Raw genomic sequence first — 461,373 nt, 5'->3', positions numbered from 1 at the left:
GAACAACAACCAGGAAAATACGCAGCAGGCGTCGAAGGGCAGCAAACAGCTTCATTGGTTATTTATGTCTGCGTTGAGCAAGGCGGTCGATACGCGCCTCGAGACGATCTACAGTTAGACGCAAGGCATCGATTTCCGCAAAGCGAGCATCACCTTCCCGACGTCCAACCAGCGTGCGACTTTCTTCAGCTAGCCAGTCAGACAGGCTTTGACGCAAACTCTCATGACTTTGATCCGTCCACCCGCGCCCTTTTCGGACGAATTGTCCAAGCAGTGCAGCAGGCACTGGACCCAGCCAGCGAGAGAGTTCGTACTCCCAGTCCAGCTCCAGGCTCTGCAAGATATCGGATAGCTCTATCAGTGCTGCACTATCCCCCTCAAGCGTTACATCGGTGCTGTGCAAGATCGCTGTTTTGTTCTGACTCAAGGCCAGCTGAGCCAATCGAGACGCAGGTGCCTTCAGCGTGCAGTCGACTTCTGCTTCATGGTGGGCGGCAAAATGCAGACCATCATAGGCCGGAAGGATGAACAGCGTGAAACGTGGAGCCGCACAATCTATGGCAATGACCTTGCCTTGCAGGCGTGCAAGACGGCGGCCCGCCACAGCGTCCATTGCCAGTAAGGGATTCAGGCCGCGCTCCAGCGCAGCCAGTACGGCCTGGGTCAGTAGGATCATCAGGGTTTTATGCCACGGTGCAGGGCAACAATGCCACCTGTCATATTGTGGTAGGTCACGCGCTCAAATCCAGCGGTTTCCATCATGGCTTTAAGCGTGTCCTGATCAGGATGCATGCGAATCGACTCCGCCAAGTAACGGTAACTGGCCGAATCATTGGCGATCAGCTTGCCCATGAACGGCAGAAGGCTGAAGGAGTAAGCATCGTAGGCCTTGGACAGGAGCTGGCTGGTCGGCTTGGAGAACTCTAGTACCAGAAGACGTCCGCCCGGCTTGAGTACGCGTAGCATAGATGCGATAGCGGCTTCCTTGTGGGTCACGTTACGCAATCCAAAGGCAATGGTCACACAATCAAAGTGATTGTTTGGGAAGGGCAGCTTTTCAGCGTCTGCCTGTACGAAGCTGACATTGTTGGCAATACCTTCGTCCATCAGGCGATCACGACCGACCTTTAGCATCGAGTCGTTGATATCTGCCAGCACGACCTCACCACGTGGGCCCACCAGGCGGGAAAACTGTTTAGTCAGGTCGCCTGTGCCGCCAGCAATATCCAGCACGCGGTTACCACTTCGAACCCCGGACAGTTCGATCGTGAAACGTTTCCACAAGCGATGAACGCCTGCAGACATCAAGTCATTCATCACGTCATATTTGGCTGCAACCGAGTGGAACACTTCGGCTACTTTTTGAGCTTTCTGACTTTCCGGCACACTCTGGTAGCCGAAATGAGTGACGGGATCGGCCTCCGGGCCCTTGCGCTGATCGCTCATGACGCTTCACCTGCATTTGAATAAGCGACCATTCTAGCAGTGCTGATGCGCTGAGATGTCCATTCTTGCCGGATAAAGTCATTAGAAAATAGGTATTCCATGAGATGGGTCATCCTGACTTGGTAGTTCTCGTGCTTTTCGTGCATGACAGCCCCCGCTATAGTCGCAGGCGAATTCGCTGGAGTACTTCCTATGTCCCAAATCAGTGTCGAACGTTCCCATTCACTAGGCCTTGAAAATGCGCGTGCCAAGGCGGGGGCGCTGGCCGAAAAGCTAACGCGTGATTACGGTGTGGAGTGCCGTTGGGAGGGTGATACGCTGCAATTTTCCCGTACAGGTGTTGATGGGCGTATCGAGGTGGGCGAAGACAAGGTGCGTGTCGACGCAACTTTGGGGTTCTTCTTCTCGGCCCTGAGCTCACAGATTGAGCATGAAATCGAGAAGAAGCTGGATAAAGCGCTACAGGCTTGAGCGTTATAGCATCAGTTTGACGACGGATACATCCGGATCTCTGGACTTGCTTTCCCGGGCCAGTGCAAACAGGTACTCGGCCCACATCTGCTCCTGATTGCGACCGAGTTCATACAGGTATTCCCAAGTGAACAAGCCACTGTCGTGACCGTCATCGAACGTAATTTTCAATGCGTACTGACCGGCTGCCTCGATTTGGCTGATGCCTACGTTCTTCTTGCCAAATTGCAGGACGGGGTTGCCGTGACCCTGTACTTCTGCAGAAGGCGAGTGAACGCGCAGAAATTCAGCAGGCAGCGTAAAGGACTCGGTATCGTATTGAACGGTGAGGGTTTTGGATGCTTTGTGCAGCTGGATGGCCGTGGGCAAACGCATGGCAATAGGTCTCGCTGATAAGCTCGCAGCCTTGAGGCTGCGAGCGATAGGTTGTCGACGTCCTTACAGAATATAGCGCGACAGATCCTCGTCCTGTGCCAACTCGCCCAGGTGGCCGTTGACATAGGCAGCATCGATCCGAATAGGCTCGCCATTCTGCTGGCCTGCCAGATCAGCAGCGCTGAACGAGACTTCCTCCAGCAGTCGCTCCAGTAGCGTATGCAGGCGGCGCGCACCAATATTTTCCGTCTTCTCGTTGACCTGCCAGGCAATTTCCGCAATGCGGCTGATCCCTTCAGGCGTGAACTCAACACCCAAGCCTTCAGTCTTGAGCAGCTCACGGTATTGCTCTGTCAGTGAAGCGTGCGGTTCAGTGAGAATGCGCTCGAAGTCCTGAGGTGTTAGGGCCTTGAGTTCTACACGGATTGGCAGACGTCCCTGAAGCTCAGGTACCAGATCGCTGGGCTTGGACAAGTGGAACGCGCCCGAGGCGATAAACAGGATGTGGTCGGTTTTGACCATACCCAGCTTGGTATTTACCGTGCAACCTTCGATCAGTGGCAGCAGATCGCGCTGTACGCCCTCGCGGGATACGTCAGCGCCACTGGTGTTGCCACGCTTGGCAACCTTGTCGATCTCGTCGATGAAGACGATACCGTTCTGCTCGACCGCTTCCAGGGCACGAGCCTTGAGCTCTTCCTCGTTGACCAGACGAGCAGCTTCCTCGTCACGGATCAGCTTGAAGGCTTCTTTAACCTTGAGCTTGCGAGCCTTCATCTTGCCTTTGTTCAGGCCGGAGAAGAGGTTTTGCAACTGGCTGGTCATTTCCTCCATGCCGGGCGGAGTCATGATCTCGATACCTGCTGGCGCTTCAGCCACTTCGATATCAATCTCCTTGTCATCCAGCTGGCCTTCACGCAGGCGCTTGCGGAAGAGTTGACGCGTGTTGGAGTCTTCGCTGCGAGTCGGTTCTTCACTAAAACCTACTGCACGTGCAGGCGGTAGCAGTGCATCAAGAATCCGTTCTTCGGCAGCATCTTCTGCACGATGACGCACTTTGACGATTTCCTGCTCACGCAGCATTTTAACGGCAGCATCAGCCAGATCGCGGATGATGGACTCAACGTCACGGCCTACATAGCCCACTTCAGTGAACTTGGTGGCTTCTACTTTCAGGAAGGGTGCATTCGCCAGTTTGGCCAGTCGGCGGGCGATCTCGGTTTTACCTACACCTGTCGGGCCAATCATCAGAATGTTTTTTGGCGTGACTTCGGCACGCAGTTCCAATGGAAGCTGCATACGACGCCAGCGATTGCGCAGGGCAATGGCTACGGCGCGCTTTGCGTCATCCTGGCCGATAATATGGCGGTTAAGTTCGTGAACGATTTCACGCGGAGTCATAGACATGTCGTTATTCCGGCCGGACTCAGGAAGCGTCCAGCTCCTCAATAGTCAGGTTACGGTTAGTGAAGACACAAATGTCTCCCGCAATGTTCAACGCAGTCTCGGCAATTTCTCGAGCACTCAGCTCGGTATGCGTGAGCAGGGCACGAGCGGCCGCTTGTGCATAGGGGCCACCGGAGCCCATGGCAATCAGGCCTTCTTCTGGCTCGACGACATCGCCGTTACCGGTGATGATTAGCGAGGCATCCTTGTTGGCTACTGCCAGCATGGCTTCCAGGCGGCGAAGTGCACGATCGGTACGCCAGTCTTTGGCCAGTTCTACCGCGGCACGGACCAGATGGCCCTGATGTTTGTCGAGTTGCTGCTCGAAGCGCTCGAACAGAGTGAACGCATCCGCGGTGCCGCCGGCGAAACCTGCCAGCACCTGGCCGTGGTAAAGGCGACGGACTTTACGTGCGTTACCCTTCATGACGGTATTACCCAGGGATACCTGGCCATCGCCGCCAATGACGACTTTGCCGTTGCGACGCACTGAAACGATAGTGGTCAAGGGTGTTCTCCTGCTATGCCTTAAGCGATTGCCGGAGATATGGGGACGGCCTTCTAAGGCTTCAAGCCTTTTCCGGCCGCCATGTGTTATCGACCTTGGCGTTGCTGGAGCAGCAGGTTCTTGAAACCGTTGCTGGCCAGCTGGCTCTGGGCTTGGGTCAGTTGGTTGCGATCTCTGAAGGGACCGACCAGGACACGATACCATGTGTCATCCTTGACCTTGCCTGATTCTACCCGCACATCCTGACCGATCAGGATGATCTGCGCTCGCACCCGATCAGCGTCAGCCTGTGTTCTAAACGAGCCTGCCTGGAGGAAGAACAGCGTCACGGGTGGCTGTGCTGCTGTCTTGGGCTGTTGAGCAGGTGTCTGCGCAGCAGTCTGGGCAGGTGTCTGAGGTTGCTGTGGCGAGCCTGCAGACAGCTGAGCTGTCGTCGCAGGCGGCGTTTCAGGCTTGGGTGGAGTAGGGGTTGGACTCGTCTGCGGCACGGCGTCCGGAGGCACGATTACTTCGGACTCCGGTAGCAGTGTATAGAAGTCATACTTGGGCTTGACCGGGGTTGGCGTAGTAGGAGCCTCCTGTTTGGTCTTGGACGCAACTTGTGCCTCCTCACCCTTGGAGCGACGAACGGCATCGTTGCCCGGCTCAAGCTTCATCAGAAAGACCACGAAGCCACCAATGGCAAGACCTGAAGCCAGCCATACCCAACCGGGAATAGGCTGCTTCTTGGCGGCTGGCTGATTTCGGCTTGCGCCTCGTTTAGGTGCTGCTTTCTTTGCCATATACGTCCGTTTACATACGTTCCAGTGTATTCAGGCCTAGCAGTTCGAGACCTTGTTTAAGGGTGCGCCCGGTCAAGGCGGCCAGGCGTAGGCGGCTTTGCCGTTGAGCAGGATCTTCTGCGCTGAGAATGGGGCAGTTTTCGTAAAAGCTGGAGAAGAGACCGGCAATGTCGTAGAGATAGGCGCATAGAAGATGCGGCACCCCTTTCTCCGCTACCGAATTCAGGGTTTCGCCAAACTGGGCCAGACGAGCACCCAGATCTTGCTCCTGAGGAGCTTCCAGGCGAATCTGGCCTTCGACCTCATCGTACCCCTGGCCAAGCTTGCGGAAGATACTGGCGACGCGGGTATAGGCGTAGAGCAGATAGGGTGCCGTATTGCCTTCAAAGCTGAGCATCAGCTCGAAATTGAAGCTGTAGTCACTTGTTCTGTGCTTGGACAGATCTGCGTATTTGACGGCGCCGATACCCACTGCGCGAGCAATTTCACGCAGCTCGGTTTCTTCCAGGGAGGGGTTTTTTTCCTTGACCAAGGTGTAGGCGCGCTCTTCTGCCTCATCAAGCAGGTCGATCAGCTTGACCGTGCCGCCGTCGCGCGTCTTGAAAGGGCGGCCATCTGCGCCATTCATGGTCCCGAACCCCATATGTTCAAGACTCATGGATGGGGCAACGAAACCAGCCAGACGAGCAACTTCAAAGGCCATCTGGAAGTGCAATGCTTGGCGCTGGTCGACAAAGTAAAGGACTCGATCGGCATTCAGAGCCTGGCTACGGTAGCGCATGGCTGCCAGATCGGTCGTGGCGTACAGGTAGCCGCCTCCTGCCTTCTGCACGATCACCGGAAGTGGATTGCCTTCCGCATTCTTGAACTCTTCAAGGAAAACGCAGCGGGCGCCATCGCTTTCGGTAAGCAGGCCCTTGGCATCGAGTTCGGTCACGATACCAGGTAGCTCGCTGTTGTAGGCGCTCTCTCCTTTTACGTCCGCAGGCGTGAGTTTGACGTTCAGGCGGTCATAGACCTTCTGGCAGTGGCTCAGGGAGATCTCATTGAAGCGGTGCCATAGTTTCAGGCAGGCTTCATCGCCCGCTTGCAGCTTGACGACCAGCTCGCGAGCGCGATCGGCAAATTCAGGAGACTCATCGAAGCGCTTCTTGGCGGCTCGATAAAATGTTTCTAGGTCGGAAAGCTCGCTTTCAGCTGCCGCAGGCTGTTCTTCAAGATAGGCGAGGAGCATGCCGAACTGGGTTCCCCAGTCGCCGACATGATTTTGCCGGATAACATCATCCCCTAGAAATTCGAGTACACGTGCAACAGCGTCACCAATAATGGTGGAGCGCAGGTGGCCCACGTGCATTTCCTTGGCCAGGTTGGGAGAGGAGAGGTCTACAACAACCCGCTGTTTGGGCGCGGCCTTCTGAATGGCCAGATGCGTATCAGCCAGCGCATCATCCAGGCGCTGGGCCAGTTGCTCGTGATTCTGGAAGAAGTTCAGAAAACCCGGGCCTGCAATCTGCACCTGGCTGACGCTCGGGTCGGCAGGCAGGGCTGCAATCAGTTTTTCTGCAAGATCGCGGGGTTTCATGCCGGCAGGTTTTGCCAGCATCATGGCGATATTGCTCGCAAAGTCGCCATGACTTTTGTCCTTGGTATTTTCGACCTGGATGGTCGGCGTCAGACCATCTGGCAAGATGCCTTCGGCAGTAAGGCGCTCCAAGGCGTTCTGAATAAGCTGTCGAATAGTGTCTTTCATGATCGTCTGGCCTTTGGCTCGCGCCTGGGCGCGTAATGAAAACCCTGCATTATCCGCAGGCTAGGATCACTTGCCAACGTGTAGACGTCATTGAGGCCTGCGGAGCCCGAAATTAAGGTGAAAAAAGTCCTAATAAAGATCTATGGGATCAACGTCCAGTGACCAACGCACCTGCCTTCCGGCTGGCAGATTTTCCAGACGTAAGACCCAGCTGGTCAGTAACCGGTGAAGCGGGGCCCGGAGTGATGCTTGTAATAAAAGCTGTGCACGAAAGCGGCCCGCCCGACGTTCCATGGGCGCGGGGATAGGACCGAGAAGCTCAATATGGGGCAAGTCCAGCTCTGCTGCCAGCTGATCAGCTTCAGCATAGGCCAGCTCCAGGAACTCTTCTGCCTGTCCAGGCTTGTAGGCTTCGGCACGTAACAGCGCCAGGTGAGTAAACGGGGGAAGACCGGCTGCACGACGTTCTGCCAGGGCTTGCTGGGCGAAGGCGACGTACCCTTGCTCGGTTAGCTGTACCAGCAGGGGATGATCCGCCAGATGAGTCTGAATCAACACTTGACCCTGTACTTCGGCACGGCCTGAGCGACCGGCTACCTGAACCACTTGTTGGGCCATGCGCTCGCTGGCACGAAAATCTGCTGAAAAGAGGCCCCCATCGGCATCCAGGATAGCTACCAGCGTGACGCGGGGGAAATGATGCCCCTTGGCCAGCATTTGTGTTCCTACCAGGATGCAGGGCTCGCCGCGCTGAATGATGGAGAAGATATTGGCCATGGCATCCTTGCGCATGGTGCTATCCCGATCGATACGCAACACTGGAAATTGCGGGAAGAGAATCCGAAGCCGCTCTTCCGCACGCTCCGTACCTGCACCCAATGGGCGTAGATCCAGCTTGCCGCAGGCAGGACAGTGTTGTGACGGGCGTTGACGATGATCGCAATGGTGACAACGCAGCTCGCCTGACCGCTGGTGAATGGTCATACGGGCATCGCAGCGTGGACACTGGGCGATCCAGCCGCAGTCATGACACAGCAGCGTAGGCGCAAAGCCACGGCGATTTAAAAAGACCAGGACCTGTTGGCCCTTGCTCAGCGTGTCGCCAATCGCTTGCGCCAATGGCTGTGAGAGACCTGAATCAAGAGGGCGGCTCCTGACATCCAGGCGCTGAAACTTTGGGGCAGTAGCACTGCCGGCACGCTGAGTGAGGCGAAGCAGGCCATAGCGACCGATTTCAGCGTTATGAAGACTTTCCAAGGAAGGAGTAGCGGAGCCTAGAAGCAGCGGGACTCTTTCAAGCCGAGCCCTGACGACAGCTAGGTCGCGGGCATGGTAGCGCAAGCCTTCCTGCTGTTTATAAGACGCATCGTGCTCTTCATCGACAATGATAAGGCCTGGGTTTTTCAGCGGAGTGAAAAGGGCGGAGCGTGTTCCTATGACGATATCGACATCGCCGTCGCGTGCAGCCAACCAGGCGTCCGTGCGCTCCCGGTCGGTAAGCGCCGAGTGGATCAGCACGATACGGGCATTGAAGCGTTTCTCGAAGCGGGACAGTGTTTGTGGTCCCAGGTTGATTTCCGGGATCAGGACCAAGGCCTGCCGTCCTGTTTCGAGTGTCCGGCGTATGAGCTGAAGATAAACCTCGGTTTTGCCGCTTCCCGTCACACCATCCAATAAAAAGCAGTGAAAGCTACCAAGTCTCGCTTTGACCGCTTCGTAGGCAATACGCTGCTCGTGGTTGAATGGGAGTTCTGCTTGTGCCAGCCAGGCGCCGTGATGTTTGGCTGGCATGATTTGGCGGGACTCGACATCGACCAGTCCCTTTGCCTGCAAGGTATCGAGTGCATCCTTGGCAAGGCCGAGCTGGCTGAGCAATTCATGGGCAACGCCATGTGGGTGCTGTTTGACGACTTTCAAGGCTTCGCGCTGGCGTGGCGCTCGTACCAGGCGTGGGTCCGATACATCAGCTTCAGGCCTGGCTATCCAGAACCGCTGGACCCGCCGCTCGGCAGGGTCGCCCTGTCGCAGGAGTCCTGGCAGGGCACACGTAAAGGTATCGCCCAGGCTGTGCTGGTAATACTGGGCTGCCCACTTGCAAAGCTCGATCAGGCTGGCCGGCATTGGGGGGGTGGTATCCAACAGCGCAATGGCGGGCTTTAGTTTATCTCGCGGAACATCGGTTTCGGACACGATCTGCACCAGAATGCCCACGATCTCCCTGCGCCCAAAGGGTACGCGTAGCCGAACACCTGGGATCAGTTCCGAGGCGTCGACACCGGCTGGCGCTCGGTAGTCGAATAGCCGGCGTAAAGGAGAGGGCAGCGCAAGGCGCAGCAGGACTTCAGACACGTCTGGACTCGGAGGCAAAAAGAGGCAGATATTAGCAGACCATTGGTAGACGTAACGGCTTGCATCGTCGTAAGCCTCTGTTATGATGCGCGGCCTATTATCCGTGCGGTATTCGGCAATGACGCCGGGTGGCGGCACGGCACGAACTCGAGGATTTCGTAATGAAAGCCGATATTCATCCTACGTATACTAATATCGAAGCAAGCTGCAGCTGTGGCAATGTCATCAAGACGCGCTCCACACTGGCTAAGAACATCAACCTGGACGTGTGCTCTGAATGCCACCCGTTCTATACAGGTAAGCAGAAGGTGCTGGATGCAGGTGGTCGTATCGATCGCTTCAAGCAGCGCTTCGGTGTTTTCGGTACTGCTCAGAAGTAATACGTTTGATCGCTCATGTCGTACCTGAGCGATCGACCAAAAGGCGTCCATATGGACGCCTTTTTTATTGCCTTGCAAAAGACGAATTGTATTGTCAAGGTCGGCTGTGACATTGGGGCAGGTGTCAAATCCGCATTGATGACGCATAATCAGTTCACGAGCTTGGCTCACCCATCCCGTAGCCGCTCTGCAACCTCACACAATGAGAACATGTACGCGATAGGGCATTGTCGCAGTCAGGTTTGAAATGCTGGCTGTTACCCTTGCAATGCGCTGCTGGCAGAACAAACCGTTCACGCCTGTTATCGATGTTCCGATCTACCTGAGCCTGTCTTGCAAGGCACGTTTAGCCTCAAGGCGGTTCGTCTCGTTACATGTGGATGAAGGCTACACAGGATTGGCCTAAAGTCGTATACAACAGCTATTGACTATTGGGGCCATTGCTTGTGGGGCGTAATCTTCTTGCGTATCCTCCATCCACTTTTGACCCAACACGCCATAGCGGATACTTATAATGTCTGACTTGAAAACAGCCGCTCTCGAATACCATGCTCAACCCCGTCCAGGTAAGTTGAGCGTTGAACTGACCAAGCCTACCGCTACCGCTCGTGATCTATCTCTGGCTTACAGCCCGGGTGTAGCAGAGCCTGTCCGCGAAATCGCTCGTGATGCCGAGCTCGCCTACCAGTACACCGGTAAAGGTAACCTGGTTGCTGTGATCTCTGACGGTACAGCCATCCTTGGTCTGGGTAATCTGGGACCATTGGCGTCAAAGCCGGTTATGGAAGGCAAGGGTGTCCTGTTCAAGCGCTTTGCCGGTATCGACGTGTTCGATATCGAAGTCGATGCCGAAAGTCCACAGGCGTTCATTGATACCGTAAAGCGTATTTCCATTACCTTTGGCGGTATCAACCTGGAAGACATCAAAGCGCCTGAGTGCTTCGAGATCGAAAAGGCTCTGATCGACCAGTGCAATATTCCGGTTTTTCATGATGATCAGCACGGTACGGCTATCGTGACCGCGGCCGGCATGCTGAACGCGTTGGAGATTGCTGGCAAGAATTTAGAAGATGCCAAGATCGTTTGCCTGGGGGCAGGTGCGGCAGCCATTTCCTGCATGAAGCTGCTAATTAGCATGGGAGCCAAGGTCGAAAATATTTTCATGCTGGATCGTCAGGGTGTGATCCATTCTGGTCGTACCGATCTCAACCAGTACAAGGCTATCTTTGCGACCGAGACTGACAAGCGTACCTTATCTGACGCGCTGGATGGCGCTGATGTCTTCGTTGGTCTGTCTGGTGCGAACCTGCTGAGCGCTGAGGATTTGCAGCGCATGGCGCCGAATCCCATCGTATTCGCCTGCTCTAACCCGGATCCGGAGATCAAGCCGGAATTGGCTCATGAAACCCGTTCAGATGTCATTATGGCCACTGGCCGTTCCGACTATCCGAACCAGGTGAACAACGTGTTGGGTTTCCCCTTCATTTTCCGAGGCGCACTGGATGTGCGGGCTACGGTTATCAATGAAGAAATGAAGATTGCAGCGGCTCATGCGCTACGGGATCTTGCCAAGCTTCCAGTGCCGAAGGAGGTATGTGAGGCCTATGGTGTTGATGAGTTGAGCTTTGGCCGTGGATATATCATTCCAAAGCCCATGGATCCTCGTCTGATCACAGTGGTCTCCGATGCAGTCGCCAAAGCGGCTATTGAGTCGGGCGTAGCGACCCGTGCATACCCGGCACACTATCCGCTCAAGTCGGTTAGTGACGTTTTTAGTCACTAATCAGGACAATAAAAAACCCCGCCTAGGCGGGGTTTTTTATTGTCCTTAGAACAGGTCCATTGGGGCGGACTCATCGGACGGAAGTGGCGTGCCAGGCGAGCTGCCTGGGCCTAGCTCATCCATGGGCGGCGGTGTGTCTTCATTCTTGAACAGCTCGAAGTACGCGTCAGGGGTACCAGGCGGAGCCGCTCGGCCACTGACAGGATCAATGCGCAGGGTGGCAATTCCCGGTGGTTCCGCTGGCAGGTGGTCGGGTTTGCCTTCCAAAGCACTGCCCATGTACTGCATCCAGATGGGAAGTGCCACATTACCGCCAAACTCATGACGACCCAGGGTGTCGGGCTGATCAAAACCTACCCATACCGTAGTAACGTAATCAGCGTTATATCCTGAGAACCACGTGTCTTTTGAGTCGTTTGTCGTTCCGGTTTTACCTGCTAAGTCCCCGCGCTTCAGTTCAAGCGCTCGACGACCCGTGCCGCGCTTGATCACATCCTGCAGCATGCTGGTCATGATATAGGCGTTACGCGGATCAATAATTTGCGGTGCAATGGCGGGTGTCTGGCTCATTGTGCCGTTAGCATTGGTTACGCTGGCAGGTGTTACCTGAACATTCTCCGGAGCAGCTGCCGCAGTATTTGCGTTCTGCGGAACACGTGGCGGATTAGCCTGATAAAGCAGTTGTCCGTCGCGACTTTCAACCTTCGAGATAATGTAAGAGTTGACCTTGTAGCCGCCGTTTGCAAAAGCTGTCCAACCATTTGCAATTTCCATTGGCGTAAGGCCGGGTGTACCTAACGCCAGTGAAAGGTTGCGTGGCAGAAGATCCTTTTCAAAGCCGAAGCGGGTTACATAGTTAATCGCATAATCGATACCAATGGCCTGCAGAAGGCGAATGGAGACCAGGTTGCGCGAGCGATACAGTGCCTCGCGCAGCCGGATAGGGCCCAGAAAAGTATTTGTATCGTTTTTTGGACGCCAAGCTTCGTCCATGCTGCTATCCATGAACACGATAGGTGCATCATTAACGAGGGAGGCGGCGGTATAGCCTTTCTCCAGTGCAGCACTGTAAATGAACGGTTTGAAGCTCGAGCCCGGCTGGCGGCGGGCCTGAATGGCGCGATTGTAATTACTCTGCTCGAACGAGAATCCGCCAACCAAGGCCTGAGTGGCACCGTCTTGTGGATCAAGCGATACCAGCGCGCTTTGGGCCTTGGGAACTTGAACAAACCGTAAGCTGCCATCTTCTTGACGCAGGATACGGATCAGATCACCCACCTTTACGACATCGCTGGGCGTATTCGGCTTGGGTCCCATGCTATTGGCGCTGATATAAGGGCGAGCCCATTTCATGTTTTCCCAAGCGATAGCTTCTTCCTTGTCGTTTGCTGTCAGAACCAATATGCCGCTTTTTTCGGTCTGGGTGACAATGGCTGGCTCCAACCCTCCAACAGTACGATGGGATTGCAGCAGGCTTAACCATTCACTGCGCGACTTGTTCGGATAATGCGCTTCAGCTCCACGATAGCCGTGGCGCTGGTCATAGTCGATCAAGCCGTTGCGCACGGCGGCATTGGCAACGTTCTGCAGGTGGCTATCGATAGTCGTCGTAACCTTATAACCCTCTGTATAGGCATCGCTACCATACCGTCCCACCATTTCCGCTCGAGCCATCTCAGCGACATAGGGCGCTGCGAGCTCCGGTACGGCGACGTGATGGTAGGCGTCGATAGCTTCAGCCACGGCCGTTTCGTAGGCGCGTTGATCGATATAACCCAGCTTTAGCATCCGCTCGAGAATCCAGTTTCGTCTCTCCTTGCTGCGCTCGGGGTTTACGATCGGGTTATAGCGTGACGGTGCTTTTGGCAGGCCGGCAATCATCGCTTTCTGCGCTAGCGTCAGCTCATTGATTGATTTGCCGTAGTACACCTGTGCAGCTGCCTCGATTCCATAGGCGCGGTTGCCTAGATAAATCTTGTTGACATAGAGCTGCAGAATTTCATCCTTTGTAAGCTGGCGCTCAATTTGCAAGGCCAACAGTATCTCGGTGAATTTACGTGAAAAACTGCGTTCGCTGGTCAGGAAATAGTTCTTGGCCACCTGCATAGTGATGGTGCTGCCGCCGGTCTGAATGTGACCTGTTTTGACCAATTGTGCTACGGCACGCATCAGACTTTTAACGTCTACACCGTAGTGGTTGGCAAAATTGTCGTCCTCAGCCGAAAGAAGCGCATGGATGAAATCCGGGGGGATTTCGGAGAAACGTAAAGGCGAGCGCCGCATTTCTCCAAATTCGGCAATCAGCTTTCCATCTGCGCTGTAAATGCGAAGGGGGATCTGCAACTGCACGTTCCGCAGGGCATCTACCGAGGGTAGGCTCGGGCTAAGGTAGAGGAAGGCGCCGCTAAGCCCAAGAAAGACGCTGCAGACGATGCCAAGGCAAGACCACCAGATAAATTTTAACAAACGCATTGGATATGGCTTTTTCAGCTATAAAGAAGTGAATCTGGCAACAATTTTGCGAGCCAAGAAGTAGGCGCATTATAGGCAGTTTTTGGGACAGATCGCTATTTGCGCGTATGTCAAGTCTGCCAGCTAATGCCGATGAATACGAATCGCCCAATGCGTGGCGAATACAGATAGGGAAACTGTTGTGCTAGGGCTATTCAAAAAGAAGACGAATACGCTACTGGGAATCGATATCAGCTCAACGTCTGTCAAGTTGCTTGAGCTGAGTCGTGCTGGTGGACGGTATAGGGTCGAAGCCTATGCCGTTGAGCCGTTGCCGCCAAACGCCGTGGTGGAAAAGAACATTGCCGAGCTTGAAGGCGTAGGGCAAGCGCTGGGTCGGGTTCTGGCCAAGGCTCGAACGAATGCTCGAAATGCAGCAGTGGCGGTAGCGGGTTCGGCTGTTATTGCAAAGACCATCGAAATGGATGCGGGTCTTTCGGATGACGAGCTTGAAAACCAGATCAAGCTTGAGGCGGATCAGTATATTCCTTATCCCCTTGAGGAAGTGGCGATTGACTTCGAGGTTCAAGGGCAGTCGGCGCGTAATCCAGGCCGTGTTGAAGTACTCCTTGCGGCATGTCGTAAGGAAAACGTTGAAGTTCGTGAGGCCGCGTTAGCGTTGGCCGGGCTTTCTGCCAAGGTTATTGATGTAGAAGCTTATGCTCTTGAGCGTGCTTATACGCTAATGGCCGGGCAGCTAGGCGGTAATGTCGATGAATTGACGGTTGCGATTGTTGATATTGGCGCCACGATGACTACCCTTAGCGTTCTGCATAATGGCCGTACCATTTATACGCGCGAGCAGCTCTTTGGCGGACGGCAGCTGACCGAGGAAATCCAACGCCGTTACGGACTGTCCATTGAGGAAGCCGGTCTTGCCAAAAAGCAGGGTGGACTGCCTGATGATTATCAGGTCGAAGTATTGACCCCCTTCCGGGATGCGGTTGTCCAGCAGGTTGCCCGCTCACTGCAATTCTTCTTTGCAGCCGGACAATACAATGATGTGGACTATATCTTGCTTGCGGGAGGAACCGCGTCAATTTCCGGCCTGGATCGGCTGATCCAACAGAAAATTGGCACTCCGACCCTAGTTGCTAATCCGTTTGCTGATATGACGCTAAATAGCAAAGTCAATGCAAGTGCTCTGGCCAGTGACGCTCCGGCGCTCATGATTGCCTGCGGTCTGGCTATGAGGAGCTTCGACTGATGGCCCATATCAACTTGTTACCTTGGCGTGAACAGCTAAGGGAAGAGCGTAAGAAGCGCTTTCTGGTGGTTATTGGCGGGATGTTTGTCCTGTCGGCCGCAATCATCTTTCTAGGTGATAAGTACTTTACCTCTGCAATTGAGAACCAGGACGCCCGTAATGCCTATATACAAGGCGAAATTGCCGTTCTGGACTCTCGTATCAAGGAAATCAGTGAGCTGAAAACACGCAGACAACAGCTCCTTGAACGAATGAAGATCATTCAGGATTTGCAGGGTAACAGGCCTGTCATTGGCCATGTGTTTGATCAATTGGTGCGCACGTTGCCGGATGGCGTGTACTTCACTGGCCTTAAGATGCAGGGCGATACCATTTCCATTGTTGGTGAAGCGGAGTCCAACAACCGCGTTTCCAACCTTATGCGTAACTTCGAAAATTCCGAATGGCTGGCTTCGCCTAATCTGACAGAGGTCAAGGCGCTGACGTCAGGTGCAGTTGACCAGAACAATACCTTCCAAATGACGGTAAAACAGACAAAGCCGGCTGTGCCAACGCCTGCGGTGCCCGCACAAGGAGGTAAGTCATGAGTTTGGCCGATACTCTGGCAAGCCTTCGCAAGATCGATCTGAATGATCTTGATATGGATAACCTGGGTGCATGGCCCCCGGCAGCCAAGGTGATTACCTGCATTCTGATTGTCGCTGTGGTGCTGGCGCTAGGCTATAACTTCTATCTGAAGGACATGCAGACAGAGCTGGAAAACAAGCAGGCTCAAGAAGAAACCCTCAAACAGCAATTTGGGAGCAAGGCATTTCAGGCCGCTAACCTGGATGCGTACAAGGTTCAAATGACTGAAATGGAGGAGTCATTTGGTGCCATGCTGCGTCAGTTGCCCAGCGATACAGAGGTACCTGCACTGCTCGAAGATATTACGCGTACCGGGTTGAAAAGCGGTCTTGAGTTCGAGCAGATTCGTTTGCTGCCTGAAAACGTACAGCAGTTCTACGTTGAGTTGCCCATCCAGATCACGGTGGTGGGGAGCTATCACGATCTGGCGACGTTTGTCAGCAGTGCCTCAAGCCTGCCGCGTATCGTGACGTTGCATGATTTCGATATCAGCCGTGTATCGCCTGACAGCGGAGCGCAGCTGCGAATGAACATTCTGGCCAAGACGTATCGCTATAACGACAAGGGATTGCACCAATGAGAGCCCGAATTCTGATATGTGGGCTTTTGCTTGCTGCGCTGTCAGGGTGCGGTGGCGGGGATGATGTGTCCGATCTTCAAAGTTATATGGATGAAGTTCGGGCAAGGCCGAAGGGGAGCATAGAGCCATTGCCCCAGTTTCAGCCTTATGAGCCATTTGCTTATGGCGCGGCTGATATGCGCAGCCCATTCCAGCCACCTATAAAAATTGATTTAACGGCGAAGCAAAGAGGGTCAAAGAACATCAAGCCTGATGAAACCAGGCCGAAACAATTTCTGGAAGGCTTTAATATCGAAACCTTCCAGATGGTGGGCACGCTTTCCAATGCATCAGGTCGTTTTGCCTTGATCAAAGGAGCTGGAGGGGTTCACCGCGTTAAGGTGGGTGATTATCTAGGTAGAAACGATGGGCGTATCGTTTCCATTACTGAAAGTCAGATTGATGTGATTGAGATCGTTCCTGATGGAGAGGGCGGCTGGCTCGAAAGACCCCGTACTCTTTCGCTAATAGAGAGTTCTTAAGGACGGGGCATGATGTTGCACAAAACTATTCTACAAAGGGTCTCAGGGAAGAGTGCCCTCACGCTGGCCATACTCTTGAGCGGAATCTGTCCCTCTTTGCTGCTGGCGGCAGATCTCAAGGCCATGAATGTGGCCTCTTTGCCGGGCGACAGAGTCGAACTCAAACTATCGTTCGATCAGCCAGTAACAGCCCCCAAAGGCTATACCATTGAGCAACCTGCGCGCATCGCTTTGGATCTGCCTGGCGTTAATAACAAGCTAGGCGTTCGCAACAAGGAGTTGGGGTCGGGGAATGCCAGAAGCGTTACCGTAGTCGAGGCGGGTGACCGCACGCGTCTTATCGTGAATCTGACTGCATTGGCGCCTTACTCGACCCGCGTTCAGGGTAACGACCTGTTCGTTGTCATTGGCGGCGACCAGGCTGCTCGCACGACTAGTGCTTCTGTCCCGGCACCATCCTTGCCGCGCTCCGGTGCTGCGCAAGCCCCAGCGCCTGCAACCAATCCTGCCGGCCGTGTCTTTTCCAGCGTGCCGAGATTGGCTGGGAAGGCCATCAGGAATATTGACTTCAAGCGAGGTGATGACGGAGAAGGTAACGTTATCATTGACCTTTCAGAAACAGGCATCAGCCCTGACATACAGGAGCAGGGTGGAAAGATTCGCCTTAACTTCGGCAAGACGCAGCTCCCTGATGCTCTACGTGTTCGGCTTGACGTCAAAGACTTTGCTACGCCAGTACAGTTTGTAAACGCCTCAAGTCAGGCTGGTGACACGGTCATTACAATTGAGCCTACAGGCGTATATGACTACTTGGCTTATCAGACGGATAACAAGCTGACCATTAGCGTCAAGCCGCTGACTGCCAAGGAAAAGGAACAACGTGCCGCTGAGCGTTTCACCTATACCGGTGAAAAACTGTCTCTGAATTTCCAGGATATCGATGTTCGCTCGGTCCTTCAGTTAATTGCTGACTTCACCGGTTTGAACCTGGTGGCCAGTGACACTGTACAAGGCAACATCACGCTGCGCCTGCAAAACGTGCCGTGGGATCAGGCGCTTGACCTTGTTCTGAAAACCAAGGGACTCGACAAGCGACAAATAGGCAACGTGCTGTTGATTGCACCAGCGGATGAGATTGCGGCGCGTGAACGCCAAGAATTGGAGTCACAAAAGCAGATTCAGGAGCTGGCGCCGCTACGCAGAGAGCTGATCCAGGTTAACTACGCTAAGGCCGCCGATATGGCTAAGCTCTTCCAGTCGGTCACTAAGGCTGATGCGGGGCAAAGCGAGCGTGGCTCCATTACCGTTGACGATCGGACAAACAGCATCATTGCCTATCAAACCCAGGAACGCCTAGATGAACTAAGACGGATTGTCTCCCAGCTCGACATCCCGGTTCGTCAAGTGATGATCCAAGCGAGGATTGTCGAGGCTAATGTGAATTATAATAAGCAGTTAGGTGTTAATTGGTCGGGATCACGTACAGGGAATGGAAATTTTACACTTAGCGGTGCTGCTGCCTCTGGTACTAGTACAAGTACTCCTTTTGTCGATTTAGGTGCAAGCAGCCCAACCTCAACATTGGGTATCGGTTTCCTGACGAGCAACACCACATTAGATCTTGAACTTTCTGCTATGGAAGCAAGCGGTAATGGAGAAATTGTTTCGCAGCCCAAGGTAGTGACTTCTGATAAGGAAACAGCAAAGATTCTACGTGGTACAGAAATTCCTTATCAGGAAGCTAGCTCTAGTGGTGCAACAAGTGTTTCTTTTAAAGAGGCAGCTCTGTCATTAGAGGTAACACCTCAAATTACGCCTGATAATAGAATTATCATGGAAGTTAAAGTTAATAAGGATGCGCCTGATTACACCAATGAGGTTAATGGCGTACCTCCAATTACAAAAAACGAGGTAAACGCCAAAGTTCTAATAGCTGATGGAGAAACCATTGTTATTGGTGGCGTATTTTCAAATACGCAAAGCAAGTCGACAAGCAAGGTCCCTTTACTAGGTGACGTTCCTTACGTAGGCCGCCTTTTCCGTCGTGATGAAATTACTGATGAAAAAGTAGAGCTGCTTGTCTTCCTCACTCCGCGTATCATGAACAACCAAGCTATTGCCGTTGGTCGTTGATCGAAGTGCTGAATGTGTTTCTCGTGGGCCCGATGGGGGCTGGTAAAAGCACCATCGGGCGCCTACTCGCCAAAGAGCTTCATTTGCCGTTCAAGGACGCTGACAAGGAAATCGAGCAGCGGACTGGGGCCAATATTCCCTGGATTTTTGACGTCGAGGGAGAGCAAGGTTTCCGTGAGCGGGAGCGCCTGGTTCTGGAGGACCTTTGTAAATCATCAGGGCTGGTGCTTGCTACCGGAGGCGGCTCGGTACTGCATGAAGATAACAGGCGCATCCTGAAAGCAAGCGGGCATGTGATCTATTTACATGCCTCCGTCGAGCAGCAGATCGAAAGAACGGCCCGTGATCGGAACCGCCCCCTTTTGCAGGCGCCTGATCCTGCGCAGGTCTTGCGTAATCTGATGGCTGTTCGCGATCCGCTCTATCGTGAGATAGCGACTACCATCATAGAAACGGACGAGCGGCCCCCTCGACTGGTCGTTCAGCAAATACTTGAGCGTTTAAAAGCACTCATCCCTCGTTAAAGGCGCTGGCGTTCTGCGTTATCCTAGCGGCCTTTCATTGGGGGGATTTATGCGAACACTAAACGTCAATTTGGGCGAGCGTAGTTATCCCATCTTCATAGGTCAGGACGTGCTGTCCCAGCAGCAGTACATTCTGCCTTACATAAAAGGCCGAAAGGTCGCCGTCGTTACCAACGAGACGGTAGCGCCTCTTTATCTGGAAAAGCTCAAAGCCACACTGCAGGGTAAAGAAGTAACCGCAGTCGTGCTGCCTGATGGAGAGCGCTATAAAACATGGGAAGTTCTACAAAAAATCTTCGATGCCTTGCTTGAAGACAAACATGACCGTGCCACCACTATCATTGCCCTGGGCGGGGGTGTGATCGGTGACATGGCAGGGTTTGCAGCCGCATGTTATCAACGGGGCATTGATTTCATTCAGGTTCCAACCACTCTGTTGTCACAGGTGGATTCCTCCGTGGGGGGTAAAACCGGAATCAATCATCCGCTTGGCAAGAACATGGTAGGCGCGTTCTATCAACCCAAGGCTGTAGTGATCGATACCTCCAGCCTTCTTACGTTACCTGAACGTGAGCTGTCAGCTGGGCTTGCTGAGGTTATCAAGTATGGACTGATCTGCGATGAGCCTTTCCTGGTATGGCTGGAAGAAAGCATCGATCAATTACGCTTGCTGGATCAATCCAAGCTGAGCGAGGCTATAGAGCGCTCCTGTGCAGCGAAGGCTGATGTGGTTGGCGCGGATGAGCGGGAGTCCGGCATTCGAGCCACGCTGAACTTGGGGCATACGTTTGGGCATGCAATCGAGGCGCACCAAGGGTATGGCTCATGGCTGCATGGTGAGGCGGTTGCTGCCGGTACGGCGATGGCGCTGGAAATGTCTTGTCGTCTGGGTTGGCTGAGCCGTGATGATCAGATTCGAGCCCTACGGTTATTCAAGCGTGCGGGGCTTCCTGTCGTTCCTCCTGCTAGCATGTCGCCTGACGATTTCATGAAATACATGGCGGTTGATAAAAAGGTTCTGGATGGCCAGTTGCGCCTTGTGCTGCTCAAGCGGTTGGGCGAGGCCGTGGTAACCAGTGATTTCCCTTATGACACCCTCAAGCAGACGCTAAGTGCCGATTATCAGGCTTTGGCGGAACAGCTCGGAGATTGAAAGAAGTCTTATGTCCAGTCTGCATGCCGACGAGGCCTTCCTCGGCCATTACGAATTTACTCACGATCCTTTTGCGCCACGCGTGCCAGGATTCAAGTTTTATCCTGCCCAGCGCAAAACGGTTCTCGGGCAGTTACATCATCTTGCTCGCTATAGCCATCTTCTGCTTGCGGTAACAGGGCCTGCCGGAAGCGGGAAAACCTTGCTGAGACAGGCGCTTGTTGCCAGTACCAAAAAGGATGCGGTCCATAATGTTGTCGTGTCGGCACGTGAGGTGCAGGACAAGAACACACTATTGCGCAAGTTAAGTCAGGGATTGGGCACGCCTCAAGCGAGCATCGAAGCGGTGCTATCTCAGGTTGGTCAAGTGACATTGACTGGCCAGGAAGTCTATTTTCTGGTCGACGATGCCCATGAGTTGGATGATGACGCACTGGAAGCCCTGTTGGCATTGGCAGAAGGTGATGAGAAGAATCGCCCTCATGTATTCCTGTTTGGGGATGCCGAGCTGACAGGTAAGCTGGAAAGCCTTGCGCAAGGCGAGGAGCGCTACCACGCCATCGAGCTTTTGCCTTATACCGAAGAGGAAACTCAAGGGTATCTGGCGCAGCGCCTGGAAGGTGCTGGCCAAAGTATTGATATTTTTACGCCAGAGCAGATCGAGACCATTCACCAGACCTCCGGTGGATGGCCGGGGGAGATCAACGAAGCTGCGCGAGACGTGTTGATCAGCGGCATGCTGAGTCAGCGTGGCGGTGGTGGTAGCAAATTCAAGGGTGGTCAACAGCTATTGGCTAACCTGCCTCGCAAGCACCTGATCATTGTGGCAGTCATCGCTGTCGGTGTCTTGGCGGCGTTGCTCATGAAGGGTAATGATTCATCGCCCAAGATGGCCTCGACTGACGGGACCGAACAATCCCAAGGGGATGGCAAGTCGGGAACGGCAATTAATTTCGATGGTTCTTCCCAGCCTTTGCCGTTGCCTTTGGTCGGTGAGGCCCAGCCCGTCATCCGTGAGCCGCTGGCTCAGGCAGCAGGGCAGGAGGAGTCTGAAGGCAATGGCGTGAGCGGCTCTATTCAGTCTGGCGAAGACGATTTTTCCTCAACGCCACCTGAGATGCCTTCTGCCCAGGCGCCTGTCAGTGTAACGGCTCCAACGCGTCCCCTGGCGCCGGCCGCAACGCCTGCTCCAGCCGAGCCTGTACATACAACACCCAGACAGGTTGCTTCTGCGCCGGTCAAGCCTGAAGTCAAGGTTGAGCCCAAGCCTGCGCCGGCAAAGCCTGCAGCTCAGGAAACACCCAAGACAGCTCAGGGCAATGGCGGTGGCTGGTACAGCACTCAGGGTGGAACGCACTATGCGCTTCAGGTGTTAGGAACCAGCTCTGAAAGCAGTGCGCAAGCCTTTATTCAGCAGCAAAGCGATAGCGCCAATTATCGTTATTTCAAAAAGCAGTACCAAGGTAAGGCGCTTTATGTTGTGACCTATGGTAGTTTCGCTAACCGTGCGGCAGCTGAGGCAGCTGTGAAACAATTGCCTGCCAAGGTTCAGTCGGCCAAGCCATGGCCTCGCACGTTTGCCAGCATCCAGCAGGATATCGCTTCAACGCGATAATTCTTTAAACAGCGCCCATGTTGCATATATCATTTTGCGACATGGGCGTATTTCATTTTTAGGACTCTAAGATTCAGGATCGCGACAAAAACTTTGTCTTGCTCTGATATCCGGTATACAATGTCATCCCTTTGCCTGCCGTAAAAGTAGCGTGCCCAAGCGCCTGGCAGTGACAAGTGGATTGACTAGAAATAGATTGCCGGTGAGAGTTCCCATGAAAGCAGGCCTGTACAATCCTGAAACGTTCAAGGATAACTGCGGCTTCGGCCTGATTGCCCATATGCAGGGCCAGGCGAGTCACCATTTGCTGCAAACGGCCATCGAGGCCCTGACCTGCATGACGCATCGCGGCGGTATCAATGCAGACGGCAAAACCGGCGACGGTTGCGGTCTGTTGATACAAAAGCCCGACGCGTTCCTTCGCGCTGTCGCTTTAGAAACATTCGGCGTTGAGCTACCCGCCCAATACGCCGTTGGCATGGTTTTCCTCAATCAGGACGACCAAAAGGCCGATGTGGCCAGAAACCACATGAATTCCGAATTTGCTGCTGCTGGCCTTACCGTGGTCGGGTGGCGCAAGGTTCCCGTGGATACCTCTGTATTAGGACCTTTGGCGCTTGAGCGCCTACCTAAGATCGAGCAGGTATTCATTAGCGGCGAAGGTCTCGATGATCAGCAGTTCGCCGTAAAGTTATTCACTTCCCGCCGCCGTTCTTCGGTATTGAACAAGAACGATGCGGAGCATTATGTCTGCAGTTTGTCCAGTAAGGTCATCATCTATAAAGGCTTGATGATGCCAGCAGATCTGGCTGCGTTTTTCCCGGACCTCGGCGATGAACGTCTGCAAACTGCCATTTGCGTGTTCCATCAGCGCTTCTCGACCAACACGCTGCCCAAGTGGCCGTTGGCGCAGCCGTTCCGCTACCTGGCGCACAATGGCGAGATCAATACCATCACGGGCAACCGTAACTGGGCCCGAGCGCGGCGTACCAAGTTCGTCAATGAGCTGCTTCCTGATCTGGATAGCCTGGGTGATTTGGTCAATACCGTAGGGTCCGACTCCTCAAGCATGGATAACATGCTCGAATTGCTGGTGACCGGCGGAATGGACCTGTTCCGTGCCGTGCGCATGATCATTCCGCCAGCCTGGCAGAACGTCGAAACGATGGACTCAGGGCTTCGCGCATTCTATGAATTCAACTCCATGCACATGGAGCCATGGGATGGTCCGGCTGGAGTTGTCTTGACAGACGGGCGCTATGCCGTCTGCCTGCTTGATCGCAACGGCTTGCGTCCTGCCCGCTGGGTAACAACCAAGAATGGCTATATCACCCTGGCCTCGGAAGTGGGTGTCTGGGATTACGAACCCAGTGACGTGATTGCTAAGGGGCGTGTCGGTCCGGGTCAGATCCTCGCGGTCGATACCGAAACCGGACAGGTGCTTGAGGCAGATGATATCGATAACCGTCTGAAATCACGCCATCCTTATAAGCAGTGGCTGCGCAAGAATGCCCTGCGTATTCAGGCTACATTGGACGATAAGGATCATGGATCGCCTTTCTACGATTCGGATCGTCTGCGTCAGTACATGAAAATGTTCCAGGTCACGTTCGAAGAACGCGATCAAGTGCTGCGTCCATTGGCCGAGCAGGGGCAGGAAGCCGTCGGTTCCATGGGTGACGATACACCGATGGCCGTGCTGTCCAAGCGTATCCGTTCGAACTATGACTACTTCCGGCAGCAGTTTGCACAGGTGACCAACCCGCCTATCGACCCGCTGCGTGAAGCCATTGTCATGTCGCTCGAGACTTGTCTAGGTGCCGAGCGCAACGTGTTCGAGGAGACGGCCGAACATGCCAACCGCGCAATCCTGAGTTCGCCGGTTATATCGCCCGCCAAGTGGCGTACCCTGATGACGCTGGAGCGTCCCGGGTTTGATCGTTTCGTCATTGATCTCAACTATGATGAAAGCGTGGGGCTGGAAGCGGCGGTACGAAATATTGCCGATCAGGCCGAGGAAGCGGTTCGTGCAGGAAAAGTCCTGATTGTACTGTCGGACCGTGCAATCGAGCCGGGCAAGCTGCCTGTGCATGCGTCCCTGGCAGTAGGTGCTGTTCATCATCGCCTGGTGCATACCGGACTGCGCACCGACTGCAACATCTTGGTTGAAACCGCAACTGCCCGCGATCCTCATCACTTTGCGGTGCTGATTGGTTTTGGCGCGACAGCGGTTTATCCCTTCCTGGCCTATGAGGTATTGGGCGACCTGATCCGTACAGGCGAAGTCCTGGGTGATCTTTATGAGGTCTTCAAGTACTACCGCAAGGGAATCACCAAAGGGCTGCTGAAGATCCTGTCCAAGATGGGCATTTCCACTGTGGCTTCCTACCGTGGCGCCCAGTTGTTTGAGGCGGTTGGTCTGTCCAGTGAGGTGACGGATCTATGCTTCCCAGGCGTCACCAGCCGCATACAGGGCGCCCGCTTTGCCGACATCGAAGTCGAGCAGAAGCTGCTGGCAAACGAAGCCTGGAGCAACCGTAAGCCGATCCAGCAGGGCGGCTTGCTGAAGTATGTCTACGGTGGTGAATATCACGCGTATAACCCGGATGTCGTCAATCTGCTCCAGGCAGCTGTTCAGCAAGGCGACTATGCACGGTTCCGTGAGTATTCCGCCCTGGTTGACCAGCGTCCCGTAGCTATGATCCGTGACCTGCTCAAGGTTAAGGTCAGCGACACGCCGCTGGCGCTTGAAGAAGTCGAGCCGCTGGAAAGCATTTTCAAGCGTTTCGATGCCGCCGGTATCTCGCTCGGTGCCCTGTCTCCAGAGGCGCATGAGGCGCTGGCCGAGGCAATGAACCGCTTGGGCGGCCGCTCTAACTCGGGTGAGGGCGGTGAAGACCCGGCGCGTTACGGCACGCTGAAAAGCTCCAAGATTAAGCAAGTAGCTACGGGACGTTTCGGTGTAACGCCAGAATACCTGGTCAATGCCGAAGTCCTGCAAATCAAGGTGGCTCAGGGCGCCAAGCCGGGCGAAGGCGGCCAGCTGCCGGGCGGCAAGGTGAATGGCCTGATTGCTCAGTTGCGCTATGCCGTACCGGGCGTAACCCTGATTTCCCCTCCGCCCCATCACGATATCTACTCGATTGAGGACTTGGCCCAGCTGATCTTTGATCTCAAGCAGGTCAATCCAAAGGCGCTGGTGTCCGTTAAACTGGTATCGGAGCCTGGCGTTGGTACGGTAGCGGCCGGTGTCGCTAAGGCTTATGCCGATCTGATTACCATCTCCGGCTATGACGGTGGTACAGGTGCATCACCAGTAACGTCCATCAAGTACGCGGGCAGTCCTTGGGAGTTGGGACTGGCTGAGGCGCATCAGACATTGCGTGGCAACGACCTGCGTGGAAAGGTTCGCGTACAGACCGATGGCGGTCTCAAAACCGGCCTCGACGTGATCAAGGCGGCGATTCTAGGTGCAGAAAGCTTTGGCTTTGGTACCGCGCCGATGATTGCATTGGGTTGTAAGTACCTGCGTATTTGTCATCTGAACAACTGCGCTACCGGCGTGGCGACCCAGAACGATAAGCTGCGCAAGAACCATTTCATCGGTACTGTTGAAATGGTGACCAACTTCTTCACCTTTGTAGCAGAAGAAACACGCGAGTGGCTGGCGCGCCTGGGTGTAAGAAGCTTGGGTGAATTGATTGGCCGTACCGATCTGTTGGAGATCCTGCCTGGCGAAACGGCCAAGCAGCACAACCTGGATTTGACGCCACTCCTGGGTAGCGACCATATTCCGGCAGACAAGCCTCAGCACTGCCTTGTTGAGAAAAACCCGCCATTTGACCAGGGTCTCCTGGCTGAGGAAATGGTCCGCCTGGCCCAGTCAGCTATCGAAGGTAAGACGGGCGGTGAGTTCAGTCTGAAGGTAAGCAACTGTGACCGCTCCATTGGCGCACGTGTATCCGGTGAGATTGCTCGTCAGCATGGCAACCAGGGTATGACGTCGGCGCCTATCACGTTCCGCTTTACAGGAACGGCAGGGCAGAGCTTTGGCGTATGGAATGCCGGTGGCCTGAACCTCTATCTTGAGGGTGACGCCAACGATTATGTGGGCAAGGGTATGACAGGCGGCAAGCTGGTCATCACTCCGCCCAAGGGTAGCGCCTTCAAGAGTCAGGAGTCGGCCATCATTGGTAACACCTGCTTGTACGGTGCCACGGGTGGCAAACTGTTTGCGGCGGGTACCGCGGGCGAGCGATTTGGTGTTCGTAACTCTGGCGCCCATGCGGTCGTCGAGGGAACCGGTGATCACTGCTGTGAATATATGACCGGTGGCTTCATCTGCGTTCTGGGCAAGACGGGTTACAACTTCGGCTCCGGTATGACAGGCGGCTTCGCCTACGTGCTGGACATGGATAACAGCTTTGTTGACCGTGTTAACCATGAACTCGTGGAAATTCAGCGTATCAGCAACGAGGCAATGGAGGCTTATCGCAGTCACCTGAGCCGCGTGCTGACAGAGTACGCCGAGGAAACGGGCAGTGAGTGGGGACACTATCTGCTCGAAAACCTGGATGATTATTTCCGCAAGTTCTGGTTGGTGAAGCCCAAGGCTGCCAGCCTGGCCTCACTGCTATCCACTACTCGGGCAAATCCGCAGTAATGCTATAGGCAACCAGCGCCTGACACGTTGTCAGGCACTGGTTGCGACCGTGAGTTTTCCTGCAGCAGCGAGACATGAACGCTGCCGTGATGAGGTTTAGGTAATGGCTGAACGTCTGAATAACGACTTCCAGTTCATAGAGGTCGTCCGCAAGGACCCGAAGAAGAAACTCCTGCGTCAGCGCAAGAAAGAATTCGTTGAGATTTACGATCCGTTTAAGCCGCAGCAGGCATCTGAGCAGGCGCACCGCTGCCTGGGATGCGGCAACCCTTACTGCGAGTGGAAGTGCCCGGTTCACAACTACATACCAAACTGGCTGAAGCTGGTTTCGGAAGGCAATATCCTGGCTGCAGCCGAGCTGGTCCATCAGACCAATACGCTGCCCGAAGTTTGTGGTCGTGTGTGTCCGCAGGACCGCTTGTGTGAGGGCGCGTGTACCCTGAACGATGGTTTCGGTGCCGTTACCATCGGTTCGGTAGAGAAATATATTGCTGACACCGCTTTTGCCATGGGGTGGCGGCCGGATATGTCCAAGGTGGTGCCAACCGGCAAGCGGGTTGCCATCATTGGTGCAGGTCCTGCAGGTCTTGGCTGCGCCGATATTCTCGTCCGCAACGGCGTTACGCCTGTTGTATTCGACAAGAATCCGGAAATTGGCGGTCTGGTAACGTTTGGCATTCCCGAATTCAAGCTTGAGAAAAGCGTGATGGCGCGCCGCCGCGAGGTCTTTACCGGTATGGGGATAGAGTTCCGCCTCAATACCGAGATAGGCAAGGACATCACAGTGGAGCAGCTGCTTGAGGAATACGATGCGCTCTTCATGGGGATGGGAACTTATACCTACATGAAAGGCGGTTTCCCTGGCGAAGATTTGCCAGGTGTGCACGATGCCCTGGATTTTCTGGTGGCTAACGTCAACCGTAACCTGGGCTTCGAGAAGTCTGCTGACGAGTTTGTCGATATGAAAGGCAAGCGCGTTGTGGTTCTGGGCGGCGGTGATACCGCGATGGATTGCAACCGCACCTCGATTCGCCAGGGTGCCAAGAGCGTAACCTGTGCTTACCGTCGCGATGCCGAGAACATGCCGGGCTCGCGTCGTGAGGTGAAGAATGCCAAGGAGGAGGGTGTTAAGTTTCTCTTCAATCGCCAGCCGATTGCGATCATTGGTGAAGACAAGGTGGAAGGCGTTAAGGTTGTCGAAACGCGTCTGGGCGAGCCGGATGCCCGAGGCCGTCGCAGCCCTGAACCGATTCCGGGATCCGAAGAGATCCTGCCGGCAGATGCGGTAGTCATCGCTTTCGGTTTCCGCCCAAGCCCCGCAGAGTGGTTCGAGCAACATGCGATTGCAATGGATAATCAGGGCCGTGTAGTCGCTCCCTCTGTCGGTCAGTTCAAGCATCAAACCAGCAACCCCAAGATTTTTGCAGGCGGCGATATGGTGCGAGGTTCGGACCTGGTGGTGACTGCAGTATTCGAAGGTCGTACTGCAGCTGAAGGTATTCTGGATTACCTGGGCGTTTGAAGCACCAGCCATAAGCTGCTTTGCAGTTCAAGGGCAAAGCGGTTAAGGGCTCGATAGATAAAAGGCACGGATCTCTCCGTGCCTTTTATTTTTGTGTCTGAGAAAATGACAGTACTTTCTTGACGGATATTTTCCATGACTGCTTTGAAGAACGACCGTTTTCTCCGTGCCTTGCTCAAGCAACCCGTCGATGTGACGCCCGTCTGGATGATGCGGCAGGCCGGTCGTTATCTCCCGGAGTATCGCGCTACGCGTGGCCGTGCCGGTGACTTCATGAGTCTGTGCATGAACCCTGAGTTGGCCTGCGAAGTCACACTGCAGCCGCTCGAGCGTTATCCGCTGGATGCCGCCATCCTCTTTTCAGACATTCTGACCATCCCGGACGCTATGGGATTAGGCCTCTATTTCGAGACAGGTGAGGGGCCCCGCTTCAAGAAGCGTATTGAGTCCGCTGCGGATATCGAAGCCTTACCGGTACCGGACCCGGAAGCGGATCTGGGCTATGTCATGAATGCGGTCCGCACCATTCGCCGTGAGCTCAATGGGCGTGTGCCTCTGATCGGATTCTCGGGAAGCCCTTGGACGTTGGCGACTTACATGGTCGAAGGAGGCTCATCCAAGGACTTTCGGCGTAGCAAGGCGATGCTTTATGACAATCCGCAAGCCATGCACAACCTGCTCGATAAGCTGGCCCGCTCGGTAACCGCCTATCTGAATGGTCAGATTCAGGCAGGTGCCCAGGCGGTACAGATCTTTGATACATGGGGAGGCAATCTGTCTTCGGCGGCTTATCAGGAGTTTTCTCTCGCATACATGCGCAGGATTGTTGATGGCCTGATTCGTGAGCGTGAAGGCCGCAAGATTCCTGTCATCCTGTTTACCAAGAATGGTGGTCTTTGGTTGGAGAGCATGGCGGCCTCTGGCGCAGACGCATTGGGACTGGATTGGACATGCGACATTGGCGACGCCCGTAGCCGTGTGGGTGACAAGGTGGCGCTGCAAGGCAATATGGACCCGGCGGTACTGTATGCCAAACCTGACGCGATCCGTTCAGAAGTGGCGCGGATTCTGGCTCGCTACGGTAAAGGCTCCGGGCATGTTTTCAATCTGGGGCACGGAATCACGCCGGAGGTAGACCCTGCACATGCAGGTGCCTTCATCGAGGCTGTTCATGAGCTCTCGGCGCCTTATCACGAGGCATAAGGCGGTCGACAAAGACCGGGTCATGCACCCGATCCATTAAAAAGGCAAAGCCGCTCATCGAGCGGCTTTAACATTCAAGGGGAGGGCTGGCAGGCGAGCCAGGTGTAACGCAACAGCCAGTGCTCCGACCAGGAGTGTGGCGATGAACAGTCCGACACCATTCCATCCCGCTTCGTGCCAGAACACGCCGCCTAATGTTCCTGCGATGCTTGAGCCCACATAGTAGCAGAACAGGTAAAGCGACGAAGCTTGTCCCTTTGCTTGCCGAGCGCGGCGACCGATCCAACTGCTGGCGACCGAATGAGCCCCGAAAAAGCCAAAGGTAAACAGCAGCATGCCCACCAGGACCAACGGCAAGGGGGTGAATAGCGTCAGCACCACGCCACCCAGCATCAGAAGAATCACCGCCCAAAAGACGCGGCGGCGACCAAGTTTATCCGCTAATGAGCCTACTTGGGCCGAGCTGTAGATACCCGACAGGTAGACGACCGACAAGACGCCCACAACGGCTTGACTGAGATGATAAGGCTCACCTAACAGGCGATAGCCAATATAATTAAACAACGTGACAAAGGCGCCCATTAACAGAAAGCCCTCGAGAAAGAGCCAAGGTAGCCCAGCGTCTCGAAAGTGTTGGGTAAAGCCATTGACCAGTGTGCGAGGCTTCAGGGGAGTCGGGCGGAAGTGACGTGACTCCGGCAAACGCCGCCAGAATACGATAGCGGCAATCAGCGCCAGACTGCCCAGGATTGCTAGAGCAATCCGCCAAGAGACAAAGTCCACCAAAACGCCGCTGATGACGCGCCCACTCATCCCACCCAGCGCGTTGCCGCTGATATACAGCCCCATGGACAGGCCGATGTGCTGGGGATGGATTTCCTCAGACAGATAGGTCATGGCAACGGCGGCCAGACCGGATAGCGATAGACCAACCAATGCCCGCGTGACGAGAACACCTTCCCAGGTGGGCATGATGGCGCTAAGCAGCGTAAAGAAAGCGGCGGCGAAGAGTGAGACCACCATGACCGGCTTGCGGCCGATGGCATCTGAAATAGGACCTGTAACCAGTAGCCCGACCGCCATGAGCCCAGTTGATACGGAGAGCACGAGGCTGCTTTTGGCCGCCGTTATACCAAAGGCTTCGGAAAAAATGGGCATCATGGGCTGTACACAGTACAGCAGGGCAAACGTGGCGAAGCCGCCACAGAAAAGTGCAAGGGCTGTATGGATGAACTGGCGAGTGCCTTTCTCAATGTACAAATCGGCATCTTCTACTGCTTGGTTGGCAGCTTCACGTGCTGCCTGAATAGGCGCAGGTTCTTCTTCAGGTTGGGCATGCTCGTGACGAGCAGGTAAAGCAGACTTACTCACGTTAAACCTCAAAATCTGGACGAACGAAAGGACGGCGCAGCGAAAGCGCTGCACAATCTGAAATTTATTATTGGTTACTGAAAGAATAAGAGCTGATGTTTATTCTTTCCAATATATTATTCGACCGATTTGATATGTATTAAATATCAATAGAGGCGCTATGGAATTAAGACATTTACGGTACTTTGTAGCCGTCGCAGATGAGTTGCATTTTGGTCGAGCGGCTGAACTCCTGGGTATTTCACAGCCACCACTGAGTCAGCAGATACAAGCTTTGGAAGAGGAGCTGGGGGCACGCCTGTTTGAGCGCACGAATCGTCGTGTTGCATTGACTGAGGCTGGCCGGCTCTTTCTGGATGAGGCTCGGCAGGTGTTGGCGCAGGTAGATAAGGCCACCGACATTGCACGGCGAGCGCAACGGGGAGAGCTGGGTGAGTTACAAGTGGGTTTTACGGTCTCCGCGCCCTTTATTGCTACTGTGCCACGCTCTATTTTCAACTTCCGTCAGCGCTTTCCAGCGGTACACCTGGCTTTGCAGGAAATGAGCAGCCGAGAGCAGACCGAGGCGCTGATGGATCGCAAGCTCCAGGTAGGACTGATCCGGCCTATTACCATGTCGGATGCGCTGGTCTCGATAGAGCTGTTTCGGGAGCCCCTCGTCGCTGTGATGCGGGCGGACCATCCCTTGGCCCTACAAACCCACGAAAGCATTGCTATCAAACAGTTGGCCGAGGAACCCTTTGTTTACTTTCCTCGTACCTACGGTACAGGTCTATATGACCAATTGATCAGCTTGTCTCAACAAGCTGGATTCAGCCCGCGAATCGTTCAGGAAGCTCGAGAAACTACGATCATTATTGGACTGGTGGCGGCCGGATTGGGTGTTTCGGTTTTGCCAGCAACCTACCGGCGAATGCATATCGAAGGTGTTGTCTACAGAACCCTGGTGGACGAGGGCGCCACCTCCGCATTGTGGCTTATTCATCGTCGTGACGAGCGCTCATCACTTGCACGTGCGTTCATTGAGTTGTTGACGCAAGGCGCCGGTATTATGAAGAGCAGCTGATTTCCAGGTGTTTGCCCCAATCCGGTGGGCGTTGAGCGAATCGGTCGTTGCCCGGTTGCTCTTCAAAGGGTCGGGTCAGAACCTTATGAAGCTGGCGAACTTCTTCATAATTACCCGCCTCAGCCTGCTCGATCGCCTGTTGGGCCAGATAGTTACGCAGTACATAGAGTGGATTGACTGCGTGCATGCGCTCCTGGCGTGCGGGTTGATCGCCGCCTTCCTGCTCGGTGCGGTTCAGGTATTGGCGACTCCACTCATCAAATCCAGCCAAATCAACAAAGTCGTTTCGAAGAGCCGCAATCGCCTGCTCCGGAACCTCATCGCCCAGACGTCGGAAGAAGAGTGAGTAGTCAACGGCACTGCCTTGCATCAGGCTGAGCAGCCGCTCGATCAGCTCCTTATCCGCCGCTTGCTCTGTCATAAGGCCGAGTCGACGTCGCATCAATGCCTGGTAATGCGCCTCATAAAGCGGCAAAAATAATTCGAGTATTCCTTTCAGCGTTTCGACAGGCACCCTCGGCGTCAACGCCTGCGCCAGTGCCGCCAGGTTCCAGTGCGCAATGGGGACCTGATTGCTGTAGGAGTATCGGCCACTGTAGTCAGAGTGGTTACAGATAAAATGCGCGTCAAAGTCATCCAGGAAGGCATAAGGGCCAAAATCGAATGTAATGCCGAGAATAGACATGTTGTCTGTGTTCATCACGCCGTGGCAAAAGCCGTAAGCCTGCCAGTAGGCGATCAGCTCGGCGTTGCGCTCGACGACTTCACGGAAAAAAGCCGCATAAGGATCAGGTTGCTCCAGGCATTGTGGGTAGTGCGCCTCAAGCACATGCTGGCCAAGCTTTTCCAACAAATCATTGCGCTGCGTATAGTAAAAGTATTCGAAATGCCCGAAGCGTATATGGCTTTGGGCAAGCCGTAGCAGCATGGCGCCGGTTTCGACTCGTTCGCGTATGACCTCTGTAGTGGAGCCGGTCACACACAGCGCGCGGCTTGAAGGGATACCCAGTGCATAAAGTGCTTCTGAGGCCAGAAACTCTCGAATGGACGAGCGTAAGACTGCACGTCCGTCTCCCATTCTTGAGTAGGGTGTCATGCCGGCACCCTTGAGGTGAAGATCCCAGTGCTCTCCCTTGTCGTTTATGACCTCGCCAAGCAAAAGGCCGCGGCCATCACCCAGGCGAGGATTGTAGGAGCCGAACTGATGGCCTGAATAAACCATGGCGCGTGAGTCGGCTGTATCCCAGAGCTTGTGCCCGGAAAAGATTTCCGTGAATTCCGGTCGTTGCGCCTCGGCAACATCCAGATCCAGCAGTGCCATGGCGGCCTCCGAGACGACCACCAACTTTGGATTTTCAATAGGCTTGGGTTGGATGGCCGTCGAAAAATCATCGCCCAGACGGGCAAAGCGGTTATCGAACTCAAGCGCTTCAAGGGTTTTCACGGCACTCTCCGGACTGCAAATGTATTTATCTAGACAGCGTAAAACGTGCCCTGATCATTCCTTCTGTCCAGAGTAGGTCGGAGAAGGCACTTCATCCTTGCTCAAGGTGCGCTCAGATCCTTCCCTATTCTTTACAGACACTTCCAGCTGGCGAAAGGCGATCTCTATATTGTTCTCCCTGAACAGTCGCTCGATGCTGCGGTTGATTTCATCAGTAGCAAAGCCGCGATCGCCCAACTCCCGCACGTGAACGCGTAACTCATGATTCAGTGTGTTCTCACCAAACGCCTGTAGCAGGACCATTGGTTCTGGATCATGCAAAACCCTGGGATTGTCGTAGGCGGCCTTATAGAGCAGCTCGCGTACTTTTTCCAGATCGGAGCCGTTGGCCACATTAACCAGCAGCGTGATACGCGTCATGGTGTCTGTCAGCGTCCAGTTGATGAGCTGACTCGTCACGAACGTCTTGTTAGGCACAATGACGGATTTGTTGTCAGCATCGGTGATATGGGTCGCCCGAATCTGAATGCGTTTGACTGTGCCTGTAACATTACCGATGGTAATCAGGTCGCCGATTCGAACAGGGCGTTCGAACAGGATGATCAGGCCGGAAATGAAGTTACCGAATATCTCCTGAAGGCCAAAACCCAAACCAACCGAGAGGGCCGCTGCCAGCCACTGGAGTTTGTCCCAGCTAACGCCCAGCGTGGAGAGCGAACTGATAACACCCACGCTAATGATTACATAGGACAATAGCGTCGTGGTTGCATACGCGGTCCCTTGCGCCAGGCTCAGGCGGGAAAGTACCACAACCTCAAGCAGGCCGGGCAGGTTGCGTGCCAGTGCAAAGGTGAGGCCTGCAAAGATGACCGCTTTGATGACGTCTCGCAGGGTAATCGGCATCATGGTTGCCGACTCACCCGTACCGCTCGTGTACTGGTAAAGCGTGACGTTATCCAGGTATGAGAAGACTGCCACCACGTCCACCCAGACCCAATACAGTACTCCTAGGAAGCCTAACCATAGGGCAAGGCGGATTAGACGTAAGGACTGCTGATTGACCTGCTCCATATCCAGCGCAGGCTCTTCTATGGCTTCACCGGTTTCACCCGCCTCCTGCATGCTCTGTCGCTTGGCCAGGGCGCGATGATAGGCGAGGCGTCTTGCGGCCACGCTTAAGCCCCGCGAGAAGGCGGCTTCGAGAATGACCCAGCAGAGCAGCAGATACAGCGTATCGATAAGCCGGTCGGTCAGTTTCAGTGAGGTGTAGTAGTAGCCTAGGCAAACAGCCAGGAACAGTCCGGCCGGAATGGCGGTAATGATCAGTCCAAACATCAGCCGGAAGAAGGGCAGACGTTCTCGAGCCGCCGTGTTAAGCAAGGAGCGACCCAGCATCCAGGACATGCTGGCATAGCAGATCAGAACAATAAGAATACCCAGTACGTCTTCAGACAGGCTTGTCAGCTGACGTTGGGCAATAGCTGCTACGGCCATTAATGCCAAGGCCAATAGGCCCAGACGCCTGACCAGGCGGCGCATGGAATCTACTTGTGCGCGTGACCAGCGGAAATGGGTCTCTGCAACACCTCCACCTTCCAGTAGGCGGTAAACGGTATAGAACACCAGCCAGCCGGCAGCCATCTCCATAAGCGCTGCGCCAATGGATGCGTTCACGCCCCGCTTGTCGCCCTCAAGGGCAACGCCGATCAAACCTAGCGACAGGCTGACAGGAAGAGTCAGCAGCACGGTCAGAACGATCGCGAGCGGCGTGTGTAGCTGGCTGTCACGCTGAAAATGCCCGATGTCCTTGTTCAGGGCATTAAGTTTTTCGTAAAGATACCGGCGCTTCCACAGTAGCGTTGCAATAGCAAGGATGAGAGGCAGAAACAGCCAGGGGCGTTCGGCCAGGCCAGCTGACAGCTCACCTACGCTGGCGCGCCAAGGCACATTTGCAATCTGTTCGACCAACGACTTGGGCGCATCCTTGAGCCAGCCCCAATCCAGTGGACGATTGCTGGGAATCCAGAACATCTGCTCATCAAGCGTTGAGCGGAGGCTTTCGCTGGTCGCTAACAGTTGCTGCTGGTTCAGCTGAAGCGTAATTGACTCACTTAACAACGCGCTTAGTTCGGTACTTAGGCGATCCTGCAGGTCCGCTCGGGTTCTGATCAGTTCCAGTAGTTTCTTGCGAAGCTCAGGCGTCGTCTGCTCGGGTGGCATCTGAGCCATGACCTTGTCCAGGTAATCCCAAGGGTTGGCGATTTGCGTGCGCTGCTGGTTCAAGTCGAACTGGTATAGACGTATATCGGCAATCTCGTCCGTCAGTCCCTTGGTTGCTTCGACCGTTGGCAGGGAGGCCCGCTGTTGATAGAGCAGTTTGGAAAGCAGCAGGCTGCCTTTCAGGACATTGATCTGCTGCTGCATGGTCTCGCCGGTCTGCTTGAGCTGATCAAGTCGCTGCTTGATTTCAAGATTGTTTCGAGTGAGCTCATTCAGGCGATCCGTCGCACGCAAGAGGTAGTCGGAAAGCTTGAGGTTAAGATTTGTTTCGCTGGTCAGGACATCGTTACTACCTGCTGTCTTCTGCGATTCACGAGACAGGGCGGCAAAGGTTTCCTCTGACTGCTGGCGACGTTTGCTGCTGATGAGGGCTTGCAGATCGAGACTTTCTTTCTCGATCAGTTTGACACGCTCCGTGTAGAGTTCACGTTGAATGGTGCCAAGATCTTGCAGCGTGCTGTTGCCCGAAAGTTCCTGCTTACGCAGTTGAATCAGTGCGTTGCGTTCCGCCTGTTCGGCTAATAGCTGATTGCGACGTTCAGGCGTAATGGGCTTACCACTTTCCTTGCCACTCTTGAGAATGTCGGCAATGGTCTGTACCCGCATTTGCGCATTGCTGATTTCGACCTGGGCACGCTCGGGTCGTGTTTGCGATGTGATGACTAGTGTATTGGCATCATTCAGGGCGTTCTGCCAGTCGTTGAGCTGTGAGTTGCGCTGGCTTTGAAGATTCTCCAACTCCTGGGGACTGGCGTTGGCATAGCGTTGGGTAACTGGCGGCTTATCCTGCTCGGTTTGGAGTTTGGCCAGGTCCTTCTGGGCATCTTTGATCAGCTGCGGTGCTTGTGTGATCTTGCGTTTTACATCCGCTAGGTCCTGCTCATGCTGATCCTTCTGGTCTAGCAGCTGCAGCGTATTTTTCAGAATGTCCTGAACGGTCTGCTGATCGGAGGCAGAAAGCTTCCGGTCAGCCAACGTGTCCAGGCTATGCTGAATCTGCTTGGCATCAGGCAGGTTGGATTCTTGTGAATAAGCGAGCGGAAAGTTGAGACAAAAGCCCAACAACACGATCTTGAGCAGAATACGCAAGGCGAGCATGATCACATCTTGGCAGCAGGAAAGGCGAGGAGGTTAAATCCCCGCCTTTGCTGACGCAACTGCTCTTGTCGGTCGAGCCGACTACCGCACGAATCAGAGGAAAAGAGCAGGTCCTGAACGGCCTTCTGGGAACTTGACCCCAATTTTTCTCACACGATTGCCTTCAAGCGAAGCGACTGTCCAGGTCAGGCCGCTCCATTCGATCTGGTCACCAATGACCGGCTCACCGCCAATGCGCTGGGTAATAAAGCTTCCCAACGTCTGCTCCCCATCCAGCTCGCCAAGGTTAAGACCATACAGCGAGGCCACCGCCTTAAGCTCTGCGTTGGCTTCCAGTACGAAATCACCAAAGAAGCGCTGGCCTCGCTCTGGTGCTTGACTGAACAACTTGCCCAGGGCTGAGAGATCATACTCATGACCAATGACACACAGGATGTCGCCTGCTTCCAGCTTGGTACTGCCGGAAGGGTGTAGGAGCTGTTCCCCGCGGAAGAGCGCCGCGATACGAGTATTGGGCGGCATTTTCAACTCGCGAAGCGCTGCGCCAATACACCATTTCTCCTTGCCCAGGCGGTAGACGAAAAGCTCCCATTCACTGGTGGGATGCACCTGCAGGCCGGAGCGCGAGAAAGGGACAGGCTCTGGCGGTACGGTAACGCGCAGCCACTTTGCCGCGAGCGGCAGGCTTGAACCTTGTAACAGCAGTGAAACCAGAACGATAAAGAAGGCTACGTTAAAGAACAGCTGGGCCTGGGGCAGGCCTGCCATCATAGGGAAAACAGCCAGGATGATCGGTACCGCTCCGCGTAGCCCTACCCATGAGATGAAGAGTTTTTCGCGACCATGGAACGCTTTAAAGGGAAGCAGGCCTACAAAGACTGACAGGGGGCGCGCGATCGCGATCATCCAAAGGGCCAGGCCCAGAGCGGGCAGGGCAATGGGGAGCAGATTGTGCGGCTCTACCAAGAGCCCCAGCACCAGGAACATGCCGATCTGTGCCAACCAAGCCATGCCGTCCAGCATATGTAGCATGCCGTGGCGGCTCCGAATTGGTCGGTTGCCCATAACCAGACCCGCCAAATACACCGCCAAGATGCCACTACCATGAGCTGCGTTGGTAATGGCAAAAATGAACAAGCCTCCACTGACTGCCAGTAGCGGATAGAGACCATCGGCCAGTTGCATACGGTTGATAAGCTGCAGCAGTAACCAACCACCCCCCAGGCCAAGCAGGCTGCCAATGGCGAATTCACGTACGAAGTTCCAGACGAGCCCCCAGCTGAAGCCTGTCTGGCCGCTGGCCAGAAGCTCGATCAGCGTGACGGTAAGAAAGACCGCCATAGGGTCATTGCTGCCTGACTCGATTTCAAGGGTTGCGGTAACACGCTCATTGAGCCCGCGCCCGCCAAGCAGTGAAAATACTGCAGCAGCATCGGTCGAGCCGACAATGGCGCCGATCAGCAGTCCTTGCAGGATATTCAGGTCGAAAAGCCATGCCGCCATAGCGCCTGTTAACCCGGCGGTAATCATTACGCCCACGGTTGCCAGGGACAGTGCTGGCCAGAGCGCCACTCGGAAACTGGATACGCGTGTACGCATACCGCCGTCCAGCAGAATGATCGCCAGGGCAAGATTGCCTACCAGGTAGGCGAGGGGGTAGTTATTGAAATTGATATGACCAGGGCCGTCTACGCCTGCCAGCATCCCGACTGCAAGAAAAATCACAAGAATGGGAATGCCCAGGCGCGAGGAAAGCGAGCTGACCAGAATGGAGAGACCGACCAGGACCGCGCCAATCAAAAATAGGCTATTGATTGTGACGGCATCCAAATCGAAACTCCTGCATAGTGGGTAGGCGCGATGCGCTGGATTCTTGATTTAACCTGTTGATTCGGCAAGCTGTCAAAATTAATGCCAGATTCTTTTGAGCCATGCGACGAACAGGGGACTTCCAGTACACTGCGCGCCTTCACAGGAGCGAATCATGAATTACCGACACGCCTTCCATGCCGGAAACCATGCCGATGTGCTGAAGCACTTTGTACTGTCTCGCGTATTGATGTTGCTGGGGCGCAAGGAAACACCCTACGCCTATCTGGACACACATTCGGGCATAGGGCTTTACGATCTGCTGGGAGATCAGGCTAGCCGTACCGGTGAATGGCAAGATGGAATAGGCCGACTCTGGGAGGCGAAAGACCTCCCTGATCCGCTTGTCGCTTACAAGGAGGCTGTCGCTGCTCTTAATAGTGATGGGGCGTTGCGCTTCTACCCGGGGTCACCCGAAATCGCTCGGCGCTTTTCCCGTCCCCAGGATCGTTTGCACTTGAATGAGCTGCATCCTGAAGATGCTCTGCTGCTCAAGGAAAACATGGGGCAAGAAAGACGGATCGCTGTTCATCATCGGGACGGCTGGCTGTTACCCAAAGCACTGCTGCCCGTGCAGGAGAAACGCGCTGTGCTCTTGATCGATCCTCCTTTTGAAAAGGTGGACGAGTTTGAGCGGTGTTCAATGGCATTAAAGGAAAGCATTGCCCGTATGCGGCAGATCGTGACCGCTATCTGGTATCCCATCAAGGATCAGCGTCAGCTCAAGCGGTTTTATCAGGATCTGCAAAAGAGTAATGCACCCAAACTTCTACGTGCCGAACTCTGGATACATCCCGCCGACAATCCTGTGGGGCTCAATGGCTCTGGTATGGTGATTTCCAACCCCCCGTGGGGTCTGGAAGACGAACTCAGAAGCGTTTTGCCCTGGCTTGCCAAACAACTGGGACAAAGCCAGCCTAGCTGGAAGCTGGACTGGCTGATCGAGGAAAAAAGCACCTGATGTAGCCGGGGTTGGCTACCTTCCTCGATTCCAAGGCCTTACAACAGGCGGCGCGACTAGATCTTGTTAAGGTTCAGATAGCGACGAAGGCTATCAAGCAGCTCGTTACCAGGAATGGGACGGTCAAACAGATAACCCTGGCCTACGTCGCAATGATGGCGACGTAGAAAGCTCAGCTGTTGTGTCGTTTCGATACCTTCAGCCACAACCTTGAGTCGCAGGTTATGGGCCATGGCCACTACGGCCGACGTGATCTCCATATCGTCCTGATTGGCCGGAATGTCCTTGATAAAGCTTCGGTCGATCTTGATGACATCGATCGGGAATTTCTTGAGGTAGCTGAGCGACGAATAGCCCGTACCAAAATCGTCCATGGCCAAGCTGAGCCCGATTTGCTTCATCTCCTCTAGCTGCTGGCGTGTCTCATCGGTTGCATCCAGAAGCAGGCTTTCGGTCAGTTCAAGCTCAAGGCGATGAGGAGGGAGGCGTTCTTCAATTAGAATGCTTCTGATTGAGCTGACAAGCTCCTGATCAGTGAACTGTTTGGGAGAAAGGTTGATGGCCATCTGTAAATGGCCCAGGCCAGCGGCATCCAGCGCCTTGATTTGCCTGCAGGCTTCCCGAATGACCCATTTACCAATCGGGATGATCAGACCGGTCTCTTCCGCCACGCTGATGAACTGATCGGGTCGTATCATGCCCCGTTCGGGGTGATTCCAGCGCAACAGCGCTTCAAGCCCCAGCAGTTGGGCGCTTTTGAGGCAGATCTTTGGCTGGTAATGAACCTCCAGCTCGTTGAGTTCGAGGGCTCGACGAAGGTTATTCTGCATGAACAGCTTGTGACTGGCTTCGGTCACCAGCGATTGTGTATAGACCTGTACCCGGTTTCCGCCGCTGGCCTTGGCCTTGTGCAGCGCCAGGCCTGCATGCTTCATGAGCGTTTGCGAGTCTTTACCGTGATCAGGGGTAACGGTCAGGCCAATCGAACAACTGACCAGCGTCGGTTGGCTTTCAACATAGATGGGCTTTTCGAGCATGCTTAGCAGCGCGCTCGCGACATCCAGACCTTCCTGGGCATCCATCTGCTCAAGCAGCACGGCAAACTCATTACTGGCGATCCGTGCGATCAGCGTACTTTGCCCCAGTGAGCTTTGCAGGCGTCTGGCCAGGCTGACCAGCAGGTTATCGCCAGCTTCATGACCCAGGCTGTCATTGATTCGTTTGAAGTGATCAATGTCGATCAGCATCAGGCAGTTATGGATATCCTCCCGTCCTGCCAGGCGTTTTTCCAGGCGATCAATGAAGTAGTGACGATTGGCCAGCCCTGTCAGGCTGTCACGATAAGCCAGCTTTTCCATATTTTGCTGGGTCAGCTTGGCCTGGGTGATGTCCTCGAAGATACCAATGTAGTGGGTCAGCTCACCGTTGTCTGAGTAGACTTTGGAAAGCGAAAGATGGCCCCAGTAGGAGATCTGGTCCTTGCGCTGGCAGCGAAGCTCGCCTTGCCAGCTGTTCTGTTTTTCCAGGGCCGCATAGGCGTCGGGTAGAAGTTCCGACCAGTTGGTCAATGCCGGTAGCTCACTGATGGGCTGACCGCAGACTTCTTCGGCAGTGTACTGGGTAATGGTTGTAAAGCTGGGGTTGATGTATTCGATCTCCCCTTTGCGATTGACCAGCAGAAAAGCATTGGCGCTCTGCTCAACCGCCCGTTGGAACAGATGCAGGGCATGGGTGGCACTGCGGCGCTCCTGGCTATCAAGCACTTTGGCGTACTGATCGGCCAATTCGCAGGCAAACGCAATTTCATCGTTCTGCCAGATTCTGGGCTGGTCGGTTTGCTCAAGGCGAAGGATGCCTAATACCCGGCCATCTACACGTATGCAGATATCCAGAAGCGAGCGAATGTCATGGGCGAGCAGATACGGCTTGGTCCATTCGCGTGTACGAAGATCGTGTTGAGCATCCTGCGCATCGATTGATCGGGCCTTATGAAGCGCCTCCACATACGCCGGAAAATCATCCAATGACCAAGAGGAGACAGACGACGTATTAGGAGATTCGCCATGGGTGTAGACAGGGCGTAAATGGTTTTCGCCCACCTGCCACACACTGGCTCGTTTCACGCTACAGGTTTCACTGGCTGCACGAGTGATCAGTTGGGCCGCTTCCTGAAGCGGGTCGCTGGAGCTGTAGGCGTGTTGTGTCAATTCAAGCAAAAGATTGCGGTGTGCTCTTACCCGTTCAACACGAGCTTGTTCCTGTACGCAGGACTGCTCAAGAAGATCCAGCGAGGCTTTAAGATCCCTGTTTTGCGCCATCAGCGTAGTAGTCAGTCGCTCGGCCTCTGAAGCCAGCTCTACAGGAATCAGGTAGCCGTGCAGGATTTCACGACCATGGCGGGAGATTGCCTCGCCAATTTCAACCATTGACGTCGCGCCTGCCGGTGCGTGCAGGGTATAGCGAATGACGTAATGGCGGCGCTTGAGCAATTGCTGCTGTATGGCATCGTGCAGGTGATAGCGTGCCGCAGGCTCCATGAGGCTGGCGTAAGGCGACTCGAGAAGCGAGCAAAGCTCATAGGCAGGCAGCCCCAGACTTTTTTCACATGCCTGGTCTAGATCCAGCAGCGCCCAGCTGGGCTCATTGAGCCGCTCGAAGCGCAACATCCCCAGCTGTGCGGGCACAGGCGGCTGCATAGCAACCTCGGCCACTGAGAGACTGGCAGCATCAGGATGAATCTTCATGCGGCGGTTCGCTTCCAACGGCCCTTGATAAGGGGCGCGTACTTATGGGTTATGCCAAGTCGACTTAACGAAAGGGCGTACAGTAAGCCAATCCGGTTTTATTTGCAGTGACTGTCTTCTGGATTCCGCCAGAACGAGGCACCCATAAGTCCTTTCAGGGAGCAAGGGTGCATCAAGCCAACCACACTGACAAGCGTCTCGATAAAACAGACAGCAGCTTGGTATTAAGAAGCTTTATCGATCCAGCAAGTCAAATTCTTTAAAAAAAACCCTGCCGGGGTGGCAGGGTTCCAGATGACCGAGCATTTCATCGGCCAGACGGTTGCCGGCAGATGCCGGCATCGTCTCTTTACAGCAGCAGGCCGCGAATTTCGGCCAGTAGGTCGCCCAGTCGCTTGGTGAAGCGGGCCGCCGCAGCGCCATTGATCACACGGTGATCATAGGAGAGCGAAAGCGGCAGCATCAGGCGCGGCTGGAAGGCCTTGCCGTCCCATACTGGTTGCATGGTGGCCTTGGATACTCCCAGGATTGCCACTTCCGGTGCGTTGACGATCGGCGTGAAGCCGGTGCCGCCAATATGGCCGAGGCTGGAGATCGTGAAGCAGGCCCCTTGCATGTCGTCGCCGGAAAGCTTCTTGTTGCGTGCTTTCTCAGCCAGTTGAGCGGCTTCGGCAGCCAGCTGCAGAAGACTCTTCTGATCGACGTTGCGAATGACAGGTACCAGCAGCCCATCCGGCGTGTCCACGGCAAAGCCAATGTGCACGTATTTCTTGCGGATAATGGCCTTGCCACTCGGTGCGAGCGAGGCATTGAAGTCCGGCAATTCCTTGAGCACATGGGCGCAGGCCTTGAGCAGGAACGGCAGGATGGTCAGCTTGACGCCCGCTTTTTCTGCCACAGCCTTCTGACCCACACGGAAGGCTACAAGATCAGTGACATCAGACTGATCGAACTGCGTTACGTGAGGCACGTTCAGCCAGCTGCGATGCAGATTGGCAGCACCTACCTGCATCAGGCGTGTCATCGGAACTTCTTCGATTTCGCCAAACTTGCTGAAGTCCACGGTCGGAACCGGAGGAATTCCGGCGCCACCGGTAGCTGCCGCTGCGGCCGGAGCAGATTTGCTCTTTTGCAGCTGATCCTTTACGTACGACTGGACGTCTTCCTTGAGAATACGTCCTTTCGGACCAGTTGGCGTCACTTCGCTCAGCTCGACGCCAAACTCGCGTGCCAGCATCCGTACAGCCGGGCCAGCATGCACTTTCTTGCCAGGCTGGCCGGTGGGCGTGGGCGCTTGCGGTGCCTTGGCCGGCGCTGGGCTTGGGCTCGCCTGCTTTTGTGCAGGAGCTGCATTTTGCTGAGCCGGTGCAGGCTTCTCAGCCTTTTTCTTCGGTGCTGCGCCTTGAACCTTCAAGGTCAGAATCAGATCGCCAGTTTTGGCCTGATCACCTACCTTGATGGAAACGCTTTCCACCACGCCCGCCTTGGGCGCCGGGATTTCCATGCTGGCCTTGTCGGACTCCAGGGTAATCAGCGACTGGTCCGCTTCTACCGAGTCACCCGCTTTGACCATCACTTCGATCACATTGGCGCTACCGGTCGAGCCGATGTCAGGCACCTTGATCTCTTCAGTGCTCTCGCCAGCAGGCTCTTCGTCGGCCGTCTCGTGCAACTCAGGCTCGGCTGCCTGTACGGCAGGCTTGTCACTGGTGGATTGAGCCGGCACGGAGGAGGCGTTGCCGCTTCCCTTAAGCACCAGAATCAGGTCACCTGTACCTACTTCATCACCCACCTTGACGGCGATACTTTCAATTACGCCGGCTGCAGGGGAAGGGATCTCCATGCTGGCCTTGTCGGATTCCAGCGTAATCAAGGTTTGTTCGGCTTCGATCCGGTCGCCAACCTTGACTGGAAGTTCGATGATGTTGGCTTTGCCACTGGTGCCGATATCCGGCACATGGATTTCCTGGGCGGCGCCGGTACCTGCCTGATCGTCTTCCTTGGCGGACGCGGATGGATCCTCGTCACCTGGAGGCGTTGGCATTTCGACTTCATCGTCAGCAGCGCCTGCAGCAACAGCCATGGGCTCGGCTGCATCGGTTTCACCCGATGCGCCATCTTCCATGTCCAGCAGCAGGTCGCCGGTTTTCAGCGTATCGCCCAGCTTGACGTGCAGCGCAGCGATCTTGCCGGCCTTGGGCGCGGGAATCTCCATGCTGGCCTTGTCGGACTCAAGCACGACGAGGCTTTGCTCAGCCTCGACGGTGTCGCCCACCTTGACCAGAATTTCGATGATCTCGCCTTCGCCACTGCCGATATCAGGTACGCGAATGGTTTCACTCACAATAATTTCTCCTTTTCACCGTCGGCATCAGCAATCAAGCGGGTTGCGCTTGAGCGGATCGATACCGAACTTGGTGATGGCATCCGCTACGACCTGACGCTCGATAGCGCCACGATCGGCCAAGGCTTGCAGAGCAGCCAGGGCGACCCAGTGGCGATCCACTTCAAAGAAGTGACGCAGTTTCTTGCGCGAGTCGCTGCGGCCGAAACCGTCAGTGCCCAGCACCTGGTATTCCTTGGATGGAACCCACTGGCGAACCTGGTCGGCGAACAGCTTCATGTAGTCGGTAGAAGCAATGACCGGGCCTTCACGACCTTCCAGGCACTGCTGGATATAGGCCTTGCGGGGCTCTTCCAGCGGATGCAAGCGGTTCCAGTGGTCAACTGCCAGGCCATCACGGCGCAGCTCGTTGAAGCTGGTGACGCTCCAGATGTCTGCACCGATACCCAGTTCGCGCAGAAGGGCCTTCGCTTCGCGAACTTCGCGCAGGATAGTGCCCGAGCCCAGGAGCTGAACGCGATGCTTGAAATCGCCGGTTTCTTCTTCCAGGAGATACATACCCTTGATGATGCCTTCCTCGGCACCTTCAGGCAGCGCGGGCTGCTGGTAGTTCTCGTTCATGACCGTGATGTAGAAGAACACGTTCTTCTGCTCTTCGGTCATCTGGCGAATGCCTTCGCGAATGATGACCGCCAGCTCGTAGGCATAGGTGGGGTCGTACGTGCGGCAGTTCGGAATGGTTGCTGCCAGGATATGGCTGTGACCGTCTTCGTGCTGCAGACCTTCACCGTTCAGCGTAGTACGACCGGCAGTACCGCCAATCAGGAAACCACGCACCTGACTATCGCCAGCGGCCCAGGCTAAGTCGCCGATACGCTGGAAACCGAACATCGAATAGTAGATGTAGAACGGCAGCATGGGCTGGTTGTACGTGCTGTAAGACGTACCCGCCGCAATAAAGGAGCTCATGGCGCCTGCTTCGTTGATGCCTTCTTCGAGGATCTGGCCTTTCTTGTCCTCGCGGTAGAACATCACCTGATCCTTGTCGACAGGCTCGTAGAGCTGACCGACGGAGGAGTAGATGCCAAGCTGACGGAACATGCCTTCCATACCAAAGGTACGGGCTTCGTCCGGAATAATCGGGACGATGCGGCTACCCAGGTCCTTGTCTTTGACCAGTTGGGACAGGATGCGAACGAAGGCCATGGTGGTGGAGATCTCACGATCGCCAGAGCCGTCCAGGATAGCTTTCAACGTTTCCAGCGGTGGTGTCGGAATACTGATGCTGGTAGTGCGACGCTGCGGTACCGAGCCGCCTAGCGCTTCGCGACGCTTGCGCAGATACTTCATTTCCGGGCTGTCTTCGGCAGGACGGAAGAAGGGCAGGTCGGCCAGCTGATCATCGTTCAGCGGAATGTCGAAGCGGTCGCGGAATTTCTTCAGGCTCTCCACATCGATCTTCTTGGTGTTGTGGGCGATGTTCTTCGCTTCACCCGCACCGGTGCCGTAACCCTTGATGGTCTTGGCAAGAATGACCGTCGGCTGACCCTTATGGTTGACCGCCTGATGGTACGCTGCATACACCTTGTACGGATCATGACCGCCGCGGTTGAGCTTCCAGATGTCCTCATCGGACATGTCCTCAACCATCTTCAGCAGCTCAGGGTTGGCGCCGAAGAAGTGCTTACGAACGAACGCGCCGTCCTTAGCCTTGTAATTCTGGTATTCACCGTCGATGGCTTCATCCATGCGCTGCTGCATGAGGCCGTTTTCGTCACGGGCGAACAGGGGATCCCAGAGGCGACCCCAGATAACCTTGTTCACGTTCCACTGGGCGCCGCGGAAGACGCCTTCCAGTTCCTGGATGATCTTCGCGTTACCACGAACCGGACCGTCCAGACGCTGCAGGTTGCAGTTGATCACGAAGATCAGGTTGTCCAGCTTCTCGCGACCTGCCAGAGAGATGGCGCCCAGGGTTTCCGGCTCGTCAGTCTCGCCGTCACCGATAAAGCACCAGACCTTCTGCTTGCCGGCCGGGATGAAGCCGCGGTCTTCCAGGTACTTCATGAAGCGTGCCTGATAGATCGCCGTGATCGGACCCAGACCCATGGATACGGTCGGGAACTGCCAGAAATCGGGCATCAGGTGCGGGTGCGGATAGCTCGACAGACCGTTGCCATCTACTTCCTGGCGGAAGTTGTTCATCTGGTCTTCGGTCAGGCGGCCCTCAAGGAAGGCACGTGCGTAAACGCCAGGAGAGGCATGGCCCTGGTAATACACCAGGTCGCCGCCATGCTCTTCGGTTGGCGCTTTGAAGAAGTAGTTAAAACCAATGTCGTATAGCGTAGCGGACGAAGCAAAGGTAGAAATATGGCCGCCAAGGTCCGGGTCGCGGAGGTTGGTACGAACCACCATGGCCAACGCATTCCAGCGTACCAGCGAGCGAATCCGCCGCTCCATGAAGAGGTCGCCCGGCATCTGGACTTCTTTGGTAACCGGGATCGTGTTGCGATACGGGGTGGTGATCGCGTAGGGAAGCTGTGTACCTGTCCGAGTGGCCAGCTCACCCATACGGGTCAGCAGATAATGAGCTCGGTCTTCACCTTCGCAGTCTAATACGGACTCCAGGGCGTCCAGCCATTCCTGGGTTTCGACGGGATCAAGGTCTTGCATGGCTTGCTCCAGGGCGGAAAGGCTTCCAGAATCGGTTGCCTCGGTATCGCCGCCATCCTCTTGGGGGCAGCGTGAATTCTTGGATTATGACCGGGTGGTTCCCGGCCGGCGTGTAGTTTTACTACAAAACGGCGGTCGTTTCAGCTGCTCAGGTCAATGTCCGTTATAAAACAACGACAAATTGTCGCACGGTTTGACCTTCTCCTCAGCCGTTGACTCCACAGGATAGACCATGAGCCTGCCTTCCCTCACTGCTATTCCTGATTCACTTGCCGAACCTGTAGGGTGTGCGCAGGCACGCCTCATGGAGGCACTGAACGCACAGCCTGAACGTTTGCAATATTTTTCAGCATGGCCGCCAGCGCGGCGCAGCGACCTGTCACGGGTGATAGCGGCCAGCGAGTTTGTCGCTGAGCAGATTCAGCGCGATCCGGCATTAATGCTGGATCTGGCAGGCGAGGGCCTATTCGAGCGATCGCTGCCAGCCGGCACTATTCACCAACAACTGACCGACTGTCTAGCCGGATGTTCGGATGAAAACCAACTCGGACAGCGCTTACGCCGCTTTCGGCTGCGGCACCAGGTTCGCATTATCTGGCGCGATCTGACACGTCAGGCCGACCTGCTCGAGACGTGCCGTGACCTGACCGAACTGGCCGATGCCTGTATCGATGAGGCCTACCAATGGCTGTACAAGGACCAATGCCGTCAATCCGGGGTCCCGACGGGGCATCGGACTGGAGAGCCGCAGCATATGGTTATCTTGGGAATGGGCAAGCTGGGAGCGGGCGAGCTCAACCTTTCGTCCGATATCGATCTCATTTTTGTCTACCCCGAGGGTGGCGAGACAGTAGGGGCGCGTCGTGCACTGGACAATCAACAGTTCTTCATTCGCCTAGGCCAACGGCTTATCAAGGCCCTTGATACGATTACCGTAGATGGCTTTGTCTTCAGGGTTGATATGCGCTTGCGCCCCTATGGCTCGTCAGGCGCGCTGGCGCTGAGCTTTTCGGCCATGGAGCAGTATTACCAGGACCAGGGTCGGGACTGGGAACGTTACGCCATGATCAAGGCGCGTGTTGTGGGAGGCGATCAGCAGGCCGGAGCACAACTGCTCAGCATGTTGCGCCCCTTCGTCTACCGGCGTTACCTGGACTTTTCGGCGATTGAAGCGCTGCGCAACATGAAGCAGCTGATCCAGCAGGAGGTCAGGCGCCGTGAGATGGATGACAACATCAAGCTGGGCGCAGGCGGCATTCGAGAGGTGGAATTTATTGCACAGGCCTATCAGCTGATTCATGGCGGACGGGAGCTAAGCCTGCAGCAGCGCCCATTGCTGGTAATCCTGAGCGTCCTGAAGGATCTGGGCTATCTTCCCGCCGAGGCAGCCGAGGAGATGCGAGAGGCATACTGCTTTCTCCGCTACGTGGAGCATGCGCTACAGGCGATTGGAGACCGACAAACACAGAAATTGCCTGACAGCGAGCTGGATCGTGAGCGGGTAGCTTTCATGATGGGCTTCGATAGCTGGACTGCTTTTTTGAGTCGGCTGACTCACTGGCGCACCCGTATCAACTGGCATTTTCAGCAGGTTATTGCAGACCCGGACGAGGGAGCGGACAGTCAGTCAGAAATTGGGCAGGAATGGCTACCCCTCTGGGAAGGCAGTCTTGAGGATGCAGCAGCTATCCAGCAGTTGAAGGAGGCAGGCTTGAGCAGTCCCGAGTCAGCCTGGTCACGGTTGTGTGCGCTACGAAGCAGCAGTCAGGTTCGGACCATGCAGAGAATGGGGCGAGAACGGTTGGATGCCTTTATGCCTCGGCTGTTGACTCAGATTGTTTCTCATGACGAGCCCGACCAAGCCCTGGATCGCGTTCTACCATTGATCGAGGCCGTCGCCAGACGCTCGGCATACTTAGTGCTGCTCACCGAAAACCCCGGAGCACTGGAGCGTCTGCTCCAGCTCTGCAGTGCAAGTGTGTGGATTGCAGAGCAAATCACGCGTTTCCCCGCCTTGCTGGATGAGTTACTTAACGAGGGCCGCTTGTATCGCCCACCTCAAAAGCCTGAGCTGGTCGCGGAGCTGCGGGAGCGGATGGCACGCATCCCTGAAGATGATCTGGAGCAGCAGATGGAAATGCTCCGGCATTTCAAGCGCGCTCATGGACTGCGAGTGGCAGCGTCCGAGATTGCAGGCACGCTGGCCTTGATGAAGGTCAGTGATTACCTGACCTGGATGGCGGAGGCGATTCTTGATCAAGTGCTTGAGCTGGCCTGGCGACAGATGGTTCAGCGACATGGCCGTCCGCAACGTGCCGATGGGTCGCCATGTGATCCGGACTTCGTGATCGTAGGCTACGGCAAGGTCGGCGGTATTGAGTTAGGGCACGGTTCCGACCTTGATCTGGTCTTTATTCACGATGGTGATCCGTTAGCCGAGACGGATGGCGGCAAGCCTATTGATGGTGCTCAGTTCTATACACGTCTCGGTCAGCGCATCATCCACTTCCTGACCACGTCGACCACCGCCGGAACGCTGTATGAAGTCGACATGCGCCTAAGGCCTTCTGGTGCTGCCGGGCTTCTGGTCAGTACGATCAAGGCGTTCGAGCAGTACCAGCAGAACGAGGCCTGGACCTGGGAGCACCAAGCATTGGTGCGGGCGCGGGTGCTGGCCGGCTGCCCCGTCGTCACGGCACGGTTCGAGGCTGTACGGGCTACGGTCCTGAGCCGGCATCGTGATGAGGCCAAGCTGCGTCGTGAGGTCGGCGAGATGCGGATGAAGATGCGGGAAAACTTGGGAACCAAGGCTACCTCCGGTGGATCGTCGCCGATTGCCTTCGAGGCGGGCAGGGCATTTGACCTCAAGCAGGATGCAGGCGGTATCGTCGATATTGAATTTATGGTGCAATATGCGGTTCTTGTCTGGTCCTGGCAGCATCCTGATCTGCTGCGCTTCACCGACAATATCCGCATTCTGGAAGAACTGGAGCGGGCTGGATTGATCTCGAGTCCAGATGTCCATCTGTTGCAAGAGGCTTACAAAGCCTACCGTGCTGCCGCACACCGCCAAGCCCTGCAGAAGCAGGCAGGCGTAGTGGACGGCAGCCTCTTCCATGACGAGCGACACGGCGTCATGCGGATCTGGAAGTCGCTTGCGCTCGACCCACTCGCTGCGCAGCAGTACGAATCGAATTCTTGAGGAGCTGCAAATTATGTCGATGTCCGATCGTGACGGTGTGATCTGGTATGACGGTGAAATGGTGCCGTGGCGCGATGCGACCACCCATGTTCTGACCCATACGCTGCATTATGGAATGGGTGTGTTCGAAGGCGTTCGCGCTTACAACACCCCTCAGGGCACAGCAATCTTCCGTCTACAGGCGCACACGGATCGTCTGTTCGACTCCGCCCACATCATGGGCATGAAGATGCCTTTCACCAAAGACGAGATCAACGAAGCGCACCGCGCGGTGATTCGTGATAATAACCTTGAAAGCGCCTATCTGCGTCCGATGGTGTTCTACGGATCGGAAGGCATGGGACTGCGTGCGACCGGTCTGAAGGTGCATGTGATCGTGGCTGCCTGGCACTGGGGTGCCTACATGGGTGAGGAGGCGCTGGAACAGGGCATCAAGGTACGTACCAGCTCCTATACCCGTCACCACGTGAACATCTCCATGACCCGTGCAAAGGCCAACGGACACTACATCAACTCGATGCTAGCACTGCAGGAAGCCATTTCCGGCGGTGCAGACGAGGCCCTGCTGCTGGATCCGGAAGGTTATGTGGCTGAAGGCTCCGGTGAGAATATCTTCATCATCAAGGACAATGTCATCTACACGCCTGAAGTAACGGCGTGCCTCAACGGCATCACCCGTAACACCGTGCTGACATTGGCCAAGGAGCATGGCTACGCGTTGGTTGAAAAGCGTATTACGCGTGACGAAGTCTATATTGCGGATGAAGCATTCTTTACTGGTACTGCCGCTGAAGTGACCCCTATCCGTGAAGTCGATGGACGCACCATCGGCGCCGGCCGCCGCGGTCCGGTGACCGAAACGCTGCAAAAGGCCTACTTCGATCTGGTTACCGGCAAGACTGATAGCCATGCCGAGTGGCGTACTGCAGTGAAATAAGCCGCACGTACAAGGCTCATGGTAGATACTATGAGCCTTGTATGTTGTAGCGTGAGCCTATGAGAATTCTGATAATCGGTCCTTCCTGGGTTGGCGACATGGTGATGGCGCAGACGCTGTTCAAGAGTCTGCAGGCGCTTCATCCCGGTTGTGCCATTGATGTGCTGGCGCCTGATTGGAGCCGTCCTCTGCTTGAGCGGATGCCCGAAATACGCTCGGCGCTGAGTTTTCCGCTTGGGCATGGTGCTTTTGAGCTGGCAACGCGTCGGCGTATCGGTCGTAGTCTGCGTGGTCAGTACGATCAGGCCATTCTGCTGCCAAATTCGCTCAAGTCGGCCCTGGTTCCCTATTTTGCGGGTATTCCCAAGCGCACCGGCTGGCGCGGCGAGATGCGTTTCGGCCTGCTCAATGACATAAGAATACTGGATAAGGCGCGCTACCCGCTGATGATTGAGCGCTTTATCGCACTGGCCTATCCGCCTGGGGCTGAGTTGCCCAAGCCTTATCCACGTCCCCAACTGCGAATCGAGTCTGCCAGCCGCGACGCGGCACTTGGCAAGTTTGGCCTGGAGTTGGACAGGCCGGTGTTGGCGTTATGTCCAGGTGCCGAGTTTGGTGAATCCAAGCGTTGGCCCGCAGCTCACTACGCCGAAGTGGCCAATGTAAAGATCAGGGCAGGGTGGCAGGTCTGGCTGTTCGGTTCGCAAAAGGATAATGCGGGCTGCGAGGAAATCCGCGAGCGGTTGATTCCAGGCCTGCGCGAAGAGGTCACGAACCTGGCGGGTCAGACGGCACTGGCCGAGGCTATTGACCTTATGTCCTGCGCGTCGGCAGTAGTCAGCAACGATTCTGGCCTCATGCATGTCGCCGCCGCACTGGATCGCCCGTTGGTTGCGGTCTATGGATCGACGTCCCCAGGCTTTACGCCACCTCTGGCCGAAGAGGTTGAGGTCGTACGGTTGGGTATTGAGTGCAGCCCGTGTTTTGATCGGACCTGTCGATTCGGACACTACAACTGCATGCGTCTTCTGGAGCCTGCTGCTGTGCTGCGTGCACTGGATCAACTGGTTGCTGATCCGGTCGAGGTGGAATAAGTGCGGGTGCTTTTGATCAAGACATCGTCATTGGGCGATGTGATTCATACATTGCCGGCCCTGACGGATGCCAGTCGTGCGTTTCCAGGAATTCGCTTCGACTGGGTTGTTGAAGAAGGCTTTGCCGAGATTCCATCCTGGCACCCAGCAGTGTCCCAAGTCATTCCTGTAGCGATTCGCCGGTGGCGTAAAAACCTTTTCCAGACGCTGAAAAACGGGGAGTGGTCGCGCTTCAAGGAGCGTCTGCGAGATACTCACTACGATGTGGTGATTGATGCCCAGGGGCTTCTGAAAAGTGCATGGTTGACTCGGTACGTCAAGGCGCCGGTAGTAGGGCTTTCGCGCGAGTCGATCCGCGAGCCACTGGCAAGCCGGTTTTATGACCGAACCTGCCAGGTTGCTTGGGGGCAGCATGCCGTCGAACGACTCAGGCAACTGTTTGCTCAAGCCCTGAGCTATCCCTTGCCAGAGTCCACTGGCGATTACGGACTGGATCGCACACGTCTTGCCGAGCCCCAGGCAAGCGGACCTTATGTATTGTTTCTGCATGGTACGACCTGGGCGACCAAGCACTGGCCGGAGCGCTATTGGCGCGAGCTGGCTGAAGCGGCCCGGCGGCTTGGGGTGCTGGTGCGCTTACCATGGGGCAATGACCCCGAGCGCGAAAGAGCAGAACGTATCGCTTCAGGACTTGAACATGTGTCGGTTCTCCCCAAGATGTCATTGGCTGGGGTGTCCCGCGTACTGGCTGGCGCCAGCGCCTGCGTGGCAGTTGATACAGGCCTGGGGCATCTGGCGGCTGCGCTGGATGTGCCGACATTGTCATTGTTCGGGCCGACCGATGCCAGACTGACAGGTGCCTATGGCCGTTCCCAGGTACATCTCACCAGCGATTGGGTCTGTGCGCCCTGTCTGCAGAAGCAGTGTACCTACGCTCCCTCTGAGGAGGACCGGAGACTGTTTGATGTTTCCCAAGAGCAGCCCTTGTGCTTCTCGCGTGTCAATCCGGCACGGGTTTTCGCCTCACTGGAAGCGATGCTGTCCAGCAAAGGACAGCGTTTGTGCTGAGTTATCATGGTTCGACAGGTTTGAACGTCATCACCTGCTACGGTGATCCGCTATTTTTTATGGGCATATGCTGATGCGTCTGGCTTTTGTTCTCTACAAGTACTTTCCCTTCGGGGGGCTACAGCGTGACTTCATGCGCATTGCCCAGGAGTGCCAGCGTCGTGGCCACTCTATTCGTGTCTATACGCTGATCTGGGAAGGCCCAGTACCTGAAGGATTCGACGTGCGCGTTGGGTCAGCCAAAGCGTTGTTCAATCACAAGCGCAACGAAAAGTTTACGGCCTGGTTCCAGCGCGATCTGGCCAATGATCCAGTGGATCGCATCATTGGCTTCAACAAGATGCCTGGCCTGGACGTGTATTACGCGGCCGATCCCTGCTTTGAAGAAAAGGCGCAGACACTGCGTAACCCGCTGTACCGAAAGTGGAGCCGCTATCGTCATTTTGCCGAGTACGAGCGGGCCGTGTTTGAGCCCGAGTCCAAGACCCAGGTCTTGATGATCTCGGAGGTCCAGCAGCCGTTCTTCGTCAAGCACTACGGGACGCCGGCCGAGCGTTTTCATCTGCTTCCGCCTGGTATCGCAGCAGACCGCCGCGCACCGGCCAATGCCGAAGAAATACGCAAGGCGTTTCGCCAGGAGTTCGGTCTGGACGATACGTCACTGCTGGTTGTGCAGATCGGTTCGGGCTTTAAGACCAAGGGGCTGGATCGCTCTCTGCGAGCAGTCGCTTCGCTCCCCAAGGCACTCAAGAAACGGGTGCGCCTGATTGTTATCGGGCAGGACGATCCCAAGCCGTTTCTGTTGCAGACCAAGGCGCTGGGCATTTCCGATCAAGTGGATATTCTCAAGGGACGGAGCGATATCCCGCGTTTTCTTCTTGGGGCGGATCTGTTGATTCACCCAGCTTATAACGAGAACACGGGAACGGTACTGCTGGAGGCTTTGGTGGCCGGTTTGCCTGTGCTGGTGACCGATGTCTGTGGCTATGCTCATTACATCACGGACGCCGACTGCGGCCGGGTAGTGCCTAGCCCATTTGAGCAGGAGCAGCTCAATACCCTATTGGCCGACATGCTCAGCGATGATTCGCAGCGCACTGCATGGTCCCGTAATGCCCTCGCTTATGCCAAGACTGCCGATCTGTACAGCATGCCCGAGCGGGCGGCTGATGTTATCCTGGAGCCGCGCTTGTGAAGCTTGTGCTTGAAGAGCCTTTCCGCTCCCTGTGGGCGGGTCGCGATGCCTTTGAAGCGGTAGAAGCGCTTCAGGGAGAAGTTTTTCGGGAGTTGGAAGGGCGACGTACCCTGCGTACCGAAGTCAATGGCAAGGGATATTTCGTCAAAATCCATCGAGGGATCGGATGGGGCGAGATTGCCAAAAACTTGTTGCAGTTGAAACAGCCGGTACTGGGTGCGGGGCAGGAGTGGCAGGCTTTGCAGCGCCTGCATGAGGCTGGTGTGCCTACCATGAACGCCGTGGCTTTTGGTGAGCGAGGCAGTAACCCGGCCGAGCAGCACTCTTTCATTATCACGGAGGAATTGGCACCTACCGTCAGCCTGGAAGACTTCACGCTGGCTTGGCCTGTTCAGCCTCCCAAGGCGAGTACCAAATGGGCTCTGATCGATGAGGTGGCCAGGATGACAGGCACGATGCACCGTGCAGGGGTCAACCATCGAGACTGCTACATCTGTCACTTTCTATTGTATACCGATCGGCCCGTTGAGCCGGGTACATTAAGGTTGTCACTCATCGACCTGCATCGCGCTCATACGCGAGACCAGGTGCCCAGACGCTGGCGCGACAAGGACCTGGCTGGTCTGTATTTCTCTGCACTGGGTATCGGGCTGACTCAGCGGGATTTCCTGAGGTTTCTCCGCACGTACTTTCAGCGACCATTGCGGCAGATTCTGCGTGAAGAGGCCGCGCTCCTGCAGCGATTGCAGCGCAAGGCCGAACGGCTCTACGAACGCAAGCAGCGTTACGGAGACAGGCTCTGATGGCCCAGTGGCGTATTGATCCCTCTGTGGAGCATATAGCGGAGTTTGCCAGTCTTGATCGGGTATTCACCTTGCAAGGCGAGCATTTGACCAATGACCCTCTGTCTGAAGTGATACGTGTCACTTATGAGGGGATTCGTTATTACGTCAAGCGCTATACCGGCGCAGGCAAGGGTCTGCGCCGGTATATGGGCCGTCCTCGCGTCAAGTCTGAGTGGCAAAATCTTAAACGCTTTGCCAGATGGGGTATTCCGACTGCGCCTGTCGTGGCCTGGGGACTTGAGCGCTCAGGCGGACAATTTACCCGCGGCGCCATGATAACTCGTGAAATTCCCCAGACCGATGACCTGGCTGTCATGGCCCATCACGATGATCCGCGCTTGAGTGATCCGGCCTGGGTCGATCAGTTGAGCCTGCAGTTAGCACGTGCTACTCGCACCATGCATGACCATCACTTCGCTCATAATGATTTGAAGTGGCGCAATCTGCTGGTTGATCAAGCCGGTACGCTGTACCTCATCGATTGTCCGGCAGGGGCCTTCTGGTTTGGTTCCTGGCTCAGGCGACGCATCATCAAGGATTTGGCCTGCCTGGATAAGGTCGCTAAATACAAGCTTTCACGTACGCAGCGGCTGCGATTCTACTTGCGTTACAAGGGGCGGCAGCGGCTAAGAGACTCCGACAAGGAGCGAATCGTACATGTATTGAATTACTTCAAGGGGCGCGAATGAGCGATTTCCTGTCTGCCAAAGATGCCGCCATACTAGAGCGGCACGGGCTCTCAACGTTCGAAGCGCTCTGGTCGCTTCAGCTGGAGGCGGTCGACGAGCCTAACGCCAGGCGTGGCGGCTGGAGCACAGTCTACCGGCTCGATCTCGACGAGGCGTCCTATTTCCTCAAGCGTCAAAGCAATTACCTGACGCATGACCTGCTTCATCCCCTGGGAGAGCCCACCTTTGCTCGGGAGTTTCGTAACATCCAGCGTTACAGCACGCTCGGTATTCCCGCACTGGAAGCTTCGTTCTTTGGCGAGCGCAAGGTAGGGAATGAACGCCAGGCCATTCTGCTGACGCGAGCATTGGATGGATGGCGGGATCTGGATAGCTGGCTGGCCGAATGGCCCGAACTACCCGAGCGGACACGTCATACGCTCCTGGCGGCTATAGGCGTACTTGCCAGAACCCTGCATGCAGCGGGGCGTATTCATGGCTGTTTTTATCCCAAGCACATCTTTCTTCAGGAGCAGGAAGGCGGGTTTCTAACGCGCCTGATTGACCTTGAAAAAACACGCCTGTTGCTATTAGGGCGTAAGGACAGGGTTAAGGATCTGGAGCCGCTATTAAGGCGCGCACCGGTCTGGAGCGAGGCGGAAGTCCGGCTGTTCCTGGCGGCTTATCTACAGATGGCGCCTGATAGCCGTGAAGTCGATACCTGGTTACGCAAGCTCAGCGTGCGTCGTTGCAGCAAGGAAACGCGACCATGAAACTGGATGAGCTAGCCCGGTCTGGGCGAGCCCCAGCGCTGCCTGTTCAGATTGAATTGCCTGAGGGCTCGCTGACACTGGTATCCCTCCTGCGCGTGTTACCTGGACAACGCTATGTAGGTGAGGCTCGATGGCAGGGCCGCTCGGTGCTGGCCAAGCTGTTTGTAGGCGCTCGCTCGGAGCGACACTATACGCGTGAGCGTGAAGGTTGCCGTTTACTGATCGACAACCAGCTGACAACGCCCGCTGTTGTGGCTGAAGGCTTCGAGGCCGACAAGGGCGGCTGGTTGCTGTTTGAGTTTCTGGAGAACGCAGTGAGCCTGGATGCCTTGTGGCGAAGGATCGACCAGGAGCCTCCTCTTTCTGATAGTCAGCAGGACGTCTTGAGGATGTCGCTGGCTGCCATTGGCGAGTTACATGCCAAGGGTCTCTGGCAGGACGACTTGCATCTGGACAACCTTCTTCAACAGGACGGGAACATCTACGTTATAGATGGGGCTGACATCCACGCCGAGTCCCAGGGAAAGCCCCTTTCTCAAAAGCAGGTTATGCAAAACCTAGGCGTCTTTTTCGGACAGCTGCCTGCCCGGTTTGACGCCTATATCGAAGAGTTGCTGGTGCATTACCTGCTGGTGAATGGCGAGCATGCCCTGAGACCGGAAGCGATCCAGCAGGAAGCGGTCCGTATTCGCACGTGGCGCCTAAAAGACTTTCTGGAGAAAGCCGGACGAGATTGCAGCCTGTTCAAAGTGAGCCGATCCAGTGAAGGCATTCAGGCCATGCGCCGGGACAGCGAGGCGGTGGTGGAACCGCTGTTGGCCGATCCAGACCGTTTTATTGCCCAGGGGCACCGCTACAAGGATGGCGGCGCCGCCACGGTGGCGCGTGTGGAGCATGCTGGAAATACCTATATTCTGAAGCGCTACAACATCAAAGGCTTTGGGCACTGGTTAACGCGCTTTTGGCGACCCAGCCGCGCCTGGCATAGCTGGATCCAGGGGAATCGCCTGCGCTTTCTGGGTATCGACACGCCTAAACCCTTGGGCGTAATGGAAAAGCGCTGGCTAGGTTTACGCCGGCGTGCCTACCTGATTACCGATTATGCGTCAGGGCAGGATATACTGGCGCGCTTCGAGCCGTACCGGGATAGCGCCCCACCTGAGCAAGACTTGGCCGCGTTGGATGTTCTGTTTAAGGGACTGGTTCGCGAACGAATCAGTCATGGCGATTTAAAAGGGAATAATGTGCTCTGGAATGGCAATCACTGGTCGTTGATCGACCTGGATGCCATGACTCAGCACACGAGCCAGCAGCAATTTGAGAAAGCCTTTGCACGAGACCGTGAGCGCTTTCTGCGGAACTGGCCCAAGAACAGTGCCCTGTACCGGCTGCTTGATGAACGCATTCCATCCCTGCCTGGGCGCGGGGATGATTACTCTAGAGGTTGAACCTGTGGCATTGACGATTCTGGGCCTGTCCGGCGCCCTGAGCCATGATCCTTCCGCTGCACTTTATATCGACGGCAAGTTGATCGCGGCGGCTGAAGAAGAGCGCTTCGTGCGTGACAAGCATGCCAAGAACCGCATGCCCTATGAGTCGGCCAAATTCTGCCTGGAGCAGGCCGGTATCAAGCCAAAGGATGTAGATGTCGTAGCTATTCCATTTGCGCCGATCAGCCTGTTTGGCGAGGCTCGCTGGCATTATGCCAAGCGCTATGCCTATGCCCCTGACCGCGCGCTGGATGCCATTTTCTTTGGTAATCGCCGCTATAAGCGCTACCACAAGCGTATCCAGTGGTGCCTGCAGCAGTTGGGCTTTGATCTTAAGAATATCAAGATCGAGCCTGTCGAGCATCACCTGGCCCATGCCTCCAGTGCCTACCATTGCTCCGGTTTTACTGAAAAGACCGCCATTCTAGGTATTGACGGCAAGGGTGAGTACGCGACTACCTTTTTTGGCTATGGCGAGAACGGCAGGATCCACAAAATCAAGGAGTTCTATGATCCGGACTCCCTGGGTGGGCTCTACGGTGCGATTACCGAATTCCTCGGCTTTGAAATGCTTGATGGCGAATTCAAGGTCATGGGGATGGCACCCTACGGCGACGCAAGCAAGTATGATTTCTCTAGGCTGGCGAAATTCGAAAACGGCGAGCTGATCATCAATACCGATTACGCTAACGTCATCGGCTTCCGTCGCTATAAGGAAAAGGGCAAGGGCTACTACTTCTCGCCCAAGCTGATCGAGTGGCTTGGCCCGAAGCGGGAAGGGGATATCGCCGATGATCCCTATATTCATTATGCAGCCAGCATGCAAGCACTCTTCGAAAAGCTGGCGCTGGAGATGATGGATTACTACCTGGGCGATATCATCAAGGAAACCGGCAAAATTGCCTTTGCTGGCGGCTGCGCCTTGAACGTCAAGCTCAACCAGAAGATTATTGCGCGTCCAGAGGTCAAGGAGCTGTTCGTTCAGCCGGCGTCTGGTGATGCAGGAACGGCAGTCGGTGCGGCAGCCTACGTATCGCACCAGCGCGGTGTGCCGGTCGAGAAGATGGAACACGTCTACCTCGGACCGTCCTATAGTAACGAGGACGTAATTGCCGCCTGTGCCCGTCACCCTAATGCACCCAAGTGGCGCAAGCTCGACGACGTCCCCCAGCGTATCGCTAAAATCATGGTGGACGGCAATCCCGTGGCCTGGTTCCAGGGCCGCATGGAGTTCGGCCCGCGTGCGCTGGGCGGCCGTTCCATCATTGGCTGCCCGAGCGTTCCGGGTGTGGCCGACCGTATCAATGAGCAGATTAAGTTTCGCGAACGGTGGAGGCCTTTCTGCCCTTCGATGCTCGACACCGTGGCACATGAGATGCTCAAAGTTGACCATCCTTCACCCTTCATGACGTTTACCTTTGAGGTCAATGAAGAGTGGAAAAACCGTGTAGGCGAGGTTGTCCATGAGGACGGTACTTCCCGCGCCCAGGTGCTGGAACGTCGACACAATCCACGCTGGTATGACCTGATGAAGGAGCTGGAAAGCCTGACTGGCAACGGCGTTTCGTTGAACACCTCATTGAATCGTCGTGGTGAGCCGATGATCTGCTCACCGACTGATGCACTCAATATGTTCTACGGATCGGATTTGCAATACCTGATCATGGAAGACATCCTCGTAGTCAAAGACGGTGCGGATGCCTATGACTCGATCAGCTGAACCAAGGGTTTTACAATTTTGCCATGGCTATGATGGACCTTTCCTGGACTGTGCCCGGCAATACGCAAGCCTGTTCAAAGGAACAGGCTATCGGGTCACGACAGTTTTTCTGACCGGCACTGCCGATGCCGAGGTTGCCACCCAGTGCGCCTCGGATGAAGTGCTGTTCATGGAGTACAGCTCCAAAGATATTCGTGGATTGAAGTTTGGTGCTATCCGTGCACTGCGAGAGATTGTTCGCTCCAGAGGCATACGGTTCATCATTGCCCATCGCTTCAAGCCTACCTGGATCGCCTGTTTGGCTACGAAAATCCCGGTTATCGGGGTGAGTCATGCCTATGGTGACTATCAACGCTTTAGTCGGCGTGTGTTTGCTAAAGCGTTCCGCAGGCGGCTGACGCTTCTGGCCGTCTCTAATGCAGTACGCGATGAACTACGTGCCAAGCTGCCTGACTGGCCGCATGAGTGTATTGAAACGCTGTACAACCGGGTCGATGTAGAAGCACTTCGTTCTCAGCAGTTGACTCGTTATGCTGCTCGTGAGCAGTTGCGTCTTCCGCAAGAGGCCTGGATTTTAGGTAACGTTGGTCGTTTACATCCAGATAAAGACCAGTCTACTTTGCTAAAGGGTTTTGCTAAAGCACTCCCGCATTTCACTCAAGATGCATTACTCGTCATCATAGGCAGCGGTCGTCTAGAGGGCGAGCTCAAGGAGGAAGCGCGTGAGTTAGGAATAGCTCATCAGGTTCTTTTTATTGGTCAAATACCCAATGCACGTCTGTATTTTCAAGCTTTCGATGCTTTTGCGTTGAGTTCGGATCACGAGCCGTTCGGCATGGTGCTTTTAGAAGCCATGGTTGCCGAAGTACCTTTAATTGCTACTGGTTGTGGCGGTGCGCGGGAAATTGTCGAAGGCGTAGGCGTGCTGTTTCCATTAGGGGATGGCCAAGCGCTTGCTGAAGGTCTTGTTAGCTTAGCTCAGTTGGATAAGCGGCAACGGCATGCCTGCAGTGCAGCTATGGCAGAGCGCTTAGAGACATTGTTCTCAGATGAGGCCGCTTGCAAGCGGTTCTGGAGCTTGCCACAGGTCATTCGGCTTAAGCAAAGTGCTGCCTGAAACTTTAGGAAGTGTTATATGGCTAACATATCGGCACGCGCTTGGAAAGATAAGGCTCAAGCGCTAGACCATTACCGCTGGGCCCTTCTGCGGGAGCAATATAGCTATTTAGGAGCGTTGATCCGATATGCTCGAGATTACCTAAGGGACTGTATTTTTGGTTTTCGAGCACGTGGTCGTCTAGCGAAAGCGATCAACGTGATAGAGCAGGATTTCGTGTTGCTGCAGTCAGCCCCTAAAGTTATCGGTTTTCAAAGAAAAAAAGCTTTTCTAGAAAAACTGTCTGCATGTGGTGGGCATTTTATAGAAACGGCACTCGAAGAAGTCAATACTATTCTAACCAAAAGACTTCTTATAGATCCGCCACAGGCTGTTCCTCTTCGTTACTATGGTTATGCGGCCCATGCTGAATGGTTAGTCGCTGTGTTCAATCCAAAGATTCTTCTAAACGACAGGAATGGAAGCCTGTTTTCTCCCTTTTTACGGTTATCGCTAAACCGTAGGAATTCTCTTCTTGTGCATTTAGCTCATGCGACGACTGTAGAAAGCTCCAAGCGGTTGAGTATGAACGACTACGACTATTACTTTCTGTTTGGAAAGAGTTCATTAGAAGCACTACGGCGTCGCAAGCTAATGTTTGGCACATCCTGCGCAGTGCTTTCAGGCTCTCATATGGTGGATATGTCATACGATATACCGGCTGCCGATCCGACATTGAGAACAATCCTGTTATTAGGAGTGGGACCTGACAAGGAAAAGGAGCCGGGCTATCAGAAGAGCTACGAGCTTGTACGGCAGTGGGCCGCGCGGCATCCTGAATATACTGTGCTGATTAAGCTCCACCCGCGAAGTAAGGGAACGTTCTGGCAGGAAAGTATTGGGGATAACATGCGAGTGCTGCCGCATACAGAATCCCTCGCAGATGCACTACGGATTAGCTCTCTTGTTATCAGTATTATTTCTAATGCTGTCATAGAAGCTGCTCTGGCGGGGCGGCCTGTCATTCACGTTAACCTTAGTCGGGACCGGGATATTTTTGAGCAGGCCCATTTTTTCGGTGGCTGTGCTAATACAATCGAGCTGCTCAATGAACGGATCGCCGATATCGAGAGCGAATACGCAAGCCATGTATGCGAATCGCGGATGTTTGCCGATTACCATCTGAGTCAAGGTGTCGACGGGCTGAATCGGACCTTGGGAATGTTGCTAGCCTTGCAGAAAGGAGAAGTCTTAGAAGGAGAAATGTTAGAGGAGCGAGGCTTTTTTAGATGATTTCCTTTTGTTGCTATAAGTGAGCTGAATCTATGCGCTCTCTTAGTATCCCTATCGGTAGGCTAAAACTCTTATGTAGGCGGCATGTCGCCCTACTTCAAGTGTTCTTCTTATTTAGCGCCTTATTGCCGCTCGCTGTTGTTCTATTGGGGGGCTATGGTTGGCCGGGTGGTAGTTCCTCATGGTCGGGTAGCGTGAGAGCAGCGCTCGGCCTGTTTTTGCTCATGGCGTTACTGTATGGCAAATGGCGTGGTATTCATTTAAATCGATCTGTTTTGTTTCTGACCAGCTTATTATTCGCTTGGGTGGCGCTGAGTAGTTTAGCGATTGCAGAAAACCCGGATAGTTTGCGGCGAGTTATTGTATTAGTTGTGTTCATTCTATCCGTGTCGCTTGCTAGCCAGCAGGGGGAGCGATATTTGTGCCTAATTCTTAAGTGCTCTGTGCTACTAGCGGTAGTGGCTGCATTACTAAGTCTCTTTAATTTCTACGCAATTTGCGGGCTTGACATCCGCTATAGAGCGTCACCGCTAACAAAATCCGGTCTGGCAGGTTTTGCTGACTTTGGTAATTCAATCATTTCTGGGATGCATTTTGCGTTCTCTGCCGTCGTGGCGTTCTGGATCAGCTTGAATGCTTCTCGTAAGAGAGAAGTATCATTTTGGCTGCTGTGTTTTTCAGTTATCTCAGCCTATGTTGTTCTGACCTATTCGCGCAGCGCATGGCTGGCATTAGGGATCAGCTGCCTAGTATTAGTGCTATGTTCGAAGCGCCGTTTCTTTCTGTTTTCATTGGGGATATTGAGCGCCGTGGTTGGTATGGTTTTCTTAGCGCTATATCATCCCGACGTGTTTCTTATAGAACAGTCGCGCGGGATAACATATAGAGATGTAATCTGGCAAGGCGTCTTGAAGCAAATGCAAGGGTATTGGCTTGTTGGGCATGGTGCGGGTGAGAGTATCCTACCGATTGCGATTCCTAGCGGACAAGTTGTTTCGAATACTCATGGTCTGCATCTGGAGGTCCTGTTCCAGTATGGCTTGATCGGATTAGTGTTGTGGATTCTGTTGACTTTTTGTTCGATCGGACTGCTGAGCCAGAATATCCATAGGAGCCCACTAGCCGCTTTAGGCTTATGTCTGCTTATCAGTAGTACGGGAGTAATGTTCTTCGAGTTGCACGGTTTTATTCATACTCCAAATTTGGTATGGCAATGGGTTTGGTTTCCTTTGGCTTTAGCTAGTAGCAGGTCGATATGCAGGAAGGGATTACCTGGATTAAGGGGGATACCGGGAAGGAGCAATTGCTCTTGAACGATACAGCACTTCCTTTAGAAAGCTTTGAAAACTGCCACCGAAAATATAGTGGTCCTGTATTTATCATTGCCTCTGGCCCTTCGGTCCTAGATTTTCCTATCGAAAAATATAGGAATTATCCGATGATCGCTATGAATGGGTCGATCTGCTGCTTGCAAGAAAACAATGTGCAGCCTTTGTTTTATCTGTGCGATGATATCGGTGTGGTTGCGGCGCACAAAGAAGCTTTCAGATTAGGTGTTGAAAACGCCAAATATTGCTGTCTGGGTGATAGGGTCATCTTTAACGCTCAACAGCAGATACCTGGAATTTTTGATGGTCGTAAGATCTACATGATGCAGCGTGTGAATCGCTTTCTGGGGGGAAAGGCTGTATCCGACCGCCGCTTTGCCTGGTGCGCTCGCAGCAATCCCGATTTCGAAGTGGAGTGGTCGTTATTTAACCAAAAGAAAAACAGAATTGGATTTAGTCGTAATTTATGCAAAGGCTATTTTAACGGGCGAACTATTGCCTATAGTGCCGTTCAGTTGGCCTATCATCTAGGCTTCGATAAAATCTTTCTGGTCGGCGTCGATATGGGCGGGAAAGCCGAGCAGTTCTATTTTTGCGAGGCGGCGGGCTCCATGGGGCGGAGCCGGATCCTTGAAGATTTTCCTAAGTATATACTTCCAAGCTTTGATTTAATGTCCCGCAAAGTTATTAATAAATCATTTAGTGTCTTCAATCTATCGGCGTCTAGCCGAATTCCTGGCACGATTGTGCCCAAGATTAATATCGCAAGCTTGGATAAAATGTTGTCCTACTCTAATAAGACCAATTAACTCGGTTAAGCGTGTTCATGATTCCTAAAAAGCTTCATTATTGCTGGTTCGGACGTGGCAAGCACTCTTTAGAAATAAAGCGCTGCTTGGCTTCATGGCGTTACCATATGCCGGATTACGAACAGGTTTGTTGGAGCGAAGAAAATTTTGATGTGACGCAACATCCTTTCACGGCTGCCGCCTATGCGTCCGGGCGTTATGCGTTTGTGTCCGATTACGTGCGTATGCATGTATTGAAGGAGCATGGTGGAATTTATTTAGATATAGACGTGGAGGTAAAGGCGCGCTTCGATAGCTGTTTATCTTATAGCCTATTTATCGGTTTGGAAGATTATAGGCGATTCGCAACTTCGGTTATTGGTGCTTGTACTGGTCATTGGCTGCCTCAGGCTATGCTTCACTATTACAATCTTCATTCATTTGATCTAAATAACCTTCCTGCATTGGTTAATGTCAATGAGGTCAGTCGGCTACTGCTTGAAAAAGGATTTTCAGGAGAGGGTGGGAGCGAGCAGATTGGTAACGAGCGGGTCTTTGAAATCGGTGTTTTCGCTAGCTCGAGAAATCAAGCTCCTAAGGTCAGGCCCATCGCACGCCATCTTTATGCTGGTAGCTGGCGAGCACCTAAAAACAAAAAGAGTTTGGCGAGCAAGGTTTATAGGAAACTTCGAAAATTGCCGAACCAGTTGGAGGCTTTTGTCTTTCTTAATATCTACAAGATAAAAATTATTATGCAAAAAAAATAATAACTGAAGAATTATTCTGTTTTTTTCAAGTCCTTATAGGCTTGGAGCAATATTTCTGTAGGAAATGAATTTAAATTTCTTCTTTCAAGATAATTCATTAGATGGTTGAAGTTTCTTCTGATATGTCTAGGTTTCAACGGGCCACTCTTAAATTTGAGATCCAATACGTCAATGAGGCCGAAGCATTTCTCATTAGTCTGAATTATATTGCCTAGGTGAAGAGATCTAAAATAAATTCCTTTTTGATGAAGCTCTAAAATAAAGGCAGCAATATTATATAAGTTTCTATTTATTTCCTCGGGGCATCGCTTAAAAATGGTTTCTAGCGACTCGCCTGATAACGGTTCATAAAGACATGCGCTAGTGCCTGTGGTCCGATCAGTCCAAAAAACATCTGTAACATTTGGCGTAGCTAGTCCAAGCGCAGTTAATCTTTGGGTGTTCTGAAAAAAGCTGATCGCCGGAGGGTAGAGGTTTGTTAAGATGGTTTTTTTTCTGACATGAAACACCTTCAAAAACAAACCGCTAGACAGTGCTATAACTTTTGGGCCTCGAGTATCCCGCTCCAATATTTTGCCATTTTTGACCCAGACCTCTAAGTCTTGCGCTGATATACTTCGCATTTCTTTCTTGCCAATGTGTGAGTTTGTCATATGGCTGCTAGTGACCAATCAAGTCTGAAAATTTATCTCAGGCTTCTAAAATACGTTTTGCCTTATTGGACCGCTTTTGCTATCAGCATCATAGGCTTTCTGCTCTTCGCATCTAGCCAACCTATGCTTGCTGACATTCTGAAGTATTTTTTGGACGGCCTGCAAAGGCCCGATGAAACAGAGTTTTTTGGTGTTCCGCTGGTACTAGGCGTTCCGCTTATGATTGTGTTCATCGCACTGTACCAAGGTATAGGTTCATACTTGGGTAATTACTTCTTGGCCAAGGTAGCCCGAGGGGTAGTGCATGACCTACGTTGTGCGCTGTTTGATAACTTGCTGACATTGCCTAATCGCTACTTTGATAATCACAACAGTGGGCATCTGATCTCACGCATCACTTATAACGTGACGATGGTAACCGGAGCTGCCACGGATGCAATTAAAGTGGTAATCCGTGAGGGCTTTACCGTGGTCTTCCTATTCGGTTATTTGCTTTTTACCAACTGGCAATTAACGATGGTTTTGGTTGCCATTTTACCAGTCATAGCGATTATGGTGACCGCTGCGAGCAAAAAATTCCGCAAGCAGAGCAAGAAAATTCAGGTAGCCATGGGCGATGTAACTCATGTGGCCTCTGAAACCATTCAGGGTTTCCGAGTTGTACGCAGTTTTAATGGAGAGGCTTACGAGCGCCATCGTTTCCACAAAGCCAGCGCTGACAACATGAACCGCAGCCTGAATATGACGCGTACTCAGTCAGTTTATACACCTCTTCTGCAGCTGGTAATATACATTGGGATGGCGCTACTGATGTATATGGTTCTTTACTTACGCGGCGACTCTACGCCCGGGGAGCTAATCGCCTATATTACCGCCGCTGGTTTGCTGCCTAAGCCTATTCGCCAGCTCTCCGAAGTCAGCGCCACTATCCAAAAAGGTCTGGCAGGTGCTGAAAGCATTTTCGAGCAGTTGGATGAAGCCCCGGAAGTGGACGAAGGGACTGAAGAGCGGGCTCGAGCGCAAGGGCGTTTAGAGGTTCGGAATCTGAACTTCACCTATCCCGGTACCGAAAGGCCGGTTTTGGACAATATCTCGTTTGTAGCGGAACCTGGACAAATGGTGGCGTTGGTAGGGCGTTCGGGCAGCGGAAAGTCGACACTGGCCAACCTGATTCCCCGTTTCTATCAGCACACGCAGGGCCAGATTTTGCTGGATGATCTGGATATCCAGCGTTATCGGTTGCCCAATTTGCGTCGGCACATTGCTTTAGTGACACAGCAGGTCACGCTGTTCAACGACACGGTCACCAATAATATCGCTTATGGTGATCTGGCTGGTGCGCCATTCGAGCAGGTGCTCGAAGCTGCCAAGGCTGCCTATGCCGACGAATTCATCCAGCGTTTGCCTGAAGGCTACGAAACATTGGTCGGTGAGAACGGTGTACTGCTTTCGGGTGGGCAGCGTCAGCGTCTGGCCATAGCACGGGCGCTTTTGAAGAATGCACCGCTGCTGATCCTAGATGAAGCCACCTCCGCATTGGATACCGAATCCGAGCGGCACATCCAGGCGGCGCTGGACAGGGTTATGACTGGCCGAACCACATTGGTGATTGCGCACCGGCTTAGCACCATTGAAAAGGCCGATCTGATTCTGGTGATGGATCAGGGGCGTATCGTCGAGCGCGGTACGCATGCCGAGCTGTTGGCACAAAATGGCTATTACGCCCGCCTGCATAATAGTCAGGTCGAAAAAGGCGCAACGACACTCGATGAAGAAGGCACACACGTTTCATGATGGGGTTGTTTAGGGCGTGGCGTGAGCGGGGCTGGGTTGAGATTGATGCGCCAGCCTATGCCCGGGCGTGGCAAACATGGGGAGGCAGTGTTGCCACCCATCCAGAAATCGTTGCACGCCTGTCTGATCTGGTTGGGCTTCCGGTTCGCTATCTGGGATGGCCAGCCAGCGGTGGGCTGCAGATGGCGGTAGCATGTTGGGATGGGCACGTTGCATTGTCTCGCGATGTGCTCAAGCGCAAGGGTAAACGTGACTACTTCGACCTGGGGAATGCAGAAATCATTCTGCCAGCTCAGGAGAATGCTCAGGCTCCGCTGCGCCAGAAGGCTCGGTATTTATCTTCGCTAAGTGCCGCGCATGTCTCGACTGCACGTCAGCAAAAAGAATGTCTGGCAATTGCACGTGCGCCGGAGGCGCTTTCAAGGAAGTTTCGTTACAACCAGCGCCGTGAATTGCGTCTGCTGGAAGAGGCGGGTGGGCAGGTTCGGCCTGTCAGTGACTTTACACCAGCAGAACTGGCAGCGTTCTATGCCGATCTGTTCGAGCGCCGCTGGGCCTTCGAGGTACCTGCCAAAGCTCATCTGGCTGACGTTTTTTCGCTGTTACGCGAATTCATGATGGGGTCCGTCATCTTTCTGGACGATGCTCCAGCTGCCATTCAGGTGCTTTACCGTGTCGAATCCCCTCGGTGGATCAGTGTTGAATACGTCAATGGTGGTGTGGCGCCGGAGAGCCGGGATTTCAGTCCGGGCAGTGTACTGAGCTTTCTCAATACCCAGGCGGCTTGGGAGGAGGCGCGTGCACTAGGTAAGGACCTGCGCTTTTCATTTGGCCGTGCGGATCGTGAGTACAAGGATCGCTGGTGCAACCGAGTGCCGGTCCATGAGGTGAAGTGATGAGTGCGCGTAAACAGAGGTTACTCAAGCGACACCGGCGCCATAAGCGGGTCGCACTAGGTATCATTGCCTTGTTTCTGCTTGCTTTGCTCGGTGCTGCGTTTGTGCATGTGCTGCCTTGGTGGCTGGTACCCCTTGCGATAGTGGCTGTCTGGATTGTTCATGAGGCCTGGTTCGCGGATCATCTGTTCTATGCGCCACATGATGATTACCGGTATGACTTTCCTGAGAGCAGTGTACGTCTGCCGATCGAGATCACAGGCAGCGTATTGACCCTGAAGGGACATGAGCTTTCAGGTGGGTTGCAATCCCTGGTACTGGAATGCGAGATCAAGGCAGGCTTTTTAGGCCGCTTGTTCGACCCTTATGTTGTGATTTGCGCTGGTAGCCAGGAGGATCGTCAGGATTTCGAGCGGGGCGTACAAGGTCGCCGCTACCTTAATCTGTCAGGCTTTTCCGAGGCCTTGCGTGAAGGGCGAGTATCTGTCCGGGGCCGTTTTTGCCGGGTCGTTGGTTCTGTGACACTGCATGGGTTTTCCAATCCAGATTATGCCTCCAAACGTGTAATGGTAATTGCGCCCCATGCGGACGATGCGGAGTTGGCCGCGTTCGGCCTCTACAGTCGTTGCGCCGAGGCTTCGATTGTTACCTTGACGCAAGGAGAGATTGAGGCCGAGTACTATGAGCGACTTGGCCTCAGTACTGCTGAAGCAGCCAGGCTTAAAGGACGCTTGCGGACATGGGACAGCCTGGCTGTACCGCTATGGGGCGGTGTACCCATGACGCGCTGCGTTCAGCTGGGCTATTTTTGCCTTCAGCTACCGGCCATGCATGCTGCGCCAGAACAGGCGTTTGGCTCACGCGATTCCGGTGATGTAGATATTCGTCCGGTACGGCGCTTTAATCCGTTGCGTCTTCCGGGTGACACGGACGGACAACCTTCCTGGAATAATCTGGTTGCCGACCTGGTTGCGCTCATCGAACATTTTCAGCCGGAAGTGATGGTGTTTCCCCATCCCCAGCTGGACCCTCATGCGGACCATGTTCAGGCAGCCCAGGCGGTAGAGGAAGCCATCCAGAAAAGTAACTGGAAGCCAGATACGGCGTTGCTTTATGCGAACCATCTGCACGACAACGACCGTTGGCCGATGGGGCCGTCAGGTAACGGTATCGCCTTGCCGCCGGCTATCGAGCCTTTGCCGGCGCTACCTGTATGGAGTCCGCTGTTGAGTGCGCAGACTCAGCTCGATAAGGCCATGGCGCTGGGCATGCAGCATGATCTGCTTGTTCCGCCACCGCTCAAGAAACGTTTGCGCCGACTGCTTCAGTTTGTTTTGACAGGGCGTCGATGGCCAGTGACGGGAGAGGACGAATTCTTTCGTAAAGCCGTTCGCCGGCATGAGCTATTTTTCGTAAAAGATCTGAGGCATGGGCCGCTCGGGGACTGATTTAACCCTGTGGTATCATCGCCGCCGTTTTGACGTTTGGAGTTTTCCATGAAGCTGACCATGCCCCGTTTTGATCAAGCCCCCGTGCTCGTGGTCGGCGATGTCATGCTCGATCGTTATTGGCATGGTGCAACGTCGCGAATTTCGCCCGAGGCGCCTGTGCCTGTCGTACGGGTTGATCAGAATGAAGATCGCCCCGGTGGTGCTGCCAACGTGGCGCTCAATATTGCTGCCTTGGGGGCACCGGCTTATCTGGTCGGTGTAACAGGCCAGGACGAGGCCGCCGACGCCTTGGCTGACAGCCTGAAGGCCGCCAAGGTCGAGGCACGTTTTCAGCGTATCGCCGGACAGCCGACCATCGTCAAGCTGCGGATCATGAGCCGTCACCAGCAACTACTGCGTGTCGATTTTGAAGAATCATTCAAGACCGATACCCAGGCGTTGGCAGCAGATACACGCTCTATGCTGGCAGGTGTAAAGGTGCTGGTTCTTTCCGACTACGGTAAAGGCGCGCTCAGAAACCATCAGGACCTGATCCAGTTGGCCCGTGCTCGTAACATTCCGGTACTGGCAGATCCCAAGGGCAAGGATTTTTCGATTTACCGGGGCGCCAGCCTGATTACGCCCAATTTGAGCGAGTTCGAGGCGATTGTAGGACCTTGCACCGACGAAGCTGATCTGGTCGCCAAAGGCTGCAAACTGATCGCTGACCTGGAGCTGGGTGCACTGCTGGTAACCCGTGGCGAAAACGGGATGACGCTGCTGCGGCCTGACCAGCAGCCGTTCCATCTGCCCGCTCGTGCACGGGAGGTCTTCGATGTAACCGGCGCGGGCGATACCGTTATTTCGACTCTGGCGGCCGCGCTGGCTGCGGGCGAGGAGCTGCACAATGCGGTCGCTCTGGCGAACCTTGCTGCAGGTATTGTAGTGGGCAAGCTGGGCACTGCTGCAATCAGCGCTCCGGAGCTTCGCCGTGCTGTGCAACGAGAGGAAGGCTCGGAGCGAGGGGTATTGGCTCTGGAGCAGTTGCAGGTTGCTATTGAGGATGCACGTGCCCATGGCGAGAAAATCGTTTTCACCAATGGCTGCTTCGATATCCTCCATGCTGGTCATGTAGCTTATCTTGAGCAGGCACGTGCATTGGGTGATCGTCTGATTGTAGCGGTGAACGATGATACATCCGTCACCCGCCTGAAGGGGCCGGGCCGCCCTATCAATACCGTCGATCGTCGAATGGCGGTGTTGGCTGGCCTGGGCGCAGTGGATTGGGTCATTCCTTTCAGCGAAAGCACACCCGAGGAGCTGCTCAAGCAGGTAAAGCCCGATGTACTGGTAAAGGGCGGAGATTACAAGAGCGTCGATGAGGTAGTAGGAGCACCCCTGGTTCAAGCCTATGGTGGTGAAGTAAAGGTACTGGGCGTCGTCGAAAACAGTTCAACCACCGCAATTGTCGAGCGAATTCGCGGAAGCTCCTGATAGAAACGGCGTCCGTCAGGACGCCTTCTCCTTGACTGTGCCCAGGCGGCTCAGCCAATCCTGCCAGCGTACCCGTTCTTCATGCACGAGCCAGCCGCGCTGTTCGGCAAAGCTTTCCGAGAGCCATAGGCCTCGGGTGCTTACAGGCTGGCGTTGCCCCTCATGCAAGGTAAACAGCTCGCCGGTAGGGCGACCCTGATCCACTGCCAGCAGATAAATATCCGGGCGGCGCCTGTCCAGGCGTGCGATGAGCTGTCCATCCTCCACCTTGTCATCCACATGGAAAAGACTGGGCGTGCGGATATCCTTGGGTAGCTCCATCTGCATGTCATAGACCAGCTGCAGCGATGCGGTAGGCGTATGCACGTAAGCGCGTGGTCGCTCGATCAGCGCCAGACTGCCGCACTGGACAGGACGTGCGGCCCCGGTACGAGGGGTGAGGGTGAAATGGCCGTTTTCCCGGTACTTCAGTGCTCCCTCGTAAGGCGTAGGCAACCAAGTTTCGGTAAAACGGCCCTGTAGCCAGCCGTCGGGGGTTTCAAATAGGCATTCTTCAGCCACTTCTTGAACGGCCGTAAGCAGTGGAAGGTTAAGCTCATGGGCAGGTACGTAACCAGATATCAGTTTCAGTACGGTATCGCCACGATCGACCCGTTTCTGACGGACCAGCAGCCAATGATCATGCCCTTGCCAGTTCAGCGTGATTCTGACCGAAACGCCCAAGTTTGCCAGCTCAAGTGAAAAGCGTTGTTCATCTTCGACGGCAATCGGACGGCGGCGCTCCAGCACCTCGTTGAAACTCAAGGGTTGGCCCAAGGCCTGGTAAACCAGCTTTTCCGGGCTGCCTTCAACCAGCAGCGGCAGGGTCTTGAATGCCTTGGGATTCTGACGCGCAATGAGTTGAGGCATGGCAGACTCCTGAAATTGTTATCATGGATACCCCGTGCGCGTTAACGTCTGGACTCGATCACGCTAGCAGCGACACGGACATTATGCGACAGGTGCAACGGATTGATGGTTCCGATGATAGCGCTGGCCACTCCTGGATGACCAAGTACCAGTTCAAAACTGGCCTGGACGGGATCCACGCCACTCTCAAGACAGACATGTCCGCTGGCCAGCGCCTTTTTGATGAGAATCGCCTTGCCAATAGCGGTCGCATGGTCGATGACCGGCCGCTCGCTCTGCTCGTTGAGGTTGTACGTCACCATGGCGCAATCGCCTTTGTCGAGCGCCAGCAGGCCACCCTCTACTGTCTTGCCGGAAAGGCCGAAAGCGCGAATGGAGCCCTCGCGCTTGAGCGTCTCCAGGGTCGCGTAGACATCTGAGTGTTCCAGAATATCGAGGTCGTGTCCGTTGGAGTGTACGAGTACCAAGTCAATGCAGTCGGTCCCCAATCGCCTCAGGCTGCGCTCGACGGAAAACCGAGTGTGCTGAGCACTAAAGTCGTGTCGTGATTGGCCGGACTCGAACTCTTCTCCCACTTTGCTGACGATAACCCAATTGTCGCGCTGCCCCTTGAGCAGCTTGCCCAGGCGTTCTTCGCTATGACCATAGGCGGGAGCAGTATCGATGAGGTTGATACCCAGCTCATGGGCAAGGGTCAGTAGGTCAGCAGCTTCACGGTCATCAGGAATCGTAAAGCCATTGGGATATTTCACACCCTGATCACGGCCCAGCTTCACGGTACCAAGCCCCAGTGGTGAAACTATGAGTCCGGTCGCGCCCAGGGGGCGGTAGTAATCGTGCAAGGTTTTCATGGCAACAGCGTCTCCCAAACTGGGATACCCATCGGTGGTATAGGGTGCGGAGGAAGGGCGGGGTGCGTACCGGGGCGAATACCTTCTCGCTCAAGGACCGCAAAGACTCGATCAGAAAAATCGGGCGCCAGGGCCAATTTGGTTGGCCAGCCGACCAGTAAATTGCCGTGTTCCGCCACAAAGGCATTATCTGGACGGACCATGCTGGATTGCGCCGGCTCTGCACGGTCTACCCGCAAGGTGGCCCAACGCGCCTGGGAGAGGTCTATCCAGGGCAGCAGCTTTTCCAGCTCATGACGAGCCACTGCAATCTGCTCGTCTTCTGAACGTGCTACACCTTCGGCTTCAGCCAGCTCACCTCCCAAGTACCAGACCCATTGCCCGTCAGCTGAGGGGTGTGTGGTCACTGTAATACGGGGCTTCGAACCGCCGCCCAGGCAGTGGGCATAGAGTGGTTTGAGTGTAGGCGCCTTGACCAGCACCATATGCAATGGGCGGCGCTGCATGGCCGGTTGCTCAAGGCCCAGGTCACGTAGCAGGGCTTCGGTGCCTCCGCCTGAGCTCAGTACTACTCGCTGAGCGCGGATAGGCTGGCCGTCCACGATCAGCCCCACCAGTTGCCCATCCTCAAGGATGGGGTCAAGGCGTTGTCCTTTCATCACGCTGTCACCTGCCAGCTCTGCCAGACGCGCAATGAGGCTCGGCACATCCAATACCAGCTCTGCCAAGCGATAGGCCTTGCCCTTGAAGGCACGATCCTGCAGGGCAGGAGGCAGGTCCGATCCCTTGACGGGCTCGACTCGACCGCGAACGGCCTTGCTTGCAAAAAAGCTGGTGAGGTTGCCGGCGAGCGTGCCGGGAGACCAGAGATAATGTGCTTCCGAAAGGATGCGGACACCCTGCAGATCCAGTTCGCCCGTCCCGGCCAGGCTGTCGCGCCAGCGGAGAGGCATTTCGGCAATGGCCTCCGAGGCACCTGTCAGCGCGCCGTGCAAGGCATATTTGGCACCGCCATGGATAATGCCCTGGGACTTCATGCTTTGCCCGCCCCCCAGGGTGCCCGACTCGATCAGGATTGTGGCAAAACCCGCTCGGCGTAGACGGGCGTTCAGCCACAGGCCGGCAATGCCTCCGCCGACGATCAGAATATCGGTGCTCAGTGCTGGGCTCATGTGCAGGACTCTTTCAAAAACAGGCGTGCAGTATAACGTGAGGCGATTGCAGACGTAGGTCTCAGGTCAATGTCCTGTACTCTTTGAAAACAATTGAATGACGATAACGCCCAGGATGATAAGGCTCATGCCCAGTATGGCGGCCAGATCAAGTGTCTGCTTGTAGATGACGGCAGCCGCTATGCTGACCAACACGATTCCCATGCCTGACCAGATGGCATAGGCAATACCGACCGGAATAATCTTGACTACCTGAGAAAGAAGCCCAATGGCAACGGCGTAGCCAACGATAACCAGCACCAGCGGGAGCGGTTTGTTGAAGCCATCCAAAGCCTTCATTGCGGTTGTCGCAACGATTTCAGCCGCGATGGCAATAGCCAGATAAATGTAGCCGATCATAAGAAGCATCCTGATTGAAAACGCCAGTCTAGTTTTTCTTGTGATGGGATAAAGTGATTACCTATCTGTAATGGAGATAGGTTATGCAGTGGAGCCTTGATCAGGTTCGTCTGTTTGTGAGTGTGGCCGAGACGTGTTCGTTCTCTGCAGCGGCTCGTCGGTTGGGGCGCGCCCAGTCAGCTATCAGTAGCTCAATTGCCTTGCTGGAAGCAGACCTTGGCGTCCTGCTGTTCGAGCGCAGTAGCGGACGACAGCCTCGCCTGACCGAGTCGGGACGGGCGCTGCTTGATGAGGCGCGGGAAATTCTGAGGCATTGTGAGCGCCTCGAAAGTCGGGCGCTGGGGCTGACCCAAGGCGAGGAAACTCGCTTGCGCTTGGCCCATGACGAAGCGATGCCGTATCAGCCTATTGTCAACAGCCTTGAGACCTTGGCAGCGGCCTATCCTTTTCTGGATGTGCAGCTTGCCAGTGGCGCCCAAGGAGAGGTTGCGCGAAAGCTGCTTGATCGCCGAGCTGACCTTGGGCTCATGTTTCATCATGAGCACATGCCTGATGCCTTGGAGCGCAGGCGGCTTAGTCTGGTGGAGATGGTCACGGTATGTGGGGCAGGTCATCCTTTGGCTCGCCATGCTCGCATCACGCGTCAGCAGCTGGCTCAGCACCGACAGATTCTCATTGCGCCTTATCAGAGCGGTTACCCGGGCGGGGAGCCGATCAGTCCGCATGTCTGGCGAGCCGACAGTTTCTATGTGACAGCAGAGTTGGTCATGCGTGACATCGGTTGGGCCTGGCTGCCTCGTCATGTGGCCCGCTACCCTACTTATCTTAATCATCTGGTGGAGTTGGCCAGCGACTGGACGCCGCCCCCGCTGGTGGTTGAGCTGGTCTGGCGGCGTGACGAGCCCCAGGGGCCAGCAGCGCGCTGGCTGGGTGAGCACTTTGCCGAGCAGCTGCAAGCCATTGGTTAAGGCCGTCCTAGGATCAACAGAGGGCTTTGCCATCGCCTTTCCATGCAAAGCGGGCTAAGCTCCGCCGCCATGAACAGAATTCTCTATAGCCTGCTTTTCTATATTGCCCTTCCTTTCATTGCCGTGCGCTTAGTGCTCCGCTCGCGCAAGGCGCCGCTCTATCGTCAGCGCATGGGGGAGCGGTTTTCCCTTGGCCTTCCACCCATGCGTCCTGGTGGTCTTTGGGTACATGCGGTTTCAGTGGGAGAAAGTATTGCTGCTGCGCCAATGGTACGGGCTCTGATCGAACGGCACCCCGATTTGCCCGTCACGGTAACTTGTATGACGCCTACCGGCTCAGAGCGAATTCGGGCGCTGTTTGGTGACCAGGTCCAGCATTGTTATCTACCTTATGATGTGCCCTGTGCAGTCGCACGATTTCTGGATCATGTACGACCGACGCTAGCTGTCATTATGGAGACCGAGCTCTGGCCCAACTATATCCATCAGTGCTCCCGTCGAGGGATTCCGGTAGCACTGGCCAATGCCCGCCTGTCTGCACGATCGGCAAAAGGATATGGGCGTCTGGAGGGTGTCACGCGCCCCATGCTGTCATCCATGGACTGGATCGCGGTCCAGACACCGGCAGAGGCCGAGCGTTTTACCTCGCTTGGGGCCCGGCCTGAGTGTGTCACTGTGACAGGATCCATCAAATTCGACCTGAGTATCGATTCGGCGCTGATTAGTCATGCAGAGGTGTTGCGAGAAGCCTGGGGACATCGCCCTGTCTGGATTGCAGCCAGTACCCATGCCGGCGAGGACGAGATTCTTCTGGCGGCCCATACGCGGTTACGCCAGCATTTGCCTGACGCGCTGATGATACTGGTGCCGCGTCATCCTGAGCGTTTCGATGATGTTTACAAGCATTGTCAGCAAAGCCAGTTGAGCACTGCGCGCCGCTCGAAGGACGAGCCGGTTGCTCACGACACGGCCGTTTACCTAGGCGATACGATGGGCGATTTGCTCTTCTTATATGCCGCAGCGGATGTCGCTTTTGTAGGAGGTAGCCTGATCGAGCGGGGCGGGCATAATCTTCTGGAGCCGGCAGCCCTGGGTAAGCCGGTTCTTTCCGGACCGCATGTATTTAACTTTCTGGACATCGCGGCGCAACTGCGCGATGCGCAGGCCTTGCGTGATGTAAGGAGCGCCGAGGATATTGCTGAGGCGCTCCAGCTGCTGCTGACGGATGAGCATGCAGCCGACCAGATGCGGCAGGGCGGACTGGCTGTACTCAAAGCCAACCAGGGCGCCTTGCAGCGCCTGCTGGATGGGCTGGATCGGTTGATCAGGCATTCGTCAGGGTCTTAACGAGGGCCGCTGCGTCATACTGATGGGTTTGGCCAGATCCGGAGGCAGGAAGTCACGGTCCGGATCGTAGTCAGGTTTCAAATAGCGCGACAGCGCAAGCAGGTCGTTCGGGCTCAGAATGCCGGCTGACTGCTTTAGCCGCAGATTGTCCAGAACATAGTCATAGCGGGCATTATTGTATTCACGAACAGCGTTATAGAGCTGGCGCTGTATGTCGAGTACATCAACGATACTGCGTGTGCCTACTTGATAAGCGATCTGGGTCGCTTCGAGGGCGCGCTGGCTGGACGCAATGTTTTGCTTGCGTGCAGCAATCTGCTCAACATCGGTGTTAATGGCGCGATGGTAGTTGCGTGTATTTTGTACCACCTCACGGCGCATGCTCTCGCGCTGCTGCTCGCTCTGGTCCAGTCGCTGATAGGCTTCGCGTACCTGGGAGCTGGTCAGCCCGCCGGTATAAAGGGGAACATTGATCTGCACGCCCACGCTGCGCTGGCTGACAGGGCTGTCGAAAATATCGACACCCGGATTGGGCAGGTTGAAAGCGTCATTGTCGCCGCGCTGGTAGCGTGCCACCGCATCCACGGTGGGTAGGTGTCCGGCCTTGCGCTGGCGCAAGGTTTCCTGCGCCGTGTCTACGGCTGAGTTGGAGGCCAGCAGCTGGAGGTTCTGCGCCACGGCGCGATCGACCCAGGCCTTGGCATCGTTGGGCATGGGTGGCAGGATCGGCAGATCGTGGCGAATACCTTCGAGCGCGTTGTACTCCCGGTTGGTCAGACGGACCAGCCCCTGAAAGGCATCCTGGACATTACGCGAAGCCAAAGAGCTGTTGGCCTTGGCTGTGTCATAACTGGCCTGGGCCTGGAGTACATCAGTTTCGTCCGTCAGCCCTACCTTGAACCGCTCCCGGGTCTGGTCGAGCTGGCGGAAGAGGGCTGCCTCCTCAGCCCTGGCAGTCGCCAGGGCATCCTGGGCACGCAAGGCGCTGAAGTAGCCCTCCGCCGTTTGCAGGATCAGGTTCTGCTGGGCGGCTGAAAACTGGTACTCGGCCTGTTCCGTACCGGCCTTGGCTGCCTGGAGTTGAAACCAGCGATCCGCCCGGAAGAGGGGCTGGCTAAGGTTGGCCTGGATCATCTGACTGCTGCGATCACTCTTATATCGCCCCTCCGCAATCCCTAAGGTGTCGTTCTGTTTCAGCCCCAGACTCATATGGGTGTCATTGACTTGAGCGCCCAAGATGAGCTGCGGCAGCAGGCCTGCGCGGGCTTGCGGAATGGCCTCGCGCTGCGCGGCAAGGCCGGCACGCTCGGCTGCCAGATCGGAGTTGTTGCTGAGGGCTTCCTGGTAAACCGCGACCAGTCCGTTCTGTGTAGTAGCCGACTCTGCTGATTGAGCCATGACCAGACTGCAGGCAAAGCTCAGGGTTGAAAAGAGAACGATACGCAGCATGTGAGGTCCTGGCATAGCTTTCCATGTTGTAGGCGAGTGTAGCCGTATCGGCCATACGAGAGAAAATATGCTGTGAAGTTTCCTGGCGGGTAACGCATTCTGTGTTTACACTGCAGACGTTCTTGTCGGGGTGCGTCATACGAAGCGCTGAGATCGGGTAGTCCCGGATCCCGTTGAACCTGATCGGGCTAGACTCGTCGCGTGCGACGTGCCAACCCGCGTAGGGAACAAGAGGTCTGTTCGCTCGAACAGACCACCTTGCAGGCATCCGCCTGTTCCTGTGTATCAGGTTCTTCCCCGGCACCGTGCCTACCAGGAGAGCCTCGATGAACAAGCAGAACAATGTCACCGATTTCACTCAGGTCGATCGCCAGTCCACCCAGCCGTTTCCCAATTCCCGAAAGATTTACCTGACCGGCTCTCGGCCGGATCTTCGAGTACCCGTTCGTGAGATCAGTCTGGCTGACACACCGACCGCCTTTGGCGGAGAGAAGAATGCGCCGGTGTTTGTCTACGATACCTCAGGCCCCTATACCGACCCTGATGTACGCATTGATCTGCGCAAGGGACTGCCGGATGTTCGCTCGCGCTGGATCGATGAGCGTGGTGATACCGAGATTCTACCGGGGCTTTCCTCCGAGTTCGGGCGTGCTCGCCTGGATGACCCTGCGCTTGACGCCCTGCGGTTCGCCCATGTCCGGACCCCGCGCCGGGCCAAGGCAGGGCACAACGTCAGTCAGATGCATTACGCCAGGAAAGGCATCATCACGCCGGAAATGGAATACATTGCCATTCGCGAGAACATGAAGCTTCAGGAGGCTCGGGAGGCGGGTCTTTTGACGCAGCAACATGGCGGGCAAAGCTTTGGTGCTGCCATCCCGAAAGAAATTACCGCAGAGTTCGTCCGGGACGAAGTGGCCCGTGGCCGCGCCATTATCCCTGCAAACATCAACCATATTGAGCTGGAGCCGATGATCATCGGCCGCAACTTCCTGGTGAAGATCAACGGCAATATCGGTAACAGTGCGCTGGGGTCCTCAATCGAGGAAGAGGTGGAAAAACTGACCTGGGGCATCCGCTGGGGCGCTGATACGGTGATGGACCTGTCTACCGGTAAGCATATTCACGAGACGCGTGAGTGGATCCTGCGTAACAGTCCGGTCCCGATCGGGACGGTTCCAATCTATCAAGCGCTGGAAAAGGTCGGTGGTGTAGCTGAGGACCTGACTTGGGAGATCTTCCGCGACACGCTTATCGAGCAGGCCGAGCAGGGCGTGGACTACTTCACCATTCACGCAGGGGTACTGTTGCGCTACGTGCCGCTGACGGCCAAGCGCGTGACCGGTATCGTTTCGCGCGGCGGTTCAATCATGGCCAAGTGGTGTCTGGCGCATCACCAGGAGAACTTCCTGTATACGCATTTCGAAGAAATCTGCGAAATCATGAAGGCCTATGACGTCAGCTTCTCCCTGGGGGATGGCCTGCGGCCTGGCTCTATTGCGGATGCCAATGATGCCGCCCAGTTTGGTGAACTGGAAACGTTGGGAGAGCTGACCAAGCTGGCCTGGAAGCATGATGTCCAGTGCATGATCGAAGGTCCGGGCCATGTGCCGATGCAGCTGATCAAGGAAAACATGGACAAGCAGCTCGAATGCTGCGACGAGGCGCCGTTCTACACGCTTGGCCCCCTGACCACGGACATCGCCCCCGGCTATGACCACATTACCTCTGGTATCGGCGCCGCCATGATCGGTTGGTTCGGCTGTGCCATGCTGTGCTATGTCACGCCCAAGGAACACCTGGGCTTGCCCAACAAAGACGACGTCAAAACCGGCATCATCACTTATAAGATCGCTGCCCACGCCGCTGACCTCGCCAAGGGTCATCCTGGCGCCCAGATCCGCGATAACGCACTAAGCAAGGCACGCTTCGAATTTCGCTGGGAAGACCAGTTCAACCTGGGCCTGGACCCGGACACAGCGCGTGCTTTCCACGACGAGACCCTGCCCAAGGACTCTGCCAAGGTGGCGCACTTCTGCTCGATGTGCGGGCCCAAGTTCTGCTCCATGAAGATCACTCAGGAAGTGCGTGATTACGCCAAGGAGAATGGATTGACCGATGAGCAAAGAGCCATCGAAGCCGGGTTTCAGGAGCAGGCAGCACGGTTCAAGGAAGAGGGCAGTGTGATTTACAAGCAGGTTTAACGCGCGGGTCGTTGTGTAGTGCCAAGCCGCGTCCCTGGGCGCGGCTTCTTGTTATGTTCCGGGCGACTCAAAAGCGCGCCTGTCCCCGTTGACTACCCGAGATATCGTTTATCGTGAGTACGACCAGCACCTATTCACCCGACATCGTAGTGCCTGACGCACGCCGTGTATTAGGCGGACGTGATTTCTTTTCCCTGTGGTTCTCGCTTAGTGTCGGACTCATGGTGGTTCAGACCGGGGCGCTTCTGGCTCCCGGACTTGGCCTTGCCCAGGGCTGGCTTACGATTCTATGTGGGTCGGTTGCCGGCTCACTGCTCCTGGCCGTTGTTGGGACCATCGGGAGCCGCACCGGCCTTTCAGCCATGTCGGCGCTCAAGCTGAACCTTGGGCGCTACGGTGCGGTAGTTCCTGCCGTACTGAACATCCTGCAGCTGGTAGGATGGGGCAGCTTCGAGCTGGTGGTTATGAGAGATGCAGCCCTTCTCCTAACGGACCGTTACCTGGGGGCGGGTGGCTGGCTGGCCAATCCGGTCTTCTGGACGCTGACATTCGGCGTACTGGTCACGATTCTGGCGGTCGCCGGTCCGCTTACCTTCGTTCGCCGCATTCTGCGTCGCTGGGGTATTTGGCTGCTCCTGGCCGCCTGCATTTGGCTGACCTGGAATTTCTTCTCCAAGGCAGATCTGGCTGCGCTGTGGGCGCGTCCTGGTGATGGATCACTGAATTTTGCAGCCGGATTCGATATTGCTATCGCCATGCCGCTGTCCTGGTTACCACTGATTGCCGACTATGCTCGGTTTGGGCGCGGGCAGGCTGGCGTGTTTGGCGGCACGGCCATTGGTTACTGCCTGGGCAACTTCTGGCTGATGGGACTGGGCGTGGCCTATACCCTGGCTTTCGCTGATGCAAGCCAGACCAATGCTCTGTTACTGGCCCTGGCGGGCGCAGGCGTAGGCATACCCCTGCTGCTGATCCTGCTGGATGAGTCGGAAAATACATTTGCGGCTATTCATTCAGCTGCCGTGTCTTCTGGCATTTTGGTTCGGCTCAAGGTCGAGCATCTGTCACTGGCTTTCGGCGTGCTGTGTACACTCATCGCGTGGCAGGTTGCCCTGGCTGAATACGAGCACTTTCTACTGCTCATCGGGTCGGTATTCGCTCCGCTCTTTGGCGTGGTACTGGTCGACCATTTTATCCTTCGTACCCAGCACGCCGATCATGTAGCCATGACGACGCTGCGCTGGGACACCCTCATCGCCTGGGGCTGCGGTGTAGCGATCTATCATCTGCTTGCTGCTTTCTGGCCCGTAATGGGGGCAACCCTGCCGGCGCTGATCCTGGCGGGTCTACTTCAGTTAGTGCTGGGGAGACTGATTGCACGGTAGGAGTCGGTAGTCTGGCGATTCGCATCGCCAGGCTAGCAGGCTTACAGCGCGCGGCGGCCTGGAAAGTATTCAGGGCGCACGATGCCGTTCAGCTTGGGATAGGGAATCTTGATAAGCGGATGGCCCATGGAGTAGGGCGCAATGCTGGTGACATCATACTTCAGCGTGACGGCACCGAAATCCAGTGCAATGTTGGATGTCTTGACGAAGGGCCATTCTTTCTCGAAGGCACCGTCGTCCTTGAGTCCGTTGGCTATCAGCCATGCCTGGTGGGCGGTTTTGGCTACATCCCAGAAAGCCTGTTCCTGTCCTGGCACCAGGATGTCCTGAAGCGTCAGGACTTTCTTTTGCTGACGATCATAATTGATGATGCTGCGGCCCGGCTGGCCGTGGGCACCGCCTGTGTCCAGATAGGATGACAGCTCGACAATCACCAGCCCGTCATGCTGCTCGCGTATGTTGGCCTGCAGGTAACTGCTCCAGCGCGGCTGCGCATTGCGCAGGAAGTCCTGCTCGTAAGCGTCCAGCGACTGTGCTACCGGGGCTCCCGGTTCCGGTCGGGTTTCCTCAAGCAAGGCTTGCTCGATGATCGCATTAAGGTGTTCATCGTCGAACTTCAGCGTATCGACATTGACGAAGGGGCAGTCAGCATTAGCGCAGCCCGCCGGACGGTGCTCCCACGCCACACGCTTAGGCTTGAGCGGTTCGTTCAGGTCAGGCTTGAAAAAGCTTTGGCAGGCACTCAATAAAACGGCCGTGCTGGCGATAACAAGTAGTTTGGACAGTCGCATGGGGCTCCTTGGTAGGTAGAGGGGCTGTGCTCAGGATGTGCTTCGAGTGCATCCGGTGCAATGAGTTCGGCATCAAACCGTTCAGTCATCCGCATATCTTCCTGTCTTCCGGGCGGTACTGCCAAGGGGCTGCATCCTTCAAGCGGTCACGCTAGGATGGCGCGATTGTCACGACTGAAGTCCGGAGAGGCTTAGATGAGCGAAAACGTAAAGTCAGCCCCAGGCGACTTCGAAATTGAGCGCCGCGAAGAGTGTTTCAAAGGGTTTTATCGCGTAGACCGTCTATATTTACGGCATCGGTTGTTTTCCGGCGAAATGGGTCGCCGGTTGGATCGGGAGCTTTTTGTTCGGCACGATGCGGTCTGCGTACTGCCCTACGATCCCAAGCGGGATAAGGTAGTGCTGGTAGAGCAGTTCAGGGTTGGGGCCATCGATAAAAGTGATAATCCGTGGCTGCTTGAGCCGATAGCCGGGCTGATCGACAAGAGCCATGAGGTGCCCGAAGAGGTCGCTCATCGCGAAGCGCAAGAAGAGGCTGGTCTGGCCTTGCAATCGCTATGGCCCATCTCCACTTACTTCCCCTCTCCAGGTGGCAGTGACGAGCTGGTGCATCTCTTCCTGGCCCGTGTGGACAGCGACGAGGCTGGCGGTGTGCACGGCTTGCCTGAAGAAGGGGAAGATATTCGTGTTCACGTCATGCCTTTCGAGGATGCGCTGGACGCCGTCAAGAATGGAAAAATCAATAACGCAGCGGCAATGATTGCCTTGCAATGGCTGGCGCTCAATCGCGCCGAGGTACGTGGTTTATGGGTTTGAAAGGGCGGGATCGCTACCGAGTTGACTTGCCGGGGCTGCAGGCCACGTGCGAGTCCAACTATCTGCGACTGATGCAGCTTCTTCCCAAGATGCGCGAGGCACTGATTTCCCGTCGTGTGGCGCTTTCGCAGGGAGAAAAGCTGTTGGGCATACTGGCCTTGGAAGTGACCGAGGCGTGTCCATATACAACAACACTGCAGGTCAGCCAGGAGCTTGGGCTTCCCTGGTTGCCTGTGCCCAGGCTTGAAGTGCGTGTTTACCATGATGCACGCATGGCAGAGGTCATCAGCGCGGGGCCGACCCGCCGGCTACAAGCAATCTATCCGTATCCGAACGAGCTGATGAACCATCCTGACGAAAAGACGCAGCTGAACCTGTTTCTAGGCGAATGGTTGAGCCACTGCATGGCATGCGGACACGAGTCTGAACCTGTCCTGCAGCGCTGATTACCGCTTTGTCCTCCGGCGCGCGTGTCTCGCCGCCATAGAAACTCCCAGCCACGGATCGATACGCGAATAATGGCTTTGTGCTAGCATTTAATTTGATGCTGCTACCGTCGCCTGCTGCCGTAAAACGACCTTTTGTCGCTGCGTGATGTAATAGCTTGTCAAACAGGGGTCGGCATACAGTTCATCGGTTACAAGTGTGAACTGTGCACCATCTGTTAGGTGCGCTTACATGCACTCTCTACACTTTGATTTGTTGTAGACGCCGCGATTCAAGGAGATGGCTTTGGCTACGTCGCCAGATTTCCTCGCTGCACCGCTTGTGGTCCAGCTTACCGATAGTCACCTGTTTTCCTCTCCCGAGGGGCGCCTGTTGGGGTTGGATACCCGCTATAGCCTGGAACAGGTTGTAGAGCGCGTACGAGCCGAGCAGCCGACGATAGACCTGATACTGGCCAGCGGAGACCTGGCACAGGAAAGTACGCCCGAGGCCTACCAGTCCTTCAAGGAGCTTACGGCCTGCCTTGATGCGCCTGCCCGCTGGTTGCCGGGCAACCATGACAAGGTCAAGGTGATGCAGACCTTCTGTGCCGGAACAGACCTCATGGACCCCGTGCTCGATATGGGGCAGTGGCGGCTGATCATGCTGGATTCGACCATTAATGGTGCTGTGCCCGGGCGGTTCGACCAGGAGCAGCTGGAGCTGCTCGAAAAGGCATTGAGCGAAGCACCGGATCGACACGTGCTGGTGTCTTTCCATCACCACCCTGTTCAGGTGGGCTGCCAGTGGATGGAGCCGTTAGGGATTCTCAATCCTGAGGCGCTTTTTGAAGTGCTGGATCGGTATTCGCAGGTGCGCGTCATTCTCTGGGGCCATATCCATCAGGAATTCGATCAGATACGTAACGGCGTACGCCTGTTGGCATCACCGTCAACAGGGCTGCAGTTCGAGCCGAACAGCGTTGATTTCAAAGTGGGCATGCAAGCCCCAGGCTACCGCTGGCTCAGGCTATTACCGGACGGTGCGATCGAAACCGGTATCTCGCGGGTAGAAGGGGTGGATTTCAATGTGGATTTTCAGGGCAGTGGTTATTAGCCGATAGGCCTTCAAGAAGAGCCAAAAAAAGGTTAATATAGCACTGGTTATTTATACAGGATTAACCGGTGCCTTCTGTACTGTATATCCACGGCTTTAATAGCTCGTCGGCTTCCCTCAAAGCCCGCCAGCTCCATGCCTGCATGCAGCGGCTCGGCCTGCAGGGGTGCGTTCGCGTGCCTGATCTTCATTATGACCCTGTCATTGCCATGTCTCAGCTTGAGACATCTTTGGCTGCTTTGGGCCAGCCTTTACTGGTCGGCAGTTCATTAGGCGGCTACTATGCCACCGTTCTTGCCGAGCGTTATGGCCTGAAGGCCCTACTGGTTAATCCGGCAGTGCGCCCCTGGCGTTTGATCGATGCTTATAGGGGGCCGCAGAAAAACTACTACAGCGGTGAGGAGTGGGTATTAACGGACGCTCACGTTGACGCGCTGGCGGCGCTCGATGTGGGCGCGCCTCAGGATCCTTCCCGCTACCAGGTGTGGCTGCAGACGGCTGACGAGACGCTCGACTATCGCGACGCCCAGGCGCTTTATCAAGGATGTGCATTGCGCATCGAAGCGGGTGGAGACCATGGTTTCCAGAACTTCGCTGAAAAGCTGCCTTCGCTATTGTCCTTTGCCGGTTTCTCGCCTGTCTTGTGGCATGGCATCGATTTTTCGACTTTCAAATAGAGATTATGGCCCAGCAAAACGCCTATACCGCAGAAGCTATCGAGGTCCTGTCCGGACTGGATCCGGTGCGCAAGCGCCCGGGCATGTACACCGACACGACTCGTCCCAATCACCTGGCGCAGGAAGTGATTGATAACAGTGTCGACGAGGCGCTGGCCGGTCATGCCCGTAGTGTGCAGGTCATCCTTCATGAGGATAACTCTCTGGAAGTGCTCGACGACGGCCGTGGTATGCCGGTCGACATCCATCCGGAAGAAGGCGTATCAGGCGTCGAATTGATCCTGACCAAGCTGCACGCCGGCGGTAAGTTTTCCAACAAGAACTACCAGTTCTCCGGTGGCTTGCACGGGGTGGGTATTTCTGTAGTGAATGCGCTGTCTACCCGTGTCGAGATCAAGGTCAAGCGTGATGGCAGCGAATATGCCATGGCATTTGCCGATGGTTTCAAGGCGAGTGAGTTGGCCGTAGTGGGCAGTGTCGGCAAGCGCAACACCGGCACGAGTGTTCATTTCTGGCCGGACCCTAAATACTTCGACTCGCCAAAGTTTTCTGTCAGCCGGTTGAAGCATATTCTCAAGGCAAAGGCCGTTCTCTGCCCTGGCCTTGCGGTCAGTTTCGAGGACAAGGCCAGCGGTGAGCGCATCGAGTGGCATTATGAAGATGGCCTGCGCTCCTATCTGGTTGATGCGGTAGGTGACGCCTTACGCCTGCCGGAGGCTCCGTTCTTCGGCAGCCTGGCGTCAGACAAGGAAGCCGTCGACTGGGCACTCTTGTGGCTGCCTGAAGGCGGCGAGTCGGTTCAGGAAAGCTACGTCAACCTGATTCCTACTGCCCAGGGCGGAACGCACGTCAATGGTCTGCGCCAGGGGTTACTCGATGCCATTCGTGAGTTCTGCGAGTTTCGCAATCTCTTGCCTCGTGGTCTCAAGCTTGCGCCCGAGGATATCTGGGAGCGCATCGCCTTCGTCCTGTCGATGAAGATGCAGGAGCCTCAGTTCTCTGGCCAGACCAAGGAGCGTCTCTCCTCGCGTGAGGCTTCAGCGTTCGTCTCGGGTGTCGTTAAGGATGCCTTCAGCCTTTGGCTTAATGCCAACCCAGAGCTGGGGCTGCAAGTGGCAGAACTGGCCATCAATAATGCCGGGCGTCGCCTGAAGGCTGGCAAGAAGGTTGAGCGTAAGAAGATCACTCAAGGCCCCGCGCTGCCCGGTAAGCTCGCGGACTGCGTAGGGCAGGAGCCGCTGCGCTGTGAGCTGTTCCTGGTTGAAGGGGACTCAGCAGGCGGTAGCGCCAAGCAGGCTCGCAATAAGGAGTTTCAGGCGATCATGCCGTTGCGCGGCAAGATCCTGAACACCTGGGAAGTCGACGGTGGTGAGGTTCTGGGTAGCCAGGAGGTTCATGACATCGCGGTTGCGATTGGCGTGGACCCCGGTGCAGCGGACCTTTCCCAGCTACGGTACGGCAAAATATGCATCCTGGCGGATGCCGACTCTGACGGTCTGCATATCGCCACGCTGCTGTGTGCACTGTTTGTGCGCCACTTCCGACCGTTGGTGGAGGCCGGGCATGTCTATGTCGCCATGCCTCCCCTGTATCGGATTGACCTGGGTAAGGAGATCTACTATGCGCTGGATGAGGCCGAGCGAGACGGTATCCTTGATCGCTTTGCGGCCGAGAAGAAGCGTGGCAAGCCACAGGTGACCCGATTCAAAGGGCTGGGTGAGATGAACCCGCTTCAGTTGCGTGAGACCACGATGGATCCCAATACACGACGGCTGGTGCAGCTTACCCTGGAGGACACCCCTGGGACGCTCGAAATCATGGATATGCTGTTGGCAAAAAAACGCTCTGGGGATCGCAAAAGCTGGCTGGAGAGCAAGGGGAACCTGGCTGAGGTGCTTGTTTGAGTAAGCACTGGCGCCTGTGGGCTCTGTTAATACTGCTAGGTATCGGTCTGCAGCAGGCCAGGGCAGCGGAAGAGCTGCGCTTGGAAGCAGAATACCCTGTGGAAGGGATGCGAGGCGGCAATCTATCCGGCCTGGCACTGTGCAAGGGTGAGTTCTGGACGGTATCGGATCGCGATGATGATCAATATTATCGTCTGGACTCGAGCGGCGAGATCTGGAAGGCCGAAGCTCATCCGATTTCGGCAGGCCCTCCGCCTTCAGCAGGGCTGCCTTGGAACCTTCGCCTGTTTGTCCGCCTTGCAGAGTACAAGCGAGGCGGGACGGTCGATCTTGAGGGCATCACCTGTGATGAGGCGGGTAACCGTTATCTGGTCAGCGAAGGATACGCGGCAGTATTGCTCGATCCTGTGCAGGGTGGTCAGTCCTGGTTGAAGCTGCCTTGGAACCTGATGTCACAGGCAAACCGTCATGGTCTTCTTACACACTTCAATTCCATTTATGAAGGTATCTCTGTAAGCCCGGATGGCCAGCAGATCTGGCTGGCAGCAGAGCGGCAGCGCCGCGGAATCCTGACGCTGTTCAAGCATGGCGATAAGTGGGTCTGTCATGGTAGCTGCGTCATGTTTGCCGAGGGCGGGACCACACCGATTCCGCCTGCGCTGGGTAAACGCGGCCCGCTACCTGTCGACTTTTCCGACATGGTCTATTACCACGGAAAGCTCTTTACCCTGGAACGTGCGGCTCATCAACTCTGTCGTCGTAGCGCTGAGTCGGGTATTGCCGAACGCTGTTGGTCATTCGCTAAAACACTGCTGGCCCCTGTTCGGCATTACCGGCAGAACTGGGGATTGGCCGAGGCGCTATGGATAGACGAGCGAGGCGCCTGGATTGGCCTGGATACCGGTGATCTGGCGCGCGAGGATGGTGACAAGCGGCCTTACGTTCTGCAGTACGCTGCACCCGCCGCGGGCTGGGACGCACCGTGAGTCATCAGACGGCAGGCCAGCGTGCCGGACGCGTCATGCTCTTTCTTGCGTGGGGGGCAGGGCTATGGCTCTTGGCGCACTGGTTTGGCGGCCTTGAGCTGCAGCGGCAAAACCCTAATCAGGTGCCTGTTTCCCAGCACGGCGATGGCTATATCGAGGTTAGTCTGGCCGGTAATGGTGCAGGACACTTTCTGGCCAACGGATCGCTGAATGGCAAGGACGTCACCTTTGTAGTCGATACGGGCGCAACTGATGTTGCCCTGTCAGCTGAGCTGGCGGCCACGCTGAAACTGCCCCATGGCGGCCCTGTTCTGTTGAGCACAGCCAATGGTCGGGCCCAAGGCTGGCGTACCCGTATCAATGAGCTTCGATTGGGCGATATCGTGCTGCACGACGTACGTGCGCTGGTTGCGCCCAATATCGATGGTGATCAGGTGCTGCTTGGTATGAGCGCCCTGCGCCAACTTGAATTCACCCAGCGCGGCGGCACCTTGCTGCTGCGCCAGTATACGAAACAAGAGTAAACCGCATGAGCGACTCTCTCGATCTGAGTATGGACGGTGTAGAACGCCGTTCGCTGGCCGATTTTACCGAGCAGGCGTACCTGAATTATTCCATGTACGTCATTATGGACCGAGCCCTTCCTCATATCGGCGACGGTTTGAAGCCTGTGCAGCGGCGCATCATTTATGCGATGAGCGAGCTTGGCCTGAGCGCCGATGCCAAGCACAAAAAGTCAGCCCGTACCGTAGGCGATGTGCTGGGTAAGTACCATCCGCATGGCGATAGTGCCTGCTACGAGGCCATGGTGCTCATGGCGCAGCCATTCTCCTACCGGTATCCACTGGTTGATGGCCAAGGCAACTGGGGCGCCCCTGACGATCCCAAATCGTTTGCCGCCATGCGTTATACCGAGGCGCGGCTGTCCCGCTATTCCGAAGTCCTGTTAACTGAGCTGGGGCAGGGTACTGTGGATTGGGTGCCCAATTTCGACGGCACCATGGATGAGCCCGCGGTATTGCCTGCTCGGCTGCCCAATCTGTTGCTCAACGGCACGACCGGTATCGCCGTAGGGATGGCTACCGATATTCCTCCCCATAACCTTCGGGAGGTCGCCGCCGCGTGTATCCGTCTGCTGGATGAGCCGCAGTCAACGGTTACTCAGTTGACCGAGCATGTGCCAGGTCCGGATTTTCCGACCGAGGCAGAGATCGTCACCCCACGTGCGGATCTTCTGAAGCTTTACGAGACAGGTCGCGGCTCCGTACGCATGCGTGCCGTATACCGCAAGGAAGATGGCGAGGTTGTCATCACAGCGCTGCCGCATCAGGTGTCGGGCGCCAAGGTGCTGGAGCAGATCGCTGCCCAGATGCAAGCCAAAAAGTTGCCGATGGTCGCTGACCTGCGTGACGAATCCGACCATGAAAACCCGACCCGTATTGTTGTCGTACCACGCTCCAATCGGGTCGACCTCGACGAGCTGATGCAGCATCTGTTTGCCACAACCGATCTGGAGTCCAGCTATCGCGTAAACCTCAACGTGATCGGGTTGGATGGCAAGCCGCAGGTCAAGAACCTTCGGCAGGTATTGGGTGAGTGGCTGACGTACCGTATCGGCACTGTACGCCGTCGCCTGCAGTTCCGTCTGGACAAGGTCGAGCGCCGCTTGCATCTGCTCGAAGGTTTGATGATCGCCTTCCTCAATCTGGACGAAGTGATTCATATCATCCGTACCGAGGAGCAGCCCAAGGCTGTGCTGATGGCTCGTTTCGGGTTGAGCGAGACCCAGGCTGACTACATCCTCGATACCCGGCTGCGTCAGCTGGCGCGCCTGGAAGAAATGAAGATCAAGAGCGAGCAGGACGAACTCCTCAAAGAGCAGAAGCGACTTCAAGGGCTATTGGGCAGCGACAAGAAGCTACGCAAGCTGGTGCGCGATGAGCTGATCCAGGATGCCGAGGCGTATGGCGATGAGCGGCGTTCGCCAATTGTCGAGCGTGCGGAAGCGCGCGCGTTGTCTGAAACCGAACTTATGCCTACTGAGCCGGTAACGGTTGTCCTGTCTGAAAAGGGATGGGTTCGCAGCGCCAAAGGGCACGACATCGATGCCACCGGCCTTTCCTACAAGGCGGGAGATGGATTCAAGGCCGCGGCGCCAGGGCGATCCAATCAGTTTGCCGTCTTTATCGACTCCACGGGGCGAAGCTATTCACTGGCTGCACATTCGCTGCCTTCTGCGCGGGGACAAGGTGAGCCCTTGACGGGGCGTCTTACGCCGCCGCCGGGCGCTACGTTCGAAACGGTACTTCTGCCGGATGACGGGCAGCTGTATGTCATGGCATCCGATGCAGGATATGGGTTCGTTGTCAAAGGTGAAGATCTGCAGGCAAAGAACAAGGCGGGCAAGGCCTTGATTAACTTGCCGGCGGGGGCGCAGGTCATGGTGCCTAAGGTGGTTCGCAATGCTGAGCAGGATCTGCTTGCAGCAGTTACGACTGAAGGGCGTCTGCTGGTCTTCAATGTGTCTGATCTGCCTCAGCTGGCCAAGGGTAAAGGCAACAAGATCATTGGGATTCCCGGTGATAAGGTCGCCAGTCGTGAAGAGTACATGGTGGGCTTTGCCATCGTACCGCCAGGTGGTCAGCTGGTGTTGCAGGCAGGCAAGCGGACCCTGTCCCTCAAGGGCGATGACCTTGAGCATTACAGAGGTGAGCGCGGGCGTCGCGGCAACAAACTGCCACGCGGTTTCCAGCGTGTTGATGCCTTGGATATCGAGATTTGATCGGATTGGCTGGAAGATGGCGTAAAATTCTAGGATGATTCGCCGTCTGTTTTCGTCCGACGTAATCGGTTTCAGCCAGGACGTGGCTCGACAGTAGGTACTCAATGAAGCGAACGTGTTTGATGGCATTGCTTGCAGCTACCATGACCTTGGGTCTGGGCGGCTGCGCTAGCCTATATCCGGCTCATTATTATCAGCTGGACAGCGGGACGGCTTCGGTTCCCAAGACCAGGGCCGGCACCGCCGTGCAAATTCGCAGCCTGAACATTGCCAATTATCTGCAGCACGACACCCTGCTGCAGCGGCACCCCGATGGTTCCTTATCGGACAGCAAGGCGCGCTGGGCAGGCTCTCTCACTGATGATATGCAGCATGTACTGCTCCGTCAGATGGCATGGCGTCTCAACAGTAACAGGGTCGTGATAGGAGATGCCCCCGAAGGGTACAAACCTGAGATCATGGTTGAACTGGAGATTTCTCGCCTGGACTCCGGCCCGAAGCAGTCTGCTGTGCTCGATGCACGCTGGTATCTGCTGGATAGTAATGAAAAGCTCAGGGGCAGTCGGATGGTTCACCTTGAGGAAAATCACAACGGAACCGAAGCAGATCAGGTCAGAGCCCAGAGCCTTCTGCTGCAGCAGCTGGCCAAGCAGCTATCCGGCGCGGTCACTGCGGCTGAGCAGGCTTCCAGGAAAGCCGCCAAGTCATCTTCCAGGCAGTCCAGGACACAAGTGGCTCAAGAAGTTGAGGCACCTGCAAAGCTTCCCAAGATCATTCCCATTCGTACGGGTGCGGAAGTTTATCGCTTCTAAATGTGACGTTTTTCGGGTCCGCCATTGCACGTGGCGGACTTAAAGTCGTCAATAGGCAATCCTGACGATAGATCGAGATGCCTTATGAAGCTTCCCTTGTTTCCCCTGTCGACCACGCTTTTTCCAGGCTGCCCCTTGGATCTGCAGCTGTTCGAGCCTCGCTACCTCGACATGATCAGTCGCTGTCTCAAGCAGAACATCGGTTTTGGTGTGGTGACTATCCTTGAAGGAGAGGAAGTGGGTGCTGCACCAACTCGTCTTGGAGGCTTCGGTTGTGAAGCGGTGGTCAGGGACTGGCAGCAGCAGTCCAATGGGTTGCTGGGCGTCAGGGTCGAGGGTGTACGGCGGTTTCGACTGTTGGATACCGAAGTTCAGGATGATCAGCTGACTATGGGTACGGTTGAGTGGCTGGACGAGCCGGTCGAGCGCCCTTTGAGCGATCAGCATGATGACTTGGCGGCCCTGTTGCAGGCATTGGCCGAGCATCCTATGGTGGCTGCGCTGGATCTGGATGGGACGGCCAGAGGGCAGTGCGAATTGGGTTACCGGCTAGGATACCTGCTGCCTTTTACGCCTGATCAGAAAAATGAGCTGCTTTCGCTCGACGATCCAGGTGAGCGCCTGGATCGCCTTCATGAACTGCTGTCCAGCCTGCAGGAGTGAGGTGGGCTATTACGTAGCAGGCATATAGCGTTCTATGGCAACCGGCAAGGCCCAGGCGGCTGCAAAGGTGAAGACCGCGAGTATGATTGGAATGAATATCCACCAGAAGCGAAGCGTCAGCGGCTGAAGCCTTGCCTGCCGTTGCATGACAGCCAGACTCAGGGCGCAGAAACTGCCCGCCAACAGTGCTCCTGCCAGGACATCGGTGGGCCAATGCACGCCCAGGTAGACACGCGTTGTGGCAATCGTGAGAGCGGGCAGGGCGGCTACGGCTAGCCATGTCAGTCTCACTCGCGGGGATTGGCCGCGCGAGACAAGAATACCCAGGGTCAGGAAGAAGGCAAACGATGCCGAGCTATGTCCGCTAGGCAAACTATAGGTTGTCAGTGGTTCGGCCAGGATGTCTGGACGCGCTCGCGCCAGCAGGTTTTTCAGTGTGCCGTTGGCTACCGCCGTTCCCAGCAATGAGCCCAGGGAAAAGAACATACCGCGCCACTGGCGCATCGCTCCCAGCAGCACGATCAGAATGATTGCCACGACCAATTGGGTTCGGAAGTCGCCCAGGCGGGTAATGATGACCGCAACACTGTTCAGGTAGGGCTGCCGGTGCTCCTGAACGAGGGTCATGATGCCTTCATCCAGCGAACGCAAATGCTGCCAGCCCAGTAACAAGGCAAGCAGAAGCACAAAGGTCAGCACAGCAATCATGAGGGTCGAGCCGCTGCGCTCGCGCAAGGTGGCATGCATGATGAATACAAGCAAAACGGCTGCACTGCCGGCTATGATTCCGGCTTGGGGCCAGAAGTCAGGCGGCAGAGGAAGGCGAAAGGCCGCACCGGTCATCCAGCCCGGGAGCAGGTATACAACCGACCAGCCTGCCGCGGCGATGAGGCTGACGACCGTAAAGCGGATGACAGGCATGTCCAGCATTCCGGCAATCATGGGCAGCATGGGCCTCAGCGGCCCAATGAAGCGGCCTATCAACAAGCTGGTAATGCCGTTGCGCTGGAAAAAGGTCTCCGCTGACGAAATCCATTCTGGATGGGTGCGCAGCCCTGGAAGGCTCCGGATATTCTGATGGAATCGTCTGCCCAGATAATACGAGGCGGCATCCCCCAGCAGACCACCCAGGTAGCCCAGGATAAGAGTCTCGCTAAGACCCAGCACACCGCTGCCTGCCAGTACGCTGATGCCAAACAGGGCAAAGGTGCCAGGCACCAGTAGGCCTGCCAGTGCGAGGCACTCGAGAAAGGCCGTGATGAATACGGCAGCTCCCAACCAATGGGGATGCGCACTTAACCAGGCATTCAGGTCGGCAAGAAAGGCTGTCATGAGAGAGAGGGTAGGTCCTTTGCTATAACGCGTTTTCGACTAATCTGGCGATGAGCGGTTCAGTAGGCGTTATGTGGAATAGGAACCGGTTCGCCGTCTCGATAATACCCAGGCGCTTCCGTTTCGGGTCCAGGGCTGAAGCGTTAAAGCTTTTCAATCTATGACGGCTGCATGTCATGACTGTCCGTCTTGGGTTTACCCCGGTATAATTGTTTAATTTTCAGCCAAACTCATTTTTGCCATGACCGAGTCCGTGCACGACTATATGACCCGCTTGGGCCGTGCGGCCCGTGAAGCTTCGCGCCTTTTGGCCAGAGCTTCGACTGCACAGAAGAACAATGCGCTTCTATCTGTTGCAGATGCGCTGGATCGTGCGCGACCGTTACTGGTTGAGGCCAATGAGAGAGATCTGGCTGCAGGTCGCGTAGCAGGACTCGACTCAGCACTGCTGGATCGTCTGGCGCTGACCCCAGCGCGTATCGATGGCATGATCGCTGGATTACGTCAGGTCGCCGCCTTGCCGGATCCTGTGGGTGCTATCCGTGATATGAGCTATCGCCCTTCAGGTATCCAGATCGGTAAGATGCGTGTCCCGTTGGGTGTCATTGGCATCATTTACGAGTCACGTCCCAATGTGACCATCGATGCGGCCAGCCTGTGTCTGAAGTCCGGTAACGCCACAATTCTGCGAGGTGGCTCCGAAGCCATTCACTCCAATCGGGCCATTGCGCTGTGCATCCAGGAAGGGCTTGCTTCGGCAGGACTGCCGGCAGCAGCGGTTCAGGTTGTCGAAACAACGGATCGTGCTGCGGTTGGTGCCCTGATCACCATGCCCGAATATGTAGATGTGATCGTTCCCCGGGGCGGTAAAGGGCTGATCGAGCGAATCAGTCAGGATGCTCGGGTTCCTGTGATCAAGCACCTGGATGGCATTTGCCATGTTTATGTGGACGAGCATGCCGATCTGGAAAAGGCGCATCGCATTGCACTCAATGCCAAGTGCTATCGCTATGGTATCTGCGGGGCGATGGAAACTCTTCTGGTGCAAGCCGCAGTTGCCAATGCCTTTTTGCCGAACATGGCTGCCTCGTTGCGGGAAAAGGGGGTGGAACTCAGGGGATGTGAGCGCACGCGTGATATCATCGATGCCGTTCCTGCCCATGATGCGGACTGGAGTACTGAATATCTGGCTCCTGTGCTGTCAATCAAGGTAGTGGCCGACATCGAAGAGGCTATTACACATATTAACCATTATGGCTCGCATCACACCGATGCCATTGTAACGGAGCACTTGGGTCGTTCGCGGCAGTTCCTGGCGGAAGTGGATTCAAGTTCCGTGATGGTCAATGCGCCCACATGCTTTGCCGACGGGTTTGAATATGGACTCGGCGCAGAAATCGGAATTTCGACCGACAAGCTGCATGCCCGCGGACCGGTAGGGCTGGAAGGTCTTACCAGCGAAAAGTATATCGTCCTTGGTGACGGGCAAGTTCGTTCTTGATGGTCACACGTATCGGATTGTTCGGCGGCACTTTCGATCCGATTCACATCGGCCATTTGCGCAGTGCGCTGGAAGTGGCCGAACAGCTCGGGCTTGATGAGTTGCGGCTGATTCCCGGGGCGCGTCCACCTCATCGTAACGCTCCGCAGGTTTCGGCTCAGCAGCGGTTGGAAATGGTCAGGTTGGCCGTTGAAGGTGTCGAGTATTTGCGTGTGGATGATATTGAGTTTCGACGTGAGCGCCCCTCCTATACGATCGAAACGCTTGAAGCGCTGCGCCGGGATATGGGGCCACATGTGCAGCTTTTACTGATGTTGGGCTGGGACGCCTTCTGTGGATTGCCAGGATGGCATCGATGGACTGAACTCCTGGATCATTGCCACATTCTGGTCCTGCAGCGTCCCGATGCGGACAGCGAGCCACCCCAGGCACTCTGTGATCTGATCGCTGCGCGTACGCAGTCCGACCCGCAGGCGCTTTCTGGTCCAGCGGGGCAGATCACCTACATCTGGCAGACGCCCCTGGCGGTATCTGCCACTCAAATACGGGGCCTGCTTGCTGCAGGAAAGTCGGTACGTTTCCTCGTGCCAGACGCGGTAATGAACTATATCGAAACGTACGGCCTGTACCGTGCTACGACTTGAATATGAGGTTTATACGTAGTTATGCAAAGTGAACAACTCGTTCAGCTCGCGGTTGACGCGCTGGAAGACATGAAAGCCCAAGACATTACCGTGCTGGATGTGCGCGACAAGACCAGCGTCACAGATGTCATGGTTATTGCCAGCGGCACCTCGAGCCGTCATGTGAAATCACTGGCGGATAACGTTGTGGAAAAGGTCAAGAAGAACGGCGTCCAGCCCTTAGGTAGTGAAGGGTTGGAAGCAGGTGAATGGGCACTGCTGGATTTGGGTGACGTTGTGGTGCACGTCATGTTGCCGGCTACCCGTGAATTTTATGATCTGGAGCGCCTCTGGCGCGGTGCAGAGCAAAGTCGCGCAGCCCATGGCGAGTAAGTGATACCGTGCGTGTGCGATTGATTGCTGTCGGCTCGCGCATGCCGCGTTGGGTCGAAGAAGGCTGGCAAGAGTACGTCAAACGTCTCCCGCCTGAACTGCCTCTGGAACTGGTGGAAATTCCACTTAATACCCGAGGCAAGAATGCTGATGTGGCCAGACTTATCCGTCAGGAAGGTGAAGCCATGTTGGCAAAGGTTCAGCCTGGAGAGCGTATAGTAACGCTGGAGGTGGGCGGTCGACCGTGGAGCACGGAGCAACTGGCCGAAACACTTTCCCGCTGGCGACTTGATGCCCGTAACGTCAATCTCATGGTCGGTGGCCCGGAAGGGCTCGCGCCGGAGGTCATGGCGCGCAGTGAGCAGCGTTGGTCATTGTCACCCTTGACCTTGCCTCACCCGCTTGTACGTATTCTGGTCGGCGAGCAGATTTATCGAGCCTGGACGCTTTTGGCTGGGCACCCTTACCACAAGTAATCTCGTTTCCACTCGTCGATGCCGCAACCGATTCGTCTCAAGGACCACGAAAAAGACGCTCGCCAGGTCCGTTCGCGCGTGTTCATCGGCATGGCCGTGATTGCGTTTTTGTCGTGCCTGCTGGTAGCGCGTATGTACTACCTGCAGGTTATGCAGTACGACTATCACTCTACGCTTTCTGAAAACAACCGCGTACACGTACAGCCGATTCCGCCGACGCGGGGGCTGATCTATGACCGAAACGGGGTCATTCTGGCGGATAACAGGCCCAGCTTTAGCCTGACCGTGACACGTGAGCGGGCAGGTGACTGGAAGAAGACCCTCGACACGGTTGTTGAGGTGCTGGGGCTGCAACCCGAGGACAAGGAGCTTTTCGAAAAGCGAATGAAGCAGGGGCGGCGGCCTTTCGAGCCGGTTCCCATCCTGTTTGAGCTGACTGAAGACCAGATTGCCCGTATTGCAGTCAACCAGTTCAGATTACCGGGCGTCGATGTCGCTGCCCAATTGGTACGGCATTATCCTCTGGGTGAGCACTTTGCGCATTCGGTTGGATACGTCGGCCGTATCAACGAGCAAGAGCTGAAAAAGCTGGATCCGGTCAACTACAGCGGTACCCACCATATCGGCAAGACCGGCATCGAACGGTTCTATGAAAGCGAGCTTCATGGACAGGTAGGGTATGAAGAAGTCGAAACCAATGCGCGGGGGCGGGTGCTGCGTGTTCTGAATCGTACCGATCCAAAGCCTGGAAAGGATATCGTTCTGACGTTGGATGCCAACTTGCAGGCCGCTGCGGAGAAGGCTCTGGGAGGACGACGTGGAGCCATTGTCGCTATCCAGCCACGTACTGGGGAAGTGCTGGCCATGGTCAGTCAGCCCAGCTATGACCCCAATCTGTTCGTGGCCGGCATCAGTTTCAAGGACTATGCAGAGCTTCGCGACTCCATTGACCGTCCACTGTATAACCGTGTCTTGCGCGGTTTATACCCGCCAGGCTCCACCATCAAGCCTGCTGTAGCACTGTCTGGGTTGGATGCCGGTGTGGTGACACCCAGTACCCGAGTATTTGACCCGGGCTATTACCAGCTGCCCAATTACGATCACAAATATCGCAACTGGAACCACAGTGGTGATGGATGGGTGGATCTGGAAACCGCCATCATGCGTTCCAATGACACCTATTTCTATGATCTTGCCCACAAGATCGGCATTGATCGGCTGCATGATTACCTGAGCCGTTTTGGCGTTGGGCAGCGGGTCTCGCTGGATATGTTCGAGGAGGCCTCGGGCCTGATGCCCTCTCGAGAGTGGAAACGTGTCACGCGCCGTCAGGTGTGGTTCCCCGGGGAGACGCTGATCCTGGGAATTGGCCAGGGTTATATGCAGACAACGCCTTTGCAATTGGCTCAGGTCACCAGCCTCATTGCCACCCATGGTAAGTGGATTCGCCCGCATTTGGCCAAGACCATTGAGAATCAAAAGCCCGTTGATCCAAACCCGATGCCGGATATCCTGCTCAAGGATCCTGCGAATTGGGAGCGCGTCACTCAGGGCATGGAGGCGGTAGTTCATGCCGCACGTGGTACGGCGCACAAGATGGGCGCTACTGCCGCTTACAGAATTGCAGGCAAGAGCGGTACTGCACAGGTGGTCGCGATTCGCCAGAACGAGCGTTACAACTCCGCCGCGCTCAAGGAACGCCACCGTGACCATGCGCTGTTCGTAGGGTTTGCGCCAGCTGACAACCCTCAGATAGCCATCTCCGTCATGGTTGAAAACGGAGAATCGGGCAGCGGGATTGCTGCTCCAGTGCTTAAGGAAGTGGCTGATGCCTGGCTGCTGGATGAAAACGGTAAGCTCAAGGCTGAATACGCCAGACCGGTTGTTGCGGAGTCAACCAAGCCATGAACACTAACTTCGACCGGACGATACCCGAAGGCGACGTCATGCGCCGCCGCTCCACCCTGCTGCAGCGGATGCACATTGATGGCCCATTGCTGTTGATATTGCTCATGCTCGGGGCTGTCGGCCTGTTTGTACTCTACTCAGCAAGCGGTAAAAGCTGGGACTTGGTGATCAAACAGGGCACATCGTTCGGGCTGGGTCTGGTGGCCATGATCGTGATTGCACAATTCGAGCCCCGCTTTATGGCTCGCTGGGTGCCGCTGGGTTATCTCATTGGGGTGGCACTGCTGGTGGTCGTGGATGTCATGGGCCATAACGCCATGGGGGCTACCCGCTGGATCAATATTCCGGGAGTCATACGTTTTCAGCCATCCGAATTCATGAAGCTGCTCATGCCCATGATGGTGGCCTGGTATCTGTCCAAGCGCAGCCTTCCTCCCAGCTTCAAGCATATTGTTGTCAGCCTGATCACAATCGGCATCCCCTTTGTGTTGATCCTTGATCAACCGGACCTTGGGACCGCCATGCTCATTCTCGCTTCGGGTGGCTTCGTCCTGTTCGTCGGAGGTATGCAGTGGCGCTGGCTTATCGGTGCAGTGGCGGCGGCGGCACCGGTTGCGGTAGCCATGTGGTTTTTCGTCATGCACGATTATCAGAAGCGGCGAGTACTAACGTTTTTGGATCCTGAAATGGACCCCCTAGGGTCTGGATGGAACATCATTCAGTCGAAAGCGGCCATTGGATCAGGTGGCGTATTTGGCAAAGGTTGGCTTCTGGGAACGCAATCTCATCTGGATTTTTTGCCCGAAAGCCATACGGACTTTATCATTGCCGTCCTCGGAGAAGAGTTCGGCATGGTCGGCGTATGTCTGCTGCTGTGCTTGTATTTGCTGCTGATAGGGCGAGGGCTGACGATTACCATCCAGGCGCAAACATTGTTTGGCAAGCTATTGGCTGGTAGCGTGACGATGACATTTTTCGTTTATGTCTTCGTTAATATTGGCATGGTCAGCGGTTTGCTGCCCGTGGTTGGAGTGCCGTTACCGTTTATCAGCTATGGCGGTACGTCCGTTGTGACGTTGCTGTGCGGTTTTGGAGTTTTGATGGCGATCCACACACATCGGAAGTGGATCGCCCAATCGTGATTTAAGTGAAGGACGCAATGCTGACACCGTTTGGATGGATGGGCCGCTGCCTTCAGTGCTTCGGTCTGCTGGGAGCGATAGGGATTACGGGCGCCGCAACGGCCGGCGACTATGATGATTCGCCTCAGGTTGCCAGCTTCATCAACGAGATGACGCGCAACTATGGCTTTGCCGGACAGCAGTTAAAGGAGCTGTTCGGTGAAGTCGAGCGCAAGCAGAGCATTCTCGATGCCATTTCTCGTCCTGCGGAGCGAGTAAAGCCCTGGAGCGAGTACCGCCCTATCTTCGTAACCGACAAGCGAATCGATCAGGGCGTCACGTTCTGGAACGAAAATGCCGAGTCGCTGGCGAAGGCTGAGCGGGAATATGGCGTTCCGCCTCAATTCATCGTTGCCATCATTGGCGTCGAAACCTTCTATGGTCGAAACAAGGGCAACTACCGGGTGCTGGATGCGCTGTCGACGCTGGCCTTTGATTACCCTCAGCGAGCGCCATTCTTCAGAGATCAGCTGCGTGAATTCCTGCTTTTGAGTCGTGAGCAACAGTTCGATCCGCTCAGCTTGACCGGCTCCTATGCCGGTGCCATGGGCCTTCCGCAGTTCATGCCAGGCAGTTTCCGTGCCTACGCTGTAGATTTCGATAACAGTGGCCATATCGATATCTGGAACGACAAGGCCGACGCCATTGGCAGCGTCGCCAGCTATTTCAAGCGCCACGGCTGGACTGCAGGTGGCAGCGTGGCGGTGCGCGCTCAGGTGCGTGGCGATAAAGTGGAACAGGGTGTCGTTCAGGGTATCGAGCCGGTAAAAAGCGTGGCAGAGTTGCGTGCGCTGGGCTGGAATCCAGCCGAGCCGTTAAGGGATGACCTGCGTGTCACCTCATTCCGGCTGGACGGTGATGCAGGTCCTGAATACTGGATGGGACTGCCCAATTTCTATGCAATCACACGCTACAACCGTAGCGTCATGTATGCCATGGCTGTAAATCAGCTGGCGGAGGCTATTGCTGAGCGTCATACGCATGGGGCGTCGCAATGAATTATTTTAATCGGGGTTTGACCGCCGCGACCTGCCTTGCCCTGGCAGGGCTAGTAGCAAGTTGCTCAAGCCCACCCCCAAAAAGTCCGACCACCTATGGGTCCAATGCAAGTGCTGGTAGTTACTCACGCCCGCATAAGGACGGTGCTCCTTGGTGGGATGTGGATGTTTCACGTATTCCTGATGCCGTTCCGATGCCCAACTACGGGCCCATCAAGAACAACCCCTACACGGTGCTGGGCAAGACCTATTTCCCGCTGAACGATGCTACGAGCTATCGTGTCACCGGGACTGCCTCCTGGTATGGCACCAAGTTTCATGGTCAGGCTACGGCGAACGGCGAGACCTATGACCTCTATGGCATGACTGCCGCTCACAAGACCCTGCCGCTACCCAGCTACGTTCGTGTAACCAACCTGGATAATGGCAAAAGCGTCATCGTTCGGGTCAATGATCGTGGTCCGTTCTATTCAGATCGCGTGATTGACCTGTCTTTTGCGGCTGCCAAAAAGCTTGGTTACGCCGAGACAGGAACGGCCCATGTGCGTGTCGAGGGTATCGATCCGGCACAATGGTGGGCTCAGCAAGGCCGCCCGATGCCAATGGTGCTGGCGCAGCCGCAACGTGCGCCTACCGCTCCGACACCTGTAAAACCACAGACAGTGGCTACGGTTGAAACCTATAATCCGCCTCCGCAACAGCATGCCGCGCCGGTTGTGCCGCTTGAGATCGACTCAAAAAAAAACGCTTCTGCACAAGCCGGTGGGCTGTATCTCCAGGTGGGCGCCTTCGCCAACCCGGACGCTGCGGAGCTCCTGAAGGACAAACTCAGCGAGCTGACGGCTGCCCCGGTCTTTATCAGCTCGGTCGTGCGCAACCAGCAGACTCTGCACCGCGTGAGACTCGGGCCGATCGGCACGCAGGGTGAGGCCAGTCAGCTGCAAAATACCGTGCGTCTTGCCAATCTGGGGCAAGCCTCGCTGGTACGTCCGGATTAGGAGCAAGGACGCTCTGTGTATGTGCCCTCTGGGCTTGTTTAATTAGTCTGCTTAACCATTAGAGAGTCGGATGAACATCACCACTTTAGCTCAACGCGTCTTTTTGCTCGTTCTGCTCATCGCTGCGCCAGCCGCCTGGGCGGCCGAGCCGATGATTCCTTCGCCCCCGCAGCTTGCCGCCAAGTCCTGGGTTCTCATGGATGCGAGCAGTGGCCAGATCATCACGGAATATAATTCCGATCAGCGCCTGCCTCCGGCCAGTCTGACTAAATTGATGACCGCCTATATAGCGACCTTAGAAATTCAGCGTGGCCGTATCAAGGAAGGCGATATGGTCAACGTGAGCGAGCATGCCTGGCGTACCGGTGGTTCCCGGATGTTCATTCAGGTGGGCAACCAGGTTTCGGTTAGCGACTTGCTCCACGGCATCATCATTCAATCAGGCAACGACGCGAGCGTGGCCATGGCCGAGCATATCGCCGGAAGTGAAGATGCGTTTGCTGACATGATGAATACCACGGCACAGCGCCTGGGCATGAGCAATACCCACTATATGAATGCTACAGGTCTGCCTAACCCGGACCATTACTCTTCTGCCCATGACATTGCCAAGCTGTCTCGTGCAATCATCTATGAAGAGCCGACTCACTATGCCATTTACTCCCAGAAGGAATTCTTCTGGAATAACATCAAGCAGCCTAACCGCAATCTCCTGCTGTGGCGTGACAAGACCGTTGACGGTCTGAAGACCGGCCACACTGATGAAGCAGGCTATTGCCTGGCCGCCTCTGCTGTCCGTGACGGTATGCGCTTGATCGCGGTGGTATTCGGTACGAACAGTGAGCAGGCCCGTGCAGCCGAAACCCAGAAGCTTCTAACCTATGGTTTCCGCTTCTTCGAAACCCAGTCTTTCTACAAGAAGGGTGTAGAGCTTGCGCGTGCGCCGGTCTGGAAAGGCACCGAGCATGAGGTTTCTGCTGGTCTGGCAGACGACCTGACTATGACGCTGCCCCGCGGTCAGCTAAAAAAGCTGAAAGCCGAAATTGTTATGAACCCGCAGATCACTGCACCGATTGCCAAGGGTCAGCCTATTGGTAAGGTGGAAGTGAAGCTGGATGACAAGGTCATGCACACAGCTGACCTAGTAGCCTTGCAGCCGGTCGAAGAGGGTGGTTTCTTCCGTAAGTTGTGGGATAGCATTCGTCTATTCTTCTACGGATTGTTCAACTGATCTCAAGACGCCCGCTTTAGCGGGCGTCTCTACCTTCGGGCCCCAGACCCGCGAATGCCATGACTGATACCGACACTCAAGCTCCAAAAATTGAATTTCCTTGCGATAACTATCCGATCAAGGTGATCGGTGATGCCGGAGACGGTTTTACTGATCTGGTAGTTGAAATCATTCAGCGCCACGCACCGGATCTGGACGTTACGACGCTGGTAACGCGTGATAGCCGTAACGGCCGCTTTCTGTCAGTACAGGTCCTGATCCGTGCTACCGGTGTCGAGCAGTTGCAATCGATCCATTCGGACCTGCGCACCACCGGCCGCGTCCATATGGTGCTGTAATGGATAAGACGCTCGGCTTCCGAGAGCTGGGCCTGGTCTCCTATGAGCCGACCTGGCAGGCCATGCGGCGCTTTACTGACGAGCGCAATCCTTCAGCGCTGGACGAGGTCTGGTTGCTGCAGCACCCCGGCGTATTCACCCAGGGGCAGGCAGGCAAGGCCGAGCATCTGCTTAATGCCGGTGAAATTCCTGTCATACAGGTCGATAGAGGCGGCCAAGTAACGTACCATGGGCCGGGACAACTGATTGCCTATCTGCTTCTGGATGTCAGGCGATTGGGGTTGGGGGTTCGTGAGCTTGTATCCCGAATCGAGCAAAGCCTGGTTGGCGTGCTGGCCAGCTACGGGGTCGAGTCGTATGCAAAGCCTGATGCCCCTGGTGTTTATGTCAAGGGTGCAAAGATCGCATCCCTTGGCTTGCGTATCCGTAACGGACGCTCCTTCCATGGTCTGGCCTTGAATGTCGACATGGACTTGGCGCCGTTCCGTCGAATCAATCCCTGCGGTTATGCCGGCCTGGCCATGACCCAGCTACGCGATCATGCCGGGCCGATCGAATTTGCCGAGGTGACCCAGCGGCTGCGTGAGCAGCTCGTGTCACAGCTTGGCTATGCTGACCAGATCACCCTGGAAAAGAGCTGACATGACAACAGTGCAAGACAGTGTGAACGTCGAGACGCCCATCGCTGAAGCGCCTGCGCGCAAGAAAGTTGAAATGGGCGTCAAACTGCGTGGTGCAGAAAAGGTTGCCCGCATCCCGGTCAAAATCATTCCGACCGAAGAGCTGCCACGTAAACCTGACTGGATTCGCGTACGAATTCCAGTGACGCCAGAAGTGGAGCGCATCAAGCAGCTGCTTCGCAAGCATAAGCTGCATAGCGTCTGTGAAGAGGCCTCTTGCCCCAACCTGGGTGAATGCTTCTCTGGCGGTACAGCCACGTTCATGATCATGGGCGACATCTGTACACGTCGTTGCCCCTTCTGTGACGTGGGGCATGGCCGTCCGAAGCCTCTGGATGTCGATGAGCCACGAAATCTGGCTGTCGCGATTGCCGACCTTCGTCTGAAGTATGTCGTTATTACATCAGTAGACCGTGATGACCTGCGAGACGGTGGCGCTCAGCATTTTGCTGACTGTCTGCGAGAGATCCGCCAGCTGTCTCCTGGCATCCAGCTGGAAACATTGGTACCTGACTACCGTGGCCGTATGGATATCGCGCTGGATATCACCGCTACCGAGCCGCCGGATGTCTTCAACCACAACCTGGAAACGGTGCCGCGCCTGTACAAGTCATCTCGTCCGGGCTCCGATTTCGAGTGGTCGCTGGATCTGCTGCAGAAGTTCAAGCAACGTGTACCACACGTCCCCACCAAGTCAGGCCTGATGCTGGGGCTTGGCGAGACAGACGATGAGGTCATGGAAGTCATGAAGCGCATGCGCGAGCATGACATCGACATGCTGACCCTGGGCCAGTATTTACAGCCTTCTCGTAATCACTTGCCGGTACAGCGCTTTGTTCATCCGGATACCTTCGCCTGGTTTGCCGAGGAAGGCGAAAAGATGGGCTTCAAGAATGTGGCATCCGGCCCGCTGGTTCGCTCCTCCTATCATGCCGACCAGCAGGCGCATGGCAGCAAGATCTCCTGATCGAACGGCAATAAAAAAGGCGCTTAAAGCGCCTTTTTTATTGCCTGTCAGGAACGTAAACGAGCCAGCAGGGATGGGGTAGGGTAGCCGTCTGCTGGCCAGCCCAGCGTCTGCTGGAACGCTCGTATGGCTTTGCGGGTATTGGCACCTATGATGCCATCAGCAGCACCAGGCGTAAAACCTCGGTCTGCCAGGCGCTGCTGAAGTTCGACTCGCTCGCTGCGGCTGAGTGGAACGTCCTCAAGCGGCCAAGCTGCGCTGACTTTCCCGGCGCCCTTATAGCTATCCGATAGAAGTCCCACGGCTAGCGCATAGGATGATGAGTTGTTATATCGAAGAATGGTCCGGAAATTGTTGAAGACCAAAAAGGCTGGCCCTCGATGTCCCGCTGGAAGCAGTAGAGAAGCCTGCTCCATGGAGTACGCAGGGGAGAGGGGCGTCGTTGCGCCTTGAACACCCATGGCCTGCCAATCTGACAAGGGCTTGCGGATGTCCATGTCTGCTTGAGCATAATCGAAGCCCTGCGGCAGGCGAACTTCAAAACCCCATGGCTTTCCGTCCTGCCAACCGGAGGCTTTCAGATAGTTGGCCGTTGAGGCCAATGCATCAGCATTGGAGCCCCAGATATCCCGACGACCATCACCATCAAAGTCGACGGCATGTTCATTGTAGGTCGTTGGGATGAACTGTGTTTGACCCATGGCACCAGCCCAGGAGCCAATCATGCGCTCAGGCGTAATATCGCCATTTTGAATGATGGTCAGTGCGGCCAGCAGTTGCGCCTGCGCGAAGGCGGGGCGCCGTCCCTCATAAGCCAGGGTTGCCAAAGAACGAATAACGCTCTTGGTGCCCATGTTGTTGCCATAGTTGCTTTCGATACCCCAGAAGGCCACAAGGCGTTCTGGCTCGATGCCGTAACGTGCCTCGAGTTGCGCCAGAAGGCTCGAATATTGGGTTAGTAGCTTCTGGCCGTTTGCAATGCGCTGCTGGGAAACTGCAGACGACAGGTATTCCCATACAGGACGCGTAAATTCGGGTTGGCTGCGGTCCGCTGTAATCACGGCATCGTCAGGAGTCAAGCCTGCGAAAGCCTGATTAAAGGTTGCGGTAGTAATACCGGCCGCTTGAGCGTCCTGCCGGAAGCGGTCTCGCCATTGCTCGAAGCTTTCCTGAGGAGCAGGCTCAGGCGTCGTATTGGCGGAGCGGCTTTGTGAGGCAGAGGTAGGTGCGTTCGTGGCGGCTGGCGTGGCCGTTTCGCTCTGCGTCTGTGTTTGTGCACAGGCAGCAATGACCCCTGTGATCAATGTCGCCAGAGTGCCTGCGATAAGGCTGCCGTGTTTCAGCCTGCGTTTTTTCCCGTGTTGCATGAATCTCCACCGGGTGCGTCAACAGACTCGTCACCATAACATGCCTGAATCGAGGCGTCTTCGTTTGGAGAAGGGAGTACGGATGGAATTATGCGGCTACCAATAAAAAAGCCTTCCCATCATCAGTTGGGAAGGCTTCACGGCGATAACTGCCTTTGCCTTTCTTGGGCTTTTCCTGTCGACAGCGAAACAGGGGCTGGGCAATGGTGGATTTGGCCTTGTTGGGCCTTCGCTGTTTTTTGGTCATGAGAGTACTCGGTCTGAATGCGCGGTTGCGCGAAGACCGGCATCTTACGATTATCGTGAGAATGTATCCAGAGCGGCAAAAGGCAAGGAGAAGCGTTGACCCGCCAACAGTAAGGTCAACTGGCGCAGGGTTGTCCAAGTATCACCCGGGGCCTGGCCCTTGATCTGCGCATCCACAAGCTGGGCATCCAGCAATAGGCGACTCAGTTTGGCCGTAGAGTGTCGTTGCAGGGCGCGGCTTATGAGTGGACGTCTTTTCTCCCAGACCGGGGGCTTTGCCTGCGCAAACGCGCGGTCAAGTGGTATACCCTGTTCCTGCTGTTGCGCAAGGTTGGCCAGTTGCCGCAGCTCTCGGGCCAGCGCCCATAGAATCACTGGCGGCTCGACACCCTCGCCGCGAAGACCCTCCAGAATACGTAACGCGTGATTGGCTTCCCCTGCCAGAACCGCATCGATAAGACCAAAAACGTCGAAGCGGGCACTATCACCAACGCTTGCCTGTACAGTGGCGACATCAATTTGGTTGTTTTCGGCCAAGAGCTTGAGTTTTTCGATTTCCTGGGCGGCTGCAAGCAGGTTACCTTCCACCCGGACGGCAATCAGTTCGATCGCTTCCTGCGAGGCAGCCAGACCTGCCTGGGAAAGGCGTTGGCGGATCCATTGGGGCAGTTGATGGACATCGATGGGCCAGATCTGAATGAACTGAACGTCAGCATGTTCAATCAAGGCTTTGGCCCATTTGGTCTTTTGGGCACTGCCATCCAGCTTGGGCAGGCTGATGAGCAGCAATGTATCTTCAGCAGGGCGCGATAGGTAGCGTAGTAGCGCTTCGGCACCTTTATCACCAGGCTTGCCGTTTGGAATGCGTAATTCGATCAGACGCTTCTGGGCAAACAGAGACAGGCTTGCCCCTGCTTCGTAAAGCAGGCTCCAGTCAAAGTTATTTTCTACGTTGAACACCTGACGCTCATCAAACCCCTGGCTTTTCGCCGAGGCTCGAATGGCATCGGTTGCCTCCTGGCTAAGCAGGGGTTCGTCGCCGCTGACTATATAAATTGGCGCCAGCTTTCCTTGCAGGTGCTTGGCGAGTTGAGCAGGGTTCAGTTTCATAGGATAAAAATACGGGGCCGTAAGGCCCCGTAGTCGTTAGCGGGTGGGTATTTCGATCGGAGATTGTTGTGGCGGCATGTTCTGCTGCGCTGCGCGTGCGGCCTCGGCCTCGGCACGCGCTCGTGCATCAGCCTCGCTTTGCAACTTGTCGAGCCGCTGGGGTGTAATGGTCTGCAGGCGCGAAGCCAGCTGGCGGACCAGTTCTGCACGCATTTCCCGACGCAGCTGCTGAGCCTGTTGCTCAGAGCCGATGATGTTGTTTTCATCCGTCACGTAGTAACGCTGCGTTTCCAGATCATCATGCAGCAGCACGGCATCGTTGCGGCCACGAATTTCATAGGGCAGCTTGGTTGTCAGCTCGATTTCAGCACTACGTGCGCCCGCGGTATAGCTCGCGGTGCGTTGCGTCTGCTGCTCGTCTGCCAGGTATAACGTATAGGTCGCGCCTGGGTTAACGTTTACATGATTGCTCTCAAGCATGGTTCTTACCTGCTTGACCGTTTCGCCGTAGCTGTCACGGGCGGAAAGACTCAGCTCACGCAGCGACAGTTCGGTGTCGCCTGTACCTCGCAGCTGAAAACCACAAGCACTTAACAACACGGTCATTCCAATCGCCGCAAGGCAGGGAAAGCTCCGTTTCATCATGATCTTTTTCACTCCGTTCAGCCTCAATTGGCGACGATATTGACCAGCTTGCCAGGAACAACAATCACTTTGCGGATTGTCAGTCCCTCAGTAAAGCGCAGAACATTTTCGTTCGTACGGGCAGCAGCCTCAATGTCTTCACGGCTGGCTTGGGCTGCGACCTCAATGTGGCCACGCAACTTACCGTTTACCTGAATCACGATCTGCAGGGTGTCCTGTACCAGGGCGCTTTCATCCACGCTTGGCCAGCGGGCATCGATAACGGCATCGGCATGCCCCAACTCATTCCACAATGCATGGCAGATATGGGGCGTAATCGGTGCCAGTAGCAACGCGACGGTTTCCAGACCTTCCTGCATCAACGCGCGGTCCTGCTCGGTGGTCTGCGGCGCTTTTTCCAGCACATTCATCAATGTCATCACAGCTGCAATGGCCGTGTTGAACTTGTGGTTCTGTCCAATATCCTGGCTGGCCTGCTTGATCGCAAGGTGAATGGCGCGACGGACTTCCTTCTGCTCGTTTGTCAGCGTTGCCACATCCAGAGCAGAGGTAAGGCCCTGGCTGATATGCGCCTGGGCGAGACGCCAGACGCGACGCAGGAAGCGGCTACCGCCCTCGACGCCGGAGTCGGACCACTCGAGGCTCATGTCCGGAGGGGAGGCAAACATCATGAACAGTCGGCATGTGTCGGCGCCGTACTGATCGATCATGGCCTGGGGGTCCACTCCGTTGTTCTTGGATTTGGACATCTTTTCAGTGCCGCCGATTTCTACCGGCAGACCGTCCGTCTTCAGCTTGGCACCAATGACCTTGGCCTTGGCGTCACGCTCGACCTCCACGTCAGCCGGGTTGAACCAGTCCTTACCGCCTTTTTCATCCATGCGGTAATAGGTTTCAGCGACTACCATGCCTTGGGTCAGCAGGTTCTTGAACGGCTCATCGGAGGAGAGAAGCCCCTCGTCACGCATCAATTTATGGAAGAAGCGTGCATAGAGCAGGTGAAGAATGGCGTGCTCGATACCGCCAATATACTGGTCGACGGACAGCCAGTAGTTGGCAGCATCCTTATCGACCATACCACCTTCAAACTTGGGCGATGCGTAGCGGGCGAAGTACCAGGACGACTCGACAAACGTGTCCATGGTGTCGGTTTCGCGCTTGGCAGCGCTGCCGCATTTGGGGCAGGAGCACTCGTAGAACTCCGGCATTTTGGCCAGAGGAGAGCCTGCACCATCTGGAATCACATCTTCTGGCAGAACGACCGGCAGTTGATCTTCCGGAACGGGAACATCACCACAGCTATCGCAGTGGATGATCGGGATCGGGCAGCCCCAGTAACGCTGACGGCTGATGCCCCAGTCACGCAGGCGGAATTGAGTGCGCGGCTCGCCCAGACCTTTGGTCTGCAGGGTCGTAGCAATGGCTTCAAACGCCGCATTGAAATCAAGGCCGTCATATTCGCCGGAGTTGATCAGCGTGCCGTGCTCGCCATAGGCAGCCTGCCAGGGAGCAGGGGTCTCGTCACCAGCGCTGGTACGTACGACCGGCTTGACGGGCAGATTATATTTGGTCGCGAATTCAAAATCGCGCTCATCGTGTGCCGGAACGGCCATGACCGCACCTTCGCCGTAATGCATCAGGACGTAGTTGGCGACCCATACCGGCAATTTTTCACCCGTTAACGGATGCTCGACGAACAAGGGCGTCGGCATGCCTTTCTTTTCCTGGGTGGCGATGTCGGCTTCTGCCACGCCGCCACGCTTGCATTCGTCAATGAAAGCCTGCAGCTCGGGATTGTTCTGCGCTGCCTGGGTAGCCAGCGGATGCTCGGCCGCGACAGCGACATAAGTGGCACCCATCAGGGTGTCGGCGCGCGTTGTGAAGACCTTGAGTGCGCCGGCATGACCAATGGAGGTCTGGTCATAGGGGAACTGAACTTCCATGCCACGGGACTTGCCGATCCAGTTGCGCTGCATGGTCTTGACCTGCTCGGGCCAGCCGGGCAGATCATCCAGAGACGCCAGCAGCTCTTCCGCATAGTCGGTGATGCGGAAGTAGTACATCGGGATCTCACGCTTTTCGATCAGCGCGCCGGAGCGCCAGCCGCGGCCGTCGATGACCTGCTCGTTGGCCAGTACGGTCTGATCGACCGGATCCCAGTTCACGGTGCCGTTCTTGCGGTAGATGATGCCTTTCTCGAACAGGCGGGTGAACAGCCACTGCTCCCAGCGATAGTAGTCGGGCTTGCACGTTGTGACTTCGCGCGACCAGTCGATGGCAAGGCCCAGGCTCTTGAGCTGGTTCTTCATGTATTCGATGTTTTCGTACGTCCACTTGGCAGGGGCGACGTTATTTTTCATCGCGGCGTTTTCCGCCGGCATACCGAAGGCATCCCAACCCATGGGTTGCAGGACATTCTTGCCCTGCATGCGGTGATAGCGGGCAATCACATCACCGATGGTGTAGTTGCGGACGTGCCCCATGTGCAGCTTGCCGCTTGGGTAGGGGAACATGGACAAGCAGTAGTACTTCTCCTTTCCCGGCTGCTCCGTCACAGAGAAGGCATTGTTCTGTTCCCACCAGGATTGGGCGGCGGCTTCTATCTCACGGGGTTGGTAATGTTCGTGCATGGCGTGATCTGCGGCTACGAAAAGCAATTAGATAAGCCGGTAAGCATACATGAACCGTCTCCACGCAAGGAACCTTTAGCCAGAAAGCGTTTTATTTCATAAAAGTGAAATTCGTCATTTTATAGGCTCGCGGTTTCGCCAATCGCGCACTACGCTTGGGTAACAGCAGGATAGGACTTTCCGGAGGCTATCTATGAGTCATGACACAGCGCAGCGCCTGGCGAGACTTCCGCTGGAGCGTTTGCAACGGCGTCTGGAGCGTGCTCTGGACGAGGCTGCCACGGCGGAGCGTTTGCACCGCAAGGCGCAGCAGGAGATAGAAATTTCCGGCCTTCATCAGGAGGATCTGGACATCATCAGGGCGTGGCTGGTCAGAAATGATCAATGGGTTCATGCCTGTCAGGAGCTGATTTATCCGGGGCCTTCCCGTCTGGGAAAGTCGTTAGTGGCAGTGCGCTGCCTGCGTTGCGGGCTGCAAGTTAACGCTGGACAACAAATCGAGCGGTGCCCCCTGTGCATGACTCACAAGGTCTGCAGCACGGATACTTGCGCCATCTGACTCCGCTTCGGATGCCTGCACCTCGGTAATCCGCTTCCTACGCGTTATTATCACGTCTCGTTTTTCCAGCTAGACCAGGGATGTGCCTGACGTCATGGATGTCTCGATGTTGATTCGCTACGTTTGCAAGCAGCTGTTGATGCCGCCAGGCCTGTTTTTGCTGCTGTTATGGGCCGGTATCGTGCTTCGCAAGCGTTGGCCCCGAATTTCGGTTGCCTGCCTGATCATGGGCGCAGGTGGTTTCTGGCTGATCAGTCTGCCGATTGCGGTTGAATGGGAGGCGCGCCTGATCGAGCGTGATCCGCCTCTGGCTCAGGCTGATTGGTCGTCTCTGGCGCAGCAGGCAGATGCCATTGTTATTCTGGGCGCTTCCCGGGAGCGTAACGATCCGGCGTGGGAAGGCGATGTCTCCAGCGCGATGGGCATTGAGCGTGTTCGCTATGCGGCACGTATCGCCAAGGTCTCTCAGCTGCCAATTCTTATTTCCGGAGGCTCACCCTTGTCTTCGCCTCCCAGCGAAGCGGAATTGATGACCGAGGTCATGGAAAAAGACCTGGGCGTATCGGTGCGGTGGCAGGAGAAAGACAGCCGTACTACGTGGGAAAATGCGACGCTCAGCGCGGCTATTCTCAAACCAGCAGGTGTTAAGCGAATCGTGCTGGTTACACAGGCGTTTCATATGGCGCGTGCCCGGTGGTGCTTCGAGCGCCAGGGGTTCGAGGTGATCGCTGCGCCAATGGGATTCATGAGCACTCCTAACGGCAAGCCGCTGGGAGGATGGATGCCCGAGGCCAAGGCAATTGCCCAGAGCATGATTCTGATGAACGAAGCGATAGGGCTCATAGCCTATCCGCTGGCCTACCGCTGAAGAAGGGCAGGCCAGTCATATCTGGCCTGCCACTGTCTTCCATTAGACGATAGGACGGGAGCGCTCAAGGCCTCTACGAGCCAGCGCCCAAAGCGTCAGCAGGCCACACAGAATGGCCAGCGGCCAGAGGCGCCAGGTCAGGTAGGGTGTAGCTCCCTTCATCGGTACGACCGACCCGTGCAGCGTAGCCAACTGGAATGATGGGATCTGGGTGGTGATGCGGCCAAAGGGGTCAATCAGGGCCGTGACACCATTGTTGGTGCCCCGGATCATCCAGCGACCACTTTCCAATGCACGCATCCGGGCCATTTGCAGATGCTGCTGAGGACCGAATGATTTACCGAACCATGTGTCGTTACTTACCGTCAGCAGAAGATCGCTACGGGTGGCCATGTCTGCCACGAATTCCGGATAGACCACTTCATAGCAGATGAACGGGGCGATCTGGTATCCCTTGGCTGTTAATAACGGCTGCCCTTCTGGGCCCGGGACGAAATCGGACATCGGTAGGTTGAAGAAGGTGATCAGTCCGCGCAGCTGCTCCTGCAAGGGAACATACTCGCCAAACGGCACCAGCTTCTGTTTGTAATACGTGTTTGTATTGTCGCCATTGACCGTTAGCGCGTTATAAAAACGATCCTGGCCCTTGTCGTCACGCTCACGTACCGGAATGCCCGTGATAAGCGTTGCGCCGCGCTGGTTGGCGATAGCCGTAACGTCTTGTAAATAGCCGTCAGCATATTCCTTGAGCACTGGAATGGCATTTTCCGGCCAGACAATCAGGTCGGTCTTGCCTTCCCGAATAGTCATCTGGCGATACAGGGCCAGCGTATCCTGCACATGGCCCGGATCCCACTTGAGTTCCTGGGCAATATTGCCTTGCATGGCGGCTACCTTGAGCGGCTCGCCGGCTGGCTGAGTCCAGACTTGTCCTTTGAAGGCAATGGCGCCGAACCAGGGTGCAATCAGCAGGACGATACCTGCAACCAGGCTGACGGGTCTGCGAATCAGCCAGGGAATATTGACGAGCAGAGCGGCGATCAACGCCACGCTGAATGACAGAAGCCAGACACCTCCTACTGGAGCAAGGCTGGCCAGCGGGCCATCCATCTGGCTGTAGCCTGCAAACAGCCAGGGAAAGCCGGTCAGGAACCAGCTGCGGAACAGTTCCAGGCCAAACCAAAGCGCTGCAAAGGCCAGGGCGTCACTGGCGGGTGCATGATTGCGGCGCAAACAAAGCACCCATAACCAGGCTGGCAGCGCAAAAAACAGGGCAATACCGGCGCAGAACCCAAACGTGAGGCCCGCTGCCAACGGCATGGATGCCGCACCGTAGTCGTGGATGCTGACATATACCCAGCTCGTACCCGCCAGAAAGGCCCCCAGGCCATAGCACCAGCCTCGCAGAAAGGCCCATCCGGCGCGCAATTCGCGCAATGAAAGATAGAAGAGAGCAATCGATACTATTTCCAGCGGCCAGAAGTTGAACGGCGCCAGTGCGAGGGGCGTTAGTGCGCCGGCAACCAGTGCCAGCAAATTGCCTTTCCAGCCGGGAGTAACCATCCAGCGCATCGGAAATCCTTGGTCTATGCAGCGGTGCGCAAGCTTAATGGATGCCAGGTGCTGCTAGCTACTAAGAGAGGTATATACGGGGCTATTCAGCGGCTTGCCTGCTCAGGCGAGCAGACAGGCCGCTGCAGTTTATCGCTCGGTGAGCGGAGTCATGCGCAGCAGATGGATGCGACGACCGTCTGCGTTGAGTACACGAAAGCGGAAGTCGTCGATGACCACTTCCTCGTTTCGGCGAGGAAGATGACCGAAGGCGCTCATGACAAGACCGCCCACTGTATCTACATCCTGATCGGGGTACTCTGTGTCGAAGAAATCATTGATGGCCTGGACAGGTGTCAGCGCCTTGACGATGAAGTCCCCGCTGGGAAGCGGTTTGATGAAGCTCTCTTCCTCGACATCGTGCTCGTCTTCAATGTCACCCACGATCTGCTCAAGCACGTCCTCAATGGTGACAAGACCTGCCACACCACCATACTCATCCACCACAATGGCCATATGGTTGTGCGTGGTACGAAACTCACGCAGAAGCACATTAAGCCGCTTGGATTCTGGAACAAAAGTGGCCGGGCGCAGAATAGTCTTAAGATCGAAGGCCTGGTCCCCGTGAATGATCAAGGGCAGCAGATCCTTGGCGAGCAGGACGCCAAGGATATCGTCAGGCGTCTCGCCAATGACTGGATACCGGGAGTGAGCGGCCTCGATAACGGCCGGCAGAAACTCCTGGGGCGTCTGGTGGGCCTTAACGCTAATGATCTGTGAGCGCGGCACCATGATGTCGCGTACTTGCAGGTCGGCAACAGAGATAGCGCCCTCGACAATGGATAAGGCTTCACTGTCGAGCACCTTGTTTTCGTGAGCCTCACGGAGCAACTCCAGAAGTTCCTGGCGGCTCTTGGGTTCGTGGGCAAAAGCCTGGACAATCCGTTCCAGCCAGGACCTGTGCCCGTTACTCGATCGATCTTCGTTCATGTCAGTTTTGTTCGTCGCCATATGGGTCGGGATGACCTAGTTCTGCCAGCAATTCTCGTTCCAAGCTTTCCATTTCTTCCGCTTCTTCGTCTTCGATATGGTCATAGCCAAGCAGGTGCAGGCAGCCATGAATAACCATATGAGCCCAATGGGCCTTGAGAAGCTTACCCTGCTCGGCAGCCTCACGCGCGATGACTGGTGCGCAGATGATGACGTCACCCAGCAGCGGAATATCCAGCAGCTCGTCGGGTACATCGGCCGGGAAAGTAAGTACGTTGGTGGCATAGTCCTTGTGCCGGTAGGTGCGATTGAGTTCGCGACCTTCCGGCTCATCCACCAGGCGGATGGTCAGTTCTGAATCAGCGGTGCGCTGGCGGAGGGCGACCTCACACCAGCGACGTAACTCAGGTTCCTCAGGTAGATCGGGCGCTTCGCTGGCGATTTGTACATCAAGCTCAATCGTCATTCGTGTTTTCCCGCGACTGACGTTTGTCAGTCTGCTGTTGTTCGAAGCGATCATAAGCTTCGACAATGCGCTGTACCAGAGGATGACGTACCACGTCCTTTGCCAGAAAGTGCGTAAATCCAATGCCCGGCACGTCTTTCAGGACGTTGATGACATGGGCCAGGCCCGAGCGCGTGCCGCGGGGTAGGTCGACCTGGGTGATATCACCGGTGATGACGGCTGTAGAGCCAAAGCCGATACGTGTTAGGAACATTTTCATCTGCTCGACGGTAGTGTTCTGGCTCTCGTCAAGAATGATGAAGCTGTTGTTGAGCGTTCGACCCCGCATATAAGCCAGTGGAGCCACTTCGATGACCTGCCGTTCGATCAGTTTGGCTACGGTCTCAAAGCCAAGCATCTCGTACAGGGCGTCATACAAAGGACGCAGGTACGGGTCGATCTTCTGAGCCAGATCACCCGGTAGGAAACCGAGCTTCTCGCCCGCTTCAACCGCGGGGCGAACCAGCAGGATACGGCGGATCTGCTCTCGTTCGAGAGCATCGACGGCACAGGCTACGGCGAGGTAGGTCTTGCCGGTGCCCGCCGGGCCAATGCCGAAGTTGATGTCATGATCGAGGATCGACTTGACATACCGCTGCTGATTGGCGCCGCGAGGACGAATCATGCCTTTGCGGGTGCGCAGCGAGACATTCAGATCGCTCTGAGGCTCGGAAAGCCCCTCAAGGCCGGACTCCTGCAGAAACAGATGAACCATGTCAGGCGTCAGGTCATCTTCGGTCTTGGTCTCGCGATACAAACGTCGCAGCAGATTTTCAGCCGACTGGATACGCTCCGGCGTGCCGACCAGTTCGAACTGGTTGCCGCGGTTGCGGATTTCGATATCGAGCCGTTTTTCGATCTGCCGAAGGTTTTCGTCGAGCTGGCCGCAAAGCTTGGCAAAGCGTTGAGCATCAAACGGTTCGAGAGTAAAGCGCCGAGGTTCTTGAGGTGTATTCAAGGAAGGAATAATCGCCCTATAGCTGATGATGTTTACTTGAAGAGTAATCGGTTGTGCGCACTTCGCAAAGTGCGCACTCTACCAATAGTCAGACAGTGACTATGGCAGTGGAAGTTGCATGCGGCTGTGCAATTTCTGCCAGAAGGGTGCCTCGCAAGGAGTGGGGCAGTGCGTCATCGATATGAACCTGGACGAACTGGCCAATCAGCAAGGCATTACTGGAGCGGAAATTGACGATGCGGTTGTTTTCCGTACGACCCTGGAGCATGCCTGGGTCCTTCTTGGAAAAGTCGCTGACCAGGATGGTCTGGACCGTGCCAACCATGCGACGACTGATCTCGAAGCCCTGCTGGTTGATGCGGGCTTGCAGGATCTGCAGACGCTGTTTCTTGACCTCTTCCGGGGTATCGTCCACCAGATCCGCTGCCGGTGTGCCGGGGCGTGCGCTGTAGACGAAGGAATAGGAGAAGTCGAAGCCGACATCCTCGATCAGCTTCATGGTCTGCTCGAAGTCTTTCTCGGTTTCGCCCGGAAAGCCAACAATGAAGTCAGAGCTGATGCAGATATCAGGAACCGCCGCCTTGAGTTTGCGAATACGTGATTTGTACTCGATGGCCATGTGGTTGCGCTTCATGGCTGCCAGGATTCGGTCAGAACCCGACTGCACCGGCAGATGCACGAATTTGGCCAGCTCCGGGATCTCGGCGTGTGCCTGGATCAGGGCGTCGGAAAACTCCAGCGGATGCGAGGTGGTGTAGCGAATCCGGTCGATACCATCAACGGCCGCCACCACGCGCAGCAGCTCGGCAAAGTCGGCGATCCGGCCATCATGGGTCAGGCCGCGATAGCCATTGACGTTCTGTCCGAGCAGAGTGACTTCGCGAACGCCGTTCTCGGCCAGGTGAATCACTTCGGCCAGGACGTCATCAAAGGGTCGACTGACCTCTTCACCTCGGGTATAGGGCACGACGCAGAACGTGCAGTACTTGCTGCAGCCTTCCATGATCGAGACGAATGCGCTGGGACCATCGACACGAGGTTCGGGCAGGCGATCGAATTTCTCGATTTCCGGGAAGGAAATGTCGATCTGTGGCGCGCGAGTAGCACGGGCCGCGTCGATCATTTCGGGCAGGCGATGCAGCGTCTGAGGGCCGAACACTACGTCCACGTAGGGCGCACGATCACGAATCGCGGCGCCTTCCTGGCTGGCCACGCAGCCGCCCACGCCGATCACCAGCTCGGGGTTCTGTAACTTCAGTTCGCGCCAGCGGCCCAGTTGTGAAAAGACCTTTTCCTGAGCCTTTTCACGAATGGAGCAGGTATTGAGCAGGATCACATCGGCTTCGGCCGGATTTGCGGTCAGCTCCAGCGCCTGATGCTCACCGAGGAGGTCGACCATGCGGGACGAGTCATACTCGTTCATCTGGCAGCCGTGAGTTTCGATGAAAAGCTTCTTGGTCATGCGCGCTTCGTCGGGGAAAAAATTGAGGACCGCATATTATAAGGATGAGAGTCCTTGCTTCCTAGCACTGATCGTCTCCTCACTGCTATTATCCGTCCCCGTTTTCATTCCTGTTACCCATCATCATGAGCAAACCAGCGATCTATAAGGTGATTTTTCATAACCAGGGACAGGTTTACGAGATGTATGCCAAGCAGATCTATCAAAGTGATCTGTGGGGCTTTCTCGAAGTCGAGGAATTCGTCTTTGGCGAGCGTACACAAGTCGTCGTAGACCCCAGTGAAGAAAAACTGAAGTCCCAGTTCGAAGGCGTTATCCGCAGCTTCGTTCCCTTGCACTCGGTCATCCGGATCGACGAAGTGGAGCGTCTTGGCCAAGCCAAGATCAGCGAAGCCAAGGGCGGAACGAACGTCATGCCATTTCCGGTACCAATGCCGGAGAAATAATGCCGCAAAACGCAGCCGTCATACCATGCGGCTGCGTCTACCGGTTTGTCAGGGAAGTGGCGCAAAAGGATTTCCGGTGCCTGCCGTCTGCAAATCCTGCAGGTAGTCCCTGAAAATCTGACCCAGCACCTGGGTTGCAATTTCCAGCTCATCCCTTCTCATCTGCTCAGCTACCAGATCCGCGGTGTCCATGGCGTCTTCCGAGCCGTTGATGGCAGCCATCTTGAGTACGATATAGGCCTGCACGGTATTGGCCTGAACACCTTCGCCACGGAAAAACATGGTGCCCAATCGGTACTGCGCATCAGCATGGCCCTTCAGCGAAGCCTGCTCGAACCAGATACGAGCCTGATTCAAATCCTTTGGGGTCTGTTTGCCATCGTAGTAAAAGCTGCCTAGCTCATATTGCGCCTGCGCATCACCGGCGCGGGCAGTCTGCTGGCACTTGGAGAGGGCTTGCGGAAGCTCTTCCGGGGCTGCATTGAGGTTACAGCGGCTGGTGCTGGGAATGAGCAGGGAATTACCGCCCGCAAAGGCGAGCAGCGGGAACAGGAGCAAGCTGGTAATGATGAAACGGCCGGCGCGGTGCATGGAACGCCTCCAGGATCGAGGCAGGTTTTTCTGGAAACCCGACCGGCGAAACGCGCCGGCTCGCACATTATGAGTGAAGCCGATACCACCTTACAAAAAATTTACGCAGTTACGATGAACTTTTTTTGTAATTGCCTGATATCGGCTGTTTCAAACTGAGAGGCTCATTGCAAACGATGGTTCCGCTCCGTTTGCCTACAAGCGAAACCATCGATAGGCGGTACTCAGTTTTTCAGCGCGGCAAAGGCACGTTCGGCTGCCTTGAACGTGATGTCGAGTTCCGCTTCGCCATGAGCAATGGAGGTGAAGCCGGCTTCGAAAGCGCTGGGTGCGAGATAGACGCCACCTTCCAGCATCAGGTGAAAGAAGCGCTTGAAGCGCTCGACGTTGCTGGCCATGACGTCATCGAAGGTCACGATGTCGTCTGCCGTGCTGAAATAAAGGCCGAACATGCCGCCTGCCTGGGTGGTGACGAACGGAACGCCTGCTGCCTGGGCACGTTCGCGCAACCCGTCCAGCAGACGGGTTGTCAGGGCGGTCAGCTCGTCGTGGAAGCCGGGACGGCTGATGAGCTTAAGCGTCGTCAGGCCAGCTGCCATGGCGAGTGGGTTACCGGACAGCGTGCCGGCCTGATAGACCGGGCCAAGCGGTGCAATCTTTTCCATGATGGCGCGCTTACCGCCAAAGCACCCGACAGGCATGCCTCCACCCACGATCTTGCCAAAGGTGGTGAGATCCGGTGTGATTTCGTAATGAGCCTGGGCACCACCCAAGGCAACGCGGAAGCCAGTCATGACCTCGTCAAAAATCAGCACCACGCCATGTTCATCGCACAGGGTACGCAAGCCTTGCAGGAAGCCGGGGGCAGGCGGTACGCAGTTCATGTTGCCGGCCACGGGCTCGACAATGATACAGGCGATATCCGCGCCTACTTTCTGCAGGGTTTCCTTGACGGCGTCCAGGTCGTTGTAGGGCAGGGTCAGGGTGTGCTGGGCAAACGCAGCGGGTACGCCAGGAGAGCTGGGAACGCCCAAGGTGAGAGCACCAGAGCCCGCTTTTACCAGAAGACTGTCCGAATGGCCGTGATAGCACCCTTCAAACTTGATGATGGTGTCGCGACCGGTATATCCACGTGCTAGGCGAATAGCGCTCATGGTGGCTTCGGTGCCTGAGCTGACCATGCGCACCATTTCCATGGAGGGCACCAGCTGGCAGATCAGATTGGCCATTTCGGTTTCCATGGCAGTTGGTGCGCCATAGGACAAACCATGTTCAAGCTGGCGGCGCACGGCATCCAGTACGTCGGGATGACTATGCCCGAGAATCATCGGGCCCCAGGAGCCTACATAGTCAACGTAACGCTTGTCGTCTTCGTCGATGACATAGGCGCCTGCGGCATGCTTGAAGAAAAGGGGCGTGCCGCCCACGCTTTTGAAGGCGCGAACCGGGGAGTTGACGCCACCTGGAATATGCTTCTGGGCATCGGCGAACAGTGTTTCGGAGCGTGACATAGCGAATTCTCTACGAAATGGGGTTGAACAGTGCACTGAATGCCCGGGCGCGGCGCTCTACCTCTTCGGCAGAGGGCGCGGAAAACAATGCATGAATGACGGCAATCAGACTGGCTCCACGCTCGATCAGTGAGGGGGCATTGTCGAGGGTAACGCCTCCAATGGCGCACACCGGCACGGTGAAGCGGTGTTGCGCCTCGATCAGCAGTTCAGGCGTGGCCGCCGGTGCGCCGGGTTTTGTGTTTGAGTTGAAGAAGCGACCAAAGGCGATGTAGCTGGCGCCTTCCAGGACAGCGCGTTCCGCCAGGGCCAGTTGGGCATGGCAGGTACCTCCCAGAATTGCCGCCTGACCTAACTGTTGGCGTGCTTCGGCGAGGGAACCATCTTCCTGCCCCAGATGCAGGCCCACACCCAATTGGAGTGCAAGCTCAAGGTCGTCATTGATGATGAGGTCTGCGCCGTGGCGTCTACACAGCTCGGACAGTGCCTGAGCTTCGTCCCGACGGCGGACCTGGTCGCTGGATTTATCCCGGTATTGAATCAAGCGGGCACCGCCCTTCAATGCGGCTTCCACATAGGGGAGAAGCTTGTCGTCGGCCAGGAGCTGGCTGTCAGTAATGGCGTACAGACCACGCAGTGGAGTCATGAGCAGAAGTCCAGTGGCAGGCGACGGGGAATATACTGGCCGCGGCCGGGACGCTCGGCATCACGCAGGGTGCGCCAGGTGTAGTCCAGAGCTGAGCGAACTGCGCTGGGCAGGGCTTCTCCCAAAGCCAGCCGACCGGCCAGTGCGCTGGCCAGCGTGCAGCCCGAACCGTGATAGCTACCGGGAAGACGCTGGCAGATAAAGGTTTCCTGATGCCCGTCACGGGTGTACAGGCGATTGTGCACTTCCTGCTCGTCACCATGACCGCCGGTGATGAGCAAATGCTCGCAGTAGGGGAGAAGTTTGTCGGCACACGCGTCTGCCGTCCCTTCCGGCAGCTCGGCCAGGATGCGGGCCTCGGGGAGGTTAGGCGTGACAATCGTGGCGCGCGGTAACAGCCGCTCGCGGATGGCATAACCCACCTCATCCTTGCCAAGGGCTCCACCACCACCGGCGCGTAGCACCGGGTCGCACACCAGTGGCAACTGTGGATGATCCGCGAGGATATCCAGTACTGTTTCAACCATTTCGATAGAACCAAGCATGCCCAGCTTGACGGCTGCGACAGGAAGATCCGTCAGCACGGCGTTGGCCTGGGCCATCACCCAGGCACGGTCCAGTACACGAAAGTCGGACACGTTGATCGTATCCTGAACGGTCAGCGCGGTGACGGCGGGTGCCGCATGACAGCCCTGGGCGATCAGGGCTTCGATGTCTGCCTGCAGACCAGCGCCGCCGCTGGGGTCATGACCGGAAAGGCAAAGGACGACGGGACGAGCATTGTGTGTATTCATGGCAAAAAGCTTATCACTAAACAGGCTGAACAAAGGCTCCGGTCGGCAGTGTAGCTGCTGGGCCGGCCTGTGATAGAGTGCCGCACCTAACTCAATGCTTGAAGGGATGCGTCGCACGAGAGGGCAGTTTGTGCATGATGCTGCCTGCGGGCTTTTCTGGCGAAGCCTTTTATATGCGCAACTGGTTCTTTTTCATTCTGCTCGCATGGCCCTGGTGGGTACAGGCCATTGAGTTCGATGAGTCGATCGAACGATTGTCCCTCGGACAGTCACTTGAGGTATTCGAGGATGTTCGTGGCACATCGACTATCGAAGACATCACATCACCGGCATTAAGTGGCAGCTTTATCCGGCATGGCGAAGATGTTTTTGGGGCCGGCTATTCACGCTCGGCCTACTGGATTCGCCTGGACCTTGCGTATCGACCCAAGACCGGCATTGGGCCTAAGAGCTGGCTGCTCGAACTCTCCTACCCACCACTCGACCGCTATGATATCTACGCACCCGATGCGCAAGGTGTGTACCGATTGGCCCAGCGCATGGGGGATACACTGCCGTTCAGCAGTCGTCTGATTCGGCACAGCAGCTATCTGTATCCGCTGTCGTTTGCACCGGGAGAGACCAAGCGGCTGTATCTGCGGGTTGAAAGTCAGGGGTCCGTTCAGGCCCCGCTGGTGCTCTGGACCACCAGGGCGTTTATCGAGGCCGAGCCGGCACGTGTTTATCTGCTAGGTATCATCTACGGTGTTCTGCTGGTGATGATGCTCTACAACCTGCTCATTTTCCTCAGCGTTCGCGATCCCAGTTATCTGTATCACATCTTTTATGTCGGCTCGTTCGGCTGCTATCTGCTGTCGATCAACGGGACCGGCTCCGAGTACCTGTGGCCGGACAGTCCTCGCTGGGCCAACATCGCAACGCCATTCTTTGTCGGCATGGCAGGTATCTTTGGTAGCCAGTTCACCCGACATTTCCTGCAGACCCGCCAGTACAGTCGTCGAATCGACCTCTGCATGAAGGGCCTGATCCTGCTGGCCTGCCTGTGCGTCCTGACGTCACTGACCTGTGACTACGCGACGGCGATGCGGTTGGCCACGCTCCTGGCACTGATCTTTATCTTTGTCGTGTTCACGGCCGGTATCCGGGCCTGGTTCGATGGTATGCGTACCGCGCGTTACTTCATCATCGCATGGTCGATTTTCCTGCTTGGCGGGCTGGCCAATATTCTGATGGTAGCCGGTCTGTTGCCTTATAACTTCCTCACGGTCTATGCGAGCCAGATTGGCTCGGCGCTTGAAGTAGCCTTGCTTTCGTTGGCTCTGGCTGACCGGATCAATGCCATGCGCGAGGAACGGGCGCGGATTCTCGAAGAGTCTCGCCGTGCACTGGAGCGGTTGAACGAAGAGCTGGCCAACAGTAATCGCTTGAAGGATGAGTTTCTGGCTACCGTGACCCATGAGTTGCGAACGCCCATGAATGGAGTTATCGGCTCGCTGGAACTGATCCAGACGCAGCCCATGACGGTGGAGCTGGAGCAGTACCACCAGTCCGCCAGCGAGTCCGCGCGCGCAATGATGCGCATGGTGGATGACATCCTGACCCTCACCGAACTGCGTGCCGGCAAGCAGGTGGCTCGACGGGTGCCGTTCAGTCTGCATGGACTCTTTGACAGTTTGCGTACGCGCTATACCCCGAGTGCCGAGGCCAAGCGTCTGGCGTTCCAGGTGGAGATCGACCCGGCATTGCCCGACACCCTGGAAGGTGACGCACCAAAGCTGGCCAGAGCCTTGGGGCATCTGATCGAAAACGCCATTAAGTTCACGCATGAAGGATCGGTAACGGTGCGCGTACAGGCGCATCCGGATGCGCAGGCAGATGCTTATCGCCAGCCGCTGCTGATTGAGGTGGTCGATACGGGTATCGGGTTTACACCGGAGCAGAGCGAGCAGCTCTATCAGCGCTTCCATCAGCTCGATGGTTCCCTGACGCGCCGCTATGGCGGATTGGGAATTGGCCTGGCCCTGTGTCGCAAGCTGATCCATCTCCTGGGGGGAACGCTCAGCCATTCCTCGCAGGTGGGGACTGGAAGTCGCTTTCGCATGGCTATTACCTTGCCGCTACCGGGGCGTGTGGCGCTGCCGGCACCTGCGCGCCGCGCCTGTGTGCTGACGACACGGCAGCCCGGCAATTGCACTGTTCTAATCGTGGAGAGCAATGCTCATGACGAGATGATCCTGCGTGGCATGTTGCTCCGGCTGGGCTATCAGGTGCGGACTGCCGATTCCGGCTCTCAGGCGCTCGAACTTCTGGATCAGGTAACGGTGGATGCCGTCCTGCTCGATTGCCAGATGCCGGTCATGGATGGGTTTGCCATCTGTCGGGCCATTCGGGCATTGCCCGATTGCGAGGAGCTGCCGGTGCTGGCGTTGTCATCCCATCCACACCATGGTGATCGGGAGCGTTGCCTGGCGGCCGGGATGAGCGATTACCTGGCCAAGCCGGTCAGGCTGGGCGAGCTGCAGACTCTTCTACAGGATTGGCTGCTCTGTCAGGCTCCGGTTCAGACGTCATAGAGGGCTATACTGGGCAGCTACTTATGTTCAGGTATTTCTTTACATGGCGCTTTGGACGTTACTGCGCGATTTTCTCTTTCGCCATCGACTGGCCTATTGCGGGGCAATCACCTGCCTGTTGGGCGTAGGCCTCTTGAATCTGACGCTGCCCTGGTGGGTAGGCAAAACCATTGATGCACTACGGGCCGGTGAGCTTGGGCAAACGGAGCTGCTAGGGCGTGTCGCCCTGCTGGCGGTGGTTGGTCTTGGGCTCTATGTGCTTCGTTATCACTGGCGGGTACGGTTGTTCGGAACCGCGTACAAGGTAGGCGTGGAGCTGCGCGATGCGTTTTACGCCAAGCTTACCCGACTGGATCCCGGCTTTTTTCAGGCGAGTCGTACGGGCGATCTACTGGCACGGGCTACCCAGGATATCGATGCAGTAGAGATGGCTGCCGGTGAGGGCGTGCTGTCCAGTTTTGACGGGGCTATGACCCTGGTGCTTGTACTGGCAGTCATGCTGGTCGGTATCGATGCGCCGTTGGCGCTCATGGCCCTGCTGCCGTTTCCGTTCATGGCCTGGGGGTTCTACCATGTGGCGAAGCGGGTTCAGCAACGCTTCGGGCAGACCTTGCAGCGCTTCTCAGACCTCAATGATCGCACTCAGGAGGCTTTGAGCGGGCTGCGTATGCTGCGACAGAACGCGCTGATCGAAGCGGAGCTGGATGATTTTGACGAGCGCGCCCGTGCGGCGGCTAAGGCTGATTACGCTGTTCAGCGAACCGAAGCCAAGTACGAGCCCATCATCTTCGTAGCGCTAAGCTGCGCTACGCTGCTGACATTGATCGTGGGCACCGGACGCTACATGCAGGGCGCCATTACGCTAGGACAGCTGACCAGCTTCAGCCTTTACCTTGTACAACTGATCTGGCCAATGTTTGCCATTGGCTGGTGCCTCAATATCCTCCAGCGCGGAGAGGCGGGAGGGCGTCGCCTGCGGGAGTTTTTTGCCTCCGTAGAAAGCATCCGAGACGAGGGGACACTGACGCCCGAGCCCGGATCGACGTTGAGCGTGCATATTCCTTCCTTTGTCTATCCTCAAGGCCAGACGCCTGCGTTGCAGGATATTCACTTCGAGCTTCCGGCAGGAAGTACGCTAGGCATTGTGGGCGCCACAGGCAGCGGGAAGAGTACCTTGCTGCGGCTGCTGCTCCGTCAGTACCCTTTGACGGACGGCGAGATTCGCCTGGGCGATCATCCTCTTGAGGCGTATTCACTGGAAGCGTTACGGGCTCAGTTTGCATACGTTCCTCAGGACCCTTTCCTGTTTGCCCGCAGTCTGGCTGAAAACGTTGCACTTGGACGACCTGAGGCTACACCCGAGCAGATCCGGGGCGCTCTGACCGACGCGGCCTTTGCCACGGACCTCAATCAGCTCCCCGAAGGGCTTGAAACGCCGGTAGGTGAGCGCGGTGTGACATTGTCTGGAGGCCAGCGACAGCGAGTAGCCCTGGCACGTGCACTGTTATCCGATGCGCCTATCCTGCTGCTGGATGACACGCTGTCGGCCGTTGATACCGCGACCGAAACACGTCTGCTCGAGACGCTGGCTCGCCTGGGCAATCGGACGCGCATCATTGTGAGCCACCGTCTGTCTGCCGTACGGGAGGCTGATCAGCTGATTGTGTTGGAGGAGGGCCGTATCGCCGAGCGAGGCTCGCATGAACAGTTGCTGGCGCAGGGTGGTGTCTACGCCCGACTCTGGCAGCTGCAACAGGCAGGAGGCGAACATGCCTAAGCATCGTGTTATCAAATTGCTGCTGGGGCCGGTGCTGGCCAATCCGCGCCGGCTGATGGCGGCTGTGGCTATCCTGATTGGGGCAACTGTCATGGACGTGATGGGCCCCTGGCTAACTAAACATTATCTGGATACCTACCTGGTGCCTGGCGATCTGCGGGCTGAGCCCCTGATCGTACTGTTCCTGATCTATGTAGTAACTCAGGCGCTCGCCGCACTCGGGCGTTACCTGCAAAGCCTGCGGTTTGCTGGCATCGCCATGGATACGGTACTGCTGTTGCGTCGGCGGCTGTTCCGCCATGTTCTGCACTTGCCGCAGAGCTTTCATGACCGTACGGCAACCGGGGAGCTGGTCGCGCGGGTAACCAATGACACAGATGCCCTGCGTGAACTCTATGTCGCGTTTTTGGGCACTATTGTTGGCAATATTGTGCTACTGATCGGCATTCTGGTGGCCATGGCACTGATGAATGTCCATCTCATGATGATCGCCATGCTGCTTATCCCGGCGGCCGCCTTTATCGTCTGGCTGTATCAGCGCTTGAGCGGGCCGGCTGCCATGCGGGTGAGGGCGCTGCGCTCCGAGCAGAGCGCGCGTCTCAATGAGGCGATTGGCGGAATGGCTATTATCCAGGCCTTCAACCAGACCGCGCCGTTCCGCAAGCACTTCCATGATCTCAACCAGCAACAGTACGAGGCACGAATCAGTACGGTACGTTTCTCGGGCCTGCTCTTGCGTTCGGCGCTCGATCTGGTGAGCGTGATTGTGCTGGCGGTATTGCTCCTGACCTATGGTCTGAATCACCTGGGTGGAGGAGCCGAGATCGGGGTGATGTACGCCTTTGTGACTTACCTGGGGCGAGTGACCGAGCCACTGATGGAAATCACTCAGCGGTTCAATCTCTATCAGCAGGCGAGCGTTGCCGGTACGCGACTACTTAATCTGCTCGATCAGGCCCAGGCACTACAGGGTACTGATAGCCAGCCGGTGGACAAGGCCTGCTTTGAGCTCAAACAGGTTCGCTTCCGCCATGAAGGTGCAGATCACGACACGTTGAGCGATATCAATCTGGAGATTGCCCCTGGCACGTTCCTGGCGATCGTCGGGCCGACCGGCAGCGGGAAGTCGACCCTGCTTGACCTTCTGGCCGGCTTGCAGCCGGTAACGGGTGGCCAGCTCCTACTGGATGGCCGTGAGCTGTCAAATCTGACGCCTGAAGCACTAGGAGCCGCCATTGCTACCGTACCGCAGGAGCCATTCATCCGTTCCAGCACCCTGCGCGATAACCTGCTGCTGGGTAGTGAGGCAGAGCCGTGGCGTCTTCAGGAGGCGCTTGATGATGCTCACCTATCTCCCCTGATTGCACGATTGCCCGAGGGGCTGGAAACCCGGCTGGGTGAACGTGGCTTTACGCTTTCCACGGGTGAGCGGCAATTGCTGGCGCTGGCGCGAGCCCTGCTGCGCCAGCCCAAGGTGTTGCTGCTGGATGAGGCGACGGCCAGTATTGACAGTGAAACCGAAACGCTCTTGCAGGAAGCGCTGCATGACTTGCGCGGTAAGGTGACGATGATTGTAGTGGCGCACCGGCTGTCGACGATCCGTGATGCTGATCGCATCATTGTGCTTCGGCAGGGACGGCTGGTGGAGGAGGGGAATCACACACAGCTGCTGGCCAATCCAGAAGGGCATTATCATCACTTGTGGAATCAGCGCCGGGATTCTGAGCAATTGTCAGATAACCGTGATCCAACTCAGCTACTCTCTGACTAAATGCTGGCAAAGGGGCTGTCTGGCCTGCTGATGAGTCGACGCAGGAGCCAGATTGCCTCGTTCATTCTTGAGTAAGGAAATCGTGCATGCCTCAGACGTTCGAAGATGGTTTTGTTGCAGCCCATTCGGCTAGCGAGGCGGTGGATCGGCTGGCTGCGCTGCATCAGCAGGCAACCCAAGCCTTGAGCAGTGCGCTCAAGCGCTACCTCAAGGATCGTATCGAGCCGACCGAGGCCGAGCGACAGCTGTTCCGGTATCCCGAGATCCGTCTGTGCTACCGCTCCTCCCAGGCGGTGCCGACTACCACGCGGGCCTATGCCAAGGTGCAGCTTCCGGGTACTTACCGGGCCACCGTTACGCACCCGGCTGCCTTTCGCAAATACCTGCTTGAGCAGCTCGAACCGCTCATGGCGGAATACGACATTCTGGTCGAGGTGGGACCGAGCGAGCAGGACATCCCCTATCCCTATGTGGTGGAACAGGGGGATGAACTGGCCGGGTCGGGCGTGACGGCCGCCGAGCTGGCGCGCGTCTTTCCCAGTACCGACCTGTCCGCCGCCCACGACGATATCGCCGATGGCCTGTATGACTGGGCGCAGGAGACCATTCTTCCCCTATCGCTGTTCGATGCCGCCCGGACGGACTTTTCCCTGCGTCGTATCGTGCACTATACCGGCAGTGACTGGCGCCATGTGCAGCCCTGGATTCTCCTGACCAATTACCACCGCTATGTCGATCAATTCATTCGTCATGGCTTACAGCAGCTGCGGGACGATCCTCGGTTCGTGCGTATGGTGCTGCCGGGTAATGTCACCATCGAGCGCGGCCTTGATGATGGCGAGGCCCAGTCCATCATTGGCGGTATCGCCTGGCATCGCTTTCAGATGCCGGCCTATCACCTGATCGCCGCGGATGGTCATGGCGTTACCCTCGTAAACATCGGGGTGGGGCCATCCAATGCCAAGAACATTACGGATCATCTGGCCGTCTTACGCCCGCACTGCTGGCTGATGATCGGACACTGTGGCGGGCTGCGGCAGTCACAGAACATCGGCGATTACGTACTCGCGCATGCCTATATGCGTCGTGACGGCATTCTGGACCGTGTACTGCCGCCTCACATACCAATCCCGGCCCTGGCCGAAGTGCAGGTGGCCTTGGCAGAAGCGGCAGCTCAGGTGACGGGCGACCGTGGCGAGGCGCTCAAGCGCCGGCTGCGAACCGGCACAGTGCTGACCTATGACGACCGTAACTGGGAGCTGAGATGGGCGCAGGAGCGGCCTGTCATCAATCTGGCCCGCGCCATTGCGGTGGATATGGAGAGCGGCACTATTGCGGCTCAAGGATATCGACTGCGCGTCCCGTACGGCACTTTGCTGTGTGTGTCAGACAAACCCCTGCACAGCGAGATCAAGCTGCCGGGCTCGGCCAACGCGTTCTACGAGCGAGCCGTCAGTCAGCACCTGGCAATCGGTATCGCGGCATTGGACCTGCTCCGGGCGCAACTGGACTCGCTGCACTCGCGCAAGCTGCGCAGCTTTGACGAACCGCCTTTCCGTTGATACCTGAAAACAAAAAGGCCAGCGTAAAGCTGGCCTTTTTTCTTATACGCCTAGACTGGCTAGGCCGATGTAAGTGGCGGCACCGCCTAGGTAACCCAATAGCGCCAGCAGGCTGATGCGTTTCAGGTACCACATGAAGTCGATCTTCTCCATGCCCATTGCTGCTACGCCAGCTGCCGAACCGATGATCAGACAGCTGCCGCCTGTACCGGCGCAATAGGCCAGCATTTCCCAGAATCGCCCATCGGCCAGGAAATGGGTGAGCCAGCCAGCGTCAGCTGAGCTGGCAGCCGTCAGCGCTTCAGGAGAGACCAGCGGATACATTTTCATAGCGCCTGCTACGAGCGGTACGTTATCGACCACCGATGACAGGAGACCGATCGCGATATTGATGGCATAGACATCGCCTAAGCCGTCTTTCAGCCAAGTGGCGACCTGCACCAGGTGGCCCGCCGTCGCCAGGCTGGAGACTGCCAGCAGAATGCCCAGGAAAAACAATACGCTTGGCATATCGATCCGGCGCAGTACGCCAATCACGGATAGCGGGTGCTTGTCTTCATCGTTCTTGCCGCGATGGATGATTTCAGTCACGACCCACAGTACGCCAAGGCCCAGCAGGACACCCATGTAAGGCGGCAGGTGTGTCACGGTCTTGAAGATCGGCACAAAGAGCAGGGCGCCAATGCCCAGCGCAAAGACAAGGTTGCGCTCGAACGGAGTAGTTGGATTCGCATTGTTCTCATGCTCATCCAGTGCCGGTCGCTCGGCTTCGCCCTTGAGCCTGAAGCTGAGCAGCACCAGGGGAACGAGCAGACAGACCAGGCTGGGCAGGAACAGACTCATGACGATACCGCTGGCCGAGATCTGGTTTCCAATCCACAGCATGGTAGTCGTTACATCGCCAATAGGTGACCAGGCGCCACCCGCATTCGCGGCAATGACCACAATCCCGGCGTAGAACCAGCGCTCCTTGGCATCGGCAATGAGTTTGCGCAGCAGGGAAACCATGACGATGGTAGTCGTCAGGTTGTCTAGCGCGGCAGACAGGAAGAACGTGATCAGGCCGACCAGCCAGAGCAGGCTGACGCGCTTGTTGGTACGAATACGGTCGGTAATGACCGTGAAGCCTTCGTGGGCATCGATCAGTTCGACGATGGTCATGGCGCCCATCAGGAAAAACAGGATCTCCGAGACTTCGCCCAGGTGGTGGCGCAGCTCCTCGACCACGAAATGGGTGTTGTCGCTGCCGGGCTGCAGGTGCGGCAGGATTTGATCTGCGCCCAACACCAGCAGCGTCCAACTGACAACGGCTGTCAGCAGCGCCGAGGCGGCTTTATCGATTTTCAGCGTGTGCTCGCAGGCGATACAGAGGTATCCGAGCACGAAGGTTAAGGCCATGAAGACATACATGAGCGGCTTTCCAGGGCAGGGAGTCAGGTCGAAACCTTTTCCAATCATTACAGGGAGGGCGCCGAGGATGCCTTATATGTTTCAAAAAATGAAGAAAAAGGCACAAAAAGGATTGCTTCTCGGGTCGTCAAACGGCCTATCGATACCCCTGGGCCTGCAGCTGGAATAGATGAGCGTACCGGCCACCCTGGGCGACCAGCGCGTCGTGGCGTCCCTGTTCGATGATACGGCCATGCTCCAGGACCACAATCTGATCAGCCGAGCGAACCGTAGAGAATCGGTGAGAGATCAGGATCGTCATCTTGCCTTGGGCATGCTGACGAAACTGCTCGAAAACCTCTGCCTCAGCGGCAGCATCCATGGCAGCCGTAGGTTCGTCGAGTACGAGAATGTCGGCCTGGGTACGCATGTAAGAGCGTGACAGTGCGATTTTTTGCCATTGTCCGCCTGACAGTTCCTGCCCGCCTTTGAACCAGCGACCCAGTTGTGTCTGATAGCCTTGGTCGAGTCGCTCGATGAAGTCGCTGGAGCGTCCACGTTCGGCTGCTTCCTGCCAGCGCTGCTCGTCGCCAAAGGCTTCGACATCGCCCACGCCCAGGTTTTCGCCAGCGCTGAACTGATAGCGAATGAAGTCCTGAAAAATCACACCGATACGTTGCCGCAAGGCTTCTGTGCTCCACTCCTGAAGGTCGCTGCCGTCCAGCAGTATACGGCCCTCGCTAGGTGTGTAGAGCCGGGTGAGCAGTTTGATCAGTGTGGTCTTGCCTGAGCCGTTCTCGCCCACCAGCGCCAGGCTTTCGCCAGGCCGAAGGTGCATCGTAATCCCCTCGAGGGCGGCCCGGGAGGCGCCTGGGTAATGAAAGCTGACCTGTTCGAAGCGGATGCCATCGCCTGGGGTTTTGCCTTGTTTCAAGCTGCCATGCTCAGCGGCCACAGGCTGTTCGAGGTATTCATACAGGTTGGAAAGATAAAGGTTGTCTTCATACATGCCGCTAATGGCGGTCAGGCTGCTGCTCACTGCCGCCTGGCCCTGTCTGAACAGCAGCAGATACATGGTCATTTCACCCAGGCTGATGCGCCCCTGTATGGTGTCCACCACGATCCAGACATACGCGGCATAAAACGCCAGTGTTCCGAGCAGACCGAGCAGAAAGCCCCAGGTATCCCGGCGGATCGTCAGGGCCCGGTCTTCGGCATAGAGCTGAGTGAAGATATCGCGGTAGCGCTGGAGCAGGCGTGGCGCAAGACCAAAAAGTTTGACCTCCTTGATGTGGTCCTCCCTCGCCAGGACCGCTTCAAGATAACCCTGCATGCGTGCTTCAGGGGAGCGCCGCCGAAACAGGCGAAAGGCATCACCCGAAAACTTGGCTTCGGCAAAAAAGACAGGCAATGCCCCGACCACTAGGATAAGCAGCGCCCAGGGTGAAAAATGAATCAGCAGGATGGCAAAGCTGATTAGTGAAAGACCGTTCTGCATCAGGCTGAACAGCTTGTTGACCAGGGAGAGCGGGCGGATCGAGGCCTCGCGGCGGGCGCGGGTGAGCTTGTCGTAAAATTCCGAGTCTTCAAATTGGACCAGTGATAGTTGCTGGGCCTTTTCCAGGATCATCAGGTTGACCTTTTGCCCCAGCAGGACGCGCAGCAAGGACTGCTGGACGGAGAGGCCCCGCTGCGCTGCTGCGATCAGGGCGACCACGCCGGCTTCCATGGCCAACAGCCAGAGCACGGGCGACAGCGGGGCGTTCCCCTGTGTCTGATGCAACTGCATGGCCGCCACGACCGAATCCACGATCTGCTTGCCGAGCCAGGCGGCCAGCGCTGGCAACACACCTGCTACCACGGTAGCCAGGGCAAGTCCCAGGGTCAGGGCAGGAGAGGTCGACCACACGAGGCCCAATGCCCGTGAGCTGTACTGAAAAAGGCTGAGCGCCCGGTGTCGCCAAGGCTGGCGCGGCGCAGGGGGTATGGCTGTCATGGGGTATTGGGTGCATTCCTGGCGGGGAAATCCATCAGGAATGCTGCCATGATCGTTATGGCGTCTGCCAGTTAATCATCAGGCCTGCTTGCGAAAACGCCCCTCGGCGTCGACTGTCTTCATGGCGGCAACTACCGAAAGCGGATCGACCCTGAAGGGCTCGTTGTGAATGGTTTCCCCTTCCGCGCAGGCCAGGTCCGCAGCCTTGAGCAGGTCTGCATCAGACGCATTGGCCAGACCGATATCTGCCAGAGTAAGCGGCAAGCCGATTCGCTGACTGAATGTGAAGGCTTCCTCAATGATGGCAGGCTTGCGGCCACTCAGGATCAACATGGTCAATACGCCAAACGCAACCTTCTCGCCGTGCCAGTAGCTGTGGGTCTGGGGCAGGGCGGTGAAGCCATTGTGAATCGCGTGAGCAGCTGCCAGACCGCCGCTTTCGAAGCCTAGTCCGGAAAGCAGGGTATTGGCCTCGACGATATGCTCCAGGGCTGGCGTGACGACCTTTTGCTGACAGGCATGCAGTGCGAGTGGACCATATTCCAGAAGCGTGTCATAGCACAGGCGTGCCAGGGCATAGGCGGTGAGAGGGCCGGGTCTTCCTGTCATGTTGCCAGCGCCGCGGATACGGCAGTCTTCTGCCTCAAACCAGGTCGCCATGGCGTCGCCCATTCCTGATACCAGAAAGCGCGCAGGGGCCTGGGCAATGATACCGGTGTCTACCAGTACAAGATCCGGGTTTCGCGGCAGAAACAGGTAGCGCTTGAAAGCACCTTCTGCGGTATAGATTACTGAAAGCGCACTGCATGGAGCATCGGTAGAGGCCAGGGTAGGCACAACGGCCACAGGTATGTTCAGTTCGTGGGCCAGCGCCTTGGCGGTGTCGAGTGATTTGCCACCACCGATCCCGACGATGGAGTCAGGCAGGTGTTGACGCGCCACCCCAGCCAGCCGTGCGACTTCCTCGTCGCTGCACTCGCCGTTGAAGCGGATACGCTGGCATTCGAGCTGATGCTGACAGGCCTTGTCGAGCGCTGCCCCCAGATGGTCGTCGGCAAAGGGGTCAAGAAGGGCCAGGGTACGTTTACCGAAGCGTGCAAGCTCCTCACCCAGGTGGTTAAAGGCTCCGTTACCTTGAACATAGCGGGAAGGGAAAATCGCCGTCGTGAGCATGGGGCAGGCTCCTCTGAAGTGGATTAGCCTGACTATGGAGCGTTTGGGAGGGCGCGCTATTGTCCTGAATCAACGCTGTTGGCATCAGCGTCTATCGCTGGATGAAAGGCGCGGAGGAGTTACCGCCGCGCCCTGGACTATCAGGGTCCAGCCGTGATGACGGGCACTGCCCAGCTCTCGCCAGGCAGCGGTGCGCGGAAGGCCTCTTCCGGCAGTCCTTGGGCTTCGCGCTCCTTGGCGAGGTCGTGGGGAGGCGCAAACTGGGCTTCGTCACTGAGCGGGAAGGTACCGAAGTGAATTCCCATGCTGGTGTTGGAATGAAGAATCTTGTGTGCGGCTACTGCCTCCTGCGGATTCATGTGGCTCGACATCATGAACCAGCGTGGCTCATAAGCCCCGATGGACAAAGCCGAGAAGCGCATGGGACCGAAACGGTCGTGAATCCGTTGGAAGTGCCCGCCCCATGCGGTATCGCCGGGGAAGTAGACAGGACCGCTGGCGGACTCCAGTACAAAGCCGCCCCATAAGGTACGGTTGGTATCGAAGCGGGTGCGGGCCGACCAGTGCTGTGAAGGCACGATATGCAAGGTTACCTGCTGGTTCAGGGGCTGACTCTGCCACCAGTCCATCTCCGTTACAGTGCCAAAGCCGGCCTCCTTGCGGATGAGTTCGGCGTTTCCCAGCAGCGTGACGACGGGCGTGAGCGGGTTGATCTCGGCGAGACGGCGAAGCGTCGCCAAGTCCATATGATCGTAATGGCTGTGGCTGACAAAGATCAGGTCAAGAGGTGGAAGCTTTTCCAATGCTACGCCTGGGTCATGGTAGCGCTTGGGACCTATGAAGCTGAACGGGCTAACCCGCTCGGACCAGACCGGGTCGGTCAGGATATTCAAGCCATGGTACTGAATGAGCAAGGTGGCATGGTTGATATAGGTGACGCGCAGGTCATCGCCTGTCACGCGCTCGGGCAGCTCCTCCTGGCGCGGCGGAAGCGCCTGCCAGACCCACTCGGGGCGCTCGCGGGTCAGCTGCCATTTGATCAGGGTCCAGAAACTCTTTTTGGTAAAGGGCTCCTGGTTGTAAAACTGCTGCCCGTCGAAGTGATCCGAAGGCGGGCCTTTGTATTCCGGGCCGCCACAGCCTGCAAGAGCGAGAAGGTTGACCAGCCAGAGGGAGCGAAAGATTCTCATGAAGGACTCACGTTGCCGGTAAGTGAAAATCGAGTGCCGGTTTTTCGGTACACTCGCGGGTATCTTTTATCGTTGCACCGCGTTTTTAACGTGCCCGTGCCTCAAGTGCCAGTCTTCATCATGCCTCGTTCCTACCGCTCCCCTCAAACCCCGCGTCCTCGTCGTGTTGCCAAGGCCCCGCCGGCCGAGCCGCGGCTGATCTTGTTGAACAAGCCATTTGATGTGCTGACCCAGTTTTCCGATAGGGACGGGCGGGCTACGCTCAAGGACTTTGTTCCGATTCCAGGTATTTATCCGGCCGGGCGGCTGGACCGGGACAGCGAAGGGCTACTCCTGCTGACCAATGACGGGCGCTTGCAGTCGCGCATTGCTGACCCCAGGCACAAGCTTCCCAAAACCTACTGGGTTCAAGTGGAAGGCACCCCTACGGATGAGCAGATACAAACGCTGCGAACAGGCGTCGAGCTGAATGACGGACCGACGCTTCCCGCAGAGGTGCGCCTGTTGGAGGAGCCGGAACTGTGGGAGAGAAACCCTCCCGTGCGCTTTCGCAAGAGTGTTCCCACAGCCTGGCTGGAGCTTGTGATTCGTGAAGGCCGCAATCGGCAGGTACGTCGCATGACGGCAGCCGTCGGCCTGCCTACATTGCGCCTGGTGCGAGTACGCATCGGCCCTTGGGCGTTGGAGGGTATGGCGCCGGGTGAATGGCGCGAGGTGCCGGCGCGGCTGTAGCCGCGCCAGCGGATCAGCTGTAGCGATCAGTAATGTGACGTGATAACCGAGATGCCTTCGTTCAACACGTCCCGCCAGGCTTTGAGCGTCTCGTCCGTGCACTGCGGGTCGTGGCTTGAAATGGTGGCAAGCAAGGTATCGACCCAGATGCCGTAGAGTTCCGGACGAATATCCATCTGATGGCGGCAATGGGTTTCGCCCAGCGCGCGCAACTTGGTATCCGGCATTCCGCGCGCCACCATGACCAGGTTCATGATGCCCTGTCGCAAGAGCTGCTTTTGGGCCTGCATGTTGGTATTGACGAACTTCTCGCGGATCAGCGGCGAGCTGGCAAGAAAGCGGGTATAAAAGTCATCGAAAAAGTCAGCGCTGGCGCAGCAGCGGCCGTAGCTCTGCATCACCTGGTCGGCGGGTTTCATGGCAAGTCCTTGCGAGTGTTTCGTCCACGTTTGTGGGTACAGCGGATGGGGTGCGAAGTGTAAACGGGTGGCAAGCCTATCAGGTTAAGACAATAGTCTTAAAGGCCTTTTGATATGGAGGGTTATTGGCCGCGCCTCTGTATGAGGCACGGCCGGCAGGTGAATGGCTTATTCGGGGTGACGACGCTTCTCGATCTCGTCAGCCGTCATCTCGCCCTGGGCATGGCCGAAATGCTCCAAGACAAAATTGGTGACCGCCGCCAGCTCCTGGTTGGAGTATCCGCGGGCAAAGCCCGGCATGAAGTGATCGCCGTGGGGATTCTCCAGCTTGTCTCCTCCCAGCAAGACCTGCACCAGATTGGTTGCCTCTGGATCGTTCACCGTGCGCAGGCCACTGAGCGCGGCAAAGGTGCTCTGCCGGCCCGAACCATCCCACAGGTGACAGCTGACGCAGGCGTCGGCAAACACCTTCTGGCCCAGCGGGTTGTTCCCTTTGGCCGGTGCGTCAGATGACAGTGCCTTGGGCTCCGGTCGCATCAATCCATACGGCTGACTGGGGACCGATTTCAAGTACACCACCATGGCGCGGATATCCTCAGGCGTCAGGAAGCGCAGGCTGTGATTGACGGCTTCGGCCATGGGGCCAGCCGCAACGCCATACCCTTCGGCATGGCCTGTAGACAGGTAAGAAGCCAGGGCCTCGTCCGGCCAGGCACCGATGCCGGTCTTCTGGTCACCGCTAATGTTGTAGGCCTTCCAGCCCTGGATCACCGCGCCACCCAGGTTTCGCGAGCTGTCACGCGCTTGGAAGATATTACGGGGGGTATGACATTCGCCACAGTGCCCCGCACCTTCCACCAGATACGCACCGCGGTTCCATTCAGCCGACTGGCTCGGGTCCGGCTCGAAGCGCTCGTTCGGGTTGAACATCATGTTCCAGAACATCATTCCCCAGCGTTGATTGAAGGGGAAGCTGATGTCGTTTTCCTTGTTCGGCTGTCTGATGGGCTCCAGGCTGAACAGATACGCCTTGATTGCCAGAATATCTTCCCGCGACATCAGTGTGTAAGACGTATAGGGAAAGGCCGGATAGTAATGCTTGCCGTCCTTGCCGACGCCTTTTTGCATGGCGTTGACAAAGTCGTCATCGCTCCAGGTGCCGATTCCGGTTTCCTTGTCCGGCGTGATGTTGGGGGAATACAGCATACCGAACGGCAGCTTGAAACCACGACCGCCAGCGAACGGTTTACCGCCGTTCTCGTCAAGGTGACAGGCTACGCAGTCAGCTGCACGGGCCAGGTATTCGCCGCGCTGGACCGTGGCCTCATCAGCAGCCTGGGCAGACAGCGTTGTGAGGGCCAGCGCTACAGGCGCCCCGCTGCTCAACACCGTACGCGTCATGGTGCCCCAGATAGAAGTGAAACGATTCATAGGAGCTCCTTAAGCCACGTGGTAACCGGCGCGAACTACCGGCAGACGACGAAGGCGCTTGCCGGTTGCCGCATACAGAGCATTGACCAGAGCCGGTGCAATCATGGCGGTACCGGCCTCTCCAATCCCGCCAGGTGTTTCATGGCTTGGAATGATGTGCGTCTCGACCGGTGGGGCATCGCTCATGCGCAACTGCCGGTAGTCGTGGAAGTTGCTCTGTTCCACATGTCCATCCTTGACGGTGATCTCGTTATAGAGCGCAGCAGACAGGCCAAACAGCGTGCCGCCCTCCAGCTGAGAGTGAACAGAGGTCGGATTGGTTACCTCGCCGCAATCTGCAATACAGATCAGGCGGGTGATGTGGATGCCGTTCTGCGCATCGACCTGCATTTCCACTACGGTAGCCATATAGCTGCCAAAAACTTCCTGTACAGCGATTCCACGGCCATGGCCCGCTGGCAGTTTCTGGCTCCAGTTGGCTTTTTCGGCGGCAAGCTTGAGTACCGCCTGCGCACGGGGATGCTCGCCGAGCAGCTTCATCCGATAATCGACCGGGTCCTGCTTGGCTGCGTAGGCCAGCTCATCGATAAAGCTTTCCATCACATAGGCGCCATGCAGCGGGCCTACCCCACGCCACCAGGAATTGAGAATGGCCTTGGGCGCTTCAGGGACGTAACGGACCCTGAGGTTTGGAAGCGAGTAGACGGGTTTGTTGGAAACCTCTACTGCGTCGGCATCCAGCCCATTGGGAGGTACGGCGGCTGGCGCAAACCGCGCCATGACCGAGGCCCCGACAATGGTATGCGACCAGCCCACCGGCATGCCGTTGGCATCCAGGCCTGCGCTGAAGCGATCGATATAATGAGGACGGTACAGGTCATGGGCGGTGTCTTCTTCACGCGTCCAGACCAGCTTGATGGGGTAGTCGACCTGCTTGGCTATGGCTGCGGCCTGACCGATGAAGTCCGCTTCCAGGCGACGGCCAAAGCCCCCGCCGATGAGCTGGTTGTTGACGATGATCTTTTCCGGCGGCAGGCCGGTTGCCTTGGCGGCCGCCTGTTGGGCCATAACCGGCACTTGGGTGCCGACCCATAGTTCACAGGCATCCTCGCGGACCTGGGCCACACAGGTCATGGGCTCCAGCGTGGCGTGAGCCAGGAAAGGCATCTCGTATTCCGCCTCGATCTTGCTGGACGCACCGGCAATGGCCTTGTTGATGTCGCCAACCTCGGCGGCAATGGCGCCTTCGCGATCAAAGGCTGCATGCAGGGCGCGTTCGATCTGGGCGGAGTCGATACCGGCGTTCGGGCCCAGATCCCATTGGATCTCCAGTGCCTTCAAGCCTTTAAGGGCTGCCCACATGTGGTCGCCGATCACGGCAACGGCATTTTCCAGCTTTACTACGTCCCTGACACCCGGTACGGCCCGGGCGCGGCTATCATCCACTGAGACAAGCGTGCCACCTACGACCGGGCAGGCGTTGACAGTGGCAATCTTCATACCAGGCAGTTGCAGATCAATGGTGAACTTGGCGGAGCCGTTTACCTTGCCGGGAGTATCAAGACGGCGAAGCGGTTGGCCGATGACTTTGTAGTCTTCCGGCTTTTTAAGCGGGACATTTTCGGGGACCGGCAGCTTGGCCGCAGCGTCTACCAGTGCGCCGTATGGCAGCTCACGGTTATCTGGGCCGATGACCTTGCCGTTTTCGGCCCGGCACTCTTCAGGTGATACATCCCATTGGTTGGCCGCGGCCTGGATCAGCATTACGCGGGCCGCCGCAGCGGCTTCCCGCAGGGGTTGCCAGTTGCTGCGAGTCGATGAGGAACCGCCGGTGGCCTGAAAGCCCAGAAGCTTGTCCCCATAAAGTTTTTCGTCTGGCGGTGCTTCCTGCACCCTGACCTGATCCAGGGTAACGTTCAGCTCTTCGGCTATCATCATGGCAAAGCCGGTCTGTACACCCTGACCCATTTCGATCTTGGGCGAGATCAGCGTGATCCGCCCATCGTGGCCTATCCGAAGAAACGCTCCCAATGCCGTAGGGGTGTCCAGCGGTGCGTCTTCTGGCCCTTTGTTGACATACTGTTCGGCATAGCTGCGGCGGGAAAAAGGCAGTGCGGTTACCAACAGCAAACCACCTGCGGCGATACCACTGGCCTGAAGCAGCTTGCGGCGCGACAGGATTACTGCCTGCGCCGATACATTCTTGGTCATGGGATATGCTCCGCTCAGGCCTGGGAAACGCTTTTGATCGCGCCGCGGATACGGGTATAGGTACAGCAGCGGCAAATATTGCCGGACATGCCCGCATCGATTTCAGCATCGCCTGCGTCTGGGTGCTGGGTCAGAAGCGCCACGGCCGACATGATCTGGCCGGACTGGCAATAGCCGCACTGCACGACTTCATGCTCAAGCCAGGCATCCTGTACTTTCTTGCCCAGGTCGGACTCGCCCACGGCTTCGATGGTCACGATCTTCTGACCTTGTGCAATGTTGCTCACAGGCAAGACGCAGGCACGAACAGCCGTACCGTCCAGATGAACCGTGCAAGCGCCACACTGTGCGATCCCGCAGCCGTACTTGGTGCCGGTCATTCCCAGCACATCACGTAGAACCCAAAGCAGGGGCATGTCGTCGGGGACGTCGACCTGATGGTCGGCCCCGTTGATGTTGAGCGTAAGCATTGCAACCTCATCAGCACGGTAGGACAGTCGACTCGTCATGCCGGAACGCCGTCAGGCAAGGTCATGCCGACGGGAAGGGCTGCGAGTAGATCGTTGGTTTATTCAGGACAGAATGAGCGGTGCTTCATTCCGTGTCCTTGGAAAAATTTAGATAAATAAATCTGATTTATCCATCTTCTGGCAAGAAACACCAGCATCAGTATCGGATTCGTGCAAATCCGTGGCCTTAGACAGGTCCATATAAATCGCGACGATACTCAGCCACGCAGGTGCTCAAGCGGCAGCTCGGTACTGGAGATGACCTGGTTGAGAACGAAGCTTGAGCGCACGCTCGAAACGCCTTCTATACGGGTCAGGGTACCCAGCAGCAGTTTCTGATAGTGGTCCATATCCGGAACGACCACCTTGAGCTGATAGTCCGCATCCATGCCGGTCACCAGGCTGCATTCCAGTACCTCCGGGCACTGCCGAATGATCGACTGGAAATGCTCGAAGCGTTCAGGGGTATGTCGGTCCATGCCGATCAGTACGAAAACTGTCAGGCTAAGGCCCAGTTTCTTGCGGTCGAGCAGGGCAACCTGACGATTAATGTAACCATCATCTTCCAGCTGCTTGACTCGTCGTGAGCAGGGCGAAGGAGACAGGCCGATTCGCTCTGCCAGTTCTTGGTTCGAGATGCGTGCATCACGCTGGAGTTCGGCAAGAATACGTAAGTCGTAGCGGTCTAGTTTGTCCATTTTGAAACCAATCCTTTGGAAAATTGCGTTTAAAAGGTTTTTTTAGTGTTCTGTTGCTTAAACGGTAGAGGATATAGCAAAAAACGCAAACTTTGGTCGGTGCAACAGGGCTAAGCTGAACTCATTACTTCGATGGCCCGGACGAACAGTCCAACGGTGAGCTCCAGGAGGGCAAGCCGATAATGCCGCCGACCTATCAGGTCGTGCCGCTCCCGGGCCACTCACCGCCCAAAAGGCTGTGTGATCGCAGCAGTCGCCAAAAGCGACTCAGAGGACAGAATTCCGGAAGGGGGCGAAAGCCTCCTTTTTTGTGCGCCTGATAAAAGTGTACGCCTGTGCTCCGCCTATCCGTCAATGCTCGCCTCGCGCATACTCCTGGCTTAGATTGAGGATTCGACCGCCGCCTCGCCATTTTCGGAGCGACCGGCGGTAAGCAGGAGATAGGGTCATGAAGCGCCGCGGGCGTTTGACAGGTATCGGTCTGATAGTCGCATTGAGCGCAGGCCACGTGCTGGCAGGGCCTTTTGAGGCCGGACAGACGCAGTTCGGCAATCCGTCCGGCGGCGCTGCGCCTCAGCCTCAGGCGGGGCAGGGTCGCGTTGGAGATCACCCGGACTACTCGCCCTCTCGGGGAATGGATCCTAATGCCGGGCCTCGTCCGGGAGCGGGTCGCCCTATCGGGCAGGATGGCTCGCGCTGGCAGACCGGCAGTGGTCAGGATCTTCCCCATCAACGCTATGATTTTCCCCGGCGGCCTGTCGAGCGGGTCGATGAAAACGGTGTACGGTTTATTACCGCGCCTCCGCGAGAGGTCACAGGGCAGGCGAACCACTCTCGGGAAGACGGCTGGAATCGACCCGATGCCGTTCGGCGTGGCGATGAGCGTGCTCGCTGGGAGCAATCCGGGCCGAATGATCTGAATCGAGGCTGGGAAAATCAGCCCCGTGTCATTGATCATCCTGATTATGGGCCGTACGGCAACTGGAATCGCCCGCGCAGGCACAACGACTTTGATCGTCGTGGCTGGGGACCAAACCCTGATTGGCGTCCCGGCTATGTGCTACGCCGCCCGCCGCCCCGGTACACCCGTATCTGGCATCAACGCTATGAGTATTATTACTCCGACGGCTACTGGTACCGCCCACAAGGGTCGAGTTATGTCATCGTGACACCGCCGCGCGGCGTGTATGTCAGCAACTTGCCTAACTATGCGCAAACTCTGGTGATCGGCGGGCTGACCTATTACTTTGCGGCTGGCACCTATTACCAGCCGCAACCGGAATACAATCGTTACATTGTCGTGGAGCCGCCTGTGCAAAACGGTGGCTATGCCATTAGCAGCAATGCTTTTGATGTCGCCATAAGCCCTGCCTATGGTCAGACACAGGCCCAGATGGAGCAGGATCGTTATGACTGCCAGCGTTGGGCGGTCAGCGAGTCAGGTTTTGATCCATCCCGAGCAACCACTGCGCCACCGGCTGATGTGGCGGATCGTTATCGACGTTCGCTGGGCGCCTGCCTAAGTGGTAGGGGATATAACGTGACCTATTAAGTAGAATCGTCTGATTGTAATTTGAAAAGGTCAGACGCCCTTGAGCCCTCAGTTCGGAGGCAGCGGATGCCGATGGGGGACATCGGGTGCATCCAGCGGGTCGGCATGCACCAGCACTTCGGCCTGCGGATACTCCGCCATGATCGCCGCCTCGGCCTCGTCGCACAGGCGATGGGCTTCGGATAGGGTCATTTCTCCCGGTAGCTCCAGATGCAGTTGGACGAACCAATGGCTTCCCGAAATACGCGTGCGCAAATCATGAGCCCCCAAGACTTGGGGCACGCTGCACGCCAGCGTCAACATGTGCTCGCTGACTTCATAGGGCAACTCCTGATCCATCAGCACACTTAGCGAGTCGCGTGCGATTCCAATGGCACTCCAAAGGATATACAGCGCAATACCCAGGCCAAAGATGGCATCCAGCTGATCCCAGCCGTAGCTGGCAGCAATCAGGGCAATCAGGATGCTGGTGTTGAGCAGAAGATCAGAGCGGTAATGCAGAGAATCGGCGCGAATCACTGCGGACCCTGTAATCTGAATGACGTGCCGCTGTAGCATCAGCAGGCCCGCAGTCACAATCAATGAAAAGATCATGACTGCAATGCCTAGCAAAGGCGTTCCCAAGGGTTCAGGTTCTTTCAGGCGTCCGATGGCCTGCATACCGATCAGGATTCCGCTGGCGCCAATGAACAGGGCCTGGGTAATACCCGCCAACGATTCCGCTTTGCCATGGCCGTAACGGTGGTCGTCGTCGGCGGGCTTTAGGGAATAGCGCACCGCCAGCAGGTTGAACAGGGAGGCCGCGCCATCAAGCATGGAATCGGTCAGCCCAGCGAGCAGACTGACCGATCCGCTGAACCACCAGGCGATGGCCTTCACGGTAATGAGCAGGCCAGCCACTGCGAGTGAAGCAGTGGTGGCCAGGCGCAACAGCCTGGCGTGTTCGGTACGGCTCTTCATCAGGTGTTATGCCGCAGGGCGCAACCCGAAGGCGGCCAATTGCTCAGGGCTGCCGCTGTGCTGAATCAGGCGTGGATCGGTCAGCGGCAGGGAGCGGCCGGTTTCCTGTTCGATGATGGCTTTGAGGCGCGCCTTGTTCACCTTGCCATCCACATCGATAGCGTCTTTTAGCTTTTGCGGATCGACCGAGGCGTGCTGGTCGTTGGGCAGGTAGATGGCTCCGGACGTAAAATCAACACCGAACGCAATCAGGCCGGGAATGATGTAGAACAGCAGGCCTACCGCATCCAGGATGGCAATGCCCGGGTCGATCTGGCCAGTAATTTGGCCGCGACGCTCAGGGTAAAACAGCGTACCGCAGGCCGAAATCTGGGTCAGCACTGCTGCAGCAAGGGCGCCACAGATCAGGCGAGTGCGCATTGGCATAAACACCTCCATAGGTCAGGAAACCGCACTATAACCGGCGTTGCGAGAGGCCGGAAGCGGGCCGCTGGAGTCGTTATAATCAGCAGCCACCGTATATGACCACGTGCACAGCAGAATGACGCCATTACCCATCGATACCGTATTGCCCACCCTGCGCGCCGCCCTGGTCGAGCGCGACGAAGCTGTGCTGGAGGCACCTCCAGGTGCAGGCAAGACCACACGTGTACCGCTGGCGCTGCTGAATGAGTCCTGGCTGGCGGGTCAGCGGATTCTCATGCTGGAACCGCGGCGCTTGGCCGCTCGGGCAGCGGCGGAGCGGCTAGCGGCCGAGTATGGCGAACCGGTGGGCGAGACGGTGGGATACCGCATTCGCCTGGAGAGCAAGGTAGGGCCCAGGACGCGGATCGAGGTCGTTACGGAAGGTATTCTTGCGCGTCGCTTGCAGGATGATCCTGCCCTTGAAGGCGTTGGTTTGGTCATTTTCGACGAATTTCACGAGCGAAGCCTGGATGCCGATTTGGCGCTGGCACTCACTCTGAATGGGCGTGAGCTCTTGCGTGACACTCCGCTCAAGGTCCTGGTCATGTCCGCAACCCTTGAGGGTGAGCGGCTTTCGGCCTTGCTGCAAGGGGCTCCGGTGGTGCGCAGCGAGGGGCGCATGTTTCCGGTGGAGATCAAATGGGGGCGGCCCACTTCGACGGACGAGCGCCTGGAGCCCAGGGTTGTTCAAACCATCCAGCAGGCACTGGATGAGCAGGACGGAAGCCTGCTCGTCTTTTTGCCGGGGCAGGCTGAAATCCGGCGGGTTCATGAATTGCTGGATGAGGCGCTGGCTGGCAGGGTGGATATCCGGATCGCGCCGCTCTACGGTGAGCTTGATCTGGCTGCCCAGCGAGCAGCGATTGAGCCGGCACCGGCCGGTATTCGCAAGATTGTGCTGGCGACCAATATCGCCGAAACCAGTCTTACCATCGAAGGCGTTCGGGTGGTGATAGATGCCGGACTTGCCCGGGAGACCGCCTTCGATCCCGGCAGTGGCATGACGCGGCTAGCGACGCGACGCATCTCTCGCGCCTCGGCCACCCAGCGAGCGGGACGGGCGGGGCGTCTGGAGCCAGGAGTGTGCTATCGCTTGTGGTCGGAGACGCAGCATGACCAGCTACCCGCCTATGATTCACCGGAAATGCTGCAGGCTGATCTGGCTGGGCTTGCGCTTCAGCTGGCGCGCTGGGGCGCTGATGCAGATGAGCTGGTCTGGTTGGACAAACCTCCTGCTGCGGCCCAGGCACAGGCACAGGATCTGCTTGTGCGTCTGGGTGCGCTCAATGCTGACCGAACGGCCCTGACAGCCCATGGACAGGCCATGAGCATCCTGCCGGCTCATCCGCGACTGGCTCATCTTCTGCTTCGGGGACAGGCCCTGGGGTTGGCGCCATTGGCGTGTGATCTGGCGGCTATTTTATCTGAGCGGGATATCGTGCGTGGCGAGGGTGCGGATATACAGACTCGCCTTGCGCTGCTGGCAGGCGAAGGGAAAGGGCCACGAGGTGGTATCGCGCGAATTCGCCAGCTGGCAAGACAATTCAAGGGCTTGCTGCGTGGCGCTTCCGAAATGCCTGTGAGCGATCCGGATCATCCACGCTGGGTAGGGTGTCTGCTGGCTTTTGCTTACCCGGAGCGGGTCGCACACCAGCGCCGATCCGGCGGTGCAGAATATCGGCTGGCCAATGGCCGTGCGGCACTGTTTGCCGATGTCGATTCGCTGATGAAATCACCGTGGTTGGTGATTGCCGATCTTGGGAGCCGACAAGGGCAGCGTGAAGAGCGTATCTATCTGGCTGCCGAGCTTGATCCTGCCTTGTTTGAAGGGCCTCTGGCCGAGCAGGTATCGACCCATGAGGAGGTGGACTGGGACGAGCGAGAGGGCGTACTGCGCGCCGAGCGGCAGGTGCGGATCGGTGAACTGGTCCTTTCCCGCGAACCCTTGAGTTCGCTGGATGATGACGCGCGCAGCCGGGCATTACTGGGGCTAGTCAGGCGTAAAGGGCTTGAACTCTTGCCCTGGACACCGGAGCTGCGCCAGTGGCAGGCACGAGTCATGCTTCTGCGGCGGCTGGACCTGGAGCAGGGCGGTCTCAGCGAGTGGCCTGACGTGACCGACACGGCACTGCTGGCAATGCTGGAGAATTGGCTGCTACCGTATCTGGGACGGGTGACTCGCCTGTCCCATTTCGCTCAGCTCGATCTGGGCGCCATCCTGCAGGGCTTGTTACCCTGGCCGCTACCAAGCCGCCTGGACGAGCTGGCGCCCCGCTCGATAGAGGTACCTTCAGGCTCCCGTATCCGGCTGGACTACACCGAGGAGCCGCCCGTGCTGGCCGTCAGATTGCAGGAGATGTTCGGCTTGGCCGACACCCCTCGGATCGCCGGCGGACGGCTTGCTGTAAAGCTGCACCTGCTGTCCCCTGCGCAGCGCCCGGTGCAGGTTACCCAGGATCTGGCTAACTTCTGGCGCAGCACCTATGCCGAAGTAAAGAAAGACCTGAAAGGCCGCTATCCAAAGCACTATTGGCCGGATGACCCGCTCGTTGCGGAGGCGACTGCACGGGCCAAGCCTCGGCGTTAGTGCCGAGGCTGTATAGATCAGACTCGCGCCACGCGGGCGATCTGTTTGGCCAGGAACGGCCCGGATGCGATCACGCCAATCAAGCGCAAGGCCTGCATGGCCAGTACCAGCCCGACGTCCGCATGGCTGTCCACAGCGATGATCGCCATCGAGTCCAGGCCGCCAGGACTGGTCGCAAGGTAGGCGGACAAAAAGTCCTTGTTCATCAGATGAGCCAGGAACAGGGCCGAAAGAGCGCACATGGCGATCAACATCAGCGAGGCCATGATCATCTTGGGCAGGGCTCGGGTGACATAGCGCACCGTGGTTTTATCGAACCGCAAGCCTACATAGCAACCCATCGAGCCAAACGCGATGGCCAGTAACCAGTGGGGAAGGGTAATGGTTACCCAACCGTTGAGCTGCAATATGGTGCCCAACGCAATAGGCACCATTAGGGCGCCGGCCGGCAGGCGCTTGCCTAACCAGACGCCTACTACCACGACGGCCAGCGTAATTCCAAATGACTGCAGGGTGTTCCAGTCAAAGGTGATCGCGGCCGAGTGAGAGGCTGCTCCTGTACCTTCAGCCCCTAAAAAGCGGCCAACTAGGGCACTGATCACGACTACACAAACAACACGTACATACTGCATGGTTGCCACGATGCGGGAGTCCGCCCCGTATTCCTCCGCCATGGCAACCATGGCGGAGGCCGCGCCGGGCGTAGTACCCCAGGCGGCGGTGGAGCCGGGTAAACCGCCGAAGCGAACCAGGATGATACCCACCAGTACGCTGAGCAGAACGGTAATGGCAGTGGCCAGCAGCATGACCGGCCAGTGCGTAGCGACCATAAGCAGAACGGCCGCTGTCATGGAGTGGGCGATCAAACAGCCCACCACGCCCTGGCTTAGCTGGAACAGTGGTTTGGGTAGACGGATCGTGGCCCCTTTGACGCCAAAGCAGATGGCGACCAGCATGGGCCCTAGGAACATGGCCGCAGGGATACCGGCACGATCAAGGCAAAAGGAAGCCAGACTGGATACAACAATCAGGGCAGCCCACTGCAGGGCAGGATGTCGTGATGGCGGTGCTGCAGATGAAACAGGGGCGTGAGGCAATGACGTCCTCCTCAAGAGGTGGCAGCCACAGACGGCGTAGCCGCGCTAGAGCCTTATTATACGCGCTTTCCGGCTAACATTTGATAGCAAGATAACTAACGAAACGATCACGAATCGTAATGGCGGTCCTGAAGCAATCGCAGGCATTGTCGGATGTGTTTGCGGTATTCCTTGTAGCAAGGCGTTAAGACCGCGAAACAAGGCATCCTGATAATGATGCTTCGTTAAGTTCCGAGTCTTAGAGGGTCAGCCTGATCTTGGCTTTGTTTAATCGGGTGGGCTGGATGTTGGATATCGGGATTTCGAAAGCATTTTCCTGGATCGCTATGCCCCGGCTGTTAGAGTCGCAGCATTCGGGGCAAGAAGCATTTCACCACTGCTATGCCTAGAAGGGCAACACCGGTATCCACCCAGGCCGCCGAGTGACGTCCCGGGTAAGATGAGATCAGCGGACTAGATGCAGGAACTGCAGGTGCCGCTCGTACTGGTCGAGCATGTCGTTGATGATCTGCTCCTTGGTGTAGCCCACCAAGTCATAATCCTGGCTGCCCTCAGCCAGATAGACCTCTGCACGGTAGTAGCGACGGTTTTTCAGGTGCAGCCCGCCCATGCCCGCTCGGGCAAAGCTGGGTGTGAAATACCCCTGCATGATGACTCGATAGATAAAAGGATGCTGTTCGCCATGACCAACCTCAAGGCTCAGGTTGGCATTGGTAGGATCAAGCTCGGTCTGTACGGCCAGTCCTTTTTCCCGGAATACCCCGGCCACTTCCTCAATTGCCGGGCGAACAATGGTATCCATTACCCGATAGACCTCATCGCGCGACGGGAAGTGAACAGCCTTGGCAAGGCGCTGACGCCAGCCGCCGCTGCGGCGTGGGTTGGCCTGAGACACCGGGGCCAGGGAATGTGATCGTGCCCGTTGCCGCTGCGATTCGGTGTAGAACGCCTTGTGCAAGCCCCACATCATCAGCAGGGTTACCAGCGAGAAGGGCAGAGAGGTCAGGACCACCGCAGACTTCAGTGCATCCATGCTACCGGCGACCAGCAGCCCGCCCGTGACAAGGGCAGTAGCCGTTCCCCAGAAGACGCGCAGCCACTTGGGACCGTCTTCGTCCGCTTCGCCGCCTGTCGAGGACAGGGTCGACAGCACCACAGTGCCCGAGTCCGCCGATGTCACGAAGAACACAAAGCTTACGAATACCGCCACCGCAATGACAATACGGCTGGCAGGATACGTTTCCAGGAGGTGATAGAGCGCCATGGATGGCTCGCGAATAGCCGTTTCGGCCAGGCTGGTCAGGTTGTGGTTTAGCACCTGATCCAGCGCGCTATTACCAAAGATGGACAACCACGCGAGGGTAAAGCCAAGCGGAATGAACAGTACGCCAAAGACAAATTCACGAATGGTACGACCACGGGAAATTCGCGCGATGAACAGGCCTACAAAGGGTGCCCATGCGATCCACCAGGCCCAATAGAATACGGTCCAGCCGCCCAGCCAGTCGGACGGTTTGTCATAGGCATAGAGGTCAAAGCTCTTGGTGGGAACAGCGCCCAGATAATCGCCGATGTTCTGGATCAGCGTATTGAGCAGGTGCTGGGTCGGCCCGGCAAATAGGACAAACAACAGCAGACCGACCGCCAGGAGCATGTTGATATCGGACATGACGCGCACACCCTTGTCCACACCTGATACGGCAACAAGAATGGCGGCTCCCATCATCACGGCAATCAGCAGGGCTTGTACCCATTGGGTATGGGGTACACCGAACAGATAGTCCAGGCCCGAGTTGAGCTGAAGCACACCAAAGCCCATATCGGCGCCCAGGCCGAAAACGGTGGCAATGATGCCGAAGCAATCTACCGCATGGCCAATAGGGCCGTTGATGCGCTTGCCGATCAGAGGGTATAGCGCTGAACGTAAGGCCAAGGGCAGGTTATGGCGATAGGCGAAATAGGCCAATGCCATGGCAACGAGTGCAAAGACCCCCCAACCATGCAATCCCCAGTGCAGAAAGAGCAGTTGCATGGCCTGACGCGCAGCAGCCTGCGTGCCGCCTTCGCCTTGAGGGGGATGCATGAAATGCGTCAGGGGTTCTGACACGCAGAAAAAGAACAGGGTAATACTGATACCGGCTGCGAATAGCATGCCGGCCCATGAAAGGTAACTGAACTCAGGCTGATCGTGATCTGCGCCAAGCTTGATCTTGCCGTACCCTGAAAGGGCCGTGACGATGACAAAGACCAGATAAAGCGTCATGGCCAGTAAGTAGTACCAGCCTACCGTCTGTGAGGCCCATGTCTGGGCTTCCAGCAGCCAGGCTCCGGCGCGCTCGGGGAAGGCGATTACCACCAAAGCAAAGACCAGGATCGCTGTGGCCGCGCTGTAAAAGGCGGGCGGATTGAGTCGTACGTTACCGGATGGGGTCGTGCTGCTCATGGAGCATGTTCTCCTATAGGGCAGGTGCCAAAGAGTCCGTACAGTCGAGTCGCGGGTTTCCGGTCACTCGCGATGCTGTCGGGCTAGTAGCTCAAGGTGATTCGAAAAAGGGACATTCCTTGCCCGTCGTTTGTAGTCATTTTTATTAATTGATCGTTCAATATAAAAAGATAACACGAAAAGGCGTCAAGCGGAGCTTGAATCGCCTCCATATGTCATTTTGCTATAGTCCGTCGAGGAGGGGCGAAACCGAAGGGCCTGAGTCAGAGCGGAAGCAGGCCTGCTACGGTTGCCATTGGGTATCACTGCCGGAGAGTTTGCGGTTCAGGAAGTAGGCGGCGCTGATCAGGGCCAGATGGGTCAGGGCCTGAGGAGTATTACCCAGGTGACGTCCACGGGCGTCAAGCTCCTCGGCAAAGAGTCCTACAGGGCTTGCGTATTTCATGAGTTTTTCAAACTCCATATGCGCCTCGTCTATCCTGCCAGCCCGCGCAAGGCACTCTACATACCAGAATGAGCAGGCCGCGAACGAGCCTTCTTCACCTGAGAGTCCATCGGACATTTCAGACTGATCGTAGCGCTTGACCATACCATCGCAGACCAGACGCTCCTTGATGGCATCTAGAGTTGCCAGCCACGCCGGGTCTGTTGCGCTGACAAATCTGAACAACGGCATCAGGAGCAGAGAGGCATCTAATGTGTCCTTCCCCTGAATCGCAGTAAAGTGACCTTTTTCCTTGTTCCAGAAATTAGTCCAGATATCTTCCTGTATATCCCCGCGCGTTTTGAGCCAGCGCTCATAAGGCATAGAGAGGGAACGCTTTTGTGCCAATCGGATGGCACGATCGATAGCCACCCAGCACATCAGTCGCGAATGTAGAAAGTGCTGGGGTTCGTCACGAATTTCCCAGATACCGGCATCTCTGAATTGCCAGTGCCCGCAAACATAATCAATGATGCTGACAACATGCATCCAACCTCGGCGCGAAATGGCTTGACCATATTTGTTAGATAAATAAACGGCATCCATCAATTCGCCATAGATATCTAGCTGGACCTGACCAAACGCATCATTGCCAATACGTACAGGTTTAGCACCACCATGGCCGCTCAGGTGATCCAATTCCTCTTCATGTAGCTCCCGACCGCCATCGAGGCGGTACATGATCTGTAACTTTTGCGGCAGATCGCTGCTGCGCTCGATACAGTCGCCCACCCAGCTCATGAAGTGGTTGGCTTCGTCGGTATATCCCAGGCGCATGAAGGCGTAGACGGTAAAGGACGCGTCTCGTATCCAGGTAGCCCGGTAGTCCCAGTTACGCTCGCCACCCGGTGTTTCCGGCAGGCTGAAGGTTGCCGCAGCAGCAATGGAACCGTGTTGCTGCGAGACCAGAAGCTTGAGCACGAGAGCCGAGCGCGAGACCATTTCCTGCCAGCGGCCAGTATAGTTGCTTTGACGAGCCCATCGCTGCCAGAACCTGAGGGTGTGCTTCAGGCAGAGATCAAGATCTTCTTCCAGGACTTGTCGATCTTCGGCGCAGCCAAAGACGAATGTCGCGCTTTCTCCTTCCTTGAGGGTGAAGTCCGCTACGGCCGTATTCCCGTCGAGCGTAAGCGTCTCGGAACCGGCCAAGCGCATACTGCGCTGGCCCTCGGCCTGAAACACAATGCTGCCATGCTCTACCATAGCCCTGGTTTCAGCCCGGGCGTAATCAAGCCGCGGTGAACACTTCAGACAAATGCGCGAGTCGCCTTTGACGGCATAAACCCTCCGCACCAGACGGGGCATGGTGTTCTCTTCCGTCAGGATGGGCATCCAGTCGGTCAACTCGACGGCGCCGTCGTCATCAAGCCAGCGGGTCTGCAAGACGTTACTGTCGGGGAGGTAGATCTGTTGGCGTCTGGCGTTGGGACGGTTGGGTGCAATCGTGAACAGTCCGGCCTCGTCACCATTGAGCAAGGCGGTAAAAACCGAGGGGCTATCTAGGTCAGGCCAGCAGAAATAGTCGATGCTGCCGTCATCGGCGACTAGCGCGCAGGTGCGCATGTCGCCGATGACTCCATGGGCATCGATGGACCGAATCCCGGCGTTGCGATCAACCATTGTCCTGGAATCCTGGATACAGACACATGCCACCATCGACAAAGAGAGTAGTACCTACTACATAGTCGGACAGGTCGGATGCCAGCCAGACGACTGCATTGCCGATGTCTTCCACATCCCCGACACGCTTGTAGGGGATCAGTTTGAGCAATTCGCGGCGGCCTTCCTCGTTGCCAGTCACCTCTTCATTGATGGCCGTGGCGATGGCGCCGGGCGCAATGCTGTTGATGCGGATGCGCTTTTCAGCCACTTCCTGAGCCAGGGTTTTCATCATCAGGCTGACCCCACCCTTGGAGGCCGCGTAATTGACATGGCCTGCCCACGGAATGACCTCATGTACCGAGCTCATGTGAATGATCTTGCCCGCCGCGCGTGACAGGTCGGTATTGACGCCCTGTTTCAGGAATTGCTGGATGGCGGCGCGTGCGCACAGGAATTGGCCGGTCAGGTTGGTCTGGATGACCATGTTCCAATCCTTGAGGGTCATCTCGTGGGAGGGTGCATCGCGCTGAAGCCCGGAATTGGCGACCAGGATGTCCAGACGGCCAAAGGTTTCGATCGTCTTGGCAAAGAGCTGTTCGACGGCCTGCTCATCACCGACATCAGCGCCCACGGCAATGGCCTGACCACCGGCCGCCTTGATTTCGTCGACAAGCTCTTCAGCAGGCTCGGCATTGGTGTGGTAGTTGATGACAACGGCTGCGCCTACCTGAGCCAAGGCCTTGGCTGACGCGGCGCCGATCCCTGAACTACCGCCGGTGACCAGCGCAACCTGGCCATCGAGTGAAATTTTCATGGCAAACCCTCAAGCAATTGGGTGAAAAGTCCTTGTCACCTGACCGTTGGCAGCTTGCGAGAGTTCAGAGGGGTAAAGGGCTGCCTGCCGACTCGCAGGCAGCCTTCCAGTGAGTCAGCTGGGTTTGAGGGTATGCAAGTGGTCGCGTTTGGCGAGGGTAGGGAAGAGCTTGATCCAAAGGCCTGTCACGATCAGCGTTCCTGCGCCGCCCAGCACTACCGCTTGCACTGTGCCCAGCCAGGCTGCCGTTACACCGGACTCGAACTCGCCCAGTTGGTTTGAGGCACCGATGAACAGGCCGTTGACGGCACTGACGCGGCCGCGCATTTCATCCGGCGTCTCCAGTTGCACAAAGGCGCCGCGAATGACCATGCTGATCATGTCAGCCGCTCCCAGAACCGCCAGCACGGCCAGGCTGAACCAGAACGAGGTAGAAAGACCAAAGGCGATGGTTGCCACGCCAAACACACCTACCGAGATAAACATGATGCGTCCGACGTTTCGCTCGATGGGAAAGCGCGCGAGCCAAAACGACATCAGCAGGGCGCCCACGGCGGGTGCTGAGCGCAACAGGCCCAGCCCCCATGGGCCGGTCATCAGAATGTCCCGAGCAAACACCGGTAACAGTGCCGTTGCGCCGCCCAGCAGAACGGCAAAAAGGTCCAGGGAGATCGCACCGAAAATATCGCGGCGGCTGCGAATGAAGCGAATCCCGGCCAGCAGCGAATCCAGACTGGCCTTTTCCTTACGCGGTTGCTGTTCACGCGCAGGCAGGCTCAGCACGAGGAGAATTGCCACACCATACAGGGCCGTTGCCGGTGCATAGACCCAGAAGGCACCCAAGGCGTACAGAAAACCACCCAACGCTGGCGCCACGATTGTCGCACCCTGCATGGCGGAGGCCGAGGCCGCAACGGCCCGGGGAAATAGCGAGGCGGGGACGATGTTGGGCAGAAGCGCCTGGGTCGCCGGCATTTCGAAGGCCCGGCAGGTGCCCAGCATGAAGGCCAGGATAAAGATTAGTTCACGGGTCACGTTGTCGGTCAGGCTGCCGTAGACCAGCACCAGTGCGGTAAGGGCCTGACCTGTCTGGCAGAGTGCGGCTACCTTACGTCGGTCGTAGCGGTCCGCCACATGCCCTGTATACAACATGAAGAACAGGCGCGGCAGGAACTCCACCAGGCCGACCAGGCCCAGGTCGAGCACATTATGTGTCAGTGAATAGATGTGCCAGCCAATGGCTACGGTGAGCATCTGAAAGCTACTGGCGGTACAGACGCGGGCAAACCAGAACGCCAGAAAGGGTCGGTGATGACGCAAATATAAAGGGTCTGAGGTCATGATGGGGCTCTTCGAGAGGTCTCTCATCATAGCCTCGGCAAGCGTTTTTTGTGCACTGATCGATATATATTCTGAAACACTTGGTGGGTAACAAGTTGTGTGCGCCACCTTGACGCGCGACATCTGACCACGGACCCCACTGCGTTTTAGAGGTCTAGAATGAATCCAGACGTTGACCTACGTCAGAGCCTTGCGGCTTAAAATGCGATAGTCGGACCACCTTTCAAGCGTTCCGTTAGAACGAATTGAGCACGCAAGCGCTCGAAACATTGCCTTGTGATTTGCTTAACGTTATTGACCGCCTGCGTGATAAACGCACCGGCTGCCTGAAGAGGACCGCCTATGTTCGGCTTGGAGGCTCTGGATCTTGCGAGGATCCAGTTTGCATTCACCGTCTCGTTCCACATTATCTTCCCTGCCTTGTCTATCGGAATGGCGAGCTTTCTAGCCGTTCTCGAAGGACTATGGCTCAAAACCAACGACTCTACCTATAAGGACCTGTACCACTTCTGGTTGAAGATCTTCGCGGTCTTCTTTGGAATGGGTGTAGTGTCCGGACTGGTCATGGCGTATGAGTTCGGTACCAACTGGAGCGGCTTTGTCGACTTCGCCGGTGCCGTAACGGGTCCGCTCTTGACTTACGAGGTGCTGACCGCCTTCTTTATCGAAGCGGGTTTCCTCGGGGTCATGCTGTTTGGCTGGAACCGCGTAGGACGTGGGTTGCACTTTTTGTCCACCATCATGGTGGCGATTGGCACCCTGATGTCCACGTTCTGGATTTTGTCCTCGAACAGCTGGATGCATACCCCGGCTGGGTACGAGATTGTCGATGGCCGCGTAGTGCCAGTCCATTGGCTGGAAGTAATCTTCAACCCGTCGTTCCCCTTCCGCTGGGCGCACATGACTATTGCGGCCTACCTGTCGGTGGCCTTCCTGGTCGGCGCATCGGCGGCCTGGCACCTGTTGCGTGGGAACAATAACCCGGCCATTCGCAAGATGTTCTCCATGGCCATGTGGATGGCCCTGTTCGTGGCGCCGATCCAGGCGTTCGTGGGGGATGCCCACGGCTTGAACACGCTGGAGCACCAGCCAGCCAAGATCGCGGCGATCGAAGGCCATTGGGAGAATCCGCCCGGTGAGGCAACGCCGCTGATTCTGTTCGGTCTGCCGGATATGGAGCGTGAGGAAACCCGCTTCAAGGTCGAGATCCCTGTGCTGGGCAGCTTGATCCTCACGCACAGCTTTACCGAGCAGATTCCCGCACTCAAGGACTTCCCGAAAGAGGATCGTCCGCCGGCGTATGTGGTGTTCTGGTCATTCCGCATCATGGTGGCCCTGGGGCTGCTCATGATTGCTGCCGGTGTGTGGAGCCTGTTCCTGCGCTGGAGACATAAGCTGTATGAAACCAAGGCCTTCCTGCGCCTGATCATGTGCATGGGGCCGGCCGGTCTCATCGCTCTGCTGGCAGGCTGGTTTACCACCGAAGTGGGGCGTCAGCCCTGGATCGTATATGGCCTCTTGCGTACCAAGGATGGTGTAGCCAACCACAGCGTGACGCAACTGAGCATTACCTTGGTCAGCTTCGTAATTGTGTATTTCGCGGTCTTTGGTATCGGTACGGTCTATGCGCTGCGCATGATTGGCAAAGGACCACATACCGGTGAAGGCGACCTTCCTACCCAGGGTGGACCGGGACACGATCGTCATCCGAAGCGCCCCCTTTCGGCTACTGATGAAGGTACCGAAAAGGCTCATTCCCATGATCAACTGACGGGGCACTGAACATGGCTTCTGGAATTGTTGGTATTGACCTCGCGCTGATCTGGGCGGTGGTCATCATTTTCAGCCTGATGATGTACGTAGTCATGGACGGCTTCGATCTGGGGATTGGCATTCTCTTCCCCTTCGTGAAGGGCAAGGAAGAGCGCGATGTCATGATGAACACCGTGGCTCCGATCTGGGACGGTAACGAAACCTGGCTGGTGTTGGGAGGGGCCGGGTTGTACGGCGCCTTCCCGCTGGCATATGGCGTCATTCTGCCGGCCCTCTACCTGCCGCTGATCTTCATGTTGATCGGCCTGATCTTCCGTGGCGTAGCCTTTGAGTTCCGCTTCAAGGTGCAGGAAGGCAAGGAAGGGCTCTGGGACAAGTCCTTTATCTTCGGCTCGCTCTTGGCAACCTTCTGTCAGGGGGTCGCGCTGGGTGCCTTCATCGACGGCTTCCATGTGGAGAATCGTCAGTATGCCGGTGGCTCGCTGGACTGGCTGACGCCTTTTTCGGTGTTCTGTGGTTTTGGTCTGATCGCTGCCTACGCACTGCTGGGCAGTACTTGGCTGATCATGAAAACCGAAGGCCCGCTACAGGCTTCTATGCGTCGCATGACCAAGCCGCTGGTACTGTTGCTGCTGCTGTTCATTGCAGCCGTCAGCCTGTGGACGCCGCTGTCCCATGACGCCATCTCCCAGCGCTGGTTCACCATGCCGAACCTGTTCTGGTTCCTGCCTGTGCCGATTCTCGTGCTGGTAACAGTCGTGTTCCTGCTGCGCGCGATCCTGAAGGAAGAGGCTCATGTATCTCCCTTCGTACTAACGCTGATCCTGATCTTCCTGGGCTATAGCGGCCTGGGCATCAGCCTGTGGCCCAACATCATCCCGCCGGCGATTTCGATCTGGGAAGCCTCGTCGCCACCGCAGAGCCAGCTGTTCCTGCTCATCGGTACGCTGTTCATCATCCCGATCACATTGATGTACACGGCGTGGGGCTACTACGTGTTCCGCGGTAAGGTTCGTACAGGCGAGGGGTATCATTGATCATGGCCGGCAAAGAGCGTGAACCCAATCCAGCTGACAACCAACCGCTGATCAAGCGTCTCGGCTGGATGGTCCTGATCTGGGCCTGCAGTATCGTGGCCCTGGGCATTGTGTCCTATGGGCTGCGGCTGGTCATGACTGCCGCCGGCCTTAAATCCTGATACATCAGACCCCGGCACTCGCCGGGGTCTTCTTTTGTCCGTTTCTCCAGGCAGATTGTCCGCTTGCACGGTAGGCTTTCATCTACGCTATCTGTCTTACCGTCTTGGAGACACGCCCATGGAAAGCAGACCCCCATTGCCACCCTTTACGCAGGAAACTGCACGCCAAAAGGTCCGCGCAGCGGAAGATGGCTGGAATGGCCGCGATCCCCACAAGGTTGCACTGGCCTATAGTAACGACAGCATCTGGCGTAACCGGGCCGAGTTCATCAAGGGACGCGAAGCCATCGTAGGTTTTCTTACGCGCAAGTGGCAACGCGAGCTCGACTACCGGCTGATCAAGGAGCTATGGGCCCATGATGGCAACCGGATCGCCGTACGCTTCGCCTATGAGTGGCATGACGATTCCGGCAACTGGTTTCGCGCCTATGGCAATGAGAACTGGGCGTTCAATGAGCAGGGGCTCATGGTGGAGCGGCATGCCAGCATCAACGATCTGCCGATCACCGAGGCCGAGCGCCTGTTCCGCTGGCCGCAGGGACGTCGACCGGATGATCATCCCGGGCTGAGCGAGCTGGGACTATAACGACGAATCACTAGGCGTTGCGGCTGCGCTTTCTTACACTGGCACTCCTTTGTAAGCAGCGAAGCCGCCCATGCCCGAAACATGCTCCCCTGAAGTCCTGCAAACCCTGCTTGATCGTGTTGCCCAGGAGGCACGGCAAGACATGGGCGAAGGCAAGGTTGCTGACTATATCCCGGCACTGGCCCAGGTAGAACCCGATCAATTCGGGATTGCTCTATGCGATGTAGAGGGTCGAGTCTTCCAGGCGGGGGCAGGGGATACACCGTTTTCCATCCAGTCCATTTCCAAGGTGCTCAACCTGGTCATTGCCATGCAGCGGCTGCCGGAAGAGGACATCTGGACGCGTGTAGGCCGGGAGCCCTCCGGTCAGGCGTTCAACTCCATCGTACAGCTGGAAGTGGAGCGGGGCGTCCCGCGCAATCCTTTCATCAATGCCGGTGCGTTGCTGGTAACCGATATCCTGGTTTCGCGCATCATGTCCATCCAATACCTGATGCGCGAACAGGCGCGGCGGTTAAGTGCCAATCCGACTATCAACTTCGATACGCGGGTGGCGCGTTCAGAGATGGATCACAAGGCGCGTAACGCTGCACTGGCTTACCTCATGAAGGCTTATGGAAACTTGCATGGCGAAGTGGATGAGGTGCTGGAAACCTATTTCCATGGCTGTGCGCTGTCCATGAGCTGCATGGATGTGGCCCGCGCGTTCGCCTTTCTGGCTCACCGGGGCATCAATCCCCACGATGGGAGCGAGGTATTGTCGCCTCAGCAGACGCGGCAGCTCAACGCATTACTGTTGACGTGCGGCCTGTATGACGCCGCGGGGGATTTTGCCTGGCGCGTCGGGCTGCCCGGCAAGAGCGGAGTGGGTGGCGGTATTGTGGCCATCGTTCCCGGCCGCATGAGCATTTGCGTCTGGTCGCCCCGCCTGGACAGCTACGGCAATTCCGTTGCCGGTCTGCGTGCCCTGGAGCGACTCGTGGATGGCCTGGGTGTCGCTCCACTGGGCTAAAGGACCGGCGAGAACAGTCGGGCTACCCGCATGGCTGCCTTGTGCAGGCGCCGAACATTGGCATTGTCCTTGGGCGTCAGCTCGACCGACTTGGAGAAGTCGACTTCCAACATCGAGCGCACTTCCCAGGCGAAGTCAGTATCCACGGTCATGACCATGATCTCGAAATTCAGCCGGAACGAGCGATTATCCAGATTGGCGCTACCGATGGCGGAAACCTCCTCATCGATCAGCACCACCTTCTGATGCAGAAAGCCTGGTTGATAGCTGAAGACTCGAATGCCCGCATCCACCGCCTTGAAGGCATACAGGTAGGATGCGGCGTATACCACCTTGTGATCCGGGCGTGACGGCAGAAGGATGCGCACATCGACGCCGCGTAGAGCGGCCAAGTGCAGTGCGGCTGAGACGGCCTCATCAGGGATGAAGTAGGGCGTTGTGATCCAGATTCGCCGCTGCGCCGAGTGAATCGCCTCGACAAAAAACAGCGAGCAGGTCTCCTGATCGTCCGCCGGACCGCTGGCAACCACCTGGCACAGCATGCCGCCATCCTCATAACGTTCAGGCAGCACCAGGGTTGGAAGCTTTTTGGTCACCCAGAACCAGTCCTGGGCAAAGGTTTCCTGCAGAGTCGCCAGAGCGGGCCCACGAATTTCGATATGGGTGTCGCGCCAGGGAGCCAACGGTGGCTTGTGCCCCAGGTATTCCTCACCCACGTTGTGTCCGCCGACAAATCCTACTTCACCATCCACCACCACGATCTTGCGGTGATTGCGAAAGTTGACCTGAAAGCGGTTGATCAGCCCTCGGCGGTTGCTGAATGCCTTGACCTGCACGCCTGCCTCACGAAGCTTTGACACGTAGCTCCGCGGCAGGGCATGGCTGCCAATGGCATCGTAAAGGAGAAACACCTCGACACCCTCCCTGGCCCGCTCGATCAGCGTGTTTTGCAGTGCCCGGCCAAGAGCGTCGTCATGAATGATGAAAAACTGCACCAGCACAACCTGCCGGGCTTCCCGAATAGCGCCCAGAATGGCGCTGAAGGTTTCCGATCCGTTGACGAGAAGACGCACCTTGTTGCTGGCTACACAGGGGGTGCGGGTCAGCGCCGTCATGGCTTTGAGCTTGCGGTTTGCCGCGCTGCATTGCTGCGCAGCCAGGGCCTCAGCGATCCACGGGCGCCAGTTCAGCTCGGCAGCAACGCGGGCCATCTCTTCATCGGCCTGTCGGCGCGCCTTTACATAACCATCGAAACGACGCCGACCAAAAACCAGATAAGGCAACAGGCTCAGAAACGGCATAAAAACCAATGCAATGGCCCAAGCCATGGCGCCCTGAGCCGTACGAACGGTAATGACGGCATGGATCGCCGCCAAAACGCCGCAGACCTCTATCAAAATGGCAAAGATGTGAAGATCAAAAGGTAACCCTGGCACGTAAGATCCCATCCGGTGCGTATGTTCGTCCTGTCAGTAGGCAAAAGGCATCACCTGGCGCCTATCTTAAAACGGTGGCGACCCAGCCTAGGCGGAATCATCCAGTCTGGATACTGCGCTGAGGCACGTTACCCGCTATGCCAGCCCGCTTGAATAAGGTCTGGCATAGGGCACAGCATCACGCTCAGTTAGCTTCGACCGCACGCAGCACCACGAATTTCGGGGTGGCAGCAACCTGTTCGACGCGCTTGAACAGCCGCTTGAGCTTGAGGTGATAACCGAGGTGGCGATTGCCGACGATCCAGAGTTCACCCTGGCGGTCGAGAGCAGCACGCGCCTGTTGAAACATCCGCCAGGCCAGAAAGTCCCCCACTACCTGTTGCTGGTGAAACGGTGGGTTGCACAGCACTACATCCAACGAGCGAGCCGGTTGGCTGGCCAGCCCATCATCGGCGCGCAACGTGACGGGACGATCACCTAGGGCGGCACGCCAGTTTTCATGTGCCGACTGGATCGCCATATAGGACTCATCTACTAGCGTGTACTGCGCTTGGAGATTGGTCAGTGCACTGGTGATGGCCAATACGCCATTGCCGCAGCCCAGGTCGGCCACGCGTGCATTGCCCAAGTCAGTAGGCAGATGTGGAAGAAAGGCGCGTGTCCCGATATCGAGCCCTTCTCGGCAGAACACGTTGGCGTGATTGATCAGTGTCAGCGCTGGGTCGTCCAGGCGGTAATGGGTCGGGTAGGGTGAGCCTATCTGCTCCCTGGGTTCGGGTGTGGCAAACAGCAGGCGCGCCTTCTTGACTGCCAGCGATGCCTGGACACTGCCGATATAACGCTCAAGTAGATCTCCTGCTGCGCGCGGCAGATGCTTGATCATGGCTGCTGCGATGACTCGCGCACCCGGTGCCAGCTGATCATGCAGGCGAATCAGCTGTTCCTCCAGCAAGGCCAGGGTTTTTGGAATACGGATCAGCACCAGGTCAAAGGGGCCTTTAACCGGCTCGCTGGATGGCACGAATAGCACCCGACCATCACGCCCGTTGCGCTGCAGGTTATCGTTAAGCGCGAGGGCTGCAAGATGGGAATCTCCACTGGAAACAACGTGACCCTGATCAGCCAGGCTTGCCGCCAGGGCGCCGAAACTATCGTTTAACACCAGAATTCGGGTGTTGTCTGGCAGGCCCTGTTCGGCCAGATGATTAAGCAGGTATTCATCCGCCGCATCGAAAGCCTGTAACGGATCGTCCCGGCGGGGTGGCTGGCGGTGCAGGTCAAGTTGGGCAAAGGGTGTGGATAGTAGAACCATGGCAGAAGATCGGAGCTGACGACAAAGGCGTCAGTGTAGGGGAGCGGCATTGCTTATGCTGCTCTTTTCTCTGGATGCCGGCTGAACGCGCCGGGCGTCTGGCGGGTCGAACAGACGTTTTGCGGGCTCAGGATGACAGGTCAGCCCGCGTTTACCACCCCTCAGGAGGCATCATGGTGGCTAACCCATTCGATTTGTCAGGCAAGGTCGCGATCATCACCGGGTGTGATGCCGGATTGGGAAGGAGCATGTGTGTAGCTCTGGCCAGTGCCGGTTGCGATATTGTTGGGATCAGCCGGCGCGAACCCCATGACACCCAGGGTGAGGTAGAGGCCAAGGGCCGACGATTCGTGAGCATCCGGGCAGATCTCAGCGCCACGGATGCGGTGCCCTTTATTGTGGATGAGGCGCTACAGGCTTTTGGTCGTATCGATATCCTGGTCAACAATGCCGGAACGATCCGGCGTGAGGATGCACTGAATTTCACCGAAAAAGATTGGGATGATGTCATGGGCGTCAACCTCAAGACGGTGTTCTTTCTTTCTCAAGCCGTGGCGCGTCAATTCATAGCGCAGCAGGATGGCGGCAAAATCATCAATATCGCTTCGATGCTGTCTTTCCAGGGCGGCATCCGTGTCCCATCCTACACAGCCTCCAAGAGTGGCTTGATGGGGCTGACCAAGGCGCTGGCCAACGAGTGGGCCAAGCACGGTATCAACGTCAATGGCATTGCGCCCGGCTATATGGCAACGAACAACACGGCAGCCTTGCGTGCCGATGAGCAGCGCAACGCAGAAATCCTGGGACGTATTCCGGCAGGTCGCTGGGGCGAGCCAATCGACCTGGCTGGGCCTGTGGTGTTTCTGGCGTCGTCTGCCTCGGATTATGTCCACGGTCATACTTTGGCCGTGGACGGTGGTTGGCTGGCGCGTTAGTCCGGCCGGTTACACCTACAGTTTGTCCGTTGAAAACCAGTGCCGGGCTTGTTTTCATGACGGCCTGATATCGGCCCGGAAAACGAGGTAGCCCAGCATGACCGCCAGTGACGAGAAATACACCCGGCAGACCATTACGGAGGTGTGGCCCTGGGCCGATAACCTGTTCAGCCTGCGTACGACGCGTGATCCGCGCTTTCGCTTCAGTGCCGGCCAGTTTGCCCGCCTGGGTGTCGAAAAGGCAGACGGCGAAATCGTCTGGCGCGCTTATTCAATGGTCTCAGCGCCTCATGACGAATTTCTGGAGTTCTTTTCTATCGTCGTGCCTGGCGGAGCCTTTACCAGCGAGCTGAGTCGCCTCAAGCCGGGTGATACGTTGCTGGTGGAAAAGCAGCCCTATGGGTATCTCACCCTGGAGCGCTTTACCGGCGGACGCGATTTATGGCTGTTATCCACCGGTACGGGATTAGCACCGTTTCTGTCCATGCTTCAGGAGCCGGATGTCTGGCAGCGGTATGAGCGTATCGTGCTGGTGTATAGCGTCCGGGAAGCAAAGGACCTGGCCTATCAGGAAATGATTAAGGGGCTGGCGGAGTTGGAGTACCTGGAAGGGGTTGCACAGAAGCTGATCTATATTCCTGTTGTAACCCGTGAGGATCATCCCGGCGCGCTGAGGGGGCGAATCACGACCCTGATCGAAAACGGTGAGCTGGAGAAGGCCGCAGGGCTTGAGCTTTCAACAGAGCACTCCCGCATCCTGATCTGTGGTAATCCTGAAATGGTGGATGACACGCGAGCCGTGCTCAAGGCACGTGATTTCCAGCTGGCCCTGACGCGCCGGCCTGGACAGATCGCGGTAGAAAATTACTGGTAAAAGATGCGGATGGGGCCCGCAAGGGCCCTATTTGTAGCAAACAGTCACGAAGAGGTCGGAGGGTCATTACGTGTGACGGTGGCCTCAGGCTTCTGGCTTTGTTCCTTGAGCAGGTCGCGAATTTCAGTCAGCAGTACTTGATCCTTGGTAGGGCCGGCCGCTGCCTTCTTTTCCTCATGCAGGCGCAGTCGATTCAGAACCTTGATGGCGCTGAAAATGGCGAATGCAATGATGATGAAGTCGAAGATCGATTGCAGGAACTTGCCGTAAGATAGCAGCACTGCCGGTTTATCGCCTTGGGCAGCCTGCAGCGTAATGGCGAGGTGCGAAAAGTCCACGCCACCCAAAAGAATCCCGAGAGGCGGGGTGATCACATCGGCAACGAATGACGACACGATCTTGCCGAAAGCGCCGCCAATGATGATACCAACAGCCAGATCGACGACGTTGCCTCTCATGGCGAACGATTTGAATTCGCTGAAAAAGCTCATAAGCACTCCTTTTGCGGTGGAATGGTAGTGACGCCATCGCTAACGTCTCGGGCACTTTGAACCGCAAAAACGTCTGGTTGTTTCGAAATGCTTCCTGAAAAAGTGTGCTGCCTCTCGTTGCTGCACTTTGCCGAACGGCTGCGGTCCACCATATGGATGGGCTGAAAGGCTCAAGATATTCAACCTGCCTCAGGAGGTCACACATGGTTGCCGAGCACAACTTGCACAAGGATTTTCCAGACAAGGTTCAGAAGTTTGAAGAGCTGCGCCAGAACAATCCAGAATTTGCCAAGCTGATCGAGCAATACGATGCGCTGGATCAGGAGATCCTGGAAATCGAAGGGATGGTCGAGAACAGTGGCGATGAGGAACTGAATCGATGCCGACGAGAACGCGTCGTGATCAAGGACAAGATCGCACGCGAGTTGCAGGGTAGCTGACCGGTTCTGGGCCGCTGCCCCTGCGTAGCGGCCATAGCCTAAAACGCTTGGCTTGATTATTGATTCTGCCAATAGCGGAACAAAAGGTATTCAATTTAGCGAAGCGGTTCGGGTTCCTTACTCTTTACGTGCTTGGAACAGAGCACTTAAAAAAGAGAGGAACCCAACAATGTCCATTCGGACCTTTTCCGGATATGCCCTGAATCTGCTTGCAGCGGGCATCCTGTCTGCCACAGTCGCTTCGGCGGCCTATGCAGGTACCCTGACGCGTGACAACGGTGCGCCAGTCGGAGACAACCAGAACTCCCAGACCGCTGGAGCCACAGGCCCGACGCTCCTGCAGGACGTGCAACTGGTACAAAAGCTTCAGCGCTTTGACCGTGAGCGTATTCCAGAGCGTGTCGTTCATGCGCGTGGCGCGGGTGCCCACGGAGAGTTCGTCGCCTCGGCCGACGTTTCTGACCTGACCAAGGCCAAGGTTTTCCGCCCAGGCGAGAAAACGCCGGTCTTCGTACGTTTCTCTGCGGTGATCCATGGTAATCACTCACCGGAAACCCTGCGCGACCCGCGCGGCTTTGCCACCAAGTTCTACACTGCTGACGGCAACTGGGATCTGGTAGGCAACAACTTCCCAACGTTCTTCATCCGTGACGCCATCAAGTTCCCGGACATGGTTCATGCGTTCAAGCCTGACCCACGTACCAACCTGGATGACCCGCGTCGTACGTTCGACTTCTTCTCTCACATTCCGGAAGCGACCCGTACCCTGACCGAGCTGTACTCCAATGAAGGTACACCGGCCAGCTACCGCACCATGGATGGCAATGGCGTACATGCCTACAAGTTCGTCAATGCCAAGGGTGAAGTTCACTATGTGAAGTTCCACTGGAAGAGCTTGCAGTCTGGCAAGAAGAATCTGGATCCGAAGGAAGTGGCCGAAGTTCAGAGCAAGGACTACAGCCATCTGACCCGCGATCTGGCCAACGCCATCGACAAGGGCGACTACCCGAAGTGGGACCTGTACGTTCAGGTGCTCAACCCAGAAGATCTGCCCAAGTTCGACTTTGACCCGCTGGATGCCACCAAGATCTGGCCGGGCGTGCCCGAGCGCAAGATTGGTCAGATGGTCCTGAACAAGAACCCAGACAACTTCTTCCAGGAAACCGAGCAGGTTGCCATGGCGCCTGCCAATGTTGTGCCTGGTATCGAGCCCTCCGAGGATCGTCTGCTTCAGGGTCGTGTGTTCTCCTATGCCGATACGCAGCTCTATCGCGTTGGTACCAATGGTCTGCAGCTGCCGATCAACAAGCCTCACGTAGAGGTGAACAACGGCAACCAGGACGGGGCGATGAACATCGGCCACACGGCGACCTCCGTGAACTACCAGCCGAGCCGCCTGCAGCCGCGTGAGGAAGACACTTCCGCACGTTACAGCCAGTTGCCGCTGTCCGGTACGACCCAGCAGGCCAAGATCCAGCGCGAGCAGAACTTCAAGCAGGCGGGCGATCTGTATCGCTCCTACAGCAAGAAGGAGCGTCAGGACCTGATCGAAAGCCTGGGCGGTGATCTGCGTGTTGTGGATGACGAAAGCAAAAACATGATGCTGGCGTACTTCTACAAGGCTGACGCGGAATATGGCGAAGGCTTGACCAAGGTAGCCAAAGGCGACCTCAAGCGCGTCAAGGAAGTGGCCGCGACCCTCAAGGACTGATGTCCTCCGGGCAGGCTAGTCCTGCCCGTGCTCCCTTGTCGGGCTTGCCTGCCTGGATAGGCAAGCCCGACAAATTGCCTGGCGAGTGTTTATGCCAGCCGGGTAACCATAGACAGTGCACAAGCCAGATCATGCCCAATGCCGCTCGCGCACGGGCAGCCCTGACCGCGAGAGAACACGCTATGCGCTTATTTTTTCTTGGCATTACGATGCTTTCCCTCACCAGCACATTGGTATTGGCTGATCCGCCACCTGAGGCGTCGGTAGCCGAGCCGGCTGCAGTCGAGGCGAAAACACCTGGTCAGCCCTCACCCGACGCGGTAAAGGCACAGCTCAAAAGCTATTTCTTCGATGCGGCCCGTGATGGCCGTCAGGAGATGCTGGAGGAGTTCATCAAGGCTCATTATGACCTCAATACCCAGGATGAAAAAGGCTACACCGCCTTGATCCTGGCGGCCTACCATGGCCACAAGGAAGCCGTCGAGCAGCTGCTGGCTGCAGGCGCAGACCCCTGCATACAGGACAACCGAGGCAATACTGCATTGATGGGCGCCATCTTCAAAGGGGAGATTACTATTGCCCACCGCCTGGTTCAGGCCACGTGCAACCCTGACCAGCGTAACAATGCCGGCCAGACGGCCGCCATGTACGCTGCGCTTTTTCAACGCAAGAGTGTGCTGGACGATCTGGCGGCCAAGGGCGCAGACCTTAATGCCAAGGATGCGATGGGCAACGATGTCGAAAAGCTCAAGCGCGGTGAATTCAGCCAACCCCCGACGCGTTGACCCTAGCGCTGCAACAGACCTTGGGCTGGAAATGCGAATCGAGTTAACTGTAAATTCATACAGTGGTGTATAATCAGGCTTTGTTTTCAGGAGCCTGGAATGGCCAAAGCCAAGCGCATGTACGGCTGCACAGAGTGCGGCGCAACGTTTCCCAAATGGGCAGGGCAGTGTGGCGAGTGCGGCGCCTGGAACACGCTTGTCGAAACGGTTGTTGAGTCAGCGGCCGGTGCCTCCGGCCGTGGCGGCTGGGCGGGCCAGCAGGCCGTGCTCAAGACATTGGCCGAGGTCAGCGTTGAGGAAACTCCACGCTTCACTACAGACTCCACAGAGCTGGACCGCGTACTGGGTGGTGGCTTGGTCGATGGGTCGGTTGTGCTGATCGGCGGTGATCCAGGCATTGGTAAATCCACCATTTTGCTACAGACGCTTTGCCGCATTGCCGAGCGTATGCCAGCACTTTATGTGACAGGCGAAGAGTCCCAGCAACAGGTGGCCATGCGGGCCCGGCGCCTTGGGCTGCCGGAAGACAAACTCAAGGTCATGACCGAGACGAGCATCGAGAGCATCATCGCCACGGCACGTCAGGAAAAGCCGCGGGTCATGGTAGTGGACTCCATCCAGACCATTTTTACTGAGCATCTTCAATCCGCACCGGGTGGCGTTGCCCAGGTGCGTGAAAGCGCGGCACTTCTGGTGCGTTTTGCCAAACAGACCGGAACGGCTGTGTTTTTGGTTGGGCATGTGACGAAGGAGGGTGCCCTGGCGGGTCCGCGCGTGCTTGAGCACATGGTGGACACTGTTCTGTATTTCGAGGGCGAGTCGGATGGCCGTCTGCGTTTGCTTCGGGCAGTGAAAAACCGCTTCGGTGCTGTAAATGAGCTGGGTGTTTTCGGAATGACCGATAAAGGCCTGAAGGAAGTATCCAACCCGTCGGCCATTTTTCTGACCCGTGCACAAGAGGCCGTGCCAGGCAGTGTGGTCATGGCTACCTGGGAAGGCTCCCGACCAATGCTGGTTGAGGTACAGGCCCTGGTCGATACCAGTCACTTGGCCAACCCGCGTCGGGTGACGGTCGGTCTCGATCAGAACCGTCTGGCCATGCTGTTGGCCGTATTGCACCGCCATGGCGGTATTCCCACCTATGACCAGGACGTGTTTATAAACGTCGTTGGCGGTGTGAAGGTGTTGGAAACAGCTGTGGACCTGGCCTTGATGGCAGCGGTTATCTCCAGCCTACGTGACCGCCCCTTGCCGCACGACCTGCTGGTCTTTGGCGAGATCGGTCTTTCGGGTGAGATTCGTCCAGTGCCCAGTGGACAGGAGCGCTTGAAGGAAGCCGCCAAGCATGGCTTCAAGCGCGCCATCGTACCTAAAGGCAATGCCCCTAAGGAGGCACCCGCTGGTCTTGAAGTGGTCGCAGTGACCCGTCTTGACCAGGCGCTGGATGCCTTATTCGAGTAAGCCGCCTGGGTCAGTCCTTGCCAAGGGCCGCCAGTTCGCGCTCAAGCAGGGACTGGTCGCCCAGGTTGAGTTCGACCAGACGGCGCAGGTGGCTGATGGAGTCGAGATCTATCTGCTGGCAGGCAAAGCCCAGCTGTTCGGCTTCTAGCCGTACCAGTTCGGCGCTCATCTCGACCTGTGTTTCCGCGTCCAGTGTAATGACGATCTGGAAGGGCACCTCCTGACGGCCGCTCCAGTCGTCAGGCTTTTGTGTCAGTAATCCCTTCAGGGAAATGTCGTTGACCAGCGCTGTCCAGTGCTGTTCGCCCTGTTGAATCCGCGCCGTGGCGTCAAACGCGAAGCGCTTGAAACGCCGACGTTCGGTTGAATCAGTCATGTCGCTACTCCTGAATGCGATAGAGGTGACTTCACCTCATTCTATCGGCCCAAGGCGCGGCGTCTAAAGTATTGCCGCTTAGCGTTACAGCTTAGTCAACGAACGGCAGGTTGTTCGACAAAAGGTCCGGGCTTGGTCTGCTGATGCAAGCGGGTGTCGGCATGACTATCCGGCATCTGCCTTCTGCGGTATGAATATTCAAATGGCCACTACAAACCAAACGCTCTAGACCAAGGTCTGATGGCGGAATTGCCAGCTTGAACTAAGCTTGAGCGGCAGCTTCTTTGTCCGTTTGTCATGGAGCCTTTATGAATAATAACAAGAGTGTATTCCGCCACGTGCCCTGGGCCGTGGTCGCGGCTGTAGGGGCTTGCGCCTTGGGAGTGGTGGCCTTGCGCCGTGGAGAGACGATCAATGCGTTATGGATCGTCGTTGCAGCCGTCGCGCTCTATCTCGTTGCCTATCGCTATTACAGCCTGTTCATCGCTACCAAAGTCATGCAGCTGGACCCGAACCGGGCAACACCGGCTGTTCTCAATAACGATGGTCTGGACTACGTACCGACCAACAAGCACATCCTGTTCGGTCACCATTTCGCTGCCATTGCAGGTGCAGGCCCGCTGGTCGGCCCGGTACTTGCCGCGCAAATGGGCTACTTACCCGGCACACTCTGGCTGATTGCCGGCGTGGTCTTTGCCGGTGCGGTCCAGGACTTCATGGTGCTGTTCATCTCTACCCGCCGTAACGGCCGCTCGCTGGGCGAGATGGTTCGTGAGGAGATGGGGCAGATACCGGGAACCATTGCCTTGTTTGGCTGCTTCCTGATCATGATCATTATCCTGGCGGTGCTGGCCTTGATTGTGGTGAAAGCGCTGGCCCACAGCCCATGGGGGATGTTTACCGTTCTGGCAACGCTGCCCATCGCGGTATTCATGGGCGTTTACATGCGTTATATCCGCCCGGGCCATATCGGTGAGATTTCTGTGGTCGGCCTGGTATTGCTTCTGGCCGCCATCTGGTTTGGTGGCGTGATTGCGGCTGATCCGGTATGGGGACCGCGGCTCACCTTTACGGGTGAACAGATCACCTGGATGCTGATCGGCTATGGCTTCGTGGCTTCCGTGCTGCCCGTCTGGCTGCTGTTGGCGCCCCGTGATTATCTGTCGACCTTCCTCAAGATCGGCACCATCATCGCGCTGGCTATCGGTATTCTCTTCATTGCACCTGAGCTGAAGATGCCGGCTGTTACCCAGTTTGTGGATGGTACCGGCCCGGTCTGGAAGGGTAGCCTGTTCCCGTTCCTCTTTATCACCATCGCCTGTGGCGCTGTTTCCGGTTTCCACGCGCTGATCTCGTCAGGCACCACGCCCAAGCTGCTCAGCCGTGAGACAGATGCCCGTTACATTGGGTATGGCGCCATGTTGATGGAATCCTTTGTGGCGATCATGGCCATGGTGGCAGCATCGGTCATCGAGCCGGGCGTCTACTTTGCCATGAACAGTCCGGCGGCCATTGTGGGCGCCGATGCCGCAAGCGTTGCTGCCACGATCAGCTCCTGGGGCTTTGCGGTAACACCCGAGATCCTGACCCAGACCGCACAGGACATTGGCGAAACCACCATCCTGGCGCGGGCCGGCGGTGCTCCAACACTTGCGGTCGGTATCGCGCAGATCCTGCATCAGGTGCTGCCGGGTGAAAACACCATGGCCTTCTGGTACCACTTCGCGATCCTGTTCGAGGCGCTTTTTATCCTGACGGCTGTTGATGCCGGAACCCGTGCGGGTCGCTTCATGCTGCAGGATTTGCTGGGCAATTTCGTACCGGCACTCAAGCGTACCGACTCCTGGATCGCCAATATGATTGGCACAGGTGGCTGCGTTGCGCTCTGGGGATATCTGCTGTACCAAGGCGTTGTCGATCCGCTGGGCGGCATCAATACGCTCTGGCCGCTGTTCGGTATCTCCAACCAGATGCTGGCCGGTGTTGCCTTGATGTTGGGTACGGTCGTGCTGATCAAGATGAAGCGCCAGCGTTACGCCTGGGTAACTGCATTGCCGGCCGTGTGGCTGCTGATCTGCACAACCACGGCCAGTCTGATCAAGCTGTTTGACAGCAACCCGGCGGTTGGCTTCCTGGCTCAAGCGCACAAATACCGCGATGCGCTGGCGGCTGATCAGATTCTGGCGCCAGCCAAGTCGGTTGAGCAGATGCAGCAGATCATGATCAACAGTTATACCAATGCGACTCTGACCGTACTGTTCCTGATCGTAGTCGCCAGCGTACTGTTCTATACCGTGAAGGTGGGTTATGCCGCCTTGTCCAAGCCTCAGCGTACGGACAAGGAAACGCCTTTCCAACCGCTGACAAATGTCTGATGGGAGCTGTGCATGTTCAATGACCTCGCCAATCTTGGAAAGTACCTGGGGCAGGCGGCTCGGCTCATGGTCGGAATGCCGGATTACGACACCTACGTCGAGCACATGCGCGGCAAGCATCCGGACCTGCCTGTCATGACCTACGAAGAGTTCTTTCGTGAGCGGCAGGAAGCGCGTTATGGTGGTGGTAAAGGCAAGACCTTCCGCTGCTGCTAAGCACGTCAAGGTGTGATTCAACCGGGCCAGGCCTTTTAGCTTGGCCCGTTTCATTTAAGGCCGCTTATATGTCTACAACCCCCATCCCTGTAACGGTTTTGACCGGCTTTCTCGGTGCTGGCAAGACAACCCTGCTGCGTTACCTGCTTGAAGGTGATCATGGCCTCAAGATCGCTGTCATCGAAAATGAGTTCAGTGAGGCCGACATTGACGGCGCCTTGCTGGGCGATAAGGCTGTACGCATCGTAAAGGTAGCCAATGGTTGCGTCTGCTGTACCGGTAGTAAAGACCTGTCCTACGCGCTGACGGTATTGCTGGAGCAGCTCGACCAGGGCGAGATCGAGTTCGACCGACTGGTGATCGAGTGTACCGGCCTGGCCGATCCAGGCCCGGTTGCTCAGACCTTCTTCATGGATGAGGATCTGCGCGAACGCTATCTGCTGGATGGCATCATTACGCTGGTGGATGCTGTTCATGCCCAGGAGCAGCTATCCAGACCCATTGCCCAAGCCCAGGTGGGCTTTGCGGATCGCCTGTTGGTTAGCAAGCGCGATCTGGTGGATGAGGCTGCCTTCACGGCTTTGAGCGAGCGTTTGCAGCGCATCAATCGAAGGGCGCCGGTTCATGTGGTGGATCATGGTCAGGTTGACCTGAGCGTCCTGTTGGATATCAGGGGGTTCAATCTGAACGATCAGTTGGATCGTCAGATGCTTTTCCGCCCGCTAACGCCGGTGCGTACCCAGAAGCCGGACAACATCACTTCGCTGGCGCTCAAGACCGAACGTCCGCTCGATATCGACCGCGTCAGTCGCTTCATGGAAGGGGTACTTGAGCGGCACGGCAGTAATCTGCTGCGTTACAAGGGTATTCTGGATATTGCCGGAGAGCCTCGAAAGCTCTTGTTTCAGGGTGTTCAGCGGCTGTACGGCGCTGACTGGGACCGGGAGTGGGAGGAGGGCGAAGTGCGGGAAAGCGTGATCGTCTTCATTGGCATGGAATTGCCGGAGGCCGAGCTGCGCGAAGGTCTCGAGGCGGCACAAGTCTGAGGCATATGAAAAAGCCCGGCATAAGCCGGGCTTTTCGTAAGGCTTGAGCTTACTGACCGTAAACCGGCAGCTTGGCGCAGATAGCCTGGACTTTTTCGCGTACGCCATCGATCACGGACTCATCACCCATGTTATCGAGGATGTCGCAGATCCAGCCGGCCAGCTCACGGCATTCAGCTTCCTTGAAGCCGCGGGTGGTAACGGCCGGAGTACCGATACGCAGGCCCGAGGTTACGAAGGGGGAGCGGGGGTCGTTCGGAACGGAGTTCTTGTTTACCGTGATGAATGCACGGCCCAGAGCCGCATCGGCATCCTTACCGGTGATGTCCTGCTTGATCAGGGACAGCAGGAACAAGTGGTTCTGAGTACCGCCGGAAACCACATCGAAGCCACGCTGGATAAACACCTCGGCCATGGCCTGGGCATTCTTGATGACCTGCTGCTGGTACTGCTTGAACTCAGGCGCCAGCGCTTCCTTGAAGCATACGGCCTTGGCGGCGATCACATGCATTAGCGGACCACCCTGGGCGCCCGGGAAGACAGCCGAGTTCAGCTTCTTCTCGATTTCTTCATTGGCTTTGGCCAGGATCAGGCCGCCACGAGGACCACGCAGGGTCTTGTGGGTCGTCGTGGTCACGACATCGGCGAACGGAACCGGATTCGGGTAGATACCTGCGGCAACCAGACCGGCAAAGTGAGCCATGTCGACGAACAGGTAAGCGCCCACCTTGTCCGCGATTTCACGGAAGCGGGCGAAATCCAGTACCTGCGAGTATGCCGAGTAACCGGCCACGATCATCTTCGGCTTGTGCTCAACCGCCAGACGCTCGACTTCATCATAGTCGATCAGGCCGTTTTCATTGATACCGTACTGAACTGCGTTATAAATCTTGCCGGAAGAGCTGACGCTGGCACCGTGAGTCAGGTGACCACCATGGGCCAGGCTCATGCCGAGGATCGTATCACCAGGCTGCAGCAGCGCCAGGTAAACAGCAGAGTTGGCCTGCGAGCCTGCGTGGGGCTGAACGTTGGCGTAGTCGGCACCAAAGAGCTGCTTGGCACGGTCAATTGCCAATTGCTCGACCTTGTCGACGAACTCGCAACCACCGTAGTAGCGCTTGTGTGGATAGCCTTCGGCGTATTTATTGGTCAGGACAGAGCCCTGGGCTTCCATGACAGCCGGGCTGGTGTAGTTTTCCGAAGCGATCAGTTCGATGTGATCTTCCTGACGCTGGGCTTCCTGCTCCATGGCGGCATACAGATCGGCGTCGAAGCGGGCGAGGGTTAAGTCACGGCTGAACATGGGGTTCCCCTGAAAAGCGACTGGGCTAAAAGAGGCCGCATTCTATCCCAATCCACAGTGGACTGGGTATGAGCACCCGTCATGCAGCGGTCGAACAGCATTCATGGCGGCTACATTAGCCGCAATCGGGCCTCGATCAGCTCGGGTGACAGCGGTTTGTCGAACAGATACCCCTGAACTTCGTCGCATTCATGGTCACGCAGGAATTTGAGCTGCTCTTCATTTTCCACCCCTTCGGCAATGACCGACAGGTTGAGGCTGTGGGCCATGGCAATGATGGCGCGCGCAATCTGGGCATCCTGCTCTCCATGGGGCAAGCCATCCACAAAGCTGCGGTCGATCTTGAGAATGTCGATGGGAAGCTGCTTCAGGTAGTTGAGCGAGGAGTAGCCGGTTCCAAAGTCATCTACCGAAATGCATACACCCAGCTCTTTCAAGCTTTTGAGTGTCATCAGCGCATCATCCACGTTCTGCATGAGGATGCTTTCCGTGAGTTCAAGCTCAAGACAGGCGGGGGGTAAGCCCACTTCCTGCAGGATCTGGGCAATATGTTCGCCCAAGCGATTGTCGGCGAACTGTCGGGCCGAGAGGTTGACGGACACCTTTGGAATGCGAACCTTTTCATCATGCCAGACGCGCAGCTGGCGGCAGGCTTCCTTGATGACCCAATCCCCAACCTGAATGATCAAACCGGTTTCTTCGAGCACTGGAATGAAATCGACAGGCGAGACGTTGCCACGGCGCGGGTTGCTCCAGCGGAGCAGGGCCTCAAGGCCGGTCAGCTGACCATTGGAGCACCGGTACTGGGGCTGGTAATGCAGGGTAAATTCATTTTGCAGCAAGGCGTGTCGCAGATCGGCTTCAAGCTCGATGCGCTCCAGCGCACGGGCGTTCATTTCCGCCTGGTAAAACTGGAAATTGTTCTTGCCCATCTCCTTAGCGTGGTACATCGCCGTGTCCGCGTTTTTCATTAGCTGACTGAGTTCACTGCCATCCTGAGGCGATAGCGCGATCCCGATACTGGCGCTGACGAAAAACTCACGATTTTCCAGAATAAATGCTTCGGACAGGCTTTCCAGGATATTTTCGGCCACGCGGATAGCACAGGACATGGCTTCCTCCCGACTACCTAGGTTGGCCAGCAGCAAGGTGAACTCATCGCCACCCATGCGAGCCACGCTATCCTCCGTTCCTACACAGGCGGTTAGGCGTACAGCTACCTCCTTGAGCATTCGGTCGCCAGCAGCATGCCCCAGCGAATCGTTGATCGGCTTGAAACGATCCAAATCTAGGAACATCAGCACAACCCAGTTGGCATGGTGAACCGCCTGCTCCAATGCAGTGTGGAGGCGATCCTGGAACAGCGTGCGGTTTGGCAGGAGCGTCAGGGCATCGTAATAGGCCAGACGGTGAATATGTCGCTCACTGGCCTTGCGCTCACTGATATCCACGAAGAAACACACGAAGCTGACCAGATCACCTTCATCGTCGCGTACGCCGGTAATGCCGATCCAGGACGGGTACGGCTCACCATCCTTGCGCTTTTGCCACAGTTCACCTTCCCAGCTGCCCTGTACCGCCATATGGTTCATGATATGAGAGAGCTGATTGGCTTCCTGACGGTCTGCACATAGCATGCGCGGTTGCTGGTCGATGACTTCCTCTGGCTCGTAACCGGTCATACGGGTGAACATCTGGTTGACGCGTACGATGTAACCGGCCGGATCAGTGACCAGAATGGCGGCTGCCGAGTGATCGAAAACGGTAGCGGCCATCCGCATGTCTTTTTCCGCGCGTCGCTGGGCCGTGATGTCCCGGCAGATGCCCAGCAGCCCTTCGAAACGACCATGCTTGTCCCATAGCGTTTCCAGACGCATTTCCAGGCTTAACTTGTGCCCGTCGGCGTGGAGGCAGTCCAAGATAATGACCTGACTGGCTTCCTGATCTACCTCCGCCATTAACTGGGCTGACCTAAGCGATCGACGCAGCTTTTTTATCCAGTCCCGCAGTTTCTTGAGTTGCTGGGAGTGCGTCGCCAGATCATAGGGGTTGAGCTGGTAGAGCGTTTCGAGTTTGTAGCCCAGAAGGTTTTCAGCCGAAGGACTTATGTAGTTGATAGCCAGCTGCTGGTCCGTGCTGAAAATGATGTCGCTGATACTTTCCGCCAGCAGGCGATAGCGCCGCTCCTGGTCACGCAGCAGATCATTGGCGTTGACCATCTCGGTAACATCCAGCGCAAGGCCGATGATCTGGCGCATCTGACCCTGGCTGTCACGTTGGAACGCCTGCTCGCGCAGATCGAACCAGCACCAGTGGCCATTCTTGTGATGCCAGCGAACCAGGCAGTCGTTCACCTGGCCTTCCTGAATGATCTGCCGCATGGTGCGCAGGCGCTCGTACAACTCATGGTCATCCGGATGCAGGAGCGTGGTCAGGTAGTCCGGGCCCAACGCGTCCAGTTCGGCTTCGCTATAGCCGAGCTTGAGTCCCAGGGGATGGTTTTGATAAACAATGGTCTGGGTCTTGAGGTCATAGGTGTAAAGCGTGTCCGGCGCCGCTTTGACCAGGTCGGACCAGAAGCGCTCTCGCTCGATCAGCGAGAGTTCGGTGCGTTTGCGCCGTGATACGTCCGTGATGCTCAGCGGTACGGCCTCGTATCCCATTTCTGCCGGGGGAAGATGGACCGAGAACCAGAGATGGCGATCACCTTGCGGTGTTATGAGACGGCCTTCCACATCCAGGGTCTGCTGTCCTTCAGCCAGCGCGGCAATCATCTTCATGCGCTTGCCATGGGCGTTGGGTTTGCTATCGCCGATCAGGTTGGCCAGTGCTTGATCAACGGTCGTAATGCCTAGCAGGGTCAGCGCCATCTGATTCATTTCAGTGATGCGAATCAGGCTGAGCAACTCGTGGCCCCGTGAAGGATTGATCTCAAGCCATTGATAGAACGTCCGGGCACTTGTGATGTGATGTGCTAGCAGGACCTGCTGCAGGCGGGAGAAATCCAATACACAAATGCCGGTGTTGATGCCTTCGAAAATGCTCTGGTAGCGCTGGCGTGTACTTTCTATCGTCCGGAGCGCCTGCTGCTGCTCGGTGACGTCCCGCAGTATCCAGGCGCACCCGGTAAAGGCTGACGTATGATCTTCCAGTTCCTCCAAGGAACGATTCGAGCCTACGCCGTAGCGGCTGACGGCAAACAGTCTGCGCTGGCCGTCAGGTTGGGATAGCTCGACGATCCAATCCTTGTCGGCCTCTTGCGGAGTCGATAGATCCAGTGCAGGGAGCAGACCCCTCAAGGTGTGCTGCCCCGCATCTGTCTGTTCGATGCCCAAAAGAAGGGAGGCTTTCCGGTTGAGGTAAAGCAGGCGGCCCTCTTCATAGGTGACCAGTACGCACTCATCTACCGCATTCAGGGCTTGCATCATCAGACGCAGGCTCTGCCGTGACGAGCGTGAGGAAAGATGAAAGCCGGATTGCTCCCGCTGCAGGCAGTACACCAGAAGGGACGCGCATAGGGTCAGCAGCACAAACGTGGCAACCCGCCACAAAAACAGCGTTTTCCAAGACAGGACCGAAGGGCTCAAATGGCTACGGAGCTGCCAGTTGGTGCCATCCAATGTAAGAGCAAAGGTCTGGCTGTCCGAAACGGCAGGCTCCTCAGGCATATCCCTGGCCAACGTGGCGCCGCTTGCCTTGTCTGTAATAGTCCAGATCAGTTCATGGGTGTGGTTTTTCAGCCTTTCCAGCCCCAACCCGGCTTCGCCCGTGATCAGCCACCAGCCCTGATCGCTCTGGCTTTTCTGCCGGAGGAGCACATAGCTACCGTCGTGAGGCGTATAGCCGTAATAAAACGGTCTCGCCTCCAAACGTCGTAGGGCAGGGCTCAGGTAGTTTGGGTCGACTGCTGACGGAAATAAGGACGGGTCTTCAAGCGCGCCGGCTGGAACCCAATAGAAGTGGTTGGCCTTGGGATAGATAGTCTGCAACTGTGCCGGTAGCGCCTCGATGCCTGTCTCCGGCGTTACGTCATCAAGCTCTGCCGCCGCCTGGTGAGCAAGAAACGCAAGGGCTTGCTCGATATATTCGGCCTTTTGCAGGCTCTGCTCCTGAGCGAAGCTGCCCAGCATGGCACTTCGCTGATTCAGCTCCTTATGGAGTTGCCAGGACAATACACCCAGCAATAACAGAATCAGCCCAGCCAGCACCCACTTCAACATACGGAGTGCAGGAGAGCGAGTCAGCAGGTTTTGTAAGGGTAGGCCGGCAGAAGCTTTCACATCGGTTTTCCAAAAGAATGCAGTTACAAGCGGCAACCGCACACGCTATAGACAGTCCTGTCACTGGGTGAGGCGCTCATGGAAGGTATCGTCATCATCCTGTCCACCATTACAAAAGAGAATTTGGGATATCCTTTGCGTTATCGCCCGCGGGGTGCAGATTCTTAAATGATTGTTTGGCTGTCGTCTGAAGCGATAACCTGCAATCCATCAAATAGTGTGTGAGGAACTTCGACAGCTTGGCTCAGTCCCGCCATACTATTCGCCTACTTTTGCATCAGTACCAAGGTTCATCCATGGCTCAATACGTTTACTCCATGCATCGGGTCAGCAAGATCGTGCCCCCGAAGCGAGAGATTTTGAAAGACATCTCCCTGTCCTTCTTTCCTGGCGCCAAGATCGGCGTGCTGGGCTTGAATGGTGCGGGTAAGTCTACCCTGTTGCGCATCATGGCCGGGGTCGATACGGAGATCGACGGCGAAGCTCGCCCGATGCCCGGTATCAACGTAGGTTATCTTCCGCAGGAGCCGCAGCTCGATCCGAGCAGGACGGTTCGGGACATTGTCGAAGAGGCCGTTGGTGCGATCAAGGACGCTCAGGATCGCCTGAACGAAGTATACGCCGCCTATGCCGAGCCGGATGCCGACTTTGATGCGCTGGCTGCTGAGCAGGCGCGTCTGGAAGCCATCATCCAGGCCTCTGACGGCCACAATCTCGAGCGGCAGCTGGAAGTGGCCGCCGATGCCCTGCGCCTGCCGCCCTGGGATGCGAAGATCGAGCACCTGTCCGGTGGTGAAAAGCGTCGCGTAGCGCTGTGCCGTCTGCTGCTGTCTGCACCTGACATGCTGTTGCTCGACGAGCCTACCAACCACCTGGACGCCGATTCCGTTGCCTGGCTCGAGCACTTCCTGCACGACTTCGCTGGTACTGTCGTAGCCATTACGCATGACCGCTACTTCCTGGACAACGTGGCTGGCTGGATTCTCGAACTGGACCGTGGCCATGGTATCCCGTTCGAAGGTAACTACTCCGGCTGGCTGGAATCCAAAGCCAACCGTCTGGCGCAGGAAGCCAAGCAGGAAGCGGCTCACCAGAAGGCCATGAAAGCGGAACTGGAGTGGGTGCGCTCCGGTGCCAAGGCCCGTCAGTCCAAGTCCAAGGCTCGTCTGCAGCGTTTCGAGGAATTGCAATCTCAGGAATTCCAGAAGCGCAGCGAGACCAATGAAATCTACATCCCGGCTGGCCCGCGCCTGGGTGACAAGGTTATCGAGTTCCATAACGTCACCAAGGGCTACGGTGATCGCGTTCTGATCGATAATCTGAGCTTCAGTGTGCCCAAGGGCGCGATTGTTGGTGTGATCGGGGGTAACGGTGCCGGCAAATCCACACTGTTCCGCATGATCACCGGCAAAGAGCAGCCAGATTCGGGCACTATCGAGATCGGTGAAACCGTACAGATTGCCAGTGTCGATCAGAGTCGCGATAGCCTGGAAGGCAACAAGACTGTATGGGAGCAGGTCTCCGATGGTCTGGATATGATTCGCGTGGGTAACTATGAAGTACCTTCCCGCGGCTATGTCGGTCGCTTCAATTTCAAGGGTGCCGATCAGCAGAAGTTCGTCAAGGACCTGTCCGGTGGTGAGCGTGGCCGCTTGCATATGGCGCTGACGCTGAAGCAGGGCGGTAACGTACTGCTGTTGGACGAACCGTCCAACGACCTCGACATCGAAACCCTGCGCGCACTGGAAGAGGCATTGCTGGACTTCCCAGGCACCGCCATCGTGATCTCACACGATCGCTGGTTCCTCGACCGTATCGCCACTCATATCCTTTCCTACGAAGACAACTCTCAGGTGGTGTTCTTCGAAGGGAACTACACTGAGTACGAAGCGGATCGCAAGAAGCGTCTTGGCGATGCTGCCACGCAGCCCAAGCGGGTGAAGTACAAAAAGCTGAGCTGATCAGCCCTTTTGTACCCAAAGGCCGCCGCGTAATGCTGCGGCCTTTTTTATTTCTTGTGCTGAGTGGCCCGGAGAATGCTGTCTATGATTTCATCCGGAGACTGGCGAATATCAACCAGTAGCGCCTCCTGCTCACCGGGCGGCTCAAGTGTGTCGATCTGACTTTGTAGTAGCCGTGGATCGAAAAAGTGCCCGCGCCGATTAAGGATGCGCTCGCTGAGTACTTCGGCCGGTCCATTCAAAAAGACCAGAACGATTCCGTCGGTGGCGGCTTGCAGCCGTTCCCGGTACTGCTTCTTCAGGGCCGAGCAGGCAAATATCTGGGTTCGCTGATGGCGATGGGCATCCTGCATCGCAGTGCGAATAGCATCCAGCCACGGCCAGCGGTCCTCATCATCAAGAGGAATGCCCTTGGCCATCTTTTGCCGGTTGGCGTCGCTGTGGAACTCGTCGGCATCGGAAAACTGGCAGCCCAAGCGCTGGGCCAGGCGTTCCCCTATAGTGGTTTTTCCACTGCCAGATACACCCATGATCAGATAAATCATTCATCCTCCACGATTGGGTTTCGATCCTTTAAGGGTAGTCCCTTCACCCGCAAGCGCCTCCCCGGATTCAGGGGGAGGTGCATCAGAAGATTTCCCGATGGTAAGTGTCGTCCCGATAGAGGCAGCTACAATACAGGCCAGCGCCGTCCATTGGCCGAGGGTCAATGTTTCGCCGAGAAAGATAAAGCCTGACAGGGCACCCAAGGCCGGTGACAGGCTCATCAAGGTGCCAAAGGTCTGGGTAGGCAACTTTGTCAGCGCCATCATTTCTAGAACGTAGGGGAGCGCGGAGGACATGACGGCAATTGCCAGAATGACTGGCAATGTTTCCACCGCAAACAGACCGGGACCTGTCTCATAAAGTCCAAGTGGCAGAACTCCCAGTGCTGCGATGCTTGAGCCCAGCGCAACGGTGCTCGCACCATAGGCCGCCCCGGCTTTTTTGCCGAACACAATGTAGAGGGCCCAGCAGGCACCTGCCAGCAAGGCGAAAAACGCGCCCAGTAGATCTACACCGCTGGCAGCATGCCCGACCGGTAAAAGCAATACCAGCCCTAAGATAGCCAGGATGATCCAGACAAAATCGATCAGCCGGCGAGAGGCAATTATGGCGACAGCCAGGGGGCCTGTGAACTCAAGGGCGACTGCGATTCCAATGGGAATCCGCTGCATGGCCAGATAAATCGAAACATTCATGATGCCTAGGGCAATGCCATATACGACCAGAGATTTCCATGGCTTCCCTTTGCCAAGCACTTTCCACGGTCGAAGAACAGCTACAAGCAGCATGGCGGAAAAGAGAAGGCGCAGCGCGGTTACACCAATCGGATCCAGGACAGGGAAAAGACTTTTGGCCAAGCTGGCGCTGCTTTGAAGAGAGATCATTGCCACCAGTAACAGGCAGACCGGTATGAGAGTAGCCAGGGGCCGAGCGTTTAGTTGAGACATTCTGCTAGTGCTTATCCGTTTTGATTGAGCAATAGCAGAATGGGAAAGCCAAAGCGAGCACTACTTAGTCGCGTCACGCCAGAACGTCGGATGTTTCTGATGTGCGTTCAATTGCTGTCTTTCTGTTCCTTGCTGTCGCCGCGCAGGGCCCGGGCCATTCCACGGCGTTTGCTGCGTTCCCAGTCCTCCTCGTGCTCACTCCAATGTTCTTCATAGTAGCGACGGGTCTGTTCGTTCTGAGCCGTGCTGGCACACTGGCGGTAGCCGTCCTCCCAACCCTGCGCGTAATAACGCTCCTGGTCATAGCGGGGGACGTTCTTATGGAGGGCCCCAATGCCATTTAACGCCTGTTTACCTGTCAGACACCCGTCGTGATAGCCATCGGCATAAGGAGGTGGATAACCCTTTGCAACCAACTGGTCATGGTAGCTCTCACAGCCGCTCAGCCCGGTAAGTAGCGTTACAGCCAATAACATTCTCATCCACATGGTCTTACTCCTGCGCAAACTTCGTCGCTGGCGCAGTACGAAGACCCTTGGATTGACTGCGCATAACCTGTTTCTTTTCCTGCTCCCTTCCCTTAAGCGTAGCCCCGGACTGGCGAGTCGGTGTTATTTCTGAAGTTAGGCACTTCCATGTCACAAATTCGTCAAAACGGTGTGACCGCTTCGTGTGCCATGATGACCGGGTAGGCAGTGCCATGCCTTGCTCTTATCCGGCTCGCAACGCCAGAATGCGGACAGATATGTCCGAACGACACAAGGATTTCCGATGCATGATCCTGTAGCTGCCGGCCTGCGCCTGGCACCTGACGAATTGACCAGTCCCTTTGATCCCGCCCAGCTGTCCTTTAGTACTACCGATGAGCTAGACCCATTCCGGGGTATTCTCGGGCAGGAGCGCGCTGTAGAGGCCCTGCAGTTTGGTGTGGCGATGCCACGTCCAGGCTATAACGTATATGTCATGGGAGAGCCGGGAACGGGACGGTTTTCCTTCGTGCAACGGTTCCTGAAAGCGGAAGGCAAGCGCTTGCCTACGCCCTCGGACTGGGCCTACCTGAACAATTTCGAAGAGCTGCGCGAGCCTCGTGCTGTCGAGCTGACCCCAGGCAATGGAGATGACTTCATCGCTGATATCGAGCAGCTGATCGATAACCTGCTCTCCACATTTCCAGCCGTGTTCGAGCATCCTGCCTATCAGCAGAAAAAGAGCGCCATCGATCGAGCCTTCAACCAGCGCTACGACCAGGCGCTGGATGCGGTAGAACGTGCAGCGTTGGAAAAAAGCGTAGCGCTCTACCGCGACAGTACCAATATTGCCTTTACGCCCATGAAGGAGGGCAAGGCCCTGGATGAGGCTGAATTCGCCCAGTTGCCTGAAGCGGAGCGCGAACAGTTCCATGCCGATATATCCTCACTAGAGGAGCGGCTCAATGAGGAGCTGGCCAGTCTGCCGCAATGGCGTCGCGAGTCCAGCAATGAGTTGCGCCGCCTGAATGAAGAAACCATCACGTTGGCTCTCCAGCCGCTGCTGGCTCCGCTGGTTGAGAAATACAATGACAACCCGGGTGTATGTGCCTATTTGCAGGCCATGCAGGTCGACTTGCTCAAAACGGTGGTCGATCTGCTGATCGACGATGCCAAAACGGACACACAGCGCCGTAAGGATCTAAAAGAGCAATACCTGCCCAATCTGGTTATTGGGCACCATGCGACCAGTGGTGCGCCGGTCATTTTCGAGCCTCATCCCACCTACGACAACCTGTTCGGTCGCATCGAGTACAGCTCTGATCAAGGCGCGCTCTACACCAGCTACCGACAGTTGCGTCCAGGGGCACTGCACCGGGCCAACGGCGGCTTTCTGATCGTCGAGGCGGAAAAACTGCTTACCGAACCCTTTGTCTGGGATGCCCTGAAGCGTGCCCTGCATTCACGTCAGCTCAAGATGGAGTCGCCGCTGGCTGATCTTGGTCGCTTTGCGACCGTCAGCCTGACCCCCCAGGTTATTCCGCTAAACATCAAAGTCATCATTATTGGCTCGCGGCAGCTCTATTACACCCTTCAGGAGCTCGACTCGGAGTTCCAGGAGATGTTTCGTGTGCTGGTGGACTTTGATGAAGAGATTCCGCTGCGTGACGACAGCCTTGAGCAGTTTGCACAGCTCCTCAAAACACGGACCTCCGAAGAGGGCATGGCGCCCCTGACCGCAACGGCAGTTGCGCGTCTTGCCACTTACAGCGCTCGCCTGGCCGAACATCAAGGTCGATTGTCGGCTCGAATCGGTGATCTATTCCAACTGGTCAGCGAGGCGGATTTCATTCGTCAGCTGGCAGGCGACGAAGTGACCGATCGAGGCCACGTAGAGCGTGCGTTGAAAGCCAAGGAAACCCGTACAGGTCGTGTCTCGGCCCGTGTGCTGGACGACATCATGGCGGGTCAAATACTGATTGATACAGAAGGCGCCGCAGTCGGTAAATGCAACGGCCTAACCGTCCTTGAGGTAGCAGACTCGGCCTTTGGTATGCCAGCGCGTATCTCCGCTACGGTCTATCCCGGCGCCAGTGGCATTCTCGATATCGAGCGAGAGGTCAGTCTTGGGCAGCCGATCCATTCCAAGGGTGTGATGATCCTGACAGGCTATCTGGGAAGTCGCTACGCCCAGGAATTCCCTTTGGCCATTTCTGCCAGTATTGCCCTTGAGCAGTCCTATGGCTATGTGGATGGTGATAGCGCCTCTCTGGGAGAAGCCTGCACCTTGATTTCCGCGCTTTCACGTACGCCGTTGAAGCAGTGTTTTGCCATAACCGGCTCCATTAATCAGTTTGGTGAGGTGCAGCCTGTTGGTGGCGTCAACGAAAAAATCGAGGGTTTCTTCCGCCTATGTGCTGCACGCGGCCTCACCGGCGAGCAAGGTGTGATCATTCCTAGGGCCAATGTAATCAACCTCATGCTTGATGAGCGCGTGGTAGAGGCGGTTAGAGAGGGGCACTTTCACATCTATGCCGTTCGTCAGGCAGACGAAGCACTAAGCCTTCTGGTCGGTGAGCCGGCAGGTGCACCAGACGCACAAGGGCGTTTTCCTGAGGGCAGCGTGAATGCTCGGGTTGTCGAGCGGCTTAAAGACATCGCTGAACTCGAGATAGAAGATGAACTGGCCGACAAATTGAAAGATAAGAGCAAAAAGGACACGCACGACGAGAACTGAGTACATAGCGGTCAGGTCGGAAGAATGAGAGATGTGCCATGGCTTGCGGGTCATGGCACACCGCAGCTGGCTTGCGCTGCTGAAGTTCGTTATCGCTCCTCGATAACTCCTCGGGCACGACAGGCTTATTAGAAAAAACAGATCGAGGAAGATGCCATGCCGCGCAGCATCACTCTAATTCGTCCTTGCCTGGGTCTTGTTACCCGTATCGAATGTGAAGTCAAACCACTGGCTCATCAGCCAGGAATGTGGACTCTACTGTGTGCTGCTGGCCTAACGGGTCAGCATCCAACGGCGATCAAAGCGCAAGGGCCTTTTCACGGACCGGTTGTCGCTGAGGCAGTCATGGCAGCGATTGCCGAGAATCTGCAGGAACAAGGCTATGTTCCTGCGTCTGATCCACAGATCTGGCGCCTACACATTCAAGGTGAACTCCGTCGAATGAACGGAGAACGTGCACAACCTGTTATGAAGTACCAAGCTCGACCCGAGCTGTGAGCAAATCGGCCTAAAAGGGTCGGGCCTCATGATTTGCCATGATTTGTACCGTTCCAGGCGTTTGTCGGGGCGGTATGCGCCGGTATACTCGCCGGATCACTTGTCATGAGCGAGTTACATGGAACGATTTTTCGAAAATGCTATGTATGCTGCCCGCTGGCTGCTGGCACCTATCTATTTTGGCCTTTCGCTAGCCCTGGTCATGCTGGCCATCAAGTTTTTCCAGGAAATCTTTCATTTACTCCCGCATATATTCGAACAAACTGAAGCAGATCTGATCCTGTTGGTCCTGTCGCTGATCGATATGGCTCTGGTGGGCGGTTTGCTAGTCATGGTCATGCTGTCAGGCTACGAGAATTTTGTGTCTCAACTTGAGTTGGGAGATGACAAGGAAAAACTCAGTTGGCTCGGCAAAATGGACTCCAGTTCATTGAAGAACAAGGTCGCCGCTTCCATTGTTGCGATTTCGTCGATTCACCTGCTGCGAATCTTCATGGATGCAAAAAATGTCGATACCACCTATCTGAAATGGTACGTGATCATTCACCTGACTTTTGTGCTCTCGGCATTTGCCATGGGTTATCTGGACAAACTCACCAAGCATGACCATTAACGGGCCGTAAGAGGTCAAGACAGTTGTTAGCCGTGCTGGCAACCACTTTCCCGGAGGCGCTATGAGACTCGAAGAGTTGAACGCATTAGCCCAGGCAGGTCGCATTCAGGAACTCAACCTTCTATCGCTGGAAGGGGGGTTCTATATCCTCGACATACTCGGCGTGGAGACTCGTAGCCGTCTGCAGGAAAGTGATGGCAAGACCATGCATCTGCGCTCGCCCGGCCATGCCCAGCATGTGCTCAGGGAGATACCGGAGCTTCCCTTCTACCTTGTGCAGTATTCTCCCTATGACGAAATGGTGGGCGCTGCGCCGCGTAGTGAGGCGCCTCTGAAGACGCGCCTTAGCTTCAAGCGTGACGGTGAAGCAAGCGTTTGAGCCTTAGCGGTAGCTCTAGGAAAGGCAGTATCGCCCATCATTTACCCAGTGTTTGCACGCCGAGCCTGGCAGTTGTCTGTGGTAGTCTGGGCGTTTTGTAGCCGAGGTAACTAATGAGCGAACTCAATCTGGACACGCATGAAAGTCGTGTGAGCTACGGCATTGGCCGTCAACTGGGCGATCAGCTTCGTCAGAATCCGGTACCTGGCATGTCTCTTGAGGCTGTGCTGGCGGGTCTGTCGGATGCCTACACCGAGCAAGACAGTCGTGTGTCGGTTGATGATCTGAATGACAGCTTCAAACACATTCGCGAGCGTATGCAGGCTGAAGCGCAGGCTAAGGCTGCTGCAGCCGCAGAAACCGGTGCCGCCTACCTACTGGAAAACGCCAAGCGCGACGGTGTTGTGCTGTTGCCTTCTGGCCTTCAGTACGAAGTGCTGGTTGAAGGGCAGGGCGACAAGCCTAGCCGCCAGAGTCATGTGCGTACTCACTACCATGGCACCCTGATCGACGGCAGCGTCTTTGACAGCTCTTATGAGCGTGGCCAGCCTGCCGAATTTCCCGTCGGTGGCGTCATTGCAGGCTGGACCGAAGCGTTACAGCTGATGAATGTAGGCAGCAAATGGCGCCTGACCGTGCCGAGTGAGCTGGCTTATGGCGCTCAAGGTGTTGGCAGTATCCCACCCCATAGCGTACTGGTCTTCGACGTAGAGCTGCTCGAGATTCTCTGAGTCTTAGAGCTGACCGCAAGACCAGCTTAGCCAAAGCTCTGCTGGCTGCTGTCCTCCGGCCGCAAGGCGCGTGCATAGCAGAACAGAAAGAGTTGGCGGACCTGTTCCTTTTGGCGAGCAGGTTCGCTGCTGCTCAAACTTTGCACATCAAGCTCGCCCATCTCCCATAATTCATCCAGTGCGTCTTCATCCAGTACAACGCATACCTGTCCAGTCTCGCGATTGAGTATGCGAAGGTAGGGGTGTGGGCGGTCCAGCCAGGCATCGATCAAATAAGTCATGACATATCCCTCCATAGCGGGTGTATGAATGAGAATAATTCTTGTTATTGATTAATCAAGCATTGATTCGAATTTTTCTGCCTAAGGCGACCAACAGCACAAAATCGACATAAAAAAACGCCACGTGCCTGATGGCAGGTGGCGTTCTTCTTAGTGTGGTATATCAGTGCGTACGCGCTACTGCAAACTGGCTTAGCTCGATGAGCGCATCACGGTGGACGCTGTCAGGCAGGCTCTCCAGGCAGGCAATAGCCCGCTCGGCATAGTCACGTGCTAGATTGGCGGTGTAATCAAGCGCGCCGGCGGCTTCGACTGCATTGCGAATACCTTCCAGGTCCTTGCTGCCACCTTGCTGGATGGCCTTGCGAACCAGGGTCGCCTGTTCCTCGGTGCCTTCTCGCATGGTTACGATCAGGGGAAGGGTAGGCTTACCCTCTGCCAAGTCATCACCCACATTCTTGCCTAGCGTCGTAGCGTCGCCGCGGTAATCCAGCAGGTCATCGACCAGCTGGAAGGCGATGCCAAGATAGTCCCCAAACTGCCGAAGACACTCTGCCTGCGCACTTGAGGCGCCACACAGGGCCGCAGCACTATGTGTTGACGCTTCGAACAGCATGGCGGTCTTGCCGCGAATGACCTCCATATAGATCTCTTCGGTTGTGCTGGCGTCACGGACCTTGGAAAGCTGTAGCACTTCACCTTCGGCAATAACGCGTGTTGCCTGGGAGATAATGCGCATGACCTCCATGGAGCCCAGCTCGACCATCATCTCGAAGGAACGGGCATAGAGAAAATCACCCACCAGCACGCTAGGGGCATTACCCCAAAGGGCATTGGCCGTTGAGCGTCCGCGACGTAGACCTGAGGCATCGACAACGTCATCGTGCAGCAGGGTTGAGGTGTGCAGGAACTCGATGGTGGCTGCAAGTAGCCGAATCGGGTAATCGCTATGGCCCAATGCATTTCCAGTCAGCAGGACCAGGAGGGGACGTAGGCGTTTCCCGCCAGCGGAGACGATGTAGTCTCCGATTTTTTCGACCAGGGGCACGCGGGAGGTGAGTTGTCGGCGAATGATGCCATCGACTGCGGCGAAATCATCAGCCACCACGCGATAAAAGGCCTGGGGTTGCGTCATGTAGGGCGTATCCAAGTGCGGTGCGTTGTTACAGCACAGTGCGCGCCGGGGCGGAGCGCTGGGCGCGTAACCTGCCGGGGCTCCAATAGGGTTGCGCGGCATGCTAGGGGGGAGGGGTGGCACTGTCAAGGCAGAGTAGTGCAGCCCTTGCTACATTATCCCTTCTTGCGTAGAATTGCTGGCCCTGAAATCCCAAGGGTTAACCCCCTGTCTTACGCAATTGCCTGGGCGTCTATCCACCCCATGCAGCCATGCCGGTCAATCACTCTTTTTATAAAGCACCGGGTGAGCAGGTTAAACGGAGATATTCCATGTACGCAGTAATCGTTACCGGTGGCAAGCAGCACAAAGTCACCGAAGGTGAATTCCTGAAGGTCGAGAAGCTCGACATCGCAACTGGCGAAACCGTGACTTTTGATCGCGTTCTGCTGGTTGGCAACGGCGATGACGTCAAGATCGGTCTGCCGGTAGTTGATGGCGCCAAAGTAACTGCTGAAGTAGTTGCTCAGGGTCGTCACGACAAGGTCAGCATCATCAAATTCCGTCGTCGTAAGCATCACATGAAGCGTCAGGGCCACCGTCAGTGGTTCACTGAAATCAAAATCACCGGCATTCAGGCCTGATTGCCTTTTCGGAGAATTGACACATGGCACACAAAAAAGCTGGCGGTTCCACCCGCAACGGTCGCGATTCAGAATCTAAACGCCTTGGCGTGAAGCTGTTCGGCGGCCAGGTTGTTAAAGCAGGTAACATCATCGTGCGTCAGCGCGGTACTCAGTTCCACCCCGGTTACGGCGTTGGTCTGGGCAAGGATCACACTCTGTTCGCTAAAGTCGACGGCGTGATCAAGTTCGAAGTGAAGGGCGCCTTCGGCCGTCGCTATGTAAGCGTCGTTGCTGCCTAAGCGCAGATTCACCGAAAAAGCCCTGTCTTAACGACGGGGCTTTTTTGTTTCTGTATTCTATTCTTTTCCAGTTATTTTCAGTCGGCCCGCTCCGGCGGGAGGTTTTAATGAAATTTGTCGACGAAGTTTCCATTCACGTGCAAGCCGGCGATGGCGGTAATGGCATGATGAGTTTCCGCCGGGAAAAGTTCATCGAGAAAGGTGGGCCGAACGGTGGTGATGGTGGTGACGGTGGCTCTGTATGGTTGGAGGCCAACGTCAACCTCAATACCCTGGTGGATTATCGGTACACCCGCCGTTTCCAGGCGCAGCGTGGCGAAAACGGTGGCAGTACGGATTGTACGGGTGCCAAGGGCGAGGACCTGGTTCTCCAGGTGCCTGTAGGTACGACTGTTATCGATGCGGGCACCCAGGAAGTGATTGGCGATCTGACTCAGCCAGGACAGCGTCTGCGTGTAGCGCAAGGCGGCTGGCACGGGTTGGGTAACACGCGCTTCAAGTCCAGTACCAACCGTGCTCCCCGCCAGACTACCAAAGGCAAGCCTGGTGAGGCGCGTGATCTCAAGCTTGAGTTAAAGGTCTTGGCAGACGTAGGTCTGCTTGGTCTGCCAAATGCTGGCAAGAGTACATTTATCCGGGCGGTGTCGGCAGCCAAGCCCAAAGTAGCGGATTACCCCTTTACAACGTTAGTGCCTAATCTGGGTGTTGTGAGTGTGGGGCGCCTCAAGAGCTTTGTTGTGGCGGATATTCCCGGTCTGATCGAAGGCGCTTCCGAAGGTGCAGGGCTAGGGATTCGCTTCCTCAAGCACTTGGCGCGTACACGCCTGTTATTGCATCTGGTCGATATGGCGCCGCTGGATGAAAGCGATCCGGCTGATGCGGCTGAGACGATTCTCAATGAGTTGAACAAATTCAGTCCGGCACTGATGGAGCGTGACCGCTGGCTGGTTCTGAACAAGGCTGACCAGATCCTGGATGAGGACGAGCGTGATGCTCGGGTCAAGGCTGTCGTTGAGCGTCTGAACTGGGAAGGGCCTGTCTTTGTGATCTCGGCCCTGGAGCGTAACGGCACCGAAGCGTTGTGTCAGGCTATCATGCGCTATCTGGATGAGCGTGCCGAGCGTATCGCTGAAGATCCAGCCTTTGCTGAAGCGGCGCAGGAACTGGATCAGCAGATCGAGGATGAGGCCCGTGCTCGTCTGCAGGCGTTGGACGATGCGCGTGCGCTGCGTCGTGCTGGCATAAAGAGCGTCGATGATGAAAATCTCGACGATGACTTCGATGATGATGACGAAGACGATGGTGAAGGACCAGAGATCATCTATGTCAGATAAAGAGCTTTCGATACGCGATCGGGTGACTCGCTCCGAGCGTTGGGTGGTAAAGATTGGCAGTGCCTTGCTGACGGATGATGGGCGCTGCCTTGATAGCCGTGCCATGTCGGGTTGGGTCGAGCAGATGGTTGCTCTCCATCGTGCGGGTGTTGAGCTTGTCCTCGTATCCTCTGGCGCAGTGGCGGCAGGCATGAGTCGATTGGGCTGGACTTCACGGCCCAGTGCTATTCACGAGTTGCAGGCTGCTGCGGCTGTTGGTCAGATGGGCTTGGTTCAGGCATGGGAGTCCAGTTTTGCCGAGCATGATGTGCAAACGGCACAGGTGCTGCTTACCCATGATGACTTGTCCGACCGAAAGCGTTATCTGAATGCTCGAAGCACCCTTCGAACTCTGGTGGAGTTGGGGGTGGTGCCTGTCATCAATGAAAACGATACGGTCGTTACGGATGAGATCCGTTTTGGTGACAACGATACATTGGCTGCTCTGGTGGCAAACCTGGTTGAAGCGGATTTGTTGGTTATCTTGACGGATCGTGACGGTATGTTCGATGCCGACCCGCGACATAATCCTGAAGCCGCGCTAATCAGCGAGGCTCGTGCAGACGATCCTGCGCTGGATACGGTGGCTGGTGGCTCTGCAGGGGCGTTGGGGCGTGGTGGTATGCAGACAAAGCTGCGTGCGGCTCGTCTGGCGGCTCGCTCTGGTGCCTGTACGGTTATCGTGGGTGGGCGCATTGAGCGCGTACTGAGCCGGTTGCGTGAGGGTGAGCGGCTGGGTACATTGCTTTCCCCTGAGCGGGGCTTGGTGGCGGCTCGCAAGCAATGGCTGGCAGGTCATCTTCAAATGCGTGGCACATTGGTGCTGGACGCGGGGGCGGTAAAGGCCCTCACTGAAGACCATAAGAGTCTCTTGCCTGTGGGTGTTAAAGCGATAGAAGGCAGCTTCCGTCGTGGTGAGATGGTGGCGTGTGTGGGGCCTGATGGAAATGAAGTGGCGCGCGGGCTGGTAAATTACAGTGCTGCCGAGGCACAGAAGATCATGGGGCAGTCCTCGGAGTTCATTGGTCAGGCGCTTGGGTATGTCTATGAGCCTGAACTTGTTCATCGAGACAATATGGTGCTGGTGTAACGTCAACCAGATGCAGCACGGCGCCGATGGGCGCCGTTTTTTTATGCCTGAAAACGCAGGCAATAAAAAACCGGCTTTCGCCGGTTTTTTATTGCAAGCTAAGCCTTAAGCGGCAGCAGCTTGGCTCATAGCCTTGATATGGGCATTCAGGCGGCCTTTGTGACGAGCAGCCTTGTTCTTGTGAATGATGCCCTTGTCGGCCATGCGATCAATCACAGGTACTGCAGCGGCGTAGGCAGCTTGTGCTTTTTCCAGATCTTTAGCGTCGATCGCTTTAACTACGTTCTTGATGTAAGTACGAACCATTGAACGCAGGCTAGCATTGTGGCTGCGACGCTTCTCAGCCTGTTTGGCGCGTTTTTTGGCGGAAGGTGTGTTTGCCACCGTCGAGCTCCTCGAAAAACTGGGGGGGTACCACGCAAATAAGGCCGCGAATCATGCCGATGTGTTAATCGATTGTCAAGGTTATAAAGACGGCTGGACGAGTGGTTAGCAACAACTGCATCTGTACGTGCTTTATCTGTTTGATCGTCCTACACTCGCGGGCTTGCCTATGAGGCATCTTCTTGAGGCTTGGAGATACACAGGCCCTGTCATCAGTATGTATAGAATCCAAACGCATGAACCTTCTTAAATCGCTAGCTGCGGTTAGCTCAATGACGCTTGTTTCTCGGGTGTTGGGCTTTATTCGCGATACCATCGTAGCACGTATTTTTGGCGCAGGGATCGCCACTGATGCTTTCTTCGTAGCGTTCAAGCTGCCGAATCTGTTGCGGCGCATCTTTGCAGAGGGCGCATTCTCCCAGGCGTTTGTCCCGATTCTGGCAGAATACAAGAGCCAGCGCGGAGAAGAGGCGACCCGAACCTTTATCGCCTACGTATCAGGCCTGCTGACGCTGGTCCTGGCGATTGTGACCCTGGTGGGCATGGTAGCTGCGCCCTGGGTTATCTGGATTACCGCCCCTGGCTTTAGCGATACGCCTGAAAAGTTTGCGCTGACCACTTCACTTCTTCGCGTAACCTTTCCGTATATTCTGTTGATTTCCCTGTCATCGCTTGCCGGTGCAGTGCTCAACACGTGGAACCGGTTCTCCGTCCCGGCGTTTGTGCCCACGCTCCTAAACGTCAGCATGATCTTTTTTGCTGTCTTCCTGACGCCATACTTTGATCCACCGGTCATGGTGCTTGGATGGGCTGTACTGGCGGGCGGTTTTCTACAGCTGGTGTACCAGCTGCCACACTTGAAAAAAATTGGCATGCTTGTGCTGCCTCGCCTCAATCTACGGGACAGCGGAGTCTGGCGGGTATTGAGGCAAATGATCCCGGCCATTATCGGAGTGTCGGTTAGCCAGATTTCCCTGATCATCAACACCATCTTTGCCTCTTTTCTGGCTGCCGGTTCGGTTTCATGGATGTATTACGCCGACCGCTTGATGGAGCTGCCTTCCGGTGTTCTGGGTGTTGCGCTCGGTACTATCCTTTTGCCGGCGCTAGCCAAAACTTATGCCAAGGATGATCGGCACGAATACTCCCGTCTTTTGGATTGGGGACTTAGGCTTTGCTTTCTTTTGGTTCTGCCGTGCTCGTTGGCGCTAGCGATTCTGTCCGAGCCGCTGACTATTTCCCTGTTCCAGTACGGTCGTTTTACGGCTCATGATGCACAAATGACCCAGCATGCCTTGATCGCCTATTCGGTAGGTTTGGTCGGAATCATTTTGGTCAAGGTGCTGGCCCCCGGGTTTTATGCTCGACAGAACATCAAGACGCCTGTTCGGATCGCTATTTTCACATTGGTAATAACCCAGCTCATGAACCTAGCCTTTATTGGTCCGCTTCAGCATGTAGGTCTGGCCTTGGCGATCGGGCTGGCCGCCTGTATCAACGCAGGTCTTCTCTATTGGCAGTTGAGAAAGCACAAGCTTTTCGAGCCGCAGCCCGGATGGACCTTGTTCCTGATCAAGCTAGTGGTTGCGGTTGTGGTCATGTCGACCGTACTTCTAGGGCTGCTTTATGTCATGCCCGCATGGGATCAGGGCAATATGCTGGCGCGCTTTTCACGGCTTGGACTGGTGGTTGCTGCTGGAGTGATCGCTTATTTTGGCGTGCTGGCGGCATTTGGATTTCGTATCAAGGACTTCACGAAAAAAGCGCTGGCATGACCAATGGTTTGATGTTTATGGGCAAGCTTGTCAGTGACTGCCTGTTGTCTGTGGACAAGCGTGCGTATAATCGTAGAATTTGCAAATAGAACGCGTGCTATGCAGCTGGTTCGAGGCCTTCATAATCTTAGTCCCCTGCCGCAGGGCTGTGTTGCCACCATAGGCAATTTCGACGGAGTACACCTGGGACATCAGGCGATTCTGGCTCGTCTGCATGAACGAGCAATAGAGCTCAGAGTGCCTAGTTGTGTAGTTATATTCGAGCCACAGCCGCGTGAGTACTTTGCGCCTGAACAAGCTCCAGTGCGGTTGACGCGCCTTCGCGAGAAGCTGGAGTTGCTATCCAAGGCAGGCGTAGACCGTGTTGTGTGTCTGGCCTTCAACCGTCGACTGCGCGAGCTTTCAGCACGAGCCTTTATCGATCAGGTGCTTATCCAGGGATTGGGCATCAAGCACCTTGAGGTCGGGGATGACTTCCGCTTTGGCTGTGACCGTGCCGGCGACTTTGATTCTCTGGTCGATGCAGGGCGGATCAACGGGTTTACGGTCGAGGCTGCTACAACGGTCGAGCTGGATGGCATGAGAATAAGCAGTACGCGCATTCGAGAAGCGTTGGCTTCGGGGGATCTGTCTCTTGCAAGTCGAATGCTGGGACGCCCCTATACCTTATCCGGGCGTGTACTGCATGGACAGAAGCTTGCCCGCCAATTAGGCTGGCCTACTGCTAATGTTCAGCTGAAGCGCCGTCTGCCACCCATGAAAGGGGTTTATCTGGTCAACATGGATATTCATGGCCAGATCCGGGGAGGCGTTGCAAATATTGGTCTTCGTCCTACTGTAAAAGGCGATGGCCGTCCCCATCTTGAAGTACATCTTCTCGAATATGCTGGCGATCTGTATGGTCAGCATCTGACTGTTGTTTTTCACCGCAAGCTGCGAGACGAGCAGCGTTTCGCCTCTCTGGAGGCATTGAAGGCGGCTATTGATGCCGATGTCGCCGCCGCCCGAGCTTATTGGCTGGGCCAACCGCTTGATGAGATCTGAAGAGCCCGAAATGACCGATTACAAAGCCACGCTTAACCTTCCAGCTACCGATTTCCCCATGAAAGCCGGCTTGCCGCAACGCGAGCCTGAAACCCTTAAGTACTGGAATGGTATTGGTCTCTACCAAAAGCTGCGCGAAATTGGCAAAGGGCGTCCTACCTTCATCCTTCATGATGGCCCGCCCTATGCCAACGGCAATATTCATATTGGTCATGCGGTCAACAAGATCATCAAGGACATTATTGTCCGCTCCAAAACCCTGTCGGGTTATGACGCACCCTATGTTCCCGGCTGGGATTGCCATGGCCTGCCTATCGAACACAAGGTTGAGATCACCCACGGCAAGAATCTGCCAGCCGACAAAACCCGCGAACTCTGCCGTGCCTATGCGGCTGAGCAGGTAGAAGGGCAGAAAGCCGACTTCATCCGCTTGGGTGTGTTGGGTGAGTGGGATAATCCCTACAAAACCATGGATTATGCCAACGAGGCGGGAGAAATCCGTGCGTTGGCTGAAATGGTTCGTAAGGGCTTTGTATTCAAGGGTCTGAAGCCGGTCAACTGGTGCTTCGATTGCGGTTCTGCATTGGCCGAAGCTGAAGTGGAGTACGCGGACAAGCAGTCCATGACGATCGATGTGGCCTTTCCCAGCGCCGAAGATGACAAGCTTGCTGCTGCCTTCGGCCTGGAAGCGCTGCCCAAGAAAGCCTATATCGTCATCTGGACTACCACACCCTGGACCATCCCGGCCAACCAGGCGCTTAATGTGCATCCCGAGTTTGACTATGCACTGGTGGACGTGGGTGACAAGCTGCTTCTGCTGGCTGAGGAACTGGTCGAGAGCTGCCTGAAGCGGTACTCGCTGGAAGGAAAGGTCATCGCGACGGCCAAGGGTGAAGCGCTGGAGCTGATCGCCTTCAATCATCCTTTTTACGATCGCCGTTCGCCCATTTATCTTGCTGACTATGTTGAGCTGGGTGCTGGTACAGGTATTGTGCACAGTGCGCCTGCTTACGGTGAGGATGACTTCCGGTCCTGCAAGCGCTATGGCATGACTAACGATGACATCCTGAGCCCTGTGCAGAGCAACGGCGTTTATGTCGAGTCGTTGCCCTTCTTTGGTGGCCAGTTTATCTGGAAAGCCAATCCCGCCATTGTCGAGAAGCTACGCGAAGTCGGCTGCCTGATGGCCAGCGAGAATATTACTCACAGCTACATGCATTGCTGGCGTCACAAAACCCCACTGATCTACCGTGCGACCGCGCAGTGGTTTGTGGGCATGGACAAGCAGCCAGTAGAGGGCGGCACCCTTCGTGAGCGTGCCTTGGCAGGCATCGAGCAGACCCAGTTTGTGCCCGCCTGGGGACAGGCCCGTTTGCATGGCATGATTGCCGGTCGGCCTGACTGGTGTATCTCGCGTCAGCGTACCTGGGGTGTCCCGATTCCATTCTTCCTGCATAAGGAAAGCGGAGAGCTGCATCCTCGCACGGTAGAGTTGATGGAAGAGGTTGCTCAGCGCGTTGAGCAGGCCGGTATCGAGGCATGGTTCAAGCTGGATGCTGCGGAGTTGCTGGGTGATGAAGCCGCCCAGTATGAAAAAATCGCTGATACGTTGGACGTCTGGTTTGACTCGGGCACTACCCATTGGCATGTGCTGCGTGGCTCGCATCAGCTGGGCCATGATCAAGGGCCGGTTGCTGACCTGTATCTGGAAGGCTCCGACCAGCATCGTGGTTGGTTCCACTCATCGCTACTGACCGGTTGTGCCATCGACGACCACCCACCCTACAAAGCATTGCTCACGCACGGGTTTACCGTAGATGAGAATGGCCGCAAGATGTCCAAGTCGCTGGGCAACGTGATTGCACCGCAGCAGGTGACGGATACGCTGGGCGCTGACATTCTGCGCCTATGGGTTTCGGCGACTGACTACTCGGGTGAAATGGCGGTTTCCCAACAGATCCTGCAGCGTTCGGCTGACTCTTATCGCCGTATCCGCAATACTGCACGTTTCCTCCTTTCCAACCTGAACGGCTTCGATCCTGAGCAGCATCTGGTGGCATCGGAAGACATGATCGCTATTGATCGCTGGGCTGTGGATCGCGCGCTCCTGTTGCAACATGAGCTTGAGGAAGCCTACAACGAGTATCGTTTCTGGAACGTGTACCAGAAAGTGCACAACTTCTGTGTGCATGAACTGGGTGGCTTCTATCTCGACATCATCAAGGATCGCCAGTACACCACGGGCACTGACAGCCGCGCTCGCCGTTCCTGCCAAACAGCCATGTTCCATATTGCGGAAGCACTGGTTCGTTGGATCGCGCCCATCCTGGCCTTCACTGCCGAGGAAATATGGCAATACCTACCAGGCAAGCGCAACGAGTCTGTCATGCTTAATACCTGGTATGACCAGTTGACCGAGCTGCCAGCTGACACAGAGCTTGATCGCGCATTCTGGGATCAGGTGATGGCGGTCAAGGCTGCTGTCAACAAAGAGCTGGAAAACCAGCGTAACGCCAAGACAATCGGCGGCAACCTTCAGGCAGAAATCACGCTGTTCGTTGACGGCCCGCTGAGTGCGGTACTGAAGAAACTGGGTGAAGACCTGCGCTTTATCCTGATCACTTCTCGGGTCGAGGTTGCAACGTTTGACGAGGCGCCTGACGAAGCGGTAGAGAGCGAGGTGGCAGGTCTCAAACTTCTGGTTCGCAAATCAGGCAGCACCAAGTGTGCCCGTTGCTGGCACCATCGTGATGACGTAGGAATTGATCCCAACCACCCTGAAATCTGTGGCCGTTGCGTCAGTAACGTCTTTGGCAATGGTGAGGTGCGCCGCTATGCCTGAGGCAGGCCGTTTTGGCCGTCTGGCCTGGTTATGGTTGAGTGTGGTCGTCGTTGTGTTGGATCAACTGAGCAAGGCTTATTTTGAAGGGCAGCTCAGTCTGTATCAGCGCATCGAGGTGATCCCTGATCTGTTCAGCTGGACGCTCGCCTATAACACAGGCGCAGCGTTCAGCTTTTTGGCAGATCACTCCGGTTGGCAGCGTTGGCTTTTTGCTGCGATTGCCATTGCAGTCAGCATTACCCTGGTAGTCTGGCTCAAGCGATTGGGACGCAACGATACCTGGATTGCTATTGCCCTGGCGCTGATCCTGGGCGGCGCTATCGGTAACCTGTACGACCGTATCGTGTTGGGGCACGTTATTGATTTCGTCCTTGTACATTGGCGGGAACATCTGTTTCCCGCTTTCAACCTGGCAGACAGCGCCATTACCGTAGGTGCCATCATGCTTGCCCTGGATATGTTCCGTACCAAAAAGACGGGAGAAGCCCATGTCTGAGATAACGGTTGGTCCGGAAACGCGCGTAACGCTCAATTTCGCGATCAAGCTGGAAAACGGCGATATTGTTGACACAACCTTCGACAAGGCGCCCGCAACGTTCAGGGTAGGGGACGGTAATCTCCTGCCTGGCTTCGAGCAAGCGTTGTTCGGCTTGCCTGAGGGCGCGCGTAGTAGCCTGACGATTCTGCCTGAGCAGGGGTTTGGTCAGCCAAACCCGCAAAATCTACAGCAAATGCCTCGAGATGATTTCGAGAATATGGACTTGTCCGAAGGGTTGCTGATTATCTTTACCGATGCGGCAGGAGGCGAAATGCCCGGCATCGTTAAATCCTTCGATGATCATGCGGTGATTATAGACTTCAACCACCCGCTTGCTGGGCGCACGTTGACGTTCGAAGTCGAAATTATCGCCATTGAGCCGGTTGTTGCCCATTGAGGCCTGCTCAGTAGCAGACGCTGAGCGAAAGGAATTCAACATGCAAATCAAATTAGCCAACCCTCGCGGATTTTGCGCAGGGGTTGATCGCGCAATCGATATCGTCAATCGCGCGCTTGATGTGTTCGGCCCGCCGATCTATGTCCGACATGAAGTGGTGCATAACAAGTTCGTCGTAGAAAACCTGCGCAACCGTGGCGCTGTTTTTGTCGAAGAGCTGGATCAGGTGCCTGATGATGTTATCGTGATCTTCAGCGCCCATGGCGTTTCCCAGGCGGTACGCAAGGAAGCTGAAAGCAGAGGGCTCAAAGTCTTCGATGCTACGTGTCCGCTGGTGACCAAAGTTCACATGGAAGTAGCCAAATACAGCCGTGACGGCCGCGAATGCATTCTGATTGGCCATGAAGGTCATCCGGAAGTAGAGGGCACTATGGGCCAGTACGATACGCGTAATGGCGGATCGATCTATCTTGTGGAAGATGAGGAAGACGTTGCAGCGCTTCAGGTCCGTAACCCTGACTCGCTAGCTTTCGTTACTCAAACTACGCTGTCTATGGACGACACAAGCAAGGTCATCGATGCCTTGCGTGGCAAGTTTCCAAATATTGGAGGCCCACGCAAAGACGACATCTGCTACGCAACTCAGAACCGCCAGGACGCGGTTAAAACACTAGCAACTGAGTCTGACATCGTTCTGGTTGTAGGAAGCCCCAATAGCTCCAATTCCAACCGCCTGCGTGAGCTATCCGAGCGTATGGGAACCCCAGCCTACCTTATCGATGGTGCAGAGGATCTCAAACAGGAGTGGTTCAGCGGGGTAGGGCGAATTGGTATTACAGCAGGCGCGTCAGCTCCTGAGATTCTGGTCAAAGGCGTTATTGACCAGTTGAAAGCTTGGGGCGCGAGCGAGGGGCTGGAGCTTGAAGGCCAGCCGGAGAATATTACGTTCTCGCTGCCGAAGGAGTTGAGATTAAAGGCTGTTTAAATAAAAAGGCCCGACTGGTTAGTCGGGCCTTTTTATTTAGCGCCAGCACTCTGTAGCGCTGCTGGTTCCCGAGGTACCTTTTTTGCCTTGAGCATTCAAGGTTAAATTTTGGCACTCTTTATCGTTCTTTTGTGGTCCGGCGGCTTTTGCTGTCAGCAAGTAAGGGCCATGTTTTGCATAATTCTCTTTTTCTTCGTTTTTGCTTCTATCATAAGAGGCTATATCAAGTTCGTAGTATCCGTTGTCAGATACAACTGTAGGGTTGCCTAGGCCCAAATCGGCCGGCGAAGCTGTGTATTTATTGTTTTGCGCATAATAGCGCTCCATGCGGGCAGCAGCCTCGTTAAGCAGCGCTTGGCCTTCCGAGCGATGAGCACGCGTTACGTACCGGCTATAACTAGGTATGGCTATAGCTGCAATGATGGCTATTATTGCAACCGTAACCATCATTTCTATTAGCGTAAAACCTCTTAATCTTCGCTTCATTCTTATTCCTCGACAGGGATCGAGCGCCAGCTCTGACGACGATTATTCTTGCTTGTAAGGCTAACGGATTTTTTCACTCCGCTATCGTCGGTGGTCGTTCCGCTAATGTTGATCAGTGTTCCTAATGTACTGGTAGAGGGACCGCTAATTAAACCCTCTAAGAAAATTCGTGAATACTTAGTGGATGTTCCGAGCTCCAACGTATTTGACGCCCCACCCGTGTAGGGATCAAATGTATTCAACCACGTAGTAACGCCTTGGCTGCAAGGGTCTGCATTTGGGACAAGCGAAGTCACTATAGCTGTTCCGCCTGCAAGACTTGGTCTGTTAACTACCATCTCGCCAGTCAACGGAAAATCAATATAGTAACCATAAAGGCCAGTTTTATTAGTAGTTGGGTCATACCATTTGACGGTGTTATTGCTTAGCGTTGACGCCTGTGATTCAACGCTATCACCGCTAGCGCTTATGTAAGTTATTTTTACGCTCTGGCTAAAGTTCTGAGCCTGAAGATTGCTTCTTGAAACTGTGGGAGTGCTAGAGGCTACGCCTGAAGTCTGCCGGTCCCAAATTCCATAAATACTCATGGCTTTGGTTGCATTGGCGCTGGAATCGATATCTTCAATATATTTTCCTGTGCCAAATATAACAATATGCCCTGTCCCGCTAGGATGCTTAACTAAATAAGGGCTAGCAGTAATGGGCTGAGTTAAATTTGTTGCTCCAGTAGCATAGGTACCAGCAGTGGCTTTGAAAAGTGGCGCGTTTCCAAATGCTACTTTAAAGTCGCTTGCAGTCGCTGTACCTAGTAGACCTTGTGCTCCAATCAAATCGAAACGCCACATATTGCCTTGCAGATCACCTGCGTATACATAATCAGCGATCAAGTCCCCATTGACGTCTGCAACGAAAGGAGATGAAAGTCCATTTGTAGCATTACTGCCGGACGCAGTTAGTGCTGCTAACTTGCTGCCATCTTTAATGTTCATTAGATAAAGAACGGCTTTGTCATTAACACTGTTATATCCGTTAGCCACTATAACTGCCCAGTTCCCATCGTGCAGGCGAGCAATTTGAGGCTTGGAATAGGTAAAGCCAAGATCTGCATAATCGATATCGCTGGAGCTTTTTTCCCACAACAGCACGGGATTGTTAGGGTCCGTTATATCTAAGGCAAACAATGACCTTCCGCCGCCACGTAGGCTGCCCACCAATACGGTATGCCAAGCACCATCAAAGTAAACATCCGAAGCTGTAGGAGACCCATCGACATAGTATTGATGAGCAGAGTTGTTATAACTGGGGTCTGAGAGTTTGTAGAGATTTCCAATAACTGCGCTTGGTATAAAAGCGAATTGTTCATTACCGCTGTCATCAAAAGCATGCAGCATGCCATCATTGGCACCCACATAGATCCTTGCTGCGCGTGATGCCCATTTGGTTTTATACGCGGTATAGCTAGCTGACGCGGAGCCATCGCTATTGACGACGGTAGCATTCATCAGAGCCGTAGAGCCGCTGGGCGCTCCAACAAGTACCGGCGTTGAGTTGATGATATCCCCTAAAATATGCTTCCGAACCCTAAAGCTAGGTGCTTTTGTAGGGCTCTCATAGGTTCTATCGCCACGTAAATAATTAACCCTCAACTGGCCATTGGAGTCTTTACCACTTAGCGTCATATTTAAGCTGGTTTGCTGAATGCTGCTAAGGTTATTCCATGAGAAATCTTGCAGTTTATTAGTAGTGTTTGAGCTGGCAATATAAACCTTACGCTTTGCGTAATTTGTATTTCCTAACCCATAGGTTGTATTCAAGAGGGCCTGTGCGCTCCATACTTTAGAGCTTTTAGTATTTGAGCGACTCGACTTAATAAGGTCTCCACTCCAATCTTGGCTCGAAAAAGAGGGCGTATATGTGTAGAGAGAAGTAGAATTGCTCTCTTGAAAAGGAGAGCTGAGTGCTTGTCCTGCAGACGCGGTTTCCGCTTCGCTAATTCTGCTGACAATATTTTGCATTGCCGTGACGAGTGCATCAGGGCTCTCTACGCTAAAGAACTCTCCTCTGGAGTTAATTGCCGTATGCCACAAGTCATAGACATTATTGTCGCTGTCGCTCGCCGCTGCTGGCCACTGCACATTGCCAGCTAATAAACCGCTATATCCTCCCGAAAAGGTGTCTCCGTCCCACTTTGGATTTATTAACGATTCACTTAAGCCAAGGCCTAGCGTGTAATTAACCAAGTGCTGCCAATTAGCAGGATCATTTTTAGGGTTCCAATACTGAGCTTTGGCATCACTACTAGACTCTCTGATATAGGGGGAGAGATTGTTAGATATATTGGGTTGCGCATCCGTGGCCCAGTATTTAAATGCAAGGTCAGCCAGTGTATTGGCGGCGCTATCTATGAAAGGTGCCCTTGGTGTGTAGACAGTTCCGTCAGGAAGGGTGGTGCTATTACTATCTACGTTTCCTACGGAGAAATTGTCTGAGTTCCATTTCCCGTCTGTCATCATGATGTGGTAACTGGGACGACAAGCATATTCAGGCGATTGGGTTCTTCCGGGATCGTAAGCATAGGGGGCATCAGAACCGGTGGTTTGTAAGAATCTACCTGCGCGGTCTAATGCTGAGCGTAACGGTGTACCCGTATTGTAGTTGATATCTCCAAGCCAAGTGAAGAAGTTTGCCTTGGCCTGACCTGTAAAGGTACGCAGTTTATTGCTGCCGTTGTAACTGATGCCTCTGCAAGTCGTAGAGTTTAATGTTGTGCAGTTACTCAAGTCCTGCCAAGTTAGTCGAATGGACTCAGAGAAATTAGCGAACGCAATATTTGTTGCAGTTTGTGTTGCTAACGCTCGGTTACGATAGAAAGCATACCAGATGGCGAAGTTTTGTCTTTCATCTATACGCCCAGGACCTGATGTGCTGCTAACGTCGACTTTGCTATAACAATTATCGTTTGTAATAGTACAGTTGGAGGCTTGATTATAAATGTAATAATACGCAGGTACACCCTGTCTGGTGTTGTCTGTATACCAGCTTCTAAAGTCGCTGGCAGGATTTTCAGCTAGATAATAAATAACTCCTGTGCTTCCGCCGTAGTTAGTCGCATAACGGTTGTCAGCAAACACCTTGTCCTGGCCTCTAGAGGTATCATACTCCCAGGCAACTCGATAGTCAGAGCTAAGGTCTAAAGTTCCAAGTGATGGATTATAGCCATTGACATAAACTTTTTTGAAGTCAAAAGTTGTGCTATTACTTACAGGATATTCGGTGATAGTGACCGTGCCGGAGTTGATGGTAACTTTTTTTGGGACTTCGTACTTTAAATTTGGGTTATAGTACATCGGGTTGAATGTAGAAGATTTAACCCTACGAGTAGCCCTAAGGTTATTATTGGCATAACCCAGTGAGTCGGGGACAAACCCCCATTTCATGCTGTTTGAGTTGTCAAGCGTAACAATAATATTTGGTGCTACGCCTGTTGTGAGGAAAAGAGGTGCCTGCGGTAATGAGAGGTTAGCTGCTTCAGCTCTAACGGAAAACAATACGGCTACCGGTAGTAACGTGCCAATTAATAACCGGCTGGGAGAGGTAAGGAATTTCATCACGGCTCTCTTTTAGCGCTCTACGCTGATTACAGATTGTAGAATAACGGGGAAACGTTTTTGTTCGTTCGGGTAGGCCATAGACGTTACGCGATAGTAATACGTTACTGGCGATGTATTGTCGTAAGAGTAGCCACTCGCATCTATGGACTCTTGTCCCATATACGCCGCGTTCCAGCGAGGCCCGCTAGAAAATGAGGCTGGATAGGTGTCAGAGGAACCTTTGTAATCGATTGCATATTTAGATCCAATTGCCCACCAGTTTGAGCCCGCAACCGAATTTGTTTTGAAGCGGTCTGTGCCTAATATGCATAAGTTAGTATTAAGATTTTCAGTGCTAACTCCGCAATCTGCATAGCCTTCGCTTGCTGTTGGATGATTCAATAGTCTTCTTTCGCCTTCTCGTAATGCTGCCTCTGCCGCATTAGATGCTTGCTTACGTTCAGACACGCTTCCGCTTATTCGACTTTGTAACGCTGTTTCTCGAATACTCGCAGTTGCGATCAGGGTAATGAGTAATAGCATTACTAGAGCGACTAAAAGAACGGCTCCTTCCTGGCGTGAAGAGAGTTTCATGGCATTAAATTCCTTAAGGCAACGGTGCTTTGAGAAATTTGATAAAGTTTCTTTCCGTTGTTATCTAAGTTAGAGCCAGTAAGAGTGTTCCAGCGATTTATCGCGTCACTCGATATGCCATCCTGAACATTGTTTTGCGAGGAAAACAATGCTGCATAGCGGATGGACTGCACAGCAGAGTCATTAGTGTTAGGCAAAACAAACCATTTGAAGTCGGTCAAGCCTGTAACTAGAGTTGCGGTTTTACCTTGTGCAGTACAAGTTATTTTGCTGTCAGTCGAGCTGTAAGTTATTCGGCTGACAATGACTTTGCCTGAAGGGATCGAGTTGCCTAAGCAGTCCAAATCCCAATCGGCATCATTAGGGGCCTCTGCCCCTTGATAGCGAAAGCAGATGCTGTCACGATCATTTTTTAACTTGGCTATTTGATAGGTTTGTCCTGCTTGAAATGAAGGGCAACTGTCTATGCTTTTAGCTTCAGGAAAGCTTTGTATCATATTGTTTTTTAGTGGATCAGCTCTATATCCGGTTCTGGCTAGTTGCTGTTCGAGAACCATAAGAGCAAATCGACTATTGTCTTGATTATTCGCTTGGCTCTGTTGAAATGCGTAGCTGCGTTTGTTGGTGATATATATTTGGGATACGCCTAGTATCAAAAAGCAGCTAATGGTAAGGGCAACCATTATCTCTATAAGTGATAGCCCTGCTTGCTTATAATGAGAGTTTATTTGGTTCATTTTAAAGTTCAGTACGCAAGCGATAGTAGCAAACATTATTGGCGCAGCTCCCTGAGTTGTCTTGCCACGCTATTTGAATCATAACGACAGAGCTATTGCTGCCGGAGGTGCAAGTATTGTCTGGAGTGCTTTGAGGGCATACGGCAAAATTGCTTTTTATTAAATCGTCGTTAACCGGAAGTTGAGCTTTAACTTGCATTAACCAACAGGTTAAGTCTTTTCTAGCCACAGCCTCTCCGCCCAAGCTACGATCTAAGCTTGCGCATGACTCTCCGCTTGCTAGCGGTGTCGTCTGAAAGTCACTATTTAGCGGCTTGTAATAGTTCGATGACGTTGTAAAAAGCGCACTGTTATTTCCAGGGTTGCTTCTCATCATTTCCAGCAAGTCGCCTGCCAGCATGGTGGCGTTATTAAGTTGTACAGAGTCCTGAGTAAGCTTAATGCTTCGCGTTTGAAGCGCAGCCATGCCTAATATTCCAATACAAAGTATTAGCAGACTGACCAAGACCTCAATCATGCTGAAGCCAGTGGAGTGGTTTTTTGAACTCATGCGCCGACTCATGCTTTACACCCCGTAACGCCTGCCGTAGCTGCGGCATCTGTAGGGCTAGAGATATTTCCGTTTTGCTCTATTGTGATTTTTTTACCTTTCGCACCGGTTCCGCCCTTAGAGCAGATCAAAATAATTGACTCGCAATTCCCTTGAGTGCAGACAGCACCATTTGCTTTTGTAACGATTCCTAGTGGGCCAAAAGTGATCGATACTTTAGTGCCCGTTGCGTTTACGCTTTGTTGATTCAAGCCTGTGTCGCTGTAGTCTCGAAGGGTTTCTGAGCCACTAGTAATCTTAAGGCCCTGAGTCCATCCATCTGCCGAGGGTGCTGTTATCGTCACAGGTACTCCACGCGCAACAGCTTCACCACGGGTATACATAAGCGCCCCGTACAGCTCATTGCTGGTTGATTGCACTTGATTGGATTGGATCAGAAGAGAGAACTGTGGCATGGCTATGGTTGCAACGACAGCTACCAGCGCTACAACCACCATAAGCTCTATTAAGGTGAATCCAAGAGAGCCTCTGTAACGTAGCATGCTGAATCCCAAGTCAATTTTATGGCTATAGAGTGACGTCAGAACCTGTTTCTGTCGCCACTGAAGGGATGGCCGGATTCCATCCGTCGATAACCGGTCAACCTGCTATTGAGATTGCTCATAAGTTGTGCTTTTCGACTTCATATGGCTTTAGAGTGGCTGCCATAAAGGTTCAATGCTCTGTATGTCGGTGATCAACAAGCCTAATAAATGTCTTGTTTTTAATAGTTTATTACATGCATAGTTCAGTAATCTCTTTGTTTCTTGCTTCACGTATCCGGCCTTGTCTGCTTAGTACATACTTCCAAAGGACCGTATTTTTGGCGTTGCATAGAAAGAAAGTTCCGTTTCCGAATATTAATGTGCCGTTCCCTTGGAAGCGTATGCTATCCCTGTTTCCTCGCCAAAAGAGCTTGTCTGAGGATTCTATAGTGTGTGAAAGAAAGACTTCGCGTGTAGATGGAGACTGTATTAGCCAGCCTTTTTCCCATGTAGCGTCACAGTGGGTAGCATCACTTGAACCGCATACTTCTATCGCTCTGCCTTGTAAGATACTCATTGATCTTGCGTAGCCGATATGCTGGTTTAGGGTATCACCCAAAATGGTTCGATTATTTTTATCGAGAAAAAGTTTATAAGAGGGTAAGGCGATTAAGGTAATAACTACTGTTAAAGCCAGTACGATTATGAGCTCTAACAAGTTGAAGCCAGCTTGCTTCCTGGTATCCATATGAAACATATCCTTTGCGTGTAACATTACATCAGACCGTCCTGGTCATGGCGGTTTTTGCCAGTTGAGCAGATTCATGTCAAGAAGCCACTACAGAAGGATGTGACATGTTTTACGATGTGGTTGTAATTGGTGGTGGGGTCATAGGTCTGCTTACCTCCCTAAGGTTGGCCTTATCTGGCCAACGAATCGTACTTTTTGAGCGGGCTCAGGTTGGTAGTGAGGCCTCCTGGGCCGGCGGAGGTATCGTTTCTCCGCTTTATCCCTGGCGCTACAGCGCTCCCGTCACCGCGTTGGCGCACTGGTCTCAAGATTTCTACCCGGAACTTGGTGCTCAGCTTTTAGAAAGGACAGGTGTAGATCCTGAGGTCCATGTAACAGGGCTGTATTGGCTGGATCTTGATGATGAGGCTGAGGCGCTTGCCTGGGCCAAAGACAAACAACGGCCTCTGGCCTCGATACCTATTCAAGAGGTCTATTCCCACGTTCCGGTATTAGGGGAGGGCTTCAAGAAGGCTATTTACATGGCGGATGTGGCTAATGTCAGAAACCCGCGGCTGGTTAAGTCCCTTCAAGCCGCTCTGGCTGCTATGCCCAACGTAACCATAAAGACTGGAAGCGAAGTGCAGGCATTTCTTCAGGAAGGGGACGCTGTCACCGGTGTTTATGTGGATGGCATTGTCGTCCAGTCTAGGCATGTTGTTGTTTCAGCGGGAGCATGGAGCGGCTCGTTATTGAAGAGCATTGGCATCAGCTTGCCTGTCGAGCCGGTTAAGGGCCAGATGATGCTATTCAAATGCGCAGATGATTTTCTGCCCAGTATGGTGCTGGCTAAAGGGCGCTATGCCATCCCGCGGCGAGATGGGCATATTCTGGTAGGCAGTACATTGGAGCATGCAGGCTTTGACAAGAAGCCTACCCAGGCAGCGCACGAAAGTCTTTTGCGTTCAGCCATCGAGCTGTTGCCTGCACTGGAAGGTAGCCCAATGGTTGCTCATTGGGCTGGGCTACGACCAGGATCGCCTGAAGGTATTCCCTATATTGGCCCAGTATCCGCGCGGCCTGGCTTGTGGCTCAACTGCGGTCATTATCGTAACGGTTTGGTTTTGGCGCCTGCCTCCTGCCAGCTGTTGACCAATCTGATCACAGGGGAGGCGCCTATCATCGATCCGGCACCTTATCTGCCGGACTCAAGGCTGGAGATCAGCTACGTGTAATCAATCGATGCCCAACTTTTTCAGGCGATACCGCATCGAGCGGAAGGAAAGCCCGAGCCGTTCAGCGGCGGCTGTACGGTTCCAGCGCGTCTCCTCAAGCGCTTGCATGATCAGCTTTCGCTCGATCTCTTCCAGGTAATCCTCAAGATTACTGATGTTGGCCAGACTGGTTTCGCCAGCGCTGGAGGACTGAGGAGTATCTGCAAGGCGCAAATCGCTTGGTTTGATCAGGTTGTCTTCACAAAGGGTATAGGCTCGCTCAAGCATGTTCTCCAACTCGCGAACATTACCCGGAAAGCGATAGCTCTTGAGTTTGGCGAGAGCGTCATCTGTCAGCTGGGCCAGATCCTGTTGTGATTCCTTGGCGAGACGTTTCAGGATAGTCGAGCACAGTTCCGCAATGTCTTCGCGTCGTTCACGTAGCGGGGGTACGCGAAGCTCAATGACGTTGAGGCGATAAAATAAGTCTTGCCGGAAGCGATCAGCGGCTACTTCGGCGGCCAGATCTTTATGTGTGGCACTTAGTATCCGTACATCCAGCGCTACTTCCTGTTGCCCACCGACGGGGCGTACAGCCTTTTCCTGAATGGCACGAAGCAGTTTTACCTGCATGGCTAGCGGCAGATCGGCGACCTCATCCAGAAATAAAGTACCGCCCTGGGCGGCCTGGAATAGGCCCTGCTTGTCTTCAATGGCACCCGTAAAGCTGCCTTTTTTGTGACCAAAAAACTCGCTTTCCATCAGCTCTGATGGAATGGCGCCACAGTTGACCGGAATAAAGGGGCGATCCGCACGAGGGCCTTGCTCGTGAATCAGTCGGGCGACCAACTCTTTACCGCTGCCGGACTCACCGCTGATATAGACGGGCGCCTGGCTGCGAGCGAGTTTGCCGATCTGAGCCCGTAGCGTACGCATGGGCGGTGAGTCACCCAGCAGCCTGTGATCTGCCACTTTGATAGGGGTAGGCGCTGAGCTGCTCAGGCGTAAGGCGGTGCTTACAAGCTCCCGGAGCCGAGGAAGATCAACAGGTTTGGTCAGGTAATCGAAGGCGCCGGCTTTCAATGCCTGGATGGCCGTATCCAGACTTCCAAAAGCGGTAATCATGGCTACGGGAAGGTTTGGATATTTCTGCTGGATGTATTGCACGAGATCAAGACCGGAGCCATCTGGAAGGCGCATGTCGGTCAGACACAAGTCAAAGGATTCCCGAGCCAACAGATCCTTTGCGTCTTTTACGTTCTTTGCGCTAAAGGTGTCGAGCTTCATGCGACCCAATGTGATCTCTAACAGCTCTCGGATATCGGGTTCGTCATCAACGATCAGGACTTTCTGTCGATTCATGTTCAGCTCAACTTGCGCGGATGGGCAAAGGTAATGCGGAAGCAGCCGCCTTGTTCCTGCTGGCGGTAGTCGAGGCGGGCCTGATTACTCTCGCATAATTCGCGGGAAATATAGAGGCCGAGCCCGGTTCCTTTGCTTTCGGTGGTAAAGAAGGGTTCGAAAAGGTTGGTGATCTGGTCTTCAGGTACACCTGGCCCATCATCAATGACATCCAATATGGGAAGGTCTGAGTCGGGGTCACGGAAGAGATCCAGCCACACTTGTCCCTTGCCGTGCAGCTTGCTGCTATGGCGTAGGCCATTTTGAACGAGGTTGGTTAGCACCTGAGTCAGCTGGCTAGGGTCCATGCGGGTCTGTATCGTACCCGATGTCGTTTGCACATAGACAAACTGTTGCTCACGTAGAGTGGTTCTGAATTCACCTGCAAAGCGGTGCACCCAGTATTTGAGGTCCAGCAGCTGGGGCTCTGCCTGGCGGCGTCTAGAAAGTTGCAGGACATTCTCGATGATGATGTTCATGCGCCGGGAGTGATCCTGAATGATCTGGGCCAGGCGAAGATCATGCTGATCGAGCACTTCTGATTCCTGAAGAAGCTGTGCCGCGTGGCTTATGGCTCCTAGAGGATTGCGAATTTCATGGGCGATGCCCGCCGTGAGGCGTCCCAGTGATGCAAGCTTCAGCTGCTGTGCCTGCTGAGCAATACGAGAGATGTTTTCCAAAAAAATCAGAGTATGCTGATTGCCGCTCCGCTGAATAGGGACGAAGCTGGGCTGGATCAGTGGGCCTTCGCTAAACGCCTGCATGGGTGCAGGGCGAAGCGTCCGATTCCTTTCCCACTGTAGTAGCCGGTCCATCAATTCCGGGCATTGATCATTCAGATCCTCGGTATCCAGGTCTGGATGACCGAGCAGCTCTCGAGCGGCAGGATTGGCCAGGATAGGCGCCATTCTTGAGTCCAGAACCAGAATGCCGGTGCGCATACGATCGAGGATCAGCGCATTCAGATTTTCCAGATCGGCAACGACGTGCGCCCGCTCTTCTGCCAGGGTCTGGCTTTTGGACAATCGGCTGACGAGACTTTGCACCAGAAATGCGGCGGCAAAGCACAGCGCGCCCAGGCCTCCCGCCTGAACATACTGATTGGCCTCTGCGGGAAGGCTAAGCGTTCTATAGGCGGTTGCATAAATAAGGGCAAGGGTAGCCAAGGCCGCCAGCAGAATTCCAATACGCCCAACGAGAAGAATGTTGGCGATCGATACGGTAATGATGATGAGGTTGCCAATACCACTCGGTGTACCGCCAGCACTGTACATGAGATAGGTCAGCAGCCCGATATCCACTAGAGCCAGGGCAAAGATCTGTTTTTGCTTGCGCAGTGGTGGCAGAAAAATCGCCAGGATATTACCCGCTAGGTAAATCCAGCTGCCGACCACAAAGTTTTTACCCTCGGTTACCTTCAGAAGGTTGTCGTCCAGATTGGTGGAAACCAGAAGGATAAAAACCAGCCCGACAATGACCCGGTAGTAGTGATACAACCTCAGGATACGACTGTCCTGCAGGTTGTAATGAAAAAAATCAGCGCTCACTGCTCAGGCTTTTTTGTAAGTGATCTTGGCAGCAGAACCAGCGCTCTCCGTGTGGTAGGGCTTTATCGCGAGGAATGTGTACCCCGCAGTGACCGCAGCGAATCATTGGCTGTGGTTTGGCCAAGCGTGTTTTCTGTGACTTCTGTGGTTTCGCCTGTAGCAGGCGGCGGCACAGCCATACAACAGCGATAATCAGAGCTAGCCAGAAAAGCAGGCGAAACAAACCCATAGTGTTCTCTAAATAGTAGTGCGACCGTTACTAAACCCGTTTCAGGTGTTACGGCACATTAGAAGACTGCAAAAGGAAGCCCCATTGCAGCGTGTGATGGCCGTTGGAGCGTTATACCTCATCATGATCTTCTTATGAATGAGGTGTCTTATTTTGCGGACCTTCAGGAGTAAATAAAAAGGAGGCTTAAAGCCTCCTTTTTTGTTCAGGTTCGCATCAGTCGAAAAGACCAAACGTCAGACGGCTGAACCATGAGCGACGCGGAGTATCAGGGTTTTCGGACTCTCCAGCTGCAGGTTGATTCTCTGGAAGCAGCTCCTGTGGAATTTCACGCTTCGCATCTTCGTATTGGCGCTGTACATCCTGAGCAGCTCGTGTCTCGCCTGGCGGGAGCGGCTCGCTGGGACGATCAACCAGACCCAGGGTTGCGCGTGCCAGCCACGAGCGATCATCTTCGCTACGCTGCTTGGGTTTGAACTCCCCGTTATCCAGGCTCGGGTTGTCCGGATAGTTCATTTTCAGAGTTTCCAGGCTGGTGGCTGCCAGGTCGTTGAGCCCCAGGTGCTGATAGGCCTCTGTCATGACTGCCAAGCCATCCCCTACCGATGGGGTGCCCTGGAAGTTTTCGACAACATAACGACCACGGTTGGCCGCAGCGACATAAGCCTTGCGGCGCAGGTAGTAATCGGCCACATGGACTTCATACGCTGCCAGCAGGTTGCGCAGATAGGTCATGCGCGCCTTGGCGTCAGGTGCGTACCGGCTGTTTGGAAAACGGCTGGTGAACTGGGCAAAGTCATTGAATGAGTCACGGGCAGCACCCGGGTCACGCTTGGTCATATCCAATGGCAGGAAGCGCGCCAGAAGACTGCGGTCCTGTTCAAAGGATGCTACACCTTTCATGTAGTAGGCGTAGTCGACATTTGGATGCTGCGGGTGCAGACGAATGAAGCGGTCTGCCGATGTACGGGCAGCTTCAGGCTCTCCGTTCTTGTAGTTGGCATAGATAAGCTCAAGCTGAGACTGATCTGCATAACGGCCAAACGGATAGCGGGACTCAAGAGCCTTGAGTTTGCTGACAGCCTGGTTGTAGTTGTTGTTGTTCAAATCTTCCTGAGCTTGCTTGTAGAGCTCGGTTTCGCTCAGGTTTTCTGCCACTTCAGGTGCTTTGGAGGAACAGGCAGCGGTGAGGGCGAGGCTGGCGATCAGCAGCAGGTGCTTCAATTGCATGGCGGCTTTGCGTTCCCTGAAACGGTCGGCTGACGGAGCCGGAACCGTCCTGTTATGATGAACAACCCGGCATGAACATCATGCCAGGGCAAAAAGTTTTCGTATTTAACCACAGCGTGTGGCTGAAACCAAAAGCTACACGCCTTTGTTGGCTGCTATGTCCGATATTATCCAACTCAACGCCGAAGTGCCTACAGAACTCGGCGGTCAGCGTCTCGACCAGGTAGCGGCTCAGCTGTTCTCTGAATATTCCCGTTCTCGCCTGTCTTCCTGGATCAAGGAAGGCAGCCTAACTGTTGATGGCGCGGTCCTGCGTCCACGTGATCTGGTGCATGGCGGCGCCGTACTGTCCTTGCGCGCGGAGCGAGAAGCGCAGGGCGATTGGGTGGCGCAGGATATCGAGCTCAATATTGTCTATGAGGACGACCATTTGCTCGTGCTGGACAAGCCTGCCGGGCTGGTCGTCCATCCTGCGGCAGGCCATACCGATGGTACGCTCCTCAATGCGTTGCTCCATCATGTACCGTCGCTGGCAAACGTGCCCCGTGCCGGTATTGTCCATCGTCTGGACAAGGATACGACCGGCCTGATGGTTGTCGCCAAGACCCTGGAAGCACAAACCAATCTGGTGGCCCAGCTTCAGGCACGCTCCGTCAGTCGTATTTATGAGGCGGTTGTGGCGGGCGTGGTGGTTTCCGGAGGTACGGTAGATGCGCCTATAGGCCGTCACTCCCAACGGCGCCAGCAAATGGCTGTGGTTACCGGTGGAAAGCCGGCGGTCAGCCATTATCGTGTCCTGGATCGATTCCGGGCCTATACGCATGTGCGCGTCAAGCTGGAGACTGGCAGGACTCACCAGATACGGGTCCATATGACTCACATCGGCTTTCCGCTGGTAGGGGACCCGGTATACAGCGGGCGTTTCCGAATTCCGCCTGCTACCAACCCAACGCTGGTCAAGACGCTTCGAGAGTTTCCTAGGCAAGCGCTGCACGCCCGCTTCCTGGAACTCGATCATCCGGTGACGGGGGAGCGTATGAGCTGGGAGTCTCCTCTGCCTGAGGATATCGTCTGGCTGCTTAGCCTTTTGCGTCAGGATCGTGAGGCGTTTACCGGATGAATGACTGGCTGACTCCCGACTGGCCTGCGCCTGCCAACGTGAGAGGCTGCGTTACGACTCGGTCAGGGGGCGTCAGTCATGGACCTTATCAGAATCTTAATCTGGGCGATCATGTGCAGGATGATCCGGCCGCCGTGGCGGAAAACCGGCAACGGTTAGTCGACTCGCTAGGGTGTCGACCCGCCTGGCTAAAGCAGGTGCATGGGATTTCTGTCGTTGAGGCTGATCCCGCCCAAGTGCTTGAGGCTGATGCCTCCTGGACGTCGACGCCTGGCATTGCTGCAACGATCATGACGGCAGACTGCCTGCCTGTCTTTTTTTGTAATCGGCAAGGGACGCGTGTCGCGGCTGCTCATGCCGGATGGCGAGGGCTGGTAAGTGGTGTGCTCGAAGCAACGGCTGCGTCGCTTGAGTCGAGCCCTCGAGATATCCTGGTGTGGTTTGGGCCTGCAATCGGTCCTGACGCCTTTGAAGTTGGGGCTGAAGTGCGCGAGGCGTTCGTATCAGAGCATTCCCGGGCAAAAACAGCCTTCAAACCCAGCGTCAATAACGGGCGCTTCATGGCGAATATCTACCAGCTGGCGCGGTTGCGGCTGGAATCCATCGGCATTGATGCCATCTACGGTGGCGGATGGTGCACGTATACCGACACTGCGCGATTTTATTCCTTTAGGCGCTCCCCGCAGACAGGACGCCTAGCCAGCCTGATCTGGCTGACCCAGCCTCTGGATGAGGCGTGATCCGACTGATCCAGGTCAAATGGCCAGCGCTTGAATCGAGCAGAATTGTCCTTATGTAAGAGGCATCTCGGCGGGTAATCGTTGTGACGCTTTTTATGGTGCGTCCCTGACCCGCGCTCATATAAAGGACATAGTCATGCGAATTGACCGTTTAACCAGTAAATTGCAACTTGCGTTGGCCGACGCCCAGTCCCTCGCGGTGGGACATGACCATCCGGCCATCGAGCCCGTGCATCTTTTTTCTGCCTTGCTGGATCAGCAGGGCGGTTCGATTCTACCGCTGCTTCGCCAGGTCGGCTTTGATATCCAGACGCTTCGCCAGGCCCTGACCGAGGAGTTGGACAGTCTGCCAAAGATTCAGAACCCTACCGGGGATGTCAGCCTGTCTCAGGATCTGGCGCGTCTGTTGAATCAGGCCGATCGGCTGGCTCAGCAGAAGGGAGACCAATTCATTTCAAGCGAACTGGTGCTGCTGTCTGCTATGGACGAGAACACCAAGCTTGGCAAGATACTGCTGGCGCAGGGTGTTTCCCGCAAGGCTCTGGAAAATGCCGTCAACAACCTGCGCGGCGGTGATGCTGTCAACGATCCTAATGCTGAGGAGTCTCGTCAGGCATTGGATAAGTTTACGGTTGACCTTACCAAGCGCGCGGAGGAGGGCAAGCTTGACCCTGTGATCGGTCGTGACGACGAGATTCGCCGCACTATCCAGGTTCTGCAGCGCCGTACCAAGAATAACCCGGTGCTGATCGGTGAGCCGGGCGTTGGTAAAACAGCCATTGTTGAAGGGCTGGCTCAGCGGATAGTCAATGGTGAAGTGCCCGATGGCCTGAAGGATAAGCGCCTGTTGGCCCTGGACATGGGATCGTTGATTGCGGGTGCCAAATTCCGAGGAGAGTTCGAGGAGCGCCTCAAGGGGGTGTTGAATGAGCTTTCCAAACAGGAAGGGCGTGTCATCCTCTTTATCGATGAGCTCCATACCATGGTAGGTGCCGGTAAGGCGGAAGGCGCCATGGACGCAGGTAACATGCTCAAGCCTGCATTGGCCCGCGGCGAGCTGCATTGTGTGGGCGCTACCACGCTTGACGAGTATCGTCAGTACATTGAAAAGGACGCCGCCTTGGAGCGTCGTTTCCAGAAAGTCCTGGTCGATGAGCCGAGCGAGGAGGATACCATTGCGATCCTGCGCGGCTTGAAAGAGCGGTATGAAGTGCACCACAAGGTCGCGATTACTGATGGGGCCATCATTGCGGCCGCCAAGCTGTCGCATCGCTACATTACGGATCGGCAACTGCCCGACAAAGCAATTGACCTGATCGACGAGGCCGCAAGTCGTATTCGGATGGAAATCGACTCCAAGCCCGAAGCGCTTGACCGCCTGGAGCGTCGTTTGATCCAGCTGAAGGTTGAGCAGGAAGCGCTCAAGAAAGAAAGTGACGAAGGTGCCCTGAAGCGCCTTGGCAAGCTCCGTGAAGACATCGCCCGGCTTGAGCAGGAGTATGCCGATCTGGAAGAGGTCTGGAAGGCGGAGAAAGCGGAGGTTCAAGGTTCTGCACAACTGCAGCAGAAGATTGAGCAAGCCAAACAGGAGCTTGAGTTGGCGCGCCGCAAGGGTGATCTCAACCGTATGGCAGAATTGCAATACGGCGTCATTCCTGACCTTGAGCGTAGCCTGCAGATGGTGGACCAGCATGAAAAGCCGGCCAACCAGCTGCTGCGCAACAAGGTGACCGAGGACGAAATTGCTGAAGTGGTCTCCAAGTGGACGGGCATTCCGGTCAGCAAAATGCTCGAAGGCGAGCGTGACAAGCTGCTGCGCATGGAAGATGCGCTTCATCAGCGTGTCATTGGGCAGAATGAGGCGGTGACGGCGGTAGCGAACGCCGTCAGACGCTCGCGTGCAGGATTGGCTGATCCGAACCGGCCGAGCGGGTCGTTCCTGTTCCTGGGCCCAACCGGGGTGGGTAAGACCGAGCTTTGCAAAGCGTTGGCTGAGTTCCTGTTCGATACAGAAGACGCCATGATTCGTATCGACATGTCTGAGTTCATGGAGAAGCATTCCGTTGCCCGTCTGATTGGTGCGCCTCCGGGATATGTCGGTTATGAGGAAGGTGGCTATCTCACCGAGGCGGTGCGGCGTAAGCCATACTCCGTGGTTCTGCTGGATGAAGTGGAAAAGGCGCATCCGGATGTCTTCAATATCCTGCTGCAAGTGCTGGACGATGGTCGGCTGACCGATAGCCAGGGGCGTACTGTCGACTTTCGTAATGCGGTTATTGTCATGACTTCGAACCTGGGGTCAGCGCAAATACAGGAGTTGGTTGGCGACCCGGAAGCTCAGCGTGCTGCTGTCATGGATGCGGTCTCGGCCCACTTCCGGCCGGAGTTCATCAACCGGATCGACGAAGTTGTTGTGTTCGAACCGCTCGGTCGTGATCAGATCGCCGGTATCGCTGATATTCAACTGAGCCGCCTGCGTCAGCGTCTGGCTGAGCGTGAGCTGGATCTGGCGCTTTCGGCAGAGGCAATGAACAAGCTGGTTGCAGTAGGTTACGACCCTGTCTATGGGGCGCGTCCCTTGAAGCGTGCCATACAGCGCTGGATCGAGAACCCTCTTGCCCAACAGATTCTGTCTGGGCAATTTGTTCCAGGCAGCAAGATAGAGGCGAGGGTAGAGGGCGACGACATCGTATTTGCTTAGTCTGCTAAAGGGCGCCTTAAGGCGCCCTTTGCGTTTCCAGACGAGGCGTATCTTAAGTGCATGAATTTTTTGCAATAAAATTTGCTAAAGGGTGTTGACACAGGAATCAATACCCGTAAAATGGCGCACCTCAGCTGATGCAGCGCAGCTTAACGCTGAAGAGCAAAGGTTGAGATTGGAAGCTTAGAAGTTCCGCGATAGCTCAGTCGGTAGAGCAAATGACTGTTAATCATTGGGTCCCTGGTTCGAGTCCAGGTCGCGGAGCCAACTTCCTTGTCGGGGTATAGCGCAGCCCGGTAGCGCGCCTGCTTTGGGAGCAGGATGTCGGGAGTTCGAATCCCCCTACCCCGACCATTAAGTGGGTCGTTAGCTCAGTCGGTAGAGCAGTTGGCTTTTAACCAATTGGTCGTAGGTTCGAATCCTACACGACCCACCACTTTCTTCTCCAAGCGTTAACCTCTTAAGCATTTCCGCTAAGCAGCGAGTTCTTCGCTGTGTCTCGTTTAAAGTCTTCCTCTTTTAAGCACATGTTTGTTTGGCGCAGCGCTATTTGCTTTGTGCAAATTTGTCATGTCTGGATTTTGTGCCCTGCCTGCACCTTGCAAGCAGGGCATCTATCATTTAATGCAGCTTTAGCCTTGGCTTGAGTGTATGGCCCAGGTGATCGCTAATGATCAGCAGCAACGTTCTGAAGTTTCCATAAAGCGCTCTCTGGTGCAGCCGATAGAGTGACACGTAAAACATGCGTGCCAGCCAGCCTTCCAGCATGATGTTCCCGGTCAGATTACCCATCAGGTTGCCCACGGCTGAATAACGCGAAAGCGAGATCAGTGAGCCATAATCCTTGTAATGGTATTCAGGCAGCGCTTCGCCCTTCAGACGAGCCGTTATGGATTTCACCAGTAAAGAGGCCTGTTGGTGCGCGGCCTGCGCCCGGGGCGGGACATTACGATTGTCCTCTCCAGACATCGGACACGCCGCGCAATCGCCAAAGGAAAAGATGTCATCATCCTGCGTGGTTTGAAGCGTGGGGCGTACCACTAATTGATTGATTCGATTGCTTTCCAGCCCGTCCATATTAGCCAGAAACTCCGGTGCACGAATGCCAGCTGCCCATACCTTAAGCTTGGCAGGGATGAATTCGCCGCTCTTGGTGGTTAGACCATCTTCGGTGATAGAGCTTACGGCTGCGCCTGTCATAAGGCGGACACCTAGTTTCTGCAGCTGCTGAGCGACCGGCTCTCCGATGCGTTCGGGCAGTGCTGGTAGTACACGCGGGCCTGCCTCGATGATCGTGATACGGAGGTCTTCCGGGCGAATACGATTCAAGCCGTAGGAGACCAACTGCTGAGCGGTATTGCGAAGTTCTGCCGCCAGCTCCACGCCCGTGGCGCCAGCGCCAACAATCGCGATATCAATGGGCGCTGCCGTTTCACTGCTTGCCTGAGCATGCAGATATTGATTGAGCAGCTGTTGATGAAAGCGCTCGGCCTGGGCGCGGGTATCCAGAAACAGGCAGTGCTCTGCAGCGCCAGGCGTGCCGAAGTCATTTGTTTTACTGCCGATGGAAATAACGAGCGTGTCATAGGGCATGGTTCGCTCAGCAAGAACTTCCTTGCCTTGCTCGTCGGTGATAGGTGCAAGACGAATGCGCTTATTTGCTCTGTCCAGGCCAGTCAGGCGACCTAGCTGAAACTCAAAGTGATTCCATTTGGCCTGGGCGACATAGTTGAGTTCGTCGGCTGAGGAATTCAGGGAGCCTGCGGCGATTTCATGCATGAGCGGCTTCCAGATATGGGTCAGGTTGGCATCGACCAACGTGACATGTGCCTGGTTGCGCTTACCGAACTTTCTGCCCAGGCGGGTAGCCAGCTCTAAGCCCCCAGCGCCGCCGCCGACGATTACGATTCGATGTGTCATGGTGTTTAATACTCATAGTGTTGGAATTCTTTGGCGCGGACAGCCAAGGTGCCTGCGGTGATACGAGCCGCTGATGAGGCGGCTCGTATGAAGTAATTCGTTGGGTTAGTCGTCGATGACGCTTACGGTATCGCCGACTCTAATAATTCCGCCGCTCAAGATGCGGGCAGTAATTCCACCGTGGCCACGCATTGCTTGAAACGTGCCCGGCCCTAGGCGCTCTTCCAGGCGAGCGCATGGCTGGCACCAGCCGGTTGTTTCGAAAATGGCCTGACCGATCTGAAAGCGGCGATTTTTAAGGCTGAAAAGGTTAATACCTGTGACTGCTATATTGCGGCGCAAATCCTGAGGTTCAAGCGATCGTCCGATGAGCGCGCTGACAACTGCCAGATGCTCCCACTGGATAAGCGTGACCTGACGTGCATTGCGTGGGCTGGGGCGGGTATGGTCGCCCGTCAAGCCAGCCTCGCGGCGAGCCTCAACAGCATCAACAATGATCATCTCTGCTCGAGCGGCGGGGCGGACACCCATCCACTGTACGATTCCCGTTTGAGGCACAGCTGCCAAAAGCTCTTTTAGCGGTATCATCAGGTGGGCCTATTACGATAGTAGGGTGGCGGCGTACAACGCCCTTGCTCTAGAGGAGGCTTGCGGATCTGCGGTAGATGTTCTGCTTACATTGAAAAATGACAGGCGTGAATATTTTTACAGCGATGACAGCGAAATGCCAGTCACCCTGGCGCTGCTCGCTGATACAGTTTTCACTCTTTGAACCAGTAACTGGAGGCTCCATGCGCGTCTTGCGCTCTGTGCTATTGCTGATTGCTTTACTGCCCGGATTGACCTGGGCACTGGCGCCAGGAGAGCGCCTTGCACCCTGGACGCTGTTGGATCAGAACGACCAGCCTTATACGCTGGACGATAATCTGCAGGTTCTGCTGGTTGCACGCAGCATGACTGGTGCAAATCTCGTGAAGGCGGCTTTGAAGGATCAGCCCAAGGGCTATCTAGAGGCTAACAAGGTAGCCTTCCTGGCTGATATCAGTCAGATGCCCAAGGTGATATCGACGTTGTTCGCCATTCCTGCCATGCGTGACTATAACTACCGCGTGCTATTGGATCACGAAGGGCGGGTGGCGCCCCGTTACCCTGGTGACAAGGAAAAGGTTCTTTGGCTCATGCTGGATCATGGCCGTTTCGTAGGGCAGCGAGAGTTCGACTCTGCCGAAGGGCTGAAAGATGCGTTAAAGGCAAAGGCCAAATAAGGGAGGCGCTAGCCGAAACGTTATTGAGCGCTTCGGCTTAAAGCCAAGTGTGGCGAAAATGGTCAGTATGGGACGCCATGGAGCAGTGGTTTAATGGTCCCGGCGTGGCATGTCTTCTGAAAACAAATCGTCTTCCAGATCATTGCCGGGAATGGCGTGCTCCTCTGCTGCCCAGGCGCCCAGGTCTATTAGTTTGCAGCGGTCTGAACAGAAGGGGCGGTTGGGGCTGGCCTCGCTCCACTCCACGGGAGCGCCGCACGTAGGGCAATCTACGGTTAAAGGTGGCTTAGGCATGCTTGCCTCCTTGTAGGGTGAGATAAAAGTGATGCAGGCGTTCGACATGCTCATGGAGCTGCGCGAGCGTCCCGTCATTAATGAGGACATCATCCGCGTGTTTCAAGCGCTCGGCTCGCTTCATTTGCGCCTGAAGGATGGCCTTGATCTGTGTCTCGTCAGCCTGATCGCGCCGCATGGCACGTTCGAGCTGCAAGGCTTCCGGCACATCTATCACGAGTACCCGTTGAGTAAGCTGCGTCTGGCCTGATTCGATAAGCAAAGGGGAAACCAGAACGGCATAGGGCGATGTGGCTTCGTTTAATGCCCGAATGATTTCCTGGCGGATCAAAGGGTGTAACAACGACTCAAGCCAGCGCCTTTCTTCGGGGATGGCGAATATGCGAGCACGTAGCCCTGGGCGATTCAGACGACCATCAGCGAGCAGAATATCGCCGCCAAAATGGAGAGCGATCTGCTCAAGAGCGGGCTGACCAGGCTCTACCACCCAGCGGGCCGCGTGATCAGCATCTACTGTGTGAATGCCCAGCGAGCCGAAATGTTCGGCAGCGGCGCTTTTACCGCTGCCAATCCCGCCCGTAAGGCCGAGAATCCAAGGGGTGCTCATCAAAAACCGGCAAAGTGAAGGTACATGCCTGTTATTTGATCACCCCAAAGCAAAGCAATCCACCCCGCAATGGCTAGATAAGGCCCAAACGGTATCGGGGTGCTGTTTTCGGCATTCTTGAGGCGAAGCAGAATGATGCCGAGAATCGCACCCACTAAAGAGGACAGCAATATCGTAAGCGGCAGGATTTGCCAGCCGCCCCAGGCGCCCAGCATGGCCAGCAGCTTGAAGTCACCAAAGCCCATGCCTTCCTTGCCTGTGATCAGCCTGAAAAGCTGGAAAACCACCCACAAGCTCATATAACCCGCTGCTGCGCCCCAGACTGCATCGGAGAGACTAGAGAACAACTCAAACTGGTTAACCAGCAAGCCAACCCATAGCAGCGGAAGAACAATGACGTCTGGAAGAATTTGGTGATCAGCATCGATCAGGCTGGCGGCGAGCAGCCCCCAGGTCAGTAACAAGGCGCTGCCAGCCTGCCAGGTAAAGCCAAAATGCCAGACAACAAACAGGGAAAGCAGGCCGCACGCCAATTCAACCAGCGGATAGCGAGCGCTGATAGGGGTCTTGCAGCTGGAGCACTTGCCGCGCAGCATGATATAGCTGATAACAGGAATGTTTTCCCACGGCCGAATGCGATGTTGGCAGTGAGGGCAATGGGAGTGAGGCTTGGCAAGGTTATAGGGTTCCGCTTCGCCTTCGCTGGGTAGTTCCAGCATTTGGCGGGACTGGGCTATCCAGTCCCGCTCAAGCATCTTGGGGAGCCGGTGTACGACCACATTGAGAAAGCTGCCAACCAATAAGCCCAGTACCAACGCACAGCTCAAGTACGCGGCGGGGTAGGTTGCCAAAAGCTCGATAGCCTCCATTAAACAACCGAGCCCAACTGGAAGATAGGCAGGTACATGGCGATGATCAAACCGCCCACCAGTACGCCCAGAACCGCCATGATCATGGGCTCCATCAGAGCGGTAAGGCTATCGACCATGTTGTCCACTTCTTCTTCATAAAACGTGGCCACTTTATCCAGCATTTCGTCCAGTGCACCCGACTCTTCACCAATGGCCGTCATTTGCACTGCCATAGAGGTAAATACGGCAGTGGTTCGCATGGAGAAGTTCAGCTGCATGCCGGTCGAGACATCTTGCTTGATCTTGTCGACCGCGTTGCGGAAGACAACGTTACCCGTAGCGCCTGAAACCGAATCCAATGCATCCACCAGCGGTACGCCTGCAGCAAAGGTGGTGGATAAGGTGCGCGCATAGCGTGCAATCGCAGACTTATAAAGAATGGCGCCCACGACTGGTATTTTGAGTACAAAACGGTCAACGGCATCGCGGAATTTTTCAGACCGTTTGTGTGCCATCTGAAAGCCGAAACCTAAAGCGAAAAGAGCCAGCAGAACGATAAACCACCATTCTTGCAGGGTTTCTGAAAGGCCAATCACCATTAATGTAAACGCAGGTAGCTCTGCACCAAAGCCCTCGAATACGGATTGGAACTGAGGTACAACCTTGATCAATAGAATGGCTGAAACCACAATCGCTACCACTACAACCGCGGCAGGGTAGGTCATAGCCTTTTTGATTTTTTTCTTGAGCTGCTCGGTTTTTTCTTTGTAGGTCGCTACGCGATCCAGCAGCGTTTCCAGCGCACCAGACTGCTCACCCGCATCGACTAGGTTGCAGTAGAGATCATCGAAGTATTGAGGCTTTTTACGCAGCGAGCTAGACAGGCTGTTACCCGCTGCCACGTCCTGCTTGACGTCATCGACCAGCTTGCGCATGTTCGGGTTATCAAAGCCTTCGCTGATAATGTCGAACGACTGCAGCAAAGGAACGCCAGCCCCCAGCATAGTGGCTAGCTGACGAGTGAACAGGGCGATGTCCATCGGCTTGATCTTTTTGCCGCGGCTGAAGATCGAGACTGATTTTTTGCGTACGCGCGTGGGGTTGATCCCTTGCTTGCGCAGTTGGGCCTTGACCAGGGCAGGGTTCAGCCCGGTCATTTCGCCCTTGATCTTGACGCCTTTACGGTCCGTTCCCTCCCAGGTAAAAGCGCTCATTTTTAATGCTTTGTCGGCCATGCAATCCGCTCTTCAGGTGCTGGAGTGCGTCTTGTCAATGTGCAGCCTTGCTGTTTGACGACGTCCACTCTTGTTCATGTGACTGACCAGCCCTTCATGGGCATCGAGTGGACACGCAAAGTTCGCGCCAATCAGTCCTTGGTGACGCGGTTTACTTCTTCCAGGCTGGTTACGCCTTGCATGGCCTTGAGCAGGCCAGATGTCCGTAGGTCATTAAAGCCCTCTTCACGCGCCTTGCGGGCAATCTCGATCGAGTTGCCTTCTTCCATGATCAGGTTCTGCATGGCAGATGTGATCTTCACGACTTCATAAATACCCACACGGCCACGGTAGCCGTTATTGCAATCCTCGCAACCAATAGGTGAGTACAGCGTAAACTTGCCGATCTGGCTTTCGGGGAAACCTTCACTCAACAAGGTTTCTCTTGGTACATCATGTGGCTTTTTACATTTAGGGCACAGCTTGCGTGCCAATCGTTGAGCAATGATCAGGTTGACCGATGTGGCGATGTTAAAAGCAGGTACGCCCATGTTCCGCAGGCGCGTCAGTGTTTCTGCCGCGCTGTTGGTATGCAGCGTCGACATAACCATGTGACCCGTTTGTGCAGCCTTTATGGCAATCTCTGCTGTTTCCAGATCGCGGATCTCGCCCACCATGATCACGTCAGGATCTTGACGGAGAAACGCTCTAAGCGCTTGGGCGAAGTCTATTCCTTGACGCGGGTTAACGTTAACCTGGTTAATACCCTCCAGGTTGATCTCTACCGGATCTTCTGCCGTCGAGATATTGATGTCGACTGTATTAAGGATGTTCAAGCCTGTGTACAGCGATACGGTTTTGCCAGAGCCAGTGGGGCCGGTTACCAGAATCATGCCCTGTGGTTGGCTAAGCGCCTCCATATAAAGCTCTTTCTGGCGCTCTTCATAGCCCAACGCATCAATACCCATCTGCGCAGTGGAGGGATCGAGAATTCGCATCACAATCTTCTCGCCCCAGAGGGTCGGAAGCGTGTTGACACGAAAATCGATGGACTTGTTTTTGGAAACCTTGAGCTTCACGCGACCATCCTGCGGCTTGCGGCGCTCGGAAATATCCATACTCGCCATTACCTTCAGACGGGCCGAAATGCGTGGGGCCAGCTGAATAGGCGGGCGTGCCATTTCATGCATGACGCCATCGGTACGAAAACGCACTCGATACATTTTCTCGTAAGGCTCAAAGTGCAGGTCAGACGAGCCGCGCTTGATAGCGTCGAGCAGCATCTTGTTGACGAAGCGTACAACCGGGGCATCGTCCGCATCTACTTCAGACTTTTTTTCTTCTTCTGTATTGATCTCGATATCAAGATCAATATCACCAAGATCCAGCCCACCGGTGCCGTTATCCAGGTACTGATCAATGGCGTTATGAAGCTTGTCATCCTCAACCAGAATAGGCTCAGCCGTAAGGCCGGTACTGAACTGAATGTCATTAATGGCCTGCTGGTTGGTTGGGTCGGATATGCCGATAAAAAGCTTGTTACCCCGTTTGGCAAGCGGCAGAAAGTGATGCTGTTGCATCAACTTCTCGCTCACGACCTCTTTAGGCAAGGACTCCTTATCTACTGCGCTGAGGTCTAAAAACGCCAAGCCGAATTGTTCTGCAGACAGCTCCGCAATCGCACGGCTTTTAACGAGGCGATTTTGAACTAGGTGTGTCACCAGTGGGACTTTACTGATCTTGCTCTGCGCAACTGCGCTTTGAGCCGTTTTTTCATCGAGTAGCTCGGCTAAAACAAGCTGACGGGCAAGACCAGAGAGAGGCGCTAAATCATTCATAAGACTGGCCGATAAGGATAAGCGATGCCTGCCTTATAGCAGTCGAAAGCAGTCCTATCAAATACGCTCTTTGGCCTGACAATTATTGTCAGTACTTGCCATGCAGGCGAAGCGGCAGGAAATCTATTTCACACAAATACTGTGATCTAAGCGGTTGGCACGCTGAATGCTTAAGGAGAATCAGGCATGTTGAGCCTACTTCTTCTATTGGAGACAAGCATGAAAGCTCAAAAAGGTTTTACGTTGATTGAATTGATGATCGTTGTAGCGATCATTGGTATTTTGGCTGCGATCGCAATTCCTGCGTATCAGGATTACATCGCTCGCTCTCAAATGGCTGAGGCTGTGAGTTTGACTGACGGTGTAAAGACAAGTGTAACTGAAGTCTTTACTCAGAATGGAACGTGCCCGACCAATGGAAATGATGGTATTCCTGCAGCTACGGATATTAAAGGAAAGTATGTAGCTCAAGTTGCTACAGGTGGTACTGCAGCTGCTGATGGTGGATGCACTATCACTGCGACAATGGCGGCTAGTGGGATTTCTACTCCTATTCAAAAGCAAACTCTTACAATGACTTTGAGTAATGCTGATAAAGGGTCAAGCATCTGGACCTGTACTTCCAGCGCAGATCAAAAATATCTACCTAGCGCATGTAAGAACGGTAGCTAATATTGGTTTAGAAAAGCCCTGCGTTTGCAGGGCTTTTTTTTGAGGAGGAAAAGTGTTAGTGGTTTTTAGTAGGAGTTATTGCTTTATTTATTTGTTAGCGTTTATTGGAGGGAGCCTATTTTTTAGGATGCATGATATTGCTTGGCATGACTCCCAGAGAATTGCGGAGATAAGTTTCTTTTGGGTTGCTTCGTTAGCGATTCTTTTCTTTGATAAGCGAGATTTTTTTGTAGATACAAAAATCACTTTTTTTTTATCTGCATTTTTTTTTATTGGTTTGTTTTCGAGTCTCTTCTCAAATCAGCCCGTCTGGGCATTAGTAGAGTTGGCCTTATTTTTAGGGTGTTTTGGTTTCTATCTCTACATTTCTTCGATGAGAAACGCTTTGGGTGAGAAAGCGGATTGGGCTTTTCTTGTTTTAATACTTTTAATTGTAGTAGTTAAAGCTGTTCAGTTCTTTTCTTCCTATATTGCTGCCTGCTTTAGTGGTGATGAAGCTCTTGATGTCTGGCTGCTGGCGGATGGATTTTCTAATATAAGGCATTACGGGCAGTTTCAAACGTTTATGCTGTCTATATTAGTTTTTTTGACTTTCCCTATTGATGGGAAGAGATTTTACAGCATTGCTGCTTTCGTGCTGTTAGTTTTATTTTGGGTAATAGTTATTGCCTGTGGCACCCGGGGGACTTGGCTTGGAATAGCTTGCGCGGGTGCCCTTATTTTTTTAATTTCAAGCGTGGGTCGTTTCTGGTTTCTGATTCAAGCTGGCGCAGCATGCATAGCTTTGTTGGTGTATTTTTGTTTGTTTCATATAATTACCGACGCGCTGCATATAACTATTCTGCAGTCGGCAGCCAATCGCATTACTACATCGTTATCTTCCAGGGATATTATCTGGGAAAAAGCTATAGGGATGATTATGGCTCACCCTTTTCTAGGTGTTGGGCCAATGCATTTTGCCGATACGTATAATCCTGTTGCCGCTCATCCTCATCAGGCCTTCTTGCAGATTGCTTGTGAATGGGGTATTCCTGCCTTAATTATTCTAATTGTCTTGCTTGTTAAGTTTTTTAAGTTTAGTTTTTTAGTTGCTCGCTCTGCTGATTTAAAGAAAAGAGACTCTGTTCTTCAAGTATCCCTTATTGCTGGTTTGTGGGCTGCGTTAGTCCAGTCAATGGTTGATGGGGTAATTGTTATGCCTTATAGCCAGTTATGGTTAATGATATTTGCAGGGTGGTTGAATGGCTCTTGTGCTTCTAGTTATGCAGAGATCGATAAACGCTGCGCTAATACGTTGAAAATAGTACTTTTAAGCTCATCGCTATTTCTAGTGTTTATTGTATTTAGAGATATCAATCATTTGGATTGGATGAAGGAAGGTGGGCAGAAAAATGAATGGGGCTATTTTCAACCACGCTTTTGGTCACAAGGAATAATTGCTATTCCGGAGTCAAGGCTCTAAATCTTGACTAGTAGGGTTGCCTTGCTTATCTTAAAGGAATGCCGGTGTAGCTCAGTTGGTAGAGCAGCGCATTCGTAATGCGAAGGTCGTAGGTTCGACTCCTATCACCGGCACCATCTCGATGGGCTTAAATTTCTCTAAATCTTTAGCTATTTCGTGCCGTCTGAAGTTTGGTAGGGCGTTCATTCAGGCGCTACATCTTTCCTAATATAGCTGTCATATATAAGCTTATGTTTCCAATAACATGCTGCCTGTATACGTTTGCCTTTTTAAGGAAGAAGATCTTTTTAACAGCTTTTGAGCTTATGGCTGTACGATAATTAGTGAGCGATATTTTGCTTTTGCTGCTCAAGAGGTGCTCGTAGCTCTTGAGTATCTTCAGATTATGTTCATTGTACTCCCTTAGAGTGCCTCCCAAGTTTCTGGCAAATCGGGTGACTCTGTCTTTTAAGGAGATGTGGCAACCTACAACGTTATACGTATGCTGGCGATATTCAAGGCTTGGCTTGCTGTCGTAAATTACAGTGCCATTGCAGCCACTTACAATCAGGTAGGTTAGCCAATCGTGTGAGACGATGTGGCTGTCGAATGGAGTTTCTTCTAACAATTCTCTTGTTTTTTGGTTGATTAGCATGGTGTTTCCCCCTGCTAAGCTTTGTACAAGTGCATTGTTAAAGCTGGGTCTTCTTCGAAAGAGAGGGGAATAGCCGATTGAATTTCCGTTTTCGTCAATCAGATGGGTCCGTGTACAATATAACCCTGGAGTGCTTTTTCCTATAGCGGATAAGCTAATTACGCTGCGCTCCAATTTATCTTCATGCCAAATGTCATCTTGATCGCTAAAGGCGAAGTAATCAGCCTCAATCAATTTATTGCGTATAAGCGACATAAAGTTTTTGGAAAAGCCCTGTTTAGGGCCTTCCAATATCACGATTTTCTGCTCACCCAGTTCTGTTTGGTACTTAGAAAGTATCTCTATGGTTCTATCTTTTGAACCATCATCTGAGGCGTAAAGCACCCAGTTTCTATGGGTTTGCTTGATAATTGAGTCAAGCTGCTCGGCCAAAAACCGCTCTCCATTATAGGTGCACAATAAAATAGCTATGGTGGGTTGCTCTGGAGAGGTATTGCATACTTCGTGCATGGCAAAAAACTCTAATCATAAAGCTCGGCTTGACTCGTGGGTGTATTTAAGCAACCGATATGCCAACGTGATCCACTTAACGCTTTGAGTGATAAGGCTTTAATGAGAGCTGAGGTTCGCGCTAAGGCGGATTGACTCTATGTACGAGGGCGTCAAAAAAACATTGCCAGTTTTCAGCCTTGGGGGCTTGCAAAGAGGTAGTGGCAGGGCGGCCCTGTATGAGAATCAAGGCGAAGGGATTTTCATGCAATTGTTGCACCATGCCCTTTCTTTTATGAAGTGCTGCTTGCTGCAACATGCAGCTTAGGTTTTTTCTGTGATGTCCCTGGACGTATCAGCGTTTGGCTGGCGATTGGTCGAAATCTTGATGGTTAGCTCACGCTTCTCAGGGTACGATTAGGGGGTAAAGGCAACTTTATGGATGAACGCTGTTCAGATTCCCTCACTAGAGATGGGAGTCGCCGTAGCTCAACCATAAACATGATCAAGGTCATACCTATGCGGTGATCTCGGTTAGCTGGTACAGCTACTCTGTAATGATGATCAACGCAACGTTCACTTATCAACGCTATGGGATCAACGTTGTTCAAGGCTCGTAACGTGGTATGCAGGCAGGCTGGTCATAACGGTACGCTGCAGGAGGCGGGCAATGCAGAACGACGCTAATGTGGTTCATTTCAAAACGCTCAGTGATGCGGCGTTGCGGATTCCTGCTGCCCTCGTTCCGGTACGCGACAAAGCTGCCCAGCGGCTCAATGCAGCGCTCCAGCAATTGTTCGATAACGCGGACGATGCGCTGTTCGAGATGGCTGACCGCGCCACCAGTAACAATGAGCAGAATCTGTTCTTCGAAGCGATGCGTGACTTGCGCCTGAAGCGCAAGACGATCGAGCGTAATTTTTTGCAGCGCTACTTTGAGCGTTTCGCGGGCCTGAATCAGGCAGACATGGCAAAAAATACTGCTCAGCTCGACGCCATTTCGTTCGAGGATCTGAGTCTGGTCCAGAATGACCAGCTCGAAGAGTCTGTCGCGCTCGATACAATGGTGACCAAAGCTGTCACCCGTAATGCGCTGGCCCTGGGCCATCTAAGTATTCGTTTCAATACCCAGTTAAGCCGAACGCTGGACGAAAACTCCAACCCGTTGGCGCCTCGCCCCTTGTGCGAAGCGTTTCTGGATGCGTGCCGTGGTTTGGGTGTTGAGATCAAGGTCAAGCTGATCATTCTCAAGCTGTTCGAGCGCTTTGTGCTGAATGGTTTGGACCGCGTGTATGCCGAGGCAAATCAGCAGTTGATCGATGCGGGAATTCTCCCTCATCTCAAGCTGGCGCCGCCGCGTAATACGGGTCGCAGTGCATCGGGTTATACCGGCCGCACGGCATCCACCACACCGGATAGCGAACAGGATCAGGAAGTATTCAGCGCGCTGCAGGGGCTGCTGGCGCAGGTACGTCGCAGTGGCAGCGGCTCAATGGGTATGTCTGGCGGTGAGCCAGCAGGCGCGGCTGAGCTTCATCCTATTACCAGTTACGATCTGATGCGGCTGTTGTCCCACTTGCAGCAGCATGTGCCTTCGCATGTCGAGAACAGTTACGACTTGCGCGGGATGCTGGATGACGCGCTGGGGCGTATCAGTGCGCGTAGCGGTCGAAAGCGGGTAGTGGGGCAGGTTGATGATGATGTTATCAATCTGGTGTCCATGCTGTTCGAGTTCATCCTTGATGACCTGACGCTGCCTGATTCCCTGAAAGCGCTGATTGCCCGTCTGCAGATTCCCATGCTCAAGGTGGCGGTGCTGGATAAGGCCTTTTTCAGCCGACCCAATCATCCGGCCCGTAAGCTCTTGAATGAGATTGCGGCGGCCTCGCTTGGTTGGGAAGAGCAGAATGAGCTGCAGCGCGATGGGCTTTATCTGAAGATCGAGCAGATCGTTCAGCGGCTGCTCAGTGATTTTGTGGATGACCCGGATATCTTCAGCGAGCTGTTGAATGACTTTCTGGCCTATATGAGTGATGAGCGTCGCCGGAGTGAGTTGCTTGAGCAGCGCACACGGGATGCGGAAGAGGGGCGTGCGCGGGCTGAGCAAGCTCGCCAGCAGGTAGAGGCCGCGCTGAATGAGCGTTTGGTTGGGCGTACGCTGCCGGAAGTAGTGGTTCGGGTCATTCGCGAAGCGTGGAGTCAGGTGCTCCTGTTGACGTGTCTCAAGCAGGGCTATGGCTCTGCCGAATGGCTCGCCGCGCTGCAGACGATGGATGATCTGATCTGGAGTGTTGAGCCGCATGAAGATGCCGGCTCGCGGCAGAAGTTGCTGGGTATGGTGCCGGGGCTGCTCAAGGCCCTGCGCGAAGGGCTTGCCAGCGCGGCCTTCGATCCCTTCTCTACCAGTGAGTTTTTCACCCAGCTTGAAGCCTTGCATGTACAGACATTCCAGCAGGCCAAGCGTGTCGAGCACGGTGCAGCGGCGGTAGCCCATGAGCCACTGGCAGCGATGGTTGAGGTGGCTGATGAGATTGTGCTTCAGCCGGTTCAGGCCAAGCCTGCCGAGACGGCGTTCAAGCCGGATGAGGAGTCGCTCAGAACGATTGACGCTATTCATGTGGGTAGCTGGATTGAGCTGACCGAAGCCGATGATCACAAGGTCCGCTGCAAGCTGGCGGCGGTTATCAAGTCTGCTGGACGTTATATTTTTGTAAATCGCGCAGGCATGAAGGTGATGGAAAAGTCACGTGAAAGCCTGGCTGTCGACTTGAGTCATGGAAAGCTGCGTATTCTGGACGATGCCCTGTTGTTTGATCGAGCGCTGGAATCCGTCATCGGAAATCTCCGCACGCTCAAACGCACCTGATTTCTTCCGCTTATTCAAAACACCGATCATGGGGCCACTCGGATCGGTGTTCTTGGTCCTTCTGCCGCTCTGGTTTACATTAAGCGCTCACAGGAGTTCTTATGTCCCCAGATTTTCAGGCGGGATGGTGGGCTCACGCTCAGCGTTGCCCGTCACCCAACTACAATGAGCGTCCCGTGGGAGAGCAGGTCTCGCTGCTGGTTATCCACAACATTAGTTTGCCGCCCGGCCAGTTTGGGACGGGAAAGGTCCAGCCTTTCTTTCAAAACACGCTGGACTGCAGTGAACATCCCTTTTTTCAGGAAATAGCCTCGTTAAGGGTGTCAGCCCATTTTCTGATTGAACGTACAGGCGCTGTGACGCAGTTTGTGTCCTGTGATGATCGTGCCTGGCACGCTGGCGTATCCTGTTTTGCGGGCAGGGAAGGTTGTAATGATTTTTCGATAGGGATTGAACTGGAAGGTACCGATACCGAGCTTTATACGCAGGCGCAATACCATGTGCTTGAGCAACTGACGCGCGATGTGCTTCGGCATTATCCAGCCATAACACCTGACCGTATTTGCGGACATAGTGATATTGCACCAGACCGCAAGACCGATCCTGGGCCTGCCTTTGATTGGCACCGGTATCGGGCATTTTTGACAGGGGAGGGTAAATGACCTTTCTGAGCTTATTGCTTGTGTTGGGCGTTGTATGGACAACCCACTGGCGGTTGCGGCTGCAGCGTGATGGCTGGTGGCGCGCGCTGTTGGCTGAGGTGGAGCTGCATGTAGGGCGTCATAGCTCAATCGCGCTAATCGTTGTGGTAGGTGTACCCCTGCTGATATTGGCTCTGATGCTGGCAGTATTAAAGCCGGTTGCCTATGGCTGGCTGCTGTTGCCCGTACATGTGCTCGTGCTGTTGTATAGCCTGGGCCGGCATGACCCCAGGCAGGCATTGGCAGGTTTCAGAGATTCCTGGCGGCGGGGTGATCTAGAGGCCGCAGCCTTGCGTGCAGAGCAGGATCTAGGTCTTCAAGCGGAAACGCCGGATGGGCTCTTGGCGCGTGTGCAAGAGCAGCTGCTATGGCGAGGCCACGAGGGCTTCTTTGCCGTGATTTTCTGGTACGTTGTGCTGGGACCGCTCATGGCGTTGGCTTATCGACTGGTTGCGCTGACGGCTGCCCATGCGCGTAGCCCTGCCTTGCGCGCCCATGCAGAACAGCTGTGCCATGCCTTTGATTGGCTGCCGGCACGCTTACTCACTGCCAGCTTTGCGCTGGTTGGTGATTTTCTTTGCGCCAGCCGCGCAACGTTATCCGAGTGGTTGAACTGGGATATTCCCACTCCCAAGCTGCTGGCTGATGCCGGTCGCGCTGCGGCTGATTTGCCTGTGGCTCTGGATGCCGAGGCGGGTGTTCACAGTCTTGATACGTTGTGGCAGTTACTCGTCAGGGCTGCTGTGCTCTGGTACGTCTTGTTAGCGCTCTGGACGGTGGTGGGACGCTAGTCTTCTAAAGCGCGTCAGGGTCCCACCCGAAGACGGCACACGCATTGGTTGTACTGGCCTGGGCAAGTGCTTCGGAGGTCACGCCGAACAGCTCGGCCAGTGCCGCGCAGATATCAGGTAGATGGGTAGGGCTGTTACGGATGCCTGGGTACATGGCAGGGGCCATGTCAGGGGCGTCGGTTTCCAAAACGATGCCGTCCAGCGGCAGCCGCGGCACGACCTTTCTCAGTCGATTGGCTTGCGGCCATGTCGGCGCGCCACCCAAGCCCAGCTTGAATCCTAGCTTCAGATACTCCCGCGCTTCTTCGTAGCTGCCCGCAAAAGCGTGGACAACGCCCGCTCTGGGCGGCTTGTAGCGTTTTAGCGTGGCGATGACATCGGCATGGGCTTTTCTGACGTGCAGCAGGCTCGGCAGTTCGTATTCGATAGCCAGTTCGAGGTGTGATTCGAAAAGCGTCTGTTGGCGTGCCTTGTCGGGCTGCTCGATATAGTAATCCAGTCCGAATTCACCCAGTGCGCAAAGCTTGGGATGACTAGCCCATTGATCCAGCCATGCCCTGAGCGTGTCGATGTCGCTCTCCTTGTGCACGTCCAGATAGCAGGGATGCAGGGCCAGGGCCGCGTAGAGCGGCTCATGGGCCAGCGCGGTGGACCATAACTGCGACCATAGGGATTCTTCGACACCAATCAGCACCTGACGCCGTACGCCTAGCGACGCGCACTGGTGCAGAAGTACCTCCCGATCATCGTCGAAGCCGGGAAAATCCAGGTGATTATGGGTATCGATCAACATGGTAGGGGCCAGCTAGTCTTTGTGACGAGTCTTAAGCTGTCGGGGGATGGCATGAACACCGGGCTCGTAATGATGGGATTCGATGGCGTCCAGCATGAGGTTCAGGGCCTGCTCTGCAATGAGTTCGTGCTGCTGATAGAGTCCGTTGACCTTGATGGGAACGAAGTCGAGCAGCTGGGCGTCGCCAAAGGTGGCGAGACGCAGATGGGAAGGCCAGCCTTCAGCCTGCTGTTGGAAAACATCGAAAACGCCTTCCAGCAGCACGTATGCCGTCGTGATGATCGCATCAGGCATATGGCCCAGCTCGCTCATCAGGTCCAGCATCAGGTCGCGTCCGCAGGTACGGCTGAACTGCTCGCCATAGCGAATCAGCTTCTTGCCGTTGAAGTCCTGTAAGGCCGATTCGAAACCCGCGGCGCGCTCACGGCTGATGACGAGGTCCGGACGGGCCGCGATCAGGGCGATTTCTCGAGGCGGCGTATCCAGCAGGGTCTTCGTCAGAAGGGAGCTGGCGGTCCGGTCGTCACTGACGACAGAGCAGAATTGGCTGGGATCGAGCTGACGGTCCACGGCTACCACAGGCAATCCCTCTGCCTGCAGGCGGCGATAGGGCGTATCGTCATCGGCCAGACAGCTGGCGGTGATAAGGCCATCGCAGCGGCGTGCGCGAAACAGCGAGAGCAATTGCCGTTCGGTATCGGGCTCATCGTCAGTACAGGCAATGAGCAGTTGATAGCCCCGCAGCCGGGCTCTGATTTCCAGCTGCTTGGCCAGCCGTGCATAGCTGGGGTTTTCCAGGTCAGGCAGGATGAACCCAAGCGTCAGGGTCTGGCCGCGACGCAAGCCAGCGGCGCGCTGGTCCGGCTGGTAGCCGTATTGTTCGACCACTTGCTGTACGCGCGTGACGGTGGCTGGACTGATGCGCCGCTGGTCGGCTTTTCCGTTAATGACGTAGCTGGCCGTGGTCACGGAGACGCCTGCCAGTCGAGCTATATCACTGAGCTTCAAAACGATTCCTCTTGTGGCCGTGCGGTCTGGAACGCCTTTCTTGCTTATATGACCGCAATACCTTGCCTTTCATTGACGATAATCCATTTTCGAAAACAGACGGTCCGGTATCTAACGCAATGGGCTGGCCTTTATTGTGTGTAGTGCTTCAAGGATCAACGATTATCGAGTAACGTGCCACTCTGTTTTGGTGAAACGTTTCAGCACAATAGTGTCTTATCGCTGTTATGTCTGTATCGCCCGATGTCGATGATTCAACATGCGATTAGGCTAAAACAATCATTACAAGAAAGGCACGGTGCTCTTCGGTCGCTCGTAGTGCCATGGAGGATTTGAATGTTCGAACTCGATGCGCAGCATATTCGCATGGGACAACAGGCCGCTGACAAGGATAGCGCGCTTGCCCTGCTGGGTGAGGCCCTTGTCGCGGATGGGCTTGTGGCTCCCGGCTATATCGATGGTTTGCGTGCTCGCGAAGCCCAGGGTTCTACCTACCTTGGACAGGGTATTGCCATTCCCCATGGTACTCCTCAGACCCGTGACCATGTGTTTACAACGGGCGTACGAATCATGCAATTCCCCGATGGTGTAAGTTGGGGGGAAGGGCAGACCGCTTATCTGGCCATTGCAATTGCCGCCAAATCTGATGAACACCTTCGAATTCTCCAGTTATTGACGCGTGCACTGGGTGAAAAGTCGCTGGACGAGGCGATTCGCCGTGCCGAAAGCGCCGAGGCGATTGTTCAATTGCTGCATGGCGCCCCGCAAGAGCTTGAGCTGGATGACCAGCTGGTGCGTCTGCACGTGGAGGCTGATGATCTTGAAGACTTAGCGTGGGAAGGGGCACGTCTTCTGAAGAAGACACAATGCGTTGAGGCGGGATTTGCCGGTGCGCTACAAACGGGCGTCCCTCTGCCACTAGGAGAAGGGCTTTGGTGGCTGCACAGCGACCATGCCGTAAGCCGTCCTGGTCTTGCGTTTGTGACACCCGCAGCGCCGGTGACGTTGGAGGGGCAGCCAGTCAAGGGCTTGTTCTGTTTGGCCAGCCTTGGTGAGGCTCACCGTGATTTGCTGGAGCGCCTGTGTGACTTGCTGATCGCTGGCCGTGCCCAGGAGCTTAGCCAGGCAACCTCCAGCCGGGCGGTGCTCGAAGCGCTGGGCGGTGAGGTAGCACCGAACTGGCCCAGTGCGAGTGTGGTGCTGGCTAATGCCCATGGCTTGCATGCGCGTCCGGCCAAGGAGCTGGCGCGTGTGGCGAAGACTTCAACCGGTGAGGTTCGGGTCAGGGTGGATGGCGGAACGGCCGTTTCGGCCAAGAGCTTGTCTCGCCTGCTGGCGTTGGGTGCGCGCCGTGGTCAAGTGCTTGAGTTTCTGGCTGAGCCGGGAACCAATGCCGAAGCGCTGCTGGGAGATCTTGTCGCGGCGGTCGAGGCCGGGTTAGGTGAAGAGGTTGAGCCCATTAGCGCCAATACTCAACCGGCGCACGCGGCCGTGCCGGTTGAAACCAATATTCTGGCGCGGGCAGAGGACGCTGCGCCGCTAGCCTCAGGCGATACCTTCAAGGCCATTGCTGCGGCACCGGGGCTAGCCGTTGGGCCAGCCTATGTCGTGGCTCAGCAGCATTTCGACTTTCCTGCCGAGGGTGAGGGGGCTGCCGCTGAAACCGAGCGCCTCGAAGCGGCACTGGCGGCAGTCAGAACGGAAATCGATGCCCTGATCAGCCGTAGCGAGGCCGGCGCCATTCGCGACATCTTTCTGACCCATCTGGAGATGCTTGATGATCCGGATCTGCGTGAGGGCGTACAGATGCGCCTCAAGCGCAATGCCAGCGCCGCAGCGGCCTGGAACGCACAGATCGAGGAGGCGGCCGCTCAGCAGGAGTCATTGAAGGATGCGCTCCTGGCCGAGCGTGCGGCTGATCTGCGTGATGTAGGCCGCCGTGTTCTGGGGCATCTGTGTGGGGTTGGGTCTGCCAGTGAGCCAAGCGAGCCCTATGTGCTGGTCATGGATGAGGTCGGGCCTGGTGACGTGGCGCGTCTGGACCGTGACAGGGTCGCCGGTATCCTGACGGCACGTGGGGGTGCCAGCTCTCACAGCGCCATTGTTTCCCGCGCCTTGGGTATTCCTGCGATTGTAGGTGCTGGCCCGCGTGTACTGAACCTTGCACCTCAGACCATTCTACTGCTGGATGGCGATCATGGCCTTGTCGAGGTCGGGCCGGATGCCGCACGCATCGAGCAGGTTCGTATAGAACGCGAGGTGCGGGAGCATCGTCGACAGGAGGCCGAAGCCAAGCGGTTTGAGCCTGCGGTCACCCGCGACGGGCACCGTATTGAGGTGGCTGCGAACCTGGGCAACACTGCGGATGCCCCGTCGGTAGTCGAACAGGGCGCAGAGGCAGTTGGCTTGCTGCGTACCGAGCTGGTATTCATGAGCCATGATTCGGCACCTGACGAGCAGGCGCAGGAGAAGGATTACCGACGCGTACTGGATGCGTTGGATGGACGACCGCTGGTGGTACGTACGCTGGATGTGGGAGGCGACAAGCCGTTGCCTTATATGCCAATTCCGGCCGAAGAGAACCCGTTCCTGGGCATTCGCGGTATACGCCTGACCCTACGTTGCCCGGAGGTGCTGGAAACCCAGTTGCGCGCCTTGCTTCGTGCGGCCGAGGGGCGTCCGCTTAGAATCATGTTTCCGATGGTGGGACGGGTTGAGGAGTGGCGTCAGGCGCGAGATATCCTCAATCGTCTGCGGCAGGAGATTCCGGCGGTCAATTTGCAGGTAGGCATCATGATCGAAGTACCTTCGGCAGCCCTGTTGGCACCGGTGCTAGCGCAGGAAGTGGATTTCTTCAGCGTCGGAACGAATGACCTGACCCAATACGCCTTGGCGATCGACCGTGGTCATCCTTTATTGTCCGGCGAGGCTGATGGCTTGCATCCCAGCGTGCTGCGCCTGATCGATATGACGGTCCAGGCCGCCCATGCACATGGCAAGTGGGTAGGCGTATGCGGAGAGTTGGCCGCCGATCCGCTGGCGGTTCCGCTTTTGATGGGGCTGGGTGTGGATGAACTCAGCGTTTCAGCGCGCAGCATTCCGCTGGTCAAGGCGCGGGTGCGTGAACTGAATTTCGTGGCTGCACAAGCCTGTGCCCAGCGAGCACTGGCGCTGGCGACAGCAGATGAAGTGCGCGCCAGCGTGGAGGCCATGCAATGAGCCGTGTTTTGACCGTTACCTTGAATCCCGCGCTGGATCTGACTGTACGACTGCCCGAACTGCATCCGGGAGAAGTAAACCGTAGTGAAGCGGTTGTCATGCACGCGGCAGGCAAGGGACTGAATGTGGCCCAGGTCCTGGCAGACCTGGGGCATTCGCTGACCGTAACCGGCTTTCTGGGCGCTGATAACGCCAAGCCGTTCGAGGCCTTGTTTGCCGAGCGTGGCTTCAAGGATGCCTTTGTGCGGGTGGAGGGCGAGACCCGCAGTAATATCAAACTGGCCGAAACCTCAGGCCGCATTACGGACATCAACGGGCCGGGGCCGCATGTTACCGAGACTGCCCAGGCTCAGTTGCTGCGCACCCTGGACGACGTAGCGCCGGGACACGATCTGGCCGTTGTGGCTGGCAGTCTGCCACGCGGCATCGGTGCCGACTGGCTTGCCGAGCTGGTTCAACGGCTGAAAGCCCTAGGCTTGCGGGTGGCACTGGATACCAGTGGCGCCGCGCTGCGTGCCGGGCTCAAGGCTGGGCCTTGGCTGGTCAAGCCCAATACCGAGGAGCTGTCCGACGCCTGCTCGGCACCTGCCGATACTGCCGAGCAGCAGGCCCAGCTGGCCGCTCAGCTGGCCGCTCAAGGTGTTGAGCACATAGTGATCTCTCAGGGCAGCGAGGGTGTTCGGTGGTTTGCGCCAGGTCGCGTACTGCAGGCCGTTCCGCCCAGGGTGCAGGTGGCCAGCACCGTAGGGGCCGGCGACTCGCTTCTGGCCGGTATGGCGCACGGGTTGCTCACCGGACTTGAGCCGCAGGACGCATTACGCAATGCCACAGCCATTGCTGCCATGGCCGTCACTCAAATCGGCTTTGGCATTGATGATCCTGCCCGTTTGGCAGAGTTGGCGAACGGCGTCAGTGTTCACGTCATGACAGAACAATAAGCAGGGATAACTCATGAATATCGCAATCGTTACGACCTGCCCGACGGGCATGGTTACCAGTGTGCTCAGTGCACGATTGCTGGATGCTGCCGCACAGCGCCGTGGCTGGCAGACCAGCGTTGAAATCCACGACGGCCCCGAAGCTACGCTGCTGACGGATGATCAGATCGCTCGGTCTGAATTGATTGTCGTTGTGCATACCGGTGCGGTAGACCTTCGCCGCTTCGCGGGCAAGCGCGTTTACCGTGCAACACCGGCGGAAGCCCTGCGGGACGTCGATGCTTTTTTGCAGCGTGCCGAGCGTGAGGCCAAGGTGTACGAAGCCAACGCCGAGCCTGAAGCTGTCAGCGCAGCCGCTGCACCCACCAAGCAGCCCCGTCTGGTGGCGATCACGGCCTGCCCAACCGGCGTTGCACATACGTTCATGGCAGCTGAGGCATTGATTCAGACCGCCAAGAAGCTGGGCTATAAGCTGGATCTGGAAACCCAGGGGTCAGTGGGCGCACGCAACCCTCTCAGTGCCGAGGCGATCGCGGAGGCCGATGCGGTTCTGCTGGCAACTGACATCGAGGTCAATACGGATCGCTTCGTGGGTAAGAAGGTTTTCCGTTGCGGTACTGGTGTTGCCCTCAAGCAGCCTGAAGCTACGCTCAAGCGTGCATTAGCTGAGGGTGAGATCCTGGGAGGTGCGGCGGCTGCTTCGTCTTCCGGACAAGCCAAGGCCGGTGCGAAAAAGGAAAAGACCGGAGTCTACAAGCACCTGCTGACGGGCGTGTCCTACATGCTGCCTATGGTAGTCGCCGGAGGCCTGTTGATTGCCCTGTCGTTTGTCTTTGGGATCGAGGCGTTCAAGGAGCAGGGCACGCTGGCGGCTGCATTGATGCAGATCGGTGGCGAAGCCGCGTTTAAGCTCATGGTGCCGGTGCTGGCCGGTTACATTGCATACTCCATTGCCGACCGGCCGGGCCTTGCGCCGGGAATGATCGGTGGGTTGCTGGCCAGTAATCTGGGCGCGGGCTTTATCGGCGGTATCGTGGCAGGCTTTCTGGCCGGTTATGTGGCGAAGGCGATCGCTCGCTGGGTGAAGCTGCCGGCCAGCGTGGAGGCCCTCAAGCCTATTCTGATCATTCCGCTATTGGCGAGCCTGATTACCGGCCTCGTGATGATCTATGTTGTGGGAACGCCGGTTGCTCAGGCATTGACCGCGCTGACGGGCTTTCTGGAAAACATGGGCACGTCTAATGCCGTTCTGCTGGGTGTCATTCTGGGCGCCATGATGTGTGTGGATCTGGGTGGGCCGATCAACAAGGCGGCGTATGCCTTTACCGTAGGGTTATTGGCATCCAAGACCTATGGTCCGATGGCGGCTACGATGGCGGCCGGTATGGTGCCTGCGATCGGTATGGGGCTTGCTACCGTTCTGGCGCGCCGCAAGTTTGCCCAGAGCGAGCGTGAAGCGGGCAAGGCGGCCTTTGTCCTGGGGTTGTGCTTCATTTCCGAAGGGGCAATTCCCTTTGCAGCGAAAGACCCGCTGCGTGTGATTCCCGCGAGCATCGCGGGCGGCGCATTGACCGGTGCGCTCGTCATGCTGTTCAACTGCAAGCTGATGGCGCCCCATGGCGGTCTTTTCGTACTCCTGATTCCCAACGCCATCAATCACGCCTGGCTATACCTGGCCGCCATTGCGGCGGGCAGTATCTTGACCGGTGTGGTGTACGCTGTGATCAAGCGGGGGGAGGTACAGGAAGAGCTGGTACCTGCGGCATGATAAAAAAGGGCTCTCAGGAGCCCTTTTTAATGCGTTGGCGACTTGTCTGATACTGCCGGATCAGTCCACCTGGACGACATATTTGCGTGTCCGCACGGCAGCTTTCAGATCCTTTAACGCGTTGGGCAGCTGTTCGAAGGGAACAACCTCAAGAGTAGGCATGGCCAATCGATTGTTCTTGATCTGATCCATCAGCTCGGCTCCGGCGGTGGTCAGCTCCATCCAGTCCAGGACGGTGCCATGCTGGTGGATCGAGGCGAGGGCTTCCTCATGGTAAGAGATCGCCGTTGTGAAGGCAGGCAAGGGCGGCTGCTCAATCCGGTCCTGAATGCAGACCAGATGGCCATTAAGGCCCAGAAGACCAGCCAGCGAGGCGGCGTGCTGGCCGGAGATTGTGTCAAAGGCGGCGTAGAATTTACGACCTTGCAGCTTTTCGAGTAACAGATCCCGCCAGTTTTCCTGGTGGTAATCCACGACCTCGGTCACGCCACGTGACAGCAGCTTTTCGCGGTGCTGCTCCCCTGCGGTTACCCAGACGCGCCAGCCTTTTTGCAACGCCAGTTGTGCCACCAGCGATCCGACCGAGCCCCCGGCGCCGGTCACGAGTACATCCTTGTTGGTTGCATCCGGTACCTTCATGACCGACTGCCAGGCTGTCAGGGTAGGGCAGGGGAAGGCGGCGGCAGCAGTGTCACTAAGGCCGTCCGGCACCGGCATCACCATGTGGGCGGCGGCGATCTTGATATGCGTGGCATAGCTGCCGGCGTGGTAGAGGTTCTGGTGATAGGCGACCCGCGTTCCGATACGCAGGTGCACGTCGCGACCGGCCGCGATTACGACGCCCATGCCGTCCACGCCTGGAATATGGCCCGGCTTCCAGACCTTTTCGGCCTGCGCAATGAATTTCCAGTCGACTGGGTTGATGCCGATGACCTTGTTGGCGATCAGGATTTCATTAGGCGCTAGCTCCTCGCTAATGGCATGGGTTTCCAGTACCAGATCCGTAGGCTCGTTACCGTGGCGCCAGGTCCAGGCGTGTACATCCAGCATGAGAGTCTCCTTTCAAGGGGGTATATTTTCTCCTTTATGGGGGTTAGTGATGGCTCGTAAAACCCTTACAGGAAAGGAATATGAGTAAAGAGCAGCGGAAGGAGCAGGAAAAAGCAGTGGCGCAGGGAGCATGATCAGGTTTGTATGGCTTCTCTGGATTGCCTACTAGACAAACAATAGGTATCCACTCACACGACAATTGCAAACAAACGACTGGCGGAGTTAAGCCGCTCGGGCAGCGGTATGCCGACCATAAGGAGGGCGAGCGCAGGCAACAGCGGAAGCACGTAAACAGTAAGAAGGACAGCCGAGGTTAGGAATTGCTCAAACCAACCGGTATTCGTGAGGTCATAACACCATTTGATATTTCAATACTTTGTTACAATTGCTGCGCCAACCTATTTTATGTGCTTATGAGCGACTCGAGCGATCCTGCTGCCCCTGACCACAGGGAAGCATCTACACGCCGCGCTGCGGCATCTCAAGCACCCCAACAGCGCCATCAACGGTTTCGCTCCATTCGGCAACGCCTGGCGTTCTGGGTCGGCGCGCTGCTGGTGGGTTTACTGGCACTGGCTTTTGCGTGGCTGGCTGATCATGCCTTTCAGCTCTTTCAGCGTCTGTTGAATCACAGCCACTTATGGCCGTGGTTGGTGACACCCGCAGGATTTGCCCTGTTAGTCTGGCTGACACAGGGGTGGCTGCGCAATGCCAGGGGAAGCGGCATTCCACAAGTGATTGCAGCGCTGGAAAAGCCCTCTGGTCAGTTCAGGGCGGCAGTGTTGGCCTGGCCGATCGCACTCGCGAAGATGATGCTGACATTGCTTGCCCTGCTAGTGGGGGCCTCGGTTGGTCGCGAGGGGCCGACTGTACATTTGGGCGCCTCGGTGCTGTATGGCTTTGGTCGGCGGCTGGGCCTGTATGAGCGAAAGACGGTTTCCGGCCTGATCCTCGCCGGTGGTGCCGCAGGCATTGCTGCCGCGTTCAACACGCCGCTTGCAGGCGTAGTATTTGCCATTGAGGAGTTGAGTCATACCTTTGAACAGCGCTTCAGCGGTCTGGTACTGACGGCTGTGGTGATTGGCGGTATGGTCACGCTGGGCCTGGTCGGACCGTATACCTATTTTGGCGTTATCAGTGCCAGTCTGCCATGGGGCGATGCCTGGATAGCGGTGGTCATATGCGGGCTGGCAGGCGGCCTGTTGGGCGGCGGTTATGCTCGGTTGGTCATTCCAACATCCCACGGCTGGCTTAGAAGGTTGGGCGCCATCCGCTCACGCTTCCCGGTTCGGTTTGCCGCCTTCTGTGGATTACTGGTCGCCTGTCTAGGGGCACTGTCCGGCCAGCATGTCTTTGGTACCGGCTACGAGGAAACACGTGCCATTCTGGAAGGGCACCCTATAACCGATCAGGGCTTTCTCATCTGGAAATTTCTGGCCAACGTGGTTTCTTATTTGGCAGGCATTCCCGGCGGGCTCTTTTCGCCTTCGCTCACGGTAGGCGCCAGCTTTGCGCCCTGGCTGGTCGATTGGCTGCCTGATGTCACCCTGCAGACCGGTGCGCTTCTGGGCATGGCGGCCTACCTCACGGGCGTTACCCGAACACCGCTCACCTCGACTGTCATTACCTTGGAGCTGGCCCACAGCCCCGACATGGCGATCCCTGTGCTGGCGACGTGTCTGCTGGCGAATGGTGTGTCCGGCTGGCTTTCGCCCACCTCGCTTTATCATGCGTTGGCTCAACAGATTCTGCATGCGGTGGAGCCTGAAGCGTCGAAGCCTACCAAGTGTGATTGAGATCACGCCGTAACAGCTGTTCTTCAGACTGTCACAGGGTTGTCAGGCGTTTTCGCTAAACCCATTCGCTCCAATAATCGTGGGAGCGCATGATGAGCACGTTCGATAATGGAAGACGGCGCCTGATCCAGGGGCTGGGCGTTGGACTGCTGCTGCCGGGAGTGGCACCTGCCGTGATCGCTAGCGCCAAGCAACGTCCGCTGATGCTTGAGGGAGTTCAGTCAGGTGATGTGCAGGGCAACCGGGCGATTGTCTGGAGCCGTTGCGACCGGCCGGCACGCATGATCGTTGAGTGGGATACCAAAGAGAGTTTCCGCCATCTGCGCCGAATGGTTTCGCCTGTGGTAACGGCTGAAACGGACTACACCATGCGCATGGACTTGCGCGGCCTCCCTGCGGATCAATCCATCTTTTATCGGGTTCGTTTCGAAGATATTTACAGCGGTGCGCAGAGCGAGCCTGTCTTTGGACATTTGCGTAGCGCACCGACGCATCGTACCGATATCCGCTTCGTCTGGAGCGGCGACACGGTCGGGCAGGGATTTGGTATCAACCCCGATATCGGTGGCATGCGCATCTATGAGGCCATGCGTCGCCGACAGCCGGACTTCTTCCTGCACAGTGGCGATACCATCTATGCAGACGGCCCGCTAGAAGCCAAGACCACGACGGTAGAAGGCAAGGTCTGGCGCAACATCACCACAGAGGCCAAGAGCAAGGTTGCCGAGACGGTCGATGAATATCGTGGCAATTATCGCTACAACCTGATGGACGAAAATGTCCGTCGGTTCAATGCTGAAGTCCCGCAGATCTGGCAGTGGGATGACCACGAGACCACCAATAACTGGTCTTCTACCAAAGTGCTGGATGACCGTTACATCGTAAAGGACATCAACGTACTGGCCAAGCGGTCACGTCAGGCGTACCTGGAGTATGCCCCCATGCGGCTGCAACAGCGTGATGATGCCGGACGCATCTATCGCAAGATCAGCTACGGTCCTCGGCTGGATATCTTCGTGCTGGACATGCGGACCTATCGGGGCGGGAACAGCGCCAACCTGCAACCCAATGAAGGACCAGACACTGCTTTCATGGGACGTACGCAACTCGAGTGGCTCAAGCAGGGGCTCACGGAGTCTACGGCTACCTGGAAGGTCATTGCGGCAGACATGCCCATTGGCCTGGAAGTCCCTGATGGGGTAGATGCAGCAGGAATGCCTCGTTGGGAAGCCATTGCCAATGGCGACGGCGGTGCACCCTTGGGTCGCGAACTGGAAATTGCAGAGCTCTTGCGTTACATCCGCCGGTGGAATATCAACAATACGGTCTGGCTGACTGCAGATGTGCACTACTGCGCGGCTCACCACTACCACCCCAACCGGGCAGCCTTCCAGGATTTCGAGCCCTTTTGGGAGTTCGTGGCAGGCCCCCTCAATGCCGGTGCATTCGGGCCCAACAAGCTGGACAACACTTTCGGACCGGAGGCCGTGTTTGTGAAGGCGCCACCGGTAGCCAACAGCTCGCCGCTGTCGGGCTTCCAATTCTTTGGCGAGGTCAATATCGAAGGGCACAGCGGTGATCTGACCGTGACCCTGCGAGACCTGGATGGAAAGGCTGTATTCGAAAAGACGCTTCAGGCTGTTTAATCAGGCTGTAAAACAAAGGGCTGAATGATCAGCCCTTTGCCTCATGCTTAGTGATGCTCCCGCGTCGCGCGGAATTTTATGTCAGGCCAGCGCTCTTCCATCAGGCTCAGGTTGACACGAGTCGGCGCAAGGTAGGTCAGGTGACCGCCGCCATCCACGGACAGGTTCTCCATGGCCTTGTTCTTGAACTCCTCAAGCTTCTTCTTGTCACTGCACTCGATCCAGCGGGCAGACCAGACGTTGATCGGCTCGTAGACGCATTCGACCTTGTATTCTTCTTTCAGTCGGCTGGCGACAACGTCAAACTGCAGCACACCGACGGCGCCCAGAATGATGTCGTTGTTGCGCTCGGGGAAGAACACCTGGGTCGCGCCTTCCTCTGCCAGCTCCTGCAGGCCCTGGCGGAGCTGCTTGGACTTGAGTGGGTCCTTCAGGCGTACGCGGCGGAACAGTTCAGGCGCAAAGTGCGGAATACCGGTAAAGCCGAGGCTCTCACCTTCGGTAAAGGTATCGCCGATCTGGATGGTGCCATGGTTGTGCAAGCCGATGATGTCGCCTGCAAAGGCTTCTTCCAGTTGCTCACGCTCGGAAGAGAAGAACGTCAGGGCGTCAGCAATCTTGATGTCCTTGCCGATCCGCACATGGCGCAGTTTCATGCCTTTTTCATACTTGCCGGAGCAGATCCGCATAAAGGCAATCCGGTCACGGTGCTTGGGATCCATGTTTGCCTGGATCTTGAATACGAAACCGCTGAATTTCTCTTCGACCGGCTGTACGTCACGCTCGTTGGTCGCGCGGGAGAGCGGCTGTGGCGCCCAGTCCACGACCGCGTCCAAGACATGATCGACACCGAAGTTGCCCAGGGCTGTACCAAAGAAGACCGGTGTCATCTGGCCCTTTAAAAATTCATCAGTATTGAATTCATGGCACGCGCCCTGGACCAGTTCGAGTTGCTCAACGAAATCATCGTACAGGTCGCCCAGGTGAGTACGGGCTTCGTCCGAGTCTAGCTTTTCAATAACGCGGGTTGCGATACGCTCATGGCCGTGGCCAGGGGTATAGACAAAGATCTTGTCTTCGGAGAGGTGATACACCCCTTTGAAATCACGGTAAGAGCCAATCGGCCAGGTAATCGGGGCCGCCTTGATTTTCAGGACGGCTTCGATCTCGTCGAGCAGCTCGATCGGATCGCGAATATCACGGTCCAGCTTGTTCACAAAGCTGACGATGGGCGTATCGCGCAGACGGCAGACATCCATCAGGGCAATCGTACGAGGCTCAACACCTTTACCGCCATCGAGCACCATCAGGGCAGAGTCAACCGCCGTCAGGGTGCGGTAGGTGTCTTCCGAGAAGTCTTCGTGACCGGGCGTGTCGAGCAGGTTGATCATGTGCTCGCGATAGGGGAACTGCATGACCGACGTGGTAATGGAGATACCACGCTGCTTTTCCATCTCCATCCAGTCGGAGGTGGCATGGCGGTCGGATTTACGTGATTTAACGGTTCCGGCCACGGCAATGGCTTGCCCCATCAGGAGGAGCTTCTCGGTGATGGTGGTCTTACCGGCGTCCGGGTGGGAAATGATGGCGAAAGTGCGCCGCTTGGCGACTTCGGCGGCCTGCTTGGTCATGGAGGCTGATGTCCGGTGGATACTTAAACCGGCGATTATAGCAAGCCAAAAGGCCTGTAGGTTCAGGCCTTTTGGCTTTTCAGACGAGTCTTGTTCAGCAGAGTGGCTCTGATGCACTGGGCCACCCTGCCAGCGGTTTATTTAGGCCCTATTTCCGAGCAGCCCGAGTGTTTCACATACTTCTTGAGAATTGCCCACTGCGGACGCTCCTTGTTATCCCGGGGTTCGATGGAGAGGGAATAGTCGCCCCAGCCCGGACCTGCTGCCCAGTATGTAGCTGGGATACATTCCTTCTGAAGATGCGAGAGCATGTTATCCATGACCTTCATCCAGCGGGGATCATCCCCTGGTGCACCAAACTCACCAATGTGGCCTTTCTTGTTATTGGCCTTGAGCCAGTCAATAAAAGGTTGAACACGTTTGACGCCAATCATGGGATCAAGCTGACTGGTGTCTTTGGATTCGTAGCGACCACCGGCATCAGCGTCGAAATACACATGAGCCGAGAAAATCAGATTGTCCGCCGGATCCTTGAGGTTCAGCAGGCCTTTGTTTACATCAGGCCAGCGCGCGCTGCTTGACCAGAAGTTGCCCTCGATCACGATCGGACGGCTCTTATCGACGGAGCGGATGCCATCGATGCCGTACTGGGCCGCGGTGTCCCAGTGGTCTTCCACATCATGCGGCTCGTTCATGATGTCGTAGCCCAGCAGGGCAGGGTGCTTGCTCCAGGTTTTGGCGATCCGCTCCATGACGTCCTGGTAAGCCTCGTAGGGTACGCTCTCCGAACCAATAATCTGGTCGCGGTAACGCCCGTAGTTGTGCAGGTCCAGAATGACTTGCATCTTGTAGCGCTTGGCCGAGTCTAGCGTCTGGCTGATCAGGTCAGCGTACTGAGTGTCCAGCTCACCGTTGAGCTTGGGTTGCAGGCGCTCCCAGGTGATCGGGAAACGTACGACGCGAATCCCGCGATAGCCCCAGCGCCTGAAGTAGGAGTCGTCAGGAAAGAAGTAGTTGGTACCGTTCACACCCGGAAGCACCTGCGCCGCAAAGCCGGCACCCGAGAAATTCAGGCCGATCATCTCGGCTGGGTAATCGGCCGCCGAGGCGGTATGGCTCATGAGCAGGGGAGCGAATGCTAGAAAGGCATATCGCTTGAGGTTGCGTTTGATTCGCCCGGTTCTATTCATCGAAATAAGTGCCATAAGCGTAATGGGCAGGCCAGAACTGTACCTGCAGGGTTAACATGGATAGCCTGATAGCAAAACCCGTCAAACGTGCTCTTTGAGCAGGTCGATTGACAAGGGGGGCCGGCGGGGTTTGACGTAAAAATGTGATTGCCTATGGCTTTATTGAAAATACGTACAGCGATAGGAGCGGGAAGTAAACTCGATAAGCGTTAAAAAGCCATTAAGCTGAAAGCCTGAGCCGGACTCAGGACACAGGCTTTCAAGCCTGGCGCTTAGCAGGCATCCAGACGGAAGCAGACTCCTGTCCAGCGCTCAGCCTCCTCACGTGCATCCTGCTCGTTATCGAACTCGGCAATAACTCCGCCATGGGCGTAGAGCACCGCCCAGGTTTCCTTCAAGGCAACCTGCAACGAGTTGATGAATGATGGAGGCTCTACCGAGCCGTCGACTTCGATGCCAAACATTTTGATTTCCCTATGAAATGAAGCAAAACATATTGTTGGAGTTTGGCCATATCCTTCCGTGATGTAAGGCACTGCATGGCGACACACGAAGACCTGTGCGTCTTAATAAAGTTTACGCCTTGCCATATTTCTTTCATCTTTTTGGTGAGCGGCAGTATCCAAATCTGGTTAGCACTCCCTCGCAAAAATCAATCTTTGTTGAAAATGCCTATCTGGCTTGAACGGGTTCTCTCAATTGCAGAGGAATCCTGACGGATTTTGGAACATCGGTTCGCCTGGCCGGTCGGTTTTACGAGGAGGGTTCGTACCGGATCGAGGTCAATCAGACAGTCGTATGGGATTTTTGATTGATCTTGCGGGCGTGTAGTCCTAAAGTTCGCGCCCGAACGTCCATGCTGGAAACGATCCATCCGGCTCAAGTACTGACGACGAGACAGCAAGGTCAACGCTCTGGACATGTTGACCTTTTTGCTTTCGGCGACGTGCCTTGGGAAGTAGGCGAACCAAAGTGGGGAAACGGATTAGGCGTTCAGCAATACCCCTACGAATCCATTTGTTCTGCCATTGGGAGTCCGACGCATGTCCATCCAGGTCGAAGATTACTACTCGCGCGAGACCTTCCAGCGAATGAAGTCCTTCGCTGACCAGCATGAAACGCCTTTTGTCGTAATCGATAAAGCCACCATTTCCAGAGCCTACGATGATCTGGTGAACAATTTCCCGTTTGCCAAAATTTATTACGCCGTTAAGGCAAACCCAGCCATCGAGATTACTGAGCTCCTGCGCGACAAGGGCTCGAATTTCGACATCGCGTCCATCTATGAACTGGACAAGGTATTGAGCACGGGCGTCAGTCCTGATCGCATCAGCTACGGCAATACGATCAAGAAAGCCAAGGACATTCGCTATTTCTACGAGAAGGGTGTGCGGATGTTCGCCACCGACTCCGAGGCTGACCTGCGTAATATTGCCAAAGCTGCGCCGGGCTCGAAGATCTATGTGCGGATTCTGACCGAAGGCTCTAATACCGCTGACTGGCCGCTTTCACGTAAGTTTGGCTGCCAGACCGATCTGGCGCTGGACCTCCTGATCCTGGCCCGCCAGCTAGGCCTTGTGCCTTACGGCGTCTCCTTCCATGTTGGCTCGCAGCAGCGTGATATCGACGTCTGGGATGCGGCTATTGCCAAGGTCAAGGTAATATTCGAGCGCCTGCGTGAAGAAGACGGTATCGTCCTGAAGATGATCAACATGGGTGGCGGTTTCCCGGCAAACTATATTGCCAAGACCAACAACCTCGAAACCTATGCTGAAGAGATCATCCGCTTCCTGAAGGAAGACTTTGGCGATGAACTTCCGGAAATCATTCTGGAGCCCGGTCGTTCGTTGATTGCCAACGCCGGTATTCTGGTGAGCGAAGTGGTACTGGTGTCGCGCAAATCGCGCACCGCCGTCGAGCGCTGGGTATACACCGACGTAGGCAAATTTTCCGGTCTGATCGAAACCATGGACGAGTCCATCAAGTTTCCGATCTGGGTCGAGAAGAAGGGTGAGATGGAAGAGGTCGTGATTGCCGGCCCTACCTGTGACAGTGCCGACATCATGTATGAACACTACAAGTATGGTTTGCCCCTGAACCTTGCCAGCGGTGACCGTCTGTATTGGTTGTCTACCGGGGCGTACACCACCAGCTACAGTGCGGTGGAGTTCAATGGCTTCCCTCCACTCAAGGCCTATTACCTCTAAATAGCGCCCATTAAAAACCCGCTTCGGCGGGTTTTTTATCATTCAGACGGCAAGGGGCGAATCGTAGCGCTTGCTCTGGGCTCTGGTAAGAGCCGCTTGGTCCGTCTCGTCGCCCAATTCGGCGGCGCGCTCGAAATAGCTCAGCCCGATCAGGCGCAGCGCTTCATGGTCGGAGTCCAACAGTCCTTGCCGGCTGGCCCTGAAAAAATTGAGGTTGCCGGTCTTCAAGGCTTCCTTCAACCAGTGCTGGGCTTCCTCAAGGCGACCCGTTGTTGCCAGTACCGCCGCATAGCTATATTGACCGCGAAAATCGCCTGCCTCTGCCGATCGCTTGTACCAGTCATGTGCAACCTTTGTATCCCGTGTAACGACAAGACCCTCTTCGTAGAAGCGTCCAACAAGATTCATGGACTTGGCATGGCCCAGCTCAGCTGCGCGTCGGTAGAATAAAAAGGCGCTGTGCTCGTTACGGGAGACACCGCGTCCTGTCGCCAGCAGATTGGCATAGTTGTACATGCCCCAGTCTAGGCCCTGTTCAGCGGCCTGACGATAGGCCTCGGCTGCTGCGTGGGCATCTTGCTCGCAGCCCCAGCCATGTTCGCGGCAACGTCCTACCATGTTGAGCGCCATCGTGTGGCCTTGATCGGCAGCGATAGTAAACCAGGTCAATGCGAGGCTAGCGTCCTGTGCAATGCCGCGGCCCTCCAGCAGGATCTGGCCTAGCATGGCCTGGGCATCTGGCGAGCCGGCCTTGGCAGCCGTCAGGATGACACGGGCCGCCTCCCTGGGATTATCCGATGCCAGTGCCTGTTCCAGCGCCTGGTTTTCGAGAACTTCCTGTCGCCTCAAGACGTAGACCATGGTTATACGTCTACCCAGCGGCGTAGCAGGTTGTGATAGGTCCCGGTCAACTGAACCAGTGAGGGATGATCAGGGACGTCGCGGGTCAGGTTTTGAATGGCTGTGTCCATTTCGAACAGCAGGGCCCGCTGGCTATCTTCGCGAACAAGACTTTGAGTCCAGAAAAACGAGGCATATCGAGTGCCTCGAGTCACCGGCTCTACCTTGTGCAGGCTGGTAGCCGGATAGAGCACGGCGTCGCCTGCCTTTAGCTTTACGCGCTGTGTGCCATAGGTGTCCTGAATCACCAGTTCTCCACCGTCATAGCTGTCGGGACCACTGAAAAACACTGTGGTCGAGATATCGGTTCTGACACGCTCGACGCTGTTTTTCACGTTGCGTACGGCGTTGTCTATATGGAAGTCGAATGAGCCGCCGGCGGTGTAGCAGTTGATCAAGGGCGGGAAGATCTTGTGGGGCAGTGCCGCAGACATGAACAGGGGATGCTGCCAGAGTCGATGGACAATCGCTTCGCCGATTTCACGCGTTAACGGATGGTCTTCGGGAAGTTGAAGATTATGCTTGGCCTTGGAGGATTGATGTCCGGCAGTGATTTTTCCATCACTCCACTGGGTCTGTTCAAGCGCCTCTCGGATACGAGCCGTTTCTTCAGCAGTAAAGACCTGGGGTATGGCTAGCAGCATGACGCGCTCCGACGAGCATAAAAAAAGCTATTAATGATAGTCATTCTCAGGATTTTTGCAAAAAGTACAGCGTAGAACTGCAAGCTGTCTTTGATAATTCAGAATACTTTAAATTACTATTGATACTAATTCGTATTTGCGTATATTTTCCGCGGCTTCGTTCGTGGGGAATAATTAGAAATGACACGTCAAACCGAGTTGGGTGTTACGCCTAGGCTGTTAGTTTCAGCGGTAGGGGTAGCCATAACGGCTTTTTCCGGTACTACGCTTGCTCAACAAGCGCCTACTAAGCAAAGTGCTAACCAAGGCTCGAGCGTACTGGATCTGAACAGCACCACCGTCCTGGGGGATGAAGAGGGCAGTTATAACGTTCAGGAGTCAGCATCGTCCAAGTACACGGCTCCGCTGCGTGACACACCCAAGTCAGTGACGGTAATACCGGCTCAGGTAATCCAAGACACCGGTGCGCTTTCATTAACTGACGCGCTAAGGACTGTTCCAGGTATCACGTTTGGAGCAGGGGAGGGGGGAAACCCTCAAGGCGATCGTCCCTTCATTCGCGGTTTCAGTGCTGAAAGTGACACTTTTGTTGACGGTTTGAGAGATATCGCTTCGCAGACACGTGAAGTATTCAATCTCGAAAGCGTTGAAGTCAGCAAGGGGCCAGGCTCGGCTTATACAGGCGCAGGTTCGACTGGGGGTAGCCTCAACCTGATTTCCAAAACGCCCAAGATGCATGATTTCGTCAATGGCGGCTTTACCTATGGCTCTGATCAGACTCGCCGTACAACCCTGGATGTCAACCATGTATTGACCGACTCGGCTGCCTTCCGCCTGAATCTGATGAAGCACGATGCCAATGTGGCCGGTCGTGATGGTCCAGATGTCAGCCGCTGGGGTGTAGCACCTTCGATTAGTTTCGGTCTGGGTACACCCACACGTGCCACGTTTTCCTACTACCACTTGGAAACAGATGACACGCCCGACTATGGTATTCCGCTGACCAATGTGAACCGCAGCAAGGCCAACCCGAGCGGGCCGGCTCATGTAGATAAGGACAACTGGTACGGGTCTAGCCGTGATTACCGTGAAAGCACGACCGACAGCGGTACGCTTCGAATCGAGCACGATTTGAATGACAGCCTCACGCTGTCTAACAGTTTTCGCATGGTGCGGACCACACTGGACTACGTGGCTACTAACCCGGACGACAGCAAAGGCAACGTTGCAAACGGTTACGTCTATCGCTCACCTAAGAGCCGCAATTCAACATCAGAAGGCTGGGTCAACCAGACCGACTTGAAGGCGCTGTTTAATACGGGGACGATTGAACATACTCTGGTAACGGGCTTGGAATTTAGTTACGAAGATGTGCATAGTCGCCCCTATACCTTTACATCGACGGCGTCTGGTACAACATGCAATGCGTCCTTGCTGGCCAGTGGTGATTGCACCAGCCTGTATAGCCCCACCTACAAGGATGGATGGGCAGGCACGATTACCGAGGGTGCGTCTTATACGGATACCGACACCAAGACCAGCGCCGCCTATGTATTCGATACACTGAAGCTTAACGATCAGTGGTCTGTAAACCTTGGTCTGCGCTACGACGATTACCAGGTCAAGAGCAGCGGCTTCGGCAATAATGGTGTTCGTGGTGCAGCTAACACCAATTTCTCCAATGAAAACAATTCGCACTTCTGGAACTATCAGGTTGGTGTCGTTTATAAGCCCGCATCCAACGGCAGTATCTATATAGCGTGGTCGACATCGAGTAACCCATCGGGCGAGACGGGAGGAGAAGGTTTGTCCGATCTGGCGGCTGCCAATAACGGGTTGGATCCAGAGCGTAATCGCAATTATGAAGTAGGGACGAAGTGGGACTTCTTCAACGAAGCGCTTTCGCTTAATGCGGCCTTGTTCCGTACAGACAAGACCAATGCTCGCGTTGCCAGCGCAGACGCCAACATATCGCAAGTACTGGATGGCGAGCAGCGTGTTCAGGGTGTTGAGTTGGGCTTCAGTGGCAAGCTGACGCCTCACTGGAAAGTGTTCGGCGGTTACACCTACTTGGATAGCGAGATTCGTAAGTCGACCACCGCTTCTGATGAGGGCAACAAGATGCCTCAGACGCCGGAAAACAACTTTACCCTGTGGACCACCTATGATGTTACTCAAGACTTCACGGTGGGTGGCGGTGCCACATATGTGGATCGTCAGTTCGGCAATACGGCCAACTCGACCTACATTCCCTCCTACACGCGCTATGACGCGATGGCGGCTTACCGCGTGACGAAGAATCTGGATCTGCAGTTGAATGTGCAGAACCTGACGGACAAACGTTATTTCGACCAAGTGTACTCAACCCATATGGCGCACGTAGCGCCCGGACGTACAGCGCTCCTGAGTGCCAACTTCCATTTCTGATGGAAAAGTGCATGGCCCGGCTCCTGTGAGCCGGGCTTTTTGTATGGATATCTCTTACTTGTCAGGCGCATATGGCACACGCGCTCTGGTTTTGAATGGCTCGTGGATCGAGTGATTTAAATGAAAAAGCTTCTCTTCCAGCTGCATTGGTTTATGGGCATCACGGCAGGACTGGTGCTGGTCATCATAGGCGTGACCGGCGCTGCGTATTCGTTCGAGCCGGAGATATCGAACCTGATCAATCGTTCTGCAGCGGTAGAGGAGCGAATGGCTGGAAATGCGCTGGCACCTTATGAGCTTATCAAGCGCGTCGAGGCGTACGAGGGTAAAAAGGTAACCGGGCTATGGGCTGATCTTGTGCTCAATAGTAATGTTCGCGTGTTTCTCGAGCCCCCGCCGGGAGAGCGGCGCGGGCCTATGCGCTTTGTCGATGCCTATACCGGTGAGGTATTGAGTGAACCGGTTGGCGCCGACTTCTTCGGGCTTATGCTGCGTCTGCATCGCTTTCTTGCTGTGGGTGAAACTGGCAAGGCGATAGTGGGCGCCTGTACCCTGATGCTCGTGTTTTTCTGTCTGTCCGGTCTCTATCTTCGCTGGCCTAAACAGGTTGCCAGCTGGCGCGCCTGGTTGACCCTGGATTGGGCCCGTAAAGGGCGCAGCTTCAATTGGGACCTGCATGCTGTCGCAGGCACCTGGTGCCTTATGCTCTATCTGCTGGCGGCACTCACGGGGCTCTTCTGGTCCTACGAGTGGTACCGCAACGGCCTGATCCGGTTGTTGGATGATGCGCCTGCCGAGCAGCGAGGCGAGCGCAAGGGTGGCAGGCCGGAGCGTCCTCAGCCAAATGGGGCACCGCCCGTCATCAACCATGAAGCCCTCTGGGCAAGCGTGCAGCAAGCGGCCGGACCGACGCTGGAAGGTTATACCTTACGCCTGCCTTCAGCAGCCGGTCAGCCGGCAACGGTGTTTTATCGCCTTCAGAATGCCGATCATCTACGAGCGCTCAACAAGCTGGACCTGGACCCGCAAACCGGCGCGGTTCGCAGTCATGAGCGTTATGCTGACAAGAGCATTGGCGGACAGTTGCTGGGCAGCATCTATGCACTGCACACAGGCGAATATTTCGGGTTGCCGGGGCGACTGCTGATGTTTCTGGCCAGCCTCGCCATGCCTCTGTTCTTTATTACGGGCTGGTTGCTCTATCTGGATCGCCGCCGCAAGAAAAAGGGGGTTCGCCAGGCCCGTCGCGAAGTGACACTTGGGGTAGCAGGAGGTGAGCCCTGGTTGATCGGCTTTGCCAGTCAGAGCGGTTTGGCGGAGCAACTGGCCTGGCAAACCGCCGGCCAGTTACAGGCTGTAGGCCAGCCGGCAACGGTAAAGCCGTTGGCTCAGCTCAATTCCGATGCTTTGACGGCGGCTCGCAAGGCGTTGTTTATCGTCAGTACCTTTGGCGATGGCGAGGCGCCAGATAACGCCCGCAAATTCGAGCGCGCCGTATTACGGCAGGCGGTGTCCCTCAAGCAACTGTCCTACGGTGTGCTGGCGCTAGGGGATCGGCAATATCCGGATTTCTGTGCGTTTGGACGACGTCTGCAGCGTTGGCTGAGCGGGCAGGGCGCTCATAGCCTGTTCGATACGGTTGAGGTAAATCGGGACGATGAGGTCGCCTTGGGCCTATGGCAGTCTCGCCTAAGCGAGTTGGGTGCCGTGGCGCATATCCAACCAGCTACTGCACCGTTTCAGGATTATCACCTGTTGGCCCGTCAGTGCCTGAATCCTAGAGGTCAGGGATGGCCAGTCTTCAGAGTCGATCTCCAAATGCCTGTAAATTGCTCGTGGGCAGCCGGCGACCTTATCGAAATACTGCCGCGTTATCCTGTGTCATTCGTACAGGAATGGCTAAGTCCATTGGGACTTTCTCCAGATTCCCTTGTATGGCTGGACGGGATCGAGTTGCCGTTGGATCAGGCATTGACAACACGTTTTCTGCCTGAGGACGTGCACCAGATGGTAGGCATGCATGCACAGGGATTGGTTGAGGCGCTGCTGCCTTTGGCGGTCAGACAGTATTCAATTGCATCCCTTCCCGTTGAGGGGACTATGTCACTGATCATTCGCCAGGAGCGCAAACGAAGTGGGCAGTTGGGTATCGCGTCTGGCTGGCTGACCACCTATGCTCCAGAGGGTGGGCACCTGATGGCACGCCTAAGACCTAACCTCGCGTTCCATATGCCCCATGATGATCGGCCTGCGCTCTTTATTGGCAACGGCACGGGGATAGCCGGCTTACGGGCACTGCTCAAGGCACGCATCGACGCAGGCCACAGCCGGAACTGGCTGCTCTTCGGTGAGCGGAATCGTGAGCATGATTTCTTCTACCAGGACGAATTGGAGCACTGGCTGGCGCATCGGCAGCTTGCCCGGCTTGATCTGGCTTTTTCCCGTGATCAGGAAGACAAGGTATATGTTCAGGATCGCTTGCTGGAATCTCCAGAAGACGTCCGAGCCTGGGTCGAGCAAGGTGCGGTCATTTACGTCTGTGGCAGCTTGCAGGGTATGGCGCGAGGTGTACATGCCGCCCTGGTTGAGATCCTGGGCGAATCGGGCCTGGAGCGGCTGCAGGAGGAAGAGCGCTACAAGCGGGACGTTTATTGACGGATAGCCGCTGGCCATTTCCATTTGCAGGGAGGAGATGGCCAGTTGCGCTTTATTTGTAAACCGATAAGCTCTCCGGCCACTCGGGAGAGCACATGCATAGCAGCGGTGATGTCCCTTGAAAAGCAGCTTTCCACTCTGTCTGCCATGGTTCGGACCCTGGCATTCGCTTAGAAGGGATGTGTATGTCGGACGTACGCCACGGTTCTACCCAACATTGCGCTGCTGACGAGGCGGGGACTTACCGTCTTGTTATCTGGCGACTCATTCCGTTTCTCTGTTTCTGTTACCTGGCTGCCTACCTGGACCGTATCAACATCGGATTTGCAAAGTTGCAAATGCTTGATCAGCTGCATCTTTCCGAGACGGCTTACGGGTTGGGAGCAGGGCTCTTCTTCGTCGGCTATATCCTGTTCGAGGTGCCCAGTAACCTAGTGTTGGAGCGTGTCGGCGCCCGTATCTGGATTGCCCGAATCATGATCACCTGGGGGTTATTGTCGGGCGCCACGATGTTTGTGACCGAGGCGTGGCAGTTCTACCTCTTACGTTTTCTTCTAGGGGCGGCCGAAGCGGGCTTTTTGCCTGGTGTTCTGTTTTACCTGACCCAGTGGTTCCCTACTTATCGACGAAGCCGCGTCATTGCACTGTTCATGATTGGTCTGCCGCTGTCGAGCCTGATTGGCGGGCCGATTTCGGGTTGGATCATGAGCCATTTCCATCAGGTCAACGGCTTGCAGGGCTGGCAATGGCTCTTTCTGCTGGAGGCCGTGCCTACAGTGGTTCTGGGTATTTTGACTTTCTGGGTGCTGCCCAACACCATCAGCGAAGCCGCCTGGCTGAGCGCAGAGCAGAAACAGGTGCTGTTGCAGAAGCTTGAGGAAGATGAATCCGATCGACCCGACACGCCCTATCGTTTTCGCGACGGATTCTGGGACATCAAGGTCTGGATGCTGGGCGGAATCGATTTTTCAATTCTGCTTTGTGCCTATGCCATGGGGTTCTGGCTGCCAACCTTCATCAAGGGCGCTGGGGTAACCGATACCGTGCATATCGGATGGCTTACCGCCATTCCTAGCCTCATGGGGCTGATCGGCATGCTGGCCATTGGCGCAAGCTCGGACCGTTTTCGGGAGCGCCGCTGGCATATCATCGTGCCGTTCATCGTAGGGGCTGCGGCGCTGTCCATGAGCACCTTCTTCTCCCAGGACGTCATGATGCTGGTGCTGCTGTTCGGAATCGCCTCGGCTGCGATCATTGGCGCCGTCCCGGTCTTTTTCAGCCTGCCGGCCACCTTTCTCAAGGGGACGGCGGCTGCGACCGGCTTTGCCCTGGCCTGTTCGCTAGCCAACATTGCGGGTCTGGTCAGCAACTCGCTGATGGGGTTTGTGCTGGATCTGACGCATAGCAGCGCCGTAGCGCTCTGGTGCTTTGCTGGTTCGCTGCTGCTCAGCTGCCTGCTTGTACTGGCGCTGCCGGCCAAGGTGGTAAACCGCTGAGGTCAACCTGCTGCTAGGCTGAAAGAAGTCCTGATTACGGAGGCGCCCATGTTCAGTCACATCCAGCTTGGCATTCACGATCTGTCACGCATGACGGCCTTTTACAACGCTGTTTTGAGCGAGCTTGGCATGATTCGTATGCCCAACGAGCAAGACGGTGGTCCCGAGGGTGCTGGCAGTATCCCGGGCAGCGATGGCCGCAGTTCTTTATCCAGTTTCCCTTTGATGGAAAACCCGCTTCGGTGGGTAACGGAACGCAGGTAAGTTTTGCGGCTCCCTCACAGACCAAAGTGGATGCCGCATGGCGTCAGGCGCTGTTGCATGGCGGCTCCGATGAAGGCGCTCCGGGGCTAAGGCCACAGTACGCGCCAGATTACTATGGCGCGTACTGCCGCGACCCTGAGGGCAACAAGTTATGCTTTGTTCATGCCGAAGGGCTGCCGTTAGCGCACCACCAGTAAGGCGCCGCCGGCCGTACGCAGCATATTGCCGGTATTGCTACCCATGAAGAAGTGTCGTAATCGGGAATGTCCGTAGGCGCCCATGACCGTCAGGCCAATTTCCTGCTGTTTGCGGTACTTCTCAAGCGCAAGCTCTACATCGCCTTCGACGATGGCGGTCACAGCGCTCAGACCCACAGAGCGCAGGATAGTGGCTGCATCTTCAAGAGGCTGACGATTTTCGGCGTTATCCTTTCCGACGGTCACGATATGGCACTCCAAACCCCGAAATAGCGGGCTTTCGGCCATAAGCTCGAGTGCCTTTCGCGCACTGTTACTGTTATCGAAGCCCAGCATAACGCGCTGAGGGATCTCAAACGCTACCGGTGTCACAAGAATCGGACGGGTCAGGGTGCGGATTGCGCTTTCTAAATGGCTACCGATCAGCCGCGCCGGTGGGGTTTCCTCGCCCAGTCGACCCATGACGAAAAGAGCGCTTTGCGCCTGCATATCCCGCAGCGTATCGAGAAAGTCTCCGTGCCGCTGCAGCGTATCGGTTTCCTGAGCGCCCAGCTTGGTAACATGCTCCTGAGCCGCTTCCAGTAGAAGCTGCCCTTGCTTGAGACCTAGCCCCCTGCGTTTCTCATCCAGTCTGGCCAACTCGTCCAACAGGTGCTCCCGGCTGCCCAGCCCGATAGTGCCACTCAGGTCAGAATCGGCAGGATAATGTTTGCGGTCAAGCACATGCAGCAGATGTATGGGGGTGCCCAGCTTCAGGCTGGCCCAGGCAGCATAATCGCAAACACCTCGTGTTGCAGGGGAGCCATCGATACAGGCAATGATCCTGTTCATTACTGTTCCTCGATCAGTAGCATTCAAAACGCGATATCTAGTGGCCTATCACTTTGTTGGCCGCGTCCGGTTTGTCATGGATGCCAAAGCGGTCGACCAGCGTAGCGCTGGCCTGGTTCAGGCCAATGACCTCCACGTGCGCACCTTCCCGACGGAACTTGAGAACGACGTTGTCCAGTGCCGAAACCGCTGTGATGTCCCAGAAGTGGGCATGGGTCAGGTCGATCACTACATGGGAAACCGCTTCCTTCAGGTCGAATGCTGCGTTGAAACGAGTAGTCGATGCGAAGAAAACCTGCCCTTTTACGTCGTAGATCCGTTTTTGCCCATTTTCCAGTCGACTCTCTACCGTCAGGTAGAACGCCACCTTGTTGGCAAAAAACAGCGAAGCCAGCAGTACACCGGTGAGCACACCAAAGGCGAGGTTATGCGTGAAAACCACCACAGCCACGGTGACTAGCATCACTATATTGGTGGATAGGGGGTATTTTTTCAGGTTACGGATGGAGTCCCAGCTAAAGGTGCCGATAGAGACCATGATCATGACGGCAACCAGTGCAGCCATGGGAATGCGCGAGACCCAATCCCCAATGAAAACCACCAGAATCAGCAGGAATACTCCGGCTACGAGAGTGGATAGACGGGAGCGGCCGCCAGACTTCACGTTAATAACTGACTGGCCGATCATCGCGCAGCCTGCCATTCCGCCCAGAAGGCCCGAAACAATATTGGCCAGCCCTTGGCCCTTGCATTCACGGTTCTTATCGCTGGACGTATCGGTCAGGTCATCCACGATAGTGGCAGTCATCATGGACTCCAGCAGGCCTACCACGGCAATGGCAACCGAGTAGGGGAGGATGATCAGCAGGGTATCCAGGTTGAGCGGCACGTCAGGCAGGAGAAATACCGGCAGGCTGTCAGGCAGTTCACCCATGTCACCTACGGTGCGTACATCAAGACCCAGATACATCGAGAGGGCCGTCAGCAGCAGGATGCAGACCAGTGGCGAGGGAATGAACTTGCCTAGTGTGGGTACGTAGGGAAACAGATAAATGATGCCCAAGCCAGCCGCCGTCAGGGCATAGACATGCCAGGTGACATGGGTCAGTTCAGGCAGTTGCGCCATGAAAATCAGGATAGCCAGTGCATTAACGAAGCCGGTCACTACGGAGCGCGAGACAAAGCGCATCAGCGAGTCCAGCCTCAGAAAGCCGATGATGATCTGGATAACGCCAGTCAGCAGCGTAGCGGCAAGCAGGTATTGGAGGCCATGATCGCGCACGAGGGTGGTCATGAGCAGGGCAGTCGCGCCTGTCGCTGCCGAGATCATGCCGGGACGACCCCCTGCGAAGGCGATGGTCACCGCGATACAGAAGGACGCATACAGGCCGACTTTCGGATCGACGCCAGCAATGATGGAAAAGGCGATGGCCTCTGGGATGAGCGCAAGAGCAACGACCAGGCCGGCAAGAATGTCGCCGCGCAGATTGTAGAACCAGTGATTCTTGAGGGTATGCAGCATTGCAGGTACCAAAGCAAAAGCCAAAACCCGCACGCCGAGCAGACGGCATGCGAAGCCCATGGGTTATGACACGTTGAAAAAAGACAAGTGCTGGGCCTGAAAGGCGCGCAGCAAATACCGCACTGACGGGTGCTTCCTGCGTCAGCGGTACAGGCGAGGAGGGGAAAGCGCTATGGCGGCGTAGGCAGCCAGCAAAGAGGGTTAAGCAGTGTCATTAGACCTGTCTTCAGCCTTCGAAATAAACGAGGGAGCGACCTTAACACAAAATGTAAAAAGGTGCAGACAGCATTAAAGACTTGCTGTATTAGGCCGATAACAAAATCAGAAGTTTCGGAGCGCGCCTCTGACAGAAGTGCTCTGCGAAAGTTCCCAAAAGAGCAAAATAATCGGATAACTGGCTAGTTGCCACCGCTTCGATTGGTTATATTTTGCTCAGGGGTGCGGCGAAGAATCGCACTTCACTTCTGATGAGGAGTCAAGACGTGGATATGAACCGTCGGCAATTCTTCAAGGTCGCGGGTATCGGCCTTGCAGGATCTAGCCTGGCGGCACTAGGCATGGCACCGACGCCAGCTTTTGCCGAACAGGTGCGCCATTTCAAACTGGCGCGCACCATCGAAACGCGTAACACCTGCCCTTATTGCTCTGTGGGTTGTGGCTTGGTTATGTACAGCCATGGCGATAAGGCCAAGAACGTTGCGCAAAACATCATTCACATCGAAGGCGATGCGGATCATCCGGTGAACCGCGGTACGCTGTGCCCGAAAGGTGCCGGTCTGTTGGACTTCATCCACAGCCCGAATCGACTGAAGTATCCCGAGGTCCGCGAAGCAGGCTCCAACGAGTGGAAGCGCATCTCCTGGGAAGAGGCGATGGATCGCATCGTCAAACTGGTCAAGGAAGAGCGTGACGCCAATTTTATCACCAAGAATGCTCAGGGCCAGACGGTTAACCGTTGGACGTCCGTTGGCTTCCTGGCTGCGTCCGCTGCTTCCAACGAAGCCGGTTATCTGACTCAGAAAGTCGTTCGTAACCTTGGTCTAGTCGGTTTCGATAACCAAGCTCGCGTTTGACACGGCCCGACGGTGGCAAGTCTTGCCCCGACATATGGCCGTGGCGCCATGACGAATACCTGGACGGATATTCGTAATGCCAACCTGATTCTGGTGATGGGCGGAAACGCCGCTGAAGCGCATCCGTGCGGCTTCAAGTGGGTGACTGAAGCGAAGGCCCATAACAAGGCACGCCTGATCGTGGTCGATCCGCGTTATACCCGTACGGCTTCCGTATCGGATTATTACGCGCCGATTCGTACCGGCTCGGACATTGCGTTCCTGGGCGGCCTGATCAATTACCTGATCACAAACGATAAGATTCAGCACGAATACGTTCGTAACTACACTGACGTCTCCTTCATCGTGAACGAAGGTTTCACGTTCGAGGACGGTCTGTTCAGCGGTTACAACGCCGAGAAGCGCACCTATAGCGACAAGTCCACCTGGAGCTATGAGAAGGGCGCGGATGGTTTTGCCAAGGTCGATCCGACCCTGGAACACCCGCGTTGCGTCTTCCAGCTGATGAAGAAGCACTACAGCCGTTACACACCGGAAGTTGCCAGCAATATCTGCGGTATGCCGCAGGATCGCATGATGAAGATCTGGGCGGAAATCGCCGAGACCTCGCAGCCTGGCAAGACCATGACCATTCTGTACGCCCTGGGTTGGACGCAGCACTCTGTGGGCGCCCAGATCATCCGTACAGCGGCAATGGTTCAGCTACTGCTGGGTAACGTGGGTCTGCCGGGTGGCGGTGTGAACGCACTGCGCGGTCACTCCAACATCCAGGGTCTGACCGACCTGGGCCTGCTGTCGAACCTTCTGCCGGGCTACATGACGCTGGGCAATGATGGTGAGCAGGACTTTAACGCTTACATCACCAAGCGTGCGCTCAAACCGCTTCGTCCTGGGCAAATGTCCTATTGGCAGAATTACGGCAAATTCCATGTCAGCCTGATGAAGGCCTGGTATGGCGATGCAGCGACAGCTGAAAACAACTGGTGCTACGACTATCTGCCCAAGCTGGACGTACCGGGTGCCGGTTATGACGTGATGAAGATGTTCGACATGATGTCTCGTGGCGAAGTCCGTGGCTATTTCTGCCAAGGCTTCAACCCGATCGCATCGTTGCCGGACAAGAATCGCGTAGTAGCTGCGCTTGCCAAGTTGAAGTGGCTGGTCATCATGGACCCGCTGGCAACCGAAACCTCCGAGTTCTGGCGTAATGCCGGCGAGTACAACAACGTTGATACCGCCAGCATCAAGACCGCGGTGTTCCGTTTGCCCACGACCTGCTTCGCTGAAGAAGATGGCTCTCTGGTCAACAGTAGCCGTTGGCTGCAGTGGCACTGGAAGGGCGCTGAAGCACCCGGTGAGGCGCGTACTGACGTGACCATCATGTCGGAAATGTTCCTGAAGCTGCGCGAGATGTATCGCACAGAGGGCGGTGCCTATCCGGATCCGATCCTGAACCTGTACTGGCCGTACAAGATTCCGCACGAGCCGTCTCCCGAGGAGTTGGCCAAGGAATTCAACGGTTATGCCGTCAAAGACGTTACCGATGCCACTGGCGCGGTAGTGGCCAAGGCTGGCCAACAGCTGTCGGGCTTCGCTCAGCTCAAGGACGACGGTACGACTGCATCGGGCTGCTGGATCTTCTGTGGCAGCTGGACCGAGCAAGGCAACCAGATGGCGCGCCGTGACAATAGCGATCCCTATGGTGTCGGTCAGAGTCTGGGCTGGGCATGGGCGTGGCCGATGAACCGCCGGATTCTGTACAACCGTGCCTCGGCTGACCCAAGCGGTAAGCCATGGGGACCGGACAAGAAACTGGTCTGGTGGAACGGCAAGAACTGGGGCGGCGCTGACGTTCCGGACTTCAAGCCGGACAGCGCACCGGAAGCCGGTATGAATCCGTTCATCATGAACCCGGAAGGTGTGGCGCGTTTCTTCGCCGTCGACAAGATGGCCGAAGGTCCGTTCCCTGAGCACTACGAGCCCTTCGAGACGCCGATCGGGGTTAACCCGATGCATCCGAAGAACGACAAGGTGATCAGCAACCCCGCCGCTCGTGTTCTGCCCTCCGTATGGGAGTCGTTCGGCAAGGCCGACAAGTTCCCGTATGCGGCGACCACGTACCGTCTGACCGAGCACTTCCACTTCTGGACCAAGCATTGCCGTTTGAATGCGATCGTCCAGCCCGAGCAGTTCGTCGAAATCGGCGAAGCGCTGGCGAAGGAGAAGGGCATTGCGGCGGGCGACAAGGTTCGGGTGAGCTCCAAACGCGGTTACATCGTGGCCGTCGCGGTGGTAACCAAGCGGATCAAGCCATTGGAAGTGAACGGCCAGACCGTGCACCAGATTGGTATTCCGTTGCACTGGGGCTTCTCGGGTCTGACGCGTCACGGTTACCTGACCAACACACTGGTTCCATTCGTCGGCGATGGCAACTCGCAAACGCCCGAATCGAAATCGTTCCTCGTCAACGTGGAGAAGGCATAAATGGCACTTCAAGAAATCGTTGCCCAATCCGCGACGACGACCACGCCTTCCTCCATCCGTCAGGTGGAGGAGGTCGCCAAGCTGATCGACGTCTCCAAGTGCATTGGCTGCAAGGCCTGCCAGGTGGCGTGTTCAGAGTGGAACGAGCTGCGTGATGAGGTGGGGCACAACCATGGTACGTACGACAACCCGGCCGACCTGACCTCCGATACCTGGACGCTCATGCGCTTTACCGAGCATGAGAACCAGGCCGGCGATCTGGAATGGCTGATCCGCAAGGATGGCTGCATGCATTGCGCCGAGCCGGGCTGCCTCACGGCATGTCCGAGCCCGGGTGCGATCATCAAGCACGCCAACGGTATCGTTGACTTCAATCAGGACCATTGCATTGGCTGTGGCTATTGCATTACGGGTTGTCCGTTCAACATTCCGCGGATCTCGCAGAAGGATCACAAGGCGTACAAGTGCACCCTGTGTTCCGACCGTGTGTCCGTAGGGCTTGAGCCTGCGTGCGTGAAGACCTGTCCGACGGGTGCCATTACGTTCGGCACCAAGGAAGACATGAAGCACCATGCCGAAGAGCGCATTGTCGATCTGAAGAGCCGTGGTTACGAGAACGCCGGTCTGTACGACCCGGCGGGTGTAGGCGGTACGCACGTCATGTACGTGTTGCACCACGCCGATCAGCCTGCGTTGTACAACAACCTGCCGAACGATCCGGCCATCAGCCCGATGGTAAGCCTGTGGAAAGGCATCACCAAGCCGTTGTCGCTGCTTGCCATGGGCGCTGCGGTGCTGGCGGGCTTCTTCCACTACGTACGTATCGGACCGAACCGTGCGGACGAAGAGGATGAGGCTCATCACGATGCTGCCGCCGAGCAGGTGGAGAAAAAGTCCCAGGACACGTCGGTGAAGACGTTCGATCCGACCAAACGCTGAGATAACGTCTCCCTCGCAGGCGGGGGAGACGCTCCAGGAGCCTTCAAATGAAAAAAGAGATCGTTCGTTACGGTGCCAGTGAGCGCACCAATCACTGGGCGGTGGCTATACTGTTCTTCATGGCAGGCCTGTCGGGGCTGGCGCTGTTCCATCCAGCGCTGTTCTGGCTGACCAACCTGTTCGGCGGCGGACCGTGGACACGGATTCTTCACCCCTTCATGGGTGTGGCGATGTTCCTGTTCTTCATGGGACTCGTGATCCGCTTCTGGCATCACAATATCCTGGAAAAGCGGGATATGCAGTGGGTCAAGCAGATCGGTGACGTGCTGAACAACCGGGAAGACAAGTTGCCCGAAATCGGCAAGTACAATCCGGGGCAGAAAGTGTTGTTCTGGGTGCTGCTGGCTTCCATGTTGGTACTGATGCTCAGCGGGATCGTGATCTGGCGTGAGTACTTCAGCCATTTCTTCCCGATTGGTGGCATCCGTCTGGCGGCACTGGTCCATGCGGCTGCAGCGTTCCTGTTGATTCTGTCGATCATCGTGCATATCTATGCCGGTATCTGGATCAAGGGTTCGATTGGTGCCATGCTGCACGGTAAGGTCAGCCTCCTGTGGGCCAAGAAGCATCACTCGCTCTGGTACAAGGACATCACGCGAGACAAGAAGTAAAAGCCCCTTCATGGCCTGTTTCGGCAGGCCATGAACAGGCGTCAAACGTGTAGCCATGCCTGGCATGGTTGTCGCCGCCACGGACCAGGAGGTCTGTGGCGGCTCCCATTACCGAAGAGGTTTCCTGCGTGTCAGGTCAGATTCTCGAACCGGGGCAGATCGAAGCCTCAGCCGTAACGCCTCCCTTCATCAACCTGCCGCCGAAAAATGCGTTCAGCTACCGTGCCGAGCGTTTGGAAAAGTTGGCGGACGGTAACCCGCTCCGTGATTATCTGCTGCTTATCAGTGGTATCTGCCGTGCTCAGCAGCAGGTTTTCGACAACCTGGAAAACCTTCCGCTGGAGGCTAAGCGGATTGAGCAGAGCCAGCATCACGGCCTGCCCCCGCTGAGCTGCGATACGCTGGTTCGCGAGGAGGCATGGCTGGGTGTACTGGACGCCGTACTGAAGGTGTATCAGGTACCTGAAGGCAATACTGCCGTGCAGGAAGCGCTTGAGCAGATTCGTACAGCGGACGCCGGACAGCGCAAGGTGTGGGCAATTGCCTTGGTCAGCGGGCAGTACGACCAGGTTCCAGCAGCACTGGTGCCTTTCCTGGGCGCAGCGCTACAGGTTGCCTGGACAAATTGGCTGTTTCAGATCGAGACGGACAAGTTTCGTGAATCCAAAAGCCAGACCCATTGCCCAGCCTGTGGCTCGCTTCCGGTAGCCGGTGTGATTCGCCACCGCGGCAAGCTCAATGGTCTTCGCTACCTGAGCTGCTCGCTGTGCTCCTGTGAGTGGCACTACGTACGGGTAAAGTGCACCCAGTGCGAAAACAGCAAGGAGTTGGGTTACTTTTCGCTGGAAAACGATGCGGTTCTGGCCGAAAAGGCACCGCTGCGAGCGGAAGCTTGTCCCAGCTGCGAAACCTACCTCAAGCTGCTGTATCTGGAGCATGATACCGAGGCGGAGGCCGTGTCAGCCGATTTGGCCAGCTTGGCGCTAGACATGCGGCTCGATGAGGAAGGTTATCACCGTCAGGCCCCTAATCTGCTGCTGGCTCCCGGCGGCTGATTCCTGATAAACAGAGTCCGCTTCGCTCATAGCGGCGGGCTCTGCCAGCCTTTCTTTTACAGGGCTGAAGTGTTGGTCTTACTACGTGCGCATGCGCGATGCTGCATCCGGTTGTAAACTCCAGGCTCATGTTCTTGTTATGAGGCCTGCATGACAGCCGTCCGTTTGCCTTCTGTTGATCGTCTGTTACGTCATCCCGCTGCGACATCGCTCCTGGACCGCTATGGTCGTGAAGCATTGCTCAAGACCTTTCGCGAGCTGCTCGATGAGCTGCGTGAGCCTTTTCGACAGGGACAGATCAGCGAGGCGGATGTCGATGAGGCCGTTCTGACAGGCCGGGCCGGGGAGCGATTGGCTGTCCGAAACCAGCGTCAGGTCCGACGCGTATTCAACCTGACTGGAACTGTTCTCCATACCAATCTAGGGCGTGCGCTGCTGCCTGAAGAGGCCATCGATGCGATGACCCTAGCTGCTCGCTACCCGCTCAATCTTGAGTTTGACCTCAATACCGGCAAGCGCGGTGACCGCGACGACCTGATTGCGGGATTGATCCGTGAGCTGACCGGCGCCGAAGCGGTGACGGTGGTCAACAACAATGCCGCCGCCGTATTGCTTGCCCTTAACAGTCTTGGCGCTCGCAAGGAAGGCATCATTTCGCGTGGCGAGCTGATCGAGATCGGTGGCGCTTTTCGTATTCCGGATATCATGGCGCGCGCCAATGTAAGGCTGGTCGAGGTCGGTACGACCAACCGTACCCACGCTAAGGATTACGAGAGCGCCATTACCGAGCGTACCGGGCTGCTCATGCGTGTTCACACGAGTAACTACACTGTGCAGGGGTTTACCAGCAGTGTGGCAACTCCCGAACTGTCCTCTATTGCTCGCGCCCATGAAGTCCCCTTGCTGGAGGATTTGGGGAGCGGCTCTCTGGTAGACCTCACCCGTTGGGGATTGCCCAAGGAGCCAACCGTCCAGGAAGCGCTACGCGACGGCGCTGATATCGTGACCTTTAGCGGCGATAAGCTGCTCGGTGGTCCGCAGTGTGGAATTATCGTCGGGCATAAGGACCTGATCGCCCGCATCAAGAAAAACCCCCTCAAACGTGCTTTGCGAGTCGACAAGATCACCTTGGCTGCACTTGAGGCGGTGTTGGCGCTTTATCGAGACCCGGATCGTTTGGGTGAAAAGCTGACCAGCCTCAGATTACTCTCCCGTGGCCAGGGGGACATTAATAGTCAGGTTCAGCGGGTAATGCGTCCTTTATCTCAGGCACTGGGCGAGCGTTGGCAGGTAACGAGTGAGCTCACGCTCGGCATGATTGGCAGTGGTACCCAGCCGGTGGCTCGTCTGCCCAGCGCAGCGTTGTGCATGCGGCCGAATAGCTCCAAGCGCCTGCGAGGCCGTGCGCTGCGTCTGCTTGAAGAGGCCTTGCGACAGCTGCCTATCCCCGTGATCGGACGTATCGATGACGATGCGCTTTGGCTTGATCTGCGTCAGCTCGATGACGAGGCTGGCTTTATGGCGCAGCTGGGAGCGCTATCGGTTGGGGAGTGGGACGCATGATCGTTGGAACAGCGGGCCATATCGACCACGGCAAGACGTCCCTCATCCGAGCCCTGACGGGGGTGGAGGGCGATCGTCGCCGTGAGGAAAAGGAGCGAGGCATCACCATTGACCTGGGGTACGTTTACTCGGATCTGGGAAATGGAGAGCTGACCGGGTTTATCGATGTTCCCGGCCACGAGCGGTTTGTTCATAACATGCTGGCCGGGGCCAGCGGAATTGATCTGGTGTTACTGGTCGTGGCTGCCGATGACGGTGTGATGCCACAAACACGCGAACATCTGGCCATTGTTGAATTGCTGGGCATACGCCGCGCCTTGGTCGCCATGACCAAGACGGATCGGGTCGAGGCTGCGCGTGTCGACGCGGTACGGGAAGAAATTGATGCACTGTTGGCAGACGGCCCGCTTGCCGGGGCTCCGGTATTTCCGGTCTCCAGCCAGACGGGAGTGGGTATCGAGGCACTGCGTGCAGCGCTTCTGGATCAGGCTGAACAGGCACTGGCCCGCAGCGACCAAGGGTATTTCAGGCTTGCAGTCGACCGTGTCTTCAGCGTCTCGGGTGCCGGGGTGGTGGTCACGGGAACGGCTTTCGACGGTCGTGTTGCCGTCGGAGATGAGTTGTTATTGGGCGCGCTGGGGCGTCGCGTGCGTGTGCGCGGCCTGCATGCGCAAAATCGAGAGGCCCAGATTGCCCACGCAGGGCAGCGTGTGGCAGTAAACCTGGCGGGTGAACGGCTCAATGTCGAACAGATCCGGCGAGGCGATTGGCTGCTCGATGAAGCCCTCCACGCGCCGTCTACCCGTGTCGATATTGATTTGCACCTGCTTGGCAGCGAAGGTAAGGCGCTGGCCCACTGGACCCCTGTCCATGTGCATCTGGGCGCCCAGAATCTGACCGGTCGGGTGGCGCTGTTGGAGGATGAGGGTGTATTGACGCCTGGTGGGCGCACACTGGCGCAGCTGGTGCTCAACTCGCCGCTACAGGCTGCTCATGGTGACCATCTGGTGCTGCGGGATCAATCCGCGCAGCGAACCATTGGCGGTGGACGTGTGCTGGATCCTTTCGGGCCTGCCCGCAATCGGCGTACTCCCACACGTCTGGCACAGCTTGAGACATTGCGTCAGGGCTCCTTTGAGGACGCACTGCCGGAGTTGCTCAAACAGGCGGACAATGGCGTAGCGCCTGCCGTACTGGAGCGCCAATTCAATCGACCGAGGGCGCGCTGGCAACTGCCTGAACATGTCATGGAAGTTGCTACCCGACAGGGTATCCGTCTGTTCGATGCGACCCGCTGGCAGCACTTGCAGTCTACGCTGTTGGAGCGGCTCGGAGCCTTTCATGTCGAACAGCCCGATGAGCTAGGGCCTGATCGTGATCGATTACGTCGTTTTGCCTTGCCGCAACTGGAGCGGCCTGTGTTCATTGCGTTGTTGGAAAGCCTGATGGCGTCCAGCCAGATCGAGGCGAGCGGGCCGTGGCTGCACCTGCCGGGCCATCGTGTTCGTCTGACCGAGGCCGAAGAGGCGCTGAAAGAAAAGCTCTGGCCTCTTCTCGAAGCAGGCCGCTTTGATCCCCCCTGGGTACGTGATCTGGCCCGGGAAATTGGTGAGGACGAAGCAGGGGTTCGTCATCTGCTACGCAAGCTGGCACGCCTGGGGCAGCTGCAGCAGATCGTCAAGGATCTCTTCTATCCTGAAAATACGATAAACCATTTGGTACAATTGACGTTGCGTCTTGAGCGCGAAGAGGGGATCATTCGTGCAGCCGCGTTTAGGGATGGTCTGGGGATCGGACGTAAGCGCACAATCCAGATACTCGAATTCTTCGATCGGATCGGTTTGACTCGCCGTATGGGTGATGAACGCAAGATCCGCCCAGACAGCGCACTGGCTGCTCAGGTCGAACAGGCGAGTTGATTGATGGAAGGCAATCGTGCCCGGTGGCGCGGCCGGGCTTCAAACCCGGTTGGGGACGGCAGCCGTTCCCGGGTGAGTTCGACTCTCACTGCCTTCCGCCATTTCTTTTAGACCGAATATCCTGGCCTGACTTTGCTTTTCTGAATCTTATCTATACTGGATAGGACAAGGCAGCGCGTGACGCCTCCTGTTCTGCTGGCGCCAGGCTGTCAGCCTATGCAGTGGAGGTGACGTATGAAGACGAGAGCCGGCGCGGCCTTTCTTTTTCTGACCTTGTTAGCGGTGTTGCTGGGTGGGTTTGGCCTTGACCCAGCTTCGACTCCATCGATTGAAGCCTCTACAGCCGCTTCGACAGACTGTATGTATGGATATGAGCCCTACGGTTGCGCAGCGCCTATGCAGGTAGGCGGCGACTTTGCCATGCTGGCCCGCATGTAGCGGGTAACGCATTCAGAGACGTTTTCGCAGGTGTATCAGGGCTGTTCGATGTCCGGAGGAATCGCGTCGCTCATCAATGGATACCGGCAAATAGCCCAAATGTGTATAGAGCAACAGGCCCGGCGTATTGCTGCTGAAACAGGCAGCATGCAGAAAACGCACGCCATGCTGCTGGCAGGCTTGCTGCTCCATCACTCCGATCAGGTGTTGCGCTACGCCCATGCGTCGTGCCCAGGGTGCCACCATTAAATTGCCCAAGTCGCACCGTTCGCCTGGTTGGCAGCGAAAGAAGTTTGCAAATGCAGCCAGACGATTGTTCAGCAATACAACCGTGCTGCCCTGGCGGTTGGCGTATACCTCTGCCAGTTGGTCTCTTGTTAGTGGCCACTGAGCTGTGGGATAGCTGTAAAACAGCTCTTCACGACTTTGCGGAAAGTGACACACGGCCTGCAAATCATCAAGGGTGGCCGCGCGATGTGTCAGTTTGGTATTCATCAGTGAGGTGGGTACTGCGACAGGATCTTGCCAACGGCTGTCTGGATGGTTGCAGTACGCTGCGCAGGGGTATCAGCTGTCTGGTCAGATGACACCTCGGTGCTGCCACGCCATACCAGTTTTCCGTCCCGGCCATCGAGCAGGTCGATCTGCAGCGTAGTTACCTGATAGGTAAAGGTCTGGGTCTGGGTATAACCGCCACCCCAAGGGCCCCAGTATCCCCAGGGACCACCCCAGTAAGGATCGGTGCGCATGGTTTGCCCTTGGCGCTCATCCGTGAACAGATAGGCCCGAACCCTCAGGTCTGCCTGTCCGTTCGCTGCGGCAGGGCGTAAGCCGCGCTGATCAAGCTGGCCGCTTACGGCATCCTTGATGCGCTGCTCGGTCAAGTCACTTTTCAGCCGCGGATCTTCAGGCTTGTACGAGACGGCAGGCTGGGCCCAGGTCCAGTTTCGGTAGGCCGCATAGTCACGGGAGGGATCATAGTCCCGGTTGACGGTATTGGTCTCGCACGCGGCAAGGGCAAGCGTAAACGCGATAGCAAGCAAACGACGGATCATGATCATTCTCCGACCAGGGACGCTTAAAAGAAACAATAACTACTCATGGGACCAAGCCGTATGCGCTTTATCTTTAATGCGGTGGATACTGCTCCAGCGCGCGACGAGCGGCTTCGCGGATCGCCTGGGCCCGGGCGCTCTGATCATTGCCGCCCCGTTCCTCGGCACTGCCACTCCATATTCTCTTGCGGCTCTGCGAATCGATCAGCTCAATGCTCAGCACCTGAACCTGATAATACCGAGGGCGAGTCTGGCTGTAGCCTGTTCCGCCGTACGTGCCCCAACGATCGTAGCCATACGGATAGCCGCCGCCATAGCCGACACCACCTCCGTAGTAATCGGTATCGTATACGACACGTTGCTCCTGTCTGACCGTTGCGCTCACGTAGAGATCAGGACGCGTACCGGTTGGCGCAGGTCGGAGCCCGCGCTGATCGAGCTGGGCGCTGATGGCCTCCTGAAGAGTGCTGGTATCCATTGATTGAGAGGAATCACCGGTGGCACGAATGCCCTCGGGTGACCAGGCCCAGCTCCGGTAGCGGCCATAGTCGACCGGGGCTGCTGGATAGCTGCCCCGGTCGATGCGTGCCGGAACAGCAGGTGCTGGCGCAGCAAGCTCAGGCAGAGCGCTGGCTATATAGGGATTCTGGCTCTGACAGGCGGTCAGCCCCAGGCTGATAACCACGCAGGCAAACAGGCGACGCATAGATCACTCCTCTAACGCGCCGGGTTGGCAGATCCAGTGCAGATAACGACCAAGCCCGGCAAATGTAGGGTGCCGTCGATGGGCCAATTCCATTTCGATCAGATCGGCTTCGTTGACCTTACCCTGAAATTCGACTGGCATGTAGTCATGAAAAACACGAACGCCACTTCGGATCACGATCTGCCAGCGACTGCTCATGGCGCGTTCCAGCTCCCGCGGATCAAGTGGCTGTTGAGGTGTCAGGCCCTTGCCTTCGCCCGCATATTCCTGGCGCTTGAGCTTTTTGAAATGGCCTTTGAGCAGGTTCCGGTAGATCAGCGCGTCCCGGTTGTAGAATGCCAGTGAAAGTAGACCATCCGGAGCCGTGAGGCGCGAGAGGACTGGCAGAATCGTATGTGGCTCGGCCAGCCATTCCAGTACGGCGTGGCAGATGACCAAGTCAAAGCGAGTCGTGAGCTGCTCGCTCAGTTCCTGCCAGGGCGCCTCGATAAACGTTGCCTCAAGGCCAGCCTCGGCGAAGCGTTGGCGAGCACCCTCCAGCATCGGGGCTGAAGGTTCTGCCAGTGTGACGGAGTGACCCTGCTCAGCCAGCCAGAGCGCCATATGGCCCAGTCCTGCTCCAATATCCAGAACCCGCAGCGAGCGTTCAGGCAGGGCTTCCTTCAGGTCGGCCTGGAGTACGGCCAGCCGGATAGCACCTTTGGCATTGCCATAAATCTTTTCGGCAAAACGGATGGCGCGGTCATCGAAAAATGTATCGGTCATGGCAGGAAGCGCCGCTCATTATCGGCCAGCTTGGCGCGAGTGATTGTCTCCATGTCGAGTCCGAGTTCTGCGCAGAGTTGCAGCAGATAGAGCACGACGTCTGCAATCTCCTGGCCAGCATGCTCAAGGTGATCAGCCGTTAAATGGCGGGATTCCTCTTCGGTCTTCCACTGGAAGATTTCAGCCAACTCGGCCATCTCAACGCCGGCAGCCATAACTAGGTTTTTCGGGCTGTGATAGCGGCGCCATTGATTAGCATCGCGAATGGCGTGCAGGCGGGCAGTAAGTTCGGAAAGGTCCATGCGGGGCTCCTGATGGCCGCATGGCTAGTGGATAGCTATGCGGCGCTTGTTAAGCGCCGCATTTTTCCATGGACTGACGCGAAAGCGTAGCGGCTTAGCGCGTCATCAGCAGCCAGGGCGTGCCGATCCCCAGCCATGCAGCCAGGAACAGGAAGCCAAAGATAGCACCCAGGCGCCACCACATCGGTCCAGGCAGATAACCGCTGCCGTAGTAAACCGGGCTAGGGCCGGTACCGTAGGGCGTAATGATGCCCATGATGCCGATGGTGGGCAAAAGCAGCAATACGAAGGTATGCATATCGATGCCAGGAATACTGGCGGCAGCGGCCACCATAACCGGTAGCAGAGCCGTGGTGTGCGCGGTAGCACTGGCGAAGAAGTAGTGCAGCAGGTAGAAGGCAATTGTGAGCAGGACCATCGCCACGGTGGGATCGAAGTGGCCTAGGTAGTTGGCCATCAGCATACCGAACCATTTCACAAAGCCGACCATGTTCAAGCCGTCTGCCAGGGCAACTAGCGTGGCGAACCAAGCAAAGGTGTTCCAGGCGGCTTTATTACTAAGGATATCGTTCCAGGTCACGATGCCGATAATCAGCATGAGACTGATCACGAGCATACCAACCAGCGCGGGTGAAATAACGGCAGTACCAAAGATCCACATGGCCAGCGCCAGGACGACCAGAATCAGCAGAATGACTTCGTTGCGCGTCAGGCTGCCCATCTTGGCCAGCTCCTCGGCAGCCCATTTGGGCACTACGTCACCGGACTTCAGCTCGGGCGGGCACAGCCAGTAGCTCAACAGTGGCAACAGGGCGAGCAGCAGGATGCCGACCGGCGCGGTGGCCATGAACCATTCACCCCAGGTAATGCGAATGCCGGTGGAGCTTTCCACCAGGGCAACGGCGAGCAGGTTGGGGGCGATACCTGTCAGAAACAGTGTGCTGGTCACACAGGCCGAGGCAATCGCCACCCACATGAGGTAGGTGCCGATGCGACGCATGCTGGGATCGTTGGGGTGCGAGTCATACAGCGGTGGCAGGTTACGCAGAATAGGGTAGAGCGTACCGGCGCTGCGTGCGGTATTAGAGGGCGTAAAGGGGGCCAGAACGGTATCCGCCAGCATGATGGCGTAGCCCAGCGTCAGGGTACGCTTGCCCATGGTTTTAACCAGCCATAAGGCAATACGGCGGCCCAGGCCGGTCTTCTCGTAACCCAGGGCAAACATGAACGCGCCAAAGATCAGCCAGACTGTAGAGTTGGTGAAGCCGGAAACGGCCCAGGTAAAGGCCTTGTCGGCCACCTTGAAGCCCGGCTGTGCCAGTTGCTCGGGCGAGAAGAGAGCCCAGGGCGCCAGGACCGCAGCAACCACCACACCAATCAGGCCTATAACAGCGCCCGGTAAGGGTTCAAAGATCAGACCGATCACACAGCCCAGAAATATTGCGAAGAAATGCCATGCGTGCGGTGCCAGCCCCTCGGGAACCGGCAAGGCTGCAATGACGATCGCCACGATCAATGGCGCCATCAACTTGGCCAGCGATTTCATTTTAACTCCCATGCTTTAAAGAGTTTGCGATCTTAGCGCCTGAATGAGACGGCTCAATCGTTTAATTAAACTAAGCGCTAATTGACTTGATTGTTTTTATTGATTAGCAGTTCAGTGAAATTGAGGCAAACGCAGGCCAACCGACAAAAATGCCAGTGGCCATTAGCGTAGGAGAGAGTAGACGCCAGACTGAAAAGTCTGGCGCTGTCCTGGATCAAAGAAAGTTTTCGGCGTAATGGCAGGCAACCTGACGGTTGTCTACATCACGAAGGGCAGGAACTTCTGTCTTGCAGCGCTCAGTTGCGTAGGGGCAACGGCGGTGGAACACGCAGCCAGGTGGCGGATCCAGTGGATTCGGCAGCTCGCCCTGGATCTTGATGCGTGGCTTGCTGGCGTCTGGTTGCAGGCTTGGCGTGGCTGAAAGCAGCATCTGAGTATAGGGATGCAAGGGTTTTTCAAAGAGTGCATCGCGAGGCCCCTTTTCTGCCGTACAGCCCAGATACATCACCATCACGTCATCGGCGATATGGCGCACCACCGACAGGTTGTGTGAGATGAAGACGTATGCAGTATGAAACTCCTGCTGCAGATCCATGAAAAGGTTAAGCACTTGCGCCTGGATGGAAACGTCCAGTGCCGACGTTGGCTCGTCCGCTACCAGCACCTTGGGGTTGAGCATCATCGCGCGGGCCACGGCAATCCGCTGGCGCTGGCCGCCAGAGAACATGTGAGGATAGCGCTGATAATGCTCGGGACGCAGGCCTACCTGCTGCATCATGGCCTGTACCTTGTCCCGACGCTCGCTACGGGACAGGTTTGTATTGATAACCAGCGGCTCCGCCAGTTGATCCCCGATCTTCTGCCGTGGATTGAGCGAAGCGTAAGGGTTCTGGAACACCATCTGCACATCGCGGCGCAACTGCTTGCGGACTTCTGCACTGGCACCACTGACCTCATGACCGCCAATGTTGAGCGAGCCGGAGGACGGCTCCTCGATCAGCGTCAAGGCACGGGCCAGAGTAGATTTGCCACAGCCCGACTCACCAACGACCGCCAGTGTCTTGCCGGGTACGAGGTCAAACGAGACACCGTTCAGGGCGCGTACGGTAGCTTGGCCTTTGAACAGACCTCGGGAAACATGGTAATGACGTGTCAACGCTCGGGCGGTGAGTACGCTATCCGCTGGTTTGGCAGCGTTGGTATTCAAATCAGGCGCGGCCATGGGCTTCTCCAGGTAGATGACTAGGACGCTGGGACTCCGGCAAGACTTCCGGCCACTGCGCAGGGTTCAGGTTGCGCGGGAAGAAGCAGCGGACCGAGCCGCTGACACCATCGTGAGTATAGGGCTCGAGGGCAGGGCGCTCTAGACAGCGTGGCTGTGCGTAAGGGCAGCGCGGCGACAGCAGACAGCCCTTGGGTCGATCGTAACGGCCGGGAACAATACCCGGCAGCGTGGAGAGCCGTTCGCCAAGGCTATGCTCGGGGATGGCGGCCAGCAGCGCTTCCGTGTAGGGATGTTTGGGTGCCTGAAAGATATCCGGCACAACGCCGGTTTCCACGGCCTGGCCGGCATACATCACGCAGACTCGCTGGGCTGTTTCAGCTACTACGGCAAGGTCATGGGTGATCAGGATCAGGGCCATGCCCTCATCACGCTGAAGGTTGAGTAGCAGGTCCATGATCTGCGCCTGAATGGTAACGTCCAGCGCTGTGGTCGGTTCGTCGGCAATCAGCAGCTTGGGTTCTGCTGCAATCGCCATGGCAATTGCCACACGCTGGCTCATGCCGCCGGACAGCTGATGCGGGTAGGCGGAAAGGCGGCTCGCTGCGGCTGGAATCTCCACCCGCTCAAGCAGTTGAAGCGCCCGCTGGCGGGCCTCTCGGCCTCGCAGACCCAGGTGCTGGCGAATGACCTCTTCGATCTGATAACCCACCGTGTAGCTGGGGTTCAGGGCGGTCATCGGGTCCTGGAAGACCATCGATAAGTCCTTGCCGATCAGCTGGCGTCGGGCACGACCTTTGAGCTTGAGCAGATCCTGGCCTGCAAAGCTCAGCCGATTGGCCGTGACCTTACCGGGCGCATCGATCAGGCCCATCACAGACATCATGGTCACGGACTTGCCGGAGCCGGACTCACCTACAATGGCCAGCACTTCGCCCTGGTCGATGGTCAGGTCGAGACCTTCGACGACCGGGATGGCATCTTCACCGCCAAAGCGGACATTCAGATTCTGGATTTCCAGGAGGCTCATGGCTGCTCCTTGATCAATAAACAGGTATCGAGCGGCAACGGGTTGCCGCATCGAGACAACGAAAGAACGATTGGCAAGCGGGTCATGACTGCACCTTCAGGCGAGGGTCGAGGGCGTCACGCAGGCCATCACCCATCAGGTTGATAGCCAGTACGCTCAAAAGAATGGTCAGACCGGGCAGGGTAACCACCCACCAGGCGCGCTCGATATAGTCACGGGCCGATGCCAGCATGGTGCCCCACTCAGGGGTGGGCGGCTGTACGCCGAGGCCAAGGAAGCCCAGGGCCGCCGCATCCAGAATGGCCGAGGAAAAGCTCAAGGTAGCCTGAACGATCAGAGGTGCCATGCAGTTAGGCAGTACAGTGACGAACATCAGGCGCAGGCGTCCGGCACCTGCCAGTCGAGCAGCCGTTACATAGTCGCGATTCACTTCACCCATGACGGCGGCGCGGGTCAGACGTACGTAAGAGGGCAGCGAGACAATAGCAATGGCAATAACGGTATTGGACAGGCCAGGGCCAAGAATCGCCACGATGGCTACGGCCAGCAGCAGCGATGGTAGGGCCAGCATAATGTCCATCAGGCGCATGATGAAAGGGCCGGCTCGCGTGGGCGAAAAGCCTGCAATCAGCCCGAGCAGGATGCCGGGGATGAGTGAACAGATCACCGAGGCCAAACCAATCATCAGCGACAACCGCGCGCCGTGAATCAGGCGGGACAACAGGTCGCGTCCCAGTTCATCGGTGCCCAGCAGGAACTGCGTCGTGCCGCCTTCCAGCCAGGAGGGAGGCGTCAGCAGGAATTCACGGAACTGCTCGCTGGGATCGTGGGGTGCAACCCAAGGGGCGAACAGGGCGCAGATCACGATGATAGTCATGAACAGCAGGCCGCCCAAGGCGCCCTTGTTGTGGGAAAACGCTTTCCAGAACTCCTTGTACGGAGACGGATACAGGACAACCTGATCTTCGACCTGAGCGCCTTGTGGCAAAGTACGTTCCATAGGGCCTCCTTAGCGCTGATGGCGGATACGGGGGTTGGCAAAGCCGTAGAGAACGTCCACGACAAAGTTCACCATGATGACAAGGGTGGCGATCAGCAGGATGCCGTTCTGCACGACGGGATAGTCGCGACGGGAGATCGCATCGATCAACCATTTGCCTACACCAGGCCAGGAAAAGATCGTTTCGGTCAGTACGGCACCGGCGAGCAGGCTGCCTACTTGAAGACCCAGTACGGTCAGAACCGGGACCAGCGCGTTACGCAGCGCATGGATAAGGACGACACGGGCTGGCGACAGGCCTTTGGCACGAGCCGTACGCACGTAATCTTCTCGCAGCACTTCCAGCATGGCGGAGCGCGTCATCCGTGCGATAACTGCCAGGGGAATCGTGCCCAGCACGATAGAGGGCAGAATCAGGTGGTGGAGGGCGTCCATGAACGCGCCTTCTTCATCGGACAACAGGCTGTCGATCAGCATAAAGCCGGTTTTGGGCTCGATGTCGTAAAGCAGGTCGATCCGACCTGATACCGGGGTCCAGCCGAGCTGTACCGAAAAGAACATGATAAGGATAAGGCCCCACCAGAAGATCGGCATGGAAAAGCCCGTCAGGGAAATGCCCATCACACCGTGGTCAAACAATGAACCGCGGCGAAGCGCTGCGATCACTCCGGCCAGAAGGCCCAGCACGGTAGCAAAGATCATGGCGCAGAGAGCCAGTTCCAAGGTGGCAGGAAAGAGGGTGGTGAACTCGTGCCATACGTTGTCACGGGTAATCAGTGACTCTCCCAGGTTGCCGTGGGCAAGGTTGCTGAGATAGTCGAAATATTGCTGGTAGAGCGGCTTGTCGAGCCCGAGGCGATGCAGTGCTTCGGCATGCATCTGCGGATCGACGCGGCGCTCGCCCATCATGACCTCTACCGGATCGCCAGGAATCAGGCGAATCAGGGAAAAAGTCAGTAGCGTGACACCGAAAAACGTCGGTATCAGCAAGCCCAGGCGGCGGGCAATAAAACTGAACATGGGGTTGAATACTCCTCATCGGAGGCAGGGAAGCGTGCCCTGCCTGTTTCCGTCTTTTTATTTTGCGTACGTTGTAGCGAAGTTGTTGTTGGCCAAGGGACTCAGGTGATAACCCTCGACGTTGCTGCGCATGACGTTGAACAGCTTGGGATAAGCCAGGGGGATCCAGGGCGCATCATTGTGGAAGATCACTTGAGCCTGCTTGTAGAGCTCGGCTCGCTCATTTTCATCCTGGCTGGTACGAGCCTTGTCCAACAGGGCGTTAAACTCCTTGTTGCACCAGCGTGCACTGTTTTCGCCTGACTTTGCGGCATCACATGACAAGTTAGGCGTCAGGAAGTTATCCGGATCGCCGTTGTCACCTGCCCAGCCAAAGAAGAGCAGATCGTGCTCGCCTTGCTTGGCCCGGCGAATCAGCTCACCCCACTCCAGATTGCGGATGTCCAGTTGTACGCCGACCTTGGCCAGGTCGGCCTGAAGCATTTGAGCACCCAGCGCAGGGTTGGGGTTGGTCGGGCCGCCGCCTGAACGTGTAAACACGGTCAGCTTGAGGCCTTTCTCCATGCCGGCCTCTTTCAACAGTGCCCGCGCCTTTTCAGGGTCGTAGGGCCAGTCCTGAATATCACGGTTATACCCTAGAAGGGTAGAGGGATACGGATTGACGGCAGGCACAGCGTTGCCTTCACCAAACAAGGCCTTGATGTAGGCGCTCTTGTCAAAGGCCAGATTCAGGGCCTGACGGATACGCACATCGTTCAGCGGTTTATGCTCGGTGTTCATGGCAACATAGGCAATTAGCAGTGCTTCGCCTTCAGCAAGCTTAAGGTTCGGGTCCTTGCGGATGGCTGGAATATCGTCCGGTTTAGGATAAACGCCTACCTGACATTCACCAGCTCTCACACGCTGCAGGCGTACATTGCTATCGAGGGTGATGGCAAGGACCAGGCCATCAGCTGGAGGTTTGCCTTCGAAATACTCGGGGTTGGCCTTGAAACGTACCTGAGCATCCTTGGTATAGCGCGAGAAAATGAACGGACCGGTACCGACCGGCTTGAAGTTGAGCTGATCAAACTGTCCGGCTTTTTCCAGTTGAGCGGCATATTCAGCCGAATAGATCGATGCAAAGCCCATCGCCATGTCCCGTAGGAAAGGTGCTCCCGGACGATTGAGCACGAAGCGGATCGTGTAGTCGTCGACCTTATCGATCGACTTGATCAGATTTTGCAGTCCCATGGCCTCAAAATAGGGGAAGCCATGCTGCGCCTTGTCGTGCCAGGTGTGCTTGGCATCGTATTGGCGCATGAAGCTCCACATCACGTCGTCGGCATTGAATTCACGTGTGGGCTTGAAGTAATCGGTTATCTGAAACTTCACCCCTTTACGCAGGTGGAAGGTATAGGTCATGCCGTCTTCGCTGACGTCCCAACGCTCTGCCAAACCAGGCTCGATGTCGGTAGTGCCGGGCTTGAAGTCTACGAGGCGGTCGAATAGCGTCTCAGCTGAGGCGTCAGCCGTCGTGGCTGCAGTGTACTGAGCGATGTCGAAGCCTTCGGGACTGGCCTCCGTACATACCACCAGAGGTTTGGCTTGAGCCAGAGTGGCGGCGCCAAGCAGACTCACGGCAAGCGCGATTCGTGTTAATGCATGCATAGGGATGCTCCTAGGTCTGTAACCGGTCTACGGCATAGAGCGAGCCTCGATCAGCCTGATCGGACTCGTCTTCTTTTTGGGAAAAGCGCTTAATCCAGGCGCACAGTTGAAAAATCGTTTTTACCCAGAGGGCTCATGACAAAGCCGCTGACGTTGCTGCGTGTCACAACGTTCCTCACAGGCTGTGAGGTGGGAATCCAGGGGATTTCGTTGTGAAATATCTCCTGGGCCTTGCGGTAGAGCTCAGCGCGCTTGTCCAGATTACTGGTACGGCGAGCCTGCTCTACCAGCGAGTCGAACTCGGCATTGCACCAGCGTGCACGGTTCTCGCCGTTTTTGGCTGCCGAGCAGGTGAGGTTGGGTGACAGGAAATTGTCCGGATCGGCATTGTCGCTGACCCAGCTCATGCTGAGGATATCGTGTTCGCCCTGCTTGCCACGACGAACAAATTCACCCCATTCATACTGGCGAATATTGACCTTGATGCCGATCTTGGCCATGTCTCCTTGAAACAGCTGGGCGACTCGCAAAGTATTTCCCGAGGGGCCTGACCCGGTAGAACTCATATAGGTCAGCTCCAGCCCGTTGGGGTAGCCCGCTTCGGCCAAGAGCTGCCTAGCCTTTTCCAGGTCATACGGCCAGGGTTTGATATCGGTGTTATAGCCCAGCATGGCAGGGGGATAGGGACCCCAGACCGGCTTGGCTGCGCCTTCACCGTACAGGGCCTTGATCGTACCCTCCTGATCGGTTGCCATGGCAATGGCCTGACGGACGCGCACATCACTGAGTGGCTTGTGCGTTACGTTCAGTGCATTGAAGCCTATGGTCAGCTCCTCGACGCTCAGCACTTTCAGATTGGGGTCTTTTTTTAACGCCGGAACGTCTGACGGCTTGGGGGTCAGTGAAATCTGGCATTCGCCTCGCTTCAGACGTTGCAGGCGCACGCTGGAGTCCAGTGTGATGGCTTGTACCAGATCGACTGCTGGCGCACCGTCCCAATAGTTAGAGTTGGCCTTGTAGCGCACCTGCGAGTCGCGGCTGTAGCGCTCGAAAACAAAAGGTCCCGTACCTACCGGTTTGAACCCCAGGTCATCAGTTTTTCCGCTCTTGAGCAGCTGATCAGCATATTCAGCTGAGAGAATTGAGGTAAAACCCATGGCCAGATCAGCCAGGAAGGGCGACTCTTCATGTTGAAGAACAAAGCGCACCGTATGGCCGTCGACCTTTTCAATATGGTCGATGATCTTGCTCATCTCCATCGAGTCGGAGAAGGGGAAGCCTTTGCTGGCTAATTCGTGCCAGGGGTGCTTGGGATCGATCTGACGCTCGAAGCTCCAGATTACATCATCGGCCGTCAGCTCACGGGTAGGCTTGAAGTAGCTGGTGCTATGAAATTTCACACCTTTGCGCAGGTAAAACGTGTACTGGAGACCATCCGGGCTGATGTCCCACCGCTCGGCCAGTGACGGCTGAAGCTCCGTCGTGCCAGGTTTGAACTCCACCAGCCGGTTATAAAGAGGCTCATCTGCCGCATCAGCTGTATAACGCGAGGAGTGAACCGCCGGGTCGAATGTCTCCGGACTTGCCTCGGTACATGCCACCAACGTTTTGGCTTGTGCCTGTACAGCCGTTGCCAACGCAACCGCCAACAGACAGGTGTTCAGCCTGAATGCAGCTTTCATCTTTCGTTAGGCTCCATGGTGAGGCAGTAACAGCCGGGTTGCGACTGTAACCGCTTGCAATCCCGTCGATGGGTATCGGCGGAAGGTGTCCCTGCCGGGGTCCGCTGGTATCGCTCGGGTAAAGCGTCGCACCAGAGGAAATCCGGCAAACCGGCTGCCTGCGTGCTGATCGAGCACGTCGCCGGCGGCAATACAGGACAGCCTGCCTCTCATCGGGCAAGGCTGACGCCATAGAATGCGCTAAGCCCGAAGGGGCTGATCTTGAAGTCCTGGACTTCCTTGCGCATGGGTTGATAAACGATGGAATGGGCGATCGGTGTGATCGGCACGGCGTCCTTCAGTACATGCTGCGCCTGCTTGTACAAGCGAATACGTTCCTCACGATCATTGCTGATCTTGGCCTGTTTGATCAGCTTGTCATAGGCCGGATCGCACCATTTGGAGTAGTTGCTGCCATTGACGGCATCGCAGCTGTATAAAACGCCCAGCCAGTTGTCTGGATCACCATTGTCTCCGGTCCAGCCGTAGATCATTACATCATGTTCGCCCTGACGGGCACGCTTGATGTACTCGCCCCATTCATACGTGACGATGTTGGCCTTGATGCCGATCCTGGCCCAGTCCGCCTGTACCATCTGCGCAGACAGGCGGGCGTTGGGGTTGGAGGCGCGAACGACCGGCATGGCCCACAGGTTGAGCTGTGTGCCTTGCTTGATGCCTGCTTTCTTGAGCAGCGCCTTGGCCTTTTCCGGATCGTAGGGGGCATCCTTGAGCGTGTCGTCGTAGGACCACTGCGCCGGTGGCATGGGGTTGGTGGCGAGCTTTCCATTACCCTGGTAGACGGCATCGATAATGGCCTTCTTGTTGATGGCCATGTCCAATGCCTGACGGACTTCAAGCTTGTCCAACGGCGGATGCTGAACGTTATAGGCGAAATAGCCCAGGTTGAAACCGGGTTGTTGGAGCACCTTCAGGCTGGGATCTTTCCTGACCTCAGCAATATCTGCCGGACGTGGATAACCACTGATCTGGCACTCACCCGCCTTGAGTTTTTGCAGGCGAGTAGCGGCGTCCGTCGTAATGGCAAAGATCAGGTTGTCAAGCTTGACGTCCTCGGGCTTCCAGTAATCCTTGTTGCCCTTGTAACGAATGACCGCGTCCTTTTGGTAGCGACTGAATACAAAAGGTCCGGTACCAATCGGGTATTGGTTGATATTGGCCGCTTTGCCCTGCTTGAGCAAATGGTCGGCATATTCGGCTGACTGGATGGAGGCAAAGCTCATGGCCAGGTCCGAGGCAAAGGCGGCATCGGTCTGATTCAGCGTAAAGACAACTGTGTAATCGTCTCGCTTTTCGATCTTGGCGATATTCTTGTCCAGGCCCATATCGCTGAAGTAGGGGAATTCACTCGGGTAGGCCTTACGGAACGGGTGCTCCTTATGGAGCATACGCTGAAACGTGAACACGACATCGTCGGCATTGAATTCACGTGTCGGCTTGAAGTAGTCGGTCGTATGAAACTTCACGCCCTTGCGCAGATGAAAGGTATAAACCTTGCCGTCTGGAGAAATCCCCCACTTTTCGGCCAGCCCCGGTGTCAGGGTAGTGCCGCCACGCTCGAATTGAACCAGGCGATTGAATACCGTCTCGGCAGACGCATCGAACTCGGTTCCGGAGGTGTACTGAGCGGGGTCGAAACCAGCCGGGCTGGCTTCGGAGCAATACACCAGATTACTCGCCGCCTGGGCGAGCGGAGCGGCTGCAAGCAGGCTTGCAGTAAGAAAGGAGAGGGCGAAGGACGTACGCATGGATGAATTCCCGTCAGTCAAGTAAAGCGGAGCGTTCGGGGTTTTACCCTACGAACGCTCCGCCGCCAATCACTTGCTGACGCTTACGCCATAGAACTCGTTCAATCCAAAGGGACTGATCTTGAAGTCCTGGACTTCCTTGCGCATCGGCTGGAAAACTGTCGAGTGCGCGATCGGCGTAATCGGAACCTGTTGTTTCAGGATCTGCTGAGCCTGCATATACAGCTTGGTCCGCTCGTCCATATCGGTGGTGCGCTTGGCAGCCTTGATCAGCTTGTCGTACTCCGGCTGGCACCAGCGAGAGTAGTTGTTACCGCCGATGGCATCGCAGCCGTACAGGGTACCCAGCCAGTTGTCCGGGTCACCATTGTCGCCGGACCAGCCAATCAGCAGAGTGTCATGTTCACCGGCCTTGGCGCGCTTGTTGTACTCGCCCCATTCATAGCTGACGATCTTGGCCTTGATGCCCACCTTGGCCCAGTCCTGCTGGATCATTTCGGCCATCTGACGTGCATTCGGGTTGTAGGGACGCTGAACAGGCATGGCCCAGAGAGTGATTTCCGTTCCTTCCTTCACGCCAGCCTGCTTGAGGAGCGCCTTGGCTTTTTCCGGGTCGAAGGGTGCATCCTTGAGGCTGTTGTCATAGGACCACTGGGTCGGCGGCATACCGTTGACCGCCATCTGGCCAGCGCCCTGGTAGATCGCGTCGATGATGGCCTTCTTATTGATAGCCATGTCCAACGCCTGGCGGACCTCCAGCTTGTCCAGTGGCGGATGCTGAACGTTGTACGCCAGATAGCCATCGTTGAAGCCGGGCTGTGAAGGCACCTTCAGGTTGGGATCGTTCTTGAGTCCTTCCAGGTCGGCCGGGCGTGGGTAAACGGTAATCTGGCATTCGCCGGCCTTGAGCTTTTGCATGCGGACCGAGGCGTCGGAACTAATCGAGAAGATCAGGTTGTCCACCTTGGCACCTTCTTCCGGATCCCAATAATCCTTGTTGGCCTTGAAACGAATGACCGCATCTTTTTGGTAGCGGCTGAAGACAAATGGGCCTGTTCCGACAGGTTTCTGGTTAATGTCACTGGGCCGACCGGACTTGAGGAGCTGGTTGGCGTACTCCGAAGACTGGATCACAGCGAATGGCATGGCCAGGTTCTGAATGAACGCCGCGTCGACCTCTTTCAGGGTCATGCGTACCGTGTAGTCGTCCACCTTTTCAAGTTTAGTGATGTTTTCATCAAGGCCCATGTCAGTGAAATAGGGGAACTCGGTGGGGTAGGCCTTACGGAACGCACTGTTCTTGTCCAGCATGCGCTCGAAAGTGAATACTACATCGTCTGCGTTGAATTCGCGGGTCGGCTTGAAGTATTCCGTAGTATGGAATTTCACGCCCTTGCGCAAATGAAAGGTGTAGGTCCTGCCGTCTTCGCTGACATCCCAGCTGCTTGCAAGCCCGGGCTGCACTTTGGTGCCGCCGCGTTCGAACTCGCTCAGGCCATTGAACATGGTTTCAGCAGAGGCGTCGAAGTCCGTTCCGGTGGTGTACTGCGCAGGATCGAAGCCTGCCGGGCTGCCTTCAGAGCAGAAAACCAGGTTACTGGCTGCCTGAGCAAATGAGGTTCCGGCCAATAAACCAGCCGCAATGAGAGATGAAAGTAACTTCTTATGCATGCAGACCTCGGTTGGCTGATGTCGACTCAGACGATGGATACGTCTGAGTCATACAGAAACAGTTGAGACTTTTTGGGTCATTAGGCGGACGCTATGCAGGAGATATGCCTGTAATAGGATGACTGACGAGTCAGCGGCAGGTTGTAGAGTAACGCTGAATGTTTGTGTCGCAAAAATATAAAAACAGGCGTGCTAGAGCTGAAAAATGAAACTGTTCCTACGGTAACAGCACCAAATTGTGTTACCGCAGGTGTGTTTTGCACCAAATTGGAGCGATGCACGCGGGGTCTTTGCTTTAATTTAGGGCGTCTGCACTTCAATGACACCATCGGCCGTGATAGACACTGCGCTGGTGCCTGCTTCGATATCCTGGCTGGGTGCGCTTTCAGCGTAAGCCATGGTCTTCATTCTCATCATGGGCATAGGGCCAGTAGCGTTGTTGGTTATCAAGTTGAGATTCACAAGCTTGTAACCGGAACCGCCCAGGGCATCGGTTGCTAGTTGAGCACGTGCCTTGAAGGCGTTGACGGCCTCCTTGAGCAGGGCATCTTCACTTTTCTTGCGCGTCTCGTCAGCAACAGTAAAGGTCATGCCGCCCATTTTGAGAGTGCCCAGCAGGTCGGCTGTCAGGCGGGAAAGGCTGGCGAAGTCACTGCTCTGCAAATGAAGTTCACCACGCTCGCGCCAGGCGGTAATGGTTTGGCGTTTATCGTCATACAGCGGAAAGCTGTTGCGTCCTCCCTGACTGATCTCAACGCCATTGACCTTGCGCGCAGCCTCAACCCCTTCGTTGAGCGCCTTGGTGATGTCCGCCGCCAGTTTTGCAGGATCGTTACCTTGCTGTTCGGTGTAAAGCGTTACCTGCATGCGGTCTCGCGGAACATCCTGGCTGACTTCGGCGCGCAGGCTGATCTGGTTGTAACGAGGCTCCTCGGCCTGCGCTGCATGGGAAACACTGACCAGTGCACCGGCTGCCATGATCGACGCGGCCCCCCTGGCTAAATGTTTAGTCAAGGCAGGTGAAATGGCGAGACGGGAAAAGACAGGCATCATGGACTCCTTTCGTTCATTAACAGTGACTTCCGTTCTATCCTATGGGTTTGTGCGGCGCTATGTCGCGCCTTGCAGACAGAAATAGGCCAGAGCCACCGTTATACTCGCCGCCCCTGGATAAATACATGTTTGAATCTCCTGTGCAGTGGTTATCCGCTAGTCGTCAAAACCTGGGTCGTCTTGTTCTCATTCGCGTACTGGTGCTGGCTGCCCAAGCCGGTTCGGTAGGGGCTGCCTGGCTCTCCGATATCGTCGAGCTACCATGGCTGGCTATCAGCGCCACATTAGGTCTGTCCGCGCTACTCTGTGGCATCACTGCGCTGCGCCTGAGTCGAGACTGGCCTGTAACCGAGCAGGAGTATGCGGCGCATCTTGCCTTCGACCTGCTTATCCACAGCGTGCTGCTCTACTATGCCGGAGGGGCAACCAATCCCTTCGTGTCCTACTACCTGGTGCCGCTGACCATTGCGGCGGCAACCTTGCCTTGGCTCTACACGTTGCTGCTGGCGGGCCTTGCTTTGGTCAGCTTCACGTTCATGCTGATCTGGTTCCGGCCACTGCAACTTCTGATCAACCCAGGTGGCGAGATTCTGAGTTACGGCATGTGGCTGAGCTTTGCGCTATCGGCATCACTGATCACCTTTTTCGTCGCCAAGATGGCTGAAGCGCTCCGCCACCAAGAGCTGCTGCAGGCCCAGCGCCGTGAGCAGGGGATGCGCGATCAGCAACTGCTGGCGGTGGCCACGCAGGCCGCTGGCGCTGCCCATGAGCTGGGCACACCATTGTCGACCATGAGCGTACTGCTCAAGGAGCTCCGCCAGGAGTACACCGATAAGGCTGAGCTGCAGGAAGACCTGTCGCTTCTACAGGATCAGGTTCAGCTCTGTAAGGAAACCCTGCAGCAACTGGTGCGCGCCGCTGAAGCGGATCGCCGTCAGACCATTCATGAGCAAACGGCACTGGAGTGGCTGGAAGCCGTACTGAGCCGCTGGCATCTGATGAGGCCCGAGGTCAGTTACCGCTTTGAATGTCCAAGCGTAGGCGCAGCGCCTCGTTTGATTCCACCCACGGATCTGACTCAGGCGCTTCTTAACCTGCTGAACAATGCTGCCGATGCCTGTCCGGATAATCTGCTGGTAACCCTGTCATGGAATGCCTCGGAAATTTGCCTGTCCATCAGAGACCGTGGCCCGGGTGTACCGCTGGCCATTGCCGAGCAGATCGGTAAACCGTTCTTTACGACCAAGGGTAAAGGCTTTGGTCTAGGGTTATTCTTGAGTCAGGCGAGTGTGACCCGTGTCGGTGGTACAGTGAAGCTGTATAACCATGAAGAAGGCGGCACGCTGACCGAGCTGCGTCTGCCACGTCAGTATCCATTGGTCTGAACTGCTGTCGCGAGGATTACAATGAGCGAAAACATTCAACATGACGATGAGCAGCCCCATCTGCTGCTGGTCGACGACGATGCCACTTTTACCCGCGTCCTGGCACGGGCCATGGATCGTCGCGGGCTGCGCGTATCGGTTGCGGGCTCGGCAGAGGAGGGCTACGAGCTGGCCAAGCAGGATCTGCCGGATTACGCCGTGCTGGATCTGAAAATGGAAGGCGATTCCGGCCTTGTCCTGTTACCCAAGCTGCTTGAGCTGCATCCCGACATGCGCGTCGTGATTCTTACCGGTTATTCCAGCATTGCCACGGCGGTCGAAGCAATCAAGCGTGGTGCTACGAATTATCTGTGCAAGCCTGCCGACGCAGATGATGTGTTGACCGCGCTACTTTCCCAGCATGCCGATGTGGACAGTCTGGTGCCGGAAAACCCGATGTCGGTTGATCGGTTGCAGTGGGAGCATATCCAGCGAGTATTGAATGAGCACGACGGCAATATTTCGGCAACGGCACGTGCACTTGGAATGCACCGTCGTACTTTGCAGCGCAAGTTGCAGAAGCGTCCGGTTCGCCGCTGATCAGCTGATCCCCTTCCGGCTGGAAGGAGATTGATAAAAAATGGACAGAAATCTTTTGTTACGTTTGTCGTGACAGAAACCATTCAGCTTGGCTGCCCTATGATGGCCTTTGGTTACGTTATTACGTGCTTGCCGAGCTGGAGCGATGAGAGAAAAAGAGACTCCCGTACCGCCTGTGTATGGTTCGACCAAGGGCCATTTCCTGTCCCGCGTTTGGGCATTGACGATACCCTATTGGCGCAGTGAAGAAAGAAAGAAAGCCTGGCTGTTGCTGGTTGCTGTGATAGCTCTTTCGCTGGCAGGTGTCGGCTTGTCAGTGGTATTCAATACCTGGAACCGGTACTTCTACGATGCCCTGCAAAATCATGATCTGAAGTCCTTTACGCGTCTTATTTTGTATTTTTGCGGCTTGGCGGCCCTGTTCATTCTGCTGGCCGTATACAGGCTTTACCTGACCCAGATGCTTACCATCCGGTGGCGACGCTGGCTGACTGAGCAGCATTTCTCGCTATGGCTTAGGCACCGCAACTATTACCACTTGGAGCAGAAGGGGGGCGCAGACAACCCGGACCAGCGTATTGCCGAAGATCTGAACAGCTTTACGGACATGACGCTCTCTCTGGGGTTAGGATTCATCCGTACCATCGTCAGCCTGATTTCCTTTTCTGTCATCCTGATCACTATGTCAGGCAGTATCGAGCTGTTTGGCATCACCATTCCTCATTACATGTTCTGGGCTGCAGTACTGTATGCCGCCATTGGCACCGTGCTGACGCATTACATTGGTCGACGGTTGATTGGCCTTAGCAATCAGCAGCAGCGCTATGAGGCGGATCTGCGTTTTGGGTTGATCCGTGTCCGGGAGAATGCCGAGAGCATTGCACTCTATAACGGGGAGCAGAACGAGCAGCAACGGCTCCAGGAACGATTCGGGCACGTCTGGGACAACTTTTGGATGCTGATGCGCTATCAGAAGCGTCTGACCTTCTTTACCTCTGGCTACTCCCAGATTGCCGTCATCATTGGCGCCGTACTTTCGGCACCGCGCTATTTCAGTGGCAAGATCCAGCTTGGCGACATGATGCAGATCAGCGACTCGTTCAGTAACGTTCAAGGCAGCTTGAGCTGGTTCATTGATGCATACCTGCAACTGGCGAACTGGCGTGCTGTAACTGATCGTATCCTGAGTTTTCGCGACACCATGCACAGGCATGAGGCTCAGGCTTCCGCCATTACGCTGGAGCGCGGCGAGGATGCATTGGTATTCGACCGGCTCCAGGTTTCGCTGGCCAACCAGACGCACTCACTGATCGACCCTATCAGCGGCCGCATTGAGTCAGGCGAGCATGTGCTTATCAGCGGTCCCTCAGGGGGTGGCAAAAGCACCCTGCTACGGGTTATCGCAGGGCTGTGGCCCTATGGTAGCGGGACAGTAAGTCTTCCGATTGGTCGATGCCTATTTCTGCCGCAACGACCTTATCTGCCTATTGGAACATTAAGGGCTGCGTTGAATTATCCTGGGGAAGTTCAGCATGCGCCAGAGCGCCTCGAGAGCGTGCTAAGGCAATGCCGTCTGGCACATCTGGTTTCTGTCATGGACGAGGCTAACCATTGGGAACGGCGCCTCTCTCCTGGAGAGCAACAGCGCCTGGCCATTGCTCGGGCTATCCTGTACCAACCGCACTGGCTGTTTCTGGATGAAGCGACCTCTGCTCTGGATGAGCGTGATCAAACCGCCATGTACACCTTGTTACGAGAACACTTACCCGATACGACACTGGTGAGTGTAGGGCATCGAAGCAGTCTGCAACGCTTCCATCAGCGGATCTTGCGCCTGGAGGAGGGCATCCTCAAGGACGTTACTGTTTATGAAAGTGCCCAACTTTAGATTAATAGGGTCATCCTACAACGCGGTTACGCTATTATGGTTCATATTTCCAAGACGCCCTGAATGAACCCTTATGCAAAACAGTAACGTGACTCCTCGCCCACGTAAAAAGTCTCGCAGTCTGGCCGAAAACGTTGTCGAGGTCATGAAGGCTCGTATTCGTGACGGCGACCTGAAACCCGGCGACAAGCTGCCGACCGAGTCGGCCATCATGCAGGAGCAGGGCGTCAGCCGAACGGTGGTTCGTGAGGCGATCTCGCGCCTGCAGGCTGCAGGGCATGTCGAAACGCGCCACGGGATCGGTACGTTTGTGCTGGAGCGGCCTGCTGAAGGGCCACTGTTCATCGATCCGGCTACCATCACAACCTTGCGTGATGTGTTGGCAATGCTTGAGTTGCGAATCAGTCTGGAGGTTGAGGCTGCCGGTCTGGCGGCGCAGCGCCGAAATGACGAGCAGCTTCAGGAGATGCGTCGTCTGCTGGATCAAATGAAGGCGCGCACCGAGCAGCCTGCCGAGGCTGTCAGTTTCGATCTGCAGTTTCATTTGCAGATCGCCATGTCCACGGGCAATCGCTATTTCAGCGACATCATGACCTACCTCAGTAGCGTTCTGATCCCCCGCACCCGTCTCAACTCGGCTTATCTGGCTCACGATGATCAGCAGCGCTATCAGCTGCGCCTGGATGGCGAGCATGAAGACATCTACAACGCTATCGCTCGGCAGGACACTGATGCGGCACGTGCAGCGATGCGCCTGCATCTGACCAACAGTCGCGAGCGACTACGTCGAGCCAATGAAGAGGTAGGAACAGGCCAGAATTCACGCTGATTAAAAAATCTGCGTAAGGGGAGTTGTACCCTGGAATCTATAGTTGTACGATGACTGACAACGGGCGATATCCCGTCTCATCAACTTCTGTATGCCGTCAGGCCAGGGTGCAACAAAAATGACTCCACAAGAACTCAAGCACACCCTTTCATCCGGATTGCTGTCCTTTCCGGTAACCGATTTCGATGCGCAGGGCGACTTCCGCCGCGATACCTACATCAAGCGCCTGGAATGGCTGGCGCCCTACGGTGCTAGCGCCCTGTTTGCGGCTGGCGGCACCGGTGAGTTCTTCTCGCTGGACCAGAAGGAATACTCCGACATCATCAAAACGGCCGTGGACACCTGCAAGGGCATGGTCCCGATTCTGGCCGGTGCCGGTGGCCCAACCCGCGTGGCGATCCAGCAGGCTCAGGAAGCCGAGCGTCTGGGTGCCCAGGGCATCCTGCTGCTGCCGCACTACCTGACCGAAGCCAGCCCCGAAGGCGTGGCCGCGCACGTCGAGGCGGTGTGCAAGTCCGTCAACTTTGGCGTGGTGGTGTACAACCGTAACGTCTGCCGCCTGAAGCCTGACCAGCTGGAAATGCTGGCTGAGCGCTGCCCAAACCTGATCGGTTTCAAGGATGGCATGGGTGACATCGAGCTGATGGTCTCCATCCGCCGTCGTCTGGGTGATCGCTTTACCTACCTGGGTGGCCTACCGACCGCTGAAGTCTATGCCGCGGCCTACAAGGCGCTGGGTGTACCGGTGTACTCCTCGGCGGTGTTCAACTTTGTTCCCAAGACGGCCATGGACTTCTACAAAGCCATTGCTGGGGATGACCACGAGACCGTGGGCAAGCTGATCGATGACTTCTTCCTGCCGTACCTGGACATCCGTAACCGCTGTGCAGGCTATGCGGTAAGCATCGTCAAGGCCGGTGCGAAGATCGCAGGTTATGATGCCGGTCCGGTGCGTGCACCGCTGACCGACCTCAAGCCTGACGAGTACGAGCGTCTGGCTGCGCTGATGGACAAACTCGGTCCGCAGTAAGTGTGTAAATGGCTGACTGGTTTTAGTAGACCAGTCAGCCATTTTTGTTTTATTGTGTTCTGAAATGATTGCGCTATCATTTGGTTGTGTAAGCAAAGGCGATGTTCTCGCCTCGCTATAAAAGACTACCCGCGACAAGAATAACGAGTGGGGGCAGAGTGAATATCAACCGAGTCAGTGTGACATCGCTTGCCTTGTCAGGCACTTCATTGCTCGGTGCTCTTGGCATTCGCAGACCCCGCATTCTGCGCGCGATCAGCTTTTCTGAGCGCTTATCTTTAGTCATCCCGCTTGCCATGGTCGGCTCCCTTATCGGAACGCTGAGGGTTGCCAGAACCTGTCATTTGTCCAGTGGTGAGTCGATCAGGTGCTCTTTATTGCAACCAGTGGCGAAGCGTGGAGAGGCGTCCGCGTGTGTATCGGTGACTCACCGCGCAGGTATGGAGATGGATGAGTTGACCGTCGGTTTACGTTGAATAACAGAACGCGGGCAGAGCATCGCTCTGTTCGCATGCCTTAGCCTGAGTGAGTATAAGAAGGAGTGAGTCATGCAGTTGATTGAACACCAGGACTCGCCTCGTTACATCCGACTTCATGCTGACGATAACGTCGCAATCGTTGTAAACGAGCAAGGTGTTGCAGCCGGTGGCCAGTTTCCAGACGGTCTCGTGACCATTGAGGCCGTTCCGCAAAGTCACAAGGTAACGCTGGTTGATATCCCCGAAGGCGGCGCTGTTCTGCGCTATGGCACAGTGATCGGATATGCCCTGAAGCCCATTCTACGTGGCTCCTGGGTGAAGGAAGAGCTGCTCAGCCTGCCTTCGCCGCCCCCGCTGGACAACCTGCCGCTGGCAACTGATGTACCGCCTACCCAGCCTCCGCTGGAAGGTTTTACCTTTGAGGGTTTCAGAAACCCGGACGGTAGCGTAGGGACGCGTAATATCCTTGGCGTGACCACGACGGTTCAATGTGTGACCGGTGTGCTTGATCATTGCATCGAGCGTGCCCGCAAGGAGCTGCTGCCCAAGTATCCGTATGTGGATGATGTCATCGCATTGACTCACAGCTATGGTTGCGGTGTAGCGATCAACGCCCCCGATGCTGTCGTACCCATTCGTACGCTGCGTAACATCAGTCGTAATCCCAACCTCGGTGGCCAGGCGCTGGTGATCAGCCTGGGATGTGAAAAGCTTCAGGCCAGCCAGATCATGCCGGACGATGAATTGCCCTCTGGTATCGATGAAGAGGAATGGCTGTTCCGCCTCCAGGATTCCAATACCGGTTTCAGCGGTATGGTCGAGCAGATTCTTGGCATGATCGAGGATCGCCTGAAGGTACTGAACGAGCGCCGTCGTGAGCCATGTCCGGCTTCCGATCTGGTGGTCGGTATGCAGTGCGGCGGCAGTGATGCTTTTTCCGGGGTAACAGCCAATCCGGCATTAGGTGTTGCGGCTGACCTGTTGGTGCGCGCAGGGGCTACCGTGATGTTCTCGGAAAACACCGAGGTGCGCGACGGTATCCATCTGCTGACCTCGCGGGCGGCTACACCTGAAGTCGCCAAGGCCTTGGTTCGTGAAATGGATTGGTACGACCGCTATCTGGATCGCGGCATGGCGGATCGCAGTGCAAATACGACGCCCGGTAACAAGAAGGGTGGCCTGAACAACATCGTGGAAAAGGCCATGGGCTCGATTGCCAAGTCGGGCTCCAGTGCCATTGCAGGCGTCGTATCACCCGGCGAGCGCGTTAAGGGCAAAGGCCTTTATTACTGCGCAACACCTGCCAGTGACTTTATCTGCGGTACGCTTCAACTGGCTGCCGGTATGAACCTGCACATTTTTACTACAGGTCGCGGAACGCCTTATGGTCTGGCCATGGTGCCTGTCATCAAGGTAGCAACACGCACCCAGCTGGCCGAGCGCTGGCCGGATCTGATCGACGTAGACGCCGGTCGGGTGACATCGGGCCGAATGACACTGGAAGAGTTGGGTTGGGAGATTTTCCATCTCTACCTGGATGTTGCCAGTGGCCGCAAAAAGACATGGGCTGAACACCACAAGCTGCATAACGATCTGACACTGTTCAATCCGGCTCCAGTGACCTGATGGCTAAGTGAAGTACAAAACAGCGGAGCTTTGTGCTCCGCTGTTTTTTGCCTATCAGGATAAGCGCCTGGTTCGGGACAGCGAATTGAAAGGGCGTCCCTCATGCCAGGACACTAGCTAGGTATAAGGCAAGCTGACCTCTCTGCTCCAACGCATTATTAGCCCCGTCTAGTCAAATCAGTCCAAGGCCCTGATCTGGACTTTCGCAACGCCATCAGAAATCAAGCCGATTGAACTGGCCGCATTGCGTGACAGATCAATGATCCGTCCACGTACGTGAGGGCCACGGTCATTGATTCGTACGACCGCACGCTTTCCGTTGCTCAGGTTGGTCACCTCGACTCGCGTGCCGAAGGGCAGCGTACGATGAGCTGCTGTCATTTCCGAAGGATTGTAGGGTTCTCCGCTGGCAGTTCGGCGTCCGGCATGGCGTTTGGCGTAATAGGAGGCAAGGCCGGAGTCCTGGTAACCATGAACAGCAGCAGGTGACATGGGTGAAGAATAAGGCTCTCGGTTGGCACACCCGGCAAACAGTATGGTGAGCGATAGAAGAGCAATGCGTAGGCTCCATGACATATCGAAAGCTTCCTGGCGATTTGATATCAGATTGGCTATATGACTCTCTTGAGTTCAAGCCGTTTCGCTGTAATTACGTGCTGAAACACATTCCAGGACTAGTCCGACATTCAGCCCTGAAGATTGTATAAGCGTGCGTAATCTACAGGCGCAGGCCAAGTCCATCGCTCAGAAAGCTCGACTGCTTCGCATCGGCTGAAAAAGAAAAATGAAGAAAGAAGAAGTAGATTCGTGAGTGGCATAGCCATGACGCAAGGTTGCGTCATGGCTATCGGAGGAGGTTAACCTTCCAGCTTTTTCTTCAGCAATTCGTTGACTTGCTGAGGATTGGCCTTGCCTTTGGAGGCCTTCATCGCCTGGCCTACGAAGAAGCCAAACATCTTTCCGCGCTTGGCCTCATCACTGGCGCGGTACTGCTCGACCTGGGCGGCGTTGGCTGCCAGGACTTCATCCAGCATGGACTCAATAGCGCCAGTGTCGGTTACCTGCTTGAGCCCCTTCTTTTCAATGATCTCATCGGCAGAACCTTCGCCAGCGGCCATGGCTTCGAATACCATCTTGGCGATCTTGCCGGAAATGGTGTTGTCCTTGATACGCAGGATCATACCGCCCAAATGCTCAGCGGAAACCGGCGAGTCGGCGATATCCAGGTCCTGCTTGTTGAGCAGGCTGGAAAGCTCGCCCATGACCCAGTTAGCGGCCAATTTGGCGTCGCCGCTGACCTGTTGGACCTGCTCGAAATAATCGGCCATTTCACGGCTGGAGGAGAGGACCGTCGCGTCATACGTAGATAGGCCAAAGTCACGCTCGAAGCGCTCACGCTTCTGCTGCGGCAGCTCTGGCAGCAGGCTGCGGGTCTCTTCAAGGAAGCTTTCTTCGATCACCACGGGCAGCAGGTCGGGATCAGGGAAGTAGCGGTAGTCATTTGCCTCTTCCTTGCTGCGCATGGAGCGAGTCTGGTCTTTATTCGGGTCATAAAGGCGGGTTTCCTGAACAACCTTGCCACCATCCTCGATGAGCTCGATCTGGCGCTGGACCTCGTAGTTGATCGCCTTCTCGATGAAGCGGAAGGAGTTGACGTTCTTGATCTCGGCGCGCGTCCCGAACTCGGCCTGACCTTTCGGACGAACCGAGACGTTGCAGTCGCAACGCAGCGAGCCCTCGTTCATGTTGCCATCACAGATGCCCAGGTAACGCACGAGTGCATGAATGGCCTTTACGTAGGCAACGGCTTCCTTGGCGCTGCGGATATCCGGCTCGGAAACAATCTCCAGAAGCGGCGTGCCGGCACGGTTCAGATCGATACCGGTCATGCCCTGGAAGTCCTCATGCAGGCTCTTGCCGGCGTCTTCTTCCAGGTGCGCACGGGTGATGCCGATGCGCTTGACGGTACCGTCGTCCAACGTAATGTCTAGGTGGCCCTTGCCTACGATAGGCAATTCCATCTGGCTGATCTGATAGCCCTTGGGCAGGTCAGGATAGAAGTAGTTCTTGCGCGCAAAAACGTTACGCTGGCCAATGTGTGCGTCGATGGCCAGGCCAAACTTGACGGCCATGCGCACTGCTTCCTGGTTGACTACCGGCAGTACGCCGGGCATGCCCAGGTCGATCAGGCTGGCCTGGGTATTGGGTTCGGCACCAAAGGTGGTGGAGCTGCCAGAAAATATCTTCGATTTCGTGGAGAGCTGTGCGTGAATTTCCAGCCCGATCACGGTTTCCCATTGCATGTGAGTCGTCCTCTGCCTTCTATTCCAGGAACCCAGTCGGGGCTTTCGTATGCCAATCAGTTGCCTTCTGGTACTGATGGGCGATGTTGAGCAGGCGGCCTTCCTGGAAGTAGGGGGCCAGCAGCTGTACGCCAACGGGCAGGCCGTCGACAAAGCCGGCCGGCATGGAAAGGCCAGGAACGCCGGCAAGGTTGGCAGTGATGGTATAGATATCCATCAGGTATTCAGCCACGGGATCGTTGTTTTTCTCGCCGAGTTTCCACGCCACGCTGGGCGTCGTCGGGCCAAGAATGACGTCCACATCATTGAAGGCGGTCATGAAGTCGTTCTTAATCAGGCGGCGGATACGTTGTGCCTTCAGGTAGTAGGCATCATAGTAACCGGCAGAAAGTGCATAGGTGCCCACCATGATCCGGCGGCGAACCTCATCACCAAAGCCTTCTGCGCGAGAGCGTTTGTATAGGTCGGTCAGATCTGCCGGGTCTTCACAGCGATAACCGAAACGTACGCCGTCATAGCGCGACAGGTTGGAAGACGCTTCCGCCGGTGCGATCACGTAATAGGCAGGAATCGCGTGCTGCATGTTTGGCAGGCTGATGTCTTTGACGGTTGCGCCCAGCGCCTTCAACTCTTCTACAGCCTTGAACGTAAGATCTGCGATACGGCTGTCCAAGCCCTCACCGAAATACTCTTTCGGCAGGCCAATGCGCAGGCCGGCGAGCGGCTTGTCCAGGCAGGCCAGATAGTCATCGACCGGTTGGTCTACGCTGGTGGAGTCCTTGGGGTCGAAGCCTGCCATTGCCTGCAAGAGTAGGGCGCAGTCTTCGGCGTTGCGAGCCAGCATGCCGCCTTGATCGAGACTGGAGGCATACGCAATCATGCCCCAGCGGGAAACGCGTCCATAGGTAGGCTTGAGGCCAGTCAGGTTGGTTAGTGCCGCAGGCTGACGGATCGAGCCGCCGGTATCGGTACCGGTTGCAGCCGGGACGAGGCGAGCCGCTACTGCCGCCGATGAGCCACCTGAAGAGCCGCCTGGAATACGAGAGATATCCCAGGGATTTTTGACCGGGCCGTAGTGGCTGGATTCGTTGGCCGAGCCCATCGCGAACTCGTCCATATTCAGTTTGCCCAGGCTTACAACGCCTGCATCTGCTAGCTTCTGAACCACAGTGGCGTTGTAGGGCGCGATGAAGTTATCAAGCATTTTCGAGCCGCAACTGGTGCGAATGCCCTGAGTGCAGAAGAGGTCTTTATGTGCGATCGGTGCCCCTAGGAGCGCGCCGGTTTCGCCCGCTGATCGGCGCTGATCGGCGATTTTGGCCTGCTCAATGGCCTGTGTTTCCGTCACGGTGATAAAGCTGTTGAGCTGTGGATCAACCCGGGCGATGCGGTCCAGCAGGGCGCGAGTCAATTCCTCGGCAGAAACTTCCTTTGCCGATAGCGCACGGCTGATCTCGGCCAGGGTCAACGTATGCATAGGGGTGTCCTTCATTACTCAATCACCTTGGGTACCAGGAACAGGCCGTTCTCGACCGCCGGGGCGATAGTCTGGTAGGCGTCACGCTGATTGGTTTCGGTGACTTCGTCCGGTCGCAGGCGCTGTACGGCTTCCAGCGGGTGCGCCAAGGGTTCGACGTTATCGGTATTGACGGCCTGCATGCGATCAATCAGGCCGAGGATGTCATTCAACGTCCCGGTGGTCCGTTCAATATCGGCATCGTTAAGGCCTAGTCTGGCCAGGTGAGCGATCTTTTCGACGTCGGAGCGTTCGAGCGCCATCGGATTCTCCAGCAATATCGGGGCTTGACCATGGCGAAAGTCATAAATCGAGAGATTTGCACGGTAGGCGGTCAAGCACCGCGTTAAGAAAGGCCTAAGAGGGCCGCAGAAACGAGCAATCTAGCACATCACCGCCTTGCTCAAAATCCCTGCCGTTGTTAGAGTCTGCCGCAATTTTTCCCACGCGTTTCATCTGCGTGCCTGACGCCACCGCCTAGGGTCACTTCATGTTCAAAAAGTTGCGTGGCATGTTTTCCAGCGATCTGTCGATCGACCTGGGTACAGCCAATACCCTCATTTATGTCCGGGATCGCGGTATTGTCCTTGACGAGCCATCCGTTGTTGCCATTCGTACGCATGGCAATCAGAAGAGTGTAGTTGCCGTCGGTACCGACGCCAAACGCATGCTGGGTCGTACGCCTGGCAATATTTCTGCGATCCGACCGATGAAGGATGGTGTGATTGCAGACTTCAGCGTTTGTGAAAAAATGTTGCAGTACTTCATCAACAAAGTTCACGAGAACAGCTTTCTCCAGCCAAGTCCCCGTGTACTTATCTGCGTACCGTGCAAGTCCACCCAAGTCGAGCGCCGTGCCATTCGCGAATCGGCTCTGGGCGCTGGCGCCCGTGAAGTCTTCCTGATCGAAGAGCCGATGGCAGCTGCCATTGGCGCAGGTCTTCCGGTTGAAGAAGCGCGTGGTTCGATGGTAGTGGACATCGGTGGCGGCACCAGCGAGATCGCCTTGATCTCCCTGAACGGTGTTGTCTATGCCGAGTCCGTACGCGTAGGCGGTGACCGCTTCGATGAAGCGATCGTGACCTATGTCCGCCGCAACTACGGCAGCCTGATCGGTGAATCTACCGCTGAGCGCATCAAGCAGGAAATCGGTACGGCCTACCCGGGCGGTGACCTGCGTGAAATCGACGTCCGCGGCCGCAATCTGGCTGAAGGCGTACCGCGCAGCTTTACGTTGAACTCCAACGAAGTGCTGGAAGCCCTGCAGGAATCGCTGGCGACCATCGTCCAGGCGGTCAAGAGCTGCCTGGAGCAGTCCCCGCCGGAGTTGGCTTCGGATATTGCCGAGCGCGGTCTGGTCCTGACCGGTGGTGGTGCTCTGCTACGTGATCTGGACAAGCTCCTGGCGCAGGAAACCGGCCTGCCGGTGATCGTGGCGGAAGATCCTCTGACGTGTGTTGCCCGCGGTGGCGGCAAGGCGTTGGAGATGATGGACCGTCACGCTATGGATCTTCTTTCCACCGAATAAGTCGCATGCATGAATATCAGGGCCTGCATGGCGGGCCTTGATGTTGTCATGATTGACGCTTCGAGGACGAGACCATCAAGCGTATATTTTCCAAGGGTCCTTCGCTTGGCGTCCGTCTGCTGGCTCTGGCTGTTCTGTCTGTCAGCCTGATGGTGGTAGATGCCCGCTTCGATTATCTGAAGCCGGTGCGCAGCGAAATGGGCCTGGTGCTTACACCATTCTATTGGGCAGCCGATCTCCCGGTTCGTGCCTGGCAAGCCGTGCGCGATCAGTTTTCCAGCCGTACTGAGATCATGGCTGAAAACGAGCGCCTCAAGGCTGAAGCACTGCTTATGCAGCGTCGCCTGCAAAAGCTGGCGGCTTTGACCGAGCAAAACGTACGACTTAGAGAATTGCTCAACTCTGCCGCCCTGGTAGACGACAAAGTGCTGGTCAGCGAGCTGATTGGCGTCGATCCGAATCCATTTACTCACCGTATCCTGATCGACAAAGGCGCGAAGGATGGGGTCTTTATCGGCCAGCCGGTGTTAGACGCCAGTGGGTTGATGGGGCAGGTGGTCGAAGTCATGCCCTATGCCGCCCGTGTCCTGCTGTTGACGGACGTCACTCATAGCATTCCTGTTCAGGTCAACCGCAATGGTTTGCGTGCCATTGCCATGGGAACTGGTAACCCTGAGCGTCTTGAACTGCGCCATGTGGCGGATACCGCGGATATCAAGGAAGGCGATCTACTGGTCAGCTCTGGCTTGGGGCAGCGGTTTCCTGCGGGGTACCCGGTCGCAACCGTGACCGAAGTAGTGCATGACTCAGGGCAACCGTTTGCCATCGTGCGAGCTGTACCCACTGCCAAGCTGAACCGCAGTCGCTATGTGCTATTGGTCTTCAGTGATCCACGTACACCTGAGGAACGGGCCTACGATGCTGCCCGGGCCCAGGAAGAAGCGGATCGCAAAGTGTCCCAGGAGCAGCAGGGAACAACCCCAGCGGCAACCCCGCCCGCCCAGGTTAATAATTCCGCTCAGCCAGCCAATGGCAATAACAAGACACCGGCGACCAATGCGGCGGCTCCGGCTGCTCAGCCGGCTAAACCCCAGGCTCAGCCCGCGAAGCCTGCCGCCAAGCCGCAGGCCAGCCAGGCCCCGGCTGCCTCGACACAACGCGCCCAGGAGGCCCGTTAATGGCCTTTCGGATCGGCCATAACGGCTGGGTTATCTGGCTGACATTGTTGGTGGGGCTGTTGCTTTCCGTTGCGCCAATGCCGGACTTCATGGAAATCGGGCGGCCCTTATGGCTGTCCATGTTCTTGACGTTCTGGACGTTGGCGCTGCCTCACCGGGTAGGCTTGAGTACGGCCTGGGTTTTCGGATTGGCAGAGGACGTACTGTACGGAAATCTGCTTGGCCAGAATGCCCTGATTCTGAGCCTGGTAGTTTTTCTGGTGCAATCATTACAACAGCGGCTTCGCGTCTTTCCCATTTGGCAGCAGGGCTTTGTGCTGCTGGTCGTCTATGGCATCTCGCAGCTGGTTCAGCTCTGGCTGAATACGTTGACGGGTAATCGTCCACCCACACTGGTATTTCTTGCACCCTCCTTGGTCAGCGCCTTGCTCTGGCCTTGGGTATATCTGGTGCTACGTGATTTACGAACGCGTTTCAATGTAAGTTGACGTGGCGTCGGCGGCTGATCTGCTGACGTGAGCGTTTCAAGGAGCCTTCTATGCCACGTCTGTATCTTGCTTCCGGATCTCCACGCCGTCGTGAGTTGCTTGAGCAAATCGGTGTGCCGTTCGAACGTCTTTCGGCCGAAATTGATGAGGCCGTGCTGCCTGGCGAGACGGCAGATGCCTATGTCGAACGTCTTGCCAGAAGCAAGGCACAGGCAGGTCTGGCACTTTTGTCTGGTGATACGGTTGATTGCGTCCTGGGAGCTGACACTAGCGTCGTGCTGGATGGGCATATTCTGGGCAAGCCGGAAAGCCGCGAGCATGGCATGGCCGTGTTGGTTCGCTTGAGCGGCAAGACGCATACCGTTCTGACCGCAGTTGCCGTAGCCAGTAAAGATCTGTGCCTGGCACGCGTCGTGTTGAGCGAAGTAACGTTCAGGCCTATCAGTGAAGACGAGCGTCAAGCCTATTGGGCAAGCGGTGAGCCGGCCGACAAGGCAGGCGGTTACGGAATCCAGGGGCTGGGCGCTGTCTTTGTTCAACATATAGCGGGAAGCTATAGCAGCATCGTCGGACTCCCCCTTTGTGAAACAGCGGAGCTGTTATCAACGTTTGGCATACCATGCTGGCAGCCCAATGTACCTCGTTGAAAAGGTTAATACCCTAGATAGCGCCGATACCGATAAGCTGCAAGACACCTCGAATAATGGATAAGTCTATGAGCGAAGAAATCTTGATCAACATCACCCCGATGGAGTCTCGGGTGGCGGTTGTTGAAAACGGCGTTCTGCAAGAGGTTCATATCGAACGCACGATGCGCCGGGGCATTGTAGGCAATCTGTATCAAGGCAAGGTTGTCAGAGTCCTGCCTGGGATGCAGGCGGCCTTTGTGGATATTGGGCTGGCCAGGGCCGCCTTTATTCATGCTGCCGAGATTTCTACCCGTGAGGGCAGTGCTGTCGAAAGCATCAGTGCCCTGGTTCATGAGGGGCAAAGTCTGGTCGTTCAGGTCACGAAGGATCCGATCGGAACCAAGGGGGCGCGCCTGACGACGCACCTTTCAATTCCCTCGCGCTATCTGGTGTACATGCCCAAGACCAATCATGTGGGCATCTCGCTGAAAATTGAAGACGAAGCCGAGCGTGAACGGCTCAAGAATATTGTTGAAAAGTGCATCGCCAACGAGTGTATCGAGGAAGCCGGTGGCTTTATTCTTCGTACGGCGGCGGAGGGCGCGCGTGAAGATGAAATCAAGGCGGATATCCGCTACTTGCGGCGGCTATGGGCTCAGATTCATTCTCAGATGAACAAGGTGCCTGCGCCTACGACCATCTATGAAGACCTTGACCTTCCATTGCGTACCTTGCGGGATCTGGTCAGTCCGCGCAGTGAAAAGATTCGTGTGGACTCGCGGGAAAACTTCCAGCGAATTGGCCAATTCGTGTCCGAGCTGATGCCTGAAGTATCCGATCGCCTGGAGCATTATCCTGGCGAGCGTCCGATTTTCGATTTGTATGGCGTCGAGGATGAAATCCAGAAGGCGCTTGAGCGAAAGGTCATGCTCAAATCGGGCGGGTATCTGATCATCGATCAGACCGAGGCGATGACTACGATAGACGTGAATACAGGTGCATTCGTAGGGCACCGTAACCTGGAAGAGACGATCTTCAAAACCAATCTTGAGGCAGCTACGGCAATTGCCCGGCAATTACGGCTGCGAAACCTGGGCGGCATCATCATTATCGATTTCATCGATATGGAAGATGAAGAGCATCAGCGCCAAGTGCTTCGCAATCTGGAGAAGCAGCTGGAGCGCGATCACGCCAAAACCAACATCATTGGCATTACTGAGCTTGGTCTCGTCCAGATGACGCGCAAGCGCACACGTGAGAGCCTGTCGCAGGTCCTGTGTGAGCCTTGTCCGGCGTGCCAGGGACGCGGCATGCTGCGGACGGCTGAAACTATCTGCTACGAAATCTTCCGTGAAATTTTGCGCGAAGCACGCGCTTACCAGGCAAACTCCTATCTCGTGTTGGCCAATCAGAAGGTGGTAGACCGTCTTCTTGATGAGGAGTCAGGCAATGTAGCGGACCTGGAAGCTTTTATCGGTCGAACGATCAAGTTTCAAGTCGAACCTATGTACTCCCAGGAGCAATATGATGTTGTACTGCTGTAAGCCGCTGAGCTTAGGCTGATGGCAGGGTTGGGCCGCTTCATCGGAACACTCCTGCGCCTTGGTTTCGGTCTGTGTGCTCTGATCCTGATCTTGCTGGCGCTTTATGTCAGCGTAGGGCGCCAACTCATGCCGGGCGTTGCCGAGTATAGAGCCGACGTTGAGGTGCGCTTGAGCAGTGCCTTGAAGCAACCTGTGCGCCTGGGCGCCTTAAAGGGAGGCTGGCAAGGACTCAATCCTGTCATTGACCTGCAGGACCTGGAACTGGGTGAGGGCAGCCAACCTCTGCATCTGGAGCGAATCAGGGTTGTGCCGAATATGTTCCAGAGCCTCCTGCACTGGCAGCCCATACTGAGTTATGCCAGCCTCGACGGTGTGCGACTCGAGTTGCTAGAAGATGCGGATGGGCGCTGGCGTATCGCAGGACTGCCCCAGCGTGATGATGAGCAAAAGCCTTTTGATCCCGCGCCGCTTCTCAAGTGGCTGCCCTCGCTTGGGCGACTATCAGTACTCAATGGACAGCTCAGCGTTTTATCCCACGAAGGAAAAGTGTTTACGCTGCGCTATGTCGAGGCAACGCTGTCTACGAGACGTAACGGCGATGTCCGTCTCGATGCGCGTTTGAATCTACCTGACGGGCAGCCCTTGGCGTTGGACGTCCAGGGGCAGGTCGATTCGGCGCATTGGCAGGACAGCCGATTCAAGAGCTATTTGAGCCTGCCCCAGACGGACTGGGCACAGTGGGTGCCGCGTACTCTGACGCGGCAGTGGCAGCTGCATGAGTTACATGCAGGAGGAGAGGTCTGGCTTGACTGGGCTCATGGAGTGCCTCAAGACGCAGCCTTGCGACTCAATGCGGCTCGGCTGGTGGCTTCGTATGGTACCCGTGCGCCTGCTGGTCTTGATGACCTCGCCCTGAACCTTGCATTTACCCGCGAGAAAAACGGCTGGCGAGCCATCGGTTCCGATCTGGCGGTAAGTCTTGGGGAGAAGCGCTGGAGTGGTGTGACATTAGCAGTTCAGCGCGATGATGCAGCGGGTCGCTGGCAGGTACGTGCCGACCGGCTCGATCTGGCACCATTGACGGCCGCCGTCCAGGCACTTGCGCCTTTACCTGAAAATGTGGCGTCAGCGTTATCGGCACTTAGTCCGCATGGTGCGCTACGTAACATCTCGCTGGACTACCAACCCCAGAAAAGTCTTGCTGATCGTCTGGCGTTTGCAGCCAATCTGGAGAAGGTAGGGTTCTCGGCCTATCACGGTGCGCCGGCTGTCGAGAATGCCAGTGGAAGTGCAACCGGCGGACTGCAGCATGGCGAATTGCGGCTGGATACCACCAACTTCTCGCTGCATCTGGCCACCCTGTTTCCTGAACCGTGGCAGTACCGTACAGCCAAAGCGCGCTTGAATTGGTCTTTAAGCGATGAAAGCTTTACCTTGTCGAGTCCGTTGATGCGCGTCTCGGGTGAAGAGGGTGATGCCGCCGGTGACATGTTCATTCGGCTGGCGCGCAAGCCAGGCATTGAAAGCTACATGGACCTGCGTGTTGGGCTGCGCAATGGTGATGCGCGCTATACCGCCAAGTATCTGCCTACCCGGACACCTGCGATGAGTGGCCCTCTGGCTGACTGGCTCAAGACTGCGATCAAGGGTGGCCATATCGATGAAGGTATTTACCAGTATCAGGGTTCCCTGATGCACGATGCACCGCCGGGTGCACGTACCATGAGTCTTTTTTTTCGCGTCCACGACGCGTTGCTTGCCTACCAGCCGGGTTGGCCAGAGTTGCGTGAGGCCAGCGGCGATATAGTCATTGAAGATGATGCCGTTCGCATTCAGGTACCGGAGGGGCGAATCCTGGATACCCAGGTCAGCAAGGCAAATGTCACCATCCCGCTGCGACATGATGGCAGTACGGTCCATCTGTATCTGAAAAGTGACTTGGACAGTAGTGTAAAGGACGGGCTCACGATCTTGCAGGAGACGCCGTTACCGACAGCCGAGACATTTAAGGGATGGCGGGGGGAAGGGGCTCTAAAGGGTAAGCTTGACCTGGATTTGCCTTTTGATCATGGGCTACCGCCCAAGGTGATTGTGGATTTCGTGGCTAATGGGGCCCGGTTACAGCTGGCAAATCCCATGCTCGATGTCACCAATATCCGCGGTGCGTTTCGCTATGACACGACACGAGGCTTGAGCGCACCGGATATCAAGGCGCAGGTATTGGGCAGTCAGGCCCACGGCAAGGCGTTCGCCGAAGGGAACCAGACCGATCCCAAGACCCGCCTCGTGGCTGAGGGCAAGGTAGCGCTCAGTCAGCTTACCCAATGGCTGGGTGTTGGAGGCCGGCCCTTGCCAGTGTCAGGCGATATTCCGTATCGCATGAGCCTGACCCTGGCAAACGAGGCCAGCGAAATCGTAGTAGCCTCGAATCTTCAAGGGGTAACTATTGATCTGCCAGCACCGTTTGGCAAGGATCCGCAGACCGCCCATGACGGTTTTTTCAGTATGACACTCAATGGGCCCGAGCGTCGTTATGAGGCGACATATCAAGGCTTGGCGGATGCCGTTATCGTCGCACCGCCGGATCGCTTGACCAAGGCCCGTGGTGAGGTTGTTCTGGGAAATGGCACAGCCAATCTCCCGAGCGGTCAGGGAATCCGTGTTCGTGGCGTCCTGGATCGTCTCGTGCTGAGTGAATGGCAGGTCGCTATCGAAAAGTACGTTACGCCTGGTAAGGAACCGGCTACGCGCTCCGGTGGTGGGCCTGCCTCGCCCGACTCCATGCTCTCAATACTTGCGGGCGGGCAGCTCAAGGTAGTGCATTTCGAAGGTTTCGGTCAGACCGTCGAAAACCTCGCTGTTCAGCTGGAACCACAAAGTAATGTCTGGGTGCTTACGCTCGATAGCTCGGTCATTGCCGGCCAGGTACGGTTGCCGGAAGACCGCAAGGTACCCATTACGCTTGCGCTCAAACACTTGGACTTTCCCAGTCATGCTGCTCCGGCAGGGGGCGCCAAGCCCGTCGAAAGTCCTGATCCCCTGGCGAATATCGACCCGCATGGCCTGCCAGCAATGGACGTATCGATTGATACCCTTTCGCTGGGCGGTGAGCCTGTTGGCGCACAGCGACTCAGGATCCGGCCAACGACGGCAGGAGTGCGCTTTTCAGACCTGAACCTCTATCTGAAGGGGCTGAAGGTCGAAGGTACGATGAATTGGGAGGGGTTGCCGGGCACTACGCGTACACGGTATAGCGGTCGTCTCTCGGGTGACAACGTTGCCGATGTATTGCTGGCCTGGAAGTTTGCATCCAGTGTGACCAGTCGCGAGTTTCGTCTTGATGCCAACGTCAGCTGGCCTGGATCGCCAGCCTGGGCGGGGCTGAATCGTCTGTCCGGCACACTGGATGCCAGCCTGCGTAACGGACAGTTGCGTCAGGTTGAAGGCTCTGCATCAGCGCTCCGGGTGTTTGGCCTGCTCAATTTTGAGGCCATACGGCGGCGGCTGCGGCTGGACTTTTCCGATATTTTTGGCCGCGGCCTGAGTTACGACACGATCAGCGGGTTACTGGAGGCGCAAAACGGTGTTTTTCTAACCCGGAAACCCATCATTCTGGATGGCCCTTCTACCGATATGCAGATGCAGGGTACGCTGGACCTGGCTCATGATCAGGTCGATGCCCATTTGCAGGTTGGATTGCCCTTGACCAACTCGCTGCCTATCGCGGCATTGATTGCAGGAGCACCTGCCATAGGCGGAGCCCTGTTCATTGTGGATCGCTTGATTGGTGACAGGGTAACCCGCATGGCCAGTGTGAACTATCACATCCATGGGCCCTGGCAAAATCCACAGATGACACTGGGCAAGAAGTGAACCCTGCGCAAAGAAATGCGACTGTTCTGCCATGACAGAAGAAGTCGGTTGAGCGTAAGCGGATCCTCTGCGTAGCATAGACAAGTCAATACGAGGTGGGCTATGACGTTTGCGGTAATCCAGATGGTCAGCCAAGACGACATAGAGGCCAATCTTGCTACGGCATACCGTCTGCTTGAGCAGGCGGCCAAGGCTGGAGCACAGCTGGCAGTCCTGCCCGAGAATTTCGTTGCGATCGGTCACTCCAATCCTTCCATGATCGGCCAGGCGGAGGCGCTAGGAGCAGGGCCCATTCTGCCTTGGTTAAGCTGTTCTGCTCGTACATTGGGGCTCTGGATTGTCGCCGGGACATTACCGCTTCCTCCAGATGATCAGCCATATGCCAAGCCAAGGGCGTGCTGCCTGTTGATCAATGATCAAGGGGAGCGAGTAGCTCGTTATGACAAGCTGCATCTCTTCAATGCCCGTGTAGATGATCGGCAGGGTAGCTATAGAGAGGGTGATCACTATGCGGAAGGCCAGGATATCGTCGTGGCGGATACCCCTGTAGGGCGGCTTGGTTTGACGGTTTGCTATGACTTGCGTTTCCCTGAGTTGTACACCTCTCTACGTGAGGCCGGTGCCGAGTTGATTGCTGCGCCTTCGGCATTCACGGCTGTTACGGGAAAGGCTCATTGGGATATCTTGATACGTGCCCGGGCTATCGAAACGCAATGTTATATTCTGGCTGCTGCGCAAGGAGGTCTGCATCCACGAGGTCGGGAAACCTGGGGCCACTCCGCTATTATCGATCCTTGGGGGCGCGTCCTTGAAGAGTCGCCTACAGGGGAAGCTGTCATGATTGGACGGCGTGATATTGTCCAGCAACAAGCATTACGCGAACAGATGCCGATTGCTCAGCATCGTCGCTTTGGTTTTGCAACATCGCCCTTGCCAAGCCACGAATGACCACAATCGACTTGATTGGGCATTTCCATTAAGCACAACGCGCAAGACGCGCTAAGGTCAATAAAGAAGATCTGTGTTGTTTCAACGTGTTGTGCACGCCTTGCATAAGACCTTTCGGCTATTGGAGTAAGCATGAGCCAATACCTGACTTCTGTCAGTCAACATCTTCTCAATCCAGGTGGGCTTGAAATCGACAGCCTGCCAGTGGTTCTTCATCAACTGGCGGGACCAGGAATCGACGCCGCCGATCTGTATTTCCAAAGCATGATTTCCGAGTCTTGGCTGCTTGAGGACGGCATCGTCAAGGAAGGCGGCTTTCATATGGACCAAGGCGTTGGTGTCCGTGCTCAATCAGGTGAAAAGACCGGGTTTGCCTATAGTAACGCCATCACACTGGATGCCTTGAGCCAGGCTGCCCAGGCTGCACGTTCCATCTCACGCAGTGGGGATAACGGCAAGGTTCAGGTATTCAGCCACATCGAGCCGGTACGGCTTTACCCCGAAGAAAACCCACTGGATGTCTTGAGCCGTGCAGAGAAAGTCGAGCTGCTCAAAAATATTGACGTAGCCACGCGGGCTCTGGATCCCCGTATCCAACAGGTTACGGTCAGCCTTTCCGGTGTCTGGGAGCAAGTGCTTGTCGCCGCCAACGATGGAACGCTGGCGGCGGATGTACGCCCTCTGGTGCGCTTCAATGTCAATGTGGTCGTCGAGCAGAATGGTCGCCGGGAACGTGGCAACAACGGTGGTGGCGGACGCACGGATTATCGTTACTTCCTGCGTGAAGACCGTGCCATGAGCTACGCGCGCGAAGCGGTGCGGCAGGCCTTGGTAAATCTGGAGGCTGTTGCCGCTCCAGCGGGTACGCTACCGGTTGTGTTGGGCTCGGGATGGTCTGGCGTCCTGTTGCACGAAGCTGTAGGGCATGGCCTGGAAGGTGATTTCAACCGCAAGGGCAGTTCGGCTTATAGCGGACGTATGAACGAGCGTGTAGCTTCATCGCTATGCACCATTGTCGATGATGGCACTCTCCCTGATCGCCGTGGTTCGGTATCGGTCGATGATGAAGGCACGCCAGGTGCCTACAACGTGCTTATCGAGAATGGAATCCTCAAGGGATACATGCAGGACAAGCTCAATGCCCGGCTTATGGGAGTGGCACGTACCGGCAACGGGCGCCGTGAATCCTATGCACATCTGCCCATGCCTCGCATGACTAACACCTATATGTTGGCGGGTGAAAGCGACCCGGCAGAAATCATCGCCTCTGTCGAGCATGGCCTGTATTGCGCCAGCCTGGGGGGCGGTCAGGTCGATATCACCAGCGGTAAATTCGTCTTTACGACCAATGAGGCTTACCTGATCGAGAACGGCAAGGTGACCCGGCCGGTGAAGGGCGCCACGCTGATAGGAAACGGTCCGGAAGTCATGACTCAGGTATCGATGGTCGGTAATGACCTGTCGCTGGACAACGGTGTTGGCACGTGCGGGAAGGAAGGCCAGTCAGTTCCGGTTGGCGTAGGCCAGCCAACTCTGAAAATTGATGCCATCACGGTAGGAGGAACGGGTGCCTGACGGGCAGGCAAGGGCCGCGTATTAACGCAGGCCCCGCTTGGTATCATCCAGTTCACGGATGTACTTGAACAGTTTACGTGCCGCTGACGGCGGCTTGTTATGCGCCTGCTCGTGTTGGGCGTGACGGATCAACTGGCGCAGGTGCTGGCGATCAGCGTCCGGGTAGTCTTCGACAAAGGCCTGCAGGACCTCGTCGCTACCACCCAGCAGACGATCCCGCCAGCGTTCAAGGGCGTGAAAGCGCTCGTTGTACTGGCGGGTCGAGGAATCGACTTGTTCGAGCATGGCCATGATCGCATCAAGATCCTGATCGCGCATCAGTTTGCCCAGGTACTGGGTATGTCGCTTCCGGGCGACGTTGGCTTTGTGCTTGGGAGCCTCGGCCAAAGCGCGGCGCAAAGGCTCGGTCAAGGGGAGGCGGTCAAGCAGGTCAGGGCTCATCCCGGCGAGGCGCGCGCCAAGGTCCTGCAGGGCATGCAATTCGCGCTTGATCTGCGATTTGCTCTTCTCTCCGGAGAAGGAGTCGTCGTCAAGAAAATCAGACATGAGGGTGGTCCATAACTAAAGGTCGCCATCATAACGAGTTGAAGGTCGGTTGTCCGGTCCGCCGGGCTGCCAACGCTGTATAGGAGAGAAGCATGAATCAATCCGTGGAAGCTGTCGGCCCGGCTGCCTTACCTGCCTTGCGTGAACAGGTCGAGCGCATTTTGGCAGAGGCGCGTCAGCAGGGTGCCACTGCTTGTGAGGTCTCGGTATCTGTTGAGCAGGGGTTATCTACAACCGTTCGCAAGGGCGAGGTTGAAACGGTTGAGTTCAATCGTGATGAGGGCTTCGGTATTACCTTGTACGTAGGGCACCGCAAGGGCTCGGCCAGTACGTCCGCAACGGGCGAAAATGCTATCCGTGAGACAGTAGCCGCGGCTCTTGCCATTGCTCAGCACGCTTCCGAAGACGAATATTCAGGCTTGGCCGATCCGGAAAAAATGGCCAAGAGCCTACCTGACCTGGACCTGTTCCATCCCTGGAGCATTACGCCTGACGAGGCGATCGAGAAAGCGCTTATTTGCGAGTCAGCGGCCTTCGCCGCCAATCCCAAAATCACCAATGCTGATGGGACAAGCCTCAACACTCATCAGGGCTGTCGTATCTATGGCAACAGCCACGGCTTTATCGGTGGGTACGCCAGCAGTCGCCACAGCCTGAGCTGCGTCATGATTGCGGAAAGTAATGGCCATATGCAGCGCGATTACTTTTACGACGTCAATCGTGTGGCTGAAGAGTTGATGGACCCTGTCTATATCGGTCAGCGCGCAGCAGAACGGGCGGTGAGTCGCTTGGGGGCTCGTCCGGTTCCGACGGCCCAGGTTCCTGTGCTGTTTGCGCCTGAACTGGCCTCAGGATTGTTCAGTAATTTTCTGGCTGCCATTTCTGGCAGCAACCTCTATCGCAAGACGACCTTCCTGGAAGGCGCAATGGGGCAGCAACTCTTCCCCGAGTGGTTATCTGTCGATGAGCGTCCATTAATCCCCAGGGCATTGGGCAGTGCATCGTTCGACAATGAAGGACTGGCGACCTATGCCAAGCCCTTTATCGATAAGGGTGAGTTGGTTTCCTATTTGCTGGGCACCTATTCCGCCCGCAAACTGGGGATGCAAAGTACAGCCAATGCCGGAGGCGTGCATAACCTGTTTGTCAGTCACGGCAGTGATGACCAGGCGGCCCTGATCCGTCGCATGGGCAAAGGACTTCTCGTAACCGAACTCATGGGGCAGGGGGTCAATCTGGTAACGGGCGACTATTCACGGGGCGCTGCCGGTTATTGGGTCGAAAACGGCGAAATACAGTTTCCGGTGCAGGAAGTCACTATTGCGGGGCGTCTTCAGGATATGTTTCGTAACATCGTTGCGATCGGTTCGGATGTAGATCGTCGCGGTGGTATTCGAACCGGATCGGTGCTGATTGAGTCCATGACTCTGGCCGGACGTTGATTCAAACTTTTGCGCCTGCCAATCAAACTACTGTAGGCAGGCGTAAAACGTCGCTTTCGTTTGTCGAATCTGTTAGATATGTTATTGATAAAGAATCTCATTTCTTATGAGGTCTGGTTTTATGGGGTGACAGGTCTTTAATTCTGTCCAGTTAACCCATAGCTAATAACTTCCAGCGTCAAGCCTCATTGGCGCGCTTCACTCAGCAGTAAACACGTGAACGTTCGAGCAACACGGGTCTGCCCTTAGGCAGACGATAGTTATCCTCACATCAGGAGACGACATCATGCCTCATACGCTTCCAGCTTTACCCTATGCCTACGATGCACTGGAGCCTCACATCGATGCGCAGACAATGGAAATTCACCATACCAAGCATCATCAGACCTACATCAATAATCTGAATGCTGCGCTCGAGGGGACTGGCCTTGAGTCCTTGCCGGTAGAAGAACTGCTGACTCAACTGGACAAGCTGCCTCAAGATAAGCGTGGTGTGGTAGTAAACAACGGCGGCGGACATGCCAACCACTCTCTGTTCTGGACCGTTATGACTCCGCAAGGCGGTGGTAACCCGGAAGGTGAATTGGCTCAGGCTATCGATTCCCAGCTGGGCGGTATGGACGCATTCAAAGAAGCCTTTACCAAGGCTGCGGTGTCTCGCTTTGGCAGTGGCTGGGCATGGTTGAGCGTGACGCCTGAAAAGAAACTGGTTGTTGAAAGTACACTTAACCAGGACAGCCCCATCATGAATGGCAATACGCCTATTCTGGGCCTGGACGTATGGGAGCACGCATACTACCTGCGTTATCAGAACCGTCGTCCGGAATACATTGGTGCCTTTTACAATGTAGTCAATTGGTCTGAAGTTGCTCGTCGCTATCAGGCAGCAATGGCCTAACGGGGTACAAGCGTCGTGATCTTCGCGGTGTAAGAGGTTCTTGCACCGCGTCCTCTGATCTTTTTTTTCGCCTCAGTAGGCCTATGCGTTCGATACAGACGTTTTTATCAAGTTATCTCGGATTGGCGTTGTGTATCGTCTTGCTGTTTATTGGGGGCACTCTTCTTCAGTTCGAAGCCTTACAGGCGCTATTTCAAAGACCTTCCATGCAAAGCGCAGTGAAAGACGGCATGCTCTGTGCGCTAGGCACTGCGCTCGGTGCGCTCCCCGTACTTGCCGTTTCTCGTATTTCTGAGCGTCTGTCCAATATCATGTTGGGCTTTGGTGCAGGCGTCATGCTTGCGGCTACTGCCTTTTCTCTTTTATTGCCTGCATTGGATGCAGGGGGCTCGCTAGGGTATTCCAAGTGGGGCAGTGGAGCGGTAGTCAGCTGTGGAATCATGCTAGGCGTTCTTGGCATGCTAGGGTTGGAACGTGTCATGCCGGAGCAGGAGTTAGAGCAGCGTGATTCTATTTCCGCCGTAGAGCCGCGAATCCTACTGTTCGTTGCAGCCATTATTCTTCATAACATTCCCGAAGGCATGGCTGTCGGTGTAGCCGCAGGTGGTGCTGTTGAAGGGGCAGAGAGCCTGGCGCTTGGAATCGCCCTGCAGGACTTTCCGGAAGGGATGGTGATTGCGCTGGTGTTAGCTGGAGCGGGTGTAAACCGGTATAAAGCGGTGGGCATTGGCGCAGCCTCAGGGCTGGTTGAGCCGCTTTTCGCAGTCATTAGTGCCTGGCTGGTTAATTTCAGTCAGATGATGCTGCCCTGGGGGCTGTCGCTGGCAGCAGGTGCCATGCTGTTTGCCGTAACCCACGAAGTCATTCCTGAGGCGCACCTTAAAAAGGGTCACCGCAGTGCTGCCACCGTAGGGCTCGGCATTGGTTTTTGTCTGATGATGGTAATGGATACCGCGTTAGGGTAGAGGAGCGTAGGCGATCATTCGCCTTCGTCGAACCGGTTGTTGATCAGTTCAATCAATGCTTGCAAGGCTTCTTCGCTCTGTTCGCCTTCTGTTGCCAAGTGAAGCATCGTGCCTTTGCCAGCAGCCAGCATCATGACAGACATGATGCTTTTCCCATCGATTGTGCTTTCAGGGCTTCTACCGACTCTGACTTCGCACGGAAAGCGCCCAGCCACACCGACGAACTTGGCCGCTGCGCGTGCATGCAGCCCTAGCTTATTGATGATGGTGATTTCTTGGGCGGGCATTACGTTGAGTGTCCTTAATCGCTATTGTCCAGGTAGGTCGCGGTGGCGAATCTGGACTTTTTTCAGTTTTGATTTGAGAGCTGTTCCCAGTCGCTGGGCAATGTAAACCGAGCGGTGGTGACCTCCCGTACAGCCAATCGCAATCGTTACATAAGAGCGATTGTTGGCGGCAAAATTGGGCAGCCATTTAGAAAGGTAATTATAGATGTCTTGGTAGAGCTCTTCGACCTCGGTTTGCTCCTCCAGATACTCGATCACGGGTTGATCCAGACCTGAAAGCTCCCTGAGCTCTGCTTTCCAATAGGGATTGGGCAGGAAGCGGATGTCGAAGACCATATCTGCATCAACCGGCAAGCCCCGTTTGAAACCGAACGACTCGATCAGAAACGCAGTGCCAGGCTCAGGTGCATTGAGCAAGCGTAGCTTGATCATATCCTTGAGCTGATAAAGATTCAGATGAGTGGTGTCGATCTTCAGGTCAGCCAGATCGGCAATAGGCATCAGCAGCTGACGTTCATCCTCGATGGCTTCAGCCAGAGAACGATACTCGCTTGTAAGCGGATGACGACGGCGGGTTTCCGAGAATCGTTTGAGCAGTGTCTGATCATCTGCATCCAGATACAGCACATCGCAACGGATATGGCGTGATCTGACTTGCTCAAGCAGCTCGGGAAAGCGTTGTAGCTGGCTGGGCAAGTTGCGGGCGTCGATAGACAGGGCTACCTGAGACTGAGCCCCTTCGGATTCAGTCAGAGCACGCTCGGACAGGTCTGGTAAAAGACCGGCAGGTAGATTATCGATGCAATAAAAGCCGTTGTCTTCCAGCACATCTAGTGCTGTGCTTTTGCCAGATCCGGAGCGTCCACTGACGATAATCAGATGCATGTTAATGACCGCTTTGGGCGTCGATAACTATTTGATAGAGCCCATTGCTAGTAGTTGCATGGCGCAGTCGATCACGGATTTCAGCCTTATCCAGCATGGCTGCAATCTGGCGCAACAACTCCAGATGCTGCTCGGTAGCGGCTTCGGGTACCAGCAGGACGAAAATAAGGTCTACTGGCGCTCCGTCGAGTGAGTCGAAGTCCACCGGTGTTTGCAGGTGGCACAGCACACTAATAGGTTCCTTGGAGCCACTCAGGCGGCAATGAGGAATAGCTATTCCGTTGCCGAAACCGGTCGACCCTAACTTTTCTCGGGCCATGAGGCTTTCGAATATTGAGTGAGCGTCTTGCCCTGGCAAGTCAGTCGCAGCAATTTCAGAAATCTGCTGAAGCACGCTTTCTTTACTGACCCCTGGCACGCTCACGTGTGAGCGGCCAGGGGTCAGAATGGTTTCTAATCGAATCATAGGGTGATGTTAAGTCTCAACGGACGCCCAACCCTTGCTGCCTCTCGAGCTGTTTCTCTTTGTGTTTGATCAACTGGCGGTCGAGTTTATCGGTGAGAAGGTCGATGGCAGCGTACATGTCTTCATGTTCGGCATTTGCAACGACAGACGCACCTGCAACATGCAAGGTGGCTTCAACTTTCTGTTTCAGTTTATCGACCTGCATGATTACCTGAGCACTGGTAATGCGATCGAAGTGGCGTTCAAGTCGGGCGAGCTTTTCTCCAACGTAGCTGCGAAGGGAGTCGGTAACATCCAGTTGATGCCCACTGATGTTGACTTGCATACCGCGTTCTCCTTATTGCCGTGGTGTAACAGGCAGGCATTAGGCCTGCCGAAGAAACACTGTTGAGCGATAAGCGCCTCTTTCCCCCGCGCTCGCAGTCCGCTCGTGGCGAGCCGCCTAAGTCTAGACCAGCCTTTTCCGTTCACTCGATGGAGCAATGCCCAGCGACTCACGGTATTTGGCTACAGTCCGACGCGCGACCTGTATGCCTTGTGACTCCAGTAAACCAGCGATCTTGCTGTCGCTCAATGGCTTTTTTGCATTTTCGGCGGCAACAAGTTTTTTGATGATGGCGCGAATGGCGGTTGACGAGCATTCACCGCCCTCGGCTGTGCTTACATGACTGGAGAAGAAGTATTTCAATTCGTATATGCCACGAGGCGTGTGCATATACTTTTGGGTGGTCACACGAGAAATTGTAGACTCGTGCATGCCAACCGCCTCGGCAATATCGTGAAGTACGAGTGGCTTCATGGCTTCTTCTCCATACTCTAGAAAGCCACGCTGATGCTCGACGATTTGCGTCGCAACCTTCATCAGGGTCTCGTTACGGCTCTGCAGACTCTTGATGAACCAGCGAGCTTCCTGCAACTGGTTACGCATGAAAGTGTTATCTGCACTGCTGTCGGCACGTTTCACGAAACCGGCATATTGTGAGTTTACGCGTAGCCGCGGCACCGCCTCCTGATTCAGCTCAACCAGCCAACGGTCATTGTGTTTGCGCACGATGACATCAGGAACCACGTACTCGGCTTCACCTGATTCGATCTGGGAACCTGGTCGGGGGTGCAGGCTTTGAATCAGCTCGATTACGTCGCGTAACTCATCTTCCTTGATCTTCATGCGGCGCATGAGCTGGCTGTAATCACGGCTGCCTAGGACGTCCAGATAATCTGTGACCAAGCGCTTGGCTTCCGCCAGCCGTGGTGTTTTGCCTGGAAGCTGATTGAGTTGCAGCAGCAGGCATTCCTTGAGATTACGTGCGCCTACGCCTGCCGGTTCGAACTGTTGAACACGGCGTAAAACCACTTCGACTTCATCAATCTCTACCTCAAGCTCAGGATCTAGCGAGGCGTGTATGTCTTCGAGTGATTCTTCAAGGTAGCCATCATTATTAATGCCATCGATGATCGACATGGCGACCATGCGATCCACGTCCGACATCGGGGCCAGATTCAGTTGCCAGAGAAGATGGCTCTGCAGACTTTCTCCTGTCGATGTTCTAGAGGTGAAATCCCATTCATCGTCGTCAGAGCTCGGAAGGCTGCTCGCGCTTGTCTGATAGATATCTTCCCAGGCGGTATCGACGGGAAGCTCATTGGGGATGCGGTCACTCCATTCAGATTCGTCGGACTCAGAGGTCTCTATCGAGGGAGCCGTATCCTTGAACGTAACCTCCTGGCTACCAGGATTCGATAACTCCTCGCCATCTGCAAGCGGGTCGCTGTGATCAAAATCATCGCCTTCTTCTTGCCGCTCGAGCATGGGGTTGGATTCCAGGGCTTCCTGAATTTCCTGCTGGAGATCAAGCGTCGAAAGTTGAAGCAATCGAATGGCCTGTTGCAGCTGAGGAGTCATGGTCAGCTGCTGGCCCATCTTTAAAACTAACGATGGTTTCATGGCTGCGGGCTTAGCACCTTAATCTACAGACGCGAACTGCGCCACGGAGCCCACCAGATAATTTGGTAGGGATGAGCAAATTATATGCCTGGTTTTTACCCTTTTGCCTAGAGGCGGAATTCGTGCCCCAGATAAACTTCCTTAACCAGGTCGTTGGCCAGCACGCTTTCGGCATCGCCTTCAGCAATCAGCTGTCCGTCATTCACAATATAAGCCATCTCACAGATTGTGAGGGTTTCCCGAACATTGTGATCCGTGATCAAAACGCCAATGCCTTTGGCTTTCAAGTGGCGAATGATTTGTTTGATATCACCCACTGAAATAGGGTCGACACCGGCAAAGGGCTCATCCAGCAGAATGAACTTGGGCGCCGTGGCTAGGGCGCGAGCAATCTCGACGCGACGACGTTCCCCACCCGACAGGCTCATGCCCAGGTTGTCACGAATATGGGTGATGTGAAATTCCTGAAGCAGCGACTCGAGCGCTTGGGTGCGTCCGTTTCGGTCCAGGTCCTTGCGTGTTTCAAGGATGGCCATGATGTTGTTGGCCACGGTCAGCTTGCGGAATATCGATGCTTCCTGGGGGAGATAACCGATACCTGCCTGCGCTCTGCCGTGCATAGGCAGATTGGTGACATCCTGGTTATCGATCAGGACACGGCCATGATCGGCGTTGATCAACCCTACGATCATATAAAAGCATGTCGTCTTGCCTGCACCGTTAGGTCCGAGCAGTCCCACGATCTGGCCGCTTTCGATGGTCAGGCTGACATCCCGGACCACTTGGCGACCCTTATAGCTCTTGGCCAGATGCTGGGCTTTGAGCAGTACTGTCATTGAGCTTGCCCCGGCTGCTGGTCTTTGTTCTTGGGCTGGATGACCATGTCGATACGTGGTCTTGGCGTGGTGATCTTGTTACCGTTTGCACGGCCAGCATTCACGATCTGGCGCTGGGTGTCGTAAACGATCTTTTCGCCTTCGAACGTATTGCCTTGCTGTTCAACGCGTGCCTGGTCGATCAGAACGATTCGGTTTTCATCCGCATAGTACTGGATAGTCAGGCCGTAAGCCTTCACCGTATCTTTGTCCGCCGATGGCTTCTGCTCATAGTGAGCCGGCTTGCCAACGGCAGTGGCGACCTTGATATTGCCGTTGTTGTCCTGGGTGATGGTCACGGTGTTACCCGTGATCTTCATCGTGCCTTGCGTAATGATGACGTCGCCTCGATAAACCGCTACGTTCTGCTTGTCATCGAGTTCGGCGCTGTCGGCCTGTACCCGGATGGGCTGGTTGCGGTCAGAAGGCAGAGCCCAGGCGTTAATGCTTCCGAACGTAGCGCCCAGGGTTAAAAGAAGGGGTAGAGATTTAACGAACCTCATGCTGGCCTCTTACATTGGACAGCAGGAGCATTCTGCCGTCATTCAGGTACGCTTTCATGCCTTTTGCTGTGGTCACGCTATTAGCGGCCTCAATCTTAACGGCTTGCTCAGTCTGCGCATAATTTTTGTCAGGAAAAACAGTCATTCGCGTCGTCGTCATCACGATAGGGCGGCCCTTTTCGTCTGTACGCTCGACCCTTACATCATCGATCAACTCGGCCTGTGTACCTTTTGGCGCCACCTCGGCCCTTGCGCTGCGAACATGCCAGGGCAGGTCAGTACCGCGGTATGCCAGCATATCGGGTTTCGAAACCAGTGTGACATCGGTGGCCTGAACGTGATCAAGCCGTTCGGCTGTCATCTCATATTGTACCTTTCCATCGGCACGGTACTGGATCGTTTTGACATTTGTTGCATAGGCATCAATGGCATTATCGGTCTGGGCATTGCCTGCCGGGTCATCGATAAACCGTTGCGGCAAGAGGTTCCAGTAACCGATAGCGACCAGCGCCAGGGCAATCAGGACATAAAGTACAGGTTTACGCAGTGTACGGAACATGACAAAAGGCCTGCAAAAGCATTGTAGTCAAACGGCGGCATAAAGCACGGCAAAGGCTCTGTACCATTTGAGACGTAAAGCATTTATGAGTGCCATCACTGCCATGCACCAGCAAGGATGGGCTGTCTCTCGATGTGAGCTCCATTCACATGACGCCTGCGCGAAGCAGGTCGTGCATATTCAGTGCCCCCAGAGGGTAATCGTTTTCGTCGACCACAACCAAGGCGCTAATCTTGTGATCTTCCATGACTTTCAATGCCTCGGCTGCCAGCATTTGTGGACGTGCGGTACGACCATGCTCCGTCATGACGTGGTCTATGGTTATTGAGCGTACGTCAATTCCACGGTCAAGCGCACGCCGAAGGTCCCCATCAGTAAAAATACCTGCCAGTCGGCCATCAGGCTCCGTGACGATGGTCATGCCAAGTCCTTTTTGGGACATCTCAAGTAATGCACCGCTAAGCGAAGTGCCTCGTGGCACTTGAGGTAATTCCTTCCCGCTATGCATGACATGCTCGACCTTGAGAAGCAGGCGTCGGCCCAGAGCGCCGCCGGGGTGAGAAAAGGCAAAATCTTCAGCCGTGAAGCCTCGTGCATCGAGCAAGGCAATGGCAAGGGCATCCCCCAGAACCAGGCTGGCAGTGGTGGAGGAGGTCGGTGCAAGATTCAGCGGGCAGGCTTCCTTGGCAACGCCTGCGTCCAGGTTGACAGTGGCTGCCTGAGCCAGAGGTGACAGGGGATTGCCTGTCATACTGATCAACGTGATTCCCAGTCGCTTAATAAGTGGCAAGAGCGTCACTATTTCAGGGGTAGAGCCGGAGTTGGACAGGGCCAGCACAATGTCCGCCTGGGTAATCATCCCCATGTCGCCATGGCTTGCCTCGGCGGGATGGACGAAAAACGCGGGTGTGCCTGTGCTTGCCAGCGTGGCCGCAATTTTGTTGCCGATATGTCCGGACTTTCCCATGCCCAGTACAACGATGCGGCCCTTGCAGTCCAGCATCAGTTCACAGGCTTTGACAAAGCGATCATCTATACGCCCACGCAATGCGTTCACGGCTTCCACTTCATAGCTGATGGTACGATTTGCGGATTCGATGAAATTTGCAGCGTGGGTCATTTGTCTACCAGTTTGCTGGGCAGCAGATTGATTGAAAACGCAGAATTATAACGACAATCAATCCCCCCTCCTATGAAAACGATTGAATTATGTTCATGTTGGGGAGGTAGCGCTGAAATGTTATGCTATGTCCTTGTCGAATAGGCCCTTAAAAGTGCCTTGGATGCCATTCGATGCGTCTGCCAGGAGGGCTGTAAGCTAGGAGTTTAGATGAACACCGATAGCGAGTATGCGGTCGAGCTTAAAGGCGTTACCTTCAAGCGAGGCGAGCGTACCATCTACGAGAATGTTGATATCCGCATCCCGCGTGGCAAGGTGACCGGTATTATGGGACCTTCAGGGAGCGGCAAGACAACGCTGCTACGCTTGATTGCAGCCCAGTTGCGCCCTGAAAAGGGTGAGGTATGGGTTAACAATCTCAATCTTCCCACGCTGTCACGAAGTGACCTGTTCAATGTGCGTAAGCAGATGGGCGTTCTGTTTCAGAGCGGTGCACTGTTTACAGACCTTGATGTTTTCGAAAACGTGGCCTTTCCTCTCAGGGTCCATACCAAGCTGCCTGAGGAGATGATCCGGGATATCGTCCTGATGAAACTTCAGGCGGTCGGTCTGCGGGGCGCTATCGAGCTGATGCCCGATGAGCTGTCCGGAGGCATGAAGCGCCGAGTGGCTCTGGCTCGGGCGATTGCACTGGATCCTCAGATCCTAATGTATGACGAGCCTTTCGTGGGACAGGATCCCATCGCCATGGGCGTGCTGGTGCGCCTGATTCGTCTGCTCAACGATGCGCTGGGGTTGACTAGTATCGTTGTGTCACATGATCTGGCCGAGACGGCGAGTATCGCTGACTATCTTTATATTGTCGGGGATACACAGGTGCTGGGTCAGGGAACCCCCGCAGAGCTCAAGGAGTCGTCTGATCCACGAGTGCTTCAGTTCATAAAAGGTACCCCGGATGGCCCGGTACCGTTTCATTTCGCAGCGCCTAACTATAGCGAAGATCTTTTGGGGAGACGCTAATGCGTCACATTTCATTGCTTGAGCGCATCCGCTTATTGGGGCGCACAGGCCTGGATGTATTGGCTGCAGCTGGTCGTTCTGTTCTTTTGCTACTGCAATCATTGTTTGGTCACTCCGGTGCAGGCAAGGGTGGACAGTTGCTGATCAAGCAGCTCTATTCGGTGGGGGTTTTATCGCTACCCATCATCCTGGTTTCCGGTCTTTTCATCGGTATGGTTATAGCACTTCAGGGCTATAACATTCTGGTTACCTATGGTTCGGAACAGGCGGTTGGGCAGATGGTGGCTCTTACCCTGTTGAGAGAGTTGGGTCCTGTAGTTAGTGCGCTTCTGTTCGCAGGTCGCGCAGGTTCTGCATTAACGGCTGAAATTGGCAATATGAAGTCGACAGAGCAGTTGTCCAGCCTCGAAATGATCGGTGTTGATCCGCTCAAATATATAGTGGCTCCGCGCTTGTGGGCGGGCTTTATTTCCTTGCCTCTGCTCTCAGCCATCTTCAGCGTTGTGGGTATCTGGGGTGGTGCAATGGTTGCGGTTGACTGGCTCGGCGTCTATGACGGCTCGTTCTGGAGCAACATGCAGAACAGCGTCCAGATGGCGGATGTCATCAACGGCATGATTAAAAGCCTTGTCTTTGCCTTTGTGGTGACCTGGATCGCCGTGTTCCAGGGGTACGACTGCGACGCCACTTCCGAAGGGATCAGCCGCGCGACGACCCGAACAGTTGTCTATGCCTCTCTGGCAGTGCTGGGTCTCGATTTTCTTTTGACTGCTTTGATGTTTGGAGATATCTGATGCAAACCCGCACCCAGGAAATTGGTGTCGGCCTGTTTCTGCTCGCTGGCTTGCTGGCTCTCTTGCTGTTGGCTTTGCGAGTGAGTGGCTTGAGCGTTGGCGAGCACAATGACACCTATAAAGCGTATGCCTATTTCGACAATATCGCCGGTCTGACCGTACGTGCAAAAGTTACAATGTCAGGCGTCACGATTGGCCGAGTCACCGCAATCGATCTGGATCGTGATAGCTACCGTGGTCGAGTGACCATGCAGATCGACCAGCAGGTCGATAACATTCCGGTCGACTCTACCGCCTCCATCCTGACAGCAGGTCTGTTGGGTGAAAAATATATTGGTATTAGCGTGGGAGGGGATGAGGAGGTTGTCAAAGATGGCGGAACTATTCGTGATACCCAGTCGTCGCTGGTATTGGAAGATCTGATCGGCAAATTCCTGCTCAACACCGTCAACAAAGATTCGTCTGGCGATAAGTAAGAAGGACACGACATGCTCAAATTATTGCGAAACAGCGTTCTGGCCTTGCTGGCCGTAGTGCCATTGCTGGCCTCTGCAGCGCCTTCGGCTCACGATGTCATTCAACAGACTACAGATAAGTTGCTGTCTGATCTGCAAACTAATAAGGAAACATACCGGAGCAATCCAGATGCTTTCTATAACTCTTTGAACGAGATCCTTGGTCCGGTCGTTGATGCCGAAGGTATTTCCCGCAGCATCATGACCGTAAGGTACAGTCGTCAGGCATCGCCTGAGCAAATGGCTCGCTTCCAGGAGAACTTTAAGCGAAGCCTGATGCAGTTCTATGGCAACGCACTGTTGGAGTACAATAATCAGGGTATCAAGGTTCTGCCGGCAACTGACAATGATCCCGAACGTACTAGCGTAGGCATGGAAGTGCGCGATAGTCGCGGAACTGTCTATCCGGTCTCCTATACCATGGTAAATATCAATGGCAGTTGGAGAGTGCGTAACGTAATCATCAACGGCATTAATATTGGTAAGCTGTTCCGTGATCAGTTTGCCCAATCTATGCAGGCTAATGGCAATAACCTGGACAAAGTTATCGATAGCTGGGCCAATACTGTGGCGCGTGCCAAAAATTCTCCTGAAGCTCAAAAGGCCCAGGCTGACTCATGAGTACGCAGGCACATCTAGCAGAGAAAGTGCCGGGCGTCATGACGCTGTCTGGTCTTCTTGATCATCAGACGACGGTAGCGCTGCGTCAGGAAGGGCAGCGCTATATACAGCAGAGCAGTACCGATGTGATCGTAATCGACTGTGCTGGTGTCGAGCGCTCCAACAGCGCAGGGCTTTCCTTGTTGCTGTCCTTTCAACGTGATGTGTTGCAGGCTGGCAAAAAACTTGAGGTTTGGAATTTGCCTGCAGATATGAAGCAGATCGCAAGTGTGTCCGGTTTGCTGGACATTCTTCCTCTCTCTCGTTGAATATCCCATCGCCCTCTGTCTGCAACCTTGGGGTTCGCAGTTGGAGGGCTTTTTTGTATTATGTCTGGCTGCGGAATAGGCTGTCAGGAGGTTGAACATGCAGGCTGAAGAAGTTAAACGCTTATTGGAAGCGCAACTGCTGGAAACTCAGGTTGAGGTAGAAGGCGAGGGCTGCAACTTCCAATTGAACCTGATTGGCGATGAATTGGCTGCTATGAGTCCAGTAAAGCGCCAGCAGCAAGTCTATTCCCATCTCAATGCATTGATCGCTGATGGCAGTATCCATGCAGTCACTATGAAATTCTATACGCGCGCCGCTTGGGCTGAACGAGCTTGAGTTCGGCGCCGCCGAGATACCTATGGATAAATTGATTATTACCGGTGGCGCCAGCCTAAACGGAGAGATCCGTATTTCAGGCGCAAAAAACTCTGCCCTGCCGATCCTGGCTGCCACCTTGCTTGCGGATACGCCTGTAACTGTTTGCAATCTGCCGCATCTGCATGACATCACTACCATGATCGAATTGTTCGGTCGTATGGGGGTGCAGCCGGTTATCGACGAAAAGCTCAACGTTGAAGTAAATGCTTCGACTATCAAGACGCTTGTAGCGCCCTATGAGCTGGTCAAGACCATGCGCGCCTCTATTCTGGTGCTGGGTCCGATGCTGGCTCGTTTCGGTGAAGCTGAAGTCGCATTGCCCGGCGGATGTGCCATTGGCTCGCGTCCGGTCGATTTGCACCTGCGCGGCCTTGAGGCGATGGGTGCCCAGATTGAAGTCGAGGCAGGCTATATCAAAGCCAAGGCTCCAGCGGGCGGCCTGCGTGGCGCACATTACTTCTTTGATACCGTCAGTGTAACCGGTACTGAAAACGTTTTGATGGCGGCAACGCTGGCCAAAGGACGTAGCGTCATCCAGAATGCTGCACGTGAGCCGGAAGTCGTGGATCTGGCCAATTGTCTGATCGCCATGGGAGCCCATATTGAAGGTGCCGGTACCGATACTATTACGGTAGAAGGTGTCGAGCGTCTGGGTGGCGCCCGTTATTCCGTACTGCCCGACCGTATCGAGACGGGTAGTTATCTGGTTGCGGCGGCGGCTACCCGTGGTCGCGTCAAGCTCAAGGATACTGATCCTTCCATTCTCGAAGCCGTTCTGCTCAAGCTGGAAGAGGCAGGTGCCCACGTTTCCACTGGATCCAACTGGATCGAGCTGGACATGAAAGGGAATCGACCCAAGGCAGTCAATGTGCGTACTGCACCGTACCCTGCATTCCCAACAGATATGCAGGCGCAGTTCATCTCCATGAACGCTGTGGCAGAAGGCACAGGAACGGTAGTTGAAACGATCTTTGAAAACCGCTTCATGCACGTCTATGAAATGACTCGCATGGGCGCTCAGATCGCTGTGGAAGGTAATGCTGCCATCGTAACCGGCATTCCTCACCTGAAGGCTGCCCCCGTAATGGCTACTGACTTGCGTGCATCGGCCAGCCTGGTAATCGCTGCGCTGGTAGCGGAAGGCGATACCCTGATCGACCGCATCTACCATATCGATCGGGGTTATGAGTGCATCGAGGAAAAGCTACAACTTCTGGGTGCTAAAATTCGCCGTGTTCCGGGTTAAGGGCTCATGCTGACTATCGCGCTTTCAAAAGGCCGAATCCTGAACGATACGCTGCCGCTTCTTGCGGCGGCGGGTATCGTCCCAACTGAAGACCCCGATAAAAGCCGCAAGCTGATCATCCCCACAAGTCTGGATGATGTGCGTTTGTTGATCGTACGTGCGACCGACGTGCCGACCTACGTTGAGCAAGGCGCAGCTGACTTGGGTGTTGCGGGAAAGGATGTGCTTATGGAGCACTCTGGCCAAGGACTCTACGAGCCGCTGGATCTGCAGATCGCCAAATGCCGGCTGATGACAGCGGGTGCAGTAAATGCTCCAGAGCCACGTGGCCGCCTCAAGGTAGCGACCAAGTTTGTCAATATCGCCAAACGTTACTATGCCGAGCAGGGACGTCAGGTCGATATCATCAAGCTCTATGGCTCCATGGAGCTTGCACCGCTAGTAGGGCTGGCTGACAAGATCATTGACGTGGTCGATACAGGTAACACCTTGCGCGCCAATGGGCTTGAGCCACAGGAGCTGATTGCCTATGTTAGCTCTCGATTGATCATCAACAAGGCTTCGATGAAGATGCAGCACGCGCGTATCCAGGCGCTGATCGATGTGCTGCGTGCTACGGTCGAAGAGCGACACCAGGCCTGACCTTTCGCACGGCTGATGCCGTGCCTGCCTATCCGTGTCATAGCCAATTTTCTCAGGTACCCGCACGGCAGGGCTGATACTCTAGCGGTGCCTGAGACTAGCCATTGATAAGAGGCTTCGCTATGACCGCACCGATTACGCTTCGCCGACTCGACGCTGCCGATCCTGATTTCGCGCGTCATCTGGATCATCTGCTGAGCTGGGAAAGTGTTTCTGACACTGGCGTCAATCAGCGAGTCCTGGAGATTATCGAGGCTGTTCGCACCCGAGGGGATGAAGCTCTGGTGGAGTTCACACAGCGCTTCGATGGCGTCCAGGCTAGCTCAATGGCTGATCTGATTCTGCCTCGCGAAAGACTTGAGTTGGCTCTTACGCGCATTACCTATGAGCAGCGAAATGCTCTTGAGCATGCAGCAGATCGTGTTCGCAGCTATCACGAAAAGCAAAAGCAGGACTCCTGGCGTTATACGGAAGCGGATGGCACCGTTCTTGGGCAGCAAGTGACGCCGCTTGATCGGGCTGGGTTATATGTACCTGGCGGCAAGGCTTCCTATCCCTCTTCGGTGTTGATGAATGCTATTCCTGCCAAGGTTGCCGGTGTTGCTGAAGTTGTAATGGTCGTGCCAACGCCTCGCGGTGAAATCAACGAGCTGGTGCTCGCTGCCGCGTGCATTGCAGGCGTGGACCGTGTTTTTACTGTGGGTGGTGCGCAAGCAGTAGCGGCACTGGCTTACGGTACGCAAAGCGTCCCTCGTGTGGACAAGATTGTAGGGCCAGGCAATATCTATGTTGCAACGGCCAAGCGTCATGTCTTCGGACAGGTGGGTATCGACATGATTGCCGGGCCCTCCGAGATTCTAGTGGTCTGTGATGGCCAGACTGATCCAGACTGGATCGCCATGGATCTGTTTTCTCAGGCTGAGCATGATGAAGATGCCCAGTCGATACTTGTCAGCCCTGATGCCGAGTTTCTGGACAGGGTTGCTGAAAGTATCGCTCGTCTTCTGCCTACAATGGAGCGTGCTGAAATCATCCGAACGTCCTTGGAAGGACGAGGTGCTCTGATTCATGTTGCCGATCAGGCTCGGGCCTGCGAGGTCGTCAATCGCATTGCGCCTGAGCATTTGGAGCTCTCTGTAGCTGATCCTGAAGCCTGGTTGCCGGGCATTCGCCACGCGGGCGCGATCTTCATGGGGCGTTATACCGCCGAGGCACTGGGGGATTATTGTGCAGGGCCCAACCATGTTCTACCCACGTCCGGCACTGCACGTTTCTCTTCTCCTTTGGGCGTGTATGACTTCCAGAAGCGCTCGTCCTTGATCTTTTGTTCCGCGGATGGCGCTTCAGTGCTAGGGCGTACCGCCTCGGTGCTTGCGCGTGGGGAGTCTCTGACAGCTCATGCGCGCAGCGCTGAATACCGGATCAAGGAGTGATGTCATGAGTCGATTCTGGAGCCCCTTTGTCGAGAAGCTGGTGCCGTATGTACCTGGCGAGCAGCCCAGGATTACCAATCTGGTAAAGCTCAACACCAACGAAAATCCTTACGGTCCTTCGCCCAAGGTTATTGATGCGATACGGGCTGAGCTAGGCGAGGGCTTACGGCTGTACCCTGATCCCAATGGGGATCGGTTGAAGCAGGCGGTAGCTGATTATTATTCGATCAAACCGGAGCAGGTATTTGTAGGCAATGGTTCGGATGAAGTGCTTGCCCATATCTTTTATGGTCTGTTTCAGCACGAGGCACCTCTACTGTTCCCGGATATTTCCTACAGCTTCTACCCGGTGTACTGTGGGTTGTATGAAATTCCATTCGAAGCGTTGCCATTGGATGAGCACTATCAGATCAGTCTGGGCGACTATATCCGGCCTAACGCCGGTATTATTTTCCCCAATCCCAACGCGCCGACAGGGTGTCTGGTAGGGTTGGAGCACATCGAGTCGCTTCTGCAAAAGAACACGGACTCGGTTGTGGTGGTTGATGAGGCCTATGTGGATTTTGGTGGCGAGACTGCTATTTCACTGGTGGGTCGTTATCCAAATCTGCTAGTGACTCAAACGCTCTCCAAGTCTCGCTCTCTGGCAGGCTTGAGGGTTGGGCTGGCAGTAGGTCATCCCGATCTCATCGAAGCATTGGAGCGGGTCAAGAACAGTTTCAATTCATACCCGCTTGATCGATTGGCGCTGGCAGGCGCCGTCGCAGCGTTTGAAGACAGGGATTATTTCAGTCAAACGTGCGGAGCAGTGATTGAAAGCCGAACGGTGCTGGTAGCCGAATTGGAAGCGCTGGGTTTCCATGTGCTGCCCTCTGCTGCAAATTTCGTGTTCGCTCAGCACCCTTCGTATGAGGGGGCTGAATTGGCGGCTGCACTGCGTGAAAGACGCGTCATTGTGCGTCATTTCAATAAGCCTCGAATCGATAAGTTCTTGCGTGTCACTATTGGTACGCCAGAACAAAATGCTGTTTTGATCGAGGCGTTGAAGGACTACGGACTCGCCTGATGGAAGAAGAAACGGCGCCTATGGCTATGGGGCGCCGTTTTTTTGTGTTGACTCATCAGAAGAGGGCTCGGATGACGTGCTGGTATCAATAGGTGGCCTTAAACCTATGATTCCGGTCAGTTTAAGCGGCTTTCCATTGCGAAGCACTTCTATCGAGATCTTGTCTCCGGGTCTGCTGCGTGCGACCTGATTCATGGACTGGCGACCATCGATCGCAGGTTCGTTGTCCAGCTTAAGCAGAATGTCGCCTGGCTGCAGGCCGGCACGTTGTGCCGGACCGTTGGGGTAAACCCCAGAAACGACAATGCCGTCCTGATTAGGCAGGTTGAACGAGGCGGCAAGCTCTGGAGAAATACGTTCTACCTCAACTCCTAGCCAGCCGCGGATTACCTGGCCGTGGGCAATGATTGATTGCATGACGTCCATGGCCAGCTTGATGGGAATGGCGAAGCCGATACCCTGCGAGCCACCGGATAAAATCGCTGTGTTGATACCAATCAGATTGCCGTTGGCATCTACCAGTGCCCCACCAGAGTTACCCAGGTTGATGGCTGCATCTGTCTGGATGAAATCCTCATAGGTATTTAGCCCCAGCTGGTTACGACCTGTGGCACTGATAATGCCCATGGTCACCGTCTGACCTACGCCGAACGGGTTGCCAATAGCCAGTGCCACATCCCCGATGCGAATGGCTTCCGAATGGCCGATGGAAATGGCCGGAAGACTATCCAGATCAATCTTGAGAACAGCCAGATCTGTATCGGGATCGCTTCCTATCAGATGCGCCACTGTCTGCCGGCCATCCTGCAACGCCACGACAATGGTATCGGCGTCAGAGGTGACATGGTTGTTGGTCAGCAGATAGCCTTCATGGCTCATGATCACTGCCGAACCCAGGCTCAGCTCTTCGTTACTCTTCGGTGGATTCTTATCAAAGTAGGGTTTGAATAAGGGGTCATCCTGAATTGGCGCGCTGGGCTTCTTGGGATGCTTGGTCGAACGTAGTGAAACTACGGCCGGAGCTGCCTTGCTGGCGGCATCAGCATAAGAGACCGGGCCTTGAGTGCGAGGGGAGGTCTCAGTCGTCTGCTCGAAGTGTACCTGCTGCTTGGGCAAGCCTACCCATTCAGGAAATCGAATGACTACCACCGCTGCCAGCAGGATGCCTACCACGATGGGCCAGCCGTAGGAGCGCAAGGCCTTTAACATTATTACCAATCCTTGTTGCGAGGCCTGTGTACGGCCGATAAGGTGCGGCCATTATACGGAGCTGCCTTTGTCTATAAAGACATGCGAACCGATTGGTAGAGCCTGTTTAATGGAGAATATAACCATGACCATAGCCTTGACGACACTGCTGGATGAGGCGAACCGCTATCTTGATGCTGCTGCAATCAAGGATTACTGCCCCAATGGCCTGCAAGTGGAAGGTCGCGCTACGGTGGGTCGTATCGTTAGCGGTGTGACCGCAAGCCAGGCGTTGTTGGATGCCGCGATAGAGGCAGGGGCCGACATGGTGCTTGTGCACCACGGCTACTTCTGGAAAAGTGAGGATCCGCGTGTCATCGGAATGAAGCAGCGTCGACTCAAGACCTTGATCATTAATGACGTGAGCCTGGTGGCTTATCACCTGCCGCTCGATTTGCATCCTGTGGTGGGTAATAACGTTCAGCTGGCCGAGCGCTTGGGTATCACGGTTGAGGGAGGGATCGAGCCAGGTAATCCACGCTCTATCGTTTTGCAAGGGACACTAAGTGAACCGCGTACCGCTGCCGAGTTTGCAGCTCATATCAAGCATGTTCTAGGGCGCGAACCTCTCGTAATCGAGGGTGATCGCCCCATCAAGCGGATCGCCTGGTGTACAGGGGGAGCCCAGGGTTATATCGATCAGGCTATCGCCGCTGGTGTTGATGCCTATCTTACAGGTGAAGTATCGGAGCAGACCGTTCACAGTGCGCGTGAAAATGGCATCAGTTTTTTTGCGGCTGGCCATCATGCGACCGAGCGTTACGGCGTTCAGGCTTTGGGAGAGTATCTTGCAGGACGTTTTGGCATAGAGCATGTCTTCATCGACAGTTCGAATCCGGCTTGAATATATATATAGAACATTTGGTTCTAAGCAGGCTCCTGAATAGAAGAGTTATGCTGTGGTATCGTGAGTGTTCGTCCACGGCCCGCTGGCCGTCCCTCCGCAATTCCGTGAGTAGCCATGCTCGATAAACTGACTCATTTGAAACAGCTCGAGGCGGAAAGCATCCACATCATTCGTGAGGTGGCCGCCGAATTCGACAACCCTGTGATGCTGTATTCCATCGGTAAAGATTCCGCGGTAATGCTGCATCTGGCGCGTAAAGCCTTTTTTCCCGGCAAGTTGCCGTTTCCTGTTCTGCACGTCGATACAGGCTGGAAATTCAAAGCCATGTACGAGTTTCGTGATCGCATGGTTAAGGAAATGGGGCTGGATCTTCTGATTCACCAAAACCCAGAAGGCATCGCTCAGGGAATCAATCCCTTTACACATGGTAGCGCCAAGCATACCGATGTGATGAAGACTCAAGGCCTCAAACAGGCACTGGACAAATACGGCTTCGATGCTGCCTTTGGCGGCGCCCGTCGCGATGAAGAAAAGTCTCGTGCCAAGGAGCGCGTCTATTCGTTCCGTGACACTAAACACCGCTGGGATCCAAAGAACCAGCGCCCGGAGTTGTGGAACATCTACAACGGCAACATCAATAAGGGCGAATCGATTCGGGTCTTCCCACTTTCGAACTGGACCGAGCTGGATATCTGGCAATACATCTATCTGGAAAGTATCCCGATCGTTCCGCTGTACTTTGCGGCAGAGCGGGACGTCATCGAGAAGAATGGCACGCTCATCATGATTGACGACGAGCGTATTCTCGAACACCTTTCCGACGAGGAAAAAGCACGTATTCAGAAGCAGCAGGTCCGCTTCCGTACCCTGGGTTGCTATCCACTTACCGGGGCGGTCGAGTCTTCTGCGGCTACGCTACCCGATATCATTCAGGAAATGCTGCTGACTCGGACCTCCGAGCGTCAGGGTCGAGTCATTGACCATGATGCGGCGGGGTCAATGGAAGAGAAGAAACGTCAGGGGTATTTCTAATATGTCGCATCAATCCGAACTGATTAGTCAGGACATCCTGGCATACCTGGCCCAGCACGAGCGCAAGGAGCTACTTCGCTTCCTGACGTGCGGCAACGTAGATGATGGCAAGAGCACCCTGATCGGTCGCCTGCTGCATGATTCCAAGATGATCTATGAAGATCATCTTGAGGCAATTACTCGCGACTCCAAGAAAGTCGGTACCACAGGCGAGGAAGTGGATCTGGCGCTGCTGGTGGATGGCTTGCAGGCCGAGCGTGAGCAGGGCATCACTATTGATGTGGCGTATCGTTATTTTTCTACGGCCAAGCGCAAGTTCATCATCGCCGATACCCCTGGTCATGAGCAGTACACTCGCAATATGGCGACCGGTGCGTCCACCTGTGACCTTGCGATCATCCTGATCGACGCACGTTACGGTGTGCAAACCCAGACACGTCGCCACAGTTTTATTGCATCGCTGCTCGGCATCAAGCATGTTGTGGTTGCAGTGAACAAGATGGATCTGCTGGGCTTTGACGAAGCGGTTTTCAACCGGATCCGCGAGGACTACCTGAGCTTTGCCGAGCGCATCAATCTGGGCGCCAAGGACATTCACTTTGTCCCGATGTCAGCGCTCAAGGGCGATAACGTGGTCAATCGCAGCGAGCAAACGCCCTGGTATACCGGCAAGCCGCTGATGGAGATTCTGGAAACCGTCGAGATCGCAGCCGATCGCAATGTCACCGACATGCGCTTTCCGGTCCAGTACGTAAACCGTCCAAACCTGAACTTTCGCGGATTTGCCGGTACTCTGGCCTCTGGTGTGGTGCATAAGGGTGATGAGGTTGTTGTGCTGCCGTCAGGCAAGGGTAGCCGCGTGAAATCCATCGTCACGTTCGAAGGTGAGCTGGAGCAGGCTATTCCTGGTCAGGCCGTTACGCTGACGCTTGAAGATGAAATCGATATCTCCCGTGGAGATCTATTGGTTCATCCAGATAATCGCCCCCAAGTGGCGGACAGCTTCGAAGCCATGCTGGTTTGGATGGCTGAAGAGCCCATGCTGCCCGGCAAGAAATACGATATCAAGCGTGCAACCAGCTATGTCCCTGGCTCTCTGCCCAGCATCGTGCATACGGTTGATGTGAACACGCTGGAAAAAGGTCAGGCCAGCCAGCTCAAGCTGAACGAGATTGCGCGGGTCAAGGTCAGCCTGGATGCCCCTATCGCTCTAGACAGTTACGAGCGCAACCGTACCACGGGTGCCTTCATCGTTATCGATCGGCTTACCAATGGTACGGTCGGCGCAGGCATGATCATCGCGGATCCCAAGGTGGGCGGTACTGCCGATCAGCATGGCCATCAGCTACATGTCTCCACTGAGGAGCGCGCGGCTCGGTTCGGTCAGCAGCCTGCTACGGTGCTCTTTACAGGTCTTTCCGGCGCAGGCAAGAGCACGCTGGCGTACGCAGTCGAGCGCAAGCTGTTCGATGCCGGACGTGCGGTGTATGTACTGGATGGGCAGAACCTGCGTCATGACCTTAACAAGGGGCTTCCGCAGGATCGTGCAGGGCGCCGTGAAAATTGGCTTCGGGCGGCCCATGTGGCCCGTCAGTTCAATGAGGCCGGCCTATTGACCCTTGCCGCATTCGTAGCGCCGGACGCCGAAGGGCGTGAGCAGGCCAAGACGCTGATCGGTCCTGAGCGGGTCATTACAGTGTACGTTCAGGCCTCTCCGCAGGCATGTCGTGAACGCGATCCTCAGGGGCTGTATGCGGCTGAGGGTGACAACATCCCGGGTGAGTCCTTCCCCTACGATGTGCCGCTAAACGCCGACCTGATAATCGATACGCAAAGCCTTTCTATTGAGGAAGGAGCCAGGCAGGTAATCGCCTTGCTGCGGGCCAGAGGTCATATCTAGGTGTTAATAAAAAGCCCGGCTATTGCCGGGCTTTTTATTAATCTTTTCAACGATGATTCTTAAGGCCGTAGGCCTCATCCAGCCCGCTGTCAGTATCGCCCTTTGGCGCGTAGTCCTTGGGCGCCTCTGCAGGACCGTCCAGACGGTCGCGTGGTGATGGGTAGTTGTCATGGCTATGCAGGGCCGCTTGTAGGCGCTGGCGTGTCAACTCGTCCAGAGCCAGGCGATCCGCACCTTCGGAAAGGTGACGCTGCACATCCTGGTAATTCTGGGTGAGTTTTTTCACAAGTCCTGCCGTTGTGCTGAAGTGGCTAGTGACCTCATGTTGATAACTGTCAAAGCGCTGCTGAAGCTCGTCAAGCTGGCGTTGTACTCGGTTGGGCGCGGTGCCAGGCATCAGGCGCGCAATCAGAAAGCCGATGCCTATACCAACGAGCAGGGCAATAACAGGCATTAGCCAAATAGTCAGGGACTGGTCCACGAATCTTCCTCTCTGAACGTCTTTTGCATTACGGTAACGGCTTCTTGCTGCGCTTGTACACTGTCCCATGTTAAATAGTGAGCGCAGTCAACGAGCTAGACGAGTCGACCCGATAGGGGGTCACGGAGTTCAGGTGTGTCTACACGAGAAAATCCAGTTTCGATCGAAGGGCCTTCAGGGCCACTCGAAGCCTTGCATCTTGATCAGCCTGACGCCCGTGGCGTAGCGATCATCTGCCATCCGCATCCCCTGTTTGACGGGACTATGCACAATAAGGTCATTTCTACGCTGCAACGTACTGTAAGGGATGCAGGCTTTTCCACGCTACGTTTCAACTTTCGAGGCGTAGGACAAAGCGCTGGAAGCTACGGTGAGGGAGCAGGTGAGATTGATGATGCCTATGCGGCTGCACAGTGGTTGATAAGGCAGCACCCAGGGGTACCTTTAACCGTCATGGGGTTTTCATTCGGTGCCTGTGTGGCGGGATGCCTGGCAGGGCGTCTGGAAGGAGACGGGCAGGCATTGACTCGTCTGTTCATGCTAGCTCCTTCTGTCGAACGCTTCGATATTGAAGGTAAGCTACCGCTGCGCTGTCCTTTGACGGTCATTCAGCCCGAGGCCGATGAAGTCGTCACGCCGGAAAAGGTCTATGCCTGGTCTGAAGCGTTGCAGCAGCGCCATGAGTTGATCAAAGTCCCTGAGTGCAGCCATTTCTTTCATGGCAAACTGACCGACCTCAAAGCGCTGGTCCAGCCTCGACTGGACTGATTAAGCCGTTGCGTCCGAAGACGCCGTAATTGGCGGCCATGCCTGATACTGGCCGCCCTAGATGAGAATGCACCATACGCCATGACCACACGTATTCTGACCGGTATTACCACAACCGGTACTCCTCACCTTGGTAATTATGCAGGCGCTATCCGTCCTGCCATTGTAGCCAGTCGCTCGGCCGATACCGACTCGTTTTATTTCCTGGCGGATTATCACGCCTTGATCAAGTGCGATGATCCGTTGCGTATTCAACGCTCTCGCCTTGAAATTGCTGCTACATGGCTGGCGTGTGGTCTTGATCCTGAAAGGGTCACGTTCTATCGCCAATCCGATATTCCAGAAATACCGGAGTTGACATGGCTGTTAACCTGCGTCACCGCCAAAGGCTTGCTCAACCGCGCTCATGCTTACAAGGCCTCCGTTGACAAGAACGTCGCTGCTGGCGAAGACCCGGATGCTGGCGTCACGATGGGGCTATACAGCTATCCGGTCCTGATGGCAGCAGACATCCTGATGTTTAACGCTCATCAAGTACCGGTAGGTCGGGACCAAATCCAGCACGTTGAAATGGCACGTGACATCGCTCAACGCTTCAATCATCTGTTTGGTGCCGGCAAGGATTTCTTTGAGCTGCCTGAAGCGCTTATCGAGGAGACGGTTGCCACTCTGCCGGGGCTGGATGGTCGCAAGATGTCCAAAAGCTACGATAACACGATCCCGCTTTTTGGGACCGCCAAGCAGCTCAAGGAGGCGATTGCCCGTATCGTCACTGATTCGCGAGAGCCGGGCGAACCCAAAGATCCGGACAGCGCTCATTTGTTTACGCTTTATCAGGCATTTGCTACAGCCGAGCAGACGGCCGAGTTCCGTCATGATCTGCAGGGTGGTCTGGCTTGGGGAGAGGCCAAGCAGCGTCTGTTCCAGCTTGTGGAGGCAGAGCTGGGCGAGGCAAGAGAGCATTACAATGCATTGATTGCCAAGCCAGACGACATTGAAGACGTTCTTCTAGCCGGTGCTACCAAGGCGCGCAAGATAGCTACACCGTTCCTGGGTGAGTTGCGCGAGGCTGTGGGGCTTCGTTCCCTGAATGCCCAGGTCAAGACTGAAAAGACCAAGAAAAAGGCCGCGAAGCGGGCGCGTTTCGTTAGCTTCCGCGAACATGATGGTACTTTCCGCTTCAGACTGCTGGCCGCCGATGGCTCTCAACTGCTGCTTTCTCGCGCCTTTGCGGATCCAAAAACCGCTGGGCAGATGACGCAGCGCCTCCAGAGCGAGGTTGGGCAGCTGGAAGTCAAGGCAGAAGAGCTACGCTTCACGGTATGGCTGGCTGGCGAGCCTGTGGCGGAAAGCCCGGACTTCGCTAATGCCGATGAGCGTCAACACGCTGTTGATGCCTTGCGTGAAGCACTGGTGGAAATGACTGCCGAGTAATGGCGCCTATCGCCGAGGCGGGCAGCTTAAGCCGCTTGCCTCGTTAATTGTCAACTTGGAAGCTCGCCGCTAAAGTGAGCTCCCCTTCGAATCTATGCAGCCTGTCATGACACCCTTAGAGCGCTACAAGGCCGATCTGGAACGTCCCGACTTTTTTCATGACCCTGCTCAGGAGCAGGCGGTAAAGCATCTTCAGCGGCTTTATGATGACCTGGTTAGCCAGGCAGACAGCAAGCCTGGGTTGCTAGGCCGTCTTTTGGGTAAAAAGCCCGCCGGCCCTGTAAAGGGGCTTTATTTCTGGGGCGGAGTAGGGCGCGGCAAGACCTATCTGGTTGACACCTTTTATGACTCACTTCCCTTCGACAAGAAGATGCGTACCCACTTTCATCGGTTCATGAAGAGGGTGCATGAGGAGTTGAAGACGCTAAAAGGTGAGAAGAACCCATTGACCATTATTGGTCGGCGCTTTGCGGACGAAGCTCGTGTCATCTGCTTTGACGAGTTTTTCGTATCGGACATTACCGACGCCATGATTCTGGCAACGCTGCTGGATGAGCTGTTCAAAAACGGCGTATCGCTAGTGGCAACTTCCAATATCGTCCCTGATGGGCTTTACAAGGATGGATTGCAGCGCGCCCGCTTCTTGCCTGCGATTGAATTGCTGAAGCAGCACACCGAAATCGTCAATGTCGACAGCGGTGTGGATTATCGTTTGCGTGCGCTGGAGCAGGCTGAGCTTTATCACTGGCCGTTAACGGAGCAGGCCGAGACGGAAATGGCCAAAAGCTTCAAGGCGCTTACGGTGGAGTGCGGTAGTGCATCAACTGGTGAGCCGTTGGTTATCGAGAACCGGGAGATCAAACCACGCAAGACGTGCGACGATGTAGCCTGGTTCGAGTTTCGAGAGCTCTGTGACGGTCCTCGTAGCCAGAACGACTACATTGAGCTGGGTAAGATCTTCCAGGCGGTACTGGTTTCCAACGTCGAGCAGATGAATGCAACAAAAGACGATATGGCGCGTCGTTTCATCAACCTGGTCGATGAGTTCTACGACCGTAACGTTAAATTGATCCTGTCGGCAGAAGTTGAGCTTAAGGATCTGTATGCAGGTGGACGGCTCGAGTTTGAATTTCAGCGTACGCTGAGCCGTTTGCTGGAAATGCAATCCCACGAATATCTGTCGAGAGCGCATAAGCCATAAGATTCAGGGGCCGCAAGTGTGGCCCTGCTGCTATCTGGAACTGGCTGCATTCAATCCGGTTCGAATACCGTAATGGTAACGACAGGAGTCAATGTGGCTACTTCACCTTTCAATGAGTGGGACGGCACGCCCGCCGCTGCGCGCAAACAGCAGATTGAGCTGGCCGAGCAGGTCAGACTGGAGGATGACTTTCCTTCGCTGCGTCTGATTGCTGGCGTGGATGTAGGCTTTGAGGAGGAGGGTACCGTGACCCGTGCTGCGGCCATCCTGCTCAATGCTGAAACATTGGATCCCATTGCTCAGGCGGTAGCTCGTATCCCCACCAATATGCCCTACATTCCTGGGTTGCTTTCCTTTCGGGAGCTGCCTGCGGTTCTGCAGGCCTTATCGGAGCTGCCTGAAACCCCGGACCTGATCTTTTGCGATGGTCACGGGATTGCTCACCCAAGGCGCTTGGGTATTGCTGCCCACTTGGGGGTCGTTACAGGACTGCCAACGATAGGGGTTGCGAAAAAAATCCTGACGGGAAGCCATGAACCTTTGGCAGAAACACGGGGCTCTCAAGTGGACCTGCTTGCCAAGGGAGAGTTGATTGGCACTGTTTTACGCAGCAAGGACAAGGTAAAGCCTCTAATCGTGTCGCCCGGTAATCGGGTCAGTTTGAAAACAGCACCGGAACTGGTTATGGCGTGCGTGCGTAAACACCGCCTGCCCGAGCCGACCCGATTGGCTGATCGACTGGCTTCTCGGCGAGACAAGTCTTCTCAGACATCAGGTCAGCTTGAGGATCAGGGTGATTTATTCTCGTAGCGTAAGCGCTTTCTTGAGGGAAAGCGCTTTTCCGTTAGGGCGCTGGATTGGGTTGGATTTTATGAATGGCCTCAATGCCTGCGACCACTTCCTCCGATAGCGTCAGATTTATGCTGTCGAGATTGCTTTGAAGCTGCTCCAGAGAGGTCGCTCCAATGATATTGCTGGTAACAAATGGACGGCTGGTAACGTAAGCCAGTGCCATTTGTGCAGGATCAAGGCCGTGCTGCTTGGCTAGCTGAACGTATTGTTCGGTAGCTCGCATCGTTTCAGGATTGTTGTAGCGAGTGAAGCGGCTGAACAGTGTCAGGCGTGCGTGTTTTGGCCTTGCGCCATTGGCGTACTTTCCGGTCAGCATACCAAACGCCAGTGGCGAATAGGCCAGCAGCCCGCATTGCTCGCGGATAGCGATTTCCGCCAAACCTACTTCAAAGGATCGGTTCAGGAGGTTGTAGGGGTTCTGAATCGTGACTGCCCGTGGCCAGCCGCGCTCTTCCGCCAGCTGAAGAAAGCGCATCGTGCCCCATGGTGTCTCATTGGAAAGCCCTATATGGCGAATCTTTCCCGCCTGGACCTGCTCATTCAAGACTTCAAGCGTTTCCTCAAGCGGTGTAAACGTCTTGTCGTTATGGACATAACCCAGCTTGCCGAAAAAATTGGTTTCTCGGTCCGGCCAATGCAATTGATAAAGGTCGATGTAATCCGTTTGCAGGCGCTCAAGGCTACCTTCCAACGCCGCAACAATATGCTGCCGGTTGTGCTTGAGGTTGCCGTCACGGATGTGGGAAATGTTATTGCCCGGCCCTGCAACCTTGCTGGTCAGGATCCATTGGTCACGGTTGCCTCGCTTCTTGAAGTAATTTCCGATAATGCGCTCTGTCTGGCCATAGGTCTCTGGTCGCGGCGGGACAGGGTACATCTCGGCGGCATCCATGAAATTGAGGCCATGTTCTGCTGCCCGGTCTATTTGAGCGAAAGCTTCATCCTGGGTGTTCTGCTCTCCCCAGGTCATGGTGCCCAGGCAGAGTTCGCTGACGCTGATAGTGGTTCGTCCAAGACTACGATACTTCATTTAATTTCCTTTCTTGATGTGATAACAGTTGATATTTTCACAGTAATCGTCATAATTCCGCAGCTTTATTGACAGGGGATGCCTAGCCTGTCGATTTTCGCCGTAGCGGACGCGCTGACCCGAGCCCCCGATTAGCGTCTGTTTCCGGCTGCCCTTGACTTGTCAAGGATCGTACTGTTCTGTAAGATTTGCCGTCTTTTTTCAGGCGGCCCTGAGGCCATAACGAATGAAAACCTTCACAGCAAAACCGGAAACTGTTAAGCGCGACTGGTATGTCGTCGACGCTGCCGGCCAGACCCTGGGTCGTCTGGCTACTGAAATTGCTAGCCGTCTGCGTGGCAAGCATAAGCCGGAATACACTCCTCATGTTGATACTGGCGACTATATCGTTGTTATCAATGCCGAGCAGGTTCGTGTAACTGGCGCCAAAACTACCGACAAGATGTACTACCACCATTCCGGCTTCCCGGGTGGTATCAAGTCGATCAACTTCGAAAAGCTGATCGCTCGTGCTCCTGAGCGCGTTATCGAAACCGCAGTCAAAGGTATGTTGCCGAAGAACCCGCTGGGTCGCGACATGTATCGTAAGCTGAAGGTTTACAAAGGTAGCGTTCATCCGCATACCGCTCAGCAGCCTCAAGAACTGAAGATTTAAACGGGATAGTACATAATGTCGGCGACTCAAAATTACGGTACTGGCCGTCGTAAGACAGCTACCGCTCGCGTTTTCCTGCGTCCGGGCACTGGCCAAATTTCCATCAATAATCGTAACATCGACGTATTCTTCGGTCGTGAAACAGCTCGCATGGTGGTTCGTCAGCCGCTTGAGCTGACTGAAACCCTCGAGAAGTTCGACGTGTACGTAACTGTTGCGGGTGGCGGTGTTAGCGGCCAGGCCGGTGCTATTCGTCACGGTATCACTCGTGCTCTGATCGAATACGACGAAACCTACCGCAGCTCTCTGCGCAAGGCGGGTTATGTTACCCGTGACGCGCGTGAAGTTGAGCGTAAGAAAGTCGGCCTGCGTAAAGCGCGTAAGCGTCCGCAGTACTCCAAGCGTTAAGCTCCAGCAGCTTCGCTTGCAAAACCCAGTCTCTTTCGAGACTGGGTTTTTTTTTGCCCTGCGTCTGTTGCCTAGGTATGTTTGGGCAGGTTTGGCTAAAGCAGATGAATAGGTTCTCTCGTTGAATTTAAGTATCCTCTGCCTTCGCGTGACATGGCTTGGGTGGTGGCCGAAGGGGCTTTGAATGAGTGATGGAGGTGTCAATCAGGGGCGTCGCCGACTATTGGTGGCGGCAACCTCGGTAATAGGCGCAGTGGGGGTCGCTGGCGCCGCTATCCCGTTTATTAAGTCATGGTCTCCAAGTGCCAAGGCGAAAGCCGCTGGCGCTCCGATAAGGGTCAATATTTCCAAGTTGGAGCCGGGGCGGCAAATTGTTATTGAATGGCGTGGTCAGCCTGTTTTTGTACTCAGGCGTGGCGCAGATGCATTGGAGCGCCTGTCGAGGTTGGAAAATCAGCTGGCTGACCCTGATTCTCATGACTCAATACAGCCCGATTATGTAAACAGTCGCTTGCGTTCAATCAGGCCGGATGTGCTGGTCGTGGTAGGTGTTTGCACTCATTTGGGCTGCTCCCCGATCTTTAGGCCGGAAGTTGCCCCTGCTGACCTAGGAACGGAGTGGTTGGGAGGATATTTCTGCCCATGTCATGGCTCACGCTATGATCTGGCTGGAAGGGTGTACAAGGCGCAGCCTGCGCCGCTCAATCTAGTGGTTCCGCCTTACGCTTACGAGTCTGAACATATTATTGTGATAGGCATGAGTCAAGAGGAGGTGGGATGAGCAGGTTGAAGGCTTGGCTAAATGCTCGTTTTCCTGCTTCGCGTCTATGGAGCGAGCACCTAAGCCACTATTACGCACCCAAGAACTTTAATGTCCTTTATTTTTTTGGATCCCTGGCCTTGCTTGTCCTGGTCAACCAATTGGTAACAGGCATTTGGTTGGCGATGAGCTATACCCCTACGGCAGCAGGTGCCTTTGCTTCAATTGAATACATCATGCGCGATGTCGATTACGGCTGGCTCATTCGCTATCTGCATTCAACAGGCGCCTCAGCTGTTTTTATTGTTGTCTACCTGCATATGTTTCGAAGCCTGCTCTATGGGTCTTACCAAAAGCCGCGCGAGTTAGTCTGGGTCTTTGGCATGTTGCTATACCTTGTGCTCATGGCCGAGGCGTTCATGGGATACCTGCTGCCTTGGGGGCAGATGTCTTATTGGGGGGCTCAGGTAATCATCGCTCTGTTTGGCGCCATTCCTGTAGTGGGCGAAGACCTGGCGCAATGGATACGCGGCGATTACCTAATTTCAGGTATTACGCTCAATCGCTTCTTTGCGCTGCATGTTATCGCGCTGCCACTACTGCTGGTCGGGTTGGTGGTGCTGCATATTCTTGCCCTGCACGAAGTGGGTTCCAATAATCCGCTGGGGGTGGATATCAGGAAAAGCCTTGATGAAACGGGTAAGCCGCTTGATGGTATTCCCTTCCATCCGTATTACACCGTCAAAGACCTAATGGGTGTGGCGGTCTTTCTCTTTATCTTCTGTAGCGTGGTTTTCTTCTTTCCTGAAGGTGGTGGTTATTTTCTGGAGAGATCGAATTTTGAAATTGCTGATCCGCTGAAGACGCCTGAACATATCGCTCCAGTTTGGTATTTCACGCCTTTTTACGCGATGCTTCGAGCTGTGCCTGACAAGCTGGCCGGCATCATGATCATGGGAGCAGCTATTGCCGTCCTATTCGTGGTGCCCTGGCTAGATCGCAGTCCTGTTAAGTCGATGCGCTTCAAAGGATGGATGAGCCGATTGGCCCTGTCGCTCTTTTGTATGGCCTTTGTAGCGCTTGGCGTACTAGGGGTTCTTCCGCCTACGTCTGAACGGATTTTTCTATCTCGCTTGGCTACTGTGCTGTACTTTGGCTATTTCGTGTTCATGCCGTTTTACACCCGTGTCGAGCGGGTAGGTCTGGTACCTGAGAGGGTGGTAAGGTGATGCTGTTCAGACTAATGGCATTGCTGGTGCTCACGTGTATGCCATTAGCCCTGAAGGGGGCGGAAAATGTTCCGTTTGAGAAGGTTCGCGTTGACCTTTCTGACAAGGCCGCCCTTCAGGAAGGGGCGCGCACCTTTGTTAATTTTTGTATGGGGTGTCATGGCACCCAGTATCAGCGTTATGAGCGTGTAGCTAGGGACCTTTCCATTCCTGAGGATGTTCTACAAAAAACACTAATTTTTACTGAGGCCAAGCCAGGCGATCACATGACTTCAAGTATGCGTGCTGAGGATGCAATGGGCTGGTTTGGCACCGTACCTCCTGATTTGACGCTGGTGGCTCGCGTTCGAGGGGAAGACTGGCTGTATCACTATCTCAAAGGATTTTATGAAGATCCCTCCAGGCCCTGGGGCGTGAACAACCTCGTATACCCTAATGTAGCCATGCCAAATGTCCTGGGCGCTTTGCAGGGCCGTCAGGCTTGTCTGTCGGTAGAAGAGAATAGCGCAGGCAGTTGCAGGGAGCTTGTTGTCATTTCAGGGACAGGATCGCAAACCGCTGAGCAGTTTGACCAAACGATTCGCCATCTTGTGGCTTTTCTAGCGTATTCAGCGGACCCGAATAAAGAAAAGGCTGAGCGGATTGGCGTTTATGTTCTAGCGTATCTGGCAATTCTTTTTGTATTTGCCTACCTGCTCAAGCGAGAATATTGGAAAGACGTCCAATGATGTCTGTTTTTAGTGGGATCTGTGCCGTGAGGTGCGATCGTTTGCCCTGTTTGGGGCTGCACAGCGAAGAAGTGTATGGCTAATGTAACGCGTCTCACCTGTTTTTCTGACTCTAGGGATCCGTACTCGCATCGTGTTCGCCTTGTGCTTGCCGAGAAGCAGGTCGATGTGGAGGTTAAAGATATCGATCCTGCCAAGTATCCGGCAGCACTGGCTGATGCGAATCCCTACAGGACGCTACCTGTTCTACAGGATCGTGATCTTGTGTTATATGACTCGACCATCGTGCTGGAGTATTTGGAGGAGCGCTATCCCCACCCTCCGCTATTGCCGGCTTACCCTGTCGCTCGAGCACAGATGCGATTGCTCATGCATCGCATCCAGAAGGATTGGTGCGACAGCGCTGATGTCATCATGAGTCAGCAAAAAGGAGGTGGTGATGTTCAGCAGGTTCGCCGGCAGCTCGGCAGCAGTCTTTCTTCGGTTGCTCCTCTTTTTGCAGACAAAAAATTCTTCTTAAATGAAGAAATGAGTCTGGTTGACTGCTATTTATTGCCTTTGCTCTGGCGTTTGCCTGGCCTGGGTGTTGAGTTGCCGCGACAAGCCAAGCCGATTTTTGATTATATGGATCGACATTTCGTCCGCGATACCTTTCAGGCGAGCTTGTCGCCAGTTGAGCGCGAGATGCGCTGATAGGAGGAACATAATGAACTCAAGCCGTCCCTATTTGATTCGGGCGCTGTATGAGTGGATCGTGGATAACGATTGCACGCCGCATATCCTGGTCAATGCGGACTATCCGAATGTGCTGGTTCCGCCGGGCTATGCCAGTGACGGTCAGATTGTTCTCAACGTTGCGCCGGGAGCTATTCGCCAATTGCACATGGATAACGAAGCCGTGAGTTTCGATGGGCGGTTTGGTGGTGTAGCCCATAGTCTCTATGTGCCCACCCAAGCTGTTCTGGCTATCTATGCGCGCGAAAATGGGCAGGGGATGGTGTTTGATCTGGAGCCTTCTTCTCCAGATGATGATCCCAAGGGTAAGTCGGAAGGTTCTGCGCCTAAGTCGGCGCCAAGCAAGCCGCAAGGGCGGCCTAGCCTGAAAGTAGTCAAGTAAAACGAAACCGCCCACATCAGTGGGCGGTTTTCATTCAGCGCTTCAGTGAGGCGGGTAGGTGAGGTTGCAGCGTAGTCAACAGTGCCTTGAAGCACTTGGTGTTGCCTGCTACTACATGGCCTTTTTCAAGGTAGTCATGGCCGCCATTGAAGTCGCTGACCAGACCACCAGCTTCCTGAATCAGTAGCGCACCTGCTGCCATATCCCACTCGGATAGCCCCATTTCCCAAAAGGCATCGAATCGACCAGCGGCCACATAAGCTAGATCCAATGCAGCAGATCCCGCGCGGCGAATACCTGCGGTTTGGGTGCTCAGGGTGCGGAACATGCCTAGATAATTATCCAGGTAATCCATATTGCTGGAGCGATACGGGAAGCCAGTGCCGATCAAGGCACCCTCAAGGCTTTTGCGAGTGCTGACACGCAAGCGTCGGCCATTGAGAGCGGCGCCACGTCCGCGACTGGCGGTAAATTCTTCCTGACGAACCGGGTCCAATACAACGGCATGCTCGATGCGGCCGCGATACTTGCACGCGATGCTGACAGAGAAGTGCGGGACGCCATGAATGAAGTTGGTGGTTCCATCCAGCGGATCGACGACCCACAGATAATCAGCGCCATCACCCTGACCTTCGATGAGCCCGGACTCCTCGCCTAGGAAGCCGTGGTTGGGGTAAGCCTTGCGTAAAACGTTGAAAATAGCTTGTTCGGCGGCCCGGTCGACCTCGGTCACGAAATCGTTGGCGCCTTTTTCGTCGATAGCGATGAGGTCCAGGCGCTCGATTGAGCGAAAGATCAATTCACCGGCACTACGAGCTGCGCGCAGCGCAATGTTCAGCATGGGCTGCATGAGAAACCACCTGGTTGTAAAAGAAAGCCGGTTATTCTAGCAGAAAAGAATGCAGAGAGCGGTTGCCTTGTCGGCATGAATGGTTTTGCGCACAGGGGTCCGGTAAGATTCGCACCTTTAAAGAGGGGGTGCTACTTGCTCGAGAACATACGCGTTGTCCTAGTTAACACAAGCCATCCTGGCAATATTGGCGGTGCGGCTCGCGCCATGAAGAACATGGGATTGAAGCGGCTGTATCTGGTGCAGCCTGAGCAATTCCCCCATGGCGATGCCGTAGCGCGCGCATCCGGTGCCACGGATGTGCTGGATAATGCTTGTGTTGTCGAAACGCTGGAAGATGCGCTGACAGGGTGCAGCGTTGTTCTGGGAACCAGCGCAAGGGATCGCCGTATCCCCTGGCCGCTGCTCGATCCCCGTGAGTGCGCACAAACGTCGCTGCAGCATGCTGAGGTGGGTGGGGAGGTGGCGCTGGTATTTGGTCGCGAGTATGCAGGCCTGACGAATGAAGAGCTTCAGCGCTGCAATTTTCATGTTCATATTCCTTCTGACCCGGAATTTGGCTCTCTGAATCTTGCGGCTGCGGTACAGGTGCTCGTCTACGAGGTACGCATGGCATGGTTGGCCCTTCAAGGGCAGCCCACCAAGATGAACAAGGTCGAAAGTACAGCCATGCTCAATACCCAGCTGGTCACTGTTGAGGAGTTGGAGCTGTTCTATCGCCATCTCGAGGAAACGCTTATCGATATTCGTTTTCTCGATCCCGAGAAGCCTCGCCATCTCATGTCTCGCCTACGCAGGCTTTATGGGCGCAGTGCAATCACCAAGCTGGAGATGAATATCCTTCGTGGTGTTCTGACCGAGACGCAAAAGGTTGTTCGTGGCGAAAAATGCAAAACTGATGATGTCTGAAGGCCAGTTTTAGCCGAGTGCGCCAACGCCTCTGGTCGGCTTTAATGGTTGACTGAATCGATAGGGCTTATAGTTGACTTAAATAGTCAGGAATTGCATACTTGACCTATCTAAAGTACATCCTGGTTTTGCCATGAGACTGACAACCAAAGGACGATACGCCGTCACCGCCATGCTTGATCTGGCGCTGCATGCGCAGCGTGGACCGGTCTCCCTGGCTGACATCTCTGAGCGCCAAGGTATATCGCTTTCCTATCTTGAGCAGCTGTTTGCCAAGTTGCGCCGTGGCACTTTGGTAACCAGTGTGCGTGGACCGGGCGGTGGTTATCAACTGTCGCGCGATATGCAGGACATTCATGTCGCTCAGGTCATCGATGCCGTAAACGAGTCTGTCGATGCTACCCGCTGTCAGGGGCAGGGCGATTGCCATTCCGGTGACATATGCCTGACGCATCACTTGTGGTGCGATCTGAGCGAGCAGATTCATACGTTTCTCAGCGGTATCACGCTAGCGGATCTAGTCGCGCGTAATGAGATACAAGCTGTAGCGAACCGTCAGGACAAGCGAGTGTGCAATAGCCGAACTCGTGCCTCGGACATTGAAAAGATTGAAGCGTCCGCTATTGAGTGAGCCGGCCGCCAGCCTGATATAGGAGTTACCGATGAAATTACCGATTTATCTTGATTACTCTGCAACTACTCCAGTCGATCCACGTGTCGCTCAGAAAATGAGCGAGTGTCTCTTGGTAGATGGTAACTTTGGTAATCCAGCCTCACGCTCGCACATGTTTGGCTGGAAGGCTGAAGAAGCGGTTGAGAATGCTCGCCGTCAGGTTGCCGAGCTAGTGAATGCCGATCCACGTGAAATCGTTTGGACATCCGGTGCGACCGAATCGGATAACCTGGCGATCAAAGGTGTGGCTCACTTCTATCAGAGCAAGGGCAAGCACATCATTACGTCGAAGATCGAGCACAAGGCCGTATTGGATACGACTCGCCAGCTCGAGCGCGAAGGTTTCGAGGTAACTTATCTAGAGCCGGGTGAAGATGGGCTGATCACGCCGGATATGGTTGAAGCAGCGCTGCGCGAGGACACCATTTTGGTTTCCCTGATGCACGTTAACAACGAAATCGGCACCGTCAATGACATCGCAGCGCTGGGTGAGCTTACGCGTGCCCGTGGCATCTTGTTCCATGTAGATGCTGCCCAGTCAACTGGTAAGGTTGAGATCGATCTTGAGACGCTGAAAGTTGACCTCATGTCCTTCTCGGCACACAAGACCTATGGTCCGAAAGGCATCGGTGCGCTTTATGTTCGTCGTAAGCCGCGCGTTCGTCTTGAGGCGCAGACCCATGGCGGCGGTCACGAGCGTGGTATGCGTTCCGGTACGCTGGCGACTCACCAGATCGTCGGGATGGGCGAGGCCTTTCGAATTGCCAAGGAAGAGATGGCGCAGGAAAACGTTCGTATCAAGGCGCTGAGCGATCGTTTCTACAGCAAGCTTCAGGATATGGAAGAGCTGTATGTAAATGGCAGTCTGGTTTCACGCGTACCGCATAACCTGAACTTGAGCTTCAATTATGTAGAGGGTGAATCCCTGATCATGGCGCTCAAGGATCTGGCGGTATCGTCGGGTTCGGCCTGTACTTCGGCCTCGCTTGAGCCTTCCTATGTGCTGCGTGCGTTAGGCCGTAACGATGAACTGGCTCATAGCTCCATTCGTTTCACCTTTGGCCGTTTCACGACCGAAGAAGAAATTGATTACGCCGCCGAGAAAGTACGTGACGCAGTAACCAAACTGCGTGAACTTTCTCCGTTGTGGGATATGTACAAAGAGGGCGTTGACCTGACCACAGTTGAATGGCAGGCACACTAAACCGCTCCTGATGAGTGAGGATTGAGAAATGGCTTACAGCGATAAAGTAATCGATCACTACGAAAACCCGCGTAACGTTGGCAAATTCGATGCCGAAGATCCTGACGTCGGAACAGGCATGGTTGGTGCGCCGGCGTGTGGTGATGTCATGCGTCTGCAGATCAAGGTCAACGATCAGGGCATCATCGAAGATGCACGCTTCAAGACCTATGGTTGTGGCTCTGCCATTGCTTCCAGCTCGCTCGCTACCGAGTGGATGAAGGGCAAGACTATCGATGAGGCAGAGGCGATCAAGAACTCCATGATTGCTGAAGAGCTAGCTCTGCCTCCGGTCAAGATTCATTGCTCGGTTCTGGCCGAAGATGCCATCAAGGCGGCGGTGCAGGACTATAAGCAGAAGAAAGGTTTGGCTTGAGGAGGCACTGATGGCCATTAGCATGACTGAATCTGCTGCACGTCACGTGCAGCGTTCTCTGGAAGGACGCGGCAAAGGCGAGGGTATCCGTCTGGGCGTACGTACCACCGGATGTTCGGGCTTGGCCTATGTGCTGGAATTCGTTGATACGCTGGCTGAAGAAGATCAGGTGTTCGAAAGCTATGGCGTCAAGGTCATCATTGATCCGAAGAGCCTGGTCTACCTTGACGGTACCGAGCTGGACTTCGTCAAGGAAGGACTCAACGAGGGATTCAAGTTCAATAACCCTAACGTGCGCGGTGAGTGTGGCTGCGGCGAAAGCTTCAACGTTTGAGGTCGCCCGTGGGAACGCCTTGTCACTTTGCCTTGTTCGATCTCAAGCCGTCTTTTGCGCTTGATCTCGAGCAGCTTTCGAGTCGCTATCGTGAGCTTGCGCGTACAGTGCATCCTGATCGCTTTGCCGATGCCCCCGAGCGGGAGCGGCGACAGGCGCTGGAGCGTGCGGCGCAGTTGAACGAGGCGTATCACGTTCTCAAGACTCCCTCGCGGCGAGCCCGTTACCTGCTGTCGCTTCAAGGGCATGAAATGCCTGTTGAGGCGACTATCCAGGATCCCGACTTTCTCCTTCAGCAGATGCAGTGGCGTGAAGAGTTGGAAGAATTGCAGGATGAGGGGGACGTTGATGGTATCGCGCCCTTCAAGCAGCGTTTGAAGAAATCCCAGGCTGAACTCGAGCATGAGTTCGATTCGTGTTGGGAGAACGCTTCGAAACAGGAAACTGCAGAACGGCTTGTTCGCCGCATGCAGTTTCTCGACAAGCTGAGCAGCGAAGTGCGTCAGTTGGAAGAGCGCCTCGACGATTAATCTGGCGCCTGCTTAAAGGCGCCCCTAGCACAAGCTGAATAGCAATGGCTTTATTGCAAATTGCCGAACCTGGAATGGCTCCCAAGCCGCATCAACGCAAGTTGGCGGTAGGGATTGATCTGGGCACTACGAATTCTCTTGTCGCTGCCGTGCGCAGCGGCGTCTCTGAGCCGCTTCCTGATGAGCAGGGCGGTGTCATTCTTCCCTCAGCCGTTCGCTATCTGGAAAAGGATATTGAAGTAGGGAATGTAGCCAAGCAAAGTGCTGCACAAGACCCTTTCAATACGATTCTTTCCGTAAAGCGCTTCATGGGTCGCGGTCTGGCTGACATCAAGCAGTTGGGCGAGCAGTTACCCTATCGATTCGCTGAAGGCGAGTCCCACATGCCTTTCATTGAGACGATACAGGGACTCAAGAGTCCTGTTGAGGTCTCAGCCGAAATCCTTCGTGTACTGCGTTCGCGTGCAGAAAAGACCCTGGGTGGCGAATTGGTTGGCGCGGTAATAACCGTTCCGGCTTACTTTGATGACGCGCAGCGCCAAGCGACCAAGGACGCTGCCAAGCTGGCCGGTTTGAATGTGTTGCGGCTGCTTAACGAGCCCACCGCAGCGGCAGTGGCCTATGGGTTGGATCGTGGTGCGGAGGGCCTCATTGCGATCTATGACCTGGGCGGCGGCACATTTGATATTTCCATCCTGCGTTTGAGCAAAGGGGTTTTCGAAGTCCTGGCTACCGGAGGTGATAGTGCCTTGGGTGGTGATGATTTTGACCATGCCATTGCGACCTGGGTAATTGAACAGGCGGGGCTGTCTACTAATCTGTCGCCCTCGGAGCAACGTCAGTTACTGCAATTAGGCTGCATGGCCAAAGAGCAATTGTCGGGGCAACCTACTGTTACGCTCAGTTACGGTGCCTGGCAGGGCGAGCTTACTCGCGAGCACTTTGAAACACTGATCGAGCCGTTGATCGCGCGAAGCCTGAAAGCTTGCCGTCGCGCAGTGCGTGACTCTGGTTGCGAGCTTGAGGAAGTCAAGGCGGTAGTCATGGTGGGTGGCTCCACTCGCGTGCCGCAAGTCCGATCCGCAGTGGCCAGGCTGTTCGGTCGCGAGCCACTGACGGACATTGATCCGGATAAGGTTGTTGCCATCGGTGCGGCCATTCAGGCTGATACCTTGGCGGGTAACCGTGGTGGCGAAGAGCTCTTGCTGCTAGATGTCATTCCGCTCTCCCTTGGGCTTGAAACCATGGGCGGTTTGATGGAAAAGATTATCCCGCGTAACACGACCATACCTGTGGCACGTGCCCAGGATTTCACAACGTATAAAGATGGCCAGTCAGCCATGATGATTCATGTGCTGCAGGGTGAGCGAGAGCTGGTGAAAGATGCTCGTTCGCTGGCTCGTTTCGAGCTGCGCGGCATTCCGCCTATGGTGGCTGGCGCTGCCAAGATCCGTGTGACTTTTCAGGTAGATGCGGACGGCTTGCTGAGCGTCTCGGCGCGAGAGCTCTCCAGTGGTGTGGAAGCCAGTATCCAGGTCAAGCCATCCTATGGTCTGACGGATGGTGAAATCGCGCGTATGCTGCAGGATTCTTTCCAGAATGCTGGCGATGACATGAACGCTCGCGTGCTACGTGAGCAGCAAGTCGAGGCGCAACGTCTTCTAGAGGCGGTCCAGGCGGCTGTCGCTGAGGACGGCGATCGTTTGCTGGACGCTGAAGAGCGTGAAGTTATAGAGGCCGAGATCGACAAGCTAAAGAGTCTTGTCGACCATTCAGATGCCTCTGCTATTGAAGTACAAACCAAGCGTCTTTCCCAAGTGACCGATGCATTCGCGGCTCGCCGGATGGATGCATCGATCAAGGCGGCCCTGGCGGGTCGTCGTCTTAACGAAATCCAGGAGTAAGTTCACCATGCCGCAGATCGTTTTTCTGCCCCACCCAGAGCATTGCCCCGAGGGCGCGGTGATCCAGGCCGAAGAAGGTGAAATCATTATCGATGCAGCGTTGCGCAACGGTATTGAAGTCGAGCATGCCTGTGAGATGTCTTGTGCCTGTACGACCTGCCATGTCGTCGTTCGTGAAGGCTTCGGCTCCATGGAGCCGTCTGACGAGCTTGAAGATGACATGCTGGACAAGGCATGGGGACTGGAGCCGGAGTCCCGGCTGTCCTGTCAGGCAAAGGTTGGCACTGCCGACTTGGTCGTTGAAATTCCCCGCTACACCATCAATCAGGTATCGGAACGTCACTAAGGAAGATCATCATGGCGATGAAATGGGTCGATGTGCTGGATATCGCAATCGCTCTTTCCGAAGCTCACCCGGATGTGGATCCCCGCTATGTAAATTTCGTGAATTTGCGTAACTGGGTCACCGCACTGCCCGGGTTTGACGATGACCCCCAGCGGGGTGGCGAGAAGGTACTCGAAGCCATCCAGGCTGCGTGGATTGAAGAAGCGGACTAACCTATTCTTCGTTAGCCTACGCTTTTGACCGAAGCCCGCGTATAATCCGCGGGTTTCGTTTTTGCTAAATGCCCAACTTTGGAGTTGTCATGTCTGTTCAACGCACCCTTTCTATCATCAAGCCGGACGCTGTAGCCAAGAACGTCGTTGGTGAAATCATCACTCGCTTCGAAAAGGCTGGCCTGCGCGTTGTGGCCGCGAAGATGGTTCAGCTCTCCGAGCGCGAAGCCGGTGGCTTCTATGCTGAGCACAAAGAGCGTCCTTTCTTCAAGGATCTGGTGTCCTTCATGACTTCCGGTCCGGTCGTTGTTCAGGTTCTGGAAGGCGAAAACGCCATTGCCAAGAACCGTGAGCTGATGGGCGCTACCGATCCCAAGAAAGCAGACGCCGGTACCATCCGCGCTGATTTCGCTGTTTCCATCGATGAAAACGCTGTTCACGGTTCTGATTCCGAAGCATCGGCTGCCCGTGAAATCGCTTACTTCTTCGCTGCAACTGAAGTTTGCGAGCGCACTCGCTGATCCACAGGTGAATCCATGAGCAATACAGTCGGCAAGACTAACCTGCTGGGGCTTACCCAGCCACAAATGGAGCAGTTCTTCGAGTCCATCGGAGAGAAGCGCTTTCGTGCCGGCCAAGTGATGAAATGGATTCACCACTTTGGCGTTGATGATTTTGACGCCATGAGTAATCTCGGCAAGGCCTTGCGCGAAAAGCTCAAGGCCTGCGCCGAGGTTCGTGGCCCCGAAGTAGTAAGTGAAGATATTTCGGCGGATGGCACCCGCAAGTGGGTCATTCGTGTGGCTTCCGGTAGCTGCGTTGAGACGGTTTACATTCCTCAGGACAAGCGTGGCACGCTGTGTGTTTCGTCACAGGCAGGCTGTGCACTTGACTGCAGTTTCTGTTCGACCGGAAAGCAAGGTTTCAATAGCAATCTCACGGCTGCCGAAGTCATCGGCCAAGTGTGGGTTGCCAACAAGTCATTTGGTACTGTGCCGGCCAAGATCGACCGTGCCATTACGAACGTCGTGATGATGGGCATGGGTGAGCCGCTGCTCAATTTCGACAATGTCGTAGCTGCCATGCAAATCATGATGGATGATTTGGGCTATGGGATATCCAAGCGCAAGGTAACGCTATCCACGTCAGGGGTTGTGCCCATGATTGAGGAGCTGGCCAAGCACGTCGATGTGTCTCTGGCGCTGTCGCTGCATGCGCCCAACGACGCCTTGCGCAACGAGCTGGTACCGATCAATCGCAAGTATCCTCTGGCCATGCTGCTGGATGCCTGTCAGCGGTACATTAGTCAGTTGGGTGAAAAACGTGTTCTGACCATTGAGTACACTCTACTCAAGGACGTCAACGACCAGCCCGAGCATGCTGTGCAGATGATTGAATTGCTGCGCAACGTGCCCTGCAAGATCAATCTGATTCCTTTTAATCCTTTCCCTCATTCCGGTTACGAGCGCCCCAGCAAGAATGCGGTGCGTCGCTTCCAGGAACTCCTGCAGCAGGCCGGTTTCAATGTCACCGTGCGTACTACGCGTGGCGATGATATCGATGCAGCCTGTGGGCAGCTGGTAGGAAAGGTTATGGACCGTACTCGGCGAAGCGAGCGGTACATTGCTGTACGCCAGTTGAATAATGAGAACGATGCGGCTTTGGGTGTTCGCCAGAATTAATTAAAAGGAGAGGGTTAGTGATGTTGCGTGCAGTATTGGCTTTGGCAGTTGCAGGACTTTTAACCGGCTGCGTCACTACTGGCTCTACTGACCCTCTGAGTACGGGAAAAGGTCGTGATCATGCCCGGGACGCCTACATTCAGTTGGGTCTGGGCTATCTGCAGGAAGGAAACACCGAGCAGGCCAAGATCCCGCTGAAACAGGCCCTGCAGCTTGACTCCTCGAGCGCCGATGCCCATGCCGCGCTGGCATTGGTGTTCCAGACCGAGATGGAGCCCAAACTGGCTGACGAAGAATACCGCAAGGCCATGTCAGCACGCCGTAACGATTCCCGTATTCTCAATAATTACGGAAGCTTTCTTTTTGAGCAGAAGCGATACAGCGAAGCCTACGATCGTTTCATAGAGGCCTCGCAGGATCCTTTGTACCCTGAACGCTCGCGAGTCTTTGAAAACCTCGGTTTAACTGCGTTAAGGTTGAATAAGCCCGAATTGGCACGCCAGTATTTGGAGAAGTCGCTGAGACTGAACAGCAACCAACCCAAGGCTTTGCTGGAAATGGCGCAGCTCTCTTATGCGGCTCGTGAGTATGTACCTGCACGTGGGTATTACGAAGCATTTAGCCGCATTTCGCCCCAGGATGCGCGTAGCCTTTTACTGGGCATCCGTCTGGCCGAAGTATTCAACGATCGCGATACGGCTGCCAGTTATACCTTGCAATTGAAGCGGCTTTATCCCGCTTCTGAAGAATATAAACAACTTCAGTCGGAGCAACGATGAGTAATGTGCAACCTGAGGCTGTAATGTCAGCTCGTGGTAATCCAGGCGACATACTGCGCCAGGCTCGCATTTCCAATGGGTGGAGCATCGCTCAAGTGGCTGCTCAGATGAATCTGAGTGGGCATGTCATCGAGTTGCTGGAAGCTGGGGACTATCAAAAGCTGCCAGGGCATACGTTTGCCCGCGGTTATGTCCGCTCCTATGGGAAGCTGCTGGGGCTTGATCAGGCTGAGCTTGTAAAGGTCTTCGATCAGTACACAGGGACCGATGCCAAAGGCAGTACGGTTCACACCATAAACCGTGTTGAAGAACCGGTGCGCTTGTCGCGTAACGTCCTGCGTATCGTCAGCTTTATTCTGGTCGTTGTTATCATTGGGCTTGGCCTGTTCTGGTGGCAGGAGCGCTCCGGGCTTGGTATGGGCGGTAATGGCCTTAGCCTTGAGCATGTCGAAGTAGAAAGCGCAGACGGCACTACTGAAATTCATACGCTTGATGAGCCTGAAGATCAGGCTGTGGCGGAAGCTCAAAAGGCTGAGGTGCCCGCTGCATCAGAGCCAGGTGTGCCCGCTACACCGACTGCTCCCGCTGCCAATGCTGTTGCGCAAACGCCTGTGCCTGCAGCGAATACCGCTTCCGGTGCGGCAGCCAATGGAGCTGCGAATGCTGCTCCTGCTACGGCCGCTACACCGACTACTCCGGTTGTATCGACCGATGCTGCGCTTGCGCCTACCACGCCGCCAGCCGGCGAAACTGCGCCAGCGGCAGGGCAGGGAGGCTTGAGCATTCAGCTGGTAGCGGACTGCTGGATGCAGATCACAGATGCGTCGGGGAAAGTTATTTACAGTGGCCTCAAACGAAAGGGTGATACCCTGCAGTTTGAAACGGTAAAAGCTCCTGTGGAGATTCGTTTAGGCTACGCACGGGGTGCGCAAATTACCTATAACGGCCAGCCTGTAGACATCAAACCCTATGTACGTGGGGAAACTGCTCGCTTCAAAGTAGGACAGGCGTCTCAGTAACCAGAATTGCAGTACGATCAAAGCGGCATCATTCTGCCGCTTTGATTTTATTATCGGATCATATTTTATAGTTCTCTGGTTTTAACCAGTCTCCGTAAGGATCTGGTATTTATCAGGAAGAAGAGTCCTGTCATGCATAGCGAATCGCCGATCAAACGTCGCCCTTCTCGAAAGATCTGGGTAGGCTCCGTGCCGGTAGGAGGCGATGCTCCTATCGCGGTACAGAGCATGACGAACACCGAAACCTGTGATGTTGCCGCAACAGTTGCGCAAATCCGTCGTCTGGAAGATGCAGGCGCTGATATCGTTCGGGTTTCAGTTCCCGACATGGATGCTGCAGAAGCATTCGGTCAAATCAAGCAGCAGGTGAATGTTCCCCTGGTTGCAGACATTCATTTTGACTACAGAATTGCCCTTCGGGTAGCTGAACTCGGTGTGGATTGTCTGCGTATCAACCCTGGCAACATCGGGCGTGAAGACCGGGTCAGGGCGGTAGTCGATGCGGCGCGTGACAAGAACATTCCGATTCGTATCGGCGTGAATGCGGGCTCTCTGGAAAAGGATCTGCAGAAAAAATATGGTGAGCCTACCCCTGAAGCGCTACTGGAATCAGCCATGCGTCATGTCGATTACCTCGACAAACTGGATTTCCAGAACTTCAAGGTTAGTGTGAAGGCGAGTGACGTCTTCATGGCCGTATCGGCTTATCGCTTGCTGGCGAAGCAGATCGAGCAGCCGCTACACCTGGGCATCACCGAGGCAGGTGGTTTGCGTTCCGGCACCGTAAAATCTGCGGTTGGCCTGGGCATGCTGCTGGCCGAAGGTATTGGCGATACCATTCGTATCTCCCTGGCGGCGGATCCGGTCGAAGAGATCAAGGTGGGTTTCGATATCCTGAAGTCGTTGCGCTTACGGTCACGCGGCATCAACTTCATTGCCTGTCCAAGCTGCTCTCGCCAGAACTTTGATGTGGTCAAGACCATGAATGATCTGGAAGGGCGCCTGGAAGATCTTCTGGTTCCCTTAGATGTGGCCGTTATCGGCTGTGTGGTCAATGGGCCAGGAGAGGCCAAAGAGGCTCACGTAGGGTTGACTGGCGGCACGCCTAATAACCTGGTGTATATCGATGGCAAGCCTGCACAAAAGCTGACCAATGAGAATCTGGTGGATGAGCTGGAGCAGCTGATTCGCCGCAAAGCGGCTGAAAAAATGGAAGCGGATGCGGCTGTTATTGTCCGTAGCTGAATGCCGTTAGAGAATTGAATTAAGGACTCCTCGTGAGCAAGTCTTTGCAAGCCATTCGTGGCATGAACGACATACTGCCAGAGCAGACGCCAGCCTGGCGCTATCTGGAAACAACCTTCGCTACCTTGCTGGATGGGTACGGCTACAAGGAAATCCGACTGCCTATCCTCGAATTCACCGAGCTGTTCGCTCGGGGTATCGGCGAGGGCACCGATGTGGTCGACAAGGAAATGTATACTTTTCTCGACCGTAACGGTGAGTCGCTGACGCTTCGTCCGGAAGGCACAGCAGGGTGTGTTCGCGCCGTGCTGGAGCACGGCCTTACGGGCGGTGGCCAGGTTCAGAAACTCTGGTATACGGGACCCATGTTCCGCTACGAGAAGCCGCAAAAAGGACGCTATCGCCAGTTCCATCAGATTGGCGTAGAGGTCTTTAACTTGCCTGGGCCGGATATCGATGCTGAGCTGATCATCATGACGGCGCGCCTGTGGAGGCAGCTGGGTATTGATGATGCCGTTACACTGCAGCTGAACAGCTTGGGTTCAAGCGAAGCGCGTGCAGCCTATCGGGATGCCTTGGTTGATTACCTCAAGCAGCATTTCGATCAGCTGGATGAAGACAGTCAGCGTCGTTTGACGACTAATCCCCTGCGTATTCTGGACAGCAAGAATGCCCAGACACAGGCCCTGCTGACCGATGCTCCCACGTTGTCGGATTATCTAGACGAAGAGTCTCGTGCCCATTTTGAAGGCTTGAAGGCACGCCTTGAGGCAGCAGGCATCGAGTACACGATCAATCCGAAGCTTGTGCGGGGTCTGGACTACTACGGTCGTACCGTATTCGAGTGGGTAACCGATAAGCTGGGCGCACAAGGTACGGTGTGCGCTGGTGGACGCTACGATGGTCTGATCACTCAGTTTGGTGGAAAGCCTACGCCAGGCGTTGGTTTTGCCATGGGTGTCGAGCGTCTGGTGCTGATGCTTGAGACGCTGAACAAGATTCCCGCCGAGCTTAGCCGTCCGATGGACATCTACCTATGCACCTTTGGTGAAGCGGCAGAACTAGCCGGTCTGGCCTTGGCCGAGCAGCTGCGTACGGTCTTGCCGTCCTTGCGTCTGGCGGTTAATGCTGGCGGCGGAAGTTTCAAGAGTCAGTTCAAGAAGGCAGACAAGAGCGGTGCATGGTTTGCTCTGATTCTGGGTGAGGATGAGCTGGCGCAGCGCCAGGTTGGCCTCAAGCCCTTACGTAATGATAGTGCCCAGGAGATGGTCGCCTGGGATCAGTTGTCCGCACGCCTGCACGATAGCTTGCAGCAGCAGACGTCCGCACACAGCGAAAGCGAATAGGAGTGACCGGTGAGTTCGCAGAATGAAGATCCAAATGTCGCCCACCTTCAGGATTGGTGGCAGCGTAACGGCAAGCCGCTGCTCACCGGTGGCGTTGTGGCCCTGGTGGCCGTGCTGGGCTGGCAATGGTGGGAGCGTAATCAGACCAATCAGTCTCAGGCTGCGTCCATCGTATATCAGGAGCTGGTTCAGGCAGCGCTGGATCCCAGCGGCAAACCGGATACCGCTCGGGTAACGGACCTGTCCAACCAGCTCAAGCAGGAGTATTCAGGTACTACCTATTCCCAATACGGTAGTCTTTTCGTGGCCAAGGTTGCTGTTGAGAGTGGCAAGCTGGATGACGCAGCCAACGAGCTGAAGGCGATTGTCGATAAGCCGGCGGATGATACTGTGGGCGAACTGGCACGCCAGCGTCTGGCGCGTGTGCTGGCTGCGCAGGGCAAGGCTGAAGATGGCCTGAAACTACTGGAAGGCAAGGTTGCAGAGCCTTATGTCGCCAACCGCGAAGAGTTACGTGGTGATCTGTTGGTCAGTCTGGGCCGTGTCGACGATGCCCGTGCCGCTTATGAAAAAGCCAAGTCCGAATTGCCTGCCGATGCCGCCGAAGGCACGCTGCAGATGAAGCTGGATGACCTGGCAAAAGGAGATGCCTGATGCTGCGTTGGAAACATGTTGCGCTACTGGCCTTGGCCCTGACTGCTGTCGGGTGCAGCAGTAACAGCAAAAAAGAGCTGCCGCCTGCTGAATTGCAGGACTTCAAGGCCGATGTTCAGTTGCAGGAGCAATGGAGCCGCTCGGTAGGGGAAGGGCAGGGTGATACCTACAACCTGTTGACGCCTGCCATTGACGGTCAGTCCCTGTACGTGACTGATAACGAAGGCCTGGTCATGGCGTTGAACCGTGAAAACGGTGACATCATTTGGAAGAAAGAGTTGGACCTGCCTGTTTCAGGTGGCGTTGGCGCTGCCTACGGGCTGGTTCTGGTTGGCACGTTGAGAGGAGATGTCGTTGCCCTGGACGCAACCTCGGGCGATGAAAAATGGCGCTCTAGGGTTTCCAGTGAAGTACTGGCTCCGCCGGTCAGCAACGGTGACATCGTGGCTGTCCAGACTCAGGACGACAAGCTTTATGCCCTTGATGCCGAGACGGGGGACCGTCGCTGGCTGTATGAGGAGAGCATGCCTGTTCTGACCCTGCGTGGCACAGGTGCTCCGATCGTAACCAATCGCTATGTTGTCGCCGGCTTGGCCAGCGGCAAGGTGATTGCGCTGGATGAACAGCGTGGCTTGCCGATCTGGGAGCAACAGGTTGCCATCCCGCAGGGGCGCTCCGAGCTGGATCGTATGGTTGATATCAACGGCGGACTGCTGCTTTCAGGCACTACGCTATATGTGGCCACGTACCACGGTCGGGTTGCCGGACTGGATCTGGAGAGCGGTCGTGTGCTCTGGCAACGTGATGCATCCAGCTATACCGGGGTCGCTGAAGGTTTCGGTAACGTATATGTAAGCCTGGAAAATGGCACCGTTGAAGCAGTAGATCAAAATTCGGCTTCAGCGCTGTGGAGCAATGATTCCCTGGCGCGTCGTATGTTGTCCGCCCCGGCTGTGCTGTCGAACTACGTCGCAGTAGGTGATTATGAAGGCTATATTCACCTGCTAAGCCAGACGGATGGTCATATGGCCGGTCGTCAGAAGCTGGGTAACGGCGGCGTTCGGGTTCGCCCGTTAGTGGATGGCGACTGGATGTATGTGTACGGCAACGGCGGTAAGCTGGCTGCCTACACCATTCGCTAAGCTGTCCTGTATGTGTATGGCCGCTATCGCTCTCACGGTAGCGGCCTTTGTGTTTTCTGTATTCCTGTGGAGAGCCGTATGGTTCCCGTTATTGCTCTGGTAGGACGCCCTAATGTAGGCAAGTCCACCTTGTTTAATCGACTTACCAAAACCCGTGATGCCATTGTGGCCGATATCGCGGGCCTGACCCGCGACCGCAAGTATGGCGAGGCGCGTTGGCAGGGGCGGACGTACATCGTTGTCGACACCGGAGGTATCTCCGGCGACGAAGAAGGCATCGATATGAAAATGGCCGAGCAGTCGCTTCAGGCCATTGAAGAAGCCGACGCCGTTCTGTTCATGGTGGATTCCCGTGCCGGGATGACGGCCGGCGATCAGATGATCGCCGAGCACCTGCGTACGCGTAACAAGCGCTGCTTTTTGATCGCCAACAAGGTTGACGCGGTTGATCCAGACATTGCCCGGGCTGAATTCAGCCCAATGGGTTTGGGTGATGCGCTGACCATTGCGGCTGCGCATGGCCGCGGTATCAACGGCATGCTTGAGCAGGTGCTGGGCTCCTTCCCTAAGGATGAGGAAGAAGAGTTCATTGTTGATGCAGAGGACGGAGAGCGCGATCAGGCTTCGGATGAGAATGTCATCGAGAAGCGTATTCCGGGTCCAGATGAAAAAGCCGGGATCAAGATCGCCATTATTGGCCGTCCCAACGTGGGTAAGTCTACGCTGGTCAATCGCATGCTTGGCGAAGAACGGGTCATCGTGTATGACCAAGCTGGCACCACTCGCGACAGTATCTACATTCCCTTCGAGCGCAACGAAGAGAAATACACGCTGATCGATACCGCCGGCGTGCGCCGCCGCGGCAAGATCTTCGAAGCGGTAGAAAAGTTTTCTGTTGTGAAGACGCTTCAGGCCATTCAGGACGCCAACGTCGTTATCTTTGTGATGGACGCCCGTGAAGGGGTAGTCGAGCATGATCTGAACCTGTTGGGTTTTGTCCTGGAAACCGGTCGCGCCCTGGTGATTGCGCTCAACAAGTGGGACGGCATGGAGTCCAGTGAGCGCGATTACGTGAAGACCGAACTCGAACGCCGCCTGATGTTTGCCAATTTTGCGGATATTCATTTCATTTCCGCATTGCATGGCACCGGCGTAGGGCATCTGTACAAGTCGGTGCAACAGGCATTTGCTTCGGCCGTTACCCGCTGGCCTACCAGTCGTTTGACCAAGATCCTTGAGGATGCGGTGCAGGAGCACCAGCCGCCGCTGGTGAATGGCCGTCGAATCAAATTGCGTTATGCGCACATGGGCGGAGCCAACCCCCCGCTGTTGGTTATCCATGGCAACCAGGTGGATGCAGTCCCGCGTGCCTATGTCCGCTACCTGGAAAACACTTATCGCCGAGTATTGAAGCTGATAGGTACGCCTATTCGCATTGAATTCAAGTCGGGTGAAAACCCCTTTGCGGACAAGAAGAACACGCTGACCGAGCGGCAGGTGAACAAAAAGCGCCGCTTGATGAGCCATCACAAGAAAGCGGAGAAGAAGCGCAAGGATAAGCGTCGCTAGTCGCTTCTTTATTGTAACGGGCTGGCGCTGTCTGGCCCGTTTGAATACCAGGCTGCTCGGGCATGTTCCGTGTGGCCAGTCTTAAGTCATGATAGCGGTGCATAGTGCTTCGCTGAGCCGTCGACGGCATCGAAGCCGACCGCCTTGTTGTCGGAGCGTTCGATGATCCAGAGCAAGTTGCCTTCCCTTGGTGTGACTATCTTTACCCGCATGTCCCAACTGGCCATGGAAACGGGTGCAATCAACCTGTCTCAGGGTTTCCCGGATTTCGACGGCCCGGATGCCTTGCGCGAGGCGGTAAGTCGGCACGTCATGGCCGGTCATAACCAGTATGCGCCCATGACAGGGTTGCCCGCCTTGCGTGAGCAAGTGGCCCGCAAAGTGGCTACGCTCTATGGGCGCACGGTTGATGCCGAACAGGAAGTCACCATTACGCCCGGTGCGACGCAGGCCATCTTCTGCGCCATTCAGTCTGTAGTTCGCAGCGGTGACGAAGTGATTGTATTTGATCCCTGCTATGACTCTTACGCACCCTCGGTTGAACTGGCCGGTGGGCGCTGCATCCACCTACCCTTGGCACTGCCGGATTTTGGGATCGACTGGGATCGTTTGCAGGCAGCCCTGACGTCGCGCACACGGGCTATCGTGCTGAACACGCCCCATAACCCGAGCGGCTCGCTGGTTGGTCGCGACGCGCTGGACCGTCTCGCCGCATTGATTCGCGATCGGGATATCTACCTGATCAGTGATGAGGTATATGAGCACTTGGTTTTCGACGGAGCAGAGCATGCCAGTGTACTCACCCATGATGAACTCTACGCCCGTGCGTTTGTTATCAGCTCCTTTGGCAAAACATATCATGTGACAGGTTGGAAGACCGGGTATGTGATCGCCCCGCGCGAGCTTTCAAGCGAACTGCGCAAGATTCACCAGTATGTAAGCTTTTGCGGGGTGACGCCTCTGCAATGGGCATTGGCAGATTTCATGGAAGCGCATCCCGAGCATGTAACCGAACTCCCAGCGTTTTATCAGGCCAAACGAGATCTGTTCTGTGATTTGTTGGGTTCGTCTAAATTGGCGTTTACACGTGCAGCAGGGACCTATTTCCAGCTGGCGGACTATTCCGCTATTCGGGATGACGTAAGCGATGTCGAAATGGCTGAGTGGTTGACGCGTGAGCACGGTGTGGCTGCCATTCCGATCTCTGTGTTTTATCAGGAAGCTCCAAAGGACTTGCGTCTGGTACGTTTCTGCTTCGCTAAACGAGAGGAGACGCTGCGGCTAGCAGCGGAAAAACTGTGCGCGATCTAAGCCTGAGACCTGATTTGAAACTGGCACTCATCCAGACTGAACTGTTCTGGCATGATGCTTCGGCCAACCGCGACCGGTTTACTGCCTTGCTGCAACAGGCGAAAGGCGCGGATCTGGTTGTACTGCCTGAGATGTTCACTACCGGCTTTTCGATGGAATCAGCCCTGCTGGCTGAGGATGAAGGCGGACGTACCCATGCGTGGATACGCGAGCAGGCGGCATCGCTCAATGCTGTGGTAACGGGCAGTCTGATCGTTCGTGATGCCCGGGGGCAGTACCGCAATCGACTCCTGTGGGCGCGGCCTGACGGCACGATGTCCCATTATGACAAACGTCACCTGTTTCGCATGGCCGGAGAGCACGAACATTACACTGCAGGTGAAGCGCAAGCGGTGTTCGAGCTTAACGGCTGGCGCATTCGTCCCTTGATCTGTTACGACTTGCGGTTTCCGGTGTGGAGCCGTGATCCAGTCAAGACTGATCTGTTGCTCTATACCGCCAACTGGCCAGCCGCACGGCGTAACCACTGGAATCGGCTGCTTCCCGCTCGGGCCATTGAAAACCTGTGTTATGTCGCGGCCGTGAATCGTATTGGCGAAGACGGAAAAGGAATCGCCTATAGCGGCGACAGCCAGGTATTGGACTACCAGGGCGAGCCGCTCCTGGACGCCAAGGACAGCGCAGGAGTGTTTACGGTGTCGCTGTCTGCCGACACGCTGTCGCGCTACCGCGATGCGTTCCCCGCGTATCGGGATGTGGACGACTTCGAACTGCTTTGATCGCTCGCTACTCTTCCCTAACGCCCCGTCTGCCATGCTGGCGATGGGGCGTTGTTGTTTCCGGCGCTTGCCCTTTGCCTTGGGACGATTGCAGACTGGCCCTTCGACAGGCTATTCAGGACAACAACAATGCAAACGCCTCGAATCGCAATTATTGGCGCCGGCCTCATGGGTGTCGGGATTGCCACTCATTTTGCTCGTCACGGACATTCGGTTCTGCTGCGAGACGTTTCCGCCGAGGGTTTGAGCGATGTGCCCGCCATTGCCAGAAGCGTTCTGGAAGAGCTATCAGCGGCTGCGCTGTTTGAATCCGGTCAGACCCATGCAGTGCTGAGCAGGATCACGACAACCGATGCGCTGGCCGATTTAGCTGATGCCACGCTATTGATCGAGGCTGTACCTGAGCGGCTGGCGCTCAAGCATGCGTTGTATGCGGAGCTTGAGTCAGTCGTTTCGCCAGAGGCCATCATTGCCAGTAACACAAGCGGCTTTCCTCCCGATCAACTGGCTCAGGGAATGGCATATCCCGAACGGTTGCTCATTGCTCATTTCTGGAACCCGCCTCATCTGATTCCACTGGTCGAACTGGTGCCGGGAGAAAAGACCAACCCAGCCTGTTTGCAGAAGGTGCGGGATGTATTGCAAGTCATGGACTTGGAAGTTGTTCTGCTCATGCGGGCTATTCCGGGCTTTATTGGCAACCGCCTGCAGTTTGCCGTGCTGCGTGAGGCCCTGCATATCATACAAAGCGGTGTAGCGTCACCTGAAGATGTGGACCGGGTCATGCGGGCCTCTCTGGGTAGGCGCTACGGCATGGTGGGACCGCTGGAAGCGGCAGACATGGGTGGTCTCGATACCTTTCTGGACATCGCCAGCCACCTGATGCCGACCTTGGCCAAGGATGAGGAGGTGCTAGAGGTTTTGCGTGAACGCGTCGGGCAGGGAAGAACAGGCCTACGCAGCGGCAATGGGTTTTATGAGTGGAGCGAGGAGCGCAAGGCGCGGATAGCCGAGCGGCGTGCCCATCAGCTACAGCATGCCTTGCGGCCATGAATCGCTATACAGGTGTCGATATGGCGACCGCCAATGACCTGAGCGACTATCAGCAGATTAGTCTGCGGGCGATTCGCTCGCTATTTGAAAGCATCGAGCAGAGCAGCGAAGGCACTGTAATTGTGGACCGTGACCTCCGTATCGTTTGGATGAATGAGCGTTATGCCCGGCGCTTTGGCTTGCCCAGCGCAAAGTCGGCGATCGGGCAGGTGTGTGAGCAGGTGATTCCGGGAAGCTTGTTGCGGGAAGTAGTCAATACAGGCCAGCCCATCCTGCTGGATCTGCTTGATACACCCAAAGGACCAATGGTGGTGATGCGTTTGCCCATCCATGACGATACCGGTCAGGTAATCGGTGCCATTGGCTTTGCCCTGTTCGACGAGTTACGGACGTTGGCCCCCTTAGTGACGCGGTTCTTACGGATTCAGGAGGAATTGGCTTCGACGCGGCGGTCGCTGCAGAACGCCCGGCAGGCCAAATACAGTTTTGCCCACTTCGTAGGCAGCGGCCCGGCCAGTCAGGAAGTCAAGCGACGTGCGAGACGTGCGGCTACGGTAGAGACCTCTGTCTTGCTGTTGGGCGAGACCGGCACAGGAAAGGAGTTGTTGGCGCATGCCATTCATGCGGCATCCCCTCGGGCCAATAAGTCGTTTGTCAGTGTGAATGCGGCTGCCATCCCTGAAAATCTGTTGGAAGCTGAGTTCTTCGGCACGGCGCCTGGTGCCTTTACAGGCGCGGACCGCAAGGCGCGGGCAGGAAAACTGCAGATTGCGCAGGGCGGAACGCTATTTCTGGACGAAATCGGCGATATGCCCCTGAGCTTACAGGCAAAACTTTTGAGGGTGCTTCAGGAAAAGGAATTCGAGCCGCTGGGGTCCAACGAGGTGCTGCGCTGCGACGTTCGGCTGATTGCGGCAACCTCACGCAATCTGGATGCGCTGGTAGCTGAAGGCTCATTTCGGGCGGATCTATATTACCGCTTGAACGTACTGCCCATTGTGGTTCCGCCGCTGCGTGAACGGCGAGAAGACCTGCCGGCGTTATGCGAAGCCATCCTGGACAGTTTGCTGGCAGAAGGACATGCGCCTCGGGAGCTGGATGAGGAAGCACTGGCGTTACTCGCCCGCTACGATTGGCCTGGTAATGTGCGTGAGTTGCGCAATGTTCTGGAGCGCGCATCGCTGTTGAGTGATGAGGCCGTTATTGGCGCGTTCAGCATTGGCTCGGCATTAGGAAAACCCTTGCCGCCCAAAGCGATCGAGCTGGTGTCTATTAGCACTACCAGGACGCCCAGTAACAACATGACGTATGAAGAGGCGAAGCGCCAATTCGAGCATGAGCTCATTACCCAGGCCTTGTCATCGTGCTCAGGCAGGGTCGAGGAGGCTGCCAAACGCTTGGGCCTCGGACGCTCCACCCTTTATAAGAAAATGGCTGCCCTAGGGCTCTTGTCTTGAAATAGAGACTATTCTCAAGTTGGAGACAAAATTGATTCGAAATTGTCTCCAGTTAGAGAAATCGATGAATTAAAGAAGCAGTTAATTAAGTAATTCAAGGTGTTAGCGTCTGGCATGGATCTCGCTAACAAAGCCTTGCTGTCTCCACAGCTACAACAATAACTAGCCGCTGCGCTCGGTACTGATCGGCCAGCGAGGAGAAAACATGAGCGTATTAATTGCTCTAGCGGCGCTGGGTCTGCTGATGCTGGCGGCGTACCGTGGTTATAGCGTTATCCTGTTTGCACCGATTGCAGCCCTTGCAGCGGTGCTGCTGACCGATCCTTCCGCTGTGGCTCCAGCCTTTACCGGTGTGTTCATGGACAAGATGGTCGGCTTCATCAAGCTGTACTTTCCTGTCTTTCTGCTGGGTGCAGTCTTCGGCAAGCTGATCGAGCTTTCCGGTTTTTCTCGTTCCATTGTGGCTGCTGCGATTCGTCTGCTGGGCACACGGCAGGCCATGCTGGTCATCGTGCTGGTTTGCGCCTTGCTGACCTATGGTGGCGTCTCGCTGTTCGTTGTCGTGTTTGCGGTGTACCCATTCGCAGCCGAGATGTTTCGCCAGAGCAACATTCCCAAACGTTTGATTCCAGCCACCATTGCACTGGGTGCGTTTTCATTCACCATGGATGCCCTGCCGGGTACGCCTCAAATCCAGAACATCATTCCTACGACATTCTTCAACACGACGGCCTGGGCCGCCCCGTGGCTGGGGTTGATCGGCTCGTTGTTTGTCATCGCGGTCGGGTTGACCTATCTGGGGCGGCAGCGTCGTAAAGCGATGGCGCGTGGAGAAGGGTACGGCATCGAGTTACGCAACGAGCCGGAAACACCGGACAACATCAACTTGCCGAACCCGCTTCTGGCGCTGTCGCCACTTATCCTGGTCGGCGTCATGAACCTGCTGTTTACCCACTGGATTCCTCAGTGGTACGGCAAGACGCACACGCTAGCGCTACCGGGTCTGGCAACGCCTGTTACCAGCGAAGTCAGCAAGCTGACGGCAATCTGGGCCGTCGAGGCTGCCTTGTTAATCGGCATTTTGCTGGTGCTTGTGGCTGCGTTTAAAACCATCCGTACCCGCTTGGCCGAGGGCACTAAAACCGCAGTAGGCGGGGCTTTGCTGGCCGCCATGAATACTGCGTCTGAATATGGGTTTGGTGCAGTAATCGCTTCGCTGCCGGGTTTTCTGGTCTTGGCAGACGCGCTCAAGACCATTCCCAACCCACTCATCAACGAAGCCATTACCGTAACGCTTCTGGCCGGTATCACTGGCTCGGCTTCAGGCGGCATGAGTATTGCGCTGGCCGCCATGTCGGACAGCTTTATCGCCGCAGCCAATGCCGCACAGATCCCCCTTGAGGTGCTGCACCGGGTGGCGGCCATGGCCAGCGGTGGCATGGATACCCTGCCGCACAATGGCGCCGTCATCACCTTGCTGGCAGTAACTGGACTGACGCACCGGGAAGCTTACAAAGACGTATTTGGTATCACGCTAATCAAGACGTTGGCAGTGTTCGTGGTCATCGGCGTGTTCTATGCCACTGGCATCGTGTAGAGGAGAACGTTATGGACTTGAAAGGCAAAACCGCCCTGGTAACCGGTTCGACCAGTGGAATCGGCCTGGGTATCGCCACGCGACTGGCCGAAGCGGGTGCCGATGTGATCCTCAATGGCTTTGGTGACAGCGAGAAGACTAAAGCCGACCTAAGCCGTTTGGGTGGGCGGGTGGGCTATCACGGGGCGGACTTGTCCCGGCCTGAGCAGATTGCTGATCTTTTCGCCTATGCTGATCATGAGTTCGGTGGTGTGGATATTCTGGTCAACAATGCCGGCATCCAGCATGTGGCATCGGTTGAGACGTTTCCAATCGAGAAGTGGGACGCGATCATTGCAATCAATCTGTCCTCGGTATTTCACGCGACTCGTCTGGCATTGCCGGGCATGAGGCAGCGCGGCTGGGGAAGGATTGTGAACATCGCTTCCGTGCATGGACTGGTAGGGTCGGCACAGAAATCCGCTTATGTGGCTGCCAAGCATGGCGTGGTCGGACTGACCAAGGTGGTTGCACTGGAAACGGCCGATTGTAATGTGACCTGTAATGCGCTCTGCCCGGGCTGGGTGCTAACACCTCTGGTGCAGCAGCAGATCGATGCACGCGCCGCCACAGATGGCGATGCAGAGCGCGCACGGCGGGAGCTTCTGGAAGAGAAGCAGCCGTCACTTGAATTCGTCACGCCTGCCCAACTGGGCGAGCTGACACTGTTTCTTTGCAGCGATGCGGCCGCCCAGGTACGGGGCGCCGCGTGGAATGTCGATGGGGGCTGGTTGGCCCGTTAACAACAATAACGACACGAGGTAAACCATGAACAAGCTTTATCCCAGTGCCGCCCATGCCCTGGAAGGGGTCGTGGAAGACGGCATGACGCTGGCGGTCGGCGGTTTCGGTCTGTGCGGGATCCCCGAAGCGCTGATCCTGGCATTGCGCGAGACCGGCAAGCGCGAGCTGACCGTGATCAGTAATAACGCCGGAGTAGACGGGTTTGGCCTGGGCGTACTGCTCGAGTCCCGGCAAATCAAGAAAATGATTTCCTCCTACGTAGGCGAGAACAAGGAGTTCGAGCGGCAGTACCTTTCCGGTGAGCTGGAATTGGAATTCACCCCCCAAGGCACGCTTGCGGAAAAATTGCGTGCCGGTGGTTCAGGCATCCCGGCGTTCTTTACGCGTACCGGCTATGGCACGCTGGTGGCCAAAGGCAAGGAAACACGCGAGTTCGATGGTGAGCAGTATGTGATGGAGCGGTCGCTGGTGGCGGATGTGGCGCTGGTCAAAGCGATCAAGGCTGACAAGGCAGGCAATCTGGTCTTCAACAAGACTGCGCGTAACTTCAACCCTCTGGCAGCAATGGCGGGCAAGCTATGTATTGCCGAGGTGGAACAGCTGGTGGAAACGGGTGAGCTAGACCCTGATGAGGTCCATCTGCCGGGCATCTTTGTGCAGCGCATCGTTGTGAATGCCAATCCCGAGAAGCGCATCGAGAAACGCACCCTGTCGGAGGGCAACTAACATGGCCTGGACTCGTGAACAAATGGCGCAGCGCGCCGCCAAGGAATTGCAGGACGGCTTCTATGTCAACCTGGGCATTGGCCTGCCCACTCTGGTCGCCAACTATATCCCTGAAGGAATGGATGTGTGGCTGCAATCTGAAAACGGACTCCTGGGTATCGGCCCGTTTCCGACAGAAGAGACCATTGACCCGGACCTGATCAACGCCGGCAAGCAAACTGTTACTGCCCTGCCGGGCAGCAGTTACTTCGACAGTGCCTTGAGTTTTGCCATGATCCGGGGCGGTCATATCAACCTCGCCATTCTGGGCGCTATGCAAGTGTCGGAAAAGGGTGACCTCGCCAACTGGATGATTCCCGGCAAGATGGTAAAGGGCATGGGCGGGGCGATGGACCTTGTTGCCGGTGTAAAACGCGTGGTAGTACTGATGGAGCACACCGCCAAAGGCGCTCACAAGATCCTGCCGGTCTGTGACCTGCCACTGACCGGAGTAGGGGTGGTCAACCGGATCATTACCGACCTGGGGGTGCTGGATGTGACCCCAGAAGGATTGAGGCTGGTCGAGCTGGCTGAAGGCGTCACCCTCGAAGCGTTACAGGAAGCCACCGGCTGTTCAGTAATGGCATAGGCATGGTGGCCTGTTGATCAGCGCAGGACGTACGCGACGGGATCCAGAAGAATGCCGCAGGCGAACCGCCTTGTGCTGATGCCGGGCGCATGGCCACCTTATTTCAGGAGAACAGTAATGCGAGACGTTGTTATCGTGGCCGCTACGCGGACGGCCATTGGCAGCTTTCAGGGTGCGCTGGCCAATGTGTCGGCCGTGGAGCTGGGGGCTGCAGTCATCAAGGCCGTGATCGAAAAAACCGGTATCGCACCGGAACAGGTCGATGAAGTCATCATGGGCCACGTATTGACGGCAGGTCTTGGACAGAACACGGCGCGTCAGGCCTCCATCAAGGCGGGATTGCCGCCTACGGTGCCAGCGATGGCGCTTAACAAGGTGTGCGGCTCGGGCCTCAAGGCGCTGCATCTGGCCACCCAGGCCATTCGCTGTGGTGATGCCGACATCATCGTGGCCGGTGGCATGGAAAGCATGAGCCTTGCGCCTTACGTTCTGCCCAAGGCGCGTACCGGTCTACGAATGGGAAATGCCGAGCTGGTTGATTCGATGATTCAGGACGGTTTGTGGGACGCGTTTAACGATTACCACATGGGGATTACTGCCGAGAATCTGGTCGAGAAATATGGCATCAGCCGCCAGGCGCAGGACGAGTATGCCGCGGCCTCCCAGCAGAAGGCTCTCGCGGCTATCGAGGCGGGCCGCTTCAAGGACCAGATTACCCCTATCGTGATCCCTCAGCGCAAGGGTGATCCGGTGGTGTTCGATACCGATGAGCAGCCGCGTGCAGGCACGACAGCCGAAGCCTTGGCCAAGCTCAAGCCAGCATTCAAGCCCGACGGTACGGTCACGGCCGGTAATGCTTCCAGCATCAATGATGGGGCCGCTGCGCTCATTCTCATGAGTGCGGAAAAGGCCGACGAGCTGGGCCTGCCGGTGCTGGCCCGCATCAAGGCCTATGCCAATGCAGGGGTTGATCCTTCCATCATGGGAATCGGACCCGTGTCAGCGACGCGCCGTTGTCTGGACAAGGCAGGATGGGATCTGGGCGAGCTGGACCTGATCGAAGCCAACGAAGCCTTTGCTGCCCAGGCATTGTCGGTAGGGCAGGAGCTGGGATGGGACTGGGACAAGGTCAATGTAAATGGAGGGGCTATCGCGCTGGGTCATCCGATTGGCGCGTCGGGCGGACGGGTCGTGATCAATCTCTTGTACGAGATGATTCGGCGTGACGCGCACAAGGGGCTGGCGACCTTGTGTATTGGTGGTGGCCAGGGTGTCGCGCTGGCTATCGAGCGATAGGCCAGGGGCTACACGCTTTGTAATGCTACAGGTGTGTAGCCACTGAATTTTCGATGCGTATGTGGTCGTTATGCAAAGACCCTTTTCTTGATGGGAGTCATAACGATGTCTATTTTACGCATGCTGAAAGCCGGTACCTTGAGCGGGCTCATGGCGATTGCGGGAGGCGTGATGGCCGCTGACGCGGACAATCCTTTGACCCAGGAGCGTTGGAAGACGCGTCCCCTTGTTGTCCTGGCGACTTCGGCGGATGATCCGGTGCTCAAACAGTTGACCACCTCCCTTGAAGAGCCACGCAACCGTGAGGCTTTTATCGAGCGGAATATGGTGCTTTATACCGTAGTCGGTGATCGTGGCCAGCGTAACGGTGAGCCGCTGAGCGAACATCAGACCCAGGCGCTGGTCAGTGCGCTTGATGAGCAGCCGAGCGGCAACGCAACGGTCATCTTGGTTGGCAAGGACGGCGGGAAGAAAATCGTGCAACAAGGCCAGATTGATCCTGCTGCGATCTTTGCTACCATTGACAAGATGCCCATGCGCCAGCATTAACCCTGGGCGGCATAGTCATAGGGGCCACCTTTTTCCAGGGCGCGTTGATACGCCGGTCGCGCATGGATACGCTCCAGAAAGGCCTTCAGCTTGGGGCGGCCCTGCGTCAAGCCTGCGCGACAGGCAGCCGCTTCCAGCGGAAAACTCATCTGTATATCGGCTGCTGTAAAGACGTCACCGGCAAACCATTCGTGCTTGCTCAACTCACTTTCCAGATAATCGAAGTGCAGGTTCAGCTGCGGCTGAATGAAGACTCGGGTGACCTGATCACTGATAGCGCGCGCGATAGGGCGGGCGAAAAAAGGCATCGGACCGGTGCGGACACGGTCGAACACCAGCTTGAGAAGCAGGGGTGGCATGGCTGAGCCTTCGGCATAGTGCAGCCAGTAGGTATAGCGTGCACGCTCGGGGGCGTCGGCGGGGGGAACGAGTGACTGCCCGTAGCGGTGGGCCAGATAATCGATGATGGCGCCTGACTCCGCCAAGGTCATCGAGTCATCGGTAATAACCGGCGACTTGCCCAATGGGTGAACATCACGCAGCTCCTTTGGCGCCAGCAACGTCTGCGGATCACGCTCATAACGTTTGAGCTGATACTCGAGCCCCAACTCCTCAAGCAGCCAGAGGACACGTTGCGAGCGGGAGTTGTTGAGGTGATGAACCGTGATCATGAGCGCTCCATAGGCTGAGTAGATACATAGCCTAGCGTACTGTGCGTCTCGCCAAGCAATAAGCGGAACCAAATAAAAAGGCGCCGTGTAACGGGCGCCTTTTTGGACAGCGAAAACTCAGCGACGCTTCAGCCAGGCCGCATAGGGCGGTGGCAGCAGATCCTGAGGGTTCTCGCGACCCAATTCGATAGCGGCATGGTAAGGCCAGAAGGGATCACCCAGTACAGCCTTGCCCAGCATGATCAGATCGGTCTGGCCGCTTTCGATGAGTTCATTGGCATCCTTGGGTTCGCGAATGGACCAGCTGATGGAGGTCAACACATCGACCGCATCGGTGATCTGCTTTGCCTTGTCGCCCATGAAGCCTGGCTTGCCCCATGGAACATTGGACACATCAGGCGTGTTGAAGCCCATGCTGACGTCGATCAGGTCCATACCGCCTTCCTTGAAGCGGCGAATCAGCTCGATGGACTCTTCCATACCCTGGTCGCCTTCAACGAAGTCGGTCACGCCCAGGCGTACGATCAATGGTAGGTTCTGGGGCCATACCTCGCGTACGGCATGGAAGGTTTCCAGCAGGAAGCGTGCACGGCCTTCGAAGTCGCCACCGTATTCATCGGTACGCTTGTTGGCCAGCGGCGAGAAGAAGCTCTGCGCCAGGTAACCATGGGCGAAGTGCAGTTCAAGCAACTCGAAGCCCGCCGCAAGAGCGCGCTTGGCAGCAGCTACGAAATCAGCTGTAACGCGATGGATGTCCTCGATCGTCATCTGCTTGGGGGCACGGGGCAGGTGGGCACCAAAGGCATTATCGGAGGGGCCAATGGTTTCCCAGGCCAGCGGGTGATCTTCCGGCAGATGATCATCGCCTTCCCAGGGACGGTTGGCGCTGGCTTTGCGGCCGGCGTGAGCAATCTGGATACCGGCTACGGCACCGGTGGATTTGATGAAGTTGACGATAGGCTTGTAGGCTTCGGCCTGCTCATCGTTCCAGATCCCCAGGTCAGCAGGGGTGATACGGCCTTCAGGGGAGACGGCGCTCGCCTCTACAACAATAAGACCTGCACCGCCTGCCGCACGCGAGGCATAATTCTGGAAATGCCATTCGTTGGGCATGCCGTCTTTTGCCATGTACTGGCACATGGGGGAGACGGCAATACGGTTACGCAGGGTGACGTCTTTGATTTTCAGTTCGCTAAACAGATCAGCCATTGGGCATGTTCTCCAAGAGTAGGTAGCATCTGGCAGTTAGAGGCTTACCGATATATTGTGTTCAATATAATTGCGTGAAATGTAAACAAGCAAGAGGCTCGGCGTCGCAGGATGTTCGCTTTGGTCTCGACGAGGTCGTCATGTCTGATTCGATAAAAGAGACGCCAAATCGCTCCGTGTGCGAGCTTTCACTCGACGAACAGTTGTGTTTTCCGCTCTACGCAGCGGCAAATGCCACCATTCGCGCCTATCGGCCATTACTTGACCCTCTGGGCCTTACGTATCCGCAATATCTGGTCATGCTTGTGCTCTGGGAGCGGGACGGGCTCAAGGTCACTGAGATCGGCAGGCGCCTGCATCTGGATACCGGAACCCTTACCCCGCTGGTCAAACGCCTCGAAGTCGCCGGTCTGGTCCAACGGTCTCGCCTAGTTGAGGACGAGCGTTGTGTGGCGGTAACGCTGACTCAGGATGGGCGAGCCCTGCAGGAGGCCGCACGTGGCATTCCCGGTACGATGAAACAGACGCTTCCTCTGGATGCCGACACGGTGGCGGCTCTGAAGGCAGGTCTTTCACGCCTGATCGAAGTCAGCGAAACATTGAACGGACGCGATTAGGCCTGGATTGAAACTATAAGGCGCCACGCTTTCCTAACCCTCTGAAACAGTACATTCGATAGGGTGCTGCCATGGCAAAGGCGCATGCACTCAAAGCGCCATGATAGAGACAACAGGTTAAGGATTCTTGAATGCGCGTGTTTAGAACGCTGGGACTGCTGGGGCTGATTTCATTGCTGGCTGCCTGTGCGACACCGTTCGGACCGCCGGCCACGCTGGACGGCAAACTCAGGCGACTGGGCTATAGCCAAGGCGAGCCAATCCGTACAATCCTTGGGTTCGACTTGTCTGGATGGAATTATCTGGATCGCAGCCACATTGCGCTGGGAACTGGCCTGGGGCGGGCCTATCTGGTTGAGTTTGCGCAGCCTTGCGGCAACCTGCAGGCAGGTAACCGTATCGGCTACAGCTCAAGAGCGGCCGGCTTGCGGCCTGGAGATCTGATCATTTCCAATGCGCCAGCCGGTGATGCGGAGCGGTGTACCATTGGTGAGCTGTACAAGCTGATTCCCCTGGACCGCTGATCGCTGCACCGTAGGAGTGGTACTTTGAAAAGCAGCTCTGCCCATTTTCTCCCAAGGAGTTTTCGCGTGAGGCGTCTGATTCCGTTTGCCGCTTTTTTCCTTTTTCCGTTGCTGGCCCAGGCCGAGACCACCAACTGCCGTGTGGTAGGTGTGCACGATGGCGATACGCTGACCTGCCTGACGCCACAGAAAAAGCAGCTCAAGGTTCGATTGGCCGAGATCGATACGCCTGAGTCCAAGCAGCCCTATGGGACTCGTGCGCAGCAGTCCCTCTCCAGCATGGTTTTTGGTAAGGATGTGCGGCTTGAGGTACAGGATACCGACCGCTACGGCCGCAAGGTGGCGCGCGTTTACCAGGACAGGACAGATGTGAATGCCGAGCAGGTCAAGTCCGGCTCGGCCTGGGTGTACCGGCAGTATTTGAAAGACAAGTCGCTGCTGGATCTTGAGGCCGAAGCCAAGGCTGCCAAGCGCGGTCTTTGGGCGCTACCGGAGTCGGAACGCATGCCACCGTGGGAGTGGCGCAAGGCCGACCGTGATAAGCGTCAGGATAAGCGGCAGGGATCAGCCACCTACATGCCGCCGGTCAAGCCGGCAAGCGAGGAAGGCGGCGAGTTCAACTGCTCGACGCTCAAACGCTGTAATGCCATGTCCAGCTGCGCCGAGGCGAAATTTCAACTGCAGCAATGTGGCAACACTCAGATCGATGGAAATCACGACGGGGTGCCCTGCGAGGCGCTTTGCAAGCGGTAGGATTGTTATAACCGTAAGCCTTGCGGGCTTACGGGCTTTCATTGACCCCGTCAGGGTATATAGGCGTTGATGAAGATGGCGGGATCGACCCGGGCATCGTTCAGGCTGACATTCCAGTGCATATGCGGCCCGGTGGCTCTACCCGTCGACCCCACGAAGCCTACCACGCCACCTCTGGGCACATCCTGCCCCAGCTTTACATTTACTTTGGACATATGGCAGAACATGCTGATAAAGCCCTGTCCGTGGTCGACAAATACCGTACGGCCATTAAAGAAATAATCGCCAATCAGAATGACCTTGCCTGCGGCTGGCGCCTTAATCGGTGTACCGGCTGGAACGGCAAAATCGAGGCCTGAATGTGGGTTGCGCTCCTGGCCATTGAAAAAGCGCCGCAAGCCGAACGGGCTGGAAAGGCGTCCATCGACGGGGCGGTCCAGCAGCAGGTTACTGGGCGTACCGGGGGAAAAGATCTGATAGGCCTTGGTCTGCTCAGCCAGCTCATGCTCGATTCGCTTGAGATCCGCCGGATTAGGGTTTACCTGCCGATCATTTTTCAGCGTGATGTGCTGTTCCTTATAGTGGCGACTGCGCACGGCAAAGGTTTCCGTGCGGCTACCATTGACCGTCAATGTCTGCTGACCGGGTTTGATCGTGAGTGGAATACCGACGATAGCGATCCAGCGCTGGCCCTCTTCATGGACCACCATGACCGGCTTCCCTTGATAGGTCGCTTTGGGAGCCGTCGGGCCGTTGCCCAATGGAACAACCGCTACACCCCCTGGAACAGGTTTATCCAACAGGCGGGTGATGAAGCCTTCAGCATGGGCGCAAAAGGTAAAACATAAGGTAATCAGTAGCAGAAGAAAGCGAGGCATAGGAAAACAATCAAGGCGATGTGATCCAGTCATCCTCGTTCATGTCTTGGCTTCTGGCAAATCGCTCGTGGCTGAACCCGGGCGAGTTCACACCGGTCACTGCATGAGGACATCAAGGAAAGCCTCATGAAGCTCTACTACTACGAACACTGTCCCTTCAGCACCAAGGCGCGTATGGCGCTGGGCCTCAAGCAACTCGATGCAACGCTTCAGGTGCTGTTGTATGACGATGCAGCCACCCCTGAGCGTTTGGTAGGCAAGAAGACTGTCCCGATCCTGGTAAAGGACGACGGGACCGCCATGACGGAAAGTCTGGCGATTGTTCACTATCTTGATCATCTCGATGACAGACCAATGATCGAGCAGGCCCATTCACAAGCTGTAACCGCCTGGATTGAATCTGCCCTGCCGTCGTTTCAGCAGCTGGGCTATCCGCGCTGGGCACAGATCGGCCTCAAGGAGATGGGCTCGCGTGAGGCGCACGCGCTGTTTGTCGAGAAGAAAAGCCAGATCATCGGAGATTTCAATGCGGCCCTGTCAAACAGCCAGCAGGCAATTGATGACATCAATCACCGCCTGACATTACTGGTCGAGATGTACAGCCTTGATCCGGCGCGTCCGCAGCTCCTGCTGGATGACTTCAACCTGTTTCCGATCCTGCGCGGCTTGAGCGTCACGGCTGGGCTGGAGTGGCCAGACTCGGTGCGCCGCTATGTCGACGAGCTGAGCGCACGTGTTCAGGTAGAAACGTTTTTCAGTCGCGCCTGCTAATGGTCAGTCCAGCAGGGAGAGCGTCGTTGGTTCCCGATGATTGTCTTCCACCCGAACATCCAGCTCGCCTTCAGCCAGGCGGGCTTTGAGGCGCTGGCCATTACGCGTTTGATCGGTGGACCGGATGGCGTGGCCGCGTTCGTCGAGCAGAATGCTGTAACCACGACCCAGAGTGGCAAGCGGGCTGACGATATGCAGCGTTTGAACCTGGGCGGCCAGGCGCTGACGACGCTCCTTGAGCTGGCGTTCCATGCAGCGCGGAAGCTGCTGGGCCAGTTGATCCAGCCGCTGACGTAGCAGAGCAAGTTGACGGCCCGGATGCTGGCCAGCCAGTCGCGTCTCGATATGGGCAAGGCGGTCCCGCCGTCGGTTCATGTCGATGACAAAGGCGCGGCGCAGGCGCATGTCCAGATCATCGATACGCTGAGCCTGCTGGCGCAGCCGCTCGCCCGGATGCTTGAGCCGACGCGTCATGTTTTCCAAGCGCAACTGCTCACGGCTGAGCCGCTCACCCATGCGGACAACCAGGCGCCGATACAGCGCGTCCAGGCGGTTTTTAAGGTCCCCGCTGTGAGGGGCCAGAAGTTCGGCTGCAGCTGAGGGGGTAGGGGCGCGTACGTCGGCCACGAAGTCGGCAATCGACACATCCGTCTCATGCCCGACCGCGCTCACGATAGGCGTTTGAACGGCTGCAACAGCGCGGGCAACCTGCTCTTCGTTAAAGCACCATAGATCCTCAAGAGAGCCACCGCCCCGGGCCAGAATGATCGCATCGAAACCCTGCACGTCTGCCGTTTGCAACGCACGAACGATCTGTCCGGTGGCCTCACGCCCTTGTACTGCCGTAGGTATCAGGACCAGCTCGACCTGTGGCGCACGGCGCTTGAAAACGCTGACGATATCGCGGATGACCGCCCCGGTCGGTGAGGTCACGATTCCGATACGGCACGGATGGCCCGGCAGCGGTTTCTTTCGCTCTTGCGCGAACAAGCCTTCGTCCAGCAGTTTCTGCTTCAAGGCTTCGAATGCCTGTCGCAAGAGCCCGTCACCTGCTGGCTCCAGGGTTTCCAGAATCAGCTGATAATCACCACGGCCTTCAAACAGCGAGACCTTGCCGCGAACCTTCACTGCCATGCCATCCTTGAGCAGGTTTCTGACACGCACGGCGTTCTGCCGGAAGAGGGCGCACCGTACCTGGGCGTCCTTATCCTTCAAGGTAAAGTAGATATGGCCGGAGGCGGGGCGGGCAAGATTGGATATCTCGCCTTCCACCCAGACCTGAGAAAAGACGTCTTCCAGCAGAACACGGGCACGGCCGTTGAGCTGGCTGACGGTTAGGACCTCACGGTCGAGGCCGAGACGTTGAAAAGGATCGTTAAGCATGGCGGGCATCATAAGCCCGCCGTCGGCTGGATGCTAGCGACCCAGCACGTCTGGGTTCGCGACATTTTCCGGCTCGCCCGCAAAGAAGGCGATCAGATTGGCAAACGCTTCGCCAAAGTAGAGTTCGTAGCTGTGTTTCTCTACGTAACCCAGATGAGGCGTGCACAGGATGTTGGGGTGGGAAAGCAGGGGATGGCCGGCCGGTACAGGCTCCTCTTCATATACGTCTACCGCGGCATAGCCTGGGCGACCTGCCTCGACAGCTTCAAACAGTGCGCCCGGCTCGATCAGACCTGCACGGGCAGCATTCACCAAAAGGGCTGACCTCTTCATCAACGCCAAGTCCTCACGACGGACGATATGACGGGTCTTGTCTGAAAATCGCAGGTTCAGGCTCAGTACATCCGACTCGGCAAAGAAGGTTTCCTGGCTGTCGGCGGCGCGATGACCGTCCGCCAGTGCAGCCTGCCTTGAAGTCTCACTGCCCCACACCAGAACAGGCATGCCAAAGGCCTGACCATATCGGGCGAGCAGCTTGCCAATCTTGCCGTAGCCCCAGATACCCAAAATTTGGCCGTTCACGCGTTCGCCCAGATTGACCTGCCAGCCACCGGCATAAAAGGCATCGATGGCTGGTTTGAGCTTGCGCCGCGCCATGAGAATCAGCGCCCAGGTCAGTTCGGCAGCGGCGATGGGCGAGCCGGTGCCTTCCACCACCGCAATTCCGCGATGAGTACAGGCTGCGACATCCAGATGACCGGTCGCCTTGCCGGTCTGGCTGATCAGCTTGAGGCGGGGTAGATGGGACAGCAGCGCCTCGTCGACATGTGTTCGCTCACGGGTCAGCACCAGCGCATCGGCTTCTCGAAAGCGCTCGATCAGAACGGCTGGGTCACGCTCGGCATCATGATAGACCGTGACGGTATGCCCGGCACGTTCGAGCAGGGTAAAGCAGTCCAGGGTTTCGACAACGTGTTGATAGTCGTCCGGGATGACGATGTGCATGGCGGCGCTCCGTTGTGTTCTTGTGCCGACAGTTGAGCATAAGAATAGAGAGCCGCCTAGGTGGGATGGGCCGTCTGGGCAGGGTGCCCAGACGGATAATCTGATGCCCTCAAAAGGTCACGCTGGCACTCAGGCGCGCCGTACGAGGCTCGCCCACATTGACCTGCAATGCGCTACCGGTGCTGGAGGGGTAGTAATGCTTGTCAAACAGGTTGTCGACGTTGAGTTGCAGCTTGGCTTTATAGCCATGCACAGGCAAGTCCCAGCGTAGGAAGGCATCGGATATAGTGTAGCTACTCATCCAGTAACTGTTGGCATTGTCACCAGCGCGCTCACCGATGTAACGCAGACCTGCACCAGCATGCCAGCTACCAAGGCTAGAGGGCACGTTCAGATGGTGGGTTAAATATAGGCTTGCCGTATGCTTAGGCGCTTGGCTTAGGCGATTTCCTTCGTTATCAGGATCATCAAGGATTTCAGTATGGGTGTAGGCGTAAGTGGCGATCATATCCCAGCGCTCAGCGATCCGCCCCGTTATATCCAGTTCAATTCCTTGTGAGCCTACTTTGCCGGCAGCATCAGAAACACTCTCGCCGCTAACAGTCGTGGTAGTAACGACATTTTTCTTTTCAATATCGAATAGCGCTAGATTGGCATAAAGACCTGGCACAATATCGTATTTTGCCCCCACCTCATAACTACGGCCTTCTTCGGGATCAAAGGTCCGCCCAGTATCGTCTACCGTGTCGTTAGGGACAAAAGAGCGACTATAGTTGCCGTACAGTGATAGCGCTTCATTGACGTTGAATACCACGCCTGCAAAGGGCAGAAAGGTATCACCGTTATCGTCACGGTTGACCGTGCGACTGGCTCCAAGACCCTGGGCACTATATTGATCATAATGCTGATAGCGTCCGCCCAGTACCAGTATCCAATGCTCGTTCAGATGCCAGTTGTCCTTGAAATAGAACGATGTGGACGTCAGCTCATTGGATAGGTTGCTGGTGGATGTACTGACTACGCTGGGCTCCGCCAGGCTGCCATAGGTAGGGTTGTAGATATTGAATCCACTCTGCGCCGTGTTGCGGTAGGATTTACCTCGGTATTTATCGGAGTTTTCCTGCTCTGCGCCAATCAACAGATCATGACGTTGCCCCAGAACATCTTGATGGCCGATAAAATCCAAACTGCTATAGCGGCTCTCATAATCGTAATGGCCACCATTGGCCTGGCGGCGTAAAGTTCCTGTGCTTGAGAGGGAGCTAGGTTGCGCAATAGCCAGGCTATAGCGATCATTATTCCAACCGTATGTCAGGCGCGTTTTCCAGTCGTCGCTAAGTTGATATTCAAAGCGTGCAGTAACGGTTTCGCTGATACCTGTAGTTTTGGCCCACTTTTCGTCTAGACGTTTGCTATAGCTCACATCTGCTGGATGACCGTCAACAAACACGGTACCGCGGTCAAACGGGCTCGTATAGTCGTTGTATTCATAGGCCAGCGTTACACTGGCGCGTTCACCGGTCCAACTCAGCGAGGGAGCTATGAGTGTATGCTGGTCGATACCATAGTTACGCCAGTAATCCTCGCTTTGCCGCTCGGCAATCAGACGGTAGGCTAACCCTGTGTCGCCTATCGGACCAGTTGTATCAAGCGCCAAGCTACCTCCGCCCTCGCTATAGGCCGAGCCGCTAAGTGTTGTGCTCTGCATGTATTCGGGCTGCTTACTGATCACATTGATCAACCCTCCAGGCTCCAGGGCGCCATAAAGCAGGGAGGCGGGCCCCTTGAGTATCTCGATACGGTCAGTCGTCGCACTCATGTTATGAGATACCACCGAGCGAATCCCGTCGCGCAAAATAGATCCATCATCATTAGTACCAAATCCGCGTTTGACTACCGAATCTTTGGTATTGCCCAGCGTATTACCCTGACTGACTCCACTAACAAATTTCAATGCATCATCCAGGGAACGCACGTGATAGTCCTGGATTGTCTGCGGTGTTACTACATTGATCGATTGTGCCTCTTCCTTAATGGGCACATCACTTTTGCTCGCCGTGCTGGTGCGCTTGGCTGTATAGCCGTCTTCTGCCTGAGGCATATCTGCCTGGATTTCCATGGTAGACAGGTCGACGCGGTCTTCCGCCTGGGCCGGTAGGGTGTACGCAGCGATGCAACCGGCAAGCAGGGAAAGAAGAAAAGGTATTTGCCGGACATGGCCAAAGGGGCGTGGCGAGGCTTTCAAGATAGGTGCTCATGATTTGGTAATGATAATTATTCTAATTTGATATTGTTTCCCATGTAAACGGAGCGGCAACTTTCATGCCTACGTTGAGGCTTTCCTCTAGGACAGGTATAATGTCGCGCTTCTTATTTTTCCCGCCCGGGAGCCCCTGCCATGCTGCGCATCAGCCAAGAAGCCCTGACTTTCGACGACGTTCTCCTGATTCCCGGTTATTCCGATGTCTTGCCAAAAGACGTCAGCCTGAAGACCCGCCTCACGCGCGGTATCGAGTTGAACATTCCCCTGGTATCCGCTGCGATGGATACCGTAACCGAGTCCCGTCTCGCCATTGCCATGGCCCAGGAAGGCGGTATCGGAATCATCCACAAGAATATGACGGTCGAGCAGCAAGCTGCTGAAGTCCGCAAGGTCAAGCGCTTCGAGGCCGGCGTTGTAAAGGACCCGATCACGATCGATGCCAGCGCAACCGTCCGCGACCTGTTCGACCTAACGCGTCAGCACAACATCTCGGGTGTACCGGTCCTGGCCAACGGTGATCTGGTCGGTATCGTCACCTCCCGTGATGTGCGCTTTGAAAACCGCCTCGATATTCCGGTACGCGATGTAATGACGCCCAAGGAGCGTCTCGTTACCGTTCGCGAAGGTGCCAACAAGCAGGAAGTGCGCGAGCTCTTGCACAAGCACCGTCTGGAAAAGGTCCTGATCGTCGATGAGGCCTTCAACCTGAAAGGCATGATGACCGTCAAGGACATCGAAAAAGCCAAGGCCTATCCGAACGCCAGCAAGGACGAAGCGGGCAGCCTGCGTGTCGGCGCTGCCGTCGGTACCGGCGCCGAGACGCCTGAGCGTGTGTCTGCGCTGGTTGCTGCCGGTGTTGACGTTATTGTGGTCGATACCGCTCACGGTCACTCCAAGGGTGTGATCGAGCGTGTACGCTGGGTCAAGGAAACCTATCCGCAGGTTCAGGTCATCGGTGGCAACATCGCGACCGGCGAAGCGGCCAAGGCACTGGCTGATGCAGGCGCCGATGCCGTCAAGGTCGGTATCGGCCCGGGCTCCATCTGCACCACGCGTATCGTAGCCGGTGTAGGTGTTCCGCAGATCTCCGCCATTGCCAACGTTGCCGCTGCGCTGGAAGGTACAGGTGTTCCGTTGATCGCTGATGGTGGTATCCGTTTCTCCGGTGACCTGTCCAAGGCCATCGTGGCGGGCGGTTACTGTGTAATGATGGGCTCGATGTTTGCCGGTACCGAAGAGGCGCCAGGCGAGGTCGAGCTGTTCCAGGGTCGCTCCTACAAGTCCTACCGTGGCATGGGCTCGCTGGGTGCGATGTCGCAGAGCCAGGGCTCCAGCGACCGTTATTTCCAGGACTCCGCGTCCGGTGCTGAAAAGCTGGTACCGGAAGGCATTGAAGGTCGCGTACCGTACAAAGGTCCGTTAGCCGCTATCATTCATCAATTGATGGGTGGCCTGCGTGCCTCCATGGGTTACACCGGCTGCGCCACGATCGAGGAGATGCGTACCAAGCCTCAATTCGTTCGCATCACCGGCGCCGGCATGGCGGAATCCCATGTACACGATGTGCAAATTACGAAAGAAGCGCCCAACTACCGCGTAGGCTGATTGCCGCGACGATAGGTTCGCTGGGTGTTTTATGTTGAGATTCGGGGCTGTCTTAGACGGCCCCGAATCGTCTGTTCTTACCGCTCATGAGAAATGGCCATGTCCCAAGACATCCACGCTCACCGTATTCTGATTCTCGACTTCGGTTCCCAGTACACCCAGTTGATCGCACGCCGTGTGCGTGAGCTCGGTGTTTACTGCGAACTCCATCCCTTCGACATGGATGACGCCGACATCCGTGCCTTTGCCCCTCGCGGTATCATCCTTGCCGGCGGACCGGAATCGGTACACGAAGCCAATAGCCCTCGCGCACCCAAGGCCGTATTTGAGCTGGGTGTTCCGCTGCTAGGCATTTGCTATGGCATGCAAACCATGGCCGAGCAGCTGGGCGGCAGAGTCGAAGGCTCCAACGTTCGCGAGTTTGGTTATGCTAAAGTCGATGTAGTCGGCAAGAGCCGCTTGCTTGACGGTATCGAAGACCATATCGACGACGATGGCGTCCTTGGTCTGGATGTCTGGATGAGCCACGGCGACAAGGTATCCAACCTGCCGGAAGGTTTCCATATCGTTGCCAGCACTCCAAGCTGCGCCATTGCAGCCATGGGTGACGAAAAACGCGGCTGGTATGGCGTGCAGTTCCATCCGGAAGTGACTCATACCAAGCAGGGCGGCCGTATCCTGTCGCGCTTCCTGTTGGATATCTGCCAGTGCAAGGCACTGTGGACACCCTCCAATATCGTTGAAGACGCCATTGCCCAGGTTCGTGCCCAGGTTGGTAGCGCCAACGTGCTGCTCGGGCTGTCCGGTGGTGTGGACTCTTCCGTGGTCGCTGCGCTGTTGCACAAGGCCATCGGTGATCAGCTGACCTGTGTCTTCGTCGATAACGGTCTGCTGCGTCTGCATGAGGGCGATCAGGTCATGGCCATGTTTGCCGAGAACATGGGCGTGAAGGTCATTCGTGCCGATGCCGAGCACCGCTTCCTGACCAATCTGGAAGGCGAAGCCGATCCAGAGAAGAAGCGCAAGATCATTGGCCGCACCTTTATCGACGTGTTCGATGCAGAAGCCAGCAAGCTGCCAAACATCAAGTTTCTGGCACAGGGCACTATCTATCCGGACGTGATCGAGTCTGCTGGCGCCAAGACGGGCAAGGCGCACGTGATCAAGTCCCACCACAACGTGGGTGGCCTGCCGGAAGAGATGAACCTGAAGCTCGTCGAGCCGCTGCGTGAGCTGTTCAAGGATGAGGTCCGCAAGATTGGTCTGGAGCTGGGCCTGCCCTATGACATGGTGTACCGCCATCCTTTCCCCGGCCCGGGTCTGGGCGTGCGTATCCTGGGTGAAGTAAAAAAGGAATACGCCGACCTGCTGCGTCGCGCGGATGACATTTTCATCACCGAACTGCGCAAGGCTGATTGGTATCACAAAGTCAGCCAGGCTTTCGTAGTATTCCAGCCGGTCAAGTCGGTTGGTGTGGTTGGCGATGGCCGCCGTTACGCCTGGGTCGTAGCCCTGCGTGCTGTAGAAACGATCGACTTCATGACCGCGCGTTGGGCTCACTTGCCTTATGAGCTCTTGGAAAAGGTTTCCAACCGCATCATCAACGAGATCGACGGCATTTCCCGCGTGACCTACGACGTGTCGAGCAAGCCGCCGGCAACGATCGAGTGGGAATGATCTGACGCATTAAGCACAAAGGCCGCCTTTCTAGGCGGCCTTTGTGCTTTTAGCCGATCCGTTTTAGCCCCAGCCACCGTCGACAGGAAACTCGTGCCCTGTCAGTTGGGCACTGTCATCCGCCGCTAGGAACAGCACAGTAGGGGCAACGTGCTCAGGAAGCAGGCGCAGTTTGAGGCACTGGTGTTCCTGAATACGGGCTTCGTCTTCCGGCGTGATCCATTTTTCCAGCTGACGCTCGGTCATGATGCAGCCTGGCACAACCGTATTGACACGAATGGCATCGACACCCAGATCCCGCGCAAAGGTTCGTGTCAGCCCATGTACCGCTGCTTTGGCACTGACATAGGCTGCCAGCCCGCCAAGCGCAAGCTGGACGCTGATGGAGCCAAAGTTGATGATCGATCCGCCGCCAGCTTGGATCATCTGTGGCGCAGCGGCCTGAATAGCAAAAAATAGGGGGCGCAGGTTGATGGCCATGCGGTCGTCCCAGTATTGGGTATCCACTTGGCGCCAATCGTGACGATCATCATTGGCAGCGTTGTTAACCAAGACACGGATAGGCCCCAACGCTTGTCCTGCGTCCCTTATGGCTTCCTGAAGACTATCGATGTCTCGGATATCACAGCGGCGAAACCAGGGGGCTTGGCCGGTTTCGGTCTCCAGCTCAGTTATCAGGCGCTGACTGGCCTGCTCGTTGATATCGATAAAGGCGACGTGTGCGCCTTGTGTGTGAAAGGCGCGAGTCAGGGCACCACCGATGCCGCTGCCGCCACCCGTAATGAAAACGGTGCGGTCCTTGAGGCTAGGGTACTGTGCAGTTGCTTGAGTCATTTAGATTTCTCTGTATGGACAAGAATTAGGCGCGCTCGGCGACCAGGTCGGATGCTGAAGGCGTCCGAGGTGACCAGGCAGCATTCATTTCTTCCAGGGTTTTGTTTTTTGTCTCTGGGACCCAACGCCAGACAAATACAGCGGCCAGCAGGCCCATAGCGCCATATACCCAATAGGCGAAGCCGTGGTTGAAAAGGTCGTTCAACCAGGCATTGCTGTTCATCATGGGGAACGTCCAGGACACCAGTAGATTGGCTAACCATTGAGTAGCGACAGCAATGGAAAGAGCGCCTCGAATACTGTTAGGAAAGATCTCCGAAAGCAGAACCCACACCACAGGCCCCCAGGAAACTGCAAAGGCGGCTACGTACACCAGCATCATCAACAGGGCAGTAATGCCTAGGCTTTGCAGGTAGAACGCTGTACCCAGCCCCAGCATGCTAACGGCCATTCCAAGCGCGCCGATGATCATCAGGGGTTTACGCCCAACACGATCTACCAAAACGATGGCAACAACCGTGAAGATTAGATTCACTGCACCAACAATGATGGTCTGGATCAACGAGACGTCTGCTTGGCTACCCATGTTCTTGAAGATTTCCGGCGCGTAGTACAGCACCACATTGATGCCCACAAACTGTTGGAAGATGGACAGCAGCATGGCAATCAGGATGAGGGCGCCGCCATAAGAGAGCCAGGGCGCTTCACGGTGGCTCTGCTGGAAGGACAGACGAATCTCATTAAGAATGGTTTGTGCTGCGGCAGAGCCGTTGATTTGTTCAAGTACCTCCAGGGCACGGCCCGGTTGGCCTTTCATGACGAGATAACGGGGTGTTTCAGGCGTCTTGAGAAGAAGCGCCATAAAGGCGAAAGCCGGTACGATCTCTGAGCCCAGCATCCATCGCCAGCCGTATTGGCTCAGCCATTCCGTAGTTTGGCCGCGGGCAATGAAGTAATTGACGAAATACACCAATAACATGCCAAAGATGATGCAGAACTGGTTGCACGACACCAGCCGACCACGCATGTGACTGGGTGCAATTTCAGCGATGTACATAGGCGAAAGCATAGAGGCAATACCAACCCCTATTCCGCCTATGATCCTATATAGGTTAAAGGCGCTGATGTGCTCAATACCAAATACGTTAACGACTTCAGGCAAGGCGGAGCCGATAGCCGAGACGATAAAAAGCAAGGCGGCTAGAATCAGCCCGTTGCGACGGCCTAGACGCTGGCTGATATAGCCCGCAAAAAAGCCTCCGATTACGCAGCCTAGCAAGGCTGATGCAATGGTAAATCCAGTAATAGAGTTGGCGAGATTAGGCGTGATTTCATCAGGAAGAATGAAAACTTGCCTGTAGAACAGCCAGCCCGTAATAGCGGAAACAATCGCAGCAAACACTAAGCCACGAATGCGTCCGTAAAGCCGCATGAAGTAATAGATACTTAAGGCAAGCACAAGCAGGGTGCTGAGCAAAAGCGTGTTTTTAAACTCAATGACGACCCGACTGGCCTGCATAGGGTCTTGAAACAACGGGTCAATAAAGTGCATCCGTATCGGTTCTACAGCACCGGAAATCACGGCAGTGTCGTAGCCGAACAGCAAGCCGCCGAATGCTGCGGCAATAGTGACGAATACCAAGAATCCAGAGGATTTGGCACGGTTCATGTTGTCTCCTAGGCTGTGGAGGCAGCCGGTTTTTGTATTTGTTAGCGATTCCCTGGAGTACAACGATCCGCCTCCTTGCGGATCAAAAAACTGTGCTGAGTAGTGAGGCAGGTTCAGCCTGGAGTAGTCAGGCTGAACAGTTCAGGTAAATACAGGGCGGCTGATGGGTCACTGTAGAGGAACAGCGCTCAAGGGCAGGCCGCGGCGCTGAAGATTGTCCATCAGTGAGCGAATGCCGAAGGACCACGGGGCAGCTTGGTCGCTGGTGGTGACCCGGTTGCTCAGCGTGCCCAAACGCGATGTGCTGATCGTGACCACATCGCCCAGCTTGTGAGTGAAGCCTCCGCCGGGTTGATCGCGATCCTGGCGTGGAGCGAATAGGGTACCGAGAAATAGGACAAACCCATCCGGGTACTGGTGGTTGGCATTAAGCGTCTGCGCGACCAGATCGAGTGGGTCTCGGCTGATCTGGCGCATGGAGCTGTGGCCTTCCAACAGATAGCCGTCTTCGCCGTGAATGCGCAAGTCAACCTCTGCCGAGCGCACATCGTCGATGCCGTAACTTTCATCGAAAAGACGAATGAAGGGGCCGATGGCTGTTGAAGCATTATTGTCCTTGGCTTTGGACAGCAGCAGAGCGCTACGACCTTCAAAATCCCTGAGGTTTACATCGTTGCCCAAGGTTGCGCCCTGAACTTTGCCCGTACTGGAGACCACCAGCACAATCTCAGGCTCTGGGTTGTTCCAAGTGGATTTGGGGTGAATACCAATGTCCGAGCCGTAACCTACCGCTGAAAGAGGCTGGGCCTTAGTAAACACCTCGGCGTCCGGCCCTATACCTACCTCCAGGTACTGAGACCATAAGCCCTGCTCGATGAGTACCTTTCGTAGCGCTTCTGCCTGATCTGATCCTGGCACGATGTCGGACAGATCTACACCGATGCGCTCAGTCAATGAGGCGCGGATGTCAGCCGCCTTGCCTGGATCGCCCTTGGCCTGTTCTTCGACGACGCGCTCCAGCAGGCTGGCCGCGAAGGTGACACCGGCTGCCTTGATAGCCTGTAGATCGATCGGTGCAAGAAGCCAGGGCTTGCTCTCATCACGCTCGCGGCTGTCGCTATTGGCGAGCAGACCTGGCAGGTCTATTAGGGGGGCTGGCAATGGCAGCTCACGAAGATAGGCAGCAGGGTTGTCCAGTTCCATCAGCGCGGATACGGTCGAAACAGAGGTGCTGATGTCATACACCGCCTGCTCTTTGACGAGCACCACGGCAGGGCCGGCGGTGGAGCCGGGTAGCCAGACACGGCCGACCCAGGTACCAGCGGCCATGTCGTCAGGCGCTTGATAGGCCGCCGTCAGGGGATGTGAAGGCGTATAGGAAGACATGCGGTTCTCCTTGCTCAATGGGAGTGGCGAGGGGCACCGTTTTCGGTGATCACTCGCATATACAGGGTGGCTGGCTCCAGGCAGCCGCCAGTCGATAACTGCCCGACCAGTTTGCGGTAGAGCTCTTGCCAGGGAGTCTGAGAGGGCGGAATGCTGGGCAAGGCCTCACCGCGCCGACGCTCCAGTTCATCCTCGTCGATCAGCAGTTCGACCCGTCGTGCATTAAGGTCGACCCTCAGGCGGTCCCCTGTCCTGAGCAGGGCAAGTCCGCCGCCTATAGCTGCCTCGGGTGACATGTTGAGAATAGACGGGCTGGCTGAGGTGCCGCTCTGGCGTCCGTCACCCATGCAGGGCAGTGAATCGATGCCTCGACGGATCAGTTCTGAAGGTGGCGCCATGTTGACCACCTCGGCGCTGCCGGGGTATCCCACTGTGCCGCAACCGCGAATGACCAGGATGCAGTGCTCATCGATTTCCAGGCTGGGATCGTTGATACGGGCGTGATAATCCTCAGGCCCCTCGAAGACAATTGCACGCGTCTCGAAGGTGTTCTCCTTGCCTGGCTCGGCCAGATAGGTCTGACGGAACGCTTCACCAATAACCGAGACCTTCATGATTGCGCTATCGAAAAAATTGCCGCTCAGGACAATAAACCCGGCGCGATGCTTGAGGGGCGATTCGCAGGGGCGAATCACATCGTTATCCAGCGTCTGATGCTGCGTGATGATCTCGCCAATGGTTTTGCCGGAGACGGTGTTGCAGTGCCGATGGATCAAACCGGCCTTATCCAGTTCGTGAAGCACGGCCGGTACACCGCCCGCGCGGTGAAAGCTTTCACCCAGGTATTCACCTGCCGGCATGCAATTGACCAGCAGCGGGACGTCCTCGCCCAGGCGCTGCCAATCTTCCAGGCTCAGATCGATACCCATGTGGCGGGCAATCGCGATCAGATGTGGAGGGCAGTTGCTGGAAGCCCCTAGGGCCGAAGCCAGCACGATGGCATTTTCGAATGCCTCTCGCGTCATGATCTGCGAAGGGCGGATCTCTTTTTTCACCAAGTCGACAATGCGCTTGCCTGTGACATAGGCCATCTGGCCACGCTCGCGGTAGGCAGCCGGAATGCTGGCGCACCCCGGTAGCGACATGCCGAGCGCCTCGGCCAGTGAGTTCATGGAGAGGGCCGTGCCCATGGTGTTGCAGTGGCCGATGGACGGGGAGGCCGCCGTGGTCATTTCCATGAAGCCTTCGTAGTCGATCGTCCCGGCAGACAATAGGTTACGTGCATGCCAAAGCACGGTTCCGGAGCCGATACGCTTGCCGTTATGCCAGCCGTCCAGCATGGGACCGCCGGAAAGCACGATGGCAGGAAGATCTGTCGTGGCGGCTGCCATCAGACAGGCCGGGGTGGTTTTGTCGCAGCCTGTAGTCAACACCACGCCATCGAGCGGATAGCCGTGCAGAATCTCCACAAGCCCCAGATAAGCCAGGTTTCGATCCAGCGCAGCGGTAGGCCGCCGGCTCTGCTCAGCGAGCGGGTGCACCGGAAACTCCATGGGAATTCCGCCTGCGTCACGAATGCCGGCCTTGACGCGTTGGGCAAGTTCCAAATGGTGGCGGTTGCAGGGGGCCAAGTCGCTACCTGTCTGGGCGATCCCGATAATAGGTCGGCCCGATTGCAATTCATCACGGGTCAGTCCGTAGTTCATATAGCGCTCGACATAAAGCGCGGTCATGTCGGCATGGGCAGGATCATCAAACCATTGCTGGCTGCGTAGTCGGCGTTGTGTGGGTTCACTCATGCTTTGTTGTTCTTCAGATCAGAGGTGAAGGGGCGCATCGAGCGCTCCGGAGCGATGACAGGTATCAGACGCTGTGCTGGAAAAGAACGTGTGAGGGGCAAGGACATGATGCGTTCACCACTATTGTTTTTATTAAGCGAATGTTAGCGCCTACATTTCGATGTTAGCGCCTACATTTTGTTTGTAAAGACCTCTTTTGACGCTAAAATCAGCTGTGCTTATAACGGTATGGATGATGAGAAACCGGAAACCGGCTCGTAGACGAGTCACGATGCAGGACATAGCGGAACACGTCGGCGTGAGTTCGATTACGGTTTCCCGAGCGCTCAAGACGCCGGAAAAGGTTGCCGTGCCGGTGCGTGACAAGATCCTCGAAGCATGCAGCCAACTGGGCTACGTCCCCAACCAAGCTGCTATGGCCCTGGCGTCGGCACGTTCCCAGAATATTGTCGTGTTGATCCCCTCGCTTACCAATAGCGTATTCGTCGACATCCTGGTCGGCATCAAGGAGCGGCTCGACCGGCATGGATATAACCTGCTCATCGGCATAACCGGCTACTCGCTCGAACAAGAGGAACACCTGCTGCGTACCTATCTGCAGCATTCCCCGGATGGGGTGATCCTGACGGGTATCGACCATACGCCCGGGCTATGGGCATTGCTGGAACAACAGCAGATTCCAACGGTGCATACCATCGAAACCCTGACGCGGGACGATTGTTGGAGCGTAGGGTTTTCCCAGTTTGCCGCTGGGTATGCCGCGGCCCGTCATCTGATCGAGTGCGGCTATCGACGTATCGGCATCATTGGCGCGCAGGGCGATCCACGCACGCTGCGGCGTCGAGATGGGTGCCGCCAGGCGCTTGAGGAGGCCGGGTTATATGATCCACAGCGGGAATTGTTTGTTACCAGCAACTCTTCCCTGGCGCTGGGGGCAGAGCTGTTTGAGCGGATGCACCGTGCACATCCCGATTGTGAGGCGCTGTTCTTTTGCAATGATGACTTGGCGCAGGGCGCTGTTTTCAAATGCGGCCGCCTGGGTATTGCCGTTCCCGACCGCATGGCCATCATGGGCTTCCATGACCTAAACGGGTCGGCCTGGACGTCTCCGCCGCTCACGACTGTGGCAACACCACGCTATCGCATCGGTTGTGAGGCCGCAGAGCTGCTTGTCGCTCATCTGGCGGGGCAGGACAGGCCGGAGCGTCATGTAGACCTGGGATTTGAAATCGTTCACCGCGAAACGACACGGCTTGATCCCAGGGCCTAGGTCGCTCATCTCCCATCAGTCTGAAAGCGTGCGTCTCCGCTTACTTAATTGAGAGTGCTTCTTATCTTTGGGTGAAATCGGGTGTATTGTGCGCTCCTCCAATTTCCCGAGGGACTGCATTTCATGTCTTTCACGCGGCGCCAGGTGCTCGGCGGTTTGACCGGTCTGGTTGTGGTAGGGGTAGGCGCTGGCGGTGCTCGCTGGTGGCTGGGGCGGCCACAAGTGGCCAAAGCGTATGACTACGAGCTGATCGCGGCACCGCTAGATGTCGAGTTGGTGCCGGGGCATGTCACGCCTGCGCTGGCCTATGGCGGCCAATTTCCAGGCAAGGAAATCCGAGCGCGGCAAGGCGAGTGGCTGCGTGTCCGCTTCACTAATCATCTTGATCAGCCCACCACGATTCACTGGCATGGCATTCGTCTGCCCATCGAGATGGATGGCGTACCGTATATCTCGCAGGCACCGGTGCTACCGGGCGAGAGTTTCGTTTACCAGTTCAAGACACCAGACGCTGGAACCTATTGGTATCACCCGCATGTCGCCAGTAGTGAACAACTAGGGCGAGGCCTGGAAGGACCGCTTATTGTCGAAGAGCGTGAGCCGACCGGCTTTGCGCACGACATGACGTTGTGCCTGAAGAACTGGCATGTGGATGATCAAGGAGCCTTTACAGCGTTCAGCATTCCTCGAGAGGCGGCTCGCGTAGGCACGCTGGGTCGGCTGACCACGGTAAATGGAAAGCACGTTCCCACCATTGATCTGCCCGCGGGCGCAGTGGTGCGTTTGCGCATTCTGAATGTGGATAACACGGCAACCTACCGATTGAACCTGACGGATGTCGAGGCGCGTATTTACGCGCTGGACGGCCATCCTATCGAGCCTCGGGCGTTTGGCGATGAGTACCTGCTAGGCCCTGGTATGCGCATCGATCTGGCATATAGGGTACCGGCAGCCGGGACAACGGTGTCCCTGCGTAACGGCCCGTTGCGACTGGCTACACTGGGGTCTACCGATCAGGGCGCCCAGCCTGGAGAATGGCCGCGGCCATTGCCGCCCAACCCTGTCAGCGAGCCGGACCTTGAACGGGCGGAAACCGTAAGCTTTCGCTTCGAATGGGTAGCGACCCTGGCCAGCGACCCGGCATACTGCGGCAAGGCGATGTACTGGCAAATCAACGGCCAGGCCGGTGGCGAGCATAAGGAAGGGGACCCGCATCCAGCGTTGGCGAAGTTCAAGCTGGGGCAGAGTTACATCCTTGAGTTTCGTAACATGGCCCAGTATTTCCATCCTGTGCATCTGCATGGGCTGACCTTCAAGGTCTTGAGCTCGGACCGGCATCCCGTGACGCCGTACTACACCGATACCTACCTGCTTGGCAAGAACGAGACAGCTCGGGTAGCGCTGGTGGCCGATAATCCGGGACAATGGATGCTTCACTGCCATGTGATCGACCACATGGAAACCGGCCTCATGGGGACCATTGAGGTCAGCTGACGTTTGAGCTTGTCATGAATCGTATGCGCCGTTTCCCTCCCATTATTGACCGTACCCAGGATGAGCTTTTCATGCGAGAGGCGCTGGCGCTGGCGGCTGAGGGAGCTTCCTTGGGTGAGGTGCCTGTCGGTGCGGTATTAGTTCATGACGGACGGATCATCGGACGCGGCTTCAATCAGCCCATTACCGGCCATGACCCCAGCGCCCATGCAGAAATGCAGGCCATTCGTGCAGCGGCCCTGGCGCTGGAGAACTATCGTCTACCGGACACTACCTTGTATGTAACCCTTGAGCCGTGCAGCATGTGTTCAGGGCTTCTGGTGCACGCCCGGATCCAGCGTCTGGTATATGGTGCATGTGAGCCGCGTGCCGGTGCGGTAGAAAGCCGTGGGCAGTTCTTCAAGCAGGATTTTCTGAACCATCGCGTTATCGTTGAGGGCGGCCTTCTGGCTGAAGAGTGTGGCGCCTTGCTGACCGACTTCTTCCGGGCGCGTCGGAGTAAATCCTAAGGCGCATTAGCCTTTTTCTTTCGCTTCGGCTTGGCCTCCTCGCCAATCAGGCTTAGATCCCATTTGCCCAGGCTTTCCTTCAGGCCTAGCGCCACTGTGAGCCGGTCGGCATCGAACGGCGCGTGGACATTGGCATCATTATCAAAATAGCAGTAGATGTCTCGGCTCTCCTGTGTCGGCAACCGATGTGCCTGGTCAATCAGCTGGGCATCGTCCGGCTCTCCACCTTGCGCCCAAGCCTGAATGCGAGACGTCCAATAGTGCAGCGCTTCATCCGAGTAACGGCTTGAATAGAGCTGCTCGTGACCGTGCAGGCGTATATAAAGAAAGTCTGCCGTGACATCCTCCCGGTACAGCCATTTGCCCGCTGTGTCGGCAATTACCAGCGCCACGTTATAGCGCCGCAGTAGCTCGACAAAAGCGGGATCGATAAAGCTCTCATGCCGGATCTCGACGGCATGGCGCAAGGGGCGATTGGCATCGATACTCAGGCTGCAGCGGCCCTCCATGCGCGCCTCACAATGCAGGGCGAGCGCCTGGGCGGTCTGGGTGTCCTGAGGCAGGAGCTTTAGAAAGGCCTCAAACCGCTCAGGCTCGAACTTCAAATTAGCTGGAAACTGCCAGAGGATAGGTCCCAGTTTCTCCTTGAGCTCAAAGATGCCGGAGGCCAGAAAATTGGCCATCGCTTTTTCGATATCTTTTAGGCGCAGGATATGCGTGATGTAGCGCGGACCTTTGACGCTGAAAAGAAAGTTTTCACCGGTTTCTGCATACCAGCTGGCGTAGCTCTGAGGGCGCTGAAGCGAATAGAAGGAGCCATTGATCTCGATTGTAGACAGCGCCCGTGAGGCAAAGCGCAGCTCCTTGTTTTGAGTCAGCCCTTCAGGATAGAAAACACCCCGCCAAGGCACGTAGCGCCAGCCGGAAATACCAATACGAATCTGCGCAGCCATAGAGAACTCCTCAACTCGTCTCTTCTTCGGACTGCGCGGAGGGGAGTAGGGTTCGGCTAGGCTTCAGCCAGCGTTCGCATGCGCTCAACTACCGCGCGTAGGCCATTGCCACGAGAGGCGGAGAGTTGCCGCTCCAGCCCTAGTTGGCCCAACCAGTCATGAATATCCAGCACGGCCAATTCTTCTCGGATCAGTCCATTGGCTCGGACCAAGAGTACAGCCAGCAGGCCACGGAGAATGCGAGAATCGCTGCCTGCCCGAAAGAAGTGCTGCTCTCCATCCTGCTTGTGAGTGACCCAGACCTGACTTTCACAGCCATAGACCCGATCTTCGTCTCGTCGGGTTTCAACATCGGGCAAGCGTGTCGCCCACTGCAGCAAGAGGCGTGAACGGGCTTCCCACCCGTTGGCGGAAGAGAAGGCATCTAGCGCAGCCTGCGCCTCAGTCGTCAAACCTGTCATCGTAGTAGCTCCAAGGCATTATCCAGCGCCATGAAGAAGCGCTCCAGATCCGCTGAGTCACTATACAGACCGAGAGAAATCCGCAGCGAGCCTGCCTCGCCCAGGCGCTTGAACAGCGGCATGGCGCAATGATTGCCCGCCCGCACGGCAATGCCTTGCTCGCCCAACATATGGGAAAGATCAGCCACATGTATGCCATCAACCACTACGCTGGCCAGGGCAATCTGCGGCTCGCCCAATACACGAACGCCCTCGCGAGCAGCCAGTCCGGCCTGTAGCTTCACGCACAACGCCTGCTCATGACCAAAAATGGATGACTCGTCTTGTGCGCTGAGCCAATCCAATGCTGCCCCCAAGCCAATGGCTGCACCAACAGGCGGTGTCCCGGCCTCCAGCCCCATGGGAGCAGAATGAAACTCAGCGTGTTGATAATCGGCGTTACGCACCATCTCGCCACCAAACTGCCAGGGCGCAAGAGCTGCCAGGGCCTCGGCATGTCCCCAGAGTACCCCTATGGCCTCTGGTGCGTAGAGCTTATGGCCGGAAAATACATAGAAATCCGCGCCCAGGTCCTTGGGACTGTGGCGGCCATGAACCACGCCTTGAGCGCCATCCACAACGAACCAGGCGCCTTGATCGTGGGCCAGACGGGAGAGCTCGGCCAGCGGCTGCCAGGTTCCCAATACGTTCGACAGCTGGCTGATGGCAACCAGACGCGTGCGTGGGCCGATCAGTTCACTGGCTCGATTGAGGTCGATATGGCCCGAGTCTGTAAGCGGCAATACGATCAACTCTACCCCCTGACGCCGAGCCAACTGCTGCCAGGGCAGCAGGTTGGCATGATGCTCCAGGGCACTGACCACAATTTCATCGCCGGGCTTGAAGTGATGCTCAAGCCCGTAGGCTATCAGGTTGAGCCCTTCCGTCGTGCCGCGAGTAAATACGACTTCCCTTGAGCTGGAAGCGCCTAGCCAGCGGGCCACCTTGTCGCGTACGGACTCATAGGCCTGGGTGGCGCGCTCGCCAGGGCGGTGCTGAGCGCGATGAACATTGGCGGCGCCGCGGGCATAGTACGCTGTGAGCGCATCCACTACAGCCTTGGGCTTTTGCGCTGTGGCCGCAGTGTCCAGATAGGTGATGCCGTCTTCTTCAAAGGCAGCAAGGGCCGGAAAGTCGGTGCGCCAGGGGGAGGGCAATGTCATGGCTTCAACTTTTGGAAACGGATGAAAAAAAGCCGCCCGGCCGTGAGCCGGCGGGCGGCCTACTTACAGGTCTGGACCCGGTACCAAGGTACCGGGTTCCATGACTCAGTTATGCGCGTGCAGGGCTTCGTTCAGCTCGATTGCACTCTTGTTGGTTTTGCACTCGACCGCGCCGGTCTGGGAGTTGCGGCGGAACAGAAGATCATTCTGGCCTGCCAGATCGCGCGCCTTGACCACCTGTACCTGCTGGTTCTGATCATCCAGCACAATCACCTTGGTGCCCGCTGTTACATACAGGCCGGACTCCACTGTGCAGCGATCACCCAGCGGAATGCCGATGCCCGCGTTGGCACCGATCAGGCACCCCTCGCCAACGCTGATCACGATATTGCCACCGCCAGACAAAGTACCCATGGTGGAGCAGCCGCCGCCCAGATCCGAACCCTTGCCGACGAATACACCCGCCGAGACGCGGCCTTCGACCATGTTCGGGCCCGCCGTACCGGCATTGAAGTTTACGAAGCCCTCATGCATGACGGTTGTGCCTTCACCGATATAAGCGCCCAGACGAACACGGGCGGTATCGGCGATGCGCACGCCACTGGGAACGACATAGTCGGTCATCTTCGGGAATTTATCGACGGAGAACACTTCCAGCAATTTGCCGCGCAGACGGGCTTCCAGTTGCTCGGAAGGCAGTTCTGCCAGGTCGATGGCACCCTGATTGGTCCAGGCAACATTCGGCAGCAGGGCAAAGATGCCGCTCAGGTTGACGCCGTGCGGCTTGACCAGGCGATGCGACAGCAAATGCAGCTTCAGGTACGCCTCAGGCGTTGAGGAGGGCGTAGCGTCTTCCGCCAGAATCGTGGCAACTAGCGGCTTGGCGCTTTCAGCCAGACGGGTTAGCAGCGCCATCTGAGTCTGAGCGTTCTCTACACCACGCAAGGCATCGGCCAGAGAGCGCGCCTGAGACGGCGTAAAGGCGATGGTTTGGTTCCCGCCTGCATAATTGAGAACCGGCGTGATGGCCGCAATCAGTTCTGCCGAGGGGTTCAGCAGGGGCTGGGCATAGAAGACTTCGAGCCAGGCGCCGTCGCGATTTTGCGTGCCGACACCAAAGGCCAGGCTGAACACATTCTGAGACATGAAACTTTCCTTCTAAACAAATAAGGTCAGGCCGGACGCCGGCTGAGAAGTAATCCCACACCGGCACTACCCAGAAGGGCGGCACAACCACGGTTGAACAGACGCTTGGCACGCTCACCAGCCAACAGGCGGCCGAGACGTGCTCCGGCGAAGGCGTAAATCGCAATGGCGAAGCATTCCATGATCAGAAACGCTGCGCCCAATTGAGTAAACTGCTGCCCAAGCGGCTCACCCACCACTACAAACTGCGGAAGAAACGCGGTAAACAGCAAAATAGCTTTGGGGTTGCCTGCAGCGATCAGAAACTCCTGACGCATCAACTTCCAGAGGTCTGCCTTGATGACTTCGTCAGGAGATGGAGCGTCCGTCGAGGTGTTGGCGGTCCATAAGCGGATGGCAGTCCAGATGAGGTACACCGCACCTACAAGCTTGATCGCAGTAAAGAGCCAGGCCGACGTCAACAATACGAGCGCCAGGCCTGAGCCCGCCAGCGCGATCATGCCGGCAAAGGCAATCAGTCGGCCCAAGGTGCCGATACAGGCCGCTGCAAAGCCGAAGCGGGCAGCATTATTGACGGACAGCAGATTGTTCGGCCCAGGCGCCATGTTCAATGCGAAACAGGAAGGTATGAATAGTGCCCAGGCAATCGACATGTCAGCGGTCCAGTTCAGCCGAGTAGAGTTCCGGCTTGAAGCCTAGTACGCGACGCTCTCCTAGGTCCAGTACAGGACGCTTGATCATGGAGGGCTGCGCCAACATGAGCTCAATGGCACGGGCCTCATCAATATCTGCCTTTTGTTCGTCAGGCAGTTTTCTGAACGTAGTGCCGGCGCGGTTCAGCACCTTTTCCCAACCAAGCTCACGGCACCAGGTTGAAAGCGTTTCCCGGTCGATGCCGCTGACCTTGTAGTCGTGAAAATGATAGGTCACGCCATGTTCGTCGAGCCATGTGCGCGCCTTTTTCATGGTGTCGCAGGCCTTTATGCCATACAAGCTCAATGTGCCGTTCGTGTCGGGCATTCCTGGCCTCCCACCCTTGTAAAGTAATCGCCAAATAGGAATGTCAGAGTATGCCATGTAGAGGTGGGCTGTGCGCCTATCGACGCAATCTATAACAAGGCGCTAAGGCATTGCCTAAGCTCTCTACGCACTCTATACGATAGGAATATGAAGAAATGGCGATCGACCTGAACCACAGACCCAGACTGAGCGATATGCGCCGACTCGCACCGCAGGAGGCAGCGCCTGCGGTTGATCTTGAGGCCAGGCAGCAGGGCCCTCGTATCACTGATGCCGAGTCGCTGTCCGGGCGCCCAGGATATGCCGCCGACTTTCTTGGTGAATTCAGCGTACCCTGGCCTACCATGAGCGATGAGCGTGCCGGGGACGTGCTGCCTGTTTCAGGTTCCGCCGAAAATCGACTCGACTATATGCATTTCTCCATCACCATGTCGGCGTCACGCCGGCTGGCGTTCTACGTTGGCGTCAATATCGATGGTGCTCAGTCCGTTTCGGTCGAGCGGGGCAAAGATCGCTGGTCCTATGACGGACGTATCCCGCTGGAAGCCCAGATTGGCGAAGACCTGTACGCCAATAACCTGCTGGATCGCGGACACCTTGTTCGTCGTGAGGACCCTAACTGGGGGAATGAGGCGGAAGTTGCCAACCGTGACACCTTTCATTTCACCAACTGCTCTCCGCAGATGGCTGGCTTCAATCAGAAGAACTGGCTGGATCTGGAAAACTACCTGCTGGAAAACACCCGGCGCTGGAAGGAGCGGGCAACGGTATTTACCGGGCCGGTTTTCCGGGACGATGACCGGCGCTATCGAGGTGTGCTGATCCCGTCTGCTTTTTGGAAGGTAGTCGCCTTTTTATCCGATGACGGAAAACCATCTGCAACCGCCTACATGATCGATCAATCTAGCGAGCTGGGACAGCTGGATGCCGCGTTCGGACGCTTCCGAACCTATCAGCGCAGTGTTCGTCGTATCGAACAGCTGACAGGTATCAATTTTGGCCCACTCTCCCGTTACGACGGTTTTTCCAACGAGGAGGCCATGACAGGGACACGGATTGAGGCTGAGCTTCACACATTGGCCGACATACGGCTTTGATGGCTTAACGCCTTGCAGCTCAAGACGTTGGCCTCTTGAGCTGCAATCGTTTTCTGCCAAGCGGACACAAGGTAAGGAACTCACCCGCCAGGCAGGGGCCAAATTGTACAACCTGTACAATTATTAACTGCCAGATGTGCTGACGTATGCAGACCACTACACGAGCCACGACGAGCCGACAGGCTGTGTTAACGCCGTACGCCCTTGAGCCATCCCGTCATCTTTATTTTTCTCTGCTTGAACAGAAACCCGCGGCTGACGCGCTCGAAAAGGCTCGGCACTATCTTGACGAGCAGCTGAGTGCGACTGGACCTATGCCATCCGATTTGCCGGAGAATCCGCAAGGGCTAGAGCGCTGGATGCTACAAAGTACCGAGCAGGTAGGTCAGGAGTACCGAGCCTATCTCAAGTCGCGAAAGGCAGGCGCCCCTCGTCGTTATTTCACGAGTAAATCCCATGCGCTCTACTTTTTGAGAGGGGTTGCCCCGACCAAACTGGTAGACGGCGCCTGGCTGTACGGTATTTTGCAGCGCTGGAATGACACCCGCTTCACTGCACCTATCCAGATCTATCTGGAAGAGTTGGGCGAGGGTTTGCCAGACAAGAATCATGTCGTCCTGTATAAGAAATTGCTGGCCAGTAACGGTTGTGAAGACTGGGATGGCCTGAGCGATGATCATTATGTTCAGGGCGCGATCCAGCTGGCGCTGGCCTATAACGCCGAGCATTTCCTGCCTGAGATCATTGGCTTCAACCTCGGCTATGAACAGTTGCCGCTTCATCTGCTCATTACCTCTTACGAATTGAATGAGCTTGGGATCGATCCTTATTACTTTACGTTGCACGTGACGGTCGATAACGCCGGTACCGGTCATGCAAAGAAGGCCCTGCAGGCCGTTCATGACGCCATGCCGGTAGAAGGTCGCGAAGCATTCTATCGACGTGTAGCTCAGGGTTATCTGCTCAATAACCTGGGCGCAGGCACAACGTCTGTCATTGGCTCGTTCGATCTTGAACAGGAAGTTATTTCGCTACTGGCAGAGAAAAGCACCGTCGGCAAATACGTGCATTCTGATTACTGCCGAATCGGTGGGCGCAATGTAAGTGAGTGGCTGGCCGATCCAGCTCAGATACCGGCCTTTCTTGAAGCCATGGAGGCTCAAGGCTGGATCAAGCGCCATGAAGACCCACAAAACAGCCGTTTCTGGAAGCTCATACAAGGTGAGCGTGCCGAAATGTTTGGTGTGTTTACTGCCTATGAGCAGCAGCTTATCCATGACTGGATTGCGGGTGATCTGGTGCACACCGGTGCCAAGGTAATAGCCAAGGACCAGGCAGGGCAGGACCGAGTCGCTATCTTGCCTAAGCGGGAGCTGAGCTTTCGCGCCAAGCAGCGCCAGCAGGAAGCGCTTTGTCAAAGCGCAGGCGACCATACATCCTCAAATGCCTCCATTGGAGAGGTGAATGACTTTGACAGCGAAGCCGCGGCCCTGGAGCAACGCTTGGCGTGCCAGCCGACTCGCGAAGCGGGTATGGCGCTTCTGATCGAGATGATGTCGCCAGCCAATCACCATACCGCCTCTGGACTGTTGGCCACACGCCTCTTCAACAAGCTTTTCAACTGACCATCCAACGACAGGGCCCAACGAGGGCCCTGTCCTGTTTCTAAAGGATCAAACTGCGTGACGGATACACAGATGCGCGAACAGCCTGCAATCTCCAAACACTCGGTCCAACCTTTTCGTCTCCTGATCGAAGCATTACACGACGCTCATTACCAATTCATCACAATAACGCCGGCCTCACATGCCCGCGTCAATAGTCGCCCCGGCAACGAGTGGGCGAAGGACTTGCAAGGTATTTTTGGCTGGAGTCGGCCTTTCAAACAGGGGCTCATTTCACCCGAGCTTTTCGAAGCCATGCAGGCCGCCGACATCCTGGAATCCTACCAGGATGGTTGGCGCAGCAAGGTTCGTGTGTCGACTCTGGGCGATCAGCTGTTCGTCCACTCCGCTTATCCTACGGACGAGGCGGATGCAGTGTTCTTTGGTCCAGATACCTATCGCTACGCCAACGCTATCGAAGCCCAGCTGCGCTTCGAAACTGGGCAGATCCGGCGGGCAGTCGATATCGGCAGTGGTGCAGGCCCGGGTGCGATACTTGTCGCACTGGCGAGGCCAGACGCCGAGGTCTTGGCTGTTGATATCAACGATCGCGCGCTCCGCTTTACTGAAATCAATGCGGACATGGCTGAAGCGACCAATGTGGTAGCTCGGCATAGCAACCTGCTAAATGATGTTGAAGGCGAGTTCGATCTTATTGTTTCCAATCCGCCTTACCTGGTTGATCCTACCGAACGCGCCTATCGCCACGGGGGCGGGCCGCTGGGAGCCGGACTCTCTCTTTCCATTCTGGACGCCGCACTGGAGCGCTTGGCACCAGCGGGAACCTTGCTGCTGTATACCGGCGTGGCCATGGTAGACGGCCAGGATCCGTTCCTAGAGGCTGTCCAGGAGCGGTTAGCCAAAACAGATTTGGTCTGGCGTTATCGTGAGATGGATCCGGATGTCTTCGGTGAAGAACTGGAATCCGGTGTTTATGCACAGGCCGACCGCATCGCGGCTGTAACCCTGACCGTTACCCGCCCTGCCTGAAACAGTCTTTCAACGTGACGCCCTCTTAGTTGAGGGCGTCCAGTTGGCGCCAGCACGACGTACTGGCGAGCCTTGGGTGAGGTGTATGACCTCATGACACCTCATGCCTACCGTTTGGGCGCGGCATTGCCGAACGTGTCTTTGCAGGGCTTGTCGATAGGGATCGTGTCGTACAGATCGGGCGGATCGGCTCGGTAGCCAGCGGAGAGAAGCGGTGACACTCGTTTATACCATCTTGATCATGCTGCTTGTGGTGGGCGCGACCCGCTTGAGTGCTCAGTTTCTTCCCGTGCCGCTTCCACTGATCCAGGTCGTTGTCGGGGCGTTACTGGCATTGCCATCCCTGGGCTTGCATGTCGCGCTTGATCCTGAACTGTTCATGCTCTTATTCATTCCGCCACTTCTGTTCTCCGATGGGTGGCGCATGCCGAAGCGCGAACTCTGGCGGCTTCGGGCGCCTATCCTGACGCTGGCGTTTGGTCTGGTATTCATCACCGTTTTGGCCGCTGGCGCCTTTATTCACTGGCTGGTGCCTGGCTTGTCCTGGCCGGTAGCCTTTGCACTGGCCGCGGTTCTGTCGCCGACCGATGCCGTTGCGGTGTCCGGAATTGCACGTGGGAAACTGCCCAAGCGGCTGATGCATATCCTGCAGGGTGAAGCACTTTTCAATGATGCGTCCGGTCTTGTCACCTTTCGCTTTGCCGTAGCGGCTGCCATGACGGGCATGTTTTCGCTGGCAGATGCGAGTCTGACGTTTCTCATGGTTGCCATTGGCGGTCTCTTTATAGGGGCGGCGCTCAGCTGGCTGACAGGGCAGGCCCGTAACTGGCTGGTCGAGCATGGGTGGACGGATCCTGCACCCTATGTCGTCTTCTTGCTTCTATTGCCATTTGCCGCTTATGTCATTGCCGAACACCTGGGCTTCTCAGGCATTCTCTCTGCGGTTGCCGCCGGGCTTGTGCAAAGCCGTATCGACATGCTGCCCAGGCAGTCGCGTACTCGATTGCTCAACCACAGTATCTGGTCGATGCTGGAGTTCACCTTCAATGGACTGGTGTTCCTGCTCTTGGGCCTGCAGCTGCCCGACATCATTGCTGCCGTGCTCAAGCCTTCCGAGCATGTCTACAAGACGCTAGGGTGGCTGATGGGGGAGGTGACTCTGATCTTCCTGGCGCTGATCCTGCTGCGTTACCTGGTCATGAACCTGTATTGGCGCATCTCCCGACATCATGAGGCTATGCCGGGCAATGATTTCCAACGTACCGCAATTATTGCGTCAATTGCAGGTGTACGCGGGGCCGTGACGCTGGCAGGTGTACTGTCTCTACCCATTGTTCTCGCGAATGGACAGCCATTCCCCCAGCGCGATGTCCTGATCTTTATTGCTGCAGGCGTGATCCTGCTGTCCCTGCTGGCGGCCAGCATTGGATTACCCCTGCTGCTGCGTGGACTAAGTGTGGGTACCAATGAGGCTGCCGACCGTGAGCGCCGAGAGATTCGGCGTAATACGGCAGAAGCGGCTCTTCGCGCCCTTGAGGCGGAAAGCATTGATGACGAAGATCCTGCGCGTGCGGGATTGAAGGCGGAAATCAAGACGCAGCTCATGGCCGAGTTTCGCGAACAGCTTGATATCTACCAGGACACGGAGGAGGTTCAGGCGCGTGCCCGAACCAGTCTGTTTATTGAAACGCAGCTGCGTTTGCTGGCTATCCGGGCTCAGCGTCGGGAGCTCTATCGTATGCGTTTGTCTGGCGTAATCGACGATGAAATCGTCGCTGAAGTCCTGAGTGATCTGGACTTCAGCGAGGCGACACTGATGCGCAGCCTGCCAGCTTCAGCGGCAGGCTGAGCAGGCGTCAGCGGCTGCAGAATGCGCGGATACGCTCGGCTGCTTCGATACACTCGTTCAGAGGTGCTACCAAGGCCATGCGAACCCGATTGGCGCCAGGATTCACGCCGTCCACCGTCCGGGAAAGGTAGGAGCCTGGCACAACGGTAACATGTTCCTTTGCGTATAGCTCACGGGCGAAGGACTCGTCATCTAACGGTGTCTTAGCCCAGAGGTAAAAACCGCCGTCCGGACGCTCGATGTCCAACACATCTTTTAGTATTGCCAGCACAGCGTCGAATTTTTCCCGGTAAAGCACGCGGTTCTCGCGTACGTGGATCTCATCGCTCCATGCGGCAATGCTGGCGCGCTGTACCTGGATCGGCATGGCGCAGCCGTGGTAGGTCCGATACAGCAGGAAGCGTTTGAGAATCTCGGCGTCCCCTGCAACGAAGCCTGAGCGCAAACCAGGCAAATTCGAGCGCTTGGACAGGCTGTGAAAGACCACGCAACGGCTGAAGTCCTTGCGACCCAGCTCCGCACAAGCCGTCAAAAGACCTGCAGGTGGGTTGTCTTCATCGAAATACAGCTCGCTATAGCACTCATCCGCTGCAATCACGAAGTCATGGTGGTCGGCCAGCTCGATCAAACGTTTCAAGGTCTCGACAGGCAACAATGCTCCGGTTGGATTGCCAGGAGAGCACAGGAACAGCAACTGGCAGCGATCCCATATTTCGGCTGGAACGGCATCGAAGTCAGGATTAAAACCTTTCTCGGTCAGGCAGGGCAGGTAGTGCGGCTGCGCACCAGCCAGCAGCGTGGCGCCTTCATAGATCTGATAGAAAGGGTTGGGGCTTACTACCAGCGCGCCTTCCTGGCGACTCACCACCGCCTGTGTAAAAGAAAAAAGCGCTTCGCGCGTGCCGGTTACCGGTAAGGCATGCTGAGCCGCATCCATCCAGCCGGTCGGTACACGAAAGCGCTGCTCGCACCATGTCACAATCGCTTCGCGCAAAGCAGGCAGTCCGGCTGTTGTTGGATAGACCGCCAGTTGATCAAGGTGCTCGGTCAGCGCTTTTGCGACAAACGCTGGGGAGGGGTGTTTAGGTTCACCGATTGATAACGCGATGGCCTTTTTATCTGCCGGTGGCTGGACACCTGCCAGCAGCGCGCGCAGTTTTTCGAAAGGGTAGGGCTGGAGCAGGTTCAAGGCATCGTTCATATACAGGTCTCGCGAGTGCAGCCTGGCCTTAGGCTGAGTTGTCCATTAGATACTGATGCGTAGCAACGGCGTTTCTGAGCCATTGGCCCCGCTTAGGTTTTTGATCAGCGCTTGTTGAAGTTGCTCGCACAGCTTCGGATCCGACAGGGGCTGCCCTTGAGCATCCGTAACATAAAAGACGTCTTCAACACGCTCGCCCAACGTGGCAATTTTGGCATTCTGAACCGACAGGTCGAAATCCAGGAATATACCGCCCACGCGAGCCAACAGGCCCGGGCGATCAGGGGCAGTCAGCTCAATCAGGCTCACGGCGCGCTGAGCATCCGTATAGATATTCACGTGTGGCGCGAACGCAAAATGCTTGAGCTGACGAGGGACACGTCGGTTGATGATGTTGGGGTACTCTTCAGGCGTCTTCAGGGCCTGGATCAAGCCGCTTCTGATCTGCTGGATACGGGCCGGATTATTGCCGATAGAGCCTCCGTCCGCGTCGAGTACAACATAGGTATCCAGGGTAAACTGGCTGGTGGACGTAATAATACGCGCGTCCTGGATGCTCAGGTTCAGCTGGTCCATTGCCGCTACGGTCACAGCAAAAAAGTCGTGCTGGTCCTGCGCATAAATGAAGATCTGGGTGCCGCCTTCAAACTCGCGTTGGGTAGTCTCCTTGATCAGGATCAGCGGATTACCGTCATTGGGATGACTCAAAATAGCTTCGGTGTGCCACGCTACATCGCTGGCAGTGTGACGCAGAAAATAGTCGTCACCGAGCTGCCCCCACAGGTGTTCGGCATCATCCTGATCGATACCATTACGTACCAGAATATCGATGGCTGAACTCTGTGTCTGGCGAATTTGCTCTTCACGTTCTACCGGATTCTCAAGTCCGCGGCGCAAGGCACGCTTGGTCTCGGTATACAGCTGCCGTAGGAGGCTGGCGCGCCAGGAGTTCCAGAGGTTGGGGTTGGTCGCGTTGATATCTGCCACAGTGAGCGCATAGAGGTAATCCAGATGGACCTGGTCGCCTACCGTCTGTGCAAAGTCATGAATCACCAGGGGGTCAGACAAATCCTTGCGCTGCGCTGTGGTCGACATCGCCAAGTGATTGCGTACCAGCCAACAGATTAGGTTGCTGTCCCATTCGGGTAGCTGATGGCGGCGGCAGAACGCTTCGGCATCTACGGCGCCCAGCTCCGAATGATCACCGCCTCGGCCCTTGCCAATGTCATGGTAAAGACCGGCAATATAGATCAACTCCGGTTTAGGCAGCTTGTTCATCACCCGTGTGGCCAGAGGATACTTTTCCGTCATCTCCGGTCGGTTCAGTTTGCGCAGATGCTTGATCAGATTGAGTGTATGCGCATCGACCGTATAGATATGGAACAGGTCATGCTGCATCTGACCGATGATTTGGCCGAACTCTGGCAAGTACAGGCCAAGAATACCGTAGCGGTTCATACGGCGAAGGTTGCGATGAATGCCTTCGCGGCTCTTGAACAACTCGATAAATAAGCTGGTGTTGCGGATGTCATGTCGGAATTCGTCATTGATCAGATGACGGTGGTCGCGAAGCAACCGGATCGTACCTGCAGAAACACCCTTGATTTCCGGGTACTGAGCCATCAGCACGAAAATTTCCAGCAGTGCAAAGGGGGTGCGCTTGAATACCTCCGGATGCGTAACCTCAATATAGCCGTCCCGTAGCTGGAAACGGCTGTTCAGAGGCTGCGTTGGCTCGCTTTCGTCATCCCGCAGGATGGCTTCCTCAAAGTGCTGCATGACAACATCGTTGAGCTGGGCAATGTCCATGACCACGCGATAATACTTCTGCATGAAGCGCTCAACGGCCAGTTTCGCATCGCTGTCTTCATAACCCAGGAGGCCGGCGATGCGGCGCTGATGATCAAACAGAAGGCGATCCTCAGGTCGGCCTGCCAGCATATGCAGGGCGTAACGCACCTTCCACAGGAACTCCTGACTGGAAGCCAGCAGCGAACATTCGCTTTCAGTCAGAAAACCCTGACCAACCAGCGCATGCAGGTTCAGCGTCCCGAAATGGCGGCGTGCAACCCACAAGAGTGCCTGGATATCACGTAATCCACCCGGTGAGCCTTTGACGTTGGGCTCAAGGTTGTATTCCGTGTCGTTGTACTTGGCATGCCGGGCTTTCTGCTCATCCCGCTTTGCCAGAAAGAAATCACGGCTGGGCCACATTCGCTTGGGGCTGGTTACATCCAGCATCCTCAGACGAAGGGCTTCCGGGCCGGCAATGGTACGGCACTCCATCAGATTGGTGATGACGGTCAGGTCGGCCCTGGCCTCATCCGCGCACTCTTGAACTGAGCGCACACTCTGTCCGACAGCAAGGCCGATGTCCCACAGCAACGTCAGGAAGCCCTCAATGGCTTCCCGATGCGCTTCCTGATCTTCTGAGCCCAATAAAATGAGCAAATCGATGTCCGATTGCGGATGCAGCTCGCCGCGGCCATACCCCCCTACGGCGAGCAAGGCAATCTGTGCATTACCCCAGTTCAGTCGTTGCCAGGCTTCGCACAGTATCTGGTCAACGAACCAGGCTCGATCCTCAACCAGGCGACGCGTACTGCGCCCGGCTGAAAATCGCTCGTCCAATACCTCATTTGCCTTGCGGATCGCCTTTTTGAATGCGGCGATGGGGCTGGTCTTTAATGCGAGTTCAGCCTGGAACTGTCCGCGGTCGAACAGTTCGGGATCTACCTGGGGCATACCCGTATTACCTCATGCGGGGGTGCGGGAAATGGTTTCGTCTTTGCGCAGTGTCAGAATTTCATAGCCATTGGCGGTAACCAGTACGGTGTGTTCCCACTGAGCAGACAGCTTGCGGTCCTTGGTGATGGCCGTCCAACCGTCACCAAGCAGCTTGGTTTCGGCGCGGCCCTGGTTGATCATCGGCTCAATGGTGAAGATCATGCCTTCCTTGAGTTCAAGGCCTGTTCCAGCACGCCCATAATGAACAACCTGCGGCTCCTCATGAAAGCCCTTGCCGATACCATGACCACAATACTCGCGCACCACGGAAAAACCCTGTTTTTCAGCATGCTTCTGAATGATTTCGCCAATATCACCCAGCCGGGCGCCGGGGCGAACAACCGAAATACCTTTATATAGGCACTCCTGAGTTACCTCACAGAGTCGCTTTGCCCACTCGGCCACTTCGCCGACGCAGTACATCTTGCTGGTATCGCCGTGGTAGCCGTCTTTGATAACCGTGATATCCACGTTAAGGATGTCGCCTTTCTTGAGTGGCTTGTCGTTGGGGATGCCATGACAGACGACATGATTAAGCGAAGTACAAATGGACTTGGGGTAGCCCTTGTAATTGAGTGGCGCCGGAATAGCCTGTTGCACATTGACGATATAGTCGTGGCAAAGCTTATTCAGCTCTTCGGTCGTAACGCCCGGCTTAACATGCTCATCCAGCATTTCCAGTACATCAGCCGCCAGTTGGCCGGCGATACGCATTTTCTCGATGTCTTCGGGAGTCTTGATAATAACGGTCATTAGAATCTCTAAGCGCTGCGCAGGCAGCCTGCATATGAACTAAAATAAGAGGGTTGGACAGGATTCTAACAAACCTGTCCTTCGTCACCATCCCAATCGCATTAGTCTGCCATGGTTTAACTCGGCTGACTTCTGTGGTATAAAGCGCGGCGCTTTTCGGGCAATAGCCCTAAAACGCCCTAAACCCCACACACGTATCGGCACGATGGCCTGGGTGCTCTGCAAGGAGTTGGTCATTGGGATGCGTGGAGGCCCAACCCGACTTATTGAGGAAATATCAATGTCCCAAGTCAACATGCGCGACATGCTGAAGGCCGGTGTGCACTTCGGCCACCAGACCCGTTACTGGAACCCGAAAATGGGTAAGTACATTTTCGGCGCGCGTAACAAGATTCACATCATCAACCTCGAAAAGACTCTGCCAATGTTTAACGAAGCGCTGAGCTTTGTTGAGCGCCTGGCTTCTGGCAAGAACAAGATCCTGTTCGTTGGTACCAAGCGTTCCGCTGGCAAGATCGTTCGCGAAGAAGCTGCTCGTTGTGGCATGCCTTTCGTGGATCACCGCTGGTTGGGCGGTATGCTGACGAACTATAAGACTATTCGTCAGTCCATCAAGCGTCTGCGTGAGCTTGAAGTTCAGGCTGAAGATGGCACCTTCACCAAGCTGACCAAGAAAGAAGCGCTGATGCGCACTCGCGATCTCGAGAAGCTCGAGCGCAGCTTAGGTGGTATCAAGGAGATGGGCGGTCTGCCGGACGCTCTGTTCGTTATCGACGTTGATCACGAGCGCATCGCGATTACCGAAGCGAACAAGCTTGGTATCCCGGTTATCGGTGTTGTTGATACCAACAGCAGCCCTGAAGGCGTTGATTACATCATCCCGGGTAACGATGACGCCTTCCGCGCTGTCCAGCTGTACCTGAGCGCCACGGCTGATGCGGTACTGCGTGGTAAGCAGAACGCAGGTGCAACACCTGAAGAGTTCGTTCAAGAAGCAGCGAGCGAAGCTGCTGAAGGCTGATTGACCCTGTCGTAAAGACTTGGACATTCAGTGAGCAGGAAGGGGGCTAGGCCCCCTTTTTGCCACTCAGAGAATTACTGCCCTAGGGCATTGGTTTAGACACTGATTCAAGAGGATTCGAGCATGGCAGAGATTACTGCGGCCCTGGTCAAAGAACTGCGTGAGCGTACCGGCCTTGGCATGATGGATTGCAAGAAGGCGTTGACTGCTGCCGGCGGCGACATCGAGAAAGCCATCGATGATATGCGTGCAGCTGGCGCCATCAAGGCGGCCAAGAAGGCTGGTAACATCGCTGCTGAAGGTGCGATTGCTGTCAAGGTTTCCGACGACAACAAGGCTGCTCTGATCATCGAAGTCAACTCCCAGACTGACTTTCTGGCTCTGCAGGATGACTTCAAGGCTTTCGTTGCAGATAGCTTGAATAAGGCGTTCGATCAGAAGCTGACTGATGCTGCTCCGCTGGTAGAGTCCCAGGAAGAGGCGCGTCTGGCGCTGGTTTCCAAGACAGGCGAAAACGTCACTATTCGTCGCCTGACTCGTGTGGAAGGTGATGTGATAGGTGCCTACCTGCACGGCCACCGCATCGGTGTTGTTGTTGCTCTGAACGGTGGTACGCCTGAGCTGGCTCGTGATATCGCGATGCACATTGCTGCAAGCAACCCCCAGTTCCTGAATCCTTCCCAGGTTTCTGAAGAAGCGATTGCCAAGGAAAAAGAAATCTTCCTGGCACTGAACGCAGACAAGATTGCTGGCAAGCCGGAAAATATTGTTGAAAACATGGTCAAAGGCCGTATCAACAAGTTCTTGGCTGAGGCAAGCCTGGTTGAGCAGCCTTTTGTAAAGGATCCAGAAGTCAAGGTTGGCGATCTGGCCAAGAAGGCTGGCGCTGAAATCGTTTCCTTCGTCCGTTACGAAGTAGGTGAAGGTATCGAGAAAGCCGAAGTGGACTTCGCAGCTGAGGTGGCCGCTCAGGTCGCAGCCAGCAAGCAGTAAGACGCTATCGATGCTGAAAAAGAGGCTGCCCGCCACCGCGTGCGGCCTCTTTTTTCAAGTAGCGAAGGTATGGGTTTTCTTTTTTATTTGGTAACGATCCCACTATCGATGCGTCAACGCTGACGTTCCGGTTCGGTAATGGGAAAATGATTTGTTTTTTATTATTTCAAATCGTCGCAGGAGAGACTGAATGGCTCAGCAGATGAGTGGTCGCCAACCCCGTTACAAACGTATTCTGCTTAAACTCAGCGGCGAAGCCCTAATGGGATCCGAAGATTTCGGGATTGACCCAAAAGTGCTTGATCGTATGTCCTTGGAAATCGGTCAGCTTGTTGGTATTGGTGTTCAGGTCGGGCTGGTGATTGGTGGTGGTAACCTGTTCCGTGGGGCTGCGTTGTCAGCCGCAGGTATGGACCGTGTTACGGGTGACCATATGGGTATGCTGGCTACCGTTATGAATGCGCTGGCTATGCGTGATTCCCTGGAGCGCTCCAATATCCCGGCAACTGTTATGTCAGCCATCTCCATGGTGGGTGTGACCGATCAGTATGATCGTCGTAAGGCTATGCGTCAGTTGCAGAACGGCGAGGTGGTTATTTTCTCGGCCGGTACGGGTAACCCATTCTTTACCACTGATTCGGCTGCCTGCTTGCGTGCTATCGAAGTCGAGGCTGATCTGGTGCTTAAGGCAACCAAGGTTGATGGCGTGTACACTGCAGATCCTTTCAAGGACCCGAATGCGGAAAGGTTCGATCGCTTGACGTATGACGAAGTGCTCGACCGTAAGCTGGGCGTGATGGACCTGACAGCAATCTGTCTGTGTCGTGATCATAAGATGCCGCTTCGGGTGTTCAATATGAATAAATCCGGCGCCTTGCTGAATATTGTTGTAGGCGGCGGAGAAGGTACTTTGATCGAAGAGGGCACAGTATGATCAATGAAATAAAGCAAGAAGCTCAAAGCCGAATGACCAAGACCATTGAAGCGCTTGGTCACGCTTTCGCCAAGATCCGTACTGGACGCGCTCATCCAAGCATTCTTGATAGCGTTATGGTGTCCTATTACGGTAGTGACACGCCGCTGCGCCAGGTGGCCAATGTGAACGTGGAAGATTCCCGTACGTTGGCGCTGACTGTTTTTGATAAAAGCATGATTCAGGCAGTCGAAAAAGCCATTATGACTTCGGATCTGGGACTGAACCCAGCGACAGCTGGGACTACTATTCGCGTCCCGATGCCGGCTCTAACTGAGGAAACCCGAAAGGGTTTCACTAAGCAGGCGCGCCAGGAGGCTGAGCAGGCTCGGGTTTCCGTCAGGAATATTCGCCGTGATGCGCTGGCTCAGCTGAAGGATCTGCTCAAGGAAAAGGAAATCAGCGAGGACGAAGAGCGTCGTGCGCAGGATGAGATCCAGAAATTGACTGATAAATATGTCGCTGAGGTCGATAAGGCCTTGGAGGCTAAGGAAACTGATTTGATGGCCGTTTGACGGCAGGGATGCAAGATGGGCAATAGCGACCCTAGTTCTGTAGTACCGCGTCATGTCGCCATTATCATGGATGGTAATAACCGCTGGGCTCGCCGGCGGTTACTGCCTGGAGTGGCAGGACATAGAGCTGGTGTCGACGCTGTTCGTGCGGCTATAGAAGTCTGTGCGGACGCCGGTGTCGAAGTGCTCACGTTGTTTGCGTTTTCCAGTGAAAACTGGCGGCGCCCGACTGATGAAGTCAGTGCATTGATGGAGCTGTTTCTATCAGCGCTTCGACGGGAAGCCAAAAAGCTCGATCAGAACGGCATACGTCTTCGCATCATTGGAGATCGTTCCAGGTTTCATCCTGAACTGCAGCGTGAGATGGAGCAGGCAGAAGCCTTGACTGCTGGTCATACAAGACTGGTACTCCAGGTGGCTGCCAATTATGGTGGTCAGTGGGACATCGCCCAGGCGGCCCAGCGGCTGGCGCAGGCAGTCAAGGAGGGTACGCTTGAGCCTGAGCGGATAACGCCTGAGTTGCTTCAGAACTGCTTGACCACCGCAGGCATGCCTTTACCTGATCTATGTATCCGTACGGGTGGAGAGCATCGCATCAGCAATTTCCTGCTCTGGCAATTGGCTTATGCGGAGCTATATTTTTCCGACCTGTTCTGGCCTGACTTCAAGCATGAGGCTATGCGGAAGGCGTTGGCGGATTATGCGACTCGGCAAAGACGCTTTGGAAAGACCAGTGAACAGATTGAGGCAGAAGTGAGAGCATCATGCTAAAGCAAAGGGTCCTTACCGCTCTGGTGTTGCTGCCCATAGCGATTGGGGGCTTCTTTTTGCTAGAAGGTGGGATATTCGCTGCCTTTATCGGAGCAGTGGTTTCCCTGGGTGCTTGGGAGTGGGCTCGGCTTTCCGGACTCGTCTCTCAGGCGGCTCGTGTAGGTTATGCAGCTGTAATTGCTTTCCTTCTTCTGCTCTGCTGGCAGATGCCTCAGCTGGCGTTGGCTATCCTGCCGATGGCAGTGGCTTGGTGGATTTTTGCTTCCGTGCTCGTTATGACCTATCCAGAAAGCGCTCATTACTGGAAGTCAACTTGGCGACGCCTTTTGATTGGTGTGGCTATCCTGGTTCCTGCCTGGCAGGGGTTGATCCTGCTGAAACAGTGGCCTCTCAATAATTGGCTTATTCTTGGTGTCATGCTGCTGGTATGGGTGGCTGACATTGGTGCTTATTTTTCCGGCAAGGCATTTGGCAAGCGCAAGCTTGCTCCCAAGGTAAGTCCAGGTAAAAGCTGGGAGGGCATGATTGGCGGCCTGATAGCCAGTCTTGTGCTGACATTGGGTGTAGGTCTCTATCGCGGATGGGATGCCAATACTCTGATTAAGGCTCTGATCGGTGCTTCGCTGGTTGTCGTTGTTTCGGTTGTAGGTGATCTTACGGAAAGCATGTTCAAGCGACAGATGGGGCTTAAGGACAGTAGCCAGCTTCTACCTGGGCATGGCGGCATCATGGATCGTATTGATAGTCTGACTGCTGCAGTGCCTCTTTACACAGCGCTTCTCTGGTGGTCGGGCTGGGGTGTTATGTGACTAGTCCTCAAAACATCACCGTACTGGGTGCTACCGGATCGATAGGTCTCAGTACTTTAGATGTCATTGCACGTCATCCTGATCGTTACAGGGCATTTGCGTTAACTGGCTATACCAGGCTCGATGAGCTCGGAGCGCTTTGTATTACTCATGAGCCGAGGTTTGCTGTAGTGCCGGGCGGCGCGCAGGCCGAAGCGCTGGAACATAGAATCAAGGCGGCTGGACTCTCGACGCAAGTGCTGGTCGGTGAGGCAGGGCTAAGTGAAGTATCAGCTCATCCTGATGTTGATGCTGTTATGGCTGCTATCGTTGGCGCGGCAGGTCTTAAGCCTACCCTTGCAGCCGTCAAGGCAGGAAAAAAGGTTCTCCTTGCCAATAAAGAGGCGCTTGTCATGAGCGGCTCCCTGTTTATGCAGGCTGTCAAAACGTACAACGCAAAGCTGTTACCAATTGATAGTGAGCACAATGCCATTTTTCAGTGCCTGCCAGTAGGCTATGAAGAGGGACTGGTGGCAAAAGGGGTGCGGCGAATTTTGCTGACGGCTTCAGGCGGGCCTTTCCGTGAAACCTCATTGGACGTATTGCGTGACGTTACGCCTGATCAGGCGTGCGCGCATCCTAACTGGTCGATGGGACGTAAAATTTCAGTAGACTCTGCCACCATGATGAACAAGGGGTTGGAGTTCATTGAGGCCTGCTGGTTGTTCAATGCAAGGCCTGATCAGGTTGAAGTTGTTGTTCATCCTCAAAGTGTTATCCATTCGTTAGTGGACTACATTGACGGTTCGGTTCTTGCGCAGTTGGGCAATCCCGATATGCGTACGCCAATTGCTCATGCATTGGCATGGCCTGAGCGAATAGAGTCCGGGGTTAGCCCTCTTGACCTGTTTGCAGTAGCACGCCTTGATTTTCAAAAGCCTGATGAGCAGCGCTTTCCTTGCCTCAGATTGGCGAGAGAAGCTATTAGCGCAGGTGGTACCGCGCCTGCCACCTTGAACGCTGCGAACGAAGTGGCAGTAGATGCCTTTCTAAACGGCAGGGCACGCTTTGATGAGATACCGCAGATCATCGAGGCTGTGCTCCAGCAGGAAACAATCTCTGCCGTAACCGATCTTGAATGTGTCATGCAAGCGGATCGCCATGCCAGGGACTCAGCCAATGTCTGGCTTGAGCGCCACAGGCGCTAAGCGCGGAGGAACGCCATGAGTGCACTGTATATGATTCTTGGAACCCTGATTGCATTAGGGGTGTTGGTTACTTTCCATGAGTTTGGGCACTTTTGGGTTGCTCGTCGATGTGGTGTCAAGGTCCTGCGTTTCTCTGTTGGATTTGGTAAGGCGCTATTTCGTTGGCATGACAGGCAGGGAACTGAGTTCGTAGTAGCAGCAATACCGCTTGGCGGTTATGTAAAAATGCTGGATGAGCGAGAAGGGGAGGTTTCTGCTGACCAGCTCGACCAAACGTTCAATCGTAAGTCTGTATATCAGCGTATCGCTATCGTAGCGGCGGGTCCGGTGGCCAATTTCTTATTGGCTATCGTGTTCTTTTGGGCTCTGGCCATGCTTGGAACTCAGCAGGTCAAGCCTGTCGTCGGAAAAGTTGATGAAGGTAGTCTTGCTGCACAAGCAGGCTTGCAGGCAAACGATGAAATTGTCTCGGTTGATGGGAAGGCCGTTTCCGGATGGGGTGAGGTCAACTTCAAGCTGGTTCGCCGTCTCGGTGAAACGGGTACGTTGGTCGTGGAAACTCGCGAGTCTGGTAACAGTCAGCAAGAAGTACATTCTATTCGGCTTGATGGTTGGCTCAAGGACTCTGATAGCCCGGACCCTATTGGATCTCTCGGCATACATCCATGGCGTCCGGCACTGCCACCTGTTGTGGCTGAACTAGATCCTGAAGGGCCTGCCTCCAGAGCAGGTATTCAGTCTGGTGATCGTATTGTTTCGGTTGAGGGTTCATCGGTTAACGACTGGCAAGAAGTGGTCGATTATGTTCGTGCCCACCCGAATCAAACAGTAAACCTAGTGCTTAATCGTTCCGGAATTGAGCGCTCTGTCCCAGTTATGCTTTCTAGTAAAGGTGATGCAAAAAGTGCCTCTGGCTACTTGGGCGCTGGTGTCAAGGGCGTGGAATGGCCCTCTGAAATGCTTCGGGAAGTCAGCTATGGCCCGCTGGAGGCCGTAGGTCAGGGACTTTTGCGCACTTGGACCATGAGTTTGCTGACGCTCGACTCGCTTAAGAAAATGTTGCTTGGGGAACTCTCGGTAAAAAACTTGAGTGGGCCGATAACCATTGCTAAAGTGGCGGGCGCTTCTGCCCAGTCAGGTGTCAGTGACTTCTTAAACTTCCTGGCCTACCTGAGCATAAGCCTTGGGGTTTTAAACCTGCTTCCTGTGCCGGTACTGGACGGTGGACATTTGTTGTTCTACTTCGTCGAGTGGGCAAGAGGGAAACCTGTATCCGAGCGCATTCAGGCGTGGGGTATGCAGATTGGTATAAGCCTAATTGTTGGTGTCATGTTACTGGCTCTGGTCAATGACCTTGGGCGTCTGTAACTCGCCGCTGAACGCTTAGTCTGCCGTATAAGCGGTAGGCTATTTATTTGTCAGTTGGAATAAAAAAGGGACTCATGAAACGCTTGCTGCTACCTGCGGTAATAGCCGCGCTGATGATCGGCGAGGTTCACGCCGAGTCCTTCACCATCTCCGATATTCGTGTAAACGGTTTGCAGAGGGTTTCTGCCGGAAGCGTTTTCGGTGCATTACCCCTTAACGTAGGCGATGCTGTAGATGATCGTCGCCTTTCCGATGCGACTCGCTCCCTGTTCCGTACGGGTTTTTTCCAAGATATTCAATTAGGGCGTGACGGTAACGTCCTGGTTGTGAGCGTAGTTGAGCGCCCCTCGATTTCAAGCATCACTATTGAGGGCAACAAGGCGATCTCAGAAGACGACCTGAAAAAAGGTCTTCAACAATCGGGTTTGGCTGAAGGTGAAATTTTCCAGCAGGCAACGCTGGAAGGTGTGCGCAATGAGCTGCTTCGTCAGTATGTTGCTCAAGGCCGCTATTCTGCCAATATCGAAACCGAGGTTATTCCGCAGCCACGTAACCGCGTTCAGTTGAAAATCAAAATCAACGAAGGTGAAGTGGCAACGATTTCTCAGGTCAATATTGTCGGAAATCATGTGTTTCCAGAGCAGGATCTAATTGATCTGTTCGAATTGAAGAAAAGCCATCTGCTTTCTTTCTTCAAAAACGACGATAAATATTCCCGTGAAAAACTTTCTGGCGATCTTGAGCGCTTGCGCTCCTATTACCTTGATCGTGGTTATATCAATATGGATATCACCTCGACTCAGGTATCGATTACGCCTGATAAGAAACACGTCTATATTACGGTCAACGTCAACGAAGGTGAAAAATACACCGTTCGAGATGTAAAACTTTCAGGTGACCTGAAAGTGCCGGAAGAAGAAATTCGCAAGCTGATGTTGGTACAGCCCGGACAGGTGTTCTCTCGAAAGGTGATGACTGGCACCTCAGATCTGATCACCCGCCGCCTCGGGAATGAAGGCTATACGTTCGCTAATGTGAACGGTGTACCGGAACCACATGATGATGACCATACGGTTTCGTTGACCTTTGTAGTCGATCCTGGCAAGCGTGCCTACGTAAATCGTATCAATTTCCGTGGCAATACCAAGACGGAAGATGAGGTCCTTCGCCGCGAAATGCGCCAGATGGAAGGCGGCTGGGCGTCCACTTACTTGATTGATCAGTCCAAAACCCGTTTGGAACGTCTGGGCTATTTCAAGGAAGTCAATGTCGAGACGCCGCAGGTTCCTGGCACTGACGATCAGGTCGACGTGAATTACTCTGTGGAAGAACAACCGTCTGGTTCTATTACCGCAAGTGTTGGCTTTGCTCAAAGTGCGGGTTTGATCCTGGGTGGATCTATCAGCCAGAGCAACTTCTTGGGTACTGGTAATAGAGTAAGCGTAGGCCTGACGAGAAGTCAGTATCAGACTCGCTACAATTTCAGCTTTACTGATCCATACTGGACCGATGATGGCGTAAGCCTTGGTTATAACGCTTTCTACCGCTCAACTGACTATGATGATCTGGATGTTGATATTTCCAGTTACTCCATCAATAGCCTCGGCTTTGGGGTAAATTTTGGCTATCCGATCAGTGAAACGTCTCGACTGAACTTTGGACTTGGTGTTCAGCGTGATGAGCTTGACCCCAATAATTACACTGTTGATGAAGTTTATAAATTCATTGAACAGGAAGGGGATAGTTTCACTAACTTTAAAGCTTCGATCGGCTGGTCAGAGTCAACCTTAAATAAAGGCGTGCTGGCTACTCGAGGGCACTCGCAAAGCCTTTCTCTGGAAACAACAATTCCGGGAAGCGATCTGAGTTATTACAAGGTTGACTATCGCGGTCAGATTTTTGCTGGGTTGACACAGAATACTGCACTTCGCTTCCATACCGAACTGGGATATGGCGATGGTTATGGTTCAACCAGCGGCTTGCCATTTTATGAAAACTACTATGCTGGTGGTTTTAATTCAGTACGTGGTTTTGAAGATAGCAGCCTTGGTCCGCGGAGTACTCCTGCTTCTGGAAAGTATAAGGGTCAAGATACCGATACCGATCAAGATCCTGAACCATTTGGCGGTAACGTGTTGATCACAGGCGGGGCCGAATATCTGTTCCCCTTGCCCTTCGTGAAAGATCAGCGTCAGCTGCGAACAGTGCTGTTCTGGGATGTGGGTAGTGTCTTCGACACCAAGTGCCGCTTGGTCGACAAGGATAGCGCCAGCTGTAACAAGGTCAGCTTTTCCAATATGGCAAGCTCTGTGGGTGTTGGCTTGACTTGGGTAACTGCGTTGGGTCCGTTAAGCTTCAGTCTGGGTATGCCCGTCAAGAAGCCTGATAATGCCGATACGCAGGTATTCCAGTTCTCGCTGGGCCAAACGTTCTAATTGATCCAACTCTATATCGCGTTTAAACGCAGGAGTGCATTGTGCGTAAGTTCTTCCGTTTCGCCTTGATCGCTGCCGCTGTTGTTGCCACCCCGGCTTTTGCCGAGATGAAGATTGCGGTGCTCAATTATCAAATGGCACTCCTGGAGTCGGATGCGGCAAAAAAATACGCTGTAGACGCTGAGAAAAAGTTCGGCCCACAGCTTAACAAGCTGAAGGCACTAGAAGGTGATGCAAAGAATATTCAAAGTCGCCTTGCTGCCGGGGGCGATAAAATGAAGGATTCTGAACGTGACCGTCTTGAGTCGGACTTCAAGCAGAAAGCGCGTGACTTCCAGTTTCAGTCAAAAGAGCTGAACGAAGCCAAGGCCGCAGCTGATCGCGATATGTTGAAGCAGCTCAAACCGAAGCTGGATAAAGCGGTGGAAGAAGTATTGAAGAAGGGCAACTACGACATCGTCATCGAGCGTGGCGCTGTGGTTGATGCCAAGCCTCAATATGATATTACACGTGATGTTATCGAGCGGATGAACCAGAACCGCTAATGATGATCTCTACCACTTACACTCTAAGGCAGCTGGCAGAGCGCCTTGGAGCTGAGCTCCGGGGAAACCCGGAGCTTCTCATTTCTGGTCTTGCGACATTGCAGGATGCTCAGCCCGAGCAGTTGAGTTTCCTTGCCAATGCCCAGTACAAGAAATACTTGGCTGACACCAAAGCGGGTGCTGTGATCCTGCATCCGACTGAGGTGGAGGGATTTTCAGGCAATTGCCTGGTAATCGCCAATCCTTACCTTGCCTATGCGCAGCTTTCCCATCTGTTTGATCGAAAACCTCTGCCGAAAGCTGGTATTCATCCTTCCGCCCTGGTCGCTGAGGATGCTTTTGTAGATCCTACGGCAAGTGTCGGTGCGTATGCAGTTATCGAGTCAGGTGTATCGATAGGTGCAGGTGTTGTCATTGGAGCGCATTGCTTCATCGGTGCTCGTAGTCAGATCGGCGAAAACGGATGGCTTGCACCGCGAGTTACGCTGTATCACGACGTTCGAGTTGGGAAGCGAGTGGTTATCCAGTCTGGCGCCGTTATCGGCGGTGAGGGGTTTGGCTTTGCGAACCATCAGGGGCAATGGAAAAAAATTGCTCAGCTGGGTGGTGTCAGTATTGGCGATGATGTCGAGATCGGCGCCAATACTACTATCGATCGAGGCGCGCTGGCCGACACGATCATCAGTAATGGCGTTAAGCTCGACAACCAGATAATGATTGCTCACAACGTACAAATTGGTGAGCACACAGCGATGGCGGCTTGTGTAGGTATCTCGGGCAGTACCAAGATCGGACGCCATTGCACAATTGCCGGCGGTGTCGGCATGGTTGGACATATTGAGGTCTGCGATAACGTTTTCGTTACTGGCATGACCATGGTTACCCGCTCGATTACCGAGCCAGGCGCTTATTCTTCCGGCACGGCAATGCAGCCTGCTGCCGAATGGAGAAAAAGTGCGGCTCGTATCCGTCACCTGGATGATATGGCTCGGCGTCTGCAGCTTCTCGAAAAAACAGTAGCTGCCGTGACCTTACAGGATGACGCTGCTTCTGATGCAGAGTAACGCATCGGGCGTTTCCTTTTTTTTGAACAGGCCTCTCCAGATATGATGGACATTAACGAGATTCGCGAATACTTGCCTCACCGCTACCCGTTCCTGTTGGTGGACCGGGTAGTGGAGCTGGACATTGAAGGCAAGCGTATTCGTGCCTACAAAAATGTCAGCATCAACGAACCCTTTTTTAATGGTCATTTCCCTCAGCATCCCATTATGCCGGGTGTTTTGATTATCGAAGCAATGGCGCAAGCGGCAGGGATTCTTGGTTTCAAGATGATGAATTCTTCTCCGGCAGAGGGAACCCTGTATTACTTTGTCGGCTCGGATAACATGCGCTTTCGTCAGCCTGTTTTGCCGGGCGATCAGTTGCAGCTGGAAGCTCGTTTCATTAGTTGCAAGCGCGGCATTTGGAAGTTCGAATGCCAGGCAACAGTTGACGAGAAAGCAGTATGCTCTGCTGAAATTATCTGTGCGGAACGCAAACTATGAGTTTGATCGACCCTAGGGCGATCATTGAGCCAGGCGCCAAACTGGCTGACGACGTCAAGGTTGGGCCTTGGTCTATCGTAGGCGCCGATGTTGAAGTGGGTGAGGGCACGGTCATAGGCCCGCACGTTATACTGCATGGACCAACGTTCATCGGTAAGCACAACCGCATCTACCAGTTTTCTACGATTGGAGAGGACACCCCAGACCTCAAGTACAAGGGTGAACCTACGCGCCTTGTTATTGGTGACCATAATGTCATTCGCGAGGGTGTCACGATCCATCGGGGGACCGTTCAGGACCGTAGCGAAACCACTATAGGTGACCATAACCTGCTGATGGCATATGTCCACATCGGGCATGACAGTGTGATAGGCAATAACTGCATTCTGGTCAATAACACGGCGTTGGCAGGGCATGTCCATGTGGATGATTGGGCAATTTTGTCCGGTTACACACTGGTACATCAATTCTGCCGTATCGGTGCACACAGCTTTTCAGGTATGGGCACTGCCATTGGTAAGGATGTGCCTGCCTACGTAACGGTCTTTGGCAACCCGGCCGAAGCGCGCAGTATGAATTTTGAAGGCTTGCGCCGCCGTGGTTTTTCCAGTGAAGCGATTCATGCCCTCCGTCGTGCTTACAAGGTTGTCTACCGCCAAGGTTTGACGGTTGACGAAGCATTGAAGGAATTGGAGCAGGTTGCTCTTGAGTTTCCCGAAGTTGCAGTCTTTAGGGACTCTATAGTCAGCTCCACACGTGGCATAACACGTTAATCCTTTCAAGGCCGCAGATGCGGCCTTCAGTTTATATTGGCGCTATTAAAGAGCTGGGTATGTCTGCCTTGAATCGACCCTTGCGAATCGCTCTCGTTGCCGGTGAGGCTTCTGGGGATATTTTAGGCTCAGGCCTTATGAGAGCGCTTAAAGCACGGCATTCGGCTGTCGAGTTCATTGGTGTTGGCGGTCCGCGCATGGAGGCAGAAGGCATGAGCTCGGCCTTTCCCATGGAGCGACTCTCCGTCATGGGGCTGGTAGAGGTGCTAGGCCGGCTTCGAGAGCTTTTGCGGCGTCGAAAAGAGCTTATCCAGACACTCATACAGGCCCGCCCCGATGTTTTTATTGGCATTGATGCGCCAGATTTCGTACTTGAAATGGAGCAGCAGCTTCGTGCCGCAGGGATACCGACTGTTCATTATGTCAGTCCCTCTGTCTGGGCATGGCGGCAAAAGCGTGTTCTTAAGATTCGTGAGGCCTGCGATCTCATGTTGACGTTGTTTCCTTTTGAAGCCCGCTTCTATGAGGAAAAGCAGGTTCCCGTGCGTTTCGTTGGGCACCCGCTGGCCGATACCATTCCGCTTGATCCTGATCGCACGCTTGCCCGCAAAGTTTTGGGCTTACCGCCAGATGGGCCAGTCGTTGCTTTGCTCCCAGGAAGTCGTGGTGGTGAAGTTTCACGGCTGGGTGCTCTTTTTTTCGATGCCGCAGAACGGTTGAGTGCGTTAAGGCCTGATATTCAATTTGTATTGCCTTGTGCCAATGAGCATCGGCGTAAGCAGATAGAGTCTTTACTTGAAGGCCGCTCTGTTCGTGTGATGTTGACTCAGGGGCAGTCACATGAAGTGCTGGCCAGCTGTAATGCTGTGCTTATTGCTTCAGGAACGGCCACGTTGGAAGCAATGTTATTTAAACGTCCGATGGTGGTTGCCTATAAGGTCGCCCCATTGACGTACTGCATCTTGAAACGGATGGTAAGGAGTCCTTATATCTCTTTACCGAACTTGCTGGCAGGCAAGCCTCTTGTTCCCGAGTTGATTCAGGACGATGCTACGGCAGAAAGATTGGTAAACGCGATATTGCCTCTTTTGGATGATCCCTCTATGCAAACAGAAGGATTTGAAGCTATTCATCACGCATTACGTCAGGACGCGTCACGACAAGCCGCAGATGCAGTACTGACGCTTATTGGGGGTGATTGATGCAATTGGGGTTGGATTTCACATTGGTGCAGGAACTGGTCGCAGGTGTCGATGAAGTAGGACGAGGTCCCCTATGTGGGCCTGTCGTTACCGCTGCTGTGATCCTGGACCCAGCACGTCCTATCCATGGGCTCAACGACTCTAAAAAGCTTACCAAGGCACGCCGCGAGGCGTTGTTTGAAGAAATTCATGAAAAGGCATTGGCATGCTGTATCGCTCGCGCCGATGTTCATGAAATTGATGAGATCAATATCCTTCATGCAACCATGCTGGCAATGAAGCGAGCGGTTGAAGGGCTGGCTGTTTTACCCAAGCTGGCCTTGATCGATGGTAATCGTTGCCCGGTACTGTCGGTTCCAAGTGCTGCGGTGATCAAGGGTGACAGTCAGGTGCCTGCTATCGCAGCAGCGTCTATATTGGCTAAGGTCTCTCGAGATCGGGAAATGGCAGAAATGGATCTGCTTTATCCAGGATATGGCTTGGCAGGTCACAAGGGGTATCCCACAGCTGAGCATCTTGATGCACTTAAACGGCTTGGCCCTACGCCTATACATCGACGCTCATTCGCGCCCGTGCGGGATGCTTTTGCTGCGTTGGAAGTCAGAGTGAGGCAAGTTACAGGGGCTATGGCGCTCTAATCGAAGATTAAGAAAAAACGAACCGACGGACGGCGACGCCTGTATTTTCTAGGCTGAACAGTGTTGGCGCATTCATTTGCCTGAGCATGCATATCTGCTCATTCCTATCAAGCTTCTAGCTTGTCCTCCCGGTTAGTACAATTCCGGTTCGTTTTTGCATGATTGTCGGGGTTTCCATGACCGTATCCTTTGTTCACTTGCGTTTGCATACTGAATATTCGCTGGTTGATGGTCTGGTCAGGGTAAAGCCCTTGGTCAAGTCGGTAGCGGGGGCAGGCATGCCTGCTGTAGCTGTGACAGACCAGAATAATTTGTGCTCGCTGGTAAAATTTTACAAGGCTGCTATGGGTGCCGGTATCAAGCCCATCTGTGGCGCCGACCTGTGGCTGGCCAATCCTGACGAGGAGGGGCCGCTTACCCGCCTGACCTTGCTGGTCATGAATAAACAAGGCTATAGAAACCTGACTGAGCTGGTTTCGCGCGGTTATCAGGAAGGACAGCACGAAGGCCAGATCATTGTCCAACGTGAGTGGGTCAAGGCGGCTGCCGACGGCTTGATTGCGCTTTCCGGCTCTAAAGAGGGTGAGGTGGGGCTGGCCTTGCTGGCTGGTGACAATCTACGCGCCGAGCGGTTGTTAGGTGAATGGCTGGACGTCTTTGGTGATCGTTTTTACCTGGAGGTGCAGCGTACCCAGCGCGTCAATGATGAAGAGCATCTTCACGCCGCGGTTGCCTTGGCGGATCGTTGCAACGTACCGCTTGTAGCAACCAATGATGTTCGTTTTATCAAGCAGGAAGACTTCGAGGCCCATGAAACGCGGGTCTGCATTGGTGAGGGGCGTGTACTTGATGATCCGTTGCGTCCTCGTACCTATAGCGATCAACAGTACCTCAAGTCTCCTGATGAGATGTGGGAGCTGTTTAGTGATCTGCCAGAGGCCTTGGAAAATACGGTCGAAATCGCCAAGCGCTGCAACATTGAAGTGCAGCTTGGCAAATATTTCTTGCCTAATTTCCCTATTCCCGAAGGCATGACCATTGACGATTACCTGCGAAAGGTATCGTTTGACGGATTGGAAGAGCGCCTAGCGGTACTCCTGCCTAAGGAAACGCCGGATTACGAGGCCAAGCGGCAGGTCTATGTGGATCGCTTGAACTTCGAGCTGAATATCATTATTCAGATGGGGTTTCCCGGCTACTTCCTCATCGTAATGGACTTCATTCAGTGGGCGAAGAACAATGGCGTCCCGGTGGGGCCGGGTCGTGGGTCGGGTGCTGGCTCGCTGGTAGCGTATGTGCTGAAAATTACGGATCTGGATCCACTAGCCTATGATCTGCTGTTCGAGCGCTTCCTTAACCCTGAACGTATTTCCATGCCTGACTTCGATGTCGATTTCTGCATGGACGGTCGTGACCGCGTAATTGATTATGTTGCAGGCGCCTATGGGCGTAACGCGGTCAGTCAGATCATCACCTTTGGCACCATGGCCGCAAAGGCGGTGGTTCGTGACGTTGCCCGTGTGCAGGGTAAGTCTTACGGTCTGGCCGATAGATTGTCCAAGATGATCCCCTTCGAAGTAGGTATGACGCTTCAGAAAGCCTATGAGCAGGAGGAGATGCTTCGTGACTTCCTCAAGGTCGACGAAGAGGCCCAGGAAATCTGGGACATGGCGCTCAAACTGGAGGGTATTACTCGGGGAACCGGTAAGCATGCGGGTGGTGTGGTAATCGCACCTACCAAACTGACAGACTTCTCTCCCGTTTCTTGCGATGAGGACGGTAACGGACTGGTTACCCAGTTCGATAAGGACGATGTAGAGCAGGCGGGCCTGGTGAAGTTCGACTTCCTGGGTTTGCGAACATTGACCATCATCAAATGGGCAATGGAAACAATCAATCGGGAGCACGCTGTAAAAGGGCTCGATCCGGTTAACATCGACTTTATCCCGCTGGATGACAAAAAGACCTACGATCTCTTGCAGAAGGCGGAGACGACGGCCGTGTTCCAGCTGGAATCCCGCGGCATGAAAGAGCTGATCAAAAAGCTCAAGCCCGACTGTCTGGAAGACCTGATTGCATTGGTGGCCTTGTTCCGTCCGGGGCCGCTGCAGTCAGGCATGGTAGATGACTTCATCAACCGAAAGCACGGCCGTGCCGAGCTGGCCTATCCCCATCCCGATTATCAGTATGAAGGGCTCAAGCCTGTCCTGGCTCCCACCTATGGCATCATCCTGTATCAAGAGCAGGTTATGCAGATTGCCCAGGTTATGGGGGGCTATACCCTGGGTCAGGCCGATATGCTGCGTCGCGCCATGGGTAAGAAAAAGCCGGAGGAAATGGCCAAGCAGCGGGGCGGCTTCATTGAAGGTTGTGCCAATAATGGTATCGATGCTGAGCTTGCCGGTAACATCTTTGATCTGGTAGAGAAATTTGCGGGTTATGGCTTCAACAAGTCCCACTCGGCTGCCTATGGTCTGGTGTCCTATCAAACTGCCTGGCTGAAAGCGCATTTCCCTGCGCCGTTCATGGCTGCAGTGTTGTCAGCGGATATGCACAACACCGACAAGGTGGTAATCCTCATTGAGGAATGCCGCCATATGAAGCTGCGGATCGATGCGCCGGATGTGAACATCTCTGACTTCAAGTTCACTGTAAATGAAGGTGGACGCATCGTTTACGGTCTTGGTGCTATCAAGGGGGTTGGTGAGGGTCCAGTAGAGGCGATTGTAGAAGCGCGCCAGGAGGGGCCTTTCAAGGATCTGTTCGATTTCTGCGACCGTGTCGATCTCAAGCGCATCAACAAACGTACCCTTGAAGCGCTTATTCGCTCGGGAGCGCTGGATCGCCTGGGGCCGCATTATCATGACGAGCTCAAGGCCTACCAGGCGACTATCGATCAGAATCGCTCAGTGCTGTTGGCCGCAATGGAAGAGGCGATTGCGGCAGCCGAGCAAACGGCACGGAGCAATAACAGTGGGCATATGGATTTATTCGGGGGTGTATTTGCCGAGCCGGAAGCCGATGTCTACGTTAATCATTACAAGGCACGAGCGCTGACGCTCAAGGAGCGTCTGAGGGGAGAAAAGGAAACCCTCGGCCTGTACCTGACGGGGCATCCGATCGATGAGTATGAGGGGGAAGTACGGCGACTGGCGCGCCAGCGCATTGTGGACCTCAAGCCCTCTCGTGAAACCCAGACGGTTGCCGGCCTTATCGTCAATCTGCGTGTGATGAAAAACAAGCGCGGCGATAAGATGGGGTTTGTTACACTCGATGATCGCTCGGGCCGGATTGAGGCTTCGCTGTTTGCCGAAGCATTTCATGCTGCTCAGTCCTTGCTGCAGACTGACGCCTTGGTCATTGTTGAGGGCGAAGTCAGCCAGGATGATTTCTCGGGCGGCTTGAGACTGCGCGCCAAGCGCGTGCTGGGCCTGGAAGAGGCTCGCACCGCATTGGCTGAAAGTCTGCGCATCTCGGTTGCAAGCGATGCATTGAAAGGCGACCGTCTTCGGTGGTTGGCCGACCTCTGTACCAAGCATCGGGGCGCTTGCCCGGTTACGCTGGATTATCGAAGCCAGGATGCCAGGGCCCTGCTGCAATTTGGCGAGCAGTGGAGAATCGATCCTGGTGATGGCCTGATACAGGCACTACGTGACCAGTTTGGAAGAGAAAACGTCTTCCTGAACTACCGTTGATCCGAGCGGCGCAAGTGCCGCTCATTCGACCAAACCATGCCAATGGCCTCAAGGGTTGAGGCGGCGATCTCGATAATTGATCTGCCGGCCTCGACCTGATCCGCCTGATCTTTTAAGGTAGGCGACCCGGCCGCTGGCTCAAGATTGCAAGACGGATACTCATGAACCCGAACTATCTCGATTTCGAACAGCCGATCGCTGACCTCCAGGCCAAGATTGAAGAGCTTCGCTTGGTTGGTAATGACAATTCGCTGAACATCAGTGACGAGATTGCCCGGCTGCAGGAAAAGAGCCAGGCACTGACCAAAAGTATTTTCGGTAGTCTGAGCAGCTGGCAGGTGGCTCGTCTGGCGCGTCACCCCTTGCGGCCCTACACGCTGGACTATATCAGCCATCTTTTCGTTGATTTCGAAGAGCTTCATGGCGACCGTCATTTCGCTGATGATCCAGCCATTGTTGGCGGTATCGCTCGTCTGGATGATCAACCCGTCATGGTCATTGGTCATCAGAAGGGGCGTGAGGTACGTGAAAAGGTACGTCGTAATTTTGGTATGCCTCGCCCGGAAGGTTACCGTAAAGCCTGCCGTCTGATGGAAATGGCCGAGCGTTTCAAGATGCCGATTCTGACGTTTATCGATACTCCCGGTGCTTATCCGGGGATCGATGCCGAAGAGCGTGGACAAAGTGAGGCGATTGCCTGGAATCTGCGTGTCATGTCGCGTTTGAAAACGCCTATCATCGCAACCGTGATCGGCGAGGGTGGTTCTGGTGGCGCCCTGGCAATTGGTGTGTGCGACCAGCTGAACATGCTTCAACATTCGACTTACTCTGTGATTTCGCCTGAAGGCTGCGCCTCGATTCTCTGGAAAACTGCCGAGAAGGCGCCTGATGCGGCTGAAGCCATGGGCATTACTGCAGAGCGTTTAAAGGGGCTGGGTATTGTAGATACCGTTATCGATGAGCCACTGGGCGGTGCCCATCGTGATCCCGCTGTAATGTCTGCTTCCATTCGTGAAGCTCTGGTAGATCAGCTTGATATGCTCAAGAAATTCTCCAGCGAAGAGTTGTTGACGCGTCGTTACGAGCGTCTGATGAGCTACGGTATTTCCTGATCTGTCTCCATGTATGTCCGGCCTATGCCGGACATACGCCTAAGCTGTTTACATGAATAATGTGTATTCATTGATGGGCAGCCATGTCCCTTTCTGATGTCTCGCTTCCCCCTCTGGCTGACAACGTCCTGAAGGTCTTGACGCCCTATCTGCATGCCAAGCGATGGCATATCGCATTTTCAGGCGGCATGGATTCTTCGGTTCTTCTGCATGTTTTATCGCGGCTGTCCTTCTGTAGGCAGGTGCCGTCGCTACATGCGATTCATGTGCACCATGGCCTTCTTAAAGAGGCTGACGAGTGGGTGGAGCATTGTCGGCAGATGTGTGACCTGCTCCAGGTTCCCTTGAGCGTCGAGCATGTACAAGTGGATCAGAATTCAAGCCTGGAGCGAGCGGCCCGGGATGCACGCTATGCCGCCTTTGCGCGGCACGTTAGAGAGCATGAAGTTCTGCTAGTGGCTCAGCATCAGGACGATCAGGCGGAGACTCTGCTGCTAAGACTGCTACGTGGAGCTGGGGTAAAAGGTTTGTCTGCCATGGCGACCTCGCGTGCAATGGCTGAGGGGCGCCTGGTAAGACCCTTCCTGTCTGTTCCTCGGGCTGAACTGTCACGTTATGCCTTAGCGGAAAAGCTGGAGTGGGTGGAAGATCCTAGTAACATACAGGTTGTTCAGGATCGTAACTTCCTGCGCCATGAGATTCTCACTCGACTGCGCTTACGATGGCCGCAGGCTTCAGCTAGCGTTGCCCGCAGTGCAGGGCATATGGCCGAGGCGCTGGCTATTCTTGAAGAGTGCGCTGCCATGGACTTGTCTGCCGCACAGACAGCTACTGCATTTCCTTGGTTGCCGCTTCCAAGCCTCGAACTTGAGATTATCAGGCAGCTGAGCGAGCACCGTCAGCGCAACGCACTTCGCCACTGGTTAGATCGATATAGCCGTATGCCAGATACTGATCATTGGGTGGGCTGGGCTGCATTGCGGGATGCCGGTCCCTCGGCCAGTCCCGTCTGGGTACTGGAAAGCGGTGAGATACATCGGGGGGCGGGACGGCTCTGGTGGTTACCGCATCAGTGGTTGGGCGCCGCCTGTGTGCCTTGTCAGTGGCCTGAAAAGGAGTCGGAGGTAGCGTTGGGTGGCAATGGACAAGTGTATATCGTTGGTCAGCGGCCCTCGGGATCACTTGAAGTCCGCTATCGTCAGGGAGGAGAAATCATGGCTGTCCCTGGGCGTGGGCACAGAGATCTCAAACGGCTCCTGAATGAGCATCATGTGCCGACATTCTTGCGCGGCAGATTGCCGCTGCTGTTTTGTAACGGGCAGTTGATAGCCATTGCGAATCTGTCTGGACTCAGTGGTCCAGCCGATCAGCACTGGCGGTTCGAGTGGGTTCCTGCGACGAGCGGCCAGCGTTTGAGCTGAAAGGCACTTTGTTGTAGACTACGCTCCCGTCTTGTACCGCACTTGTTGTTTACGTAACAACCGGTGTGCGTTGGGCATGAAGTATTACCGTGCTCAACCGAGGCCTCTAGGCCTCCCTCGCTTCCCGGCGGCTTTCCGCCTAACTACAGATTTCTAGGAAAATTCATGACGCGCTACATCTTCGTCACGGGCGGTGTTGTTTCTTCATTGGGGAAAGGCATTGCCTCGGCTTCCTTGGGCGCCATTCTGGAAGCGAGGGGCTTGAAGGTCACCATGCTCAAGCTGGATCCCTATATCAACGTCGATCCAGGTACCATGAGCCCATTCCAGCACGGCGAAGTGTTTGTCACCCATGACGGTGCCGAGACCGATCTCGACCTGGGTCACTACGAGCGTTTTATTCGCACTACAGTGACTCAGGACAACAACTTCACGACCGGCCGCATCTACATGGATGTGCTGCGCAAGGAGCGTCGCGGCGATTACCTGGGCGCAACCGTTCAGGTAATCCCTCACATTACCGATGAAATCAAGCGCCGTATTATCAAGGGCGCAGGTGATGCGGATGTGGCGCTGGTCGAAATCGGCGGTACCGTAGGTGACATCGAGTCCCAACCTTTTCTGGAAGCCATACGCCAGTTGCGCGTGGAAATCGGCGCTCGCCGTGCCATGTTGATGCATCTGACGTTGGTGCCCTATATTGCAACCGCGGGTGAAACCAAGACCAAGCCGACTCAGCACTCGGTAAAGGAATTGCGCTCCATCGGCCTGCAGCCTGATGTTTTGATTTGCCGCTCCGATCATCCGGTAGACAGTTCTTCCCGCCGTAAGATTGCGCTGTTCACTAACGTGGAAGAGCGTGCCGTCATCTCTCTGGAGGACGTGGATACGATTTACCGTATTCCTTCCGTTCTGCATGCGCAGGGTCTCGATGATTTCGTGGTAGAGCGCTTTGGCCTCGAATGCGGTCAGGCTGACCTGAGCGAGTGGGATCGTGTGGTCGATGCCAAGCTCAACCCAGAGCGTGAAGTAACCATTGCCATGGTTGGCAAGTACATGGAGCTTCTGGATGCATACAAGTCGCTTATCGAGGCGATGACGCATGCCGGTATCCAGAGCCGTACAAAGGTCAACCTGCGCTATATCGATTCGGAAGATATCGAGCAGCAGGGTACCCATCTGCTCAAGGGCGTTGATGCGATCCTTGTGCCGGGTGGTTTTGGTCTACGCGGTGTAGAAGGCAAGATTCGCACGGTTCAGTATGCACGTGAGAACAAGATTCCTTACCTGGGTATCTGCCTGGGCATGCAGGTAGCGGTAATCGAGTTTGCCCGTAACGTAGTAGGCTGGAGCGATGCTAACTCCACCGAATTTGACAAGTCTGGTCAGCACCCGGTGGTTGGTTTGATTACCGAGTGGCAGGATGCGTCCGGCGCTACCGAGATCCGTACAGAAGCTTCGGATCTGGGGGGCACCATGCGCCTGGGAGCTCAGGAGTGCCAATTGTCTTCAGGTACACTGGTACATGATTGCTACCAGCAAGACGTAATCGTTGAGCGTCATCGTCACCGTTACGAAGTGAACAACAACCTGCTGCCCGAAATCATGGCGGCGGGCCTGAAGGTCACTGGCCGTTCCGGCGACGGTGCATTGGTGGAAGTCGTCGAGGCGCCGGATCATCCCTGGTTTGTGGCGTGCCAGTTCCATCCGGAATTCACCTCTACCCCGCGTGATGGTCATCCGCTCTTCAGCGGTTTCGTGAATGCGGCTTTGAAATACGCTAATAAGGCTTGATGACTATGGCTCAGAAAACGATTCGTGTCGGTACTATCGAAGTGGCTAACGACAAGCCGTTCGTGCTGTTTGGCGGAATGAACGTGCTTGAGTCTCGCGATCTGGCGATGCAGATCTGCGAAGAGTACGTGAAGGTAACGCAGAAGCTGGGTATCCCTTATATCTTCAAGGCCAGCTTCGACAAGGCCAACCGTTCTTCGGTCAACTCTTTCCGTGGCCCAGGCCTGGAAGAGGGCATGAAGATCTTTGAAGAGATCAAGAAGACCTTCAATGTACCGGTTATCACGGACGTCCATGAGCCCTATCAGGCGGCACCGGTTGCAGAAGTATGCGACATCATCCAGCTGCCGGCTTTCCTGTCCCGGCAGACGGATCTGGTAGTTGCCATGGCTAAGACCAATGCCGTTATAAATATCAAGAAGGCCCAGTTCCTCGCGCCTCAGGAAATGAAGCATATCCTGCAGAAATGTGAGGAAGTGGGTAATGATCAGTTGATCCTGTGCGAGCGTGGCACGTCCTTTGGTTATAACAATCTGGTAGTCGACATGCTGGGCTTCGGCATCATGAAGCAGTTCGACTACCCGATCATTTTTGACGTGACCCATGCCCTGCAGATGCCTGGCGGTCGCAGCGATTCTGCTGGTGGTCGTCGTGCACAGGTTACCGATCTGGCCAAGGCCGGTTTGAGTCAGGGACTCGCAGGTCTGTTCCTGGAAGCACACCCTGATCCTGACAGTGCCAAGTGCGATGGCCCTTGCGCACTTCGATTGAACAAGCTGGAGCCCTTCCTGGCTCAGCTAAAGGCACTGGATGAACTGGTGAAGTCGTTCACTCCAATCGAAACCGCTTAATGCTCCGCTGAACTTAGTTCCAAATAAGAAGCCGAAGGTGCAGTTTGCACCTGACCAGAACCATGGAGAGCGTATAACAATGGCAAAGATCGTCGACATAAAAGGCCGGGAAATTCTGGATTCCCGCGGTAACCCTACCGTGGAAGCCGAGGTGATTCTTGATAACGGTATCGTCGGCAGGGCTTGTGCGCCCTCTGGTGCATCCACAGGATCCCGCGAGGCATTGGAACTGCGTGATGGCGACAAGAGCCGTTACCTGGGCAAGGGGGTTCTGACAGCCGTTGGTAATGTAAACGGCCCGATCCGCGATCTTCTTCTTGGCAAGGACCCATCGGATCAGAAAGCGCTCGACAAAGCGATGATCGAGCTTGATGGTACCGAGAACAAGTCCAAGCTGGGCGCCAATGCCATTCTGGCGGTATCCCTGGCAGCTGCCAAGGCGGCCGCCGAGGATAAAGATCTGCCCTTGTATGCCCATATCGCAGAGCTGAACGGCACGCCCGGGCAGTACTCTATGCCGGTTCCGATGATGAATATCATCAACGGCGGCGAGCATGCCGATAACAATGTCGACATCCAGGAATTCATGGTTCAGCCGGTTGGCGCAAAAAGCTTCGCTGATGCCCTGCGCATGGGTGCTGAGATATTCCATCACCTGAAGGCGGTTCTCAAGGCGCGTGGCCTGAATACTGCCGTGGGCGATGAAGGTGGCTTTGCCCCGAACCTGTCCTCCAACGAAGATGCCCTAGGCGCTATTGCCGAAGCGGTTGAAAAGGCCGGATACAAGCTGGGCACGGATGTAACTCTGGCCTTGGACTGCGCCTCCAGCGAGTTCTATGAAAACGGTCAGTACAGCTTGTCTGGCGAAGGCAAGACATTCGATGCTCCTGGTTTTGCCGATTATCTTGCGGGTCTGAGGGAGCGTTTCCCGATTATCTCTATCGAAGATGGTATGGATGAGTCCGACTGGGCTGGCTGGAAGGCGTTGACTGATAAGATCGGCAACAAGGTGCAACTGGTAGGTGACGATCTGTTCGTGACCAATACCAAGATTCTAAAGGAAGGGATCGAGAAAGGTATCGGTAACTCCATCCTCATCAAGTTCAACCAGATCGGCTCTCTGACCGAGACGCTGGAAGCCATCCAGATGGCCAAGGCTGCTGGTTATACAGCAGTTATTTCTCACCGCTCGGGTGAGACCGAAGACGCAACGATTGCTGATCTTGCCGTGGGTACTGCGGCAGGGCAGATCAAGACCGGCTCACTGTGCCGTTCAGACCGGGTCTCCAAGTACAATCAGCTGCTTCGTATCGAAGAGCAGCTTGGTGCAAAAGCACCGTACCGTGGACGTGCCGAATTTCGTAGCTGAGTTCACAGTGAGCGGTGCAGGCCGCTCCGCTGTTGCGAAATGATGTGTTAAAAGAGCAGGATTGAAGTGTCGCTTATCGATATAGGCATCATTTCCTTCCTGCTCTTGTTTTAAGTATGTTCTCATTAGCTCACTTAACTTGTTGCTTTGAACCGTAAAGCCAATGCGTAGCCCTTACTGGTTGTTTCCTGTCCTAATCATTGCATTAGCCGGCCTGCAGTATCGCCTGTGGGTAGGTGATGGCAGTTTGGCGCAGGTAAAAGAGCTGCGTGAGCAGATTTCCAGTCAGGATGAGGAAAATAAGCAGCTGCTTGAACGCAACCGGATCCTCGAGGCGGAAGTTGCTGAGTTGAAAAAGGGCATGGAGACGGTTGAAGAGCGGGCTCGCCATGAGCTCGGTATGGTTAGAGAGGGTGAGACCCTTTACCTGCAGTCCAAATGATAAACACCTCATTACCTCTTTTCTGGGCCGTTATTCCGGCAGCGGGTATCGGTTCGCGCATGCGAGCGGATCGCCCCAAGCAATATCTGGATCTGGCGGGCCGAACGGTCATTGAGCACACGCTTTCTGCGTTATTGGATCATGCTTCCCTGCAGGGCATAGTCGTTAGCCTGGCGGCTGATGACAGATGGTGGCCTGGTCTTGCCTGCGCTACGGATAATCGGATTACCCGGGCTACTGGTGGGAAGGAACGTGCCGACTCTGTACTGAGCGGCCTTATGCGTCTGGAAGCCTGCGGCGCATCTGATCTTGACTGGGTATTGGTGCATGATGCAGCAAGACCTAATCTGGCTCAGAGCGACATTGATCGGCTATTGCAGGAGCTGGCTGATGATGAGGTTGGGGGATTACTGGCTATTCCAGTCAAGGATACGTTAAAGCGTGTCGACCCTTATGGCCGGGTTGAGGTGACAGTAGATCGCAGTGTCATCTGGCAGGCCTATACACCTCAGATGTTTCGATTGGGCCATCTGAGACAAGCGCTTAGTGATGCATTGGCTGCTGGCGTCATGATCACGGACGAAGCCTCCGCTATGGAGTGGGCGGGCTATAGACCCCGCGTGATAGAAGGGCGAAGTGATAACATCAAGATTACGCGGCCTGAGGATCTGGTTTGGCTGACGCAACTTTGGCATGAGCGCCGGCACGAACCGACGCCCACGACCTGACCCTTTAGAAGCGATACACTGCCGCTGCCCCCGTCTTGGACGGCATACGCTCACGGGGTACGACGACCACATCGCCGCCATGTTCCATGACGTAGGTGATCAGCTCATCCAGCACATCAGCTGTTTCAGCTCCAGCGGGTTTGGAGGGATGCAACTCGCCACTTTCCCGATCAAGCAGCCCAGGTATTTGGCGATCAGCCTCTACCAGCAGCATGGCTACACGGCTTTCAGCAGTAGCTTTTCCAATTTCTTCCAGTTGATCGGAGGCCAAGCCTTGGCCACGGGATTCGCCGTATTGGTCAAGAATGCCATTCAGGCGCTTCAAGTACATAGGCTCCATGAGCTTCCAGCTTTCCTGGCGCAGCATTTCTGTATCCAAGGCACCCTGGCCGATAGAAATACCTTTTTCCAAAAGCTGCTGGTTGTGACTGACATGACGGAAAACGGTCTGATTTTCCGGGAGCGCAGCCAAAATAAGGGGCAGTCCGGAAGGTTTGGAGTGATGTTCAGTAATGGCTCGGTCGACAGCTCTAAAAAAGCGCTCACAGTCGATATCGATCTGCTCTTGCTTACCACTTCCACCAGAGCCGTGAATCATGGGGTCGCCACGCTCGCTCGCTCCACCAAAGCCGTTGGTGTTACCAATCTGATCCTTGGGCGTTAGTTCTGAACCTAATGCCTCATCTTGATTGCGGGGTACTTCAGGCGCCAGCTCAACTTCATCCAATACGTCCCGGTTGCCTTCAAAGAGGCGTACCTGATTACGAGACAAGCACAGAATCTGGTAACGATCTGCTGACTGAGCAATACGAAGAATGGGCTTCAAATAATGCTGAGAATTGACGAGGGCCACTTCGGGCACCTTGCGCTGCAGCGGATAAACCATGAAATAGTCTTTTCCACCAAAGACGGCGACACCATCACGGGTGTGATTCCAGAAGTCGCGGTTATCAACCAATTCATCGAATGGCTTGAGTAGCGTATCGCTGGGAACGTCGGGGAATTGCTGTTCCAGAGAGGCTCTCAGGTCGCGGACTAGATTCTTGAAGCGGATCGGGTCCTGTGTGCGCTCTGGAAAGCTTCGATGGGTAGGCATGTAAATCGATAGGCATGGCGGCTCATGCTTTTCCATTAGTTCAGCCAATGTTGCTTTGGTGATGGGTCCGTACATGGCGGCTTCCTCGCTATGGTTATGGAGGGTTCGTCAACTACGAATGAGCGTGGCACCTGGTATCGACCAGGCAGAGCCGGCTCCTCGCTGAATCCGGCAAGGCAGAACGTATCCGCTTTCGGTTTCACATCGCTTTGAAAGTATCGATGCAGAATGCTCAAGAATGCGGTGCCGTTCTGACCTCTGGGATTCGACTGTTTGGAGCATGACCCTTTCATGTTCCATATAGGTACGACGAGCCCGGCAACGGCGGGTTCCAACCGTTGGACGTATGGCGTCTCCGCTGGCAACTCTCGCGTCAGCTCTGAAAATAGGTGACCAGATTGCTTTTGAGGTAGTCCACCAGTTGCCTGACCTTTGGGGACAAGTGGCGCCGCTGTGGATACAGCGCCCATACGCCTGTGTTGGGCGGTTGCCGGTTTTCCAGCAGGGAGACCAGCTCCCCTCGTGTCAGGTGAGGAGCTACGTAGTAATCCGGCAGCTGGCACAGACCAAAGCCTCTTAGTGCCGCATCCAGAACGGCCTGGCCGCTGTTGCAGCGCCAGTTTCCTGCAACCTTGATGGGGATTTCCCGTCCATCTTCCTGAAAGGTCCAAACATCGCTATTACCGATCAGACAGTTATGCCGTGCCAGTTCTGACAGGGCATGTGGAGCGCCGAAGCGCTCGAGATAGCGTGGCGCAGCGCAAAGGTACATGATGCGAGGCGCAAGCTTGGTTGCTATAAGTTGAGAGTCATTTAGCCGACCCAGGCGGATTGCCAGATCGAATCCTTCCTGCACCAGGTCCAGCGTGCGGTTGGAAAGCTCTATTTCCAGACGTAATTGCGGGTGCAGTGCCATGAAGCTGTTTACCAGGGGGATGATAAAACGCTCCCCGTAGGTCACTGCACATGTCATGCGCAGCAATCCCTTGGGCTCGCTGGACAGATCACTGACGGCCCGAAGTGCTTCCTCGCGGGCATCCTGCAGGCGTTGGCAATGCTGAAGAAAGGTCTGTCCGGCTTCGGTCAGCACGACACTGCGCGTGCTCCGATAGAACAGGCGTGTCTGCAGACGTTCTTCCAGTCGGGCGATTTGTCGGCTGACATGGGATGAGGAAACACCAAGCCGTTCGGCGGCCAAGCTGAAATGACCTGCTTCAGCAACCGCAACGAACTCATCCAAGCCTTCCCAGGCGCTCATGATTATCCCTGTATGGCAATAATATTTTGCAGTACGTTGGATTATTAACTGAATCAAAGCTCATACACTAGACGTACCGTATCACCAGATGGATGACGATCTCCATGATTAAATCACGCGCTGCTGTTGCTTTTGAGGCTAACAAGCCCCTTGAAATCGTTGAAGTAGATGTTGCCCCGCCTAAAGAGGGCGAGGTGCTGGTTCGTATCGTGGCGACAGGTGTCTGCCATACCGATGCCTACACACTGTCCGGCGCTGATCCGGAAGGTATTTTTCCTGCGATCCTTGGGCATGAGGGCGGCGGTATCGTCGAGGCGGTTGGTCCAGGAGTGACGTCCGTTGCCGTAGGTGATCATGTCATTCCGCTGTATACCCCGGAATGTGGCAAGTGCAAGTTTTGCCTGTCCGGCAAGACCAACCTGTGCCAAGCCATTCGTGCTACCCAGGGCAAGGGGCTCATGCCGGACGGCACGTCCCGTTTCTCTTATAAAGGCCAGCCGATCTATCACTATATGGGGACTTCCACGTTCTCTGAGTACACGGTATTGCCGGAAATCTCGCTGGCCAAGATTCCCAAGGAAGCGCCTCTGGAAAAAGTCTGCCTGCTCGGCTGTGGTGTTACTACTGGGATCGGTGCAGTACTGAACACTGCCAAGGTGGAAGAGGGCGCTACGGTAGCCATCTTTGGTTTGGGTGGTATTGGCCTGTCAGCGGTAATCGGTGCGACCATGGCCAAGGCGGGACGTATCATCGCCATCGACATCAACCCTACCAAGGCTGAAATTGCCAAGCAGCTCGGGGCTACGGATTTCGTCAACCCCAACGACTACGACAAGCCTATCCAGGAAGTGATAGTCGAGCTGACGGATGGCGGCGTGGATTACTCGTTCGAGTGTGTGGGTAACGTGAAGCTTATGCGTGCTGCACTGGAATGCTGCCACAAGGGATGGGGTGAGTCGGTCATTATTGGTGTCGCTGGCGCTGGTCAGGAAATTAGTACACGTCCGTTCCAGCTGGTTACGGGGCGTGTATGGCGGGGCAGTGCGTTCGGAGGCGTCAAAGGTCGCACCGAGCTACCGGGCTACGTCGATAAGGCCCAGAAGGGCGAAATTCCTCTGGATACCTTTATTACCCACACCATGGGGCTGGACAAGATCAACGATGCCTTTGATCTGATGCATGAAGGTAAGAGCATTCGTACGGTTATCCACTATTGATCATGCATGGGTCCGGCGTCTTGCAACGTCGGGCCTGTCTATGCCCATAAGGAGCTATCCATGAGCAATACGCTGGAATTGGTCTCATGCCAGAAGTCTTTTGGCGGCTGGCACAAGCGCTACAAGCATCGGTCGACGGTTCTGGGCTGTGAGATGACCTTTGCTGTCTATCTGCCTCCTCAAGCCGAGCAGAAAACACAGCTGCCAGCCCTGTACTGGTTGTCAGGATTGACCTGCACCGATGAGAACTTTATGCAGAAGGCTGGCGCGCATCGAGTAGCTGCTGAGTTAGGACTGGTACTCGTAGCACCGGATACCAGCCCTCGTGGTCCGGACGTGCCCGATGATGCTGAAGGTGCCTGGGACTTTGGACTGGGAGCGGGCTTTTATCTAAATGCTACTCGCGAGCCCTGGGCCAAACACTATCGGATGCATGATTATGTTGTGAGGGAGCTGCCCGCTGTCATCGAGGCAAACTTCCCGGTGTCGGAGAAGCGTGGGGTAAGCGGTCACTCGATGGGAGGCCATGGTGCTTTGGTCTGCGCCTTGCGTAATCCCGGTTTCTATCGTTCGGTTTCGGCTTTTTCACCTATCGTAAATCCGATGAATTGTCCTTGGGGGCAAAAGGCGTTTTCTAATTACCTAGGTGAAGACCGTTCCACCTGGGCTGAGTGGGATGCCTGTGCATTAATGGAAAAGGCGCAGGAGCGACTACCTGTTCTTGTGGATCAAGGGGAGCAGGACAGCTTTCTTTCCGAGCAGCTCAAACCAGAGGCATTGGAGCAGGTAGCTACCCGTGTCGGTCATCCCTTGACCCTGCGTCTGCAGCCAGGTTATGACCATAGTTACTATTTCGTTGCCACCTTTATCGAGGATCATTTGGGTCATCATGCCCGCGCGCTGATCGATTGATCGAACTTGCGTGTTCGGTAACGGCGACGTTTACGGATTACCCCGGTAGAATTGACGCCCTGATCCTTCAGGGCGTTTTTATTTATGCGAATTGGCCACGGCTATGATGTCCATCGTTTCGGTGAAGGTAACTTCATCACGCTGGGCGGTGTACAAATTCCCCACACTTCTGGACTGGTTGCTCACTCGGATGGCGACGTCGTTCTGCATGCCTTGGCAGATGCCCTGCTGGGAGCGGTTGCATTGGGCGATATCGGTAAGCACTTCCCAGATACCGATCCGCAGTTCAAGGGTGCCGATAGCCGAGCATTGCTACGTCATGTGTTGGGTCTGGTCCAGCAAAAGGGCTTCAAGGTTGGTAACGTCGACGCCACGATTATCGCTCAGGCTCCCAAGATGGCCCCTCACATCGATGCCATGCGTCGTGTGATTGCGGAAGATCTGCAGGTTGAGCTTGATCAGGTCAATGTAAAGGCAACCACCACAGAACGCTTGGGATTTGTCGGGCGTGAGGAAGGCATTGCCGTGCATGCAGTAGCGTTGTTGCTTCCGGTATGACTGAAATCGAACTGCTAGGCCCGACGGCTCATGGACCGGCCTGTGGTACCGCTGTATTGAAGGCGACTGCCGAAGACTTTCAGGTGAACGAGGTGCTCGATATTCCCTTGGAAGGCGAGGGTGAACATCTCTGGCTTTGGGTCGAGAAGCGAGGCCTCAACACAGAGGAGGCTGCACGTCGTTTGGCGCGCGCGGCTGGTGTTCCACTACGGGCCATCAGTTATGCAGGGCTCAAGGATCGACAGGCGCTCACGCGTCAATGGTTCAGCCTGCATCTTCCAGGAAAGACCAACCCTGAGCTCAGCGCTGCTGAAGGCGATGCCCTGCGCATCCTGAAGCGGGCCAGGCACCGCCGTAAGCTTCAGCGCGGCGCTCACGCAGCCAATGGATTCACGCTCAGGCTGACCGAGCTGGCGGCTGACAGAGATAAGCTGGAGGAGCGGCTGAGCAAGATAGCCGCTGAAGGCGTACCGAACTACTTCGGACTGCAACGCTTCGGGTACGAGGGTGGCAACCTGGACGAGGCGCAGCATTTCGCACAGCAGGGCACGCTGCCCGAACAGCGTAATCGCCGTTCCCGCATACTGTCCGCAGCGCGTAGCTACCTGTTCAATCAGGTATTGGCGCAACGTGTTGCCGCCGGAAGCTGGAATGTGGCCAGGGTTGGCGATCTGTTGGCCTTCACTGACAGCCGCAGCTTTTTCCCTGCGGGAGAGGCAGAGTGCTCCGACCCCCGGCTGGCGGCCCTTGACCTTCACCCTACCGGCCCGCTCTGGGGAGAAGGTGACTCACCTGCCGGTGGCGCAGTCCAACAGGAAGAACAGGGTGTAGCCGCCGATGCGGCCGGATTGCCCGCCTGGCTTGCTGATGCGGGGCTTCGGCATGAACGGCGCATTCTTCGCCTCCCTATTAACGGTTTGTCATGGCATTATCCCGAGCCTGACATTCTGCAACTTGATTTCGTCTTGCCGGCTGGCTGCTTTGCTACCGTTGTAGTGCGTGAGCTCGTCTCGCTGGCCACGGCAGGACAGACGGATACTCCATGCGACTTTTGATTGCCAACGATGACGGCGTTCTTTCACCCGGCATTGCTGCCTTGCATGCGGCGCTGGACGACTATGCCGAGTGCACCGTGGTAGCGCCATTGACGGATATGAGTGGAATCAGCAGCGCCTTGACGCTGGATCGTCCGTTGCATCCACAGCGGTTGCCTAATGGTTATATCGGTATAAACGGTACGCCTACCGATTGTGTGCATCTGGGCATCAATGGTCTGCTGGAGCATACGCCTGACATGGTCGTATCAGGTATTAACCTGGGCGCCAACCTGGGCGATGACGTTCTATACTCGGGAACGGTGGCAGCGGCGCTGGAAGGTCGCTTTCTTGATCGTCCGGCTTTTGCCTTCTCGCTCTTGTCACGGCTTCCGGATAATCTTTCGGCGGCCGCGCAAATCGCCCGGCAGCTGGTCGAAGCTCATACGCAGTTCGATCTACCGCCGCGTACGGTGCTGAATGTCAACATACCCAACTTGCCGCTTGAGCACATTAAAGGGGTTCGGCTGACCCGGTTGGGCCATCGTGCACGTGCCAAGCCTCCGGTCAGGGACGTTAATCCCAGGGGTAAGGAAGGGTACTGGATCGCAGTCGCGGGTGATGCTGAAGACAGTGGCCCGGACACGGATTTTCATGCGGTGATGCAAGGTTACGTATCGATTACGCCGCTACAGTTGGATCGGACCTTCCATGAAGGGTTTGCCGGGCTGGCTGTTCTAGAGGAGATGTTTCGATGAATCAGGGGCAAGAGCATATGCAGCGTCATGGGATCGGCATGACTTCGCAGCGGACTCGCGAACGGCTCATTCAAAGGCTTTATGAGGAAGGCCTGTCCAATGCGCAGGTGCTGGAAGTGATTCGCCGCACGCCCCGTCATCTGTTTGTCGACGAAGCCCTGGCGCACCGCGCTTACGAAGATACGGCACTGCCCATTGGTCATAACCAGACCATTTCTCAACCGTACATGGTGGCTCGCATGACCGAGCTGCTGCTGGCAGCCGGTCCGCTGGATAAGGTCATGGAGATCGGTACGGGATCCGGCTACCAGACTGCGGTGCTGGCCCAACTGGTTGAGCGTGTGTTCTCTGTTGAGCGTATTCAGTCGCTGCAGGACCGAGCCAAAGAGCGCCTGGTCGAACTTAATGTGCGCAACGTCGTATTTCGCTGGGGAGATGGGTGGGGGGGCTGGCCAGCCCTGGCTCCCTATAACGGCATCATCGTAACAGCGGCGGCTCGTGAAGTGCCTCAAGCCTTGCTGGATCAGCTGGCACCGGGTGGACGTCTCGTGATTCCGGTAGGTGAGGGCGAAGAGCAGCAATTATTGTTGATCGAACGCCAGGAAGAAGGTTTTTCACGTCAAGTGCTCGATTCTGTGCGCTTTGTTCCACTTCTGAATGGACCGTTGGCCTGACCCCTTCGTCAGGGAACGATAGCATTGGCAATGGTCAATACAGCGGCCAATTCGGCTTGCGTTGACGTACAAGCTTTCTAAGGGGGAAGGAGTGAGGCTTCTTAAGGCCCGGCTGCGAGGGATTCGCAACGGTAGTGGGATCAGCTTGGTAGTGGCTCTGATGCTAAGTCTCGTCTTGTCAGGATGCTCCAGCTCCTCATCCCGAGGCGTGCAGGTCGTTGATCGCTCCGGTGGTTCGGCAAATACATACCGTGTTACAAAAGGACAATATACCGTTCGGCGGGGGGATACCCTCTACGCTATAGCCTCCCGTAATGGATGGGATTGGCGAAGCCTTGCTGCTCATAACGGTATTTCTCCACCGTATGTCATCCATGTTGGCCAAAAAATCAACTTTGGCGGCAGCAGCTCCAGTACGGTCGCAACTACCTCTCGAAGACCCGTACAAACCGTGTCGTCTGCGCCTGTTTCCACCGCTCCGGCTAGTACGAACACGCCTGTGGCTACGCCTGCACCCGCCTCTCCACCCGTAGCGCAGAGCGTTCCAGCTGCGCCTCCGCCGGTAACGGCGCCTCCGGCGACTACACCAACTGTCGAGGTTGCCAAGACTTCTGCAGGCTGGGCCTGGCCCACTAAGGGCACACTGATTTCCCGGTACTCCTCGAACGGCAGTTTGAATAAAGGCATTGATATAGCCGGAGATTTGGGACAGCCTGTTCTGGCGGCTTCTGGTGGAACCGTCGTGTATGCAGGCAATGGGTTAAGGGGTTACGGTGAGCTGATCATCATCAAGCACAACGAAACCTACGTCAGTGCGTACGGTCATAATCGCAGGCTTCTGGTTCGGGAGGGGCAACAGGTCAAGGTCGGGCAAACAATCGCCGAGATGGGTTCTACAGGAACCGACCGGGTGAAGCTGCATTTTGAGATTCGCCGGCAGGGTAAACCCGTAGATCCTCTGCAATATTTGCCAAATCGTTGACTCGTTGTCTGACCCGTTCCAGCGCTAGGGGGACGGGTTCAGGCGTAATCAGGGGGATTGATCACGCCCGGGCTTGTTGTCGAACTCAAGCAAGGGACATTGATCATGGCGCTTAATAAAAAAGAACCCGAGTTTGACATGAGTGACGAAGTGCTCCTGCTGGAAACTTCCGTCTCATTCGAAGAAGGGTCATTTGATGCATCACAGCTACTGGGTGATGCGCCTAAAGCACTTCAATCACGTACGTCCAAGCAAACCAAGCATATCGATTACAACCGGGCGCTTGATGCGACTCAGTTGTATCTCAATGAAATCGGTTTCTCTCCACTGCTTTCTCCTGAGGAAGAGGTTCATTTTGCGCGATTAGCGCAAAAGGGAGATCCCGCTGGCCGCTGCCGTATGATTGAGAGCAACCTTCGTCTTGTGGTGAAGATTGCTCGCCGTTATGTGAATCGGGGGCTGTCCCTGCTCGATCTGATCGAGGAAGGCAACCTGGGGCTGATTCGCGCGGTAGAAAAATTCGATCCTGAGCGTGGCTTCCGCTTCTCAACCTACGCGACCTGGTGGATCCGACAGACCATCGAGCGTGCCATCATGAACCAGACGAGGACGATTCGTCTGCCCATTCATGTGGTCAAGGAGCTTAATCTGTATTTGCGGGCTGCCCGTGAGCTGGCGCAAAAGCTTGATCATGAGCCGTCGCCGGAAGAGATCGCCTGTCTGCTGGAAAAGCCAGTGGAAGAGGTGAAGCGGATGATGGGACTTAATGAGCGGATCAGCTCTGTTGATGTGTCTTTGGGGCCTGATTCAGACAAGACGCTTCTCGATACGCTTACCGACGATAGGCCAAGCGATCCGTGCGAACTATTGCAGGATGACGACCTCAGCCAGAGCATTGACCAATGGCTGTCGGAGTTGACGGACAAGCAGCGTGAGGTGGTTGTCCGGCGTTTTGGCTTGCGCGGGCATGAAAGCTGTACGCTTGAAGAAGTAGGACAGGAGATCAACCTGACCCGCGAGCGGGTACGGCAGATACAGGTCGAGGCCCTAAAGCGGTTGCGCGAGATTTTTGAGCGTAACGGCTTGTCGAGCGACTCGTTGTTTCAATAAGCCTTCTAATTGGCACTAAAGCCCGACGTTGAGTTGGGCTTTTTTTATAAACGCGCGAAAGCCATCGGCAACGTGATAACGAGGTGGCAGAGGTGAGTCACGGGAGGTTCTCTAATGCTCTAGGCAGCGGAGAAAGAAAGCGGGTTGCAACGTGGTTCGGCAGATGAATAAACAAAGACAAAGGGCGAGTTAACTCGCCCTTTTAGATGCGTGCAACAAATGCAGCGCCTGAACAGCTGGGTTCAAGCCCTGATCAGCGCTCCAGGTACTGCAACTTGTTAGGCTTGCCGTCCCACTCTTCCGCATCGGCCAGCGCTTCTTTCTTTTCGGTGATGTTCGGCCAGACTTCACAGAGATCACGGTTCAACTCTATGAATTCCTGCTGGTTTTCCGGTACCTCATCTTCAGAGAAGATAGCCTGTGCAGGGCATTCCGGCTCGCATAGGGCGCAGTCGATACACTCATCTGGATGAATGACCAGAAAGTTGGGGCCTTCGTAAAAGCAGTCCACCGGGCATACTTCTACACAGTCGGTATATTTGCATTTGATGCAGTTGTCGGTGACAACAAAAGTCATTATTAGAACTCCTCAGGCGGCTAGGCGCGGGATTTTAGCAGTATTAGGCCAATCTCCGTCATCGGGTTGTCAGATACGCTTTTTCCATTCATAGATAAGCTGCAGCGCTTTAAGTGGCGTCAGCTCGTCGGGATTCAGTTTTTCCATCTCCTCCAACAGCGGATGTGTAGCCGCTGCAAACAGATCGGCCTGCATGGGTTGAGGTGCCTGGCTGATCGTTTTCGGGGCTTCGTGGGACAGACTGGTCTTTTCCAGATGCGCCAGATGCTCACGGGCCCGCTGGATGACCTGACTAGGTACGCCTGCCAGTTGAGCGACCGCAAGGCCGTAGCTCTGGCTGGCCGGGCCGGGCAGAACATGGTGCAGGAAGACAATCCGGTCGTTGTGCTCAGTGGCGTTGAGATGCACGTTGGCTACTACTGGCTCGTTGTCTGGCAGAACCGTAAGCTCGAAGTAGTGTGTTGCGAACAGAGTGTAGGCACGCAGCTTGGCCAGCTGTTCGGCCGCGGCCCAGGCCAATGACAGGCCGTCGAAGGTACTGGTACCTCGCCCGACTTCATCCATAAGGACCAGGCTATGCTCGCTGGCATTGTGCAGGATGTTGGCGGTTTCACTCATTTCGACCATAAAGGTCGAGCGCCCGCCTGCCAGGTCATCACTTGAGCCAATTCGGGTAAAGATGCGGTCTACCAGGGACAGGCGGCACGCCGCTGCCGGTACGAAGCTACCGATATGTGCCAGGAGAACAATCAGGGCGGTCTGACGCATATAGGTGGATTTACCGCCCATGTTCGGGCCGGTAATGATCAGCATCCGCGTATCGTTATTCAGGTTCAGGTCGTTGGCTACAAATGGTGTATCCAGCACCTGCTCCACAACGGGGTGACGGCCCTGTGATATTTCCAGGCAGGGTTCATCGACAAAACTCGGTCGATTGAGGTCGAGGTTCAGTGCACGTTCGGCTAGGTTGCTCAGTACATCAAGCTCGGCCAAGGCCGCCGCGGTGTCTTGGAGGGGGGCAAGCTGTTCGATGAGGCTATCGATCAAGGCTTCATACAGGACCTTTTCACGGGCCAGTGCACGGCTCTGGGCTGACAAGGCCTTGTCTTCGAACGCTTTCAATTCAGGCGTAATGAAGCGCTCGGCCCCTTTGAGCGTCTGTCGGCGAATGTAGTCAGCTGGTGCCTGCTCAGCCTGCATCCGGGGTAACTCAATGAAGTAACCATGGACGCGGTTGTAGCCAACTTTCAAGCCGGAAAGGCCGGTGCGAGCTTTTTCCCGAGCTTCGAGATCCATCAGAAACTGCCCGGCGTTCTCGCTCAAGGTCTGTAGCTCGTCCAGCTCGGCATCGTAGCCGCGCTTGATGACGCCGCCATCGCGGATGACTGCTGGCGGAGTGTCGACAACAGCGCGAGAAAGCGTATCCGCCAGTTCGGGATAGGTCTGGATGCTTTTGGCCAAGTCGTTGAGATGAGGCGCTACCAGATCCTGCATGCCGCGCTGTAATTCGGGGAGCGCCGAGAGCGCGTCGCGCAGACGGGCCAAATCCCGCGGGCGAGCCGTACGCAGTCCGATTCGGGCAAGAATACGCTCTATGTCGCCGATCTCTTTCAGTTGAGGTTGCAGCTGTTCGAAGCGGTATTGCTCCAACAGGCAGGTAATGGCGTCTTGGCGCGCCTGGATGACGCTGCGGTTGCGCAGGGGGCGGTTGAGCCAGCGAGTCAGAAGGCGGCTACCCATGGCCGTTTGGCAACGATCTACCACCGATTGCAGTGTATTCTCACGGCCGCCGGAGAGATTGGTATCCAGTTCCAGGTTGCGGCGGCTAGCGCCATCCAGAATGACCGTGTCGTCCAGGCGCTCGTGATGCAGGCTGCGCAGGTGATGAAGCGCAGTACGCTGCGTCTCTTTGGCATAGGCCAGCAGGCTACCAGCCGCACCGATGCCCAGTTTGAGCTTGTCACAGCCAAAGCCTTTGAGGTCCTGCGTACCGAATTGCTGGCACAAACTCTTGACGGCCGTGTCGCAGTCGAAGTCCCAGGGTGCCCTACGGCGAAGTCCTCGGCGCTTTTCGATAGGTAGACCCTGTGGCCAGTCATCAGGAATAAGCAGCTCGGCCGGGTTGAGTCGCTCGATCTCGGCCATGAGCGGCTCCCAGCCGGATAGTTCCTGAACAACAAAGCGTCCACTGGTGATGTCCAGGACCGCAAGACCGAACAGTTTGTGATCGCCTAGAATGGCGGCGAGGAGGTTATCGCGTCGCTCATCCAGCAGGGCTTCATCACTGACTGTGCCAGGCGTAAGAATCCTGACGACCTGACGTTCCACGGGGCCTTTGCTGGTAGCCGGATCGCCGATCTGCTCGCAGATGACTACGGACTCACCCAGTTTGACCAGTTTGGCCAGATACCCTTCGGCTGAGTGAAAGGGGATGCCCGCCATGGGGATAGGCTTGCCTGCCGATGCGCCACGGGCAGTCAGTGTGATGTCGAGCAGCTTGGACGCCTTTTTGGCATCATCATAAAAAAGCTCGTAAAAATCACCCATGCGATAGAAGAGCAGCTGCTCAGGGTGCTGATGCTTGATCTTCAAGTATTGCTGCATCATCGGCGTATGGTTGGAAAGGCTTTCCATACAGGTCATTCACTCGCGGGGTCGTTTTACAGGGTCGGTAATTCTACCGGATTTGTCGGTATCGTCGGATAAAAAGCACTGGGTAGGAGGCTGTTGAGGCGCTAAACCCAAGCGGTAGCCGGAAGCGGGTGATTGATGGGTAAAGGCGCTATCAGCCTATCGTCGAGGGGACACTAAATTTTCTCTCAACCCCCTTCACAACGGCTTTGCCGTGAATAAAATGACGCTTCTCTCGCCGGCATTCGTCCGGTTTTTTCTGGTGTTCTGCCAAACATGTCGACCGATAATCCTTGCCTTAACTGCGGTGCCTGCTGCGCGTTTTTTCGTGTGTCGTTCTACTGGGGTGAATGCCGGTCCGCCGGTGGTCTAGTGCCGGATGAGTTGACGGTGGGAGTTACTCCTCACCACGTTGCGATGGTAGGTACTGATACCAAACCTGCACGCTGCGTCAGCCTACTGGGCGACGTAGGCTGCGGTACGCGTTGCACTATGTATGAAAGCCGACCGAGCCCTTGCCGTGAGTTCGAAGCCTCATGGATCAATGGTGAGCATAACGAGCGGTGCGATGCTGCGCGTGCGGCCTACGGGCTGCCTCCATTGACGCCACCGTTGCAGCCTCATCAGTCGCCTGAGCGTGTGGCCTGATAGCTGGGCGTTTCAACAGAGGCGGAAAAAAGCTTCAAGGGGGCTACAAATGGAAAGGGCGCGGGTAATGATGGCGATGATCAGGCCCAGCATGCCCAATGTGCCTGCCCACAGCAGGGCCAAGCCGACAGGATGCTGATTTCTGGCGAAGCCTGTGATAAGCATGGCTGAAAACAGAATGATGAAAACAAGGGTGGTGTTGTGATTCATGATGATCGTCCGTCGGTGGCGGTCCGAAGTGTATGCCATTCGCCGCTCTAGAGGCGGCCTATCATCATGTTTGGGAAGAAATATCGAGGGGCCGGTATGAGCGGCAATCGCTCATACCGGTAATGACCCGGTCAGGCTGCCTGCCAGGAGCGCTCTGCTTCGTCACGCGTCTTGACCAGTTGAATCTTGCCGCCTTCGACAGACTTCACCCAGGACAGCGGAATATAGTGGTGCTGGCCATTGGCATCCTGATCCTGCTTGGTCAGCTTGATACGATCAGTGCCTTCCAGGTGATCGACTGTGCCAACGTGCTGGCCATCGGACCCTACAATTTCAGCGTGCTCTTTAATGCTGTTTACATCAACCATTTCATTCTCCTGTTGGGACGTGAAAGGGTGAGTTGCCCTCAAGCAACTCGCTTAGGCCCATTCAAGGTGCCTACTCAAGGTCCGACAGGGAGAGGCTTCGCTATGTTTCATGGGTGCGACGAGAGGTCGCAGAGGTTGCCATGCTGTGAAAGTAGGATGACGGTTGCGTGATGAAAGGTGCGTTTCGAATGTAGAAACGCCCGGATCATCCGGGCGTTTGAAGGTTCTGACAAGGTATTCAGATCCCTTCATCTCCCTGAAACTCTTCAACGGCGCGAACCACTTTGTCATGGTGGGACTCGCCTGCAGCCTCTGCCAGCTTTTCAATCGCCTGGGCAAGTGCCTCGAAGGCATCACGGTAATAAGCAGGCTGATCTTGATCGGCCGCTTTGCCAGCCTGCATACGGGCTTGCTGGAGCAGTTCGGCAATTTCTTCTTTATTTGCAGCCATGGTGGTTTCCCTCATGTAATCGACAGATATTGGACAGCCGCTCGCGAGGTGGATTCACCTTTATTTACTGGCTACGTCGTTCCCACGCCTCCCGATTGACCAGATCAGGCGGGCGCTTACCTGACAGGGCAGCCAGCAGATTGTCGACCGCGCAGCGTGCCATGCCTTCGCGCGTGCCATGGGTTGCTGAACCGATATGGGGTGTAGCGACCACATTGGGCAGGCTCAGCAGAGGGGAATCTGCTGGAAGCGGCTCCTTTTCGAAGACATCCAGACCGGCACCCTTGAGCTGCTGCTTTTGAAGCGCGTCGATCAGGGCCTTTTCATCAACCACCTTGCCACGGGAGATATTGATGAAAAAGCTTTCCGGTTTTAATAACGCCAACTCCCGCGCCCCGATGAGGCGCGTTGTTTCGGAGCTTAGCGGTACGGTGACACAAATAAAGTCCGCCTCGCTCAGCAGTTGGTCCAGAGAGCGGTACTGTGCGGCGAACTCCCGTTCGATATCCGACTTGGGTGAATGGCTGTTGTAGAGGATAGGCATGCCAAAGCCGAAGTGACCGCGACGGGCAATCGCCGATCCGATCCGGCCCATTCCCACTATTCCCAGCGTCTTGCCATGAACATCACTGCCGAAGAGGGGTTCCCCCAGGCTGGCCTGCCAGTCTCCCGCCTTGACATAGTTCGCAAGCTCAACCACACGTCTGGCGGTCGACAGGATCAAGGCGAAAGCTGTATCAGCGACAGTTTCCGTCAGTACATCCGGGGTGTTGCACAAGAGAATGCCGCGGCGGGTAAGGTAATCGAGGTCATAGTTGTCGTAGCCTACCGATACGCTAGCAATGGCTTCCAGGTGAGGTGCCTTGTCCAGCAGTTCAGCGTTGAGTTTGACGCTGGAACCAATCAGGCCGTGCGCGTCTGGCAAGGCGTCTTCCAGCGGTGCCAGACCATGCGTACCGGTTACGTCGACATAGATCAGCTCAGCTGCTTCCTGTAGGCGGGCAGTCAGCGCAGGTGAGAGTTTCTTGTAGGCAATGACACGCTTTTTCATGAGCAGTCCTGTTCAGTGAGAGGTGACCGTACGCATCGGCTGTGCGTTCTTGGCTGTTTCCTGGCTGGCAGTAGGAGCGGAACGCAGAAGCATGGTCAGCACGGCAGAGACGAGAAGTGCACTGCCCATGAAGACATAGGACGCAGCAGGGGTACCGGTAACACCGTTCAGATAACCCACGATGTAGGAGCCAACAAAGGAACCCAGTGCTCCCATGCTGTTGATAAGCGCCATAGCTCCACCCGCCACGTTGCTGGGCAGGATCTCGGGCACGATGGCGAAGAACGGACCGTAAGGCGCGTACATGCAGGCACCTGCGATAACCAGCAAGGTGTAGGACCACCAGAAATGCTGAGTGCCCAGCATGAACGACCCTGCAAAAGCGAGGGAAGCGATTAGCAGGGGAGGCCACACAAAGCTTTTGCGGTTGAGGGTTTTGTCGGACATCCAGGAGACCGCCAGCATGGCAAGGACCGCCATCAGATAAGGCAGAGCGGATAGCCAGCCAGCCTCGACAATATCCAGCTGAGCGGCCTGTTTTAGGATGGAGGGTAGCCAGATCACGAAACCATATACGCCAATACTCCAGCAGAAATACTGGGCAGACAGCAGAATGACTTTGGGCGAGCGAAAGGCCTCCCGGTAATTCTTGACGGGTTTCATACCCACCTGTTCAGCCTGAAGCGCGCTCTCGAGGTCCTGCTTTTCCTGAGTGCTCAGCCATTTGGCTTGTGCGGGACGGTCATCGGCCAGGCGCCACCAGATAAAGGCCCAGATAATGGCGGGAAAGCCCTCGATGATAAACATCCAACGCCAGTTGAGGGTATGCACCAAGTAGCCCGAGACGACCGACATCCAGAGAATGGTTGCGGGATTACCCAGGATCAAAAAGGTATTGGCCCGGGAGCGCTCCGCACGGGTAAACCAGTGACAGAGATAAACCAGCATGGCTGGCATGACCGCTGCCTCAACCACGCCCAAGAGGAAGCGAATCGCAATCAGGGCTTGTACGTTTGGAATTACGCCGGTCAATGTGGCACAGCCGCCCCACAGGATCAGGCTCCAGAAGATCAGCTTTTTTACGCTGCGCTTTTCAGCGTATATCGCGCCAGGCACCTGAAAGAAGAAATAGCCAAGAAAGAATAGGGCACCCAGCAGCGACGACATGGCTGGGGTAATGGCCAGGTCATCAGCCATGCCGGAGGCGGCCGCGAATCCATAGTTGGCCCGGTCCAGATAGGCCAGGCTGTAGGTGATGAACACGATGGGCATGATGTACCACCAGCGGCGGGTGGCAATGGAGGAGGTTGCATTCATGACGATATACCTGTGGGCTTATTGTTGTTGTCCATGGGGTGTCCAAGTGTTATGGCAGCTCGTGGCGGTAGGGCAGACCTTCCATATCTCCGATAACCTGTACGGCCTTGGCGCCGATCCAGTTACCCCGGGCCACGGCAGCGGAAACATCCAGGCCCTCGAGGCAGGCACTGACAAAACCGGTTGCGAAGCCATCGCCAGCGCCGACGGTATCGACGACGTTCTCCACCGGATAGCCAGGAACGTGACCCTCATTTTCATGGGTGCGGTAGTAGGAACCCTCCGGTCCCAACTTGATGGCAACCACCTGGGCGCCCTGGTCCAGATAGAAGGCAGCAATATCTTCGGGAGTGTCATAGCCGGTAAGTAACCTGCCTTCGGCCAAGCCCGGCAGTACCCAGTGGGCCAGGCTGGCGAGGCGGTTGATCTCCTCACGCATGCGGGCTTCGCTAGGCCAGAGGGAGGGACGCAGGTTGGGATCAAAGGACACACTACGGCCCTTCTGACGGGCACTGTTCATCAAGTGGTAGGCCAGTTCGCGAAGCGAATCTGAGAGCGCGGGTGGAATACCCGTCGCATGTACATGGCGAACATCCAGTAGGGCGTCATCGAAGTCATGCTCTATCGATAGGTGACTGGCAGCTGACCCCTTGCGAAAGTACTCCACGATAGGATCACGGCCATCAATTTCCCGCGATTTGAACTGAAAGCCCGTAGTGTGCTTGGGGTCGATGGCAACCCGGCTGCAATCGACCCCCTCGCGTTCAAGCGTTGCACGAATGAAACGGCCCAGGGAGTCATCGCCTACCCGTGACAACCATCTTACTTTCAAACCCAGACGGGTCAGGCCAATGGCGACATTGCTGTCAGCCCCGGCGATACGCTTGCCGAAGTGCTCGACGTCGGCCAGGTCACCGGGCTCTTCAGCCACGAACATTGTCATCGTCTCGCCAAAGGCCAGCACGTCGTAATCAGGCATGGTGCATCTCCTGCTGAGTGGTACCAAGACGGCCCAATGCCTCGACATGACGCTGGGTCTCGCGAACCACGTCGCCCTGCAGGGGAAATTCGATGGCGCGTGGCAGTCCTGTCTTGAAATGAGTAAATAGCCGCGCCCAGCGTTTCAGATCCTCGGCTTCAGGGGGCATCGCATGAAGACGGCCGTTGCGCTCGCGAACAGCCTTGCAGTGGATGTACTCCACGTAGCACCCTAGTAATTGTGCGGCCGTTTCTGGTTGCTCGTTCTGCCAGTGCCAGTTGCCGACATCGAAGGTCATGCCGATAGGCAGTTTCATTCGCTGCACAACATCAAAAAACGTTTGTAAGGCCTTGAGTCGACCCCCTTGCGGAGTCTGGTCATTTTCAATCAGCAGGCGCACTGAGCTGGCGTCCAGCATGTGACCCAATGCTTCCATGTCACAGTAAGGTGTGAAGTGGCCAAGGGAGATCTTGAGCGTATGCGCTCCAAGGCGGGCGGCGCGTACCATCGCAGGCTGTAACTCACGGGTGGGTTGATGCTCGCCTTGTGACCATAGCTCGATGGGTACCGAGTAGACGCATTCCAGTCCCTGTGCAGCTATGCTGTTACCCAGGGCGGATAGCTCAGGTCGCATGTCATCGAACAGTTCGTCACGTATCTCGACGGTACTGGCGCCGGCTCCTGCTATCAGCGGAAGGAAATTTTCCTGACCGCGAGCGCGTACGGCATCAGCACCAAAGGCAGAAGTAGTCACTACGACATCAGGTTTCATAACGCCTCCTGAAACCGGTTTCATTGAAGGTCGAGCACAGTGTGCCGCCCCCACATTGTTGTTTTAACGTCGCGCCGAGGTAGAGCCGCGTACCACCAGTTCGGCCGGTAATGCCAGCGTCCGTGAGCTCGACACATCGCCTCGCAGGCGTTCTAGCAGATACTCCAATGCGGCTACGCCCAGCGCATGGGTTGGTTGAGCAATGGCGGTAATGCCGTCGCCTACCAATGGATACCAGTCAAGATCGTCCAGGGCGATTAGTCCAACCGATTCAAACGTTCTGTAACCTAATTCCCTGAGACCTTTTGTCACAGCGAGCGCGGCAATGCCGTTCGCGGCCATGATGGCTTTGGGGCCATGATTGGTATCGGAGAGAAAATGCGCGAGCTGCTCAAGTAGCGCTGCGCTGAAGCCGGCGGAGGAGCTGACGCGCCCTCGCACACCCGCGCGGGGTGACAGGTAGTGAATAAAGGTTCGGGCGCGCTCTTCTCGTGAACTGGTTCCGTCCAGATCTTCGGTTACCATGAGCAGGTCGCGGTAGCCGCGCTCAAGCAAATGCTCAAGACCCAACCGAATGGCCTGTGTGTTGTCCAGCCCAACGAGATCAGCATCCAGACCATCCAGCTTGCGATCAAGCAATACCATGGGCAGTTCTCGATGCAGTTGCTGAAGCTCTCGAGGATGGTGACCCAGCGTGTTGACGATCAAGCCTTCCACGTTATAGGACTGAAGCGCATTCAGGTGGCGCTCTTCTTGGAGGTCATCTCGATCAGTGTTACATACGATGAGAGAATAGCCATGCCGACGGCAGGCCGTCTCGACGCCATGCATGACGGCAACGGAATAGGGATTGAGCATGTCGGCTACCAGCATACCGATAAGCCGGCTGCGACCGCGCTTGAGACCTCGCGCCATTTGATTAGGCTGAAAGCCAAGCTTTTCGATCGCCCGCTCGATGCGCAACGCCAGCGCATCTGATAGGAGCTGCCTGTCCCCGCTGATGTAGCGAGAAACGCTCGCCTTGGAAACGCCTGCTTCCTGAGCGACCTGATTGATAGTGGCACGCGGCGGACGCATGCTTTGAAGAGGTATATCCAATGGGCCTGCTCCCTAATATTGTGGAGTTCTTGTCTATGGAACGACAGGCTTTGAAACCGGTTTCAGAAAACCATTTGTCCTTTGGCTTGGCAAGAGTACGCCTGGCTTGAACCGACGAGCGGCAGTCCTCATATAGAAAGCTCATAACCTTGTACAATAAAGGTTTCGCCTCGCCATCTTCTCAGGGCCACACAATGACTATCGATGAGTTATCAGCTGAGCTGGGCAAACGGTTATCGGCATTGAAGGCACAGGTCGTAACTGCCGAGTCCTGCACCGGCGGCGGTATTGCCGAAGCCATTACCCGCGTAGCGGGCAGCTCTGCCTGGTTCGAAGCGGGATTTGTGACGTATTCCAATGCCCAGAAGACGGCCCAGCTGGATGTGCCGGATCACTTGTTCATGGAGGTAGGCGCTGTCAGTCAGGCGGTTGTCGAGGCCATGGTCCGAGGTGCACAGGCACGCAGCGGGGCCCGGTTCGCCGTTGCGGTCAGCGGTATCGCAGGTCCGGGTGGCGGCTCCCCGGAAAAGCCTGTAGGGACGGTCTGGCTGGCGTGGGGAAACGGCTCTGGCATCTACAGCGAGAAACGTCTTTTTCCTGGCGACAGAGCGGCTATCAGGGCTCAAACCGTTGCGGCTGCACTGGATGGATTATTGCGAATTTCGGCATGAGAAAATCGCATCGAAAGGTAGCCAGCGAGCCCTTCTTGTGCTTTAATACTGTTCACATATACAGTGCTTTCCACGGCCGTCTGGCCTACCTTCTTGCGAGAGGATTTTAATGGACGACAACAAAAAGCGCGCCCTGGCCGCGGCCTTGGGTCAAATTGAGCGTCAGTTTGGCAAAGGCGCAGTTATGCGCATGGGTGATCATGAGCGTCAGGCAATTCCGGCCATTTCCACCGGTTCGCTCGGCCTCGATATCGCCCTGGGAATCGGCGGTCTGCCCAAGGGCCGTATCGTAGAAATCTACGGTCCGGAATCGTCGGGTAAAACTACCTTGACCCTGTCCGTCATTGCTGAAGCGCAAAAGCAGGGCGCAACCTGTGCCTTCGTTGATGCAGAGCATGCGCTGGATCCGGATTATGCCAGCAAGCTGGGCGTCAATGTTGACGACCTGCTGGTTTCCCAGCCGGATACCGGTGAACAGGCGCTGGAAATCACCGACATGCTGGTGCGCTCCAATGCTGTAGACGTGATCATTGTCGACTCCGTAGCCGCCCTGGTGCCCAAGGCGGAAATCGAAGGCGAAATGGGTGATATGCACGTAGGTCTGCAGGCGCGTCTGATGTCTCAGGCGCTGCGCAAGATCACCGGCAATATCAAGACCGCCAACTGCCTGGTTATTTTCATCAACCAGATCCGTATGAAGATCGGGGTGATGTTTGGCAACCCGGAAACTACAACTGGTGGTAACGCGTTGAAGTTCTACTCCTCGGTCCGTCTAGATATCCGCCGTACCGGTGCGGTGAAGGAAGGGGACGAGGTGGTAGGTAGCGAGACCCGCGTCAAGGTCGTGAAGAACAAGGTAGCTCCGCCGTTCCGTCAGGCCGAGTTCCAGATTCTGTACGGCAAGGGCATTTACCGTAACGGCGAGATCATTGATCTGGGCGTACAGCTGGGTCTGGTTGAAAAGTCAGGTGCCTGGTATAGCTACCAAGGAACCAAGATTGGCCAGGGTAAGGCTAACGCGGCCAAGTTCCTGGAAGAGAACCTTGAAGTACGTAATGCGCTCGACAAGAGCATTCGCGAAAAGCTTCTAAGCCAGGCCCCGGTTAAAGGGGCAGCCACTGAAGAAGCCGAAGCGGGCGCTGACGCTGACTTCTAAGGCTCTGCCTGATAAAAGCCCTCGCCGTGCGAGGGCTTTTTTATTTCAGCCTGATATTTTTACGGGGCGTTTGAATGCCTATTGAACTCGATACCCCAGCGGCTGTTCGCCTGGCAGCCATGGATCTACTGGCCCGCCGAGAGCATGGACGACAAGAGCTGGTTCGCAAGTTGCGCAAGCGGGGGGCGCCGGATGAGCTGATCAACGCAGCCCTGGATCGCCTGGCCGAAGAGGGGCTGCTGAGCGAGACACGTTATCTGGGCAGCTATATCGCAAGTCGTGCCCGGGCGGGTTATGGACCTGTTCGTATCCGTGAGGAATTGGCCCAGCGCGGTCTTGCCCGTGCTGATATCGAACAGGCGCTATCGGAGTGTGAGGAAGACTGGTCAGCCCATTTACGTGATGTCTGGCAACGCAAATTTAAAGGCAAGCGCCCCGCTGACGCTAAGGAACGCGCACAGCAGGGACGTTTCTTGAGCTACCGCGGTTTCTCCATCGACAGCGTCAGTCGATTGCTGCGTGGCGCGCCAGATGACTGATAGGGCGGGCCCGGCTAACGCCTCTCGATCAGCGTAGCCAATGTTGTGGATCGTTCAGTGAATCCACCAACTCGCGCAGGCGCCCATAATCGCGGCCGTTGAAGTTGAAGGAAAGCTGGCTCAGGTGAGCAAATTCCGGTTCGTCGATGTTGGTTTTGCTCGAGGCTTGCTGAGTGAAGTGCCCGCTCTTGCACAGGTCCGCAAAGTGCGTATCGATATGCGCCAGCGCCTCGGATGTTAGGGCATGGTTCAGACGCATCACGAATTGACCGTTCAGCCAGCGTGTCGAATGAAAGTTGCTGTAGAACCGGCTGATGATCTCTGCTGCCTCTTCCGCAGTATGCACCAGCGTTGCTAGTTTCAGGTCTTTGGGCAGGATATAGCGCTCATCCGCCAGGTTCTTTTTCAGAAAACTGACCGCATCCTTCCAGAACGTACCCTCAGGTGTATCCAGTAGCACGACGGGTACGAGAGGGCTTTTACCGGTTTGTATCAGCGTAAGGACTTCAAAGGTTTCGTCCAGAGTGCCAAATCCGCCAGGGCAGAGCACAAGTGCATCGGCTTCCTTGAGAAAAAACAGCTTGCGTACGTAGAAGAAGTGAAAGGACAGCAGGTGATCGGTGCCGTCCATGGTTTGGTTGGCCCGTTGTTCAAAAGGCAGGGTAATGTTGAAGCCCAGGCTGTTGTCCAGGCCGGCACCTTCGTGTGCTGCGGCCATGATACCGCCACCTGCTCCAGTGATGACCATCATGTCGCGCTGAGCGAGGGCTGAGCCGAGTGTGCGGGCCAACACATAGAGTTCATGATCCACGGCCGTACGGGCTGATCCGAAAACCGTTACCTTGCGCCGCCGCTTGTATTGCTCAAGATAACGAAAGGCATTTTCCATCTCCCGCATGGTTTGCATCATGATCTTGGCATCCCAGCGGTTGCGGTCTGCCTGAGCCATGCGAACCACGGTCAACAGCATGTCGCGATACAGAGACAGATTGGGACTGTTGGCCGGAACGGTATGAGCCAGCAGCTCATCAATCTTTTGGGAAAGGTCTTCGGCACTGACCTGTACATGACGAGACAGATAGTCGTCTTGTGCGTCTGGGTTCATCTGCATACTCCTGGTAGCCACTGCTGTGTAATCAAGCTGCCATTCCAGGCAGCGATTACCTTGCCTTTAGCATAGTCGTGGCGCGGAGTAAGAAAGGCAAATGCCTGTCTTGAATGGCCATGCCAGACGCGGCATGGCAAAGGAAGCTTACTTGCTCAGACCGCAATCGGCTGCTTCGAAGCGCTCGTTCGCAACCGGGCGATTGCTCTGGTATTCGGTAAAGCTGTACACCAACATGGCGCCACGGGCTAACAACTGGCGGTAGCCGGTGTTGCGGCAGACACTGGCGGCCAGCTGGGTGCGTACCGTCGCCGGGTTGGCTTCCATCTGATGCGCATGGCTGGCACGTACACTCAAATGATTGATGAGCTGGCGCCCTTCAACGGTATAACCACGGTCAAGAATGTCTTCATTGATAGCGCGCGGAGTCCCCACGCTGCTTTCTTTCGCGACCTTTTGCAGCATCTGCGACAGTTCTTGTTCTTTCAGTGAGGCCGCCTGGGCCGCTGCAGGAAGGATGAAGCAAAGGGCGAGGGCAGTATAACGCAGCATTGAACTCTCCAACGTAGATCAGGCTCGCTTCGACCGCAGGGCAGCCGTGATGTTCGCAAGCAAAGGCTAATTGCGGTGCGCAAAGGGTACTCCTGTGGTCGGCGCTTTCAAAATGCCAGATGTGTTCTGGACAGCCTTTGTTAAACTTGCCCGCGTAAATCACGCAGTACTTCTCATGCCTTATATCCGCTCTGCCAATTCCTCTTCCCATCCGCTGAATGCCGTTGCCCGGCTGCGTCATGATCGTCTGGCGCGCAGCAGCAAACCTTTTGTTGCCCGTGGATCCCGCGTTCAACGCTGTGAGGGTTGTCGCCTTGCGTTGCCTCACTGTTTCTGCGAGTGGCGACCTGCGGTCGAATGCGCGGCAGGCATGTGCCTGATCATGCATGATGTAGAGCCACTCAAGCCAAGCAATACCGGATGGCTGATTGCCGATGTGGTCAGTGACAGCTGTGCCTTTGGCTGGTCGAGAACGGATGTAGATGACGC

The 461,373-nt window shown here is 55.7% G+C and carries 407 protein-coding genes, 5 tRNA genes, 1 pseudogene and 1 riboswitch (2 of these 414 running past the window's edge); of the genes and pseudogenes, 251 read left to right on the top strand and 162 right to left on the bottom strand.

What is annotated here, in order from left to right; genetic code table 11:
- The 3 genes in view from ubiB to ubiE are tightly spaced (at most 3 nt apart) and all read right to left on the bottom strand, a layout consistent with a single transcriptional unit that may run on beyond the window.
- On the bottom strand, positions 1-55 hold the 5' portion of the coding sequence (gene ubiB, locus EAW52_RS18335) for a ubiquinone biosynthesis regulatory protein kinase UbiB (protein WP_122043479.1). It extends 1,544 nt beyond the left edge of the window; 55 of the gene's 1,599 nt are visible here — the first part of the coding sequence; its start codon is at positions 53-55; its stop codon lies beyond the left edge, outside the window.
- A 3-nt stretch (positions 56-58) separates the two neighbouring features.
- A complete protein-coding gene (locus EAW52_RS18330) occupies positions 59-676 on the bottom strand; it encodes an SCP2 domain-containing protein (protein ID WP_122043478.1) in 618 nt (205 codons plus the stop codon).
- Positions 676-1,446 (bottom strand): bifunctional demethylmenaquinone methyltransferase/2-methoxy-6-polyprenyl-1,4-benzoquinol methylase UbiE, encoded by a 771-nt coding sequence (gene ubiE, locus EAW52_RS18325; protein ID WP_010797018.1) that lies wholly within the window; start codon positions 1,444-1,446, stop codon positions 676-678. The genes EAW52_RS18330 and ubiE overlap by 1 nt, the downstream gene beginning before the upstream one ends.
- Before the next feature lie 192 nt (positions 1,447-1,638).
- Between ubiE and EAW52_RS18320 the strand changes: the two genes are divergently transcribed.
- Entirely contained in the window at positions 1,639-1,917 is a 279-nt protein-coding gene (locus EAW52_RS18320) for a polyhydroxyalkanoic acid system family protein (protein ID WP_122043477.1), read from the top strand.
- 3 nt (positions 1,918-1,920) lie between these two features.
- On the opposite strand, the gene EAW52_RS18315 is transcribed toward EAW52_RS18320, so the two are convergent.
- From EAW52_RS18315 to EAW52_RS18290, 6 genes are all read right to left on the bottom strand, one after another.
- On the bottom strand, positions 1,921-2,292 hold the full coding sequence (locus EAW52_RS18315) for a gamma-butyrobetaine hydroxylase-like domain-containing protein (RefSeq protein ID WP_122043476.1): 372 nt from the start codon (positions 2,290-2,292) through the stop codon (positions 1,921-1,923).
- Between the two features lie 63 nt (positions 2,293-2,355).
- Complete coding sequence (hslU, locus tag EAW52_RS18310) at positions 2,356-3,699, bottom strand: ATP-dependent protease ATPase subunit HslU (protein WP_122043475.1); 1,344 nt, start codon at positions 3,697-3,699, stop codon at positions 2,356-2,358.
- Between the two features lie 19 nt (positions 3,700-3,718).
- Positions 3,719-4,246 (bottom strand): ATP-dependent protease subunit HslV, encoded by a 528-nt coding sequence (gene hslV / locus EAW52_RS18305; RefSeq protein ID WP_010797022.1) that lies wholly within the window; start codon positions 4,244-4,246, stop codon positions 3,719-3,721.
- Positions 4,247-4,332: 86 nt separating this feature from the next.
- The gene (locus tag EAW52_RS18300; protein ID WP_122043474.1) at positions 4,333-5,028 is read right to left on the bottom strand and encodes an SPOR domain-containing protein; all 696 of its coding nucleotides are present in this window, start codon (positions 5,026-5,028) and stop codon (positions 4,333-4,335) included.
- Positions 5,029-5,038: 10 nt separating this feature from the next.
- Positions 5,039-6,778, bottom strand: a complete 1,740-nt coding sequence (gene argS / locus EAW52_RS18295) for an arginine--tRNA ligase (RefSeq protein ID WP_122043473.1) — start codon at positions 6,776-6,778, stop codon at positions 5,039-5,041.
- A gap of 129 nt (positions 6,779-6,907) precedes the next feature.
- Positions 6,908-9,127: a primosomal protein N' gene (locus EAW52_RS18290; protein WP_122044860.1), complete on the bottom strand. Its 2,220-nt coding sequence runs from the start codon at positions 9,125-9,127 to the stop codon at positions 6,908-6,910.
- A gap of 161 nt (positions 9,128-9,288) precedes the next feature.
- On the opposite strand from EAW52_RS18290, the gene rpmE reads away from it, so the two are divergent.
- Complete coding sequence (gene rpmE / locus EAW52_RS18285) at positions 9,289-9,507, top strand: 50S ribosomal protein L31 (RefSeq protein ID WP_010797026.1); 219 nt, start codon at positions 9,289-9,291, stop codon at positions 9,505-9,507.
- 514 nt (positions 9,508-10,021) lie between these two features.
- Positions 10,022-11,290 carry a malic enzyme-like NAD(P)-binding protein gene (locus tag EAW52_RS18275; protein WP_074823157.1) on the top strand — a complete coding sequence of 423 codons (1,269 nt, stop codon included), beginning with the start codon at positions 10,022-10,024 and terminating at the stop codon, positions 11,288-11,290.
- Between the two features lie 45 nt (positions 11,291-11,335).
- Here EAW52_RS18275 and EAW52_RS18270 read toward each other — a convergent pair whose 3' ends face one another.
- Positions 11,336-13,762 (bottom strand): penicillin-binding protein 1A, encoded by a 2,427-nt coding sequence (locus EAW52_RS18270; protein WP_122043472.1) that lies wholly within the window; start codon positions 13,760-13,762, stop codon positions 11,336-11,338.
- A 181-nt stretch (positions 13,763-13,943) separates the two neighbouring features.
- On the opposite strand from EAW52_RS18270, the gene EAW52_RS18265 reads away from it, so the two are divergent.
- From EAW52_RS18265 to hemE, 11 genes are all read left to right on the top strand, one after another.
- Positions 13,944-15,008: a pilus assembly protein PilM gene (locus EAW52_RS18265; RefSeq protein WP_019363985.1), complete on the top strand. Its 1,065-nt coding sequence runs from the start codon at positions 13,944-13,946 to the stop codon at positions 15,006-15,008.
- Positions 15,008-15,595, top strand: coding sequence for a PilN domain-containing protein (locus EAW52_RS18260; protein ID WP_122043471.1), 588 nt, complete (start codon positions 15,008-15,010; stop codon positions 15,593-15,595). Before EAW52_RS18265 ends, EAW52_RS18260 begins: the two co-directional genes overlap by 1 nt.
- Positions 15,592-16,215 (top strand): type 4a pilus biogenesis protein PilO, encoded by a 624-nt coding sequence (pilO, locus tag EAW52_RS18255; protein ID WP_019363987.1) that lies wholly within the window; start codon positions 15,592-15,594, stop codon positions 16,213-16,215. Before EAW52_RS18260 ends, pilO begins: the two co-directional genes overlap by 4 nt.
- Positions 16,212-16,736 carry a type 4a pilus biogenesis lipoprotein PilP gene (pilP, locus tag EAW52_RS18250; RefSeq protein ID WP_122043470.1) on the top strand — a complete coding sequence of 175 codons (525 nt, stop codon included), beginning with the start codon at positions 16,212-16,214 and terminating at the stop codon, positions 16,734-16,736. Before pilO ends, pilP begins: the two co-directional genes overlap by 4 nt.
- A gap of 12 nt (positions 16,737-16,748) precedes the next feature.
- The gene (pilQ, locus tag EAW52_RS18245; RefSeq protein WP_162997778.1) at positions 16,749-18,869 is read left to right on the top strand and encodes a type IV pilus secretin PilQ; all 2,121 of its coding nucleotides are present in this window, start codon (positions 16,749-16,751) and stop codon (positions 18,867-18,869) included.
- A 5-nt stretch (positions 18,870-18,874) separates the two neighbouring features.
- On the top strand, positions 18,875-19,393 hold the full coding sequence (aroK, locus tag EAW52_RS18240) for a shikimate kinase AroK (protein WP_026003701.1): 519 nt from the start codon (positions 18,875-18,877) through the stop codon (positions 19,391-19,393).
- Between the two features lie 49 nt (positions 19,394-19,442).
- Positions 19,443-20,546 carry a 3-dehydroquinate synthase gene (gene aroB / locus EAW52_RS18235; protein ID WP_122043468.1) on the top strand — a complete coding sequence of 368 codons (1,104 nt, stop codon included), beginning with the start codon at positions 19,443-19,445 and terminating at the stop codon, positions 20,544-20,546.
- A gap of 10 nt (positions 20,547-20,556) precedes the next feature.
- Complete coding sequence (locus tag EAW52_RS18230) at positions 20,557-22,161, top strand: SPOR domain-containing protein (protein ID WP_122043467.1); 1,605 nt, start codon at positions 20,557-20,559, stop codon at positions 22,159-22,161.
- A 214-nt stretch (positions 22,162-22,375) separates the two neighbouring features.
- Positions 22,376-26,824 (top strand): glutamate synthase large subunit, encoded by a 4,449-nt coding sequence (gltB, locus tag EAW52_RS18225; protein WP_122043466.1) that lies wholly within the window; start codon positions 22,376-22,378, stop codon positions 26,822-26,824.
- Positions 26,825-26,927: 103 nt separating this feature from the next.
- A complete protein-coding gene (locus tag EAW52_RS18220; RefSeq protein ID WP_019363994.1) occupies positions 26,928-28,346 on the top strand; it encodes an FAD-dependent oxidoreductase in 1,419 nt (472 codons plus the stop codon).
- A 135-nt stretch (positions 28,347-28,481) separates the two neighbouring features.
- Positions 28,482-29,549, top strand: coding sequence for a uroporphyrinogen decarboxylase (hemE, locus tag EAW52_RS18215; RefSeq protein ID WP_122043465.1), 1,068 nt, complete (start codon positions 28,482-28,484; stop codon positions 29,547-29,549).
- A 54-nt stretch (positions 29,550-29,603) separates the two neighbouring features.
- Here the strand turns inward: hemE and EAW52_RS18210 are convergent, their stop codons facing one another.
- A complete protein-coding gene (locus EAW52_RS18210; RefSeq protein WP_122043464.1) occupies positions 29,604-30,920 on the bottom strand; it encodes an MFS transporter in 1,317 nt (438 codons plus the stop codon).
- 160 nt (positions 30,921-31,080) lie between these two features.
- Between EAW52_RS18210 and EAW52_RS18205 the strand changes: the two genes are divergently transcribed.
- On the top strand, positions 31,081-31,986 hold the full coding sequence (locus EAW52_RS18205; protein WP_010797042.1) for a LysR family transcriptional regulator: 906 nt from the start codon (positions 31,081-31,083) through the stop codon (positions 31,984-31,986).
- Here the strand turns inward: EAW52_RS18205 and selO are convergent.
- The 3 genes from selO to EAW52_RS18190 form a co-directional block, all read right to left on the bottom strand.
- Positions 31,970-33,430 (bottom strand): protein adenylyltransferase SelO, encoded by a 1,461-nt coding sequence (gene selO, locus EAW52_RS18200; protein ID WP_019363998.1) that lies wholly within the window; start codon positions 33,428-33,430, stop codon positions 31,970-31,972. The genes EAW52_RS18205 and selO overlap by 17 nt on opposite strands.
- Positions 33,431-33,484: 54 nt before the next feature.
- Positions 33,485-36,808 carry a mechanosensitive channel MscK gene (mscK, locus tag EAW52_RS18195; RefSeq protein ID WP_122043463.1) on the bottom strand — a complete coding sequence of 1,108 codons (3,324 nt, stop codon included), beginning with the start codon at positions 36,806-36,808 and terminating at the stop codon, positions 33,485-33,487.
- Between the two features lie 93 nt (positions 36,809-36,901).
- Complete coding sequence (locus EAW52_RS18190; RefSeq protein ID WP_122043462.1) at positions 36,902-38,638, bottom strand: potassium/proton antiporter; 1,737 nt, start codon at positions 38,636-38,638, stop codon at positions 36,902-36,904.
- Between the two features lie 154 nt (positions 38,639-38,792).
- Between EAW52_RS18190 and EAW52_RS18185 the strand changes: the two genes are divergently transcribed.
- Positions 38,793-39,638 carry a 23S rRNA (adenine(2030)-N(6))-methyltransferase RlmJ gene (locus EAW52_RS18185; protein WP_122043461.1) on the top strand — a complete coding sequence of 282 codons (846 nt, stop codon included), beginning with the start codon at positions 38,793-38,795 and terminating at the stop codon, positions 39,636-39,638.
- A gap of 56 nt (positions 39,639-39,694) precedes the next feature.
- On the opposite strand, the gene EAW52_RS18180 is transcribed toward EAW52_RS18185, so the two are convergent.
- The 3 genes from EAW52_RS18180 to aceE form a co-directional block, all read right to left on the bottom strand.
- On the bottom strand, positions 39,695-42,382 hold the full coding sequence (locus EAW52_RS18180; RefSeq protein WP_122043460.1) for a bifunctional diguanylate cyclase/phosphodiesterase: 2,688 nt from the start codon (positions 42,380-42,382) through the stop codon (positions 39,695-39,697).
- Positions 42,383-42,731: 349 nt separating this feature from the next.
- Entirely contained in the window at positions 42,732-44,726 is a 1,995-nt protein-coding gene (gene aceF, locus EAW52_RS18175) for a dihydrolipoyllysine-residue acetyltransferase (RefSeq protein ID WP_122043459.1), read from the bottom strand.
- 27 nt (positions 44,727-44,753) lie between these two features.
- Entirely contained in the window at positions 44,754-47,399 is a 2,646-nt protein-coding gene (gene aceE / locus EAW52_RS18170) for a pyruvate dehydrogenase (acetyl-transferring), homodimeric type (protein ID WP_122043458.1), read from the bottom strand.
- A gap of 232 nt (positions 47,400-47,631) precedes the next feature.
- Between aceE and glnE the strand changes: the two genes are divergently transcribed.
- The 15 genes from glnE (at position 47,632) to EAW52_RS18095 (ending at position 65,663) form a co-directional block, all read left to right on the top strand.
- The gene (glnE, locus tag EAW52_RS18165; RefSeq protein WP_122043457.1) at positions 47,632-50,601 is read left to right on the top strand and encodes a bifunctional [glutamate--ammonia ligase]-adenylyl-L-tyrosine phosphorylase/[glutamate--ammonia-ligase] adenylyltransferase; all 2,970 of its coding nucleotides are present in this window, start codon (positions 47,632-47,634) and stop codon (positions 50,599-50,601) included.
- A 13-nt stretch (positions 50,602-50,614) separates the two neighbouring features.
- On the top strand, positions 50,615-51,538 hold the full coding sequence (locus EAW52_RS18160; RefSeq protein ID WP_010797051.1) for a branched-chain amino acid transaminase: 924 nt from the start codon (positions 50,615-50,617) through the stop codon (positions 51,536-51,538).
- Positions 51,539-51,597: 59 nt separating this feature from the next.
- A complete protein-coding gene (gene waaF / locus EAW52_RS18155; RefSeq protein ID WP_122043456.1) occupies positions 51,598-52,632 on the top strand; it encodes a lipopolysaccharide heptosyltransferase II in 1,035 nt (344 codons plus the stop codon).
- Positions 52,633-53,700 (top strand): lipopolysaccharide heptosyltransferase I, encoded by a 1,068-nt coding sequence (gene waaC, locus EAW52_RS18150; protein ID WP_122043455.1) that lies wholly within the window; start codon positions 52,633-52,635, stop codon positions 53,698-53,700.
- Positions 53,701-53,773: 73 nt separating this feature from the next.
- On the top strand, positions 53,774-54,895 hold the full coding sequence (locus EAW52_RS18145) for a glycosyltransferase family 4 protein (protein ID WP_122044859.1): 1,122 nt from the start codon (positions 53,774-53,776) through the stop codon (positions 54,893-54,895).
- A complete protein-coding gene (gene rfaP, locus EAW52_RS18140; RefSeq protein ID WP_122043454.1) occupies positions 54,892-55,698 on the top strand; it encodes a lipopolysaccharide core heptose(I) kinase RfaP in 807 nt (268 codons plus the stop codon). The genes EAW52_RS18145 and rfaP overlap by 4 nt, the downstream gene beginning before the upstream one ends.
- Entirely contained in the window at positions 55,698-56,429 is a 732-nt protein-coding gene (locus EAW52_RS18135; protein ID WP_019364010.1) for a lipopolysaccharide kinase InaA family protein, read from the top strand. The genes rfaP and EAW52_RS18135 overlap by 1 nt, the downstream gene beginning before the upstream one ends.
- The gene (locus tag EAW52_RS18130; protein ID WP_122043453.1) at positions 56,426-57,181 is read left to right on the top strand and encodes a lipopolysaccharide kinase InaA family protein; all 756 of its coding nucleotides are present in this window, start codon (positions 56,426-56,428) and stop codon (positions 57,179-57,181) included. The genes EAW52_RS18135 and EAW52_RS18130 overlap by 4 nt, the downstream gene beginning before the upstream one ends.
- Positions 57,178-58,629 (top strand): lipopolysaccharide kinase InaA family protein, encoded by a 1,452-nt coding sequence (locus tag EAW52_RS18125; protein WP_122043452.1) that lies wholly within the window; start codon positions 57,178-57,180, stop codon positions 58,627-58,629. Before EAW52_RS18130 ends, EAW52_RS18125 begins: the two co-directional genes overlap by 4 nt.
- Before the next feature lie 4 nt (positions 58,630-58,633).
- On the top strand, positions 58,634-60,391 hold the full coding sequence (locus EAW52_RS18120) for a carbamoyltransferase (protein WP_122044858.1): 1,758 nt from the start codon (positions 58,634-58,636) through the stop codon (positions 60,389-60,391).
- A complete protein-coding gene (locus EAW52_RS18115) occupies positions 60,375-61,508 on the top strand; it encodes a glycosyltransferase (protein ID WP_122043451.1) in 1,134 nt (377 codons plus the stop codon). Before EAW52_RS18120 ends, EAW52_RS18115 begins: the two co-directional genes overlap by 17 nt.
- A gap of 18 nt (positions 61,509-61,526) precedes the next feature.
- The gene (locus EAW52_RS18110; protein ID WP_122043450.1) at positions 61,527-62,780 is read left to right on the top strand and encodes a capsule biosynthesis protein; all 1,254 of its coding nucleotides are present in this window, start codon (positions 61,527-61,529) and stop codon (positions 62,778-62,780) included.
- A gap of 194 nt (positions 62,781-62,974) precedes the next feature.
- Positions 62,975-64,093: an O-antigen ligase gene (locus EAW52_RS18105; protein WP_162997658.1), complete on the top strand. Its 1,119-nt coding sequence runs from the start codon at positions 62,975-62,977 to the stop codon at positions 64,091-64,093.
- On the top strand, positions 64,090-64,917 hold the full coding sequence (locus EAW52_RS18100; protein WP_162997657.1) for a 6-hydroxymethylpterin diphosphokinase MptE-like protein: 828 nt from the start codon (positions 64,090-64,092) through the stop codon (positions 64,915-64,917). Before EAW52_RS18105 ends, EAW52_RS18100 begins: the two co-directional genes overlap by 4 nt.
- Before the next feature lie 17 nt (positions 64,918-64,934).
- Positions 64,935-65,663 (top strand): glycosyltransferase family 32 protein, encoded by a 729-nt coding sequence (locus tag EAW52_RS18095; RefSeq protein ID WP_122043447.1) that lies wholly within the window; start codon positions 64,935-64,937, stop codon positions 65,661-65,663.
- An 11-nt stretch (positions 65,664-65,674) separates the two neighbouring features.
- On the opposite strand, the gene EAW52_RS18090 is transcribed toward EAW52_RS18095, so the two are convergent.
- A complete protein-coding gene (locus tag EAW52_RS18090) occupies positions 65,675-66,316 on the bottom strand; it encodes a toluene tolerance protein (RefSeq protein ID WP_256680638.1) in 642 nt (213 codons plus the stop codon).
- On the opposite strand from EAW52_RS18090, the gene msbA reads away from it, so the two are divergent.
- The 4 genes from msbA to hldE are packed head-to-tail and all read left to right on the top strand — an operon-like array spanning position 66,317 to position 71,930.
- Positions 66,317-68,110, top strand: a complete 1,794-nt coding sequence (gene msbA, locus EAW52_RS18085) for a lipid A export permease/ATP-binding protein MsbA (RefSeq protein ID WP_122043446.1) — start codon at positions 66,317-66,319, stop codon at positions 68,108-68,110. It abuts the gene before it with no gap.
- Positions 68,107-69,006: a GNAT family N-acetyltransferase gene (locus EAW52_RS18080; protein ID WP_122043445.1), complete on the top strand. Its 900-nt coding sequence runs from the start codon at positions 68,107-68,109 to the stop codon at positions 69,004-69,006. The genes msbA and EAW52_RS18080 overlap by 4 nt, the downstream gene beginning before the upstream one ends.
- Positions 69,006-70,454, top strand: a complete 1,449-nt coding sequence (locus tag EAW52_RS18075) for a PIG-L deacetylase family protein (protein ID WP_122043444.1) — start codon at positions 69,006-69,008, stop codon at positions 70,452-70,454. Before EAW52_RS18080 ends, EAW52_RS18075 begins: the two co-directional genes overlap by 1 nt.
- Positions 70,455-70,502: 48 nt before the next feature.
- Positions 70,503-71,930: a bifunctional D-glycero-beta-D-manno-heptose-7-phosphate kinase/D-glycero-beta-D-manno-heptose 1-phosphate adenylyltransferase HldE gene (gene hldE, locus EAW52_RS18070; RefSeq protein WP_122043443.1), complete on the top strand. Its 1,428-nt coding sequence runs from the start codon at positions 70,503-70,505 to the stop codon at positions 71,928-71,930.
- A gap of 15 nt (positions 71,931-71,945) precedes the next feature.
- Here the strand turns inward: hldE and EAW52_RS18065 are convergent, their stop codons facing one another.
- From EAW52_RS18065 to EAW52_RS18050, 4 genes are all read right to left on the bottom strand, one after another.
- Complete coding sequence (locus EAW52_RS18065) at positions 71,946-72,839, bottom strand: metal ABC transporter ATPase (protein WP_122043442.1); 894 nt, start codon at positions 72,837-72,839, stop codon at positions 71,946-71,948.
- 41 nt (positions 72,840-72,880) lie between these two features.
- Entirely contained in the window at positions 72,881-73,690 is an 810-nt protein-coding gene (locus tag EAW52_RS18060; RefSeq protein ID WP_122043441.1) for an aldo/keto reductase, read from the bottom strand.
- Positions 73,687-74,862, bottom strand: a complete 1,176-nt coding sequence (locus tag EAW52_RS18055; protein WP_122043440.1) for an FAD-binding oxidoreductase — start codon at positions 74,860-74,862, stop codon at positions 73,687-73,689. The genes EAW52_RS18060 and EAW52_RS18055 overlap by 4 nt, the downstream gene beginning before the upstream one ends.
- A 66-nt stretch (positions 74,863-74,928) precedes the next feature.
- Positions 74,929-75,261 (bottom strand): multidrug efflux SMR transporter, encoded by a 333-nt coding sequence (locus tag EAW52_RS18050; RefSeq protein ID WP_010797073.1) that lies wholly within the window; start codon positions 75,259-75,261, stop codon positions 74,929-74,931.
- An 83-nt stretch (positions 75,262-75,344) separates the two neighbouring features.
- Here EAW52_RS18050 and EAW52_RS18045 point away from each other — a divergent pair, with 83 nt between their 5' ends.
- Positions 75,345-76,229: a LysR family transcriptional regulator gene (locus tag EAW52_RS18045; protein ID WP_010797074.1), complete on the top strand. Its 885-nt coding sequence runs from the start codon at positions 75,345-75,347 to the stop codon at positions 76,227-76,229.
- Between the two features lie 69 nt (positions 76,230-76,298).
- On the top strand, positions 76,299-77,576 hold the full coding sequence (waaA, locus tag EAW52_RS18040; RefSeq protein WP_122044856.1) for a lipid IV(A) 3-deoxy-D-manno-octulosonic acid transferase: 1,278 nt from the start codon (positions 76,299-76,301) through the stop codon (positions 77,574-77,576).
- Here the strand turns inward: waaA and EAW52_RS18035 are convergent.
- Positions 77,565-79,025 (bottom strand): TolC family outer membrane protein, encoded by a 1,461-nt coding sequence (locus tag EAW52_RS18035; protein ID WP_122043439.1) that lies wholly within the window; start codon positions 79,023-79,025, stop codon positions 77,565-77,567. The two genes, waaA and EAW52_RS18035, sit on opposite strands and share 12 nt — an antisense overlap.
- Positions 79,026-79,141: 116 nt before the next feature.
- Positions 79,142-79,269, top strand: a riboswitch (TPP riboswitch).
- Positions 79,270-79,351: 82 nt separating this feature from the next.
- Between EAW52_RS18035 and thiC the strand changes: the two genes are divergently transcribed.
- Both thiC and cytX read left to right on the top strand, forming a co-directional pair.
- Entirely contained in the window at positions 79,352-81,229 is a 1,878-nt protein-coding gene (gene thiC / locus EAW52_RS18030; RefSeq protein WP_122043438.1) for a phosphomethylpyrimidine synthase ThiC, read from the top strand.
- A 110-nt stretch (positions 81,230-81,339) separates the two neighbouring features.
- Positions 81,340-82,614 (top strand): putative hydroxymethylpyrimidine transporter CytX, encoded by a 1,275-nt coding sequence (gene cytX, locus EAW52_RS18025; RefSeq protein ID WP_122043437.1) that lies wholly within the window; start codon positions 81,340-81,342, stop codon positions 82,612-82,614.
- Positions 82,615-82,655: 41 nt separating this feature from the next.
- Here cytX and EAW52_RS18020 read toward each other — a convergent pair whose 3' ends face one another.
- Positions 82,656-83,405, bottom strand: a complete 750-nt coding sequence (locus EAW52_RS18020) for an RsiV family protein (protein ID WP_122043436.1) — start codon at positions 83,403-83,405, stop codon at positions 82,656-82,658.
- Positions 83,406-83,600: 195 nt separating this feature from the next.
- On the opposite strand from EAW52_RS18020, the gene EAW52_RS18015 reads away from it, so the two are divergent.
- The 10 genes from EAW52_RS18015 (at position 83,601) to EAW52_RS17970 (ending at position 93,587) form a co-directional block, all read left to right on the top strand.
- Positions 83,601-84,221 carry an NUDIX domain-containing protein gene (locus tag EAW52_RS18015; RefSeq protein ID WP_010797080.1) on the top strand — a complete coding sequence of 207 codons (621 nt, stop codon included), beginning with the start codon at positions 83,601-83,603 and terminating at the stop codon, positions 84,219-84,221.
- Complete coding sequence (locus EAW52_RS18010) at positions 84,212-84,667, top strand: DUF1249 domain-containing protein (protein ID WP_010797081.1); 456 nt, start codon at positions 84,212-84,214, stop codon at positions 84,665-84,667. Before EAW52_RS18015 ends, EAW52_RS18010 begins: the two co-directional genes overlap by 10 nt.
- A 280-nt stretch (positions 84,668-84,947) precedes the next feature.
- Complete coding sequence (gene cpdA, locus EAW52_RS18005) at positions 84,948-85,763, top strand: 3',5'-cyclic-AMP phosphodiesterase (protein WP_122043435.1); 816 nt, start codon at positions 84,948-84,950, stop codon at positions 85,761-85,763.
- Between the two features lie 68 nt (positions 85,764-85,831).
- A complete protein-coding gene (locus tag EAW52_RS18000) occupies positions 85,832-86,440 on the top strand; it encodes a YqiA/YcfP family alpha/beta fold hydrolase (protein ID WP_019364033.1) in 609 nt (202 codons plus the stop codon).
- Between the two features lie 5 nt (positions 86,441-86,445).
- Complete coding sequence (gene parE, locus EAW52_RS17995) at positions 86,446-88,344, top strand: DNA topoisomerase IV subunit B (protein WP_122043434.1); 1,899 nt, start codon at positions 86,446-86,448, stop codon at positions 88,342-88,344.
- Positions 88,341-89,330 carry an esterase-like activity of phytase family protein gene (locus tag EAW52_RS17990; RefSeq protein WP_122043433.1) on the top strand — a complete coding sequence of 330 codons (990 nt, stop codon included), beginning with the start codon at positions 88,341-88,343 and terminating at the stop codon, positions 89,328-89,330. Before parE ends, EAW52_RS17990 begins: the two co-directional genes overlap by 4 nt.
- On the top strand, positions 89,327-89,854 hold the full coding sequence (locus EAW52_RS17985) for a TIGR02281 family clan AA aspartic protease (RefSeq protein ID WP_122043432.1): 528 nt from the start codon (positions 89,327-89,329) through the stop codon (positions 89,852-89,854). Before EAW52_RS17990 ends, EAW52_RS17985 begins: the two co-directional genes overlap by 4 nt.
- A 5-nt stretch (positions 89,855-89,859) precedes the next feature.
- Positions 89,860-92,112, top strand: a complete 2,253-nt coding sequence (gene parC, locus EAW52_RS17980) for a DNA topoisomerase IV subunit A (RefSeq protein ID WP_122043431.1) — start codon at positions 89,860-89,862, stop codon at positions 92,110-92,112.
- Between the two features lie 104 nt (positions 92,113-92,216).
- Complete coding sequence (locus EAW52_RS17975; RefSeq protein WP_122043430.1) at positions 92,217-92,924, top strand: membrane integrity-associated transporter subunit PqiC; 708 nt, start codon at positions 92,217-92,219, stop codon at positions 92,922-92,924.
- An 84-nt stretch (positions 92,925-93,008) separates the two neighbouring features.
- Entirely contained in the window at positions 93,009-93,587 is a 579-nt protein-coding gene (locus tag EAW52_RS17970; RefSeq protein WP_122043429.1) for an LON peptidase substrate-binding domain-containing protein, read from the top strand.
- A gap of 9 nt (positions 93,588-93,596) precedes the next feature.
- On the opposite strand, the gene EAW52_RS17965 is transcribed toward EAW52_RS17970, so the two are convergent.
- Entirely contained in the window at positions 93,597-94,919 is a 1,323-nt protein-coding gene (locus EAW52_RS17965; RefSeq protein ID WP_122043428.1) for a bifunctional DedA family/phosphatase PAP2 family protein, read from the bottom strand.
- 241 nt (positions 94,920-95,160) lie between these two features.
- On the opposite strand from EAW52_RS17965, the gene EAW52_RS17960 reads away from it, so the two are divergent.
- The 12 genes from EAW52_RS17960 (at position 95,161) to lipA (ending at position 106,213) form a co-directional block, all read left to right on the top strand.
- The gene (locus EAW52_RS17960) at positions 95,161-96,420 is read left to right on the top strand and encodes a glutamate-5-semialdehyde dehydrogenase (RefSeq protein WP_122043427.1); all 1,260 of its coding nucleotides are present in this window, start codon (positions 95,161-95,163) and stop codon (positions 96,418-96,420) included.
- The gene (gene nadD / locus EAW52_RS17955) at positions 96,420-97,064 is read left to right on the top strand and encodes a nicotinate-nucleotide adenylyltransferase (RefSeq protein ID WP_122043426.1); all 645 of its coding nucleotides are present in this window, start codon (positions 96,420-96,422) and stop codon (positions 97,062-97,064) included. The genes EAW52_RS17960 and nadD overlap by 1 nt, the downstream gene beginning before the upstream one ends.
- A gap of 21 nt (positions 97,065-97,085) precedes the next feature.
- Complete coding sequence (gene rsfS, locus EAW52_RS17950; RefSeq protein WP_010797093.1) at positions 97,086-97,436, top strand: ribosome silencing factor; 351 nt, start codon at positions 97,086-97,088, stop codon at positions 97,434-97,436.
- 8 nt (positions 97,437-97,444) lie between these two features.
- Positions 97,445-97,912, top strand: coding sequence for a 23S rRNA (pseudouridine(1915)-N(3))-methyltransferase RlmH (gene rlmH, locus EAW52_RS17945; protein ID WP_010797094.1), 468 nt, complete (start codon positions 97,445-97,447; stop codon positions 97,910-97,912).
- A gap of 18 nt (positions 97,913-97,930) precedes the next feature.
- Positions 97,931-99,820: a penicillin-binding protein 2 gene (mrdA, locus tag EAW52_RS17940; RefSeq protein WP_122043425.1), complete on the top strand. Its 1,890-nt coding sequence runs from the start codon at positions 97,931-97,933 to the stop codon at positions 99,818-99,820.
- A gap of 38 nt (positions 99,821-99,858) precedes the next feature.
- Positions 99,859-100,962, top strand: coding sequence for a rod shape-determining protein RodA (gene rodA / locus EAW52_RS17935; RefSeq protein ID WP_019364043.1), 1,104 nt, complete (start codon positions 99,859-99,861; stop codon positions 100,960-100,962).
- 17 nt (positions 100,963-100,979) lie between these two features.
- A complete protein-coding gene (gene mltB / locus EAW52_RS17930; protein WP_019364044.1) occupies positions 100,980-101,999 on the top strand; it encodes a lytic murein transglycosylase B in 1,020 nt (339 codons plus the stop codon).
- A complete protein-coding gene (locus EAW52_RS17925; protein WP_122043424.1) occupies positions 101,996-102,997 on the top strand; it encodes a septal ring lytic transglycosylase RlpA family protein in 1,002 nt (333 codons plus the stop codon). Before mltB ends, EAW52_RS17925 begins: the two co-directional genes overlap by 4 nt.
- 70 nt (positions 102,998-103,067) lie before the next feature.
- Positions 103,068-104,228, top strand: coding sequence for a D-alanyl-D-alanine carboxypeptidase family protein (locus EAW52_RS17920; protein WP_019364046.1), 1,161 nt, complete (start codon positions 103,068-103,070; stop codon positions 104,226-104,228).
- A gap of 59 nt (positions 104,229-104,287) precedes the next feature.
- Positions 104,288-104,566, top strand: coding sequence for a DUF493 domain-containing protein (locus tag EAW52_RS17915; protein ID WP_010797100.1), 279 nt, complete (start codon positions 104,288-104,290; stop codon positions 104,564-104,566).
- Positions 104,566-105,207, top strand: a complete 642-nt coding sequence (gene lipB, locus EAW52_RS17910) for a lipoyl(octanoyl) transferase LipB (RefSeq protein WP_122043423.1) — start codon at positions 104,566-104,568, stop codon at positions 105,205-105,207. Before EAW52_RS17915 ends, lipB begins: the two co-directional genes overlap by 1 nt.
- 73 nt (positions 105,208-105,280) lie before the next feature.
- Positions 105,281-106,213 carry a lipoyl synthase gene (lipA, locus tag EAW52_RS17905; protein WP_122044855.1) on the top strand — a complete coding sequence of 311 codons (933 nt, stop codon included), beginning with the start codon at positions 105,281-105,283 and terminating at the stop codon, positions 106,211-106,213.
- Between the two features lie 47 nt (positions 106,214-106,260).
- On the opposite strand, the gene EAW52_RS17900 is transcribed toward lipA, so the two are convergent.
- From EAW52_RS17900 to leuS, 5 genes are all read right to left on the bottom strand, one after another.
- Positions 106,261-107,580, bottom strand: a complete 1,320-nt coding sequence (locus EAW52_RS17900; RefSeq protein WP_122043422.1) for a lytic murein transglycosylase — start codon at positions 107,578-107,580, stop codon at positions 106,261-106,263.
- Between the two features lie 88 nt (positions 107,581-107,668).
- The gene (gene arfA, locus EAW52_RS17895) at positions 107,669-107,827 is read right to left on the bottom strand and encodes an alternative ribosome rescue factor ArfA (protein WP_074823016.1); all 159 of its coding nucleotides are present in this window, start codon (positions 107,825-107,827) and stop codon (positions 107,669-107,671) included.
- Between the two features lie 50 nt (positions 107,828-107,877).
- Positions 107,878-108,936, bottom strand: coding sequence for a DNA polymerase III subunit delta (gene holA / locus EAW52_RS17890; protein ID WP_122043421.1), 1,059 nt, complete (start codon positions 108,934-108,936; stop codon positions 107,878-107,880).
- A gap of 36 nt (positions 108,937-108,972) precedes the next feature.
- Positions 108,973-109,581: an LPS assembly lipoprotein LptE gene (gene lptE, locus EAW52_RS17885; protein ID WP_019364050.1), complete on the bottom strand. Its 609-nt coding sequence runs from the start codon at positions 109,579-109,581 to the stop codon at positions 108,973-108,975.
- Positions 109,582-109,604: 23 nt separating this feature from the next.
- A complete protein-coding gene (gene leuS / locus EAW52_RS17880) occupies positions 109,605-112,211 on the bottom strand; it encodes a leucine--tRNA ligase (RefSeq protein WP_122044854.1) in 2,607 nt (868 codons plus the stop codon).
- A gap of 193 nt (positions 112,212-112,404) precedes the next feature.
- Here leuS and EAW52_RS17875 point away from each other — a divergent pair, with 193 nt between their 5' ends.
- Together EAW52_RS17875 and EAW52_RS17870 are read left to right on the top strand one after the other, a co-directional pair.
- Positions 112,405-112,770: a hypothetical protein gene (locus tag EAW52_RS17875; protein ID WP_122043420.1), complete on the top strand. Its 366-nt coding sequence runs from the start codon at positions 112,405-112,407 to the stop codon at positions 112,768-112,770.
- Positions 112,771-112,876: 106 nt separating this feature from the next.
- Positions 112,877-113,638 carry a YdcF family protein gene (locus EAW52_RS17870; protein WP_122043419.1) on the top strand — a complete coding sequence of 254 codons (762 nt, stop codon included), beginning with the start codon at positions 112,877-112,879 and terminating at the stop codon, positions 113,636-113,638.
- Positions 113,639-113,680: 42 nt separating this feature from the next.
- Here the strand turns inward: EAW52_RS17870 and lnt are convergent, their stop codons facing one another.
- The 5 genes from lnt to miaB all read right to left on the bottom strand — a co-directional run bounded on the left by lnt (position 113,681) and on the right by miaB (position 119,104).
- Entirely contained in the window at positions 113,681-115,210 is a 1,530-nt protein-coding gene (gene lnt, locus EAW52_RS17865) for an apolipoprotein N-acyltransferase (RefSeq protein ID WP_122043418.1), read from the bottom strand.
- A 129-nt stretch (positions 115,211-115,339) separates the two neighbouring features.
- The gene (locus EAW52_RS17860) at positions 115,340-116,179 is read right to left on the bottom strand and encodes an HlyC/CorC family transporter (RefSeq protein ID WP_019364055.1); all 840 of its coding nucleotides are present in this window, start codon (positions 116,177-116,179) and stop codon (positions 115,340-115,342) included.
- A 1-nt stretch (position 116,180) separates the two neighbouring features.
- Positions 116,181-116,645, bottom strand: a complete 465-nt coding sequence (ybeY, locus tag EAW52_RS17855) for an rRNA maturation RNase YbeY (protein WP_019364056.1) — start codon at positions 116,643-116,645, stop codon at positions 116,181-116,183.
- Positions 116,635-117,642, bottom strand: coding sequence for a PhoH family protein (locus EAW52_RS17850; protein WP_019364057.1), 1,008 nt, complete (start codon positions 117,640-117,642; stop codon positions 116,635-116,637). The genes ybeY and EAW52_RS17850 overlap by 11 nt, the downstream gene beginning before the upstream one ends.
- Before the next feature lie 88 nt (positions 117,643-117,730).
- A complete protein-coding gene (gene miaB / locus EAW52_RS17845) occupies positions 117,731-119,104 on the bottom strand; it encodes a tRNA (N6-isopentenyl adenosine(37)-C2)-methylthiotransferase MiaB (RefSeq protein ID WP_122043417.1) in 1,374 nt (457 codons plus the stop codon).
- 125 nt (positions 119,105-119,229) lie between these two features.
- On the opposite strand from miaB, the gene EAW52_RS17840 reads away from it, so the two are divergent.
- Complete coding sequence (locus tag EAW52_RS17840) at positions 119,230-119,550, top strand: DUF1820 family protein (RefSeq protein WP_010797115.1); 321 nt, start codon at positions 119,230-119,232, stop codon at positions 119,548-119,550.
- Positions 119,551-119,598: 48 nt separating this feature from the next.
- Here the strand turns inward: EAW52_RS17840 and EAW52_RS17835 are convergent, their stop codons facing one another.
- From EAW52_RS17835 to EAW52_RS17820, 4 genes are all read right to left on the bottom strand, one after another.
- Positions 119,599-120,141 carry a tetratricopeptide repeat protein gene (locus EAW52_RS17835; protein WP_010797116.1) on the bottom strand — a complete coding sequence of 181 codons (543 nt, stop codon included), beginning with the start codon at positions 120,139-120,141 and terminating at the stop codon, positions 119,599-119,601.
- 224 nt (positions 120,142-120,365) lie between these two features.
- Positions 120,366-121,652: a glutamate-1-semialdehyde 2,1-aminomutase gene (hemL, locus tag EAW52_RS17830; protein WP_019364060.1), complete on the bottom strand. Its 1,287-nt coding sequence runs from the start codon at positions 121,650-121,652 to the stop codon at positions 120,366-120,368.
- 10 nt (positions 121,653-121,662) lie between these two features.
- Positions 121,663-122,298: a thiamine phosphate synthase gene (thiE, locus tag EAW52_RS17825; protein ID WP_122043416.1), complete on the bottom strand. Its 636-nt coding sequence runs from the start codon at positions 122,296-122,298 to the stop codon at positions 121,663-121,665.
- Positions 122,295-123,092 carry a hydroxymethylpyrimidine/phosphomethylpyrimidine kinase gene (locus tag EAW52_RS17820; RefSeq protein WP_026003714.1) on the bottom strand — a complete coding sequence of 266 codons (798 nt, stop codon included), beginning with the start codon at positions 123,090-123,092 and terminating at the stop codon, positions 122,295-122,297. Before EAW52_RS17820 ends, thiE begins: the two co-directional genes overlap by 4 nt.
- A gap of 173 nt (positions 123,093-123,265) precedes the next feature.
- Here EAW52_RS17820 and EAW52_RS17815 point away from each other — a divergent pair, with 173 nt between their 5' ends.
- The 4 genes from EAW52_RS17815 (at position 123,266) to amn (ending at position 130,775) form a co-directional block, all read left to right on the top strand.
- Positions 123,266-125,665 carry a hybrid sensor histidine kinase/response regulator gene (locus EAW52_RS17815; RefSeq protein ID WP_162997777.1) on the top strand — a complete coding sequence of 800 codons (2,400 nt, stop codon included), beginning with the start codon at positions 123,266-123,268 and terminating at the stop codon, positions 125,663-125,665.
- Positions 125,666-125,708: 43 nt separating this feature from the next.
- Complete coding sequence (locus EAW52_RS17810; protein WP_122043414.1) at positions 125,709-127,442, top strand: ABC transporter ATP-binding protein; 1,734 nt, start codon at positions 125,709-125,711, stop codon at positions 127,440-127,442.
- Positions 127,435-129,213: an ABC transporter ATP-binding protein gene (locus EAW52_RS17805; RefSeq protein WP_122043413.1), complete on the top strand. Its 1,779-nt coding sequence runs from the start codon at positions 127,435-127,437 to the stop codon at positions 129,211-129,213. The genes EAW52_RS17810 and EAW52_RS17805 overlap by 8 nt, the downstream gene beginning before the upstream one ends.
- A gap of 86 nt (positions 129,214-129,299) precedes the next feature.
- Positions 129,300-130,775 carry an AMP nucleosidase gene (amn, locus tag EAW52_RS17800; protein WP_010797123.1) on the top strand — a complete coding sequence of 492 codons (1,476 nt, stop codon included), beginning with the start codon at positions 129,300-129,302 and terminating at the stop codon, positions 130,773-130,775.
- A 42-nt stretch (positions 130,776-130,817) separates the two neighbouring features.
- On the opposite strand, the gene nhaD is transcribed toward amn, so the two are convergent.
- The 4 genes from nhaD to EAW52_RS17780 all read right to left on the bottom strand — a co-directional run bounded on the left by nhaD (position 130,818) and on the right by EAW52_RS17780 (position 136,523).
- Complete coding sequence (gene nhaD, locus EAW52_RS17795) at positions 130,818-132,185, bottom strand: sodium:proton antiporter NhaD (protein ID WP_019364066.1); 1,368 nt, start codon at positions 132,183-132,185, stop codon at positions 130,818-130,820.
- Positions 132,186-132,321: 136 nt separating this feature from the next.
- Positions 132,322-134,160 carry an ABC transporter ATP-binding protein gene (locus EAW52_RS17790; RefSeq protein WP_122043412.1) on the bottom strand — a complete coding sequence of 613 codons (1,839 nt, stop codon included), beginning with the start codon at positions 134,158-134,160 and terminating at the stop codon, positions 132,322-132,324.
- 78 nt (positions 134,161-134,238) lie between these two features.
- Entirely contained in the window at positions 134,239-135,333 is a 1,095-nt protein-coding gene (locus EAW52_RS17785) for a glycerol dehydrogenase (protein WP_122043411.1), read from the bottom strand.
- Positions 135,334-135,473: 140 nt separating this feature from the next.
- On the bottom strand, positions 135,474-136,523 hold the full coding sequence (locus EAW52_RS17780) for an MBL fold metallo-hydrolase (protein ID WP_122043410.1): 1,050 nt from the start codon (positions 136,521-136,523) through the stop codon (positions 135,474-135,476).
- Positions 136,524-136,643: 120 nt separating this feature from the next.
- On the opposite strand from EAW52_RS17780, the gene EAW52_RS17775 reads away from it, so the two are divergent.
- On the top strand, positions 136,644-137,255 hold the full coding sequence (locus EAW52_RS17775; RefSeq protein WP_122043409.1) for a pseudouridine synthase: 612 nt from the start codon (positions 136,644-136,646) through the stop codon (positions 137,253-137,255).
- 26 nt (positions 137,256-137,281) lie between these two features.
- Here EAW52_RS17775 and EAW52_RS17770 read toward each other — a convergent pair whose 3' ends face one another.
- The 5 genes from EAW52_RS17770 to EAW52_RS17750 form a co-directional block, all read right to left on the bottom strand.
- Positions 137,282-137,674 (bottom strand): globin, encoded by a 393-nt coding sequence (locus tag EAW52_RS17770; RefSeq protein ID WP_122043408.1) that lies wholly within the window; start codon positions 137,672-137,674, stop codon positions 137,282-137,284.
- A gap of 168 nt (positions 137,675-137,842) precedes the next feature.
- Positions 137,843-139,105: a cytochrome c gene (locus tag EAW52_RS17765; protein ID WP_256680636.1), complete on the bottom strand. Its 1,263-nt coding sequence runs from the start codon at positions 139,103-139,105 to the stop codon at positions 137,843-137,845.
- A gap of 9 nt (positions 139,106-139,114) precedes the next feature.
- Positions 139,115-141,316, bottom strand: a complete 2,202-nt coding sequence (locus EAW52_RS17760) for a xanthine dehydrogenase family protein molybdopterin-binding subunit (protein ID WP_122043407.1) — start codon at positions 141,314-141,316, stop codon at positions 139,115-139,117.
- A gap of 14 nt (positions 141,317-141,330) precedes the next feature.
- Positions 141,331-141,786 (bottom strand): (2Fe-2S)-binding protein, encoded by a 456-nt coding sequence (locus tag EAW52_RS17755; RefSeq protein ID WP_122044852.1) that lies wholly within the window; start codon positions 141,784-141,786, stop codon positions 141,331-141,333.
- A gap of 257 nt (positions 141,787-142,043) precedes the next feature.
- Positions 142,044-142,523: an Lrp/AsnC family transcriptional regulator gene (locus EAW52_RS17750; RefSeq protein ID WP_010797133.1), complete on the bottom strand. Its 480-nt coding sequence runs from the start codon at positions 142,521-142,523 to the stop codon at positions 142,044-142,046.
- Positions 142,524-142,971: 448 nt separating this feature from the next.
- Between EAW52_RS17750 and EAW52_RS17745 the strand changes: the two genes are divergently transcribed.
- The gene (locus tag EAW52_RS17745; RefSeq protein WP_122043406.1) at positions 142,972-144,075 is read left to right on the top strand and encodes a DUF6515 family protein; all 1,104 of its coding nucleotides are present in this window, start codon (positions 142,972-142,974) and stop codon (positions 144,073-144,075) included.
- A gap of 48 nt (positions 144,076-144,123) precedes the next feature.
- Here EAW52_RS17745 and EAW52_RS17740 read toward each other — a convergent pair whose 3' ends face one another.
- Together EAW52_RS17740 and EAW52_RS17735 are read right to left on the bottom strand one after the other, a co-directional pair.
- Positions 144,124-145,035, bottom strand: coding sequence for a cation diffusion facilitator family transporter (locus tag EAW52_RS17740; protein WP_122043405.1), 912 nt, complete (start codon positions 145,033-145,035; stop codon positions 144,124-144,126).
- 6 nt (positions 145,036-145,041) lie between these two features.
- Positions 145,042-145,461 carry a polyribonucleotide nucleotidyltransferase gene (locus tag EAW52_RS17735; RefSeq protein ID WP_122043404.1) on the bottom strand — a complete coding sequence of 140 codons (420 nt, stop codon included), beginning with the start codon at positions 145,459-145,461 and terminating at the stop codon, positions 145,042-145,044.
- Positions 145,462-145,576: 115 nt separating this feature from the next.
- Between EAW52_RS17735 and hrpB the strand changes: the two genes are divergently transcribed.
- Positions 145,577-148,087 carry an ATP-dependent helicase HrpB gene (gene hrpB, locus EAW52_RS17730; protein ID WP_122043403.1) on the top strand — a complete coding sequence of 837 codons (2,511 nt, stop codon included), beginning with the start codon at positions 145,577-145,579 and terminating at the stop codon, positions 148,085-148,087.
- Between the two features lie 17 nt (positions 148,088-148,104).
- On the opposite strand, the gene EAW52_RS17725 is transcribed toward hrpB, so the two are convergent.
- The 5 genes from EAW52_RS17725 to EAW52_RS17705 all read right to left on the bottom strand — a co-directional run bounded on the left by EAW52_RS17725 (position 148,105) and on the right by EAW52_RS17705 (position 155,868).
- Entirely contained in the window at positions 148,105-149,184 is a 1,080-nt protein-coding gene (locus tag EAW52_RS17725; protein ID WP_122043402.1) for an AbrB family transcriptional regulator, read from the bottom strand.
- Positions 149,185-149,629: 445 nt separating this feature from the next.
- Positions 149,630-151,627 carry a choline BCCT transporter BetT gene (gene betT / locus EAW52_RS17720; protein WP_122043401.1) on the bottom strand — a complete coding sequence of 666 codons (1,998 nt, stop codon included), beginning with the start codon at positions 151,625-151,627 and terminating at the stop codon, positions 149,630-149,632.
- 283 nt (positions 151,628-151,910) lie between these two features.
- Complete coding sequence (locus tag EAW52_RS17715) at positions 151,911-153,731, bottom strand: glycoside hydrolase family 15 protein (RefSeq protein WP_122043400.1); 1,821 nt, start codon at positions 153,729-153,731, stop codon at positions 151,911-151,913.
- A complete protein-coding gene (locus EAW52_RS17710; protein WP_122043399.1) occupies positions 153,724-154,527 on the bottom strand; it encodes an SDR family oxidoreductase in 804 nt (267 codons plus the stop codon). The genes EAW52_RS17715 and EAW52_RS17710 overlap by 8 nt, the downstream gene beginning before the upstream one ends.
- 114 nt (positions 154,528-154,641) lie before the next feature.
- On the bottom strand, positions 154,642-155,868 hold the full coding sequence (locus EAW52_RS17705; protein ID WP_122043398.1) for an MFS transporter: 1,227 nt from the start codon (positions 155,866-155,868) through the stop codon (positions 154,642-154,644).
- Positions 155,869-156,210: 342 nt separating this feature from the next.
- On the opposite strand from EAW52_RS17705, the gene EAW52_RS17700 reads away from it, so the two are divergent.
- The 5 genes from EAW52_RS17700 (at position 156,211) to glsB (ending at position 160,437) form a co-directional block, all read left to right on the top strand.
- Positions 156,211-157,650, top strand: coding sequence for a cytochrome ubiquinol oxidase subunit I (locus tag EAW52_RS17700; protein WP_010797143.1), 1,440 nt, complete (start codon positions 156,211-156,213; stop codon positions 157,648-157,650).
- A 2-nt stretch (positions 157,651-157,652) separates the two neighbouring features.
- Positions 157,653-158,678, top strand: a complete 1,026-nt coding sequence (cydB, locus tag EAW52_RS17695) for a cytochrome d ubiquinol oxidase subunit II (protein ID WP_074822941.1) — start codon at positions 157,653-157,655, stop codon at positions 158,676-158,678.
- 2 nt (positions 158,679-158,680) lie between these two features.
- Complete coding sequence (locus EAW52_RS17690; protein WP_010797145.1) at positions 158,681-158,839, top strand: DUF2474 domain-containing protein; 159 nt, start codon at positions 158,681-158,683, stop codon at positions 158,837-158,839.
- A gap of 118 nt (positions 158,840-158,957) precedes the next feature.
- Positions 158,958-159,425 (top strand): nuclear transport factor 2 family protein, encoded by a 468-nt coding sequence (locus EAW52_RS17685; RefSeq protein WP_074822938.1) that lies wholly within the window; start codon positions 158,958-158,960, stop codon positions 159,423-159,425.
- Positions 159,426-159,522: 97 nt separating this feature from the next.
- Positions 159,523-160,437 carry a glutaminase B gene (gene glsB, locus EAW52_RS17680; RefSeq protein WP_372238928.1) on the top strand — a complete coding sequence of 305 codons (915 nt, stop codon included), beginning with the start codon at positions 159,523-159,525 and terminating at the stop codon, positions 160,435-160,437.
- Here the strand turns inward: glsB and cls are convergent.
- Together cls and EAW52_RS17670 are read right to left on the bottom strand one after the other, a co-directional pair.
- Positions 160,434-161,885 (bottom strand): cardiolipin synthase, encoded by a 1,452-nt coding sequence (gene cls, locus EAW52_RS17675; RefSeq protein ID WP_074822936.1) that lies wholly within the window; start codon positions 161,883-161,885, stop codon positions 160,434-160,436. The two genes, glsB and cls, sit on opposite strands and share 4 nt — an antisense overlap.
- Positions 161,886-162,057: 172 nt before the next feature.
- Positions 162,058-163,185: a class I SAM-dependent methyltransferase gene (locus EAW52_RS17670; protein WP_122043396.1), complete on the bottom strand. Its 1,128-nt coding sequence runs from the start codon at positions 163,183-163,185 to the stop codon at positions 162,058-162,060.
- A gap of 173 nt (positions 163,186-163,358) precedes the next feature.
- On the opposite strand from EAW52_RS17670, the gene kduD reads away from it, so the two are divergent.
- Both kduD and EAW52_RS17660 read left to right on the top strand, forming a co-directional pair.
- A complete protein-coding gene (kduD, locus tag EAW52_RS17665) occupies positions 163,359-164,120 on the top strand; it encodes a 2-dehydro-3-deoxy-D-gluconate 5-dehydrogenase KduD (RefSeq protein WP_122043395.1) in 762 nt (253 codons plus the stop codon).
- 97 nt (positions 164,121-164,217) lie between these two features.
- Complete coding sequence (locus EAW52_RS17660) at positions 164,218-164,994, top strand: ferredoxin--NADP reductase (protein ID WP_122043394.1); 777 nt, start codon at positions 164,218-164,220, stop codon at positions 164,992-164,994.
- 44 nt (positions 164,995-165,038) lie between these two features.
- Here EAW52_RS17660 and mscL read toward each other — a convergent pair whose 3' ends face one another.
- Positions 165,039-165,485 carry a large-conductance mechanosensitive channel protein MscL gene (gene mscL / locus EAW52_RS17655; RefSeq protein ID WP_010797152.1) on the bottom strand — a complete coding sequence of 149 codons (447 nt, stop codon included), beginning with the start codon at positions 165,483-165,485 and terminating at the stop codon, positions 165,039-165,041.
- Positions 165,486-165,688: 203 nt separating this feature from the next.
- On the opposite strand from mscL, the gene EAW52_RS17650 reads away from it, so the two are divergent.
- From EAW52_RS17650 to radA, 4 genes are all read left to right on the top strand, one after another.
- Positions 165,689-165,925, top strand: coding sequence for a YdcH family protein (locus EAW52_RS17650; protein WP_010797153.1), 237 nt, complete (start codon positions 165,689-165,691; stop codon positions 165,923-165,925).
- Positions 165,926-166,094: 169 nt separating this feature from the next.
- Positions 166,095-167,636 (top strand): catalase, encoded by a 1,542-nt coding sequence (locus tag EAW52_RS17645; protein ID WP_010797154.1) that lies wholly within the window; start codon positions 166,095-166,097, stop codon positions 167,634-167,636.
- A gap of 182 nt (positions 167,637-167,818) precedes the next feature.
- Positions 167,819-168,421: an ankyrin repeat domain-containing protein gene (locus EAW52_RS17640; protein WP_122044851.1), complete on the top strand. Its 603-nt coding sequence runs from the start codon at positions 167,819-167,821 to the stop codon at positions 168,419-168,421.
- 99 nt (positions 168,422-168,520) lie between these two features.
- Positions 168,521-169,882: a DNA repair protein RadA gene (gene radA, locus EAW52_RS17635; protein WP_074822920.1), complete on the top strand. Its 1,362-nt coding sequence runs from the start codon at positions 168,521-168,523 to the stop codon at positions 169,880-169,882.
- 10 nt (positions 169,883-169,892) lie between these two features.
- Here radA and EAW52_RS17630 read toward each other — a convergent pair whose 3' ends face one another.
- Positions 169,893-170,258 (bottom strand): PilZ domain-containing protein, encoded by a 366-nt coding sequence (locus EAW52_RS17630; protein ID WP_010797157.1) that lies wholly within the window; start codon positions 170,256-170,258, stop codon positions 169,893-169,895.
- A 308-nt stretch (positions 170,259-170,566) separates the two neighbouring features.
- On the opposite strand from EAW52_RS17630, the gene EAW52_RS17625 reads away from it, so the two are divergent.
- The 3 genes from EAW52_RS17625 (at position 170,567) to yjiA (ending at position 173,895) form a co-directional block, all read left to right on the top strand.
- The gene (locus tag EAW52_RS17625) at positions 170,567-172,633 is read left to right on the top strand and encodes a carbon starvation CstA family protein (protein WP_074822916.1); all 2,067 of its coding nucleotides are present in this window, start codon (positions 170,567-170,569) and stop codon (positions 172,631-172,633) included.
- 12 nt (positions 172,634-172,645) lie between these two features.
- Positions 172,646-172,849, top strand: a complete 204-nt coding sequence (locus tag EAW52_RS17620) for a YbdD/YjiX family protein (protein WP_010797159.1) — start codon at positions 172,646-172,648, stop codon at positions 172,847-172,849.
- 68 nt (positions 172,850-172,917) lie between these two features.
- Complete coding sequence (gene yjiA / locus EAW52_RS17615) at positions 172,918-173,895, top strand: GTPase (RefSeq protein ID WP_122043393.1); 978 nt, start codon at positions 172,918-172,920, stop codon at positions 173,893-173,895.
- Positions 173,896-173,944: 49 nt separating this feature from the next.
- Here yjiA and glyA read toward each other — a convergent pair whose 3' ends face one another.
- Together glyA and EAW52_RS17605 are read right to left on the bottom strand one after the other, a co-directional pair.
- Complete coding sequence (gene glyA, locus EAW52_RS17610) at positions 173,945-175,198, bottom strand: serine hydroxymethyltransferase (RefSeq protein WP_019367066.1); 1,254 nt, start codon at positions 175,196-175,198, stop codon at positions 173,945-173,947.
- Positions 175,199-175,308: 110 nt separating this feature from the next.
- Positions 175,309-179,478 (bottom strand): EAL domain-containing protein, encoded by a 4,170-nt coding sequence (locus EAW52_RS17605; RefSeq protein WP_177411915.1) that lies wholly within the window; start codon positions 179,476-179,478, stop codon positions 175,309-175,311.
- A 296-nt stretch (positions 179,479-179,774) separates the two neighbouring features.
- On the opposite strand from EAW52_RS17605, the gene ettA reads away from it, so the two are divergent.
- Positions 179,775-181,439, top strand: coding sequence for an energy-dependent translational throttle protein EttA (gene ettA, locus EAW52_RS17600; RefSeq protein WP_122043392.1), 1,665 nt, complete (start codon positions 179,775-179,777; stop codon positions 181,437-181,439).
- A 47-nt stretch (positions 181,440-181,486) separates the two neighbouring features.
- On the opposite strand, the gene EAW52_RS17595 is transcribed toward ettA, so the two are convergent.
- From EAW52_RS17595 to EAW52_RS17585, 3 genes are all read right to left on the bottom strand, one after another.
- A complete protein-coding gene (locus EAW52_RS17595; RefSeq protein WP_122043391.1) occupies positions 181,487-181,984 on the bottom strand; it encodes a gluconokinase in 498 nt (165 codons plus the stop codon).
- Positions 181,985-182,932, bottom strand: a complete 948-nt coding sequence (gene rhtA, locus EAW52_RS17590) for a threonine/homoserine exporter RhtA (RefSeq protein WP_218567888.1) — start codon at positions 182,930-182,932, stop codon at positions 181,985-181,987.
- A 107-nt stretch (positions 182,933-183,039) separates the two neighbouring features.
- On the bottom strand, positions 183,040-183,420 hold the full coding sequence (locus EAW52_RS17585; protein ID WP_122043390.1) for a hypothetical protein: 381 nt from the start codon (positions 183,418-183,420) through the stop codon (positions 183,040-183,042).
- Between the two features lie 283 nt (positions 183,421-183,703).
- Between EAW52_RS17585 and EAW52_RS17580 the strand changes: the two genes are divergently transcribed.
- The 5 genes from EAW52_RS17580 (at position 183,704) to EAW52_RS17560 (ending at position 188,357) form a co-directional block, all read left to right on the top strand.
- Complete coding sequence (locus EAW52_RS17580; RefSeq protein ID WP_122043389.1) at positions 183,704-186,136, top strand: Lon protease family protein; 2,433 nt, start codon at positions 183,704-183,706, stop codon at positions 186,134-186,136.
- A gap of 156 nt (positions 186,137-186,292) precedes the next feature.
- Positions 186,293-186,634 carry a hypothetical protein gene (locus tag EAW52_RS17575; RefSeq protein WP_010797169.1) on the top strand — a complete coding sequence of 114 codons (342 nt, stop codon included), beginning with the start codon at positions 186,293-186,295 and terminating at the stop codon, positions 186,632-186,634.
- A 118-nt stretch (positions 186,635-186,752) separates the two neighbouring features.
- Positions 186,753-187,247, top strand: a complete 495-nt coding sequence (locus EAW52_RS17570; protein WP_010797170.1) for a TIGR00645 family protein — start codon at positions 186,753-186,755, stop codon at positions 187,245-187,247.
- A gap of 61 nt (positions 187,248-187,308) precedes the next feature.
- Positions 187,309-187,626, top strand: a complete 318-nt coding sequence (locus tag EAW52_RS17565) for a DUF6482 family protein (RefSeq protein ID WP_122043388.1) — start codon at positions 187,309-187,311, stop codon at positions 187,624-187,626.
- Positions 187,627-187,739: 113 nt separating this feature from the next.
- Positions 187,740-188,357: an FKBP-type peptidyl-prolyl cis-trans isomerase gene (locus EAW52_RS17560; RefSeq protein ID WP_122043387.1), complete on the top strand. Its 618-nt coding sequence runs from the start codon at positions 187,740-187,742 to the stop codon at positions 188,355-188,357.
- A 26-nt stretch (positions 188,358-188,383) separates the two neighbouring features.
- Here the strand turns inward: EAW52_RS17560 and EAW52_RS17555 are convergent, their stop codons facing one another.
- Positions 188,384-188,638, bottom strand: coding sequence for a hypothetical protein (locus tag EAW52_RS17555; RefSeq protein WP_122043386.1), 255 nt, complete (start codon positions 188,636-188,638; stop codon positions 188,384-188,386).
- Positions 188,639-188,801: 163 nt separating this feature from the next.
- Positions 188,802-189,773 (bottom strand): polyprenyl synthetase family protein, encoded by a 972-nt coding sequence (locus EAW52_RS17550; RefSeq protein ID WP_122043385.1) that lies wholly within the window; start codon positions 189,771-189,773, stop codon positions 188,802-188,804.
- Positions 189,774-190,084: 311 nt separating this feature from the next.
- Here EAW52_RS17550 and rplU point away from each other — a divergent pair, with 311 nt between their 5' ends.
- The 4 genes from rplU (at position 190,085) to proB (ending at position 193,140) form a co-directional block, all read left to right on the top strand.
- Positions 190,085-190,396 carry a 50S ribosomal protein L21 gene (gene rplU, locus EAW52_RS17545; RefSeq protein ID WP_010797175.1) on the top strand — a complete coding sequence of 104 codons (312 nt, stop codon included), beginning with the start codon at positions 190,085-190,087 and terminating at the stop codon, positions 190,394-190,396.
- 23 nt (positions 190,397-190,419) lie between these two features.
- Positions 190,420-190,677 (top strand): 50S ribosomal protein L27, encoded by a 258-nt coding sequence (rpmA, locus tag EAW52_RS17540; RefSeq protein WP_010797176.1) that lies wholly within the window; start codon positions 190,420-190,422, stop codon positions 190,675-190,677.
- 107 nt (positions 190,678-190,784) lie between these two features.
- The gene (gene cgtA / locus EAW52_RS17535; RefSeq protein ID WP_019367073.1) at positions 190,785-192,011 is read left to right on the top strand and encodes an Obg family GTPase CgtA; all 1,227 of its coding nucleotides are present in this window, start codon (positions 190,785-190,787) and stop codon (positions 192,009-192,011) included.
- Between the two features lie 10 nt (positions 192,012-192,021).
- A complete protein-coding gene (proB, locus tag EAW52_RS17530) occupies positions 192,022-193,140 on the top strand; it encodes a glutamate 5-kinase (protein WP_122044848.1) in 1,119 nt (372 codons plus the stop codon).
- Between the two features lie 105 nt (positions 193,141-193,245).
- Here the strand turns inward: proB and rpsT are convergent, their stop codons facing one another.
- On the bottom strand, positions 193,246-193,524 hold the full coding sequence (rpsT, locus tag EAW52_RS17525; RefSeq protein ID WP_010797179.1) for a 30S ribosomal protein S20: 279 nt from the start codon (positions 193,522-193,524) through the stop codon (positions 193,246-193,248).
- A gap of 236 nt (positions 193,525-193,760) precedes the next feature.
- On the opposite strand from rpsT, the gene murJ reads away from it, so the two are divergent.
- The 6 genes from murJ to ispH all read left to right on the top strand — a co-directional run bounded on the left by murJ (position 193,761) and on the right by ispH (position 201,105).
- Complete coding sequence (gene murJ / locus EAW52_RS17520; protein ID WP_026004125.1) at positions 193,761-195,299, top strand: murein biosynthesis integral membrane protein MurJ; 1,539 nt, start codon at positions 193,761-193,763, stop codon at positions 195,297-195,299.
- A gap of 99 nt (positions 195,300-195,398) precedes the next feature.
- Positions 195,399-196,343 (top strand): bifunctional riboflavin kinase/FAD synthetase, encoded by a 945-nt coding sequence (ribF, locus tag EAW52_RS17515; RefSeq protein WP_122043384.1) that lies wholly within the window; start codon positions 195,399-195,401, stop codon positions 196,341-196,343.
- 10 nt (positions 196,344-196,353) lie between these two features.
- A complete protein-coding gene (gene ileS / locus EAW52_RS17510; RefSeq protein ID WP_122044847.1) occupies positions 196,354-199,185 on the top strand; it encodes an isoleucine--tRNA ligase in 2,832 nt (943 codons plus the stop codon).
- The gene (gene lspA, locus EAW52_RS17505; protein ID WP_010797183.1) at positions 199,178-199,681 is read left to right on the top strand and encodes a signal peptidase II; all 504 of its coding nucleotides are present in this window, start codon (positions 199,178-199,180) and stop codon (positions 199,679-199,681) included. Before ileS ends, lspA begins: the two co-directional genes overlap by 8 nt.
- Positions 199,674-200,120, top strand: coding sequence for a peptidylprolyl isomerase (locus EAW52_RS17500; RefSeq protein ID WP_010797184.1), 447 nt, complete (start codon positions 199,674-199,676; stop codon positions 200,118-200,120). The genes lspA and EAW52_RS17500 overlap by 8 nt, the downstream gene beginning before the upstream one ends.
- Positions 200,121-200,160: 40 nt before the next feature.
- On the top strand, positions 200,161-201,105 hold the full coding sequence (gene ispH, locus EAW52_RS17495; protein WP_122043383.1) for a 4-hydroxy-3-methylbut-2-enyl diphosphate reductase: 945 nt from the start codon (positions 200,161-200,163) through the stop codon (positions 201,103-201,105).
- A gap of 36 nt (positions 201,106-201,141) precedes the next feature.
- Here the strand turns inward: ispH and EAW52_RS17490 are convergent, their stop codons facing one another.
- The 7 genes from EAW52_RS17490 to EAW52_RS26885 all read right to left on the bottom strand — a co-directional run bounded on the left by EAW52_RS17490 (position 201,142) and on the right by EAW52_RS26885 (position 208,334).
- On the bottom strand, positions 201,142-201,591 hold the full coding sequence (locus EAW52_RS17490; RefSeq protein ID WP_122043382.1) for a type IV pilin protein: 450 nt from the start codon (positions 201,589-201,591) through the stop codon (positions 201,142-201,144).
- Positions 201,592-201,593: 2 nt separating this feature from the next.
- Positions 201,594-205,199 (bottom strand): pilus assembly protein, encoded by a 3,606-nt coding sequence (locus EAW52_RS17485; protein ID WP_256680631.1) that lies wholly within the window; start codon positions 205,197-205,199, stop codon positions 201,594-201,596.
- A 12-nt stretch (positions 205,200-205,211) separates the two neighbouring features.
- The gene (locus EAW52_RS17480) at positions 205,212-205,775 is read right to left on the bottom strand and encodes a PilX N-terminal domain-containing pilus assembly protein (protein ID WP_122043381.1); all 564 of its coding nucleotides are present in this window, start codon (positions 205,773-205,775) and stop codon (positions 205,212-205,214) included.
- Positions 205,772-206,548, bottom strand: coding sequence for a PilW family protein (locus EAW52_RS17475; protein ID WP_122043380.1), 777 nt, complete (start codon positions 206,546-206,548; stop codon positions 205,772-205,774). Before EAW52_RS17475 ends, EAW52_RS17480 begins: the two co-directional genes overlap by 4 nt.
- On the bottom strand, positions 206,514-207,062 hold the full coding sequence (gene pilV, locus EAW52_RS17470) for a type IV pilus modification protein PilV (RefSeq protein ID WP_122043379.1): 549 nt from the start codon (positions 207,060-207,062) through the stop codon (positions 206,514-206,516). The genes EAW52_RS17475 and pilV overlap by 35 nt, the downstream gene beginning before the upstream one ends.
- A gap of 8 nt (positions 207,063-207,070) precedes the next feature.
- A complete protein-coding gene (locus EAW52_RS17465) occupies positions 207,071-207,604 on the bottom strand; it encodes a GspH/FimT family pseudopilin (RefSeq protein WP_122044845.1) in 534 nt (177 codons plus the stop codon).
- A gap of 232 nt (positions 207,605-207,836) precedes the next feature.
- Positions 207,837-208,334, bottom strand: a complete 498-nt coding sequence (locus EAW52_RS26885; RefSeq protein WP_162997655.1) for a GspH/FimT family pseudopilin — start codon at positions 208,332-208,334, stop codon at positions 207,837-207,839.
- Positions 208,335-208,441: 107 nt separating this feature from the next.
- Here EAW52_RS26885 and thiO point away from each other — a divergent pair, with 107 nt between their 5' ends.
- Entirely contained in the window at positions 208,442-209,551 is a 1,110-nt protein-coding gene (gene thiO / locus EAW52_RS17455) for a glycine oxidase ThiO (RefSeq protein ID WP_122043378.1), read from the top strand.
- Here thiO and EAW52_RS17450 read toward each other — a convergent pair whose 3' ends face one another.
- From EAW52_RS17450 to EAW52_RS17435, 4 genes are all read right to left on the bottom strand, one after another.
- On the bottom strand, positions 209,552-210,892 hold the full coding sequence (locus tag EAW52_RS17450; protein WP_122043377.1) for a sigma-54 dependent transcriptional regulator: 1,341 nt from the start codon (positions 210,890-210,892) through the stop codon (positions 209,552-209,554).
- 2 nt (positions 210,893-210,894) lie between these two features.
- A complete protein-coding gene (locus EAW52_RS17445) occupies positions 210,895-212,478 on the bottom strand; it encodes a PAS domain-containing sensor histidine kinase (RefSeq protein WP_122043376.1) in 1,584 nt (527 codons plus the stop codon).
- The gene (locus EAW52_RS26435) at positions 212,468-212,707 is read right to left on the bottom strand and encodes a PP0621 family protein (protein WP_122043375.1); all 240 of its coding nucleotides are present in this window, start codon (positions 212,705-212,707) and stop codon (positions 212,468-212,470) included. Before EAW52_RS26435 ends, EAW52_RS17445 begins: the two co-directional genes overlap by 11 nt.
- A 216-nt stretch (positions 212,708-212,923) precedes the next feature.
- Entirely contained in the window at positions 212,924-213,937 is a 1,014-nt protein-coding gene (locus EAW52_RS17435) for an outer membrane protein assembly factor BamD (protein WP_122043374.1), read from the bottom strand.
- Positions 213,938-214,094: 157 nt separating this feature from the next.
- Between EAW52_RS17435 and rluD the strand changes: the two genes are divergently transcribed.
- From rluD to EAW52_RS17405, 6 genes are all read left to right on the top strand, one after another.
- Entirely contained in the window at positions 214,095-215,057 is a 963-nt protein-coding gene (rluD, locus tag EAW52_RS17430; RefSeq protein WP_122044843.1) for a 23S rRNA pseudouridine(1911/1915/1917) synthase RluD, read from the top strand.
- A complete protein-coding gene (gene pgeF, locus EAW52_RS17425; RefSeq protein WP_122043373.1) occupies positions 215,054-215,797 on the top strand; it encodes a peptidoglycan editing factor PgeF in 744 nt (247 codons plus the stop codon). The genes rluD and pgeF overlap by 4 nt, the downstream gene beginning before the upstream one ends.
- A 136-nt stretch (positions 215,798-215,933) precedes the next feature.
- A complete protein-coding gene (gene clpB, locus EAW52_RS17420) occupies positions 215,934-218,498 on the top strand; it encodes an ATP-dependent chaperone ClpB (RefSeq protein WP_122043372.1) in 2,565 nt (854 codons plus the stop codon).
- Between the two features lie 191 nt (positions 218,499-218,689).
- Positions 218,690-218,765: transfer RNA gene (locus tag EAW52_RS17415), tRNA-Asn, on the top strand.
- Between the two features lie 10 nt (positions 218,766-218,775).
- Positions 218,776-218,852: transfer RNA gene (locus tag EAW52_RS17410), tRNA-Pro, on the top strand.
- Positions 218,853-218,858: 6 nt separating this feature from the next.
- Positions 218,859-218,934, top strand: a tRNA-Lys gene (locus EAW52_RS17405).
- Between the two features lie 185 nt (positions 218,935-219,119).
- Here the strand turns inward: EAW52_RS17405 and EAW52_RS17400 are convergent.
- Together EAW52_RS17400 and EAW52_RS17395 are read right to left on the bottom strand one after the other, a co-directional pair.
- Entirely contained in the window at positions 219,120-220,418 is a 1,299-nt protein-coding gene (locus EAW52_RS17400) for an NAD(P)/FAD-dependent oxidoreductase (RefSeq protein ID WP_122043371.1), read from the bottom strand.
- Positions 220,419-220,523: 105 nt separating this feature from the next.
- Positions 220,524-221,006 carry an MOSC domain-containing protein gene (locus EAW52_RS17395; protein ID WP_122043370.1) on the bottom strand — a complete coding sequence of 161 codons (483 nt, stop codon included), beginning with the start codon at positions 221,004-221,006 and terminating at the stop codon, positions 220,524-220,526.
- A 203-nt stretch (positions 221,007-221,209) separates the two neighbouring features.
- Here EAW52_RS17395 and EAW52_RS17390 point away from each other — a divergent pair, with 203 nt between their 5' ends.
- Positions 221,210-221,683, top strand: coding sequence for a hypothetical protein (locus EAW52_RS17390; protein WP_010797203.1), 474 nt, complete (start codon positions 221,210-221,212; stop codon positions 221,681-221,683).
- 90 nt (positions 221,684-221,773) lie between these two features.
- Here the strand turns inward: EAW52_RS17390 and yacG are convergent, their stop codons facing one another.
- From yacG to pilB, 5 genes are all read right to left on the bottom strand, one after another.
- Positions 221,774-221,977: a DNA gyrase inhibitor YacG gene (gene yacG / locus EAW52_RS17385; RefSeq protein WP_010797204.1), complete on the bottom strand. Its 204-nt coding sequence runs from the start codon at positions 221,975-221,977 to the stop codon at positions 221,774-221,776.
- Complete coding sequence (gene coaE / locus EAW52_RS17380) at positions 221,970-222,584, bottom strand: dephospho-CoA kinase (RefSeq protein WP_122043369.1); 615 nt, start codon at positions 222,582-222,584, stop codon at positions 221,970-221,972. Before coaE ends, yacG begins: the two co-directional genes overlap by 8 nt.
- On the bottom strand, positions 222,584-223,453 hold the full coding sequence (locus EAW52_RS17375) for an A24 family peptidase (RefSeq protein ID WP_122043368.1): 870 nt from the start codon (positions 223,451-223,453) through the stop codon (positions 222,584-222,586). Before EAW52_RS17375 ends, coaE begins: the two co-directional genes overlap by 1 nt.
- Entirely contained in the window at positions 223,453-224,670 is a 1,218-nt protein-coding gene (locus EAW52_RS17370; protein ID WP_122043367.1) for a type II secretion system F family protein, read from the bottom strand. Before EAW52_RS17370 ends, EAW52_RS17375 begins: the two co-directional genes overlap by 1 nt.
- A 131-nt stretch (positions 224,671-224,801) precedes the next feature.
- The gene (gene pilB / locus EAW52_RS17365) at positions 224,802-226,487 is read right to left on the bottom strand and encodes a type IV-A pilus assembly ATPase PilB (protein ID WP_122043366.1); all 1,686 of its coding nucleotides are present in this window, start codon (positions 226,485-226,487) and stop codon (positions 224,802-224,804) included.
- 219 nt (positions 226,488-226,706) lie between these two features.
- On the opposite strand from pilB, the gene EAW52_RS17360 reads away from it, so the two are divergent.
- From EAW52_RS17360 to EAW52_RS17350, 3 genes are all read left to right on the top strand, one after another.
- Positions 226,707-227,159 (top strand): pilin, encoded by a 453-nt coding sequence (locus EAW52_RS17360; RefSeq protein WP_122044842.1) that lies wholly within the window; start codon positions 226,707-226,709, stop codon positions 227,157-227,159.
- Positions 227,160-227,286: 127 nt separating this feature from the next.
- Positions 227,287-228,621, top strand: a complete 1,335-nt coding sequence (locus EAW52_RS17355) for an O-antigen ligase (protein ID WP_162997654.1) — start codon at positions 227,287-227,289, stop codon at positions 228,619-228,621.
- 40 nt (positions 228,622-228,661) lie between these two features.
- Positions 228,662-228,737 (top strand) — tRNA-Thr (locus EAW52_RS17350).
- A gap of 77 nt (positions 228,738-228,814) precedes the next feature.
- On the opposite strand, the gene EAW52_RS17345 is transcribed toward EAW52_RS17350, so the two are convergent.
- Positions 228,815-229,765: a glycosyltransferase family 2 protein gene (locus EAW52_RS17345; protein WP_122043364.1), complete on the bottom strand. Its 951-nt coding sequence runs from the start codon at positions 229,763-229,765 to the stop codon at positions 228,815-228,817.
- 649 nt (positions 229,766-230,414) lie between these two features.
- On the opposite strand from EAW52_RS17345, the gene EAW52_RS17340 reads away from it, so the two are divergent.
- From EAW52_RS17340 to ampE, 3 genes are all read left to right on the top strand, one after another.
- Positions 230,415-232,610 (top strand): DUF1631 domain-containing protein, encoded by a 2,196-nt coding sequence (locus tag EAW52_RS17340; RefSeq protein ID WP_122043363.1) that lies wholly within the window; start codon positions 230,415-230,417, stop codon positions 232,608-232,610.
- Between the two features lie 101 nt (positions 232,611-232,711).
- Positions 232,712-233,272 carry a 1,6-anhydro-N-acetylmuramyl-L-alanine amidase AmpD gene (gene ampD, locus EAW52_RS17335; protein ID WP_122043362.1) on the top strand — a complete coding sequence of 187 codons (561 nt, stop codon included), beginning with the start codon at positions 232,712-232,714 and terminating at the stop codon, positions 233,270-233,272.
- Positions 233,269-234,102 (top strand): regulatory signaling modulator protein AmpE, encoded by an 834-nt coding sequence (gene ampE / locus EAW52_RS17330; RefSeq protein WP_122043361.1) that lies wholly within the window; start codon positions 233,269-233,271, stop codon positions 234,100-234,102. The genes ampD and ampE overlap by 4 nt, the downstream gene beginning before the upstream one ends.
- Before the next feature lie 4 nt (positions 234,103-234,106).
- Here the strand turns inward: ampE and EAW52_RS17325 are convergent, their stop codons facing one another.
- Both EAW52_RS17325 and cra read right to left on the bottom strand, forming a co-directional pair.
- A complete protein-coding gene (locus EAW52_RS17325; protein WP_122043360.1) occupies positions 234,107-234,895 on the bottom strand; it encodes a TatD family hydrolase in 789 nt (262 codons plus the stop codon).
- A gap of 12 nt (positions 234,896-234,907) precedes the next feature.
- A complete protein-coding gene (gene cra, locus EAW52_RS17320; protein WP_019366296.1) occupies positions 234,908-235,903 on the bottom strand; it encodes a catabolite repressor/activator in 996 nt (331 codons plus the stop codon).
- A gap of 336 nt (positions 235,904-236,239) precedes the next feature.
- Between cra and ptsP the strand changes: the two genes are divergently transcribed.
- From ptsP to EAW52_RS17305, 3 genes are read left to right on the top strand one after another with little or no spacing between them, the layout of a single operon-like run.
- Positions 236,240-239,122, top strand: a complete 2,883-nt coding sequence (gene ptsP / locus EAW52_RS17315) for a phosphoenolpyruvate--protein phosphotransferase (protein ID WP_122043359.1) — start codon at positions 236,240-236,242, stop codon at positions 239,120-239,122.
- On the top strand, positions 239,119-240,060 hold the full coding sequence (gene pfkB, locus EAW52_RS17310) for a 1-phosphofructokinase (RefSeq protein ID WP_122043358.1): 942 nt from the start codon (positions 239,119-239,121) through the stop codon (positions 240,058-240,060). The genes ptsP and pfkB overlap by 4 nt, the downstream gene beginning before the upstream one ends.
- A gap of 13 nt (positions 240,061-240,073) precedes the next feature.
- Positions 240,074-241,828, top strand: a complete 1,755-nt coding sequence (locus tag EAW52_RS17305; protein WP_122043357.1) for a PTS fructose-like transporter subunit IIB — start codon at positions 240,074-240,076, stop codon at positions 241,826-241,828.
- A 60-nt stretch (positions 241,829-241,888) separates the two neighbouring features.
- On the opposite strand, the gene EAW52_RS17300 is transcribed toward EAW52_RS17305, so the two are convergent.
- Complete coding sequence (locus tag EAW52_RS17300; RefSeq protein ID WP_122043356.1) at positions 241,889-242,878, bottom strand: zinc-binding dehydrogenase; 990 nt, start codon at positions 242,876-242,878, stop codon at positions 241,889-241,891.
- Positions 242,879-243,291: 413 nt separating this feature from the next.
- Between EAW52_RS17300 and EAW52_RS17295 the strand changes: the two genes are divergently transcribed.
- Together EAW52_RS17295 and EAW52_RS17290 are read left to right on the top strand one after the other, a co-directional pair.
- Positions 243,292-244,674: a chloride channel protein gene (locus EAW52_RS17295; protein WP_122043355.1), complete on the top strand. Its 1,383-nt coding sequence runs from the start codon at positions 243,292-243,294 to the stop codon at positions 244,672-244,674.
- Positions 244,675-244,766: 92 nt separating this feature from the next.
- The gene (locus tag EAW52_RS17290) at positions 244,767-246,320 is read left to right on the top strand and encodes an alkaline phosphatase (protein WP_122043354.1); all 1,554 of its coding nucleotides are present in this window, start codon (positions 244,767-244,769) and stop codon (positions 246,318-246,320) included.
- 47 nt (positions 246,321-246,367) lie between these two features.
- On the opposite strand, the gene EAW52_RS17285 is transcribed toward EAW52_RS17290, so the two are convergent.
- The 3 genes from EAW52_RS17285 to EAW52_RS17275 form a co-directional block, all read right to left on the bottom strand.
- Positions 246,368-247,951, bottom strand: coding sequence for a peptide chain release factor 3 (locus EAW52_RS17285; RefSeq protein ID WP_074822753.1), 1,584 nt, complete (start codon positions 247,949-247,951; stop codon positions 246,368-246,370).
- A 137-nt stretch (positions 247,952-248,088) separates the two neighbouring features.
- Complete coding sequence (locus EAW52_RS17280) at positions 248,089-249,141, bottom strand: glycoside hydrolase family 5 protein (protein WP_010797222.1); 1,053 nt, start codon at positions 249,139-249,141, stop codon at positions 248,089-248,091.
- 272 nt (positions 249,142-249,413) lie between these two features.
- On the bottom strand, positions 249,414-249,605 hold the full coding sequence (locus EAW52_RS17275; RefSeq protein WP_019366888.1) for a hypothetical protein: 192 nt from the start codon (positions 249,603-249,605) through the stop codon (positions 249,414-249,416).
- 579 nt (positions 249,606-250,184) lie between these two features.
- On the opposite strand from EAW52_RS17275, the gene EAW52_RS17270 reads away from it, so the two are divergent.
- Positions 250,185-251,348 carry a type III PLP-dependent enzyme gene (locus EAW52_RS17270; RefSeq protein WP_010797224.1) on the top strand — a complete coding sequence of 388 codons (1,164 nt, stop codon included), beginning with the start codon at positions 250,185-250,187 and terminating at the stop codon, positions 251,346-251,348.
- 42 nt (positions 251,349-251,390) lie between these two features.
- Here the strand turns inward: EAW52_RS17270 and EAW52_RS17265 are convergent, their stop codons facing one another.
- Positions 251,391-252,209 carry a tetratricopeptide repeat protein gene (locus EAW52_RS17265; RefSeq protein ID WP_122043353.1) on the bottom strand — a complete coding sequence of 273 codons (819 nt, stop codon included), beginning with the start codon at positions 252,207-252,209 and terminating at the stop codon, positions 251,391-251,393.
- A 2-nt stretch (positions 252,210-252,211) separates the two neighbouring features.
- Positions 252,212-252,892, bottom strand: a complete 681-nt coding sequence (locus EAW52_RS17260; protein WP_122043352.1) for a Fe2+-dependent dioxygenase — start codon at positions 252,890-252,892, stop codon at positions 252,212-252,214.
- Between the two features lie 180 nt (positions 252,893-253,072).
- On the opposite strand from EAW52_RS17260, the gene EAW52_RS17255 reads away from it, so the two are divergent.
- The 4 genes and pseudogenes from EAW52_RS17255 (at position 253,073) to EAW52_RS17240 (ending at position 259,931) form a co-directional block, all read left to right on the top strand.
- Entirely contained in the window at positions 253,073-255,319 is a 2,247-nt protein-coding gene (locus EAW52_RS17255; protein WP_122043351.1) for a TonB-dependent siderophore receptor, read from the top strand.
- A 120-nt stretch (positions 255,320-255,439) separates the two neighbouring features.
- Positions 255,440-257,974: a sulfite reductase flavoprotein subunit alpha gene (locus EAW52_RS17250; protein ID WP_122043350.1), complete on the top strand. Its 2,535-nt coding sequence runs from the start codon at positions 255,440-255,442 to the stop codon at positions 257,972-257,974.
- 185 nt (positions 257,975-258,159) lie between these two features.
- The gene (locus EAW52_RS17245; protein ID WP_122043349.1) at positions 258,160-259,470 is read left to right on the top strand and encodes an MFS transporter; all 1,311 of its coding nucleotides are present in this window, start codon (positions 258,160-258,162) and stop codon (positions 259,468-259,470) included.
- 48 nt (positions 259,471-259,518) lie between these two features.
- Positions 259,519-259,931 (top strand): annotated as a pseudogene (locus EAW52_RS17240) (VOC family protein).
- Here the strand turns inward: EAW52_RS17240 and EAW52_RS17235 are convergent.
- Positions 259,914-260,762: a universal stress protein gene (locus tag EAW52_RS17235; protein WP_074822734.1), complete on the bottom strand. Its 849-nt coding sequence runs from the start codon at positions 260,760-260,762 to the stop codon at positions 259,914-259,916. The pseudogene EAW52_RS17240 and the gene EAW52_RS17235 overlap by 18 nt on opposite strands.
- 37 nt (positions 260,763-260,799) lie before the next feature.
- Entirely contained in the window at positions 260,800-262,284 is a 1,485-nt protein-coding gene (locus EAW52_RS17230; protein WP_122044841.1) for a SulP family inorganic anion transporter, read from the bottom strand.
- A gap of 482 nt (positions 262,285-262,766) precedes the next feature.
- Here EAW52_RS17230 and fdnG point away from each other — a divergent pair, with 482 nt between their 5' ends.
- The 8 genes from fdnG to EAW52_RS17185 all read left to right on the top strand — a co-directional run bounded on the left by fdnG (position 262,767) and on the right by EAW52_RS17185 (position 272,426).
- Positions 262,767-265,841 carry a formate dehydrogenase-N subunit alpha gene (gene fdnG, locus EAW52_RS17220; RefSeq protein WP_148100025.1) on the top strand — a complete coding sequence of 1,025 codons (3,075 nt, stop codon included), beginning with the start codon at positions 262,767-262,769 and terminating at the stop codon, positions 265,839-265,841.
- The gene (gene fdxH / locus EAW52_RS17215; protein WP_019366878.1) at positions 265,842-266,780 is read left to right on the top strand and encodes a formate dehydrogenase subunit beta; all 939 of its coding nucleotides are present in this window, start codon (positions 265,842-265,844) and stop codon (positions 266,778-266,780) included. It abuts the gene before it with no gap.
- A 47-nt stretch (positions 266,781-266,827) separates the two neighbouring features.
- Positions 266,828-267,451: a formate dehydrogenase subunit gamma gene (locus tag EAW52_RS17210; protein WP_122043348.1), complete on the top strand. Its 624-nt coding sequence runs from the start codon at positions 266,828-266,830 to the stop codon at positions 267,449-267,451.
- Positions 267,452-267,579: 128 nt separating this feature from the next.
- Positions 267,580-268,506: a formate dehydrogenase accessory protein FdhE gene (gene fdhE, locus EAW52_RS17205; protein ID WP_162997774.1), complete on the top strand. Its 927-nt coding sequence runs from the start codon at positions 267,580-267,582 to the stop codon at positions 268,504-268,506.
- Between the two features lie 150 nt (positions 268,507-268,656).
- Positions 268,657-270,069, top strand: coding sequence for an L-seryl-tRNA(Sec) selenium transferase (selA, locus tag EAW52_RS17200; RefSeq protein ID WP_122043346.1), 1,413 nt, complete (start codon positions 268,657-268,659; stop codon positions 270,067-270,069).
- Positions 270,066-271,988: a selenocysteine-specific translation elongation factor gene (gene selB / locus EAW52_RS17195; RefSeq protein WP_122043345.1), complete on the top strand. Its 1,923-nt coding sequence runs from the start codon at positions 270,066-270,068 to the stop codon at positions 271,986-271,988. Before selA ends, selB begins: the two co-directional genes overlap by 4 nt.
- A 5-nt stretch (positions 271,989-271,993) precedes the next feature.
- Positions 271,994-272,089, top strand: a tRNA-Sec gene (locus EAW52_RS17190).
- Positions 272,090-272,222: 133 nt separating this feature from the next.
- The gene (locus tag EAW52_RS17185; RefSeq protein ID WP_074822724.1) at positions 272,223-272,426 is read left to right on the top strand and encodes a hypothetical protein; all 204 of its coding nucleotides are present in this window, start codon (positions 272,223-272,225) and stop codon (positions 272,424-272,426) included.
- Between the two features lie 12 nt (positions 272,427-272,438).
- Here EAW52_RS17185 and EAW52_RS17180 read toward each other — a convergent pair whose 3' ends face one another.
- From EAW52_RS17180 to EAW52_RS17110, 15 genes are all read right to left on the bottom strand, one after another.
- Positions 272,439-272,921, bottom strand: coding sequence for a GNAT family N-acetyltransferase (locus EAW52_RS17180; RefSeq protein ID WP_122043344.1), 483 nt, complete (start codon positions 272,919-272,921; stop codon positions 272,439-272,441).
- A complete protein-coding gene (locus tag EAW52_RS17175) occupies positions 272,921-273,481 on the bottom strand; it encodes a DUF4136 domain-containing protein (protein ID WP_122043343.1) in 561 nt (186 codons plus the stop codon). Before EAW52_RS17175 ends, EAW52_RS17180 begins: the two co-directional genes overlap by 1 nt.
- 73 nt (positions 273,482-273,554) lie before the next feature.
- Positions 273,555-274,187, bottom strand: a complete 633-nt coding sequence (locus tag EAW52_RS17170) for a DUF4136 domain-containing protein (RefSeq protein WP_122043342.1) — start codon at positions 274,185-274,187, stop codon at positions 273,555-273,557.
- 3 nt (positions 274,188-274,190) lie between these two features.
- On the bottom strand, positions 274,191-274,952 hold the full coding sequence (locus EAW52_RS17165) for a methyltransferase domain-containing protein (RefSeq protein ID WP_122043341.1): 762 nt from the start codon (positions 274,950-274,952) through the stop codon (positions 274,191-274,193).
- On the bottom strand, positions 274,949-275,254 hold the full coding sequence (locus EAW52_RS17160; protein ID WP_019366870.1) for a nucleotide pyrophosphohydrolase: 306 nt from the start codon (positions 275,252-275,254) through the stop codon (positions 274,949-274,951). Before EAW52_RS17160 ends, EAW52_RS17165 begins: the two co-directional genes overlap by 4 nt.
- A gap of 94 nt (positions 275,255-275,348) precedes the next feature.
- Positions 275,349-276,800 (bottom strand): anion permease, encoded by a 1,452-nt coding sequence (locus tag EAW52_RS17155; protein WP_122043340.1) that lies wholly within the window; start codon positions 276,798-276,800, stop codon positions 275,349-275,351.
- Positions 276,801-277,014: 214 nt separating this feature from the next.
- Positions 277,015-278,022 (bottom strand): peptide ABC transporter ATP-binding protein, encoded by a 1,008-nt coding sequence (locus EAW52_RS17150; RefSeq protein WP_010797248.1) that lies wholly within the window; start codon positions 278,020-278,022, stop codon positions 277,015-277,017.
- On the bottom strand, positions 278,009-279,052 hold the full coding sequence (locus EAW52_RS17145; RefSeq protein ID WP_019366867.1) for an ABC transporter ATP-binding protein: 1,044 nt from the start codon (positions 279,050-279,052) through the stop codon (positions 278,009-278,011). The genes EAW52_RS17150 and EAW52_RS17145 overlap by 14 nt, the downstream gene beginning before the upstream one ends.
- 82 nt (positions 279,053-279,134) lie before the next feature.
- Positions 279,135-280,052, bottom strand: coding sequence for an ABC transporter permease subunit (locus EAW52_RS17140; protein WP_010797250.1), 918 nt, complete (start codon positions 280,050-280,052; stop codon positions 279,135-279,137).
- A gap of 9 nt (positions 280,053-280,061) precedes the next feature.
- Positions 280,062-281,072: an ABC transporter permease subunit gene (locus EAW52_RS17135; protein WP_122043339.1), complete on the bottom strand. Its 1,011-nt coding sequence runs from the start codon at positions 281,070-281,072 to the stop codon at positions 280,062-280,064.
- 57 nt (positions 281,073-281,129) lie between these two features.
- Positions 281,130-282,722, bottom strand: a complete 1,593-nt coding sequence (locus EAW52_RS17130; RefSeq protein WP_122043338.1) for an ABC transporter substrate-binding protein — start codon at positions 282,720-282,722, stop codon at positions 281,130-281,132.
- 89 nt (positions 282,723-282,811) lie between these two features.
- A complete protein-coding gene (locus EAW52_RS17125) occupies positions 282,812-284,404 on the bottom strand; it encodes an ABC transporter substrate-binding protein (RefSeq protein ID WP_122043337.1) in 1,593 nt (530 codons plus the stop codon).
- Between the two features lie 209 nt (positions 284,405-284,613).
- Positions 284,614-286,212 carry an ABC transporter substrate-binding protein gene (locus tag EAW52_RS17120; protein ID WP_122043336.1) on the bottom strand — a complete coding sequence of 533 codons (1,599 nt, stop codon included), beginning with the start codon at positions 286,210-286,212 and terminating at the stop codon, positions 284,614-284,616.
- A 69-nt stretch (positions 286,213-286,281) separates the two neighbouring features.
- A complete protein-coding gene (locus tag EAW52_RS17115) occupies positions 286,282-287,883 on the bottom strand; it encodes an ABC transporter substrate-binding protein (protein ID WP_122043335.1) in 1,602 nt (533 codons plus the stop codon).
- A gap of 300 nt (positions 287,884-288,183) precedes the next feature.
- Positions 288,184-288,933 (bottom strand): SIMPL domain-containing protein, encoded by a 750-nt coding sequence (locus EAW52_RS17110; RefSeq protein WP_122043334.1) that lies wholly within the window; start codon positions 288,931-288,933, stop codon positions 288,184-288,186.
- 128 nt (positions 288,934-289,061) lie between these two features.
- Here EAW52_RS17110 and EAW52_RS17105 point away from each other — a divergent pair, with 128 nt between their 5' ends.
- The 6 genes from EAW52_RS17105 (at position 289,062) to garD (ending at position 296,752) form a co-directional block, all read left to right on the top strand.
- Positions 289,062-290,321 (top strand): ATP-binding protein, encoded by a 1,260-nt coding sequence (locus EAW52_RS17105; RefSeq protein ID WP_122043333.1) that lies wholly within the window; start codon positions 289,062-289,064, stop codon positions 290,319-290,321.
- Positions 290,322-290,342: 21 nt separating this feature from the next.
- The gene (locus EAW52_RS17100; RefSeq protein WP_010797258.1) at positions 290,343-290,900 is read left to right on the top strand and encodes a response regulator transcription factor; all 558 of its coding nucleotides are present in this window, start codon (positions 290,343-290,345) and stop codon (positions 290,898-290,900) included.
- Positions 290,901-291,045: 145 nt separating this feature from the next.
- Positions 291,046-292,788 (top strand): ABC transporter ATP-binding protein/permease, encoded by a 1,743-nt coding sequence (locus EAW52_RS17095; protein WP_122043332.1) that lies wholly within the window; start codon positions 291,046-291,048, stop codon positions 292,786-292,788.
- A gap of 73 nt (positions 292,789-292,861) precedes the next feature.
- Positions 292,862-293,617 (top strand): FadR/GntR family transcriptional regulator, encoded by a 756-nt coding sequence (locus EAW52_RS17090; RefSeq protein WP_010797260.1) that lies wholly within the window; start codon positions 292,862-292,864, stop codon positions 293,615-293,617.
- A gap of 118 nt (positions 293,618-293,735) precedes the next feature.
- A complete protein-coding gene (gene kdgD / locus EAW52_RS17085) occupies positions 293,736-294,647 on the top strand; it encodes a 5-dehydro-4-deoxyglucarate dehydratase (RefSeq protein WP_122043331.1) in 912 nt (303 codons plus the stop codon).
- Positions 294,648-295,195: 548 nt separating this feature from the next.
- Positions 295,196-296,752 (top strand): galactarate dehydratase, encoded by a 1,557-nt coding sequence (gene garD, locus EAW52_RS17075; protein ID WP_122043330.1) that lies wholly within the window; start codon positions 295,196-295,198, stop codon positions 296,750-296,752.
- Positions 296,753-296,929: 177 nt separating this feature from the next.
- Here the strand turns inward: garD and EAW52_RS17070 are convergent, their stop codons facing one another.
- The 4 genes from EAW52_RS17070 to gatC all read right to left on the bottom strand — a co-directional run bounded on the left by EAW52_RS17070 (position 296,930) and on the right by gatC (position 300,834).
- Positions 296,930-297,328 carry a septal ring lytic transglycosylase RlpA family protein gene (locus EAW52_RS17070; RefSeq protein WP_122043329.1) on the bottom strand — a complete coding sequence of 133 codons (399 nt, stop codon included), beginning with the start codon at positions 297,326-297,328 and terminating at the stop codon, positions 296,930-296,932.
- A 281-nt stretch (positions 297,329-297,609) separates the two neighbouring features.
- On the bottom strand, positions 297,610-299,055 hold the full coding sequence (gene gatB / locus EAW52_RS17065; protein WP_074827863.1) for an Asp-tRNA(Asn)/Glu-tRNA(Gln) amidotransferase subunit GatB: 1,446 nt from the start codon (positions 299,053-299,055) through the stop codon (positions 297,610-297,612).
- Between the two features lie 19 nt (positions 299,056-299,074).
- The gene (gene gatA, locus EAW52_RS17060) at positions 299,075-300,532 is read right to left on the bottom strand and encodes an Asp-tRNA(Asn)/Glu-tRNA(Gln) amidotransferase subunit GatA (protein ID WP_122044840.1); all 1,458 of its coding nucleotides are present in this window, start codon (positions 300,530-300,532) and stop codon (positions 299,075-299,077) included.
- Positions 300,533-300,546: 14 nt separating this feature from the next.
- The gene (gene gatC, locus EAW52_RS17055) at positions 300,547-300,834 is read right to left on the bottom strand and encodes an Asp-tRNA(Asn)/Glu-tRNA(Gln) amidotransferase subunit GatC (protein WP_010797267.1); all 288 of its coding nucleotides are present in this window, start codon (positions 300,832-300,834) and stop codon (positions 300,547-300,549) included.
- A 227-nt stretch (positions 300,835-301,061) separates the two neighbouring features.
- Between gatC and mreB the strand changes: the two genes are divergently transcribed.
- The 8 genes from mreB (at position 301,062) to tldD (ending at position 312,334) form a co-directional block, all read left to right on the top strand.
- Complete coding sequence (gene mreB / locus EAW52_RS17050) at positions 301,062-302,099, top strand: rod shape-determining protein MreB (protein ID WP_010797268.1); 1,038 nt, start codon at positions 301,062-301,064, stop codon at positions 302,097-302,099.
- Between the two features lie 119 nt (positions 302,100-302,218).
- On the top strand, positions 302,219-303,277 hold the full coding sequence (gene mreC / locus EAW52_RS17045; RefSeq protein WP_372238927.1) for a rod shape-determining protein MreC: 1,059 nt from the start codon (positions 302,219-302,221) through the stop codon (positions 303,275-303,277).
- Positions 303,277-303,765 carry a rod shape-determining protein MreD gene (mreD, locus tag EAW52_RS17040; RefSeq protein WP_010797270.1) on the top strand — a complete coding sequence of 163 codons (489 nt, stop codon included), beginning with the start codon at positions 303,277-303,279 and terminating at the stop codon, positions 303,763-303,765. Before mreC ends, mreD begins: the two co-directional genes overlap by 1 nt.
- A gap of 50 nt (positions 303,766-303,815) precedes the next feature.
- The gene (locus EAW52_RS17035) at positions 303,816-304,412 is read left to right on the top strand and encodes a nucleoside triphosphate pyrophosphatase (protein ID WP_122043327.1); all 597 of its coding nucleotides are present in this window, start codon (positions 303,816-303,818) and stop codon (positions 304,410-304,412) included.
- A 68-nt stretch (positions 304,413-304,480) separates the two neighbouring features.
- On the top strand, positions 304,481-305,938 hold the full coding sequence (gene rng / locus EAW52_RS17030) for a ribonuclease G (protein WP_122043326.1): 1,458 nt from the start codon (positions 304,481-304,483) through the stop codon (positions 305,936-305,938).
- An 18-nt stretch (positions 305,939-305,956) separates the two neighbouring features.
- Complete coding sequence (locus tag EAW52_RS17025; protein ID WP_122043325.1) at positions 305,957-309,811, top strand: YhdP family protein; 3,855 nt, start codon at positions 305,957-305,959, stop codon at positions 309,809-309,811.
- A 102-nt stretch (positions 309,812-309,913) separates the two neighbouring features.
- Positions 309,914-310,759, top strand: a complete 846-nt coding sequence (locus EAW52_RS17020) for a carbon-nitrogen hydrolase family protein (protein WP_122043324.1) — start codon at positions 309,914-309,916, stop codon at positions 310,757-310,759.
- A 132-nt stretch (positions 310,760-310,891) separates the two neighbouring features.
- Positions 310,892-312,334 (top strand): metalloprotease TldD, encoded by a 1,443-nt coding sequence (gene tldD, locus EAW52_RS17015; RefSeq protein ID WP_010797275.1) that lies wholly within the window; start codon positions 310,892-310,894, stop codon positions 312,332-312,334.
- A gap of 21 nt (positions 312,335-312,355) precedes the next feature.
- Here the strand turns inward: tldD and yjgA are convergent, their stop codons facing one another.
- A complete protein-coding gene (gene yjgA, locus EAW52_RS17010; protein ID WP_019365680.1) occupies positions 312,356-312,880 on the bottom strand; it encodes a ribosome biogenesis factor YjgA in 525 nt (174 codons plus the stop codon).
- A gap of 92 nt (positions 312,881-312,972) precedes the next feature.
- Here yjgA and pmbA point away from each other — a divergent pair, with 92 nt between their 5' ends.
- The 3 genes from pmbA (at position 312,973) to EAW52_RS16995 (ending at position 316,185) form a co-directional block, all read left to right on the top strand.
- Positions 312,973-314,322: a metalloprotease PmbA gene (pmbA, locus tag EAW52_RS17005; RefSeq protein ID WP_122043323.1), complete on the top strand. Its 1,350-nt coding sequence runs from the start codon at positions 312,973-312,975 to the stop codon at positions 314,320-314,322.
- A 286-nt stretch (positions 314,323-314,608) separates the two neighbouring features.
- Positions 314,609-315,220 carry a superoxide dismutase gene (locus EAW52_RS17000; RefSeq protein WP_010797278.1) on the top strand — a complete coding sequence of 204 codons (612 nt, stop codon included), beginning with the start codon at positions 314,609-314,611 and terminating at the stop codon, positions 315,218-315,220.
- An 83-nt stretch (positions 315,221-315,303) separates the two neighbouring features.
- On the top strand, positions 315,304-316,185 hold the full coding sequence (locus EAW52_RS16995) for a ZIP family metal transporter (RefSeq protein ID WP_256680626.1): 882 nt from the start codon (positions 315,304-315,306) through the stop codon (positions 316,183-316,185).
- Between the two features lie 14 nt (positions 316,186-316,199).
- Here EAW52_RS16995 and EAW52_RS16990 read toward each other — a convergent pair whose 3' ends face one another.
- From EAW52_RS16990 to EAW52_RS16950, 9 genes are all read right to left on the bottom strand, one after another.
- A complete protein-coding gene (locus EAW52_RS16990) occupies positions 316,200-316,472 on the bottom strand; it encodes an HPr family phosphocarrier protein (protein ID WP_010797280.1) in 273 nt (90 codons plus the stop codon).
- A 21-nt stretch (positions 316,473-316,493) separates the two neighbouring features.
- Complete coding sequence (rapZ, locus tag EAW52_RS16985) at positions 316,494-317,357, bottom strand: RNase adapter RapZ (RefSeq protein ID WP_122043321.1); 864 nt, start codon at positions 317,355-317,357, stop codon at positions 316,494-316,496.
- 1 nt (position 317,358) lies between these two features.
- Positions 317,359-317,823 (bottom strand): PTS IIA-like nitrogen regulatory protein PtsN, encoded by a 465-nt coding sequence (gene ptsN, locus EAW52_RS16980; RefSeq protein WP_010797282.1) that lies wholly within the window; start codon positions 317,821-317,823, stop codon positions 317,359-317,361.
- A 16-nt stretch (positions 317,824-317,839) separates the two neighbouring features.
- On the bottom strand, positions 317,840-318,148 hold the full coding sequence (gene hpf, locus EAW52_RS16975) for a ribosome hibernation-promoting factor, HPF/YfiA family (protein WP_010797283.1): 309 nt from the start codon (positions 318,146-318,148) through the stop codon (positions 317,840-317,842).
- Positions 318,149-318,271: 123 nt separating this feature from the next.
- Positions 318,272-319,768, bottom strand: a complete 1,497-nt coding sequence (locus tag EAW52_RS16970; protein WP_074827893.1) for an RNA polymerase factor sigma-54 — start codon at positions 319,766-319,768, stop codon at positions 318,272-318,274.
- A gap of 107 nt (positions 319,769-319,875) precedes the next feature.
- Positions 319,876-320,604 (bottom strand): LPS export ABC transporter ATP-binding protein, encoded by a 729-nt coding sequence (gene lptB / locus EAW52_RS16965; RefSeq protein WP_122043320.1) that lies wholly within the window; start codon positions 320,602-320,604, stop codon positions 319,876-319,878.
- Complete coding sequence (gene lptA / locus EAW52_RS16960) at positions 320,601-321,146, bottom strand: lipopolysaccharide transport periplasmic protein LptA (RefSeq protein WP_122043319.1); 546 nt, start codon at positions 321,144-321,146, stop codon at positions 320,601-320,603. Before lptA ends, lptB begins: the two co-directional genes overlap by 4 nt.
- The gene (lptC, locus tag EAW52_RS16955; protein WP_010797287.1) at positions 321,133-321,705 is read right to left on the bottom strand and encodes an LPS export ABC transporter periplasmic protein LptC; all 573 of its coding nucleotides are present in this window, start codon (positions 321,703-321,705) and stop codon (positions 321,133-321,135) included. The genes lptA and lptC overlap by 14 nt, the downstream gene beginning before the upstream one ends.
- Positions 321,706-321,850: 145 nt before the next feature.
- The gene (locus EAW52_RS16950; protein WP_122043318.1) at positions 321,851-322,825 is read right to left on the bottom strand and encodes a KpsF/GutQ family sugar-phosphate isomerase; all 975 of its coding nucleotides are present in this window, start codon (positions 322,823-322,825) and stop codon (positions 321,851-321,853) included.
- 210 nt (positions 322,826-323,035) lie between these two features.
- Between EAW52_RS16950 and EAW52_RS16945 the strand changes: the two genes are divergently transcribed.
- The 10 genes from EAW52_RS16945 to hisC all read left to right on the top strand — a co-directional run bounded on the left by EAW52_RS16945 (position 323,036) and on the right by hisC (position 330,849).
- Positions 323,036-323,845: an ATP-binding cassette domain-containing protein gene (locus tag EAW52_RS16945; protein ID WP_122043317.1), complete on the top strand. Its 810-nt coding sequence runs from the start codon at positions 323,036-323,038 to the stop codon at positions 323,843-323,845.
- Complete coding sequence (gene mlaE / locus EAW52_RS16940; RefSeq protein ID WP_122043316.1) at positions 323,845-324,639, top strand: lipid asymmetry maintenance ABC transporter permease subunit MlaE; 795 nt, start codon at positions 323,845-323,847, stop codon at positions 324,637-324,639. The genes EAW52_RS16945 and mlaE overlap by 1 nt, the downstream gene beginning before the upstream one ends.
- Positions 324,639-325,115, top strand: coding sequence for an outer membrane lipid asymmetry maintenance protein MlaD (mlaD, locus tag EAW52_RS16935; protein WP_019365671.1), 477 nt, complete (start codon positions 324,639-324,641; stop codon positions 325,113-325,115). Before mlaE ends, mlaD begins: the two co-directional genes overlap by 1 nt.
- A 12-nt stretch (positions 325,116-325,127) precedes the next feature.
- Positions 325,128-325,775 carry a phospholipid-binding protein MlaC gene (locus EAW52_RS16930; RefSeq protein ID WP_122043315.1) on the top strand — a complete coding sequence of 216 codons (648 nt, stop codon included), beginning with the start codon at positions 325,128-325,130 and terminating at the stop codon, positions 325,773-325,775.
- The gene (locus tag EAW52_RS16925; protein ID WP_122043314.1) at positions 325,772-326,083 is read left to right on the top strand and encodes a lipid asymmetry maintenance protein MlaB; all 312 of its coding nucleotides are present in this window, start codon (positions 325,772-325,774) and stop codon (positions 326,081-326,083) included. The genes EAW52_RS16930 and EAW52_RS16925 overlap by 4 nt, the downstream gene beginning before the upstream one ends.
- 97 nt (positions 326,084-326,180) lie before the next feature.
- A complete protein-coding gene (locus tag EAW52_RS16920) occupies positions 326,181-326,420 on the top strand; it encodes a BolA family protein (RefSeq protein WP_122043313.1) in 240 nt (79 codons plus the stop codon).
- A gap of 22 nt (positions 326,421-326,442) precedes the next feature.
- Positions 326,443-327,708 carry a UDP-N-acetylglucosamine 1-carboxyvinyltransferase gene (gene murA, locus EAW52_RS16915; RefSeq protein ID WP_010797295.1) on the top strand — a complete coding sequence of 422 codons (1,266 nt, stop codon included), beginning with the start codon at positions 326,443-326,445 and terminating at the stop codon, positions 327,706-327,708.
- A 6-nt stretch (positions 327,709-327,714) separates the two neighbouring features.
- On the top strand, positions 327,715-328,350 hold the full coding sequence (gene hisG / locus EAW52_RS16910) for an ATP phosphoribosyltransferase (RefSeq protein ID WP_122043312.1): 636 nt from the start codon (positions 327,715-327,717) through the stop codon (positions 328,348-328,350).
- Positions 328,351-328,472: 122 nt separating this feature from the next.
- Positions 328,473-329,783, top strand: coding sequence for a histidinol dehydrogenase (gene hisD / locus EAW52_RS16905; protein WP_122043311.1), 1,311 nt, complete (start codon positions 328,473-328,475; stop codon positions 329,781-329,783).
- A 4-nt stretch (positions 329,784-329,787) separates the two neighbouring features.
- Entirely contained in the window at positions 329,788-330,849 is a 1,062-nt protein-coding gene (gene hisC / locus EAW52_RS16900; protein WP_122043310.1) for a histidinol-phosphate transaminase, read from the top strand.
- 24 nt (positions 330,850-330,873) lie between these two features.
- On the opposite strand, the gene EAW52_RS16895 is transcribed toward hisC, so the two are convergent.
- Positions 330,874-332,058: a S1C family serine protease gene (locus EAW52_RS16895; protein WP_019365664.1), complete on the bottom strand. Its 1,185-nt coding sequence runs from the start codon at positions 332,056-332,058 to the stop codon at positions 330,874-330,876.
- Positions 332,059-332,182: 124 nt separating this feature from the next.
- Between EAW52_RS16895 and EAW52_RS16890 the strand changes: the two genes are divergently transcribed.
- The 3 genes from EAW52_RS16890 (at position 332,183) to cysN (ending at position 335,876) form a co-directional block, all read left to right on the top strand.
- Positions 332,183-332,941 carry a Nif3-like dinuclear metal center hexameric protein gene (locus EAW52_RS16890; RefSeq protein ID WP_122043309.1) on the top strand — a complete coding sequence of 253 codons (759 nt, stop codon included), beginning with the start codon at positions 332,183-332,185 and terminating at the stop codon, positions 332,939-332,941.
- Between the two features lie 117 nt (positions 332,942-333,058).
- Positions 333,059-333,976 carry a sulfate adenylyltransferase subunit CysD gene (gene cysD / locus EAW52_RS16885; protein ID WP_122043308.1) on the top strand — a complete coding sequence of 306 codons (918 nt, stop codon included), beginning with the start codon at positions 333,059-333,061 and terminating at the stop codon, positions 333,974-333,976.
- Between the two features lies 1 nt (position 333,977).
- Positions 333,978-335,876 carry a sulfate adenylyltransferase subunit CysN gene (gene cysN / locus EAW52_RS16880; RefSeq protein WP_122043307.1) on the top strand — a complete coding sequence of 633 codons (1,899 nt, stop codon included), beginning with the start codon at positions 333,978-333,980 and terminating at the stop codon, positions 335,874-335,876.
- Positions 335,877-335,922: 46 nt separating this feature from the next.
- On the opposite strand, the gene EAW52_RS16875 is transcribed toward cysN, so the two are convergent.
- The gene (locus EAW52_RS16875) at positions 335,923-336,357 is read right to left on the bottom strand and encodes a YhcB family protein (protein ID WP_122043306.1); all 435 of its coding nucleotides are present in this window, start codon (positions 336,355-336,357) and stop codon (positions 335,923-335,925) included.
- 135 nt (positions 336,358-336,492) lie between these two features.
- Between EAW52_RS16875 and EAW52_RS16870 the strand changes: the two genes are divergently transcribed.
- The 4 genes from EAW52_RS16870 (at position 336,493) to nfi (ending at position 340,570) form a co-directional block, all read left to right on the top strand.
- Positions 336,493-337,125, top strand: a complete 633-nt coding sequence (locus tag EAW52_RS16870; protein ID WP_074827927.1) for an alpha/beta hydrolase — start codon at positions 336,493-336,495, stop codon at positions 337,123-337,125.
- A gap of 81 nt (positions 337,126-337,206) precedes the next feature.
- Positions 337,207-338,559 (top strand): tryptophan--tRNA ligase, encoded by a 1,353-nt coding sequence (locus tag EAW52_RS16865; protein WP_122043305.1) that lies wholly within the window; start codon positions 337,207-337,209, stop codon positions 338,557-338,559.
- 106 nt (positions 338,560-338,665) lie between these two features.
- On the top strand, positions 338,666-339,760 hold the full coding sequence (zapE, locus tag EAW52_RS16860; protein WP_037030784.1) for a cell division protein ZapE: 1,095 nt from the start codon (positions 338,666-338,668) through the stop codon (positions 339,758-339,760).
- Positions 339,761-339,832: 72 nt separating this feature from the next.
- Complete coding sequence (gene nfi / locus EAW52_RS16855; protein WP_177411936.1) at positions 339,833-340,570, top strand: deoxyribonuclease V; 738 nt, start codon at positions 339,833-339,835, stop codon at positions 340,568-340,570.
- A gap of 34 nt (positions 340,571-340,604) precedes the next feature.
- Here the strand turns inward: nfi and EAW52_RS16850 are convergent, their stop codons facing one another.
- Entirely contained in the window at positions 340,605-341,642 is a 1,038-nt protein-coding gene (locus tag EAW52_RS16850; RefSeq protein WP_122043303.1) for an NADP(H)-dependent aldo-keto reductase, read from the bottom strand.
- Between the two features lie 226 nt (positions 341,643-341,868).
- Here EAW52_RS16850 and rplM point away from each other — a divergent pair, with 226 nt between their 5' ends.
- From rplM to EAW52_RS16815, 7 genes are all read left to right on the top strand, one after another.
- Positions 341,869-342,297: a 50S ribosomal protein L13 gene (gene rplM, locus EAW52_RS16845; protein ID WP_010797309.1), complete on the top strand. Its 429-nt coding sequence runs from the start codon at positions 341,869-341,871 to the stop codon at positions 342,295-342,297.
- A 15-nt stretch (positions 342,298-342,312) separates the two neighbouring features.
- Complete coding sequence (gene rpsI / locus EAW52_RS16840; RefSeq protein ID WP_010797310.1) at positions 342,313-342,705, top strand: 30S ribosomal protein S9; 393 nt, start codon at positions 342,313-342,315, stop codon at positions 342,703-342,705.
- Between the two features lie 184 nt (positions 342,706-342,889).
- Positions 342,890-343,486 carry a ubiquinol-cytochrome c reductase iron-sulfur subunit gene (petA, locus tag EAW52_RS16835; RefSeq protein WP_122043302.1) on the top strand — a complete coding sequence of 199 codons (597 nt, stop codon included), beginning with the start codon at positions 342,890-342,892 and terminating at the stop codon, positions 343,484-343,486.
- Complete coding sequence (locus tag EAW52_RS16830; protein WP_122043301.1) at positions 343,483-344,694, top strand: cytochrome bc complex cytochrome b subunit; 1,212 nt, start codon at positions 343,483-343,485, stop codon at positions 344,692-344,694. The genes petA and EAW52_RS16830 overlap by 4 nt, the downstream gene beginning before the upstream one ends.
- A gap of 2 nt (positions 344,695-344,696) precedes the next feature.
- The gene (locus EAW52_RS16825) at positions 344,697-345,422 is read left to right on the top strand and encodes a cytochrome c1 (RefSeq protein WP_372238926.1); all 726 of its coding nucleotides are present in this window, start codon (positions 344,697-344,699) and stop codon (positions 345,420-345,422) included.
- Between the two features lie 75 nt (positions 345,423-345,497).
- Positions 345,498-346,115, top strand: coding sequence for a glutathione S-transferase N-terminal domain-containing protein (locus EAW52_RS16820; RefSeq protein WP_122043299.1), 618 nt, complete (start codon positions 345,498-345,500; stop codon positions 346,113-346,115).
- Positions 346,116-346,128: 13 nt separating this feature from the next.
- The gene (locus EAW52_RS16815; RefSeq protein ID WP_010797315.1) at positions 346,129-346,539 is read left to right on the top strand and encodes a ClpXP protease specificity-enhancing factor; all 411 of its coding nucleotides are present in this window, start codon (positions 346,129-346,131) and stop codon (positions 346,537-346,539) included.
- Positions 346,540-346,573: 34 nt separating this feature from the next.
- Here the strand turns inward: EAW52_RS16815 and suhB are convergent, their stop codons facing one another.
- The gene (suhB, locus tag EAW52_RS16810; RefSeq protein ID WP_010797316.1) at positions 346,574-347,389 is read right to left on the bottom strand and encodes an inositol-phosphate phosphatase; all 816 of its coding nucleotides are present in this window, start codon (positions 347,387-347,389) and stop codon (positions 346,574-346,576) included.
- A 135-nt stretch (positions 347,390-347,524) separates the two neighbouring features.
- On the opposite strand from suhB, the gene trmJ reads away from it, so the two are divergent.
- The 28 genes from trmJ (at position 347,525) to EAW52_RS16670 (ending at position 373,531) form a co-directional block, all read left to right on the top strand.
- Positions 347,525-348,298: a tRNA (cytosine(32)/uridine(32)-2'-O)-methyltransferase TrmJ gene (gene trmJ, locus EAW52_RS16805; protein ID WP_026003925.1), complete on the top strand. Its 774-nt coding sequence runs from the start codon at positions 347,525-347,527 to the stop codon at positions 348,296-348,298.
- Positions 348,299-348,431: 133 nt separating this feature from the next.
- A complete protein-coding gene (iscR, locus tag EAW52_RS16800; RefSeq protein WP_010797318.1) occupies positions 348,432-348,929 on the top strand; it encodes a Fe-S cluster assembly transcriptional regulator IscR in 498 nt (165 codons plus the stop codon).
- Positions 348,930-348,960: 31 nt separating this feature from the next.
- Positions 348,961-350,175: an IscS subfamily cysteine desulfurase gene (locus tag EAW52_RS16795; protein WP_122043298.1), complete on the top strand. Its 1,215-nt coding sequence runs from the start codon at positions 348,961-348,963 to the stop codon at positions 350,173-350,175.
- A 28-nt stretch (positions 350,176-350,203) separates the two neighbouring features.
- Complete coding sequence (gene iscU / locus EAW52_RS16790) at positions 350,204-350,590, top strand: Fe-S cluster assembly scaffold IscU (protein ID WP_019365648.1); 387 nt, start codon at positions 350,204-350,206, stop codon at positions 350,588-350,590.
- Between the two features lie 10 nt (positions 350,591-350,600).
- Positions 350,601-350,924: an iron-sulfur cluster assembly protein IscA gene (gene iscA / locus EAW52_RS16785; protein WP_122043297.1), complete on the top strand. Its 324-nt coding sequence runs from the start codon at positions 350,601-350,603 to the stop codon at positions 350,922-350,924.
- An 8-nt stretch (positions 350,925-350,932) separates the two neighbouring features.
- Entirely contained in the window at positions 350,933-351,454 is a 522-nt protein-coding gene (hscB, locus tag EAW52_RS16780; protein ID WP_122043296.1) for a co-chaperone HscB, read from the top strand.
- 44 nt (positions 351,455-351,498) lie between these two features.
- On the top strand, positions 351,499-353,358 hold the full coding sequence (gene hscA / locus EAW52_RS16775) for a Fe-S protein assembly chaperone HscA (RefSeq protein ID WP_122043295.1): 1,860 nt from the start codon (positions 351,499-351,501) through the stop codon (positions 353,356-353,358).
- A 7-nt stretch (positions 353,359-353,365) separates the two neighbouring features.
- Positions 353,366-353,704, top strand: a complete 339-nt coding sequence (gene fdx, locus EAW52_RS16770; protein ID WP_122043294.1) for an ISC system 2Fe-2S type ferredoxin — start codon at positions 353,366-353,368, stop codon at positions 353,702-353,704.
- An 11-nt stretch (positions 353,705-353,715) separates the two neighbouring features.
- Positions 353,716-353,916 carry a Fe-S cluster assembly protein IscX gene (gene iscX / locus EAW52_RS16765; protein ID WP_010797325.1) on the top strand — a complete coding sequence of 67 codons (201 nt, stop codon included), beginning with the start codon at positions 353,716-353,718 and terminating at the stop codon, positions 353,914-353,916.
- Between the two features lie 89 nt (positions 353,917-354,005).
- Entirely contained in the window at positions 354,006-354,437 is a 432-nt protein-coding gene (gene ndk, locus EAW52_RS16760; RefSeq protein ID WP_010797326.1) for a nucleoside-diphosphate kinase, read from the top strand.
- 15 nt (positions 354,438-354,452) lie between these two features.
- Positions 354,453-355,598: a 23S rRNA (adenine(2503)-C(2))-methyltransferase RlmN gene (rlmN, locus tag EAW52_RS16755; RefSeq protein WP_010797327.1), complete on the top strand. Its 1,146-nt coding sequence runs from the start codon at positions 354,453-354,455 to the stop codon at positions 355,596-355,598.
- Positions 355,599-355,615: 17 nt separating this feature from the next.
- Positions 355,616-356,377, top strand: coding sequence for a type IV pilus biogenesis/stability protein PilW (pilW, locus tag EAW52_RS16750; protein ID WP_026003924.1), 762 nt, complete (start codon positions 355,616-355,618; stop codon positions 356,375-356,377).
- Positions 356,374-357,396: a RodZ family helix-turn-helix domain-containing protein gene (locus EAW52_RS16745; protein WP_122043293.1), complete on the top strand. Its 1,023-nt coding sequence runs from the start codon at positions 356,374-356,376 to the stop codon at positions 357,394-357,396. The genes pilW and EAW52_RS16745 overlap by 4 nt, the downstream gene beginning before the upstream one ends.
- Positions 357,397-357,528: 132 nt before the next feature.
- Positions 357,529-358,641, top strand: a complete 1,113-nt coding sequence (ispG, locus tag EAW52_RS16740; RefSeq protein ID WP_122043292.1) for a flavodoxin-dependent (E)-4-hydroxy-3-methylbut-2-enyl-diphosphate synthase — start codon at positions 357,529-357,531, stop codon at positions 358,639-358,641.
- Between the two features lie 32 nt (positions 358,642-358,673).
- Positions 358,674-359,987, top strand: coding sequence for a histidine--tRNA ligase (gene hisS, locus EAW52_RS16735; protein WP_122043291.1), 1,314 nt, complete (start codon positions 358,674-358,676; stop codon positions 359,985-359,987).
- 9 nt (positions 359,988-359,996) lie between these two features.
- Positions 359,997-360,641: a tetratricopeptide repeat protein gene (locus EAW52_RS16730; protein ID WP_122043290.1), complete on the top strand. Its 645-nt coding sequence runs from the start codon at positions 359,997-359,999 to the stop codon at positions 360,639-360,641.
- A complete protein-coding gene (gene bamB, locus EAW52_RS16725; RefSeq protein WP_122043289.1) occupies positions 360,641-361,783 on the top strand; it encodes an outer membrane protein assembly factor BamB in 1,143 nt (380 codons plus the stop codon). The genes EAW52_RS16730 and bamB overlap by 1 nt, the downstream gene beginning before the upstream one ends.
- 78 nt (positions 361,784-361,861) lie before the next feature.
- The gene (gene der / locus EAW52_RS16720) at positions 361,862-363,352 is read left to right on the top strand and encodes a ribosome biogenesis GTPase Der (RefSeq protein WP_122043288.1); all 1,491 of its coding nucleotides are present in this window, start codon (positions 361,862-361,864) and stop codon (positions 363,350-363,352) included.
- A 162-nt stretch (positions 363,353-363,514) separates the two neighbouring features.
- Positions 363,515-364,663: a pyridoxal phosphate-dependent aminotransferase gene (locus EAW52_RS16715; protein WP_010797335.1), complete on the top strand. Its 1,149-nt coding sequence runs from the start codon at positions 363,515-363,517 to the stop codon at positions 364,661-364,663.
- Positions 364,651-365,442, top strand: coding sequence for an amidohydrolase (locus EAW52_RS16710; RefSeq protein ID WP_122043287.1), 792 nt, complete (start codon positions 364,651-364,653; stop codon positions 365,440-365,442). Before EAW52_RS16715 ends, EAW52_RS16710 begins: the two co-directional genes overlap by 13 nt.
- 129 nt (positions 365,443-365,571) lie before the next feature.
- Positions 365,572-366,495, top strand: a complete 924-nt coding sequence (locus EAW52_RS16705; protein WP_122043286.1) for a 3-hydroxyacyl-CoA dehydrogenase family protein — start codon at positions 365,572-365,574, stop codon at positions 366,493-366,495.
- Between the two features lie 20 nt (positions 366,496-366,515).
- Positions 366,516-367,952 carry a sigma-54-dependent Fis family transcriptional regulator gene (locus tag EAW52_RS16700; RefSeq protein WP_122044839.1) on the top strand — a complete coding sequence of 479 codons (1,437 nt, stop codon included), beginning with the start codon at positions 366,516-366,518 and terminating at the stop codon, positions 367,950-367,952.
- A 205-nt stretch (positions 367,953-368,157) separates the two neighbouring features.
- Positions 368,158-369,549, top strand: a complete 1,392-nt coding sequence (locus tag EAW52_RS16695) for a GntP family permease (RefSeq protein WP_122043285.1) — start codon at positions 368,158-368,160, stop codon at positions 369,547-369,549.
- A gap of 11 nt (positions 369,550-369,560) precedes the next feature.
- The gene (locus EAW52_RS16690) at positions 369,561-370,331 is read left to right on the top strand and encodes a 3-hydroxybutyrate dehydrogenase (protein ID WP_122043284.1); all 771 of its coding nucleotides are present in this window, start codon (positions 369,561-369,563) and stop codon (positions 370,329-370,331) included.
- A gap of 25 nt (positions 370,332-370,356) precedes the next feature.
- Positions 370,357-371,058 (top strand): CoA transferase subunit A, encoded by a 702-nt coding sequence (locus EAW52_RS16685; protein WP_122043283.1) that lies wholly within the window; start codon positions 370,357-370,359, stop codon positions 371,056-371,058.
- Position 371,059: 1 nt separating this feature from the next.
- On the top strand, positions 371,060-371,686 hold the full coding sequence (locus EAW52_RS16680) for a CoA transferase subunit B (RefSeq protein WP_122043282.1): 627 nt from the start codon (positions 371,060-371,062) through the stop codon (positions 371,684-371,686).
- A 117-nt stretch (positions 371,687-371,803) separates the two neighbouring features.
- Positions 371,804-372,982 carry an acetyl-CoA C-acetyltransferase gene (locus tag EAW52_RS16675; RefSeq protein WP_122043281.1) on the top strand — a complete coding sequence of 393 codons (1,179 nt, stop codon included), beginning with the start codon at positions 371,804-371,806 and terminating at the stop codon, positions 372,980-372,982.
- Between the two features lie 105 nt (positions 372,983-373,087).
- Positions 373,088-373,531: a DUF4174 domain-containing protein gene (locus EAW52_RS16670; RefSeq protein WP_122043280.1), complete on the top strand. Its 444-nt coding sequence runs from the start codon at positions 373,088-373,090 to the stop codon at positions 373,529-373,531.
- On the opposite strand, the gene EAW52_RS16665 is transcribed toward EAW52_RS16670, so the two are convergent.
- Both EAW52_RS16665 and EAW52_RS16660 read right to left on the bottom strand, forming a co-directional pair.
- Positions 373,528-374,202: a glutathione S-transferase gene (locus tag EAW52_RS16665; RefSeq protein WP_122043279.1), complete on the bottom strand. Its 675-nt coding sequence runs from the start codon at positions 374,200-374,202 to the stop codon at positions 373,528-373,530. The genes EAW52_RS16670 and EAW52_RS16665 overlap by 4 nt on opposite strands.
- Positions 374,203-374,319: 117 nt before the next feature.
- Positions 374,320-375,411, bottom strand: a complete 1,092-nt coding sequence (locus tag EAW52_RS16660) for an NADH:flavin oxidoreductase/NADH oxidase (protein ID WP_122043278.1) — start codon at positions 375,409-375,411, stop codon at positions 374,320-374,322.
- Positions 375,412-375,551: 140 nt separating this feature from the next.
- Between EAW52_RS16660 and EAW52_RS16655 the strand changes: the two genes are divergently transcribed.
- The 3 genes from EAW52_RS16655 (at position 375,552) to EAW52_RS16645 (ending at position 377,305) form a co-directional block, all read left to right on the top strand.
- A complete protein-coding gene (locus tag EAW52_RS16655) occupies positions 375,552-376,028 on the top strand; it encodes a MarR family winged helix-turn-helix transcriptional regulator (RefSeq protein WP_122043277.1) in 477 nt (158 codons plus the stop codon).
- A 131-nt stretch (positions 376,029-376,159) separates the two neighbouring features.
- Positions 376,160-376,552: a DUF6491 family protein gene (locus tag EAW52_RS16650; protein ID WP_122043276.1), complete on the top strand. Its 393-nt coding sequence runs from the start codon at positions 376,160-376,162 to the stop codon at positions 376,550-376,552.
- 66 nt (positions 376,553-376,618) lie between these two features.
- Positions 376,619-377,305 (top strand): thermonuclease family protein, encoded by a 687-nt coding sequence (locus EAW52_RS16645; protein ID WP_122043275.1) that lies wholly within the window; start codon positions 376,619-376,621, stop codon positions 377,303-377,305.
- A gap of 50 nt (positions 377,306-377,355) precedes the next feature.
- Here EAW52_RS16645 and EAW52_RS16640 read toward each other — a convergent pair whose 3' ends face one another.
- Positions 377,356-378,183, bottom strand: coding sequence for a peptidoglycan DD-metalloendopeptidase family protein (locus EAW52_RS16640; protein WP_122043274.1), 828 nt, complete (start codon positions 378,181-378,183; stop codon positions 377,356-377,358).
- A gap of 126 nt (positions 378,184-378,309) precedes the next feature.
- Between EAW52_RS16640 and grxB the strand changes: the two genes are divergently transcribed.
- Positions 378,310-378,954: a glutaredoxin 2 gene (gene grxB, locus EAW52_RS16635; protein ID WP_122043273.1), complete on the top strand. Its 645-nt coding sequence runs from the start codon at positions 378,310-378,312 to the stop codon at positions 378,952-378,954.
- 3 nt (positions 378,955-378,957) lie between these two features.
- On the opposite strand, the gene xseA is transcribed toward grxB, so the two are convergent.
- The 3 genes from xseA to EAW52_RS16620 all read right to left on the bottom strand — a co-directional run bounded on the left by xseA (position 378,958) and on the right by EAW52_RS16620 (position 383,461).
- The gene (gene xseA, locus EAW52_RS16630) at positions 378,958-380,337 is read right to left on the bottom strand and encodes an exodeoxyribonuclease VII large subunit (RefSeq protein ID WP_122044838.1); all 1,380 of its coding nucleotides are present in this window, start codon (positions 380,335-380,337) and stop codon (positions 378,958-378,960) included.
- A gap of 33 nt (positions 380,338-380,370) precedes the next feature.
- On the bottom strand, positions 380,371-381,342 hold the full coding sequence (locus EAW52_RS16625) for a D-2-hydroxyacid dehydrogenase family protein (RefSeq protein WP_122043272.1): 972 nt from the start codon (positions 381,340-381,342) through the stop codon (positions 380,371-380,373).
- A 109-nt stretch (positions 381,343-381,451) separates the two neighbouring features.
- The gene (locus EAW52_RS16620) at positions 381,452-383,461 is read right to left on the bottom strand and encodes a TonB-dependent siderophore receptor (protein ID WP_256680835.1); all 2,010 of its coding nucleotides are present in this window, start codon (positions 383,459-383,461) and stop codon (positions 381,452-381,454) included.
- Positions 383,462-383,740: 279 nt separating this feature from the next.
- On the opposite strand from EAW52_RS16620, the gene guaB reads away from it, so the two are divergent.
- Positions 383,741-385,210 (top strand): IMP dehydrogenase, encoded by a 1,470-nt coding sequence (guaB, locus tag EAW52_RS16615; protein WP_122043271.1) that lies wholly within the window; start codon positions 383,741-383,743, stop codon positions 385,208-385,210.
- 99 nt (positions 385,211-385,309) lie between these two features.
- The gene (gene guaA, locus EAW52_RS16610; RefSeq protein ID WP_010797356.1) at positions 385,310-386,887 is read left to right on the top strand and encodes a glutamine-hydrolyzing GMP synthase; all 1,578 of its coding nucleotides are present in this window, start codon (positions 385,310-385,312) and stop codon (positions 386,885-386,887) included.
- 63 nt (positions 386,888-386,950) lie between these two features.
- On the opposite strand, the gene EAW52_RS16605 is transcribed toward guaA, so the two are convergent.
- From EAW52_RS16605 to EAW52_RS16590, 4 genes are all read right to left on the bottom strand, one after another.
- Entirely contained in the window at positions 386,951-387,721 is a 771-nt protein-coding gene (locus EAW52_RS16605; RefSeq protein ID WP_122043270.1) for an SDR family NAD(P)-dependent oxidoreductase, read from the bottom strand.
- Positions 387,722-387,746: 25 nt separating this feature from the next.
- Positions 387,747-389,390 carry a D-xylose transporter XylE gene (gene xylE / locus EAW52_RS16600; protein ID WP_122043269.1) on the bottom strand — a complete coding sequence of 548 codons (1,644 nt, stop codon included), beginning with the start codon at positions 389,388-389,390 and terminating at the stop codon, positions 387,747-387,749.
- 168 nt (positions 389,391-389,558) lie between these two features.
- On the bottom strand, positions 389,559-390,719 hold the full coding sequence (locus EAW52_RS16595) for a fumarylacetoacetate hydrolase family protein (RefSeq protein ID WP_122044836.1): 1,161 nt from the start codon (positions 390,717-390,719) through the stop codon (positions 389,559-389,561).
- A gap of 71 nt (positions 390,720-390,790) precedes the next feature.
- Positions 390,791-392,575, bottom strand: a complete 1,785-nt coding sequence (locus EAW52_RS16590) for an IlvD/Edd family dehydratase (RefSeq protein ID WP_122043268.1) — start codon at positions 392,573-392,575, stop codon at positions 390,791-390,793.
- 271 nt (positions 392,576-392,846) lie between these two features.
- Between EAW52_RS16590 and EAW52_RS16585 the strand changes: the two genes are divergently transcribed.
- The 3 genes from EAW52_RS16585 to tadA all read left to right on the top strand — a co-directional run bounded on the left by EAW52_RS16585 (position 392,847) and on the right by tadA (position 395,848).
- The gene (locus tag EAW52_RS16585; protein ID WP_122043267.1) at positions 392,847-393,845 is read left to right on the top strand and encodes a LacI family DNA-binding transcriptional regulator; all 999 of its coding nucleotides are present in this window, start codon (positions 392,847-392,849) and stop codon (positions 393,843-393,845) included.
- Positions 393,846-393,968: 123 nt separating this feature from the next.
- Positions 393,969-395,339: a multicopper oxidase family protein gene (locus tag EAW52_RS16580; RefSeq protein ID WP_122043266.1), complete on the top strand. Its 1,371-nt coding sequence runs from the start codon at positions 393,969-393,971 to the stop codon at positions 395,337-395,339.
- A 14-nt stretch (positions 395,340-395,353) separates the two neighbouring features.
- Complete coding sequence (gene tadA / locus EAW52_RS16575) at positions 395,354-395,848, top strand: tRNA adenosine(34) deaminase TadA (protein WP_372238861.1); 495 nt, start codon at positions 395,354-395,356, stop codon at positions 395,846-395,848.
- On the opposite strand, the gene EAW52_RS16570 is transcribed toward tadA, so the two are convergent.
- The 6 genes from EAW52_RS16570 to EAW52_RS16545 all read right to left on the bottom strand — a co-directional run bounded on the left by EAW52_RS16570 (position 395,845) and on the right by EAW52_RS16545 (position 400,630).
- A complete protein-coding gene (locus EAW52_RS16570; RefSeq protein ID WP_010797364.1) occupies positions 395,845-396,801 on the bottom strand; it encodes a DUF72 domain-containing protein in 957 nt (318 codons plus the stop codon). The genes tadA and EAW52_RS16570 overlap by 4 nt on opposite strands.
- Positions 396,802-396,857: 56 nt before the next feature.
- Positions 396,858-397,262, bottom strand: coding sequence for a SufE family protein (locus EAW52_RS16565; RefSeq protein WP_122043265.1), 405 nt, complete (start codon positions 397,260-397,262; stop codon positions 396,858-396,860).
- Complete coding sequence (locus EAW52_RS16560; protein WP_122043264.1) at positions 397,259-398,464, bottom strand: aminotransferase class V-fold PLP-dependent enzyme; 1,206 nt, start codon at positions 398,462-398,464, stop codon at positions 397,259-397,261. Before EAW52_RS16560 ends, EAW52_RS16565 begins: the two co-directional genes overlap by 4 nt.
- A 105-nt stretch (positions 398,465-398,569) precedes the next feature.
- Positions 398,570-399,610, bottom strand: a complete 1,041-nt coding sequence (gene dapD, locus EAW52_RS16555; protein ID WP_122043263.1) for a 2,3,4,5-tetrahydropyridine-2,6-dicarboxylate N-succinyltransferase — start codon at positions 399,608-399,610, stop codon at positions 398,570-398,572.
- A 26-nt stretch (positions 399,611-399,636) separates the two neighbouring features.
- Positions 399,637-400,263: a LysE family translocator gene (locus EAW52_RS16550; RefSeq protein ID WP_122043262.1), complete on the bottom strand. Its 627-nt coding sequence runs from the start codon at positions 400,261-400,263 to the stop codon at positions 399,637-399,639.
- A 1-nt stretch (position 400,264) separates the two neighbouring features.
- Positions 400,265-400,630 (bottom strand): ArsC family reductase, encoded by a 366-nt coding sequence (locus EAW52_RS16545; RefSeq protein ID WP_122043261.1) that lies wholly within the window; start codon positions 400,628-400,630, stop codon positions 400,265-400,267.
- Positions 400,631-400,785: 155 nt separating this feature from the next.
- Between EAW52_RS16545 and EAW52_RS16540 the strand changes: the two genes are divergently transcribed.
- The 4 genes from EAW52_RS16540 (at position 400,786) to EAW52_RS16525 (ending at position 406,230) form a co-directional block, all read left to right on the top strand.
- Positions 400,786-401,727, top strand: coding sequence for a DNA/RNA non-specific endonuclease (locus EAW52_RS16540; RefSeq protein WP_122043260.1), 942 nt, complete (start codon positions 400,786-400,788; stop codon positions 401,725-401,727).
- A gap of 146 nt (positions 401,728-401,873) precedes the next feature.
- Complete coding sequence (locus tag EAW52_RS16535) at positions 401,874-403,352, top strand: iron-containing redox enzyme family protein (protein ID WP_122043259.1); 1,479 nt, start codon at positions 401,874-401,876, stop codon at positions 403,350-403,352.
- Positions 403,353-403,424: 72 nt separating this feature from the next.
- Positions 403,425-404,381 carry a class I SAM-dependent methyltransferase gene (locus EAW52_RS16530; protein WP_122043258.1) on the top strand — a complete coding sequence of 319 codons (957 nt, stop codon included), beginning with the start codon at positions 403,425-403,427 and terminating at the stop codon, positions 404,379-404,381.
- A gap of 214 nt (positions 404,382-404,595) precedes the next feature.
- Positions 404,596-406,230 (top strand): Na+/H+ antiporter, encoded by a 1,635-nt coding sequence (locus EAW52_RS16525; RefSeq protein WP_122043257.1) that lies wholly within the window; start codon positions 404,596-404,598, stop codon positions 406,228-406,230.
- Positions 406,231-406,237: 7 nt separating this feature from the next.
- Here the strand turns inward: EAW52_RS16525 and dapC are convergent, their stop codons facing one another.
- Genes dapC through map form a run of 3 tightly spaced genes read right to left on the bottom strand, consistent with a single transcriptional unit; the run spans position 406,238 to position 410,971 of the window.
- A complete protein-coding gene (gene dapC / locus EAW52_RS16520) occupies positions 406,238-407,431 on the bottom strand; it encodes a succinyldiaminopimelate transaminase (protein WP_122043256.1) in 1,194 nt (397 codons plus the stop codon).
- A 45-nt stretch (positions 407,432-407,476) separates the two neighbouring features.
- The gene (locus EAW52_RS16515) at positions 407,477-410,176 is read right to left on the bottom strand and encodes a [protein-PII] uridylyltransferase (RefSeq protein WP_122043255.1); all 2,700 of its coding nucleotides are present in this window, start codon (positions 410,174-410,176) and stop codon (positions 407,477-407,479) included.
- 12 nt (positions 410,177-410,188) lie between these two features.
- A complete protein-coding gene (gene map, locus EAW52_RS16510) occupies positions 410,189-410,971 on the bottom strand; it encodes a type I methionyl aminopeptidase (RefSeq protein ID WP_122043254.1) in 783 nt (260 codons plus the stop codon).
- A 280-nt stretch (positions 410,972-411,251) separates the two neighbouring features.
- On the opposite strand from map, the gene rpsB reads away from it, so the two are divergent.
- The 23 genes from rpsB to ispD all read left to right on the top strand — a co-directional run bounded on the left by rpsB (position 411,252) and on the right by ispD (position 437,160).
- Positions 411,252-411,992 carry a 30S ribosomal protein S2 gene (gene rpsB / locus EAW52_RS16505; protein ID WP_019364435.1) on the top strand — a complete coding sequence of 247 codons (741 nt, stop codon included), beginning with the start codon at positions 411,252-411,254 and terminating at the stop codon, positions 411,990-411,992.
- Positions 411,993-412,115: 123 nt separating this feature from the next.
- Entirely contained in the window at positions 412,116-412,985 is an 870-nt protein-coding gene (gene tsf / locus EAW52_RS16500) for a translation elongation factor Ts (protein ID WP_010797378.1), read from the top strand.
- 190 nt (positions 412,986-413,175) lie between these two features.
- Positions 413,176-413,919, top strand: a complete 744-nt coding sequence (gene pyrH / locus EAW52_RS16495) for a UMP kinase (RefSeq protein WP_010797379.1) — start codon at positions 413,176-413,178, stop codon at positions 413,917-413,919.
- Positions 413,916-414,473 (top strand): ribosome recycling factor, encoded by a 558-nt coding sequence (frr, locus tag EAW52_RS16490; protein ID WP_122043253.1) that lies wholly within the window; start codon positions 413,916-413,918, stop codon positions 414,471-414,473. The genes pyrH and frr overlap by 4 nt, the downstream gene beginning before the upstream one ends.
- A gap of 15 nt (positions 414,474-414,488) precedes the next feature.
- Complete coding sequence (gene uppS / locus EAW52_RS16485) at positions 414,489-415,244, top strand: polyprenyl diphosphate synthase (protein ID WP_010797381.1); 756 nt, start codon at positions 414,489-414,491, stop codon at positions 415,242-415,244.
- Entirely contained in the window at positions 415,238-416,053 is an 816-nt protein-coding gene (locus tag EAW52_RS16480; RefSeq protein WP_122043252.1) for a phosphatidate cytidylyltransferase, read from the top strand. Before uppS ends, EAW52_RS16480 begins: the two co-directional genes overlap by 7 nt.
- The gene (ispC, locus tag EAW52_RS16475; RefSeq protein WP_026003769.1) at positions 416,050-417,240 is read left to right on the top strand and encodes a 1-deoxy-D-xylulose-5-phosphate reductoisomerase; all 1,191 of its coding nucleotides are present in this window, start codon (positions 416,050-416,052) and stop codon (positions 417,238-417,240) included. The genes EAW52_RS16480 and ispC overlap by 4 nt, the downstream gene beginning before the upstream one ends.
- Positions 417,241-417,255: 15 nt before the next feature.
- Complete coding sequence (rseP, locus tag EAW52_RS16470; protein WP_122043251.1) at positions 417,256-418,608, top strand: RIP metalloprotease RseP; 1,353 nt, start codon at positions 417,256-417,258, stop codon at positions 418,606-418,608.
- A 74-nt stretch (positions 418,609-418,682) separates the two neighbouring features.
- A complete protein-coding gene (gene bamA, locus EAW52_RS16465) occupies positions 418,683-421,043 on the top strand; it encodes an outer membrane protein assembly factor BamA (protein ID WP_122043250.1) in 2,361 nt (786 codons plus the stop codon).
- A 41-nt stretch (positions 421,044-421,084) separates the two neighbouring features.
- Entirely contained in the window at positions 421,085-421,588 is a 504-nt protein-coding gene (locus EAW52_RS16460; protein ID WP_074828089.1) for an OmpH family outer membrane protein, read from the top strand.
- Positions 421,588-422,652 (top strand): UDP-3-O-(3-hydroxymyristoyl)glucosamine N-acyltransferase, encoded by a 1,065-nt coding sequence (gene lpxD / locus EAW52_RS16455; protein WP_122043249.1) that lies wholly within the window; start codon positions 421,588-421,590, stop codon positions 422,650-422,652. Before EAW52_RS16460 ends, lpxD begins: the two co-directional genes overlap by 1 nt.
- Positions 422,653-422,694: 42 nt before the next feature.
- The gene (fabZ, locus tag EAW52_RS16450) at positions 422,695-423,135 is read left to right on the top strand and encodes a 3-hydroxyacyl-ACP dehydratase FabZ (protein ID WP_010797388.1); all 441 of its coding nucleotides are present in this window, start codon (positions 422,695-422,697) and stop codon (positions 423,133-423,135) included.
- Positions 423,132-423,908 (top strand): acyl-ACP--UDP-N-acetylglucosamine O-acyltransferase, encoded by a 777-nt coding sequence (gene lpxA / locus EAW52_RS16445; protein ID WP_122043248.1) that lies wholly within the window; start codon positions 423,132-423,134, stop codon positions 423,906-423,908. The genes fabZ and lpxA overlap by 4 nt, the downstream gene beginning before the upstream one ends.
- 59 nt (positions 423,909-423,967) lie before the next feature.
- Positions 423,968-425,110, top strand: a complete 1,143-nt coding sequence (lpxB, locus tag EAW52_RS16440; protein WP_372238860.1) for a lipid-A-disaccharide synthase — start codon at positions 423,968-423,970, stop codon at positions 425,108-425,110.
- On the top strand, positions 425,110-425,748 hold the full coding sequence (rnhB, locus tag EAW52_RS16435) for a ribonuclease HII (RefSeq protein WP_122043247.1): 639 nt from the start codon (positions 425,110-425,112) through the stop codon (positions 425,746-425,748). The genes lpxB and rnhB overlap by 1 nt, the downstream gene beginning before the upstream one ends.
- 176 nt (positions 425,749-425,924) lie before the next feature.
- Positions 425,925-429,443: a DNA polymerase III subunit alpha gene (gene dnaE, locus EAW52_RS16430; RefSeq protein WP_122043246.1), complete on the top strand. Its 3,519-nt coding sequence runs from the start codon at positions 425,925-425,927 to the stop codon at positions 429,441-429,443.
- A gap of 161 nt (positions 429,444-429,604) precedes the next feature.
- Complete coding sequence (locus tag EAW52_RS16425) at positions 429,605-430,555, top strand: acetyl-CoA carboxylase carboxyltransferase subunit alpha (RefSeq protein ID WP_019364447.1); 951 nt, start codon at positions 429,605-429,607, stop codon at positions 430,553-430,555.
- A gap of 83 nt (positions 430,556-430,638) precedes the next feature.
- Positions 430,639-431,976 carry a tRNA lysidine(34) synthetase TilS gene (tilS, locus tag EAW52_RS16420; RefSeq protein WP_122043245.1) on the top strand — a complete coding sequence of 446 codons (1,338 nt, stop codon included), beginning with the start codon at positions 430,639-430,641 and terminating at the stop codon, positions 431,974-431,976.
- 165 nt (positions 431,977-432,141) lie between these two features.
- Positions 432,142-433,770, top strand: a complete 1,629-nt coding sequence (locus EAW52_RS16415) for a CTP synthase (RefSeq protein WP_122043244.1) — start codon at positions 432,142-432,144, stop codon at positions 433,768-433,770.
- 5 nt (positions 433,771-433,775) lie between these two features.
- A complete protein-coding gene (gene kdsA / locus EAW52_RS16410) occupies positions 433,776-434,621 on the top strand; it encodes a 3-deoxy-8-phosphooctulonate synthase (RefSeq protein ID WP_122043243.1) in 846 nt (281 codons plus the stop codon).
- A gap of 79 nt (positions 434,622-434,700) precedes the next feature.
- Entirely contained in the window at positions 434,701-435,990 is a 1,290-nt protein-coding gene (gene eno, locus EAW52_RS16405) for a phosphopyruvate hydratase (RefSeq protein ID WP_122043242.1), read from the top strand.
- A 163-nt stretch (positions 435,991-436,153) separates the two neighbouring features.
- On the top strand, positions 436,154-436,432 hold the full coding sequence (locus EAW52_RS16400; RefSeq protein ID WP_010797398.1) for a septum formation initiator family protein: 279 nt from the start codon (positions 436,154-436,156) through the stop codon (positions 436,430-436,432).
- Positions 436,429-437,160 carry a 2-C-methyl-D-erythritol 4-phosphate cytidylyltransferase gene (gene ispD, locus EAW52_RS16395; RefSeq protein ID WP_122043241.1) on the top strand — a complete coding sequence of 244 codons (732 nt, stop codon included), beginning with the start codon at positions 436,429-436,431 and terminating at the stop codon, positions 437,158-437,160. Before EAW52_RS16400 ends, ispD begins: the two co-directional genes overlap by 4 nt.
- 4 nt (positions 437,161-437,164) lie before the next feature.
- On the opposite strand, the gene EAW52_RS16390 is transcribed toward ispD, so the two are convergent.
- Positions 437,165-438,331, bottom strand: a complete 1,167-nt coding sequence (locus tag EAW52_RS16390; RefSeq protein ID WP_122043240.1) for a hypothetical protein — start codon at positions 438,329-438,331, stop codon at positions 437,165-437,167.
- A 298-nt stretch (positions 438,332-438,629) separates the two neighbouring features.
- A complete protein-coding gene (locus EAW52_RS16385; protein ID WP_122043239.1) occupies positions 438,630-439,514 on the bottom strand; it encodes a LysR substrate-binding domain-containing protein in 885 nt (294 codons plus the stop codon).
- Positions 439,515-439,618: 104 nt separating this feature from the next.
- Here EAW52_RS16385 and EAW52_RS16380 point away from each other — a divergent pair, with 104 nt between their 5' ends.
- The 8 genes from EAW52_RS16380 (at position 439,619) to rpoS (ending at position 446,759) form a co-directional block, all read left to right on the top strand.
- Entirely contained in the window at positions 439,619-440,731 is a 1,113-nt protein-coding gene (locus tag EAW52_RS16380) for an S-(hydroxymethyl)glutathione dehydrogenase/class III alcohol dehydrogenase (RefSeq protein WP_019364454.1), read from the top strand.
- A 60-nt stretch (positions 440,732-440,791) separates the two neighbouring features.
- Positions 440,792-441,643: an S-formylglutathione hydrolase gene (fghA, locus tag EAW52_RS16375; RefSeq protein WP_122043238.1), complete on the top strand. Its 852-nt coding sequence runs from the start codon at positions 440,792-440,794 to the stop codon at positions 441,641-441,643.
- A gap of 84 nt (positions 441,644-441,727) precedes the next feature.
- A complete protein-coding gene (gene ispF / locus EAW52_RS16370) occupies positions 441,728-442,201 on the top strand; it encodes a 2-C-methyl-D-erythritol 2,4-cyclodiphosphate synthase (RefSeq protein WP_010797404.1) in 474 nt (157 codons plus the stop codon).
- Positions 442,198-443,256, top strand: coding sequence for a tRNA pseudouridine(13) synthase TruD (gene truD, locus EAW52_RS16365; RefSeq protein WP_122043237.1), 1,059 nt, complete (start codon positions 442,198-442,200; stop codon positions 443,254-443,256). The genes ispF and truD overlap by 4 nt, the downstream gene beginning before the upstream one ends.
- Positions 443,244-443,993, top strand: coding sequence for a 5'/3'-nucleotidase SurE (gene surE / locus EAW52_RS16360; RefSeq protein ID WP_122043236.1), 750 nt, complete (start codon positions 443,244-443,246; stop codon positions 443,991-443,993). The genes truD and surE overlap by 13 nt, the downstream gene beginning before the upstream one ends.
- Positions 443,994-444,031: 38 nt before the next feature.
- Positions 444,032-444,667: a protein-L-isoaspartate(D-aspartate) O-methyltransferase gene (locus EAW52_RS16355; RefSeq protein ID WP_162997772.1), complete on the top strand. Its 636-nt coding sequence runs from the start codon at positions 444,032-444,034 to the stop codon at positions 444,665-444,667.
- Positions 444,668-444,827: 160 nt separating this feature from the next.
- Entirely contained in the window at positions 444,828-445,649 is an 822-nt protein-coding gene (locus EAW52_RS16350) for a peptidoglycan DD-metalloendopeptidase family protein (RefSeq protein WP_083603041.1), read from the top strand.
- A 105-nt stretch (positions 445,650-445,754) separates the two neighbouring features.
- Positions 445,755-446,759: an RNA polymerase sigma factor RpoS gene (rpoS, locus tag EAW52_RS16345; RefSeq protein WP_010797411.1), complete on the top strand. Its 1,005-nt coding sequence runs from the start codon at positions 445,755-445,757 to the stop codon at positions 446,757-446,759.
- A gap of 253 nt (positions 446,760-447,012) precedes the next feature.
- Here rpoS and fdxA read toward each other — a convergent pair whose 3' ends face one another.
- Positions 447,013-447,336, bottom strand: coding sequence for a ferredoxin FdxA (gene fdxA, locus EAW52_RS16340; RefSeq protein WP_010797412.1), 324 nt, complete (start codon positions 447,334-447,336; stop codon positions 447,013-447,015).
- Between the two features lie 69 nt (positions 447,337-447,405).
- Positions 447,406-449,970: a DNA mismatch repair protein MutS gene (mutS, locus tag EAW52_RS16335; RefSeq protein ID WP_162997653.1), complete on the bottom strand. Its 2,565-nt coding sequence runs from the start codon at positions 449,968-449,970 to the stop codon at positions 447,406-447,408.
- A gap of 273 nt (positions 449,971-450,243) precedes the next feature.
- Between mutS and EAW52_RS16330 the strand changes: the two genes are divergently transcribed.
- A complete protein-coding gene (locus EAW52_RS16330; RefSeq protein ID WP_010797414.1) occupies positions 450,244-450,615 on the top strand; it encodes a YkgJ family cysteine cluster protein in 372 nt (123 codons plus the stop codon).
- Between the two features lie 12 nt (positions 450,616-450,627).
- Here EAW52_RS16330 and EAW52_RS16325 read toward each other — a convergent pair whose 3' ends face one another.
- The 8 genes from EAW52_RS16325 to EAW52_RS16290 form a co-directional block, all read right to left on the bottom strand.
- A complete protein-coding gene (locus tag EAW52_RS16325) occupies positions 450,628-450,825 on the bottom strand; it encodes a hypothetical protein (RefSeq protein ID WP_010797415.1) in 198 nt (65 codons plus the stop codon).
- 131 nt (positions 450,826-450,956) lie between these two features.
- On the bottom strand, positions 450,957-451,193 hold the full coding sequence (locus tag EAW52_RS16320) for a DUF2171 domain-containing protein (protein ID WP_010797416.1): 237 nt from the start codon (positions 451,191-451,193) through the stop codon (positions 450,957-450,959).
- Between the two features lie 238 nt (positions 451,194-451,431).
- Entirely contained in the window at positions 451,432-451,644 is a 213-nt protein-coding gene (locus tag EAW52_RS16315; protein ID WP_010797417.1) for a hypothetical protein, read from the bottom strand.
- A gap of 64 nt (positions 451,645-451,708) precedes the next feature.
- Positions 451,709-452,695, bottom strand: a complete 987-nt coding sequence (locus EAW52_RS16310; RefSeq protein ID WP_122043234.1) for a D-glycerate dehydrogenase — start codon at positions 452,693-452,695, stop codon at positions 451,709-451,711.
- 12 nt (positions 452,696-452,707) lie between these two features.
- The gene (locus EAW52_RS16305) at positions 452,708-454,012 is read right to left on the bottom strand and encodes an MFS transporter (protein WP_122043233.1); all 1,305 of its coding nucleotides are present in this window, start codon (positions 454,010-454,012) and stop codon (positions 452,708-452,710) included.
- Between the two features lie 49 nt (positions 454,013-454,061).
- Positions 454,062-454,991 (bottom strand): sugar kinase, encoded by a 930-nt coding sequence (locus EAW52_RS16300; protein WP_019364465.1) that lies wholly within the window; start codon positions 454,989-454,991, stop codon positions 454,062-454,064.
- Positions 454,984-455,763, bottom strand: coding sequence for a sugar phosphate isomerase/epimerase (locus EAW52_RS16295; protein ID WP_010797421.1), 780 nt, complete (start codon positions 455,761-455,763; stop codon positions 454,984-454,986). Before EAW52_RS16295 ends, EAW52_RS16300 begins: the two co-directional genes overlap by 8 nt.
- Positions 455,764-455,826: 63 nt before the next feature.
- Positions 455,827-456,840, bottom strand: coding sequence for a LacI family DNA-binding transcriptional regulator (locus tag EAW52_RS16290; RefSeq protein ID WP_162997771.1), 1,014 nt, complete (start codon positions 456,838-456,840; stop codon positions 455,827-455,829).
- A gap of 215 nt (positions 456,841-457,055) precedes the next feature.
- Between EAW52_RS16290 and EAW52_RS16285 the strand changes: the two genes are divergently transcribed.
- The 3 genes from EAW52_RS16285 (at position 457,056) to recX (ending at position 459,227) form a co-directional block, all read left to right on the top strand.
- Positions 457,056-457,532 carry a CinA family protein gene (locus tag EAW52_RS16285; RefSeq protein ID WP_122043232.1) on the top strand — a complete coding sequence of 159 codons (477 nt, stop codon included), beginning with the start codon at positions 457,056-457,058 and terminating at the stop codon, positions 457,530-457,532.
- 109 nt (positions 457,533-457,641) lie between these two features.
- On the top strand, positions 457,642-458,688 hold the full coding sequence (recA, locus tag EAW52_RS16280) for a recombinase RecA (RefSeq protein ID WP_122043231.1): 1,047 nt from the start codon (positions 457,642-457,644) through the stop codon (positions 458,686-458,688).
- A gap of 74 nt (positions 458,689-458,762) precedes the next feature.
- Positions 458,763-459,227, top strand: coding sequence for a recombination regulator RecX (recX, locus tag EAW52_RS16275; protein WP_010797426.1), 465 nt, complete (start codon positions 458,763-458,765; stop codon positions 459,225-459,227).
- A 28-nt stretch (positions 459,228-459,255) separates the two neighbouring features.
- Here recX and EAW52_RS16270 read toward each other — a convergent pair whose 3' ends face one another.
- Both EAW52_RS16270 and EAW52_RS16265 read right to left on the bottom strand, forming a co-directional pair.
- Positions 459,256-460,332 carry a TIGR00730 family Rossman fold protein gene (locus EAW52_RS16270; protein ID WP_122043230.1) on the bottom strand — a complete coding sequence of 359 codons (1,077 nt, stop codon included), beginning with the start codon at positions 460,330-460,332 and terminating at the stop codon, positions 459,256-459,258.
- A 147-nt stretch (positions 460,333-460,479) separates the two neighbouring features.
- The gene (locus tag EAW52_RS16265; RefSeq protein ID WP_010797428.1) at positions 460,480-460,884 is read right to left on the bottom strand and encodes a quorum-sensing-regulated virulence factor family protein; all 405 of its coding nucleotides are present in this window, start codon (positions 460,882-460,884) and stop codon (positions 460,480-460,482) included.
- A gap of 175 nt (positions 460,885-461,059) precedes the next feature.
- Here EAW52_RS16265 and EAW52_RS16260 point away from each other — a divergent pair, with 175 nt between their 5' ends.
- Positions 461,060-461,373 carry the start of a tRNA-uridine aminocarboxypropyltransferase gene (locus tag EAW52_RS16260; protein WP_122044831.1) on the top strand. It continues 445 nt past the right edge of the window, so only the first 314 of its 759 coding nucleotides appear in the window; the start codon lies at positions 461,060-461,062; its stop codon lies off the right edge, out of view.

It is taken from the genome of Pseudomonas sp. LTJR-52 (genome assembly GCF_003691465.1).
In the GTDB taxonomy this organism is placed as follows: domain Bacteria; phylum Pseudomonadota; class Gammaproteobacteria; order Pseudomonadales; family Pseudomonadaceae; genus Chryseomonas; species Chryseomonas luteola.
This window is presented reverse-complemented; position numbering and strand designations above follow the sequence as displayed.

Bases quoted from the DNA above. Each gene is read 5' to 3' on its own strand.
- ybeY (WP_019364056.1), bottom strand. From the start codon at position 116,645: ATGACGATTGAGCTTGATGTACAAATCGCCAGCGAAGCGCCCGATCTA.
- EAW52_RS17555 (WP_122043386.1), bottom strand. From the start codon at position 188,638: ATGACTTATTTGATCGATGCCTGGCTGGACCGCCCACACCCCTACCTT.
- guaA (WP_010797356.1), top strand. From the start codon at position 385,310: ATGTCCCAAGACATCCACGCTCACCGTATTCTGATTCTCGACTTCGGT.
- ampE (WP_122043361.1), top strand. From the start codon at position 233,269: ATGACCTTTCTGAGCTTATTGCTTGTGTTGGGCGTTGTATGGACAACC.
- ispD (WP_122043241.1), top strand. From the start codon at position 436,429: ATGATAAACACCTCATTACCTCTTTTCTGGGCCGTTATTCCGGCAGCG.
- EAW52_RS18230 (WP_122043467.1), top strand. From the start codon at position 20,557: ATGTCCAGTCTGCATGCCGACGAGGCCTTCCTCGGCCATTACGAATTT.
- murA (WP_010797295.1), top strand. From the start codon at position 326,443: ATGGATAAATTGATTATTACCGGTGGCGCCAGCCTAAACGGAGAGATC.
- EAW52_RS16290 (WP_162997771.1), bottom strand. From the start codon at position 456,840: ATGCGTCCGCCGCGTGCCACTATCAATCAGGTCGCTCAGGAAGCAGGC.
- EAW52_RS17775 (WP_122043409.1), top strand. From the start codon at position 136,644: ATGCCTCGTTCCTACCGCTCCCCTCAAACCCCGCGTCCTCGTCGTGTT.
- betT (WP_122043401.1), bottom strand. From the start codon at position 151,627: ATGAGCAGCACGACCCCATCCGGTAACGTACGACTCAATCCGCCCGCC.
- gltB (WP_122043466.1), top strand. From the start codon at position 22,376: ATGAAAGCAGGCCTGTACAATCCTGAAACGTTCAAGGATAACTGCGGC.
- EAW52_RS17435 (WP_122043374.1), bottom strand. From the start codon at position 213,937: ATGCAATTGAAGCACCTGCTGCTGATCGCCAGCCTCGCCCTCACCGCT.
- EAW52_RS16535 (WP_122043259.1), top strand. From the start codon at position 401,874: ATGCAGACCACTACACGAGCCACGACGAGCCGACAGGCTGTGTTAACG.
- lptC (WP_010797287.1), bottom strand. From the start codon at position 321,705: ATGTTCCGTACACTGCGTAAACCTGTACTTTATGTCCTGATTGCCCTG.
- EAW52_RS17025 (WP_122043325.1), top strand. From the start codon at position 305,957: ATGGCAGGGTTGGGCCGCTTCATCGGAACACTCCTGCGCCTTGGTTTC.
- kduD (WP_122043395.1), top strand. From the start codon at position 163,359: ATGGTGGCTAACCCATTCGATTTGTCAGGCAAGGTCGCGATCATCACC.
- EAW52_RS17170 (WP_122043342.1), bottom strand. From the start codon at position 274,187: ATGCGTCGCCTGTTTGCCTGCGTGGTTATCAGCCTGGGGCTGACCGCC.
- EAW52_RS18080 (WP_122043445.1), top strand. From the start codon at position 68,107: ATGATGGGGTTGTTTAGGGCGTGGCGTGAGCGGGGCTGGGTTGAGATT.
- pilB (WP_122043366.1), bottom strand. From the start codon at position 226,487: ATGAATGATTTAGCGCCTCTCTCTGGTCTTGCCCGTCAGCTTGTTTTA.
- EAW52_RS18010 (WP_010797081.1), top strand. From the start codon at position 84,212: ATGGGTTTGAAAGGGCGGGATCGCTACCGAGTTGACTTGCCGGGGCTG.
- EAW52_RS17155 (WP_122043340.1), bottom strand. From the start codon at position 276,800: ATGAAATCGCTGGCCAAGTTGATGGCGCCATTGATCGTGGCGATCGTC.
- frr (WP_122043253.1), top strand. From the start codon at position 413,916: ATGATCAATGAAATAAAGCAAGAAGCTCAAAGCCGAATGACCAAGACC.
- EAW52_RS18185 (WP_122043461.1), top strand. From the start codon at position 38,793: ATGAATTACCGACACGCCTTCCATGCCGGAAACCATGCCGATGTGCTG.
- EAW52_RS16680 (WP_122043282.1), top strand. From the start codon at position 371,060: ATGGCCTGGACTCGTGAACAAATGGCGCAGCGCGCCGCCAAGGAATTG.
- thiC (WP_122043438.1), top strand. From the start codon at position 79,352: ATGAACAAGCAGAACAATGTCACCGATTTCACTCAGGTCGATCGCCAG.
- EAW52_RS18260 (WP_122043471.1), top strand. From the start codon at position 15,008: ATGGCCCATATCAACTTGTTACCTTGGCGTGAACAGCTAAGGGAAGAG.
- EAW52_RS16565 (WP_122043265.1), bottom strand. From the start codon at position 397,262: ATGACAGGTTTGACGACTGAGGCGCAGGCTGCGCTAGATGCCTTCTCT.
- yacG (WP_010797204.1), bottom strand. From the start codon at position 221,977: ATGCCTAAGCCACCTTTAACCGTAGATTGCCCTACGTGCGGCGCTCCC.
- ispF (WP_010797404.1), top strand. From the start codon at position 441,728: ATGCGAATTGGCCACGGCTATGATGTCCATCGTTTCGGTGAAGGTAAC.
- EAW52_RS17570 (WP_010797170.1), top strand. From the start codon at position 186,753: ATGGAACGATTTTTCGAAAATGCTATGTATGCTGCCCGCTGGCTGCTG.
- mrdA (WP_122043425.1), top strand. From the start codon at position 97,931: ATGCCGCAACCGATTCGTCTCAAGGACCACGAAAAAGACGCTCGCCAG.
- EAW52_RS17300 (WP_122043356.1), bottom strand. From the start codon at position 242,878: ATGCTGGATGTACACGCCTGGACCTGGCGCCACGGTAACGAGCCTACG.
- EAW52_RS17100 (WP_010797258.1), top strand. From the start codon at position 290,343: ATGAGCGAAAACATTCAACATGACGATGAGCAGCCCCATCTGCTGCTG.
- dapC (WP_122043256.1), bottom strand. From the start codon at position 407,431: ATGAACGATGCCTTGAACCTGCTCCAGCCCTACCCTTTCGAAAAACTG.
- EAW52_RS16795 (WP_122043298.1), top strand. From the start codon at position 348,961: ATGAAATTACCGATTTATCTTGATTACTCTGCAACTACTCCAGTCGAT.
- EAW52_RS17260 (WP_122043352.1), bottom strand. From the start codon at position 252,892: ATGCTGCTAGCCATACCCCAGGTCTTTACTGCTGAAGAAACGGCTCGT.
- murJ (WP_026004125.1), top strand. From the start codon at position 193,761: ATGAACCTTCTTAAATCGCTAGCTGCGGTTAGCTCAATGACGCTTGTT.
- pilV (WP_122043379.1), bottom strand. From the start codon at position 207,062: ATGAGTTCAAAAAACCACTCCACTGGCTTCAGCATGATTGAGGTCTTG.
- mscK (WP_122043463.1), bottom strand. From the start codon at position 36,808: ATGCTCGCCTTGCGTATTCTGCTCAAGATCGTGTTGTTGGGCTTTTGT.
- EAW52_RS18220 (WP_019363994.1), top strand. From the start codon at position 26,928: ATGGCTGAACGTCTGAATAACGACTTCCAGTTCATAGAGGTCGTCCGC.
- EAW52_RS16315 (WP_010797417.1), bottom strand. From the start codon at position 451,644: ATGGCTGCAAATAAAGAAGAAATTGCCGAACTGCTCCAGCAAGCCCGT.
- EAW52_RS16515 (WP_122043255.1), bottom strand. From the start codon at position 410,176: ATGCCCCAGGTAGATCCCGAACTGTTCGACCGCGGACAGTTCCAGGCT.
- kdgD (WP_122043331.1), top strand. From the start codon at position 293,736: ATGACTCCACAAGAACTCAAGCACACCCTTTCATCCGGATTGCTGTCC.
- mreB (WP_010797268.1), top strand. From the start codon at position 301,062: ATGTTCAAAAAGTTGCGTGGCATGTTTTCCAGCGATCTGTCGATCGAC.
- map (WP_122043254.1), bottom strand. From the start codon at position 410,971: ATGACCGTTATTATCAAGACTCCCGAAGACATCGAGAAAATGCGTATC.
- msbA (WP_122043446.1), top strand. From the start codon at position 66,317: ATGGCTGCTAGTGACCAATCAAGTCTGAAAATTTATCTCAGGCTTCTA.
- xylE (WP_122043269.1), bottom strand. From the start codon at position 389,390: ATGAACCGTGCCAAATCCTCTGGATTCTTGGTATTCGTCACTATTGCC.
- rplU (WP_010797175.1), top strand. From the start codon at position 190,085: ATGTACGCAGTAATCGTTACCGGTGGCAAGCAGCACAAAGTCACCGAA.
- EAW52_RS18075 (WP_122043444.1), top strand. From the start codon at position 69,006: ATGAGTGCGCGTAAACAGAGGTTACTCAAGCGACACCGGCGCCATAAG.
- EAW52_RS16285 (WP_122043232.1), top strand. From the start codon at position 457,056: ATGACTATCGATGAGTTATCAGCTGAGCTGGGCAAACGGTTATCGGCA.
- EAW52_RS17925 (WP_122043424.1), top strand. From the start codon at position 101,996: ATGAATTATTTTAATCGGGGTTTGACCGCCGCGACCTGCCTTGCCCTG.
- EAW52_RS16930 (WP_122043315.1), top strand. From the start codon at position 325,128: ATGCTCAAATTATTGCGAAACAGCGTTCTGGCCTTGCTGGCCGTAGTG.
- EAW52_RS17230 (WP_122044841.1), bottom strand. From the start codon at position 262,284: ATGCTGCATACCCTCAAGAATCACTGGTTCTACAATCTGCGCGGCGAC.
- waaA (WP_122044856.1), top strand. From the start codon at position 76,299: ATGAACAGAATTCTCTATAGCCTGCTTTTCTATATTGCCCTTCCTTTC.
- EAW52_RS17285 (WP_074822753.1), bottom strand. From the start codon at position 247,951: ATGACCAAGCAGGCCGCCGAAGTCGCCAAGCGGCGCACTTTCGCCATC.
- leuS (WP_122044854.1), bottom strand. From the start codon at position 112,211: ATGCACGAACATTACCAACCCCGTGAGATAGAAGCCGCCGCCCAATCC.
- rnhB (WP_122043247.1), top strand. From the start codon at position 425,110: ATGCAATTGGGGTTGGATTTCACATTGGTGCAGGAACTGGTCGCAGGT.
- EAW52_RS17965 (WP_122043428.1), bottom strand. From the start codon at position 94,919: ATGACAGCCTTTCTTGCCGACCTGAATGCCTGGTTAAGTGCGCATCCC.
- aceE (WP_122043458.1), bottom strand. From the start codon at position 47,399: ATGCAAGACCTTGATCCCGTCGAAACCCAGGAATGGCTGGACGCCCTG.
- EAW52_RS17020 (WP_122043324.1), top strand. From the start codon at position 309,914: ATGACGTTTGCGGTAATCCAGATGGTCAGCCAAGACGACATAGAGGCC.
- EAW52_RS16990 (WP_010797280.1), bottom strand. From the start codon at position 316,472: ATGCCCGCCCAAGAAATCACCATCATCAATAAGCTAGGGCTGCATGCA.
- EAW52_RS17245 (WP_122043349.1), top strand. From the start codon at position 258,160: ATGTCGGACGTACGCCACGGTTCTACCCAACATTGCGCTGCTGACGAG.
- pmbA (WP_122043323.1), top strand. From the start codon at position 312,973: ATGAATCAATCCGTGGAAGCTGTCGGCCCGGCTGCCTTACCTGCCTTG.
- dnaE (WP_122043246.1), top strand. From the start codon at position 425,925: ATGACCGTATCCTTTGTTCACTTGCGTTTGCATACTGAATATTCGCTG.
- EAW52_RS17000 (WP_010797278.1), top strand. From the start codon at position 314,609: ATGCCTCATACGCTTCCAGCTTTACCCTATGCCTACGATGCACTGGAG.
- EAW52_RS17630 (WP_010797157.1), bottom strand. From the start codon at position 170,258: ATGACTGATTCAACCGAACGTCGGCGTTTCAAGCGCTTCGCGTTTGAC.
- EAW52_RS17900 (WP_122043422.1), bottom strand. From the start codon at position 107,580: ATGCAACACGGGAAAAAACGCAGGCTGAAACACGGCAGCCTTATCGCA.
- EAW52_RS18135 (WP_019364010.1), top strand. From the start codon at position 55,698: ATGGCCCAGTGGCGTATTGATCCCTCTGTGGAGCATATAGCGGAGTTT.
- EAW52_RS17640 (WP_122044851.1), top strand. From the start codon at position 167,819: ATGCGCTTATTTTTTCTTGGCATTACGATGCTTTCCCTCACCAGCACA.
- mreD (WP_010797270.1), top strand. From the start codon at position 303,277: ATGGCCTTTCGGATCGGCCATAACGGCTGGGTTATCTGGCTGACATTG.
- rpmE (WP_010797026.1), top strand. From the start codon at position 9,289: ATGAAAGCCGATATTCATCCTACGTATACTAATATCGAAGCAAGCTGC.
- EAW52_RS17160 (WP_019366870.1), bottom strand. From the start codon at position 275,254: ATGGACCTTTCCGAACTTACTGCCCGCCTGCACGCCATTCGCGATGCT.
- lpxB (WP_372238860.1), top strand. From the start codon at position 423,968: ATGTCTGCCTTGAATCGACCCTTGCGAATCGCTCTCGTTGCCGGTGAG.
- EAW52_RS17715 (WP_122043400.1), bottom strand. From the start codon at position 153,731: ATGGTTGATCGCAACGCCGGGATTCGGTCCATCGATGCCCATGGAGTC.
- EAW52_RS17250 (WP_122043350.1), top strand. From the start codon at position 255,440: ATGAAAAAGCTTCTCTTCCAGCTGCATTGGTTTATGGGCATCACGGCA.
- tldD (WP_010797275.1), top strand. From the start codon at position 310,892: ATGAGCCAATACCTGACTTCTGTCAGTCAACATCTTCTCAATCCAGGT.
- EAW52_RS16585 (WP_122043267.1), top strand. From the start codon at position 392,847: ATGCAGGACATAGCGGAACACGTCGGCGTGAGTTCGATTACGGTTTCC.
- miaB (WP_122043417.1), bottom strand. From the start codon at position 119,104: ATGACCAAGAAGCTTTTCATCGAAACTCACGGCTGCCAGATGAACGAG.
- pgeF (WP_122043373.1), top strand. From the start codon at position 215,054: ATGAATGACTGGCTGACTCCCGACTGGCCTGCGCCTGCCAACGTGAGA.
- EAW52_RS17705 (WP_122043398.1), bottom strand. From the start codon at position 155,868: ATGACCTCAGACCCTTTATATTTGCGTCATCACCGACCCTTTCTGGCG.
- gatC (WP_010797267.1), bottom strand. From the start codon at position 300,834: ATGGCGCTCGAACGCTCCGACGTCGAAAAGATCGCTCACCTGGCCAGA.
- tilS (WP_122043245.1), top strand. From the start codon at position 430,639: ATGTCCCTTTCTGATGTCTCGCTTCCCCCTCTGGCTGACAACGTCCTG.
- EAW52_RS17305 (WP_122043357.1), top strand. From the start codon at position 240,074: ATGAATATCGCAATCGTTACGACCTGCCCGACGGGCATGGTTACCAGT.
- nhaD (WP_019364066.1), bottom strand. From the start codon at position 132,185: ATGTATGTCTTCATGGCCTTAACCTTCGTGCTCGGATACCTCTGTATC.
- EAW52_RS16715 (WP_010797335.1), top strand. From the start codon at position 363,515: ATGATCCAGAGCAAGTTGCCTTCCCTTGGTGTGACTATCTTTACCCGC.
- EAW52_RS17395 (WP_122043370.1), bottom strand. From the start codon at position 221,006: ATGATACCGCTAAAAGAGCTTTTGGCAGCTGTGCCTCAAACGGGAATC.
- mutS (WP_162997653.1), bottom strand. From the start codon at position 449,970: ATGGAAAGCCTTTCCAACCATACGCCGATGATGCAGCAATACTTGAAG.
- EAW52_RS16295 (WP_010797421.1), bottom strand. From the start codon at position 455,763: ATGAAACCTGATGTCGTAGTGACTACTTCTGCCTTTGGTGCTGATGCC.
- EAW52_RS26885 (WP_162997655.1), bottom strand. From the start codon at position 208,334: ATGGATACCAGGAAGCAAGCTGGCTTCAACTTGTTAGAGCTCATAATC.
- EAW52_RS16380 (WP_019364454.1), top strand. From the start codon at position 439,619: ATGATTAAATCACGCGCTGCTGTTGCTTTTGAGGCTAACAAGCCCCTT.
- EAW52_RS17480 (WP_122043381.1), bottom strand. From the start codon at position 205,775: ATGAAACTCTCTTCACGCCAGGAAGGAGCCGTTCTTTTAGTCGCTCTA.
- rpsI (WP_010797310.1), top strand. From the start codon at position 342,313: ATGTCGGCGACTCAAAATTACGGTACTGGCCGTCGTAAGACAGCTACC.
- EAW52_RS16580 (WP_122043266.1), top strand. From the start codon at position 393,969: ATGTCTTTCACGCGGCGCCAGGTGCTCGGCGGTTTGACCGGTCTGGTT.
- lptA (WP_122043319.1), bottom strand. From the start codon at position 321,146: ATGAGGTTCGTTAAATCTCTACCCCTTCTTTTAACCCTGGGCGCTACG.
- EAW52_RS17735 (WP_122043404.1), bottom strand. From the start codon at position 145,461: ATGCCAATGCGCACTCGCCTGATCTGTGGCGCCCTTGCTGCAGCAGTG.
- EAW52_RS16655 (WP_122043277.1), top strand. From the start codon at position 375,552: ATGTCTGATTCGATAAAAGAGACGCCAAATCGCTCCGTGTGCGAGCTT.
- selA (WP_122043346.1), top strand. From the start codon at position 268,657: ATGACAGCCGTCCGTTTGCCTTCTGTTGATCGTCTGTTACGTCATCCC.
- EAW52_RS18090 (WP_256680638.1), bottom strand. From the start codon at position 66,316: ATGACAAACTCACACATTGGCAAGAAAGAAATGCGAAGTATATCAGCG.
- ettA (WP_122043392.1), top strand. From the start codon at position 179,775: ATGGCTCAATACGTTTACTCCATGCATCGGGTCAGCAAGATCGTGCCC.
- mltB (WP_019364044.1), top strand. From the start codon at position 100,980: ATGCTGACACCGTTTGGATGGATGGGCCGCTGCCTTCAGTGCTTCGGT.
- ribF (WP_122043384.1), top strand. From the start codon at position 195,399: ATGCAGCTGGTTCGAGGCCTTCATAATCTTAGTCCCCTGCCGCAGGGC.
- EAW52_RS17685 (WP_074822938.1), top strand. From the start codon at position 158,958: ATGGAAAGCAGACCCCCATTGCCACCCTTTACGCAGGAAACTGCACGC.
- EAW52_RS17265 (WP_122043353.1), bottom strand. From the start codon at position 252,209: ATGGTCTACGTCTTGAGGCGACAGGAAGTTCTCGAAAACCAGGCGCTG.
- bamA (WP_122043250.1), top strand. From the start codon at position 418,683: ATGAAACGCTTGCTGCTACCTGCGGTAATAGCCGCGCTGATGATCGGC.
- cydB (WP_074822941.1), top strand. From the start codon at position 157,653: ATGGCTTCTGGAATTGTTGGTATTGACCTCGCGCTGATCTGGGCGGTG.
- EAW52_RS17360 (WP_122044842.1), top strand. From the start codon at position 226,707: ATGAAAGCTCAAAAAGGTTTTACGTTGATTGAATTGATGATCGTTGTA.
- EAW52_RS16950 (WP_122043318.1), bottom strand. From the start codon at position 322,825: ATGACCCACGCTGCAAATTTCATCGAATCCGCAAATCGTACCATCAGC.
- EAW52_RS16590 (WP_122043268.1), bottom strand. From the start codon at position 392,575: ATGAGTGAACCCACACAACGCCGACTACGCAGCCAGCAATGGTTTGAT.
- lspA (WP_010797183.1), top strand. From the start codon at position 199,178: ATGCCTGAGGCAGGCCGTTTTGGCCGTCTGGCCTGGTTATGGTTGAGT.
- pilQ (WP_162997778.1), top strand. From the start codon at position 16,749: ATGTTGCACAAAACTATTCTACAAAGGGTCTCAGGGAAGAGTGCCCTC.
- uppS (WP_010797381.1), top strand. From the start codon at position 414,489: ATGGGCAATAGCGACCCTAGTTCTGTAGTACCGCGTCATGTCGCCATT.
- EAW52_RS17650 (WP_010797153.1), top strand. From the start codon at position 165,689: ATGGTTGCCGAGCACAACTTGCACAAGGATTTTCCAGACAAGGTTCAG.
- coaE (WP_122043369.1), bottom strand. From the start codon at position 222,584: ATGAGCACCCCTTGGATTCTCGGCCTTACGGGCGGGATTGGCAGCGGT.
- clpB (WP_122043372.1), top strand. From the start codon at position 215,934: ATGCGAATTGACCGTTTAACCAGTAAATTGCAACTTGCGTTGGCCGAC.
- EAW52_RS17565 (WP_122043388.1), top strand. From the start codon at position 187,309: ATGAGACTCGAAGAGTTGAACGCATTAGCCCAGGCAGGTCGCATTCAG.
- EAW52_RS17790 (WP_122043412.1), bottom strand. From the start codon at position 134,160: ATGACAGCCATACCCCCTGCGCCGCGCCAGCCTTGGCGACACCGGGCG.
- ispG (WP_122043292.1), top strand. From the start codon at position 357,529: ATGCATAGCGAATCGCCGATCAAACGTCGCCCTTCTCGAAAGATCTGG.
- mlaE (WP_122043316.1), top strand. From the start codon at position 323,845: ATGCGTCACATTTCATTGCTTGAGCGCATCCGCTTATTGGGGCGCACA.
- EAW52_RS16390 (WP_122043240.1), bottom strand. From the start codon at position 438,331: ATGTACGGACCCATCACCAAAGCAACATTGGCTGAACTAATGGAAAAG.
- arfA (WP_074823016.1), bottom strand. From the start codon at position 107,827: ATGACCAAAAAACAGCGAAGGCCCAACAAGGCCAAATCCACCATTGCC.
- ptsN (WP_010797282.1), bottom strand. From the start codon at position 317,823: ATGATTCGATTAGAAACCATTCTGACCCCTGGCCGCTCACACGTGAGC.
- yjiA (WP_122043393.1), top strand. From the start codon at position 172,918: ATGTCTACAACCCCCATCCCTGTAACGGTTTTGACCGGCTTTCTCGGT.
- EAW52_RS16325 (WP_010797415.1), bottom strand. From the start codon at position 450,825: ATGAATCACAACACCACCCTTGTTTTCATCATTCTGTTTTCAGCCATG.
- fabZ (WP_010797388.1), top strand. From the start codon at position 422,695: ATGATGGACATTAACGAGATTCGCGAATACTTGCCTCACCGCTACCCG.
- EAW52_RS18275 (WP_074823157.1), top strand. From the start codon at position 10,022: ATGTCTGACTTGAAAACAGCCGCTCTCGAATACCATGCTCAACCCCGT.
- EAW52_RS17970 (WP_122043429.1), top strand. From the start codon at position 93,009: ATGAAGCTTCCCTTGTTTCCCCTGTCGACCACGCTTTTTCCAGGCTGC.
- EAW52_RS16850 (WP_122043303.1), bottom strand. From the start codon at position 341,642: ATGAAGTATCGTAGTCTTGGACGAACCACTATCAGCGTCAGCGAACTC.
- selB (WP_122043345.1), top strand. From the start codon at position 270,066: ATGATCGTTGGAACAGCGGGCCATATCGACCACGGCAAGACGTCCCTC.
- EAW52_RS18300 (WP_122043474.1), bottom strand. From the start codon at position 5,028: ATGGCAAAGAAAGCAGCACCTAAACGAGGCGCAAGCCGAAATCAGCCA.
- EAW52_RS17400 (WP_122043371.1), bottom strand. From the start codon at position 220,418: ATGACACATCGAATCGTAATCGTCGGCGGCGGCGCTGGGGGCTTAGAG.
- EAW52_RS17105 (WP_122043333.1), top strand. From the start codon at position 289,062: ATGTTTGAATCTCCTGTGCAGTGGTTATCCGCTAGTCGTCAAAACCTG.
- nfi (WP_177411936.1), top strand. From the start codon at position 339,833: ATGGTAACGACAGGAGTCAATGTGGCTACTTCACCTTTCAATGAGTGG.
- holA (WP_122043421.1), bottom strand. From the start codon at position 108,936: ATGAAACTGAACCCTGCTCAACTCGCCAAGCACCTGCAAGGAAAGCTG.
- rplM (WP_010797309.1), top strand. From the start codon at position 341,869: ATGAAAACCTTCACAGCAAAACCGGAAACTGTTAAGCGCGACTGGTAT.
- fdxA (WP_010797412.1), bottom strand. From the start codon at position 447,336: ATGACTTTTGTTGTCACCGACAACTGCATCAAATGCAAATATACCGAC.
- EAW52_RS16700 (WP_122044839.1), top strand. From the start codon at position 366,516: ATGGCGACCGCCAATGACCTGAGCGACTATCAGCAGATTAGTCTGCGG.
- EAW52_RS17920 (WP_019364046.1), top strand. From the start codon at position 103,068: ATGAACATCACCACTTTAGCTCAACGCGTCTTTTTGCTCGTTCTGCTC.
- EAW52_RS17870 (WP_122043419.1), top strand. From the start codon at position 112,877: ATGTTGATTCGCTACGTTTGCAAGCAGCTGTTGATGCCGCCAGGCCTG.
- hscA (WP_122043295.1), top strand. From the start codon at position 351,499: ATGGCTTTATTGCAAATTGCCGAACCTGGAATGGCTCCCAAGCCGCAT.
- EAW52_RS16650 (WP_122043276.1), top strand. From the start codon at position 376,160: ATGCGCGTGTTTAGAACGCTGGGACTGCTGGGGCTGATTTCATTGCTG.
- radA (WP_074822920.1), top strand. From the start codon at position 168,521: ATGGCCAAAGCCAAGCGCATGTACGGCTGCACAGAGTGCGGCGCAACG.
- EAW52_RS18270 (WP_122043472.1), bottom strand. From the start codon at position 13,762: ATGCGTTTGTTAAAATTTATCTGGTGGTCTTGCCTTGGCATCGTCTGC.
- EAW52_RS17840 (WP_010797115.1), top strand. From the start codon at position 119,230: ATGAGCAAACCAGCGATCTATAAGGTGATTTTTCATAACCAGGGACAG.
- lipA (WP_122044855.1), top strand. From the start codon at position 105,281: ATGGGCGTCAAACTGCGTGGTGCAGAAAAGGTTGCCCGCATCCCGGTC.
- ispH (WP_122043383.1), top strand. From the start codon at position 200,161: ATGCAAATCAAATTAGCCAACCCTCGCGGATTTTGCGCAGGGGTTGAT.
- EAW52_RS16920 (WP_122043313.1), top strand. From the start codon at position 326,181: ATGCAGGCTGAAGAAGTTAAACGCTTATTGGAAGCGCAACTGCTGGAA.
- EAW52_RS16925 (WP_122043314.1), top strand. From the start codon at position 325,772: ATGAGTACGCAGGCACATCTAGCAGAGAAAGTGCCGGGCGTCATGACG.
- ileS (WP_122044847.1), top strand. From the start codon at position 196,354: ATGACCGATTACAAAGCCACGCTTAACCTTCCAGCTACCGATTTCCCC.
- hisD (WP_122043311.1), top strand. From the start codon at position 328,473: ATGACCGCACCGATTACGCTTCGCCGACTCGACGCTGCCGATCCTGAT.
- EAW52_RS17770 (WP_122043408.1), bottom strand. From the start codon at position 137,674: ATGAAACCCGCCGACCAGGTGATGCAGAGCTACGGCCGCTGCTGCGCC.
- EAW52_RS16560 (WP_122043264.1), bottom strand. From the start codon at position 398,464: ATGACATTGCCCTCCCCCTGGCGCACCGACTTTCCGGCCCTTGCTGCC.
- EAW52_RS16305 (WP_122043233.1), bottom strand. From the start codon at position 454,012: ATGAATGCAACCTCCTCCATTGCCACCCGCCGCTGGTGGTACATCATG.
- yjgA (WP_019365680.1), bottom strand. From the start codon at position 312,880: ATGTCTGATTTTCTTGACGACGACTCCTTCTCCGGAGAGAAGAGCAAA.
- EAW52_RS17340 (WP_122043363.1), top strand. From the start codon at position 230,415: ATGCAGAACGACGCTAATGTGGTTCATTTCAAAACGCTCAGTGATGCG.
- EAW52_RS17035 (WP_122043327.1), top strand. From the start codon at position 303,816: ATGCCACGTCTGTATCTTGCTTCCGGATCTCCACGCCGTCGTGAGTTG.
- EAW52_RS18125 (WP_122043452.1), top strand. From the start codon at position 57,178: ATGAAACTGGATGAGCTAGCCCGGTCTGGGCGAGCCCCAGCGCTGCCT.
- EAW52_RS16995 (WP_256680626.1), top strand. From the start codon at position 315,304: ATGCGTTCGATACAGACGTTTTTATCAAGTTATCTCGGATTGGCGTTG.
- EAW52_RS16300 (WP_019364465.1), bottom strand. From the start codon at position 454,991: ATGCCTGATTACGACGTGCTGGCCTTTGGCGAGACGATGACAATGTTC.
- EAW52_RS17580 (WP_122043389.1), top strand. From the start codon at position 183,704: ATGCATGATCCTGTAGCTGCCGGCCTGCGCCTGGCACCTGACGAATTG.
- EAW52_RS16540 (WP_122043260.1), top strand. From the start codon at position 400,786: ATGGCGATCGACCTGAACCACAGACCCAGACTGAGCGATATGCGCCGA.
- EAW52_RS16690 (WP_122043284.1), top strand. From the start codon at position 369,561: ATGGACTTGAAAGGCAAAACCGCCCTGGTAACCGGTTCGACCAGTGGA.
- EAW52_RS17805 (WP_122043413.1), top strand. From the start codon at position 127,435: ATGCCTAAGCATCGTGTTATCAAATTGCTGCTGGGGCCGGTGCTGGCC.
- parC (WP_122043431.1), top strand. From the start codon at position 89,860: ATGAGCGACTCTCTCGATCTGAGTATGGACGGTGTAGAACGCCGTTCG.
- fdxH (WP_019366878.1), top strand. From the start codon at position 265,842: ATGGCACTTCAAGAAATCGTTGCCCAATCCGCGACGACGACCACGCCT.
- recX (WP_010797426.1), top strand. From the start codon at position 458,763: ATGCCTATTGAACTCGATACCCCAGCGGCTGTTCGCCTGGCAGCCATG.
- ubiE (WP_010797018.1), bottom strand. From the start codon at position 1,446: ATGAGCGATCAGCGCAAGGGCCCGGAGGCCGATCCCGTCACTCATTTC.
- zapE (WP_037030784.1), top strand. From the start codon at position 338,666: ATGACACCCTTAGAGCGCTACAAGGCCGATCTGGAACGTCCCGACTTT.
- EAW52_RS17700 (WP_010797143.1), top strand. From the start codon at position 156,211: ATGTTCGGCTTGGAGGCTCTGGATCTTGCGAGGATCCAGTTTGCATTC.
- EAW52_RS17560 (WP_122043387.1), top strand. From the start codon at position 187,740: ATGAGCGAACTCAATCTGGACACGCATGAAAGTCGTGTGAGCTACGGC.
- EAW52_RS16670 (WP_122043280.1), top strand. From the start codon at position 373,088: ATGTCTATTTTACGCATGCTGAAAGCCGGTACCTTGAGCGGGCTCATG.
- der (WP_122043288.1), top strand. From the start codon at position 361,862: ATGGTTCCCGTTATTGCTCTGGTAGGACGCCCTAATGTAGGCAAGTCC.
- EAW52_RS18130 (WP_122043453.1), top strand. From the start codon at position 56,426: ATGAGCGATTTCCTGTCTGCCAAAGATGCCGCCATACTAGAGCGGCAC.
- EAW52_RS17280 (WP_010797222.1), bottom strand. From the start codon at position 249,141: ATGAATAGAACCGGGCGAATCAAACGCAACCTCAAGCGATATGCCTTT.
- EAW52_RS17860 (WP_019364055.1), bottom strand. From the start codon at position 116,179: ATGAACGAAGATCGATCGAGTAACGGGCACAGGTCCTGGCTGGAACGG.
- glnE (WP_122043457.1), top strand. From the start codon at position 47,632: ATGAGCCTGCCTTCCCTCACTGCTATTCCTGATTCACTTGCCGAACCT.
- pfkB (WP_122043358.1), top strand. From the start codon at position 239,119: ATGAGCCGTGTTTTGACCGTTACCTTGAATCCCGCGCTGGATCTGACT.
- EAW52_RS18060 (WP_122043441.1), bottom strand. From the start codon at position 73,690: ATGAAAACCTTGCACGATTACTACCGCCCCCTGGGCGCGACCGGACTC.
- EAW52_RS17875 (WP_122043420.1), top strand. From the start codon at position 112,405: ATGAGTCATGACACAGCGCAGCGCCTGGCGAGACTTCCGCTGGAGCGT.
- kdsA (WP_122043243.1), top strand. From the start codon at position 433,776: ATGGCTCAGAAAACGATTCGTGTCGGTACTATCGAAGTGGCTAACGAC.
- EAW52_RS16830 (WP_122043301.1), top strand. From the start codon at position 343,483: ATGAGCAGGTTGAAGGCTTGGCTAAATGCTCGTTTTCCTGCTTCGCGT.
- EAW52_RS18180 (WP_122043460.1), bottom strand. From the start codon at position 42,382: ATGAAGATTCATCCTGATGCTGCCAGTCTCTCAGTGGCCGAGGTTGCT.
- EAW52_RS16815 (WP_010797315.1), top strand. From the start codon at position 346,129: ATGAACTCAAGCCGTCCCTATTTGATTCGGGCGCTGTATGAGTGGATC.
- EAW52_RS18045 (WP_010797074.1), top strand. From the start codon at position 75,345: ATGCAGTGGAGCCTTGATCAGGTTCGTCTGTTTGTGAGTGTGGCCGAG.
- rodA (WP_019364043.1), top strand. From the start codon at position 99,859: ATGCGCCGCCGCTCCACCCTGCTGCAGCGGATGCACATTGATGGCCCA.
- EAW52_RS18330 (WP_122043478.1), bottom strand. From the start codon at position 676: ATGATCCTACTGACCCAGGCCGTACTGGCTGCGCTGGAGCGCGGCCTG.
- EAW52_RS17595 (WP_122043391.1), bottom strand. From the start codon at position 181,984: ATGATTTATCTGATCATGGGTGTATCTGGCAGTGGAAAAACCACTATA.
- EAW52_RS16310 (WP_122043234.1), bottom strand. From the start codon at position 452,695: ATGAAAAAGCGTGTCATTGCCTACAAGAAACTCTCACCTGCGCTGACT.
- gatB (WP_074827863.1), bottom strand. From the start codon at position 299,055: ATGCAATGGGAAACCGTGATCGGGCTGGAAATTCACGCACAGCTCTCC.
- EAW52_RS17575 (WP_010797169.1), top strand. From the start codon at position 186,293: ATGCCGCGCAGCATCACTCTAATTCGTCCTTGCCTGGGTCTTGTTACC.
- EAW52_RS17180 (WP_122043344.1), bottom strand. From the start codon at position 272,921: ATGAATACCAAACTGACACATCGCGCGGCCACCCTTGATGATTTGCAG.
- pilP (WP_122043470.1), top strand. From the start codon at position 16,212: ATGAGAGCCCGAATTCTGATATGTGGGCTTTTGCTTGCTGCGCTGTCA.
- EAW52_RS16530 (WP_122043258.1), top strand. From the start codon at position 403,425: ATGCGCGAACAGCCTGCAATCTCCAAACACTCGGTCCAACCTTTTCGT.
- EAW52_RS17810 (WP_122043414.1), top strand. From the start codon at position 125,709: ATGGCGCTTTGGACGTTACTGCGCGATTTTCTCTTTCGCCATCGACTG.
- lipB (WP_122043423.1), top strand. From the start codon at position 104,566: ATGGATAAGACGCTCGGCTTCCGAGAGCTGGGCCTGGTCTCCTATGAG.
- EAW52_RS18095 (WP_122043447.1), top strand. From the start codon at position 64,935: ATGATTCCTAAAAAGCTTCATTATTGCTGGTTCGGACGTGGCAAGCAC.
- ampD (WP_122043362.1), top strand. From the start codon at position 232,712: ATGTCCCCAGATTTTCAGGCGGGATGGTGGGCTCACGCTCAGCGTTGC.
- EAW52_RS18035 (WP_122043439.1), bottom strand. From the start codon at position 79,025: ATGCTGCGTATCGTTCTCTTTTCAACCCTGAGCTTTGCCTGCAGTCTG.
- pyrH (WP_010797379.1), top strand. From the start codon at position 413,176: ATGGCTCAGCAGATGAGTGGTCGCCAACCCCGTTACAAACGTATTCTG.
- EAW52_RS16620 (WP_256680835.1), bottom strand. From the start codon at position 383,461: ATGGAAATCCAGGCAGATATGCCTCAGGCAGAAGACGGCTATACAGCC.
- EAW52_RS17270 (WP_010797224.1), top strand. From the start codon at position 250,185: ATGTCCATCCAGGTCGAAGATTACTACTCGCGCGAGACCTTCCAGCGA.
- dapD (WP_122043263.1), bottom strand. From the start codon at position 399,610: ATGTCTCAGAATGTGTTCAGCCTGGCCTTTGGTGTCGGCACGCAAAAT.
- hldE (WP_122043443.1), top strand. From the start codon at position 70,503: ATGAAGCTGACCATGCCCCGTTTTGATCAAGCCCCCGTGCTCGTGGTC.
- EAW52_RS17370 (WP_122043367.1), bottom strand. From the start codon at position 224,670: ATGGCCGACAAAGCATTAAAAATGAGCGCTTTTACCTGGGAGGGAACG.
- EAW52_RS17500 (WP_010797184.1), top strand. From the start codon at position 199,674: ATGTCTGAGATAACGGTTGGTCCGGAAACGCGCGTAACGCTCAATTTC.
- EAW52_RS16660 (WP_122043278.1), bottom strand. From the start codon at position 375,411: ATGGCTGATCTGTTTAGCGAACTGAAAATCAAAGACGTCACCCTGCGT.
- guaB (WP_122043271.1), top strand. From the start codon at position 383,741: ATGCTGCGCATCAGCCAAGAAGCCCTGACTTTCGACGACGTTCTCCTG.
- glyA (WP_019367066.1), bottom strand. From the start codon at position 175,198: ATGTTCAGCCGTGACTTAACCCTCGCCCGCTTCGACGCCGATCTGTAT.
- EAW52_RS17485 (WP_256680631.1), bottom strand. From the start codon at position 205,199: ATGAAATTCCTTACCTCTCCCAGCCGGTTATTAATTGGCACGTTACTA.
- EAW52_RS16425 (WP_019364447.1), top strand. From the start codon at position 429,605: ATGAACCCGAACTATCTCGATTTCGAACAGCCGATCGCTGACCTCCAG.
- EAW52_RS17490 (WP_122043382.1), bottom strand. From the start codon at position 201,591: ATGAAGCGAAGATTAAGAGGTTTTACGCTAATAGAAATGATGGTTACG.
- EAW52_RS17125 (WP_122043337.1), bottom strand. From the start codon at position 284,404: ATGAAAGCTGCATTCAGGCTGAACACCTGTCTGTTGGCGGTTGCGTTG.
- EAW52_RS16820 (WP_122043299.1), top strand. From the start codon at position 345,498: ATGGCTAATGTAACGCGTCTCACCTGTTTTTCTGACTCTAGGGATCCG.
- EAW52_RS17140 (WP_010797250.1), bottom strand. From the start codon at position 280,052: ATGGAACGTACTTTGCCACAAGGCGCTCAGGTCGAAGATCAGGTTGTC.
- rsfS (WP_010797093.1), top strand. From the start codon at position 97,086: ATGCAAAGTGAACAACTCGTTCAGCTCGCGGTTGACGCGCTGGAAGAC.
- EAW52_RS17835 (WP_010797116.1), bottom strand. From the start codon at position 120,141: ATGCACCGCGCCGGCCGTTTCATCATTACCAGCTTGCTCCTGTTCCCG.
- hpf (WP_010797283.1), bottom strand. From the start codon at position 318,148: ATGCAAGTCAACATCAGTGGGCATCAACTGGATGTTACCGACTCCCTT.
- EAW52_RS16545 (WP_122043261.1), bottom strand. From the start codon at position 400,630: ATGCCCGACACGAACGGCACATTGAGCTTGTATGGCATAAAGGCCTGC.
- EAW52_RS17275 (WP_019366888.1), bottom strand. From the start codon at position 249,605: ATGTTTGGCATCGAAGTCGACGGCTCGGTAGAGCCTCCATCATTCATC.
- EAW52_RS16705 (WP_122043286.1), top strand. From the start codon at position 365,572: ATGCAAACGCCTCGAATCGCAATTATTGGCGCCGGCCTCATGGGTGTC.
- EAW52_RS17110 (WP_122043334.1), bottom strand. From the start codon at position 288,933: ATGCCTGTCTTTTCCCGTCTCGCCATTTCACCTGCCTTGACTAAACAT.
- recA (WP_122043231.1), top strand. From the start codon at position 457,642: ATGGACGACAACAAAAAGCGCGCCCTGGCCGCGGCCTTGGGTCAAATT.
- rhtA (WP_218567888.1), bottom strand. From the start codon at position 182,932: ATGTCTCAACTAAACGCTCGGCCCCTGGCTACTCTCATACCGGTCTGC.
- EAW52_RS16685 (WP_122043283.1), top strand. From the start codon at position 370,357: ATGAACAAGCTTTATCCCAGTGCCGCCCATGCCCTGGAAGGGGTCGTG.
- EAW52_RS17185 (WP_074822724.1), top strand. From the start codon at position 272,223: ATGAAGACGAGAGCCGGCGCGGCCTTTCTTTTTCTGACCTTGTTAGCG.
- EAW52_RS17095 (WP_122043332.1), top strand. From the start codon at position 291,046: ATGAGAGAAAAAGAGACTCCCGTACCGCCTGTGTATGGTTCGACCAAG.
- EAW52_RS17165 (WP_122043341.1), bottom strand. From the start codon at position 274,952: ATGACCGATACATTTTTCGATGACCGCGCCATCCGTTTTGCCGAAAAG.
- rpsB (WP_019364435.1), top strand. From the start codon at position 411,252: ATGTCCCAAGTCAACATGCGCGACATGCTGAAGGCCGGTGTGCACTTC.
- EAW52_RS16265 (WP_010797428.1), bottom strand. From the start codon at position 460,884: ATGCTGCGTTATACTGCCCTCGCCCTTTGCTTCATCCTTCCTGCAGCG.
- EAW52_RS17820 (WP_026003714.1), bottom strand. From the start codon at position 123,092: ATGAATACACACAATGCTCGTCCCGTCGTCCTTTGCCTTTCCGGTCAT.
- EAW52_RS16890 (WP_122043309.1), top strand. From the start codon at position 332,183: ATGACCATAGCCTTGACGACACTGCTGGATGAGGCGAACCGCTATCTT.
- EAW52_RS16605 (WP_122043270.1), bottom strand. From the start codon at position 387,721: ATGACTCAAGCAACTGCACAGTACCCTAGCCTCAAGGACCGCACCGTT.
- EAW52_RS18145 (WP_122044859.1), top strand. From the start codon at position 53,774: ATGCGTCTGGCTTTTGTTCTCTACAAGTACTTTCCCTTCGGGGGGCTA.
- EAW52_RS16970 (WP_074827893.1), bottom strand. From the start codon at position 319,768: ATGAAACCATCGTTAGTTTTAAAGATGGGCCAGCAGCTGACCATGACT.
- EAW52_RS17210 (WP_122043348.1), top strand. From the start codon at position 266,828: ATGAAAAAAGAGATCGTTCGTTACGGTGCCAGTGAGCGCACCAATCAC.
- EAW52_RS17345 (WP_122043364.1), bottom strand. From the start codon at position 229,765: ATGCACGAAGTATGCAATACCTCTCCAGAGCAACCCACCATAGCTATT.
- cysN (WP_122043307.1), top strand. From the start codon at position 333,978: ATGTCGCATCAATCCGAACTGATTAGTCAGGACATCCTGGCATACCTG.
- hemE (WP_122043465.1), top strand. From the start codon at position 28,482: ATGACTGCTTTGAAGAACGACCGTTTTCTCCGTGCCTTGCTCAAGCAA.
- EAW52_RS17660 (WP_122043394.1), top strand. From the start codon at position 164,218: ATGACCGCCAGTGACGAGAAATACACCCGGCAGACCATTACGGAGGTG.
- EAW52_RS17390 (WP_010797203.1), top strand. From the start codon at position 221,210: ATGCGCGTCTTGCGCTCTGTGCTATTGCTGATTGCTTTACTGCCCGGA.
- EAW52_RS18315 (WP_122043476.1), bottom strand. From the start codon at position 2,292: ATGCGTTTGCCCACGGCCATCCAGCTGCACAAAGCATCCAAAACCCTC.
- EAW52_RS18050 (WP_010797073.1), bottom strand. From the start codon at position 75,261: ATGATCGGCTACATTTATCTGGCTATTGCCATCGCGGCTGAAATCGTT.
- EAW52_RS16550 (WP_122043262.1), bottom strand. From the start codon at position 400,263: ATGTCGATTGCCTGGGCACTATTCATACCTTCCTGTTTCGCATTGAAC.
- EAW52_RS17235 (WP_074822734.1), bottom strand. From the start codon at position 260,762: ATGAACAGGATCATTGCCTGTATCGATGGCTCCCCTGCAACACGAGGT.
- EAW52_RS17145 (WP_019366867.1), bottom strand. From the start codon at position 279,052: ATGAGCCTCCTGGAAATCCAGAATCTGAATGTCCGCTTTGGCGGTGAA.
- rluD (WP_122044843.1), top strand. From the start codon at position 214,095: ATGTCCGATATTATCCAACTCAACGCCGAAGTGCCTACAGAACTCGGC.
- EAW52_RS17690 (WP_010797145.1), top strand. From the start codon at position 158,681: ATGGCCGGCAAAGAGCGTGAACCCAATCCAGCTGACAACCAACCGCTG.
- EAW52_RS17780 (WP_122043410.1), bottom strand. From the start codon at position 136,523: ATGAGAATCTTTCGCTCCCTCTGGCTGGTCAACCTTCTCGCTCTTGCA.
- eno (WP_122043242.1), top strand. From the start codon at position 434,701: ATGGCAAAGATCGTCGACATAAAAGGCCGGGAAATTCTGGATTCCCGC.
- argS (WP_122043473.1), bottom strand. From the start codon at position 6,778: ATGAAAGACACTATTCGACAGCTTATTCAGAACGCCTTGGAGCGCCTT.
- truD (WP_122043237.1), top strand. From the start codon at position 442,198: ATGACTGAAATCGAACTGCTAGGCCCGACGGCTCATGGACCGGCCTGT.
- tsf (WP_010797378.1), top strand. From the start codon at position 412,116: ATGGCAGAGATTACTGCGGCCCTGGTCAAAGAACTGCGTGAGCGTACC.
- EAW52_RS18160 (WP_010797051.1), top strand. From the start codon at position 50,615: ATGTCGATGTCCGATCGTGACGGTGTGATCTGGTATGACGGTGAAATG.
- rpoS (WP_010797411.1), top strand. From the start codon at position 445,755: ATGGCGCTTAATAAAAAAGAACCCGAGTTTGACATGAGTGACGAAGTG.
- EAW52_RS17290 (WP_122043354.1), top strand. From the start codon at position 244,767: ATGAGCACGTTCGATAATGGAAGACGGCGCCTGATCCAGGGGCTGGGC.
- mscL (WP_010797152.1), bottom strand. From the start codon at position 165,485: ATGAGCTTTTTCAGCGAATTCAAATCGTTCGCCATGAGAGGCAACGTC.
- EAW52_RS16350 (WP_083603041.1), top strand. From the start codon at position 444,828: ATGCTAAGTCTCGTCTTGTCAGGATGCTCCAGCTCCTCATCCCGAGGC.
- EAW52_RS16675 (WP_122043281.1), top strand. From the start codon at position 371,804: ATGCGAGACGTTGTTATCGTGGCCGCTACGCGGACGGCCATTGGCAGC.
- xseA (WP_122044838.1), bottom strand. From the start codon at position 380,337: ATGCTTAACGATCCTTTTCAACGTCTCGGCCTCGACCGTGAGGTCCTA.
- EAW52_RS17760 (WP_122043407.1), bottom strand. From the start codon at position 141,316: ATGACCAAGAATGTATCGGCGCAGGCAGTAATCCTGTCGCGCCGCAAG.
- EAW52_RS16895 (WP_019365664.1), bottom strand. From the start codon at position 332,058: ATGTTAAAGGCCTTGCGCTCCTACGGCTGGCCCATCGTGGTAGGCATC.
- EAW52_RS17090 (WP_010797260.1), top strand. From the start codon at position 292,862: ATGCAAAACAGTAACGTGACTCCTCGCCCACGTAAAAAGTCTCGCAGT.
- EAW52_RS16385 (WP_122043239.1), bottom strand. From the start codon at position 439,514: ATGAGCGCCTGGGAAGGCTTGGATGAGTTCGTTGCGGTTGCTGAAGCA.
- EAW52_RS26435 (WP_122043375.1), bottom strand. From the start codon at position 212,707: ATGGGTTTGTTTCGCCTGCTTTTCTGGCTAGCTCTGATTATCGCTGTT.
- iscU (WP_019365648.1), top strand. From the start codon at position 350,204: ATGGCTTACAGCGATAAAGTAATCGATCACTACGAAAACCCGCGTAAC.
- thiE (WP_122043416.1), bottom strand. From the start codon at position 122,298: ATGACTCCACTGCGTGGTCTGTACGCCATTACTGACAGCCAGCTCCTG.
- EAW52_RS17745 (WP_122043406.1), top strand. From the start codon at position 142,972: ATGAAGCGCCGCGGGCGTTTGACAGGTATCGGTCTGATAGTCGCATTG.
- EAW52_RS16320 (WP_010797416.1), bottom strand. From the start codon at position 451,193: ATGGTTGATGTAAACAGCATTAAAGAGCACGCTGAAATTGTAGGGTCC.
- EAW52_RS16270 (WP_122043230.1), bottom strand. From the start codon at position 460,332: ATGAACCCAGACGCACAAGACGACTATCTGTCTCGTCATGTACAGGTC.
- EAW52_RS18205 (WP_010797042.1), top strand. From the start codon at position 31,081: ATGGAATTAAGACATTTACGGTACTTTGTAGCCGTCGCAGATGAGTTG.
- fghA (WP_122043238.1), top strand. From the start codon at position 440,792: ATGAGCAATACGCTGGAATTGGTCTCATGCCAGAAGTCTTTTGGCGGC.
- hslU (WP_122043475.1), bottom strand. From the start codon at position 3,699: ATGTCTATGACTCCGCGTGAAATCGTTCACGAACTTAACCGCCATATT.
- ptsP (WP_122043359.1), top strand. From the start codon at position 236,240: ATGTTCGAACTCGATGCGCAGCATATTCGCATGGGACAACAGGCCGCT.
- EAW52_RS17550 (WP_122043385.1), bottom strand. From the start codon at position 189,773: ATGACGCAACCCCAGGCCTTTTATCGCGTGGTGGCTGATGATTTCGCC.
- hemL (WP_019364060.1), bottom strand. From the start codon at position 121,652: ATGTCACGCTCCGAAACACTGTTCGCCGATGCCCAGAAGCATATTCCA.
- EAW52_RS17620 (WP_010797159.1), top strand. From the start codon at position 172,646: ATGTTCAATGACCTCGCCAATCTTGGAAAGTACCTGGGGCAGGCGGCT.
- EAW52_RS17475 (WP_122043380.1), bottom strand. From the start codon at position 206,548: ATGTTTGCTACTATCGCTTGCGTACTGAACTTTAAAATGAACCAAATA.
- EAW52_RS17375 (WP_122043368.1), bottom strand. From the start codon at position 223,453: ATGGAGGCTATCGAGCTTTTGGCAACCTACCCCGCCGCGTACTTGAGC.
- cls (WP_074822936.1), bottom strand. From the start codon at position 161,885: ATGGGATCTTACGTGCCAGGGTTACCTTTTGATCTTCACATCTTTGCC.
- EAW52_RS17750 (WP_010797133.1), bottom strand. From the start codon at position 142,523: ATGGACAAACTAGACCGCTACGACTTACGTATTCTTGCCGAACTCCAG.
- aroB (WP_122043468.1), top strand. From the start codon at position 19,443: ATGCGAACACTAAACGTCAATTTGGGCGAGCGTAGTTATCCCATCTTC.
- hisG (WP_122043312.1), top strand. From the start codon at position 327,715: ATGCTGACTATCGCGCTTTCAAAAGGCCGAATCCTGAACGATACGCTG.
- surE (WP_122043236.1), top strand. From the start codon at position 443,244: ATGCGACTTTTGATTGCCAACGATGACGGCGTTCTTTCACCCGGCATT.
- EAW52_RS17960 (WP_122043427.1), top strand. From the start codon at position 95,161: ATGACCGAGTCCGTGCACGACTATATGACCCGCTTGGGCCGTGCGGCC.
- iscA (WP_122043297.1), top strand. From the start codon at position 350,601: ATGGCCATTAGCATGACTGAATCTGCTGCACGTCACGTGCAGCGTTCT.
- EAW52_RS17070 (WP_122043329.1), bottom strand. From the start codon at position 297,328: ATGTCATGGAGCCTACGCATTGCTCTTCTATCGCTCACCATACTGTTT.
- hisC (WP_122043310.1), top strand. From the start codon at position 329,788: ATGAGTCGATTCTGGAGCCCCTTTGTCGAGAAGCTGGTGCCGTATGTA.
- EAW52_RS16745 (WP_122043293.1), top strand. From the start codon at position 356,374: ATGAGTAATGTGCAACCTGAGGCTGTAATGTCAGCTCGTGGTAATCCA.
- EAW52_RS17325 (WP_122043360.1), bottom strand. From the start codon at position 234,895: ATGTTGATCGATACCCATAATCACCTGGATTTTCCCGGCTTCGACGAT.
- EAW52_RS17150 (WP_010797248.1), bottom strand. From the start codon at position 278,022: ATGGCCGCGCCTGATTTGAATACCAACGCTGCCAAACCAGCGGATAGC.
- EAW52_RS18020 (WP_122043436.1), bottom strand. From the start codon at position 83,405: ATGCGACTGTCCAAACTACTTGTTATCGCCAGCACGGCCGTTTTATTG.
- ndk (WP_010797326.1), top strand. From the start codon at position 354,006: ATGTCTGTTCAACGCACCCTTTCTATCATCAAGCCGGACGCTGTAGCC.
- gatA (WP_122044840.1), bottom strand. From the start codon at position 300,532: ATGCATACGTTGACCCTGGCCGAGATCAGCCGTGCGCTATCGGCAAAG.
- rapZ (WP_122043321.1), bottom strand. From the start codon at position 317,357: ATGCATCTGATTATCGTCAGTGGACGCTCCGGATCTGGCAAAAGCACA.
- EAW52_RS17785 (WP_122043411.1), bottom strand. From the start codon at position 135,333: ATGCTCACGACGGCGATTTTCCCTTCCCGCTATGTTCAAGGTAACGGA.
- EAW52_RS16330 (WP_010797414.1), top strand. From the start codon at position 450,244: ATGTCGACCGATAATCCTTGCCTTAACTGCGGTGCCTGCTGCGCGTTT.
- EAW52_RS16695 (WP_122043285.1), top strand. From the start codon at position 368,158: ATGAGCGTATTAATTGCTCTAGCGGCGCTGGGTCTGCTGATGCTGGCG.
- EAW52_RS18015 (WP_010797080.1), top strand. From the start codon at position 83,601: ATGAGCGAAAACGTAAAGTCAGCCCCAGGCGACTTCGAAATTGAGCGC.
- suhB (WP_010797316.1), bottom strand. From the start codon at position 347,389: ATGCAGCCCATGCTGAACATTGCGCTGCGCGCAGCTCGTAGTGCCGGT.
- EAW52_RS17115 (WP_122043335.1), bottom strand. From the start codon at position 287,883: ATGCATAAGAAGTTACTTTCATCTCTCATTGCGGCTGGTTTATTGGCC.
- amn (WP_010797123.1), top strand. From the start codon at position 129,300: ATGCCTCAGACGTTCGAAGATGGTTTTGTTGCAGCCCATTCGGCTAGC.
- EAW52_RS17975 (WP_122043430.1), top strand. From the start codon at position 92,217: ATGAAGCGAACGTGTTTGATGGCATTGCTTGCAGCTACCATGACCTTG.
- EAW52_RS18115 (WP_122043451.1), top strand. From the start codon at position 60,375: ATGACTCGATCAGCTGAACCAAGGGTTTTACAATTTTGCCATGGCTAT.
- EAW52_RS16945 (WP_122043317.1), top strand. From the start codon at position 323,036: ATGAACACCGATAGCGAGTATGCGGTCGAGCTTAAAGGCGTTACCTTC.
- waaF (WP_122043456.1), top strand. From the start codon at position 51,598: ATGAGAATTCTGATAATCGGTCCTTCCTGGGTTGGCGACATGGTGATG.
- EAW52_RS17625 (WP_074822916.1), top strand. From the start codon at position 170,567: ATGAATAATAACAAGAGTGTATTCCGCCACGTGCCCTGGGCCGTGGTC.
- rseP (WP_122043251.1), top strand. From the start codon at position 417,256: ATGAGTGCACTGTATATGATTCTTGGAACCCTGATTGCATTAGGGGTG.
- EAW52_RS18065 (WP_122043442.1), bottom strand. From the start codon at position 72,839: ATGCCTCAACTCATTGCGCGTCAGAATCCCAAGGCATTCAAGACCCTG.
- EAW52_RS16625 (WP_122043272.1), bottom strand. From the start codon at position 381,342: ATGCACATCGTCATCCCGGACGACTATCAACACGTTGTCGAAACCCTG.
- EAW52_RS17175 (WP_122043343.1), bottom strand. From the start codon at position 273,481: ATGATCCGTCGTTTGCTTGCTATCGCGTTTACGCTTGCCCTTGCCGCG.
- EAW52_RS17130 (WP_122043338.1), bottom strand. From the start codon at position 282,722: ATGCATGCATTAACACGAATCGCGCTTGCCGTGAGTCTGCTTGGCGCC.
- EAW52_RS17450 (WP_122043377.1), bottom strand. From the start codon at position 210,892: ATGAATCGACAGAAAGTCCTGATCGTTGATGACGAACCCGATATCCGA.
- rng (WP_122043326.1), top strand. From the start codon at position 304,481: ATGAGCGAAGAAATCTTGATCAACATCACCCCGATGGAGTCTCGGGTG.
- garD (WP_122043330.1), top strand. From the start codon at position 295,196: ATGCAGTTGATTGAACACCAGGACTCGCCTCGTTACATCCGACTTCAT.
- EAW52_RS16640 (WP_122043274.1), bottom strand. From the start codon at position 378,183: ATGCCTCGCTTTCTTCTGCTACTGATTACCTTATGTTTTACCTTTTGC.
- lpxD (WP_122043249.1), top strand. From the start codon at position 421,588: ATGATGATCTCTACCACTTACACTCTAAGGCAGCTGGCAGAGCGCCTT.
- EAW52_RS17710 (WP_122043399.1), bottom strand. From the start codon at position 154,527: ATGAAAATTTCACTCGATGGCCAGGTTGCGCTGGTCACCGGCGGTAGT.
- EAW52_RS16415 (WP_122043244.1), top strand. From the start codon at position 432,142: ATGACGCGCTACATCTTCGTCACGGGCGGTGTTGTTTCTTCATTGGGG.
- EAW52_RS17755 (WP_122044852.1), bottom strand. From the start codon at position 141,786: ATGCTTACGCTCAACATCAACGGGGCCGACCATCAGGTCGACGTCCCC.
- iscR (WP_010797318.1), top strand. From the start codon at position 348,432: ATGAGACTGACAACCAAAGGACGATACGCCGTCACCGCCATGCTTGAT.
- EAW52_RS16570 (WP_010797364.1), bottom strand. From the start codon at position 396,801: ATGGCTGCGCAGATTCGTATTGGTATTTCCGGCTGGCGCTACGTGCCT.
- tadA (WP_372238861.1), top strand. From the start codon at position 395,354: ATGAATCGTATGCGCCGTTTCCCTCCCATTATTGACCGTACCCAGGAT.
- cysD (WP_122043308.1), top strand. From the start codon at position 333,059: ATGCTCGATAAACTGACTCATTTGAAACAGCTCGAGGCGGAAAGCATC.
- EAW52_RS17645 (WP_010797154.1), top strand. From the start codon at position 166,095: ATGTCCATTCGGACCTTTTCCGGATATGCCCTGAATCTGCTTGCAGCG.
- thiO (WP_122043378.1), top strand. From the start codon at position 208,442: ATGTTTTACGATGTGGTTGTAATTGGTGGTGGGGTCATAGGTCTGCTT.
- EAW52_RS17120 (WP_122043336.1), bottom strand. From the start codon at position 286,212: ATGCGTACGTCCTTCGCCCTCTCCTTTCTTACTGCAAGCCTGCTTGCA.
- EAW52_RS18055 (WP_122043440.1), bottom strand. From the start codon at position 74,862: ATGAGCCCAGCACTGAGCACCGATATTCTGATCGTCGGCGGAGGCATT.
- lptB (WP_122043320.1), bottom strand. From the start codon at position 320,604: ATGACAGTACTGCTCAAAGCCCAGCATCTGGCCAAGAGCTATAAGGGT.
- EAW52_RS17765 (WP_256680636.1), bottom strand. From the start codon at position 139,105: ATGAATCGTTTCACTTCTATCTGGGGCACCATGACGCGTACGGTGTTG.
- cpdA (WP_122043435.1), top strand. From the start codon at position 84,948: ATGGCTTTGGCTACGTCGCCAGATTTCCTCGCTGCACCGCTTGTGGTC.
- rlmN (WP_010797327.1), top strand. From the start codon at position 354,453: ATGAGCAATACAGTCGGCAAGACTAACCTGCTGGGGCTTACCCAGCCA.
- petA (WP_122043302.1), top strand. From the start codon at position 342,890: ATGAGTGATGGAGGTGTCAATCAGGGGCGTCGCCGACTATTGGTGGCG.
- EAW52_RS17670 (WP_122043396.1), bottom strand. From the start codon at position 163,185: ATGGTTCTACTATCCACACCCTTTGCCCAACTTGACCTGCACCGCCAG.
- cgtA (WP_019367073.1), top strand. From the start codon at position 190,785: ATGAAATTTGTCGACGAAGTTTCCATTCACGTGCAAGCCGGCGATGGC.
- lpxA (WP_122043248.1), top strand. From the start codon at position 423,132: ATGAGTTTGATCGACCCTAGGGCGATCATTGAGCCAGGCGCCAAACTG.
- EAW52_RS17740 (WP_122043405.1), bottom strand. From the start codon at position 145,035: ATGAAGAGCCGTACCGAACACGCCAGGCTGTTGCGCCTGGCCACCACT.
- EAW52_RS17465 (WP_122044845.1), bottom strand. From the start codon at position 207,604: ATGCTACGTTACAGAGGCTCTCTTGGATTCACCTTAATAGAGCTTATG.
- mlaD (WP_019365671.1), top strand. From the start codon at position 324,639: ATGCAAACCCGCACCCAGGAAATTGGTGTCGGCCTGTTTCTGCTCGCT.
- EAW52_RS17295 (WP_122043355.1), top strand. From the start codon at position 243,292: ATGAGCGACTCGAGCGATCCTGCTGCCCCTGACCACAGGGAAGCATCT.
- hrpB (WP_122043403.1), top strand. From the start codon at position 145,577: ATGACGCCATTACCCATCGATACCGTATTGCCCACCCTGCGCGCCGCC.
- lptE (WP_019364050.1), bottom strand. From the start codon at position 109,581: ATGATGAAACGGAGCTTTCCCTGCCTTGCGGCGATTGGAATGACCGTG.
- nadD (WP_122043426.1), top strand. From the start codon at position 96,420: ATGGTCACACGTATCGGATTGTTCGGCGGCACTTTCGATCCGATTCAC.
- EAW52_RS18110 (WP_122043450.1), top strand. From the start codon at position 61,527: ATGGCTAACATATCGGCACGCGCTTGGAAAGATAAGGCTCAAGCGCTA.
- EAW52_RS17135 (WP_122043339.1), bottom strand. From the start codon at position 281,072: ATGTTCAGTTTTATTGCCCGCCGCCTGGGCTTGCTGATACCGACGTTT.
- parE (WP_122043434.1), top strand. From the start codon at position 86,446: ATGGCCCAGCAAAACGCCTATACCGCAGAAGCTATCGAGGTCCTGTCC.
- EAW52_RS16400 (WP_010797398.1), top strand. From the start codon at position 436,154: ATGCGTAGCCCTTACTGGTTGTTTCCTGTCCTAATCATTGCATTAGCC.
- EAW52_RS16865 (WP_122043305.1), top strand. From the start codon at position 337,207: ATGACCACACGTATTCTGACCGGTATTACCACAACCGGTACTCCTCAC.
- grxB (WP_122043273.1), top strand. From the start codon at position 378,310: ATGAAGCTCTACTACTACGAACACTGTCCCTTCAGCACCAAGGCGCGT.
- EAW52_RS17355 (WP_162997654.1), top strand. From the start codon at position 227,287: ATGCATGATATTGCTTGGCATGACTCCCAGAGAATTGCGGAGATAAGT.
- EAW52_RS16665 (WP_122043279.1), bottom strand. From the start codon at position 374,202: ATGATCACGGTTCATCACCTCAACAACTCCCGCTCGCAACGTGTCCTC.
- iscX (WP_010797325.1), top strand. From the start codon at position 353,716: ATGGCGATGAAATGGGTCGATGTGCTGGATATCGCAATCGCTCTTTCC.
- EAW52_RS16595 (WP_122044836.1), bottom strand. From the start codon at position 390,719: ATGGCCGCTGGTACCTGGGTCGGCCGTGTCTGGCTACCCGGCTCCACC.
- EAW52_RS17815 (WP_162997777.1), top strand. From the start codon at position 123,266: ATGCGCAACTGGTTCTTTTTCATTCTGCTCGCATGGCCCTGGTGGGTA.
- EAW52_RS17585 (WP_122043390.1), bottom strand. From the start codon at position 183,420: ATGTGGATGAGAATGTTATTGGCTGTAACGCTACTTACCGGGCTGAGC.
- fdx (WP_122043294.1), top strand. From the start codon at position 353,366: ATGCCGCAGATCGTTTTTCTGCCCCACCCAGAGCATTGCCCCGAGGGC.
- lnt (WP_122043418.1), bottom strand. From the start codon at position 115,210: ATGCGCTGGATGGTTACTCCCGGCTGGAAAGGCAATTTGCTGGCACTG.
- rpmA (WP_010797176.1), top strand. From the start codon at position 190,420: ATGGCACACAAAAAAGCTGGCGGTTCCACCCGCAACGGTCGCGATTCA.
- EAW52_RS16480 (WP_122043252.1), top strand. From the start codon at position 415,238: ATGCTAAAGCAAAGGGTCCTTACCGCTCTGGTGTTGCTGCCCATAGCG.
- EAW52_RS16355 (WP_162997772.1), top strand. From the start codon at position 444,032: ATGACTTCGCAGCGGACTCGCGAACGGCTCATTCAAAGGCTTTATGAG.
- EAW52_RS18320 (WP_122043477.1), top strand. From the start codon at position 1,639: ATGTCCCAAATCAGTGTCGAACGTTCCCATTCACTAGGCCTTGAAAAT.
- pilO (WP_019363987.1), top strand. From the start codon at position 15,592: ATGAGTTTGGCCGATACTCTGGCAAGCCTTCGCAAGATCGATCTGAAT.
- bamB (WP_122043289.1), top strand. From the start codon at position 360,641: ATGCTGCGTTGGAAACATGTTGCGCTACTGGCCTTGGCCCTGACTGCT.
- EAW52_RS17255 (WP_122043351.1), top strand. From the start codon at position 253,073: ATGACACGTCAAACCGAGTTGGGTGTTACGCCTAGGCTGTTAGTTTCA.
- EAW52_RS17915 (WP_010797100.1), top strand. From the start codon at position 104,288: ATGACTGATACCGACACTCAAGCTCCAAAAATTGAATTTCCTTGCGAT.